Origin of the sequence: Afipia sp. 1NLS2 (assembly GCF_000178995.1) — a bacterium.
GTDB lineage: Bacteria > Pseudomonadota > Alphaproteobacteria > Rhizobiales > Xanthobacteraceae > Afipia.
The window spans coordinates 1-429,412 of sequence record NZ_ADVZ01000004.1 but is presented as its reverse complement, the minus strand read 5'-3'; the positions used below and the strand labels follow the sequence as shown (position 1 = coordinate 429,412).

The 429,412-nt window shown below is 61.0% G+C and carries 392 protein-coding genes, 2 tRNA genes, 8 pseudogenes and 3 riboswitches; of the genes and pseudogenes, 148 read left to right on the top strand and 254 right to left on the bottom strand.

Annotated features, from left to right (window positions below):
* Positions 1–303 precede the first annotated feature (303 nt).
* A complete protein-coding gene (gene ku / locus AFIDRAFT_RS16115; RefSeq protein ID WP_009340656.1) occupies positions 304–1,170 on the top strand; it encodes a non-homologous end joining protein Ku in 867 nt (288 codons plus the stop codon).
* A 20-nt stretch (positions 1,171–1,190) separates the two neighbouring features.
* Here ku and AFIDRAFT_RS16110 read toward each other — a convergent pair whose 3' ends face one another.
* The 6 genes from AFIDRAFT_RS16110 to AFIDRAFT_RS16085 all read right to left on the bottom strand — a co-directional run bounded on the left by AFIDRAFT_RS16110 (position 1,191) and on the right by AFIDRAFT_RS16085 (position 7,109).
* Positions 1,191–1,988 carry an energy transducer TonB gene (locus AFIDRAFT_RS16110; protein ID WP_009340655.1) on the bottom strand — a complete coding sequence of 266 codons (798 nt, stop codon included), beginning with the start codon at positions 1,986–1,988 and terminating at the stop codon, positions 1,191–1,193.
* Positions 1,989–1,999: 11 nt separating this feature from the next.
* Positions 2,000–2,467 (bottom strand): TonB system transport protein ExbD, encoded by a 468-nt coding sequence (gene exbD / locus AFIDRAFT_RS16105; RefSeq protein ID WP_009340654.1) that lies wholly within the window; start codon positions 2,465–2,467, stop codon positions 2,000–2,002.
* Between the two features lie 12 nt (positions 2,468–2,479).
* Positions 2,480–3,403 carry a tonB-system energizer ExbB gene (gene exbB / locus AFIDRAFT_RS16100; protein WP_009340653.1) on the bottom strand — a complete coding sequence of 308 codons (924 nt, stop codon included), beginning with the start codon at positions 3,401–3,403 and terminating at the stop codon, positions 2,480–2,482.
* Entirely contained in the window at positions 3,400–4,089 is a 690-nt protein-coding gene (locus tag AFIDRAFT_RS16095) for a Fe2+-dependent dioxygenase (protein ID WP_040298516.1), read from the bottom strand. The genes exbB and AFIDRAFT_RS16095 overlap by 4 nt, the downstream gene beginning before the upstream one ends.
* 96 nt (positions 4,090–4,185) lie before the next feature.
* The gene (locus AFIDRAFT_RS16090) at positions 4,186–6,666 is read right to left on the bottom strand and encodes a TonB-dependent receptor (protein WP_009340651.1); all 2,481 of its coding nucleotides are present in this window, start codon (positions 6,664–6,666) and stop codon (positions 4,186–4,188) included.
* A 182-nt stretch (positions 6,667–6,848) separates the two neighbouring features.
* Positions 6,849–7,109, bottom strand: a complete 261-nt coding sequence (locus AFIDRAFT_RS16085; protein ID WP_009340650.1) for a hypothetical protein — start codon at positions 7,107–7,109, stop codon at positions 6,849–6,851.
* Between the two features lie 154 nt (positions 7,110–7,263).
* On the opposite strand from AFIDRAFT_RS16085, the gene AFIDRAFT_RS16080 reads away from it, so the two are divergent.
* Genes AFIDRAFT_RS16080 through AFIDRAFT_RS16070 form a run of 3 tightly spaced genes read left to right on the top strand, consistent with a single transcriptional unit; the run spans position 7,264 to position 10,297 of the window.
* Positions 7,264–8,409, top strand: coding sequence for an 8-amino-7-oxononanoate synthase (locus AFIDRAFT_RS16080; protein WP_009340649.1), 1,146 nt, complete (start codon positions 7,264–7,266; stop codon positions 8,407–8,409).
* Positions 8,406–9,038, top strand: coding sequence for a dethiobiotin synthase (gene bioD / locus AFIDRAFT_RS16075; protein ID WP_009340648.1), 633 nt, complete (start codon positions 8,406–8,408; stop codon positions 9,036–9,038). The genes AFIDRAFT_RS16080 and bioD overlap by 4 nt, the downstream gene beginning before the upstream one ends.
* The gene (locus AFIDRAFT_RS16070) at positions 9,035–10,297 is read left to right on the top strand and encodes an adenosylmethionine--8-amino-7-oxononanoate transaminase (protein ID WP_009340647.1); all 1,263 of its coding nucleotides are present in this window, start codon (positions 9,035–9,037) and stop codon (positions 10,295–10,297) included. Before bioD ends, AFIDRAFT_RS16070 begins: the two co-directional genes overlap by 4 nt.
* A gap of 20 nt (positions 10,298–10,317) precedes the next feature.
* On the opposite strand, the gene AFIDRAFT_RS16065 is transcribed toward AFIDRAFT_RS16070, so the two are convergent.
* Positions 10,318–12,099 (bottom strand): methyl-accepting chemotaxis protein, encoded by a 1,782-nt coding sequence (locus AFIDRAFT_RS16065; RefSeq protein ID WP_009340646.1) that lies wholly within the window; start codon positions 12,097–12,099, stop codon positions 10,318–10,320.
* Between the two features lie 635 nt (positions 12,100–12,734).
* Between AFIDRAFT_RS16065 and AFIDRAFT_RS16060 the strand changes: the two genes are divergently transcribed.
* Positions 12,735–13,715, top strand: coding sequence for an aldo/keto reductase (locus tag AFIDRAFT_RS16060; protein WP_009340645.1), 981 nt, complete (start codon positions 12,735–12,737; stop codon positions 13,713–13,715).
* Positions 13,716–13,718: 3 nt separating this feature from the next.
* Positions 13,719–15,119 (top strand): FAD/NAD(P)-binding protein, encoded by a 1,401-nt coding sequence (locus AFIDRAFT_RS16055; RefSeq protein ID WP_009340644.1) that lies wholly within the window; start codon positions 13,719–13,721, stop codon positions 15,117–15,119.
* Between the two features lie 9 nt (positions 15,120–15,128).
* Here the strand turns inward: AFIDRAFT_RS16055 and AFIDRAFT_RS16050 are convergent, their stop codons facing one another.
* On the bottom strand, positions 15,129–17,549 hold the full coding sequence (locus tag AFIDRAFT_RS16050) for a bifunctional diguanylate cyclase/phosphodiesterase (protein WP_009340643.1): 2,421 nt from the start codon (positions 17,547–17,549) through the stop codon (positions 15,129–15,131).
* 242 nt (positions 17,550–17,791) lie between these two features.
* Complete coding sequence (locus AFIDRAFT_RS16045; RefSeq protein ID WP_009340642.1) at positions 17,792–18,541, bottom strand: Crp/Fnr family transcriptional regulator; 750 nt, start codon at positions 18,539–18,541, stop codon at positions 17,792–17,794.
* A 464-nt stretch (positions 18,542–19,005) separates the two neighbouring features.
* Between AFIDRAFT_RS16045 and AFIDRAFT_RS16040 the strand changes: the two genes are divergently transcribed.
* A complete protein-coding gene (locus AFIDRAFT_RS16040) occupies positions 19,006–19,221 on the top strand; it encodes a hypothetical protein (RefSeq protein ID WP_009340641.1) in 216 nt (71 codons plus the stop codon).
* Positions 19,222–19,250: 29 nt separating this feature from the next.
* Here the strand turns inward: AFIDRAFT_RS16040 and sucD are convergent, their stop codons facing one another.
* From sucD to AFIDRAFT_RS16005, 7 genes are all read right to left on the bottom strand, one after another.
* Positions 19,251–20,144: a succinate--CoA ligase subunit alpha gene (sucD, locus tag AFIDRAFT_RS16035; protein ID WP_009340640.1), complete on the bottom strand. Its 894-nt coding sequence runs from the start codon at positions 20,142–20,144 to the stop codon at positions 19,251–19,253.
* Complete coding sequence (locus tag AFIDRAFT_RS16030; RefSeq protein WP_009340639.1) at positions 20,141–21,268, bottom strand: succinate--CoA ligase subunit beta; 1,128 nt, start codon at positions 21,266–21,268, stop codon at positions 20,141–20,143. The genes sucD and AFIDRAFT_RS16030 overlap by 4 nt, the downstream gene beginning before the upstream one ends.
* Before the next feature lie 10 nt (positions 21,269–21,278).
* Entirely contained in the window at positions 21,279–22,706 is a 1,428-nt protein-coding gene (gene sauS, locus AFIDRAFT_RS16025) for an acylating sulfoacetaldehyde dehydrogenase (protein WP_009340638.1), read from the bottom strand.
* 68 nt (positions 22,707–22,774) lie between these two features.
* Positions 22,775–24,058: an MFS transporter gene (locus AFIDRAFT_RS16020; RefSeq protein WP_009340637.1), complete on the bottom strand. Its 1,284-nt coding sequence runs from the start codon at positions 24,056–24,058 to the stop codon at positions 22,775–22,777.
* 205 nt (positions 24,059–24,263) lie between these two features.
* On the bottom strand, positions 24,264–25,793 hold the full coding sequence (locus tag AFIDRAFT_RS16015; protein WP_009340636.1) for a tripartite tricarboxylate transporter permease: 1,530 nt from the start codon (positions 25,791–25,793) through the stop codon (positions 24,264–24,266).
* A gap of 15 nt (positions 25,794–25,808) precedes the next feature.
* Positions 25,809–26,348, bottom strand: a complete 540-nt coding sequence (locus AFIDRAFT_RS16010) for a tripartite tricarboxylate transporter TctB family protein (protein ID WP_009340635.1) — start codon at positions 26,346–26,348, stop codon at positions 25,809–25,811.
* 48 nt (positions 26,349–26,396) lie between these two features.
* Positions 26,397–27,299, bottom strand: coding sequence for a tripartite tricarboxylate transporter substrate binding protein (locus AFIDRAFT_RS16005; RefSeq protein WP_245258193.1), 903 nt, complete (start codon positions 27,297–27,299; stop codon positions 26,397–26,399).
* 220 nt (positions 27,300–27,519) lie between these two features.
* On the opposite strand from AFIDRAFT_RS16005, the gene AFIDRAFT_RS16000 reads away from it, so the two are divergent.
* Complete coding sequence (locus AFIDRAFT_RS16000) at positions 27,520–28,395, top strand: LysR substrate-binding domain-containing protein (protein WP_009340633.1); 876 nt, start codon at positions 27,520–27,522, stop codon at positions 28,393–28,395.
* A 71-nt stretch (positions 28,396–28,466) separates the two neighbouring features.
* Here the strand turns inward: AFIDRAFT_RS16000 and xsc are convergent, their stop codons facing one another.
* Entirely contained in the window at positions 28,467–30,242 is a 1,776-nt protein-coding gene (gene xsc / locus AFIDRAFT_RS15995; protein WP_009340632.1) for a sulfoacetaldehyde acetyltransferase, read from the bottom strand.
* Between the two features lie 162 nt (positions 30,243–30,404).
* Between xsc and AFIDRAFT_RS15990 the strand changes: the two genes are divergently transcribed.
* Positions 30,405–31,181, top strand: a complete 777-nt coding sequence (locus AFIDRAFT_RS15990; RefSeq protein WP_040298515.1) for an IclR family transcriptional regulator — start codon at positions 30,405–30,407, stop codon at positions 31,179–31,181.
* Entirely contained in the window at positions 31,181–32,098 is a 918-nt protein-coding gene (locus tag AFIDRAFT_RS15985; protein WP_009340630.1) for a bifunctional enoyl-CoA hydratase/phosphate acetyltransferase, read from the top strand. The genes AFIDRAFT_RS15990 and AFIDRAFT_RS15985 overlap by 1 nt, the downstream gene beginning before the upstream one ends.
* An 86-nt stretch (positions 32,099–32,184) precedes the next feature.
* On the opposite strand, the gene AFIDRAFT_RS15980 is transcribed toward AFIDRAFT_RS15985, so the two are convergent.
* Both AFIDRAFT_RS15980 and AFIDRAFT_RS15975 read right to left on the bottom strand, forming a co-directional pair.
* Entirely contained in the window at positions 32,185–33,519 is a 1,335-nt protein-coding gene (locus tag AFIDRAFT_RS15980) for an MFS transporter (protein WP_009340629.1), read from the bottom strand.
* Positions 33,520–33,549: 30 nt separating this feature from the next.
* Positions 33,550–35,175, bottom strand: coding sequence for a GMC family oxidoreductase (locus AFIDRAFT_RS15975; protein ID WP_009340625.1), 1,626 nt, complete (start codon positions 35,173–35,175; stop codon positions 33,550–33,552).
* A 111-nt stretch (positions 35,176–35,286) separates the two neighbouring features.
* Here AFIDRAFT_RS15975 and AFIDRAFT_RS15970 point away from each other — a divergent pair, with 111 nt between their 5' ends.
* On the top strand, positions 35,287–36,138 hold the full coding sequence (locus AFIDRAFT_RS15970) for an IclR family transcriptional regulator (protein WP_009340622.1): 852 nt from the start codon (positions 35,287–35,289) through the stop codon (positions 36,136–36,138).
* A gap of 172 nt (positions 36,139–36,310) precedes the next feature.
* Positions 36,311–36,532, top strand: a complete 222-nt coding sequence (locus AFIDRAFT_RS15965; RefSeq protein ID WP_009340619.1) for a hypothetical protein — start codon at positions 36,311–36,313, stop codon at positions 36,530–36,532.
* 55 nt (positions 36,533–36,587) lie between these two features.
* Here AFIDRAFT_RS15965 and metE read toward each other — a convergent pair whose 3' ends face one another.
* Both metE and AFIDRAFT_RS15955 read right to left on the bottom strand, forming a co-directional pair.
* Positions 36,588–38,933, bottom strand: a complete 2,346-nt coding sequence (gene metE, locus AFIDRAFT_RS15960) for a 5-methyltetrahydropteroyltriglutamate--homocysteine S-methyltransferase (protein ID WP_009340618.1) — start codon at positions 38,931–38,933, stop codon at positions 36,588–36,590.
* A gap of 103 nt (positions 38,934–39,036) precedes the next feature.
* Positions 39,037–39,248, bottom strand: a riboswitch (cobalamin riboswitch).
* 38 nt (positions 39,249–39,286) lie between these two features.
* Entirely contained in the window at positions 39,287–39,955 is a 669-nt protein-coding gene (locus tag AFIDRAFT_RS15955; RefSeq protein WP_009340616.1) for an epoxyqueuosine reductase QueH, read from the bottom strand.
* Positions 39,956–40,191: 236 nt separating this feature from the next.
* A riboswitch (cobalamin riboswitch) is annotated at positions 40,192–40,402 on the top strand.
* Positions 40,403–40,505: 103 nt separating this feature from the next.
* Between AFIDRAFT_RS15955 and AFIDRAFT_RS15950 the strand changes: the two genes are divergently transcribed.
* Both AFIDRAFT_RS15950 and AFIDRAFT_RS15945 read left to right on the top strand, forming a co-directional pair.
* Complete coding sequence (locus AFIDRAFT_RS15950) at positions 40,506–43,409, top strand: ribonucleoside-diphosphate reductase subunit alpha (RefSeq protein ID WP_009340614.1); 2,904 nt, start codon at positions 40,506–40,508, stop codon at positions 43,407–43,409.
* A gap of 20 nt (positions 43,410–43,429) precedes the next feature.
* Complete coding sequence (locus AFIDRAFT_RS15945) at positions 43,430–44,551, top strand: ribonucleotide-diphosphate reductase subunit beta (RefSeq protein ID WP_009340611.1); 1,122 nt, start codon at positions 43,430–43,432, stop codon at positions 44,549–44,551.
* Between the two features lie 17 nt (positions 44,552–44,568).
* On the opposite strand, the pseudogene AFIDRAFT_RS20285 reads toward AFIDRAFT_RS15945, so the two are convergent.
* Positions 44,569–44,705: pseudogene (locus tag AFIDRAFT_RS20285) on the bottom strand (peptidase M14); the annotation flags it as partial.
* A 4-nt stretch (positions 44,706–44,709) separates the two neighbouring features.
* Positions 44,710–45,477: a GntR family transcriptional regulator gene (locus AFIDRAFT_RS15940; protein ID WP_009340609.1), complete on the bottom strand. Its 768-nt coding sequence runs from the start codon at positions 45,475–45,477 to the stop codon at positions 44,710–44,712.
* 154 nt (positions 45,478–45,631) lie between these two features.
* Between AFIDRAFT_RS15940 and AFIDRAFT_RS15935 the strand changes: the two genes are divergently transcribed.
* Together AFIDRAFT_RS15935 and AFIDRAFT_RS15930 are read left to right on the top strand one after the other, a co-directional pair.
* A complete protein-coding gene (locus tag AFIDRAFT_RS15935; protein WP_009340607.1) occupies positions 45,632–46,636 on the top strand; it encodes an ABC transporter substrate-binding protein in 1,005 nt (334 codons plus the stop codon).
* A gap of 94 nt (positions 46,637–46,730) precedes the next feature.
* Positions 46,731–47,807: a tartrate dehydrogenase gene (locus AFIDRAFT_RS15930; RefSeq protein ID WP_009340606.1), complete on the top strand. Its 1,077-nt coding sequence runs from the start codon at positions 46,731–46,733 to the stop codon at positions 47,805–47,807.
* Positions 47,808–47,870: 63 nt separating this feature from the next.
* On the opposite strand, the gene AFIDRAFT_RS15925 is transcribed toward AFIDRAFT_RS15930, so the two are convergent.
* Genes AFIDRAFT_RS15925 through AFIDRAFT_RS15905 form a run of 5 tightly spaced genes read right to left on the bottom strand, consistent with a single transcriptional unit; the run spans position 47,871 to position 53,070 of the window.
* Positions 47,871–48,809 (bottom strand): dihydrodipicolinate synthase family protein, encoded by a 939-nt coding sequence (locus AFIDRAFT_RS15925; protein WP_009340605.1) that lies wholly within the window; start codon positions 48,807–48,809, stop codon positions 47,871–47,873.
* The gene (gene dctA / locus AFIDRAFT_RS15920; RefSeq protein WP_009340604.1) at positions 48,775–50,073 is read right to left on the bottom strand and encodes a C4-dicarboxylate transporter DctA; all 1,299 of its coding nucleotides are present in this window, start codon (positions 50,071–50,073) and stop codon (positions 48,775–48,777) included. The genes AFIDRAFT_RS15925 and dctA (AFIDRAFT_RS15920) overlap by 35 nt, the downstream gene beginning before the upstream one ends.
* Before the next feature lie 21 nt (positions 50,074–50,094).
* A complete protein-coding gene (locus AFIDRAFT_RS15915) occupies positions 50,095–51,360 on the bottom strand; it encodes an NAD(P)/FAD-dependent oxidoreductase (protein WP_009340603.1) in 1,266 nt (421 codons plus the stop codon).
* Positions 51,361–51,371: 11 nt separating this feature from the next.
* Positions 51,372–51,692 carry a 2Fe-2S iron-sulfur cluster-binding protein gene (locus AFIDRAFT_RS15910; RefSeq protein WP_009340602.1) on the bottom strand — a complete coding sequence of 107 codons (321 nt, stop codon included), beginning with the start codon at positions 51,690–51,692 and terminating at the stop codon, positions 51,372–51,374.
* Positions 51,679–53,070 (bottom strand): 4Fe-4S dicluster domain-containing protein, encoded by a 1,392-nt coding sequence (locus AFIDRAFT_RS15905; RefSeq protein WP_009340601.1) that lies wholly within the window; start codon positions 53,068–53,070, stop codon positions 51,679–51,681. The genes AFIDRAFT_RS15910 and AFIDRAFT_RS15905 overlap by 14 nt, the downstream gene beginning before the upstream one ends.
* A 76-nt stretch (positions 53,071–53,146) precedes the next feature.
* Here AFIDRAFT_RS15905 and AFIDRAFT_RS15900 point away from each other — a divergent pair, with 76 nt between their 5' ends.
* Positions 53,147–54,112 (top strand): LysR family transcriptional regulator, encoded by a 966-nt coding sequence (locus AFIDRAFT_RS15900; protein WP_009340600.1) that lies wholly within the window; start codon positions 53,147–53,149, stop codon positions 54,110–54,112.
* Positions 54,113–54,500: 388 nt separating this feature from the next.
* Here the strand turns inward: AFIDRAFT_RS15900 and AFIDRAFT_RS15895 are convergent, their stop codons facing one another.
* The 11 genes from AFIDRAFT_RS15895 to AFIDRAFT_RS15845 form a co-directional block, all read right to left on the bottom strand.
* Positions 54,501–56,855, bottom strand: coding sequence for a TonB-dependent receptor (locus AFIDRAFT_RS15895; protein ID WP_009340598.1), 2,355 nt, complete (start codon positions 56,853–56,855; stop codon positions 54,501–54,503).
* A gap of 32 nt (positions 56,856–56,887) precedes the next feature.
* Positions 56,888–57,586: an urease accessory protein UreH domain-containing protein gene (locus AFIDRAFT_RS15890; RefSeq protein WP_009340596.1), complete on the bottom strand. Its 699-nt coding sequence runs from the start codon at positions 57,584–57,586 to the stop codon at positions 56,888–56,890.
* 32 nt (positions 57,587–57,618) lie between these two features.
* On the bottom strand, positions 57,619–58,407 hold the full coding sequence (gene larE / locus AFIDRAFT_RS15885) for an ATP-dependent sacrificial sulfur transferase LarE (protein WP_009340594.1): 789 nt from the start codon (positions 58,405–58,407) through the stop codon (positions 57,619–57,621).
* Positions 58,404–59,711, bottom strand: a complete 1,308-nt coding sequence (larC, locus tag AFIDRAFT_RS15880) for a nickel pincer cofactor biosynthesis protein LarC (RefSeq protein WP_245258192.1) — start codon at positions 59,709–59,711, stop codon at positions 58,404–58,406. The genes larE and larC overlap by 4 nt, the downstream gene beginning before the upstream one ends.
* The gene (locus tag AFIDRAFT_RS15875) at positions 59,712–60,728 is read right to left on the bottom strand and encodes an ABC transporter substrate-binding protein (RefSeq protein ID WP_009340590.1); all 1,017 of its coding nucleotides are present in this window, start codon (positions 60,726–60,728) and stop codon (positions 59,712–59,714) included. It abuts the gene before it with no gap.
* 27 nt (positions 60,729–60,755) lie between these two features.
* Positions 60,756–61,469: a nickel pincer cofactor biosynthesis protein LarB gene (gene larB, locus AFIDRAFT_RS15870; protein WP_009340589.1), complete on the bottom strand. Its 714-nt coding sequence runs from the start codon at positions 61,467–61,469 to the stop codon at positions 60,756–60,758.
* A gap of 20 nt (positions 61,470–61,489) precedes the next feature.
* Positions 61,490–62,905: a lactate racemase domain-containing protein gene (locus AFIDRAFT_RS15865; RefSeq protein WP_009340587.1), complete on the bottom strand. Its 1,416-nt coding sequence runs from the start codon at positions 62,903–62,905 to the stop codon at positions 61,490–61,492.
* Positions 62,902–64,437 carry a class I adenylate-forming enzyme family protein gene (locus AFIDRAFT_RS15860; protein WP_156786909.1) on the bottom strand — a complete coding sequence of 512 codons (1,536 nt, stop codon included), beginning with the start codon at positions 64,435–64,437 and terminating at the stop codon, positions 62,902–62,904. The genes AFIDRAFT_RS15865 and AFIDRAFT_RS15860 overlap by 4 nt, the downstream gene beginning before the upstream one ends.
* Positions 64,438–65,002: 565 nt before the next feature.
* On the bottom strand, positions 65,003–68,329 hold the full coding sequence (locus tag AFIDRAFT_RS15855; RefSeq protein ID WP_009340582.1) for an error-prone DNA polymerase: 3,327 nt from the start codon (positions 68,327–68,329) through the stop codon (positions 65,003–65,005).
* Positions 68,326–69,930, bottom strand: a complete 1,605-nt coding sequence (locus AFIDRAFT_RS15850) for a Y-family DNA polymerase (RefSeq protein ID WP_502685480.1) — start codon at positions 69,928–69,930, stop codon at positions 68,326–68,328. The genes AFIDRAFT_RS15855 and AFIDRAFT_RS15850 overlap by 4 nt, the downstream gene beginning before the upstream one ends.
* Positions 69,821–70,633 (bottom strand): ImuA family protein, encoded by an 813-nt coding sequence (locus AFIDRAFT_RS15845; protein WP_009340578.1) that lies wholly within the window; start codon positions 70,631–70,633, stop codon positions 69,821–69,823. The genes AFIDRAFT_RS15850 and AFIDRAFT_RS15845 overlap by 110 nt, the downstream gene beginning before the upstream one ends.
* A gap of 289 nt (positions 70,634–70,922) precedes the next feature.
* Between AFIDRAFT_RS15845 and AFIDRAFT_RS15840 the strand changes: the two are divergent.
* Positions 70,923–71,519: pseudogene (locus AFIDRAFT_RS15840) on the top strand (UdgX family uracil-DNA binding protein); the annotation flags it as partial.
* 64 nt (positions 71,520–71,583) lie between these two features.
* Entirely contained in the window at positions 71,584–72,084 is a 501-nt protein-coding gene (locus AFIDRAFT_RS15835; RefSeq protein ID WP_009340576.1) for a cupin domain-containing protein, read from the top strand.
* On the opposite strand, the gene AFIDRAFT_RS15830 is transcribed toward AFIDRAFT_RS15835, so the two are convergent.
* Both AFIDRAFT_RS15830 and AFIDRAFT_RS15825 read right to left on the bottom strand, forming a co-directional pair.
* Positions 72,053–73,762 (bottom strand): cisplatin damage response ATP-dependent DNA ligase, encoded by a 1,710-nt coding sequence (locus tag AFIDRAFT_RS15830; RefSeq protein ID WP_009340575.1) that lies wholly within the window; start codon positions 73,760–73,762, stop codon positions 72,053–72,055. The two genes, AFIDRAFT_RS15835 and AFIDRAFT_RS15830, sit on opposite strands and share 32 nt — an antisense overlap.
* The gene (locus AFIDRAFT_RS15825) at positions 73,759–74,793 is read right to left on the bottom strand and encodes a ligase-associated DNA damage response exonuclease (RefSeq protein WP_009340574.1); all 1,035 of its coding nucleotides are present in this window, start codon (positions 74,791–74,793) and stop codon (positions 73,759–73,761) included. The genes AFIDRAFT_RS15830 and AFIDRAFT_RS15825 overlap by 4 nt, the downstream gene beginning before the upstream one ends.
* 137 nt (positions 74,794–74,930) lie before the next feature.
* On the opposite strand from AFIDRAFT_RS15825, the gene AFIDRAFT_RS15820 reads away from it, so the two are divergent.
* Both AFIDRAFT_RS15820 and pdeM read left to right on the top strand, forming a co-directional pair.
* The gene (locus AFIDRAFT_RS15820; RefSeq protein ID WP_009340573.1) at positions 74,931–77,495 is read left to right on the top strand and encodes a ligase-associated DNA damage response DEXH box helicase; all 2,565 of its coding nucleotides are present in this window, start codon (positions 74,931–74,933) and stop codon (positions 77,493–77,495) included.
* Positions 77,492–78,187: a ligase-associated DNA damage response endonuclease PdeM gene (gene pdeM / locus AFIDRAFT_RS15815; RefSeq protein WP_009340572.1), complete on the top strand. Its 696-nt coding sequence runs from the start codon at positions 77,492–77,494 to the stop codon at positions 78,185–78,187. Before AFIDRAFT_RS15820 ends, pdeM begins: the two co-directional genes overlap by 4 nt.
* Before the next feature lie 177 nt (positions 78,188–78,364).
* Here pdeM and AFIDRAFT_RS15810 read toward each other — a convergent pair whose 3' ends face one another.
* Together AFIDRAFT_RS15810 and AFIDRAFT_RS15805 are read right to left on the bottom strand one after the other, a co-directional pair.
* Positions 78,365–78,877: a YciE/YciF ferroxidase family protein gene (locus tag AFIDRAFT_RS15810; protein WP_009340571.1), complete on the bottom strand. Its 513-nt coding sequence runs from the start codon at positions 78,875–78,877 to the stop codon at positions 78,365–78,367.
* 424 nt (positions 78,878–79,301) lie between these two features.
* A pseudogene (locus AFIDRAFT_RS15805) lies at positions 79,302–79,789 on the bottom strand (MmcB family DNA repair protein).
* A gap of 351 nt (positions 79,790–80,140) precedes the next feature.
* Here AFIDRAFT_RS15805 and AFIDRAFT_RS15800 point away from each other — a divergent pair.
* Entirely contained in the window at positions 80,141–80,314 is a 174-nt protein-coding gene (locus AFIDRAFT_RS15800; RefSeq protein WP_040298549.1) for a DUF1328 domain-containing protein, read from the top strand.
* 292 nt (positions 80,315–80,606) lie between these two features.
* Here AFIDRAFT_RS15800 and AFIDRAFT_RS15795 read toward each other — a convergent pair whose 3' ends face one another.
* The 3 genes from AFIDRAFT_RS15795 to AFIDRAFT_RS15780 all read right to left on the bottom strand — a co-directional run bounded on the left by AFIDRAFT_RS15795 (position 80,607) and on the right by AFIDRAFT_RS15780 (position 82,226).
* Positions 80,607–80,840, bottom strand: coding sequence for a hypothetical protein (locus AFIDRAFT_RS15795; protein ID WP_244469106.1), 234 nt, complete (start codon positions 80,838–80,840; stop codon positions 80,607–80,609).
* Between the two features lie 135 nt (positions 80,841–80,975).
* A complete protein-coding gene (locus tag AFIDRAFT_RS15790) occupies positions 80,976–81,275 on the bottom strand; it encodes a DUF1488 family protein (RefSeq protein WP_009340568.1) in 300 nt (99 codons plus the stop codon).
* 726 nt (positions 81,276–82,001) lie between these two features.
* The gene (locus AFIDRAFT_RS15780; RefSeq protein ID WP_009340566.1) at positions 82,002–82,226 is read right to left on the bottom strand and encodes a hypothetical protein; all 225 of its coding nucleotides are present in this window, start codon (positions 82,224–82,226) and stop codon (positions 82,002–82,004) included.
* 275 nt (positions 82,227–82,501) lie between these two features.
* Between AFIDRAFT_RS15780 and AFIDRAFT_RS15775 the strand changes: the two genes are divergently transcribed.
* From AFIDRAFT_RS15775 to AFIDRAFT_RS20080, 4 genes are all read left to right on the top strand, one after another.
* The gene (locus AFIDRAFT_RS15775) at positions 82,502–83,614 is read left to right on the top strand and encodes a glycosyltransferase family 4 protein (protein ID WP_009340565.1); all 1,113 of its coding nucleotides are present in this window, start codon (positions 82,502–82,504) and stop codon (positions 83,612–83,614) included.
* Positions 83,607–85,814, top strand: a complete 2,208-nt coding sequence (locus AFIDRAFT_RS15770; protein WP_009340564.1) for an amylo-alpha-1,6-glucosidase — start codon at positions 83,607–83,609, stop codon at positions 85,812–85,814. Before AFIDRAFT_RS15775 ends, AFIDRAFT_RS15770 begins: the two co-directional genes overlap by 8 nt.
* Positions 85,815–85,936: 122 nt before the next feature.
* On the top strand, positions 85,937–86,368 hold the full coding sequence (locus AFIDRAFT_RS15765) for a helix-turn-helix domain-containing protein (protein WP_009340563.1): 432 nt from the start codon (positions 85,937–85,939) through the stop codon (positions 86,366–86,368).
* A 562-nt stretch (positions 86,369–86,930) separates the two neighbouring features.
* Positions 86,931–87,098 carry a hypothetical protein gene (locus AFIDRAFT_RS20080; protein WP_009340561.1) on the top strand — a complete coding sequence of 56 codons (168 nt, stop codon included), beginning with the start codon at positions 86,931–86,933 and terminating at the stop codon, positions 87,096–87,098.
* 283 nt (positions 87,099–87,381) lie between these two features.
* Here AFIDRAFT_RS20080 and AFIDRAFT_RS19875 read toward each other — a convergent pair.
* The 4 genes and pseudogenes from AFIDRAFT_RS19875 to AFIDRAFT_RS15740 all read right to left on the bottom strand — a co-directional run.
* Positions 87,382–87,861, bottom strand: a pseudogene (locus tag AFIDRAFT_RS19875) (DDE-type integrase/transposase/recombinase); the annotation flags it as partial.
* 146 nt (positions 87,862–88,007) lie between these two features.
* Positions 88,008–88,640 (bottom strand): YeeE/YedE thiosulfate transporter family protein, encoded by a 633-nt coding sequence (locus AFIDRAFT_RS15750; protein ID WP_009340558.1) that lies wholly within the window; start codon positions 88,638–88,640, stop codon positions 88,008–88,010.
* A gap of 15 nt (positions 88,641–88,655) precedes the next feature.
* Entirely contained in the window at positions 88,656–89,177 is a 522-nt protein-coding gene (locus tag AFIDRAFT_RS15745) for a YeeE/YedE thiosulfate transporter family protein (RefSeq protein ID WP_009340557.1), read from the bottom strand.
* 293 nt (positions 89,178–89,470) lie between these two features.
* On the bottom strand, positions 89,471–91,513 hold the full coding sequence (locus tag AFIDRAFT_RS15740; protein WP_009340556.1) for a protein-L-isoaspartate(D-aspartate) O-methyltransferase: 2,043 nt from the start codon (positions 91,511–91,513) through the stop codon (positions 89,471–89,473).
* Between the two features lie 237 nt (positions 91,514–91,750).
* Here AFIDRAFT_RS15740 and AFIDRAFT_RS15735 point away from each other — a divergent pair, with 237 nt between their 5' ends.
* Together AFIDRAFT_RS15735 and AFIDRAFT_RS15730 are read left to right on the top strand one after the other, a co-directional pair.
* Positions 91,751–92,308 (top strand): nitroreductase family protein, encoded by a 558-nt coding sequence (locus AFIDRAFT_RS15735; protein WP_009340555.1) that lies wholly within the window; start codon positions 91,751–91,753, stop codon positions 92,306–92,308.
* Entirely contained in the window at positions 92,296–92,580 is a 285-nt protein-coding gene (locus tag AFIDRAFT_RS15730) for a ChaB family protein (protein ID WP_349509556.1), read from the top strand. The genes AFIDRAFT_RS15735 and AFIDRAFT_RS15730 overlap by 13 nt, the downstream gene beginning before the upstream one ends.
* 381 nt (positions 92,581–92,961) lie before the next feature.
* Here the strand turns inward: AFIDRAFT_RS15730 and AFIDRAFT_RS19590 are convergent.
* Positions 92,962–93,411: pseudogene (locus AFIDRAFT_RS19590) on the bottom strand (TonB-dependent receptor domain-containing protein); the annotation flags it as partial.
* 20 nt (positions 93,412–93,431) lie between these two features.
* Positions 93,432–95,840 carry a thiamine pyrophosphate-binding protein gene (locus AFIDRAFT_RS15720; protein WP_009340552.1) on the bottom strand — a complete coding sequence of 803 codons (2,409 nt, stop codon included), beginning with the start codon at positions 95,838–95,840 and terminating at the stop codon, positions 93,432–93,434.
* 139 nt (positions 95,841–95,979) lie between these two features.
* Between AFIDRAFT_RS15720 and AFIDRAFT_RS15715 the strand changes: the two genes are divergently transcribed.
* The gene (locus tag AFIDRAFT_RS15715) at positions 95,980–96,441 is read left to right on the top strand and encodes an Lrp/AsnC family transcriptional regulator (protein WP_009340551.1); all 462 of its coding nucleotides are present in this window, start codon (positions 95,980–95,982) and stop codon (positions 96,439–96,441) included.
* Here AFIDRAFT_RS15715 and AFIDRAFT_RS15710 read toward each other — a convergent pair.
* The 5 genes from AFIDRAFT_RS15710 to AFIDRAFT_RS15690 all read right to left on the bottom strand — a co-directional run bounded on the left by AFIDRAFT_RS15710 (position 96,430) and on the right by AFIDRAFT_RS15690 (position 100,849).
* Positions 96,430–97,347 carry an alpha/beta hydrolase gene (locus AFIDRAFT_RS15710; RefSeq protein WP_009340550.1) on the bottom strand — a complete coding sequence of 306 codons (918 nt, stop codon included), beginning with the start codon at positions 97,345–97,347 and terminating at the stop codon, positions 96,430–96,432. The two genes, AFIDRAFT_RS15715 and AFIDRAFT_RS15710, sit on opposite strands and share 12 nt — an antisense overlap.
* 7 nt (positions 97,348–97,354) lie before the next feature.
* A complete protein-coding gene (locus AFIDRAFT_RS15705; RefSeq protein WP_009340549.1) occupies positions 97,355–98,341 on the bottom strand; it encodes an ABC transporter substrate-binding protein in 987 nt (328 codons plus the stop codon).
* A 43-nt stretch (positions 98,342–98,384) separates the two neighbouring features.
* Positions 98,385–99,224, bottom strand: a complete 840-nt coding sequence (locus AFIDRAFT_RS15700) for an ABC transporter permease (protein ID WP_009340548.1) — start codon at positions 99,222–99,224, stop codon at positions 98,385–98,387.
* Positions 99,221–99,991: an ABC transporter ATP-binding protein gene (locus AFIDRAFT_RS15695; RefSeq protein WP_009340547.1), complete on the bottom strand. Its 771-nt coding sequence runs from the start codon at positions 99,989–99,991 to the stop codon at positions 99,221–99,223. The genes AFIDRAFT_RS15700 and AFIDRAFT_RS15695 overlap by 4 nt, the downstream gene beginning before the upstream one ends.
* Before the next feature lie 63 nt (positions 99,992–100,054).
* Positions 100,055–100,849: an SDR family NAD(P)-dependent oxidoreductase gene (locus AFIDRAFT_RS15690; RefSeq protein WP_009340546.1), complete on the bottom strand. Its 795-nt coding sequence runs from the start codon at positions 100,847–100,849 to the stop codon at positions 100,055–100,057.
* 298 nt (positions 100,850–101,147) lie between these two features.
* Here AFIDRAFT_RS15690 and AFIDRAFT_RS15685 point away from each other — a divergent pair, with 298 nt between their 5' ends.
* The gene (locus AFIDRAFT_RS15685) at positions 101,148–101,849 is read left to right on the top strand and encodes a GntR family transcriptional regulator (protein ID WP_009340545.1); all 702 of its coding nucleotides are present in this window, start codon (positions 101,148–101,150) and stop codon (positions 101,847–101,849) included.
* Between the two features lie 49 nt (positions 101,850–101,898).
* On the opposite strand, the gene AFIDRAFT_RS15680 is transcribed toward AFIDRAFT_RS15685, so the two are convergent.
* Genes AFIDRAFT_RS15680 through AFIDRAFT_RS15630 form a run of 11 tightly spaced genes read right to left on the bottom strand, consistent with a single transcriptional unit; the run spans position 101,899 to position 111,229 of the window.
* Positions 101,899–102,657, bottom strand: coding sequence for an SDR family NAD(P)-dependent oxidoreductase (locus AFIDRAFT_RS15680; protein WP_009340544.1), 759 nt, complete (start codon positions 102,655–102,657; stop codon positions 101,899–101,901).
* A gap of 26 nt (positions 102,658–102,683) precedes the next feature.
* Complete coding sequence (locus tag AFIDRAFT_RS15675) at positions 102,684–103,676, bottom strand: quinone oxidoreductase family protein (RefSeq protein ID WP_009340543.1); 993 nt, start codon at positions 103,674–103,676, stop codon at positions 102,684–102,686.
* Between the two features lie 14 nt (positions 103,677–103,690).
* Positions 103,691–104,431 carry a sulfite exporter TauE/SafE family protein gene (locus AFIDRAFT_RS15670; protein ID WP_009340542.1) on the bottom strand — a complete coding sequence of 247 codons (741 nt, stop codon included), beginning with the start codon at positions 104,429–104,431 and terminating at the stop codon, positions 103,691–103,693.
* Positions 104,432–104,441: 10 nt separating this feature from the next.
* Positions 104,442–105,059, bottom strand: coding sequence for a glutathione S-transferase family protein (locus AFIDRAFT_RS15665; protein ID WP_009340541.1), 618 nt, complete (start codon positions 105,057–105,059; stop codon positions 104,442–104,444).
* Positions 105,060–105,105: 46 nt separating this feature from the next.
* Positions 105,106–105,426, bottom strand: a complete 321-nt coding sequence (locus tag AFIDRAFT_RS15660; RefSeq protein WP_009340540.1) for a Rieske (2Fe-2S) protein — start codon at positions 105,424–105,426, stop codon at positions 105,106–105,108.
* Positions 105,410–106,465, bottom strand: a complete 1,056-nt coding sequence (locus tag AFIDRAFT_RS15655; protein WP_009340539.1) for a 2Fe-2S iron-sulfur cluster-binding protein — start codon at positions 106,463–106,465, stop codon at positions 105,410–105,412. The genes AFIDRAFT_RS15660 and AFIDRAFT_RS15655 overlap by 17 nt, the downstream gene beginning before the upstream one ends.
* Positions 106,462–106,827, bottom strand: a complete 366-nt coding sequence (locus AFIDRAFT_RS15650; RefSeq protein ID WP_009340538.1) for a Rieske (2Fe-2S) protein — start codon at positions 106,825–106,827, stop codon at positions 106,462–106,464. Before AFIDRAFT_RS15650 ends, AFIDRAFT_RS15655 begins: the two co-directional genes overlap by 4 nt.
* Positions 106,828–106,830: 3 nt before the next feature.
* Positions 106,831–107,904, bottom strand: coding sequence for an amidohydrolase family protein (locus AFIDRAFT_RS15645; RefSeq protein ID WP_009340537.1), 1,074 nt, complete (start codon positions 107,902–107,904; stop codon positions 106,831–106,833).
* 34 nt (positions 107,905–107,938) lie between these two features.
* Positions 107,939–109,492 carry a tripartite tricarboxylate transporter permease gene (locus tag AFIDRAFT_RS15640; protein ID WP_009340536.1) on the bottom strand — a complete coding sequence of 518 codons (1,554 nt, stop codon included), beginning with the start codon at positions 109,490–109,492 and terminating at the stop codon, positions 107,939–107,941.
* Positions 109,493–109,502: 10 nt separating this feature from the next.
* Positions 109,503–110,093: a tripartite tricarboxylate transporter TctB family protein gene (locus AFIDRAFT_RS15635; protein WP_040298510.1), complete on the bottom strand. Its 591-nt coding sequence runs from the start codon at positions 110,091–110,093 to the stop codon at positions 109,503–109,505.
* 29 nt (positions 110,094–110,122) lie between these two features.
* Complete coding sequence (locus AFIDRAFT_RS15630; RefSeq protein WP_245258190.1) at positions 110,123–111,229, bottom strand: tripartite tricarboxylate transporter substrate binding protein; 1,107 nt, start codon at positions 111,227–111,229, stop codon at positions 110,123–110,125.
* Between AFIDRAFT_RS15630 and AFIDRAFT_RS15625 the strand changes: the two genes are divergently transcribed.
* The 4 genes and pseudogenes from AFIDRAFT_RS15625 to AFIDRAFT_RS19585 all read left to right on the top strand — a co-directional run.
* Entirely contained in the window at positions 111,228–112,316 is a 1,089-nt protein-coding gene (locus AFIDRAFT_RS15625; protein WP_009340533.1) for a mandelate racemase/muconate lactonizing enzyme family protein, read from the top strand. The genes AFIDRAFT_RS15630 and AFIDRAFT_RS15625 overlap by 2 nt on opposite strands.
* Positions 112,317–112,348: 32 nt before the next feature.
* Complete coding sequence (locus AFIDRAFT_RS15620; protein WP_009340532.1) at positions 112,349–113,128, top strand: IclR family transcriptional regulator; 780 nt, start codon at positions 112,349–112,351, stop codon at positions 113,126–113,128.
* A 2-nt stretch (positions 113,129–113,130) separates the two neighbouring features.
* Complete coding sequence (locus AFIDRAFT_RS20075; RefSeq protein ID WP_009340531.1) at positions 113,131–113,358, top strand: LysR family transcriptional regulator; 228 nt, start codon at positions 113,131–113,133, stop codon at positions 113,356–113,358.
* Positions 113,333–113,522 (top strand): annotated as a pseudogene (locus AFIDRAFT_RS19585) (IS3 family transposase); the annotation flags it as partial. The gene AFIDRAFT_RS20075 and the pseudogene AFIDRAFT_RS19585, both read left to right, overlap by 26 nt.
* A gap of 446 nt (positions 113,523–113,968) precedes the next feature.
* Here AFIDRAFT_RS19585 and AFIDRAFT_RS15610 read toward each other — a convergent pair.
* From AFIDRAFT_RS15610 to AFIDRAFT_RS15565, 10 genes are all read right to left on the bottom strand, one after another.
* Positions 113,969–114,043 (bottom strand) — tRNA-Gln (locus AFIDRAFT_RS15610).
* A 239-nt stretch (positions 114,044–114,282) separates the two neighbouring features.
* Positions 114,283–115,983 carry a dihydroxy-acid dehydratase gene (locus AFIDRAFT_RS15605; protein ID WP_009340530.1) on the bottom strand — a complete coding sequence of 567 codons (1,701 nt, stop codon included), beginning with the start codon at positions 115,981–115,983 and terminating at the stop codon, positions 114,283–114,285.
* Between the two features lie 13 nt (positions 115,984–115,996).
* On the bottom strand, positions 115,997–117,442 hold the full coding sequence (locus AFIDRAFT_RS15600; protein ID WP_009340529.1) for an NAD-dependent succinate-semialdehyde dehydrogenase: 1,446 nt from the start codon (positions 117,440–117,442) through the stop codon (positions 115,997–115,999).
* Between the two features lie 16 nt (positions 117,443–117,458).
* Positions 117,459–119,399, bottom strand: coding sequence for a thiamine pyrophosphate-dependent enzyme (locus AFIDRAFT_RS15595; RefSeq protein ID WP_009340528.1), 1,941 nt, complete (start codon positions 119,397–119,399; stop codon positions 117,459–117,461).
* A 30-nt stretch (positions 119,400–119,429) separates the two neighbouring features.
* The gene (gene dctA, locus AFIDRAFT_RS15590; protein ID WP_009340527.1) at positions 119,430–120,821 is read right to left on the bottom strand and encodes a C4-dicarboxylate transporter DctA; all 1,392 of its coding nucleotides are present in this window, start codon (positions 120,819–120,821) and stop codon (positions 119,430–119,432) included.
* A 30-nt stretch (positions 120,822–120,851) separates the two neighbouring features.
* The gene (locus tag AFIDRAFT_RS20375; protein ID WP_009340526.1) at positions 120,852–121,859 is read right to left on the bottom strand and encodes a xanthine dehydrogenase family protein molybdopterin-binding subunit; all 1,008 of its coding nucleotides are present in this window, start codon (positions 121,857–121,859) and stop codon (positions 120,852–120,854) included.
* Positions 121,856–123,751: a molybdopterin-dependent oxidoreductase gene (locus tag AFIDRAFT_RS15580; RefSeq protein ID WP_009340525.1), complete on the bottom strand. Its 1,896-nt coding sequence runs from the start codon at positions 123,749–123,751 to the stop codon at positions 121,856–121,858. The genes AFIDRAFT_RS20375 and AFIDRAFT_RS15580 overlap by 4 nt, the downstream gene beginning before the upstream one ends.
* The gene (locus AFIDRAFT_RS15575; protein WP_009340524.1) at positions 123,744–124,664 is read right to left on the bottom strand and encodes an FAD binding domain-containing protein; all 921 of its coding nucleotides are present in this window, start codon (positions 124,662–124,664) and stop codon (positions 123,744–123,746) included. Before AFIDRAFT_RS15575 ends, AFIDRAFT_RS15580 begins: the two co-directional genes overlap by 8 nt.
* Positions 124,665–124,682: 18 nt before the next feature.
* The gene (locus tag AFIDRAFT_RS15570) at positions 124,683–125,852 is read right to left on the bottom strand and encodes a zinc-dependent alcohol dehydrogenase (protein ID WP_009340523.1); all 1,170 of its coding nucleotides are present in this window, start codon (positions 125,850–125,852) and stop codon (positions 124,683–124,685) included.
* Between the two features lie 25 nt (positions 125,853–125,877).
* Positions 125,878–126,741 carry an IclR family transcriptional regulator gene (locus AFIDRAFT_RS15565; protein ID WP_009340522.1) on the bottom strand — a complete coding sequence of 288 codons (864 nt, stop codon included), beginning with the start codon at positions 126,739–126,741 and terminating at the stop codon, positions 125,878–125,880.
* A 214-nt stretch (positions 126,742–126,955) separates the two neighbouring features.
* Here AFIDRAFT_RS15565 and AFIDRAFT_RS15560 point away from each other — a divergent pair, with 214 nt between their 5' ends.
* Positions 126,956–127,810, top strand: coding sequence for a sulfite exporter TauE/SafE family protein (locus AFIDRAFT_RS15560; RefSeq protein WP_009340521.1), 855 nt, complete (start codon positions 126,956–126,958; stop codon positions 127,808–127,810).
* A gap of 96 nt (positions 127,811–127,906) precedes the next feature.
* Here the strand turns inward: AFIDRAFT_RS15560 and fdhF are convergent, their stop codons facing one another.
* The 4 genes and pseudogenes from fdhF to AFIDRAFT_RS19860 form a co-directional block, all read right to left on the bottom strand.
* Positions 127,907–130,675, bottom strand: coding sequence for a formate dehydrogenase subunit alpha (gene fdhF, locus AFIDRAFT_RS15555; RefSeq protein ID WP_009340519.1), 2,769 nt, complete (start codon positions 130,673–130,675; stop codon positions 127,907–127,909).
* A complete protein-coding gene (locus AFIDRAFT_RS15550; RefSeq protein ID WP_040298540.1) occupies positions 130,672–132,387 on the bottom strand; it encodes an NADH-ubiquinone oxidoreductase-F iron-sulfur binding region domain-containing protein in 1,716 nt (571 codons plus the stop codon). Before AFIDRAFT_RS15550 ends, fdhF begins: the two co-directional genes overlap by 4 nt.
* 150 nt (positions 132,388–132,537) lie before the next feature.
* Positions 132,538–132,909 (bottom strand): annotated as a pseudogene (locus AFIDRAFT_RS20540) (arsenate reductase family protein); the annotation flags it as partial.
* A gap of 136 nt (positions 132,910–133,045) precedes the next feature.
* Positions 133,046–133,201, bottom strand: coding sequence for a hypothetical protein (locus AFIDRAFT_RS19860; RefSeq protein WP_156186861.1), 156 nt, complete (start codon positions 133,199–133,201; stop codon positions 133,046–133,048).
* Positions 133,202–133,265: 64 nt separating this feature from the next.
* Here AFIDRAFT_RS19860 and AFIDRAFT_RS15545 point away from each other — a divergent pair, with 64 nt between their 5' ends.
* The 3 genes from AFIDRAFT_RS15545 to AFIDRAFT_RS15535 are packed head-to-tail and all read left to right on the top strand — an operon-like array spanning position 133,266 to position 135,530.
* Positions 133,266–133,961 (top strand): ABC transporter permease, encoded by a 696-nt coding sequence (locus AFIDRAFT_RS15545; RefSeq protein ID WP_009340514.1) that lies wholly within the window; start codon positions 133,266–133,268, stop codon positions 133,959–133,961.
* A 2-nt stretch (positions 133,962–133,963) separates the two neighbouring features.
* On the top strand, positions 133,964–134,686 hold the full coding sequence (locus AFIDRAFT_RS15540) for an energy-coupling factor ABC transporter ATP-binding protein (RefSeq protein ID WP_156786908.1): 723 nt from the start codon (positions 133,964–133,966) through the stop codon (positions 134,684–134,686).
* Positions 134,687–134,699: 13 nt separating this feature from the next.
* Positions 134,700–135,530: an ABC transporter substrate-binding protein gene (locus AFIDRAFT_RS15535; protein WP_009340510.1), complete on the top strand. Its 831-nt coding sequence runs from the start codon at positions 134,700–134,702 to the stop codon at positions 135,528–135,530.
* A gap of 62 nt (positions 135,531–135,592) precedes the next feature.
* On the opposite strand, the gene AFIDRAFT_RS15530 is transcribed toward AFIDRAFT_RS15535, so the two are convergent.
* The 8 genes from AFIDRAFT_RS15530 to AFIDRAFT_RS15495 all read right to left on the bottom strand — a co-directional run bounded on the left by AFIDRAFT_RS15530 (position 135,593) and on the right by AFIDRAFT_RS15495 (position 146,776).
* Positions 135,593–137,512 carry a molybdopterin biosynthesis protein gene (locus AFIDRAFT_RS15530; RefSeq protein WP_009340508.1) on the bottom strand — a complete coding sequence of 640 codons (1,920 nt, stop codon included), beginning with the start codon at positions 137,510–137,512 and terminating at the stop codon, positions 135,593–135,595.
* Positions 137,513–137,566: 54 nt separating this feature from the next.
* Positions 137,567–138,670 carry a molybdopterin-binding protein gene (locus tag AFIDRAFT_RS15525; protein WP_009340506.1) on the bottom strand — a complete coding sequence of 368 codons (1,104 nt, stop codon included), beginning with the start codon at positions 138,668–138,670 and terminating at the stop codon, positions 137,567–137,569.
* A 167-nt stretch (positions 138,671–138,837) separates the two neighbouring features.
* Complete coding sequence (locus AFIDRAFT_RS15520; protein ID WP_009340504.1) at positions 138,838–141,063, bottom strand: xanthine dehydrogenase family protein molybdopterin-binding subunit; 2,226 nt, start codon at positions 141,061–141,063, stop codon at positions 138,838–138,840.
* A 10-nt stretch (positions 141,064–141,073) separates the two neighbouring features.
* Positions 141,074–141,532 (bottom strand): (2Fe-2S)-binding protein, encoded by a 459-nt coding sequence (locus tag AFIDRAFT_RS15515; protein ID WP_009340502.1) that lies wholly within the window; start codon positions 141,530–141,532, stop codon positions 141,074–141,076.
* Complete coding sequence (locus AFIDRAFT_RS15510) at positions 141,529–142,806, bottom strand: c-type cytochrome (RefSeq protein WP_009340500.1); 1,278 nt, start codon at positions 142,804–142,806, stop codon at positions 141,529–141,531. Before AFIDRAFT_RS15510 ends, AFIDRAFT_RS15515 begins: the two co-directional genes overlap by 4 nt.
* A 259-nt stretch (positions 142,807–143,065) precedes the next feature.
* Entirely contained in the window at positions 143,066–143,746 is a 681-nt protein-coding gene (locus tag AFIDRAFT_RS15505; RefSeq protein ID WP_009340498.1) for a DUF1236 domain-containing protein, read from the bottom strand.
* A gap of 253 nt (positions 143,747–143,999) precedes the next feature.
* Entirely contained in the window at positions 144,000–145,613 is a 1,614-nt protein-coding gene (locus AFIDRAFT_RS15500; RefSeq protein ID WP_009340496.1) for a DHA2 family efflux MFS transporter permease subunit, read from the bottom strand.
* Positions 145,610–146,776 carry an HlyD family secretion protein gene (locus AFIDRAFT_RS15495; RefSeq protein WP_009340494.1) on the bottom strand — a complete coding sequence of 389 codons (1,167 nt, stop codon included), beginning with the start codon at positions 146,774–146,776 and terminating at the stop codon, positions 145,610–145,612. Before AFIDRAFT_RS15495 ends, AFIDRAFT_RS15500 begins: the two co-directional genes overlap by 4 nt.
* 371 nt (positions 146,777–147,147) lie before the next feature.
* Here AFIDRAFT_RS15495 and AFIDRAFT_RS15490 point away from each other — a divergent pair, with 371 nt between their 5' ends.
* Entirely contained in the window at positions 147,148–148,197 is a 1,050-nt protein-coding gene (locus AFIDRAFT_RS15490; RefSeq protein WP_009340492.1) for a YeeE/YedE family protein, read from the top strand.
* 111 nt (positions 148,198–148,308) lie between these two features.
* On the opposite strand, the gene AFIDRAFT_RS15485 is transcribed toward AFIDRAFT_RS15490, so the two are convergent.
* From AFIDRAFT_RS15485 to soxC, 11 genes are read right to left on the bottom strand one after another with little or no spacing between them, the layout of a single operon-like run.
* Positions 148,309–148,815 carry a GlcG/HbpS family heme-binding protein gene (locus AFIDRAFT_RS15485; protein WP_009340491.1) on the bottom strand — a complete coding sequence of 169 codons (507 nt, stop codon included), beginning with the start codon at positions 148,813–148,815 and terminating at the stop codon, positions 148,309–148,311.
* 24 nt (positions 148,816–148,839) lie between these two features.
* A complete protein-coding gene (locus tag AFIDRAFT_RS15480) occupies positions 148,840–149,292 on the bottom strand; it encodes a DsrE family protein (protein WP_009340490.1) in 453 nt (150 codons plus the stop codon).
* Positions 149,293–149,305: 13 nt separating this feature from the next.
* A complete protein-coding gene (locus AFIDRAFT_RS15475; protein WP_009340489.1) occupies positions 149,306–149,800 on the bottom strand; it encodes a DsrE family protein in 495 nt (164 codons plus the stop codon).
* Positions 149,797–151,542: a thiosulfohydrolase SoxB gene (soxB, locus tag AFIDRAFT_RS15470; protein ID WP_009340488.1), complete on the bottom strand. Its 1,746-nt coding sequence runs from the start codon at positions 151,540–151,542 to the stop codon at positions 149,797–149,799. The genes AFIDRAFT_RS15475 and soxB overlap by 4 nt, the downstream gene beginning before the upstream one ends.
* A gap of 18 nt (positions 151,543–151,560) precedes the next feature.
* Positions 151,561–151,872, bottom strand: a complete 312-nt coding sequence (locus tag AFIDRAFT_RS15465; RefSeq protein WP_009340487.1) for a hypothetical protein — start codon at positions 151,870–151,872, stop codon at positions 151,561–151,563.
* Between the two features lie 9 nt (positions 151,873–151,881).
* Entirely contained in the window at positions 151,882–152,700 is an 819-nt protein-coding gene (gene soxA, locus AFIDRAFT_RS15460) for a sulfur oxidation c-type cytochrome SoxA (protein WP_048757036.1), read from the bottom strand.
* Between the two features lie 54 nt (positions 152,701–152,754).
* Complete coding sequence (gene soxZ, locus AFIDRAFT_RS15455; protein WP_009340485.1) at positions 152,755–153,066, bottom strand: thiosulfate oxidation carrier complex protein SoxZ; 312 nt, start codon at positions 153,064–153,066, stop codon at positions 152,755–152,757.
* 14 nt (positions 153,067–153,080) lie between these two features.
* Positions 153,081–153,578 carry a thiosulfate oxidation carrier protein SoxY gene (gene soxY, locus AFIDRAFT_RS15450; protein ID WP_009340484.1) on the bottom strand — a complete coding sequence of 166 codons (498 nt, stop codon included), beginning with the start codon at positions 153,576–153,578 and terminating at the stop codon, positions 153,081–153,083.
* A gap of 21 nt (positions 153,579–153,599) precedes the next feature.
* On the bottom strand, positions 153,600–153,953 hold the full coding sequence (gene soxX, locus AFIDRAFT_RS15445; protein WP_009340483.1) for a sulfur oxidation c-type cytochrome SoxX: 354 nt from the start codon (positions 153,951–153,953) through the stop codon (positions 153,600–153,602).
* A 15-nt stretch (positions 153,954–153,968) separates the two neighbouring features.
* Positions 153,969–154,655, bottom strand: coding sequence for a c-type cytochrome (locus AFIDRAFT_RS15440; RefSeq protein ID WP_009340482.1), 687 nt, complete (start codon positions 154,653–154,655; stop codon positions 153,969–153,971).
* Positions 154,639–155,853, bottom strand: coding sequence for a sulfite dehydrogenase (soxC, locus tag AFIDRAFT_RS15435; RefSeq protein WP_433994112.1), 1,215 nt, complete (start codon positions 155,851–155,853; stop codon positions 154,639–154,641). The genes AFIDRAFT_RS15440 and soxC overlap by 17 nt, the downstream gene beginning before the upstream one ends.
* A 263-nt stretch (positions 155,854–156,116) precedes the next feature.
* On the opposite strand from soxC, the gene AFIDRAFT_RS15430 reads away from it, so the two are divergent.
* Genes AFIDRAFT_RS15430 through soxZ (AFIDRAFT_RS15420) form a run of 3 tightly spaced genes read left to right on the top strand, consistent with a single transcriptional unit; the run spans position 156,117 to position 157,815 of the window.
* A complete protein-coding gene (locus AFIDRAFT_RS15430; protein ID WP_009340480.1) occupies positions 156,117–156,464 on the top strand; it encodes an ArsR/SmtB family transcription factor in 348 nt (115 codons plus the stop codon).
* Positions 156,461–157,459, top strand: a complete 999-nt coding sequence (locus AFIDRAFT_RS15425) for an MBL fold metallo-hydrolase (protein WP_009340479.1) — start codon at positions 156,461–156,463, stop codon at positions 157,457–157,459. The genes AFIDRAFT_RS15430 and AFIDRAFT_RS15425 overlap by 4 nt, the downstream gene beginning before the upstream one ends.
* A gap of 38 nt (positions 157,460–157,497) precedes the next feature.
* On the top strand, positions 157,498–157,815 hold the full coding sequence (gene soxZ / locus AFIDRAFT_RS15420) for a thiosulfate oxidation carrier complex protein SoxZ (RefSeq protein ID WP_009340478.1): 318 nt from the start codon (positions 157,498–157,500) through the stop codon (positions 157,813–157,815).
* Between the two features lie 222 nt (positions 157,816–158,037).
* Here the strand turns inward: soxZ (AFIDRAFT_RS15420) and AFIDRAFT_RS15415 are convergent, their stop codons facing one another.
* The 6 genes from AFIDRAFT_RS15415 to AFIDRAFT_RS15390 form a co-directional block, all read right to left on the bottom strand.
* The gene (locus AFIDRAFT_RS15415) at positions 158,038–158,433 is read right to left on the bottom strand and encodes a c-type cytochrome (RefSeq protein WP_009340477.1); all 396 of its coding nucleotides are present in this window, start codon (positions 158,431–158,433) and stop codon (positions 158,038–158,040) included.
* A 144-nt stretch (positions 158,434–158,577) separates the two neighbouring features.
* The gene (locus AFIDRAFT_RS15410; RefSeq protein ID WP_009340476.1) at positions 158,578–160,251 is read right to left on the bottom strand and encodes a gamma-glutamyltransferase family protein; all 1,674 of its coding nucleotides are present in this window, start codon (positions 160,249–160,251) and stop codon (positions 158,578–158,580) included.
* A gap of 28 nt (positions 160,252–160,279) precedes the next feature.
* Complete coding sequence (locus AFIDRAFT_RS15405; protein WP_009340475.1) at positions 160,280–160,822, bottom strand: DUF1097 domain-containing protein; 543 nt, start codon at positions 160,820–160,822, stop codon at positions 160,280–160,282.
* A 16-nt stretch (positions 160,823–160,838) separates the two neighbouring features.
* Positions 160,839–162,152 (bottom strand): amidohydrolase family protein, encoded by a 1,314-nt coding sequence (locus tag AFIDRAFT_RS15400; protein ID WP_009340474.1) that lies wholly within the window; start codon positions 162,150–162,152, stop codon positions 160,839–160,841.
* A 151-nt stretch (positions 162,153–162,303) separates the two neighbouring features.
* Complete coding sequence (locus tag AFIDRAFT_RS15395; RefSeq protein ID WP_009340473.1) at positions 162,304–162,936, bottom strand: response regulator; 633 nt, start codon at positions 162,934–162,936, stop codon at positions 162,304–162,306.
* On the bottom strand, positions 162,933–164,000 hold the full coding sequence (locus AFIDRAFT_RS15390; protein WP_009340472.1) for a PAS domain-containing sensor histidine kinase: 1,068 nt from the start codon (positions 163,998–164,000) through the stop codon (positions 162,933–162,935). Before AFIDRAFT_RS15390 ends, AFIDRAFT_RS15395 begins: the two co-directional genes overlap by 4 nt.
* Before the next feature lie 170 nt (positions 164,001–164,170).
* Between AFIDRAFT_RS15390 and AFIDRAFT_RS15385 the strand changes: the two genes are divergently transcribed.
* Positions 164,171–164,896, top strand: coding sequence for a type 1 glutamine amidotransferase (locus AFIDRAFT_RS15385; RefSeq protein ID WP_040298505.1), 726 nt, complete (start codon positions 164,171–164,173; stop codon positions 164,894–164,896).
* Between the two features lie 15 nt (positions 164,897–164,911).
* Here the strand turns inward: AFIDRAFT_RS15385 and AFIDRAFT_RS15380 are convergent, their stop codons facing one another.
* From AFIDRAFT_RS15380 to AFIDRAFT_RS15305, 16 genes are all read right to left on the bottom strand, one after another.
* On the bottom strand, positions 164,912–167,626 hold the full coding sequence (locus AFIDRAFT_RS15380) for a bifunctional diguanylate cyclase/phosphodiesterase (RefSeq protein WP_009340470.1): 2,715 nt from the start codon (positions 167,624–167,626) through the stop codon (positions 164,912–164,914).
* Between the two features lie 169 nt (positions 167,627–167,795).
* Positions 167,796–168,542, bottom strand: coding sequence for a GntR family transcriptional regulator (locus AFIDRAFT_RS15375; protein ID WP_009340469.1), 747 nt, complete (start codon positions 168,540–168,542; stop codon positions 167,796–167,798).
* 108 nt (positions 168,543–168,650) lie between these two features.
* Positions 168,651–169,658 carry an Ldh family oxidoreductase gene (locus tag AFIDRAFT_RS15370; protein WP_009340468.1) on the bottom strand — a complete coding sequence of 336 codons (1,008 nt, stop codon included), beginning with the start codon at positions 169,656–169,658 and terminating at the stop codon, positions 168,651–168,653.
* Complete coding sequence (locus AFIDRAFT_RS15365) at positions 169,655–170,575, bottom strand: NAD(P)-dependent oxidoreductase (protein WP_009340467.1); 921 nt, start codon at positions 170,573–170,575, stop codon at positions 169,655–169,657. Before AFIDRAFT_RS15365 ends, AFIDRAFT_RS15370 begins: the two co-directional genes overlap by 4 nt.
* A gap of 64 nt (positions 170,576–170,639) precedes the next feature.
* Complete coding sequence (locus AFIDRAFT_RS15360; RefSeq protein WP_009340466.1) at positions 170,640–171,911, bottom strand: UxaA family hydrolase; 1,272 nt, start codon at positions 171,909–171,911, stop codon at positions 170,640–170,642.
* 10 nt (positions 171,912–171,921) lie between these two features.
* A complete protein-coding gene (locus AFIDRAFT_RS15355) occupies positions 171,922–172,248 on the bottom strand; it encodes a UxaA family hydrolase (RefSeq protein WP_009340465.1) in 327 nt (108 codons plus the stop codon).
* 85 nt (positions 172,249–172,333) lie between these two features.
* Positions 172,334–174,061: an L-aspartate oxidase gene (locus AFIDRAFT_RS15350; RefSeq protein WP_009340464.1), complete on the bottom strand. Its 1,728-nt coding sequence runs from the start codon at positions 174,059–174,061 to the stop codon at positions 172,334–172,336.
* A 3-nt stretch (positions 174,062–174,064) separates the two neighbouring features.
* Complete coding sequence (locus AFIDRAFT_RS15345; protein ID WP_009340463.1) at positions 174,065–174,673, bottom strand: fumarate hydratase C-terminal domain-containing protein; 609 nt, start codon at positions 174,671–174,673, stop codon at positions 174,065–174,067.
* Between the two features lie 10 nt (positions 174,674–174,683).
* A complete protein-coding gene (locus tag AFIDRAFT_RS15340; RefSeq protein WP_009340462.1) occupies positions 174,684–175,559 on the bottom strand; it encodes a fumarate hydratase in 876 nt (291 codons plus the stop codon).
* A 4-nt stretch (positions 175,560–175,563) separates the two neighbouring features.
* Positions 175,564–175,911: a succinate dehydrogenase, cytochrome b556 subunit gene (locus AFIDRAFT_RS15335; protein WP_009340461.1), complete on the bottom strand. Its 348-nt coding sequence runs from the start codon at positions 175,909–175,911 to the stop codon at positions 175,564–175,566.
* On the bottom strand, positions 175,908–176,237 hold the full coding sequence (locus AFIDRAFT_RS15330; protein ID WP_009340460.1) for a succinate dehydrogenase membrane anchor: 330 nt from the start codon (positions 176,235–176,237) through the stop codon (positions 175,908–175,910). The genes AFIDRAFT_RS15335 and AFIDRAFT_RS15330 overlap by 4 nt, the downstream gene beginning before the upstream one ends.
* Complete coding sequence (locus AFIDRAFT_RS15325) at positions 176,234–176,980, bottom strand: succinate dehydrogenase/fumarate reductase iron-sulfur subunit (protein ID WP_009340459.1); 747 nt, start codon at positions 176,978–176,980, stop codon at positions 176,234–176,236. The genes AFIDRAFT_RS15330 and AFIDRAFT_RS15325 overlap by 4 nt, the downstream gene beginning before the upstream one ends.
* Before the next feature lie 27 nt (positions 176,981–177,007).
* The gene (locus tag AFIDRAFT_RS15320) at positions 177,008–178,030 is read right to left on the bottom strand and encodes an ABC transporter substrate-binding protein (RefSeq protein ID WP_009340458.1); all 1,023 of its coding nucleotides are present in this window, start codon (positions 178,028–178,030) and stop codon (positions 177,008–177,010) included.
* A 67-nt stretch (positions 178,031–178,097) separates the two neighbouring features.
* Positions 178,098–178,994, bottom strand: a complete 897-nt coding sequence (locus AFIDRAFT_RS15315) for an ABC transporter permease (RefSeq protein ID WP_009340457.1) — start codon at positions 178,992–178,994, stop codon at positions 178,098–178,100.
* On the bottom strand, positions 178,987–179,784 hold the full coding sequence (locus tag AFIDRAFT_RS15310) for an ABC transporter ATP-binding protein (RefSeq protein WP_009340456.1): 798 nt from the start codon (positions 179,782–179,784) through the stop codon (positions 178,987–178,989). Before AFIDRAFT_RS15310 ends, AFIDRAFT_RS15315 begins: the two co-directional genes overlap by 8 nt.
* A 445-nt stretch (positions 179,785–180,229) precedes the next feature.
* The gene (locus AFIDRAFT_RS15305; RefSeq protein WP_009340455.1) at positions 180,230–181,729 is read right to left on the bottom strand and encodes a CoA-acylating methylmalonate-semialdehyde dehydrogenase; all 1,500 of its coding nucleotides are present in this window, start codon (positions 181,727–181,729) and stop codon (positions 180,230–180,232) included.
* A 153-nt stretch (positions 181,730–181,882) separates the two neighbouring features.
* On the opposite strand from AFIDRAFT_RS15305, the gene AFIDRAFT_RS15300 reads away from it, so the two are divergent.
* A complete protein-coding gene (locus tag AFIDRAFT_RS15300) occupies positions 181,883–182,770 on the top strand; it encodes a LysR family transcriptional regulator (RefSeq protein ID WP_009340454.1) in 888 nt (295 codons plus the stop codon).
* A gap of 3 nt (positions 182,771–182,773) precedes the next feature.
* On the opposite strand, the gene AFIDRAFT_RS15295 is transcribed toward AFIDRAFT_RS15300, so the two are convergent.
* Positions 182,774–185,074 (bottom strand): TonB-dependent siderophore receptor, encoded by a 2,301-nt coding sequence (locus AFIDRAFT_RS15295; RefSeq protein ID WP_009340453.1) that lies wholly within the window; start codon positions 185,072–185,074, stop codon positions 182,774–182,776.
* 270 nt (positions 185,075–185,344) lie between these two features.
* Here AFIDRAFT_RS15295 and AFIDRAFT_RS15290 point away from each other — a divergent pair, with 270 nt between their 5' ends.
* The 8 genes from AFIDRAFT_RS15290 to AFIDRAFT_RS15255 all read left to right on the top strand — a co-directional run bounded on the left by AFIDRAFT_RS15290 (position 185,345) and on the right by AFIDRAFT_RS15255 (position 195,363).
* A complete protein-coding gene (locus AFIDRAFT_RS15290; RefSeq protein ID WP_009340452.1) occupies positions 185,345–187,129 on the top strand; it encodes an acyl-CoA dehydrogenase family protein in 1,785 nt (594 codons plus the stop codon).
* A 153-nt stretch (positions 187,130–187,282) separates the two neighbouring features.
* Complete coding sequence (locus AFIDRAFT_RS15285) at positions 187,283–188,029, top strand: enoyl-CoA hydratase-related protein (protein WP_009340451.1); 747 nt, start codon at positions 187,283–187,285, stop codon at positions 188,027–188,029.
* A gap of 54 nt (positions 188,030–188,083) precedes the next feature.
* Positions 188,084–189,016 (top strand): histone deacetylase family protein, encoded by a 933-nt coding sequence (locus tag AFIDRAFT_RS15280; RefSeq protein WP_009340450.1) that lies wholly within the window; start codon positions 188,084–188,086, stop codon positions 189,014–189,016.
* Between the two features lie 73 nt (positions 189,017–189,089).
* Positions 189,090–189,341, top strand: coding sequence for an exodeoxyribonuclease VII small subunit (locus AFIDRAFT_RS15275; protein WP_009340449.1), 252 nt, complete (start codon positions 189,090–189,092; stop codon positions 189,339–189,341).
* A gap of 184 nt (positions 189,342–189,525) precedes the next feature.
* A complete protein-coding gene (gene dxs, locus AFIDRAFT_RS15270) occupies positions 189,526–191,442 on the top strand; it encodes a 1-deoxy-D-xylulose-5-phosphate synthase (protein ID WP_009340448.1) in 1,917 nt (638 codons plus the stop codon).
* 38 nt (positions 191,443–191,480) lie between these two features.
* On the top strand, positions 191,481–192,212 hold the full coding sequence (locus AFIDRAFT_RS15265; protein ID WP_009340447.1) for a TlyA family RNA methyltransferase: 732 nt from the start codon (positions 191,481–191,483) through the stop codon (positions 192,210–192,212).
* Entirely contained in the window at positions 192,212–193,453 is a 1,242-nt protein-coding gene (locus AFIDRAFT_RS15260) for a class I SAM-dependent RNA methyltransferase (RefSeq protein WP_009340446.1), read from the top strand. The genes AFIDRAFT_RS15265 and AFIDRAFT_RS15260 overlap by 1 nt, the downstream gene beginning before the upstream one ends.
* A 227-nt stretch (positions 193,454–193,680) precedes the next feature.
* The gene (locus tag AFIDRAFT_RS15255; RefSeq protein ID WP_009340445.1) at positions 193,681–195,363 is read left to right on the top strand and encodes a methyl-accepting chemotaxis protein; all 1,683 of its coding nucleotides are present in this window, start codon (positions 193,681–193,683) and stop codon (positions 195,361–195,363) included.
* Between the two features lie 67 nt (positions 195,364–195,430).
* On the opposite strand, the gene AFIDRAFT_RS15250 is transcribed toward AFIDRAFT_RS15255, so the two are convergent.
* The 4 genes from AFIDRAFT_RS15250 to fabI form a co-directional block, all read right to left on the bottom strand.
* A complete protein-coding gene (locus AFIDRAFT_RS15250; RefSeq protein ID WP_009340444.1) occupies positions 195,431–196,033 on the bottom strand; it encodes a hypothetical protein in 603 nt (200 codons plus the stop codon).
* 90 nt (positions 196,034–196,123) lie between these two features.
* The gene (gene aroC / locus AFIDRAFT_RS15245) at positions 196,124–197,206 is read right to left on the bottom strand and encodes a chorismate synthase (protein WP_009340443.1); all 1,083 of its coding nucleotides are present in this window, start codon (positions 197,204–197,206) and stop codon (positions 196,124–196,126) included.
* Positions 197,207–197,410: 204 nt separating this feature from the next.
* Positions 197,411–198,010 carry a histidine phosphatase family protein gene (locus AFIDRAFT_RS15240; protein ID WP_009340442.1) on the bottom strand — a complete coding sequence of 200 codons (600 nt, stop codon included), beginning with the start codon at positions 198,008–198,010 and terminating at the stop codon, positions 197,411–197,413.
* Between the two features lie 152 nt (positions 198,011–198,162).
* Positions 198,163–198,981 (bottom strand): enoyl-ACP reductase FabI, encoded by an 819-nt coding sequence (gene fabI, locus AFIDRAFT_RS15235; RefSeq protein ID WP_009340441.1) that lies wholly within the window; start codon positions 198,979–198,981, stop codon positions 198,163–198,165.
* A 212-nt stretch (positions 198,982–199,193) separates the two neighbouring features.
* Here fabI and AFIDRAFT_RS15230 point away from each other — a divergent pair, with 212 nt between their 5' ends.
* The gene (locus AFIDRAFT_RS15230) at positions 199,194–199,679 is read left to right on the top strand and encodes a sigma-70 family RNA polymerase sigma factor (RefSeq protein WP_009340440.1); all 486 of its coding nucleotides are present in this window, start codon (positions 199,194–199,196) and stop codon (positions 199,677–199,679) included.
* 27 nt (positions 199,680–199,706) lie between these two features.
* A complete protein-coding gene (locus tag AFIDRAFT_RS15225) occupies positions 199,707–200,480 on the top strand; it encodes an anti-sigma factor family protein (protein WP_009340439.1) in 774 nt (257 codons plus the stop codon).
* Between the two features lie 98 nt (positions 200,481–200,578).
* Here the strand turns inward: AFIDRAFT_RS15225 and AFIDRAFT_RS15220 are convergent, their stop codons facing one another.
* From AFIDRAFT_RS15220 to AFIDRAFT_RS15205, 4 genes are all read right to left on the bottom strand, one after another.
* Positions 200,579–200,929: a PRC-barrel domain-containing protein gene (locus tag AFIDRAFT_RS15220; protein ID WP_009340438.1), complete on the bottom strand. Its 351-nt coding sequence runs from the start codon at positions 200,927–200,929 to the stop codon at positions 200,579–200,581.
* 139 nt (positions 200,930–201,068) lie between these two features.
* Positions 201,069–201,374 carry a hypothetical protein gene (locus tag AFIDRAFT_RS15215; protein ID WP_009340436.1) on the bottom strand — a complete coding sequence of 102 codons (306 nt, stop codon included), beginning with the start codon at positions 201,372–201,374 and terminating at the stop codon, positions 201,069–201,071.
* 87 nt (positions 201,375–201,461) lie between these two features.
* Positions 201,462–202,442, bottom strand: a complete 981-nt coding sequence (locus AFIDRAFT_RS15210) for a DnaJ C-terminal domain-containing protein (RefSeq protein WP_009340435.1) — start codon at positions 202,440–202,442, stop codon at positions 201,462–201,464.
* Positions 202,443–202,525: 83 nt separating this feature from the next.
* Entirely contained in the window at positions 202,526–203,095 is a 570-nt protein-coding gene (locus AFIDRAFT_RS15205) for an RT0821/Lpp0805 family surface protein (protein ID WP_009340434.1), read from the bottom strand.
* On the opposite strand from AFIDRAFT_RS15205, the gene pdxH reads away from it, so the two are divergent.
* The 3 genes from pdxH (at position 203,072) to ligD (ending at position 207,224) form a co-directional block, all read left to right on the top strand.
* Positions 203,072–203,707 (top strand): pyridoxamine 5'-phosphate oxidase, encoded by a 636-nt coding sequence (gene pdxH / locus AFIDRAFT_RS15200; protein ID WP_040298502.1) that lies wholly within the window; start codon positions 203,072–203,074, stop codon positions 203,705–203,707. The two genes, AFIDRAFT_RS15205 and pdxH, sit on opposite strands and share 24 nt — an antisense overlap.
* Before the next feature lie 45 nt (positions 203,708–203,752).
* The gene (locus tag AFIDRAFT_RS15195) at positions 203,753–204,511 is read left to right on the top strand and encodes an SDR family NAD(P)-dependent oxidoreductase (protein ID WP_009340432.1); all 759 of its coding nucleotides are present in this window, start codon (positions 203,753–203,755) and stop codon (positions 204,509–204,511) included.
* Positions 204,512–204,572: 61 nt separating this feature from the next.
* Complete coding sequence (ligD, locus tag AFIDRAFT_RS15190) at positions 204,573–207,224, top strand: DNA ligase D (protein ID WP_009340431.1); 2,652 nt, start codon at positions 204,573–204,575, stop codon at positions 207,222–207,224.
* A gap of 1 nt (position 207,225) precedes the next feature.
* Here ligD and cutA read toward each other — a convergent pair whose 3' ends face one another.
* Positions 207,226–207,543 carry a divalent-cation tolerance protein CutA gene (gene cutA, locus AFIDRAFT_RS15185; RefSeq protein ID WP_009340430.1) on the bottom strand — a complete coding sequence of 106 codons (318 nt, stop codon included), beginning with the start codon at positions 207,541–207,543 and terminating at the stop codon, positions 207,226–207,228.
* An 18-nt stretch (positions 207,544–207,561) separates the two neighbouring features.
* On the bottom strand, positions 207,562–208,539 hold the full coding sequence (locus tag AFIDRAFT_RS15180; RefSeq protein WP_009340429.1) for a magnesium transporter CorA family protein: 978 nt from the start codon (positions 208,537–208,539) through the stop codon (positions 207,562–207,564).
* A 306-nt stretch (positions 208,540–208,845) separates the two neighbouring features.
* Here AFIDRAFT_RS15180 and AFIDRAFT_RS15175 point away from each other — a divergent pair, with 306 nt between their 5' ends.
* Positions 208,846–209,520 carry a L,D-transpeptidase gene (locus tag AFIDRAFT_RS15175; RefSeq protein WP_009340428.1) on the top strand — a complete coding sequence of 225 codons (675 nt, stop codon included), beginning with the start codon at positions 208,846–208,848 and terminating at the stop codon, positions 209,518–209,520.
* Between the two features lie 63 nt (positions 209,521–209,583).
* Here the strand turns inward: AFIDRAFT_RS15175 and AFIDRAFT_RS15170 are convergent, their stop codons facing one another.
* Entirely contained in the window at positions 209,584–210,363 is a 780-nt protein-coding gene (locus tag AFIDRAFT_RS15170) for an extensin family protein (RefSeq protein WP_492951579.1), read from the bottom strand.
* A 270-nt stretch (positions 210,364–210,633) separates the two neighbouring features.
* Here AFIDRAFT_RS15170 and AFIDRAFT_RS15165 point away from each other — a divergent pair, with 270 nt between their 5' ends.
* Positions 210,634–211,362, top strand: coding sequence for a sulfite exporter TauE/SafE family protein (locus AFIDRAFT_RS15165; RefSeq protein ID WP_009340426.1), 729 nt, complete (start codon positions 210,634–210,636; stop codon positions 211,360–211,362).
* Positions 211,363–211,448: 86 nt separating this feature from the next.
* A complete protein-coding gene (locus AFIDRAFT_RS15160; protein WP_009340425.1) occupies positions 211,449–212,300 on the top strand; it encodes a DUF1499 domain-containing protein in 852 nt (283 codons plus the stop codon).
* On the opposite strand, the gene AFIDRAFT_RS15155 is transcribed toward AFIDRAFT_RS15160, so the two are convergent.
* The 3 genes from AFIDRAFT_RS15155 to ribB all read right to left on the bottom strand — a co-directional run bounded on the left by AFIDRAFT_RS15155 (position 212,273) and on the right by ribB (position 215,589).
* Positions 212,273–213,199, bottom strand: coding sequence for an MBL fold metallo-hydrolase (locus tag AFIDRAFT_RS15155; RefSeq protein WP_009340424.1), 927 nt, complete (start codon positions 213,197–213,199; stop codon positions 212,273–212,275). The two genes, AFIDRAFT_RS15160 and AFIDRAFT_RS15155, sit on opposite strands and share 28 nt — an antisense overlap.
* Before the next feature lie 21 nt (positions 213,200–213,220).
* On the bottom strand, positions 213,221–214,426 hold the full coding sequence (locus AFIDRAFT_RS15150; protein ID WP_009340423.1) for an acyl-CoA dehydrogenase: 1,206 nt from the start codon (positions 214,424–214,426) through the stop codon (positions 213,221–213,223).
* 86 nt (positions 214,427–214,512) lie between these two features.
* On the bottom strand, positions 214,513–215,589 hold the full coding sequence (gene ribB / locus AFIDRAFT_RS15145) for a 3,4-dihydroxy-2-butanone-4-phosphate synthase (protein WP_009340422.1): 1,077 nt from the start codon (positions 215,587–215,589) through the stop codon (positions 214,513–214,515).
* 260 nt (positions 215,590–215,849) lie between these two features.
* Here ribB and AFIDRAFT_RS15140 point away from each other — a divergent pair, with 260 nt between their 5' ends.
* Positions 215,850–216,305 (top strand): DUF2147 domain-containing protein, encoded by a 456-nt coding sequence (locus tag AFIDRAFT_RS15140; protein ID WP_009340421.1) that lies wholly within the window; start codon positions 215,850–215,852, stop codon positions 216,303–216,305.
* 30 nt (positions 216,306–216,335) lie between these two features.
* Here AFIDRAFT_RS15140 and AFIDRAFT_RS15135 read toward each other — a convergent pair whose 3' ends face one another.
* From AFIDRAFT_RS15135 to AFIDRAFT_RS15105, 7 genes are all read right to left on the bottom strand, one after another.
* Entirely contained in the window at positions 216,336–217,070 is a 735-nt protein-coding gene (locus tag AFIDRAFT_RS15135; protein WP_009340420.1) for an ABC transporter ATP-binding protein, read from the bottom strand.
* Positions 217,067–217,819, bottom strand: a complete 753-nt coding sequence (locus AFIDRAFT_RS15130; RefSeq protein WP_009340419.1) for an ABC transporter ATP-binding protein — start codon at positions 217,817–217,819, stop codon at positions 217,067–217,069. Before AFIDRAFT_RS15130 ends, AFIDRAFT_RS15135 begins: the two co-directional genes overlap by 4 nt.
* Entirely contained in the window at positions 217,816–218,772 is a 957-nt protein-coding gene (locus tag AFIDRAFT_RS15125) for a branched-chain amino acid ABC transporter permease (protein ID WP_009340418.1), read from the bottom strand. Before AFIDRAFT_RS15125 ends, AFIDRAFT_RS15130 begins: the two co-directional genes overlap by 4 nt.
* Positions 218,772–219,638: a branched-chain amino acid ABC transporter permease gene (locus tag AFIDRAFT_RS15120; protein ID WP_009340417.1), complete on the bottom strand. Its 867-nt coding sequence runs from the start codon at positions 219,636–219,638 to the stop codon at positions 218,772–218,774. The genes AFIDRAFT_RS15125 and AFIDRAFT_RS15120 overlap by 1 nt, the downstream gene beginning before the upstream one ends.
* 144 nt (positions 219,639–219,782) lie before the next feature.
* On the bottom strand, positions 219,783–221,048 hold the full coding sequence (locus tag AFIDRAFT_RS15115; RefSeq protein WP_009340416.1) for an ABC transporter substrate-binding protein: 1,266 nt from the start codon (positions 221,046–221,048) through the stop codon (positions 219,783–219,785).
* 352 nt (positions 221,049–221,400) lie between these two features.
* Positions 221,401–222,666, bottom strand: coding sequence for an ABC transporter substrate-binding protein (locus tag AFIDRAFT_RS15110; RefSeq protein ID WP_009340415.1), 1,266 nt, complete (start codon positions 222,664–222,666; stop codon positions 221,401–221,403).
* A 586-nt stretch (positions 222,667–223,252) separates the two neighbouring features.
* A tRNA-Pro gene (locus AFIDRAFT_RS15105) sits at positions 223,253–223,329 on the bottom strand.
* Positions 223,330–223,424: 95 nt separating this feature from the next.
* Between AFIDRAFT_RS15105 and AFIDRAFT_RS15100 the strand changes: the two genes are divergently transcribed.
* Together AFIDRAFT_RS15100 and AFIDRAFT_RS15095 are read left to right on the top strand one after the other, a co-directional pair.
* On the top strand, positions 223,425–224,405 hold the full coding sequence (locus AFIDRAFT_RS15100) for an L-threonylcarbamoyladenylate synthase (RefSeq protein WP_009340414.1): 981 nt from the start codon (positions 223,425–223,427) through the stop codon (positions 224,403–224,405).
* On the top strand, positions 224,402–225,820 hold the full coding sequence (locus tag AFIDRAFT_RS15095; RefSeq protein ID WP_009340413.1) for an FAD-binding oxidoreductase: 1,419 nt from the start codon (positions 224,402–224,404) through the stop codon (positions 225,818–225,820). The genes AFIDRAFT_RS15100 and AFIDRAFT_RS15095 overlap by 4 nt, the downstream gene beginning before the upstream one ends.
* A gap of 7 nt (positions 225,821–225,827) precedes the next feature.
* Here AFIDRAFT_RS15095 and AFIDRAFT_RS15090 read toward each other — a convergent pair whose 3' ends face one another.
* Positions 225,828–226,574, bottom strand: a complete 747-nt coding sequence (locus AFIDRAFT_RS15090) for an SOS response-associated peptidase (RefSeq protein ID WP_009340412.1) — start codon at positions 226,572–226,574, stop codon at positions 225,828–225,830.
* Between the two features lie 82 nt (positions 226,575–226,656).
* Here AFIDRAFT_RS15090 and AFIDRAFT_RS15085 point away from each other — a divergent pair, with 82 nt between their 5' ends.
* From AFIDRAFT_RS15085 to AFIDRAFT_RS15070, 4 genes are all read left to right on the top strand, one after another.
* Complete coding sequence (locus AFIDRAFT_RS15085; protein ID WP_009340411.1) at positions 226,657–227,157, top strand: hypothetical protein; 501 nt, start codon at positions 226,657–226,659, stop codon at positions 227,155–227,157.
* Positions 227,158–227,161: 4 nt separating this feature from the next.
* The gene (locus AFIDRAFT_RS15080) at positions 227,162–227,584 is read left to right on the top strand and encodes an NUDIX hydrolase (RefSeq protein ID WP_009340410.1); all 423 of its coding nucleotides are present in this window, start codon (positions 227,162–227,164) and stop codon (positions 227,582–227,584) included.
* A 65-nt stretch (positions 227,585–227,649) separates the two neighbouring features.
* Positions 227,650–228,027 (top strand): TIGR02301 family protein, encoded by a 378-nt coding sequence (locus AFIDRAFT_RS15075; protein WP_009340409.1) that lies wholly within the window; start codon positions 227,650–227,652, stop codon positions 228,025–228,027.
* Positions 228,028–228,156: 129 nt separating this feature from the next.
* Positions 228,157–228,420, top strand: a complete 264-nt coding sequence (locus tag AFIDRAFT_RS15070) for a hypothetical protein (RefSeq protein WP_009340408.1) — start codon at positions 228,157–228,159, stop codon at positions 228,418–228,420.
* A 34-nt stretch (positions 228,421–228,454) separates the two neighbouring features.
* On the opposite strand, the gene AFIDRAFT_RS15065 is transcribed toward AFIDRAFT_RS15070, so the two are convergent.
* Positions 228,455–229,789 (bottom strand): dihydroorotase, encoded by a 1,335-nt coding sequence (locus tag AFIDRAFT_RS15065; protein WP_009340407.1) that lies wholly within the window; start codon positions 229,787–229,789, stop codon positions 228,455–228,457.
* A 186-nt stretch (positions 229,790–229,975) separates the two neighbouring features.
* On the opposite strand from AFIDRAFT_RS15065, the gene ygfZ reads away from it, so the two are divergent.
* From ygfZ to AFIDRAFT_RS15035, 6 genes are all read left to right on the top strand, one after another.
* Complete coding sequence (gene ygfZ, locus AFIDRAFT_RS15060) at positions 229,976–230,851, top strand: CAF17-like 4Fe-4S cluster assembly/insertion protein YgfZ (protein ID WP_009340406.1); 876 nt, start codon at positions 229,976–229,978, stop codon at positions 230,849–230,851.
* Positions 230,848–231,465, top strand: coding sequence for a DNA-3-methyladenine glycosylase I (locus tag AFIDRAFT_RS15055; protein ID WP_009340405.1), 618 nt, complete (start codon positions 230,848–230,850; stop codon positions 231,463–231,465). Before ygfZ ends, AFIDRAFT_RS15055 begins: the two co-directional genes overlap by 4 nt.
* Positions 231,462–232,076 carry a YfbR-like 5'-deoxynucleotidase gene (locus AFIDRAFT_RS15050; protein ID WP_009340404.1) on the top strand — a complete coding sequence of 205 codons (615 nt, stop codon included), beginning with the start codon at positions 231,462–231,464 and terminating at the stop codon, positions 232,074–232,076. Before AFIDRAFT_RS15055 ends, AFIDRAFT_RS15050 begins: the two co-directional genes overlap by 4 nt.
* 70 nt (positions 232,077–232,146) lie before the next feature.
* The gene (locus AFIDRAFT_RS15045) at positions 232,147–232,653 is read left to right on the top strand and encodes a tyrosine phosphatase family protein (protein ID WP_009340403.1); all 507 of its coding nucleotides are present in this window, start codon (positions 232,147–232,149) and stop codon (positions 232,651–232,653) included.
* Between the two features lie 4 nt (positions 232,654–232,657).
* A complete protein-coding gene (locus AFIDRAFT_RS15040; protein WP_009340402.1) occupies positions 232,658–233,641 on the top strand; it encodes an NUDIX hydrolase in 984 nt (327 codons plus the stop codon).
* Positions 233,642–233,805: 164 nt separating this feature from the next.
* Complete coding sequence (locus AFIDRAFT_RS15035) at positions 233,806–235,089, top strand: DUF3422 family protein (protein WP_050789618.1); 1,284 nt, start codon at positions 233,806–233,808, stop codon at positions 235,087–235,089.
* 13 nt (positions 235,090–235,102) lie between these two features.
* Here AFIDRAFT_RS15035 and AFIDRAFT_RS15030 read toward each other — a convergent pair whose 3' ends face one another.
* Together AFIDRAFT_RS15030 and acuI are read right to left on the bottom strand one after the other, a co-directional pair.
* Entirely contained in the window at positions 235,103–235,615 is a 513-nt protein-coding gene (locus tag AFIDRAFT_RS15030) for a hypothetical protein (protein ID WP_009340400.1), read from the bottom strand.
* A gap of 122 nt (positions 235,616–235,737) precedes the next feature.
* Positions 235,738–236,724, bottom strand: a complete 987-nt coding sequence (gene acuI / locus AFIDRAFT_RS15025) for an acrylyl-CoA reductase (NADPH) (protein ID WP_009340399.1) — start codon at positions 236,722–236,724, stop codon at positions 235,738–235,740.
* Positions 236,725–236,997: 273 nt separating this feature from the next.
* Between acuI and nadA the strand changes: the two genes are divergently transcribed.
* From nadA to nadC, 3 genes are all read left to right on the top strand, one after another.
* Positions 236,998–238,104, top strand: coding sequence for a quinolinate synthase NadA (nadA, locus tag AFIDRAFT_RS15020; protein WP_009340398.1), 1,107 nt, complete (start codon positions 236,998–237,000; stop codon positions 238,102–238,104).
* Between the two features lie 61 nt (positions 238,105–238,165).
* A complete protein-coding gene (locus AFIDRAFT_RS15015; protein WP_009340397.1) occupies positions 238,166–239,764 on the top strand; it encodes an L-aspartate oxidase in 1,599 nt (532 codons plus the stop codon).
* Positions 239,761–240,648 carry a carboxylating nicotinate-nucleotide diphosphorylase gene (gene nadC, locus AFIDRAFT_RS15010; protein WP_009340396.1) on the top strand — a complete coding sequence of 296 codons (888 nt, stop codon included), beginning with the start codon at positions 239,761–239,763 and terminating at the stop codon, positions 240,646–240,648. The genes AFIDRAFT_RS15015 and nadC overlap by 4 nt, the downstream gene beginning before the upstream one ends.
* Before the next feature lie 10 nt (positions 240,649–240,658).
* Here the strand turns inward: nadC and AFIDRAFT_RS15005 are convergent, their stop codons facing one another.
* The 3 genes from AFIDRAFT_RS15005 to AFIDRAFT_RS19580 form a co-directional block, all read right to left on the bottom strand.
* Positions 240,659–242,044, bottom strand: a complete 1,386-nt coding sequence (locus AFIDRAFT_RS15005; protein WP_009340395.1) for a cell wall hydrolase — start codon at positions 242,042–242,044, stop codon at positions 240,659–240,661.
* Positions 242,045–242,318: 274 nt separating this feature from the next.
* Entirely contained in the window at positions 242,319–245,228 is a 2,910-nt protein-coding gene (gene ppdK, locus AFIDRAFT_RS15000; protein ID WP_009340394.1) for a pyruvate, phosphate dikinase, read from the bottom strand.
* A gap of 172 nt (positions 245,229–245,400) precedes the next feature.
* Complete coding sequence (locus AFIDRAFT_RS19580; RefSeq protein ID WP_009340393.1) at positions 245,401–245,547, bottom strand: DUF3096 domain-containing protein; 147 nt, start codon at positions 245,545–245,547, stop codon at positions 245,401–245,403.
* A gap of 216 nt (positions 245,548–245,763) precedes the next feature.
* On the opposite strand from AFIDRAFT_RS19580, the gene AFIDRAFT_RS14995 reads away from it, so the two are divergent.
* Positions 245,764–246,120 carry a DUF1236 domain-containing protein gene (locus AFIDRAFT_RS14995; RefSeq protein WP_009340392.1) on the top strand — a complete coding sequence of 119 codons (357 nt, stop codon included), beginning with the start codon at positions 245,764–245,766 and terminating at the stop codon, positions 246,118–246,120.
* 73 nt (positions 246,121–246,193) lie between these two features.
* Here the strand turns inward: AFIDRAFT_RS14995 and glyS are convergent, their stop codons facing one another.
* The 6 genes from glyS to AFIDRAFT_RS14965 form a co-directional block, all read right to left on the bottom strand.
* Positions 246,194–248,269, bottom strand: coding sequence for a glycine--tRNA ligase subunit beta (gene glyS, locus AFIDRAFT_RS14990; RefSeq protein ID WP_009340391.1), 2,076 nt, complete (start codon positions 248,267–248,269; stop codon positions 246,194–246,196).
* A 3-nt stretch (positions 248,270–248,272) separates the two neighbouring features.
* Positions 248,273–249,181: a glycine--tRNA ligase subunit alpha gene (locus tag AFIDRAFT_RS14985; RefSeq protein WP_197083257.1), complete on the bottom strand. Its 909-nt coding sequence runs from the start codon at positions 249,179–249,181 to the stop codon at positions 248,273–248,275.
* 161 nt (positions 249,182–249,342) lie between these two features.
* The gene (locus AFIDRAFT_RS14980; RefSeq protein WP_009340389.1) at positions 249,343–249,528 is read right to left on the bottom strand and encodes a hypothetical protein; all 186 of its coding nucleotides are present in this window, start codon (positions 249,526–249,528) and stop codon (positions 249,343–249,345) included.
* A 13-nt stretch (positions 249,529–249,541) separates the two neighbouring features.
* Positions 249,542–250,423 carry a S49 family peptidase gene (locus AFIDRAFT_RS14975; protein ID WP_009340388.1) on the bottom strand — a complete coding sequence of 294 codons (882 nt, stop codon included), beginning with the start codon at positions 250,421–250,423 and terminating at the stop codon, positions 249,542–249,544.
* A gap of 241 nt (positions 250,424–250,664) precedes the next feature.
* The gene (locus AFIDRAFT_RS14970; RefSeq protein ID WP_009340387.1) at positions 250,665–251,468 is read right to left on the bottom strand and encodes a tRNA1(Val) (adenine(37)-N6)-methyltransferase; all 804 of its coding nucleotides are present in this window, start codon (positions 251,466–251,468) and stop codon (positions 250,665–250,667) included.
* Positions 251,458–251,685 (bottom strand): putative signal transducing protein, encoded by a 228-nt coding sequence (locus tag AFIDRAFT_RS14965; RefSeq protein ID WP_040298501.1) that lies wholly within the window; start codon positions 251,683–251,685, stop codon positions 251,458–251,460. The genes AFIDRAFT_RS14970 and AFIDRAFT_RS14965 overlap by 11 nt, the downstream gene beginning before the upstream one ends.
* Positions 251,686–251,777: 92 nt before the next feature.
* Between AFIDRAFT_RS14965 and AFIDRAFT_RS14960 the strand changes: the two genes are divergently transcribed.
* A complete protein-coding gene (locus AFIDRAFT_RS14960; protein WP_009340385.1) occupies positions 251,778–252,788 on the top strand; it encodes a polyprenyl synthetase family protein in 1,011 nt (336 codons plus the stop codon).
* A gap of 9 nt (positions 252,789–252,797) precedes the next feature.
* On the opposite strand, the gene AFIDRAFT_RS14955 is transcribed toward AFIDRAFT_RS14960, so the two are convergent.
* From AFIDRAFT_RS14955 to AFIDRAFT_RS14940, 4 genes are all read right to left on the bottom strand, one after another.
* Complete coding sequence (locus tag AFIDRAFT_RS14955) at positions 252,798–253,679, bottom strand: 4-(cytidine 5'-diphospho)-2-C-methyl-D-erythritol kinase (protein WP_009340384.1); 882 nt, start codon at positions 253,677–253,679, stop codon at positions 252,798–252,800.
* A 120-nt stretch (positions 253,680–253,799) separates the two neighbouring features.
* A complete protein-coding gene (locus AFIDRAFT_RS14950; protein ID WP_009340383.1) occupies positions 253,800–255,551 on the bottom strand; it encodes a tetratricopeptide repeat protein in 1,752 nt (583 codons plus the stop codon).
* Between the two features lie 253 nt (positions 255,552–255,804).
* Positions 255,805–256,548 carry a sulfite exporter TauE/SafE family protein gene (locus tag AFIDRAFT_RS14945; protein ID WP_009340382.1) on the bottom strand — a complete coding sequence of 248 codons (744 nt, stop codon included), beginning with the start codon at positions 256,546–256,548 and terminating at the stop codon, positions 255,805–255,807.
* A 9-nt stretch (positions 256,549–256,557) separates the two neighbouring features.
* Positions 256,558–258,216, bottom strand: a complete 1,659-nt coding sequence (locus AFIDRAFT_RS14940) for an electron transfer flavoprotein-ubiquinone oxidoreductase (protein WP_009340381.1) — start codon at positions 258,214–258,216, stop codon at positions 256,558–256,560.
* 184 nt (positions 258,217–258,400) lie between these two features.
* Here AFIDRAFT_RS14940 and AFIDRAFT_RS14935 point away from each other — a divergent pair, with 184 nt between their 5' ends.
* A complete protein-coding gene (locus AFIDRAFT_RS14935; protein WP_009340380.1) occupies positions 258,401–259,216 on the top strand; it encodes a uracil-DNA glycosylase in 816 nt (271 codons plus the stop codon).
* 7 nt (positions 259,217–259,223) lie between these two features.
* Here the strand turns inward: AFIDRAFT_RS14935 and AFIDRAFT_RS14930 are convergent, their stop codons facing one another.
* The gene (locus AFIDRAFT_RS14930; RefSeq protein WP_009340378.1) at positions 259,224–260,111 is read right to left on the bottom strand and encodes an AraC family transcriptional regulator; all 888 of its coding nucleotides are present in this window, start codon (positions 260,109–260,111) and stop codon (positions 259,224–259,226) included.
* A gap of 155 nt (positions 260,112–260,266) precedes the next feature.
* Here AFIDRAFT_RS14930 and AFIDRAFT_RS14925 point away from each other — a divergent pair, with 155 nt between their 5' ends.
* Together AFIDRAFT_RS14925 and AFIDRAFT_RS14920 are read left to right on the top strand one after the other, a co-directional pair.
* The gene (locus AFIDRAFT_RS14925) at positions 260,267–261,049 is read left to right on the top strand and encodes an SDR family NAD(P)-dependent oxidoreductase (RefSeq protein WP_009340376.1); all 783 of its coding nucleotides are present in this window, start codon (positions 260,267–260,269) and stop codon (positions 261,047–261,049) included.
* Positions 261,050–261,163: 114 nt separating this feature from the next.
* Positions 261,164–262,372, top strand: coding sequence for an MFS transporter (locus AFIDRAFT_RS14920; RefSeq protein ID WP_009340374.1), 1,209 nt, complete (start codon positions 261,164–261,166; stop codon positions 262,370–262,372).
* Positions 262,373–262,406: 34 nt separating this feature from the next.
* Here the strand turns inward: AFIDRAFT_RS14920 and AFIDRAFT_RS19145 are convergent, their stop codons facing one another.
* Positions 262,407–264,017 carry a glycosyltransferase gene (locus AFIDRAFT_RS19145; RefSeq protein ID WP_050789614.1) on the bottom strand — a complete coding sequence of 537 codons (1,611 nt, stop codon included), beginning with the start codon at positions 264,015–264,017 and terminating at the stop codon, positions 262,407–262,409.
* Between the two features lie 271 nt (positions 264,018–264,288).
* On the bottom strand, positions 264,289–264,978 hold the full coding sequence (locus tag AFIDRAFT_RS14910; RefSeq protein WP_245258188.1) for a GntR family transcriptional regulator: 690 nt from the start codon (positions 264,976–264,978) through the stop codon (positions 264,289–264,291).
* Positions 264,979–265,344: 366 nt separating this feature from the next.
* Between AFIDRAFT_RS14910 and oxlT the strand changes: the two genes are divergently transcribed.
* Together oxlT and AFIDRAFT_RS14900 are read left to right on the top strand one after the other, a co-directional pair.
* On the top strand, positions 265,345–266,649 hold the full coding sequence (gene oxlT / locus AFIDRAFT_RS14905; protein ID WP_009340370.1) for an oxalate/formate MFS antiporter: 1,305 nt from the start codon (positions 265,345–265,347) through the stop codon (positions 266,647–266,649).
* A gap of 67 nt (positions 266,650–266,716) precedes the next feature.
* Positions 266,717–268,312, top strand: coding sequence for a gamma-glutamyltransferase family protein (locus AFIDRAFT_RS14900; RefSeq protein WP_009340368.1), 1,596 nt, complete (start codon positions 266,717–266,719; stop codon positions 268,310–268,312).
* Positions 268,313–268,423: 111 nt separating this feature from the next.
* Here AFIDRAFT_RS14900 and AFIDRAFT_RS14895 read toward each other — a convergent pair whose 3' ends face one another.
* The 3 genes from AFIDRAFT_RS14895 to AFIDRAFT_RS14885 form a co-directional block, all read right to left on the bottom strand.
* Complete coding sequence (locus AFIDRAFT_RS14895; RefSeq protein ID WP_009340366.1) at positions 268,424–269,932, bottom strand: glycosyltransferase family 39 protein; 1,509 nt, start codon at positions 269,930–269,932, stop codon at positions 268,424–268,426.
* Positions 269,933–269,998: 66 nt separating this feature from the next.
* Positions 269,999–270,763, bottom strand: coding sequence for a ribonuclease HII (gene rnhB, locus AFIDRAFT_RS14890; protein ID WP_009340364.1), 765 nt, complete (start codon positions 270,761–270,763; stop codon positions 269,999–270,001).
* 82 nt (positions 270,764–270,845) lie between these two features.
* Complete coding sequence (locus tag AFIDRAFT_RS14885; RefSeq protein WP_009340363.1) at positions 270,846–272,000, bottom strand: PA0069 family radical SAM protein; 1,155 nt, start codon at positions 271,998–272,000, stop codon at positions 270,846–270,848.
* A gap of 118 nt (positions 272,001–272,118) precedes the next feature.
* On the opposite strand from AFIDRAFT_RS14885, the gene AFIDRAFT_RS14880 reads away from it, so the two are divergent.
* The 3 genes from AFIDRAFT_RS14880 (at position 272,119) to AFIDRAFT_RS14870 (ending at position 273,741) form a co-directional block, all read left to right on the top strand.
* Positions 272,119–272,445 (top strand): DUF3551 domain-containing protein, encoded by a 327-nt coding sequence (locus AFIDRAFT_RS14880; protein WP_009340362.1) that lies wholly within the window; start codon positions 272,119–272,121, stop codon positions 272,443–272,445.
* 253 nt (positions 272,446–272,698) lie between these two features.
* Positions 272,699–273,013, top strand: coding sequence for a DUF3551 domain-containing protein (locus AFIDRAFT_RS14875; RefSeq protein WP_009340361.1), 315 nt, complete (start codon positions 272,699–272,701; stop codon positions 273,011–273,013).
* 155 nt (positions 273,014–273,168) lie between these two features.
* The gene (locus AFIDRAFT_RS14870) at positions 273,169–273,741 is read left to right on the top strand and encodes a glycosyltransferase family protein (protein ID WP_009340360.1); all 573 of its coding nucleotides are present in this window, start codon (positions 273,169–273,171) and stop codon (positions 273,739–273,741) included.
* A gap of 1 nt (position 273,742) precedes the next feature.
* Here the strand turns inward: AFIDRAFT_RS14870 and moaB are convergent, their stop codons facing one another.
* Genes moaB through AFIDRAFT_RS19855 form a run of 3 tightly spaced genes read right to left on the bottom strand, consistent with a single transcriptional unit; the run spans position 273,743 to position 275,631 of the window.
* Entirely contained in the window at positions 273,743–274,300 is a 558-nt protein-coding gene (gene moaB / locus AFIDRAFT_RS14865; RefSeq protein WP_009340359.1) for a molybdenum cofactor biosynthesis protein B, read from the bottom strand.
* A gap of 1 nt (position 274,301) precedes the next feature.
* Complete coding sequence (gene ypfJ / locus AFIDRAFT_RS14860) at positions 274,302–275,243, bottom strand: KPN_02809 family neutral zinc metallopeptidase (RefSeq protein ID WP_009340358.1); 942 nt, start codon at positions 275,241–275,243, stop codon at positions 274,302–274,304.
* Positions 275,233–275,631, bottom strand: coding sequence for a hypothetical protein (locus AFIDRAFT_RS19855; RefSeq protein WP_156786907.1), 399 nt, complete (start codon positions 275,629–275,631; stop codon positions 275,233–275,235). The genes ypfJ and AFIDRAFT_RS19855 overlap by 11 nt, the downstream gene beginning before the upstream one ends.
* Here AFIDRAFT_RS19855 and AFIDRAFT_RS14855 point away from each other — a divergent pair.
* The gene (locus AFIDRAFT_RS14855) at positions 275,630–276,760 is read left to right on the top strand and encodes a site-specific DNA-methyltransferase (RefSeq protein ID WP_009340357.1); all 1,131 of its coding nucleotides are present in this window, start codon (positions 275,630–275,632) and stop codon (positions 276,758–276,760) included. The genes AFIDRAFT_RS19855 and AFIDRAFT_RS14855 overlap by 2 nt on opposite strands.
* Positions 276,761–276,836: 76 nt before the next feature.
* Here the strand turns inward: AFIDRAFT_RS14855 and AFIDRAFT_RS14850 are convergent, their stop codons facing one another.
* Both AFIDRAFT_RS14850 and mutY read right to left on the bottom strand, forming a co-directional pair.
* The gene (locus AFIDRAFT_RS14850) at positions 276,837–277,457 is read right to left on the bottom strand and encodes a glutathione S-transferase family protein (RefSeq protein WP_009340356.1); all 621 of its coding nucleotides are present in this window, start codon (positions 277,455–277,457) and stop codon (positions 276,837–276,839) included.
* Positions 277,458–277,459: 2 nt separating this feature from the next.
* A complete protein-coding gene (mutY, locus tag AFIDRAFT_RS14845) occupies positions 277,460–278,569 on the bottom strand; it encodes an A/G-specific adenine glycosylase (RefSeq protein WP_040298499.1) in 1,110 nt (369 codons plus the stop codon).
* Positions 278,570–278,596: 27 nt separating this feature from the next.
* Between mutY and AFIDRAFT_RS14840 the strand changes: the two genes are divergently transcribed.
* The 7 genes from AFIDRAFT_RS14840 to AFIDRAFT_RS14810 all read left to right on the top strand — a co-directional run bounded on the left by AFIDRAFT_RS14840 (position 278,597) and on the right by AFIDRAFT_RS14810 (position 286,847).
* Positions 278,597–279,076 (top strand): DUF721 domain-containing protein, encoded by a 480-nt coding sequence (locus AFIDRAFT_RS14840; RefSeq protein WP_009340353.1) that lies wholly within the window; start codon positions 278,597–278,599, stop codon positions 279,074–279,076.
* A 112-nt stretch (positions 279,077–279,188) separates the two neighbouring features.
* The gene (locus tag AFIDRAFT_RS14835) at positions 279,189–279,842 is read left to right on the top strand and encodes a DsbA family protein (protein ID WP_009340351.1); all 654 of its coding nucleotides are present in this window, start codon (positions 279,189–279,191) and stop codon (positions 279,840–279,842) included.
* Positions 279,843–280,141: 299 nt separating this feature from the next.
* Positions 280,142–283,606, top strand: a complete 3,465-nt coding sequence (gene smc / locus AFIDRAFT_RS14830) for a chromosome segregation protein SMC (RefSeq protein ID WP_009340349.1) — start codon at positions 280,142–280,144, stop codon at positions 283,604–283,606.
* Positions 283,607–283,633: 27 nt separating this feature from the next.
* Positions 283,634–284,614, top strand: a complete 981-nt coding sequence (locus AFIDRAFT_RS14825) for a small ribosomal subunit Rsm22 family protein (protein WP_009340347.1) — start codon at positions 283,634–283,636, stop codon at positions 284,612–284,614.
* Positions 284,615–284,680: 66 nt separating this feature from the next.
* Positions 284,681–285,079, top strand: a complete 399-nt coding sequence (locus AFIDRAFT_RS14820) for a COG4315 family predicted lipoprotein (RefSeq protein ID WP_009340346.1) — start codon at positions 284,681–284,683, stop codon at positions 285,077–285,079.
* A gap of 295 nt (positions 285,080–285,374) precedes the next feature.
* Positions 285,375–286,136: a P-loop NTPase family protein gene (locus AFIDRAFT_RS14815; RefSeq protein WP_009340344.1), complete on the top strand. Its 762-nt coding sequence runs from the start codon at positions 285,375–285,377 to the stop codon at positions 286,134–286,136.
* Between the two features lie 45 nt (positions 286,137–286,181).
* A complete protein-coding gene (locus tag AFIDRAFT_RS14810) occupies positions 286,182–286,847 on the top strand; it encodes a hypothetical protein (RefSeq protein ID WP_009340342.1) in 666 nt (221 codons plus the stop codon).
* Between the two features lie 11 nt (positions 286,848–286,858).
* On the opposite strand, the gene AFIDRAFT_RS14805 is transcribed toward AFIDRAFT_RS14810, so the two are convergent.
* From AFIDRAFT_RS14805 to petA, 5 genes are all read right to left on the bottom strand, one after another.
* A complete protein-coding gene (locus AFIDRAFT_RS14805) occupies positions 286,859–287,398 on the bottom strand; it encodes an adenine phosphoribosyltransferase (protein ID WP_009340341.1) in 540 nt (179 codons plus the stop codon).
* A 16-nt stretch (positions 287,399–287,414) separates the two neighbouring features.
* Entirely contained in the window at positions 287,415–289,571 is a 2,157-nt protein-coding gene (locus AFIDRAFT_RS14800; protein ID WP_009340340.1) for an anthranilate synthase component I, read from the bottom strand.
* Between the two features lie 236 nt (positions 289,572–289,807).
* Positions 289,808–290,482 carry a dienelactone hydrolase family protein gene (locus AFIDRAFT_RS14795; RefSeq protein ID WP_009340339.1) on the bottom strand — a complete coding sequence of 225 codons (675 nt, stop codon included), beginning with the start codon at positions 290,480–290,482 and terminating at the stop codon, positions 289,808–289,810.
* A gap of 149 nt (positions 290,483–290,631) precedes the next feature.
* Positions 290,632–292,695, bottom strand: a complete 2,064-nt coding sequence (locus tag AFIDRAFT_RS14790; protein WP_009340338.1) for a cytochrome c1 — start codon at positions 292,693–292,695, stop codon at positions 290,632–290,634.
* Between the two features lie 34 nt (positions 292,696–292,729).
* A complete protein-coding gene (gene petA, locus AFIDRAFT_RS14785; RefSeq protein WP_009340337.1) occupies positions 292,730–293,260 on the bottom strand; it encodes a ubiquinol-cytochrome c reductase iron-sulfur subunit in 531 nt (176 codons plus the stop codon).
* A 268-nt stretch (positions 293,261–293,528) separates the two neighbouring features.
* Between petA and AFIDRAFT_RS14780 the strand changes: the two genes are divergently transcribed.
* The 5 genes from AFIDRAFT_RS14780 to AFIDRAFT_RS14760 all read left to right on the top strand — a co-directional run bounded on the left by AFIDRAFT_RS14780 (position 293,529) and on the right by AFIDRAFT_RS14760 (position 297,508).
* Entirely contained in the window at positions 293,529–294,005 is a 477-nt protein-coding gene (locus tag AFIDRAFT_RS14780; RefSeq protein ID WP_009340336.1) for a tRNA (cytidine(34)-2'-O)-methyltransferase, read from the top strand.
* Positions 294,002–294,634: a 7-carboxy-7-deazaguanine synthase gene (gene queE, locus AFIDRAFT_RS14775; RefSeq protein ID WP_009340335.1), complete on the top strand. Its 633-nt coding sequence runs from the start codon at positions 294,002–294,004 to the stop codon at positions 294,632–294,634. The genes AFIDRAFT_RS14780 and queE overlap by 4 nt, the downstream gene beginning before the upstream one ends.
* A gap of 31 nt (positions 294,635–294,665) precedes the next feature.
* Positions 294,666–295,034 carry a 6-pyruvoyl trahydropterin synthase family protein gene (locus AFIDRAFT_RS14770; RefSeq protein ID WP_009340334.1) on the top strand — a complete coding sequence of 123 codons (369 nt, stop codon included), beginning with the start codon at positions 294,666–294,668 and terminating at the stop codon, positions 295,032–295,034.
* A gap of 10 nt (positions 295,035–295,044) precedes the next feature.
* Positions 295,045–295,932 (top strand): oxygen-dependent coproporphyrinogen oxidase, encoded by an 888-nt coding sequence (gene hemF / locus AFIDRAFT_RS14765; RefSeq protein WP_009340333.1) that lies wholly within the window; start codon positions 295,045–295,047, stop codon positions 295,930–295,932.
* A gap of 115 nt (positions 295,933–296,047) precedes the next feature.
* Positions 296,048–297,508, top strand: a complete 1,461-nt coding sequence (locus tag AFIDRAFT_RS14760; protein ID WP_009340332.1) for an outer membrane protein — start codon at positions 296,048–296,050, stop codon at positions 297,506–297,508.
* Between the two features lie 74 nt (positions 297,509–297,582).
* Here AFIDRAFT_RS14760 and AFIDRAFT_RS14755 read toward each other — a convergent pair whose 3' ends face one another.
* From AFIDRAFT_RS14755 to AFIDRAFT_RS14740, 4 genes are read right to left on the bottom strand one after another with little or no spacing between them, the layout of a single operon-like run.
* On the bottom strand, positions 297,583–298,851 hold the full coding sequence (locus AFIDRAFT_RS14755) for a CCA tRNA nucleotidyltransferase (protein ID WP_009340331.1): 1,269 nt from the start codon (positions 298,849–298,851) through the stop codon (positions 297,583–297,585).
* Positions 298,848–299,111: a DUF6111 family protein gene (locus AFIDRAFT_RS14750; protein ID WP_009340330.1), complete on the bottom strand. Its 264-nt coding sequence runs from the start codon at positions 299,109–299,111 to the stop codon at positions 298,848–298,850. Before AFIDRAFT_RS14750 ends, AFIDRAFT_RS14755 begins: the two co-directional genes overlap by 4 nt.
* Positions 299,108–299,815: a CoA pyrophosphatase gene (locus AFIDRAFT_RS14745; RefSeq protein WP_009340329.1), complete on the bottom strand. Its 708-nt coding sequence runs from the start codon at positions 299,813–299,815 to the stop codon at positions 299,108–299,110. Before AFIDRAFT_RS14745 ends, AFIDRAFT_RS14750 begins: the two co-directional genes overlap by 4 nt.
* A complete protein-coding gene (locus AFIDRAFT_RS14740) occupies positions 299,812–300,423 on the bottom strand; it encodes a DUF1285 domain-containing protein (protein ID WP_009340328.1) in 612 nt (203 codons plus the stop codon). The genes AFIDRAFT_RS14745 and AFIDRAFT_RS14740 overlap by 4 nt, the downstream gene beginning before the upstream one ends.
* 203 nt (positions 300,424–300,626) lie before the next feature.
* On the opposite strand from AFIDRAFT_RS14740, the gene AFIDRAFT_RS14735 reads away from it, so the two are divergent.
* The 6 genes from AFIDRAFT_RS14735 (at position 300,627) to AFIDRAFT_RS14710 (ending at position 310,452) form a co-directional block, all read left to right on the top strand.
* Complete coding sequence (locus tag AFIDRAFT_RS14735; protein WP_009340327.1) at positions 300,627–301,628, top strand: AAA family ATPase; 1,002 nt, start codon at positions 300,627–300,629, stop codon at positions 301,626–301,628.
* Positions 301,628–302,560: a DUF58 domain-containing protein gene (locus AFIDRAFT_RS14730; protein WP_009340326.1), complete on the top strand. Its 933-nt coding sequence runs from the start codon at positions 301,628–301,630 to the stop codon at positions 302,558–302,560. The genes AFIDRAFT_RS14735 and AFIDRAFT_RS14730 overlap by 1 nt, the downstream gene beginning before the upstream one ends.
* Positions 302,557–305,394, top strand: a complete 2,838-nt coding sequence (locus AFIDRAFT_RS14725) for a DUF4159 domain-containing protein (protein WP_009340325.1) — start codon at positions 302,557–302,559, stop codon at positions 305,392–305,394. Before AFIDRAFT_RS14730 ends, AFIDRAFT_RS14725 begins: the two co-directional genes overlap by 4 nt.
* The gene (locus AFIDRAFT_RS14720) at positions 305,391–307,457 is read left to right on the top strand and encodes a membrane protein (protein ID WP_009340324.1); all 2,067 of its coding nucleotides are present in this window, start codon (positions 305,391–305,393) and stop codon (positions 307,455–307,457) included. Before AFIDRAFT_RS14725 ends, AFIDRAFT_RS14720 begins: the two co-directional genes overlap by 4 nt.
* 127 nt (positions 307,458–307,584) lie before the next feature.
* Positions 307,585–307,941, top strand: a complete 357-nt coding sequence (locus AFIDRAFT_RS14715; protein WP_009340323.1) for a hypothetical protein — start codon at positions 307,585–307,587, stop codon at positions 307,939–307,941.
* A gap of 96 nt (positions 307,942–308,037) precedes the next feature.
* A complete protein-coding gene (locus tag AFIDRAFT_RS14710) occupies positions 308,038–310,452 on the top strand; it encodes a TonB-dependent receptor (RefSeq protein WP_009340322.1) in 2,415 nt (804 codons plus the stop codon).
* Positions 310,453–310,508: 56 nt separating this feature from the next.
* Here AFIDRAFT_RS14710 and AFIDRAFT_RS14705 read toward each other — a convergent pair whose 3' ends face one another.
* Together AFIDRAFT_RS14705 and AFIDRAFT_RS14700 are read right to left on the bottom strand one after the other, a co-directional pair.
* Positions 310,509–311,024: a GNAT family N-acetyltransferase gene (locus tag AFIDRAFT_RS14705; protein ID WP_040298525.1), complete on the bottom strand. Its 516-nt coding sequence runs from the start codon at positions 311,022–311,024 to the stop codon at positions 310,509–310,511.
* 77 nt (positions 311,025–311,101) lie between these two features.
* The gene (locus AFIDRAFT_RS14700) at positions 311,102–311,587 is read right to left on the bottom strand and encodes an NUDIX domain-containing protein (RefSeq protein WP_009340320.1); all 486 of its coding nucleotides are present in this window, start codon (positions 311,585–311,587) and stop codon (positions 311,102–311,104) included.
* A 113-nt stretch (positions 311,588–311,700) separates the two neighbouring features.
* On the opposite strand from AFIDRAFT_RS14700, the gene mbfA reads away from it, so the two are divergent.
* On the top strand, positions 311,701–312,657 hold the full coding sequence (gene mbfA / locus AFIDRAFT_RS14695) for an iron exporter MbfA (protein ID WP_009340319.1): 957 nt from the start codon (positions 311,701–311,703) through the stop codon (positions 312,655–312,657).
* 1 nt (position 312,658) lies between these two features.
* Positions 312,659–313,555, top strand: coding sequence for a metallophosphoesterase family protein (locus AFIDRAFT_RS14690; protein ID WP_009340318.1), 897 nt, complete (start codon positions 312,659–312,661; stop codon positions 313,553–313,555).
* Between the two features lies 1 nt (position 313,556).
* Here the strand turns inward: AFIDRAFT_RS14690 and AFIDRAFT_RS14685 are convergent, their stop codons facing one another.
* The 3 genes from AFIDRAFT_RS14685 to AFIDRAFT_RS14675 form a co-directional block, all read right to left on the bottom strand.
* Positions 313,557–314,126 carry a hypothetical protein gene (locus AFIDRAFT_RS14685; protein ID WP_009340317.1) on the bottom strand — a complete coding sequence of 190 codons (570 nt, stop codon included), beginning with the start codon at positions 314,124–314,126 and terminating at the stop codon, positions 313,557–313,559.
* Between the two features lie 194 nt (positions 314,127–314,320).
* The gene (locus AFIDRAFT_RS14680; RefSeq protein ID WP_009340316.1) at positions 314,321–314,527 is read right to left on the bottom strand and encodes a DUF4170 domain-containing protein; all 207 of its coding nucleotides are present in this window, start codon (positions 314,525–314,527) and stop codon (positions 314,321–314,323) included.
* 35 nt (positions 314,528–314,562) lie between these two features.
* Complete coding sequence (locus tag AFIDRAFT_RS14675; protein ID WP_009340315.1) at positions 314,563–316,203, bottom strand: isocitrate lyase; 1,641 nt, start codon at positions 316,201–316,203, stop codon at positions 314,563–314,565.
* Positions 316,204–316,383: 180 nt separating this feature from the next.
* Here AFIDRAFT_RS14675 and AFIDRAFT_RS14670 point away from each other — a divergent pair, with 180 nt between their 5' ends.
* Positions 316,384–317,841, top strand: coding sequence for a helix-turn-helix domain-containing protein (locus tag AFIDRAFT_RS14670; protein WP_009340314.1), 1,458 nt, complete (start codon positions 316,384–316,386; stop codon positions 317,839–317,841).
* 132 nt (positions 317,842–317,973) lie between these two features.
* Positions 317,974–318,477, top strand: a complete 504-nt coding sequence (locus AFIDRAFT_RS14665) for a DUF1993 domain-containing protein (RefSeq protein WP_009340313.1) — start codon at positions 317,974–317,976, stop codon at positions 318,475–318,477.
* 95 nt (positions 318,478–318,572) lie between these two features.
* Here the strand turns inward: AFIDRAFT_RS14665 and AFIDRAFT_RS14660 are convergent, their stop codons facing one another.
* Positions 318,573–318,779 carry a hypothetical protein gene (locus AFIDRAFT_RS14660; RefSeq protein ID WP_009340312.1) on the bottom strand — a complete coding sequence of 69 codons (207 nt, stop codon included), beginning with the start codon at positions 318,777–318,779 and terminating at the stop codon, positions 318,573–318,575.
* Between the two features lie 892 nt (positions 318,780–319,671).
* A riboswitch (TPP riboswitch) is annotated at positions 319,672–319,782 on the top strand.
* On the opposite strand from AFIDRAFT_RS14660, the gene thiO reads away from it, so the two are divergent.
* From thiO to AFIDRAFT_RS14605, 10 genes are all read left to right on the top strand, one after another.
* Positions 319,770–320,834, top strand: coding sequence for a glycine oxidase ThiO (gene thiO / locus AFIDRAFT_RS14650; RefSeq protein WP_009340311.1), 1,065 nt, complete (start codon positions 319,770–319,772; stop codon positions 320,832–320,834). It overlaps the preceding riboswitch by 13 nt.
* Positions 320,825–321,022, top strand: coding sequence for a sulfur carrier protein ThiS (thiS, locus tag AFIDRAFT_RS14645; RefSeq protein ID WP_009340310.1), 198 nt, complete (start codon positions 320,825–320,827; stop codon positions 321,020–321,022). The genes thiO and thiS overlap by 10 nt, the downstream gene beginning before the upstream one ends.
* Positions 321,022–321,816, top strand: a complete 795-nt coding sequence (locus AFIDRAFT_RS14640) for a thiazole synthase (RefSeq protein WP_009340309.1) — start codon at positions 321,022–321,024, stop codon at positions 321,814–321,816. The genes thiS and AFIDRAFT_RS14640 overlap by 1 nt, the downstream gene beginning before the upstream one ends.
* Positions 321,803–322,411 carry a thiamine phosphate synthase gene (locus AFIDRAFT_RS14635; RefSeq protein WP_009340308.1) on the top strand — a complete coding sequence of 203 codons (609 nt, stop codon included), beginning with the start codon at positions 321,803–321,805 and terminating at the stop codon, positions 322,409–322,411. The genes AFIDRAFT_RS14640 and AFIDRAFT_RS14635 overlap by 14 nt, the downstream gene beginning before the upstream one ends.
* Before the next feature lie 132 nt (positions 322,412–322,543).
* Positions 322,544–324,472, top strand: a complete 1,929-nt coding sequence (gene thiC, locus AFIDRAFT_RS14630) for a phosphomethylpyrimidine synthase ThiC (protein ID WP_009340307.1) — start codon at positions 322,544–322,546, stop codon at positions 324,470–324,472.
* 211 nt (positions 324,473–324,683) lie between these two features.
* Positions 324,684–325,241, top strand: a complete 558-nt coding sequence (locus AFIDRAFT_RS14625; protein ID WP_009340306.1) for a dTDP-4-dehydrorhamnose 3,5-epimerase family protein — start codon at positions 324,684–324,686, stop codon at positions 325,239–325,241.
* Complete coding sequence (locus AFIDRAFT_RS14620; RefSeq protein ID WP_009340305.1) at positions 325,234–326,484, top strand: glycosyltransferase family 2 protein; 1,251 nt, start codon at positions 325,234–325,236, stop codon at positions 326,482–326,484. The genes AFIDRAFT_RS14625 and AFIDRAFT_RS14620 overlap by 8 nt, the downstream gene beginning before the upstream one ends.
* A gap of 60 nt (positions 326,485–326,544) precedes the next feature.
* Positions 326,545–327,162 carry a class I SAM-dependent methyltransferase gene (locus AFIDRAFT_RS14615; protein WP_040298497.1) on the top strand — a complete coding sequence of 206 codons (618 nt, stop codon included), beginning with the start codon at positions 326,545–326,547 and terminating at the stop codon, positions 327,160–327,162.
* A 15-nt stretch (positions 327,163–327,177) separates the two neighbouring features.
* Positions 327,178–327,378, top strand: coding sequence for a hypothetical protein (locus tag AFIDRAFT_RS14610; protein ID WP_009340303.1), 201 nt, complete (start codon positions 327,178–327,180; stop codon positions 327,376–327,378).
* A gap of 352 nt (positions 327,379–327,730) precedes the next feature.
* Positions 327,731–327,994, top strand: coding sequence for a helix-turn-helix domain-containing protein (locus AFIDRAFT_RS14605; protein ID WP_009340302.1), 264 nt, complete (start codon positions 327,731–327,733; stop codon positions 327,992–327,994).
* A gap of 91 nt (positions 327,995–328,085) precedes the next feature.
* On the opposite strand, the gene AFIDRAFT_RS14600 is transcribed toward AFIDRAFT_RS14605, so the two are convergent.
* The gene (locus AFIDRAFT_RS14600) at positions 328,086–328,493 is read right to left on the bottom strand and encodes a DUF1801 domain-containing protein (RefSeq protein ID WP_009340301.1); all 408 of its coding nucleotides are present in this window, start codon (positions 328,491–328,493) and stop codon (positions 328,086–328,088) included.
* 198 nt (positions 328,494–328,691) lie between these two features.
* On the opposite strand from AFIDRAFT_RS14600, the gene AFIDRAFT_RS14595 reads away from it, so the two are divergent.
* From AFIDRAFT_RS14595 to AFIDRAFT_RS14585, 3 genes are all read left to right on the top strand, one after another.
* Entirely contained in the window at positions 328,692–329,747 is a 1,056-nt protein-coding gene (locus AFIDRAFT_RS14595) for an alpha/beta fold hydrolase (protein ID WP_009340300.1), read from the top strand.
* Positions 329,748–329,923: 176 nt separating this feature from the next.
* Complete coding sequence (locus AFIDRAFT_RS14590) at positions 329,924–330,604, top strand: YoaK family protein (RefSeq protein ID WP_009340299.1); 681 nt, start codon at positions 329,924–329,926, stop codon at positions 330,602–330,604.
* Positions 330,605–330,755: 151 nt separating this feature from the next.
* Positions 330,756–331,355: a hypothetical protein gene (locus AFIDRAFT_RS14585; protein WP_009340297.1), complete on the top strand. Its 600-nt coding sequence runs from the start codon at positions 330,756–330,758 to the stop codon at positions 331,353–331,355.
* 19 nt (positions 331,356–331,374) lie between these two features.
* Here AFIDRAFT_RS14585 and bfr read toward each other — a convergent pair whose 3' ends face one another.
* A complete protein-coding gene (gene bfr / locus AFIDRAFT_RS14580) occupies positions 331,375–331,875 on the bottom strand; it encodes a bacterioferritin (RefSeq protein WP_009340295.1) in 501 nt (166 codons plus the stop codon).
* A gap of 128 nt (positions 331,876–332,003) precedes the next feature.
* Complete coding sequence (locus AFIDRAFT_RS19575; RefSeq protein ID WP_048757059.1) at positions 332,004–332,273, bottom strand: (2Fe-2S)-binding protein; 270 nt, start codon at positions 332,271–332,273, stop codon at positions 332,004–332,006.
* Between AFIDRAFT_RS19575 and AFIDRAFT_RS20070 the strand changes: the two genes are divergently transcribed.
* The 5 genes from AFIDRAFT_RS20070 (at position 332,212) to AFIDRAFT_RS14560 (ending at position 335,465) form a co-directional block, all read left to right on the top strand.
* Complete coding sequence (locus AFIDRAFT_RS20070; RefSeq protein WP_197083265.1) at positions 332,212–332,514, top strand: hypothetical protein; 303 nt, start codon at positions 332,212–332,214, stop codon at positions 332,512–332,514. The genes AFIDRAFT_RS19575 and AFIDRAFT_RS20070 overlap by 62 nt on opposite strands.
* A gap of 117 nt (positions 332,515–332,631) precedes the next feature.
* Positions 332,632–332,988 carry a hypothetical protein gene (locus tag AFIDRAFT_RS14575; RefSeq protein WP_009340292.1) on the top strand — a complete coding sequence of 119 codons (357 nt, stop codon included), beginning with the start codon at positions 332,632–332,634 and terminating at the stop codon, positions 332,986–332,988.
* Between the two features lie 236 nt (positions 332,989–333,224).
* On the top strand, positions 333,225–334,550 hold the full coding sequence (locus AFIDRAFT_RS14570; RefSeq protein ID WP_009340290.1) for a chloride channel protein: 1,326 nt from the start codon (positions 333,225–333,227) through the stop codon (positions 334,548–334,550).
* A 289-nt stretch (positions 334,551–334,839) separates the two neighbouring features.
* Positions 334,840–335,121 carry a hypothetical protein gene (locus AFIDRAFT_RS14565; protein ID WP_009340289.1) on the top strand — a complete coding sequence of 94 codons (282 nt, stop codon included), beginning with the start codon at positions 334,840–334,842 and terminating at the stop codon, positions 335,119–335,121.
* A 131-nt stretch (positions 335,122–335,252) separates the two neighbouring features.
* On the top strand, positions 335,253–335,465 hold the full coding sequence (locus AFIDRAFT_RS14560) for a hypothetical protein (RefSeq protein ID WP_009340288.1): 213 nt from the start codon (positions 335,253–335,255) through the stop codon (positions 335,463–335,465).
* A 19-nt stretch (positions 335,466–335,484) separates the two neighbouring features.
* Here the strand turns inward: AFIDRAFT_RS14560 and AFIDRAFT_RS14555 are convergent, their stop codons facing one another.
* The 4 genes from AFIDRAFT_RS14555 to ettA form a co-directional block, all read right to left on the bottom strand.
* Entirely contained in the window at positions 335,485–336,705 is a 1,221-nt protein-coding gene (locus tag AFIDRAFT_RS14555; RefSeq protein ID WP_050789613.1) for a lytic murein transglycosylase, read from the bottom strand.
* Between the two features lie 44 nt (positions 336,706–336,749).
* Positions 336,750–337,346 carry a TIGR00645 family protein gene (locus AFIDRAFT_RS14550; RefSeq protein ID WP_009340286.1) on the bottom strand — a complete coding sequence of 199 codons (597 nt, stop codon included), beginning with the start codon at positions 337,344–337,346 and terminating at the stop codon, positions 336,750–336,752.
* Positions 337,347–337,463: 117 nt separating this feature from the next.
* Complete coding sequence (tam, locus tag AFIDRAFT_RS14545; protein ID WP_009340285.1) at positions 337,464–338,234, bottom strand: trans-aconitate 2-methyltransferase; 771 nt, start codon at positions 338,232–338,234, stop codon at positions 337,464–337,466.
* A gap of 8 nt (positions 338,235–338,242) precedes the next feature.
* Positions 338,243–339,892 carry an energy-dependent translational throttle protein EttA gene (gene ettA / locus AFIDRAFT_RS14540; protein ID WP_009340284.1) on the bottom strand — a complete coding sequence of 550 codons (1,650 nt, stop codon included), beginning with the start codon at positions 339,890–339,892 and terminating at the stop codon, positions 338,243–338,245.
* 481 nt (positions 339,893–340,373) lie between these two features.
* On the opposite strand from ettA, the gene gdhA reads away from it, so the two are divergent.
* Complete coding sequence (gdhA, locus tag AFIDRAFT_RS14530) at positions 340,374–341,717, top strand: NADP-specific glutamate dehydrogenase (protein ID WP_009340283.1); 1,344 nt, start codon at positions 340,374–340,376, stop codon at positions 341,715–341,717.
* Between the two features lie 81 nt (positions 341,718–341,798).
* Here the strand turns inward: gdhA and AFIDRAFT_RS14525 are convergent, their stop codons facing one another.
* Complete coding sequence (locus AFIDRAFT_RS14525) at positions 341,799–342,935, bottom strand: L,D-transpeptidase (RefSeq protein ID WP_009340282.1); 1,137 nt, start codon at positions 342,933–342,935, stop codon at positions 341,799–341,801.
* Between the two features lie 319 nt (positions 342,936–343,254).
* Here AFIDRAFT_RS14525 and AFIDRAFT_RS14520 point away from each other — a divergent pair, with 319 nt between their 5' ends.
* Positions 343,255–343,917 (top strand): hypothetical protein, encoded by a 663-nt coding sequence (locus tag AFIDRAFT_RS14520; RefSeq protein ID WP_009340281.1) that lies wholly within the window; start codon positions 343,255–343,257, stop codon positions 343,915–343,917.
* A 48-nt stretch (positions 343,918–343,965) separates the two neighbouring features.
* Here AFIDRAFT_RS14520 and sseA read toward each other — a convergent pair whose 3' ends face one another.
* The 3 genes from sseA to AFIDRAFT_RS14505 are packed head-to-tail and all read right to left on the bottom strand — an operon-like array spanning position 343,966 to position 346,440.
* On the bottom strand, positions 343,966–344,814 hold the full coding sequence (gene sseA, locus AFIDRAFT_RS14515) for a 3-mercaptopyruvate sulfurtransferase (RefSeq protein ID WP_009340280.1): 849 nt from the start codon (positions 344,812–344,814) through the stop codon (positions 343,966–343,968).
* Between the two features lie 9 nt (positions 344,815–344,823).
* Positions 344,824–345,240, bottom strand: a complete 417-nt coding sequence (locus tag AFIDRAFT_RS14510) for a rhodanese-like domain-containing protein (RefSeq protein ID WP_009340279.1) — start codon at positions 345,238–345,240, stop codon at positions 344,824–344,826.
* A gap of 24 nt (positions 345,241–345,264) precedes the next feature.
* Positions 345,265–346,440: a vWA domain-containing protein gene (locus AFIDRAFT_RS14505; protein WP_009340278.1), complete on the bottom strand. Its 1,176-nt coding sequence runs from the start codon at positions 346,438–346,440 to the stop codon at positions 345,265–345,267.
* A gap of 185 nt (positions 346,441–346,625) precedes the next feature.
* Between AFIDRAFT_RS14505 and AFIDRAFT_RS14500 the strand changes: the two genes are divergently transcribed.
* Positions 346,626–347,468, top strand: coding sequence for an AAA family ATPase (locus AFIDRAFT_RS14500; protein ID WP_009340277.1), 843 nt, complete (start codon positions 346,626–346,628; stop codon positions 347,466–347,468).
* A gap of 6 nt (positions 347,469–347,474) precedes the next feature.
* Here AFIDRAFT_RS14500 and AFIDRAFT_RS14495 read toward each other — a convergent pair whose 3' ends face one another.
* Both AFIDRAFT_RS14495 and AFIDRAFT_RS14490 read right to left on the bottom strand, forming a co-directional pair.
* The gene (locus AFIDRAFT_RS14495) at positions 347,475–347,750 is read right to left on the bottom strand and encodes a GIY-YIG nuclease family protein (protein WP_009340276.1); all 276 of its coding nucleotides are present in this window, start codon (positions 347,748–347,750) and stop codon (positions 347,475–347,477) included.
* A complete protein-coding gene (locus AFIDRAFT_RS14490; protein WP_009340275.1) occupies positions 347,750–348,082 on the bottom strand; it encodes a hypothetical protein in 333 nt (110 codons plus the stop codon). The genes AFIDRAFT_RS14495 and AFIDRAFT_RS14490 overlap by 1 nt, the downstream gene beginning before the upstream one ends.
* Positions 348,083–348,447: 365 nt before the next feature.
* Between AFIDRAFT_RS14490 and AFIDRAFT_RS14485 the strand changes: the two genes are divergently transcribed.
* Positions 348,448–348,690 carry a DUF2188 domain-containing protein gene (locus tag AFIDRAFT_RS14485; protein ID WP_009340274.1) on the top strand — a complete coding sequence of 81 codons (243 nt, stop codon included), beginning with the start codon at positions 348,448–348,450 and terminating at the stop codon, positions 348,688–348,690.
* Positions 348,691–348,696: 6 nt separating this feature from the next.
* Here the strand turns inward: AFIDRAFT_RS14485 and AFIDRAFT_RS14480 are convergent, their stop codons facing one another.
* The 4 genes from AFIDRAFT_RS14480 to malQ all read right to left on the bottom strand — a co-directional run bounded on the left by AFIDRAFT_RS14480 (position 348,697) and on the right by malQ (position 353,602).
* The gene (locus AFIDRAFT_RS14480) at positions 348,697–350,268 is read right to left on the bottom strand and encodes an adenylate/guanylate cyclase domain-containing protein (protein ID WP_009340273.1); all 1,572 of its coding nucleotides are present in this window, start codon (positions 350,266–350,268) and stop codon (positions 348,697–348,699) included.
* 79 nt (positions 350,269–350,347) lie between these two features.
* Positions 350,348–351,160, bottom strand: a complete 813-nt coding sequence (locus AFIDRAFT_RS14475; protein ID WP_492951782.1) for a dienelactone hydrolase family protein — start codon at positions 351,158–351,160, stop codon at positions 350,348–350,350.
* Between the two features lie 254 nt (positions 351,161–351,414).
* Positions 351,415–351,579 carry a DUF3309 family protein gene (locus tag AFIDRAFT_RS19570; RefSeq protein WP_009340271.1) on the bottom strand — a complete coding sequence of 55 codons (165 nt, stop codon included), beginning with the start codon at positions 351,577–351,579 and terminating at the stop codon, positions 351,415–351,417.
* A gap of 91 nt (positions 351,580–351,670) precedes the next feature.
* A complete protein-coding gene (gene malQ, locus AFIDRAFT_RS14470; protein WP_009340270.1) occupies positions 351,671–353,602 on the bottom strand; it encodes a 4-alpha-glucanotransferase in 1,932 nt (643 codons plus the stop codon).
* Between the two features lie 146 nt (positions 353,603–353,748).
* Between malQ and AFIDRAFT_RS14465 the strand changes: the two genes are divergently transcribed.
* The 7 genes from AFIDRAFT_RS14465 to AFIDRAFT_RS14435 all read left to right on the top strand — a co-directional run bounded on the left by AFIDRAFT_RS14465 (position 353,749) and on the right by AFIDRAFT_RS14435 (position 368,325).
* Positions 353,749–355,734: an alpha-1,4-glucan--maltose-1-phosphate maltosyltransferase gene (locus AFIDRAFT_RS14465; protein ID WP_009340269.1), complete on the top strand. Its 1,986-nt coding sequence runs from the start codon at positions 353,749–353,751 to the stop codon at positions 355,732–355,734.
* Between the two features lie 9 nt (positions 355,735–355,743).
* Positions 355,744–359,034 (top strand): maltose alpha-D-glucosyltransferase, encoded by a 3,291-nt coding sequence (gene treS, locus AFIDRAFT_RS14460; protein WP_009340268.1) that lies wholly within the window; start codon positions 355,744–355,746, stop codon positions 359,032–359,034.
* A complete protein-coding gene (glgB, locus tag AFIDRAFT_RS14455; RefSeq protein WP_009340267.1) occupies positions 359,031–361,178 on the top strand; it encodes a 1,4-alpha-glucan branching protein GlgB in 2,148 nt (715 codons plus the stop codon). Before treS ends, glgB begins: the two co-directional genes overlap by 4 nt.
* Positions 361,178–363,250, top strand: a complete 2,073-nt coding sequence (glgX, locus tag AFIDRAFT_RS14450) for a glycogen debranching protein GlgX (protein WP_009340266.1) — start codon at positions 361,178–361,180, stop codon at positions 363,248–363,250. Before glgB ends, glgX begins: the two co-directional genes overlap by 1 nt.
* Positions 363,247–364,992 carry a malto-oligosyltrehalose trehalohydrolase gene (gene treZ, locus AFIDRAFT_RS14445; RefSeq protein ID WP_009340265.1) on the top strand — a complete coding sequence of 582 codons (1,746 nt, stop codon included), beginning with the start codon at positions 363,247–363,249 and terminating at the stop codon, positions 364,990–364,992. The genes glgX and treZ overlap by 4 nt, the downstream gene beginning before the upstream one ends.
* A gap of 13 nt (positions 364,993–365,005) precedes the next feature.
* Positions 365,006–367,807 (top strand): malto-oligosyltrehalose synthase, encoded by a 2,802-nt coding sequence (treY, locus tag AFIDRAFT_RS14440; protein ID WP_009340264.1) that lies wholly within the window; start codon positions 365,006–365,008, stop codon positions 367,805–367,807.
* A 206-nt stretch (positions 367,808–368,013) separates the two neighbouring features.
* On the top strand, positions 368,014–368,325 hold the full coding sequence (locus AFIDRAFT_RS14435) for a polyhydroxyalkanoic acid system family protein (protein WP_009340263.1): 312 nt from the start codon (positions 368,014–368,016) through the stop codon (positions 368,323–368,325).
* A gap of 54 nt (positions 368,326–368,379) precedes the next feature.
* Here AFIDRAFT_RS14435 and sorB read toward each other — a convergent pair whose 3' ends face one another.
* The 3 genes from sorB to AFIDRAFT_RS14420 all read right to left on the bottom strand — a co-directional run bounded on the left by sorB (position 368,380) and on the right by AFIDRAFT_RS14420 (position 371,503).
* Positions 368,380–368,712, bottom strand: coding sequence for a SorB family sulfite dehydrogenase c-type cytochrome subunit (gene sorB / locus AFIDRAFT_RS14430; RefSeq protein WP_009340262.1), 333 nt, complete (start codon positions 368,710–368,712; stop codon positions 368,380–368,382).
* 11 nt (positions 368,713–368,723) lie between these two features.
* Positions 368,724–369,929, bottom strand: a complete 1,206-nt coding sequence (gene sorA / locus AFIDRAFT_RS14425) for a SorA family sulfite dehydrogenase catalytic subunit (RefSeq protein ID WP_009340261.1) — start codon at positions 369,927–369,929, stop codon at positions 368,724–368,726.
* A gap of 140 nt (positions 369,930–370,069) precedes the next feature.
* Positions 370,070–371,503 carry an NAD-dependent succinate-semialdehyde dehydrogenase gene (locus tag AFIDRAFT_RS14420; protein ID WP_009340260.1) on the bottom strand — a complete coding sequence of 478 codons (1,434 nt, stop codon included), beginning with the start codon at positions 371,501–371,503 and terminating at the stop codon, positions 370,070–370,072.
* Between the two features lie 384 nt (positions 371,504–371,887).
* Here AFIDRAFT_RS14420 and AFIDRAFT_RS14415 point away from each other — a divergent pair, with 384 nt between their 5' ends.
* Positions 371,888–372,241: a hypothetical protein gene (locus tag AFIDRAFT_RS14415; RefSeq protein WP_009340258.1), complete on the top strand. Its 354-nt coding sequence runs from the start codon at positions 371,888–371,890 to the stop codon at positions 372,239–372,241.
* 13 nt (positions 372,242–372,254) lie between these two features.
* Here AFIDRAFT_RS14415 and AFIDRAFT_RS14410 read toward each other — a convergent pair whose 3' ends face one another.
* The 6 genes from AFIDRAFT_RS14410 to AFIDRAFT_RS14385 all read right to left on the bottom strand — a co-directional run bounded on the left by AFIDRAFT_RS14410 (position 372,255) and on the right by AFIDRAFT_RS14385 (position 377,993).
* Complete coding sequence (locus AFIDRAFT_RS14410) at positions 372,255–372,494, bottom strand: hypothetical protein (protein ID WP_009340257.1); 240 nt, start codon at positions 372,492–372,494, stop codon at positions 372,255–372,257.
* A gap of 136 nt (positions 372,495–372,630) precedes the next feature.
* Complete coding sequence (gene prpB / locus AFIDRAFT_RS14405) at positions 372,631–373,545, bottom strand: methylisocitrate lyase (protein ID WP_009340256.1); 915 nt, start codon at positions 373,543–373,545, stop codon at positions 372,631–372,633.
* Between the two features lie 9 nt (positions 373,546–373,554).
* Entirely contained in the window at positions 373,555–374,730 is a 1,176-nt protein-coding gene (prpC, locus tag AFIDRAFT_RS14400) for a bifunctional 2-methylcitrate synthase/citrate synthase (RefSeq protein WP_009340255.1), read from the bottom strand.
* 102 nt (positions 374,731–374,832) lie between these two features.
* A complete protein-coding gene (locus AFIDRAFT_RS14395; RefSeq protein WP_009340254.1) occupies positions 374,833–376,350 on the bottom strand; it encodes an MmgE/PrpD family protein in 1,518 nt (505 codons plus the stop codon).
* 21 nt (positions 376,351–376,371) lie between these two features.
* On the bottom strand, positions 376,372–376,794 hold the full coding sequence (locus tag AFIDRAFT_RS14390; protein WP_009340253.1) for an acyl-CoA thioesterase: 423 nt from the start codon (positions 376,792–376,794) through the stop codon (positions 376,372–376,374).
* A gap of 296 nt (positions 376,795–377,090) precedes the next feature.
* Complete coding sequence (locus AFIDRAFT_RS14385) at positions 377,091–377,993, bottom strand: LysR family transcriptional regulator (RefSeq protein WP_009340252.1); 903 nt, start codon at positions 377,991–377,993, stop codon at positions 377,091–377,093.
* Positions 377,994–378,264: 271 nt separating this feature from the next.
* Here AFIDRAFT_RS14385 and AFIDRAFT_RS14380 point away from each other — a divergent pair, with 271 nt between their 5' ends.
* Complete coding sequence (locus AFIDRAFT_RS14380; protein WP_009340251.1) at positions 378,265–379,176, top strand: alpha/beta fold hydrolase; 912 nt, start codon at positions 378,265–378,267, stop codon at positions 379,174–379,176.
* On the opposite strand, the gene AFIDRAFT_RS14375 is transcribed toward AFIDRAFT_RS14380, so the two are convergent.
* Positions 379,173–380,108, bottom strand: a complete 936-nt coding sequence (locus tag AFIDRAFT_RS14375; protein WP_009340250.1) for an AEC family transporter — start codon at positions 380,106–380,108, stop codon at positions 379,173–379,175. The two genes, AFIDRAFT_RS14380 and AFIDRAFT_RS14375, sit on opposite strands and share 4 nt — an antisense overlap.
* A gap of 235 nt (positions 380,109–380,343) precedes the next feature.
* Here AFIDRAFT_RS14375 and AFIDRAFT_RS14370 point away from each other — a divergent pair, with 235 nt between their 5' ends.
* On the top strand, positions 380,344–381,600 hold the full coding sequence (locus AFIDRAFT_RS14370; RefSeq protein WP_009340249.1) for an MFS transporter: 1,257 nt from the start codon (positions 380,344–380,346) through the stop codon (positions 381,598–381,600).
* Between the two features lie 18 nt (positions 381,601–381,618).
* Here AFIDRAFT_RS14370 and AFIDRAFT_RS14365 read toward each other — a convergent pair whose 3' ends face one another.
* From AFIDRAFT_RS14365 to AFIDRAFT_RS14335, 7 genes are all read right to left on the bottom strand, one after another.
* Positions 381,619–382,815: a GGDEF domain-containing protein gene (locus AFIDRAFT_RS14365; protein ID WP_009340248.1), complete on the bottom strand. Its 1,197-nt coding sequence runs from the start codon at positions 382,813–382,815 to the stop codon at positions 381,619–381,621.
* Positions 382,816–382,983: 168 nt separating this feature from the next.
* Positions 382,984–384,921 carry a hypothetical protein gene (locus AFIDRAFT_RS14360; protein ID WP_009340247.1) on the bottom strand — a complete coding sequence of 646 codons (1,938 nt, stop codon included), beginning with the start codon at positions 384,919–384,921 and terminating at the stop codon, positions 382,984–382,986.
* A 182-nt stretch (positions 384,922–385,103) separates the two neighbouring features.
* A complete protein-coding gene (locus AFIDRAFT_RS14355) occupies positions 385,104–385,913 on the bottom strand; it encodes an ABC transporter permease (protein WP_009340246.1) in 810 nt (269 codons plus the stop codon).
* Positions 385,894–386,751, bottom strand: a complete 858-nt coding sequence (locus tag AFIDRAFT_RS14350) for an ABC transporter ATP-binding protein (protein WP_009340245.1) — start codon at positions 386,749–386,751, stop codon at positions 385,894–385,896. Before AFIDRAFT_RS14350 ends, AFIDRAFT_RS14355 begins: the two co-directional genes overlap by 20 nt.
* Positions 386,752–386,782: 31 nt before the next feature.
* Positions 386,783–387,826, bottom strand: coding sequence for an ABC transporter substrate-binding protein (locus AFIDRAFT_RS14345; RefSeq protein WP_009340244.1), 1,044 nt, complete (start codon positions 387,824–387,826; stop codon positions 386,783–386,785).
* A gap of 72 nt (positions 387,827–387,898) precedes the next feature.
* The gene (locus AFIDRAFT_RS14340) at positions 387,899–389,329 is read right to left on the bottom strand and encodes an FAD-dependent oxidoreductase (RefSeq protein WP_009340243.1); all 1,431 of its coding nucleotides are present in this window, start codon (positions 389,327–389,329) and stop codon (positions 387,899–387,901) included.
* A gap of 48 nt (positions 389,330–389,377) precedes the next feature.
* Entirely contained in the window at positions 389,378–390,004 is a 627-nt protein-coding gene (locus tag AFIDRAFT_RS14335) for a GntR family transcriptional regulator (RefSeq protein ID WP_244469126.1), read from the bottom strand.
* Between the two features lie 120 nt (positions 390,005–390,124).
* Here AFIDRAFT_RS14335 and AFIDRAFT_RS14330 point away from each other — a divergent pair, with 120 nt between their 5' ends.
* Complete coding sequence (locus AFIDRAFT_RS14330; protein ID WP_245258187.1) at positions 390,125–391,528, top strand: FAD-dependent oxidoreductase; 1,404 nt, start codon at positions 390,125–390,127, stop codon at positions 391,526–391,528.
* Between the two features lie 54 nt (positions 391,529–391,582).
* Here the strand turns inward: AFIDRAFT_RS14330 and AFIDRAFT_RS14325 are convergent, their stop codons facing one another.
* Positions 391,583–392,599 carry a 2-dehydropantoate 2-reductase gene (locus tag AFIDRAFT_RS14325; RefSeq protein ID WP_009340240.1) on the bottom strand — a complete coding sequence of 339 codons (1,017 nt, stop codon included), beginning with the start codon at positions 392,597–392,599 and terminating at the stop codon, positions 391,583–391,585.
* 229 nt (positions 392,600–392,828) lie between these two features.
* Between AFIDRAFT_RS14325 and AFIDRAFT_RS14320 the strand changes: the two genes are divergently transcribed.
* Positions 392,829–394,289, top strand: a complete 1,461-nt coding sequence (locus tag AFIDRAFT_RS14320; RefSeq protein WP_156786906.1) for a TAXI family TRAP transporter solute-binding subunit — start codon at positions 392,829–392,831, stop codon at positions 394,287–394,289.
* Between the two features lie 7 nt (positions 394,290–394,296).
* On the opposite strand, the gene AFIDRAFT_RS14315 is transcribed toward AFIDRAFT_RS14320, so the two are convergent.
* The 20 genes from AFIDRAFT_RS14315 to AFIDRAFT_RS14220 form a co-directional block, all read right to left on the bottom strand.
* Complete coding sequence (locus AFIDRAFT_RS14315; RefSeq protein ID WP_244469127.1) at positions 394,297–395,091, bottom strand: ABC transporter permease; 795 nt, start codon at positions 395,089–395,091, stop codon at positions 394,297–394,299.
* A complete protein-coding gene (locus AFIDRAFT_RS14310) occupies positions 395,091–395,969 on the bottom strand; it encodes an ABC transporter permease (protein ID WP_040298494.1) in 879 nt (292 codons plus the stop codon). Before AFIDRAFT_RS14310 ends, AFIDRAFT_RS14315 begins: the two co-directional genes overlap by 1 nt.
* Entirely contained in the window at positions 395,966–397,069 is a 1,104-nt protein-coding gene (locus tag AFIDRAFT_RS14305) for an ABC transporter ATP-binding protein (RefSeq protein WP_009340236.1), read from the bottom strand. The genes AFIDRAFT_RS14310 and AFIDRAFT_RS14305 overlap by 4 nt, the downstream gene beginning before the upstream one ends.
* Complete coding sequence (locus AFIDRAFT_RS14300) at positions 397,069–398,157, bottom strand: ABC transporter substrate-binding protein (RefSeq protein ID WP_009340235.1); 1,089 nt, start codon at positions 398,155–398,157, stop codon at positions 397,069–397,071. Before AFIDRAFT_RS14300 ends, AFIDRAFT_RS14305 begins: the two co-directional genes overlap by 1 nt.
* A gap of 55 nt (positions 398,158–398,212) precedes the next feature.
* Positions 398,213–398,944 (bottom strand): CoA-transferase subunit beta, encoded by a 732-nt coding sequence (locus tag AFIDRAFT_RS14295; RefSeq protein WP_009340234.1) that lies wholly within the window; start codon positions 398,942–398,944, stop codon positions 398,213–398,215.
* A complete protein-coding gene (locus AFIDRAFT_RS14290) occupies positions 398,941–399,765 on the bottom strand; it encodes a CoA transferase subunit A (RefSeq protein ID WP_009340233.1) in 825 nt (274 codons plus the stop codon). Before AFIDRAFT_RS14290 ends, AFIDRAFT_RS14295 begins: the two co-directional genes overlap by 4 nt.
* Positions 399,762–401,303 (bottom strand): class I adenylate-forming enzyme family protein, encoded by a 1,542-nt coding sequence (locus tag AFIDRAFT_RS14285; protein ID WP_009340232.1) that lies wholly within the window; start codon positions 401,301–401,303, stop codon positions 399,762–399,764. Before AFIDRAFT_RS14285 ends, AFIDRAFT_RS14290 begins: the two co-directional genes overlap by 4 nt.
* Positions 401,297–402,067, bottom strand: a complete 771-nt coding sequence (locus AFIDRAFT_RS14280; protein ID WP_009340231.1) for an IclR family transcriptional regulator — start codon at positions 402,065–402,067, stop codon at positions 401,297–401,299. The genes AFIDRAFT_RS14285 and AFIDRAFT_RS14280 overlap by 7 nt, the downstream gene beginning before the upstream one ends.
* Positions 402,068–402,392: 325 nt before the next feature.
* On the bottom strand, positions 402,393–403,130 hold the full coding sequence (locus AFIDRAFT_RS14275; protein WP_009340230.1) for an enoyl-CoA hydratase/isomerase family protein: 738 nt from the start codon (positions 403,128–403,130) through the stop codon (positions 402,393–402,395).
* Complete coding sequence (locus AFIDRAFT_RS14270; RefSeq protein WP_009340229.1) at positions 403,103–404,275, bottom strand: CaiB/BaiF CoA transferase family protein; 1,173 nt, start codon at positions 404,273–404,275, stop codon at positions 403,103–403,105. The genes AFIDRAFT_RS14275 and AFIDRAFT_RS14270 overlap by 28 nt, the downstream gene beginning before the upstream one ends.
* Before the next feature lie 33 nt (positions 404,276–404,308).
* On the bottom strand, positions 404,309–405,082 hold the full coding sequence (locus AFIDRAFT_RS14265; protein WP_009340228.1) for an IclR family transcriptional regulator: 774 nt from the start codon (positions 405,080–405,082) through the stop codon (positions 404,309–404,311).
* Between the two features lie 375 nt (positions 405,083–405,457).
* Positions 405,458–406,354, bottom strand: coding sequence for an ABC transporter permease (locus AFIDRAFT_RS14260; protein ID WP_009340227.1), 897 nt, complete (start codon positions 406,352–406,354; stop codon positions 405,458–405,460).
* Positions 406,347–407,114 (bottom strand): ABC transporter ATP-binding protein, encoded by a 768-nt coding sequence (locus tag AFIDRAFT_RS14255; protein WP_009340226.1) that lies wholly within the window; start codon positions 407,112–407,114, stop codon positions 406,347–406,349. Before AFIDRAFT_RS14255 ends, AFIDRAFT_RS14260 begins: the two co-directional genes overlap by 8 nt.
* A 128-nt stretch (positions 407,115–407,242) precedes the next feature.
* A complete protein-coding gene (locus tag AFIDRAFT_RS14250) occupies positions 407,243–408,013 on the bottom strand; it encodes an enoyl-CoA hydratase-related protein (protein WP_009340225.1) in 771 nt (256 codons plus the stop codon).
* 53 nt (positions 408,014–408,066) lie between these two features.
* Positions 408,067–410,190 (bottom strand): acetate--CoA ligase family protein, encoded by a 2,124-nt coding sequence (locus AFIDRAFT_RS14245; protein ID WP_244469163.1) that lies wholly within the window; start codon positions 410,188–410,190, stop codon positions 408,067–408,069.
* 44 nt (positions 410,191–410,234) lie between these two features.
* Positions 410,235–411,458, bottom strand: a complete 1,224-nt coding sequence (locus tag AFIDRAFT_RS14240; protein ID WP_009340223.1) for an acyl-CoA dehydrogenase — start codon at positions 411,456–411,458, stop codon at positions 410,235–410,237.
* 48 nt (positions 411,459–411,506) lie between these two features.
* Positions 411,507–412,541, bottom strand: coding sequence for an ABC transporter substrate-binding protein (locus AFIDRAFT_RS14235; protein WP_009340222.1), 1,035 nt, complete (start codon positions 412,539–412,541; stop codon positions 411,507–411,509).
* Between the two features lie 40 nt (positions 412,542–412,581).
* A complete protein-coding gene (locus AFIDRAFT_RS14230; protein WP_009340221.1) occupies positions 412,582–413,592 on the bottom strand; it encodes an ABC transporter substrate-binding protein in 1,011 nt (336 codons plus the stop codon).
* 79 nt (positions 413,593–413,671) lie between these two features.
* A complete protein-coding gene (locus AFIDRAFT_RS14225; protein WP_009340220.1) occupies positions 413,672–414,874 on the bottom strand; it encodes a 3-oxoadipyl-CoA thiolase in 1,203 nt (400 codons plus the stop codon).
* 26 nt (positions 414,875–414,900) lie between these two features.
* Positions 414,901–416,427 (bottom strand): 3-hydroxyacyl-CoA dehydrogenase, encoded by a 1,527-nt coding sequence (locus tag AFIDRAFT_RS14220; protein WP_009340219.1) that lies wholly within the window; start codon positions 416,425–416,427, stop codon positions 414,901–414,903.
* 208 nt (positions 416,428–416,635) lie between these two features.
* Here AFIDRAFT_RS14220 and AFIDRAFT_RS14215 point away from each other — a divergent pair, with 208 nt between their 5' ends.
* From AFIDRAFT_RS14215 to AFIDRAFT_RS14200, 4 genes are all read left to right on the top strand, one after another.
* Positions 416,636–417,532 carry a LysR substrate-binding domain-containing protein gene (locus AFIDRAFT_RS14215; RefSeq protein ID WP_009340218.1) on the top strand — a complete coding sequence of 299 codons (897 nt, stop codon included), beginning with the start codon at positions 416,636–416,638 and terminating at the stop codon, positions 417,530–417,532.
* Between the two features lie 228 nt (positions 417,533–417,760).
* Positions 417,761–418,165: a YidH family protein gene (locus AFIDRAFT_RS14210; protein ID WP_009340217.1), complete on the top strand. Its 405-nt coding sequence runs from the start codon at positions 417,761–417,763 to the stop codon at positions 418,163–418,165.
* Between the two features lie 14 nt (positions 418,166–418,179).
* Positions 418,180–418,500, top strand: a complete 321-nt coding sequence (locus tag AFIDRAFT_RS14205) for a DUF202 domain-containing protein (RefSeq protein WP_009340216.1) — start codon at positions 418,180–418,182, stop codon at positions 418,498–418,500.
* 81 nt (positions 418,501–418,581) lie between these two features.
* Positions 418,582–419,415: an EamA family transporter gene (locus tag AFIDRAFT_RS14200; RefSeq protein WP_009340215.1), complete on the top strand. Its 834-nt coding sequence runs from the start codon at positions 418,582–418,584 to the stop codon at positions 419,413–419,415.
* A gap of 47 nt (positions 419,416–419,462) precedes the next feature.
* Here the strand turns inward: AFIDRAFT_RS14200 and panD are convergent, their stop codons facing one another.
* From panD to AFIDRAFT_RS14160, 9 genes are all read right to left on the bottom strand, one after another.
* A complete protein-coding gene (gene panD / locus AFIDRAFT_RS14195) occupies positions 419,463–419,810 on the bottom strand; it encodes an aspartate 1-decarboxylase (protein WP_009340214.1) in 348 nt (115 codons plus the stop codon).
* Positions 419,811–420,078: 268 nt separating this feature from the next.
* The gene (locus tag AFIDRAFT_RS14190) at positions 420,079–421,599 is read right to left on the bottom strand and encodes a sulfurtransferase TusA family protein (RefSeq protein ID WP_009340213.1); all 1,521 of its coding nucleotides are present in this window, start codon (positions 421,597–421,599) and stop codon (positions 420,079–420,081) included.
* Between the two features lie 10 nt (positions 421,600–421,609).
* Positions 421,610–422,413 (bottom strand): phosphonate ABC transporter ATP-binding protein, encoded by an 804-nt coding sequence (phnC, locus tag AFIDRAFT_RS14185; RefSeq protein ID WP_245258186.1) that lies wholly within the window; start codon positions 422,411–422,413, stop codon positions 421,610–421,612.
* A 23-nt stretch (positions 422,414–422,436) separates the two neighbouring features.
* On the bottom strand, positions 422,437–423,252 hold the full coding sequence (gene phnE / locus AFIDRAFT_RS14180) for a phosphonate ABC transporter, permease protein PhnE (RefSeq protein ID WP_009340211.1): 816 nt from the start codon (positions 423,250–423,252) through the stop codon (positions 422,437–422,439).
* Between the two features lie 64 nt (positions 423,253–423,316).
* The gene (locus AFIDRAFT_RS14175) at positions 423,317–424,201 is read right to left on the bottom strand and encodes a phosphate/phosphite/phosphonate ABC transporter substrate-binding protein (protein WP_009340210.1); all 885 of its coding nucleotides are present in this window, start codon (positions 424,199–424,201) and stop codon (positions 423,317–423,319) included.
* Positions 424,202–424,244: 43 nt separating this feature from the next.
* Positions 424,245–425,885, bottom strand: coding sequence for a hypothetical protein (locus AFIDRAFT_RS14170; protein WP_009340209.1), 1,641 nt, complete (start codon positions 425,883–425,885; stop codon positions 424,245–424,247).
* Entirely contained in the window at positions 425,831–426,370 is a 540-nt protein-coding gene (locus AFIDRAFT_RS20275) for a hypothetical protein (protein WP_009340207.1), read from the bottom strand. The genes AFIDRAFT_RS14170 and AFIDRAFT_RS20275 overlap by 55 nt, the downstream gene beginning before the upstream one ends.
* Positions 426,371–426,434: 64 nt before the next feature.
* Positions 426,435–426,797: a DsrE family protein gene (locus AFIDRAFT_RS14165; protein WP_009340205.1), complete on the bottom strand. Its 363-nt coding sequence runs from the start codon at positions 426,795–426,797 to the stop codon at positions 426,435–426,437.
* 68 nt (positions 426,798–426,865) lie between these two features.
* Entirely contained in the window at positions 426,866–427,108 is a 243-nt protein-coding gene (locus AFIDRAFT_RS14160) for a sulfurtransferase TusA family protein (RefSeq protein WP_009340200.1), read from the bottom strand.
* A 483-nt stretch (positions 427,109–427,591) separates the two neighbouring features.
* Here AFIDRAFT_RS14160 and AFIDRAFT_RS19850 point away from each other — a divergent pair, with 483 nt between their 5' ends.
* A complete protein-coding gene (locus AFIDRAFT_RS19850) occupies positions 427,592–427,858 on the top strand; it encodes a hypothetical protein (protein WP_210160517.1) in 267 nt (88 codons plus the stop codon).
* A gap of 150 nt (positions 427,859–428,008) precedes the next feature.
* On the opposite strand, the gene AFIDRAFT_RS14150 is transcribed toward AFIDRAFT_RS19850, so the two are convergent.
* Complete coding sequence (locus AFIDRAFT_RS14150) at positions 428,009–429,079, bottom strand: ketopantoate reductase family protein (protein ID WP_009340196.1); 1,071 nt, start codon at positions 429,077–429,079, stop codon at positions 428,009–428,011.
* A 75-nt stretch (positions 429,080–429,154) separates the two neighbouring features.
* A pseudogene (locus AFIDRAFT_RS14145) lies at positions 429,155–429,412 on the bottom strand (serine--glyoxylate aminotransferase); the annotation flags it as partial.

Sequence of the window (429,412 nt, the reverse complement as noted above, 5' to 3'; positions counted from 1 at the left end):
AAGCTTCTTCATAGTGGTAGTCTCCCAAACGTCCGTAGAAGTCGAATGAACGCTATTGATCACGATGCGGCGCAAAATGCTGTAGCGAAAACACCACAGTGAACTTTCAAAAACCGTAGCGTAAACAAGGCAATAACGTGGCAAATCCACACCCTAACCGAGGCAGAACAAATCGGGAATAATCGGTATCCCAGAACCTTTTGCCACTCGCGGTCGTCCGTTTTTCTCCTTCGGAGACATATCCAGGAACGAATCCTTCCTCGCTCCATTGAGTCGGCTGGTCTGCGTAACCCGGAGTTAACGATGGCGCCCCGCGCGAACTGGAAGGGCTTCCTGCGTCTGTCCCTCGTCACCTGCCCTGTCGCGCTGTTTCCCGCGACATCCGAGTCGGACAAGATTCGATTCAACCAGATCAACAAGAACACCGGCCACCGGATCAAATACGCCAAAGTCGATGCCGAGACCGGCGAGGAAGTCGAGCGCGAGGACATCGTCAAGGGCTACAAAGTCGACACCGATACCTACGTGCAGATCAGTGACGACGAACTCGACAACATCGCGCTGGAATCGGCCCACACCATCGACATCGACGAATTCGTGCCTCGGGACGAGATCGACAACCGTTTCCTGATCCGCCCCTACTACATCGTTCCCGACGGTAAGGTCGGCCACGATGCTTACACCGTGATCCGCGAAACGATCCGCTCCATGAACATGATGGCACTGGGCCGCATCGTGCTGACCAATCGCGAGCACGTCATCGCGCTGGAGCCGCTGGAAAAGGGATTAGTGGGCACGCTGTTGCGCTTCCCCTACGAGGTCCGCGACGAGGCCGACTATTTCGGCGACATCAAGGATGTCAAAGTCACCAAGGAAATGCTCGACCTCGCCAAGCATATCGTCGAGGGCAAGACCGGCGAATTCGACCCCGAGCGTTTCGAGGATCACTACGAGAGCGCACTGGCCGATCTCATCAGCCGCAAACGCGCCGGAGAAAAAATCAAGGCGCCGAGCACGCCGCGCGGGAACGGCAACGTCATCAACCTGATGGACGCGTTGCGCAAGAGCCTGAAGGGCAATGCCAAGTCCGAGCGCCGGCCGGCGCGAGCAGCCCCTCGCGCGACCAAGAAGCAGACCCGCTCAAAGGCACGGGCGCGCAAGGCCGGCTGAGGCGGATTTAAGAGGAAACCCTACTTCTTCTGCCCATGGGCACGGAAGACGACCGGCAGCGTGAAGGTCAGGCCTTCGTCCGCAACCAGCGGCGGCGGCGCGGGCACGGGATCGGAGCGCTTCAGCATGGCAAGGGCCGCCTGATCGAATTCGGGATAACCCGACCCCTGAACGATCGTGCTCGAAATGATGTGGCCGGTCCGGTCGATCTCGAAGCTGACCATAATCTTGACGCTGACATCGGAGCGATCGGCCGGATAGCGCTTGTGATGGTCGAGGTGAGCGACCAATTCCTTCTGCCATGTCGTCTTGATACGCTGCTTGCTGGCGCCGGTGCCCTGAGCGAGCGTCACCGAACGGTCGGACTGCTGGGCCGATTCCGAAGTCGGCATCGCGGTGGCCTCCGCGGCCACCGATTCCTGCGATGGCGCCTGCTGCCTGGCCGCGACGTTCGGATCATCTTCCTTCGGGTCTGTGGACTTGTCGGGAGACACGACGCGATCCGGATTCTCGGACTCGATCGGCTTGTCTTGCGGCAGATCGGTCTTCTTCACCTCTGCCTTCTGTTCGACCACCTGAGGCGAAGCTGCGGACGCTTCCGTGTCAGGCCCCGGCGGCAGATCGGTCGCCTCGCCGCGCGGCGCGAGGAATTCGAGGCCTACCTCGATGCCGGCGGCCCCCAGTTCATCGTCATCGGCCGTGTCCGTCAGGCTGGTCACCGCGATGGCCGCAACCGCGCCATGCAGGATCAGGGCTGCGATGGCGGCGAGCAGCCATACGCGCCTCGACGGGTCGGTCCAGAGCCGGTTCAGGAACATCGCGCTTCCGGTTACTGCGGCTTCGCTGCCGACGGGATGGCGGTGCCGGTGCTGTCAGGCACCCCTTCGAGCGCCACCAGCGCCACCTTCAGATATCCGCCGGCGCGCAGAATTTCGAGGACGTCCATCATGTTGCCATAGGACACCGCGCGGTCGGCGCGCAGGAAGATACGGCGGTCTTTGTTACCCTCTCCGGCCGCATCGAGCACGTTGACGAGATCGACCCGTTTCACGGGCGTCTCGCCAACCGCGACGGCAAGGTCGGACTTGATGGTCACGTAAGTCGGCTTGTCCGGCTTTTTGGTTGGCGTCGCCGTCGAGGACGGCAGATCCACCGGCAGGTCGACAGTGGAGAGCGGTGCTGCGACCATGAAGATGATCAGAAGAACCAGAATGACGTCGATGAACGGCGTGACGTTGATCTCATGCGTCTCGCCGAGATCGTCACCGTCATCGACATCGTTGAACGTAACACCCACGAGCCGTCTCCGTTACTCGGCTGCGTGCGAGACCGCGCCATGGCCGCGGTCGAGATCGCGTGACAGCAGGCGGCCCGCCGCACCGGACGCCTGGCTGACAAGCTCCAGATAGCGTTTCGTCACGCGGGAGAAGTGATTGTAGATGATGACGGCCGGGATCGCCGCGACGAGACCCATGGCGGTCGCGAGCAGAGCTTCCGCGATGCCCGGCGCGACCACGGCGAGATTGGTGGTCTGCATCTTCGAAATGCCGATGAAGGAATTCATGATGCCCCAGACGGTGCCGAAGAGGCCGACGAACGGCGCGGTCGCGCCGATGGTCGCGAGCATGCCCATGCCGAGGCGCATCCGGCGGGCCTCGCTGCGGGTCAATTCCGCGAACAGCGACGCCGCGCGCTCCTTGATGCCCGTGTCGCCGACAATGCCGGACGACAGCCGGACTTCATGAACGGCCATTGCAAGGAAAGATGAGAGCACCGTCTTGCCGGTGCCAAGCGCCATGCGGGCTTCGGCCAGCGTGCGCGAATTCGACACCGTTCGAAGGGCCGCCTTGAGCCGCTGCTGCGCCACGAACTGCTCGCGCATTTTCGCAAAGCAGATCGTCCACGTCATCAGCGAGGCAAAAGCGAGGCCGATCATCACCAGCTTCACGACGATATCGGCCGACATGAACATCGACCACGGTGACAGGTCGTGTGGCACCGCCAGAGCCTTTGCAGCCTCGGCGGCAGGCAACGCGGTCGGAGCCGGTGCGGCGGCTGGCGCAACGGCCGCAGGCGCCGGAGCAGCCGGGGTTACCGCCGAAGGCGTGGCAGGCGCAGGAGAACTGGCCGCAGGAGTGGCGGGCCGCGCTGGAGCCGCCTGTTGGGCGAACGCCGGGGCGCCTGCCAGACAAGCGACAATCGAAAGGCACGTCATCAAGCGAATGGTTTTCATACGTCGGCCCAGTAGCGAATGAGGTTGTGATAAATGCCGGTCAATTTGACCGTTTCAGGGTCGTCCCGACCCAACCGTTCGACCAAGGCCTGAACGGCCATATCAAGATCGAAAATCATACTGCGTGCGTGAGCGTCGCGTACCATGCTCTGCAGCCAGAAGAAAGATGCCACCCTGGTTCCTCGGGTCACAGGCGTGACCAGATGCAAACTAGACGCAGGATAAAGTACCAGATGCCCTGCGGGCAGCTTAACCTCATGGGAGCCGTAATAATCCTCGACCGTGAGGACACCGCCCTCATAGTCCTCCGGTTCGGAGAGAAACAGCGTCACCGAGAGGTCGGTGCGGATGCGCAGGCCGGTCAGGCGATCACCGCGCACGGCGTTGTCGACATGGACTCCGAAATGGTGGCCATCCGAGGCCGCGTAGCGGTTGAACAGCGGCGGGAAGATATGCAGCGGAATGGCTGCGGAAATGAACAGCGGGTTTTTGGTCAGCGCGCTCAGGACGCGCTGCCCGAGCACGCGAGCGGTCTCGCTGTCGGGCGGCAACTGCTCGTTGCGCTTCACCATCGCGGACTGCGCCCCGGCCGTCGAGCGGCCGTCTTCCCACTCCGTCGCATCCATGATGCGGCGGAAGTCGGCGACCTCGGCCTTGCTCAGAATATCGGGAATGCAGATTAACATGCCGGACTCGTGTTTATACCGGGTCCTGTACACCCAGGACCCAGTATAAGTCATGTTTGGCGGCCCGTTTTAGGGGCCTGTAACCGTAGAATAGGTCTAGAACTTCGCCTGCGCGGTGATATAGGCGGCCCGGCCCGGCGCCACCGCCACGAACGGCGCCGCGCTTTGATACAGCGTGTCGTAATACAGCTTGTTGAAGATGTTGTTCACGGCAAGCTTCATCGTCAGGTTCTTGGTGACCTTGTGCTCCAGGAACGCATCGAAGCGCCAGTAACTCGGCAGTGAGGTACCCTGGTTTGCCGCGAGTAGCGTGCCGCCATAAATCTTCGAACGATACGTCGCCTGCCCGCCGACTTCCCAATCCGGCATGAACTTGTACTTGGTCAGCACGTTGAACGACTGGTGCGCGACATTGGCGAGTTTCAGACCGACGTTGCTCGTGTAGCCAGCCGTCGTGGGAGGCGCGACATTGGACTTCGTGATCTTGGAGTCCATTAAAACAAGACCGCCGAAAATGCTCCACTTGTCGGTGATCTTGCCAGCAGCCTCAAGATCGATGCCCTGGATGCGATAAGCCGCACCAGCAACAATCGTGTTCGGAACACCGCCAACCGTACCGACTTCACGCGCATTGTCTTTTTCGGTCTGGAACAATGCGGCGGTCAGCAGCAAGCGGCGATTGAACAATTCCCACTTGGTGCCCACTTCGGCCGCTTTGTTGCGCTCGGGACCGAAAGCAGCGCCAAGGTTGGTAAAATCCGGACCGCCGTAGGATGCACTGCTTGCATCCAGCTCCGCGCCAATCGGGTTGGATGATGTCGCATAGGCTGCATAGAGGCTGGCATATGGCAGCGGCTTGATGACCGCGCCCGCGTTCCAGTTGACGAGGCCGCTGTCGAGCGCGCTGTGCGACAGGTTCGCGTAGTTGGTGGCGGAGTAATTGTAATTGTCGTAACGAATGCCGCCGTTGAGAATAAGGAAATCATTATAGTTCGCGGTATCGATGGCATACACGCTCTTGGTATCGACGGTCGCAACCAGCGGCGTCCCAAGCAGCGATGCGCCGCCGAACGGCAGATACGTGACGCTGGAAGGATCGAAATACGACACGATCGGCGCGCTGGCGCTGGGCATGCCGCTGCCGTTCGCCTCCGAATAGAGGCCGCTATACTTGTCGATAGAGACTTTCTCACGAGAAAATTCCGTGCCCGTGACCAGCGTGTGCTTGAATGCGCCTGTATCGAACTTCGCAGTAAAATCGCTCTGATTGGCCAGCACGTCCGCGACTTGGTAACGGCTCTGCGCGTTGAGCTGGGTGCAGTAAGGCTGATTGCTCACAATCTGACAGAACGGCGTTACGTTCGACGTGAAATTCCTGGGCGCTTCCGCAATCGTGCCGATGTAATTCAGCAGCGAGCGCTCCGCGCGGAACTTGCTGTTGAAGGTGACGTCGGGCGTCAGTTTCACTTCGAGCTGCGTCGTGCCGATATCCTGACGGACCTTCTGGAAGTCGCGGTTGACTTCGCCGTACCAGATATCGCGTGGCACACCGCTCTCGGTGACCGGACGGTTGTTGACACGATCCCACGGCACGCCGAAATCGGGAGTGCCGCGCAGATCGGTATGAATGTAGTTGGCGAGAACCTTGACACTGTCGGTCGGCGTCCACTTCACCGCAGCAAAGCCGCCGTAACGTTCGTCGGTCGCGAAATTACGGCCCGCGATGCCGGCATCCTGCGCCACGCCGCCCGCACGGATCGACAGCGTCGGGCTGATGACCTGATTGACGTCGAGCGTGAACCGCTTGGTGCGGTCGGTGCCAAACTCGCTGCCTGCGTTGTAGAAGTTCTTGTCGCCAGCCTGCTTGGTGACAATGTTGATCGCACCGCCCGCCGTGCCACGACCTGCGTAAGAAGATGCCGGGCCACGCAAAATTTCGACCTGCTCGGTGAAGAAGTTTTCGCGAATGCTGACGGCGGGATCGCGGATGCCATCAAGGAAGATATCGTTACGCGCGTCGAAGCCACGGATGAAGAAACGGTCGCCAAAGGCGTTGCCGCCCTCGCCCGAACCGAGCGTCACGCCCGCTGTGCTGCGGCCAATCTCGCGCAGTGAAGTCGCGTTCTTGTCCTCAAGGACGTCCTTGGTGAGGACCGTGATGGTCTTCGGCGTGTTGGCGATCGGCTCGCTGAACTTGTTCGACTGAACCCGCACTGCTTGATAGGGCGCGGCCGCGTTCGCGTAAGGGTCAGCATCCGGCGGCGTGAGCTGGCCGGCATTCGGATACGGCACCGGCTTGGCTGCCTGCTGGCGCTTGGCCGCACGGCGCAAAGCAGCGGTCGCGCGCTTCTGGTCGCGAGAGGGCTTGGTCGTCGCGCGGTGGTGGGCCGGAGCATCGACCGTTACCGCCGGCAACTGCGACTGGGGTTGCTGAGCTTCCGCGCCAGAAACCGAAGCGACGGCGATCAAGCCTGCGATTGAAGTGACTTTTCGTGCGGAGACGCCTTCGTTGTTATTGGTATCGCTCTTCGCAACACTCCATGTCCGCAAAGAGCGCGGCGCCTTCAATGCCTGCATGTTCCCCAAGCCCCAGTATCAAAATAGTCAGCTATTTTTTTGCCTGATCGGCAAACTGTCTTGGGCGGCTCATAGGACTCAGGAACTGCACAATCAATTTTATTCGCCTTGAATACTTTTGAATCTCTCAAATATGTACTGGGGGTATATAATTTATAATCGTTCTAAAGTTCGGACGCGCGTTATGCCTCCTCGTCATCAGTCTCTGCCGTACTCGGCGGCTTCATCAGTGAAAACATTTCATCGACCGTCTTCTCCGCCACCAAGCGCACCGAGTCCGCATTCGGTGTTCCCGCGATATTGATGCCGCGCACGACGGCACGAATCTCGTCGCGAAAATCAGTGAGAAAACGCAGCGGATCGCGCTGGTCGTTGGCGACGCGCGCAATCAGTCCAGTAATCAAAATCTGGCAGGCGATCATCCGGCCATTGAGCTCTTCCATGAGGCGCCCCTGTCGTTTTGTTGCAAAACAGGCGTGATCTAGACAAAACCGAAAGTGATGTCCCGCGGAATCTGCACCGCTGACGCCTCTCCTCCGGCATGTTAAAGACATCTGGAATTGCTCCAATGTCCGGTGATTTTTGGCTCCCCTGCCCTTGAATGCAGAATCCGCCGACGACCGCTATGCAGGCGCACTGGTTGCGCTGGCGCGAGACGGGCGTCTGCGCAGTCTGCGGCCGCGTCAGGGCATCGATTTCGTCTCCAACGACTATCTGGCGCTCGCGGAATCACCGCGCCTGCGTAAGGCCGTGATTGCCGCAATCGAATCCGGCACGCCGATCGGCGCGGGCGGCTCGCGCCTGCTGCGCGGCAACTGCGCCGAGCACGAGCAGCTTGAAGCCGAGGCTGCGAATTTCTTCGGCGCAGAGAGCGCGCTGTATTTCGGAGCAGGCTACAGCGCGAACTTCGCCGCGCTGAGCACCCTGCCCCAGCGCGGTGACCTGATCGTGATGGATGAGCTCTCTCACGCCAGTATGCGCGAGGGCGCGAAGGCCAGTCGCGCGGAGATCGTCGAGACTCCGCATAACGACAGCGATGCCGTGGCGGATGCGATCCGCGCATGGCGAGCCAAGGGCGGCAAGGGCCGACCGTGGATCGCGGTCGAAAGCATCTACTCGATGGATGGCGACACCGCGCCGCTCGCCGAACTGATGCAGATCGCCGACCGCGATGATGGCTTCCTCTATATCGACGAAGCGCACGCCACCGGCGTGTTCGGACCTGACGGGCGCGGCCTGTCCGCCGTCTATGAGGGTCGCGCCAACGTCGTCGCCGTCCACACCTGCGGCAAGGCGCTCGGCTCGTCCGGCGCATTGGTGATGACGACGAAGTTGCTGCGCGATTTTCTCGTCAACCGCAGCCGCCCTTTCATTTTCGCCACTGCGCCCTCGCCGCTGATGGCGGTCGCGGTCGGAGAGGCGTTGAGGATTTTGCGCGATGAGCCCGAACGGCGGCATCGGCTGCACGATCTCATCGCGTTCGCCAGCGATAAAATCCGCGCACGGGGCTGGACGCCCTCCGGCTCGCAGATCATTCCCTACATCGTCGGGCATAATGAGCACACCATGACGCTCGCGGCCGCCTTACAACGGCGCGGATTCGATATTCGCGGCATCCGTCCGCCGACCGTGCCTGCGGGCACCGCGCGGCTGCGTATCTCACTCACGCTGAATGTGACCAGCGGGGATGTCGAATCCATGCTTGCCGCGCTCAACGAAGAAGCGCAAACACTGACGGCATGAATACGCGCCTCATCGTCAGCGGCACCGATACCGATGTCGGCAAAACGGTTTTTTCTGCAGCCCTCGCGGACGCGCTCGGCGCCGATTATTGGAAACCTATCCAGGCAGGCCACGAGGACGGCACCGACTCGGGCCGCGTGGCCGAACTGGCTGCTCTCGCACCCGGGCGCATCCTTCCCGAACGGCACGTTCTCAATACCCCTGCCTCTCCCCATTACGCGGCGCGGATCGATGGTCTGACGATTGACGACCGCGCGCTGCTTCCACCGCCGCCCGGCGAGCGGCCGCTTGTGATCGAAGGCGCCGGCGGCCTGATGGTGCCGGTCAACGACGACACGCTTTTCATCGATATCTTCGCGCGTTGGAAGCTGCCGCTGGTGCTGTGCGCGCGCACCGCGCTCGGCACCATCAACCATTCATTATTGTCGATCGAAGCCGTGAAGCGCCGGAATATTCCCCTGATCGGCATCGCCTTCATCGGCGACGAACAGACCGAGAGCGAACGCATCATCTGTAAGCTCGGCGGCGTCCGCCGTCTGGGCCGCCTGCCACGTCTCGCGCCGTTGACCCATGAGAGCCTGCGCAGCGCGTTCGCCACCTCCTTCAACCTCGCCGACTTCGCCCCATGACTTCACCGACGAAATCCCCCGTCTGGCATCCGTTCACGCAGCACGCGCTGTACGAGGATTTCCCGACCATCGTGCGGGCCGAGGGCGCGTATCTGCACACCGACGATGGCCGCCGCATTCTGGATGCGATCGCCTCATGGTGGGTGGTCACGCACGGTCACTGTCACCCGGACATCGTGCGCGCGATTCAGGATGAGGCCGCGCAACTCAACCAGATCATCTTCGCCGCGCAAACCCATCCACCCGCCGAACAGGTTGCGGAGCGGCTGATCAACCTCGCTCCCAAAGGGCTGTCGCACGTCTTTTATTCCGACAGCGGCTCGACCAGCGTCGAGGTCGCGCTGAAGATGGCGCTCGGCTACTGGCGCAACATCGGCGCACCGCGCGAACGCATCGTGGTGATGGAACACTCTTATCACGGCGACACTGTCGGCACGATGTCGGTCGGCGCGCGCGGCGTGTTCAACGCACCTTATGAGCCGCTATTGTTTGCGGTCGATTGCATCCCGTTTCCGGCGGCAGGCAGGGAACAGGATACGCTCGACGCGCTAGAGCGCGCCTGCCGGGCCAAGCCTGCGGCCTTCATCATCGAGCCGCTGATCCTCGGCGCGGGCGGCATGCTGATGTACTCGCCGGAAACCCTGAAAGAGATGCGGCGCATCTGCACGGAGAACGATGTGCTGTTCATCGCCGACGAGGTGATGACCGGTTGGGGCCGCACCGGCACGCTGTTCGCCTGCGAACAGGCGGACGTGTCACCCGACATCGTCTGCTATTCCAAGGGCATCACCGGCGGCGCGCTGCCGCTCGCGGTGACATTGTGCACGCCGGCAATCTTCGAGGCACACTACTCGACGGATCGCACCAAAACCTTCTTCCACTCCAGCTCCTACACCGCGAACCCGATCGCCTGCGCGGCCGCGCTCGCCAATCTGAAACTGTGGGACGATCCACAAACCCGCGCGCGGATCGCGTCGCTTTGCGCCATGCAGGAGCGCGCGCTCGCTCCGTTCCGCAGCGATTCCCGTTTCGAAAATATCCGCCGCTGCGGCACCATCACGGCCATGGATCTGAAAGTCGGAGATGCCGGTTATCTCGCCGGGATCGGGCCCAAGCTGCTAGCCCACTTCAACCGGCACGACATCCTCCTGCGCCCGCTCGGCAACACCATCTATGTGATGCCGCCTTATTGCGTGACGCCGCAGGATATCGAGCGGATTTATGGCGCGATCGTTGAGGCTGCAGCCATCCGGCCGTGATCGTCCGGACCGGACCGCCTTTAAGCGGCCCGCACCGTTTCCAGGAATTTGGCGACTTCGGTCTTCAGCCGCCGGTTCTCATTCGACAGCAACTGCGCCGCCGAGAGTACCTGAGAAGAGGCCGAGCCGGTATCGCCCGCGCCGCGATGGACATCGGCGATGCTGGTGGCGACACGCGAGGTGCCGGCCGCTGCCTGCTGGACGTTCAGCGCGATTTCCTGCGTCGCCGCGCCCTGCTCTTCGATGGACGCCGCGATGATAGACGCGATTTCCGACAGGCGGCTGATCGTGCCGCCGATCTCCTTGATCGCAACCACCGACTCTTCCGTGGCCGACTGCATGGCCGCGATCTGGGTGCTGATCTCGTGCGTGGCCTTGGTCGTTTGCGCCGCCAATGCCTTCACTTCCTGCGCGACCACCGCAAAGCCCTTGCCCGCCTCGCCCGCGCGCGCCGCCTCGATGGTGGCGTTGAGCGCCAGCAGGTTGGTCTGGCTCGCGATCGTCGTAATCAGCATGGTGACGTCGCCGATGCGGTTCGCCGCTTCTGACAATTCGCTGATCCGCGCATCGGTGCGCTGCGCCTGCTCGACGGCTTCCGCCGCGATCTGGTTGGAATCGGACACCTGACGGCCGATCTCGGAGACGGACGCCGCCATCTCCTCGGTCGCGGACGCAACCGACTGGACGTTGCTGGACGTTTCTTCCGAGGCGCTGGCAACGACGGCGCTAAGCTCCTGTGTCGCCACGCTGCTCTTGGTCAGCACCATCGCTGACGATTCAAGATCGCTCGAGGCCGAACTGACGTGCTCGATGATCTTGCCGACGGCGCTCTCGAAACTCTCCGCGAGCGCATAAAGCTCGGCCTTGCGCGTCGCCGCCAACTCGCGATTCTTCGCATCGCGCTCGACAGCCTCCTGCTCGGCCTTGGCCACCGCCTGAACCTTGAATTCCTCCACTGCGCGGGCCATCTGGCCGACTTCATCCCGGCGATCGAGGCCCGGCAGTTGGACCGACAAATCTCCGGCGGCCAGTTCGTGCATCGCCTTGGTCATCACCACCACAGGCTTCGAAATACTGCGCCCGATCAGGAACGAGAACAGCAGGCCAAACGCGGCAATGACGCCGAGCACAATCTTGAGAGTGAACTGCTGCTCTTCGAGGCGCACCTGAGAAATGCCGACTTCCATGCTTTTGCGCGTGCTGCTCGCGCTCATCATGTCCGAGACAAGCTGCGACACCACCGCAAACTGCTTTTCCGCATCCTTGATGAATCTCGTATCGGCGCCGGAAGCGCCCGTCTTTTCGATGACGGTCTTCGCCTTCGCTGCGTAGACGGCGACGGCATCCTTCAGCTTGGCGTAATCGTCCTTCGTCACCACCGAGCTCGGCTCATACAGGCTGACCTCAAGAGCCGACAGCGCGTCGTCGACACGGCTAAGCGACGTCGTGGTGTCGAATGCATAACCCTCGATCGCCTTGGTGTCTGTCTCGGTCGCCGCTGTCGTCGTGAGACGATACAGGTTGGCATGAGCCGACCAGATCGTTGATGTGAGATCGCTCATCAGCTCGGCCTGACGAACCGGCCCAGACATGAGAGCTTCCTCGGACGACTGATTGTGTTGAAGCGTCTTCAGGGAATACATCCCCAGCGCGACAAGAGAGATGACCAGGAATACCGGTGCGATCTGAACCTTCCAGGACAAACCGATGTGCCTGACGAAGGAGAACACATTAAGTTTCGAGGCCCAGCCGAAATATTTGGTCCACCCGAAAACATTCAACTTCTTGATCCCGCCGAGCATGTCAGCCCTTTCAAACACGAAGCCATCAAAATTATCGGACAGAGAGCCAGTTGCCTGCAGGTGCCCCTCGCACAGCGCTGCTATTGATGCTCTTGCCCCCGAATTCCATGCATCCCCAATGCTGGCAAACGGCCAGCAAAATTCGCAAAGAAAGAAATGGCACAAAATGTAGAACGGTACGTTAAAATGCTACCGCATTCCCGGTCCGCCTGAATCTGCGAATATGCCCGAAATCACTGGGTTTCTTCGCGGTCGGTCATTGAACGAGGCCGATCGCTGCGCTGTATGTCGCGCTGCAAAACCCACCTCCGGAATCGAAATTTGCGCATGGACAATCATCACCGATTTCCCGGTGGCCGCCTGAAGCGCATCATGCCGAGTCCGGCGCGCTCGACGAGACGTGGCGCTGCCACGACCTTGATGATCCCATGAAAATAGCGAGAGCTGCCTTGCGTGGATCGCGCGATATTTTGAGCACTCCACCGCTATCGGTATGCTTTAATGTCTGCGCGGCTCCGGTGTGGCGGCTTAAAGGTTCGCTTCATTTGCTTCCGCGAGGCTCTTTCAAGCGAGCGTTTCAACCAACCCACCAGACGCTTTCTCATATTCTGGAACGACGATACACGAGGCTATCCATGGAATACGTCAAGTTCGGCAAAACCGGTCTGAAGGTATCGCGCCTGTGGCTCGGCTGCATGACCTACGGCACGCCGGATCGCGGCAAGCATCCGTGGACCATGCCGGAGGACATTAGCCGCCCGCTCATCAAGCAGGCGCTCGAACTCGGCATCAACGTCCTCGACACCGCCAATTCCTATTCGGACGGCACGTCCGAAGAAATCGTCGGCCGCGCCGTCAAGGACTTCGCGCGCCGCGACGAAGTCGTGATCGCCTCCAAGGTCTGCCTGCAGATGCGCGACGAGCCGAATGGCGCGGGCCTGTCCCGCAAGGCGATCTTCAACGAAATCGACAACAGCCTGCGCCGGCTCGGCACCGATTATGTCGATATCTACCAGATCCACCGCTGGGACTACGACACGCCGATCGAGGAAACGCTGGAGGCGCTGAACGATCTCGTTCGCGCGGGCAAGGTCCGTTATATCGGCGCCTCGTCGATGCACGCCTGGCAGTTCGCCAAGGCGATCTACACCTCGCGTCTGCATGGCTGGAGCGAGTTCGTCAGCATGCAGGATCACATCAACCTTCTGCACCGGGAGGAAGAACGCGAAATGCTGCCGCTGTGCATCGACCAGGGCATCGCGGTGGTGCCGTGGAGCCCGCTCGCGCGCGGCCGCCTGACCCGCGACTGGGACGACATCAGCGAACGCAGTAAGACCGACGCCTTCGGCAGCACGCTGTATACCCAGGCCGTCGATGCCGACAGGAAGATCGTGGAGGAAGTCGCGCGCATTGCCAAGGCGCGCGGCGTGCCGCGCGCGCAGGTCGCGCTGGCATGGGTTGCGCAGAAACGCGGCGTCACCGCGCCGATCATCGGCGCTTCAAAACCGCAGCATCTGACGGATGCGGTTGCCGCGCTGTCGCTGCGCCTGACCGAAGACGAGATCAAGGCGCTGGAAGCGCCTTACGTGCCGCACCGCATCGCCGGTTATCAATAAGGCATGGCATCACAACTGCCGAACACGATTGCCATCGTCGGCGGCGGCTTTTCCGGCGCGGCACTGGCATGGCATCTGCGCAGGAAAAACGTTGCCGCCGATATCGTCGTGATCGAACCTCGCGCCGATCTCGGGCGTGGGCTTGCATATGCGACGCCCGACCCCGCACACCGGATCAACGTACCCGCGACGCGGATGATCCTCGCCGCGGACGACGCGGAGCATTTCCACCGCTGGCTGATCGACACCGGCTACCTCGCAACCGACCCGCAAGCCAGCCTGCCCGATGGCCGGCTGTTTCCGACGCGCGCAATCTTCGGCCGCTATGTTGCCGAACAGGTGCGCCATCTCAAGCCTGCCGTCAGGCATCTGCAGGCCAAGGCCGTGAGCGCTGCCGCCACGAAAAGCGGCTTCCACATCGTCTGCGACAATGGCGAAACCGTCGATGCCACCACCATGGTGCTGGCGATCTGCCACGCGCCTCCCGCCGTGCCCGCCTCGCTCCGATCGCTGCACTCTCACCCCCGCTTCTTCCCCGATCCCTGGAGCGGAAACGCCCTGTCGTCGCTTGCACCCGGCGACCGCATACTGATCGTCGGCACCGGTCTGACAATGGCCGACATTGTGGCTTCACTGGAACGCACCGGCCATCGTGGCGAAATCGTCGCCGTCTCCCGGCGTGGACTTCGGCCGCAGTCGCATACGGACAATCTCTCGGTCTTCGAGGGCGACTTCACGACACCTCCCGTCACGCAAGCGGCTGCCCTGTCCCGGAGCGTCCGCAGAACCGTCATTGACGCCGCGCGGGATGGATTGCCCTGGCAGATCGTACTCAACCGCGTGCACGAGCAGGGACAGCCGATCTGGCAAAACCTGTCGGCATCGAGCCGCCGCCAGTTTCTGCGTCATCTGCGCCCCTATTGGGACACGCACCGCTTTCGCATCGCTCCGCAGATTCATGAAACGATCGAACGCCGCATCGCTAACGGCACGCTCGACATCAGGGCCGCATCCGTGCGAGCCAACTCGACCACGCCACACACGGTCACCGTGGATTTGCGCGCGCGCCATGACAGGGAATGGAAGCCGGAAACATTCGACGCGGTCATGCTGGCGACAGGCCCGGCCCATGCCGTTGCAGCCGATCCGCTGCTGTCATCCATGAATGCCGATGGATTGCTGCAGGGCGATGCGCTTGGCCTTGGCGTCGCAGTCGACCGTTCGGGCCATGCCATCAGCCACCAAGACGAGCCGAATCCACATTTATTCGTCGCAGGTCCGCTCGCGCGCGGTACGTTCGGCGAATTGATGGGCATATCGGATCTTTCGGCCTATGCAGGAAAGATCGCCGAAAGCATCGCCGCCACATTGTCCGCTGTGGACGATCGTGCAACGTATGCGTGAGCGCGCCTGCTAGCTGGCGAAAGCCTTCTTGTTAGACGCCACTGACGGCCGGCCTATGATCGGATTGTAGGCAGAGATCGGCTGCGGGCGGCCAAGCAGGTAGCCCTGCATCTCGGTGCATCCGGCATCGGCGAGGAAGTCACGCTGCGCTTCCGTCTCCACGCCTTCGGCGATGACGCCGAGATTGAGCGCCTCTCCGAGGCTGATGATCGCGCGGATGATGGCCGACGACTGCACGTTCTTATGGATCTGCGCGACGAAAGTCTGGTCGATCTTGATCTTGTCGAACGGGAAAGACTGCAGATACGACAGCGACGAATAACCGGTGCCGAAATCGTCCATCGCGATGCGCACGCCAAGATTCTTGATGCGGCGCAGGATCGAGCAGGCGCGCGAGAAATCCTGCATCAGCACGCCTTCTGTGATCTCGATCTCGAGCCGCTTGGGGTTGAGGCCCGTTTCCAGCAGAATCGAATGAATCAGACCGGGCAAGTCGTTTTGCTGGAAACTCATCGGCGACACGTTGATCGCGATCTGCAGCGGGTTCGGCCAGCTTGCCGCTTCGCGGCAGGCTTCGCGCAAAATCCACGCATCGATGGCGACAATCGAGCCGGTTTCCTCCGCCAGCGGAATAAAGGCGCCGGGAGCGATCAGTCCCTTGGCCGGATGGCGCCAGCGCACCAGCGTCTCGAAGCCGAACGGATTTCCATCCGGGCCGCCCTGAGGCTGATAATGCAGCTCAAGCTGACCATTCCCAATGGCAACACCGAGATCGTGCAGCAGCGCGCGTTTCTCGCGAAGCTGCTTGTCCATCGCCGGCTCGAAGAAGCGGACAGATCCCCGCTCCTCCTTCTTGGCGCGATAGAGCGCAACGTCGGCGTTGGTTATGAGTGTTTCCACATCCGCTCCATCCTGCGGGAAGATGGACACGCCAACGGTGCAGCCGCTGTGAATGGGATGGCCCTCGATGTGGAACGTCATCTCGAAGGCGGTCAGGACACGCGTGCAGATATCGCCTGCGCGGGCCGGCTGTTCGCCTTCGGATGAGACGATCATGAATTCGTCACCGCCGAGGCGCGCGATGAACGCGCTGCCGCACGCGGCCTGCAAACGGCGCGCAGCCTCATCCAGGAAGGTATCGCCCGCACTGTGGCCGTAAGTGTCATTGATCTCGCTGAAGCGATCGATATCGAGGCTGAGAATGGTGAAGGAGCGCTGCTCCCGCATCGCCTCTTCCCAAACCTTGTGGACATGCTCGTTGAAGGCGGCCCGGTTGAACAATCCGGTCAGGGAATCGTGCTGGGCGAGGTACTGAATTTGAGCCTCGCTCTTGCGCTGCTCGGTAATGTCCTCATGCGTTCCGACCCAGCCGCCATTTTCCATCGACTGGTACGACACGCTGATAGTGCGGCCATCCACCAGTTCGAGAATCCATCGGGTGAACTCGCGGTTCTCCACCGAATTCCACAGATGTGACGAATAGGAGTCCAGATCCTTGACGATCGTTCCGGCTTTTTTCCTCGCCGCGAACATATCATCGACCGTCATGCCGACACGAATGTCCTCCGGAGCGATCTTGTACATCCCGACGTATTTTTCATTCCACAATTGCAGGCAGTTGTCGGGCCCGAACATGCACAGGCCTTGCCGCATATTGTCGATAGCCGCGTTGAGCTGGATGTTACGCTCGTTGATGTCGCGGCGGCTGCGGCGATCGGAAATCGCGCTGATCAGGCAGGCGACCACGAAAGCTGCCATTACCGACGCCACGCCCACAGAAAGGGCGATCGGCGACAACCCGACATTTTCGGAGGTTGCCGTGACGTCCGAAATCAATCCCATCGCGCTCATGGCGATGAAATGATCGGTCAGGATCGCCACCATCAGCAATCCCGCGCCGATTGCGCCAAACCACACCGTCTCGCCGCGCCGCACGACAGAAAGAGAAAGCGCGCCAAAGCCCACACCGCACGCGATCGAAACCGCCAACAGGTCCGGCATCCATACGATATCGGCGGGCATCCGTAGCGAGGCAATTCCGAGATAATGCATCAGGGAAATGGCGGCGCCGAGGATACCACCACCGATCAATGGCGCCCAGGTCCGGTCGCCATAGGTCGCGGTGATAAATCCGACGACCATCATGACAATCGCAACGCCCAACGATGCAACCGTCATCAGAAAATCGAAAGAGATCGAAACTCCCGGCGTGTAAGCGAGCATTCCGATGAAGTGCGTCGCCCAAACGCCGCAACCGCCCACAAGACCGGCCGTGAGCGCCCAGAACAGGCGAGACGTGGCCTTGTCATCGGCAGTCGCGCGCTGATACATGTTGATGGCAGAAATGCTGGTCAGCAGGCAAACGCCCGCAGCCAGAAGAACTAGCCTCCAGTCATGTTGGGTTTGCAGGCAGGTTATAATTCTCAGCATTTCTGCGGTTGTGGTGGTCTCTGGAGCAAAAACCGTAGCAACCGGAGGTATGTCGCCGCTTAACACCTCGCGCCAATGCGGTTGTTGGTAAACACACCGTAAATGACCGACGCTCGGCGTTCGACGATAACGCCTGTTTCTGAAGTGCTTTTGGAATTTTCGGCGAAATCTTTCTCGCGCGAGCCGCCTGCGGCAAACTCGCTCACCATTGATTTAACCCGCGATCGATAGAGATTCTCTATTCAACTGGCTACGCTTGCAGGCTCATCCTTGCGGAAATGCAGGTAGTCGGCGGAGAAATCGCCGAGACTCGCCAAGCCGTCCCAGTTACGAATCTGGATGAGTCGGGAATCCCACTCCAGCAATTCAAGCCGCCGCAATTCCTGAATCACGCGATTGGCGTGCACCGTGGAAATGCCCGACGCATCGGCCACGTCGGACTGCGTCCAGGGAATCGTAAACGCCATATCCTTTGCGAGCCCGACCGCCTGCAGACGCATGACCAGTTCGCAAATCAGGTGGGCGACGCGGCCGATGGCGTCGCGCTGCCCGAGAGTAATGACCCATTCGCGGAAGATGGCCGCATCGACAAGCGATTCGCGCCAGAACACATGCGTCAATGACGGGGAGGCCTGAAGCAATTCCTTGAACGAGGCATGCGGGATGAAAGCGACCACCGCGGCCCCCAGCGCCGTGACTGTGTGGTCGAGCTTGGGCAGATGGAGCGTCTGCAAATCAGGAATGTCGCCCGCCACATGAAACGACATGATCTGGCGCTGCGAGCCATTGGCAAGCTTATGACGAAACAGGTAGCCGTCGAGCACGAGAATGCATTGTGTGCTGATGTCACCCTCACGGATGAGATCCTGCCCATTGGCGAAATTCTTGACCGTCATGGGCAGCTTGGTAATTCCAAGCCGGTCGCTCTCCGATAACCTCACCACGCTGTCCAGCCGGCGCAGCAATCTGGTGTAAGGACGTCCGGCTTCCATGCCTGCCTCTGCTGTGAGAATCCAAATTGACCCCCAAAGGCCAACGGCTCCCCCGGAATGCCAGTTCCCCACAGCTTGGTTCCATAACCCATGTTAATGGTTATGCATGTTGTTCTCTCAAATGAGGTTTTGCCCTGACTTTCCCGCAGCTTTCGTCCATGCGAGGCGCCATTTACGGCGATCCGGAGCCGGGAACGGGCAGCAGCCATGCCTGAGCCGGGCCGCTCCGCCATCTTGAGGCCACAGGTGCGCCACGGTCGCGATACGATCCGAATGACGCGGATCAGCGGCCAAGCTTGCCTTCGATTGCGCCAAAACGGAATCGTTCCACGCGAGATGAAAAACTTCGCGCGTTATTCACGCCGATCATGCAACTCAAGTTAAGGACAATCGTTGGTGATTTTTTACGATGACGCGCGAATCCCACGACGCGCGAATCGTACATCCCACAAGGAAACCGTTGCATGACTCGACAGAACTCCAAGACGTGGTCTGAGCACGACCTGAAGAAGCTGAAGGATTATGCGGATGCCGGCGCCTCGCATTATCGCACGGCTGCAGCACTCAACCGCACCGTTTCCGGTGTGCGCAGCATGGCGCAACGGCACGGCATCCGGTTCGTCTCACCGAAAGCGGCGCGTCACGCTGCCAGAGAGACAACGCCCGCGCCGCTTTCCTGAATCCCGATCGGCCTTGAGAGGCGGGCTTCTCAGCCCGCCGCCGTCATTTTCTTCGCGACATTCGTCTGCTTGAGAATGGCGACAACCTCGGCCGGCGTATCGGCCACCTGAATTCCCGCCTTCTCCAGCGCGGCACGCTTGGAGGCATAACCGCCACGCCCGCCGGTCACGATGGCGCCGGCATGGCCCATCTTCTTGTCCGGCGGCGACGAGCGGCCCGCAATGAAGGAGACAATCGGCTTCTTCATGGTGCGGGCGTATTCCGCCGCTTCTTCTTCCATCGCGCCGCCGATCTCGCCGACCAGCACGACGGCGTCGGTCTTGGCGTCGCGATCCAGCTCCATCAGCGCATCGCGCGTCGTGGTGCCGATGATCGGATCGCCGCCGATGCCGATGAACGCCGATTGGCCGAGATTGGCGCGCGTCAGGTTCAGGCACATCAGGGTGCCGAGGCTGCCGCTGCGTGAAATCACGCCGACGCGGCCCGGCTTGAAGATATTCGGATTATGCCCCGGCATGATGCCGACAAACCCTTCGCCCGGCGTGACGATGCCTGCAGTGTTGGGGCCGATGATCCGGCTTTTCGACACACGCTGGCGCGCGAAGATCTCGAGAACGTCGTGCGCCGGAATGTGCTCGGTGAGCGTGACGATGGTCCCGATGCCCGCATCGATCGCATCGATGATGGCAGCCTTCGCCATCGACGGCGGAATGAAAATCACCGAGACATCGCACGGCGTATGCTTGGTCGCCTCGACCGCCGATCCGTAGATCGGTGTATCGAGGAACGTCTCGCCTGCACGCTTGGGATTGACGCCGGCGGCAACGTCGGTGCCCATCTCCCGCATCCGCTCCGACCAGAAAGCACCCTGCTTTCCGGTCATGCCCTGAACCAGAACTTTTTGTCCGCGACGATAAATCATTGCGCTGCCTCGACCGCCGCTTTCACGGCATCTTCCATGAAGTCATAGGGTTCAATGCCAAGCCGCTCACGCACGAGCTTGACTGCTTCGTCCTCACCGGTGCCGTGGATCGAGAAGAACACCGGCACCTTCGGCTTCAGCGTCTCCCATGCCTTCACGACACCTTCCGCCATCACGTCCGTGCGCGCGAACGCGCCGCAGAAGTTGATGACAAGGCTTTTAACACCCGGATTGGACAGCACCAGATCGAGCGCGATTTCCGACTTGGTGTAGGCTTCGCCGCCGATCTCTAGGAAGTTGGCGGGCTTGCCGCCGAAATGATCGATGACATCCATGGTCGTCATCGTGAGGCCCGCGCCGTTCGCCAGCACGCCGACATTGCCGTCGAGCTGGATGAACTTCAGGCCGTTCTCGGCGCCGCGTTCTTCCAATGCCGTCATCTTCGGCGGTGAAGCCACCTTGGCGAGGTCAGGCTGGCGCAGCCCCGAGGAATCGTCGAGCACAAACTTGCAGTCGAGCGCCACCACGCGGCCGTCCTTGAGGAGAGCAAGCGGATTGATCTCGACCAGTTCGGCGTCCTTGGCATCAAAGATCGCATAGAGCTTCGCCAGAACTTCGCTGACCGCTCCTGCCGCCGAACCGAGCGGAAGGCCCTTCAGCATCGCCGCCGCATCGGCAGCGCTGAAACCCTTGTGGATGTCGACGATGTGCTTGCGAATGGCATCCGGATGGGTCTCGGCCACTTCCTCGATGTCCATGCCGCCTTCGGTCGAAAACAGCACCAAAGGCGCGCGGCTTGCCACGTCGATCAGAACGGCGGCGTAAAGCTCGCGCTCGATCGGGCACAACTGCTCGACCAGCACCTGCGAGACGCGATGCCCGCCGATGCTCATCGACAGAATGTCGCGCGCTGCACTTGCCGCTTCATCGGCCGTCTTGGCGATCTTGATGCCGCCCGACTTGCCGCGCTTGCCGGTCGGCACCTGCGCCTTGATGACCGAAGGGCCGATGGCCGTGACGGCGGCCGCGGCCTCCTCCGGCGTCTTACAGACCCGGCCTTCCGGCGTGGGAACGCCGGCCGGCACGAGCACGTGATGCTTCGCTGCATACTCCTCGAGATTCATATCCTGCCCCTTACTTGCCGTAACGTGCCCAGTGCGGCCCGAACATCTCTTCTTCAGTCGGCTTGTCCTCCGGAATCGGAGTGACAAGGTGTGTGATGTTGATGAAGTGCTTGTAGTTCAGGTTCTCGGAGATGCTGTTCTTCTGCCAGGAACCGCAGCCCATGGTGAGCGTGAACTCAAGGCCGCTGTCGAAACCGCCGCCATTGCCGAAGGTGTGTGCAAAGTTGACCAGCACGCGCACCACCGGGAGGTCTTCCGCCAACTCGCGCGCGCGCTCGAGCTTCGTGGTGTGCAGGCCCATCGAGTGGCCCTTGCCCTGGTGATTGAGGATCTTGCGGACGGTCTCCTTCGCCGCCTCAAAGTCCTTCGCGCGGTAGACTGTCAGCACCAGCGACAGCTTTTCGCCCGAGAGCGGATAGTCGCGGCCGATGCCGGTTTCCTCGACGAGAAGGAATTTTGACTTCGATGCCTCAGCCGGAAGACCGAACGCCTCCGCCAGGATCGGCATGTCACGCGCAATCAGGTGACGGTTCAGCTTGCCGTTCTTCCACAGCTCGCTGACAACCTTGTCCTTGGAGGATGGATCGACGAGGAAAGCACCTGCCTTCTTCAACGCGGCAATCGCCTTGTCGTAGCAGGCGTCGACGATCACCACCGCGTTCTCCGAAGAACACGAGGTCGCATTGTCGAACGTCTTGGAGGCGCAGATCTTCTGCGCGGCGGAATCGAAATCCGCAGTCTCATCGATGATGACCGGCACATTGCCCGCGCCGACGCCGATCGCCGGCGTTCCGCTCGAATAGCCGCGGCGCACGTTGTCCTGCGAACCGGTGATGACGACGAGGTCCACCGCCTCCATCAGCGCCTGAGTCGTGTCCTTGGTGACCGGCGACGGCAGGATCTGCACCAAATCCTTCGGCAGGCCGATCTGCTCCAGCGCATCGCGCATGAAGTTCACGACCATCTCGGTGGTACGGAAGCCGAGCGGCGATGGCGCGATGATGATCGCGTTACGGCCCTTGATCGCCATCAGCGCCTTGTTGACCGGCGTGGCGCCGGGATTGGTCGAGGGCGTGATCGCACCGACGACACCGATCGGCTTGGCGAACTTCACGATGCCGCGCTTCACGTCACGCTCGATTTCACCGACCGTCTTGGCGCGCAGCATATCGCGCAGCGTGCCGAACGTCTTGCGCTGCTTCTTGATGATCTTGTCCGGGACGTTTCCGAGGCCCGTGTCCTCCACCGCCAACTCGGCCAGGGCCTTGGCGTGCTCCAGCTTGTAAAGCGACCATGCTACCGCGCGCACCGCTTCATCGGTCCGCGCCTGATCGGCTTCCGCAAAGATTTCCTGCGCCGCGCGGGCGCGCTTCATCAGATCGGCCGCAATCTGCTGCGCATCCGAATTCCGGTTTTGCATTTCGACGACAACACTCATGACTTTCTCCATTCATCAAAATTCGCGGGTCGTATCCTTCATCGGAAAGCCACGACCATTCGGGTTGTTTAGGCCGGCGTGGGGCGCGGCGCCGTAGGCTCGCTGCGTACATCGACGAAGCGTTCACCCGGCTTGCATGTGAACGCCAGCATCGCACCAATCAGAAGGAACGCGAGCGATCCAATGAACGGCACGTCCCAGCGTCCCGTCAGATCGATCGCATATCCGAACACCACCGGAGATATAATCCCGGCCATGCCGAAACCAAAGTTCATAAAGCCGGACGCCGAGCCGGAAAATTCAGGCGCGATATCCATGGGAATTGCCCAGATCGGGGCAACGATCAATTCCACGAAGAAGAACGCGAGACTGAGGCAGGTCGCCACGATGTTGAGATCGTGGAAGAACACGATCGGCAGCATGAAGCAGAACGATCCGAGGAAGCCGACAACAATGACGCTGACGCGCGCCTTGTTCACATCGCCGGTCTTCTTCAGGATGCGATCGCTGAGGAAACCGCCAACCGTGTCGCCGACCACACCGGCCAGGAACACGCCCGCCGCGAACAGCGCTGACTTCTTGATGTTCAGATTGAACTCGTGAAGGAAGAAGGATGGCAGCCAGTTCAGGTACAGCCACAGGATCCAGCCGTAGCAGAAGTCGGTCAGCGTCACCGGCATGATGCGCTTGAGGAGCGGTCCCCACGGCACCGACTTCCGCGTGGCCACCACGGTGGCGGGAGGCAGGCCCGTCAATTCCTCAGGCGTGATCTGCGAATGCGTGCGCGGATCGTCGCGGAAGTAGGTGAACCACACGGCGGCCCAGATCAGCGCCGCTACGCCGAGGAAGATAAACGAATCGCGCCATGAGAACGACACGACGATCAGCGCAATCAGCGGCGGCGTCAGCGCGTTTCCTGCGCGCGAGAAAGCATGGGTGATGCCCTGCGCGAAGGCGCGCTGATCGGGCCGCAGCCAGTTCGCAAGCGCTCGCGTGGCGGTCGGGAACGCAGGCCCCTCGCCGATGCCCAGCGCAAGACGCGACAGAAACAGCGCAGCCAGCCCGCCGACAAAGCCGGTCCAGATCGTCGCGAGGCCGACCAGAGCCGCACACAACGCGAGCGTCACGCGCGGTCCGAGCCGGTCGCCCAGCCAGCCGCCTGCGATTTGAAAGAAAGCGTAGGGATATGCGAAGGCGGAAAATGCGAGCCCGAGCTGGGTCGCCGTCAATCCAAGATCCTTCTGCATGAAGGGCGCCGCGGTCGAGATATTCACGCGGTCGACGTAGAAGATGAGATACATCAGGCAAGTGATGAGCAGAACGAAGCGGCTCGCCTTGTTGCGCATGGCCATTAAGACCTCCCGGTATTTTTCTTTTCCGCGGTCTGCCGGGTTCGGTGCCCAGCTTCAAAGTGACGCGACTTTATCGGGACATGCTACAGGAGACTAAATCCCATAAGGAAATTGATAATTTGCATCGCAGCCATTCGCGGGATTTATCAGCAAAAAGGCCGGCGCAGCCTCATCGCGCCGGCCTCATTTTTCTCGGTAGCTGACTTTAGGCGCTCGGCGCCTGCCCTTCCGTTGCTGGAACTGCTTTCCGGCTCGACAAAGCGCGCTGGAGGAACGGCAGCGCCAGGATAAGCGCTGTACACACCATAACGAAGCCAGAGATTGGGCGCGTAAAAAATACGGTCCAGTCATTGCCGAAACTGATCATGGAGTTCATGAAGGCAGCCTCCGTCAAAGGCCCAAGGATCACGCCAAGAACCAGTGGAGCGACCGGGAATTTGAACCGTTCGAACAGATAGCCGATGACGCCGAACGCGATCATGAGCCACAGGTCCGTGACGCTGTTGCGGATCGACAGCGCGCCGACGAAACAGAGCGTCATCACATAGGCCGAGACCACCGCTTCCGGCAGGTCGAGAATCTTCACCAGCGGGCGGATTGCGAAGTAGCCGACGACGCACATCAGCGCGAGGCCGAGGAAAACCGAGGCAAACACGGTGTAGATGATCGGCGCCGAGGTCACCATGACCTGCGGCCCCGGCTGGATGCCGTGCAGCATGAACGCGCCGAGAATGATGGCGGTCGCGCCCGAGCCTGGAATGCCGAGAGCCAGAAGCGGCACCAGCGCGCCACCCACGGAAGCTGTGGCCGCCGCCTGGGGCGCGACGATGCCTTCGGCGATGCCGGTGCCCATTTCTGCCCGGCGCTTGCCGAACTGGGATTCCATGCCATAGCTCACGAACGATGCGATGGTCGCGCCTGCTCCGGGAATCAGGCCGATGACGTTGCCGAGCACACTCGCGCGCGCGAACATCCATTTCAGCGCACTGATTTCGCGCCAGCTCGGCAGCTCCGTCCGGGCGTTGCTGATTTTCTCGATTGGCCTCGTCGAAAATCCGGTCTCGAGCCGCGACAGCACTTCGCCGATGCCATAGGCGCCGACCATCACCACGAGAAACTCGATGCCGTCGGCGAGGATTGGCGAGCCGAAGGTGAAACGATAGGCGCCGTAGGTTTCATCGGTGCCGACGGATGCGATCAGGATGCCGACGCAGAGACTGATAAGGGCATTGGCGAGCGATCCGCTGCCGAGCGCGACGACGCTGGACAGACCGAACACCAGAACCGCGAAATATTCGGGCGTCGAGAAACGCAGCGCGAAATGTGCAAGCGGCTGCGTCAGGAACACCATAATGACTGCCGACAGCAGGCCACCGCCGAGCGCCGCCACCAGCGTCCAGCCAAGCGCCTTCGCCGGCTTGCCCTTGCGACCCATCGTATAGCCGTCCCACAGCATCGGAACGTCGATCGGCTCTCCCGGTATCTTGAACAGAATCGCGGTAAATGCGCCACCATAGGTGCCCGAGACATACATCGCCGTCAGCAGCACGATCGAGGCGGTGACATCCATGTGATACGTGAAAGGCAGCGTCAACGCGACGCCCATCACCAGAGTAAGGCCCGGCAACACGCCCACCAGAAGTCCGACCACGATGCCCAGCAGAAGCATCAGCATGTGGCTCACGGTGAAGCAATTCAGGAAGCCGTGACCTAACAGAATCAAAACATCGCTCATGATGGTGTCCCTGCCTCAGGCGCCAATGATGAGGCGAATGAAATCGGTGAAAGCGTCGAACGGCGGCTCGCCGCGCGGAAGTGAGACGTAGGCAAAGCGCATGAAAAGCAGCGCGGCTCCCAGCGTAATGCCTGTCGCGGTCAGCCAGATCGCAAGATGGTTGCGATAACGGCCGAGATACATGAACGACACGAGGAACATGAAAGTCGAAAGCAGGAAGCCCAGCGTCGTCACGACGACTGCATAGACAAGAACCAGAGCGATGCCGCCGACCAGCATCCAGGGATGCTTCGCAGCCACCTCCTCCTCTTCTTCTTCCTTCTCGAAAGTCTCGGCGATGCCGTGGGTTTCCTGTCCCACGCCCATCAGCCGGCGGGCGATCTCGATCAGGCAGACCAACGCCATCATACCGATCGTGACTTTCGGCCAGAAATCCGGACCGAGGTCACCTGGACGCGGCGAGTAATCGATCTGCTGCGCGTAATGATAGAGAATGCCGGATATGATCAGGCCGGCGACATACGGAAGAGTCTGACGGAGTGCGGTTTTTCCCATAACGTCGCCGGCCTGTCCTGTTAGGTGATGATCTTCAGCGATTGGCGGTTATTTTCCCGCCGTCGCCTTCTTCATGTCTTCGAGCTGGTCCGCGACGAATGTGCCAGCCTTCGTCGAAGGCTCGAAGCTCGTCGGTTCGGCGAACTGATCGGCCAGAAACTTCTTGTATTCCGGCGATTCAGCCACCTTGGCGAGCGCGTCCGACAGCTTCTTGACGATCTCCGGCGGCGTACCGGAACGGACGACGATCGAACGGAACTGCGGCAGCGCAATCTTGTAGCCAAGCTCATAGGATGCCGGCACATCCTTGAAAGCATCGAGACGCTTTTCGCCGAACAACAGAATCGGCCGCATCTGTTTGCTGGTCAGGAATTGTGCAACGTCGCCAGCCTGCTCGTAGAGAGCATCCGCGTGGCCGCCGAGGATCGAGACGTAGCGCTCGCTCGGCTTGGAAAACGGCACCTGCACGACCTTGATGCCGGCACGATCGAGGACACTCAGAGAGAAGTCATCGACGCTGCCGAAACCAAGCGTCGCCACTTTAAGCTTGCCCGGATTGGCCTTGGCATCCTTCTCGAAATCAGCCCAGTTCTTGTACTTGCTGTCTTCCTTCACGAAGATGAAAGACGGACCCTTCATCATCACCGCGACGGGCGTGATGTCCTTCATGGTCCAGCGCGGCGTCTTGCCTGCCAGAAGCGCGTGGCTGTCGGCGATGTAAATCGCCATCGAATAGCCGTCGGCCGGTGTCGACATCAGCTTGGCCATGCCGGTCGCACCCGTGCCGCCCGGCACGTTCACCACCGGAATGCTCTGCCCGATGATAGGTTCCATGAGCTTGCTGATGAGACGTGCAAGCTGGTCGGCACCACCACCCGGTCCCCACGGAACAACCAATTCAATTGGACGTTCAGGATAGCCCGCAGCCGCAGCGCTGCCACTCAATGGCATGCTGCAGAGAAAAGCCGCGGATAGAACAGCAAAAGCCTTCGCAGCCCAGCGGGCTGGATATCGTATCGCCTCCATAGTCACCTCCCAGCGACGGTTTTATCGACCTTATTGGCGGGCTTGTTTGCCCACTTCACATGAAGTCACTTTTTCGTATGGTGCACGAGGCAGCACTCGTGACAAAATTGATTAGCTGCATGAGCATCATTCGCGGAATTTATCAGTGAATCAAGACCTCGACATCTCGCTACTGCGAACGTTCGTTGCCATTGTCGACACCGGCGGCCTGACATCCGCAGGAAAGAAGGTTGGCCGCACGCAACCTGCGATCACGCATCAGATCAAACGCCTCGAAGGCGTCGTCGGCCGGACGCTGTTCGGAGAAAACCGGCGGCAACTTGTGCTGACACCCGACGGGGAAGTGCTGCTCGAATTTGCACGCTCGATGTTGCGTCTCAATGACGAAGCGCGCGGGCGATTCTCGATGCCGGGCATCGCAGGCCACGTCACGCTCGGTACGCCGGACCTGTATGCGGCCTACCTGCTGCCCGAAGTTCTCGACAACTTTTCGCGCTCGCATCCGAATGTGGAAATCCATCTGCGCTGCACCCGCAGCGTCTATCTCAGCGCGGCGCTGGAGCGCGAGGAAATCGATATCGCACTGATGACCAATCAGCCGGGCTTCCGGCGCGGCGAATTGATTCGCCACGAGCCCGTGGTGTGGGCGGCAAGCCCGAACGGAACACAGGAATTGCGGCGCCCCTTGCCCCTCGCGCTGCTGCCGCAGGGCAGCGTCTATCGGCAGATTGCCATCGACGCGCTCAACACCGCCGAACTGCCTTGGACGCTGCGTTCCATCTGCGACAGCTTCGCCGGGCTGCAGGCCGCCGTACTCTCAGGGATCGCGGTGTCGGTGTTTCCACGCTGCACAATCACGCCGAACATTCGCATTCTGAGTAAAGGTGACGGATTGCCGGAATTGCCGTCCATCGAGATGGTCCTGCACCGCAAGGAGCAAGGCATCTCGGAAGCCGCCGAACAATTGGCCCGCTATATTGCACGCGAGCTTGGCAACCTGCCGGCCTCCGGCGAGGGATAGACTCGAATACGTCTAACAAAAAACCCGGCCGCGAGGCCGGGTTTTCATTTCAAGTCGAATTGCCTTGAAGGTTAGGCAACCTGCTGCGGACGCATGTCTTCACGGTTGATACCCGCAACCTTGACAGGCTTCTTCATCGCGTCGCGGCGGAACGGCTCGCCCAGTTCCTGATTGAGCAGCACCTCGATGAAGGTGGTGATGCCCTTCTTCTGGTCCTCGCAGGACTGACGCAGCGCGTTGGTCAGTTCTTCCTGGGTCTTGACCTGAACCCCCTTCAGCCCGCACGCGACCGCAACCTTGGCGTAGCTCAGGTGCCGGTCGAGTTCGGTGCCGACGAAGTTGTTGTCATACCACAGCGTCGTGTTGCGCTTCTCCGCGCCCCACTGGTAGTTGCGGAAGATCACCATGGTGATGCCCGGCCATTCCTCGCGGCCGACCGAGCTCATTTCGTTCATGGAGATGCCGAACGCGCCGTCACCGGCGAAGCCGACGCACGGCGTATCGGGGTTGCCGATCTTGGCGCCGATGATCGCCGGGAAGCCGTAGCCGCACGGACCAAACAGGCCCGGGGCCAGATACTTCCGGCCTTCGTCGAACATCGGATAGGCGTTGCCGATCGCACAGTTGTTGCCGATGTCGCTGGAGATGATGGCATCGCGCGGCAGGCCGGCCTGAATGGCGCGCCATGCCTGACGCGGCGACATCAAATCCTTGTCGCGCACGCGGGCGTCCTTGTTCCAGCTGGTGCCCGGATCGTCGTCTTCGTGGTCCATGCTCGACAGCGTCTGCAGCCACTTCGACTTGGTGGTGTGGATCAGCGCCTTGCGCTCCTCACGTCCGGCATTGCCGGCGCTCGGCGAAAGCTGCGCGAGGATGCCGCGCGCCACCTGCTTGGCATCACCGCAGATGCCGACGGCGACAGGCTTGGTCAGGCCGATGCGGTCGGGGTTGATGTCGACCTGGATGATCTTCGCATCCTTCGGCCAGTAGTCGATGCCATAACCCGGCAACGTCGAGAACGGATTGAGACGAGTGCCGAGCGCCAGCACCACGTCGGCCTTTGCAACCAGTTCCATCGCGGCCTTCGAGCCGTTGTAACCGAGCGGGCCGACCGCAAGACGATGACTGCCGGGGAAGGAATCGTTGTGCTGATAGTTGTTGCACACCGGAGCGTCGAGCTTTTCAGCCAGCGCGACGCAATCGGGGATCGCACCGCCGATCACCACACCCGCGCCGGAGAGGATAACGGGGAACTTGGCGTTCGACAGAAGTTTTGCTGCTTCGGCAATCGCATGTTCGCCGCCCGCCGGGCGCTCGAAATCGACGATCGCAGGCAGGTTGACATCGATCACCTGCGTCCAGAAGTCGCGCGGAATGTTGAGTTGGGCCGGCGCGGAGAGGCGCTTCGCCTTCATGATCACGCGGTTCAGCGTCTCGGCGACGCGCGACGGATCGCGCACTTCTTCCTGATAGCAGACCATGTCGCGGAACATCGCCATCTGCTCGACTTCCTGGAAGCCGCCCTGCCCGATGGTCTTGTTCGCCGCCTGCGGCGTCACCAGCAGCATCGGCGTGTGGTTCCAGTACGCGGTCTTGATCGGCGTCACGAAGCCGGTGATGCCCGGACCGTTCTGAGCGATCGCCATCGCCATCTTGCCGGTCGAACGGGTGTAACCGTCGCAGATCAGGCCGCCATTGGTTTCATGGGCGACGTCCCAGAAGGTGATGCCCGCCTTCGGAAACAGGTCCGAAATCGGCATGAACGCCGAGCCGATAATGCCGAAGGCATGCTCGATGCCGTGCATCTGGAGCACTTTCACAAAGGCTTCTTCCGTTGTCATTTTCATAGGCGAACCCTCTCTTTTTCACAGTGTCTGGCGGAAAAGTCGCTGTCCTGAGTTTCAGGATTTCCAGCCGTATGTGCCATGCGGCTTGACGAGACGCAACGAATATCTCAATTTCAATTTTAAGACGTTTCACTTATCGGAATTACGGTGTATAGCATGGGTATGAACGAGCTTTTTGGTGCCCTCAAACCGTTGGCCCTGCTGGAGGCCATCGCCGGGCTGCAACATCCAGCAAGCCTTGCCGAACTCGCCGTGAACGTCGGCGTGCCGAAACCAACGATGCACCGCTGGCTCGGTTCACTTGAGCAGGCGGGTCTCATCCAGCGCACGCCGGACGGGCGGCGCTATGAACTCGCCATGCGCGCGACCCAGCTTGCGTTCTCAATTCTGTCGAACCGCCCCGGCGGCGCGCTCCGCCACGAAATCTTGCGGCGCGTGGTGCAGGAGGTCGGTGAATCCTGCAATCTCACGGTACTCGACGGCACGCAGGTCACCTATCTCGACCGGGTCGAATCCAAATGGCCGCTGCGCATCACCTTCCAGCAGGGCTCGAAGGTCCCCGCCTATTGCTCCGCGAGCGGCAAACTGTTTCTCGCGCTGATGCAACCGGCGAAACGCGACCTCGTTATTTCCGAGATGAATTTCGAGCGTATGACGGAACATACCGTCGTTGAAAAATCCGCCCTGCTGAATGAACTGTCAGACATTCGTCGTGACGGCTACGCCCTCGACCGCGAAGAATTCCTCGCGGGCCTCGTCTGTCTCGCCGTCCCGATCATTCACCAGAAGGGCCGCAATCGCGTCTGCGCCGCGGCGCTGGCGATCCAGGCCCCGGTGACACGCATGTCGCAGGCCGAAATGATCAAGAAAATCCCAATTCTGCAAAATGCCGCCAAGGCCATGAGCGCAACGATCAGCGCCGACGTCGGAGCCGCCTGATGCCATCCACTTCCTCGCACCCGAAACTCGATGCTCTCGAACAGGCCGCGCGCGGCAAGGGCCGCCTGAGCGTCGCCGTCGCCTATCCCTGCTCGACCGACGCACTCGCCGCCGCGCTGGCCGCGTACGAGGAAGGCATCATCGATCCTATTCTCGTCGGCCCGCGCCGCCGCATCGAAGCGTGCGCGGCAGAGCTGAAAGCCAGCCTCGACGGCCTGCGTCTTGTCGACGCCGAAGACGATCCGGTCCTCTCCTCCAGGGCGGCGGTCGCACTCGTCAGCGCAGGCGAAGCCAAGTCGCTGATGAAAGGCTCGCAGCACACCGACGAACTTCTCGGTGCGGTGGTCTCCCGCGAAGCCAACCTGCGCACCTCGCGCCGCATGAGCCATGTGTTCTGGTTCGATTGTCCGGCCTATCACAAGCCGCTGATGATCACCGACGCCGTGGTCAACATTCAGCCGGGCCTGAAGGAAAAGGTCGACATCCTCGCCAACGCGGTCGATTTCGCGCACCGCATCGGCTTCGAAGCACCGAAGGTCGCGATCCTGTCGTCGGTCGAAACCGTCAATCCGGATCTGCCCTCCAGCCTGGATGCCGCCGCGCTGACCAAGATGGCCGATCGCGGCCAGATCGCGGGCGCCATCGTCGATGGTCCGCTCGCCTTCGACAACGCCATCTCCGCGCAGTCCGCCAAGACCAAGAAGATCAACTCCGCAGTCGCGGGCGACCCCGACCTTCTGATGGTGCCGAACCTCGATGTCGGCAACATTCTCTACAAGTCGTTCATCTATATGGGCGGCGGCGAATGCGCGGGCGTAGTGCTCGGCGCCAAGGTGCCGGTGATCCTGACGAGCCGCGCAGATTCCCGCCGTGCGCGCATCGCATCCTGCGCACTGGCGCGGCTAAGCCTTTCCTAGAAGGCTCTTCCTTCGCCTGCTTCAAACCATCCTCAAAAAAACGGCCCGGTGTGAACCGGGCCGTTTTCATTTTCATGCGGCTCTTGTTAGGCGACGAGCGCCGCAGGAGCCGTGCCGCCCGCCTCAATGCGCTGGCGCGCCAGACGGTTGATCCATACGGCGCCCAATGCGCTGACGATGCCGGCGAATACGCAATACCCCGCGACTGCCCAACCGCCGTTCGGGGCGAATTCCCTCACGAGGATTGTCGCAATGATCGGCGTCAGGCCGCTCGAGAAGATACCGGAGAACTGATAGACGAACGAAATTCCGGTGTAGCGCACCTCCGGCTTAAAGAGATCGCAGAACAATGCGGCTTCCGGCCCGTAGATCGATGCATAGAAGATGCCGAACGGGACGACGAGCGCGGCCCAGACCAGAATCGTCTGCTCGGGAAAATGCAGCCAGATCCAGAATGCCGGTATCGCCGAAAAGCCGGTGACGAGCGAGCCCCAGAAATACGTCCTGGTCCGGCCAACCCGATCGGACACACCGCCGAAATACGGGATGAACAGGCACATCACCAGCGCCGCTGCGCACACACCGAGCAAGGCCTCGGTCCGCGGGATTTTCAGTTGCTGCGTCAGGAAGGAGATCGAATAAACGGCGAACACGTTGAAGAACACGCCGTCGATGAAACGGGCGCACATGCCCGCCGTCACCTCTTTCGGATACTCCTTGATCATCGACATGAAGGGGATCTTCACCTCGGCGCCCTTCTGCTTGACCTTGGCGAATTCCGGCGTCTCCATGATGTTGAGGCGGATATAGAGTCCGACCAGAACGAGGATGAAGCTCAACCCGAACGCAATGCGCCAGCCCCAGGCGAGGAACTGAGCATCCGTGAGCGAAAAGGAAAGTAATGCGACGATGCCGGAGGCAAGACACAGACCGATGGACAAACCGATCTGCGGCAGGCTCGCATAAAGGCCGCGTTTGTGCGGCTCGGCATACTCATAGGTCATGAGAACCGCACCGCCCCATTCGCCGCCAAGACCGAGGCCCTGCAGAACGCGCAGGATCAGCAATGCAATCGGCGCCCAGACGCCAATCTGGTCATAGGTCGGCACCAACCCGATCAGGAGGGTCGCAATACCCATGATCATCAGGGTCATGATGAGCATACTCTTGCGGCCGATACGGTCTCCGAAGTGACCGAAGATCACGCCGCCCAGCGGACGCGCGATGAACCCGACAGCGAATGTCGTGTAGGCGAGCATCGTCGAAATGAACACGTCGCCCGTCGGAAAATAAAGTTTGCTGAACACGATGCCAGCCACCGTGCCGTAGAGAAAGAAGTCGTACCACTCGACGGTCGCTCCGATCAGAGATGCGAAGACGACACGTTTTAAAAGCGCCTTGTCTTGTATCTTATCTGCCATATTGGCCTCCCCAGTTAACAGAACCATTCCTTAAGCTGCGATCGAACTTTCTTTTGAGTCCGCTAAAATCATATCGGATGCCTTTTCCGCGATCATCACGGCCGGCGCATGCGTATTGCCGGAAACGAGGGTCGGCATGATCGAACAATCGACCACGCGCAGGCCGCCGATGCCGTGCACGCGAAGCCGCGCGTCCGTCACCGCCATCGGATCGGAGCCCATCTTGCAGGTGCCGGTCGGATGGAAAATCGTCGCGCCATATTCGCGCGCGAAATCGAGAATCTCGTCGTCGGTGCTCACGTCCGCGCCGGGCTTGTATTCCTCGACGAGATAAGGCTTCAGCGCACTCGTGGACGCGAGACGGCGCGCGTACTTGATCGACTCCACCGCGCAGATGCGATCCGTTTCGGCATCGAGATAATTCGGCCGCATCGACGGCGGTTCCATGGGATCGGTCGACTTGATCTCGACGCTGCCGCGCGACTCCGGCCGCAGCTGACAGACCGAGAACGTGCAGCCCGACCATGGATGCGGCTTGCCGCCCGCCATATCGGCCGACAGCGTGCCGAAATGGAATTGAATGTCCGGGGTCTCCGACCCAGGCAGGATTTTCGTGAACAGGCCGCCCTGGTTGATGCCGATGCCGAGCGGCCCGGTGCGCGTCAGCAGCCACTGCAATCCGATCTTGGCCTGGCTGAACACCGTGCGCAGATCGTCATTGGTGGTGATCGGCTTCGAGACCTTATACATCAGCCGCAGTTGCAGATGATCCTGCAGGTTCTGACCGACGCCGGGTAGATCGTGCACCACCTTGACGCCGCGCCGCTGCAAGAGCGATGCGGGCCCGATGCCCGACAGTTGCAAAATCTGCGGCGATTGCAGCGAACCTGCAGAGAGGATGACCTCGCGCGCCGCGCGCGCTTCCTGCACAACGCCGTTCTGAATGTAACGCACGCCGACCGCGCGGCGGCCTTCGAGAATGACGCCGGTCGTGTGCGCATCCGTTTCGATGCGCAGGTTGGCACGATCACGCGCGGGCTTTAGATAGGCGACCGCGGATGAAATCCGCCAGCCATTATGCGTGAACAATTGATAGTAGCCGACGCCTTCCTGGTCGCCGCTGTTGAAGTCGTCGTTGCGCGGCACGCCTATTTCATTGGCGCCGCGAATGATGGCTTCCATCAGCTCGTGCTTGCCGCCGATGTCGGATGACCACAGCGGGCCCTTGTCGCTGTGCGTCGCGCTCGCGCCGCGGCTGTTGTGCTCGGACTTCATGAAATAAGGAAGAACGCTCTTCCAGTCCCAGCCCGTATTCCCGAGTTGCGCCCAGTGGTCGTAATCCTGCCGCTGGCCGCGAACGAAGATCAGTCCGTTGATCGAACTCGAACCGCCGAGGCCGCGACCGCGCGGCCAGTAGATACGGCGGTCTTTCATGTTGGGTTCGGGATCGGTGTAGAAGCCCCAATTGTAGGCTTTGTGGAACATCGTCTTCCCGTAACCGATGGGAATATGGATCCACAGGTAGTTGTCCTTCGGGCCTGCCTCGAGCAGCAAAACCTTATGACGCCCATCGGCGCTCAACCGGTTTGCCAGCACGCATCCGGCGGAGCCTGCCCCCACCACAATGTAGTCGAATTGATCGGACGCTTCCGTCATCGCTCTTATTCCATTTATTGAGACGATTTATCTTGAAGATTGAACTTTGCGTGAAATGTTGTCAACGTAGTTGAATGCCTTGTGGCTCACTGAATGGAATAAGGTTGAAAAATGTCCACGCAGACGACGACCTCGGTTTCGGAACGCGCGCTGCTCCTTCTCGAAACCATCGCCAAAGCGGAAGAGCCGCCGACGCTCAACGAGCTGATGGCTGCGATCGGATTGCCGAAAGCGACGACACATCGCTTCGTTGCGCTGCTTGAGCGGTTGGGATTCGTTCAACGCGCCACGGACGGACGGCACTATGAAGTCGGCCATCGCCTTCTTGCACTGTCGCTCGAAGGCATGCGGCGCTCGTTCGATCTCGCGCCGCGCCGTGTCATTCTCTCCGCGCTGGTGAAAGAGACCGGCGAGACCTGCAACATCACCATGCTCGACGGCGAGCGCCTGATTTATCTCGACCGCGTCGAATCCGATTGGCCGCTCCAATTCCGCCTGACCGTGGGCTCGCGCGTGCCTCTGCATTGCACGGCAAGCGGCAAACTGTTTCTCAGCCTTGCACCATCGTCATTGCGCAAAGCGTTGTTCCGCACGCAGCCTTTCCAGCGCTACACCGCGCGAACTCTGACCAGCACGGAACAGCTTGAGGCGGAGCTCACGCGGATCCGCCAGACCGGCGTGGGCACTGACAATGAGGAATTCATGGAAGGCATGGCCGCGACCGCCGTTCCGATCCGCGATTCACGCGGGCGAATCTGCGCGACCGTTGCGGTGCATGGACCCATCACGCGATTGCCGCTGACGCGGGCGCTCGCATTGGTGCCTGCCTTGAAGAAAGCTGCAAAGGCACTCGAACAGACGCTCCTGTTCGACACGTCCTCTCCTGCTCCCGCCGTTGCAGGCGGCGCGGGCACAGAGACCGCGCCTTCCGCCGCGCACAACCCCTTGCGCCCCGCGGAATAACGGCACGCAGAATCGGGGTTGCATCGGCGAAATCCGTGGGTGCGAAAGACTATGCTTTTCGCACCGCCGAAGAAGGAGGTTTGTTCCTTTCCGGCCTTGAAAAATGCCGGTTTGTTTTCTTGAAAGCAGCAACGTTGCGGGAGAAGATCGTCCTCACACAGGGGCTCTCTCAATGGCGCATCATCCGTCTGCCGATCCGGCCAAACAATATGCGTGGGGCGAGCATCGTGCGGTCGCGACTCGCCGCTATTCCCCGGTGGTGCGCCTTGGCACCCTCGCCTTCTGGACATTGATCGCCGGACTGCTGGTGGCGCGGCTTCTCATCCCCGATCCCAACAAGACCGAAGCAACCGCTTCCGCGCCACAAGCCCAGACCTCCGCTTCGCTTCGCTGACATCGAAACGGAAAGCCACCGCCATCGATCGGATGGCGATGGTCTTCCTTTCGCATCAGGCTTGCGCGCGCAGTTCACGCGCGGCCGCAACCATGTTGACGAGCGCAGGCCGCACTTCATCCCACTTGCGGGTTTTCAATCCACAATCCGGATTGATCCAGAGTTGCGCATCGCTCAGGCGCTGGCGCGCCAGCACCAGCAGATGCTTCATCTCGCCGACCTCCGGCACGCGCGGCGAGTGGATGTCATAGACGCCCGGCCCAATCTCGTTCGGATAATGATAGGTCTTGAACGCATCGAGCAACTCCATCTTCGAGCGCGAGGTCTCGATGGAAATCACGTCGGCATCCATCGCGCCAATCGCATCGATGATATCGTTGAATTCCGAATAACACATATGGGTGTGGATCTGCGTCTCGTCGGCAACACCCGATGAACACAGCCGGAAGCCTTCCACCGCCCAGTCGAGATAGTGCTGCCATTGCGAACGCCGCAGCGGCAAGCCTTCGCGCAACGCCGCTTCGTCGATCTGGATCATCCGCGCCCCCTCCTTCTCCAGGTCCACGACCTCATCGCGGATCGCCAGCGCGATCTGCCGGCAAGCTTCGCTGCGCGGGATATCGTCGCGCACGAACGACCAGTTCAGGATCGTCACCGGGCCGGTCAGCATCGCCTTCATCGGCCGCTTGGTGAGCGACTGCGCATAGCGCCACCAGTCGACCGTCATCGGCTTGGGCCGAGAGACATCGCCGAACAGGATCGGTGGGCGCACATAGCGCGAGCCGTAGCTCTGCACCCAGCCATGCTTGGTGAAAGCAAAGCCGGACAATTGTTCGCCGAAATATTGCACCATGTCGTTGCGCTCGAATTCGCCGTGCACCAGCACGTCGAGTCCGATTTCCTCCTGCCAGCGCACGGCGCGCGCGGTTTCCTCTTTCAGGAACTGATCGTAATCCGCGTCCTTCAGCGTGCCCTTGGCATGCGCTGCACGTGCCTTGCGCACGTCCGCCGTCTGCGGGAACGAACCGATCGTCGTGGTCGGGAACAATGGCAGACCGAACTGCTTATGCTGGACTCCCGCACGCACATCGAACGGGCTGTGACGGCGGCGCATCTGATCGGTGATGCCGCTCATCCGCTCTGTCACGGCGCGATTGTGAATTTTTGACGATTCCTTGCGCTTGGCCGCCGCTGTCTTCGACGCTGCAATCCTGTCCGCGACCTCATCGCGTTGACCGGCAAGCGCGCGGCCGAGAACCGACAACTCGTCCATCTTCTGCAGGGAGAACGCGAGCCATTCTTTTACGTCGGTATCGAGAGCAGTTTCCGCATCGAGATCAATCGGCACATGCAGCATCGAGCAGGACGGCGCGATCTGCACTCTCTCGTGCCCAAGCGCGGTGACGACTGGCTCGAGCTTGTTCAGCAAAGTGGGCAAATTGGCCCGCCAGATGTTGCGGCCGTCGATGACGCCGAGTGACAGCGTGAGGTTTTTCGGAGCCTTCGCGACGACAACGGCGAACTGATCCGCGCCGCGCACCAGATCGATATGCAATCCCGCCACCGGCAACGACACAGCGGTGTCGCGGTTGTCGCCGAGATCGCCGAAATAGGTTGCCAGCATGATCTTGATCTGCGGCACAGCCTTTGCGAACACATCATAGGTGTGGCGCAGAGCCTGGCGCGCGGCATCGTCGAGATCGAGCACGAGGCACGGCTCATCGATCTGCACCCATTCCGCGCCTTCGGCAGCGAGGCGCTTCAGCACCTCGATGTAAACCGGCAGCAGACCGTCCAGCAGAGACAGCGCGTCAAGTGAGGCATCCTTGCTCTTGCCGAGCTTGAGGAACGTCACCGGACCAAGCAGCACCGGGCGCGTCTGATAACCGAGCGCCTTGGCTTCCTTGTACTCGTCAATCGGCTTGGTCGAGGACACCGCGAAAGTTTGCCCCTTTTTGAATTCCGGCACCATGTAGTGATAGTTGGTGTCGAACCATTTCGTCATCTCCTGCGCGGACACGCCGTGGTGATGATGCACATGGCCATGCGCGCAGGCCTCGCCCTCGCCTTCCGAGCCGCGCGCCATCGCAAAGTAGGTCGCCAGCGGCACGCTGCCGCCTGTCCAGCCGTAGATTTCAGGAATTGCACCAACCATCACGCTGGTGTCGAGCACATGGTCGTAGAGTGAGAAATCGTTGGATGGGATGACGCTGATGCCGCGCGCTTTCTGCCGCGCCCAGTTCGCGGCGCGCAGTTCAGCGGCGGTTGCGAGCAACGCGGTTTCATCGATCTTGCCCGCCCAGAAACTTTCCAGTGCGGTTTTCAGTTCGCGGCGCGGACCGATCCGCGGCGTACCGAGCGTTGCGACGGCGAGACGGACGGACGTTGATACATTCGACATGGCTTCGACCCCGAAATACGAGAAACGGCGGGGTGAAAGCGCGCGCTGACCTACCGAGGCGCGCAGGCACCTCAAGGACTACGCCCACCGGACACCCCGCCCGTGGAAACATCTCGTCGCGGCAGGTCTCCTGGCTTACGGGTCGCGGCCCACATCCGTCTTCCCAAAGCGAGACGCCTCAGTGACACGAATGGATGCAGGCTCGCCGCTCACAGTTGCGGGGGCAGCGCCGGATTAAGCGCATCAATGCTTCACCGGCTTCCCTCTTAGCTTCGCATCAACGCGATGACGAAGACCTCGACGGGTTGAAATATGGCGTGGAGAAAAAATCAGTCAACGCACGGAGGGTGGGATTATCGCTCGCCCTCGGTGGAATTCTGCCCATAGAACTTGACGCCAAGCTCGATCGGCTCCCGCCCGCAGGCCCGGCGGTGGGCATTGGTATCGCGCAGCGAATACACGCAGCCGCAATATTCCTGCTGGTAGAATTCCTCGCGCTTGCTGATGTCGATCATGCGGGCCGAACCGCCGCCCTTGCGCCAGTTGTAATCCCAATACACGACGCCGTCGTATTTCGCGGCCGCGCGTTTTCCGCAGTCGTTGATCTGCGCCATGTTCTTCCAGCGCGAGATGCCGAGCGAACTGGTGATGACTGGAAAGCCATGTTCATGCGCATACAGCGCGGTGCGCTCGAATCGCATGTCGAAGCACATGGTGCAGCGGGCACCGCGCTCCGGCTCCCACTCCATGCCCTTGGCCCGCGCGAACCAGTTGTCCTTGTCGTAGTCGGCATCGATGAAGCCGACGCCGTGCTTTTCGGCAAAACGCACGTTCTCATCCTTGCGCAACAGATATTCGCGCTCGGGATGAATGTTCGGGTTGTAGAAGAAGATGGTGTAATCGACGCCGGAAGCGAGCATCGCCTCCATCACCTCGCCCGAGCACGGCGCACAGCACGAATGCAGCAGAACCTTCTTCTGCCCACCCGGTGGATTGAGGATCGGTCGAACGAAATCATTCATCGCGTGGCTCGCCTGTCGAAGGCTCTATCTAATGAGAGTGTCCGCATCCGTAAAGCGCAGGCCGATTCGGCCATCTGGATGGAACAGCCATCGTTGCCGAATGGCCTTGGCCGCAGAACCAGAATCGCAGCAGTCTGCCAAGCGCTGAAAGGCTTGAGGTTTTCACCGCGCCACGGCGGCTTCCGGGGATAGCGGGGAGCATTTTAAAGTTTTCTTGACTCTTTCGGTCAAAGATCACCACATGTAGATGTCACGGTCCTGCTAGACCTCAAAATCTAGTGGGCTAAGAGGGAAGCCGGTGAACCGCACGTTTCGCGGAAATCCGGCGCTGCCCCCGCAACTGTCAGCAGCGAGCTGCTTCGCCATTACGTCACTGGCCTCGGCCGGGAAGACAAGAAGCCGCTACGACCTGCAAGCCAGGAGACCTGCCGCGACACCGAAAAAACGTCCACGGACGGGGTGTCCGGCGGTCGCCAGCAATCGGCTGTCCGCCGAACGCTCAAGCGCCTTCGACCCCCGCCTTCTGAAATCCGCATCACGGGGCTTGTCGATGTCGTTGAACCTGCAGACCGCCAAAACTGAAAAAGCACCGCTCATCCAGTTGAGCCTCGATTCCCTCGCGCCCTCGCCAAGCGAGCCGGCGATGCAGATCATCCGCCGCAACGGCACGGTGTCGCGCTTCGATCCCTCCAAGATTTCGATTGCGATGACGAAGGCGTTTCTCGCGGTCGAAGGACACACCGCAGCCGCCTCCCGCCGCGTGCATGAGGCGGTGGAGCAACTCACTCAAGAGGTCGTCGGCACCCTCACCCGCCGTCTCGGCGAAGGCCGCACCTTCCATATCGAGGACGTGCAGGATCAGGTCGAGCTCGCATTGATGCGCAGCGAGCACCACAAGGTCGCGCGAGCCTATGTGCTTTATCGCGAGGAGCGCGCCCGCGAGCGTGCGGCGGACAGGGCCAGCACAACCGTTTCATCGAACGAGCCGACGCTGCAGATGACGCTTGCGAACGGCGCTCGCGTGCCGCTCGACCTCAAGCGGTTCGAGCTCATCATCCGCGAAGCTTGCGAAGGGCTCGACGCCGTCGATCCTGCGCCGGTGCTCGCCGAGGCCCGCAGGAATCTTTACGACGGCATCAGCCAGGATGAACTCGCGCTCGCCTCCATCATGGCGGCGCGCACGCTGGTCGAACAGGAGCCGAACTACGCCTATGTCAGCGCGCGCCTGCTGCTCGACAAGCTGCGCAGCGAGGTTCTGAGCTTCGTGCACGGCACACCGACCAGCGCATCTCAATCCGACATGGCGACGCGCTATGCCGAATATTTCCCGGCCTACATCAAGACCGGCATCGAGGCCGAATTGCTCGACCCAGAATTGGGTCGGCACGATCTCGCCCGGCTCGCCAGCGCGCTGAAGCCCGAGCGCGACATGCTGTTCCAGTTTCTCGGCTTGCAGACGCTTTATGACCGCTATTTCCTGCACGTTCATGGCGCGCGCATCGAGCTGCCGCAGGCGTTCTTCATGCGCGTGGCGATGGGGCTTGCTATGCGCGAGATCGATCGCGAGGGACGCGCGATCGAATTCTATAATCTGTTGTCGTCGTTTGATTTTATGGCCTCGACACCGACGCTGTTCAATTCCGGCACGCTGCGGCCGCAACTCTCAAGCTGCTTCCTCACCACCGTCGCCGACGATCTCGACGGCATCTTCAAGGCGGTGAAGGACAACGCGCTGCTGGCGAAATATTCCGGCGGACTCGGCAACGACTGGACCCCGGTGCGGGGTCTTGGTGCCCACATCAAGGGCACCAATGGCGAAAGCCAGGGCGTGGTGCCGTTCCTGAAAGTCGCCAATGACACCGCGATCGCCGTCAACCAGGGCGGCAAGCGAAAGGGCGCGGTCTGCGCCTATCTCGAGACATGGCACATCGACATTGAGGAATTCCTCGACCTGCGCAAGAACACCGGCGACGACCGCCGCCGCACTCACGACATGAACACCGCGAACTGGGTACCCGACCTGTTCATGCAACGCGTCGAGCAGGATGGTGAGTGGACACTGTTCTCGCCGGATGAAACGCCGGAGCTGCACGACCTTTACGGCCCTCGCTTCAAGGCGGCTTATGAAGCCTACGAGGCGAAGGCCGCGCGCGGCGAAATGCGCGTGTTCAAGCAGGTTCGCGCCACCGATTTGTGGCGGCGCATGCTGACCATGCTGTTCGAAACCGGGCATCCGTGGATCACGTTCAAGGATCCATGCAACCTGCGTTCGCCGCAGCAGCATGTCGGCGTCGTACACTCCTCGAACCTGTGCACCGAGATCACGCTCAACACCTCGGCCGATGAAGTCGCCGTGTGCAACCTTGGCTCGATCAACCTCTTGAACCACACTACCCGCGAAGGACTCGATCAGAACAAGCTGAAGCGTACGATTACGACCGCCGTGCGGATGCTTGATAATGTGATCGACATCAACTTCTACACCATCCCCGAGGCGCGTCGCTCCAACCTGAAGCACCGCCCGGTCGGGCTCGGCCTGATGGGCTTCCAGGACGCGCTGCATGTCCAGCGCATTCCGATTGCGTCCGAAGCAGCCGTCGCCTTCGCCGACGCGAGCATGGAAATCATCAGCTATCACGCGATTTCTGCGTCCGCCGATCTTGCCGTTGAGCGCGGGCGCTATCCGTCCTTCGACGGTTCACTGTGGTCGCAGGGCATTTTGCCGATCGACTCCGTTGCGGTCCTGTCGAAATCACGCGACGGCACGGCGCTCAATGCGTCTATGACGCTCGACTGGACGGGCCTGCGCGAGCGCGTGCGCAAGGATGGCATGCGCAATTCCAACGTGATGGCGATTGCGCCGACGGCGACGATCTCCAACATCTGCGGCGTGGCGCAGTCGATCGAGCCGTCCTACCAGAACCTGTTCGTCAAATCGAACATGTCGGGCGACTTCACCGTGGTGAACGAGCACCTCGTGCGTGACCTCAAGTCGCGCGGCCTGTGGGATGAGGTGATGGTGTCCGACCTGAAATATTTCGATGGTAGCGTTGGTCAGATCGACCGGGTGCCGGACGATCTCAAGGCACTGTATGCGACCGCATTCGAGGTCGACACCTCATGGCTGATCGAATCCGCCGCGCGGCGGCAGAAATGGATCGATCAGGCACAATCGCTCAATCTCTACATCGCCAATCCGTCGGGCAAGAAGCTCGACCAGCTTTATCGCCTCGCGTGGCAGCTCGGCCTGAAGACCACCTATTACCTGCGTTCGCGCAGCGCCACCCATGTCGAGAAGTCGACACTGAAAGGTACCGACGGCAAGCTCAACGCGGTCTCCGCGTCGGGGATGCTCGCCCATGCGCCGATTATCGTTCCGAATGCCACGGCGCCCGACCTTGATGGCGTCAAGGCCTGCTCGATCGACAATCCCGACTGCGAAGCCTGCCAATAAGAACAAGAAAGGACACCACCATGCTCGACTGGTCAGATTCCACAACCGCACCTTCGCCCGCCGTCATGTTCAACGCCGAACAGCCATTAGAACAAACCGGCCTCGGCGCGATCGACCGCTCAGGCGGCCGCGTCTCGGTTGACGAAAAGCGGATGATCAACTGCCGCGCCGACGTCAATCAGCTGTTACCGTTGAAATACAAATGGGCGTGGGAGAAATATCTCGCAGGCTGCAACAACCACTGGATGCCGACCGAAGTCTCGATGCAGGCCGACATCGCGCTGTGGAAGTCCCGCGACGGCCTCACCGACGACGAGCGCCGCGCCATCAAGCGCAACCTCGGGTTCTTCGCAGCGTCCGAGAGCCTCGTCGCCAACAACATCGTGCTGGCGATCTATCGGCACCTCACAAACCCCGAATGCCGGCAATATCTGTTACGTCAGGCGTTCGAGGAAGCCGTGCACACCCACACCTTCCAGTACATCGTCGAAAGTCTCGGCCTCGACGAGGGCGAGCTGTTCAACATGTACCGCGAGGTACCGTCGATCACCGACAAGGCAGCATGGGCGCTCAAGCACACCCAAAATCTCGACAATCCGGATTTCTCCACCGGCACGCAGGAGGCCGATCAATCATTCCTGCGCGATCTCGTCGCCTTTTATGTCGTGTTCGAGGGCATGTGGTTCTACACCGGCTTCGCGCAAATTCTCTCGCTCGGACGTCGCAACAAGATGGTCGGCATCGCCGAGCAGTACCAGTACATCCTGCGCGACGAGAGCATTCACCTTAATTTCGGCATCGACGTCATCAATCAGATCAAGCTGGAAAACCAGCATCTGTGGACCAAGGCGTTCCAGGAAGATGTGCGCGGCATGATCCGCGATGCCGCCGAACTGGAAGCCGCCTATGGCCGGGACACCATGCCGCGCGGCTTCCTCGGGCTGAACGCTGCGTTGTGCGAGCAATACATGCACTTCATCGCCAACCGGCGTTGCGCGCAGATCGGCCTCACGCCGGTATTCCCTGAAACGGAGAATCCTTTTCCGTGGATGTCGGAAGCGATGGACCTCAAGAAGGAAAAGAACTTCTTTGAGACGCGCGTGATCGAGTATCAGAACGGCGGCGCGCTGAGCTGGGAATGAAGTACCTGCAAGTGGGTTCACTTGCGGAAACAAAAAAGATTGCCTGGCTCGGCCATTGCATCGCCGCGCTGGCCCATTCTCCCGCTACCGCGCTTGTATCCAGCGCAACCGCTTCGCCGAAGCTGTTGCGCTGGATAGCGACTCTCTGTCCTGGTCCATCATTTGCGCGCCGACTTCCGGTTCTTATCCGGATTTAGGTCGGCAGATGGCGGCTCGAACGGGTTTAGCTTTTTGAGCAGCGGGATCATGATTTGACTCGCACGGCGTCGATGTTCGGCAGCATTCTCAGACGCGGCACGCGCGTGGCCAGTGCGGATCGCTTCAATGATGGCGCGGTGCTCGGTCGCCGCGTTTGATGGCTTCGGCCTGAGGCGCAACGTGAGTAGTCTTGTCCGATGGGTCTGGTCACGAATTGTGCCCGCCATCCGCGCCAGGCGGCTATTGCCGCATTCTCCTGTCAAGATTCTATGGAATTGATCATCGGCGGCAGCCCACCGGTCAAGGTCGTCCGTCTTGAGCGCCGTTTCCATGGATCTCGTTTCCGCGCTCAGCCGATCAAGGATCTTGGTCTTGGTTGCAGAAGGGGTTTGCAATGCCAGAACCTCGGCCGCCATCCCCTCCAGCGCGATGGTGAGTTCATAGATTTCTCGAATATCGGAAGAGGAGATTGCGCAGACAAGAATTCCCTTTCGCGGTTGAACCGCCACAAGCCCCTCGGCCTGCAAACGGATTGCGGCTTCGTGCACAGGAGTGCGACTCATCCCGAGTTGAGACGCGACGTCGCTCTCCGCGGCCTGATAGCCCGGCGGGAATGTATTACTCAAGATCGCGGCCTTAAGCGCGACATAGGCGCTTTCCACCAAGGAAGCCTTGGGAGCCGTGCCGGGTGCCGGGTGGCTTTTCAAAATCAAGGCGGTCAACGGCACTACCTTTCCTCTAACTTGGGAGATGTCCCCTGCATTATGCCGCCAGTTGACAATCGAACAACTCGCCGTCAGGCTTGTATGCATTCTTGCATACAATAAAAGCAAGAGCAAAGAAGACGGGCACTGCTCCACAGGGAACCAGGAGGGAATGATCATGATGAAATTCAAGGTCTTATTGGCAGGCTGCCTTCTCGCACTATCACTCATGCCTGCCGCGGCTGAAACCAACCAGATTCGTGCCTCTAAACAATATGGTTTGAGCTACTTGCCGCTGATGATCATGGAAGATCAAAAGCTCGTCGAAAAACACGCGGCCGCTCTTGGTCTTAATGATATACAGGTCTCATGGGTCACGCTCGGCGGATCGAACGCCATGAATGATGCGCTTTTGTCCGGCGGTTTGGACTTTGGCGCAGGCGGTGTCCCGAACCTCGTGACGCTCTGGGCAAAAACGCGCAACACGCCAACAGCCATTCACGGCGTGGCCGCACTTAACGACATGCCGGTCGATCTTGTTTCCTCAAATTCGAATGTAAAAAAGCTGCCCGATTTTTCAGAGAAGGACAAGATCGCAGTCACCTCGGTGAAAATATCGACCCAAGCACTGCTGTTGCAGATGGCGTGCGCCAAACAATTCGGTGAAGCCAATTTTGCCAAGTACGACTCGCTGACCGTCTCGATGCCGCATCCCGAGGCGATGACCGCCCTCATGTCTGGCGGCATCGGCATTAACGCCCACTTCTCTTCGCCGCCGTTCCAGTACACAGAACTTGCCGACCCCAAAATTCACAAGGTTCTGAATAATTACGAGATCCTGGGCGGTCCGGCGACATTCAATGTCATATGGGCCACCAGCAAATTCAGGAATGAGAACCCGAAGGCGTATCAGGCCTTCTTTGACGCATTGAAAGAGTCGATCGACATTATCAACAAAGACAAGAAGAAGGCAGCCGAGACATACAAGCGAATGGCTCATACACAGGAAACGGTCGAGTTTCTTCTGGGCATTTTGAACGACCCGCTGGTGACGAACACGATCGAGCCGCACAAGACTCTGCCGATTGCGCAATTCCTCGCCAAAGTGAAGCGCATTCCAGTTGCGCCGACGAAGTGGCAGGACATCTGGTTTCCCGAAATTCACAGCCTCAAGGGCAGCTGATGTTGCCCTGATCATGATCGCCGGCGCGAAAACCTCGCGTCAGTTTGGTCAGAGCTAAACGCACAAAATACCAATCGGATGAAAGAACAATAATATGAAGACGTACAATATTGCCGCCATCCCCGGTGACGGCATCGGCACCGAAGTCATCTCCGCAGGTGTCGAAGTCCTGAACGCCGTCGCAAAGTGGGATGGTAAGTTCAAGTTTGCGTTCGACCATTTCGATTGGGGTGGAGAATATTACAAGAAGCATGGCCGGATGATGCCGGAGAATGGCCGGGATCTCATTCGAAATCACGATGCCATATTGTTCGGCTCGGCCGGGCATCCGGAAATTCCAGATCACATCACGTTGTGGGGACTTCGCATCGCGATTTGCCAGCCTTTCGATCAGTACGCCAATGTGAGACCGACCCGCATTTTGCCGGGCATTACATCTCCGCTACGTAAGGTCGCCGGAAAAGAACTTAATTGGGTTATCATTCGTGAGAATTCGGAAGGCGAGTATGCCGGCGTCGGCGGGCGTGTCCATCAGGGACTGCCAATCGAAGCCGCCACTGACGTTTCGATGTTCACGCGCATCGGCGTCGAGCGCATCATACGTTTCGCATTTCGTCTCGCTCAATCTCGTCCGCGCAAGCTTCTGACAGTCGTAACCAAGTCGAATGCGCAACGCCATGCCATGGTGATGTGGGATGAAATCGCTCTACAGGTTTCGAAAGAATTTCCTGATGTAACCTGGGATCGCATGCTGGTTGATGCCATGACAGTTCGCATGGTGATGCAACCAGAATCGCTGGACACGATCGTCGCAACAAATCTTCACGCCGATATTCTGTCCGATCTCGCTGCAGCGTTGGCTGGATCACTTGGCATCGCGCCCACAGCAAACCTCAACCCTGAACGCACTTTCCCATCCATGTTCGAACCCATCCACGGCTCCGCGTTCGACATCACCGGCAAAGGCGTTGCCAATCCTCTCGGGACTATATGGTGCTCCGCGATGATGCTTGAACATCTCGGTCAAATACCGGCTGCGGACGCTCTCATGAAGGCGATCGAGCGCGTCACAGCCAACCCACATCTGCACACGCCCGACCTGGGCGGCAAAGCGACCACGGCAGATGTTACATCCGGCGTCATAGAGGCTGTCCGTGGCTTGAACGGTTAAGTCATTCACTGCGACATCAAGGCGAAGCAGTAATCAGTTGACGCTGGTTTCAACTAAAACGCCCTACTCGCAATGCTCCACAACGCTTTTCAAATCTTCAAGTTCGATCTCATTGAGTTGCTGCTGGGGAGCAATTGCCGTTCCCACCTCATAACCCTTGAATTCCAGCGCAGCCTTCATACACGCGGCAAGATTATATTTTTCAAAAGCCTCATTGAGCGACCACAATCGCCTCTGCAGGGCCACAGCTTCAGACCACCGCCCGGAGATGCACGCGTCGTACAATTCGATCGATTGTTTTGGAGCCACGCAGGCCGGGCCTGCCATCCACCCCTTCCCGCCCATCATCATCACCGCCGCTGGGATGTGAGAAGACGCAGAGAAAATATCGAGACGCCCTTCGATTCGATTTAGGAGCGACAGCAACCTACCGGTATTGCTTGATGCATCCTTGAGCGCGACGATATTTTCCAAATCCGACAGCTCATTCAGAACCTCTATCGACAAGGTCGCCTTTTGGTAATTCGGATTCGTATAGATAACGATGGGAAGCTCGACGGCTTTGGCGACTGACGTGAAATAATCGACAACCCCGCGATGATTTATCGGGAAATAGGCGTCGATGGCCACAACCAGCCCATCGACGCCAGCTTTCTCACAGGCCTTCGCCTGACGGACCGCATCTGCAATGGTCGTGGCGGAGACACCTGCCAGGACAGGGACCCGCCGCTTCGCCGCAGCGACAACAGATTCAACCATCGCAATTTTTTGAGATGCCGTCAGGTAAGCGAATTCTCCCGTCGATCCCAAGGCGGCCAACCCGTGTACGCCAGCGGCAATCAGATCGTCACAGAGCTTAAAAACAATAGCACTGTTGACGTTCTGCTTGTTATCCAATGGCGTCACCAGGTATGGGAACACGCCCCGGAATCTCTCGGTCTTCATGATCGCTCTTTCTTTTTTGACGTTAGAGTTGCCGGTCTTCAGCGAGTGCACGCTCATAGGCTTGCCTGTCGAAACCGCCTTCCCAAACTGAAATCGCGACCGTCGCCAGCGCATTCCCGATCGTATTGGTGACGGCACGCGCCTCATTCATGAACCGGTCAACACCGAGCAACAGGGCCAATCCTGCAACCGGTATCGCATTGGTCGTGGAAAGCGTTGCCGCCAAGGCGATGAAGGCAGCGCCAGCAACGCCAGCGGATCCTTTGCTCGTCAGAAGCAGCACGGCGAGCAAGCCTAACTGCTGAATTAAATCGAGCGGGGTATTCGTCGCTTGAGCGATGAATATCACAGCCAGGCTGAGATAGATCGCACTACCATCAGGATTGAAGGTAATACCGGCCGGCATCACCAGACCGACAATCGGCTTCGGGCATCCACACCGCTCGAGCTTTTCGATTAATTGTGGAAGCACACTCTCTGACGAACAAGTACCCAGTACGACCGCAATCTCGGCACGGATAAATCTCAAGAATGGCAGAATCTGAATCTTGCAAAGCTTCGCAATTCCACCGAGCACAACAAGAACGAACAGGATGGATGTGCCATAGACGCAGGCAACGAGCTTGGCCAACGACAGAAGCGAGCCGAGGCCATACTTTCCAACTGTGAACGCCATCGCGCCAAACGCGCCGATCGGCGCAAGCCACATCACCATGGCCATGACGCCGAACAGTGCGCTCAAGACGCCGTCAAGCGCATCCACGGCGTGCTGCGTTGCCTTTCGGTGAAGCGAAAGGCCAATTCCGAAAAGAACAGCGAAAACAAGAACCGGAAGAATATCGCCATTCGAGAACGCCCTCACGATGTTGTCGGGCACTAGGTGGAAGATGGAATCGAATATCGATGTCGCCGACTTGCTAAACCCCGCGATTGATTTCGTGTCGATCGTGGCCGGATCAACATTCAGACCCGCACCGGGCGCAAAAACATTGCCAACGATCATCCCAATGATCAGCGCAGCGGTCGACGCAAGTTCAAAGTAGAGAATCGTCTTAATACCGACTCTTCCCAATTCCTTGATGTCCGTCATACGGGCGATGCCGACAGCGATTGTCGCAAAGACGATCGGCACAAGCAGCATCTTGACGCAGCGAATGAAAAAGTCGCCTAAGCTCTTTAAAGGAACGGCGACCGATGGAAATAGCCATCCGACCAAGATTCCAGCCGTTACGCCGATCAAGACCTGGAAATATAAAGACCCAAACAAACTTCCTTTGCGAGCCTGTTTTATTTCGCCCGCACTCTCAGAAATCACCGTCATTGTTTCCCCCTCCCTGTTTAATTAGGCACTTAGTGGTTGAGCGCCTATCTCCTGCCGTGAAGACACCTTCCCAAACAAAGTTCGCAAATCGAAATCGGCTGATCCGACCATCTCCGGATCGGGGCTGATGCCCTGCTCCAGAATCTTGCGCGCGAGTGCGTGGTCGCCAGGACGATTGATCGACTCGACGCTGACCAGCTGCCCCTCGCGGTACCCGAAGATTGAGAATTTTCCCGCTATGTCGGACCTTCGGGTGACGAACGAATTCGCATCACCTGACAGACCGGCGATCTGCAATTTATTCGGGCCCTGATCGCTCCAGAACCACGGAATTTTCCTGTAAGGATTGCCTTCCCGGCCTAGCAGGCGATGGGCGAGATATCGCCCTTGGTCCGAGGCATTTTGAACCGATGTGATCCGACTGTGCGATTTTCCATCAACGGCCGGAAAGGCTGCGCAATCCCCGATTGCGAAAATGTTCGGATCGCTCGTGGCAAGAAATTCATTCACGACAACCCCATTTGAGCAAAACAGCCCCGCCTGCAGCGCCAACTCTACATTCGGTTTCGTGCCGACACCTGAAAGAACGAGATCCGCAGGCATCTCGCCCCCGTCCTGCAACCCGACAGATTCGATTTTGCCATTACGCTTGCAGAGCGAGATCGCAGAATTTCGAAAATGAAATGCCACGCCCGCCTTCGCCAACTCATCCCGAAAGTACATGGACGTACTTTGCGATACACTCCGTTCCATCGGCCTTGACGCGTTGTCGACGATAGAAACGGAAATCGATTTTGAGATCGCACCTGCTGCGAACTCCATGCCGATAAATCCCGCGCCGATAACTGCAATGCGCCGCGCTTCGCTCAGGCGGCGCCTCAAACTGATGGCGGCGTCCAGACTATCGAGATACGCAACGTCCCCGTCGTCACCCGGAAGCGAGATGCGGATCGCCGACGTGCCCGTGGCTAGAACGAGCACGTCATAAGGAATTCGCTCCCCCGATTTTGTAAGGACGACTTGCGAATTCCGGTCGATCGCACCGACCGAATCCGGAACAAGCACAACATTTCCGTTCTCGAAAAATTCTTTTGGCTGGAAAAACAAGTCTTCATGTCTTCCATCACTCATATATTTCTTCGAAAGCGGCGGCCTTTGATAAGGCAGATGATCTTCACGGTTGACCAAGACAATCCGGCCATCGAAGCCGGCATCGGCCAATGCATTCGCCAGACTGAAGCCTGCGTGACCTGCCCCCACAATCACAACATCTCGTATGGCGTTCATGATGACGGCCTCTAGAATTGAGATTCGGGAATACGGACCACAATTCCCTCCAGAGAATCCGTAATTGCGATCTGGCACGCCAGGCGGCTTTCCGGCTTGCGCTCGGCTACCACCGCTTCAAGCATCTCATCTTCGGAGCTGGAGGCAGCCGGAATCATGCCATCGGCATTGTCGACGTAAACGTGACACGTCGCGCAAGACAGCGTACCGCCGCATTCCGCTTCGATACCCTTGATCCCGGCTCGCTTTGCGGCCGTCATCAGGGTCGCGCCGACCTCGCAATCGACCCGCGACTCAACTCCGAACTTATCGATGAAATTAACCGTCGGCATTCACTGCTCCATATCGGCCGGGACTGAACGAAGCATCCTCGAGGATCTTCCCCTGTAGCGGCTTCTTCGCGGCCTGCTCCTTGGTCAGGATCGCGAACGCTTCGGACGCGTCCAATCCATGCTCCGCAATAAGGTCGGAGCAGTATTCGAGGAGCTCATCTGCGCTGTTGTGAACTTTCAGCAGCTTGTAAATGTCATCGGCGTGAAGCCCCATGCTTTCACCGATAATCTCCATGACGTTTATGATCTCGAAGGAATACACACCGTCGAATTCGCAAATCTCCCGATGACAGGCATGGAAGACTGTTGCCAGTGTCGTCACCTTGGCCTCAGCGGCGGCATGAAATTCCGTATCTCGCAGATAAGTCTTGAAATTCGGCGTCACGCTCAGGTAGTTCGACATCAAACCGACCCTGGGAACGTCGAGTTCGACGACCTCTACGCCTGGAATGCTGGAAAGTATTTTCTTCACGGCCGTCATGACCCGCGGATAACCGGGGCGTTCGTTCAAGGCGACGCGTTTTTCCACCCGATACTTGAAGAGCGGGATCAACTGATCGAGCCGCCGCTCCAGCCAAACGAAAAACATCTCAAGCTGAAAATTATTCTCCGGCTCGATCTTATTGAGGTTCGGAATGATCACGTCCTCAAATTGCGACTGGCAACTCGGGCACCACGATATTTTTTCGCGCGAATCCTGTTTTTCGATTTTCTTTAAGGTCGAAAGCCCGGCCCGACCCGAGCTTTCGCCGTCGCCGGCACGAAACTGATTTATGCCGCAACAGGCGGAAGGCCCGCCCACCAAACGGCATGTCACATCCATATGCCGCAAGACTTCCAGCACCAGCACCAGAATGTGCGGTGACTTGTAGAGGTTGCATCCGGTGTAGAGGGTTATATCGGCCGGCTCATTTGAGGCGAGCGGACCGGGATCCTCCAATGCCGCAAGTTGCGCCGAGGTCAATTGCAACCGGCTGACCGTGCGAAGCGATTGTGCCATTCCCCGAAATGCGGCAATGGCATTTTTTCGGACCTGATCGCCACCCTCTCTCACAACCCTGGCGTAGTTCGCCAGTTTTAACATCGAGCGGGGATTTACCGCATAATCGCAGGCGCTGATGCAGTAGCCGCTGCCGGAACAAGCAGCCGCCCATTTTTCGGATGCAGCCGAGCCTTCCCCGCCCCGCAATTGCTCGACAATTCCCGCCAGGACAAGCCTGGGGTCCTCATTGGCGAGTCCGATGGGATCAACCATCGGGCATGCCTCAAAGCATTTGCCGCACTGCGTGCATGCCGCCGCCATTTCGTCCATGCGTAATTGCAGCGCTTCGGTAAAGTCCATCAGATCCAACTTTGTCTTCAAGCGGTTTCCGCTCATGCACCTCCCATCTTCTACTGCTACAATTGATGGGCTTGGAATCTTCGAACTCCTAAGAGGGGCATAAGAAAAGATAATGTCTAAGGACCTCGAGACCATCAGCCGCCGGGCGATAGCCCGGCTTAAATTTCGCGACATGCAAGTGTTCTTATTGGTCGTTCGCTTCGGCAGCATGGCTAAAGCGGCCCAGTTTTTATCTTTGACTCAGTCCGCGATTTCTCAGTCAATTGCAGAAATCGAGCATGTACTCGGCTATCGGCTTCTGGAGCGCGGCCCTAAAGGCGTGACGCCGACAATCTATGGCAGCAAGCTGTTGGAACGAGTGTCCGAAATCTTCGACAGCTTGGATTCCGGCGTCCGCGACTTGGACTTCTTGTCCAGGCCGGGAACGGGACTGGTGCGCATCGGCGCCGATATGTCTTTCATAGCCAGCGGGCTGTTGTCAGAAATCATAAACGACGTGGAAAACAAATTTCCACAAATCAGGCTTGATATCATCGAGACGACAACGAAAACGGCTAAGCCTGACTACAAGGAATTGCGGGATCGTTCAGTGGACTTAATTATCGGACGTATCTCAAACGAGACCCCCGACAATGAATTGAATGTCGAAACATTATTCGAAGAAAGTATGTTTGTTATTACGGGAAAAAATAGTTCATGGGCTAAATCCAGGGGGATTACTCTTCACTCACTGAAAGATGCGAAATGGATACTTGCATCGATCGATAATATGGCCCGCTCGTTAGTTCAGAATGCATTTGAATCCCAAAAGATCCCGTTTCCAGAGCCTCAAATTACAACATATTCCATGCAGCTTCGGATGCAGTTACTCCAAGAGAGAGATTACGTCACCGTCATGAGCGAGACTGGTTTCCAGTACAGCAGAAAAAACTGGGCGCTTCACAAACTACCCGTAGATTTAAAGAAGAAACTGCCGGTTGCCGTCTTAACTTTAAGACAGAGATCGCTACCAATGGCTGCCGAGACCTTCATGCGAAGCGCTCGAGATATCGCAAAACGAAAGCGCTCGCAGTCGTAACAGCCTTGTATGCTCCTTCAATCCGACCACTCCATTCTTCATGACATATCATTCCCGGATCGCGTCCATTAGCGACCTTCGGCAAAAGCGCGGGTAGCCTTCCACATCGAATTACCCTTCCCCATAGTCGGGATGCCGGGAAGTTGTGGCAGCTCCTTGCTTGCTGCAACTGCAATTCCCGTGATGCTCTTTCCAGCCCATGCCTTCATAAGCGGCACATGCCCCCTATCGCCAGAAACGGACCAGTGATCCAAAGGAACAGGATCGCATCATCGGCAGCGACGCAATGTCGTCGAGAGACACACCACCACCACAGTCACTGCGCTGGGCGTCGAACCGTTCAAGCGCAATTTGAGATTGATGGCCTCACCGCCGGTATCGCGACTTTTCAGAATCGCCCCGCTAACGTTAAGCGAACCGCCAGCGGTTCAACGGGATGAAGCACGCGATCCATCACACCGTTACTGCAAACTGCCGCTGGCGGCGCGCCTAACTTGCACATCGCGAACAGGTTGTCAGTCTTCAACATGGAGCCATAAGCATAGGTGATCTGGTCAGCTTTGGTATCAAACAGATTGAGGACATCTAGCTGAATGCGCCAGCCGCTCTCGAAACGATAGCCGATCCGGCCATTGAACAAACTTGTCGCTGGCGAGCGAAACACATTGTCTTCTGTCAGTGGCCGCTCACCCAGATAACGCCAGCGCAATCCACCAAACCACCCGGTCGCTTCTCCTAATGTGATCCCTGCCGAAGCAATCAATGTCGGAGATCCCGGAACACGATCTCCCGGCATGTTGCCGATTTGCGCTTCGGGATAACCCGCAAGCGAGGCATAGAGATCTGCCTGTTCTTGGTCGAAGCCAACAAAGCGGGCGTGCGATAACGCAACATCGCCGTCGAGTGTCAGCCAGTGGACCGGCTTGTACTTATTCGTCCATTCGATACCGTAGCGGCGGCTGGCGCGGCTTGCTTCAGTATCGCCCCCATCGCCCACGAACACGATCTCCGATGCCTGATCTAGCATGAACACGCTGAAGGTCGAATCGAGGCCCGGAATCAGGCGCGTGCGGATTCCGACTTCCGCACCCTTGGTCCGCACTAGCAGCGGTGATTCGGAAATCGGCTCCGATGGCGCGTTCGGATCCTGAACGCGGTCAACCGGAGCTTCGCGAATGGTGCTGCCACGCGCATCATTGCTGTGCATACCCATGCCTACACCGAAGAAAAACTCTGTCTTGTAGAACGGGCCGACCATCATGCTGAATTTTGGGCTACCCGTGGCGGCGTTCGCCTTGCCAGAATTATTGGCGTCGAACAGAGAATTCACAGTTGCATTGTAGTAATCGCCGCGCCAGCCCAGCGTGGTACGGAACCAGTCCGTCCAATGCATCGTGTTCTGGATGTAAGCTGCGGCACTTGCTTCCTTCACCCGGTCGCTACGGATATTATCTAGAAAGCTGCGTTGATAGGTCGTCGTTAGCGCAAGGCTGATGTCGTCATAACGCGTCTGCAGACCGACCGTTGTTTCCGCCGGGATTCCGGCAAAACTTCCGACAATGGTACGAGATACAGCGCCACCGGCAAGCATGCGATCATCATGCTGATGGAATTGGTCGCCCAGCGCCGGATTGCTGAGGTAATAGGTAAAATTATTGTAGAGATCGAGACCGCTCTTGATCACATAAGCATTGGCTTTCCACGAACCGAGGTCATCGGTCCGGGCTACGCGCGTGGAGAGCGAGAAGCGATTGGCACGACCGCCGTCACTGGGATCTTCGGAATCGAAGCGACCGAGCAAGCCGCTTGTGATGGCACGCAACGGAACCTGGTCCGTTGAATTCCAGCGATTGCCGTAAGCCATCGCCGTCGTGGAAAAGCCATCTGTCGCGGTGCCTTGGGTATAGCGGATCATGGCATTGAGCTTTCGCACCTCGTCAGGACTGCTCCATGGTCCGTTGTAGGTGTTGGCCTCTCCGGCAAACAGCAGATCGCCCGCCCCAACCTTTGCCGAATTCATTCCGAACACACGCCGATAGCCGAAACTTCCGAAGGTCGCTTCCGCGAATCCCTTGCTGACACGATCGATCAGATCCAGATGCAGAGCGCCAGCGGAACTGAAATCGCCCTCCTCCGCATAATAAGGTCCCTTACGAATACGCATGCCATTCACAGTTTCCGGCATCAGGAAGTTCAGGTCAGCGTAACCTTGGCCGTGTGCGTGACTACGCATATTGACCGGCATATCATCGACCGTGATTGCCATATCGGTTCCGTGATCGAGATTATAACCGCGCAGGAAGTACTGGTTGGCCTTGCCCTCGCCGCTGTGCTGGGTGACGATCAATCCCGGCACCACCTCCAGCACTTCACCGGGCCGCGTCACTGGGCGATCATTGATGTCCTTGCCAGAAGCGATCATTTCGCTGGCCATCGCTGGTATCGGCGGCGACCCGCCCGCAACATTCGGTGCTCCGGTCCACGCGGTATTGATCGGCGTCAGCTTTTGATTCGGCTGCACAAGCGCATTGCGCGGCGCGATAGCCTGTTTGGACCGCACATGTCTCTTTCGCTTCTGAGTTACAGAAGCGGGCATAATTTCGATTGGCGACAAGACGGAGGTTTCTTCCTCAGCGACATCCTGAGCCGATACGGGTGATGCGTGAAAAAGCAGCAACGTGGCAAGTGAAAATTTGGCTATTGGCAGGATGCCAACGACGCAAGCCGATTTACCAGACGTCATCGGCTATACCGATCAGCGCCTTTTTGATCTTGCTACGCATGAGAAAACATCGTCGCATAAATTGTCGAGGCGCCTATACCGACCGTCACCATCCCCACAACTACCTGCAGGGTACGATTTGCCCAAGTCAACGACCGCGCAGAAATCGCCAATGGCACGGCGATAACCGCCGAAAGCACCCCCATGCCGATCATTGATCCGAGACCAAATAAAATCAGATAGAGGAGCCCATAAACCGGATTGTTCACCTGCGACATTGCGATAACGAGCAGCGCCGCTGAGCCGGCCATTCCGTGGATCAAACCAACAAGCAATGTCCGCCAGCGGAACCCGTGTTCATGCTCATGCGCGCTCTGTTTATGAGGCATGGATTCCCCACGATGACTGTGAGCATGAAAGTGCATAACTCCATCGTGAACGTGGCCATGGAAATGTATCCGATCACGCCAAAGCTGCCACAACACATACCCACCCATGACAACCAGCATGACGCCGACCGCAAATTCCAGCCGTTCAGCAAGATGATCCGAAATCATCTGCCCAAGCAGTAAAGCTGCCCCAGCGAATAAAGACAGCGTTATGGTATGGCCAATACCCCAGGTCAGACCGTGCTTCACGATGTCGCGGACACTGGAGCGGCGGGCGGCGATGCTCGACACGGCAGCTATATGATCGGCCTCGAGCGCATGATGCATACCGAGCAGAAAACCAAGCGTCAGGATTCCGAACATAAGCCCCCCCAAAAGCCAGCGTTTCAATACTGTCAGCGCAGAAACGCGGACCCGCGACGATAGTCTCGCACACCCGCAAAGGTACGTCCGTGAGCCGCACATAGCTTTGCGGCATCCTCTGCCAGAAAGTCACGTTGGGATCGTGGGAACGTCGTACCGACTTCGATGACGACGCCTGTGGCCGTGGTACGGCACCGAATATCGGCAGTAACAGGCGCGAACGAAGCAGCCCTGTCCTCCATCATTTCGATGAAAGTGAGATCATCTGGATTGATCGCTATGCCGGTTTCAACACGGCTGGCAAGGCATGGCTGCGCCGGAAGCTCGGCAAGATCGGTCAGCCCATGCCTTTCAGCCAAGCTATAGATGGCTGCTTTCCCCAAACCGGCTTCAACATAAGGATGGACCACCGCGCGCTCTGATGCAGCTTTCAGTCCTGGGCGAAAATCGCCGAGGTCGTCGGTGTTCGTTCCCGATGCTATTTGGAAGGATGTCGCATCGCGAATACGATCGTACAGATTGGATTTGCAGTAATAGCAACGGTTAATCGGATTAGCGCGATAATTTGGATCGTCGAATTCACCGGCATCGAGCCAGACGACATTCCAGTCCTCGCTGTCCGCGTAACGCCTGACACGAGCGGTTGCAGCCTGCGGCACGGCGGGTGAGATCGCATGCAGCATCACCGCTTTCGTGCACGAGAAGCGATGCGCGACGTAGGCCAGGACCATACTGTCAACGCCGCCGCTCACCGCAATCGCAATCTCGTTATATCTGTTCAGCACCGACACCAAGCCGGCTTCGTTTGCGGATGCCTTCATTCCTGATTTCGCTCCGCTTTGGCCTTGAGCGCCCGGCGCTTTTCAAGCCCAGAATGCAAGGCCACGTCGTCGCTCTCTATTTTTCGGCTCAAGGAGCCGTCAGGACGTTTCACTTCCTTGACTCGCAAGATGCCCTCCTCCTGCGGGATAGAGTCGGATTTGCGGAACAGGCAGGCGCGCTGCTCAAGATGCCAACGCAGACCGATCGTCGAGGTTTCCGTGAAAATCTGCCGGTTGATCTCATCAAGCCTGTCAGGTTGCGCCAAAACACGGAACGATGTCGCGACCCGGCCCTTCTTTCCAGTCCGCTGCCCGGTTGTGACGTCGATCACTCCATCCACCTGACGAATCCTGTCGGCCGCGACCTGAATCTCCTCTCCTGTCATGTCGTCAATATCGAAATTGATTGTCGCGACCACCATGCTCTCTGCCTGCGTGCCAGCTTCAAAAACAAGTACCCGCAAGATGTTCGGCAGTTGCTCGAATTCGCGTGTTCCCGCGCCGATGCCGGTCGACATCAATCGCCCTTCCGGCAGCTGGGTCGCAGGCATGCTGATCAGGTGTTTCAGTATGGCTGCACCAGTCGGTGTAATGCGTTCGCCCGAAACGCCGTCGTTGCGCCATTGGAAATCCTTGAGCAGCGCCGCAGTTGCAGGCGCGGGCACAGGCAACAGACCATGCTGAGTTTGAATCAGGCCGCCGCCCAAGGGAAGGCTTGAAACCGACCATCGCGCTCCATCGAGGGCCGCAATGATCGTTCCCGCGGCGATCACATCCATGATCGAATCCCAACCCGCGATTTCATGAAAATGCACGTGATCGATTTCGACCTGATGGATATGGGCCTCTGATTCAGCCAGGAGGCGCAAAATTCCCAGAGCTTGCACACGAACATTCGGAGCAAGATCGGCCGCCTCGATCAGATTGACGATTTCCAGATAGGAGCCTGTACCATGGTGGTGATCGTGATGATCGGTCGTTGCATGATTAGGCTGCATGGTTTTGACGTCGTGATTGTGGGAGTCCGTCGCGTGATGATGGTGATGCCCGTGATCATGGTGGTGATGAGTGTGAGTGTGAGTGGCCTTCTTATCAGAAGGCGCGAGCGCAAACCGTAGCGCCCGGATCGCGCCGCTCTTGCCCTCAGAAAAGATGGGCGTTCCACAATTCGCTGGGAGTACAGCCGATATGTTCCTGAGAACAGCGTCTCTTAGCTTCGGGAAAGCATCGATCATTCCCGCAGCGAAGATGTCGCCGGCGATACCGCCGACGACATCGAGGTGAATGTGAAGCCGTTCAGACACTCAGTTTGCACCCTTGATGTTATAGGCCGTCGGGAAGTAAAGGTCCTTCCACGAAGTCGGCTTTTGCTTGACGATGCCTCGGTCATACATGAAAGACACAAACTTCATGGTTCCTGACGGGACGTTGGAGAAAATGATCTCCGGATTCTTCAAAAGACCTAGCACCTCGTCGTAAGTCGAGCTCTTGTCGCCACTATTTTCAACATAGAATTTTGCCGCCCCTTCCTTATCATTATTGATAAAAGCAAGCGCATCGTTGAGTGCAGCCAGGACGGCCTTCACCGTTTTCGGATTCTGATCATAGAAATCCTGACGCGTTCCGATAACGACGATGGTCGCCGGGCCGCCCATAATATCGTAGGAACTAAAAACCCGGTGCACGCCCGGATGCTTCAATTCAGCCTCCTGATACGGCGAGAAGCCCAGATGACTGTTGACCGCCCCGGATTTCGACAACAACGCCGCCATCGCATCGGGATGGTTCATCGTCACGGTCAGGGGATCAAGCTTGCTGGCGTCGCCCAGTTCCTTCTGGGCTGCCATGCCGAGCACGATTGCCTGCGGGGAAACGCGAACGGCCGGCAGGGCAATCTTATCCGCTGGTGTAAAATCCTTCAGCGACTTGATCTTCGGATTGATCGTGTTGAGGTACATCGGGAAGGCATTGACCGCCGAGAGCGCCTTCACACGCCCCTTTGAAGCTCCCCATAACGTGGCAATGCCTGTCAGGCCGCCACTGGTGAAATCGACGCTTCCCGACAACAGCGCGTCATTCATCGCTGCAGACCCAGCAAGCTGAAAATATTTGGTGGTGCTGGTGAGGCCTTCTTCCTTGAGGTGCTTCTCAACCAGCTTCTTGTCGCGCATCACCATGACCGGCAAATGCCCGAGGCCATATTGCATGGCGATCTTGACTTCACTGACCTCCGCTACTGCCGGTCTGATGGCTCCCCCCAGCATGAACGCGCTCGCGAATATCAACCCACTTAGCCCGGCGATAGTTTTCCCTCGAAGCATGTCCTGTCCTCCCTTGGTCGCTTTTGATTATTTCGACAAATTCACTCCCTGAGCTGCTTCAAACAGCATTCGATATTGCGGAGCCTTCGTATCGCGCAGCACGCGCAACGCAACACAGGCCGCTCCGAAGCCATTATCGATATTCACGACTGCTAGGCCTGCGGCGCAGCTCGCCAGGCACGCATTCATTGCCGTGCGCCCGCTGTCGGACGCGCCATAGCCAACCGAAGTCGGCACCGCGATCACGCTGCCCGGCACAAGACCACCGACAACGCTCGGCAATGCCCCGTCCATTCCAGCAGCCACGATGATGACTTTGCTCGCCCGGATGCCCTCGAGCCGCTCCATGAGCCGCCAAAGACCTGCAACACCGACATCTGAAATTTCGGACGCACCAATGCCGAAATACTGCAGCGTGCGGATCGCTTCATGTGCAACGGGAATATCCGAACTTCCCGCACTCACCACACTCACCTCAGCATGAGCGGGAATAAAGAGTTCCGCAGCAAAGAACCCGGTGCGGGAGACCGGATCATAATCGATATTCTTTCGCTGCATTTCTGGTAAGGCTGCAAGCTTGATATCCGTCAACCGAGTCAGGAGCAGCGGATTTTTCGTCTCAATGGCCGTCTGCAGAATATAGGCGATCTGCTCTACGCTTTTCCATTCGCAAAGCACCGCCTCATCGAAGCCGATCCGCTCGCGCCGCTGAAAATCGAGTTTGACCTGATCTGACAGCATGGGATCTCTCCGTTAACGGATCACCTCGGCACATCAAACTTGATGCGGGGCTTGCTCCAGAAGGTCGGCGCAACCACCGTCCGGGGGTTTGTGCCGACGTATTTCTTCGCGATCTGCCACGCCTCGTCGAAATTACGCGCGGGGGTGAGACCCAGCGCACGGAATGCACCTGGGTTTGGCGTGCCCGCCATAATGACCGCACCGGCTCGCTTCAGCAGATACTCGTTCTCGTAGAATAGCCAGAATGCGTGCAGCGGCGGATAGCCGTAGCCATGCGTATATTTGTGCCGGAAGTCAGGGCGATGATCGAATTCATCCTCGTGATCAACCATGTCCCGCGAAGAGAAATAGCGCGCGTAGAGATCGATGGCTGGCTGATATGACGGAAAGCGATCGGCATCGATATGGCCGTTGGCCGGCGAGCACGCGATCACGACCCCGCCCTCGCGCAGAACCGGCGCTTCCGGGCAATAACGCGGAGGTACAGTCGCGCCGACGGTTGCGATCAGAGTATTGTTCGAACTGCCGTAGGAATAGCTCGCAGGCAGACCCACGATTAGAACATCCGCTTCCGGTGTCGGCCGGCGAACGTATTTCTCGGCCAATTCCCATGCCGGCGGCTTCACACCATCCGCATAGCCCGCAAAGACGCCCGCCATGCGCCCACCACTACCGTTGAAGGAATTAATATAGAAAACCTTCCGACCAAGAGCCTGATCGAGGTAATCCGTCATCTCTTCCTTGACGCTCGGAATGCGCCTGCGTGGCGCGGCGGCGGCCTTCTTCTCTGCGTTGACCTTGACGGCAGGCTCGGGAATCCCATGGAAACTATGATGAGACGCGATGCTGCGTGTCGATGCGAGGCCGACGGCAACGCCTGTCCCGGTATAACTGCGCCACGCACCGGCGGCGACGTTCCCCTGATAGATCATCAGATCCGCGTTGACGAAATGCTTGTTCATCTCGACGTAGCGACCGCCATCCGTGACGCCGAAATACTGTAACTGCTCCGGATCGGTACAATCGTGATTGAGAATCTGACCCGTCCCCCAGAACGTGCCGAAAATCTCCGGGCCGAGATGATTGGCCAACTCTGCACGCGTATTCTTACGATGATTGCTGCAGGCATTAACAAACAGAATGTCGCGCTGTTTCACGCCTTTCGCGAGCAATTCCTCAACGATGATCGGCAAGATGGTTCGCGGGGGTATGTTGGGCCGGGTAATGTCGTCAAATCCGATCGCGACCCGCATGCCAGGTTTGATAAGTTCAGCCAGAGGTGGAGAACTATATGGCTTCGCCAGCGTTTCGCGTATGGACGCTGCGGGATCCTGCAGGAACGGAGGATCCTCGAACTCGACGACCGACGCATGATCCGGGACATCAATGTCGATCTTTTTATCACCGAAATCGACGGCTACTCTTTTTGTGTTCATGCGTTCCTCTTGCTGGCAATCGGCGTACTCTCGTCTTTAAAATATGGCAGCAAGGCCCGGCGGATAAACTTTCCGATCGGATTGCGCGGCAATTCGTCAACGAAAGCGATGCGAGCCGGCACTTTAAAAGAGGCAAGATACTCGCTGCAGTGCCGGATCAATTCGCTCTCCGTTACATCGTCGCGCTTGACGACGCAGGCCGCGACAACCTCACCATAAATGCGATCGGGAATTCCGACCGCCGCGGCTTCCCGCACCGCCGGATGTCGTGCGATGATTTGCTCGACTTCAAGCGGCGAAATGTTTTCACCACCGCGAATGATCGTTTCCTTTTTCCGACCGACGATGAAAATGTAACCATCATCGTCAACCTTCGCCAGATCACCCGATCTCACCCAGCCGCCTCTGATCGTCGCAGCCGTCGCATCGGGGTCTTTGTAATAGCCCTTCATCACAGTCGGGCCGCGGATTTCGATCTCACCTGTTGCGCCTGCTGGCAGTTCCTTGCCCTGACCATCAACGATGCGAATCTCGCTCGGCGGCAACGGCCTTCCGATGGACCCAGGTTTGCGCGGACCGCGAAGCGGATTCATCACATTGATGGATGTGGTTTCCGTCAGACCGTAAGTTTCAATAAGTAAATCTTGTCCGAAACGGGCGTGAAATTGGTTCGACAGATCAACCGAAGTAGGCGCGGACGCTACCTTCACGAACTCAAGCTTCGGGTAACCAGTCTTTCCGGTCGCGTCTTCCAGCAGAATGCTTAGGATGGTCGGCGAAGCACTGAAGCTGTTAACCTCGTAGTGCTCGCAAAGATCCCATAGGTTCGAAGCGCTGAAGCGTTTGCACAGCGCAACCGACGCGCCGGACAACAGATATGGCAGTGTACTGAACATCAGCGCATTAGTATGCGACAGCGACATGATACATAGCGTCCGATCGGATGGCTTGAGATGAAAACCATCAGCTACAGCCGCGATACCGGACGAGACATTACCATGCGTCAGCATTACGCCTTTCGGCCGCCCCGTCGTTCCAGATGTATAGAGAAGCAGCGCGACATCGTTCGGGTTCACACCCGGACTAATCGTCTCTGATGAAAAAGAATCCAGATCAGGAACGGCCACATTCTGCAAAACGCCCGGATTGCCAAAACAAACCACGCGAACGTTGCTGATGTTCTTCAATGCTTCCGCAAGTGTCGCCGCATATGGTTCTCCAACCACCACGACCTTGCTACCCGCATGGTTGACGATGTAGGCGATCTCATCCGCGGTCAGTCTGTCGTGAAGAGGATTGGTAACGATACCGGTTTTAAAACCGGCAATGTAGGCCGCTATCAGCAGGGGATCATTGCCCAACAAATAGGAAACAGCATCTCCAGCTTTGACGCCGACCGAGAGAAGCATTTGCGCGAAGCGATTTGAGAGAGATTCCAGCTCTCCGTAAGAGTGCGCCCGATCTTCAAACAGCACCGCCGTCGAAGCTGGATCATGTTTGCGAAGAATCTCACCAAGCTGCATCTTCACCATCCAACACACGTTCTCAAAAGCGACGCATTGTCTCCAACAATTTTAGATGAAGGATCACGCGGCAGTCCTTGAAGAGCTTTGGGTTTCAAAAGAACCTCATGCACGTTCTATATATTGAAACGTCGTATTAAATTCTGAGTACAACAAATGGGGAAGTCAATATCCGACGCAAGCTGCATGCTTCAGCGGCTTTTCTGGATGTTGAGACAGAAGATCGCAATTAAATCGGGATGAGGAGCCACGACTGATAATTCGATATTCGAACGGCTATGGGTAAAATTCAGATCAAACCCCGATGGCGCGTCGCTATGATACGAAGACGTGCTGCTCAAAATGCTGATTTGTAGTCGAGCGCATGTCTCAGCCTGGAAACGCGCGGCCCATTCGGGGCCGTGTCTCCTGCGCGATCCAAGCGATGGAAATACAGTGCATTCGCCTTCGTCACGATGCAGCACAAGGTTCAGCTCATGCGGAAGAATCTGAAGCTGCCCGAAGGAAATTTGCAGAGAAAACCCTTCTCCAAATCAGGGGATTTCTGCAACTTTTCGGGGACCATTTTGCGGGTTCAATGGAAGTCCCGGGAAGCAGGAAGAATCCGTACCTGGCGCGGGTGACGGGCTTTGGCTGAAGCCGAAGAAATCAACTTCTGCTCCCCTTCAGCAGAATTCTGCGCTTGCAGATATGGACGTAAAGCGTCGTTGGAGAGTCCGATCAGATCGGACGTACGGTCGAACAAACGATCTGCAATCAGATGAACCACCCGGTCCGGGCTACTCTGGATGAAGCCCTCAACCTCGATCAACCGCGCACCCATCACTTCCTTGCGGAATTTCTCCATCACTTTCGGCCAGACCACAATGTTGGCAATTCCGGTTTCATCCTCCAGCGTCATGAACACAACGCCTTTGGAACTGCCCGGCCGCTGACGCACCAGCACAACGCCCGCACAGCGCACGCGCCGTTTATCATTCTCATGGGCAATGGCCGCACAGGAAACAATCCCCTGCTTCGTAAATGTCGCGCGAAGGAATTCCATCGGATGCCCCTTCAAGGACAACCGTATGGTCTGATAATCGGCTACCACTTCTTCCGGCAGCGGCATCTGCGGCAACGGAGCGCTGTCTTCGTCAGGCTGTTCGCGAGCAGCCGTCGATTGAAAAAGCGGCAGCGACACATTGTCCGGCAGGCGGCGAATGGCCCACAGCGCGCTGCGGCGATCCAGTCCAAGCGAACGGAAGGCATCGGCATCAGCCAAGAGGATCAGCGCACGTTTCGGCAACTTAGTCTCCCGCGCGAAATCCTCCAGTGATGTGAATGACTGCCTCAACCGCGCCGCGACGATCGCCTCGCCCCAGTCCTCCGATTTTGTCTTGCCTTGTATCCGGCGCCACCTCTCCTCATCCGGATCGGCGCATTTGAATCCATCGATCTGCCGGAAGCCGAGGTGCAGCACATGGTATTTGCCGCTTCGCTCTCCCAGAGTGTTCTGTGAAAAGCTGTGAGACACATCAATCTCACGGACCTCGACGCCGTTCTGGCGCGCATCGCCGACGATCTGTGCCGGCGCATAAAATCCCATCGGCTGCGAGTTCAAAAGACCGCAGGCAAAAGCATCGGGATGGAAACATTTCAGCCAAGCGGACACATAGACGAGCTGGGCGAAAGCCGCGGCGTGACTTTCAGGAAAGCCGTAGCTGCCGAAACCCTTGATCTGATCGAAGCAGCTTTGCGCAAATGCGGGATCGTAGCCGCGCTTAATCATGCGGCCAACCATGCGTTTCTCAAATTTCGGCATGGTGCCGACGTTGCGGAACGTCGCCATCGCACGCCGCAAACCATTGGCTTCCTCGGGCGTGAATTCTGCCGCCGCCATGGCGATGCGCATGGCCTGCTCTTGAAATAGCGGAACGCCGAGCGTCTTGCACAGCACGTCCTTCAGTTCATTCTTGTTGCCGCTCTTCGGATAAGGATATTCGATCTCTTCCGGCTTCATCTGCCGCCGCTTCAGATACGGATGCACCATATTGCCCTGGATCGGGCCGGGCCGGACGATCGCGACCTCGATAACAAGATCGTAGAAGGTTCGCGGCTTCAGGCGCGGCAGCATATTCATCTGCGCGCGGCTCTCGACCTGAAACACGCCGAGTGACTCGCCACGGCACAGCATGTCGAACACCGGGCCGCTATCATCCTTTTCCGCATTGATGTCCGAAAGCTGATAGCGCTTCCCTTTATGATCCGCGACCAGATCGAAGCACTTGCGGATGCAGGTCAACATGCCGAGCGCCAGCACATCGACCTTCATCATCTTCAACGTATCGATGTCGTCCTTATCCCACTCGATGAAGGTGCGGTCTTCCATCGCGGCATTACCGATCGGCACGTAGGTATTGAGACTATCCTGCGTCAGGACATAGCCGCCGACATGCTGGGACAGGTGGCGTGGAAATTCGATCAGCTCGGTGGCAAGCTCGACGGCGCGACGGATCATTCCGTTCTGCGGATCGAAGCCTGCCTGCCTGATCTGCATGTCGCTGACGCCCGTGCCCCAGCTTCCCCACACCGTATCGGCCAACGCAGCGGTGACGTCTTCCGTCAGCCCGAGCGCCTTGCCGACATCCCGAATGGCGCTGCGCGGCCGGTAATGAATGACAGTCGCGACAATCGCCGCGCGATGGCGGCCATAACGCCGGTAGACATACTGCATCACCTCTTCGCGGCGGGAATGCTCGAAATCGACATCGATGTCGGGCGGCTCCAACCGCTTCTCGGAGATGAACCGCTCGAACAGCACATCGGTTTCGGCGGGATTCACCGAGGTGATGCCGAGCATGTAGCAGACGGCGGAATTCGCCGCCGACCCGCGCCCCTGGCACAGAACGTTCTGCGAGCGGGCATACTGAACGATGTCATGCACCGTCAGGAAGTAATGCGCATAACCGAGTTTCTCGATCAGGCGCAGTTCCTTCTCAATGGTTGCTTGCAATTTTTCGTCGATGCCGCTGGGAAAATAAGACTGGATTCCTGCGTTAACGAGATCCGTGAGATGTTCTTGTGCCGTCTTGCCAAGCGGCACGGGCTCATCGGGATATTGATATTTCAATTCGTCGAGAGCGAAGGTGATGCGATCCGCGAACCTCATGGTCTCCGCGACCGCCTCCGGCAGATCGCGGAAAAGCCGCACCATCTCGTAGCCGGGCTTCATATGTCGCTCGGCATTAGCCTGCAGCTTTTTGCCGATGGCGTGGATCGTCGTCTTTTCGAGGATGCAGGTCAGCACGTCCTGCAGCGGACGGCGCGCCGGATGATGATACAGAACGTCGTTTGTGGCGAGCAGCGGCACGCGTCCCGTCGCTGCGATCTGGTACAGACGGGAGAGGCGCCGCCTATCGTCGCCACGATACAGCAGGCTTGCAGCCAGCCAGACTCCATCGGCGCGGCTTTGCTTCAGCCGGCCGAGCACCTTCAACGCAACCGTCGTTTCAAACCGATGCGGCAACGTCAGAACCAGCAATTGCCCCTCGGAAAAATCCAGAAGATCATCGAGCGTGAGAAGGCACTCACCCTTCTCCGCTTGCAGCTTCCCGTGCGACAGCAACTGGCAGAGGCGACCATAGGCGGCGCGGTCGCGCGGATAGACCAGAATGTCCGGCGTTCCGTCGGTGAAGACGAGGCGCGCACCGATCAGGAGTCTGGGCTTGTATTTGACCTCATGGTTTGCAAGCTCGCTATAGGCACGCACAACGCCAGCCAAGGTATTGCGGTCGGCGATGCCGATCACCGGTAGCCGGTGTTCGCTGGCCTGATGCACATATTCCTGCGGCTGAGACCCTCCGCGCAGAAACGAAAAATTGGTGGTGATGCCGATTTCCGCATAATCGGTGACCTTCATGCGAACACCCCATGGACGTACCATTTAGGGTCGATACGCTCGCCTTTGTCATCGACAGACTCGCTTCCGTAGAGACCATCGCGATAGATCCAGAAACGCAGGCCTTCCGTGTCCTCGACACGAAAATAATCGCGTGTGAGGACAGACGTCTCGTTCTTCCACCACTCCATCGCAATGCGTTCTGGCCCTTCCGCCCGCACGACCGCATGGGTCGCACGCCGCCATGTAAAACGAGGTGGCGGACCATCCGGAACGGACGCCGCTATGACCTTGATTTCCTCGGGCCTTTCGAACATCCGCAATGGCCGCAACGGGGGTTCGCTCTCGCAGCGTCGCGGCCATTGCGCGGATAAAGCCTTCGGCAGATAAACCTGCGCCGGCATGGCCCGGGCAGCGCGTTCGGGAATGTGCGTATCCTGCGGCAGGTAGATCATGATCCGCTGTCCGCCGAGACGAGCCGCAAGGCGATCGATCAATGCCGCCATCTCGTCATTGTCCTGCGTCCGCGCATCGAGATCGCGCTGCTCCTGCACCACAGCCTCGACACGACTTGCGGACAGACGGATGAGATCGAATCCGAAACCCGGATCGAGCGGGTCGGCCAGCACATCAAACCGTTCCCGAAACAGGCGATCGATCAGGCCGGCACGCGTGACCGGCTGCCCCGCATCGACTGCGATGGTCCGCACCACGCCATCGACACGAAAGAAACTGGCCTCCAGCCGACGGGCGCCCTTGCCTTGCTGCTCCATCGCAACCACGAGTTTTTGCGCCAAGCCCGATACGGTCGCGGAAATCGCATCTTCGGTCGCAACCGGCTCGGCAAAATGCCTCTCGACCAAGAAGTCAGGCGGCAGCCGCCGCGGACTGATCGGCGCATCGGATTGCCCGAGCACTTCCCGCAACACATCCGTGAACGCCTTGCCGAACCGCGCGGCGATCTCGCGGGGCTCACGAGAGGCAACGTCGCCAATAGTCTTCAGCCCGGCACGGCGCAATCCGCGTGTGATGGCATCCTCCGCGCCGAGCGCGAACACAGGCAAGTTCTCAACAGCTGCAGACTCTTGCCCTTCCGGCACGATCCGGCCGCGCACTGCGCGCGTCAGCGCCCGCGCGCAAGCCGACGTTCCGGCAATCGCCGCATTGACGACGAACCCTTGCCGCGTCAGTGAATCGCACACCAGCGCCAGCATCTTGGCTTCGCCGCCGAACAGATGCGCGCACCCGCTGATGTCGAGAAACAGTCCGTAAGGCGAATCGAGCGCGACAAGCGGCGTGAAGCGATCGCACCAGTCCGCGATATGAGCGAGAGCCTGCGCATCCGCTCCTGCATCGGCATCGAACACCTCGATGTCGGGACAGATCGCCCGTGCATTGGCAACCGGCATGCCGATCTCAAGCCCGATGGCCGCCGCCGCATCATTCATGGCGACGATCTGCAGCGCGTTATGCTGCCTGTCCGCAATGATCCAAGGTCTGCGGAAAAACGCGTCATCCAGTCCGTCGCAAGCGCGCGATCGATCCTCCTGCGCGAGCCGGCGTTTGATGCGGTCGGTCGGCAGGCGCGGCAACCAAAGGCTGAGAATACGTCGCCGGTTCACGGAAGATACGCTCGTCACAATTCCACTCCATGATCCATCGGCCTAGCTGCCCATGACGATTGCGGACAAGTTCTGCATCGAGCATCGGCTCGCCCCAGGCGTTCCATTCCGGTCCAGGAAGCGAGCGCGCGGCCCGCACCACCCATCGCGTCTCCGCCGTGCTGCTAACAGGCTGGCTCGATGTACAAAGCAGCACGCAGGATACGCCGGACGATTGGGCCGCCAGTGTCAGCCGCCGGCTGGCGGTGAGATCGAATGTTTTCGTTTCGCCCCACAGTTCACACACCACCGCACCGAGTGCGTCGCAGGCCAGCGCATCGGCGGTGACCTTCAGCGCGGTTTCCGCATTTAGCACCCGCACCAACACCAAACGGCACGGATCAAGACCCAGTTCGGCAAACCCGTTCATCGACAAGGCACCGGCTTCGGCTTCCGCGAAATCCTGCTGCACCCAAAAAATCGGCCGATGGCTCGCCAGACACTGAACCAGACCTGCGGCAAAACCGGTCGCAGAAGCCGACTGCCGGGTCTCGGTCGCGAACACCTCATGCAGCGCGCCGCGCAGCAGGCCGCCCTGCAGCGTCGCATCCACACCGGGATGGCCGAGCGCCACGCGCGCCATCTGCTGGGGCATGGTTTGCGCCTCAAGATGGCGGATAGCGTCCCGCAAGGACGCAAGCGTACTCACACGCGCGCCGGTCATGCGCCGCTCCCAGAGATCGAGGCAGCCCTTCGTTTTCCTCTAACGACGGACCAGCCGTTATGCTCACGTTATGTTCACGTTATATTCTAATATAATCCTGCCCAGCCCCAGCGAGTCAACCAGAGTCTCGGAGCCAGATTTTTATCAACAGAACCAATGAGGTTCTGACTTTTGACGCGGAAACTTGCCGCGGCTCTCTTGATTGAACTTCAGAAAGCCGGAGAGAGGACCCATGCGCCACGCTGCCCGCGACCTCGACCCCGACCCCGACCTTTTTGGAACAGAGAGCCTTGCGGATCTACGCGAGGAAGCCGCGCATTGCCGGGCCTGCCATCTTTACAAGGACGCCACGCAAACCGTGTTCGGTGAAGGCGCAGCTCATGCCCCCATCATGTTGGTCGGCGAACAGCCCGGCGACAAGGAAGACCTGGCCGGCAAGCCATTTGTCGGCCCCGCGGGTCAGGTTCTGGCTCGTGGTTTGGACGAAGCCAAAATTCCGCGCAACAAGGTCTACATCACCAATGCAGTGAAGCATTTCAAATTCGTCCTACGCGGAAAAGTCCGTCTGCATCAAAAACCGAACACATCCGAAATCAGAGCCTGCCGGCAATGGTACGAGCGCGAGCTTCTAGCGGTGAAGCCTGCTCTGGTGGTCGCTATGGGAGCCACGGCTGCGCAATGCGTTTTCGGCAAGATCACACCGATCGGGAAAAACCGCGGACACTTTCTGGATTTGACTGAAGATACCAAGGCTTTGGTGACGGTGCATCCGTCCTATCTGTTGCGGCTGCCCGATGCAGACGCCAAGGCTCGCGAATACGCGCATTTTGTCAGCGACCTTAAGCTGGCGTTTGAGTATATCCATCACAAGGAGAAAGCTACCTAAGGCTTATTTTGGAATAAAATGTCGTCAGCTAGATCACTACGCGACAATTCAAGGCGGGATAAACATGTCCGAACACGATCATTCCCATTCTCACGACCATGATCGCTGGAAGCACGACGGCGTGCGGGTCATTCCCGGCAATCAGCTCGACCCGAACGTCCCGTCCACTCCCGGAATGGACCGTAAAGCTGCAATTAATTTTGCGCGCGCCGGCGCGCAAAAATTATGGGCTGGCACCGTCACCATCAAACCCGACGCCAAGACCGGAGCCCATCACCACGGCCATTTAGAGAGCATCATCTACGTCGTAAAAGGCAAGGCGCGGATGCGTTGGGGCGAACATCTTCAGTTTACGGCAGAAGCCAATCCGGGTGATTTTATTTTTGTGCCGCCTTACGTACCGCATCAAGAGATCAACGCCAGCACCGACGAAGTACTGGAATGCGTTTTGGTCCGAAGCGACGGTGAAGCTGTTGCAATCAATCTCGACATCGAACCCATCGAGAAACCAGAGACTGTATTATGGATCGACCCTATTCACCGGGATCCAAACGAATCGCGCTAGTTTCGTAACACGCATCAATTTCAGCCGAAGCCGGCACAGGTTTAAGCATCCGTTCAAGCGTCTCCAGCCTGTCAGCTTCGCCGGGCGGCTTGTCCCAGCGCAGCCGATTGATGCGCGGGAAACGCATCGCAACGCCGGACTTGTGGCGCGGTGAGCGCGCCAATCCTTCAAACGCGACTTCCAGCACGAGTCCCTTATCCGGCTCGTGCACCACATGACGCACGGGGCCGAATTTTTCCGTGGTGTTACGGCGGACGAAACGGTCGATCTGGATCAACTCCTCATCGGTGAAGCCGAAATAGGCCTTACCTACCGGCACGAGCTGCTCGCCCTCCTCACCCTCCGTCCAGACGCCGAACGTGTAATCCGAATAATAAGACGAACGCTTGCCATGGCCGCGCTGCGCATACATCAGCACGGCATCGATGATGTGCGGGTCGCGCTTCCATTTCCACCATTGGCCTTTGGGGCGGCCCGGCAGATAGAGCGCGTCGCGGCGCTTCAACATCACGCCCTCCACCGCATCTGCATCATCGCCCGCACCCGCGCTCGATGGATCGGCGCGGGCGGCCGTCAGCTCGGGCCATGTCGAAAAAGGGACACACGGCGACAGATCGATGCGCGGGTCGTCCAGCCGCGCGATGAAAGATTCCAGATGTTCGCGCCGCTCGGCGAACGGCAATTCACGCAGGTCGCTTTCGTCGTCCGCCAACAGATCGTAGGCACGCAGATGGATCGGATAGTCCTTGATCAACTTCGGCGTCACGCTTTTGCGGTTGAGCCTTTGCTGCAACACGTTGAAGCTCTGCACGCGGCCTTCGCGCAACACCAGCAGTTCACCGTCGATCGCGCCCGGCAGGCGAAGCGACGGCAACAAATCCGGAAAGCTCCTGGTGATGTCCTCGCCGCTGCGCGAATAAAGTCGTGTAACGATCTCGCCATCCTCGTCGCGGCCGCTCACCGCCTGCACACGGATGCCGTCCCATTTCCATTCGGCGATAAAGTCGGTGGGATCGAGAGCGGCAAAATCGGCATCCTCCACCGCATGCGCCAGCATCACCGGGCGGAACGGCGCGGGATCGCGATTGACCGGCTTGTCGGCGCGGCCCTCCAGCCAGGCGAACAGATCGAGATAAGGCGGGGTGAGGCCGGGCCAGATCAGTTCGATCTCATGCGGGTCCTTGTCGCCGAGCGCGGCCGCGGCGGTCTTGGCCAGTCGCGCGGAAATGCCGATGCGCAATCCTCCGGTGACGAGCTTCAACAGCGCCCAGCGCCCGGTCTCGTCGAGCTGGTCGAGCCATCGGACGAGTTGGGCGGGGATCTCGGTCTTTCCGAGCGTATGAAAGGTCGTGACGACATCACTCAATGTCGGTGGTGGCTGGTTGTGACCGGCGCCGCCGCGTTCCGGCATCGGCCACATCAGCGCGACGGTTTCCGACAGGTCGCCAACATAATCGTAGGACAGATCGAACAGCACCGGATCGGTGCGCGCCGCAATCAGGTCGCGGATCAGTCCCGGCTTGGCATGTCGAAACGACAAGGCGCCGGTGAGCGCCGCAAGCGCATAGCCGCGATCGGGATCTTCGACCTCGCGGAAATAATTCACGATCAGCCGCAGCTTGTTATTGCGGCCGGGCTCATAGGCCAGCCGATTGAGCAGATGCGCGAAGCGGTTCATGGCCGTTCGCCTTCCCCCATCGTCGAAGGTTCGTCCTCATCGCCGTAGCCGACGAGATCGAGCGGCCGCGCTTTCAAGCCTTTAGCCTTGCACCAATGCACCAGGGCATCTTCCTGCCCGTGGGTAACCCAGACTTCACCCGCACCCGTCGCGGTAATCGTGGTGGTCAGGCCCTCCCAATCGGCATGATCGGAAATCACCAGCGGCAGTTCGATGCCCTTCTGCCGCGCACGGGCGCGCGTGCGCATCCAGCCCGAAGCGAAGGCCGCAACAGGATCCGGGAAACGGCGCGTCCAAATGTCGGTAATGGCCGATGGCGGCGCCAGCGTGATGGTGCCGGCAAGATCGGCCTTCTTCACGCCTTTCACCAGCCGTAGCTCGCCAAGCGCGATGCCGCGACTCTCATAATAGCGCGTGATCTTTTCCATCGCGCCATGAAGATAGATCGGCGCGGTGTAGCCCGCCTTGCGCAACAGAGCGATGATCCGTTGTGCCTTGCCGAGCGAATAAGCACCGACCAGATGTGCGCGCTCCGGAAACAAGGCGACCGAATCCAGCAGCTTGCGGATTTCACCCTCTGCCTCCCCATGGCGGAAGATCGGCAGGCCGAAGGTCGCCTCCGTGATGAAAATATCACAAGGCACGATCTCGAACAGCGCGCAGGTCGGGTCGGGTGCGTCTTTATAATCGCCGGATGCGACAATGCGGGTTTGTCCATCCGTCACCATGATCTGGGCCGAGCCCAGGACATGCCCGGCGGGATGGAAGGCCACGGTCACGTCGTTGAGCCGGATTTCCTCGCCGTAGGAAATCGCCTGTGTCGAACCGGCGAAATCATCGCCATAGCGTAGCCGCATGATGTCGAGCGTTTCCTGCGTCGCCAGCACCGCGCGGTGTCCGGGGCGGGCATGGTCGGAATGGCCATGCGTAATCAGCGCGCGCTCCACCGCCCTGACCGGATCGATATGAAAGCCTCCGCCTTCGCAGCAGAGCCCGGCGGCAACCGGCTTCAAGAGGGAGGGTGAACGCATGCCCGGTATATAGGAGGCTATTCCTGCCAGGCGAGCCCGGCGGGGACCTCGCTCTCAACATAGATTAAGGTTCCAAGCCCGATCTGCCCCGCCAAAGCGGACTCGACCTTGGGCATGGCTGTGTTTAGCTAGAGTACGTGGCGGCACCCTTCCCCGACGATCGATCATTTCCCTGCTTGCCGGACGGTTTCGCGCGCTGGTTCGCCGCGCGCGGCTGGGCGCCACGGGTGCATCAGCTCGCGCTGTTGGAAAAGGCTTTCGAGGGCCGCTCCGCGCTACTGATCGCGCCGACCGGTGCCGGCAAGACGCTGGCGGGCTTTCTGCCGACGCTGGTGGAACTGGGCTCGCCCAAACCCTCGCGCCCCAAGCTGGTTTCTACCGGACGCGACGTGCGGCAAGGTGAAGGCCTCCACACCCTCTACATCTCGCCTCTAAAGGCGCTCGCGGTGGACATCGCGCGCAACCTCGAGCGTCCGATTGTCGATATGAATCTGCCGATCCGGGTCGAGACCCGCACCGGCGACACGCCCGCCTCGCGCCGCCAGCGCCAGCGCCGTTATCCACCCGACATCATGCTGACGACGCCGGAACAACTCGCGCTGCTGCTGTCGTCCGACGATGCACCATATATGTTTTCCTCGCTCAAGCGCATCGTCCTCGACGAACTACATGCGCTGGTCACTTCAAAGCGCGGCGACCTGCTTGCTCTCGGTCTCACGCGGCTGTGGACGCTCGCGCCACAGGCGACGACCATCGGCCTCTCGGCCACGGTCGCTGATCCGCAATCGCTGTGCCGTTTTCTGGTCCCGCAAAAACAGAGCGAGGTTCGCGCCGCAGATCTCGTAATCGCCGATGCCGGAGCGGCGCCGATCGTCGAGATGCTCGACACACGCGAGCGCCTGCCTTGGGCCGGGCATTCGGCGCGCCATGCGCTGCACGAAATCTATGATCTCGTGAAAGCCAACAAGACGACGCTGATGTTCGTCAACACCCGCTCGCAGGCGGAGATGCTGTTTCAGGAGCTGTGGCGCATCAACGACGATAATCTCGCCATCGCCCTGCATCACGGATCGCTCGATGTCGCGCAGCGGCGCAAGGTCGAGGACGCGATGGCGGCTGGCAAACTGCGCGGCGTGGTCTGCACTTCCTCGCTCGATCTCGGCATCGACTGGGGCGACATCGACCTCGTCATCAACGTCGGCGCGCCGAAAGGCGCCTCGCGCCTGATGCAGCGGATCGGCCGTGCCAACCATCGCCTGGACGAGCCCTCGCGCGCGGTGATGGTGCCAGCCAACCGCTTCGAAGTGCTGGAATGCCGCGCCGCCATCGATGCGGTGGCGGAGAATGCGCAAGACACCCCGCCACTGCGCGCAGGCGCGCTCGACGTGCTGGCGCAGCATGTGCTTGGCCGCGCCTGCGGCGAGCCGTTTCTCGCGGACGAACTCTACGACGAGATTCGCAGCGCCGCGCCCTATGCGGACATCGCGCGTGCCGATTTCGACGATGTGATTGATTTCGTCGCCACCGGCGGCTACGCGCTGAAAAGCTACGAGCGTTTCGCGCGCATCAGGCAGGACAAGACCGGACGCTGGCGCGTCGCCAATCCGAAAGTGCGGCAGAGCTACCGGCTCAATGTCGGCACCATCGTCGAGGAGCCGATGCTGAAGGTGCGTCTCGTGCGTGCGCGGCGTGGTGGTAGCGGCGTGACCGGACCAATTGCGCGCGGCGGACGGCTGCTCGGCGAGATCGAGGAATATTTTATCGAGGGACTTGTGAGCGGCGACACCTTCGTGTTCGGCGGCGAGATCGTGCGTTACGAGGCGCTGATGGAAGATCAGGTCTATGTCTCTCGCGCCAATGACGCTGACGCCAAGGTGCCGTCCTATATGGGCGGCAAGTTTCCGCTCTCGACCTACCTTGCCGAGCGCGTGCGGCTGTTGCTGGCGGACCGCACAGCGTGGGCGCATCTGCCCGAGCAGGTGCGCGAGTGGCTGTCGCTGCAGGCGGCCTTCTCGCAAATCCCCGGCCCGCGCGAGCTGGTGGTCGAAACCTTCCCGCGCGCCGACAAGCATTATCTCGTCTGCTATCCGTTCGAGGGCCGTCTGGCGCACCAGACGCTTGGCATGCTGCTGACGCGGCGGCTGGAGCGCGCTCGCATGCGGCCACTGGGATTTGTCGCCAACGAATATGCCCTGGCGGTGTGGATGCTGGGCGATGCCTCGGCCGCGATCCGAAACGACAGGCTCGATCTCGATGAGCTGTTCAATCCCGACATGCTTGGCGACGATCTCGAAGCATGGCTCGCCGAATCCGCTCTGATGAAACGCACGTTCCGCACCTGCGCGGTGATCTCCGGCCTGATCCCGCGCCGTTTTGCCGGCGAGGAGAAGTCACGGCGGCAGGTACTGTTCTCGACCGATCTCGTTTACGATGTGTTGCGCAAGCACCAGCCCGATCATGTGCTGTTGCGCGCCGCCCGCGCCGATGCCGCTACCGGCCTTTTGGACATCCGCCGTCTCAGCGATATGCTGGCGCGCATCAAGCGGCGAATCACCCATCGGGAACTCGATCGGGTTTCGCCGCTGGCGGTGCCGGTGATGCTGGAAATCGGACGCGAGGCGGTCTATGGCGAAGCCTCCGACGTACTCTTGGCGGAAGCCGCCGAGGAACTCGTGAAAGAGGCGATGGCGCGGGATTCATGACGATTGCTTCAGCTACATCGGCTGCGCTGAATGTCGTGCGCATTGCCGGAATCGACATGATCGCCGATCTGTCTGGCGCGCTGTTCTGGGCCGAAGAGCGTCTGCTCGTCGTTTCCGATCTGCATCTGGAAAAGGGTTCGAGCTTCGCCACCCGCCGCGTGCTGCTGCCGCCTTACGATACGGCCGCGACACTGGCGAAGCTGTGTGCGGTAATCGCACGCCACGATCCGCGCAGAGTGATTTCACTCGGCGACAGCTTTCATGACCGCGACGCGCATCAACGGCTCGATATGGCTAATCGCGCAACGCTGACCAAATTGCAGACGGGACGCGACTGGATCTGGATCGCCGGTAATCACGATCCAGCCTTGCCGCGCGAGATCGGCGGTACGGTTGCCAAGGAAGTACGAATGGGGCCGCTGACCTTCCGTCATGAACCGACGGGGGCGCACGGCGAGATCGCCGGCCATCTTCATCCAAAGGCGCGGGTCAGCCAGCGCGGCCGTTCAGTTGAGCGCCGATGTTTTGCCAGCGACGGCTTGCGCGCGGTGATGCCCTCGTTTGGCGCCTATACCGGCGGACTCAGCATCCGCGATGAAGCGTTCAAGGCGATCTTCCAGACCTCCGCTTTCATGGCTCATCTTCTCGGCGATCGCCAAGTCCATCGCATCACAGCCGCGCGGTGCTATTGAGCGGCCAACAAACTGCTCGGGCCAAGCCAAAAAAACAAATCGCACTTGGAATTAATGCGCGGCTCAACTGGTTATGTGTCTTCGCCACAGCTTCTACGCAGAGCTATGTGTGCAAGCCACCATATACTCTCGGGACAGCAGGCTCGCGCGAACCTGCTGTCCCGAATAACCGCAGGGTCAGGCCGCAGAGGCCTTCTTGTTCACACCCTTCCGCATCGCGACGGTATTCAGCTTGGTGTTGGCGCCATGCTCTTCGTTGAGATTTGTCGTGAGAAGACGGACGATTTCATCATGGCCAGCGCTTTCGGCCCACGCAATGAGCGTGCCATATCGGCAAATCTCGTAATGCTCGACCGCCTGACAACTCGCAACGATCGCGGCATCGAGCACAGCCTTATCCTCTATCTCACCCGCGACCTCATCCGTCTCCTTGATGATCCCGTCGATTGCCGGGCAGGACGTCCCCTTGGGTTGCTGGCCGAGTTTTGCGAACACTTTGTCGAGGCGCTCGATCTGTTTGTAGGTTTCTTCCAGATGAGCCTTGAGGCCGGATACCAGATCGCGATTGGTCGCTTTTTCGATCACCTTCGGAAGTGCCTTGGTGATCTGATGCTCTGCGTAATAGATGTCCTGCAGTTGATGCAGGAGCAGGTCATCCATTGTTTTGATGTCTTTGCTGAAAATGCCCATGAGTCACTCCTTTATGATGGGCATTGAACACTTACATGTTCCGCAAGTTCCTTGTCGCCTCCACCCTACCCTTAGCCAGACTGAATGCTTGATCCACGACGCAGAGCCAGAGGTTTTCCGGTCGCTATCCTGAATTAGCCGTGGTGTGGATCGTCATCGCTACCTTTGGGGCTTGAAGCTTGCTACTCACCGGGAGGATCTCTACCCCGATCCTTCCTGCTCGCTTTTTGGGCACGAGCCTTATCCGTCGGTTACTCCTGAGCCTTTATCATCCAGCGATATTCCTTGAGTGGCGAGCTTCTGCCCCGAACGATTTTGTTCATTTCCCATAACGACCTCCGACAATTTGTCGTCGGCTTGAACAATTGGGCCTCACTGAGGTTTCCGGGAGAGCAATAAAAAGCCGCAACAACCGACGATAATCCTATTCGTCGATGATGCTATGCCCCTGCGGGTCGATCAACCGGCTCATCCGCCGTGCGGCAGCCAGCCCGAAACGAATCATCATCGCCTTGCGTGTCGGAGCAGACAGGCGATGTTCGGGCGCTTCACAATGCTGATAGGCGCCGTATCCGTCGGCTACGATCAATCCAGTATCGGGCGGGAAAAGATCGCAGGGCAATTCAGCTGGAAAAGCAAAAAACAGCCGGTCGCAATGTGCCCGGTAGATCTGCCATTTTCGGTCCGCGCGCAAATCCTCGCGAGAGGACTTGATTTCAACGATCCAGATATCGCCTTGCGCGTTCATCGACACCAGATCGGCTCGGCCACCAGAAGGTAACGGCAATTCCTCAATGCAAAAAAACCGAGCGAGGCGAGGAAACGCGACGTACCCCGCGCCACCAGACGCGCAGTTTCGGATTGGCGGCCATCGACGAGAGGCACCACAGCATTGAAAGGGGGGTGGGACATTCCGCCATCATAAAGGCAGGCATCGCTGCGGCCCAGAGGGAACATCGGCGACATCACCACATTACTTTCCACCGCGAAGCACCTGCAAGCACAGCTTCGCGGGCGCTTGTTTGCCCAACCAACCTCCGGGACGCGAAAGCGCTTAGGTCAAACCGAGCCTGCCGTGGCTTCCTGATATCGCAAGCAGCATCGTCACCAGGGGCTCGCTGCAACGCGAAATTTAACACAGTGGCAGACATTTCGCGCGGGACCGTGAGCGCCTTCTAAACTCCTTACGGAACCATCACACAGAAGAAAGGTTAACTCGCCGAAATCTACCAGCCTACTGCGAACAGTTTTACGGGAATGATCATGTCAATTTTAAAATGGGCACTGATTTTTTTAGTTGTATCTATTATAGCCGGATTGCTCGGCTTTACTGGAGTATCAGCTGCGAGCGCTGATATTGCGAGAATCCTGTTCTACGTTTTTGTGGTCATTTTCCTGGTATTGCTGATTTTAGGTCTTACGATATTTAAAGCGTGAGCCGATGATCGGCGGTTCGATTCAGCCTTAAAGGCTGGTTTTGAATCGTTGCGAAAGATTCTTCCAGGTCACACTTGTGTGCAGCCGACGCCAAACCCGCCGTCTTCCGACATACCAAGGACGGTACTTCCATGCTGCGGACAAAACCAACTTAAATGAGGAGAATTAATTCGAGCCGTTAGTCCTCACTTCGGCAATCAAGGCCATGCATGGCCACTGTTGGCGTCCTACGCCACCAACACCGAAGGACTGATGTCCATGCGCAATGTGAAAATGAAATGCGCTTGCTCGTTCAGGATCGCCAATTCCCACTCACGATCTTCTGAAATAGCCCGTCGATCATAGGCTGGGTTCCATTAAGATCGAAGGCATATGCCAAGATTACACTGGCGATGAAGATAGCCAGGCCTGTACTAACGCCAATCAGGAAGCCCTTCCCGAACCGGGCATTGTTGTTGATTGCATGTGAATAGACCTCCATTTTCATTTTAGGCCTCACAGGCATTCCGGAATCCTGTTGGGTCATGACCTGCTTCTAGCGTTTGGAGCGGGAGAATTTTGATTGTGCATTTCACCCGAACCATCCTGAAGATATGAACCGGGTCAACCAGGATCGCGATTGTTGAAATAAAATCGTGCACGTCTGCACCGTGCCAACCTCTTATGCGACATGCAATTTGTCTGACGTCCGAAAATCAATGCTGCGCAGGATAATCCCTGCAGGCCTACCCTCGAACTCGGCATCGAGGATCTTCCGCGCGGCTCGCTCCTCGATGCGTGGACGCAATCGCATGAACTGAGCTTCGCGCTGGCTTTCGCTTACTTTTATCGGCGAATCGAGATTGTCCATCGCCGAAGTGCTGATAGCGCAAGGCACCTCGGCGTCTCCATTCTTCATGGTGAACCGTACGACGTCTCGATCTGAATCGTAAGTTTTGAATTCGCCTTGAGCGAGTACCATGGCAACAATCCTCTTCTGCCGGCTCCCCTGCTCAGAGTCGATATCGGAGCGCCGTAACAGGGCTCCGCAGGATTTAAGCTCACCTAATGGTGGCCGTGACTGCCACCACCGTGACCGCCGCTGCTATGACCTCCACCGCCACGAGCCCCGCCGCCACGTCCAACGGCACCGCGGTTCACACTTCCGCTACGCGATCCGCGTGTAACAGCACCGGCACCGACGCGCCCCGGAGACCCTCTATGCATGCTGGATGGATGTCGACCGCCGTGTCCGCCAATATGACCGCCTCCCCGATGGTGCCAGCCATGCCAACCTACGCCACCACCCCAACCTAGTCCCCGGCGGAATGCGTAGCCGCACCAATAGAACCCAGGGCCGTGCCAGCCATCGTCATACCAACAGTAATTTCTTCCACCGAAAAAGAACTGAATCTGCTGAGTATCGCTTGGCAGCGGCATCGACGCCGGACCGCTGGCAGGAATCGCCATCGCTGGACCCGAAAGGAGCGAAGCACCTAAAACAAGCGAGGCTGCGAATATGATCTTTCTCATGCAATCTCCATGCGAATTCTCGAAGCCAATGCGAGGCTTCACAAGAAGTTCCATCCGCGGCTTCAAATATCGAAATGATCCAGTATCGGGAGCGGCCTCTTCTGAAAAAGCCCTTCACCGAGCACGATCAGGCTGAGGTCCTTAAGGGCCTTCTGCCATACTGATTCACGAGCACTCAGGAAAACTTCGACCGAGTCTGCTTCTCGCCGTCATAGATTTCGATTAGCAGCATCGGGTATCGACCCAATAGCTCAGTTGCCGCGATTTTCGCCGCCGCTTCATCCGGGTACTCGTTTTTGTAATGGCCATCTACGACCAGGGAAAAACCACTGGCGGGTGCCCGATCGGCGCGCTGGGCTTTGCGCGGCTGCTCTTCAGGCAGCAGGAGAGGCTTTTTCATTTTGGGTTCCCTATGCCGGCGGAATCCGTATTCGCCGAAGATGCGGCCTAGAGGCCGATGTCGCGATGCTACTTTTGCGGGAGAGCAGCCTCACGTCTTGGATATGGGTTCTTTTGATGGAAAAGCTACTCAACGCCCTATCTCATTATGGGCATCCGGTGTGGCTTTTGGGCGCGGATTGTCGCTTATGGCAGTGTCGCTAAGTCGTGAAGGCGCTGGTCCGGAACATTCAGGTCCATCGGGGAGTTGCTCCCGTCAACGACCGAAAGCACAAAATGAAAATCGCACAGATCGCGCCGCTTATGGAAAGCGTGCCGCCGCTCCTTTATGGAGGCACAGAGCGGATCGTGTCCTATCTGACCGAAGAGCTAGTGAATCTCGGTCATGATGTCACTTTATTCGCAAGCGGCGATTCGATCAGCGCGGCGAACTTGGTGCCCTGCGTACCGACGGCGCTCCGATTGGATAGTAGGATACGTGACACCATTCCATATTATATGCTGATGCTGGATCGCGTCCGGCAGCTTGCGGACGATTTCGATATTCTACATTTCCATATCGATCAGTTTCAATTTCCGTTGTTCAGGTCGATTGCGGGACGAACAGTCACCACTCTGCACGGCCGTCAGGACTTGCCCGACCTGCTGCCACTTTATATCGGCTTCGACGATATGCCGCTGGTCTCGATATCCAATGACCAGCGCCGCCCGGTGCCGAAGGCTAATTTCGCGGCGACCATCTATCACGGATTGCCGATCAACGCGCATACACCGACCTTCCAGCCAAAAGGTGGATATTTGGCCTTCCTTGGTCGGATCTCACCTGAAAAACGCGTCGATCGCGCAATCCAGATTGCGCGGGCACTTGGTATTCCGCTCAAGATCGCAGCCAAAGTGGACCGTGTAGATGAAGTGTATTACCGGACAGAAATAGAGCCCCTCCTCAAAGAACCTGGTGTGGAATTCATCGGTGAGATTAATGAGCAGGAAAAGACTCGATTTCTTGGTGACGCGCTGGCGTTGCTGTTTCCCGTTGACTGGCCGGAGCCGTTCGGTCTTTCGATGATCGAGGCGATGGCTTGCGGGACGCCGGTTCTGGCATTTCGTTGCGGCTCGGTGCCGGAAATCATCGACGAAGGAGTAACCGGCATTGTTGTCGAGACGATGGAGGATGCAATTGCAGCGTTGCCTCGGGTCGTTGCACTTGACCGGCAGAAGGTGCGCCAGCGTTTCGAACGCCGCTTCTCCTCCACGCGGATGGCGGAAGATTATGTAGACCTCTACCGCACTCTGCTCCACAAGTCGAAATCGGCGAGTGAGTTCGGACGCCTCCTGCCGTTGCAGACCGATGATACTGTAGCGGAAAAATTGGGACTTCACCTTGCATAGGCAAAAATCGGCTGAACCGCTCGTCGAGGAAGCCCAAGAGACGCCGTTTTATATTCCGGGGACGGACGCTTCCACGCGGCCTCGGCGCACTCTCAAGCACGGCGACTGTTTCGCGGTGCTGGATAGCCATGCCGACATCGGGACGGCCTTGGGAAGTCCCGATGGGATTTTCTATCGCGACACGCGTCACCTCTCGCGACTCGAACTTTTGATAAACGATAGCCAGCCGTTGTTGCTTGGCTCCAGCGTTCGCGACGATAACTCCGTCCTCACTGTCGATCTCACCAATCCCGACATCGAGTTGAACGGAAAGCTCGTGCAACCGAGGGACGTACTGCATGTGGTGCGCACATTCTTTCTCTGGGGCGGCAAGGCCTACCAGCGGCTGCGCATGCAAAACCATGACGACCGGCCTTTCGACGTGCGGCTCTCGCTCGCATTTGACAGCGATTTTGCCGACTTGTTCGAAGTTCGCGGGATGAAGCGGCCGCATCGCGGCATCGCGCGTGCGGTAGTCCATGGGATGACCGAGGTTTCATTGAACTATCTCGGCCTTGATGACCATCGTCGCCGTACTGTCCTGTTCTTCGAGCCCGCGCCGGAAAGTCTGTCCGGCAACAAAGCCTCTTATCGTTTCCAGCTTCTGCCTCAAGAATCCCGGTCGGTCTACCTGACGGTGAAATGCGATGACCCTATTGAAGCTGGGCCTCCCCTTCCCTTCCGGAAAGGTTTGCGCGCAGCGTTTCAGGAGCGGAAAAATGCGAGCCGCGGGGTGGCAACCATCACATCGTCGAATTCAATTTTCAACGAGATGATATGCCGGTCAATGTCGGATCTTGCGATGCTCACCACCGAGACGCCGCAGGGTTCCTATCCCTATGCCGGCATTCCCTGGTACTCGACCACGTTCGGACGTGACGGGGTTATCACCGCTTTGCAGATGTTGTGGTGCCATCCGAGTATCGCCAGAGGCGTATTGCAGCGGCTCGCCGCCTATCAAGCCAAAGATCACGATTTACTCGCGGATGCCCAGCCGGGGAAAATTCTGCATGAGATGCGTGGCGGTGAAATGGCCGCCTTGAACGAGGTGCCGTTCGGCCTCTATTACGGCAGCGCCGATTCCACGCCGCTGTTTGTGCTGCTGGCGGGACTCTACGCCGCGCACACCGGCGACATCGAAACCTTGCGTCATCTCTGGCCAAACGTGGAGGCCGCGCTCGGCTGGATTGATGGGCCGGGCGATCCCGACGGTGACGGCTTCGTTGAATACTATCGGACAAACGAAAACGGACTCGCGAACCAAGGCTGGAAAGATTCGCAGGATGCAATTTTTCATGCCGATGGATCGCTCGCCGAAGGGCCGATTGCACTGTGCGAAGTGCAGGGCTATGTCTACGCGGCAAAACGCTTGATAGCACAGGGCGCACGTCAGCTTGGCAAGCACGCCATCGCCGATACGCTCGATGCTCAGGCGACAGAGCTTGCCGAAAAATTTGATCAGGCGTTCTGGTGCGAGGAAATCGGCACCTATGCACTCGCCCTTGACGGCAACAAGCAGCCGTGCCGCGTGCGCACCTCGAATGCAGGCCAGGTATTGTTCAGTGGCATCGCGCCGCCGGAACGGGCCGAAAGGATCGTGGGCGGACTGATGAGCCCCTCATCCTTTTCGGGATGGGGCATTCGCACGGTCGCGCGCGAAGAGCACCGCTATAATCCGATGTCCTATCACAACGGTTCGATCTGGCCGCACGACAATTCTATCATCGCAGCCGGTTTTGCGCGTTACGGGCACAAGGGCGCGGTGGAGCGCATCTTCAAGAGTCTGTTTGACGCTGCGAGCTACATGGATTTGCGGCGGTTACCTGAATTGTATTGCGGTTTTCAGCGCGGCCGGCAGCGTGGCCCGACGCTTTATCCGGTTGCCTGTTCGCCGCAAGCCTGGGCGGCCGGCACACCACTTCTTCTTTTGCAGGCATCGCTCGGACTCGAGTTCGACCCCGGGCGCAACGAAATCCTTCTCCAAAATCCCCGATTGCCGCACTTTCTCGAAGATGTGACCCTGCGCAATCTGCAGCTGGGACAGTCGTCGGTGGACCTGTTGGTGCGCCGTCACGGTACGGAAGTGTCGCTTCAGGTGTTGCGTAACGATGGCCAGATTAGGGTCGCAGCCGTGTACGCCTCATGCAGCACGCCAGGTTAAACAGTTCGGCTTTCTCATCCCTTTACTTGTTGATGCAAATAATGTCGTGATCGCCGGCATCCTGCTTCAATGACAAGCGCCCTCGTCTTGCATCTCTAGCCATTCGCCAATTCAAGAAGGCTATGATTATCCAATTTCTTATGACCGTTCGCCATCAGGTCGTCGACCAGCTTCATCGCACGCCATCTGAAACATCTCCTGAACATGTTAAGCGAGCCGAGGAATTCATCGAGGCGAACTGGGATCAGCCGATCACTATGGAAAGCCTGACCCAAGTAACCGGGGTCAGCGCCCGTACCTTATTCCGGACATTCGAGAAGCTTCGCGGTTATTCGCCAATGGCCTTCGCTAAGAAAGTCAGAATCGATCGCGCCCTCGCCATTCTCAGGAAACCGAATGCGTCTACCACGGTGACAGGCGTGGCTCTTGCGCATGGATTTCTTAACCCGGGACGTTTCGCGCACGATTACTGGACTATGTTCGGAGAGTTGCCATCGGAAACGCTCAATCGAATCTATCGGACCGATATCAAACTGGCGGTCCGAAAACCCTGACCGTGAGCTTCGCCCAAGTGCGGAGGGCACTAAATGAAAGTTAGATACGTAAACGATAAGCGCTCCCTGATTGATATGGATCAATCAGTAGCCGAATCGACACGCTTTTATTTTCGGCGCGGAGAACTTGGCTATGAAATGCTCAAATCCAACTCGAGGACCGTTCGGGGTTGATGAGCTTAGGCGAGCGCTTGATGGTCTCGTCGATAGTCTCCCGCTCTCGCAACGAACTCCGTCCATAAAGGCTTGCCTAGCACAACAGCTTGCGTCACTGGCTATGGCCAACAAGATTCGTAGCATTGAAGATCTCTCGGAAGTGGCCCTTCGAGATATTGCTAATAAGTGCCAAGATTGCCACGGGTGCGATGGCATCAACGTCCAACGACCCGCTCCAGAAAATAGGAAAAAATAGATACGCTACGGGTAGAATGCGGAGCTTTTCACCTTCTAGGGGTAGAGAATTAACTTGAGAGGCCAGCTTCTTTCACGCAGTCGTTATTGGGGAGGTTTTTAAGTACCGATATCGTCCATCCTATCTCCTGAGCGGGTATGGGAGGTTTCGATGGATCAGTTCATTCACTTCGAGAACATCCGCCACTACCGAAAGCTGCTGGAAGAAGAGCGAAACGAGGAAAAGCGAAACATCCTCCATAAGCTTCTGGCAGAAGAAGAAGCCAAAGCTATTGCCGGTCATCCTGCGGACTCTGTCGATAAATCTGTGATGCCTTGATTGCGCGCAAGTAACGTAATCGCCCCATCGGCGCTGGCGCATAGTCTGGTACGCGGTGTGACGCGTGCGTGTTTGAATATCAATACAGCGCAGATAAACGCGAGCATCGCGACAATCGCGCCTTTCATTAACATACCTCAATTTTGATGGTTGGAAGGTCGGTAACCTGGGCTCGCCGCTTGGGCATATGATGGCGGCTAGAGCCCGGCCGGGATTTAAAGGGTACCCCTGCTCGGCCGGGCTGACCTATCGCAGTTGCCGCGATTCGCATGGCTCCGACGGTGGCGATCCAATCCCGAAGCGCCTCGGCGACGAACTCAGGGCCATTGTCTGAACGTATGTGCGCAGGGATGCCCCGCGAGACGAACAACTCGCAGAATGCCTCGATGACGTCGGTGGCCTTGAGCTTCCGTGCCACACGGATGGCCAGGCTCTCACGACTGAACTTGTCGATGATGCACAACATCTGGAGCGCCTAACCATCGTCGGTGCGGTCAGCGACGAAGTCATAGGACCAGACATGGTTGGGCTGCAGATCCGACACCGCTCGTCGGAGACGATTGTTCTCAGTCTCCAGCTCGTTGAGTCGCTTCACCTGATCGCCCTTCAGGCCACCGTACTCGTTTCGTCATCGATAGTACGTGACTTCCGTCACGCCTATCGCTCGGACCGCGTCTGCGACCTGCCGGCCCTGTGCCATCAACACAGCAACCTGCCGAAGCTTCGCAACGATCTCTTCAGCCGTATGCTTCTTTCTTGCCATCGATCTATCTTCCATCCGAAAATCATACTTCAGGGAGAACCACTTGATGATTCATGTCAGCTACGACTTCGATACTGCAACCTTATTTGGAATATCGACGCCTCACCTTTCATACCTCACTCGTTTCGAATAGGGCGCGGCGTCGACTATAGTTGCTTTCTCGTAACCCTAAGCTCAATCTGAGCTGCCAGCAGGTGCCTTGATTCTAGTCTACTATCGCCATCGAGGTTATTTCCGAGTTCGTTGCGCCAAGACCGTGCTCGTTCCAGTAAAAATAACGCAATAATGAGAATTCCCGCTAAGCTTAGCGCGCCTTGCCAGTAAGATAGGCCCGCGAGATCAGTAAAGATCAGCTTTGGTCCCGAACCGATCAGTTCGCGGTCAAGCCACGGTTGCATGTAGGAGAAAGCGACCGCGCCAAACAGTCCTCCCAGAAGCGTAAACAACGCGTCCTTGTAACCCACACCTACTTGAGCGAGTGTTGTCCCAGGACAAGCACCTGACAGCGCAATTCCCGCGCCGAGCAACAATCCTCCCACCAAATCTGCTGCATATAGCGTTGCTTTAGGTTGAAGCTTGACAAAGCCAAAACCATTGAGGACCGCGAGCACGACGGCTCCGGTGGCAACGGCGGAGAGGAATACCTTAAGCATGATGAAATTGCGGAGCTGCATTTGGCCGACAATCATCCCTGGTTCAAATACGCGCGATTTCTCCAAGGCAAATCCGAATACTATCCCCATTAAAATGCCAACCATGATAGCTGCTGTGATCGACATAATTGCCTCCTTTTTTCAAATGCGCCGAAGCGCGACCGATGCTGTCGCAATTCCGCCGACAAACATGGCAAACACTGCGATAGTTGATCCAACAGACAGCTGCGCAATTCCCGATAAGCCGTGGCCGCTAGTACAACCATCTGCTATGCGGGCGCCGAACAACATCAAAAATCCTCCCGAAAAGGCGACCGCGTAGCGCACGGCGCAAGACGACGAACCCAACGCACGTGTCCAAATTGGAGAAATTGGTTCTCGCTGTGCTCCTGACATCTTCATTGAAATAAAAGCACCGATCGCAATGCCGCCAACCATCGCAACTTGCCAAAGATTTTTGGCGGTAATGGCAACGTGCTTGGCAACGTAATCGTTCACCAGTAACGACGGATCGATCAGGCTGACAGCCGCTCCTCCCACTGTCACATAAGCCGACGAAGCGCCAAGCGCCGTTTCAATCAACAGAAATGCGGGGATTTGCAGCAGGCCAATTATCAGTCCGGCTGCGTATGGCGACCAAGCCTTGGAAGTGAGCGCATACATATTTATGTCTCCCGTATGATCGATAAAAGCTAGGATGAATGCAGCGCCGCATGTTGACATAACTCAAATCAGAGCACCCCTAAACCTGTTGCAATAATGTTCAGGTGTCCGGTGCCAAGTTTGCTGCAGGTTACGGCAGGCGCAATCGTATGGAATTTCAGTCCATCATGCTCTTGCAGAGCCTCGCGCGCGTCTCAGCCGTCAGCGAGCGAACTTTGGTGGCACGAAGCGGATATTGCTCTCTCCGCCATATATTAGGAGGCGACTGATCCAATTGAAGCAAGGTGGCGGGCCTACACTCCGAAGGGATAAGTATCTGGCAGGTCCTTGACGGCTTCTGTATCCAAAGCTGTTACAGCGTGCGTATTGTCGAACCAGACATATTCGTCGAACTGCAGCGGCAAATTTGCCCGGAAATAATGACTCTCCCGTTCTGTTTCAGGCCGATAGATTACGCCAATTGCACGCTCAAGGCGTTCCTTGCCAAGAGCTGTTGATCCACGCAAGTAACCCTCGTTACGCAGGCCCAGTGTAAACCGCGCTAGGCCGGTCGCATGACACAAGCGTTCGTAACTTTCAGGAATCGACGGTCGGATCGTTTTAATCTCCATCGGCCCATTCCAATCGGATGCCGCGGTCACCATCCCACTATGGGTACCGAATCCAATCAAGTAGGCCCGCGATCCAAACTTCTTGCGGCAGAGTTGCCCCAAATTATACTCGCCACGAGCGGCCATTTCAGTCGCTGCAGCATTGCCGATATGAGAGTTGTGCGCCCAGACAACCACCTTGCTATCAGGGCCGTGAAATGAGAGTAAATTGGTTAGTGTTTCGAACATGTGGCTGTCGCGCAGATTCCAGGATGCCCGCGAGCCATAATACATAATGCGATAGTAGCGCTCCGCGTTTGCCACAAGGCGCGCATTCTGTTCAGCGTCGAGAAACCGCTCTCCATCATGTTCTGCGTATGCCCGGCGTTTTGCCAAAAGATCGGTAAGCGCGCGGACAACATGAGGTTCGCATAGCGGATAAGAGCCGGTTAGGGCTGCATGGCCATATGTTGCCGGATCATGCTGCCAAGGCGTCAAGCAACCATAGCGTTCGCGGGCAATCCGTGCCGAATCCGGATCGACCTCGTCGAGATAGTTCAGCACCGACCTAATCGAATCATAGAGGCTATAAAGATCTAGACCATGAAAAGCGATGCGCTTTTCATGGTCTAGCGTTCCGTTGTATTTCCGTAGCCAACTGACGAAGTCGCGAACCTCAGTATTTCGCCACATCCAAGTGGGGAATCTGGCGAAAGCGGTCCATTCGGAAGGTGGGTACTGGAAGTGCCGCACATAATGATCGACGCGGGCGGCATCCGGCCAATCCGCCTCGACGGCGATAAAGCGAAATCCCTTCTTAATAATAAGATCGCGCGTGATTCTGTCGCGCATCCGATAAAATTCAGACGTGCCGTGAGTTGACTCGCCAAGCAGAACAATTCGCGCAGAACCAATTCTGCTCAGCATGGAGTTGAGATCGGCCGCCTCAATGGATGGAAATGATTCTGCTGCTTCCCCAATATGTCGGACCAGCATTTCGACTTCGGACGTTAGGGGCTTTGTTACGCCACCACGCAAACCTGCTGGTCTCTGTTCTTGCGCGCTTGTCCATCCTTCGTCACCGATCAATGGGACGAAACGGACATCCGCGATATCTTCGCTCAGGTATTCGTTTGCCGAAACGCGCGTAACCCGTACAAGCTCCTGGCCGGATCGGTCGCTGCCAACCGGCATCACAAGCCGGCCTCCTATTTTCAACTGATGTTTAAGCGATTCCGGAACTCTCGGCCCACCGGCAGCCACGACGATCGCATCAAAGGGAGCATGCTTTGGCCATCCTTTGGTTCCGTCCCCATGCAATACATGGACATTATGATAGCCTAACTCCGCGAGCAGTATGGCAGCCCTCTCGGCAAGCGGCCCAAGTCGCTCGACGGTGTAAACAGCCCCCGCGATCTCCGACAATACGGCTGCGGCATAGCCGGATCCAGCACCGATCTCGAGGACTCGCTCCCCGCCTTTGAGCAGCAATGCTTCTGCCATGAAGGCTACGATGTAAGGCTGCGAGATTGTCTGCTCTTCCGCAATCGGCAGCGGAGCATCTTCATAAGCAAATTCACGCAGCTTTTCCGGCAAAAACAGCTCACGCGGCACCCGCTCCATAGCTTCGAGCACCAATTTATCGCGAACGCCTCGAGCAGCAATATGGTGTTCGACCATCCATTTACGACGAGACTGAAATGAATCGCTGCCAGCATAAGCTTCAGTGGAGTCCGGGTGATTCATGGCGGTGCTCTTTGTGATTCGTGGAAGACTAGAAAAGTAATCCAGTAACCCCTGCCCTATTTCGTAGAGCGCCTCCAACGGCGGTACATTCGACATCCCGAATGAAGAATCAAAGAGCCAATCGGCAGGAGACCAATACTAACTATAGTTTTCCCATCAGCAGCCGAATGGTTTGATCGATATCAAGACAAGCCAGCCCGCGGTGCGCTTTATATTTATGCTGGATCGGAGACGACGATGGATATCAGCGAGGCCATTCGCGGCCGGCGAGCTGTTCGCGAATTCATGACTCAGCCCATGGACGACTCTACTCTACGCGAATTGGTCGACGCCGCGATTCAGGCTCCTAGTGCCATCAATCAACAACCGTGGTTGTTTACAATTATCCGCAACAAGGAATTGCTGGCGCGGATTTCCACTGAAGCAAAATCCTATATGCTTCAAAGATCTTCTACCGCGCTGGCTTCGCATCACTTCTTGAATATTCTCAATGACGAGACTTTCGATATCTTCTATGGCGCACCCACGCTGATCGTTATCTCTGCACCTAAAGGTCCATGGGCTGTCGAGGATTGTTCCTTGGCCGCAGAAAACTTGATGCTGGCGGCGCATGCGGCGGGGATGGGGACATGCTGGATCGGTTTTGCGCAGGGCTGGCTCGGAACTCGGAACGGAAATTCGGCAATAAAACTTCCGGACGGATATGCGCCTGTTGCTCCAATCATTGTGGGCCATCCGAAATCAGCCCCACCTGCAGTATTGAGAAAGACTCCGAGAATTGATTGGATATCATAACGAAACGCCACCATGCGCTTCGCCTGATCAATATATGGAGGGCTACTACCTTGCCCTATGCATCGGTCGACAAACTGCCCGCATCCATACAAGCGCATTTACCGTTCCATGCTCAGGAGATTTACCTGGCTGCCTTCAATAATGCCTGGGAGGAATACCAAGTGGGCAGTCTTAGGCAGCGCGAGCAAACAGCTCACCGGGTCGCGTGGGCGGCGGTAAAACACAAATATTTCAAGGACGATGACAACTGGGTTCCACGCGAATTCGGCTGAAGCGCACTTGAGGCAAGTGACAATGAACCGCACCCAGCCGTATTCCACGCAATACTCAAAGGATCGAGCTCTCCGCCGCCTATCTCCTTTCGCCCGCGGCGAGCAACCGACTCATTGGGTAATGATCAAGCACTTCGAGTAAGACCGTGCGAATGATGCTTCGTCCAAATTCAGTTAGTGCACTAAAAATATGGAATACGAGCTCTCCGTCGGGCTCATCGTGCCGATGGCTTCCGTCAAAGAACGAAAACCGCATTCAGTGCGAATAGTTTGCGCCAAGCCTTTTTCTTCTCATCCCACACCACCACAGTCACTGCGCTGGCGTCGAACCGTTCAAGCGCAATTTGAGATTGATGGCCTCACCGCCGGTATCGCGACTTTTCAGAATCGCCCCGCTAGCGTTAAGCGAACCGCCAGCGGTTCAACGGGGTGAAGCACGCGATCCATCGCACCGTTACTGCAAACTGCCGCTGGCGGCGCGCCTAGCTTGCACATCGCGAACAGGTTGTCAGTCTTCAACATGGAGCCATAAGCATAAGTGATCTGGTCAGCTTTGGTATCAAACAGATTGAGGACATCTAACTGGATGCGCCAGCCGTTCTCGAAACGATAACCCATCCGGCCATTGAACAAACTTGTCGCTGGCGAGCGAAATACATTGTCTTCTGTCAGTGGCCGCTCACCCAGATAGCGCCAGCGCAATCCACCAAACCACCCGGTCGCTTCTCCTAATGTGATCCCTGCCGAAGCAATCAATGTCGGAGATCCCGGAACACGATCTCCCGGCATGTTGCCGATTTGCGCTTCGGGATAACCCGCAAGCGAGATGTAAGGATGATGGCAAGTTTGCCTTACGTCGCGAGTGCCCGAAGATACCTCACCGTCCTTCCGTTCGATGCAGCTTGCGCCGCATGAACGATCGCATTCGTATCAATGCCGTAGTGATGATAGAGGTCGGAGATCGTCCCGGTCTGACCGAAATGCTCCACCCCGAGCGCCTTGACCCGATGCCCCTGCACGCTGCCCAACCATGATAGCGTCAGCGGATGCCCGTCGATGACGGTGACGATGCCGCAATTCCGGTCTAGCTTCGACAGCATGCGCTCGACGTGGCTCGCCGCACCGGCGTTCCCGCGCTGCCGCGCACGCTCCGCGGCCTGAGCGCCTGCATTAAGCCGGTCTGCGGACGTCACCGCGAGAATCGCCACGTCACGGCGGTCTTCCGCCAGCAGGCCTGCCGCTGCGATGGCTTCCGGCGCGACGACGCCTTGATAGGCAATCATCACCGATGTATTCGGCGTCGGCGGCCGCATCCAGTACGCACCGCGAATAATGTCGTTCGCGAGCTCGTCTGTCATCTCCCGCACAGGCTGCTCCAATGGCCGGGTGGAGAGACGCAGATAGACCGAGCCGCCGGTCTGATCGCGCAGCCATGTCCTCTCGTCCGGATCGCCGTCGCCATTGCGCTGCATGTAGTCGAAGCCGAACCGCATGATGACCGCAAGTTCGTCGATGAACGCTGGCTCGAACGCACACAGGCCGTCCTGCGCCATGCCGATCAGCGGCGTGCCGATGGACTGGTGTGCGCCGCCTTCCGGCGCCAGCGCAATCCCCGACGGCGTTGCCACCAGCATGAAGCGTGCATCCTGATAACAGGCATAATTCAATTGGTCGGCCGAACGATAGATGAAAGGATCATAGACAGTGCCTATAGGCAGCAGCCGCACGCCATTAATGAAGTGCGACAGCCCGAGCGCCGACAGCATAATCATCAAATTCGATTCCGCAATTCCGAGTTCGAGATGCTGGCCGACGGGACCGAACTCCCAATTATAAGTCGATGGAATTCGCTCCGCCTTGAAGGTGTCGGCAAGCGCAGCACGCGCAAACAAGCCGCGACGGTTTACCCAGGGACCGAGGTTGGTCGAAACGGTAACGTCAGGCGACGTGGTGACAATATGCGACGCGAATTCACTATCCTCGCGCGCGATCTCGTTCAGGATCTGGCCGAAGCCCATTTGCGTCGAAACGACCTTCCCGGCATTGGCCGGGATCGCAAGCTTGTCCGGGACAGGAACATTGGGCGCAGAATGCCGTCGCCGCCCTTTGGCGAAGAATGGCGCGGCGCGCACGAAGGATTCCAGTTTCGCCGCATCCAGCGTCGCGCCTTCCCATTTGTCCCATTCATGGCCGAAGCGGACGCCCGCGCTTTGCTGGAAAGTCGCCAACTGCGCAGGCGTCATCAATCCTGCATGGTTGTCCTTGTGGCCCGCGAGCGGCAGGCTGAAGCCTTTAATAGTATAGCAGATGAAGCATGTCGGCCGGTCATGCGATGATGCCTTCTCGAACGCGTCGAGAAGGCTAGGCATGTCGTGCCCGCCGAGATTGTTCATCAGCGCCGCCAGTTCGGCATCGCTGCGGCGCTCTATCAAGGCACTGACAGGCCCCTGATCGCCGATCTCGTCGAGCAATTTCTTCCGCCACGCCGCACCGCCCTGAAAGGTCAACGCCGAATAAAGCTGATTAGGACAACGGTCGATCCAGTTGCGCAGCACTTCGCCACCAGGCTCCGCAAACGCCTGCTGCTGCAGATTGCCATGCTTGAGAATGACGACATCCCAGCCGAAATTCGCGAACATCTGTTCAAATTTCTGCCACAACCCTTCGCGGATGACGGCATCGAGCGACTGGCGGTTGTAATCGACAACCCACCAGCAATTCCGCAGGCCATGCTTCCAGCCCTCGATCAGGGCCTCATAGATATTGCCCTCGTCCATTTCGGCATCGCCGACGAGCGCGACCATCCGCCCCTCGGGGCGATCCTTCATCCAGCCATGAGCCCGGACATAATCTTGCACAAGTGACGAGAACAACGTCTGCGCCACCCCAAGACCGACAGAGCCTGTGGAGAAGTCGACATCGTCGGTATCCTTGGTCCTCGATGGATAGCTTTGCGCGCCCTTGAAACCGCGGAAATTCTGCAGCTTCTCCAGCGACTGGTTGCCGGCGAGATACTGGATGGCATGAAAGATCGGCGAAGCGTGCGGCTTGACCGCAACGCGATCCTGCGGCCGCAACACATCGAAATAGAGTGCGGTCATGATGGTCGCGAGCGAGGCCGACGATGCCTGATGGCCCCCGACCTTCACCTCGCCAGGCTCGCGGACATGGTTGGCCTGATGAATAGTCCACGACGCCAGCCACAGAACGCGTCGCTCAAGCTCGGCGAGAACTGCCAGTCGATCATCGTGGGCTGCCATCTGCTGTGTCCTATAATTTTACATCATGGCACCCAGCCTAATCCCATAGCGGGCTTCAAATATTTCAAAATATTACAATAAGACCCACAATATTGGGATATAATAACACTTCGACCATAAATATTATGGATATATTCCAATGTCGAAACTCGATGCGATCGACCGCAAAATCCTTTCAATTCTCCAAACAGACAGTCGGATTACAATGCAGGATCTCGCCGAGCGCGTGGGCCTATCGGTTTCGCCTTGCCATCGCCGCGTGAAGCTGCTCGAAGAAAACGGAATCATCACGCGCTATGGCGCGATGGTCGATCAGAAATCGCTCGGCCTGCACGTGAGCGTTTTCATCTCGATCAAGCTTGAGCGCCAGAAGGAGGAAGACCTCAATCGCTTCGCCAAGGCGATTTCGGGATGGAGCGAGGTGCTCGAGTGCTATCTGATGACCGGAAACCGCGATTATTTACTGCGCGTGGTTGCGGCCGATCTGGCCTCGTACGAGACATTCCTCAAAACCAAGCTGACACGGCTCAATGGAATTGCATCGATCGAATCGAGCTTTGCCCTCAGTCAGGTAAAATATTCGATCGCGCTACCGGTGTGAGACGAATCCCGCCTGAAAGAATTCGTCGACAGCATTCCAAAGCACGTGGCGATTTTTGCCGAGCGTGGCAACATGAGCGAGATGCGGTAGAACCGCAAACCTCTTATCGTTTGTCGACAAGCGATCGAAAAACGCCAGAAGATCGCTCATGGTGGCCAGGCTGTCGTGCTCACCGCGCACGACGAAGGTAGGCGAGGAAATTTTCGCGGGATCGACCAGCGGCAGTTTGGTCGTCATGTCCAGATAGGTTCCTGTTGGAACGGAATTGTCGTACTTGAGTTGCGCAAGCGCACACGCCTCGGCGACGGCAGGATGGGTTGTCCCCGGCCCGTCACGCAGAAAAATTCCAACAAGATAATCCAGATCGATCGCGCGCCGGTTGGACGCCCTGAATTGCGCGACTCCCTCCTTGCGCTTCTCCAGCGTCGGCGAGCCCTCGCCCGTCCACACGAACGCATCCAGCACGATCCGCGCAGCGCGATCGGGCGCGGACTGTGCGAAGGCTGCAACCCGCAGCGAACCCGACGACAGACCGTACAAATTGAATGCCGTAGTACCTGTCTCGGCCGCAATCACGTTGCCCATCGCCTTGAGGTCTTCGACACTGGTCGCAATATCCGAATTGCCGGACGTAACGGTGGAACGGCCATATCCCTCATGGTCCATCGCCCAGACATCCCATCCGCGCAACGCCAGCCAGTCCATTAGCGAATAGTCAGGATGTCCGGGCACGGTGAGGTCGAACGTCGGCAGCGCCGAATTCGACGAACCATGCACCAGAATCACGGGGAGACGCTGTCTCTGATCCGCAGAGCGCTCGCGCAACCGCTTGCGCGCCACGAACAGCGACACATCCCCCTTCTGCGCCCAATGCTCTTCGCTGACGAGGTGCGGATCGGCGGTCATGTTTGACCTACTTTGCAGGAAGGAAATCGTTGGTGAACGTCTTCTCGAACTCGATCTTCTTGTCGCCATTTGGCTGCAGGAAGTCGTAGACCTTTTTGCCGCCAGCAACGCTCATCCGTCCATCCTTGCTCCAGATCTGAGACAGAATTTCGTAAGACCGCTCATTGGTAGCAGCCTCCATCTGCGGAAATTCCTGAGCCATGATCTTCTTGCCCCGCGACGGATCGAGCAGGATCTGCTGGGCCTCGGCGAACACAGCCACCACTTTCTTCACGAGTGCCGGATTGCTCTTGATGAGATCGGGGCTTGTCGCCACGCCCATGAAATTCAGATCGCGGAACTGCTCGACGTCACCGCTCATCAGGTTGACGAGAATACCGCCGAGCTTCTTCTGTTCGAGCATGGCGCCCGCCGGTTCGAACGGCATCGCTGCGTCGATCATCTTGGCCTGAAACGCACCGACATAGCCGCCGGCATCCGCACCAAGATAGACAAGCTGGATGTCTCCCGGCAGATTCAATCCATACTTCTTGGCGAGAACGCCGAGCATCTTTTCTCCGGACCCGCCGGCCGAAGGCGTGCCGACACGTTTGCCTTTCAAGGACAGAATCTTGTCCTTTAATGACATTTTGGCGTCAGACTTCAGCATATCGTTGTTGGCGATCACATTGTTGATCGGCCGCGTCGTAATATTGAAGACCTCCACGAGGTCCTTGCCCTGCGCTGCAGCCGTAATGACGTGCTCATAACTCAACACGCCGAAATCGGCATCCTTGCTGAGCAGCGACTGCAGCACGAGCGCACCACCCTTAACGAAGGTGACGTTGGCCTTCAACCCATGCTTCTCGAACAGCTTCTCGCGCATCGCCACGTAAAGCGGGCCTGCATAATAGCCGTGCCCGATATTGGTGATACGAACAGCTTCCTGGGCATTGGCACATGTCGCACCGATAACCGCAAACATGGCTAGGACCGCACACTTGATAATTCTCATCTTAGCGCCTCCTCCTGTTTGCACCCTTGAGGTGCTTTCTGTTTTATCGACTTACGATCTTCCAGCGTTCCAGCCGCGACTGCGCCGCCTGAACAAGTTCATTGAGAACAGCAGCGATCACCGCGATAATCGTCAGCGCGGCAAAAGCACCCGCCGTATCAAACTCGCTGCCCGCGCGTTGAACGAGGTATCCAAGCCCCTTGTTGGAAGCGATCATCTCTCCAATGATCACGCCAATCAGCGCGAAAGGCAGGGCCGACTTCAAACCAACAAAAATCCACGACATCGCTGAGGGCAGAATGACCTTCATCAGGATTTGCGAGCGGTTCGCCTTCATCAGCCGGACGCCGTCGATCAAATCTCGGTCGACCTCACGCACGCCGGAAAACGTGTTGACGAAAACCAAAAACACGACAAGTACCGCCGCGAGCGCGACCTTTGACTGGATGCCAAGGCCGAACCACAAGATCAGGAGCGGCGCCAGTGCCACCTTCGGAAGAGCGTTGAAGGCCCAGATATAAGGGTTTAGCAACCGACTGACGAACGGCGACATGCCGAGCCAGATTCCGCCGATCACACCGGCCACAGACCCAATGATGAAGCCGAGAAATGTCGCGTACAGTGTCGCCCAGATATGAACGAAAATGCTGCCATCGCGAGTCCAGGCCCATAGCCGTGCCAGCACCTCGGTCGGGCTGCTGATGAAGAACGGATCGATCAGCCAGGTGGATGCGGCTTGCCAGATCACCAGCAAAACAATGCCGAAGACAATCTGGCAGGCCGCCATCACCGGTGTACTGACAGCCGCGAGTCCGTCGCTCTGATCGGCATCAGTAGGGCCGGCTTGAACCCTGACGTTCTCAAGTGCGGCTTGCTCGCTCAAACCTTGTCCTCGTCATATTCCTCGCGAAGGCGATCCCAGATCGAATTGTGGATGTCGTGAAATGACTTGGTGAAACGAACCTCGCGAACATCGCGTGGGCGCGGCAGATCGACCGCCTGATCCATCGCCACCATCGCGGGCCGCTTGGTGAATACCACGACGCGATCCGCGAGCGTCACGGCTTCCACCAGATCGTGCGTAACGAGAATGATGGTCTGTTGCTGTTCCGACCACAGCTTGAGAAGAAGATCATGCATCGCGAGCCGGAGCTGCGCATCAAGCGCGGCGAAAGGCTCATCCAGCAGCAACGTCTTTGGCCGGTACAGCAGCATCCGTGCCAGAGAGACACGCTTGCGCATGCCGCCCGAAAGACTGCTGGGGAATTTGTCCTCGAAGCCTTCGAGGCCGACTTGGCGGATCAGTTCACTCGCCTGCTCGTACCGTGCCTCGCGTGCGGTGCCGATCAATTCAAGAGGTAGCGAAATGTTGTCGAGAACATTGCGCCAAGGCAGAAGGTTGTCTTTCTGCGTCATATATCCGACATCGGTGTTGACGTCGGATACGCTGCGGCCGTCGTATACGACCTGGCCGCTACTCGGCCTGTAAAGGCCCGCGACCATGTTGAGGAGCGTGGACTTGCCGCAACCGGACGGACCGATCAGAGCGACGATCGAACGCGGCTTGATCTTTAGGTTGACGTCGGCAACCGCCAGCGTCCTGCTTGCGCCGGCGCCGAACGTTTTCCCGATGCCCTGCAGTTCGATCATCTCACCGCTCGCCTCGCTTGATCAGGATAGACGGCCCGCTCACGGACCGCCCACAAAAGCCTCTTACCAGAGCCCCTTCAACCGGCCTCCATCGACGTTGAGCGAAACGCCGGTGATGTAGCTTGCACGCTCCGAGCACAAAAACGCAATCGCGCTTGCAAGCTCTTCCGGCTTGCCGAAGCGTCCAAGCGCGTTTTTCTTCGCGGCCAAACGCCGCGCTTCTTCCTCGTCTTTGACGCCAAGCTCTCTCTGCAGGCCGTCCGCATGCTGCCGCCATAACGCGGTCGCCACCCAACCCGGACATACGGCGTTCACCATCACGTTGTCGGGACCGAATTCGGTGGAAAGCGACTTCGTCATGTTGAGCAACGCGCTGTTGGTAATAGCCGATCCGAACATGTACGGATCCGGCTCCTTGCCCGCCCCGCCGATCATGCTGATGATGCGGCCCCATTTCTTCTTCCGCATGATCGGGGCGACGGTGCGGATCATCCGCATGAAACCGAACAGCTTGGTGTCGAGCTGTTTCTGCAGGCCCTCATCGGTCATTTCCTCGAAACGGCCGGAATACATCGTGCCGGCGCAGTTGACGAGAATATCGACCGTCCCGAACGTCTTGACTGTTTCATCCACGACCCGCGCGATGTCGGCAGGCTTCGTGGTGTCCGCAACAATGCACTTGATCTCGCCGCCGGTCTGCTTGGCGAGTTCGTCACGGGTTTTCTCCAGCTCGTCCCTGGTGCGCGAGCAGATCATTACCTTGGCCCCGGCCTGCAGAAACTCGCGGGCACTTTCCCGGCCGATGCCGCGACTTCCGCCGGTGACGATGGCGACGCGATCCTTAATTCCTAAATCCATCGATGGCTCCTGATCTTTGACATTGCGTTCCGCCCGAGCGCTGGCCCAAGCGATCACGATCGGCTTTCGCTGGATCAGCAGCGCAAAACCGGCACGTGGATTCTCAAAGTGAATTGCGAGCAGTCAGAGGAGTTAGCCGCTGTCGGCGAGGCCATCCTTTCCTTGGTGTTTCGCTTCCCCGCGCAGGATCGAGCCTGCGGCTATTTTGTTCTACAAGATTGCCCTACACTATTTTCGGACCTTCCAGAGAGTCAAGCATTGGATATAGTCTTCACAACGCGACCCAAGGACCGGACCCATGCAGAGCGCGGATATCGTCGTGAAGGAGGAACCCAATCAACGGCGCGGGCAAACCGTCGACGACATTATTGAGCGTGTCCGCAATGCCATTCTCGCGGGCCGCATCGTCCCCGGCCAACGGCTGGTCGCAAACGATCTGGTGGAGCAACTCGGCGTTAGCCGTGGCTCGATCCGCGAAGCGTTTCAACGCCTGTCAGCGGAAGGATTGGTCGATATCACACCCAACCGCGGCGCAATGGTGCGCCGGCTATCCCGCGAGCAGGTGCGCGACCTGTTTCAAATCCGCATCAATCTTGAAGGGCTCGGCGCAAGGCTCGCCGCGGAGCGCATCCATGATGCGGATCATCGCGAGCAGTTTCTCGCCGTCTGGGATGAAGTGAAGCCCGATGGATCTGCACGCGCCTGGCCGCTCTTCATGCGGCAGAACAGGCTCTATCATCGCACGATCGTAAGCCTCGGCGGCAATAAACAACTGACGCAGCTGATCGACAACCTGCAACTTCCCATCGTAATGTTTCAGGTGGGGCAATCGATGCAGCCGGAAAATTCCGCGCGTTCGCATCACGATCATGCTCAGATCGCGGAAGCTATTTTGGCCGGAGATGCCAAGGCCGCGCAATCCGCTATGGAAAACCACCTCAAGGGTTCGGCGGACTGGATTCTTCAACTGCCCAACACGGCTTTTGGGTTGAACGCCTGACGCTGCATCCGCATTAAGAACGATAATCTGTTCGCTGACCCGGGGGCATTTAAACCAATTCGCCCGCTCTGGCCTTGGTAGAAACCCAGCCGCCATCGACCTTTAGTTCGGCGCCCGTGATGTAGCTCGATTCATCGAGTGCCAGAAAAACTGCGGCATTCGCGATATCTTCCGCTGTTCCCCAGCGGCCCATAGGCGTTTCCTTGCCCCAATCGTTCTCGGCGTCAGCTGCTTGACTGGCGTTCATTGGCGAGTTGATCGAACCAGGAGCAATGGCATTACAGGTAATGCCCATCGGGCCGAGATCAATCGCCATTGCTCGCGTCATGCCGAGAAGACCGGCCTTCGCCGAAACGTAGGCGACGCGGTTCGGTCGTCCGACGAAGCTCGCGATTGAAGCGGTATTGATGATCCGGCCCTTCCCCGCACGTTTCATGAACGGCACTACCGCGCGGGAGCAGAGAAATGGCCCGGTGAGATTGGTCTGGATCATCGTATTCCAGTCGGCATCGGTGTGATCCAGAAACGGCTTGGTAATGCGGACGCCAACATTATTAATGAGAATGTCGATACGTCCGAACTGACTGTCGACTTCTTCCGCCATCTTGTTCATGGAAGCGGAGCTGGTCACATCGGCCTGCAGACTGATGCTCTTTCCGCCGATTTCCTTCGCGGCCTCTTTACCCTTCTGTCCGTCAAGATCAACCACGACAACGTTCGCACCTTCTCCCGCGAGCGCCTTGCACATCGCCTTGCCAATTCCGCTGGCGCCACCGGTGACGATTGCTACCTTATCTTTTAGACGCATCTTCTATATCCTTCTTGTGTTGATTTTTATTGGTTGACCTGGAGTAAGAGCTTTCCGCGGGTCTTTCCGTCTTCGATGTAACGATGGGCAGCGGCCACATCGGCCAACGGGAAGACGGTATCGATCGCCATCGACAACCGCTTCTCTTTCACCATCCTGAAGAGATCTCCGGCCCGCCCACGGATTTCCTCGGCGGTCGCCATGTAATCTGCCAGATGGGGACGCGTAAAAAACACTGAGCCGGCTTCTGCAAGCGCAAGCGGTTCGATCGCATCCACAACACCCGAACTCGCTCCGAACAACACGCAAAGGCCTCTACGGCGGATACACCGGATACTATCGGTAATTGTCGTTTTGCCGACCGAGTCGTAGACCACATCGACACCCTTGCCGGATGTCAGCTTCATAATTTCTTCGCGGAAGTCCGTATCGCGGTAGAGAATGCAGTGGTCGGCGCCCCGGCTTCGGGCGATATCAGCCTTTTCCCGCGTGCTCACAGTTGTAAAGACTGTGGCACCTAGATTTTTCGCGAGCTGGATTAGCAATTGTCCGACACCACCCGCTCCGGCGTGAACCAGACAGCTTTGCCCGTGCTGCAAAGGAAAGGCAGAGTGACTCAGATAATGCGCCGTACACCCTTGCAGCATGACAGCTGCGCCAAGCTCGAAGGAGATGTCATCAGGTAGCGGGACCAGTTTCCATGCGGGCACCGCGACATATTCAGCATACGAACCGCGCGACAAACAAAACGCGACGCGCTGCCCCACCTTCAAGTCGGCTACGCCGCTGCCAACCGCCTCGATGGTGCCGGACGCCTCCATACCGATGACCATCGGCAGAGGCGTTTTGTATGTATGAGATCGGGCATACGTCCCGTTCCGCATATAGATATCGATAAAGTTGACGCCGGCATAGGCCACGCGGACAAGCGCCTCGCCCTCGGCAGGTGTCGGAATGGCTGTCTCCTGAATTTCACAAACCTCGGGACCGCCAAACTGATGGATATTGATTGCTCTCATTACTCCAAGCCTTCTCAAAAAAGCGACATCAGACCGCGCACGACGACCATGAACCCCGCTGCCGCAACACAAAACGTTGAAACACTCCGGTATCGTTTGCCATCAATGCGTACGAAGAGATGCGTACCGATCGCCTGGCCCAACAAAAGCCCGGGCACTGTAATGGTCGCGATCACCACACTCTCCCTGTTCACGATGCCGTGGATGGTTCCGAACGCCAGACTTGCCGTGCCAAGGAGAAGAAAAATAAAGGATAGCGTGGCGCGGCAACGCGCAGCATTCCATGATGATGACAGGATGAGCAGGATGATCGGCGGACCCGCCATTGCCACCGCACCCTGCATTAATCCGCTAAGGGCTCCTGCTCCTACCAGTTCATATGATTTTGGATCGCGTTCAAGTTTAGGAGCAAAGGCGAGCGCTACGGTCGAGAAAACAACTGCACCACCTACAATCAACCTCATAATGTCGGCCGGAACGACGCCGAGAAGAAAGACGCCCGGAATCAAAGCAGGCATGCCACCGATCCATGCGATCGTCGCCGCGCGAAAATTCGTGTCGCACCAGTCACGCAGAACGGTCGGCAAGCCGGAGGGAATCTGAAGCAGCGTGGCAACAGGGACTGCTACAACCGGCGGATAAACAAGTGCGAGCAGCGGCATCGCGACAATGGCAAAGCCAAACCCCGTCAGTCCGCGCACGAAGGATGCGACGGTGACCGCCAATACCGCCCCTGATACGGCCAGCCAGTCCATCTCGCTCGCCTTACGGCTTCCCGATCGCGACGTAAGTTTTGAACCCCAGCCGATCAGCCAACGCCCTGTGATAAGCTATCACCCGGTCGGCAAGTCCCGACGCCCCCAGCAACGAAACATAACGATGCAGCATGACCCCGACACAAACGTCGCCGGCCGTGACCTTGGAACCAGTAAGAAAGCCTTGATCAGGCAAGCTCTTTGCGAGAACTTCATTCAGTAACTTGTTTATCGTTGTCGTATTGTCCTCGACGACCTTTTCGTTTCGTTTGTCGCCGAGCTTGACGATCTGGGCGAACAGGACCTGCATGTGAGGATTGAGAGACGTCAGCTGCCAATCCATCCACTGCGAAATTTGCGCGGTGCTCGCGGCATCCCGACCGAAAAACCCGTCATTTGGCGTAACTGCTGCCAGATAGCGAATGATCGTATTGGATTCCCAGATCGCGGTTTCGCCATCGACGAGAATTGGTACGAGTCCGTTCGGATTCATTTTCAGATATTCCGGCGTATCGTTTTTTCCGAATGGGCCGCCGTAATCTTCCCGGTCAATACTCGTCCCAAGTTCGGATACAGCCCAGAGCACCTTGCGCACGTTCAGCGAGTCTGCCCGCCCCAATAACTTCATCGTCGTTTCCCTGTTCTTCCGCCCTTCTGATCAAGAGCGGTGTTATTTAAGCGCGAACGAACCACTCGCCGTTGTCATAGCGAATCTCGAAAATCTCCAGCGGAAGCTCTGCGAGGCCGATCTCCTCGCCCGTTCGGATATCCCACTGCCAAAAGTGCAGCGGACAGGTCAGGATCGTCCCATCGACGGAGCCTTCTGCGAGCGGCGTCTCTTGATGAGGGCAATCGGCGCAGACCGCATGGATTTTTCCTTCTGCCCTTATCAGTAGGATGATCTTTCCGGTCGGCAGCGTGACTTCTCGCCGTTCACCGTCCTCCATGTCATCGAGAGGCCCCAAGGGCAACCATATCTCAGCCGAAACGGTCATAACGAATCTCTGTTGGACTAATCTTGCACTCGGTGATCAGCGCACGCATGGTTGCGTCCACCATTGGCGGCGGACCGCCCACGAAGAACAGAGGTTTCTGCACGTCACTCGCCTTGACCACGCCTCGAACATAATCGCGCGCGACTTCATGAACAGGGCCAAAACTAAACCCGAGTGCCGGATATCGCGAAGTGACGGATTCGGCACTCAAAGCATCCGAAAACGCCACGGTAACCTGCAGTTTCCCGGACGATCTTTCGACAAACTCCGAAAGCTCATCGAGCAAATAGCTCGCATCGGGATGACGCAGACCAAAAAACAAATGCGAGGGATATCCATCAAAGTGACCGTCGGCGAGCGCATGTCGAATGATCGCCATCATCCCCGCGATGCCGGAACCTCCGGCTACCGCGATAAACGGCCGCTGTTCAGAGGTTGTAAAAGTCGCGCGGCCAAGCGGACCGAAAACCTCGACGTCCTCATCGCATTCGCCCTCGAATATTCGCGACGTAAACATGCCATCCTGGCTGCGTCGAATGAGCAGGCTCAAGCGCGCCTCATTCGGCTCATGGCTGATCATGGAATAAGCGCGCGGCCCCTCAACGCCCGGAATAGACAGAAGAACGAATTGCCCCGGCTGGTATTTTATAGGGGACTCGTTAAGCGAGACATCGAACAAACCAACGTCAGGCGTCAGCATGCGCTTGAGCGTCAGGCGCCCGCTTCTGGTTGCGCAGGGTGGCTGACAGGGAGCGAGAAATGCCGAACTCAGCTTGACCTGCAGCGGACTGGTTGCCGCTGTCTGGCACAACAGAACCTCTCCCGAGCGGCGGCAAACCTTCGTGCCGGGCGCTTGCGGCCAGAGATTGCTGACCATACCAGTCACGACCGATGCCTTGCAGTTGCCGCAGGTCCCCGTTCCGCATTCATGCGGCAGACCGATCCCCTTCATCAGGCCGGCATGAAGTAGCCGTTGACCAGGTTCGGCTGTGAAGGCAGTTCGTTCGCCTTTCCGATCAACCACCTCAACCAACATCATGTGGTGACCACAACCTGATTGCCTTCGACGTGAACGTCGTAGATGCGCAGCTTCATCGGCAACTGGGTTGTGTCCCTCACTGTAGGTAGGCCATCGACGAGTGAGAACTCAAACCCATGCCACGGGCAGCGCAGCGTCTCGCCGTAGTTGCAGAATGTCATTTCATTCACAGCATCGCTTTCGGTCGTCCCGGAGATGCAGCCGTGCTCTAGCTCGGCTCCCTGATGCGGGCAGCGCCCTCCGACAACCCGGATTTCTCCGGACGGCAGCTTGGAGACGATGATCGGCGAACGGCCAATTTTGGCTGGAACAATCTTTCCGATCTCGAGGTCCGATACCTCACAAACAACATGCTTAGCCATAAATCACTCTGCCGCCTGATTTGGAATTGCCGGCTCGCGGACGTCGAGACCATAAAAGTCTGCCGCATTTTTCCAAAGAATCTTGTCGCGCGTGCCAGTCGGCAGCGATTTCGGAATCGCCGCATTCGGATCGTCGAAATCGAAGTGTGGATAGTCGGTCGAGAACACCAGGATGTCATCGGTGCCCATCAGATCGATCAACTTCATCCAGTCCTCACCGTTTATGTCCTCGGTAGGCTGGGTTGAGAGCCGCAACCGCTCACGGCAATGCTGGCTCGGCAGCTTCTTGACCCACGGAATCTCGACGCGGCCCTGACGATATTCGCGATCCATGCGCCACATCACATGCGGCAGCCAGCTGAATCCGCCCTCCAAAATCATGAAGCGGAGATTCGGATAGGCATCGAACACGCCGTTAGCGATCAAGCTGATCACCTGCGGCATCAGCGAAATCGGAATCAGACAGTGCCGTTCCATGTAATGCAGGCCCATGCCGTAAGGCCCCTGAGCAAACGTCGTGTGATGGAAAGCGACCATCATCTTGTTGCGCTCCGCCGCGGCGAAGATCGGGCGATACATCGGATGGCCGTAAGCGATGTCATCCACCACCGGCAACATCACCTGCCGAATCTGCGGATGCGCGGCCATACGGTCGATCTCGCGCGCAGCCGCTTCGGGGTCACGCGCATTGATCTGTACACTGCCGAGAAAGCGTTTGTCCTTGGATATCCAGTGCTCAAGAACGTAGTCGTTGTAGGCGCTCGCCAATGCACTGGCGAGGCCATACTGCAGCTTCAGCCCGGTTGGGTAGAAGTAACCGGTCAGCACCGCATAGGTCAGCTTGTATGAATCGAGCAACTGATCGCGCATCAACCTGTAATCCGAGACAGAAGCGGATCCGTCGGCGCTCTTGACGTCAGCGCGATTGCCGTTGCCCGGCGATGTGTAGGCGAACGGTTGGCTAAAACCGCGCCACGCGCCATTCGCAATCCAGCTTTTGTATGGCTCCGGAAGATACGGCACCAAGTCCTTTAAGCTGGCAAAGCTCTCGTGAACATCGGTATCAATGATGGGCATTATCGTCCTCGTTAGTTTATCGAATGCGCTTCAATCAGTTGGAATTCGCCGCTGCGGCCGCTTCAGCTATCTTCATGTCAGGACGCGTCTCTTTTGGAGAACGGAAAATCATCTTCTTCAGCGTCGGGAACACGAGCGATAGCAACGCCAGGAACATCAGCGTTGCGCTAATTGGCGACCGGAAGAACATCGTCCAGTCGTCGTGATAGGTGATCATGCTGCGCGTGAACGAGTCCTCGGCAATGGGTCCGAGGATGGCGCCGAGCACCATCGGAGCCACTGGCAGTTTGACCCGTTCCATGATCCAGGCGAGCACGCCGAAGATTACCACTACCCACAGATCTGACATGGCGTTGCGGTCGGCGAACGCACCAATCAGCGCGAACATAGCGATGATGGCGATCAGGATTCCCGGCGGGACCTTGAGCACCTTGATCACAAGCCGTATCCAGACAAAGCCGAGCAGGCACATGCCAATCACCGACACGAACATGGATGCCAGGATAGTGTAAACGGTGAGCGCCGATTCCGGATTCTTCAGCATGAACGGTCCGGGCTGCACGCCATGCAGCAGGAACGCCGCAAGGATCACTGCAGTCGCACCGCTACCCGGCAGGCCGAGCGTCAACAGCGGCACCATATGCCCGGCCACCGATGCAGTAGACGCGATTTGCGGAGCAACAATACCTTCCGGAATGCCGGTGCCAATCTGGCGGCCCCGCTTGCCGTACTGCCGTTCGACGCCGTAGGACACGAAAGAAGAGATCGTCGCGCCCGCCCCCGGAATGAGACCAAGCAGCGTGCCGATGGTCGTGCTCCGCAGCAGGGTCGCACGCAGTCCCCACAATTCCTTCCACGACGGCAGGCTGGTCGCTGTGCTGCTGTTGCCCGGCAAAGAGACGGACTTCGAGCCTTGCCCGATCTTGTCGAGGATTTCGCCAAAACCGTACATGCCGACCAGCACCATCACGAACGGCACGCCATTGATGAGCACATCGGAGCCGAAGGCGAAGCGTTCCGAGCCGTAGGTGGCATCGATGCCGACCGTGGATACCAGCAGGCCAATGCACATGCTGATCAGCGCATTCGGCAAGGACTTTCCTGCCAGCGCGACCACGGTCGTCAATCCGAAGAAGACGGCCGCGAAATATTCCGGCGCACCGAAGCTCAAAGCAACTTTGCTGAGCGGGCCGGCGAGACTAACCATCACCGCCGAGGACACGAGGCCTCCGGTGAGAGCCGCAACCAGCGCCCAGCCGAGGGCCTTCGCGGCATCACCACGCATCGTCATAGCCCAACCGTCCCAAAGCAGTGGAACGTCCATCGGCTCGCCTGGAATCTTGTAGAGGATCGCCGTGTAACAGCCGGCATAGGTGCCGGACATGTAGATGGCAGTGAGCAGGATGATCGAGGTCTCGAGACTCATCGAATAGGTAAAGGGCAGCGCGAGCACGACACCCATGACAAGGCCAAGACCCGGCAGCACGGACACGGCCATGCCGACGCACAAGCCAATCACCAGGGCAACCATATCCTGCCATTTGAAAACTTCGGCGAAGCCTGCGATCAGAAGGTGAAAGGTATCCATTCCGCTGCCCTCAGTTAGCGCCGACGAGTTTCATGACGATCAGGGAAATCCGGGCGAATGGCCCCTCCCCGAGCGGCAGGGCGACGTAGATCAGTTTCATGAAGAAGAATGAGAATGCGAAGCTGATCGCCAGCGACAACAAGCCGAGAAACACGGGCCTGCGAACCCCACCGATCCACATCACAGCGACGAGGTACAGGGCCGTCGCGACGAAGAACCCGACAAGGTCGAACAGCAGCAGATAGCCGACCGTGGCGGCAGTCGCAGCAGCGACCAGAAGCGGATGGGCTTCCATCTGTTGCGAGAAGCCTTCATCCGCCTCGCTCGCAGCATCCGAAACGGGACGCGGCCTGACCGACACGAAAATCCGACGCACAACCTCGAATGCGCAAACGGCGATCAGCAAAGCGATGATGATCTTGGGCCATCGCTCCGGTCCCATTTGGCCGGGAATCTCCGTATAGGGAATCTCGGACGCGACGCGATAGAAATAGATAGCGGCGCCGATAATGAGAATATAAGGCCCGAGTTCGCGGAGCCATTTCAGCGGAGACACAGGAGCGCCGGACTCGGCGCCCCCATGCATTGGTTTACTGGACATTGCGTCACCAGACATGGTTACAGACGCAATTACTTGGCGGCCGCGGTGGCGGCGTTGGACTGTGAGAGGGCATCCGCCTCGCTCAGCCATTCCTTCATGAACTTCACACTGTTCTCAGAACCGATGAAGCTGTCGGATTCGGCATACTGCAGCTTGAGATAGTCGCGGTATTCTTTGGCCTGCGCGACTTTGGCCAACGCATCCGACAAGGTCTTGACGATCGCCGGATCTGTGCCGGAGCGAACAATAACGACACGGAACTGCGGCAGCAGAACCTTGTGGCCGAGCTTGCCCGAGTAAGCGACGTCCTCGAAGCCCTCGACCGGTTTCTTGCTGAAGAACAGCACCGGCTTGATCTGTTTGCCGTCAATGAAACTGCGGACGTCACCAGCCTGTTCGTAAAGCAGATCGCTCTGCCCGCCGACCACCGATGCGTAACGCATGCCGGGCTCGGCAAAGCCAACGCTCTGGAATTTCATGCCCATGTTTTTGAAGAAATTGACCGACATATCGTCCGGGCTGCCATAGCCCGTCACCGCCACGCGCATCTCCTTGTCCTTCACCGCCTTTTGCACATCGTCCCAGGTCTGCAATGGGCCGGTTGCGTTCGAGAAGAAGCCAGATGGCTGCTGAATCATCACCGCAAGCGGCGTGATCTGCTCAAGCTTGAAGCGAGAATTCTTCGCAGCGAACAATGCAAAGGTATCGCCGGTCATTACCTCGATGGTGTAGCCGTCCGCCGGCGAGGTCACGAGCTTGGTCAGGCCGGTTTGCCCGGTCGCGCCCGGCATGTTCACCACTGGCACGGAGGCCTTCAGCTCCGGCTCAATCAGTTTGCTGATGATCCGCGCCACCTGATCAGCGCCGCCGCCCGGCCCCCAAGGCACAATGAAGGTAATTGGACGAGACGGAAAATCGGCCGCCACAGATGCAACTGGCGAAGCGGCCACAATACCGGCCAAGCCTGCAGCGAAAGCCCACAGAAGACCCCTCATTAGCGTACTCCCTGATTTATTTAGGTTTTTTGGAAAGGCGTTTTGCCTCTTTTGATCTGGATCAAAACTTGACAGCAAATCTCCGGCGAGTCTACAAAAAAATGGTACGTTATATATTATAAAATGGAACGCTGAACTCATGTCCTCCGTCCTTTCCAATTCCAAAATCACCCTCGCCGCCGCCCGGTTGCGGCTTCCCCTCACGGTCCCCTATCGACTGGCATTCGGTGAGCAGACACATTTCGACGTTCTGCTCGTGGCAGTACTCAGCAATGGCGCTGTGAGCTGGGGTGAAGCGACCATCCTTCCCGGCTATACCGACGAAACGATCGAACAAGGCTGGTCGCTGGCGAAAGATCTGACAGATCGCTGTAAAACGACCCACGAACTTATGTCGGCATGCGATAAAATGCTGGACAGCGCCCCTTTCACTGCGACGGCATTTCTAACCGCGCTCGATTGGTTGGCAGGAAATCCAATCCTACAGCGTCGTGGCCGCTTCGAATTGCTCGGCACTGTCAACGGCAAGGCCGACTATCGCGACAAGCTCGAGCACGAAGTCGAGACGTTGCTCAACCGCGGCTACAAAACGCTGAAGGTTAAAATCGGATGGGAGCCCGAGGTAGATCTCAGGCAGGTCAATGTGGTCCGGGATATCGTGAGTGGGCGTGCAAAATTACGCGTCGACGGGAATCAGGGCTACAATCGCGAGCAAGCAATTCATTTTCTGAGCCGGCTCGAACCGGAAGATATCGAACTGGTCGAACAGCCTTGTGCCGCGGAAGACTGGGACTCGGCTGCCGCCATCGCAGGTGTCAGCAAAGTGCCGTTGATGCTCGACGAATCGATCTACACTCTGCGTGACATAGATCGAGCAGCCGGTCTAAAATGCGCCAATTACATCAAACTCAAACTCATGAAATTGGGTCGATTGAATACTTTGGAGAACGGGCTTCGGCAGATTTCCGACCATGGTATGACCGCAGTTCTCGGAAACGGCGTCGCAACAGACCTCGGCTGCTGGATGGAGCTTTGCGTAGCACTCGGCAACGTCACAACTGCCGGTGAAATGAATGGGTTTCTCAAGACCCCTATCCAGCTTCTTAAGCCAGCCCTGAAATGCGAAGGCGCGTCCGTCGTTATCGATGGCAGCATGCCAGAGATTGATCTAGACGCTGTGAGGCACAATGCGGTTGAACGCGCCGGCGACTGGAAAGAATTGGGCTGAAGCAAAACTCTGATCCCGGCGTTAGGTGAACGATGGTGACAAAAGCGAACGACGACGCAGACAGCAAGATGACCGCGGTTCAAAAGGCCGCGCGTCTGCTTCAAGCCATTGCCTCCGCCGAAGAATCGAAATCACTCGCTGATCTCGCTGAGCAGGCGAAGATGCCGAAGCCATCGGTTCATCGCCTGCTCCTGCAACTTGAAGATGTCGGGTTCGTCCAGCGCGATCTCAGCGGCAAGGGCTACACAGTCGGAGCATCATGGCTCCGTCTCTCGGTCGATGCGCTCGTCGCTCAGGCTCGTCAGCCAATCGTTCGCGGTATCATGCAGAAGCTCGTCGACCGCGTGAAAGAATCCTGCAACCTTTCGGTTCTGCAAAATCACGAAGTGCTCTATCTCGAGCGCGTGGAATGCGATTGGCCGTTGCGCATGCAATTGCAATCCGGTTCCCGCGTTCCTGTCCACGCGACTGCATCAGGCAAGCTACTGATCGCCCAGATGTCGGAGAAAAACCGGCGGGCGCTCCTCAACAGCATTCACCGTGAAAAATTTACCGACTCCACTATCGTCGACCTGGATGAGATGGAAGAGGAATGCCGCACCATCCGAAAAAATGACCTGTCGATGAACAAGGAAGAATATCATCGCGGACTGATAGGCGTTTCCGTTCCATTACGACGTTCGGACAACACGGTCATCGCCACTCTTTCGATCCACGCGCCAAGTTTCAGAATGTCCGTTGAAACAGCGCTCAGCTATGCGCCGCTCCTGAAAGAATCGGCGAAAGAAATTGTTACCGAGCTTGGGCTGTAGCGATGTCGGTTCGAGCCCTGAAAACACTTCTGGCGATTCACGACGAGGGCTCATTCCAGGCAGCCGCTAGGCGACTGAATCTGACGCTGTCCGCCGCCAGCATGCAGATGAAGCAACTCAAAGAGACTTATGCGACGGCCTTTGACCTGCGCCCTTTGAAGTGGTCCTCCCTGAAGTATGGTTTTCGGATGGAGGATAAGATCGATGGCAAGGAAGAGGCATACGGCTGAAGAGATCGTAGCGAAGCTTTGGCAGGTTAATGTGCTGATGGCACAGGGCCGCAAGTAGCAGAGCTGGAGACTGAGAACACCCGGCTTCGTCGTGTGGTATCGGATCTGACGCTGGACAAGCTGATCCTTGCGGAGGCCGCAAAGGGAAACTTCTAAGCCCCTCCTGACGCCGCGCGTGCGTCGATCACGTGATCCAGTGCCACCTTGGGAAGAGCATTGAATGCCCAGATATAAGGATTCAGCAGCCGGCTGAAGAATGGCGATATACCGAGCCAGATGCCGCCGATCACGCCTCCCACAGAGCCGATCACGAACCCGAGGAATGTCGCGTAAAGTGACCGAATCCCCGAGACTCCGGTCGCCGAATCTCATTCCTTGGCCTGATGATTGAGAGTCGACTTTCAGGGATAGATGATCAAGCGCCTCGCATCCGAGGACTGATCGTGGTCATGCTTGCAACCGCTATTGCAACAAACACCCTTTGCTTGCTGGCTTACCTTTAACCCGTCAAGCAGGCACATCCGGATCAACGCTAAGCATCCTGAAAACAAAGATAGAAGAACAGACAGCCTAGCTGTGCTTGCCAAAGCAGAGCGATTTCCAGAGCCGATGGCTGGGGCGGGAGGGATCGAACCTCCGAATGGGGGAATCAAAATCCCCTGCCTTACCGCTTGGCTACGCCCCAACAGACCCGGCAGAGCGCTGTCTATAGGCACCGCGCCGTGGTTTCAACCGGCAAAGCGGATTTTACGCGCGAAATTGCGCTGAAACATCAGGGAAATGAGCGGTTTAGGCGGCCAAACGGCAATCCTGCCAAGGCACCTGGCCACGGCGGAAGAGGTCAAAAACAATTGGGCCGCCCATGCATGATGGACGGCCCATAATGGTCTTGCGACCCGCAGATCGGGTGTCTTCAGACACCCTTTAAGGCTTGAGAAACTTGAAGTCGCATCCCTCGTCCGCGCCGAGAATTTCCTGCGCGTAGAGTTTTCCGTAGCCCCGCTCCGGCACCGGCGGCTTGAACGGGCCTGCGGCTGCCTTGCGCTTGGCGAATTCTTCGGGAGAGATCAGAAGATCGATCGCGCGGTTCTTCACCGAAAGCCGGATCCGATCGCCATTGCGAACGAAAGCCAGCGGACCGCCCGACGCGGTGTCGGGCGTGATGTGCAGAATGACGGTGCCGAATGCCGTGCCGCTCATGCGGGCATCGGACAGGCGAACCATATCCTTGACGCCCTTGGACGCAAGCTTCTTCGGAATTGGAATGTAGCCTGCTTCGGGCATGCAGCTTGCCGAAAACGGCCCCGCGTTCTGCAGCACGAGATAGTCGTCGGGATTGACGTCGAGATTAGGATCATCAATCCGGTTCGCCATGTCTTCAAGTGAATCGAACACCACCGCCCGCCCCTCGCCTTCGAACAGCTTTTCGTCGGCCGCCGAGCGCTTCAGGATCGCACCCTTCGGTGCGAGGCTGCCGAACAGAGCAACCAACCCGCCGACCGGCTCGATCGGCTTGGCTGCGCTGGCGACCACCTCATGATCGACCCATCCGTCATCGGCTGCCAGACGCTCCCCGAGGGTTTCGCCGGTGATCGTCAGACAATCCAGATGAAGGCTATTCTTGATCTCACGCAGCACCGCACCGACCCCGCCGGCCGCGAAGAAATCTTCCATGTAATTGGCGCCGGTCGGCTTCAGATTGACCAGCACCGGCGTCGAGTCGGACAATTCGTTCAGCCGCTTCAGCGAAATCCGAATGCCCGCACGCCCCGCGATGGCGGTAAGGTGAATGATCGCATTGGTCGAACCGCCGATGGCGAGCAGCACGCGCAGCGCATTCTCGACCGACTTTGCGGTGATGATCTTGTCGGGCGTCCGTCCGCTGCCGATCAATCCCACGGCGGCGATGCCGGTCGCCTCCGCCGCGCGCAGGCGATCGGCATGCACTGCCGGGATCGCGGCCGTGCCCGGAATCATCATTCCGAGCGCTTCGGCGATACAGGCCATGGTCGAGGCCGTCCCCATCACCGCGCAGGTGCCGCTGGTGGTGGAAAGGCGGCCCTCGATCTGGTTGATCTCACGGTCGTCAACCGTGCCCGCGCGATACTGCGCCCAGAAGCGGCGGCAATCCGTGCAGGCCCCAAGCCGCTCGCCCTTGTGGCGGCCGGTCATCATCGGCCCGCCGACGAGCTGGATTGCGGGTCGGCCCGCCGACAGCGCGCCCATCAACTGCGCGGGCACCGTCTTGTCGCAACCGCCCATCAGCACGACGGAGTCCATCGGCTGGGCACGGATCATCTCCTCGGTGTCCATCGACATCAGGTTGCGGAAGCGCAGGCTGGTCGGGTTGAGAAACACCTCGCCGAGCGAAACCGTGGGAAATTCGAGCGGCAGGCCGCCCGCCGCGATCACGCCCCGCTTCACGGCGTCGAGCATCTCGGGAAAATGCCGGTGGCAATTGTTGAAGCCGGATTGCGTGTAGGCGATGCCGACCGTCGGTCGCGCCAGCATCGCATCGGAATATCCCATCGATCGGGCAAACGACTTGCGGAGGTAAAGTGCAAAGTCCTTGTCGCCGTAATTCGTCAATCCGTTGGCCAGGCCACGGACGGTCTCGTCACTCATTGTTTTTTATATCCTAGATCAGGCGCGTCTTGATGAACTTGGCTTCGAGATAATCCTTGATGCCAATGCTGCCACCTTCACGCCCCATGCCACTTTCCTTGATGCCGCCGAACGGCGATTCCGCAGAAGCGATGCCGACCTCGTTCACACCCACCATGCCGACTTCCAGCGCTTCCGCAGCCAGAGTCGCCGTTCGCAGGTTTCGCGAGAAAACGTAGCCGGTCAGGCCGAAAGGTGTTGCATTGGCGCGTTCTATCACCTCTTCAAGAGTCTTGAAACGCGCAATTGGAGCGATCGGCGAGAACGGTTCGTCCTGCATGATCCGCGCTTCATCCGGCACTTCGCCGAGCACGGTCGGCTCATAGAAGTAGCCCCGCAGAAATCCCACAGGCACCCTGCCCCCGGTCAACAGCTTGGCGCCCTTCTCGACCGCATCCGCGACGAGCTTCTTGGCGTGATCCAGCCCGCGCGCATTCGCCATCGGGCCGAGCGTCACGCCGGCCTGATCGAAGCGGCCGATCTTAAGCTGCTTGGCGACATCGACGAACACCTTAGCAAAGCGATCATAGGCCGCATCCTGAACATAGAATCGGCTCGGCGAAGCGCAGACCTGCCCGCAATTGCGGAATTTACCGCGCGCGCAGGCTTCGGCGGCGGCCTCGACGTCCGCATCCTCGAACACCAGAACCGGCGCGTGCCCGCCGAGCTCCATCGTCGCCTTCTTCACGCCGTCCGCGCACAGATGCAGCAACTGCTTGCCGACCGGAGTCGAGCCGGTGAGCGACACCTTCCGCACGATCGGCGACGCGATCAACTGCTGCGCGATCCGCGCCGAATTTCCGGTCACCATGTTGGCCACGCCGGGCGGAATGCCTGCCTCGTGGCAGGCGCGCAGGATCGCCGCCGCACTCGCGGGCGTTTCACCGGCGGGCTTGAGGATCACCGAACATCCAGCCGCCAGCGCCGCTGCGATCTTGCGAGCGGGTAGAAGTGCCGGGAAATTCCAGGCCGAGAATGCCGCGACCACGCCGACCGGCTGGTAGATCACTGCCATGCGCGTGGCCGCATCGCGGCCATTGTAGGCCTGGCCGAAGATGCGCTTGGCTTCCTCGCCATACCATTCGAACTGTTCGGCACAGGCGAGCCATTCGCCCTTGGCTTCCGCGAGCGGCTTGCCCGCCTCGGTCGCCATCACGATGCAGAGTTCGTCGATCCGCTCGAGAAGCAGGTCCGAGACCTTGCGCAGCTTCACCGCGCGCTCCCATGGCGGGGTTTTCCGCCACGTCTCAAAACCTGCCTGTGCCGCCGCGAGCGCCTGATCGATGTCTTCCGGCGTTGCATCGGGAATGTGGCCGATGGTCTCGCCCGTTGCCGGATCGAGAACGCCCTTTTTCTGGGAGCCTGTTCCCCAGGTCCACCTGCCGCCGATGTAAAGTCCGTAATTGCGCTCGTGATACATGTTCGCTTCCGTCGAGTTATAAATCCTGCTGGAGCCACTGGTCCTGAACATTCTCGCACCAGTTGCCGACATTCCATTCGCCCCACGCGCCAAGCTCGCCCAGCGGATCTTCACCCGCATAAACCGGCACATGCAGGACGCTGAGACCCTGATGCGCGTGAGCCTGTTCGAGAGCTGCCTTGAGTTCACCTGCCGTCCAGCCGCCGTGGATCGCCCTCACGCCCGTCACCGCCGATGCAAGCTGGACGTAATCGACCGCCACCGCATCGTTGGTGCGGAATTCCTTGCCGTACTGCGCGAGTTGCAGGCTGGTGATCGCCGCCATCCTGCGATTGTCGAAGATCACGACCATGCCGTGCACGCCATGCTCAACAGCATCGATCAGGATCTGCGGATTCATCATGAAGGAGCCGTCGCCCGTGAACGCAATTCCGTATCGCGGAGATGACGCGCCGGCGGCGGCGAGCAGCGCGCTGGTCGCAAAGCCCATGTAGGACGCACCGCTCTCGGTGAAAGTGTCGCCGGTCCTGTCGTCCTCGACGATCTGGAAGCCGTTCGCCTGGACATTGCCCGCGTCGAAATACTTCGGAGCATTGATGCGCTTGGCGAAATCGGCGACCACCTTGATCGCAGCCGGCTGCGCCAGCGCGGGCTGCTGCCAGACGGCGTCCTTGATCGGCGCCGCCGCATAACGCTCGGCCTTGTAATCCGCCCATTCCTTCTTCTTGGCGGCGCACGCCTTCAGCCAGTTCTGCTTGGCGGCTGCATTGGCGGACGTGCGGCCTTCGAGGCGTTCGGACAGCGCATTGGCGATAACCGAGATGTCGCCGATCAGGGCCGTTGTGTGATTGTAGTGCGTGGCGTCGGCGATATCGCCGTTGATGTTGATGACATGGCGCGCGGATTTGTAGCCAGTGCCCGAGCAATCGGCCTGGCACACCGCGCGCGACCCGATCACGATCACAAGGTCCGCATTCCGCATCGCGTGATTGCCGGAGATCGATCCCTTCGAGCCACCGACATGCATGTTCTTCGGATCATTGTCCGCCAGCACACCGGTCGAGCCCGGCGACACCACGACAACCGCACCCGCCGCCTCGGCAAGGCGACGGATCGCTGCATCGTGCCCGCGCGTGCCGCCGCCCGCCTTGATCATGACGCGGGCGTGCCCGTCAATAAGATCGCAAGCCTCGTCATAGGCGCGCGCATCCGTCGGCGCGACAAGCGGCAGCACCGGCCGTTCCGGCAACGAGGCAAGATTAACCTCCGTCTGCACAGGCTGCGTGTTGATCGGCAGCATCAGGTAGAACGGACCGGCCTTGTAAGGGTGGAACACGCGGTTCGCGCCCCGGCGCAAAGCCTCGCGCAACGCCTGCGGCGTATGCAGGGTGTAGGACTCACCCATATCCGCCGTCATGCGCCCGAACACGCCCTGCGCAGGCTTCGGCACCTGTTGCATGTTGTAGCCTTCGCCGTAAGTCGTCTCGTCACCATAGATGTGATAGACGCCCACGCCGTTCGACGCGGCGGCAAGCGATCCGGCCATCGCCTGCAACGCGCCCGGACCGATGGACGTGATGACGGCGGGCGTCTCGCCATAGGTCCAGCGCAACGCGGTGGCCGCGTGCGCCATCTCGACCTCATTGCGGCAATTGATGGTGCGCGTGACGCCTTCCGCATCGTAGATCGCCAGGACGTTCGCGATATCGGTCGAACCATGACCGAAGATCGCGAAAAACGTCCGGACACCCTGCTTCAGAAGCCCCAGAACGAGGGCCTCGGACAGCGACAATACAGCCGACTTTTCAAGTGTGCCGTCAGCCAACGCATCGCTTAACGATCCGGCCTTCGCGATCGCGCGGGCGCGCATATGCGTGGCCGCTTCCTTCGACGATCCACCGCCGGTCTTCGCTGTTTCCGCGATACGTTCTGGCGTCACTACCGCAACGTTGCTCATGTTGCCGTCCTTTCACTTCCTGGCGCGCACTTATTCGGCCGCCTGCATCTCTGCATGAGGATTTTCCCAAGCACGCGTCTCGTCGGTCTCGACAAAGCCGGTGGCAAATTCGGCTTTCGCCACGTCCATATCGATGGCCCCAACCCAGCGGCCGACAACCAGCGTTGCGATGATGTTGGAGGTCAGGTTGGTCGCTGCGCGGATTTCGGCCATGAACCGATCGACACCCAGCAGCAGCGCGAGACCCGCTACAGGCACCGCGTTGACGACCGGCAGCGTCGCCGCCAGCGCAACAAAACCACCACCCGTCACGCCCGCTGCACCCTTTGAGGTGAAGAGCATCACGAAGAGTACGGCAAGCTGATGCCAGATGGTCAGTTCGACATTGAACGCATGAGCCAGGAAAAGAACGGACATTGTCATATAGATGGCCGTACCATCCATATTGAACGAGAACCCGCCCGGCATCACGAGACCGACAACCTCGCGCGAGACGCCGAGCTTTTCCAGCTTCTGCATTGAACGGGGCATCATCGTTTCGGCGGACGTTGCCGCGAATACGAACAGGATTTCATCCTTGAAATAGCTCAGCACGCGGAAAATGTTGAAACCGCATAACTTCAGAAAACCGCCGAGCACGATCGCCACGAATAGGATGCTGACGATATAGATCGAGACAACAAGTTCGCCGAGGTTGACAAGTGTTTTCGAGCCGTACTTGCCGATAGTGAACGCCATCGCGCAACCGGCTGCGATCGGTGCAAAGTACATGATGATCCGCACCATGCCGAAAAGGGCGACGGACGCGGAATCGAGGAACGAGACGATCGGCTTGCCACGCTCACCTGCGAAGCTCAGAGCCACACCCAGCAGAATCGCAATGAACAGAACCGGAAGAATATCGCCGTGAACGAACGGATCGAGGAACGACTTCGGAATGATCGACATGAAGAAGTCGGTCAGCGTCAGGTTGTGGGCGACCTTGGCATAGGCCGCAACGGTACTCGGATCGAAAGATGACGGATCGGCATTGATGCCCTGCCCGACCTTCCAGACGTTGCCGACGACCATGCCGATGATGAGCGCGATCGTCGAGGCAACCTCGAAATAGATCAGCGCCTTGAGCCCGACATTCGCAACCTTGCGGATATCGCCCATCTTGGCGATGCCGACGACGATGGTAGTAAAGATGATCGGCGCGACGACGACCTTGATGGCGCGAATGAATGCGTCGCCATATGGCTTCAGCGGCACCGCGAAAGACGGGTAGTAATGACCGAGCGCCGCGCCAAGAGCGACGGCGATCAGAACCTGAACATAGAGCTTGCGATAAAAAGGACGTTTTTCCGCCGCTTTCTTCGCAGCAAGCGCTTTTGTCATTGCGACGTTGTTATTTTCACTTTCAGCGAATGTTGCCGTCATCGACTTTCCTCCAATTCCCCAATCAGAGCGTTACGCACCGAACGGTGCTGCCTGGCGCTTCTTTGCGAGCGCTTCGAGTATTTTCTCCGGCGTTGCCGGGAGAGACGTGATCCGGACGCCAACAGCGTCGTAAATGGCGTTCATCACCGCTGGGATCGTCGGCACCATCGCGGGTTCACCGATGCCCTTGACCCCAAGCGGCCCGATCGGATCCGGGTCTTCGACGATGACGGATGTGACATGCGGCACATCGAGCGATGTCGGAAGGATGTATTTGGCGAAGCCGGGCGTCGTGGTGTGGCCCTGCGCCAGTTGGTAATGCTCCATCAGGCCCTGCCCGAGCGCCTGAACGATACCGCCTTCGATCTGACCTTCGACGCCGCGCGGATTGACGGCGCGGCCGACATCGTGCGCGGCCCAGATGCCGAGCACCTGGACTTCGCCGGTGAGCGTATCGACCTCGACCTCCGCGACCTGACAACCGAACACATAAGACTGCCACGGCCTCCCGCTGCCATCGACCGGATCGAGGCCGGTGTGCTGCGCGGTGAAATTGGCCGATCCCACCACCACCACGCCGCGCTTCTTGATGTGTTCGACGGCTTCCGCCATCGTTTCGCGCAGGTTCGTCTCCGTCGCCCAGACGTAGCCATTGCCCGTCTCGATCGTCTCGGGCGGAACGTCCCACATCTCGGCCATCGCCCCGACGAAACGGCCTTTCGCCTCGCGGCACGCCATCGCCACCGAATTTCCGATCATGTAGGTCTGGCGGGTCGCACCCGCATGCGCCGCTTCCGGCGAGCGCGCGGTGTCGTTGTCACCGATCACTACGTTTTCGGGCTTGACGCCGATTTCTTCCGCCGCGATCTGCGCCAGTACGGTAAGGATGCCTTCGCCGATTTCGGTGACGCCGGTCACGATTTTCACCGTGCCGCCGTCGTCGATCTCGACCCATGTCCCAGCCCGGTCAACCGCCGCGGTTCGCGCGATGCCATACCAGCCGCCGGCCATGCCGCGGCCGCGTTTCTTCACGCTCATGCCGCACCTCGCTGTTTCAGAGGCTCAGCTTCGGCAGGCACAGGTTCGCGCGGCGTGACGGTGCATGGACGGCGCGTTCCTTCGCCGCCGAGATCGGCGCGCTTGTCGCCGCGAACGGACGGCGTGCCCGCCTCCCAATGCGACGCATCACGCGCCGCCGTCAGCACGCGTTCCATGCTGCAGGAGTTGAGAACCTGCTTGGTATGCGTGCGATCCCCCGCATGCATCGCATTCTTCAGGCGCAGCTCAAACGGGTCCATTCCCAGCCGCTCGGCGCAGATATCGAGATGCGTTTCGGTCGCGAACTGCGACTGCAACGAACCGAACGAGCGGAAGGCACCGGAGGGCGTGTTGTTGGTGTAAACACCATAACCATCGATCCGGAAATTCGGCACGTTGTACGGGCCGCCACCCAGGATCACACCCTTGCGGACCACACCTTCGGTCGACATGCCGTAAGCACCGCCGTCGTAGATGATGCTGATCTGAGACGCGAGAATCCTGCCGTCCTTGGTCAGGCCCATCTTGTAGGTGGTGCGGGACGGATGGCGCTTGGCGGTCGTCGCCATCGATTCTTCGCGCGTGAACACCAGTTTCACAGGACGGCGCGTCTTCATCGCGAGCAGCGCCAGCATGCCCTGATAGATCATGTCTTCCTTGCCGCCGAAACCACCGCCGACCGGGCTCATGATCATGCGGACCTTGTTGATCGGCAGATTGAGAATGCGCGACAGCATGTGGCGGTGGTGCGTCACGTTTTGGCTCGGCGAATGCACCGTGACGACGCCGTCATGATCGACATAGGCGACGCCCGCCTCAGTCTCGAGGTAGGCATGCTCGACCTGCTGCGTCTCGTAGGTCTGCTCGACGATCAGGTCGGATTTGGCAAACCCCTCCTCGACGTTGCCGTTGCAGATCGGGATATGCTTGACCAGATTGTCGGGCGCGTAGTCGTGCAGCACCGGCGCACCGGCAACCAGCGCCTCCTCCGGATCGAACACCGCCGGAAGCAACTCATATTCGATCTTGATCTTCTTGACCGCCTCACGGGCAGCAGCAAGCGTCTCCGCCGCGACGGCCGCGATCGCTTCGCCAACATAACGCACCTTGTCGCGCGCCATGATCGGCTGATCGGCGACGAACACGCCGAACCCATCCTGCCCCGGCACATCGGCGCAGGTGACGATCCCCTCCACACCCGGAACCGCCTCGGCGTCAGCCGTATCAATTGAAACAATCCGCGCATGAGGATGCGGGCTGCGCAGGACCTGTACATGCAGCATGCCCGGCAACACCATGTCGCCGGCATAGCGCAGCGCGCCGGTCACCTTGGACGGCGCATCGATGCGGCGAATGTTGACACCGATATACTTGCCGTCTTCCTTGTCCAGATCGTCGAACGCCGCCGCCGACAATTTTCCGTTGAGGAAGTCGCGCGCCATTTCCACGGCGTCGAAAATCTTCTGATAGCCGGTGCAGCGGCAGATATTGCCGCCGAGCCGTTCCCTGATCTCGTCGCGGTCGGCATCCGGGTTGAGGCGCAGCGCCGCGGTGGCCGCCATCACCATGCCGGGGATGCAGTAGCCGCACTGGCTGGCGCCGGCCTTGTGAAAGGCTTTCTGCACGGCCGACATTTCGCCGGACTTCGCAAGGCCTTCGACCGTATCGACCGTCTTGCCTTTGAGCTTCGCCGCGGGCAGCAGACACGACTTCACCAGCGCCCCATCGACGAAAATGGAGCACGTTCCGCACTCACCGGCGCCGCAGCCTTCCTTGGTGCCGGTCATGTTCAAATCGTCGCGCAGGAAATCCAGCGCGCGCTGCGACGGATCGACATTCTTTTTGACGCGGCGGCCGTTGACGGTCGCCTCGATGGATAACAGGTCAGCCATTGGCGACCTCCTCTGCAATCGCGCAGGCGTTCTCGTCGGTGCCTGCTTTCTTCATTGCCTTCGCAAGCGCCCGCACCAGGAAGCCGGGCGTCACCTGCTTTCGATATTCCTGACGGCTGCGTGACTGAATGAATTCGTCACACATCGCCATGACGGCACGCAGCAGTTCGGCCGACACCGCCTGCCCCTTCAACCGCTCCTCGATCGCGGTCATCCGCCGGGCCATTGGGCCGACGCCGCCGATCGCAAGCCGGACGTCCTGAAACGAGCGGCGCGAAGCGTCCATGCGGACCAGCGCGGAGAGACAGACCACCGAAATCACCAATGAACGCCGGTGCCCGACCTTTTCAAAAGCGCCGCCATAACCGGGCAGCGCGTCGCACTCGACACCGAGCAAAATCTCGTCGTGCTCGGCCGACGTCAGACCGGGACCTTGCAGGAATTCCGACAGCGGCATCCGGCGGCGGCGAATCCCGCCGTCGCGCAAGGAAGCCAACTCGACGATGGCGTTGGCGGCGAGCAGCGGCGGAATGCCATCGGCCGCCGGAGAGGCATTGATGACGTTGCCGCCAATCGTCGCCGATTCACGAATCTGGCTGTCCGCGAACCAGATCGCGCAGTCGGGCATGCCCGGCGCCATCTCGATCAATTCGGCGCGATCGAGAAAACGCTGGAACGGCGTCGCCGCCCCCAGCCAAAGGCGATCGCCCTGCACCTTGATGGTCTTCAATTCCGGCACGCCGGCGATGTCGATCATCAAAGGCACATGAACGTCACCCGCGCGGCCTTCCCTCGCCCACGGCAAGAGATCGGTCGCACCGGCCACAAAACGGAACTGACCGGCACTGGCGGCAGCAGCCGCCAATGCTTCGTTCAGTGAACCGGGGCTAAGGTAGGTATCGCAGGTCAACATGACCGTCTCCGCTTGGCCTTACTCCGCAGCGATGCTGTTGAGCGCGGCATGTCCGCGGGTCTTCACCACAACCTTGATGGCATCCTCGACGCGCTCGCGGGCGTAACGCAGCGCCTCGGGAAGATCCTCGAGCGCGAAAGTGTGCGTATGCACCTTGGTCGCATCGAAACGCTTCTGCGCCATAAACGCTTCCGCGCGGTGCGTGGCACTCTTGCCTTCGCCGCGAATGCCGAAGACGTAGATGTTGTTGCGGACGAGGTGCGCGATATCGACTTCGGCCGGCTTGCCAGGGAAAGCCGCGAGGCAGATACGGCCGCCACGGTTGACCATGCGCGCCGCCTCGTTGATCGCGTTCGGCGCACCCGAGCACTCGACCACATAATCGACGCCCTTGCCGCCGTTCAGCTCGCGCACCTTGCCGACAACGTCAGATTCCTTGTTGACGTTGATGACGTAGTCCGCGCCCAGTTCCTTGCCGATCTGCAGGCGATTATCGCGCGTGCCGGTGAGAATGACCGGCTGCGCACCCAGCGCCTTGGCAACCGCGACGCCGAGCAGGCCGATCGGCCCCGGCCCCGTGACGACGACGCTTTCGCCCGCGATGAGGCCGCCGAGTTCGGTCAGGCCGTACATCGCGGTGCCTGCCGTCACCACCAGCGTCGCTTCTTCATCCGACATTGCGTCGGAGACGCGCACCAGCGTGTTGATGTTGTTGACGGCGTATTCGGCGAAGCCGCCATCGGTGGTGAAGCCGTTGGCGCGATGCCCCTTGTCGAGGTCGCCGTAGTTCAGGCCATAGTTGTGGCACGAGGTGTACATGCCCTCGCGGCAGCGCTTGCACTGGCCGCAGCCGGCATGGATTTCCACCGTGACGCGCTCGCCGATCTTGTACTCGTCAACGCCCGGCCCGAGCGCCACGACCGTTCCCATGTACTCATGGCCCGGCGTGAAATTCTTGTTGTACGGCAGGCCACCCTGAATCATCGCAGGCGGACCGTGATGGATGATTTCAAGATCGGTCGCGCAGATCGCCACCGCGTCGATGCGCACCAGAACTTCCGCCCTCTTCGGCACCGGCACCGGCTTGGTGCCAAGCGAGAGCTGATCGGGGTCGCCGAGAATCCATGCGCGCATGGTGTCCGGGATCGGAAAATCGGGCGAGGTTTTGACCTTGTCGTGCTGATACATCGTTTTCTCCCTGAGATTGTTGTTGCTATTCGGCGGCGGCCGGTTTCGCGCCGTCATGAAGGATCGCGCCCGGCGCGCCCAGCTCCATCGACAATTCATCGGTCACTGCGATGAGGTGGGTCCGGATCTGATCGAGATATTCCGGTGTGGCGCGGAAGATCGGAGACGACACGCTGATCGATCCAACCACCGCGCCGGCATGGTCGCGGACGGCGGCACCGATGCAGATCACGCCCGGCTGGAATTCTTCACGATCGGTCGCAAAGCCCTGGCGGCGCGTCAGCCGCAATTCTTCGGTGAGGTTCTCGATGCTGGTGATGGTGTTCGGGGTGAATGCCGTCAGCCCGTGGGTCGCGACGATGCGTTCGACTTCCGTCGGCGGCAGCCAGGCGAGAATGGCCTTGCCGGTGGCGGTCGCATGGGCGGCGTTGGTCTTTCCGCCCATGCCTGCATCGACGCGCACCGCATAACGGGAATCGCGGCGCAGCACGTTCATCAGATCCGTGCCCTGCATCACCGCGAGTTGTACCGCTTCGCGCGTCTCGTCGTTGAGGCGATCGACGTAAAGCTGCGCGCGGCGCGGCAGATCGACCTGGCGCAGACAGGCGGCGCTAAGATGCAGAATGCGAGAACCGAGCGTGTAGGTCCGGCTGCCGATCCCGCGCGCGACATAGCCCCAGTTGTAGAGCGTCGAGATCAGGTGGTGGCAGGTCGAGACGTTCAGACCTGCGGTCGCGGCGATGTCGGTGAGTTTTGCCTCGCCGCCGGCATCCGCGATGATGTCCAAAATCAGGAAGGCGCGGTCCAGTGCCTGGATGCCCCCCTTGTCCCGCCCGATGGGCGGACGGGCGGGCATGATCCCGCGAACTTCGGCGCGCTCCTCGTTCATGTGCTTCCCCGATTGCCTAGTTTGTTTTTTCTATTCAGGCCTCCGATAGCGCTGAGGGTCAAACAAATTTTCACATAGCAGAGCATGTTTTTATTAGATGAAATTTTTGGCTGAAAAGTTCCTTTGATGTTCGATTTTGGTGCATCGCAAAGATGCAATCGTTGGCGGTTCCCGGAAGCGCGTATACTCCCTCGGCAAATCATCAGGTGACGACATGCCCCAACTGCCCATCGCGGAAATTATTGAGCTCGCAATAGCTTTGATCGCGGTGGGGGCGCTGGCGGGATTTCTGGCAGGCCTGTTCGGCGTCGGCGGCGGTGCCATCCTCGTGCCGGTGCTCTACGAGCTGTTTCGAATCATGGACGTGCCGCTCGAAACGCGGATGCCGCTCTGCGTGGGAACCTCGCTCGCGATCATCATTCCAACCGCCGTCCGCTCCTATCTGGAGCACCGCCGCCACGGCAGCGTCGACATGAATATCTTGCGAACATGGACGATACCGATTCTGATCGGCGTTACCGCTGGATCGCTCATTGCCCGTTACGCACCTGAGCAGGTCTTCAAATATGTGTTCGTCGCCGTGGCATGGTCGGCGGCCGTGCGCCTGATCCTTGGCAAGGATAGCTGGAAGATCGGCGACGCATTCCCAACCGGCCCGTTGATGCGCATCTACGGATTCATCATCGGCATTCTCTCCACCCTGATGGGTATCGGAGGCGGCCTGTTCTCGAATTTGTTGATGACGATGTACGGCAGATCAATCCACCAGTCCGTTGCGACATCATCGGGCATCGCCGTCCTGATCTCGATTCCTGGCACGATTGGATACATCTACGCAGGCTGGCCGGCGGCCGCGAAATTCCCTGCGACCACCATCCTGCAGTTTCCGCTGGCGATCGGCTACATCTCGCTGATCGGAGCCATCATGGTGATGCCGAGCAGCCTGTTGACCGCACCCTTTGGCGCGAAGGCCGCGCATCTGATGTCGAAGCGGGCGCTGGAGATCGCCTTCGGCCTCTACCTTTTCATCATGGGCTCACGCTTCGCGATCGCGCTCGTTTACAAATAAGCCTGTGGCAATGACACGGCATCAACTCGCGTCAAACAGGACAAGCATAAAAAAAGCCGCCCAACCGGGCGGCTTTTTAAATCGCGTCGAGAGCTTTTACTCCGCGGCAGTCCGGATATCGATCTTTTCCACGCGCGCGGCGCAGAACTTGAACTCCGGAATCTTGCCATACGGGTCGAGCGCCGGGTTGGTGAGCAGGTTGGCCGCCGCTTCCGCGTAACAGAACGGCATGAACACCATGTTCTCTGGCACGTCACGATCGGAGCGCGTCTTCACCTCGATCGCGCCACGGCGCGTTTCAAGTCGGATGAAATCGCCCGGCCAGATCTTGAGGCGACGCATGTCCTTCGGCGACAGGAAGGCTGTCGCCTCCGGCTCGATGCTGTCGAGCACGCCGGCACGGCGCGTCATCGAGCCGGTATGCCAATGCTCGAGGATACGACCGGTGGACAGCACCATCGGATAGTGCTCGTCCGGAACTTCGTCCGGCGCCGTGACGCGTGCGGGCACGATCTTGGCGCGGCCGCTCGCGGTCGGGAATCCGGTGGTGAAGATGATCTCGTTGCCCGGCTTGTGCGGATCGTCCACCGGATAGGTGACCGCGCCTTCCCGCTCAAGGCGCTCCCACGTGATGTTCTTCAGCGACGGCATCAGTTGCGCCATCTCGTTGAAGACGTCAGCCGCGCCGGAGTAAGTCCAGCCGCAGCCCATGCGGTTCGCGATTTCCTGGATGATCCACAAATCCTGACGCGCATCACCCGGCGGCTTCACCACCTGACGCGAGATCTGGACACGGCGGTCGGTGTTGGTGAACGAACCGACCTTCTCCGCGAATGCGGATGCCGGCAGGATCACGTCGGCGTGGAAGGCCGTTTCCGTCACAAACAGATCCTGCACCACGAGATGATCGAGCTTGGCAAGCGCCTCACGGGCGTGCTGGAGGTCGGGGTCCGACATCGCCGGGTTTTCACCCTCGATATACATGCCGGTGATCGTGCCCGCATGGATCGCGTTCATGATCTCCACGACGGTGAGGCCCGGAACAGGATCGATCTCCTGATCCCAAACCTTCTCGAAGGCGCCACGCAGATCGGCGCGGCCGACCGGCTGGTAGTCCGGCAGCAGCATCGGGATGAGGCCTGCGTCGGAGGCGCCCTGCACGTTGTTCTGGCCGCGCAGTGGGTGCAGGCCCGTGCCCGGACGGCCGATCTGGCCAGTAATAAGCGCCAGCGCGATCAGGCAGCGCGAGTTGTCGGTGCCGTGAACATGCTGGCTGACGCCCATGCCCCAGAAGATGATCGACGACTTCGCCTTGGCGTAAAGCCTGGCAACTTCCTTCAGGGTCTCGGCCGGAATGCCGCAGATTTTTTCCATCTTCTCCGGCGGGAATTCCTGAATCTTCGCCTTCAGCTCCTCGAAGCCCTCGGTATAACCGGCGATATACTGCTTGTCCGTCAGGTCTTCGTTGATGATGGTGTGCAGCATGCCGTTCAGCATCGCCACGTCAGCACCCGGCCTGAACTGCAGATGCTTGTAGGCATGGCGCGACAGCGGCTGCTTGCGCGGGTCCATGATAATCATCTTCGCGCCCTTCTTGGCGGCGTTCTTGAAGAACGTCGCCGCGACCGGATGATTGGCGGTCGGGTTCGCACCGATGACAATAATGACTTCCGCATCGAGGGCAGCCGAGAACGGCGCCGACACAGCACCTGAATTGACGCCTTCCATCAGCGCCGCCACCGACGAAGCGTGGCACAGCCGCGTGCAGTGATCGACGTTGTTGGAGCCGAAGCCAGTGCGCACCAGCTTCTGGAACAAGTACGCTTCCTCGTTCGATCCCTTGGCCGAACCAAAACCGGCAAGCGCCTTGACGCCCTTCTCGTCGCGGATCTTCACAAGACCCTTGGCGGCGACGTCCAGCGCCTCCTCCCACGTGGCCTCACGGAAGTGAGTGAACGGATTGGCTGGATCGACCTGATCCATCGCATCCTTCTTCGCGTTCGGCAGCCGGATCAGCGGCTTGGTGATGCGATGGGGGTGATGGATGTAATCATAGCCAAAGCGTCCCTTGACGCAGAGGCGGTTATGGTTGGCAGGACCGTTGCGGCCTTCCGCGTAGATGATCTTCTCGTCCTTGACCTGATAGGTGACCTGACAGCCGACGCCGCAGAACGGGCACAGCGAGTCCACCTTCTTGTCCGCATAAACGGTACGGGTGATCTGCTGCTCATCGAGCAGCGCCGACGGCATCAGTGCGCCTGTCGGGCACGCCTGCACGCACTCGCCGCACGCCACGCAGGTGGATTCGCCCATCGGATCGTCGAAATCGAACACGATCTTGGCGTCATGGTTGCGATACGCCATGCCGATAACGTCGTTGACCTGGACCTCGCGGCAGGCGCGAACGCACAGGCCGCACTGGATGCAGGCATCGAGATTGACGCTCATCGCCGGATGGCTGTGATCGCCACTCCAGCGCTCAGCCGCCGGGAAGCGGCTCTCCGTCACCTCGACCTTGTCGGCCCAGTGCCAGAACTTGGAGTCCGGATCGTGCGAGGTTTCGCGCTCCGGCTGGTCGGCGACGAGAAGCTCCATCACCATCTTGCGCGCGGACTTTGCGCGTTCGCTGGCCGACTTCACCTTCATGCCAACCGTCGGCATCCGCATGCAGGACGCCGCGAGCACGCGCTCGCCCTCGATCTCCACCATGCAGGCGCGGCAATTGCCGTCGGCGCGATAGTCCGGCTCCGGCGAGTAACACAGATGCGGAATTTCGGTGCCTTCCCGTTTCGCCACCTGCCAGATGGATTCGCCGGGCGCTGCTTCGACCTGACGGCCGTCGAGTTCGAATTGAATCTTGTTCATTCTGCAGCCTCCTGAGGCGCGAATTCTTCAGGGAAGTATTTAATGACTGACGTGAGAGGATTCGAGGCCGCCTGGCCCAATCCGCAGATCGAGGCATCGCGCATGGTCTGGCTCAGTTCGTTGAGCAGATCGCGGTTCCAAGCACGGGTTTCCATCAGAGCCGCAGCCTTCTGGGTTCCGACGCGGCATGGCGTGCATTGTCCGCAGCTCTCGTCCTCGAAGAACTTCATCAGGTTGAGCGCCGCATCTTTCACGTCGTCCTTATCGGACAACACGACGACGGCGGCGGAGCCGATGAAGCAGCCGTATTTTTCGAGCGTGCCGAAATCGAGCGGGATGTCATTCATCGAAGCCGGCAGAATGCCGCCCGATGCGCCGCCCGGCAGATAGGCACGGAATTTGTGACCATCGGCCATGCCACCGCAGAACTCCTCGATCAGTTCCGTGATGGTGACCCCGGCCGGAGCCAGCTTCACGCCCGGATTCTTCACACGGCCGGATACCGAATAGCTGCGCAGCCCATGGCGGTCATTGCGGCCCTGCGCTTGCCACCATTCGCCACCCTTCTCGACGATGTCGCGCACCCACCACAGAGTCTCGACATTGTTGATGAGCGTCGGCAGCCCGAACAGGCCGACCTGGAACGGATACGGCGGCTTGTGACGCGGCATGCCGCGCTTGCCCTCGATGCTTTCCAGCAGCGCGGATTCCTCGCCGCAGATATAGGCACCGGCGCCGCGCCGCAGGTGCAGCGTCGGGCCGCCTGCCGGGAGCCTGGCAATTTCACGCGCCAGAATTTCACGGCTCGCCGGATATTCGTCACGCAGATAGATGTAGACTTCGGCCGCCTCGACGATATGCGCGCCGATCAGCATGCCTTCGATGAAGCGATGCGGATCGGTTTCGAGATAGAAGCGGTCCTTGAACGTGCCGGGCTCGCCCTCATCACCGTTGATCGCCATCAGGCGCGGGCCGGGTTCGCCGAGCACGGCGCGCCACTTGCGGCCGGTCGGGAAGCCTGCGCCGCCGAGGCCACGCAGCGAAGCGCTTTCAAGCGCCTTGAGGATATCTTCCTTGGACGTTTTGCCGGAACGCAGGGAGTTCAGCAGCGTATAGCCACCCTGCGCGATATAGGATTCGTACTCGACATAGTCGGGCACATGAACATGGGTGTCGTGCTGCTTGAGCGCGGCCAGCACATTATCGACCGTCGCGTGATCGACGAAGTTGTGTCCGACCTCCGCGGCCGGCGCCGTGTCGCAGCGGCCAACGCACGGCGCGCGAACCACGCGCACGCCGGGACCTGCCTTGTTCTTCAGCTCCTTCATCAGGGTTTCCGCGCCAAGCATCGCGCAGGTCAGCGAATCGCAAACCCGGATAGTGACCGGCGCGATATCCGGCGCGCCTTCCTTCACCACATCGAAATGCGCGTAGAAGGTCGCGACCTCGAACACTTCCGCGAACGCGAGCTTCATCTCGTCCGCCAGAGCGGCAAGATGGGCTGCGGAAATCTGGCCCCACTTGTCCTGAATGAGATGGAGGTACTCGATCAGCATGTCGCGGCGGCGCGACTTGCCTTCAAGCAGGAATTCGATTTCCTCGCTCGCCTTCGGATCGATCTGGCGGCCTTTTGGCGTTGGCTTTGCTCGCCGCCTTCCCTCACCGGGATGCTCGAACGGGATGACTTTCTGGGGTCCTTGGTCGTGGCTCATTAGAATGCCTCTATCTTTCAACAAGTCATACCGCTGCTGGGATACGATATGCAAGGAACTGTTGAGTTCCTCAGCTGTAAAATCGGCTGACAGAATGCCGCTACTGACGGCATCGCTAACCGGCGCGTTCAAAAGCGGCAGCACGCTATCCGGCGGCCGGCACACCCTGACCCCCTTTGGGGTTTCGACGATCGGGTAAACCAACAACTCAGGTGCGCGTGACATGAAGTCGAGCAGCGCATCGTCGGTCCACTTCGGGTTGCTGAGGTTGAAGTCCGCGAACCGCACGGATTTGCGGAATAACCGTCGCACCGGCACGCCCATCTTGCGCGCCAGATATTTCAGGCGAGCGGGACTCGGCGGCGTCTTCAGATATTCGACGACAATCGGCGCTTCTCCGCTCGCAAGAAGCAACGCCAGAACCTGCCGCGAGATGCCGGACGCCGGATTGTGATAAATAGTCACAACCTTTGGCCGCCGACTGCCTTTTGTTTTTAAATTGACAACGTTACCGCCGGGCATGGAACCCTCAGGGAAGCCGACCCGGTCAGCATGCCAAACAGTTGATGCACCATCAATAACTTGCTCTATCGCGGACTCAAGAAAACGAGCCTTATTATTTGAATTGGCTATCGTAGACCCATCAATCTAGCTTCGTTTATTCTGTTTTATGATCGACCCTATCTTCCCCCCTTGTGGTGCGGATCGCGGTCGCGTTTATCTGGCTACGATGGCGGCTTTGGACCGTCTTTTGAGCCGCCGTGTTTGCCACCATGAACCCATGCGCCGGGAAGATCGTTTTTTCTTTCGTCATTCGCCATTTCTCTCACTCCGTGTGAACCGATGGCTGCGCCGCCAGGTTCCGTTTCAGTGTGCCAATGTCCAATCTCGCCTCCGCCTTTGAACTTGTCAGTTCGTTCGACGCCGGCCTGTTCCAGATTATCGGGCTGTCGCTGTTCGTGAGCCTGTCGGCGGTTGCATGGGCCGCATTGATCGGCGTGCCGCTCGGAGCTGTCATCGCCCTCAACGCTTTCCCCGGCCGCACGTTCATTATCGTCGTCATCAATGCGTTGATGGGTCTGCCGCCGGTCGTCGCGGGTCTCGTCGTGTATCTCGGCCTATCCCGCTCGGGTCCGCTTGGCTCATGGGGACTTCTGTTCACACCCACAGCCATGATCGTCGCGCAGACTTTGCTGGTGACGCCGATCATTGCGGCGCTGACGCGGCAAACCATCGAAGACGCATGGATCGAGTATCGGGACGAACTGATGGCAATGAATATCGGCGTCGCGTCTCGCGCGGCAACGCTGATCTGGGATTGCCGATTCAGCTTGACGACGGCGCTGCTCGCCGGGTTTGGCCGCGCCGCCGCCGAAGTCGGCGCCATCATCATCGTCGGCGGCAACATCGACGGCTTCACCCGCACCATGACGACGACGATCGCGCTTGAAACCTCGAAGGGCGACCTTCCACGCGCCATCGCATTGGGCGCGGTGCTGGTCGGCGTCATCATTCTGGTCAACGCGCTTGCGTGGAGCACGCAGTGGCTCGGCGCACGCTTCTCGGGTGTATGACGATGCTTGCCATGACATCCGATCTTCCCATCGCGCTGGAGCATGTCAGCGTCGTCGCGGGTGGCGTCCCGATCCTGACGGATATCACGCTGCAATTCTCTAACGGCGCCCCGACGGTACTGATCGGCCCGAACGGGTCGGGCAAGACAACGCTCCTGCGCGTGGCGATGGGACTTCTGCAGCCTTCCAGCGGAGCCGTGACCTGGGGTGGACAGGAACGCGTCGCACCGCAACGCCGCGCCATCGTGTTTCAACGCCCAGCCATGCTGCGGCGAACCGCCGCCGCCAATATCGAATATGCGCTGGCAAGCGCAAATATCAGCCGCGATCTCTGGAAGCAGCGTACAGCGGAGCTTCTTGCAATGGTCGGGCTGTCCGGGCTTGGCGAGCGGCCCGCGCGCAAGCTGTCAGGCGGCGAACAACAACGGCTTGCCCTCGCCCGCGCGCTGGCGCGCAATCCCGAGGTGCTGTTTCTCGACGAGCCGACGGCCGCGCTCGATCCCTATTCTACCAAAGCCATCGAAGACGTTCTCGAAGCGATAGCGGCAAAGAATATCAAGATCGTCATGTCCACTCACGATCTCGGTGAAGCGCGCAGACTCGCGGGCGACATCGTCTTCCTCAATCACGGACGCATCGTCGAAACCGGATCTTCGGCAAATTTCTTCAACGCCCCGGTAACCAGCGATGGGCAGCGGTTTATCGCTGGAGAGCTTTTGATCTAGAAAAGGAAACCACATGAAACGATTGCATACGCTCGCTGCGTTGGCCGTCCTCGGCATTCTGTCGATGACGGTGGCTTCGGCCGAGGACAAGTCGATTGTCGTCGCGTCGACCACATCGACGCAGGATTCCGGCCTGTTTGGCCACCTGCTGCCCGCCTTCAAGCAGAAGACCGGCATCGACGTGAAAGTGATCGCACAGGGCACCGGTCAAGCGCTCGACACCGGCCGGCGCGGCGATGCCGACGTGGTCTTCGTGCACGCTAAATCCGCGGAAGAAAAATTCCTCGCCGAAGGACAGAGCACCAAGCGTTACCCCGTGATGTACAACGACTTCGTCCTCATCGGACCCAAGAGCGATCCGGCTGGCATCAAGGGCACCAAAGACATCGTCGCCGCGCTGAAGACGATCAAGGAAAAGGGCGCGCCGTTCATCTCGCGCGGCGATCGCTCCGGCACCAACATCGCCGAACTGAAGCTCTGGAAGGTCGCGGGCATCGACATCGCGAAGGACAAGGGCCCCTGGTATAAGGACATCGGCCAGGGCATGGGTGCGGCGCTCAACACCGCCTCGGCCTCGAACGCCTATGTGATTTCCGATCGCGGCACATGGCTATCGTTCAAGAACCGTGGCGATCTCGTCATCGCGGTTGAGGGCGACAAGCGGCTGTTCAACCAGTACGGCGTGATGCTGGTCAATCCGGCGAAGCATCCGAACGTCAAGGCCGATCTCGGGCAGCAGTTCATCGACTGGCTGGTTTCGCCGGAAGGCCAGAAGACCATTGCCGACTACAAGATCAACGGTCAGCAGTTGTTCTATCCGAACGCCAACGACCCGAACGCTTAAGATACGAATCACATCGCCCGAACAACAAACGGCGCCACCGGATCGTCCGGTGGTGCCGTTTTCTAGACCGGATGAAAACCCGCCTGTTCGAGTGCCGCCCTCGTCTCCTTGGCGCGGAGCGATTCCAGAAAAGCTGCGACGCCCGGCCGGTTCTTCCGGGCCGTGACCAGTGCGAAATCGTAGTGTTCCTCCGCGAACGGAATGAAGCCTAGTCCGGCGGCATACGCGACAGGCGCGATGGTCATGCCCCAGTCCGCGCGATGCTGCGCGACGGCGGCGGCAACCGCATTGTGTGATTTCGGCTGATTCCAGTAACCATCAGGTCGCGCGCCGCCCAACAGACGATCGATCAGGATGCGCGTTCCCGCGCCCTGATTGCGATTGACCATCATGCATGCGGGATCGGCGAGTGCGGCTTTCACCGCAGCCCTGGCATCAAGTCCCTCAAAACGGGAATCGCCCCGCCGGAACACGATGCCCTGCATGCGCCGATACCCCGGCACCAGTTCGAGACCGGGCTTGAGGAACGGCGCGTTGTAAACATCGGTCTTTTCATCCAGCAGATGGATCGGCGCCATGTCGCATTCGCCGCGGCTTGCCGCAGCGAGACCCCCGAGGCTGCCGACGGAAATCGAGCGCACCGACAGATCGGCGCGCGCCAGCGGCGCCGTGACAATGTCGAGGCCGGTGCAGTGGCTGCCGATAATCACCAGATCCGGCACGCGGACATGCGGCGTGAACAGCGTCACTTCCGCTTCGGTCCCAGCGGCCATCTGATCCGCAAGCGCATCGATCCGCAGGAAGCCATCGGCCTGCGCGAAGGCCGTGATCGCGCCGGAACCCTTGCCCGAAGGATAGGCGATCAATCCATCGTCGCCCTCCACCAGCGACACCATCACGAATTCGGTGCGGCCAAGCTCGGATGCGATCCGAACCGGCACGCGCGCCTGCACCCTGGCGTCCGCGCGCGGCGGAAGACCCGCCATGCGCCGCAACACCGGTACAATCATGTCGTGGAAGGTGAACATCGCGGAAGTCGGAAAACCCGGCAGAACCACGACCGGCTTGCCGTCGCAGACCGCAAGACACAGCGGCTTGCCCGGCTTCAAGGCCACGCCGTGAGCGATGACGCCAGGCTGGCCGAGCCGCGACACGATACGATGCGAGACGTCGCCGGAGCCCTTCGACGTGCCTCCCGACAGCACCAGCATGTCACTGTTGGCAAGCGCCGCGCGCATACCCGCTTCGAGCTTAGCCTCGTTGTCGGGGAATGAGCCGGCGAACCACGGGGTGCCGCCATTCTCGCTCACGGCAGCCGAGACGATCGGGCCGTTGGTGTCGTAGATCGCGGCAGGTCGCAGACTCTGCCCGGGCGCGACGAGTTCATCGCCGGTCGACACAACCGCCACCTTCGGCTTGCGCACGACAGATATCTGCGGGATGCCGCAGGCCGCGAGCATGCCGATTTCGCGCGAGCCGATGATCGTTCCCGCGCGCAACAGCACTTCGCCGCGTGCGATGTCGGACCCCGCATAGGAGACGAACTGTCCCGGCGACGCCGTGCGGTCGATGTGGATCGCGCCTTCACCAGCAGGCTGGGTATGCTCGATCATCACCACGGCGTCCGCACCGCGCGGCACCGGCCCGCCGGTCGCAATCGGCGTCGCGGTGCCGGATGTGACGATCAATTGTGGCGCCACGCCACAAGCAATCACCTCGCCGTTCAGCGCGAGACGCGCAGGCCGGTTGCCCGTGGCGTCTTTCAGATCGGAAGAACGAACGGCAAATCCGTCGACATTCGAACGGTCGAAAGGCGGCACATCGATCGGCGCAGCGACGTCGTGCGCAAGCGCGCAGCCAATGGCATCCGCCAGAGCGCGTTGCTCCGTCACTGGACGCCGCGGGAAAAGTGCGGCCTCGAAGCGAGCCAACGCATCCTCGCGAGACAACACGGTCAGAAACTGCTCCTGGTCAACGCTCACGGCGCATACCTCGTCTGGCGGAAATCGTTATGCTGCATATCGGCTATATATGTCTTAGCCTAGCGGATAGGCAGGGCAAAGCGCTCCTGCAGGAAATCCTTCGCTGTTGCCGGGCACGAGCATCCACGCATCCGCGTTCGCAAGCGCCTGCAACGGCAGTTCCCCGACAGACAGCGGCATCCACGCTTCTTCTTCGCTTCCGAGCAAGACGATGTCGGCGACACCCGGCGCGGAGGCGATCTTTCGCGCGATGGGCCGGGCCGTGGTCGGCCGCTGCCGCATCGTTAACCGGTCCAGCACCGGCAGAGCCAATGTCCACCAGGCAGCCAGAGCATCTTCCAGCATTCCCGGCAGCGCGATGAGTGGCACGTTCCTCAAACAGCCGATCGCGGCGGTTCGTCCCGGCATCATGGCAATGCCGTGCGTGATGGCGACACCGGCGCTCTGAAGCGCATCGATCGTTGCGTCCGTCTTTCCCGTGCCCGTACCGCCGACAGTCACGATCAGGTCGGCTTCCGACGCATTCAACACTGAAGCGATCGCCGGCGCGGTTCGCGCATCGGAATCCGTTCTCGTCACAGCCGCGCCGGCCTGCTCCGCAAGATACGCGATGTACTGCGCCGTGGAGGATTGACCGCTTGCGCTCGCCACATTGACGAGTTGCAGGCGCGACGTCCGCACCGATAACGAACGCAGGCCCAGTCTGGTTGCAATCAGGAGATCGAGGGGCCGGATCCTCTGTCCGGGCTTTATGACGAGTGACTTCGCGGCAATTTCGTCTCCCGCGCGGCGCACGCCCTGCCCCGGCCGCGCTTCGGCGACAGCCTGAAAAATCCCGCTCTCCCGATTGAGAGATTGGGGTTCAACCAAACTGTCGCATCCCTCAGGAAGCGGTTGTCCAGTCTCGACCCAGACAGGCGGCTCGGCCAAGAACGCCGGTGAGTAGGAAGACGCGCCGACAATATCCAGCGAGCGGACAGCCCAGCCATCGATCATTGCAACGGCGCCGACCGGCAGCGGACCCGGCGCCGTCAGCCCGGCGGAAATCCGGCCCAGAGCCTCATCAATGGGCTTGTCGAGGACAGGAACGGCCTCAAGTCCCTCAAGCAAACGCTTCAGCGCATCGTCGAGCGAAGTGAGAGAGGTAATGACGCCCATTGCATTCCTGATTGAGGTCGCGGCCCGTGACATGACCCGACCGCCGGTATCGGATACAGGCCGTTATACACACTGAAGCGCAATCCATCCATCCGGGGCCGCCCCCGCAAAAGCAGGGCCCCAGTTTTCAGGCATGGATCAAGCTCACTTACAGGATCGTGTTGAACTCAGGTCGCGCGCAGCGCGGCCTTGACCTTTTCGGGCTTGAACGGCACCGACCGCACTCGCGCCCCGGTCGCATCGAAAATCGCGTTGGAGATCGCCGATGAAACCAGAGCGGCTGTCGGTTCACCCGCGCCCCACGGCTTTTCCGTCGGCCGGTCGATCAACTCGATCACGAGTTCCGGCAGTTCAGAGAAACGCAGGATCGGATAACTCGCCCAATCGAGGCTCGTGATCATGCCGCGGTCGAACATGACTTCTTCCTTCAGCGTGCGGCTGACGGTCTGAATCACGTTGCCTTCGATCTGCGCGCGGACGCCGTTCGGATTGATGATCTGGCCGCAGTCGTGAACCACATAGACCTTCTTGACGCGGACATCGCCGGAGGTGCGATCCACCTCGACATCGGCCACCAGACCGACGTAGGTCCGCACCAGTTCGTATTTGACGTAACTGACGCCGCGCCCCTGCACCACGTCACCCTTGATGTCCTTGCGGGGCGAGGCGCGCTTCTCCCACTTCGCAACTTTCGCCAGCCGGTCGAGCACTTCGAGGCCGCGTTTGTCGGCAGGATCGGTGTACTTAACGCGAAGCTCCAGCGGGTCCGCATTCAGCGCAGCGGCGACTTCGTCGAAGAAGCTCTCATTGGCGAAGGTGTTCTGCATGCGTCCCGGCGTCCTGATCCAGGACGGGCGGAACGGCGTCGTCTCCAGTCGGTGACAGACGGTCTTGATGTTCGGAAATTTGTACCCGATCGCGGAGTCGTTGACGATGCCGCCCGGCGCCAGCTTGCCCACGACAGGACGGTCACTCAACGTCGCGGCAACGAGATCGACCATGCCGGCCGCGCCCTGCGGGATGAAGAACTCGCTTTCCCAGGCAGTGACATTTCCGGACGCATCGATATTTGCCCGTAGATCAATCAAGGTCGGCGGCCCCTTCGGATCCCAGCCGTGTTCGTCGGCACGCGACCACTGCACGCGGACGGGCTTGTCCATGATCTTCGCGAGCAATGTGGCATCAGCCGCAGCGTCTTCATGCCCGTTTCGGCCGTAGCAGCCCGCGCCGTCGACATAGATGCAGCGCACGTCCTCGTCCGGCATCTTCATCATCATGGCAAGCTGCTTGCGCAGATTATGGGTTGCCTGCGACGCGGACCAGCAAGTCAGTTTGCCGTCCTTGAATTCGGCAATCGCACAGGACGGTCCGATCGAGCCATGGGTGTGGATGGCGAAGTCATAGGACGCCTTGACGGTCTTGCCGCCGGCAGCCATCGCGGCGGCGCTGTCGCCGATATTGCTGGTGACGTCGTCCTTCACGATCTTGGTCGAGCGGACGTGCTCCCAGAGTTTTGCCTGATCCGGCAGGGTCTCCGATTTCGACCATGACGCCTTGATCTCGCGCGCGGCGCGCACCGCCGCCCACTCCGTCTCCGTCACGACAGCGAGGAAATTCCCGTCGCGAATGACTTTGACGATACCCGGAATGTCCTTGACCGAACTTTCATCGACGCTTTGCAGCGTCGCCCCGATAGTCGGCGGCCGCACCACGCTTCCATGCAGCATTCCCGGTACGCGGAAATCCTGCATATAGGTGAACTTGCCGGTGAGCTTCTCCGGAATATCGCGTCGCGCGATCGGCTTGCCGACGATCTTGTAGTCGGCAGGATTTTTCGCAGGCGCCGCCGGATCGACCTTCAGCATGAAGGCCTTGCCGCCGATCAGCTCAGCATAGGCAACCTTTCCACCACCGGATTTCGTCGTGACCACGCCATCGGCAACGGTCAGATCGTCCTTGGCGACGCCGAGCCGTTGCGCGGCCTGATCGAGCAGCACGCTTCGTGCCGTCGCGGCAGCCTGCCTGATCTGCATGCCGCCCGCCTGGATCGACAAACTGCCGTAGGTCGGCCCCTGATCGGGCGTGAGAGCCGTGTCGCCTTCGATGGTGTTGACGTTCGCCAGAGGCACATCGAGTTCTTCGGCGAGGATCTGCTGCAAGCCGATCCGGATGCCGGTGCCGAGATCGACCTTCCCCGAATAAAGCGTCACCATGCCCTTGTCGTCGATGGCCAGGAACGTATCGACCTGATCGAGCGCGACCGGCTTTGCTGCCGCGGCTTCGCCTTGCGCCAGCGCAAACGCCTCGGACGGAGGCGTAAGCGAGAAAGCCACGACCAGCGCACCGGTCCCCTTCAGAACATCGCGGCGGGACGGCTTGAGATGCAGAGTCATGACAGCCTCCTCAAGCAATGGCGGCGCGCTTGATCGCGCGCATGATCGCGGCGTGGGTGCCGCAGCGGCAGAGGTTCGGCTCCATATGGCGCCGGATATCCTCATCCGTCGGATTTGGTGTCTTGTTGAGAAGCGCCTGCGCCTGCATCACCATGCCGGAGATGCAGTAGCCGCACTGCGCCGCCTCTTCATCAATGAAGGCCTGCTGCAGCTTGTTCGGCTTGCCGCCTTCCATCAGACCTTCAAGCGTGGTGACCTTGCGATCGCCGACCGCCGTGACCGGAAGCACGCAGGAAAACGTCGCACGTCCGTCGATGTGGACCATGCAGGCGCCACACTGTCCAAGACCACAACCGAAGCGCGGACCGTGCAGCCCGAGATTGTCGCGCAAAACATATAGAAGTGGCGTCGAGGGATCGGCGACATCGATCTCCTGCGACTTGCCATTGACATGCAGCGAAACCTTCATGGCTGGGCTCCTTCCTGCCGGGCTTTGGCGATCTGGGACTTCACGTCGGTCCATTGCGGCTGATCGGTGTAGCGCGCACGGACATATTGAACGACCGAAGCAATCTGCGCGTCCGTCAGGACTCCCGCGAACGCAGGCATGTAAGGTCCGCCGTCCGTGCGGTAGGATTCGATGCCGTGCATGACGACGCGAACGACATTGGCGGATTGCGGTTGCTGAACGGCCGTGCTGTAGGACAATGAGATCGCCTGCGACGGGCCGACATCGTGCCTGTCGTTGTGGCACTTGGCGCAGGCGCCGTTGTAGATCGCCACCACATCGGCCGACTGGTCCGTCAGAACCTTGCCGCCGACGGGAACTGCCGCCTTCGCGTCTTCCGCCCCCGGCGAAAGGCTAGCGATGTAGGTCGCAATCGCGCGGACATCACCCTGCGACGCGCGGCCTAGATTCTTGGCGACATCGGCCATCGGTCCGGCAGCCGCGCCATGCAGCCTGTGCCAGCCGGTGGAGAGATATTCGGCCAACTGATCGACGGTCCACTTGTGTGCCGTGACAAGCGAGGCGTTCAAAGGCGGCGCATTCCATCCCTCCGCAGCGCCACCGGCATAGGCGCTGCCTCTCTTCTCGCCGCCTAGTGCGTTGCGCGGCGTGTGGCAGGAGCCGCAATGGCCAAGACCCTCGACCAGATAACGCCCGCGATTCCACTCGGCGCTCTTTGTGGCATCAGGCTCCAGCCCATCGCGGTGCAGGAACAGAAGCTTCCAGCCCGCGACGATGGGGCGGAAGCTGAACGGGAAAGCAAGATCGTTGGCCGGCACGGCGTTGCGCACCGCGGGCTTGCTCATCAGGAACGCATAAATCGCGTGGATATCCGCATCCGTCGCATGCGTGAAATGATCGTAGGGAAATGCCGGATAGAGCTGCCGCCCTTCACGATCCACGCCGTCACGCATGGCGCGTTTGAATGCCTCCTCCGACCACGAGCCGATACCGGTCTCGCCATCGGGCGTCAGGTTGCTGGCGTAGATCGTGCCGAAAGGAGTTGGAATGGGCCGGCCGCCTGCATAGGCGGCACCGTTTGCGGATGTGTGGCAATCGGCGCAATTTCCGATCGCGGCAAGCTCTGCTCCGTGATCAATCGCCTTCCGATCTATTTGGGCTTTTGCGCTGGTAGCGGCCGGTGCAATGGCAGGGCGCCACATCAGCGCGTAGCCACCCAGCACAACCAGAATTCCGACAGCCACCACTGTCAGAAGAACACGACGTAGCGTCATCAGTTTCTACCCCACGGCATATCCAGGAAGTAGTCGGACGAAACTTACATGAGTTCTAAACTCATGGCTATGACGCAACGTACAAGTTTTTGTGCTGCACACGATTCATGACCGCCAGCAGGTATGCTCTCACCTGCGACGGTCCGCATTTTATCAAAAACCGGAATGTACGACGCCGCCTTGATGCGGCGGCGTTCTGGTAAGGAATCATTTCGCGCATGCGGGAGGGCTCGGACAAGCCGAACCCTCCTCACAAGCGTCAGGTCAGAATGTAGACGATCTCGTGGGTCTCAGGCGCTACGATCACGTAACGGCCTCCCACCAGAATGAACTCGTAGCCTCGCCATTCCGGATAGATCGCAATCACGCTTGCCGGGACCGGATAGAAGTGTACCGATGCCGGGACACGCGCTCCGACGGAGACGTTGAAGTTCACGTTGGTCACCGCCGTCACCTTCTCCTGCTTGATAGCGGTGGTGATCTGGGTGCGTTTCGCGGCAGGCGGCGCAGCCTTCGCAGCCGTGGCCGCGTTGCCGGTCGTCTTGCTCTCCGCGCCGGACTTCGAATCCGAGGCGGTGTTCTTGTTTATCCGTTCGCTGTTCTTACTGTCGGTTGCCGTGTGCGAGTTGGGCGACTTGCCCATCTTGTTGTCCTGCGCTTCTCGCGCATGGCCCTTGGCACTGCCTTCACCCTGCGCGCTCACGCCGCTCTTCTGCGAGCCGTGCGACTCGACAGCACCGGACGCGCCGCCTTCTGCAGCACCCTTCGCGGACGGCGCGGACATGCCGCCACCCGATGCCGCGCCTCCGACAGACGCGCCTCCGCTTGCGCCCGCAGCCGGACTTTCACCACGGGCACCGCCCGGACTCTGCGCATTCGCCACGCCGCCAGCCATCAACACCGCGATGGCCGCCGCCGACATCAGTAAATTCGTTTTCATAATTCCCTACTCCCTTTGCTGGTCTATATGGGAAATGGGCCGCACGCAGGCGTCAGGAACGACAAAGCCCAAGCTCCGTCGCACGCTGCCGCCCACATTGAAATTGTTTAGCCTCTCGCAACCCTGTCCCTGACTTGCGGCATGAGTGCCCTCATGCAGGAAGACAAGCGGAAGAGATCATGCACGTTCCGGGTTGCAGGAAAAAAGCCGATGCGCTTTACGTGGAACTTGCACAAATATAGCCCCACAGTGCCTAATGCCGGGCCGGCGCATTCATGTCGATCGATCGCAGCGTGAGAGCCAGCGGCGCCATGATTGCGCCAATGAGAGCGAGCGCCCAGAAGACATCGATATAGGCCAGCAGATTGACCTGAGTTTGCAACGTCTGCGCGATGTAACCGAAAGCCTGAGCTGCTGCATCCGTCGCGCTCGATCCCTGCGCCTGAAAGAAGCGGGTCACCGCAGAAAGAGTCTGCTGATAGCCGACATTGGAAGGCACGATATGCTCGATCAAACGGCTTTGATGAAACTGCTGGCGCTGCGCCAGCAGCGTCTGGACCAGCGCCACGCCTAAGGAACCTCCAAGATTCCGGGCAACATTGATCAGGGCTGACGCCTGATTTGTCTTCTCGGGCGGCAGGCCTTCATAAGACGCGGTGGTGATGGGAAGAAACAACAGCGGCAAGCCCAGTGCGAGATAAATGCGCGACATGGCAGCATAGTCGTAGGTAATATTGCCGTTCAGGCCAGTGAGATTCCACATCGACAGTGCGGCGATCGTGGCGCCAGCAGCGATGAGGTATTTGGCCTGCACCAAGCCAATAAGCCGTCCGGTCACCGGCATCATGAAAAGCGTGACAACGCCGCCGGGCGAGAGCACCAATCCCGCCAGCATAGCCGTGTAGCCCAATTCGGTTTGCAGGAGTTGCGGAAGAATCTGCGTGGTCGCGACCACGATGGCGCCGGTGCCGAGCATCGCCAGAAAACAGGTGCCGAACTGACGCTGGCCCAACAGCCGAATGTCGATGATCGGATCATCGCATATCAACTCCCAGCTCACGAGCACGATGAGACAGGCTGCGGACACAACCGCGAACATCACGATCATGTTCGATCCGAACCAATCGTTGCGCTGGCCTTCGTCGAGAACGAATTCCAGCGAGCCCAATCCGACGGCGACGAGAGCGAAGCCCACATAATCGACGCGCAGACCTTTACTGAGAAGCTTAACCCGCTCCGTTTCCGCGCCTGACGGCTCCTTCACCAGCGTTCCGACCAGAAATAATGACAGCAGCCCCATCGGTACGTTGATGAGAAAAATCCAGTGCCAGGAATAGGTATCGCTGATCCATCCGCCGAGCGTCGGCCCCACGATCGGCGCAACCACGACCGCGACGCCATAGATGGCAAAGGCCTGCCCCCGCTTCGCCGGCGGAAATGAATCGGCTAGGATCGCCTGCTCGCTCGTCGCCATTCCGCCGCCACCCAGCCCCTGAAGAATGCGAAACAGCACGAGCGACTGCAAATTCCAGGCGAATCCGCATAACAGGGACGCCAGCGTAAAGACAGCGACGCAACTCATATAGAAACGCTTGCGTCCGATCACCGTCGACAGCCAGCCCGAGATCGACAGGACGATCGCGTTGGCGACGAGATAGCTCGTGATGACGTAGGTGCTTTCATCGATGCCGACCGCCAGCCCGCCCGCGATATAACGGAGGGAGACGTTGGCAATCGTGGTGTCGAGCACCTCCATGAAGGTGGCGATCGAAACTACGAAAGCGATCAGATAGGGATTGTGCCCTCCCGCAGCCGAACGCTCCGGCGACCAGCCGCCCGCCGACCCGTCATGAACGGCATCACTCATCGCACCTTCGTCCAGGGCACCACCGACATGCCCGGACCGATCGGAATATCTTCCGGCCAATGATCGACGACGATCTTCACCGGCACCCGCTGCACTACCTTCACATAATTGCCCGTCGCATTCTCGGCCGGCAGCAAGCTGAACGCCGTGCCCGAACCGGGCTGCACCGACGCCACGTGGCCCGTGAGCTTGCGGTCCGGATAAGCGTCAATGGTGAAGTCAACATGTTGCCCCGGCCGCATGTATTTGAGTTGGGTTTCCTTGTAGTTCGCGACGATCCACACTTCATCCGGCACGAACATCATCAGGCTCTGACCTGCGGTCACGAACGAGCCGACCGCGCCGGACAGCTTCACCACGCGCCCTGCCTGCGCGGCGGTGACGCGCGTGTACTGCAGATTGAGGTTCGCCTGATTGAGTTGAGCCTGCGCCTGCTGAAGCGAGGCACGCGCGCCTTCGAGTTGCGCCTCGAGCGTTTTGACGCCGAGCTTCGCCGCGCTCAAGGCCGCGCTGCTCCGTGTCATGTTGGCTTGCTGGGACTGAAGGTTCGAGTGCGTCTGCTGCTCGTGCTGGACGGTCCCCGCTCCTTTCTGAACCAGATCCTTCGCGCGGCTTTCCTCCTGCTGAGCAAATTCAAGTTGCGCCTTGGCCTGCTCGACCTGCGCTTGGGCCTGATCGATCTGCTCGTGCTGGCTGGCGATCTGCGCCTTGATGTTATCGATATTGGCCTGCGCAACGGCGACCTGTGCCTTTGCCTGATCGACCGCATTCCGATAATCGCGATCGTCGATCCTGGCCAACAGGTCGCCCGCTTTCACATGCTGGTTGTCCGTCACCGGAACCTCGGTGACGTAACCGCCAACTTTCGCAGCAACGGAAAAGCTGCGCGCGGCAACGAACGCATCGTCGGTGGATTCGTAATCCCGGATATCGAGCCAATAGGCCAGCCCCGCAACGAGCACGATGAGAAGAAGGCCGGCGACCAGGGCCGTCAGCTTCCAATGCTCCCGTAGGCGCTCCATCAGCGACGGCGACGCCTTGTTCTTCGCTCCGTCTTCGGACTGCCTGACTGCTTCGCGGTCATTCGGCAGATCCTCTGGATGCGCTTCAGACCGCTGAGGCTTTTCCGCATGGGGCTGCTGTTCTGAGGTTCGCGCGTCCAATGAAGGCCTCGGTTTTATGGCTCCGGGAATGGACGAATGAAGCAGAACTTGGTTCCCGACATCGCCAGCCTTCCCCCATCAAGAAACTGCGTGCGGCCTTCAGACCGTCAAGGCAAACAGCCGTGGTTGATACGCCGGTGGCCGCTTGCATACACCGGCCGAGCGTTCTGCCAGAGTGCGCGAAAAGCGAGGTTTTTGGTGAGAAGCCTTGGGGAACGATTTTCTACGCCTTGCGAGGTTATTAGAGCATTCTTCTATTTTTTAACTTCGCCATACAATTTCATTTTTAATTTCATCGACTTATAGACCCAGCAGCATTGCATGCATAGAAGGATATTCTCCTCATCAATAATAGTGGCTCGTGGATCGTCATGATCGACCTCTCGGTGGCTTCCGGCTTTGTGATCGGACTGGTGTTTGGTGTGGTCGGCCTGCTCAGCGGCTTCTGCCTGATGAGCAGCCTGCGCGACCTGTGGACCACGAGCGACACCCGCAAGATCCGCAGCTACGCGACCGCGCTGGCCGTTGCGATCCTCGGCACGCAGATTCTCGCCGGTGCCGGCTTCGTCAATATCGGCACTTCAATCTACCTGCAGCCGTCGTTCTCGGCGCCGCTGATCTTCTTCGGCGGCCTGCTGTTCGGCCTCGGCATGGTGCTCGCCAATGGCTGCGCCTCGCGCGCTTTGGTGCTGCTCGGCAAGGGCAATCTGCGCTCTCTCGTCGTGATTACGATCATCGGCATTACCGCGCAGATGACGCTGAAGGGGCTGATCGCGCCGGCGCGCATCGCGTTCCTAGACTGGACCAAGACCGCGCCCACCGCCGTCTCCGCTCCTGCCCTCCTGACGACGATGGGCCTCGACGACATTTCGGCACGGCTGATCGCTACGCTGATCGCGAGCGGCGCGCTGTTGATCTACGCTTTCTCGGACAAGACTTTCCGCCGGTCCTACGGTCAGGTTGCCGCGGGCCTCATCATCGGCCTCCTGGTGGTCGCTGGCTGGGCCGCGACGGGCTGGTTCGCGGCGGATGATTTCAATCCGGTGCCAGTGGCATCGCTAACATTCGTGTCGCCGATGGCGGACTCGGTGCAGTACGTCATGTTGTCCACGGGTCTCACGCTGAACTTCGGTATCGCGCTTGTGGCCGGCGTTCTGGCCGGAAGCCTCACTACCGCGACGCTGACTGGCCGCTTCGAATTTGAAGGTTATACGTCAGTCACCCATACCGGCCGCTCGATCGCGGGCGCGGCCTTCATGGGCATCGGCGGCGCGATGGCCTATGGCTGCTCGATCGGTCAGGGCCTCACCGGCGTCTCGACGCTCGCGATGCCTTCCTTCATCGCACTCGCGGGCATCCTCTCCGGCGCCGCGTTCGCGATCCACAGCAAGACCCGGCTGCTCGCGTTCGCATTCCGCTGAACGTTTACCCGGGGGCTGTCATGCGCGGGCTTGACCCGCGCATCCATCAAAAAGATTTACTTCATAAAGATGGATTGCCGGGTCAAGCCCGGCAATGACGAATCTCGTTTTCTAAAAATCCAGCTTGTCGCGGATGGCGTCGAGGCCGGCGCGCGCGCATTTCTCATCCTTGTCGCCGCCCGGCGCGCCCGACACGCCGATCGCGCCCAGCAGCGTGCCAGCCGCTTCGATCTTCAGCGCGCCGCCCAGCATCGCGATACGCGGACGGGTTGCGAGACGCGGATCGAGCGTGCCGTCCTTGACCGAGGCCGCCAGTTGCGAGGTGTCGGCCCGGAATCCGACCGACGTCCAGGCTTTATCGACAGCTGTCTGATTGGCGGGAAGTCCCGCATAGCGATCCCGCAGCAGGACCTGGGTCTCGCCGAAGCGGTCAACCACGGCAACCGAGATCTGATAGCCATCGGCGCGGCACTGCTGGAGCGCCGCGCGCGCAGCTTCCAGCGCCACCTCAGGTGTCAGCGACTTGTACGTCACGGTCGTCTCCTCCGCCCGCGCCGCGGTCGAGACCGCAGCCGCGCAGAAGAGAGCACACACCAGACCTCGCAGCACGATACGCATTTCGACCACCCTGTTTGAGGAGCGTTACGGCTTGATGTAAGTCCAGCCCTGTTCCTGCAACTCGCTCAACCGCACCACGCCCGACGGAACAAGGCTCGCCTCCGGCACGATCGTGATGGGGTGCCCTTCCTTCTTTTCCATGCCCTGCTTGGTGTTGTTGCAGGCGGAAAATTTCACCTTGGAAGGAAATGCCATCTCGGAGATCTGCTTCAGGCGATCCTTCACCGGCGACTTGTCGTCACGGTACATGTTCAGGCCCGGCCCGTAGGCCACCACCTCGACCTCGACTGTCTCGCCCTTGTCGCCATAGTGCTTCATGATGTTGGTGACGTTATTCAGCGCCAGATTCATCGTGGCCGGATCGTTCTGATCGACCTGAATGGCGATGCGATGCGGCTTGGCATCGGCCGCGAACGCCGCCGAGGAGATCGAAAAGACGACCGCGAAGGCCGCAACCAGTTTCCAGAAAATCCGCATGTCGGAGTCTCCTTTAAGGACGAACGATGGTGTAATTCTTCTCGGCAAGAGATAGCAGGAACGGCACGCCTGCCGGAACTAGCTTGGCCTTGGGATTCATCTCCGGACGTTTTCCGGTTTTGCGCTCGATCGTCTCCAGGGTGTAACCGCAGATGTTAAAGGTCACGCCTTGCGCGATGAGGCTGTCGATCTGCTGCCGTCGCGGGTTGTCGGCATTCAGCAGATCGATGCCAGGACCGAACGCCACCACCTGAACATCGATCGAATCCGGCCCGTACACTTCGAGCAACTTGTAGGAAATGCTGACGATCAGCCCCTGCTTCACCGGATCGCTGTCCGAAATCTGCAAGGCGATGCGGTGTTCGACAAAGGGCCGCTCGACCGCTTTCTCGGTGGCCGATTCAGGCCCCTTGGCATCCTGAGCATGAGCGGCACCTGCCCCGGCCATGACCGACACGCCCCAGATAAGGGCGGCCGCGATCAGAGCAAGTCCGCTTCGCTTCATCATGTCTGGCCTGCAAATCCCGGATTGTCGTCCACGCCCACGATCTTCACCTGAGAATTAGCAGATTTCGGCTTCGATTTTCTATCGCGCAGATAACTCGCGACGGTCTCCCAGACCGGCGCGCCCTTTTGCTCGTTGACCGATGCCCAGCCTGCAACCTTGTAGGACTTGGCGGGATCGAGCGCCACACCGCCGAGCTTCATGTCTGAGATGCGCTTACCCGTCACCTCGTTCGGCGCGCAAGTGTAGGACATGCCGCCGATCCGCACCATATCCCCGCCCTGCTGGTAATATGGGTCGAGGTTGAACAGGTTGTCGCAGATGTCTTCCAGCACGGTCTTGATCTGCTCGCCGCTCATCGACTGCACGTAGACTTCGGGATAGGTCATCGCGGTCTGCGACAGGATATCATCCATCGTGATCGGCTGACCGCTTAGCACGGTCGTGCCCCAGCGGAAGCCGGGCGACAGCGCGATTTCGGCATCGAGCTGGTGCCGCAACGCATCGCAGATCATCTCGTCCATCGTGCCGTTGAAATTGCCGCGACGATACAGAAGCCGGTCGGCGCTGGCGATGTTCTCGTCCAGCATCTTCGCATGAGGCGCGCGCAGCTTATCCACCAGCGCCGCCATCTCCGCGTCGGCCTTCAGCTCATTCGTGAACACTGGCAGCAGCCGATAGTTCACATTCTTGACGAAGCCCTTGCCGAGTTCGAGATCGAGCACGCCGAGATATTTGCCGTTCGAACCGGCATTGGTCACAAGCGTCTTGCCACCCGCATTGGCGATACTGACGGGCTGCGGCACGGCGTCATGGGTGTGGCCGCCGAGAATAACATCGATGCCGGTCACACGGCTCGCCATCTTGAGATCGACGTCCATGCCGTTGTGCGACAGCACCACCACCGCATCGACCTTCTCGGCGGTGCGCAGGCGATTGACGACCTTCTGCATCTCGTCGTCGCGGACGCCGAACGTCCAGTCCGGCGTGAAACGCTTGGGATGCGCGATCGGCACGTAAGGGAACGCCTGACCGACGATGCCGATCCGGTAATCGCCCATCTTCTTGATGATATAGGGCTTGAACACCCGCCCGGTGTCGCGGTCGAACGCCTTGGCGTCGTTGAAAGCCGCCTCCTCCGTGAGAAAGACGTTCTGCGCGATGAACTCGCCCTTGAAGTCGGCGAGATTCTTGCGAAGCGTCTCCTCGCCATAGGTGAATTCCCAATGGCCGGTCATCGCATCGATGCCAAGCAGGTTCGCAGCCTGCACCATATCCGCACCGCGATAGAGATTGGACAGGCTGGAGCCCTGCCACAGATCGCCACCGTCGAGCAGAATGGAATGCCCGTCCGGCACCGCGCTGCGCAGCATCTTAACCAGCGTCCGCAAATGCGCGAACCCGCCCATCTTGCCGTAACGATGCGCCGCGTTCTCGAAATCGAGGAACGTGAAAGCGTACGCCTCCGGCGTGCCCGGCTTCAGCCCGAACTTCTTGAGGAAATGCTCGCCGACCAGATGCGGCGGATGCCCCTTCATCGAGCCGATGCCGATGTTGACGCTCGGCTCCCGGAAGAATACCGGGCTCAACTGCGCATGCGTATCCGTCATGTGAAGGACGCGCGCGTTACCTGACGGCTTGAAGTCGTACAGTGACGCGCCGGCGCTGCGGCCGGCACGTGGCAGCGACAGGACAGCCGGCATCGCTACCGCTAATTTTAGCAGTTCTCGTCGGTGAATCGGCATTTTAACTCTCGAAAAAAGTCAGCGAATGACCGCGTCGGGCCAGAGTTTATTTTCGCGTTCGGTTTGCGCGATGGAGGCGTTCGCCAGTGCTTCGGCCTTCTTCGCAAGGTCGGTCGCGGCATCGAAGTTGCCTTCGTCCGCGGCCTTCTTCGCACCCTTCAGGGCGGCGACGGTGGTGGTCCACTGATTTCTCAGTTCGCCTGCCTTCTTGTTGGCCGCCTCGGCTTTTTCATAGGCGGCCTTGAACGTGTCGGCGGTTTCCGCGGCATGCGCGGAGGTCAGCGCCATCAAAACGGCCGCACCCGCCACGATCGATGTCATGATACGCATGGTCATCTCCTACGGCCGCGCGCCCGGGCCCGAAATGGGCAATCCGTTGGCCATGTACGACAGATAATATTCAACGTTGCGGTATTCGGGGTCCTGCGGCTTCAGCGGCACGCCACGAACCTGGCTGTTGCAGGAGGTGAAGCGGCGGCTGATCGTGCCCATCCCGCCCCATTCGGAGCGATAGATCGGCATCGCGTTCAGGATACCCAGTGCAGGCGCGAGAACTTCAGCCCGGATGTGTTCGCCCGGAGCCTGAACATGACAGCTCGCACAGGAAAAGTTGAACTGCCCGCGCCGCTGAAAGAAGTATTGCTTGCCCTTTTCATAGGCTTCCAGCGCCTTCGGATTGTTCTTCGGAATCTTGATGTCGAACGGTTTGCCGCGCGACGTGAAAGCCATATAGGCCGTCACCGCCGCCATATCGTCCTTCATGTAGTTGTAGGGCTTCTCGCCATTCTTCTCGAGGCACTGATTGACGGCGACCTCGAGCGTGATGACTTCGTTCGTCTTCTCGTCGAAGTAAGGATAGTTCTGACGAACGCCGATGCCCTTGTTCTCGAAGCAGTCGGCGAACGTCTTGCCGTTCTTGAAGGGCTTCTCGAAAAGCTCCTTACCCTTGTCCAGCGCGAAATCGTAGGGCGGGAAGACTTCCTTTTCGATCCACTGCTTCCGCAATCCTTCATTCATCGAATAAGGACCGTTGACGAAGTCGTTGAGCTCGACCTTCGGAAACTTGTCCGTGAAGTATTTGCGGAATGCCTTGAAATCCTGTTCAGGCGACGTAGTCGTCGTCTCTGCCAAAAGCGGCGGCGCAAAAGCACACGTCATAACCGTCGCAAGAACCACAAGATGACGCATCGTTCGATCCTTCCCGTTCAACGATCAAGCAATCTTGGCCGTCGTGGTGTCCGTCTCACCCTTGTTGTCGACCCAGGTGATCTTGAGATCATCACCCTTCTTGCCCCCCTTGAAGGAGAACTTGATGAAAGGGTCCTTGGAGACAGCCGGGCCCCACAGCGCGGTGAAAACGACCTTGCCGCCGGTCTCGAACTGAACCGTCTCGATATGATGAGGCGGAATGAGCTGCCCTTTGGAGTCCTTGACGAAGCCGGAATCCATGGGATGCTGGACAAGCGCCTGAACTTCGGTGGTGTCGGCGCCAGCGATGGCGCGTACGCGAATAGTCGATGCCATGACCTGTTTCCTCCTCAGCCGCCGCAGCCGCCGACAGTGACTTTAACTTCCTTGCTGGCGCTGTAGAGCTTGCCGTCCGACTCCACGACGGCGATGACCTTGCTGGTCTTGGCCATCTTCAGGCGGTTGGACACAGCCGGGATCGTGCCTTCGGGAATCTTGTAGGAGGCCGCGAGTGCGTTGGGATTCTCGGCGACCATCAGCGAAATCGACGTCACCTTCGGCAGCGTGGTGCTGACGCTGATCGGCACGACCGCGCCGTTCTCGGCGATCTCCGGCGCGTCGAGCTTGACCTTGTCCGAAGCTTCGGCGGTCTTGCCATACAGCGCCTTGAGAGTGTCGTCCTGACTTTTCAGCTTGAAGGCTTCAGCCGGCCAGCCCGCGGCATCGGCCGCGAAAGCCGCAACCGAGCGCATGACGTTGAGGCTCGCGCCCAGTACGGTCGCAAGCGCGGCTCCCTTCAACAGACCTCTGCGCGAGGTGCGCAGGGCGGGCAGTTTTGCGGTAAACATTCGATCTCCTCCGGGGTTTTCTCAGAGCTGATAGAGAAAGTCGACGATCGCCGAGATTTCTTTATCGGTCAGAATAAGGTTGCGGCCGAAAGGCGGCATCACGGTCTCCGGGTTGCGCTTGGTTTCGTCTGCGATGATCGCAGTCAATTCCTTGCGGTCCGGAAAGCGCGCCTTCATGTCGTTGAGCGCCGGTCCGATGGAGCCCGGAAAATCGCCGCCCTTGAACTCGTGACAGGTGATGCAATTGCCCTTGCTGCGATTGAGCGCCAGCGCCTTCCCGTCCAACGGCTCCGTCGGCTGGGCGTAGGCCGCAACAGGCATAGCCAGGGCAATCAGGGTTGCTGCAGTTGCGAAATGAAGGCGATTAAAGTGCATCCTGCGCGCTCCAATTTACTTCGGTTGCATAGTATCGAGCGGACCGGAGGTCCTTGGCGTCAGGTCCTTCCCTTCAGCCGTCGAGACAATCTTCAATGTTGATGGATCAACACACTTCGTCATGCAAGGCTTCATTGCGGTGTCCGGACGAGGATCCTGCCACGTAAAACTATCATGGTTAGGCATTTTTACCTTTGGCAAGGACTCTTTGTCTGCGACAAAGTCCGCTGGGACAATATTATTCAGATTCAGGATGTAGGCCGTCAGCGCATACACATCGTCCGCCGACAGCGTACGAGGCGTCGGGAACGGCATCGCACGGTTGATGTAGTCCCAAAGTGTTACGGCGAACGGCCAATAGCTGCCGACCGTCGGCTCAGGGCGATCGGCGGTGAGCGAACCGTTGCCGCCCGCGAGCTTGGGATAACGTCCCTCGCCCTCACCGAACGTGCCGTGACAGGAGGCGCACTGATCGGCGAACACTTCGGCGCCATGGTTCACGTCGCCCTTGCCTGGCGGCAATCCCTTGCCGTCCTCGGCGCGCGCGTCGATATCCCAGCCCTTGATCTGCTCGGGCGTCGCGGGCGTGCCGTAACCGAAGTGCTGATGCGTCTCGGCCGCCACGACAGAAGCAGGCACCGCATTCACCGCCAGCAAGGCGACGGCAAACATCGCAGGCCGCAAACTAGCCAAGCTGGACATCGTAAACGCTCCCATCGGGCTTTACCTGCCAAGTCTGAATTGAGTTGTTGTGGTAGACGGAGCTGGTGCCACGCACTTTTCGCAACGCAGCGAGCGTCGGCTGCACAAAGCCGGTTTCGTCCACTGCGCGCGACTCCAGGAATGCGGGCTTGCCGTCCCACCGCCACGGAATCGTAAAGCGCGTCAGCGCCTTCGACAGCACAGGCTCCTTCAACTCGGCCTGCCGCCAGTTCGCGCCGCCATCGGTGGAGACGTGAACCTCCTTGATCCTGCCGTTGCCGGTCCAGGCAAGGCCGCGGATTTCATAAAGTCCGGGTCCGCTGAGCGGCACTTCCGGGCACGGGAACGTAATCACCGACTTGGCGTCGATCAGCCAGGTGAAGCCGCGCGATTTTCCGTCCGGCATCAGGTCGGTGTATTTCGAGGTCTCCTCGCGGGTGTACCAGGGCTTGTCGCCGACCTTGATGCGCCGCAGCCACTTCACGCTGACATTGCCTTCCCAGCCGGGAACGATCAGCCGCAGCGGATAGCCCTGCTCCGGCCGCAGAGCTTCACCGTTCTGCGCATAGACCACGAGGCAATCGTCAAGACATTTGTCGAGCGGCAGGCTTCGCGCCATGTGGGCACCGTCCGCGCCCTCGACCAGAATCCACTTCGCATCCTTCTTCAGCCCGACCTCTTCGAGCAGGGTCGAGAGCTTCACGCCGGTCCACTCCGCGCAACTCACCATGCCATGGGTGAACTGCAGCGAATTGAGCTGCGCGCCGCGCCATTCCATGCCGCCATTGGCGGGACACTCGATGAAATGAATGCGGGACGTCGAAGGAAATCGCATGATGTCCTTCATCGTCAGGATGATCGGACGATCGACCAACCCGTGGATCATCAGTCGATGCTTGTCGGCTTCAACATCGGGACGGCCCGCGTGATAGCGCTCGAAAAACAGGCTGTTGGGCGTGATGATGCCGTGCAGGCTCTGCAGTGGCGAGAAGCTAATCGAGGATTCGGTGCCGGCCGTGAGCCAGGGCACATTGCGGCGGATGACGCCGGCCTGCTCGGGCGATGGCTTGCCGTAAGGCTGATCGACGACACCGGCGCCGATGGACTGCGACCATTCGTTCTCGGCCGGTGGCGCTGCATCATCGGCGCGTGCGCCGGTGCTGTCGAGCATCGCCGCGCCTGCAGCAACGCCTGCCATTTTCAGCAACAGCCGCCTGGGAATCTGGACACGCTCCGACCCGGCAGCCAGAGACGCCTTACGGGCGTCTCTCAATAAAGAGAAAGACACTCCATCTCCTCCCTGACCGGTCAACCATCCATTCGATGGGACCGTTGTTTTACTTATTATTGTAGATCAAATATCATCCATGCCTAATTTAGTCAACGCTAAACTAATAAATTGGCGTTCTGCCCACAAAATTGGTAGGATGAATTACAGAAAAATTTTCAGGACCGATTTCGATGAACACGGCTCTCGCTGCGAAGACGCGCGCGAATAAGTTACGTCCGGATCAATTGCTGGAACAACAGGCACGAGAGGTCTCCCGCCTCCTGAGCGTGCTTGCGAACGAAAACCGCCTGCTGATCGTTTGCTATCTCATGATGCGAAACGAAATGAAGGTCGGCGAACTGGTCGATGCATTGCATCTCAGCCAGTCCGCGCTCTCGCAACACTTGACCAAGCTGCGCGAAGAAGGGCTCGTCGAATTCCGGCGCGAGTCGCAAACGCTCCACTACAAGATCGCCGACGAGCGCGTGACCAAGCTCGTCAAGGTTCTCAAGAAACTCTACTGCGACGACGCCATATGAAAAATCTGCTGCGCGTATCCGTACTGGCGTGGGCGATGCTCCCCGCCACCCTCCTCGCTCAAAACAAGGTGCCGGATTACGCGCCGCTCGACCGCCCCATCACGGTGGATCAGGTCCCCGGCAAGGATATTTTCTACAGCATCGGCAGCCCCGGCATTCCGGGCAAGGCCAATGAAGGCAACACCTCCAACGCCGGCTATGTGATCACGTCCGAAGGCGTCGTTGTTTTTGATGCGCTCGGCACGCCATCGCTCGGCTGGGCGCTTTTGCAGGACATCCGCAAGCGGACGGACAAGGACATCCGCTACATCGTCGCGAGCCACTACCACGCCGACCATATCTACGGCCTGCAGGCGTTCCGCGATCACAGCCGCGCGGTCATCATCGCGCAGGATCACTCCGGCGATTACAACGAGAACAAGGAAACCGCCGACGAGCGTGCCGGAGCACGCCTCGACCAGCGCCGCGAAGCCCTTGCGCCGTGGGTTGACGAGCATACGCGCGTCATCTCCCCCGACCTCACCTTCGACGACAAGCTCACCATCGTGCTGGGCGGCAAGCGTTTCTCGCTGATTTCCGCAGGGCCCGCCCATTCCAGCAGCGACATCATGATGATGGTCGAGCCGGACGGCGTGCTGTTCGCGGGCGATATCGTGCAGAATAGCCGCATTCCGTTCATGAACAGCGACGACGTCAGCACCACGCACTGGCTCAAGGGACTCGACGAGGTGCTGGCGCTCGATCCGAAATACATCATTCCCGGCCATGGCAAGCCATCGGCCGCCGCGAAGGAGGCGATTGCATTCACCCGCGATTACATTCTGTATGTGCGTAAAGCGATGAGTGAAGCGGTCGCCAACTGGGTCGATTTTGACACCGCCTACAACGCGACGGACTGGTCCAAGTACAAGGACTACCCTGCTTTCGAGAGCAACAACCGGGGCAATGCGTATCGCATTTTCCTGGAGCTTGAAGCGTCGCAGTTCAAGAAATAAGACAGTCGCCTTCGAGGATTTCGCGCCAGAGGATATTGATGACGTCGACCATCCGGATACAGGCTCATCTGATCGGTGATGTGATCGAGGTTCAGGCCTTGATCAAGCATCCCATGGATTCCGGATTCGCCAAGGACGGCGACGGCAAGCTCATTCCCGCGCACTACATCGAAACCCTCAGCTTCTCACATGACGGCAAGGTCGTTTTCTCCGCCGACTGGGGACCGATGGTGGCGCGTCAGCCCTACGTCAAATTCTCCTTCAAGGGTGGAAAGGCCGGCGACACCGTCACGGCCCAGTGGACCGACAACAAGCACACGGTCGACAGCACGAAGACGCAGATCAAGGCCGACTAGGTTTTCACGCAGAGCTTAAGCACAGCGACTGCTCCCGTCATTCCGGGGCGCGAGCATCGCGAATCCCGAATCCCGCCCGTCATATCAGGATTCCGGATCAGTCCGCCTTCGGCAGCCTGTCCGGAATGACAAACTCATGTTCTAATCCGCGAAATAAAAATGGCTGGCGGAACGGAATGAAAGAAACCCGTGTCCACCAGCCACTTTTGAGAAAACAGAGACTTACTTCTTGTTACCGCTGGCGTCGAATTGCTTGAGGAACGCGATCACGTCGGCGCGCTTGCCGGCCTGCGAAATGCCGGGGAACGACATCTTACCGTGCGGCGCGAGGTGCTTCGGATTGGTCAGATAGTCGTCGAGCGTCGCCTCGTCCCAGACCTTGTTCGCGCCATTGCCGGCTTTGAGGTCCGCCGAATAGCTGTAGCCCTCGACCGAACCCCACTTGCGGCCGACGATGCCGTTCAGCTCAGGGCCGACCTTGGTCTTGGCTCCGGGGCCAACCGCATGACAGGCCATGCAGACCTTGAAAGCCTGCTCGCCCTTGGCCGGGTCACCGGCTTCGGCGTGAGCGGCGCCTGCAAAGGCAACAAGAGTGACAGCAGCAACGATCCAACGCATCTTCTTCTCCTTGGCTTGCTTGTATAGCTGGCTGCAGCCGCGCGAGAGGCGACCGCGACGGCATCACCTATATCACGCTGTGCTCAACGCGCAGCAAGAACCAAGGCGGGATGAATCAATCTTTCGGTGATGATGCAGCGCGACCTAGAGGCCGATCGCCAATCCGTCGCTGCGCGGATCGTGCGCACCCTCCATCAGCCCATCGTCATGAATGACGATGGCTCCGGCCTGTCCTCCCAAGGGACTGTTCGCCGAAATCATGCTGGTTTCATGGCCGCGCGCCGATAATTCCTGCGCCGTTGCCATACCGACGCTTTCTTCCAGCTTCAGCGTGTCCCGGCTATCGGAAAACGTCTTGCCGAGCAGGAAGCGCGGTTGCATCAGAGCGGTGAGCGGATCGAGGCCGTAATCGAGCAGACGGGTCAACAGCACCGTCAGGGTCTGCGGCTGGCCGTCCGCGCCCTGCGTGCCATACAGCACATGCGGCTTGCCGTTCTTCATCGCGAGGCCGGGATTGAGCGTGTAGAACGGCCGCTTGCCGGGCGCGATGGCATTCGGGCTCTTCGGATCGATGCTGAACGCGGCTCCACGGTTCTGCCAGAGCACACCGGTGTCGCCTGCGACAACGCCGCTACCCCAATCGAAATAGGTGCTTTGCAGAATGCTGACGCTGCGCCCCTGGGCGTCGGTCGCGGCAAAGTAGACGGTGTCGCCGGTCCGGAACAGATGCGGCCAAGGCATCGCCCGCGCCTTGATCGCTGCCGCCTTGCTTTCAAGCCGCGACGGCGCAAGCCTCTGCGCGATGTCGGCAGCAGCGAAATCCGGGTCGGCAATGCCGCCGCGATCGAGGAAAGCCTGCTTCACCGCTTCGACGCAGCGGTGATAATACTCCGCGCTCCCCTCCTCGACACCGGCGAAGCCAAGCCGGTTCAGGATGCCCATGATTTCCAGCGTGGTGATGCCCTGCGTCGGCGGCGGTGGCGCCAGCAGCGTCACATCCCGGTAATCCACCGATACCGCCTGCTCCTGACGGCTGAATGTTTTCGCGAGATCGGCAGCCGTGAGCGGCGAACCAACCGCCTCCAATCCCTTGCCGATGCGCGCGGCCAGTTCGCCTTCGTAGAACTCACGCGCGCCATGCCGCGCGATCTGCTTCAGGCTATGCGCGAGATCTTTCTGCACGAACAGGTCACCGGGCTTCGGTGCCTTGCCGTCCGGCAGGAACAGTTTGGAAAATCCCGGCCAATTGGCCAGTTCCTTTTCACGGAAGGATGTCCAGAAAAGTTGCGAGCCCGTGACCGGAAAACCGCGCTCCGCATAAACGATCGCAGGCTCCAGCAGCGAGGCGAAGCTTCTGGTTTCACCTTTATCGCTCGCCCAATGCTCGCGGGCATAATCGTAAGCCTGACGCCAGGAATCCACCGCGCCTGCGCTGACGACCGTCGATTGCGGGCCACGCGCCGCGATCGGCTCTTTATAGTTTGGCAGCTTCTCAGCGGCCTGCCCCAACCCGAGCAGAACCGTGTTGCGGCCCTGTGCGTCCGCGATCATCCAGATCGCGTCGCCGCCGATGCCGCAGAAGTGCGGATAGGTCACGGCGATCACCGCACCCATCGCAATCGCAGCCTCGATCGCGTTACCGCCCTCGCGGAGGACTTTGGCGCCTGCTTCGCTCGCAAGCGTGTGCGGGCTCGTCACCATTCCGGTCCGCGATTGCGCCAACCGCGGATCATTGGAAGTCGAGGATGGCGGCAATGGGCTTCCCGGCACGCGCCGAGCGCTGTCTGCTTTCAACGCCTGCTGGGAAAGCCTTGTCATTGCCTTATCCTTTCAGTTGCCGGGCCGCTTACGACACGGCTTCCTTGACTTGGGAGGAAGAGTGTTCCTCCGCAGCATGGTGATGGTGGGCGCCGAAGGTCGCGGTGAGCCACGCATAGATCGGGCCAAGCGCGTTCATCGCCAGCGAGGCGAAAAGCGCCGCATAGGGATCGCCAGGGATCGGGCCGAACTTGCCAAAATAGGTGGCGAAGAATGACGCGAAGCCGAAGAACATGCCCGGGATGAAGCTGAACGTCGAAATACGTCCCAGCGACATCATCGTTGCGTTAAGCGTGAACAGGATCACGCATTCCGCCGCGATATAGGCGTTGCCGGTGAAGTACTGCGAGGCGATCTTGAAGCACACCACGATGGCGCAGGCGAAAAAGCCGCCGATCGCCATGGTCGGGTAGAACTTCTTCATCACCGCCGGCGTCGGGCCACCGGCTGCGAAGGTCGCGGCCCAGGTGATGAAGATCGCCCACGGCGGGAAGTGGAACGAGGTCATGGCGATGAAGATGGTGGTCACTGCGAGCAGCGACGCGACAATTTCGGCTGGTAGCTTGTTCATGTTGGGTTCCTCCTGATTAGTGTGTTGCTGAAGCCGTCTTCTTGGTTTTGGCGTGAGCGTGCGGCTCCGCATGGGCGTGACCGCAAGTGCGGCAGATCTTGGTATCGAGCTTTGTCATCGCGGCGACGCGGCCGCGCTTGAACACCCAGGAACGCGCCGGGATGTCGAGAAGCGCATCGGCAACGACCTGCGTGTCGAGGATCATCAGATCCGCGGGCTTGCCGACGGCGAGGCCATAATCCTTGCCGATGCCGACCGCGCGGGCAGCGTCGGTCGTGCTCATCTTCAGGATTTCCGCCTGATGGTCCGGCGTGCCGAACTGGATCAGGTGCGCGAGCATGTTGCCGATCACCAGCGGGTCTGCCTTGCCGAACGGCGTGAAGGCGTTGCGCACATTGTTCGATGCATAGGCGACGTTGACGCCGCCTGCCCGCAAGGCGCGCACCGGCGTAAGGCCGCGGCGCTGATTCACCACATCCTTGCGGCCACCGAGATAAACATCGGTCGCCGGCAGGGTGACGATGGTGATGTCGGCTTCGCGCAGCAGATCGATCAGCGGCTTCAGCTTTTCCGGTTCGAGCGAACCGGGGCTCGTCACATGGCCCAGCGCGACACGGCCCTGATAGCCGGTCTCGATGGTCTTACGGGCAATGTATTCCGCCGACATGAAGCGCTGGTCGGTCGCATCGTCCGAGAAGTCGGCATGCATGTCGACCGGCAGGTCATGCTTGATCGCCATCGCGAACACCGTGTCGATGTGCTTCTTGGTGTCTTCCCAGGAAATCTCGTTATAGGGGCAGCCGCCGACTACATCGGCGCCGAGTGCAATCGCCTTCTCCATCAATTCGACGACGCCGGGCGTCTTGAGGATACCCTCCTGCGGGAAAGCGACGATCTGCAGATCGATCAGATCGCGATATTCCTCGCGCAGTTCAACCGCCGTCTCGACACCGATCAGGTTTTGGATCGGATCGACATCCGGATGCGCGCGGATCAGCGTCGTGCCGCTCGTGATCGCCATGTCCAGCACCTTGCGCGAGCGCTCCAGCACGTCCTTACGCTCCTGCTTGGATTTCAGGATGCCGGTGACGCGGATCGCCTCGTCCAGCGTGCCGAGACGCGCCGGCATGCGGCGGTGGAGAAATGCTTTTTCGAGGTGCAGATGGGCCTCGATGAAACCGGGCAGCGCAACGCGGCCTTCCGCATCGATTTCCTCGGTTCCGGTTCGGTCGAGTTGTTCCTCAATGGCCGCGATTCGGCCGTCCTTGATTCCGATATCGACGAGCGGCTTATCGTCTTCGATCCGGACCCTGCGGATAATCATATCCATGTTGGTCGCGCTCCCTATGAAACGCCGGTTTTCCGGCTTTTGCCGTGCCTGTGCGGATCCGTGGATTCGTTGGCATCTTGCTAACCATGACGTTAGCGGGCCGCCGCCCTGACGGTAATCGGCGGTGTCCTAAGCGGGTCTAGGAATTTTCCTAGACGGGACCCGGCCCCAGGCCATGGCGCATGGCGTAGTGGACGAGATCCACCACCGTCGCGGCATCGAATTTGAGCAGGATGTTGGTCTTGTGCGTGCTCACCGTCTTGACGCTGAGGTCGAGCTTGCGCGCGATGTCGGAAATCTTGCGGCCGTCGACCAGCAGATCGAAAATCTCTCGCTCACGCGGTGTGAGGCGGCGGTGCGGCTCATCCTCGGGCTGCACTTTCAGGGCCGCCGACTGCGCCGCCGTGGCGCTGATGAACATCTCATCGTTCGCGACCTTGCGGATCGCCTGAATCAATTGCTGGCTGGCGCTGTTCTTGGTGACGTAACCGGCTGCCCCCGCCTTGAGAGATTCGATCACATATTGATGCTCGTCGTGCATGCTGAGCACGATCACCCGGCCGCTGCCGATCTTCGCGACCACGTCGGTCAATAGCGCAATGCCGCTGCGCCCCGGCATCGACAAATCGAGCAGGACGACGTCGCAGGGCGACGACAACAGAGCGAGAAGCTCCTGGCCGTTGGTGGCTTCACCGACGATCGCAAGATCGTCGTGCTCGGCCAGAATTTGTTTCAGGCCCTCGCGGAAGATCGCATGGTCGTCGGCGAGTACAAGTCGGATCATGACGGCAGTTTGTCCTGCAAGGCCGGATCATTCAATGGCAAACGGACGGATACAATCGTGCCGCCCTGCGGATTGTCGCTGATGACGACGGCCCCGCCGAGCGCCCGGGCCCGCTCACGCATGCCGACAAGCCCGAGCTTGTTGAGTTGAGGGGCACCCTGATCGATCCCGCGTCCATTGTCGGTGATCTCGATATGCAATTCTTTCCCTTCATGGGAAACGACGACGCTCGCGCGCTTCGCCTTGCCGTGACGCATCACGTTGGTCAACGCCTCCTGCACGATACGAAATGCGGCGGTCGAAACCGCGCTGTCGTAGCTGACATTCTCCTTGTCGAACGACAGCGAGATATCAAGACCGCCGAGTTCGGCGGAGTTCTGCGTAAGCCATTTCATCGCCGCGACCAGACCCAATTCGTCCAGAATCATCGGCCGCAAATTGACCGCGATGCGACGCAGGTCGGTCACCGAACGGTCCACGATCGACACCAGCCGGTCGACGCGCGCCTGAAGCACGTCCTGCGACACGAGCCGTTCGCGCAGCCAGATCAACTCGATCTTCAGCGCGGTCAGGGTCTGGCCCAGCTCGTCATGCAGCTCACGCGAAATCCTGGCCTGCTCCTCCTCCCGCACCGATTGTAGAAAGGAGGACAGTTCGCGCAACTGCGCGCGCGAGCGGATCAGTTCATCGGCCGCCGCCTTGCGTTCGGAAATGTCGCGCGAAATCCCGACGGTGCCGATGATGTGCCCATTATTATCGCGGATCGGCGATTTGATGGTTTCGAACCACAAGACGCGACCATCGGGATCGGAGCGGCTTTCTTCATAACGTCGCCGCCGTCCGCTTTTTACCACGGCCCGGTCGGTCTGCATGTAAATGTCGGCAAGATCGGACGGCCAGATATCGTATGGCGTCTTCCCGATCACTTCGTCTTCCCGCAGCCCGATGATCGAAAGATAGGCCGAATTGACGGCCAGATAGCGGGAATCGCGATCCTTCAGCCACGCCATGTCGGGAATGTTGTCGAGCAGCGCGCGCTGCTGTTGTTGCTCAAGGTCACGCACCTGAAACCACCGAAAATCCCGCAAGGCTCCTGCAACAGGTTACACCGGCTCTAGTCCCACGCAAATAAAGTGCAATCGGATATCAGACGGCTCCGCGGATGACTCGCCGAATGCAATCGGATAGGTTCCGGCACCTTACGACGGCAAGTCCCTTCCGCACCCATTCCATCATGCGCATTCTTGTTTTTCAGCACCTCGCTATCGAACACCCGGGTATCTTCCGCCAGTTCTGGCGCGAGGACGGCTATCATCCGACCACCATCGAGATCGACGAAGGCGAACCCATTCCCTCGTTCGATAACTTCGATCTTCTGGTGGTGATGGGCGGCCCGCAGGATGTCTGGCAGGAAGATCGCTTTCCCTGGCTCGTGCAGGAAAAGGCCGCGATCCGCCGCTGGGTTGTCGAGATTGGAAAGCCCTATCTCGGTATCTGCCTTGGCCATCAGCTGCTGGCGTCGGCGCTTGGCGGCAAGGTCGGCAAGATGCCCGTCCCGGAGGTCGGACTCGCGCCCGTGACGCTGACGCGGGACGGAATGTCAGACCCCACTCTGACGGGCTTTCCGCAGACCGTCGACAGTTTCCACTGGCATGGCGCGGAAGTCTCCGAGCCACCCGCAGGCGCCACGGTCCTTGCATCGAGCTCTCTCTGCGCGGTGCAGGCCATGCGATGGGGCAAGCACGCCTATGGCTTTCAGTATCACTGCGAAATCGAGCCTTCGACGGTCGATGACTGGGGCCAGATTCCGGCTTACAGGGCCAGCCTCATCAAGGCGCTCGGCGAAGAAGGGGCTGCCCGCCTGCCCGGCGAAGTACTGCCTCGCCTGCCCGGCTTTCGTGCCTCGGCGCTTCAGCTCCATCGCAATTTGATGACGATGATCGGCCCCGGCCGCCCGTGACGGGCGCGCCTTGCCTCAATTCGCTTCGGCGAACTGAGCGGGCAGCACCAGCCGGCTCAGCTTTTCTTCGGTCAAAGCCGGGCTGAAGAAAAAGCCCTGCATCTGGTCGCAGCCAAGTTTTCTCAGCACCGCCAACTGCTCCGCCGTCTCCACACCTTCCGCAGTCGTCGTCATATTGCGGGCGGCGGCGATGTCGACCACCGCCTTCACGATATGCGAAGCCCCCTCGGGCTCGGTGATATTCTGGATGAAGCAGCGGTCGATCTTGATCTTGTTGAACGGGAAAAGCTGCAAATAGCGAAGCGACGAGTAGCCGGTGCCGAAATCGTCGAGTGCGATGCGCACGCCGAGACCGCGCAACTCATGAAGAATCGCCAGCGCCTCCTCATCGTCGCGGATCAGCACGGCTTCGGTGATCTCGAGCTCGAGCCGGTTTGCAGGCAACCCGGATGAGCCAAGCGCGCTTGCGACGTTGAGCGCCAGCGTATGACCCTTGAACTGCACCGGCGACACGTTCACCGCAAGGCGGATATCGTCCGGCCAGTTCGCAGCCGCATGGCACGCCGTCTTCAACACCCATGAGCCGAGCTGGTCGATCAGGCCGGTTTCCTCCGCGATCGGAATGAAGTCGGCCGGCGACACCAGACCATGGCGCGGATGACGCCAGCGCACCAGTGCCTCGCAGCCGAGGATCTTCCGGGTCTTGACGTCGATGAACGGCTGATAGTGGACTTCGAACTGCTGATGGAAAAGCGCGTTGCGGATTTCCATTTCCATATCGTGCCGCTTCTGCGCCCGGACCTTCATTTCAGGCTCAAAGAAACGATAAGTCCGCCGCCCGCTGCCCTTCGCGGCATAAAGCGCAAGGTCGGCATTTCGGAGCAAGCCTTCAAGCTCGGAGCCATCGCATGGCGACATCGCAATGCCGATGCTCGCATCCGCATTGAGATGATGCCCGGTGCAATCGTAAGGCACCCGGATCGCGGCATGAACCCGCTCGATCAGCGGAATGAGCTCCGAGCGTTCCTGAACGCCATGCCGGATAATGGCAAACTCGTCTCCGCCAAGGCGCGCGACGATATCGTCCCGCTCCATGCAGCCGCTGAGACGATTCGCAATCGACACCAGCAATTCGTCGCCGACAAAATGACCCAGCGTGTCGTTGACCTGTTTGAACTCGTCGATATCGATCGAAAGAACCGCGAGGTTTTCTTCCTTCTTCAACATTTTATCGAGATGATCGCGGAACATCGTACGGTTCGGCAGATCAGTCAGTGCGTCATAACGCGCCATATGGGCGATACGATCTTCCGCGCGCTGCCGCTCCGTGATGTCTTCCAGCGTCAAAACCCAGCCGCCGCCGGAGATCGACTGGAGCGCCGTATGAATCACGCGCCCGTCCGGAATATTGATCGTGAGCGTGCCATTGGTCGACACCAGCTTGAACACCTTGACGCAATAGGCGTCGATATCCCCGTCGAACATTCCATGCTTCTTCCGAAGCGCCATGATCTCGCGCAGGCTATAGCCGGGCTTGATGGAGTCATTCGGCAGGCCGAACATCTCCATATACCGGCGATTGAAAATCACCAGCCGGTGATTGGCATCGAACAACAACAGACCCTGCTTGAGGTTGTTGACCGCCGTATCGAGACGCTTCTTCTCCAGCATCAATCGTTGCTGGGCAGCATTGTGCTGGGAGATAAATCGCCGGACGATGAACAGAACGATCAGGGCCACCGCGATTGACGCTGCGAGCGCAATCAGGACCAGGACACGGGTCTGCTCGTGCCAATCCGCCAGCGCCGAATCCACGGTCCTGGTGGCGATCATGACAATCGGAAAATCCTGGAGCTTCCGTATCGAGCCGATCTGCTGCTGGCCGGTGACCGGGCTCGTTATCATCAGCGAGCCGTGATCGGTAACTTTCAAGACACCCTCGAATAGCGGTCCGCTCTTGAAATTCTTGCCGATCATCGATTCGACATGCGGATAGCGCGCGATCATCGTCCCATCTTCATGGAACATGGAGATCGCTGCATCTGACCCCAGCGAAAGTGACGCGAAGAACGACTCGAACCGCGCAGGCTCGACGCCACGGCTGACCATGCCAAGGAATTCGCCCTTCGGCGAAACCAGCTTACGCGCGAAGATCGTGGTCCATGTGCCGGTGACACGACTATGGACGGGATTCACGACCAGCTTGAGCGAAGGCGGACCGAACTTCAATTCCTTGAAGTGCTTTCGGTCGGCGACGCTAAGGTTAGGGACCGGCCAGGTTTCGGAGGAATTGATCAACTGGCCATCCGCACCAAAGAAGTTCACTGCGCCGACATACGGCATCGAGCGAATCTTGGTCGCGAGCTTCTGGTGAAAATCCTCGCTGGAAATCGTCCGCAGAAATTCCCTGGGCGACTTGGCTTCGAGCGAGCGAGCCTGGGCAACCGCATCCTCCTGGATCACCTGCCAGTCCTGCAATTGCTGATCGAAATGGCGCGTCAGAAGCTGCAGCGTATTTTCCAGATCGCGCTTGCTGCTCGCCAGCGTACGATCGCGAAAATTATTGATGGTCAAAGCCGTGCCAAGCACGATCGCGGCCACGAGGACGACGCCGCTGACGATCAGCCAGAAAATCGGGCTGCGCTGCTGTGGCTTGACGGCGCGCTCGATCGCATCAGCGATCTCGGGCGCGGCGAGGCTGTCACCATGATATGAAATGCGTTCTGCCATCATCCCTCTCGGGGGTGATTGCATACCGAGACCAAGTGGAAATCACGTTAGCAGGAGCGGTTAGCGAGCCGTTAAACCGTACCCAAAAACAGGCATTGCCGATGACGGTTAAGGCTTTCCCTCTAATGAGGGTTGAAGTGTATGTAAAGTTGGCTGCTCTACAGGGCGGTTAAAGCACTTCCGCGGCGTAACGGCAGCGGCGGGTGTCGCAGCGGCTGATGCGCAATTCCACCGGCTGGCCACCAACATCGGTCGCGATGCGATGGACTTCCAGCAACGGCGTCCCGGCCTTCAGGCCTAGCCTTTTTGCCTCCTCCGCAGTCGCGGCGACAGCGGCCAGCCGCTCGATGACGCGGACAATGCTAATACCGAATCTCTCCTGATAGATGACGTACATTTCCTCATCCATCTGGGTATGCGCCTCGACGGAGAGATCGGGCATTACATCCACCGGCACGTAGATCCGTTCGAAAATCGCAGGCTTGCCGTTGAGACTGCGCACGCGGGTAATCGCGTGAAGCATGGCCGATGAATCGACGCCCAGATCCGCTGCCTGATCGCGCGTCGCGCGCTGGATACGTTGCGACAGCACCACGCTCGCGGGAATGATCCGACTGCCGTCCGGCCCGACCATGCGGAAGAACTGATACAGCGCGCGATCACGGGAATGGCGCGCGACGAAAGTGCCGACGCCTTGCCGCCGCACGATCATGCGATCGGCTTCCAGCGCGTTCAGCGCCTTGCGCACGGTGCCCTGGCTGACATTGTACTCGGCGGCGAGTTCATACTCGCTCGGAAGCATCTGACCCGGCTTCCAGCTTCCGGCGCCGATACGCTTGACAAGCAGCGTCTTCACCTGCGCGTACAGGGGAAGGTATTCGGTATGACCGCCTGACACTGTCGTTTCGTTGCTCACCAGATCCTTCGCCGTTACAAACGATTCAAGACGATAAGTAACAGAAGCCGTCGCGGGACCGAAGCCCTTCCCGCCCGCTCGAGCGGCTACGCACAACCAAATAACCCATCAAGCCTTGACGGATGCCGTCTCCTTCAAAACCGATTCGATTTCCGGCGAAACAGCCAGCCCGTCACGGGCGGCCTTGGCCCGATTCGCAAGCCGCCGCCCGCCCGAGATGCGCGCCCCCTGCTGACGCTCGATCGCCGCGACCAGCGTCGCCATCCGTTCTCCGAACCGTCCGTGCCCGAATCCCGCAGGATCGATGGCGAGCAACAACTGTCCGGTGAGCGGCGGGCCGCCCTTGTCGTCGAGGAAAGAGGAAGCTTCGAATGCCAGATTGGCTCCGGGGATACAGGCCGCCAGAACTTCAACCATGAAGGCCAGCGCCGCACCCTTGGCATCGCCCAGCGGGATCATCGTGCCTTGCAGCGCCTTGACCGGATCGGTTGTCACCTGTCCGTCGGCATCGAGCGCCCAGCCTTCAGGGATACTCTCGCCCTTCTGCTTGGCGGCGACGATCGGTCCGCGCGCGACCTTCGACAGTGCAAGATCCACCACCGCCGGTTCACGGCCATCGATCGGTGCTGCGAAGGCAATCGGGTTGGTGCCGAACACCGGCTCGCGCCCGCCCCAAGGAGCCATGGCGCTCGGCGTATTCGCAAACAGGAGCGCGACCAGTCCCTTCTTCGCCAGCGCCTCGCACGGCAGACCGGCGGCACCGCAATGATTGGAATTGCCGATGGCCGCGACTGCGATGCCTTGCTTTGTCGCAAGCGCAGGCAATTCCGCGAGTGCGAGGTCGATGGCAGGATAGGCAAATCCCTTCGCCGCATCGATCGCCAGAATGCTGGGGCGCGGATTCGAAGATTTCGGCTTCGCCTTGCCGTCAATCTTGCCGCTTTTCACCATGGCGAGATACGTGGGCACGCGTGACAGGCCATGGCCCTTGAGGCCGTCGGCTTCCGCAGTCACCAGCGCACACGCCACCGACGCGGCCGCCTCGTCACTGCAGCCATGGGCGATGAACGTGCCCGCGACGCGCTTGGTGAGATCGGCGAGAGACTGCGTGCTCATGCGTTCAGAACCTTCTTGACGTTCTCGACCGTGACCCAGGACACCCGCGTGTTGGATTCCACAGTGACGCCGGCAATGTGCGGCGTCAGGATCAGATTCGGCACATCCGCAAAGATGCCGCCCGACTTGAGCGGTTCTTCCACGAACACATCGAGCGCGGCGCCGCCGAGTTTCTTCGCCTTAAGCGCTGCCGCCACGGCCGCTTCGTCCACCACACCGCCCCGGGCGGCATTGATCAGGATGGCATCCGAGCGCATCCGCGACAGCGCGGACGTATCAATCATGTTGCGGGTCTTGTCGTTGAGCGGCACATGCAGGCTGACGACATCGGACAGCGCCAGCAAACTCTCCAGCGTCTGGCGTTGCACACCGGCCTGGGTAAACGCCGCATCGTCCACCAGTGGATCGAACGCGACCACCTTCATGCCCATCGCCGCCGCAAGTTTCGCGGTGAGGCGCGCGATGGAGCCGAACCCGACGAGCCCCATCACCTTGTCGGAAATCTCGCGGCCGATCAGCGTATTGCGCGGCCACTTGCCGGCGACGACGCTTCCCGTCGCCATATAGGCGCCGCGCAACAGCATCATCGCACTCGTGATGACATATTCGGCCACCGAAAGATCGTTCGCGCCCGAAGCCGGCAACACCGCGATGTTGCGCTTCGCACAGGCTTCCAGATCGATATTATCGAGCCCGACGCCAAGCCGGCCGACGGCCTTCAGCTTCGGCGCTGCATCCAGCAGTGCGCCGCGCACCTGCGTGCGGTTGCGCACGATGATCGCGCGTGCATCCTTGAGGCGGGCATTCAAGTCATTCGGATGATCGACGAGATTGGGGTCGTAGAAATAATCGAAACCGCGCAACCCTTCGGTGATTGCCGCCTCGTCCATGAATTCGCAAATAACGATGTCAGACACGCGGCCCTCATTCCAAAAATAAAAAAACAGCGGACGGCGCAATCGCGCCGCCCGCCTGTGCCGTTTAGGCGCTGCGATACAGCTTGGTCAGCACGAATTCGCGATGACCGAGCGATTCCGACGCTGTGAGGCGGCCGTTCGCGGTGCGCGAGATCATGTCGATGAGCGCGTCACCGGCCTGATCCAGCGTCATGTCCCGGCGCAGCACGCCGCTCACATCGACGTCGATGTGCTCGCCCATGGTGCGCACGGTCTTCGGATTACCGCTGATCTTGATGACCGGCACGATCGGATTACCGATGACATTGCCTTGGCCCGTCGGGAACGTGTGGATCACGTAACCCGCTGCAGCCATCAGCGTCACGCATTCGGCAGCCGCCGAGGACGTGTCCATGTAATAGAGGCCGGGGCCCTTGGCCGGGGCTTCAGCGGGTTCCAGCGCATCGATGAATTTCGACTTGTGGCCGATCTTCTCGAGGTTGCCGAGCGCCTTCTCCTCGATGCTCGACAGACCGCCAGCGATGTTGCCCTTGGTCGGCTGAGAATCGGAGAGGTCGTCGGTCTTGTGCGCTTCGATCACGTCGTCCTGGTACGCCTTCCACATCTTGTACCATTTGTCCGCGATCTCCGGAGACGCCGCGCGCTCCTTGCACAGATGCTCGGCGCCGGTGATTTCCGACGTTTCACCGAACACGCCGTAGATGCCCTGCGGGATCAGCTTGTCGTACATGTTACCGACGGTGGGGCATGACGACAGACCCGTGGTGGTGTCGGACTCGCCGCACTTGGTCGAGACCCACAGTTCCGAAATCGAGCATTCCTCGCGCCGCAGCTCGGTCGCCCACTGCACGAAGCGCTTCGCCTGATAGCTCGCCTTCGCGATGGTAGCGATGTCGCCATGGGTTTCGATGCCGAAGCCGACGACCGGCTTGCCGGTCTTGGCGATGCCTTCGACGACGCGGCTGGTCCAGCCTTCCTCGATGCCGATCACGACCACGGCGGCAACGTTCGGATTCGAGCCGGTGCCGATCAGGGTACGGAAGTGCAATTCGAGATCTTCACCGAATTGCAGACGGCCGTAGGAGTGCGGGATCGCGATGGTGCCCTTGATATTGTTGGCGACCGCTTCGCAGGATGCGTTCGACAGATCGTCGAGCGGCAGGATGAGAACGTGGTTGCGGACGCCGACGCGGCCGTTTTCACGCCGCCAGCCCCAGAACTTCGCGTTCTTGAAATCCTTCGAAGCGCGGGTATTTGGCGAAATCTTCGTCGTCAACTGATCCGTCGCGGTGCCCGGAAAAGGCGACTTCATTTCAACGATATTACCGAGTGACATGTTCTCGCCCTCACCAACGCTTGGTCTTGTGATTGTGAATATGGACGTGACGGCCCTTCGGCCCATCGCCGACCATCTTGCCGACGTCCTGACCGTACTTGATGACGGTGTCGCCCTTCTTGAGGTCGACCAGCGCCACCTTATGGCCAATCGGAATATCGTCCTTCACGTCGATGGTGAACGTCGTGTCGTTCTCGGTGATGACGCCGAATGCCTTGGTGCCGGCCTTCAGGTCCTCGACGACAACGACCGCAACATTGTCCTTCGGGCTGTGGGCCAGCACGTGCGGCATGTTCGGTTTGTCTTTGGCGGCTGACGCCGCTACCGGAGCATTCATTCTTCTTTCTCCCTGCTCGTCTGAATGGGTCTCAGGTCCCAAGTCTTGTATAAGATAACAAATATCTAGGTCAAGCAGAACCGCTCTATTCCGCCGCCTCCGAAAGCAGGGTTTCGCCCGGTTTTACGCGGGTAAACGCCACTGGCGCGGTGGAAATGTCGATCTCGCCGCCCTGCATCCGCACAACGGTGTAGTGGGAGGTCGTAAGGTCGGACGTGGACGGATAATCTTCACGGAAATGTGCACCGCGGCTGTCGGTGCGCGCCGTCGCCGCCGCACAGATTCCGCGACTGACCTGCACGAGGTTTTCCAGATTAAGCCGGTCCATCCACGTCAGGTTGTAGCGGCGGTCACCATCGGCCACGCCGACCCGCGCCACCTGCCCCGCGAGATCTTCCAGCGCCGCAGCGCCGCGTGCGAGTCCTTCGCCCGTGCGCAGGATGCCGACATCGTTCCACATGATGTCCATCAGCGCCTCCCGCATCTCGGCGAGATCGCCTGACGGCTTGCCGAGCGGCGAGAATGCGCGATCGAGCGATGCGTCGATCACGGACTGATCCGGATCGGCAAAGGCGCCTTCCTTCGCGACCGCGCGCGCCATCGCATCGCCGGCCACGCCGCCGAACACCGTGGAGTTGGCAACGCCATTGCCGCCGAGACGGTTGGCGCCGTGCACGCCGCCGGTGTCTTCTCCGGCCGCGAACAAACGCGGCATCGCGGTGCTGCAATCGAGATCGAACACCACGCCGCCCATCATGTAGTGTGCGGTCGGAATCACCTCGACGAGGCCGCCCGCGAGGTCGAAGCCGCAATCGGCACAGCGCTCGACCATGCCCTTGAAGGTGCGGCGCACGTGATCCGGTCCGAGATGGCTCATCTTGATGTGCACGCCGCCGTGCTTGGTCGCGTGACCCTTGCGGATCTGGTACATGATCGAGCGGCTGACGATGTCGCGCGTGGCACGTTCGCCGCGCTCGTCGTAATCGAACATGAAGCGTTCGCCGCGCGAATCCAGCAACTGCCCGCCTGCGCCGCGCAGGCCTTCCTCCAGTACCGTGCCAGTCATGCGCGTGCCCGCGCCCGCAAGGAGACCGGTGGGATGGAATTGCACCATTTCGAGATCGCGCAGCGACAGCCCCGCGCGCATCGCCATCGCCAGGCCATCGCAGGTCTTGTCGCCGGACGGCGTATGGTACTTGTACATCGTCGGCCCGCCGCCGGTCGCAAGCAGCGTTGCCTTGGCGCGAACAAGCAACGGCTCGCCGCTGCGCATGTCGAGCATCAGCACCCCCGCGAGGCCCGAACCATCCGCCGACGGAATGAGATCCAGCGCGCGATGGTCTTCCATGCGCTTCACATCGCGCCGCCAGATCTGCTCGGACAGCCGGTTGATGATCTCGATGCCGGTGAGGTCTCCCTTGTGCACGGTGCGGTCGAAGGTCTGCCCCGCGAACGCCTTCTGGTGAACGCTGCCGTCGGGATTGCGGTCGAAGAAGCAGCCGAGTTCGTTCTCAAGCTCGCGGATGCGGATTTGCGCTTCGACGACGAGTTTCCAGGCGAGATCCTGATTGTTAAGCCACTTGCCGCCCTCGATCGTGTCCATGAAATGACGTTCGACCGAGTCGCCCGGCGCGAGCGCGACGTTGTAGCCGCCCTGCACCATGCGGGTGCAGCCGCATTTGCCGAGCAGCCCCTTCACCGCGACGGTGACGTCGAGATGCGGCGCAGCTTTCTTGGCGTGAAGTGCTGCAAAAAGCCCAGCTCCGCCGGAGCCGAGGATCAGGATGTCGGTATCGACCGTGCGCAGCGCCATGGTTCACACCGCTCCGATGCTTTTGAGAACCGCATCGCGGCGACTGGCCACATCCTTCTGCAAATCGGCGTAGAGCGAGCCGCCATGCGAATCCATGCCGACCAGCAACGGGCCGAAATTCCTGATCTGGAATTTCCAGAGGCTCTCGGGATGCAAATCATCCATGTCGATATCGACGATCTGCTCAATCCATGTCGTCTCCAGCGCCGCGGCACCACCGACGATGGCAAGATAGGCGCCGCCGAACTCGGCAAAGGCCGCGAGCGTGTCCGGCCCCATGCCGCCCTTGCCGACGATGATGCGCACGCCTTCGCGGTCCATCAGGTCGTGGGTGAAACGCTCCATGCGCATCGACGTGGTGGTGCCGATGCAGAACGGCTTGTAGCCGACCGGAGCCTCGTTCGAGACCGGCACACGATGCACGTTCGGCGCGGTGTGGATAACCGCGTGACCGTGAAGATCGAATTTGACCTTGCGGCCTTTGTCGAACATGTGGATCAGCGTCGCGTCGCGGATGCCGAACAGCGTCTGCTCGAGGGTCACGGTGTCGCCGATCTTCAGGCTGCGGGCCTTTTCCTCGGTGATCGGCATTTCAAGAATATGATGTGCCATGGTCCTGCCCTCACGCCGAGAACGCGATGCCGCCGGGCGTGATCGTCGCCCGCGCGCGCCGCGCCGAATGGCACTGGATGTTCACCGCAACCGGATTTTGCGTGATGTGGGTGGCGGCGACCTCCACATGCACGGCGAAGCTGGTCGAACGCCCGCCCAGCCCCTGCGGACCGATGCCAAGTTCATTCACCGCTTTCGAGAGTTCGGCCTCGATCTTGGCGCCCTCCTCGTCGCTGCATTTTGAGCCGAGCGGGCGTGTCGCCGCGATTTTGGCCAGATGCATGCAGAGGTCAGAGGTGCCGCCCATGCCGACACCGACAATGGTCGGCGGGCAGACACGGCCACCTAGTTCGATGACACGATCGATCACGAACGCCTTCACCGCCTTGATGCCGTCGGACGGCAGCAGCATTTTCAGGAACGAACCGTTCTCCGAACCCGATCCCTTCGGAATCATCTCGATCGAGGCCGTCTCCGGCCGCTCGTCGAAATCGACATGGATGATCGGCACACGGATGCCGCTCGATGTCTGGTTGTTCTTGCGGGTGATCGGATGCACCACGGAGGACCGCAGCGAGCATTCCGTGGTGGCGCGTTCACAGCCCCGGCGGATCGCCGCCTTCAGCTCTGCCCCATCGAACTGCACGTCCCGGCCGATCGTCACGTTGTAGATCGGAATGCCGGTGTCCTGGCACAAGATGTTGTTGGTACGCTCGGCGACCGCAATATTCTCCACCATGGTGTCGAGCACTGTTTTGCCGATGGTGCTGGTCTCATTGCGCACCAGCGTCTTGAAACCGGCCTTGATGTCGTCCGGCAGCATCTTGAGAGCCTGCACATAGAGCGTTTTGCAGACTTCTTCGACTTCTTTCATATCAATCTGCATGGCTCTACATCCCGTTCAACAGAAACAACACACCAACCGCTAATGAGGCGGCGACACAACTTGAAACCAGCACCGCGCTTCGGTCGCGCATCGCAAACCATTCGATCGCGAGCACCCGCAGGCCAAGCGCCATGTGCACCGCGAGCGCGGAAACAAGGCCCCACTCCGCGATCAAGGCGATCCGCGAGTGGGTCAATGCGAGAAAACTGTCCAGCGCGCCTGCGCCATTGAGCGCGGTGCCGAGCGCGAGAAAGTGCATCGGCAAAAAGATTGCCAGCGCCACGCCGGACAGGCGATGCAGCATCGCCGCGATGAAACCCGGCTTCAGATGTGAGCCCCGTATCACGCTCATGCGCCATACACCGCAAACGCGGCCCTCACTCCAAGGATAACGAGCGAAACCGAAAATAGTGCCAGCACCACGTCAAGCGAGCGGCCCCGCCAGTGCAGCCATTCGCGCAGCACCGAGCGCAGGCCGATTGGCGCATGGATCGCCGCCGCCGCCACGAATGTCAGGTAGAACGCGAGAAACGCGCGGTTGCCATGGGTGCGCGCCAGAATATCGCCCGCCGTCAGTCCGCCGCGCACGGCATAGATGATGGTGATGAGGTGAACCGTCACCGCGAAGGCGAGAATGAACGCCGTGCCACGCTGGGCGAGATAGAGAACCGGGTTCATCGCCGCCTCCAGAGTTTGTTCGAGGTCGCCCGCTTCAAACCGGCGATTGAGAACGTTGGAGACAGATGCTTGGGGCAGAATTCAGTGCAGCTCATGTGGCTGTGGCAGGAATGGCAACCGGCATCGCCGGTCACGGCAGTGAGGCGCGCGTCCTGTCCGCGATCACGAACGTCGTTGACGAGCGTCCATGCCCGATTCAGCGCCGCCGGCCCGAGATAGTCCTCGTTCCACGACACCACGTCGCAGGCCGAGTAGCACACGCCGCAATTGATGCATTCGATGCCTTCATCGACGGCCTGCCGTTCCGGCGAAGACGGCTCGACGACGGCGAAGTCCGCAGGCGGGTTCTCGCCCGGCTCGAAATAGCCGTGCGCGTCGCGCCATTTGTTGAAGAAGGGCTCCATGTCCACCGTCAGATCCTTGACGACAGGCAGGTTGCGCAGCGGCTCCAGCTTCAGCGGGCCGCCTTCAAGCTCGTCGACGCGGGTCCGGCAGGTCCAGCGCGGCCGCTCATTCACGACCATGGCGCAGGAACCGCACATTCCGACGCGGCAGGCGAAACGATAGGACAGCGTTTCGTCCTGCGTGCGCTGGATCTCGGTGACGACATCCAGCACGGTTTGATTGGCACGCGCCGGGACTTCGAAGGTCTGAAAGGCGCCATCTTTATCACCCCGCCAGACCTGCACGATCAGTACAGGGGCCGGCGAGGTGTCGTCGTTGCTTTTTACTTGAACACTCATGACTAGGGTCAAGAGCCTCCGTTGGTTTTAGCTGCCGTTGGCGCTGTGGATGCCCGGGAAGTAGATGTCTTTCCAGTCCTTGGTCTTGGCAGTGATGAGACCAGCACGATTCATGTAGTCGAGATAGGACAGCACCTTCTTGGGGGTGGTGGTCCATTCGTTCACCGGATCGCGGATGATCTTTTCAGCATCGGCGACGGAAATCTTCGAGTTCTCGGCCTTCACCCAGATGGCTGCCGCCTTCGCGGGATCGGCCTTGATGTTGGCCATCGCCTCATCAAGCGCACCGAGGAAAGCCTTCATGACCTTCGGATTGGACTCAGCGAACTTGGTGGTCGCCCAAACCGAGTTGAAGGTGTGCGGGCCGCCCAGCACGTCGTAGCTGTTGAGGACGAGATGCGCCTTCGGGTCCTTCAGCTCCAGATTCTGGTATGGCGGCGAACCGAAATGAGCATCGACCTCGGAATGACCGCCGAGCATCGCCGTCATCGCATCGGGATGGCTCATCGACACCGTGAGCGCATCAAGCTTGTGGCTCTGACCCACTCCGAATGCCTTCTCTGCCGCCATCTGCAGCGTGATCGCCTGGATCGAGACCTTCACGGCCGGAAGACCGATCTTGTCCTTCTCGGTGAAGTCCTTGATCGTCTTCACGTTGGGATTGGTGGTGACGAGATAGAGCGGCATCGAATTGATCGCCGCGACACCCTTCACCTTGTAGTTGTTCTGGGTCTTGCCCCAGATCGTCAGCATCGGGCCGACACCGCCGCCGGCAAAGTCAAGATTGCCGGACAACAGCGCTTCATTCATGCCGCTGCCCGAGCTGAAGCGCAGCCACTCGACCTTAAGATCGCCGAGGCCTTCGGCCTTGGCGTGTTTCTCGAGGAGGTGCTGCTCCTCCATCATCGTCAGTGGCAGATACGAAACGCCGTACTGCTTGGCGATGCGAACGGTGTTCACTTCGGCATGAGCGCCGCTGGCAAATCCTGCACTCGTAAGTCCTGCGACCAGACCGATCGCCGCCATCGTCTTTACAACTGATTTCAACATCCTGTCCTTCTCCTCACAAAAAGCCGGATATTTATTATTGTTGTTCCGGCAAATGCCCTTTTTAGATTTAAGACTGCATGCCCCAACGATCGATGGTGTTGGCCTCGATCGCCCGGAAGATCACGTTCTCAACCACAAGACCGATGATGATGACGGTCAACAGACCGGCGAACACCGTCGGGATATCGAGACTGTTCTTGTTTTCGAAAATAAACCAGCCCAAACCGCCCGAGCCGGACGACACACCGAACACGAGTTCAGCCGCGATCAAAGTGCGCCAGGCGAACGCCCAGCCGATCTTCAGGCCGGTGAGGATGCTCGGGAACGCCGCCGGGATCAGGATCTTGCTGATGTAACGGAATCCGCCGAGACCATAATTACGCCCGACCATCTTGAGCGTACGGCTCACCGACAGGAAGCCGGAGTGCGTGTTCAGCGCGATCGCCCACGTCACCGAGTGCACCAGCACGAACACCAGCGAGCCGTTGCCAAGGCCGAACCAGATCAGCGCCAACGGCAACAGCGCGATGGCGGGCAGCGGGTTGAACATCGACGTCAGGGTTTCGAGGAAATCCGTGCCGATCCGAGTGGTGATCGCCAGCGCCGTCAGAACAGCCGCCAGCGTGACACCGGCCGCGTAACCCATCAACAGCACCTTGATGGACGACCATGCACGCGCCGGCAGAACGCCGTTCCCGATGTTGGTGAAGAACGCGCTCATGGTTTCGCTGAAGGTCGGGAACAACAGATTGTTGTTCAGGTAGCGGCCATAGATCTCCCACGCCAGTGCAAGAAACGCGAGGATAATGATCTTGCGCAGCCAGGTCTGGTTGTAGAGCCGGCCGATCAACGGCAACGGCTTCTCCACCACCAGCGGTACCTGCGATGTTTCAGATGCATCCCGCACGAATTCGGCGCGGTGAGGCGCCACGATCTTCTGCGCGGACAAGGTCACGTCAGACATTTTCCGCCTCCTCGATGGTGTCAGCAAACAGCATAGTCTGGATGCGATGCTCCAGTTCGGCGGCTTCCTCGCCGTGCACGCCGCCGTTCAGCTCGGCCTTCACCTGACCCGGATGCGGCGACAGCAACAGGATGCGGTTGCCGATCTTGATCGCTTCGGGAATCGAATGCGTAACGAACAGCACCGTGAAGCGCGTCTCGTCCCACAGCATCAGCAGTTCGTCCTGCATCTTGCGGCGCGTCAGCGCGTCGAGTGCGGCGAACGGCTCGTCCATCAACAGGATGTCCGGCTCCATCGCCATGCCGCGCGCGATTGCGACACGCTGCTTCATGCCGCCCGAGAGCATGTGCGGATAGCTTTCAGCGAACTTTTCCAGATTGACCTTGCGAATGTAGTGCATCGCCTTGTCTTCGGCTTCGCGCGCACCGAGCTTGTTGGTGCACAGCAAAGGAAACACGACGTTTTCCTTCACCGTCTTCCAAGGGAGCAGCTGGTCGAACTCCTGAAACACCATCATCCGGTCTGGACCGGGATGACGGATCAGCTTGCCCTTCAGCTTCATCTCGCCTTCGGTCGGAGGCATGTAGCCGCCGACAGCCTTCAAAAGGGTCGATTTGCCGCAGCCGGAGGGCCCAAGCAAAATGAAACGGTCGCCCTGAAAGACGTCAAAGTCGATGCGATAAGTCGCGGTTACGAGATGATTAGGCGTCTTGTACTGGAGCGTGACGCCTTTCACCTCCAAAAGCGGTGCAGTGTTCAATCGTTCCTCCCGGCCAACGCGCGCGAGCATCTACGTGCCCTTGCCCTGTCGAAATTGAAAGAGATGGTCTCTCCAATGATGGAGTGCAGGAGGCAATGTTTCTCTCCATGAGAGGCTGCCCCTGAAAACAAATGGCCCGGCGTCGCCAAGCCGTAAGGCTTCGCGATTTCGTCGGACCATTTTGCAGGCTACGTGCCGTCTCATGCCGTTGCGCCTCTCCCGCTCAACCGGGGCTATCCGCCCTCTTGTTCTGACTAGCGTGCCATCGTCCGGCCGTTCTGTAAAGATGTCATATGTCTGATATAAGACTTAAGCCTTCAATTTCTTCAGTTCCTGTCCCGTCATGCAGAACATGCCGCATCTGGCATGCCAGACTTTGCGCACCGACATAAAAAAACAGCCGGTAAAACCGGCTGTTTTTGATTTCTGGAATTTTCGTAATGTCAAAAACCGGAACGAACGAGATGTCCGATGGCTACGACATATTTGGAATGGAGAACTCCGCACCGGATGCAACGCCGACCGGCCACCGGCTCGTGATGGTCTTGAGCTTGGTGTAGAAACGGACACCTTCCGGCCCATGCATATCGTGATCGCCGAAGAACGATGCCTTCCAGCCACCGAACGAATGATAAGCCATCGGAATTGGGATCGGTACATTGATGCCGACCATGCCGACCTGAATGCGATGCGCGAACTCGCGTGCTGAATCGCCATCGCGGGTAAAGATCGCGGTACCGTTGCCGTATTCGTTCTCGTTGATCATCTTCGCCGCAGTGTCGTAGTCCGGCGCGCGCACCACGGACAGCACCGGCCCGAAAATCTCGTCCTTGTAGATCTTCATGTCGGTGGTGACGTTGTCGAACAGCGAGCCGCCGAGGAAGTAGCCGTTCTCGTAGCCCTGCATCTTGAAGTCGCGTCCGTCGACCACGAGCTTCGCGCCTTCCGACACGCCGGTGTCGATATAACCGTGGACGCGGTCGCGGTGCGCCTTGGTGACGAGCGGCCCCATCTCGGCCTCGAGATCCGGGCCGGGTCCGATCTTCAACCCCCTCACCCGCGGCGTCAGTTTCTCGATCAGCGTATCGGCCGTCTTCTTGCCGACCGGCACCGCAACCGAAATCGCCATGCACCGCTCGCCGGCTGCGCCATAGGCCGCGCCCATCAGCGCGTCGACCGCCTGATCCATATCCGCGTCGGGCATGATGACCATGTGGTTCTTCGCGCCGCCGAGGGCCTGGCAGCGTTTTCCTTCATGTGTCGCGGTCTGATAGATGTAACGCGCAATTGGCGTCGAACCGACGAAACTGATGGCGGACACATCCGGGTGTTTCAGCAAGGCGTCCACCGCCTCCTTGTCGCCCTGCACGACATTGAAGACGCCATCCGGCACGCCGGCTTCCTTGAGCCAGTCGGCCATCAGAAGCGAAGCGGACGGATCGCGCTCCGACGGCTTCAGCACGAAGGTGTTGCCGCAGACCAGCGCCACCGGAAACATCCACATCGGCACCATGACCGGGAAATTGAACGGGGTGATGCCTGCGACGACGCCGAGCGGCTGGCGAATGGCGTAGCTGTCGACACGGGTGCCGACGTCCTCGCTGTAATCGCCCTTCAACAGATGCGGCGCGCCGGTGGCGAACTCCACCACTTCGAGGCCGCGCTGCACTTCGCCGCGCGCGTCGGTCAGCAGCTTGCCATGTTCCTGCGAGACCGCCTTGGCCATTTCCTCGCTGCGCTCTTCGACGATGCGCTGAAACTTGGCGATAATGCGGGAGCGGCGCAGCGGCGTTACGGCAGCCCAGGCCGGAAATGCGCGGCGCGCGGCCGCGACCGCCTGATCGACTTCCGAGGCGCTGGCGAGCGCCACGTTCGTTACCTGTTGGCCGATCGCGGGATTGAAGATCGGCGCGACGCGGCCGCTTTTCCCGGCCACCCGCTGGCCGTTGATATAATGTGAGATGTCCGAAGCCATGATTGTTCTCCCGGGGCTGTTATTCGAGGCTGATTTTGCGCCTCGCGGCCCCCTGGACCAACCAACACTATTGTCCCACCGTTGTGCAAAAATTAAAGTACCTGATATGGCGGTGCTCGAAAACCCGCATCAGCTTCAGGCACGGACACTGGCATGGATTGGGATCGCGTTCGGATTTTCCTTGAGGTGGCCAGGTCCGGCCAGATTCTCGGGGCCGCGAAAAAGCTCGGCCTCAATCACGCCACCGTGGCGCGACAACTCAGCGCACTCGAACGCGAGATGAAGACCCGCCTCGTCAAACGCGACACCACCGGTTGCACGCTGACGCGATCGGGCGAGGCTCTGATGGCGACCGCCGAGAAGGTCGAATCCGAATTCCTACGGGTCGGATCGCAGCTTGCCTCGACATCAGACCGGGTGACAGGGACCGTACGCGTGGGCGCGCCGGACGGGATCGGAAACTACCTTCTCGCCGAACAACTGGGCGCGCTCGCTGCCATGCATCCCGAACTGATCGTGCAACTCGTGCCGCTGCCGCGCACCTTTTCACTTTCGAAACGGGAAGCCGACATCGCGATCATGGTGGAGCGGCCGAAGGAAGGAAGGCTCATCACCACCAAGCTGACCGATTATTCGCTTAGCCTCTATGCGTCGAAGCAATATCTCGACCGCTATCCGCCGATCCAAAGCGAGGCCGATCTCGCGGGCCATCTGTTCATCACGCAGGTGAGCGATTTCGTTTACAGCCGCGCGCTCGACTATTCGTCCTACTTCGACACCGTGATGTCGCGCCGTTACGAATGCGGCAGCGTCGTCGGCCAGGTCGAAGCGGTGCGCGCGGGGCACGGCATCGGCATCTTGCATGACTACGCGACCCGGCGTTATCCCGAACTGCGGCGGCTGCTGCCGGAAATCCGCTTCGTGCGGACCTACTGGCTGGTGTCGCACCCCGACACGCACGCCACGCGGCGCGTGCGTGAGGTTCATCGTTACATCGCCGCACGCGTTCGCGCCGAGCGCCGCCATTTCATGATCGAGTGAAGCTCACCACTTGTAGCGCAGCGTTGCGATCACCTCGCGGCGCAGACCGTAGTAGCAGCCGAAGTTCTGACAGACCGAGACATAGGTCTTGTCGAACAGGTTGGTCGCATTCACCTGCACCTTGTAGCCCTTGAACTGCGGTCCCAGCGCGGCGAGGTCGTAGTGGAGGCCCGCGTCGAACAGGGTCACGCCGGGCACTTTATAAGTATTGGCATTGCCGCCATACGTCTCGCCGAGATAGCGAACGCCACCCGACAGGCCAAAGCCGTCGAGCTGGCCGCCGTGGAAGGTGTAGTCCGCCCACGCAGCCGCCGAATTCGCAGGCATGCCGATCGGCCGGTGGCCCTGCGCCGGAGCAGCCGCCCGCGTGTTGAGAATATCCATGTAAGTGTAGGACGCCAGCACCGAGAGGTTGCGGCTGATCTCGCTCTTGGCTTCAAGTTCGACGCCGCGCGAACGAATTTCCCCGGTCTGTATCTGATTTTGCGGATCGTTCGGATCCTGCATTTTGATATTTTGCTGCGTCAGGTTGTAGATTGCCGCAGTCAGCAGCGTCCTGGAATTCGGCTGATACTTGATGCCGACCTCTTCCTGCTGGCCCGTGGTCGGCTTGAACGGACTTGCCGTCCTCTGCGCAGTCCCGACGATCGGCTGGAATGATTCCGTGTACTGGATATAGGGCGAAACGCCGTTGTCGAATTTGTAGAGCAGCGCGGCACGCTTCGACGTCGCCTGGTCCGAGCTTGGCGTTACGACACCAGCCAGAGTTTGCGTACGCGAGTCCGCCCAGTCGTGACGCACGCCCAGCAGCGCAACCCAGCGGTCGAACTTGATCTGATCCTGCACATAGAGTCCGACCTGATCGAAATCCTGCTTGGCGCCACTGGTCACCGGCATCACCGGGATATTGGCGACACCATAAATGGGATTGAAGGCATTGATCGATCCGACATTGACACCGTTAGCGCTCGATCCGCCCCGGGTCTGGTCCGTCCCTGTCGCATAATCGACGCCGAACAGCATGGTGTGCTGGAACAGCCCGGTGGAAAACTTGGCTTCGGCCTGATTATCAATCTGGAAGCTGCGCAGCTTCTCGGCGGTCCAGAACGCACTGCGCTGGATAGCATCGGGAGTGCCGACACCGCTCGGGTAAACCAGCTGCGTATAGGTATCGTTGTCGCTGTAACGCAGGTTCTGCCGCACGGTCCAGACATTATCGAAGCGATGCTCGGCGAGATAACCCACCGAGCCATATTCACGGCTGGTCTTGTCGAAATTCGGCTCGCCCGAATAGAAGCTGGTCGGGATGCGGCCAAGCGGCGTGCTGAAGACGGTGCCGACACCGCCCGGCAGCAACTGATTATAGAACCCGGCCTTCGGATCTTTCTGATAGGTGCCCTGGAAAGTGATCGTCGTGTCGTTGGTGGGCCGCCACGTCAGCGACGGTGCGATCGAGACCCGCTGATAGCCGGTATGATCGACCTGGCTGCCGACATCGAAGCCCGAGGCGGTGATGCGGTAGAGCCATTCCTTGTTCTTGTCGATCGGTCCGCTGAGGTCGACGCCGCCCTGAATGCGACCATAGCTGCCGGTCGACACGAACATCTCATGATACGGCTCGAGCGTCGGCCGCTTGCTGACCAGATCGACAAGGCCGCCCGGCGAGGCCTGCCCATACAGAATGGAGGCTGGTCCATGCAGCAATTCCACCCTCTCGAGGTTGAACGGATCGATGAGGTTGTAGGCAAAACCGCCGCTGAAGAGCTTCAGCGAATCGAGATATTTGTCGGCGAGAAAACCGCGGATATAGACCTGATCGAAACGGACATCCGCACCTGCCGGGTCGACGCGGGCGCCGGACACGTAGCGCACCGCCTGCGCGATGCTCTGCGCGCCCTGCGCCTGAATCTGGTCCTGTGTCACCACCGAGATCGCCGCCGGTGTGTCGATCAACGCAGCATCCGTCTTGGTGCCGGTGGCGCTGCGGTTGGCGACGATGCCATCGACATGCCCGAATGCGGATTCGGTCGGGCGGGCATCTGTTCCAGCATTGGCAGGCGTCACAACATCGCGTCCGGTGTTGCGCGCTCGTCCCGAGGAGCGTGCGCCTCGATTATTTTGTGCATCGCGTTTCTTGGCGCGTTTCGGCGCGGCGCCCTGCACCACCACCGGACTGAGCATGGTGGGCGAACTGGAAGGCGCGCTTTGCGCCCATGTCTGCGATTCAAAACCGAACGAAAACGTCAGTACGCTTGCCGCGCCCAGAAGTGTTGCGCGCGATATCTTCAATACCGAAACAGTCACGAAAAACGCCCCCGAATTTTGCCGATATGTCTCGTCGGCACCCGGTGCGTTCCTTAATCTCCCGCATCGTAAAACTGCCTTAGAAACCCTCGAAAAGCGCGGCTTTCGCGTTAGAATCCGTCAAGATCAGAACGGTTCAAAAGAGTGATCGGGCACGCCGAAGAATCGGCTACGCTGCTTGCCAACGAGTGGTGATGAATTTCCGAAACTAGATTTTTCAAAACGTTTTGCGTTTGTTGAGAGACGCTCCTGCTTACGAAAGATCTGGCCATGACCTATCGCGCGCCCGTCGAGGATATCCTGCTCGCACTCAACTACGGTGCCGCGCTGAATGAAGCGATCCGCGCCGGGCATTACCGCGATTACGATGCCGACACCGCCAGCGCCGTGATCGAGGAAGCCGGCAAGTTCGCAAGCGAAGTGCTCGCGCCGCTCAACCGTGTCGGCGACGAACACGGCGCGACGCTGAAAGACAATAAGGTCACCACGTCGCCTGGATGGCGTGACGCATATAAAGGCTGGGCCGAAGCGGGCTGGAATTCCCTCACCGGCGCGGAGGAATTTGGCGGACAAGGCCTGCCGATCGTGCTGCACGCCGCCTGCAGCGAAATCTGGAGTGCGGCGAACATGGCGTTCGGGCTGTGTCCTCTGCTCACGGCTGGCGCGATCGAGGCCATCAGCGTCCATGGCGCGGACGATCTCAAACAGACCTATCTCGCCAAACTCATATCCGGCGAGTGGACCGGCACCATGCAGCTCACCGAGCCGCAGGCGGGTTCGGATGTCGGCGCGCTCCGCACCCGCGCCGAGAAACAGCCGGACGGCAGCTATCGCCTGTCCGGCACGAAAATCTTCATCACCTACGGCGACCACGACATGACTGGGAACATCGTGCATCTCGTGCTAGCCCGCCTGCCCGGCGCGCCGGAGGGGACCAAGGGCATTTCGCTTTTCGTGGTGCCGAAATTTCTTGTCAACGCCGACGGATCGCTCGGCGCGCGCAACGACATCTATGCCAGCGGGCTCGAACACAAGCTCGGCATCCACGGCTCTCCGACCTGCACCATGACGATGGGCGACAAGGGCGGCGCGGTCGGTTATCTGCTCGGCGAAGAAAACAACGGCATGGCCTGCATGTTCACGATGATGAACCAGGCCCGTCTTGGCGTCGGGCTGGAGGGCGTCGGCATCGCGGAGCGCGCGACGCAACAGGCGCTCGCTTATGCCCATGAGCGAAAGCAAGGCCGCGCGCTCGGCCACAAAGGCGGCGAACCCGATCCCATCGCCGTGCATCCCGACGTGAAGCGCAATCTCCTGACCATGCGCGCCCTCACCGCCGCCGCACGTACGATCTGTTACGCCACCGCGGTCGCGATCGATATTTCGCATGAAGCCAAGGACGAGACCGCGCGCGAAAAAGCCGATGCCCGCGCGGGGCTGCTGACGCCGCTGGCGAAAGCCTTCTCCACCGACATCGCCAACGAGGTCGCGGCATTGGGCGTGCAGGTGCATGGCGGCGCGGGCTTCATCGAGGAAACGGGCGCCGCGCAATACGTGCGCGATGCGCGCATTCTCACCATCTACGAAGGCACTAACGGCATTCAGGCCAACGACCTCGTGATGCGCAAGCTCGGCGCCGACAAGGGCGCGGCGGTGCGCGACCTGCTCGACGAACTCGAACAGATCGTCACGCGTGTCGAGGCATCAAACGATCCTGCGTTCGGCGCAACCGGCGCGATTCTGCGCGAGGCAATCGGATCAGCCGCGCGCGCCAGCGAGTGGCTGCTGGAGAAAATTATGAACTCATCGGACGAGGCGCTGGCGGGGGCGACACCTTATCTTCGCCTGCTCTCGCTCGCGACCGGCGGCTGCATGTTGGCGCGGCAGGCTCTCGACGGGCGCACGGATGATGCGCTGCGCGACCATGCCCAGCGCCGCATGCCGCTGGTCCGTTTCCTTGCCGAAAACATGGTGGTGCAAGCTCCAGCGTTGGAGCAATCCATCATCCGGGGCGGCGGCGCGATCGATGACGCCGACATGACGCTCGTGGATTAGGCGGATTCTGCAATTTTCGCAGCCATTTATTGCCCCGGTCAGGGCATCGGTCTCCCCAGATCATTCGGCAAAACCGGCGCTTGCCCATATGGGCAGCCCTGCGGATCATGTAAGGTGAGTCCGATTGACCCGCCCGCAAGGCCAAGGATCTGCATGCCCGATCACGTCATCGTCACGGATGAAGAATCAACCCGCATCATCAAGCTGCGACGGCCGGAAAAAAAGAACGCGCTCACGCAAGGCATGTACGATGCGATGCGCAATGCCATCGACACCGCCCAGAATAATCCCGCGATCCGCTGTCTGATGATCACCGGCGGCCTTGGCGTGTTCACCGCCGGCAACGATCTCGAGGATTTCCAGAGGGCCGCCGGCGGCGAGCCGCGGCCGATCAGCGCCGTCAAGTTCATGTACTCGTTGGTGCAGAACGCCAAGCCCCTGATCGCCGCCGTCGACGGCATCGCGATCGGCATCGGCACCACGATGATGTTCCATTGCGATTACGTGGTCGCAAGCACCTCCGCTTCATTCTCGACTCCCTTCATTCATCTCGGCCTCGTGCCCGAAGGCGCATCGAGTCTGCTCGCGCCGATGACGATGGGACATCAGCGCGCGTTCTCGATGCTGCTGATGGGGCGCCCCGTCAGCGCCGAGGAGGCCGAACAGGCAGGTTTCGTCAACGACGTGGTTGCGCCCGGTCACGCCGAGGTCGAGGCGCTCAAGGTTGCGCGCGAAATCTGCGCGCTGCCTGCCGAGGCCCTCGCGACCTCGCGAAAATTATTGCGGCCGCCACCGGAAGAACTCTTGCGCCGGATCGACCAAGAGAGTCATCTGTTCGGCGAGCGGCTCTCCTCGCCCGAGGCGGTTGCCGCATTCGCAGCATTTTTTGCGCGTAAATAACCCTTAGGTTCGCACTCGTTAGGTCTGTACCCGTTCCATCTGCAAGGATTGTCCATGTCTACTCTTCTGCTGACGCATACCGCTTCCTCCCTCAATCACAAGGTGAGCGAAGGCCATCCGGAGCGTCCCGACCGCATCCGCGCGATGGAGAAGGCGCTGAGCCAGGACATCTTCAAGCCGCTGGTGCGCGAGGAAGCGCCGATGGGCGACATCGAAACCGTCAAGCTGTGCCACGACGAAAGTTACGTCGATGAGATCCGCGAGATGGCACCGAAGCAGGGCATCGTCTATATCGACGGGGATACGATGATGTCGCCCGGCACCTGGGAAGCCGCGATGCGCGGCGTCGGCGGCGCCAATGCAGGTGTCGATGCTGTGGTCAGCGGCAAAGCGCAGAACGTCTTCGTCGGCACCCGCCCCTGCGGCCATCATGCCGAGCGCAACCGCGCGATGGGCTTCTGCATTTTCGATCAGGCCGCGATTGCCGCGCGCTACGCGCAGAAAAAGCACGGCATCGGCCGCGTCGCGGTGGTCGATTTCGACGTGCACCACGGCAACGGCTCGCAGGACATTTTCTGGGCCGATCCGACCGTGATGTATTGCTCGACGCACCAGATGCCGCTGTTTCCCGGCACCGGCGCCACGCAGGAGCGCGGCGAGCACGACACCATCGTCAACGCGCCGATGCGTCCGGGCGAAGGCGGCCCGAAATTCCGCGAGGCGTTCGAGGGCGTGATCCTGCCGCAGCTTGAGAAATTCTCACCCGAACTCGTCATCATCTCGGCGGGCTTCGACGCGCACTGGCGCGATCCGCTCGCCAACATCCAGCTCGACGAGAAGGATTTCGGATGGGTGACGAAGAAGCTGATGGACGTCGCCGACAAGAGCGCGGGCGGACGTATCGTCTCGGTGCTCGAAGGCGGCTACGACCTGCAGGGCCTGCACGATTCGATCGTTGAGCATGTCAGCGCCCTGATGGGGCACTGAACCGCGCCACATTGCGTCCGCAAATCAGACCTACGCTTTGAGAAGCGCCACAGAATCGACCGGGGAACACTCTATGGCCAGTAACAGCCACGCCGACATCAAGACGATGACATTCGAGCGCGCGATCGAGGAACTTGAATCCATCGTCAAGCGTCTGGAAGACGGCAAGGTGCCGCTGGAAGAATCGGTCGCGATCTATGAGCGCGGCGAGACGCTGAAGCGGCGTTGCGAGGAACTGCTGCGGCTCGCGGAGGCACGGGTGGACAAGATCACCACCGACGCCACTGGCGCGCCCGCGGGCGTGGAGCCGCTCGACGTCCGCTGAGGTTTTCGGCCAGGCGCAGCCCCTGCCCGGCTTTCGGCTGCCACCGGATTGGCCGGTTTTGCAACGCCATTTTCCGGCGGTCCGGCACATTGGCATGACTTTGGAATTGGTATAAAGCCTCGGCACATACGGCGCGGCCACAGGCCAGACAGCCGTTTTTCCTTTATTTCTGCAAGGCTTGACCGTGTCTCAGACCAGCACGACCCCGTTGCTCGATACCATTCCGACCCCCGACAAGCTGCGTGCGCTTTCGCCCGAGCAGTTGCCGCAGGTCGCGGACGAACTGCGCCGCGAAATGGTCGATGCCGTCTCCGTCACCGGCGGCCATCTCGGCGCGGGCCTCGGCGTGGTCGAACTGACGGTCGCATTGCACTATGTGTTCAACACGCCCGACGACCGCATCATCTGGGACGTTGGCCATCAGGCCTACCCGCACAAGATTCTCACCGGACGCCGCGACCGTATCCGCACGCTGCGGCAGGGCGGCGGCCTGTCCGGCTTTCCGAAGCGCGCCGAGAGTGAATACGATGCTTTCGGCACCGCGCATTCCTCGACCTCGATCTCCGCCGGTCTCGGCATGGCGGTTGCGCGCGACCTGCAACAGGGCAACAACAACGTCATCGCGGTGATCGGCGACGGCTCGATGTCGGCGGGCATGGCCTATGAGGCGATGAACAACGCGGGCGCGCTGAACTCACGCCTGATCGTCATCCTCAACGATAACGACATGTCGATCGCGCCGCCGGTAGGTGCGATGTCCGCCTACCTGGCGCGGCTGATCTCCAGCCAGACCTACGGCACCGCGCGAGAGATTTTGAAGAATATCGCTCACCGGATGCCGAAATTCTTCGAGGACCGCACCTTGCGCGCGGAGGAATATGCGCGCGGCATGGTGGCGGGCGGCATGCTGTTCGAAGAACTCGGCATGTTCTATGTCGGCCCGATCGACGGCCACAACCTCGACCACCTGCTGCCAGTGCTCACCAATGTGCGCGACAATGGCACCGGCCCGGTGCTCATCCATGTCGTCACCAAAAAGGGCAAGGGCTATGCGCCGGCGGAGGAATCCGACGATCGCTATCATGGCGTGGTGAAGTTCGATGTCGCCACCGGCAAGCAGTTCAAGACAAAGTCGAACGCGCCCTCCTACACTTCGGTGTTCGGCAACAGCCTCACCAAGGAAGCGCAGAAGGACGACAAGATCGTCGCCATCACCGGTGCGATGCCGGGCGGCACCGGCGTCGATATTTTCGCCAAGTCGTTTCCCGAGCGCACCTTCGATGTCGGCATCGCCGAACAGCATGCGGTGACGTTCGCGGCGGGCCTCGCCACCGAGGGCTACAAGCCGTTCTGCGCTCTGTATTCCACCTTCCTGCAACGCGGATACGATCAGGTCGTGCACGACGTCGCGATCCAGAATCTTCCGGTGCGCTTCGCCATCGACCGCGCGGGCCTTGTCGGCGCCGACGGCCCGACCCATGCGGGCGCGTTCGACAACACCTATCTCGGCTGCCTGCCGAACCTCATCATCATGGCGGCAGGCGACGAGGCCGACCTCGTGCACATGGTCGCAACGCAGGTTGCAATCGACAACGCGCCGAGCGCGCTGCGTTATCCGCGCGGCGAAGGGCTTGGGCTTGAACTGCCGGATGTCGGCGTGCCGCTCGAAATCGGCAAGGGCCGCGTGCTGCGTGAAGGCGCGAAGGTCGCGCTGTTCTCGTTTGGCACCCGGCTCGGCGAATGCCTCAAGGCCGCCGACGAACTGGAATCGTACGGCCTATCCACGACAGTTGCTGACGCGCGCTTCCTCAAGCCGCTCGACATCGACCTCACGCTGAAACTCGCGCGCTCGCATGACGTGCTGATCACGGTCGAGGAAGGCGCGATCGGTGGCTTCGGCACCCATGTCATTCAGGCGCTCGCCGATCATGGCGCGCTCGACAAGGGTGTGCGGGTTCGCTCGATGGTACTGCCCGACATCTTCATCGATCAGGACAGTCCCGCAAAGATGTACGAACAGGCCGGGTTGGATGCGAAAGCCATCGTGGCGAAGGTGTTCGAGGCGCTCGGCAAGGGTGCGCCGTCCAGCAAGCTGGCGTAAGCTGGCTCACGTCATCCTGAGACGTGAAAGGCGCGGCCATGACCGAACGCAAACGCGCTGATGTGCTTCTGGTCGAACGCGGCCTGTTCGAGAGCCGCGCCCGCGCGCAGGCCGCTATCGAAGCCGGATCGGTGACCGCCAACGGCAAGGTCGTCGCCAAAGCCTCGGAAACGATTGCAACTGACGCGGACATCAGAGCCGAGCCCGCGCATCCGTGGGTGTCGCGCGGTGGCGTCAAGCTCGCGGCGGCGCTGGAGCGCTATCCGCTCGATATCGAGGACCATGTCTGTGTCGATGTCGGCGCGTCCACCGGCGGCTTCACCGAAGTTCTACTCGCCAACGGCGCGAGCCTCGTCTTCGCCATCGATGTCGGCACCGCGCAACTGCATCCGAGCCTGCGCGGCAATCCCCGCGTCATCTCGATGGAAAACACCGATATCCGCTCGCTCGAAGGCCGCCGTCTCGAAAAGCGCCCGGATGTCGCGGTGATCGATGTGAGCTTCATCTCGCTGAAACTCATATTGCCCGCGGTGTTCTCCTTCACCGCCGCGCCGATGCAGATGCTCGCGCTGATCAAGCCGCAATTCGAGGCCGGGCGTGCGCAGGTGAAGAAGGGCATCGTCCGCGACGAGGCCGTTCATCGCGCCATCTGCGATGATATCGCGGCCTTCGCCACCGCGCAGGGCTGCACCGATATCGAGGTGTTCCCCTCAGCCATTGAGGGCGGGGACGGCAACCGCGAATTCTTCCTCGGCGCAAAGCGCGGCTGATGCAGGTGGAGCGCCTCACCATCGATCATGTCGGCCAGCAGGGCGACGGCGTCGCCTTCGATGGCGGCCGGAACATCTATGTCCCCTACACGCTCGGCGGCGAAGCCGTCGATACGGCAGCCTCGCCCGGCAGACCTGCGGACCGGCGCGATCTCGTCCAGATCATCATGCCGAGCCCCGAGCGGATCGCGCCCTTCTGCGAGTATTTCGGCGTCTGCGGTGGCTGCGCGATCCAGCACTGGCAGGTGGATGCCTATCGCAATTGGAAGCGCCTCCTTGTCGTGGATACGCTGAAGCAGGCCGGCATCGCCTGCGAGGTCGGCGCGCTCGTCGATGCGCACGGCACCGGACGCCGCCGCGCCACCTTCCATGCGCGGCAGGGATCTGGCGAATTGCGCGTCGGGTTTGCCGCCGCCGGACGGCACGAGATCGTGCCAGTCGGCCATTGCCCTATTCTCGATCCGGCGATGGATGGCGCGATCGCGGCGGCCAATGCCATTGCCGAGCTGCTGAAGCCCGTCGCCAAGCCGCTCGATATTCAGGTCAGCGCCACCGACAATGGCCTCGACGTCGACGTGCGCGGCTCCGGCCCGCTCGACACCGCGATGCTCACAAAGCTCTCAGGACTGGCGAAGGAGCACCGCCTCGCCCGGCTGACGCGGCATGGCGAACTGGTGCTGCTTCAAGCTCCGCCGACCGTGCGCGTCGGACGTGCGACCGTGACGCTGCCCGCAGCCTCGTTCATGCAGCCGACGCAGGCGGGCGAGGAAACGCTCGCTGCTCTGGTCGCAGAACGATGCAAGGGCGCCAAGCGGATCGCGGATCTGTTCTGCGGCTTCGGCCCATTCGCGCTGCGGCTCGCGGAAAAATTCCGCGTCTCCGCCTTCGACAGCGATGCTGCAGCCGTCGCCGCGCTGAACGATGCCATCCGCGCCACGCAGGGCCTGAAACCACTCACCGCAGAGGCGCGCGACCTGTTCCGCCGCCCTCTCGTGCCGCAGGAATTGCGGGAGTTCGACGCCGCCGTGTTCGACCCGCCCCGCCAGGGCGCGGAGGCACAAAGCCGCCAGTTCGCGGCCAGCCGGCTGACGCACGTCGTCGCTGTGTCCTGCAACCCCGCCACCTTCGCCCGCGATGCCAAAATCCTGCTTGGCGGAGGCTTCAAATTAAGCGAGGTGACCCCGGTGGATCAGTTTCGCCACACCCCCCATGTGGAACTGGTGGCGCGCTTCAGTCGATAAATCTCCAAACCGCTGAAAATCGACATGAAACCGTCACTTGCCGTGACGGCATGAAGAGAAATTTACTAACATTTCACACTAACTTTATACCTTTGACACGCGGACCCCGTCTCTCGCGGGACGCTCGGTCCGACTGGAACTCGCCACCCATTTCCCCGCCGTTCGAGCCCATTTCGGGCAACGCGGCTTTGCGTTTTTCAAGGCTCACCAGCCTAAGGACTTTGACCATGCTCTCCAGGCTCTCGATCAGCGCCAAGCTCATCGCTCTCGTCTCCGTTCTGCTGCTCTCGCTCGTCGCGCTGGGCACCTACTCCATCATCGAGATGCGGACGATCAACAAGTCGACCCAGGAAATCCGGGGCAACTGGCTTCCCAGCATCCGCCTGCTCGGTGAGATGCGGACCCAGGCCGCACGCTTCCGGGCCGTTTTGCGCGATTACCTCCCCGGGCCTGATGAAACGGAGATGCTCGACATCCAGAAGAATATCGATGCGCGATCGCGTGATTTCGTGAAGGCCTTCGAAGCCTACGGCAAGCTGGCCACCACGTCTGAAGAACAGGCGATGTACCAAGACTTGGGCACCGAATGGAAAGCCTTCCGGGCAGGGGCCGATGAAGTGATCTCCGCAGCTCGCAAATACGACTTTGCTCAGGCACGCAAACTGAACGCCACCAAGGTCGTGAAGGTCGGCCGGGCGATGGATGCCGCTCTCGCCAAGATCGTGGTCTTCAACGACAAGGGCGCCGATCGCGCCGGCGATACGGCCACCAGCGAGTACGAAAGAGCATTCCTGGTCATGCTCAGCGGGCTCGTTATCCTGATCCTGCTCGGCGCAACTGCTGCCTTCCTGATCGTGCGCGACGTCACGAAGGGCATCGCCTCGGTCGTCGAGCCGATGCAGTTGCTGGCCCAGGGCGATCTGTCCCCGGAAATTCCCCATCAGGGCAAGAAAACCGAGATCGGCAAGATCGCCGCGACGTTGCAGGTCTTCAAGGAGGCACTGGTCGCCAAGAAGGCGGCTGATGCTGCCGCCGCCGAGGAAGCGACGGCCAAAATGCAGCGCGCCGAAACCGTGGACGGCATCACCCGCAAGTTCGAGAGCATGATCGGTGAGCTTGTGACGTCGTTCTCATCCGCCTCCACCGAGATGGAATCCTCTGCGGGAACGCTGACCAAGGCCGCCGACGTCACCCAGCAACTGTCGACTTCCGCCGCCAACGGCTCGCGCACCGTGTCGGAAAGCATCCAGTCGACCGCTGCCGCCACCGAGGAGATCACCTCCTCCGTCGGCGAGATCGGCCGCCAGGTCATGGAATCGAGCCGCGTCGCCCAGCGCGCGGTTCAGCAGGCCGAAAAGACCAACTCCAGCATCAGCGAGCTCTCCGCCGCCGCCGCCCGCATCGGCGACGTCGTCAAGCTGATCACCGCGATTGCCGAGCAGACCAACCTGCTCGCGCTCAACGCCACCATCGAGGCGGCGCGTGCCGGTGAGGCCGGGCGCGGCTTCGCGGTTGTGGCGTCCGAGGTGAAGGCGCTGGCATCGCAGACCGCGAAGGCGACCGACGAGATCGGCGCGCAGATCGCCGGGATGCAGGCCGCGACCGACGACTCGGTGGTGACCATCAAGGAGATCAGCGCGACGATCGACCAGATCTCGGAAATCTCCTCGGCCATCGCCGCCGCCGTCGAGGAACAGGGCGCCGCGACGCAGGAAATCGCCCGCAACGTCCGCCAGGCCGCCGAGCTTTGCTCGCAGGTTGCCGTCAACATCGACGACGTCAGCCGCGGCAACAGCGAAACGGGCGCAGCCTCCTCGCAGGTGTTCTCCGCCGCGCAGTCACTGGCGCAGGAAAGCACCCGGCTCCAGGTCGAGGTGCAGAGCTTTATCACCCAGATCCGCGCCGCTTAAGCAGCGCAGCTTTCACAAGCAAAAAACGGCGGCCGCCTGGCCGCCGTTTTTATTTGCTCTCACGCCATCACTGGCAGACGTTCACGGTGCGTTTGTGCCAGCCGCTGCGCGTGTGGTAGCGCTGAATGCGATAGCACCCGTCATAGTCGTTGTAGGCATAATCGTCGCCGTAATAGCCATCGTCGTAATAGGCGCTGTCGTACGGGTAATCGTCGTAATAGCCACCATAGTAGCCGTAGCCGAACGCCAGCCCCGGCGCGAAGAAAGCATGGCGCCGGCCGTGGTGATGCCAGCCGGAATTCCCGTTATTCCAGTGGTGATACTGCATGTTCTGCGACATGCGGGCGGTGTTGCTGAACGAGCGATTCACCGTCGCATTCCGCATCACGCCTGAATTGGTGGACGCGAAACTGTTGCGGACGCCGCCGTGCGCCGCAAAACTGTTGAATCCACCACCACCGCCGCGTGCAAAGCCGCCGCCGAAATGCGCGCCACCCCCTCCACCGAAGTGAGCACCGCCACCTCCACCAAAGTGAGCACCGCCGCCGCCGCCCATATGGCCACCGCCACCGCCACCGCCGTGCCCATGACCCTGCGCCAGCGCGACGCCGGGATCGAACGCCGCCACGGCGGCGGCCAGCGCCGCACCCATCATGATTTTCCTGATCATCGCACACCTCCACATCCGTATCCGTGGAGATAATGTGCGAGGCTCTATTTCCTTCCCCGCTCAGTAAGTTGTGAACGAGGAACCGGCGCGTCACGCACCGTTCTGGCCGCGGTGCCGCAAAAAGTGATCGGCGAGCACGCAGGCCATCATCGCCTCGCCCACCGGAACGGCGCGAATGCCAACGCAGGGGTCATGCCGCCCCTTAGTGACGATATCCGTCTCGGCACCGGAGCGATCCACCGTCCGGCGCGGCGTGAGGATCGACGAGGTCGGCTTCACCGCAAACCGCGCCACCACCGCCTGCCCGGTCGAGATACCGCCGAGAATGCCCCCGGCGTGGTTCGACAGGAACACCGGGCCGTTGTTGCCGTGGCGCATCTCGTCGGCGTTATCCTCACCGCGCAGTTCCGCCGCGCCGAAGCCTGCGCCGATTTCCACGCCCTTCACCGCATTGATGCTCATCATCGCCGCCGCGATGTCGCCATCGAGCTTGCCGTAGATCGGCGCGCCCCATCCAGCCGGAACATTCTCCGCGACAACTTCGATCACCGCGCCGATCGACGAACCGCTCTTGCGAATGTCGTCGAGATATTCCTCGAAGAATTGCGCCTTCACCGGGTCGGGACAGAAGAACGGATTGCGCGCGACCTCGTCCCAGTTCCAGTTGGCGCGATCGATCTTGTGCGGCCCCATCTGCACCAGTGCCGCACGTATCTTCACATCGGGAACGACCTTGCGTGCGACCGCGCCTGCCGCGACGCGCGCAGCGGTTTCGCGCGCCGACGAGCGGCCGCCGCCGCGGTAGTCGCGGATGCCGTATTTGGCCTCGTAGGTGTAGTCGGCGTGGCCGGGACGATACTTGTCCTTGATGTCGGAATAGTCCTTCGAGCGCTGGTCGGTGTTCTCGATCATCAGCGCGATCGGCGCGCCGGTCGTCACCTGCCCGCGCTCGGTCTCCATCACGCCGGACAGAATCTTGACCTGATCGGCTTCCTGCCGCTGGGTGGTGAAGCGCGACTGGCCGGGTTTGCGACGGTCGAGGTCCAACTGGATTTCCTCAACGGTCAGCGGAATCCGCGGCGGGCAGCCATCCACCACGCAGCCAAGCGCGACCCCGTGGCTTTCGCCAAAGGTGGTGACGCGGAACATGTGACCGAAGGTATTGAAGGACATGGAGCTAATCCGGGCCGCACAAACTACGAAGTGTAGTCAAAATCACTACATTTCGTAGACGGATGTTGCGATGATCGCAACAGCCGTCATGGCCGCGCTTGACCCGGCCATCCACGTCTTAACCATGCGGGAGATGTGGATGCCCGGCAGAAGGCCGGACATGACGAAAAGCCGGTGCAGCAGGTAGGCAGCTAACGCCCGCCCTTAACTATGCTTCGTGACCTTACCGTCCTTGAAGACGTAGACCACGCCCTGCTCGATATAAATCTCGGCGGCGTTGACCGGCGTCTCAATCTCCAGCGCGGCCATCAGCGCGCGGCAGGAGCCGCCATGCGAGACGGCCACCGTGTCCTGCAGCAGCGAATCGTACCAGTCGCGCATCCGCAGGCTCACCGAGGCATAGCTTTCGCCACCCGGCGGCGGCACGCCCCATTTGTCAGCCTGGCGCTGGGCGAACAGTTCAGGATGCGACTGCTCCATCTCGATCAGGGTCGAGCCCTCCCAATGGCCGTAGCCGATCTCGCGTAGCCGGTCGTCGACCTGATAGCCGTGCGGCGGCACGCCGATCTCGCCACGCACCAGTTCCATGGTCTGGCGCGCCCGGCCGAGCGGCGACGCCACGAACGGGATGCGCTCCGGATGGTGGGAGTCTCCGGCCAGAATGCTGGCGAGTAATTCACCGGCGCGAACCGCCTGCGTCTTGCCAAGCTCGTTCAGCGGAATGTCCTGCGAACCCTGAAAGCGGCCGACCGCATTCCATTCGGTCTGGCCGTGGCGGATGAAGTAGATGGTTGGATTGGGCATCAGTCTCTCTAAATGCGAGCCGTCATTGCGAGGAGCGTTTGCGACGAAGCAATCCAGCTTCGTCTTCTCAGCCTTCCGGATTGCTCTGCGAAGCCTGTCACCGGGCGACGCATTCGTGCCGCCCCGTTGGCTCACAATGACGCCGCCGGTTGTTATTCCTTGGCCAGCGAAATGTCCGGCGCGTCGGGCCGCTTCATGCCGACGACGTTATAGCCGGAATCGACATGATGGATTTCGCCGGTGACGCCGCGCGACAGGTCGGAAAGCAGATACATCGCACTGTCGCCGACTTCTTCCTGCGTCACGGTCCGGCGCAGCGGCGAATTGTACTCGTTCCACTTCAGGATGTAGCGGAAATCGCCGATGCCCGATGCGGCGAGCGTCTTGATCGGCCCGGCTGAGATGGCGTTGACGCGGATGTTCTTCTCGCCGAGATCGGCGGCGAGATAGCGCACGCTCGCCTCGAGCGCGGCCTTGGCGACACCCATGACATTGTAATGCGGCATCCACTTCTCGGCGCCGTAATAGGACAGCGTCAGGATCGAGCCGCCCTCGGTCATCAGATGCTCGGCGCGCTGGGCGATTGCCGTCAGCGAGTAGCAGGAGATCAGCATCGACTTGGAGAAGTTCGCTTCGCTCGTGTCGAGATAGCGTCCGTCGAGTTCGTCCTTATCGGAAAACGCGATGGCATGGACCACGAAATCGATCTTGCCCCACTGCTTTTTCGCTTCGGCAAACACCGCATCGATGCTGGCGGCGTCGGTCACGTCGCAATGGCCGAGCGTGATCGCGCCAAGCTCCTTGGCAAGCGGCTCGACACGCTTCTTCAGGGCGTCGCCCTGCCAGGTCAGCGCAAGCTCCGCGCCCTGGTCGCGACAGGATTTGGCGATGCCATAGGCAATCGAGCGATTATTGGCGACGCCAAGAATAATGCCCCGCTTGCCGCGCATCAGGCCTGTGATGTCCGCCATGAAAGCTGTCCGTTTTGGCTGAAAAAATGGAGGCCCGTCTTGGCATAGGCGGTCTGGCCGGGCAAGGCGGGAATCAGCGAAACTGGGCAGCCTTGGCCGTCCACCCTGGAGGCTGGCCAAGTTGGGAATAGACGTGTTTTCACGGTGTTATAGCTGACAACCAACTTTATACGCCGACCCGGCGGACCCCTTTGCAGGCCCAAAACAGGTCCATGACCGACTTCCGCGACAGTGTTGAGACCTTGATCCCCGCGCTGCGCCGCTACGCGAGGGCATTGACCCGCGATACCGACCTTGCCGACGATCTCGTGCAGGATACGCTGGTGCGGGCGTTGCGCTCGGAGAAGCTGTTTCTGGGTGGCGATCTGCGCGCCTGGCTTTACACGATCCTGACCAACCTCAACCGCAATCGCCGCCGCTCGCTGGCGCGGCAGCCGGTGCTGACCGAGCTTCATGACACGCCCGAGCCCTCCGGCACCGAGGCCGAGGGCCGCGACATCACCCGCGCACTCGCCACGCTGCCGGAAGAACAGCGCGCGGTGCTGCTACTGGTGGCGCTGGAAGGCTTGAGCTATCGCGACGTGGCCGAAATCCAGGGCGTGCCGATGGGCACCGTGATGTCACGCCTCGCCCGCGCCCGCGCGCAAATCCGATCCGTACTCGAAGGCGAACGCCCCGCGCTTCGCTGCGTCAAGTGAACCCGTGCTTCTGGAAAAGACACAGCAATGATTCACGATACCCCCATCACCGAAGACGAACTCCACGCCTATGTGGACGGCGAACTGCCGCCGGAACGCCGCGAGGCCGTGGACGCGTGGCTCACCGCGCACCCCGACGATGCCGCGCGGGTCCATCAGTGGCGCGCGATGAGCGACATGCTGCATGCGAAGTATGACAGCGTGGCCGATGAACCAATTCCGGCGCGCCTCAGGCTCGACCGGCTCGATCAGCGTCCGCGACAGTGGGCTTACATGGCCGTCGCCGCAACGCTCGCCGCCTTCGTCATCGGCGGCGGCACCGGCTACGCGCTGCGCGGCACGACCGCACAGCCATCCACCATCGCAAGTTTCACCGGAGACGCGCTGGAGGCGCACCGGCTTTACGTGGTGGATGTGCGTCATCCCGTCGAAATTGCCGCGAGCGAACGCGCCCATCTACAGCAATGGCTGACCAACCGCTGCGGATGGCAGGTGCGCGCTCCCGAACTCGACGCGCAGGGCCTGAAGCTCGTCGGCGGCAGGCTGCTGCCCGGCCCGACCGGACCAGCCTCTTTCTTCATGTACGAGAATGCGGCGGGTGAACGCTTCACGATATATGCCTCGCGCGCGAGCAACGAGACCACCAACATGCGCTATGCCACCCGTGACAAGGATGGCGCGATGTATTGGGCCGACAAGGGCGTCGGCTATGTGGTGGCGGGACCGGTTGACAAGCAGAAGCTGACGCAGGTCGCGCGCCTTGTGTTCGACCAGACCGATCAGGCAGCGCAGAAGCTTTAGGGTCCGATTCATTGCGATTTATCTAGCCGTCATCCCCGCGAAAGCGGGGGTCCAGTCGTCAAACTGGATTCCCGCTTTCGCGGGAATGACGGGTGACTTCACGCCCCATAATATTCGCCCACGGATTTCGTGCCGGCGGCCCAATCCCACTCGGCGCCGGCCTCGTATTTCGGCCCGGCCTTCAGCTTCTCGATGGGGATCATGATCTGGTAGCCGCCCAGCTCGACGTTGTATTTCAGCGCCGGCCACGGCAACGGATAGTGCTCGTCACCGATACCGAGAAAGCCGCCGAAGCTCAGCACCGCGAACGAGACGCGACCGCTGACCTTCTCGATCATCACGCGTTCGATCACGCCGATCTTCTCGGCATTGGCATCGAACACCGAGGTGCCTTGCACACGATCGCTTCCGATCAAACTCGATGTCGAGCGATTGAGGTTCGTCGGCATGGCCATCCTCCTTTCAGGACAAGGAGTTAATGCGTGCACCGGTGACGTGGTTCCCATACTACGGAGGCGGCAAAACGCATCATGGCCTGAGCATAGCTCAGGCCATGATGTATCAGCGAATGATGACAGGTTGAGAACTTTACGTGCTGCGTCCCGCTTCGCGCTGGGCCGCGAGAAAATCGGACAGCTTCTGCGCCTTGGTGCGCGCATCCTTAGCTTTGGTGGCTTTCGTGGCTTTCGCTTTCTTCAAAACAAGCGGCGCGTTCTCAGCCTCCTCCGCCTCCTTCGCGAGGCGCAAGGCGCGGAGTCTTTCCATATTCTTGCGGACAGCGATCGCATTACGCTCGAAATCCGCGAGCGCCTTGTCGCCCTCGATCCGGGCAATACGCTGCTTTTCCGCGCGAGCGATCTGTTCAGGGGTCTGGGGCTTGGCTGTTTTGCTCATCCCAAGAATATAGGGATGAAAGTGCAGATTTCCACCCGTTAAAGCTCGGAAAACGGCTCATTTCGGCCAATTTTTGGCAAATAGCGATTAACCGAGCCCGCTCCGCGGATTGTAGACGTGGCTGGTCCGCCATTTCTCCATCAGCGCTTCCAGTTCCGCATCGTTGCCATCCGGCAATACGATACGAATTGTGACATAGAGATCGCCGCCCGCGCCCTTCGCAGGGACGCCCTTTCCCTTCAGCCTGAAGGTGCGGCCGCTGGAGGTGTTCTTCGGGATCGTCAGCTCGACCGCGCCCTTCAGCGTCGGTACGCGCACCTTGCCGCCGAGCACGGCCTCATACAGCGTGACGGGCAATTCCACGCGCAGATCGTTGCCGTCCACCTTGAAGAACGGATGCGGTGCGATGTTGATCGTCAGTAGCACGTCGCCGGGCGGATGACCGGGCGCGGTGTCGCCCTGCCCCTTCAAGCGGATCTGCTGTCCGGAGGTTACACCCACCGGAATCTTGACGTTGAGCTCCTTGCCGTTCGGCAGGCGGATGCGCTTGTTGGCACCGTTCACGGCTTCTTCCAGCGATACGCTCATCGTCGCCGCGACATCGAGATCGACGCCGACACCGGAATCGAATTCAAAGCCACCGCGCCCCGCGCGCGCACCTCCACCCATGCCAGCGCGGCCACCGAACATGCTGGAGAGAATGTCCTCAAAACTGTTCGCGCCTGCGGCGCCTGCACCCGGCCCGCCGCCCGTGAAGGAATATTCAAAGCCGCCGGGACCCGCGCGGCCCTGAGCGCCGCGTGCGCCGAACGGAGATCCTGCGCCCTCGAAGCCCTGAAAGCGCGGCTTGCCCTCGGCATCGATCTCGCCGCGATCAAACTGCTTGCGCTTGGCCTCGTCGCCCAAAATTTCGTTCGCGGAATTGATCTCGGCAAAACGCGCCGCCGCTTTCGCGTCGTTCTTGTTGGCGTCGGGATGGTGTTTCTTGGCGAGCTTGCGAAATGCGCTTTTGATCTCGGCAGCGCTTGCGCTTCGCTGCACCCCCAAGACCTCATAGGGGTCGCGCATTCGTGGTCTCTCCTTTGAGCAACAAGATTAGGCCGAACGGCCCGGTGATTAAATGGGAACGCTCCGGTCCCGTTGCAACCGCTTTATGACCGCTTCCAGGGCTTCATGTTGCGGATTTCCCAGGCTCCTGTGGTGGATTTGCAGGCCTCACCCTGCAACCAGCCCTCATTGGTGCCGTGCACGTAGCTTGCGAGAAAATCCCGGCAGGTCCGGCCGCCCTCGCCGGTATAGGCCGAGGCCAATGGTGTGACCGAGCCGCGCGCGCCGGTCTGCGGGTTTTCCCAGGGCTGGCTCGCATCCTTGGTGCCGCGGGTGAGCACATCGGAAGCTGCATTGCGCGCCAGCGCAAGGTCACTGTCGGATAAATTGGTATCGTCGGTCAGCCGGATCGGGACAATCGAGCCCGTGATGTCTTCGGCGGCAACCACAGGCGTTTCCTTCGCCTTGTCGCCTCCGAACATATCACCGAGCCGATAGCTGCAACCGCCCGCGCAAACGCTGAATCCGGCCAGCAGCGTCACCACCGCGATCCGGCGGATCGGCGATATCCCCGCGCGACGGCATGCCGTATAAGGGGGGTGAGACGCGCAATCGAAAGGCGCGGTCGGACGCAACGCGGTACTCCAGACATGAACGGTCCAGACTCCATCCAACAACAGACTCCGTTAACATCCGGTGATTTTACGGAAAGCACTGAACCATTTGAGCTTTTTACTGCGTGGTTCGATGAGGCCAGAGCGTCGGAGCCCAATGACCCAAACGCCATGGTGCTGGCCACCGTAGACGCCGGGGGAATGCCGGACGTCCGTATGGTGCTGATGAACGGCCTCAGTCCCGAAGGCTTCGTGTTCTACAGCCACATCAACAGCGCCAAGGGGCGTGAACTGGCCGCGAATCCGAAAGCTGCCCTGCTGTTTCACTGGAAGTCGCTGCGCCGTCAGGTGCGCGTCCGCGGACCTGTCAGCCCCGTCAGCGATGCCGAAGCCGACGCCTATTTCGCGACCCGCCCGAAGCAATCACAGATCGGCGCATGGGCGAGCAAGCAAAGCCAGCCGCTGGAGAGCCGCCTCGCCTTCGAGAAGGCGATCGCGCTCAACGCGGCGAAATATGCGATCGGTGAAGTCCCTCGCCCGCCGGGATGGAGCGGATGGCGGATTGTCCCGCAATCGATCGAATTCTGGCACGATCGCCCATTCCGCCTGCACGACCGCATCGTGTTCCAGCGCGAAGGCGACGGCTGGACCAAGACACGCCTCTATCCTTGAACGATTCCACTGGCGTCCCCCCTCTTGTAAGTGAACAATCCCGTCATGACCGCATCAACGACCTCCAATCAGCCACGCCGCACGCTGCTGCTCACCGGCGCGAGCCGCGGCATCGGCCATGCGACTGTAATTCGTTTCTCCAGCGCAGGCTGGCGGGTCATCACCTGTTCGCGCCATCCATTTCCCGAACAGTGCCCGTGGGACGCAGGCCCTGAGGATCACATCCAGGTCGATCTGTCCGATATCGCTGACACCGAGCGCGCGATTCAGGAAATCCGCGGGCGTCTCGAAGGCGGCCAGCTCCATGCGCTGGTGAACAACGCTGCGATCTCTCCCAAGCTTGAGGGCGGCGGCCGGCTCGGCACGATCAAGACCGACAACGACACATGGGCGAAAGTCTTCCGCGTCAATTTCCTCGCGCCGGTGTTTCTTGCGCGCGGCCTGATCGAGGAGTTGAAAGCCACCAAGGGTTCAGTGGTGAACGTCACCTCCATTGCGGGCTCGCGCGTGCATCCGTTCGCGGGCGCGGCCTATGCGACATCGAAAGCCGCACTCGCGGCGCTGACGCGAGAGATGGCCTACGATTTCGGCAAGGTCGGCGTGCGCGTCAACGCCATCGCCCCCGGCGAGATCGACACGTCGATCCTCTCTCCCGGCACCGACAAGATTGTCGAGGAGCAAATCCCGCTGCAGCGGCTCGGCACGCCCGACGAGGTGGCGAAAATCATCTACGTTCTGTGCACGGAAACATCGTCCTACGTGAACGGCGCGGAAATCCACATCAATGGCGGCCAGCACGTCTAGGCAAGGCGGAACCTGAACGCGGCCTTGCGGGTTTGTCTCTATTCTTCGCAAGGCGATTCCCGTGGCACGCAAAAAACTTTCCGTCTACCGGACCAAACGCGACTTCACGAAAACCGCGGAGCCGAGCGGCGCCGCGACAGTCGCGCGCGGAAAGCTGCCGCGCTTCGTCATCCAGAAACACGATGCGACGCGGCTGCATTACGACCTGCGGCTCGAATTCGACGGAGTCTTCAAATCCTGGGCGGTGACGCGCGGCCCTTCGCTCGACCCGAAGGATAAGCGCCTTGCGGTCGAGGTGGAGGACCATCCGCTCGACTACGGCGATTTCGAAGGCACCATCCCGAAAGGCCAGTATGGCGGCGGCACGGTGATGCTGTGGGATCGCGGCTATTGGTACAGCGACAATCCGGAAGCAGGCTTGAAGAAAGGCGATCTCAAATTCGCGCTCGAAGGCGAGAAGCTGCACGGCGAATGGGTGCTGGTGCGTATGCGGCATGACCGCACCGGCGGCAAGCGCACCAACTGGCTACTCATTAAACACCGCGATGAATATGCGCAGGAGGGCAGCGATATTCTTGATGAGGACCGCTCCGTTGCCTCCGGCCGCACGATGGCGCAGATCGCACAAGGCAAGGGGCGCGGACCCACGCCGTTCATGACGGCCAAAGGAAGTTTAAAAGGAGGCCGCACCAAGGCCGACCGGGTCTGGCAATCCAATCAGGGCTTGGCCGCGAATCTGCGAGCAAAGTCCGAGACGAAGACGCTCGCTCCCTCCAAAGGAAGGGCCCCGGCGAAGGTCGCGCGCAGTGTGGAGCAGCTCCCCGACTTCATTGCACCGCAATTGTGCAAATCCGTCTCGCGCCCACCCACCGGCAAAGAATGGATTCACGAGATCAAGTTCGATGGCTACCGGATGCAACTGCGCATCGAGAACAAGAAGGCTACTCTGCGCACACGCAAGGGCCTCGACTGGACCGCGAAATTTCCGGCCATCGAGAAAGCCGCTGCAAAACTACCCAATGGCATCATCGACGGCGAGATCGTCGCTCTCGACCACAACGGCCATCCGAGCTTCGCATCGCTGCAGGCGGCGCTATCAGATGGCGACACCGATGGACTGATCTTCTTCGCCTTCGATCTGCTATTCAGCAAGAACAGCGACCTGCGGCGATTGCCCCTGAGGGAGCGCAAGGCCCAACTGAAATCATTTTTGAACAACGACACCGCCAGCGGCGTGATCCGCTATGTCGAACATTTCGAGACCGGCGGCGATGCAGTCCTCAAATCGGCCTGCCGCCTGTCGCTGGAAGGGATCATCTCAAAGCGCAGGGACGCGCTCTATCATTCCGGCCGCACTGAAAGCTGGCGAAAAGCCAAATGCCGCGCAGGGCATGAAGTCGTCATCGGCGGCTGGAAAACCACCGCGGGCAAATTCCGCTCGCTGATGGTCGGCGTACCGCACGAGGACCATCTCGCTTATGTCGGCATCGTCGGTACAGGATACGGCAAGGATGTCGTCAAGCGGATCATGCCGGAATTGAAGAAGGCAGCATCGACGACAAACCCATTCGGCGGCAAGAACGCGCCGAAGAAAGCAACAGACGTGCACTGGGTGAAACCAGAGCTTGTCGCCGAGATCGAATTCGCAGGCTGGACCGGTGACAGCATGGTGCGGCAGGCTGCTTTCAAGGGGCTGCGCAAAGACAAGTCCGCCGACGAAGTGCAGGTGGACGAGCCGACCGTCACCACCGTGGCCAAGCCCGCACCGCGCAAAATACGCGCGGCAAAATCCGCAAGTGCGCCGTCTAAAGGCAACGCCATAGTGATGGGGCTGACCATCTCGAAACCGGACAAGCCGCTCTGGCCGGACGACGGCAAGGGCGAGCCGATCACCAAGCTCGACCTCGCCCGCTACATGGAAAGCATCGGCGACTATCTGCTGCCGCATATCGAAGGGCGGCCCTGCTCCATCATCCGCGCGCCGGACGGCATCAATGGGGAGACATTCTTCCAACGCCACGCCATGGCCGGAATGTCGAACCTCATCAACGAAGTTCGCGTGTCCGGCGACAGAAAGCCTTACATCCAGATCGATCGCGTCGAAGGTCTTGTCGCGGCGGCGCAGATCGGCGGGGTCGAATTTCATCCATGGAATTGCGCCGAAGGCGAACCCGACGTGCCCGGCCGTCTGGTGTTCGACCTCGACCCTGCCCCGGATGTTGCTTTCACCGACGTCATCAAAGCCGCGCGCGACCTGCACGAGCGCCTTTCATTTCTCGGATTGGAAAGTTTCTGCAAGACCACCGGCGGCAAGGGATTGCATGTCGTCACGCCGTTGAAAGACGCGAAGAAAGATCGCATCGACTGGAAGGGGGCAAAGGCCTTCGCGCAGGCTGTGTGCCAAACGATGGCAGCGGACGATCCGGAGCGCTATCTGCTCAACATGTCGAAGAAGAAACGCGATGGAAAGATCTTCCTCGACTATCTGCGCAACGACCGGATGTCCACGGCGGTCGCGCCGTTCTCGCCGCGCGGCCGAAAATTCGCGCCGGTGTCGATGCCGCTGACATGGGCCCAGGTGCGTCCCGGCCTGGAGCCGCTCAAATTTACGCTGCGCACCGTGCCTGCATTGATGAAGAAGTCGAAGGCATGGACGGATTACGACCGCGCCGCAAGTTCGCTCAAAAGCGCGATCAAAAAGATCGGATTGTAATTTACCCGACTTCGCTCAAGAGCCAGTCGCGGTATTGTCCGCTGACGCCATCGACCGGCAGCCGGACGATTTCCGGCACCTCATACGGATGCCGTTCGAGAAGAAACCCTTCGAGCGCGGAATATTGATCGGCCAATGTCTTGAACAGGATCATCTGTTCGCCGTCCTCGACGATCTTGCCGTCCCAGCGATAGCAACTCGAAATCGGCAGAGTCTGCGCACAGGCCGCGAGGCGAGCCTCGATGACGGTACGCGCAAGCGCTTTCGCCTGCGCCGCGTCCGCCACGGTGGTCATCACGATGCAGACGTCACCAGCCATCGCAATCGCTCCGCGCTGCTACAGCCACTTCTTCCACTTGAAGAACATGTAAGGCAACACCGCGGCGAACAGCATAGCAATCAGCGCCAGCGAATAGCCGTGCTGCCATTCCAGCTCCGGCATGACCTTGAAATTCATGCCGTAGATCGAGGCGATCAGCGTCGGCGGCATCAAGACCACGGCCATCACCGAGAACAGCTTGATGATGTTGTTCTGTTCGAGGTTGACGACACCGAGCATGGCGTCGAGCACGAAGGTGATCTTGTTCGACAGATATGAGGCGTGATCGGTGAGCGACTGCACATCGCGTTGCAGGGTCTTGAACTGCGCCTTCTGTTCCTTGCTCCAGCGCCCGTTCTGGTCGGTCTCGACGGTGACGAAGGAAATGACGCGCCCGATCGACACCAGACTTTCACGCACCTTCGATGTCAGGTCGCCCTTGCGGCCGATGGTCAGAAGAATCTGGGAATATTTGCGCGCATGGCCGCGATCGGCGGACGGCTCGAAAATCTCGTTGCTCACGGTATCGACGTCTGATCCGACACGCTCGAGAATATCCGCGGAGCGGTCGATGATCGCATCGAGCAGATCGAGCAGCACGGTGTCGCCTGTAATTCCCGACGGGCATGCCCGGCCAAGCTTGGCGGCAACCAGCATGAAGGGCTTCGGCTCGTCGTAACGGACCGTGACGAGGCGATGCGCGGTCAGAATGAACGACACCGGCGCGGTGCGCGGGTTGGCGCCGTCGGTGCCGCACATCAGGGTCGCCGTCATGTAACGCGCGCCGTTCTCGACATAGAGACGCGAGGAGATTTCAATCTCCTGCATATCCTCGCGGGTCGGGATTTCGATGCCCACGAGCTTTTCCACCGCCTTGTCCTCGCCGGGAATCGGCGATTTGAGGTCCAGCCAGACGGCGTCCTCCGGCAGCGCGGCGAGATCCACGGTTTCCAGCTTTTTCAGCGAGCCTGCCGAGGGTGCGAATACGGACAGCATGAAAAATGGCCTCCGGCATGCGGCGTGGTGTCACTTCGCCAAAACGCAAATTCGTTCGATTCGGGCAAGCCGGGAGGGGCGAAAGACCCGGGAAATGCCAAGTCCGTGATGAGGGGCATCCTTGGGGGGTATTTGTCGCATAAGAGTGCGGCAGCAATGCCACAGGTCCGATGTTGCGTAGCAAAACCCACGCCGAATCTCTGGAATTGGGTGAAAACCTGATGTTTATAAACTGTAGCGATACTGCGGCGAGCTTCGCTCCTTAGAGCCATTTTCGGTCTTTCGCCGCCACCGGGATTTACATCGATGCCGTCGATTGCTTCCAAGTTTGCCGTCCTCGCCGCCGGCCTGATGCTGGCAGGCTGCATGCAGACAGCCCATTACGAGGCCATGAACGAAAGCCAGCTCAAGCCGCGTGACAAGGATTACCTGGCCAAGGTTTCCTACGTCAAAACGCCGGTCGCCGAGCCCTTCCGCCGCGCCATCGTCGAATATCACCGCAAGGAAGCGCCCGGTTCCATCGTGGTCGATTCCGATAACCACTACCTTTATTACGTCCTCGATGGCGGCAAGGCGATCCGCTACGGCATCACCGTCGGTGAGGAAGCCATGGCCTGGTCCGGCATTGCCAAGGTCGGCGCCATGACCGAGTGGCCGGACTGGCACCCGACCAAGGGCGAGATCGAGCGCCTCGGCGTGCCGACCTTCGTCAAGGGCGGCCCGGACAACCCGATGGGCTCGCGCGCGATCTACCTTTACTCGGGCGGCAAGGACACGCTGTTCCGCATCCACGGCACCAACCAGCCGGAATATATCGGAGCCTCGATTTCCTCGGGTTGCATCCGCATGACCAACGAGGACGTCATCGACCTGTACAATCGGGTCAAGATGGGCGCGATCGTCGTCGTGCTCGATCCCAAGCAGGGCGACTCGCCTTACAATTCGAAGATGGCGCTGCAAGGCGGCACGGCTTACCAGTAAGCCTCTGCACCTCATCTGACGACAAACGCCGCCCAATGGGCGGCGTTTTTCATTGGGCGCTGGTCATTTCTCGCGCGCGGGTTCGGCCTGCCCGTCCGTGGCATCCCCGGAAGCCGCCGCGCCCTGCTCCACCGCTGTGGCACCCGGCGGTGCATCCGCAGGCCGCTCGGCAGGCAGCAGCGGCGCCGTCTCCGGCAGCGGATCGTACACACCCCACTGGCACAGTTTGTAATTGTTGCGGCGCTGCGCGATATCGAGATGGATGTGGTCCTCGTGATACCAGTCCGAGCCCGGCCCGAGCACCGTGGTGAACCGCCCACAGACCGACCACAACACCTTCTCACGAATCTCGCGCGATAAACCGCGATCCGTCAGGGACAATTTGGTGCCGTTGGCGAGATCGAGACTGCGGACATCGAGGGCATTCGCCTTGCCATGCTCTGACAGCTTGGCGCCTTTGACCCGGTTACGTCCGCGGCATTCGTAGGAATCGAAATTATCGAGACCGCTGAGAACGGAGCCGAGGCTTTCCGCGAGCGGTTCGGCATCGTCGCGAATCCAGTCAGCCACCGCCTTTGCCATTTCACAGCGCAGCGTCGCCGCCGGTTTTAGATCGACACGCTGGCCGCCGCGCAGCACCACGGCTTCGAGTTTCACCAGATCGTCACCGCCGCATCCGCCATCCCCATGGATCGGCGCAATCGATGGCGCGATGGCGATATCCTCGGTCAGCGCACGGCGGCAAGCCGAGGGCTCGGGTGCGGCCGGTGCGGCGGGAGCCGCTGCCTTGCCCTCCTCCGGCTTCGGCGCCGTGTCGGGGTTTGCGGCCGCAGGAGCTTCCATGGGCCGAGGCTGCGGCAAAGGCACGGCAGTCTCCGCCACGGACGGCATCGTGAGCGAGAGGCTGAACACGAGGGCTACGCCTGCGCTCCGGCGCATCTCCGCGCGATGATTTCGGTGAAAGAGCATCGGCGGGCAAAGCATTCCGGAATTCGGATTCCTGCAGGAGGGATGAAAAGAAACCGGCGCGTCCGCACTCGTTTTGAGCCAGCATAAGGGGCCATGCAGCCGCTGCCAATTCCGGCGACCGCATCGATACGATAGAACGAAACCATGGGGTTGATTCTTGTTCTCATCGTGGGGCTCGTAGCCGGTATTTTCAGCGGGATCGTTGGAACCGGCTCGTCCATCATGCTCGTGCCGGTGCTGGCCACGATCTACGGCCCGAAGGCGGCCGTGCCGATCATGGCCGTCGCTGCCGTGATGGCGAATTTCTCCCGCATCCTCGCATGGTGGCGCACGGTCGACTGGCGCGCTTTCGCGGCTTACAGCATCACCGGCGGGCCGGCGGCGTTCCTTGGCGCGCAGACGCTCCTGATCCTGCCGAACCGTGCGGTCGATCTCACCATCGGGCTGTTTCTGATCTCGATGATTCCGATCAGGCACTGGCTTGCCAGCCGGATGATCCGCCTGAAGCTGTGGCATATGGCGATTGCCGGCGCCGTGGTCGGCTTTCTCACCGGCATCGTGGTGTCCACCGGACCGATTTCCGTTCCGGTCTTCCTCGGCTACGGGTTGGTGAAGGGCGCTTTCCTCGCGACAGAGGCCGCCTCCTCGCTGGTGATCTATGTGGTCAAGGTGCTGACCTTCCAGACCAGCGGCGCGCTGCCATGGGATCTGGCGTTGAAGGGACTCATTACCGGCTTTTCCATCATGGCAGGCACCTTCATCGCCAAACCGTTCGTGCTGCGCCTCTCGCCGGAGACCTTCCGCCATGTCATGGACGGCCTGATGCTGATCTCCGGCCTGACCATGGTCTGGAATGCGGTATTTGCGACGTGAATTCGCCGTTCTGCGGCTTCCCTCCCCGCACGGAAATGCGCTAGGTCAAGCCATCGGCGCATCCTCCGGCGCCCGTGGATCGTCGAATGGGCCGCCGCTTTTCCGCCGCTTATCAGAAGGAGCCGATCTCCGCCCTCGCCTCATGGGCGCGGCGGATGGCCATGTTCGCGCTGGTCGCCACTCTGGCGTCGGTTCTGGTGGTGCGCTTCGGCTTTCTCGATTTCCGTCCCGCGCTCGCGACCTTCTTCGGCGCGCTGGCGCTTTCCGGCATTTCCATTCTTCTGTGCTTCGCCGCCTTCGCCGCGATCTGGCAGAACGGATCGCGCGGCATGACCCGCATCCTGTTCGCGCTGCTCATCAACGCGTTGATCCTTGCCTACCCGGCCTATCTGGCCATCCAGTATCAGCGACTGCCGCGCCTGTACGACATCTCGACCGATCCGATTGATCCGCCCCGGTTCGATGCGCTGGCCCGCCTGCGCGCCGCCGACGGCGCCAACACCGCCGCCTATGCCGGACTCTATTCCGCCGAGCTGCAGCGCAAAGCCTATCCCAAGATCGAGCCGATCCTGCTCGACCTGTCGCCGCAGCGGGCCTACGACATGGTGCTGCGGCTCGTCGCGCACCGCAAATGGCTGATCGTCGACGAACGTCCGCCACTGCCGCCGCAGCGGGTCGGACGGATCGAAGCCGTGGCGCGCACACTCGTCATGGGCTTGCGCGAGGATGTCTCGATCCGCATCGTTCCCGACGAGGATGGATCGCGCGTCGATATGCGTTCGTCCTCACGCTATTTCGAGCATGATTTCGGCAGCAATGCCGCCCGCATCGCCTCATTCACGAGCGACCTCAACGACGCCGCCGACAACGCCAAGCCTGAAAAGAAGATTCTCGCGCCGGCCAAGGAGCCTCAGCCCAAGGGCACCAAGAGGCGATAGGTCTTGTCGATGGTCGGCGCACCGTCGGTCGCGACGATGCCACGCTCGACCATGTCCTCCAGATGCGCCAGCACCGAATAGCCCGCCGCATTTATGAGCCGCGGATCGATGCCGATATAGCTCGCGCGCACGATGCTTGGAATATCCGCCTCGCCCTTCGCAAGACGATGCAGGATCGAAGCCTCGCGCGCCCTGCGGTGCCGGATCATGAACTGGGTGAAGCGCGGACCTTCCGGAATTTCTGGCCCATGGCCCGGAAAATAAAGCTGCTCGGATCGCGCAGCGAGCTTCTCGAGCGAGCCCATGTAGTCGATCATCGCGCCATCCGGCGGCACCACGATGGTGGTGGACCAGCCCATGACATGATCACCAACGAAGGTAAGCGAGCGCTCTGCCCATGCAAACGCCATGTGGTTCGCGGTGTGGCCCGGCGTGGCGATGGCCTGCAAGGCCCATCCTTCGCCCTCAACCAGCTCGCCATCCTTCAATCTAACATCGGGACGGAAATCCAGATCGTTGGATTCCTTGCGGGCTGGCTCGCCGTGATGCATCGGCCGCGCGGGACGGTGCGGCCCTTCGGCATAGACGGTCGCGCCGGTCGCCTTTTTGATCAGCGGCACGGCAGGCGAATGATCGCGATGGGTATGGGTGACAAAAATATGCGTCACGGTCTCGCCGCGCACCGCATCGAGAAGGGCCGCGATGTGCGTCGCGTCGTCCGGCCCCGGATCGACGATGGCGACACGGCCCTCGCCGACGATGTAGCTCACCGTACCGGTGAACGTGAAAGGACCGGGATTGTCGCACACAACGCGCCGCACGCCCGGCACGGGGCGATCGACAACTCCGGGCTTCAGCGGAAAGTTGCGATTGAACGGAATGTCATCATTGACGGACATGCGCGTGGATCGCCACCCGTCTTACATAAAGGCCTGAATGCCGGTTATGGCACGGCCCAGGATCAGCGCATGTACGTCATGCGTGCCTTCATAAGTGTTCACGCTTTCCAGATTCTGGGCGTGACGCATGACGTGGAATTCGCTGGAGATGCCGTTGCCGCCGTGCATGTCGCGCGCGACGCGGGCGATATCGAGCGCCTTGCCGCAATTGTTGCGCTTCATCAGCGAAATCATTTCGGGCGCGAACTTGCCTTCATCCATCAGGCGACCGACCCGCAATGAGCCTTGCAGGCCGAGCGCAATCTCGGTCTCCATGTCGGCGAGCTTCTTCTGCATCAACTGGGTCGCCGCGAGCGGACGACCGAACTGCTTGCGATCGAGCACATATTGCCGGGCGCGCTGGAAGCAATCCTCCGCAGCCCCCATCACGCCCCACGAAATGCCGTAACGCGCGCGGTTGAGACAGCCGAAGGGACCGGAGAGCCCCGAGCAATTCGGCAACAGCGCGCTTTCCGGCACCACCACGCCGTCCATCACGACCTCGCCGGTGATCGAGGCGCGCAACGACAGCTTGCCCGCGATCTTCGGCGCCGACAGGCCCTTCATTCCCTTTTCGAGGATGAAACCCCGGATCTTGTTGTCGTGCGCCTGCGACTTCGCCCAGATCACGAACACATCGGCGATCGGCGCGTTGGAAATCCACATCTTCGAGCCGGTGAGCCGGTAGCCGTCCGATACCTTCTCGGCGCGCGTCTTCATGCTGTCGACATCGGAGCCCGCATCCGGCTCGGTCAGGCCGAAGCAGCCGACCCACTCGCCGCTCGCAAGCTTCGGCAGATACTTCTTGCGCTGCGCCTCGTCGCCATAAGCATAGATCGGATACATCACCAGCGAGGACTGCACGCTGTTCATCGAGCGATAGCCGGAATCGACCCGCTCGACCTCGCGGGCAACAAGCCCATAGGCGACATAGCTGGCATTGGCGCAGCCATATTCTTCGGGCAGCGTGATGCCGATCAGGCCAAGCTCGCCCATTTCACGGAATATATCGCGGTCCGCAGTCTCATCCTCATAGGCCGCGCGCACACGCGGCAACAGCTTTTCCTGCGCATAGGCATGCGCGGTGTCGCGGATCATCCGCTCGTCTTCAGTCAATTGATCGTCGAGAAGAAACGGATCGTCCCATTTGAATACGGGCTTGTCCTTCGCCTGGGAACGCGCGCTCATGACCGATCTCTCATCTCTGTATCTTGGGGAAAAGTCTAGCACGCCATCGCGCCGGCCGTATACCGGGGGGCCGTTACGATATGTCGTCAGCTCTCGAACGGTTCGTTGCCGACGATTTCGATGCCGTAACCCGACAGGCCCTTGTAGTCGTGGACCGCAGACGTCAGATGCCGGATCGACGTCACGCCGAGATCGCGCAGAATCTGCGCGCCGATGCCGACTTCACGCCACTGCCGATGCCGGTCTTCCTCCGAGGAGTGATGCTGCTCCAGAGGCGCCACCGGCACACCGACGACGCCATCCCGCAAATAAACGAGAACGCCGCTGCCATTGGCCTTGAACCGCTCCAGCACCTTCTCGAGACGATGCGAACTGAAAAAAATGTCCTTGATGACGTTCGGCTTGTGAATGCGGGTCAGCACGCCCTTACCGTCGCCGAGCCCGTTATAGACGAAAGCCGCGTGATAGACCGGATCGAACGGCGAGCGATAGGCATAGCCCTGTAACGGCCCGATCGGGGAATCCGTCGTAAATGTCGAGACGCGCTCGATCAGCTTTTCCCGTGCCTGCCGGTAAGCGATCATGTCCGCGATGGTGACGTGCTTCAGGTTGTGCTTTTTGGCGAAATCCGAGACCTGCTGGCCCTTCATCACCGTGCCGTCGTCATTCATCAGTTCGCTGATGACGCCGACAGGTGGCAGCTTGGCGAGCTTGCACAAATCGACAGCCGCTTCAGTATGGCCGGCACGCAGCAGCACACCGCCCTCGCGCGCGATCAGCGGGAAGATATGCCCCGGCCGCGCGAAGTCCGCAGCACCCGCGTTCGGATTGGCCAATGCACGGCAGCATGCAACCCGCTCATCGGCGGAAATGCCGGTTGTCATGCCGGGCTTGTAATCGATGGACACCGTGAAGGCGGTGGTGTGGTTGGAATCGTTATGCGCGACCATCGGATCGAGGCGCAGCCGCCGCGCGTCCTCCACCGTCAACGGCGCGCAGACGATGCCGGAGGTATGGCGGATGATGAAGGCCATCTTTTCCGAAGTACACAGGCTGGCGGCGACAATCAGATCGCCCTCACCCTCACGGTCGTCATCGTCGGTGACGACGACGATCTCGCCCGCGGCAAAAGCCTTCAGAACTTCGGCAATGGAATTCGGCATTTTTCGGTTCTCTGACGCAACTGGGCGGATCGTATGACGCACCCCACAGCCGCGTGCAACGGCCCGCGTGCTGACAATTCCTTACCTATCCGAGGCAAATGGCACAATCGGAATTCCGTAAGGTTTTCATAGACTCTTTTCACAGCCCACCATTTGACGCATTGAACATAGGTGCTCAATCGCCCATATCCAGAACGGAATTTGCCGGCTGGCTCCCGCCGCCGCTCACCCTTCAAATCATCGGCACCTGCACGATCCTCATGCCTCTTTTCGTCACTCGAATCCTGACCGCCGGTCTTGCAAGCCTCGTCGTGGCCGCCGGTTCGCTTCCCGGCAACGCTCAGGACAACAGCCCCGTCACTGGAATCTGGCTCACGGAGAAGGGTGACGCCAGGATTCGCATCACGACCTGCGGCGCCGGGATTTGCGGCAAGGTCATAGCGCTGCGCGAACCGATCGATCCGGACACTGGAAAGCCCGCGACCGACAATAAAAATCCAAATCCGGCACTCGCCCAGCGCCCGGTCATCGGACTCAATCTGTTCAACGACATGCGCGCGACCGGTCCCGCCAGTTGGGCGGGCCGCATCTACAATGCGGACGACGGTCAGTTCTACGCCAGCAAGGTCATGCTTCAGGGACCGGCGCGGCTGCGCGTGGAAGGCTGCGTCGGCGCGCTGTGCGGCGGCGAAACCTGGAGCAAGGTCGGCAACTAGGCCGACTCCGCACGCGAAGCCAGAGCGCGATTACGCGCCCTGCTCCGGTTCCCAGTTCTCCGCACTTGCACCGGCCAGCGCCCTGACCCGCTCCTCGTCGCGGGCGAATTCCGAGGCGATCCCCGAATACACCACGTGACCATCGTCGAGCACGTAGGCGCGATCCGAAATCTCGACCGCCGCGCGCACGTTCTGCTCGACCAGCAGCACCGAGATGCCCTGATCGCGCGCCCGCTGGATCACCCTGAACACTTCCTGCACGATGAGCGGCGCGAGTCCCTGCGACGGCTCGTCCAGCAGGATGAGTTTCGGATTGAGCAGCAGCGCGCGGGCAATCGCCAGCATCTCCTGCTCGCCGCCCGAAAGCTGGCCACCCTTGTTGCTCTTGCGTTCCGCGAGACGGGGGAATAGTTCGTACACCCGCTCGATCGACCATGGTCCCGGCCGCTCGGCGGGGACTTTCAGGTTTTCCTCCACCGTCAGGTTCGGGAAGATCTTCCGTCCCTCTGGCACGAAGCCCACGCCGAGCGCGGCAATCCGATAGGGATTGAGCTGCGTCGTGGTCTGGCCGAAAATCCGCACCGTTCCCTCGCGTGCCTTGGTCAGTCCCATCAGGCTGCGCATGGTGGTGCTTTTGCCCGCGCCGTTGCGGCCGAGCAGCGAGACGATCTCACCCTCCCGGACCTCGAGGCCGACGCCGCGCAGGATGTGGCTCTTGCCATAATAAGTGTGAAGGCCTTCGGCCTCGAGCACTACGCTTGTCATTCTGCACCCTTTCCGAGATAGGCCGCCTGAACGACCTCGTTGGCGGCAATCTCCGGCGGGGTGCCTTCCGCCAGCATCTTGCCTTCGGCCAGCACCGTGATGCGGTCGGCCAGATGAAAGACGACGCGCATATCGTGCTCGATCAGCACGATGGTGAGCTTCTCGTCGCGATGCAATTTCCGGATCAGCTGGGTGACATCATAGGTTTCCTGATCGCCCATGCCGGCGGTCGGCTCGTCGAGCAGCAGCAGCTTCGGATTGAGCGCAATCGCCATCATGATTTCGGTCGCACGCTGGTCGCCATGCGATAGCTCGCCCGCGATACGGTCGGCCTTGGCGGTGAGATTGCCCCTCCTCATGAGATCTGTCACTCGCGCGGCGACCTTCTCGGCCGCTTCGGGCGACATCCGGAAACTCAGGCGATAGCCTTCCGCAACTTCAACGGCGACCCGGATATTCTCATAGACCGACAGCTCCGGAAATATCTCCGTGATCTGGAAGGTGCGCGCCATGCCACCCCACACACGCTCCACGGGTGGCATGTCCGTCACGTCGGTTTCATTGAACGTGATCTTGCCGGCGCTCGGGCTCAGAAAACCGCTGATCATGTTGAAGAACGTGGTCTTGCCGGCACCATTGGGGCCGATCACCGCCCGCAACTCGCCCGGCTGCACGGTCAGCGAGACGCTATCCACGGCAACAAGGCTGCCGAACCGTTTCGTGACATTTTCGATCCGTAGAATGCTCATGACGTGGCCTTCCGTTTCAGCGCACCCAACACACCGCGCGGGAAGAACAGCACGATCAGCACGAAGAACAGGCCGACGAACGACATCCAGTTCTCGGTCTGGCTCGACAGATAATCCTGCAACACGACGAAGATCGCGGCGCCGATCATCGGCCCCCAGAACGAGCGCATGCCGCCCAGCACCGCCATGATCACGAAGTCGCCGGATTGCGTCCAGTACAGCGCGCGCGGATCAACGAAGTTGTTCAGGAGCGCATAGAGCGCGCCCGCAAGGCTGACGAAGGCGCAGGAAATCGTCCACGACATCCAGATGTGGCGATCGATCGGAATGCCGAGGAATCGTGCACGCCGCTCGTTTTCGCGAATGGCGATCAGCGTGTGTCCGAACGGCGAGCGCAGCACCCACGCCATTATCCCGACCGCAATCGCGAAGATCGCGAGCACGAAATAGTAGAACAGGCGTGAATTGCCCTGAATGTCGAGCGTGGTGAAGCCGAGGTCGATCGGCAAGCGCGACCAACCCGTCAGGCCGTCGTCGCCGCCGGTCACCGAATGCCATCGGAATGCGATGAAGTAGAACACCTGGCCGAACGCGATCGTCACCATCGCGAAATAAACGCCACGCAGCCGGATGATCATCGGGCCGATGATCGCGGCAGCGAACGTGCCGAGAGCTACGCCGAAGATGATCGCCAGCCCTGTGCTCGGATAGAGATAGCGCAGCATCAGGCCGGCGCCGTAAGCGCCGAGGCCGAAATACGCCGCATGGCCGAACGACAGCACGCCGGTGTAGCCGAGCAGGAAGTTCAGCGACATCGCCGCGAGGCCAAGAATGACGACGCGCGTTCCAAGCTCGGTATAGCCGCCGATGAGCGGAAGCCAATATGGCATCGTCGCGAGGACGAGCCAGACGCCGATGTTTGCAAGCAGTTTGTTGCGATCGAGGGAATTCATCAGAAACGTCCCTCCTCGCCGAGAAGGCCGCGAGGCCGGACCAGCAGCACTGCTGCCATCATTACGTACATGATTGCTTCCGTTGCAGAAGGAAAGAAAACCGTGGCAAGCCCCGATGCGACGCCGATCAGCAAGCCACCGAGCAGCGTGCCCGGCAGGCTGCCGAGACCGCCGATGATGATCGCCACGAAACTCGGCATGATGAGCGAGCTGCCGATGGTCGGCTGCAGGCCGAGCTGTCCAACCGCAAGCACGCCGGCAAGACCTGCGAGATAGATGCCGAGCCCGAAATTGAGATTACGCAGGATGCGCACGTTGACGCCGAGAACCGACACCGTTTCGAGGTCATGCGTGCCGGCGCGGATGCGGATGCCGAGTCTCGTGTAGCGCAGGATCAGGAAGAGTCCGGCGACCGCGATCGCGACGATCAACACCATGAACAGCCGATAACCGGTCAGGAAGAAGTAATCCTGGCTAAGCGGCGTGACGAGCCAGCCCGGCACCTGAAACGGCAAACTCTGCGCCCCCCAGATGAAACGCGCGCCGTCCTCCAGAATGAAGGCAAGGCCGAAGGTCAGCAGCAGGCTGTAGAGCGGATCGCGCCCATAGACCCTGCGGATCAGGAACCGCTCGACGATCAATCCCAGAAACGCGGTGAGGATGGGCGCAACCACGAGGCCGCCCCAGAAACCAATATAGGGGATCAGCGTGTAGGCGATGTAGCCGCCAAGCGCGAGGAACCCGCCATGCGCGAAGTTGATCGTCCCCGAGAGATTGAGGATCAATGACAGACCTAGCGCCATCAGCGCATAGAACGCGCCGACGATCAGCCCGTTGAAGATGTTGAAGAGAATAAGCTGTGTCATGTCTGGAAAATGCCGTTGGCCTGTTTGCCACTCCACCCGTGAAGGCGTGAGCATGCAAACCCGTGAATCCGATTATCAACACACCTTTTGAAATGGCCCGGACCGCAAGATGCGAACCGGACCATTTCAATCAGGTCGCGGAGATCAGGCAGGCCACGCCATCTTGCAGCCCGTTTCGGCGACCGGCAATGCAGCGGTCGCGCCATCGACTTCCTGATCGACAACGAACAGATCCTCGGGATCGTCCTTGCCCTTCGACTGCGCATGTCCGACGAACAGCGTCGGCATCAACTGGTTGTCGCCTTCGCGGAAGAAAGCACCCTTCGGCATCAGCGCGACTTCCGGCGGCAGCTTGAAGCCCTGCAACGCCTTGGCCATCTTCACCGCATCGAGCGACTTGGCGTTCTCCGCGGCGAGAGCACAGGTCCAGGTCGACGCGAAGCCGAACCAGGTGCGCGCGGTCGGCACATGGCCGCCGGACTTCTTGCGGATGTCGGCGACGAACTCCTTCACGTGAGGCGTGTTGGGCTGATTCCAGTACCACTCGAACACCCAGTTGCCGATGCGAGCCTCCGGCGGCAGACCGACCAGAGCCTCCAGCTCCTGCTGGGCACCCGCCAGATGGAATTTCTTGTCGAGACCGAACTGAACGGCCTGCTTGAGGGCGTTGATCATATCATCGCCGGCGTGCAGGAAGATGATCACGTCCGGATTGGCGGCCTGCGCCTTGATCAGATAGGACGAGAAGTCGGTCGTTCCGAGCGGCGTGAGATCGCCGCCGACTTTGGTGCCGCCGAACTGCTTGAGGCTGGCCTCGAAGCCCAGTTGCAGGGTGTGGCCGAACGCGTAGTCCGGCGTGATGAAGTACCACTTCTTGCCGAACTTCTCGAACAGCAGCTTCGAGATCGAGTTGGTTTCCATGCGTGTGGTGTTGCAGACGCGGAAGACGTTCCAATGGCAGTTCGAACCGGTGACCGAATCGGTGTGGCCGCCGGGAACGACGTGAAGGACCTTCTTCTCATAGGCGACGTTCGCGATCGCCTGCGCCAGCGCCGAGTTGACGTTGCCGAGCAGGAAATTGACCTGATCGCGATCAACCAGCTTGCGCGCCTTCTGCACGGCCGTGCCGGCATCGCCACTGGTGGAGTCCTCGACCAGAAGTTCAGCCTTGCGCCCGAGAATGCCGCCCTTGGCATTCATCTGCTCGATCGCGAGCTGCGCGCCGATCAGTTCGTTTTTGCCGAGCGCCGCGTAGGTACCGGTCAGCGGATTGTCGAGGCCGATTTTGACGGTGTCGGCAGCCCAAGAGGAAACAACAAAAGGCGACGCAACCTGCGAAACGCCCGCGAGTGCTGTCGCCTTCAGCAGAGAGCGACGACTCAATTTCGGCAATTCGAATTTCGAACTCATTAAAACACCCTCCCAGATGTGATTTTATGCGTTAGCCGCGATCGTCTTGTCGTTGAATTTTCTTGGATGCCATTGCTGGCTCAAAAACCAGAAAATTAAAATGCAGATGTATCTGTTTGTCGAGAATGTGATGAAAGACTTTCGTCTCATGCCGACAATGCTCGAGCGTCTCTTTCCTTTTGTATCGTTTGTGCATCGTCGTCACATCGCGCCGCGATAGAGCGAACATCATCGGAGCGCAAAGCGCGCCGACAATCACGCCAAAGCGTCATGCCGTGAAAAAAGGAAATCAGCACGGATTGATCCGGACCGCGAACGCACGGTCCGGACCATTCCGATCAGGCAGGCTGGATCAGGCAGGCCATGTCAGCTTGCAACCGGTCTGTGCGACCGGCGGCGCGGCTTTGATGCCGTCCACTTCCATGTCGACAACGAACAGATCCTCTGGATCGTCCTTACCCTTCGCCTGCGCATGGCCAACGTAGAGCGTCGGCATCAGCTGGTTGTCGCCTTCGCGATAAACCGTGTCCTTGGGCATCAGCGCGATTTCCGGCGGCAGCTTGAAGCCTTGCAGCGCCTTGGCCATCTTCACCGCGTCGAGCGACTTGGCGTTTGCGGCAGCGAGAGCGCAGGTCCAGGCCGACGCAAAGCCGAACCAGGTGCGCGCGGTCGGCACATGGCCGCCGGTCTTCTTACGGATGTCGGCAACGAACTCGGCGACATGCGGCACGTTCGGCTGCTTCCAGTACCACTCGAACACCCAGCTTCCGATCCGCGCCTCCGGCGGCAGGCCGATCAAGGCCTCGAGTTCCTGCTGAGCGCCGGCGATGTGGAAACGTTTGTCGAGACCGAACTGCACGGCCTGCTTCAGCGTGTTGACCATGTCCTCGCCCGACGTCAGCACAATGATGACCTCGGGATTGGCCGCCTGTGCCTTGATCAGATAGGACGAGAAATCTGTGGTCTGCAGCGGCACGAGATCGCCGCCCACCTTCGTTCCACCGAACTCCTTCAAGCTGGCCTCGAAGCCCTGCTGAAGCGTGTGGCCGAAAGCGTAGTCCGGCGTGATGAAGTACCACTTCTTGCCGTACTTCTCGAACAGCACCTTCGAGATTGAGTTGGTCTGCATGCGCGTGGTGTTGCACACGCGGAAGACGTTCCAGTGGCAGTTCGAGCCGGTGATCGTATCGGTATGACCGCCCGGAACGATGTGAAGAACCTTCTTCTCATAGGCGACGTTCGCCATCGCCTGCGCCAGTGCCGAATTCACGTTGCCGAGCAAGAAGTTGACTTGATCGCGGTCGATCAGCTTGCGCGCCTTCTGCACGGCGGTACCGGCGTCGCCGCTCGTCGAATCCTCTACCAGCAGCTCGACCTTGCGGCCGAGAATGCCGCCCTTGGCATTGATCTGTTCGACCGCGAGCTGCGCGCCGATCATCTCGTTCTTGCCGGTCGCGGCGTAAGTTCCGGTCAGCGGATTGTCGAGGCCGATCTTGACGGTGTCGGCGGCCCATGACGTGACCACAAAGGGGGACGCAACCTGCGAAACACCTGCCAGCGCGGTCGCTTTCAACAACGAACGGCGGCTCAATTTCGGCAATTCAAACTTCGAACTCATAAACGTTCTCCCAGATGTGATTTGTTTTTGCTTCAGGCCATGGCCATTTTTGATTTTTGAATTTTTGTGTGACGCCAATGCTGGCTCAAAGAATGCAAAATTAAAATCCAGATATCGTCTCTTGTCGAGAACGTGATGGAAAACTTTCGTCTCACTCTCGCTGAGTTGTTCAGATATCTTTCTCTTTTGCATATCGCGCTGCGATAAGAGCAGCGCACTGCAAAAACCGGCCAAGGCCATCCGATATAATTGGCCACAAGCTCGCGGGCAGATTCCGGCCACAAGAATTTTCAGAGACTGGGAATATTCTTCAATCAGTGGTGTCGGACATTATCCATCAAAATATGTGCTGAGAATTATCGCGGCACGATACGGGATCATGCGCGCCAGCAAGCGAGCCTCCAATGGCAGCGCCACTCCTCATCGTGAAGGAGTCAAAAATCACCATCGGAGGCGATGGCACACCACGTCATTCTGAATCCCGCCCAGGAAATATCATGCGAGAATCGACGATCACGCCCGGCGATCATTCGCGGGACGCCTATAGACATGAATATGGAGTGTGATGAGGCCGGGACGGGCGGAATGGTCGGAGTAGCAGGATTCGAACCTGCGACCCCCTGCTCCCGAAGCAGGTGCGCTACCGGGCTGCGCTATACTCCGACGTGAGGCCGGTCTTATAACCGCGCACCCCTCGCCCTGCAAGGCGCGTGAGAAGCACTTTGACGCCGTCCGCTCCAGCGCCCATAAAAGGGGCCATGAGCCTGATTTTGACCACAAAAACCGTCCCCGCAGCAGCCGCCGCGCGCCCGGCTGCCGATTGCCTCGCCGCGGGCGGACTCGTCGCCTTCCCCACCGAGACCGTCTACGGCCTCGGCGCGGACGGGACCAACGGCAAGGCCATCGCACGGCTTTACGAGGCCAAGGGGCGGCCCTCCTTCAACCCGCTCATCGCTCATCTGCCGACGCTGGAAGCCGCCCAGCGCGTCGCCATCTTCAATGAAACCGCCCTGAAACTCGCCCGAGCCTTCTGGCCGGGACCGCTAACGCTGGTCCTGCCCAAAGCACCCGGATGCCCGGTGAGCGAACTCGCCACGGCGGGCCTCGATACCGTCGCGGTGCGGATTCCGGCTCATCCGGTGGCGCAGGCGATTCTCCAGGCGCTCGGCCGGCCGATCGTCGCGCCGTCCGCCAACCGTTCGGGCCACGTTTCGCCCACCACGGCCGCGCATGTGCTCCATGACCTCGACGGCCGTATCGACCTGATCGTCGATGGCGGACCGGTCAGCGTCGGTGTCGAGTCCACCATTGTTGGATGCAGCGGCGCGCCCGTCCTGCTGCGGCCGGGCGGCACGCCCCGTGCCGACATCGAAGCCGTGCTCGGCGTTCCCCTTGGACGACTCGAGACCATACCGGGCCATGACAGCCCGCTCGCGCCGGGCATGCTGGAATCTCATTATGCGCCTGCCGCCGCTGTCAGGCTCGGCGCCACGGCGCTCAACGCAGACGAGGCGCTGCTCGCTTTCGGCGAGGCGCTGCCCGGCGCACGGCCTCAACGCACACTCAACCTCTCGCCGCGCGGCGACCTGATCGAGGCGGCGGCCAACCTGTTCGGCCATCTGCGCGCATTGGACGAAACCGGCGCGCAGGCCATCGCGGTGATGCCCATCCCGACACACGGCCTCGGCGAAGCGATCAACGATCGACTCCGCCGGGCCGCAGCCGACCGGCCCGCATGATGACAGCACTCTCTCCCCTTTCGGCGGAGTTGCTGGCGCGTTTCCGCGCCATTGTCGGCGACAAGCACGCCATCATGGAGGGCGACGAGAAAGCACCCTACCTCGTCGAGGAGCGCGGCCTCTATCAGGGCCACTCCCCGCTGATCCTCCGCCCGGGCACGACCGGCGAAGTCGCCGCAATCTGCAAGCTCGCCACTGAGACCCGAACGCCACTGGTGCCGCAAGGCGGCAATACCGGTTTGGTTGGCGGGCAGATACCTCATCACGGCGAAATTCTGCTTTCGCTGCGTCGCCTCGACAAGGTTCGTGAAGTCGATCCCTCCTCCAACACCATGATCTGCGAGTCCGGCGTCATCCTCGCCAATGCGCATGTGGCGGCGGAAAAAGCCGAACGCATCTTCCCGCTGTGGCTCGGCTCGGAAGGAAGCTGCACCATCGGCGGCAACCTCTCCACCAATGCAGGCGGCATCGCCGCGCTGTCCTACGGCGTTGCGCGCGATCTCGTGCTCGGGCTTGAAGTCGTGCTCGCCGACGGGCGTATCCTGAGTGGCCTGTCGAAACTGAAGAAGGACAACACCGGTTACGACCTGCGCAATCTTTTCATCGGCGCGGAAGGCACGCTCGGCATCATCACCGCCGCCGTGCTGAAGCTTATGCCGAAACCGCGCACGGTGGAGACGGCGTTCGTCGGCCTCGCCTCGCCCGAAGCCGCGCTCAAGCTTCTAAACCTGTCGCAAGCCTTCGCTGGTTCGGCACTGACGAGCTTCGAGCTGATCGCCGACATCGCCGTGCAATTCGCGCTCAGGCATGGCCCCGGACTGCGCGCGCCGCTTTCAGAGTCTCACCCGTGGTACGTGCTGATGGAAATCTCCTCGCCGCGTGACGACGCGCGCATGCTGATCGAGAACACGCTCGAAGCGGCGATGGAAGCGGGCCTTGTCGATGACGCCGTGATTGCCTCGAGCCTCGACCAGCGCCAGGCGTTCTGGACGCTGCGTGAAGTAATTTCGCCGGCACAGAAACCCGAAGGCGGCTCGATCAAGCACGACGTCTCGGTGCCGGTCGCCGCCGTGCCGCAATTCATCGCCGAGGCAGATGCGGCGGTGACGAAACTCATTCCGGGTGCGCGGCCGGTGGCGTTCGGCCATCTCGGCGACGGCAACATCCACTATAACGTCAGCCAGCCGGTTGATGCCGACAAAGCCGCCTTCGTCGCGCGCTGGCACGAAGTCAACGACACGGTCCACGCCATCGTGCGCAAGCACGGCGGCTCGATCTCGGCCGAACACGGCATCGGCCTTCTCAAGCGCGATGAGCTGCCGCATGTGAAGGACCCGGTCGCGCTCGATCTGATGCGCGCGCTCAAGCACACGCTCGATCCGCTCAATATTCTCAATCCGGGCAAGGTCGTGTGACGGGTCGTTAGAACAGCGAGCCCTGCCTCTCATCCGCCGCGCGGCGTGAGGGACGCAGCGATGCTTCCGGCTTCACGACTTCGGAAAAGAGTTCGATACGTTCCAGCAATCCCTCGTGATCGTTGGCGACACGATTGACCTCGGTGGAAACAGGACGCCACGCAAGGCTGCCGGAAGCTGGCGGCTGTAACAGGGCAATCGCCTGTTCCGTCGCAACCTCTCCGCCGTCCAGCCAGCAGGCGTAATCGCGCGGCGCGATCACCACCGGCACCCGCGCATGCAGATGAGCCATCTCCTGCCGCGCGGCGGTCGTTACGATCGCGACCGTGTCGAGTTCTTCGCCATTCGGACCGACCCATGTTTCCGCGACCGCCGCCAATCCCATCGGTGCGCCGTCACGCGGATGAATGAAGAAGGGCTGCTTGCGCCCGCCCTTGCTCTGCCACTCGTAATAACCGTCAGCAGGCACGAGACAGCGCCGCCGCCTGATCGCATTCCGAAAGGCCGGCTTCTCCAGCACCGTCTCGGAGCGGGCGTTGATGACGAGCGAGAATGTCTTCGGGTCCTTCACCCAGGCCGGAATAAAGCCCCACCGCATCAATTGAAAATGCCGCGCGCCCGGCTCCGAGGTCACCACCGCCACGGGCTGCGTCGGCGCGATATTGTATCGGGGCGGAAAATTCGGCTGTTCGGCATATTCGAATGCTTGTCGCAGGATGGCCGGGGCCGACGTCAGCGTAAATCGCCCGCACATGCACTGTCCTCTAACCGGATACCGATCATTAATTGCCGTCCTGTAATGTTAATTGGTCCTCTGCGATCCTTCAAAGCTCCCGATGGCGTTATCCCAGACTACAGCCTCGACGAACCTGCCCGATGCGGCCGCCCAGGCCGCACACCGTCAGCTATTGAAGGACAACAACATCAACCCGCGCACCGGGCTTGCCACCGACTATCTCAACCATTTCAATGAAGCGATCATGCTGCTCGAAATGATCCCGGACATGCCCGAATGCGCCGAGGATTTTCTGAGCTGGCGGCCCCTGACCTATCGCGAGCATTTCGAGGCCTCCAACCTCAAGGCCAAGGAACTCACGATCCAGGCCTATGAGCAGGCCGAGGTTGCCCTGAAAGCCGAATTCGACCGGGTGATCGGCTCGATGCGGGATATCCTGGTGGCGGTGAGCGAGGGCATGCGCAGCACCACGCAGGATGCAACCCGCATCAAGCTCGCCACCGAGGCGATCGGCTGGATCCAGCCTTTGCTTGCGATGGCCGGCGCTTTGATCCACGGTGTCTCGGACGGAACCGACATCGACAGTATTATGGAATCCTGAAAACGTGACTGACTCCACCGCCTCACGGCCGCAGGTCGCGGTCAGCGCAGGCATTTTCCGCGACGGCAAGATCCTCCTGACGCGGCGGACCAACAATCCCAAAGGACCGCTCTGGACGTTCCCCGGCGGCCGTATCGAGTTCGGCGAAACCATGGCCGAAGCGCTCAAGCGCGAAATCCTCGAGGAAACCGGGCTGACCATCGAGATCGCCGGGCCGGCCGGCGTCCGCGAAATGCTGCACGTCCAGTCCGGGCATGGGCACTTCATCATCCTGCCGTTCGCGGCGCGCTGGGTCTCCGGCGAGGTCACGCTGAACGACGAACTTGCGGAAGCCCGCTGGTTCGACCCCGACGAGACCCGCGGGCTGATGGTCACGGACGGCCTGCATGAGGTGATCGCCACCGTCCGTGAGGTCGTGGGCGTCTGACCCCTGTAAGCCGCCTTGCTTCCCTTGTTGCGTTCTTTGGGCCGGGAAGGTTAAGACCTGCCGCCATGCTGCGCCGTTTCCTCGCCGTGCTCCTGACCTGCTCGATTCTGCTGCCGGCCACTGTCCGCGCGGAGGACGAAGCCGCACCGTTCGATGCCGATCTGCAGCGGCTGGCTGAGATTATGGGTGCCCTGCATTACCTGCGCGGCATCTGCGGAACCAATGACGGCCAGAAATGGCGCACCGAAATGCAGGCCCTGCTGGAGGCCGAGACACCCTCCGGCGACCGCCGCACCCGAATGATCGCGAGTTTCAACCGCGGCTATAACGGTTTCCAACAGACCTACCGGACCTGCACCCCGGCCGCTCATCTGGTCATCCGCCGCTACCTGATCGAGGGGGCCGACATTTCCCGGAACCTGACCTCGCGATACGCGAACTAAAGTTATCGACAGCCCTCCCCTTTAAATTAACCTTTTCGCAAGAACTCACTGGGATGGCCCGCCCTGCATGTTAAAGCTCGGGGACATTGCCATGGCGCTTTCGCGCCCGTTTCCGGATTGTCTTCCTTCATGTCGTACTCGCCTCTTGCCCCTTCCCGCGCTCCTCTCCCTGACCAGGAGCAGAAGCAGGCCGCGCTGACCTATCTGAACGAGGCGTGGGCCGAGGCGCTTCACGACGGCATCGATGGCGATTGCCTCGCGCAGGCGAGCCTGTTCGCGGCGTTCGCCGAACTCGTGAACACCTATGGCGAGGATGCGGTCGCGAAATTCGTCGAGGGTCTGCCCGCGCGCATTCGCAGCGGCGAGTTCTCGGTGGTGATGTTCAAGCAGTAATTTTCCCGGCGAAATCATCGCCGGCCGGCTTCCCTCACGGCTTCAGCGTTTCCACAAAACGCACCGGCTCGCCCTGTGAAGGCGTCGCCAGTTCTCCCTGCCACATCACCCGCTGCCCGCGCACAAAGGTGCCGACCGGCCAGCCCTTCACCTTCACCCCGTCGTAAGGCGTCCAGCCCGCGCGCGAGGCGTTGTCCTCGTTGCGGATCGTCTCGCTGCGCTTCATGTCGACCACGGTGAAGTCGGCATCGTAACCGGCGGCGATGCGGCCCTTGCAGGCGATGTTGAAGATACGCGCAGGACCCGCACTCGACAGATCGACGAACCGCGCCAGCGACAGCCGCCCCGCGTTGACGTGATCGAGCATGATCGGCACCAGCGTCTGCACGCCGGTCATGCCGGACGGCGACGCCGGATAGGTTTTCGATTTTTCTTCCAGCGTGTGTGGCGCGTGATCGGAGCCGAGCACATCGATGATGCCCTGCGAGATGCCACGCCAGATCGCGTCGCGATGGCTGGCGTCGCGCACCGGCGGGTTCATCTGCGCGCGGGTGCCAAGCCGCTCATAGCATTCGGGCGCCGCCAGCGTGAGGTGATGCGGCGTCGCCTCGCAGGTCGCGACATCCTTGTGGTCGCGCAGATAGTCGATCTCCTGCTTGGTGGAGATATGCAGGACGTGAATCCGCTTGCCGTATTCGCGCGCGATGCCGACAAGGCGTTGCGTCGCGATCAGCGCGGCGGGTTCGTCGCGCCACACCGGATGCGAACGCGGGTCGCCTTCGATGCGCAGGTTCTTGCGCTCGTTGAGGCGGTATTCGTCCTCGGCGTGGAACGCGGCGCGCCGACGGATCACGCCGAGAATTTTCCGCAAGCCGTCGTCATCCTCCACCAGCAGGCTGCCGGTCGAGGAGCCGATGAACACCTTGACGCCCGAACAGCCCGGCGCGCGCTCCAGCTCCGGCAATTCGCGATAGTTCTCGCGCGTGCCGCCGATGAAGAAGGCGAAGTCGCAATGCATGCGGTGATGCGCGGCCTTGATCTTGGCGGTGAAGGTTTCTTCCGTGATCGTCAGCGGATTTGTGTTCGGCATCTCGAACACCGCCGTGACGCCGCCCAGCACCGCGCTGCGCGAGCCGGTTTCCAGATCTTCCTTGTGCGTGAGGCCCGGCTCGCGAAAATGCACCTGCGTGTCCATCACGCCGGGCAGGATGTGCAGGCCCTTGCAGTCGATCACCTCGCCCGCGCTGGCGTTGTCCGGTACGTCGAGCGCGGCGATCTTGCCCGCCGTCACGCCGATGTTGCGCACGCCCTCCCCGTCCTGATTGACCACGGTTCCGGATTTGAGGATGAGATCGAAAGTTTGAGCCATTATCTTGAATGCCCGAATCTTGAGTGTCGAAGTTGCTGAGATACCATAATTTGCCCTGCGCAGACCTGCGCGGGGCTTGTTGCGCGCACCTTACAGCCTTACGTTTCGCAGCGATATCGGCGTTGCGCGATTCTTCGCAAAACTTCTGCCGGTCAAAACCTCAAGAATCCGCCACTCAAGAATCCCATGAAATCTGCATTTCTCACCGATCGGGGCGTGGTCAAAGTCGGCGGCGAGGATGCCCGCCACTTTCTCAACGGCCTCGTCACCACCAATATCGATCTGGTCCGGCCCGGACTCGGGCGTTTCGGCGCGCTGCTGACGCCGCAGGGCAAGATCATCGCCGATTTTCTGGTCACTGAAATACCGGCCGGCCATGGCGGCGGCTTCCTGCTCGATTGTCCAAAATCGCTGGCGCAACCGCTCGCCGCACGCCTCTCAATCTACAAGCTGCGCGCCAAGGTCGCGATCGAAAACCTCTCCGATGCTTTCGGTGTGCTTGCCCTCTGGGGCGGAGAGCCGCAGATGACGCCGGATCTCGCTTTTGCCGATCCTCGCGATGAATCACTCGGCTGGCGCGTGCTGCTGCCGCAAGAGTTTGCAGGCAAGGCCACCACAGCGATCGGCGCGCAGATGGTTGATGAAACCGAATACGAGGCGCATCGCATCGCATGCGGCGCGCCGCGCGGCGGCATCGACTTCGCCTATAACGATGCCTTCCCTCATGACGCCAACATGGACCGTCTGCATGGCGTCGACTTCGACAAGGGCTGCTACATCGGTCAGGAGGTCGTCTCCCGCATGCAGCATCGCGGCACCGCGCGCACCCGCATCGTTCGCGTCGGCCTTGGCGATGCCATCGCCGCCGGAACGCCGGTGACGGCAGGAGAGAAAACACTCGGCACGTTCGGTTCATCCGCAGGCGATCGCGGGCTTGCACTGTTGCGCATCGACCGCGTCGCGGATGCGGTGGAGGCAGGCACGCCTGTCCTCGCGGACGGGCATCCGCTGTCCTTCATCGCACCGCAGGACATCCAGCCGCCGAAGAAGGCGTCCGCATGAGCGCCACGCCAGCAAAGGCAGCCAAGGTTTCGCGCTGTGCGTGGCCGGGCGAAGACCCGCTCTACGTCGCCTATCACGACGAGGAATGGGGCGTGCCGGAATATGACGACCGCGCACTGTTCGAAAAACTGATCCTCGATGGTTTTCAGGCCGGGCTGTCGTGGATCACCATCCTGCGCAAGCGCGACAATTTCCGCAAAGCGTTCGACAATTTCGATCCGGTGAAGATCGCGCGTTACGACGCGAAGAAGATCGCCACGCTGATGAACGACGCCGGTATCGTGCGCAACCGCGCCAAGATCGAGGGCGCGGTGAAAAGCGCGCAGGCTTACCTCGTCATCATGCAGGAAGGCCCCGGCTTCTCGAAACTGCTGTGGGGTTTTGTCGATGGTGCGCCGAAGGTCAACCGCTTCCGCAGCAAGAGCCAGGTCCCTGCCGCGACGCCGGAATCGATTGCGATGTCGAAGGAACTGGTGAAGCGCGGCTTCAAGTTCGTCGGCCCCACCATCGTCTACGCCTTCATGCAGGCAACCGGCATGGTCAACGACCACATGGTCACCTGCCATTGCCACGCGACCTGCGGCAAACCCAAACAAGCACGCAAGGCCAAATGACCGCGAAACATATGCCTCCGAAAAAAGCCGCCCGCGCGTGGCAACGGATGCTGTCGGGGCGGCGGCTCGACCTGCTCGATCCTTCGCCGCTGGACATCGAGGTGGCGGACATCGCGCATGGCCTTGCCCGCGTTGCGCGCTGGAACGGACAAACTCATGGCGCGCACATTTTTTCGGTCGCGCAACACACATTGCTGGTGGAAGAAGTACTGCGCACGCGCTCGCCACGCATCGACCGCCGCGTGCGGCTCGCGGCGATGCTGCACGACGCCCCCGAATACGTGATCGGCGACATGATCTCACCATTCAAGGCGGTGATCGGCGGCTCCTACAAAGCGGTGGAGAAGCGGCTGCTCGCGGCGATCCATCTGCATTTCGGCCTGCCCGCTGTCCTGCCTGCCGACATCGAAGCCCTGATCAAGACCGCCGACATGGGCGCAGCCTATCTCGAAGCTACCTCGTTGGCGGGTTTCAGCCAGGCCGAGGCGAAACGCCTGTTCGGCCGCGACCCCAAGCTCAATCCTGCGACCGTCGAGAATTATCTCACGCCGTGGTCCGCGACCAAGGCGGAAAGACAGTTTCTCGCGCGTTGCCAGTCGCTGATCGCATAATTGTTCCGGTTTTTACGCGCTTTCGCAGCGCTGCGCCCTGACGTATAGAGGGCACAGTCACGAGGCCATAATGATCCACGTCTGCTCGCTTGCCGAACTCCACTCAACCGTCGCCGCCATCGGCGCGAGCCACATCATCACGGTAATGGGCAAGGTCGAAAAGGCGCAAACGCCCGCTTCCGTGCTCGATGCCAACCACCTGCGCGTCTCGATGGACGACATCACCGAGATTGCCGACGGCTTCACGGCTCCCGCAGCTGCACATATCAATACAGCGCTCGATTTCGTGCGGCGCTGGGATCGCCGCGCACCTCTCGTGGTGCATTGCTTCGCCGGAATCAGCCGCTCCACCGCGACCGCGTTCATGGCGGCTTGCGCGCTCAACCCGCGCCGCGCCGAAGACGACATCGCCAAGGCCATTCGCGCGGCCTCTCCGAGTGCAAGTCCGAACAGGTTGATCGTGCAACTGGCCGATCGCGCGCTCGGCCGCGAAGGCCGCATGATCCGCGCCGTCGAACGCATTGGGCCGGGCAGCGCCGTTCTCGAAGGCCGTCCATTCCATATCGATCTTGAGTGAGGCGATGGCAGAGAAGTCGCTGACCCCCATCGAGATCGGCCTGACTGCTGCCATCGTGTCGATCAACGACAACGAACCACTGATCCTCACCGCACCGGGCAGCGGACAGGATGAACTTGCGGGCCTGCCGTTTGGCCCGTTCGACGCGGTCAGCCATCGCACCTTCGAAATCGGCCTGCGGGCGTGGGTGGCCGAACAGACCGGCCTCAGCCTCGGCTATGTCGAGCAGCTCTATACCTTCGGCGACCGGGGCCGCCACGCAACGCTCGACCACACCGGCGTGCATGTCGCCTCCATCGGCTATCTTGCGCTGACGCGCAGCGTCGATGGCGAATCCTCTCCCAAGGTCGAGGGCGCGACATTCGAACCGTGGTACCGCTACTTCCCCTGGGAAGACTGGCGCGTCGCCAAGCCTGCGATGATCGACCGGGAAATTCTTCCCGCCCTGCAGGCATGGGCGGCGGCATCGGATGCACGGAACGCCAACCGGGCGCTCGGCCGCGCCGATCGCGTGCGGCTTTACTTTGGCGCCGAAGGCACCCATTGGGACGAGGAGCATGTCCTCGACCGTTATGAGCTTCTCTATGAGGCAGGCCTCGTTGAGGAAGCCAAGCGCGACGGCCGCTCCGCTGCGCTCGCGCGCAAGTCGTTGCCGCCGCTCGGCGTCGCGATGCGCTTCGACCACCGCCGCATTCTCGCGACCGCGATCGCGCGGCTGCGCTCCAAGCTGAAGTACCGCCCCGTGGTGTTCGAACTGCTGCCGCCGGAATTCACGCTGACGGAATTGCAGCATACGGTGGAAGCGATTTCGGGCCGCCATCTGCACAAACAGAACTTCCGCCGCCTCGTCGAAGCGGGGGCGCTGACCGAGCCGACCGGCGAGATGTCGACGCGGACGGGCGGACGGCCTGCGGCCCTGTTTCGCTTTCGCCGCGAAGTGTTGCAGGAGCGCCCTGCTCCGGGCCTGCGGGTGCGTGCACGCAGGTAGTCTGCCACAACCGTCTGGCGCATAGCCGGGCTCATGAAAAGGCTTTACACCACGTCAAAGCCGCCCGAAAAATTCATCAGCTCGCCCATTGCGTAAAGACGATTTGCAGGATCAAGCCTTTGACCAACGATGTAACAACCGCCGCACTGTCAGACAAACCGGCAATGATTCCTCCTCTGGTACCGCACCGGCTGCGCGCGGCGATCCTCAACGAATTGCACGCCCGCCCCTTCACCGCACTCCCCGTGCCGCGGCGCATCCTGCATTTCGGCTTTCACACCGATGAGACCGCCGCCCAGATTGACCGCCAAAACCTTCTTGCTTTCTGCATCGCGCGCGGCCTTCCGGGACCACGGCCTTCGGAAAACCATTACCGCGTTTCGCTCGGCGCGACCGCCCTGCGCTGGGAGCAGCACTCCGAATTCACCACCTACACCTGGGAGATGCCATCCGCCCTCAATGACGCGCCGTTCACGCCGAACGTGGCGATACTAGAGCCGCAGACACGCGCAATCCCTCAACCCGGCCCGCTGCTGGTCGCGATCGACCTGCATATCCTCCAGAAGAATCCGGATCACCTTCCGGTCGAGCAGATTTTCGATCGCGCGAGCCTTGCAAGCGCCGAGAACAGCGACGGGAGCGCGTCCTACGCAAGCGACTTCCGGCTCGATCCGTCGGGATTCGTCCGCATTCTCATCACCGATAACGGCCTCAGCAGCGAACGCGCGGGCGCGCTGGTGCAGCGCGTGATCGAGATCGAAACCTATCGGACGCTGGCGCTGCTCGGTCTGCCGGAAGCGCAGCGGCTGTTGCCATCGATCAACCGGATCGAGCACAAGCTCGCGGAAGTGACGCAGAAGATGCGCGAGGCCAACGACCTCGGCAGCAACCGCCAATTGCTCGATGAACTTGCCGCCCTCGCCGCCGACCTCGAAGCCGGCGCCGCCGCCAGCGTGTTTCGTTTCGGCGCGACGCGCGCCTATGACGAAATCATCCACCAGCGGCTGGAGACCATCGGCGAGCACAAGATGGGTGGCTTGCCGACATGGACCTCGTTCCTCGCCCGGCGGATGGCGCCCGCAATCCGCACCTGCACCACCACCGAAACGCGGCAGACCGAATTGTCGCTCAAGCTGTCACGCGCCGCCGACCTGTTACGCACGCGCGTCAATGTCGAACTGGAAAAGCAGAATCAGGAACTGCTGAAATCGATGAACGAGCGCACGCGCATGCAGCTCAGGTTGCAGACCACCGTCGAAGGGCTGTCGGTCGCGGCGATCACTTATTACGTGGTCAGCCTGTTCGGCTACGTCGCCAAGGCGGCTCACGAGACCGGCTACGTCCATATCGAGCCAGCCTATATGATCGCCGCCTTCATCCCGGTCGCCGCACTGGCGATCTGGGCGACCGTGCGGCGCATTCGCAAGCACCACATCTCGCACGATTGATGAATTTGGTCGCTTAGTCGGTCTTGGTCCGGCGCAACTCCGCCACCGGCTCGGAACGCACCTCGGCATTCGCCTCCGTCTTGTGCGGCGGATGCAGCGAGCGCGGCTTGCGGATCATCCGCGTCAGGAAGGTGCGGACATTGCCCTGGCGGTGGAAATCGCAATAAGCGAATCCAAGCCCGGATACCGAACCGCGGAAGCTGACTTCGTCATACTTGTTCAGGTTGAAACACGGCTCGAACGGCATGCCCTTGATCGAGGCGCAGACCGCACCGGAGCGGACCTGAAGCGTGTTGCTGGGCAACCGCATATGGCGCAGCGGGCCCGAGCCGCCGAACTGGACCGATCCCGCCGCAGAGCCGTCCTCATAGATGCGGCCGGCGCCCTTGGTGCCGTCGAAGCAAGTGAAGGAGAACAGTTTATTGGCGACGAACTTGCGCGCCTGACTGGCATCCATCTGCTCGGCGAAAGCGGGCGCGACCGCGCACCCGGCAAGCGCAACACCAAAAGCCAATCGCGCGAACATGCGAACCACTCCAACTCGTGACATTCGGGATGAGACCGCGACAAACGCCGATCTTAAGTCCCTGATTACCATATCAACCATGGCAACAATGGAGCACTATGGTTTGCAAAGCCTGAACATCCTCAGGCTATTTTCACCACCACGCGGCCACGGACCTTGCCCGCGAGAATATCGGAACCGGCGGCAATCACCTCGTCGAGCGAAATTTCCCGAGTTATTTCAGCAAGTTTTGCCTTATCCAGATCCTTCGCCAGCCGCGCCCAGGCGGCTTCCCGCAGCGGCAGCGGGCACATCACCGAGTCGATACCCAAAAGGCACACCCCGCGCAAAATGAAAGGCGCGACGGTGGTCGGCAGGTCCATGCCGGCTGCTAACCCGCAGGCGGCGATGGCGCCATGGGCCTTGGTCATCGACAGCACGTTGGCGAGCGTCGTCGAGCCGACGCTGTCCACGCCCGCCGCCCAGCGCTCCTTGGCGAGCGGCTTTGCGGGCCCTGAGAGTTCCTCGCGACCGATGATCTCCGCCGCGCCGAGATCCTTGAGATAACCGCTTTCACTGGCGCGGCCGGTGGAGGCGATGACGTGATAACCGGCCTTCGCCAGCAGGCTCACAGCGACCGAGCCGACGCCGCCGACAGCGCCGGTGACAATCGCCGGGCCATCCTTCGGCGTGATGCCATGCTTTTCCAGCGCCAGCACCGACAGCATGGCGGTGAAGCCAGCCGTGCCGATCGCCATCGCGTCGCGCGCACTCATGCCCGCCGGCAGCCGCACCAGCCAGTCGCCCTTGACGCGGGTCTTCTCCGCATAGGCGCCGAGATGGGTTTCACCCATGCCCCAGCCGGTGCCGATCACCTTGTCGCCCACCTTCCATTTCGGATTTTCGGACGAAATCACAGTGCCCGCGAAGTCGATTCCGGCGATCATCGGGAAGCGCCGCACCACTGGGCCCTTGCCGGTGAGCGCCAAGCCATCCTTATAGTTGAGGGTGGACCATTCGACGGCGACGACCACGTCGCCCTCCATCCACTCGCTTTCGTCGAACTGCGTCAGCGCCGCGACAGTGCCCTTCTCGGCCTTGTCGATGCGGATGGCTTTGAACGTTCCCACAACTTGCTCCTTCATTCGTGCAGGCGAACAGTAATAGCGAGAAGCGGGGCGTCAAATCGACGATGGTGTTATGCAGAAGCCCTCCTATTCCCGGCCGAATAAATTTGCAGGAAGCTCTGGCGAGGACGTCAAAGACCTGTTATATTTGTTTTGCTCTAGTTGAGGATAACTGATCGCCATACCGGCGGAAAGTTCAGGTAGGGCAACACACCGGCCTTCGCCGGTTTTCTCAGACACCATATATGCTCAATTCGAGTATATAGGGAGATGACCATGCCGCTGACTGGACTGTTTGGACCCGAAGACTTCGGCACTCCCGCTCTACCCAAGAACCCGGCTGCTGACCGCTGCCCGTCGCGCGAACGCTTTACCTCGCTGCCGTCGCCCTCGCTGGAATGGACCCCCGAGGTCGAGCGCGCGACCGCGCACCTCTATGAGCGCGTCAAGGAAGTCATCCCGCCGGTCGAGTGGCCGTTCATGGCGCCCTACATCAAGGCGATCAACGACCTGAAGCGCGAGCGCAACGCCGTGATCCTCGCGCACAACTACCAGACACCGGAAATCTTCCACTGCGTCGGCGACGTCGGCGGCGACTCGCTGAAGCTCGCCATCGAGGCGACGAAAGTGAAAGCCGACGTCATCGTCCAGTGCGGCGTGCACTTCATGGCCGAGACCTCGAAGATCCTGAACCCGGCCAAGACCGTACTGATCCCGGATTCGCGCGCGGGCTGCTCGCTCGCCTCATCGATCACCGGCGAGGACGTGCGCCTGTTGCGCGAGCGCTTCCCTGGCGTGCCGGTGGTCGCCTACGTCAACACCTCGGCCGACGTGAAGGCAGAAGTCGATATCTGCTGCACCTCCTCGAACGCCGTGCAGGTTGTCGAGAGCCTCGGCAGCGACACCGTCATCATGGTGCCGGACCAGTACCTTGCGAAATACGTTGCGACAAAAACCAAGGTGAAGATCATCGCCTGGAAGGGCGCGTGCGAGGTGCACGAGCGCTTTACCGGCGACGAGCTGCGCAGTTATCGCGCCGCCGACCCGGACGTGCAGATCATCGCGCATCCGGAATGTCCGCCCGACGTCATCAAGGAAGCGGACTTCACCGGCTCGACCGCGCACATGATCGACTGGGTTCGCAACAACAAACCCAAGCGCGTCGTCATGGTCACCGAATGTTCGATGGCCGACAACGTGCAGGCGGAGTTGCCGGAGATCAACTTCGTCAAGCCGTGCAATCTGTGCCCGCACATGAAGCGCATCACGCTGCCGAAGATCCTCGACAGCCTGTTGTACATGCGCGAGGAAATCGTGATCGACCCGATGATCGCGGACAAGGCCCGCCGCTCGGTGGAGCGGATGGTGAATCTGAAGAACTGACCAAAAGCCGGACAACCGGCGGCCTCATGGACCGCCGGCCGGCGTATCAAAGGCAAACGGCATGAGCCACAAGGAAGCCGCTCGGGCGCAGTCGCCCGACCATGTCGTCATCGTCGGCGCGGGGCTTGCGGGCCTGTTCTGCGCACTGAAACTCGCTCCACGTCCCGTCACCGTCATTTCGGCCGCCTCGCTCGGCGAAGGCGCGTCCAGCGTGTGGGCGCAGGGCGGCATCGCCGCGGCCGTCGGCGAAGGCGACACCCCTGAAGCGCACGCGCGCGACACCATCGCCGTCGGCGGCGGCATCGTCGATGAAGCCGTGGCGCATCGACTGGCCAGCGAAGCCGCGGGACGCATTGATGACCTTCTGAGCTATGGCGTGCCGTTCGACCGCGATCTCGAAGGCAGGCTTGCGGTTGGCCGCGAGGCCGCGCACTCCGCGCGCCGCATCGTCCATGTCCAGGGCGACCGTGCCGGCAAGGCTATCGTCACCGCCCTGATCGAGACCGTGCGCAAGACGCCGTCGATCAAGGTGATCGAAGGCTACAGCGCCGAGGAATTACTGGTCGCGAATGGCGCGGTGACGGGACTGCGGCTGCGCAGCACCGCTAATGGAGAGACCCTTGCGTTGCCCGCGCGCGCCGTGGTGCTCGCGACCGGAGGCATCGGTCATCTCTATGCCGTCACCACCAACCCCGCCGAATCCTATGGCGGTGGTCTTGCCATCGCCGCCCGCGCGGGCGCGGTGATCGCCGATCCGGAATTCGTGCAATTCCATCCGACCGCCGTGATGATCGGCAAGGACCCCGCCCCGCTCGCCACCGAAGCGCTGCGCGGCGAAGGCGCGACGCTGATCAACGGTGACGGCGAGCGTTTCATGCTCAAGATCGATCCCCTCGCCGAGCTTGCGCCGCGCGATATCGTTGCGCGTGGTGTGTTCGCGGAGATCGCCGCCGGACGCGGCGCATTCCTCGACGCCACCAAAGCCGTCGGCGCAGCCTTCGCCCAGAAATTCCCGACCGTCTATGAAAGCTGCCTCGCGGGCGGGATCGACGCCGCCACGCAACCGATCCCGATTGCGCCCGCCGCGCATTACCACATGGGCGGCATCGCCGTGGACGGGCGCGGACGCTCCTCCATTGTCGGCCTGTGGGCCGCGGGCGAAGTGTCATCCACCGGCGCGCATGGCGCCAACCGTCTCGCCTCCAACTCGCTGCTGGAAGCCGTGGTCTATGCCGCGCGCATCGCCGACGATATCCGCCGCCTTCACTGGCAGGCGCCGGATTCCATCGCATCCGCCACGAAGGAACATTCGTCTGCGCCTGAAAAAGATCTCGAGGCCAGATTGCGCGAGACGATGAGCACCCATGTCGGCGTCATCCGCGACGCCGATGGACTCGCGAAGGCGATCCGCGTCTTTGGCGAAATCAAAGCCACCTCCGAAAGCATCGCGCTGCGCAACATGGCGACGACGGCGCTCCTCGTCGCAACCAGTGCCTATGTCCGCGAGGAAAGCCGTGGCGCGCATTTCCGCTCTGATTTTCCGAAGGCCAATCCCGATTTTGCCCGCCGCACCATGACGACGCTCTCCGCCGCACGCCATGTCGCGGCAGACCTCGTCCGCACGCCTTCGCTCGCCGAGGTGATCGGAAGCCTGGCATGACGGCAACAACGTCCCCCGCTTCGCTGCTTCTCCCGGATGGCTTTCTGGCGCTGCCGACCATCACGGACGCCGTGCGGCATGCGCTCGCGGAAGACCTCGGCCGCGCCGGCGACATCACCTCCATCGCCACCATTCCGGAAGAAACTCCTGCCCGCGCGGTCATGGTCGCGCGGCAGCCCGGCATCATCGCGGGCCTGCCGCTCGCGATCGAGGCATTCCGGCAGCTTGCGCCTGAGATGAAGATCGAGGCTCACGCCCGCGATGGCGATACCGTTACGAAGGGGAAATCGCTTCTCACCATCGTGGGCCCCGCCCGCGCCGTGCTCGCAGCCGAGCGCGTCGCGCTCAATTTCGTCGGCCGCCTGTCCGGCATCGCCACTCTGACGGCGAGCTATGTGAAACAGACCGCAGGCACCAAGCTGCGCATCTGCTGCACCCGCAAAACCACGCCGGGCCTGCGCGCGCTGGAGAAATACGCCGTGCGCTGCGGCGGCGGCTTCAACCACCGCTTCGGGCTCGATGATGCCATCCTCATCAAGGACAACCACATCGCGGTGGCGGGCAGCATCTCCGAGGTGCTGAAACGTGCCCGCGCGGTCGCGGGGCATCTGGTCAAGGTGGAAATCGAGGTCGACACGCTCGATCAGTTGCGCGAAGTGCTTGCGACTGGACTCGCCGATGTCGTCCTGCTCGACAATATGGATATCCCGACGCTGCACGAGGCGGTTGCACTTGCGGCGGGCCGCGTGGTGCTGGAAGTGTCTGGCGGCGTCACCGTGGATCGCATCGCAGAGATCGCGAAGACCGGCGTGGACTACGCCTCGTCCGGCGCGCTGACCCATTCGGCTCCGAATTTCGACGTCGCGCTGGATATTGAAGTGTAAGCGCGGCGTCTTATCGCCGGGCTTCCAGCTCGGCCGAGCTTTTCGCTTCCGCGACCAGTTCCTTGGAAATCTCCGCCGTCTGTGCGGCGTTGCCCCAGCTCGGCGCGTCCTTGCCGTCGCCCCATGCCTTCGGTCTGTAGAAGGTATGGACGCCGAAGCGATACATCTTCTTCATCTCGTGCACCCATGACGGACGCACCCAGTAGGCATGATAATGCGTGGACTTGCCGACTTCCGGCAGCCACAGCTTGCCGTCCAGCGTCGCCTTGGCGATCCGCTTCGCCCGCTCCCACATGTCCGGCTCGTTGATGACATCGCGGACGTTGTCGCAGGCGAAGGTGAACTGGCAGGCGAGATGGCGGCCCTTGTTCTGGTAGACCACGCCGCAGATCGTCGTCGGATAGAAGCCCGAGAACACGCGGTTCATCACCACCTGCGCCACCGCGATCTGGCCGCGCACGGCTTCACCGCGCGCCTCGAAATACACCGCTTCCGCGAGGCACTTCTCGCCCTTGGCGCGCGCCTTCGCATCAAGATGGAGGCGCTGCGCAGGAGATTCCTTGTTGACCTCGCCCTTGGGCGCAATCGACTCTCCACCTGCCGACGGATCGGCATTCGGCGTAAGAGAGACGTGCTGCTTCAGATCCGGATCGCCGCTCGGCAGGATCACGACCGGCTCCTCGCCGGGTTGCCAGCGCTCCAGCGTTTCGCCGGTGTCGCCGAGCGCGGAGCTGCCGAAGAACAGGCTCGCGGTCTTGACCGTGAAGGGATCGCGCGGCGCGACCGCATGACTGGACGTTGCGTGGAGTGCTGCCAGCGCGCTGTCATCAAGAACGGCATCGTCGGTCTTGGGCGCGTCATATTGCGGCAGCCGCGGCGAGTTCAGCGCCTCCTGCAATTCCTGATCAAGCGGCTCGCCTGCAGCCGTGTTCTCGGCGGCAGCCTTCGCATCTTCAGCCGGAATATTCTGCGACGCAGGCGAGACGGAATGCGCGGGCGGCACGGCCAACGGCAGACGATCTCCCTTCGCGGCACGCATCACGGCCGGATAATCGGAGGCCTGCAGCGGACGGACCGCCGGAGCGAACGGGTTACCCCCACCGAGCGAGCCGGTGATATCCGAATTGCGGCCGCCAAGGCTCACAAGCGTCACCGAGGCGGCATCGGGTACATCGGTGCCGATCGGGCGGACGAAATTGAAGGAAGCGATGCGGAGCGCATTGCGCGGGGTCGCAAACAGATGCTGCTGCCAGCGCTGCGCGACGCCCGGCTGGTGCGCGAGCTGCGAAGCGATGTCCTGATAACCGATTTCGGTCGGCATCATCGCGAGAAGGCAGAGAACAAAACTGAAGGGCGCAAAATTTGCGCCCTTCAGCCTGTCACGCAACATAACCATCATTACGCTCACGCAACAACACTACACACACGCGATCTCCTCGCACATTCAGTGCAATTTGATCGTTTTTGGTGATATCGAATTAAAGTTGCCGCTGGGTTAATTGCGGTGCAGGCGCGCCACACGCAATAATATCGCACCATTTCGGCGATCACGCCGTAATGCTTGGTAAATGGCGATTTTCACAGTGTGGTAAAAAATCAGTCAACGCACAAAAAGCATCAGGCCGCACCTTCATGACGAAGGTACGGCCTGAAAATCGTGAAAGCGCTTCTTAGGCCTGGCCGGCGGCGGTCTTGCCGAGGGCGGCCTGCGCCGCAGCCAGACGCGCGATCGGCACGCGGTAAGGCGAGCAGGACACGTAATCCAGCCCGACCTCATGGCAGAACGCGACCGACGCCGGGTCGCCGCCATGCTCACCGCAGATGCCCATCTTCAGGTTCGCGCGCACCTTGCGGCCACGCTGCGCGCCGATCCGCACCAGTTCGCCGACACCGTCGCGGTCGAGCGAGATGAAGGGGTCCGTCTCCAGAATGCCCTTGGCGACATATGGCCCAAGGAACGAGGCGGCGTCGTCGCGGCTGATGCCGAAGCTCGTCTGCGTCAGGTCGTTGGTGCCGAAGGAGAAGAACTCCGCCGTCTTGGCGATGTCGTCCGCCTTGAGGCACGCGCGCGGCAGTTCGATCATGGTGCCGACCTGATAGGTCAGCTTGCCCCCGGTTTCCTTGGTCACCGCATGCGCCATCGCATCGATGCGCTCGCGCACGATGTCGAACTCGGCGCGGGTCGCGATCAGCGGCACCATCACCTCGATCACCGGCGGCTTGCCGGTGCGCTTGGCGGCTTCGACCGCCGCCTCGAAGATGGCGCGCGCCTGCATCTCCGCAATCTCCGGATAGGCGATCGCAAGACGGCAGCCACGGAAGCCGAGCATCGGGTTGAATTCGGCAAGCTCCCGCACGCGATCCGCGATCTTGCGGGGGTCGGTGTTGAGAACGCGCGCGACCTCCTCGATCTCGGCCTGCGTGTGCGGCAGGAACTCGTGCAGCGGCGGATCGAGCAGACGGATCGTGACGGGCAGGCCCTTCATGATCTCGAACAGTTCGACGAAGTCGGCGCGCTGCATCGGCAGAAGCTTTGCAAGCGCCGCGCGGCGAGCCTGTTCGTCTTCGGCGACGATCATCTCGCGGACGGTGCGGATGCGCGTTTCCTCGAAGAACATGTGCTCGGTGCGGCACAGGCCGATGCCTTCGGTGCCGAACTTGAGCGCGGTGCGCGCATCCGCCGGGGTATCGGCATTGGCGCGGATCTTGAGTTTGCGGAACTGATCGGCCCAACCCATCAGCGTGCCGAACTCGCCGGACAGTTCCGGCTCGATCATCGGCATCTGACCGGCCAGCACCTGACCGAGCGAGCCGTCGATGGTGATGACATCGCCCGCCTTGAAGGTGCGGTTGCCGATCGACATCGTGCCGCGACCGTAATCGACGCGGATGCTGCCCGCGCCGGAGACGCAGGGCTTGCCCATGCCGCGCGCCACAACGGCAGCGTGCGAGGTCATGCCGCCGCGCGTGGTGAGGATGCCCTCGGAGGCGTGCATGCCGTGAATGTCTTCCGGCGACGTTTCGACGCGCACCAGCACGACCTTGCGGCCATCGGCATGCAGCTTGGCAGCTTCATCCGAGGAGAACACGATCTCACCGGACGCGGCACCCGGCGAGGCCGGAAGGCCGGTCGCCACCACATCGCGCTCGGCGTTGGGATCGATGGTCGGGTGCAGCAACTGATCGAGCGAAGCAGGCTCGATGCGCGCCACCGCATCCTTCTTCGAGATCAGGCCTTCATTGGCGAGTTCGACCGCGATGCGTAGCGCAGCCTTGGTGGTGCGCTTGCCGTTACGGGTCTGCAGCATCCACAGCTTGCCCTGCTCGACCGTGAATTCCATGTCCTGCATGTCACGGTAGTGCTTTTCGAGCTTCTGATAGATGCGCGTAAGCTCCGCGAAGGCATCCGGCATTTCGGATTCCATCGACGGCTTGTCCGAACCCGATTCCTTGCGCGCGGATTCAGTGATTTCCTGCGGCGTGCGGATGCCGGCGACGACGTCCTCGCCCTGCGCGTTGATGAGGAATTCGCCGTACAGCTTGCGCTCGCCGGTCGAGGGATTGCGCGTGAACGCAACGCCGGTCGCCGAGGTCTCGCCCATGTTGCCGAATACCATCGACTGCACGTTGACCGCGGTGCCCCACGACTCGGGAATGTCGTGCAGGCGGCGATAGGTCACGGCGCGCGCCGTCATCCACGAACCGAACACCGCGCCAATCGCGCCCCAGAGCTGCTCGTGCGGATCCTGCGGGAAATCGTTGCCGGTCTCGCGCGCGATCACCTCCTTGTAACGTCCCACAATGACCTGCCAGTCATCGGCGTTGAGATCGGTGTCGAGCGAATAGCCCTTGCTGTCCTTGTAGGTGTCCAGCACATCCTCGAAGTGATGATGCTCGAAGCCGAGCACCACGTTCGAGTACATGGTGATGAAGCGGCGATAGCTGTCATAGGCGAAGCGGCGGTCGTCCGCGTTCTTCGCCAGCGCCTCGACCGTCACGTCGTTGAGGCCAAGGTTGAGGACCGTGTCCATCATGCCCGGCATCGAGGCCCGCGCGCCCGAGCGCACCGAGACCAGAAGCGGGTTCTTGGCATCGCCGAACTTCTTGCCGACGATCTTGCCGACGGCTTCCAGCGCCTTTTCGACCTGTGCCTTCAGCTCCTTCGGATAGCTCTTGTTGTTGGCGTAGAAGTAGGTGCAGACCGAGGTCGGGATGGTGAAGCCGGGCGGTACCGGAAGACCGAGATTGGACATCTCGGCGAGATTGGCGCCCTTGCCGCCGAGCAACTCGCGCATGCCCGCCTTGCCTTCGGCCTTGCCGTCGCCGAACAGGTAAACCCATTTTCCGGCTTTTGCGGCGGTCTTGGTGTTCGCCGCGCGCTTGGCGGGAGAGGATTTCAGGGGCTTGTTCAGAGTCTTGGCAGAGCCCTTCGCGGCCTTGGCTTTTGCAGCCGGCTTTTTGGGGGCCGGTCGCGGCGGTGCCTTTCCGACTTTCTTACGCGCCGGAGACGATGCCGCGCGCTTTACTGAGGACTTTGCTTTTGCAGATGATTTTTTGACCCTGGAGAGAGCTTTTGCCATGACCGCCAGTCGCTGGATGGAATTGGAAAGCAGGCGCGTTACACCACGGTTTCAAGGCGTGATGCAAGGCGCGCCTGACGCATAGCTGGGTGCCGGAATACCAACTTTCGGCTAGGGACGGTTCAAATCCCTCGCGGGTTCTTCAAGCGGACTTCCGGCCTGAACCGTCAACTCAGTGAATGATACCCAATCCGACGATCCCGACGAAAATCAGGTAGATCGCGACGATGTAATTCAGAAGGCGCGGCATGATGAGAATGAGGATGCCCGCGATAAGCGCGACAACCGGCTGAAGGTGGGCAATTCCCGTAATCGTCATTGCATCATCTCCTGAAATTTTAGGGGTGGAATGCTCGCGAAGTGCATCGCCACGAGCGCGATAGACGATCAACGACGATTCTGAAAGCGGATCGGTTCCCTCCCTGCACAAAAAGGCCCCAATGAAGTCACGACTGGTGCAGGAACACCTGCATCGTCTGCGGATTGTCAGGCATCGGCCGCATCATGCGGCCTTCGCTTTGACAGGAGACAGACCATGCGAAAGTCAGCACTCGTTCTTGCCGTCCTTGCCGGTGCGATGGCGGTACCGGCCGCTGCGCAGGCGCAAGGCATCATCGTGCGCGACGGCGCGACGACCGGCATGGTCGTGGATGAGGGTGGTATCGCCCCCGATCTGCAACCGCGCTTCCGTGAATATGTCGTGCAGGAGAATGTGCCGAACTACACCGTGCCGGGTCAGGTAATGGTCGGCGTGACGCTGCCGGAGATGGGCGTGACCTATTACGACGTGCCGCAACAGTACGGCGCGCACCGTTACCGCTACAGCCGCGTCAACGACAACTATGTGCTTGTCGATCCGCAAACCCGCAAGGTCATTCAGGTGATCGAGTAATTAACGGACGCTCCGAAATGGTGAAGCCGTCCAGCAACCGCTGGACGGCTTTGTTAATGGGCAATCCGGAAACTCAATCCTGAATCTTCGAGAAATCCGCAACCGCGCGCGTCGCCTCGCGGATTTCGTTCAGGAGCTTGAGGCGGTTTTCGCGCACCGCCTTGTCGTCGTCGTTGACTTTCACCTTGTCGAAGAACGCATCGACCACCGGACGCAGCTTCGCCAGCGCGCCCATGGCACCCGCAAAATCTTCCTTCGCCACGGCAGTGCCTGCCTCGGCTTTCACCTGTTCGATGGCGGCTGCGAGATTCTTTTCTTCATCGAGCTTATAGAGCGAAGCCTCCGGCGCGCCGGTGAAGTTGCGCTTGTCCTTCTTCTCCTCGATGGCGAGGATGTTCGAGGCGCGCTTGGTGCCTGCCAACAGGTTCTTGCCGTCATCGGTGTCGAGGAATTTGCCGAGCGCCTCGACGCGGCGCACGACCATCAACAGATCGTCCTGACCTCCGAGCGCGAACACGGCGTCCACGAGGTCATGCCGCGCGCCTTGCTCGCGCAACTGCACCTTCAGGCGGTCGGCGAAGAAGGAGAGCAGGTCCTTGCCGTCGTGCGGCTTCGCGGCCTTTGCAAAGGTCGCCAGCAGCGGCAGACGAATCCCGTTATCAGCGATCAGCCGAATTGCACCAAGCGCCGCGCGCCTAAGTGCAAACGGGTCTTTCGATCCCGTCGGCTTTTCATCGATCGCCCAGAAGCCGGTGAGGATGTCGATCTTGTCGGCCAGCGCCACCGCGATCGCAACCGGATCGTTCGGCACGCGGTCGTTCGGACCCTGCGGCTTGTAATGATCCTCGATCGCAGCAGCGACAGAAGCGTCCTCGCCCTGCGCCAGCGCGTAGTACTTGCCCATCAGGCCCTGTACCTCGGGGAATTCCCCGACGACTTCGGTGAGCAAGTCCGCCTTGGCAAGGCGCGCGGCGCGCTTCGTCTTCTCGACATCGGCGCCGACCAATGGCGCGATTTCTGCGGCCAGCCGTTCGATGCGCGCGATGCGCTCGGCCTGCGTGCCGAGTTTTTCGTGGAACACAATGTTCTCGAACTTCGGCAGCCGGGCTTCGAGTTTCGTCTTCAGATCGGTCTCGTAGAAGAATTTCGCGTCGCTCAACCGCGCGCGGATCACGCGCTCGTTGCCCGCGACGATGGCCTTGCCGCCGTCGGTTGCCTCGATGTTGGACACCAGAATGAATTTCGGCGCGAGCTTGCCGGTTTTCGGGTCGCGCACCACGAAACATTTCTGGTTGTTGCGGATGGTGGCGCGGATCACTTCGCCGGGGATCGACAGGAAGTCCTGATCGAACGAGCCCATCAACGCGACCGGCCATTCGACAAGGCCCGCCACTTCTTCAAGCAACGCCTCGTCCTCGACCAGCTCATAGCCCTGTGCGAATGCCAGTTGCTTGGCGTCGGCAAGGATAATGTCCCTGCGGCGCTGCGGGTCGAGCACGACCTTGGCGGCTTCCAGCTTCGCGACGTAATCCTCAAAGCGGCGCACGGAAAATTCGGCGGGCGCCATGAATCTGTGGCCGCGCGTCACCTGCCCGGCTTCAATGCCGCCGACATCGAACTTCACCACGTCCGGGTCTTCGGTTTCGAGACCGAACGTCGCAATGATCGAATGCAGCGGTCGCACCCAGGTCAGTGCGCCGCGCGTAGCTGAGCCCGCGCCCCAGCGCATCTGCTTCGGCCACGGGAAGGTGCGAACGATCACCGGCAGGATTTCCGCGATGACATCGATGGCAGGACGGCCCGGCTTCTCGATCAGCGCGATATAAAAGTCGCCTTTCTTCGGGTCTTTCTGGATTTTCGCTTCGTCGAGTGACTTCAGACCGGTCGCCTTGAGGAAGCCCTGCACGGCGGCATCCGGAGCGCCGACCTTCGGTCCCTTGCGCTCTTCCTTCAGATCTGGCTGGCGTCCCGGAAGGCCGTGCACGGTGAGCGCGAGGCGGCGCGGCGTCGCGAATGCCTTCGCGCCTTCGTAGACGAGGCCCTCGGCGACGAGCTTGTCCGTCACCATGCGGCGCAGATCGTCGGCCGCCTTCGCCTGCATACGCGCGGGAATTTCTTCGGAGAACAATTCAAAAAGAAGATCGGGCATCGCTTACACTCCGCCCGCTTCGGTGGCGATCCATGCCTCGCCGCAGGCTTTCGCCAGTTCGCGCACGCGCAGGATGTAGCTCTGCCGCTCGGTCACCGAAATCACGCCGCGCGCGTCCAGCAGGTTGAAGACGTGGCTGGCCTTGATGCACTGGTCATAAGCCGGAAGCGCCATCAGATGGCGCTCCTTCTTGCCATCGGCCCAGCCGGCTTCGAGATATTTCTTGCACGCGCCTTCGGCCATCTTGAACTGCTCGAACAGCATCCCGGTGTCGGAGTGCTCGAAATTATGCCGCGAATATTCCTGCTCGGCCTGCAGGAAGACGTCGCCATAGGTCACCTTCTCGGCGCCTTCGCGGCCGTTGAAGTTGAGATCGTAGACGCGATCAACGCCCTGCACATACATCGCAAGCCGCTCGAGGCCGTAAGTCAGTTCGCCCGCGACCGGCGCGCATTCGACGCCCGCGACCTGCTGGAAGTAAGTGAACTGCGAGACTTCCATGCCGTCGCACCAGCATTCCCAGCCAAGACCCCACGCGCCGAGCGTCGGGCTTTCCCAGTCGTCCTCGACAAAACGGATATCGTGAAGCGCGGCATCGACGCCGATGGCCTTGAGCGATTTCAGGTAGAGGTCCTGAATGTCGGGCGGCGACGGCTTCAGGATGACCTGAAACTGGTAGTAATGCTGCAGCCGGTTCGGGTTCTCGCCATAGCGGCCATCCTTGGGGCGGCGCGAGGGCTGCACGTAAGCGGCATTCCAGGTCTTCGGACCGAGCGCGCGCAGCGTCGTCGCCGGATGGAAGGTGCCCGCGCCCACTTCCATGTCGTAGGGCTGCAGAATCACGCAGCCATGGTCAGCCCAATAGCGCTGCAATGTCAGGATCAGGCCCTGAAACGATTTTTCGGGGCGCATGTGCGGCGGAAGCGTTTCCATCGGATATTCTGCAATCAGTTCAAGGGCGGCAAAGCCGGGCTGGCGCGGCGGACCGTATCGGCGCGGGGGTCAGGAATCAAGGAGAGGCCGCCGAAAACGGCCCTTATCACGCCATCGAAGGCGACTCGCGCCCATCATGCCTAATGGGGGCGGTATGTGCCCGTCTGCGGGTCGCGCCGGAGCCGGACCGCGCCGTTAGAATCAGAGGCCTCCTGCTCGCGAATCTCATCGAGTTCGCGATTGACCCGGCGGCCTTCCTTCGTCGCGAGCCGCAGCAGGGCGGCCCCGCCCAATACACCCAAAGCAATCAGAACCAGCGGCGGCATGTGTCCCTCACACTCACAGTCCGTAGCGCGCCCATAATGCACGCGTCTCCAGGGCGGAAATCAGGTCGTCGGCGAAGCCCGCGCCGATCATGGCCTCGGCGCCCGGCTTCCTGCCCGCGAGAGTCGAGAGCAATCCGCTCTTGGGCGCAATCACCGGCATGCGGACACGCTCGCCGTAACGCGCACGGACCACGCTGCGCAGATCGCCGATCCCATCCGCGAGCCCGAGTTTCACCGAGCGCTCGCCGGCCCAGTACTCGCCGGAGAACAGATAGCTCGCCTCACCCTGCAGCCGCGCACCACGGCTGCGCTTCACCAGATCGATGAAGCTGTCATGAATCTCGCGCTGGATCGCCTTCAGCCGCGCAACGTCGTCCGGGCTTTCCGGCAGGAACGGATCGAGGCTGCTCTTGTGCTCGCCCGAAGTGTAGATCCTGCGCTCGATGCCGATCTTCTTGATGAGATCCTGAAAACCGAACGTGCCGCCGATGACGCCGATCGATCCGAGAATCGAGGACGAGTCGCAGAAAATCTCGTCGCCCGCGCAAGCGATCATGTAGCCGCCCGAGGCTGCGACATCTTCGACGAACGCCAGCACCGGAATTTTCTTCGTCTCCGCGAGTTGACGGATGCGCGCGTAGATTTGATGCGACTGGACCGGCGAGCCGCCCGGCGAATTGATGACCAGCGCGACCGCCTTGGCCCGCTTGGTCTCGAATGCTTTCTCGAGCAGCTTGCTGACGCCGGACAGCGACAGCCCCGGCCGCAGCGGGGTGACCGCACCGATGGTGCCGCTGAGGCGAACCACAGGGACCACCGCCCCGCGGAAATACTCCGGCAGGAAACGGGTCCAGCCGTCATTCAGCGCATTGTGATCGCGATCCTCAACTGTCATGCAACGTCCTTCGCATTAACGCCTTATTATCCGTCAAATGGCACTTAGGCGCCGTCCGGTACGCCACTTGCATTGCATACCGCGATAACGCCTCTGCCTGGGCTTCCGGCAAGGCCAGCCGAAAGGTGCTTCGATGAAAATCTATCTGATGGTGTTGATGATAAGCGCACTTTTCACGGCTATTCGCTTCACCTCTGTCCAAGATAAGCGCCCGAACTCGCTTCCGCAGTAAGCAGGACGCCTATTTTTCGCGCATCCCCAGCGCCGTTTCGCCGCAAGGCTCGGAACCGAGCGCTCCCCCTCGCAGCACATGCTCTGCCGCCGCTGTGGGGTGTCCCTGCCGATCGTTCAGAACCAGCCCTGGCAAAATCTGTAACGGACCCCGGCTTCCCTTGATCGCCCGCACCAGAACGCGGATCGCAACCGCATCCGGCTTCGGATAGACCGGGATCACCTCGACCGCGCCGAAGCCGCGTTCAAGCACATCCAGCACACGATCCAGTTCATCCGCCCGCCAGATCAGCGTGAGGCAGCCGCCCGGCTTGAGAACGCGCCGCGCGGCCTTGCTCCAGACATCGAGCGTCTCGCCCGTATCGACATGCGCCGTGCGCCTGCCTTCATCGGGCGAGGCACGATGACGATCCGCCGCATGAAACGGCGGGTTCATCATCACATGATCGGCATGGTCCGGCGGCAAGCCCATGTCCGCGAACTGCGACGCCGACGCGCCAACATCGAGCGCGATGGCCCGTGCCGCGATGCCGTTCGCCGCCGCATTGATTTGCGCAAGATCAACGAGCGCGGAATCGATATCCACCAGAGTGAGGTCTATGCCGTCGACTCGCCGCGCCAGTGCAAGACCCGCAGCCCCCGTGCCCGCCCCGAATTCGACGGCGCGCTTGCCCGCGCGTGCCGGGACGGCAGCGGCCAGCAGGATCGCATCGTGGCCCGCGCGGTGGCCCCGCCTGAACTGGCGCAGGCGAAGCCTCCCTGCAAGAAAGGCATCCTCGGTCAGATCGTCAGAGTGGACCGGATCAGTTCCCATCGCGCAATTCGTGTCCCAGGCCGGCCTCGGTCAGCAGGCGGCGCGCAGCGGCATCATCGTTTTCGTGCACCAGAATACGGCGTGGAATCGCCCCGGCCGAGCCTTCCAGAATGCTCATATTGGCATCCAGCAGGAGATGCTTGATGTTCGCCCCATCGAGCAACGCCCCCACCGCCGACACCATGACTATATCGTTCGTCCTCAATAACTCGCGCAATCCTGCTTCCTCCTCACCGCCGGCCGGGGACGCTCTTGCCGTGGGACGCGGCAGTTTCTATTGTCCGGCCAGCCAGAACCGGGAGACCCTGCGTGGCAGTTATCGTACCTTTTGAGGGCCATTCCACCCCATCGATCGACCGGCTTGTCGCGCTTGTTGCCGACGACATGGCGGGGGTCAACACGACCATTCTGTCGCGAACCGGCTCCGAAGTCACGATGATCCCGGAGGTCGCCAACCACCTGATCTCCTCGGGCGGCAAGCGGCTGCGTCCGATGCTGACGCTCGCGATGGCGCAGCTGGCGGGCTACACCGGCGACGGTCACATCAAGCTCGCTGCCGCCGTCGAATTCATGCACACCGCGACACTCCTGCACGACGATGTCGTGGACGAAAGCGAACTGCGCCGGGGCAAGCTGTCGGCGCGGATGCTGTGGGGCAACGAGGCCAGCGTTCTGGTCGGCGACTTCCTGCTCGGCCAGGCCTTCCGCATGATGGTCGAGGTCGGCTCGCTGCGCGCGCTCGACATTCTTTCTTCCGCCGCCGCCACCATCGCCGAGGGCGAGGTGATGCAGCTTGCGGCCGCGAAGAACACCGCCACCACCGAGGACGAATATCTCGCGGTGATCCGTGGCAAGACCGCCGAACTGTTCGCCGCAGCGAGCGAGGTCGGACCCGTGATCGCCAACCGGCCGAAAGCGGAGCAGACCGCGTCGCGTTCGTTTGGCATGAATCTGGGCATCGCCTTCCAGCTCATCGACGACGTGCTCGATTACGGCGGCAAGGCCGCCAAGCTCGGCAAGAACGTCGGCGACGATTTCCGCGAAGGCAAGATCACCCTGCCCGTGGTGCTGGCCTTCCGCCGTGGCAACGATGTCGAACGCGATTTCTGGATCAGGACGCTGGAGCGCGGCGAGGTGGCCGACGCCGACCTCGATCACGCCATCGGCCTGATGACAAAGCACCGCGCTCTGGACGACACCATGCAGCGCGCACAGCATTACGGCGCGATGGCCGTCGATGCACTGGCGCTGTTTCCGTCATCCCCAATGAAGAGCGCGCTCGAACAGGTCGTCGCGTTCTGCCTCGCACGGTCGAACTGATTTAGCTGATTAGCTGAGCGTTCCCGCGTGGACCCACCATTGCGGATGGGTCAGTGCGATGGCTTGCGCGGCCCGATCGGCGGAAACGGCATCGTCATACAGCGCAAAACAGGTCGCGCCCGACCCCGACATCCGCGCCAATTGCACGCCTTGCGTCTTGCGCAAGGCCGCCAGCACTTCACCGATCACCGGTTGAACCCGCAGCGCAGGCGCTTCGAGATCGTTGACGCCGCCCGAGAGCTGGATGATCCATTCCCCGGCCGATGCACCCGCCCCCGGCAGCGTCACCGCTTCGAGAATTTCATCAACACCGACACGTAACTGACCCGCACGCAGGCCGAGCGCGGTGAAGACATCCTTGGTTGCGACAGCAACGCGCGGGTTGACCATTACGCAGGACAACGGTGGCAAATCGAGCATGGTCAGATTCTCGCCGACGCCGCCCATCACGCACGCATGAGAGGCGATGCAAACCGGCACGTCCGCGCCCGCAAGACGCGCCGCCTCGAACAGGCGCGCATCGTTGAGAGCGATCCCGTTCGCTTTCGCCAGTAGCCGCAACGCCGCCGCGGCATCCGCCGAGCCCCCGCCGATTCCGGCCGCCACCGGCAAATGCTTGTCGAGCGTGAAATGACCAAGCTTCAGGCCCGGCACCCGTTCGGCCAACAACCGCGCCGCGCGGATCACCAGATTGTCGTTGGCATCGCCGCACGCAGCACTTCCCGGCCCGGTGATGGTGAGGCCAAGATCGCCCGGCTCCAGCGTCAGGCTGTCGGCGCAATCTGCGAAAGCAGCGATGCTGTCGAGATCATGGTAGCCGTCCGGGCGGCGGCCCAGAACGCGCAGCGTCAGGTTGACCTTGGCGCGCGCGATTTCGGTGAATGAGGCCATGCCCGTCTCTGGTTGATGCCCGCGCCCGCCGCCGGCTTTCACATTCGCAAATCCATACCAAGACGCAGATGGCCGGGACAAGCCCGGCCATCTATGTTCAAAATCCGATTTTGCGGCGTGCTAGCCGCCTTTATCGTCTTTCTTCTTTTCATTGGCATTCGATGCCGCCGCAGGGCCGGCCGGCAGGTCCGGCAGACCATTGGCGATCTTCGCCTCGATCTTCGGCAGTTCTTCGGCCTCCGGCTTGAGGTCGCGCGCATGCGCCCACTGATACTTCGCCTCCAGCGTCCGGCCGACGCGCCAATAAGCATCGCCGAGATGATCGTTGATGGTCGGATCTTCCGGCTTCAGATCGATGGCGCGCTCCAGTGTCTTCACCGCATTGACATAGTCGCCGATACGGAAATACGCCCAGCCGAGCGAGTCGACGATGTAGCCATCATCGGGACGCTGATCGACGGCATGACGGATCATCGCCATGCCCTCGGGCAGGTTGATGCCCTGATCGACCCACGAATAGCCGAGGTAGTTCAGCACGTGCGCCTGCTCGGGCTGCAATTCCAGCGCCTTCTTCAGATCGGCTTCCGCCTTCGGCCACTGCTTGGAGCGCTCCTCGCAGATACCGCGGAAGTAATACAGTACCCAGTTCGGCTTGGCCGCATCCGAGGCATCGATCGCCTTGGTATAGGTGCCGCTGCAATCGGCAAACTTCTTGCGCGCGCGCTCAATATTGCCGAGCGCCATCAACGCCTCGGTATCCTTCGAATCTTCCGCGGTGACCGACTTGAGGATCGTCAGTGCCTCGTCGGTGCGATCCACAGAATCGAGGTCCGTTGCCATCTGAATCTGCGCATTGCGCTTCAGCGGCGAATTTTCGGGCATGCGCTCGTAAATCCTGATCGCGAGCTGCGGCTTCTTCACCGATTCATAGAGATCGGCGAGAGACAGCAGCGCGAGCGGATGGTTCGGGTGCAAATACAGCGCAAGCTGCAGGTACACCAGCGCGAGGTCTTCGCCGCCGCGGCGCGTCAGCGACGAGCCGATGCCGTACAGCGCCTCGGCCGCGCCGGACTGCGGCGTATCGATCTGCGCCGGCAGCTTCTTGCCGGCTTTCAGATCCTTCAGCGCGTCGACGATCAGGGGATGACGCGGCACCTTCTTGTCGAAGGTTTCGAACAACTGCGCCGCCTCGGCTTCCTTCTTGTTGCGCGACATCCAGCGGCCATAGGCGTCGACGATCCGCAATGCGGTGTCATCGAGCTTGTAGGCCGCCTCGAAACGGACGCCCGCATCCTTCTGCCGGTTGGCGAGCTCGTCGATCAGGCCGGCGTGGAGATTCTTGAAGATCGGATACCATTCCGGCCCGGTGAGCTTGTCGATATTCGCAAGCGCGGCGGAGGTATTGCCCGCGCCCTGCATCGCGTAGCTCGACAGCAGCGTCGCGACGAGATCGGTGATCGGGCCGCGCACCGACTGATTGAAGTTCTGCTGCGCCGCCGAGTAGCGTTTCAGCTTGAGGGCGTGAACGCCCTCGACCAGCCGCGCCACGCGATTGGTCTTGTCGGTCGCGAGAATCTTGCCTGCGAGCTTGACGGCCTCGTCCATCTCGCCGTCGGCGACGGAGGAGATGAAAGCGCGATCCAGCAGATCGGCGTTCTTCGGATCGGACCGAAGTGCCGCACGGTAGAATGACGCGGCAACGCCCGCGTCGCGATCCGCACTGGCATGGCGGGCGGCGAGATAGCTACCTGCGGGACTGAGGCCCTGCAGATCGCGCGCGGTCGGATAAGCGGACAATCCGTTATCGATCGTGGGTGTGGTTTCGGCGAAGGCGGATGATGCAACCGGCGCGACGATCATCGCCGTCGCCATCGCGGCAGCAAGCGCCACGCGAGAAGAACGAGTTGAGAAATTCACGCGCACCGTCTCCGTCAGGATGGATTGAAAACGCAAGGCCGCCCGGGCGGCTCAGGGCAGCGCACAATGGCCCGTTTAGATGCCGTCCGCAAGGATTCGGAAAGTCCCTCGGGAACGTTCCAGCAAAGATGGCTGCATCGTGGCGGCGCCTAAAATGGCAAAACTATGCCGGCTCCACTCCTGCCTCCTGCAACCGGGGCCACTGCCGTCAGAAGTTCTTCACCAGGAGGGTCACCCCGGACACCACCAGCGTCAGGTAGACGAGGATCAGCAGGCTCTCGCTCTTCAATCTGTCGTGAAGATAATGGCCGAGTTTCACCCCGGCGAAGCAGAACGGCAGCGCCATGAGCCACCACAGCCAGATATGGGCGTTGTTGTACAATCCGCCGATGCCGAAAACGCCGAGCCGGACAATGGCCGTCAGAACCAGCAGCCCGAGAATGGTCGCGCGCAACTGGCTCTTGTCGAAGATGCGGCCCGAAAGATAGGCGACGTAAATCGGACCGCCGGTTCCGAAGGTCGCGGACAGCGCCCCTGCCAGCAGGCCGAGCGGCACCGCGACGAACTTGTTCAGCTTCCCCGTCTGCTGCTTCGCCACGAGGCGATAAAGGCCGTAAGCGGTAATGAGCACGCCAAGCGTGAGCAGTAGAATCCGTTCGGGAAGGAACACCAGCATGGTCGCGCCGCCGATCATGCCGATAATCGTGGTCGGCAGTAGCGCGATCAGTTCCCGGTAGTCCGCGTCCTTGCGGAACTTGGTCATGTTCCACAACACGAACACGGTATCGAGCAGCGCCACCAGCGGGACGAAAAACCGCAACGAGGCGATCATCGCCAGAAACGGCATCGCAATCATGCTCTGGCCGAACCCGGTGATACCGAACAACGTATAGGCGCCGAACAGGATGAAGGCGGTGAGCCCGAAGGACGTCACGTCATGCATTTCAAGCATCACCGCTGCTCACATGCCCTGATAATTCGGCCCGCCGCCGCCTTCCGGCGGCACCCAGACGATGTTTGCGTTCGGATCCTTGATGTCGCAGGTTTTGCAGTGGACGCAGTTCTGCGCGTTGATCTGAAAGCGCGGGCCGTCCGGCCCATCAAGCCATTCGTAGACTCCTGCGGGGCAATAGCGGTTCGAGGGTCCGGCGAAGACATCGTGCTCTGACGATTTCTGCAGCGCCATGTTCAGCACCTTGAGATGGACCGGCTGGTCCTCCTCGTGGTTGGTGTTGGACAGAAACACCGAGGACAGCCTGTCGAACGTCACCTGCCCGTCGGGCTTCGATGCCACGCGCGGCTTGTAGTCGCGCGCGGGATGCAGGCTCGCGGCATCGGTCTTGCCGTGGCTCAGCGTGCCGAACAGCGAGAGGCCGAGCAGCGTCTGCGTCCACATGTCGAGGCCGCCGAGCACGACGCCGAGGACGGTGCCGAACTTCGACCACAGCGGCTTGACGTTGCGCACGCGATTGAGATCGCGCCCGACCGATGACAGCCGCCAGCCGCTCTCATATTGCACAAGCTCGTCGTTCGCACGGCCCTCCGCCAGCGCATCCGTGACGTGCCGCGCGGCGATCATGCCGCTGCGCATCGCGTTGTGGACGCCCTTGATGCGCGGCACGTTGACGAAGCCTGCGGCGCAGCCGATCAGTGCCCCGCCGGCAAAGGTCAGCCGGGGCACGGACTGAAAGCCGCCCTCGGTGATCGCGCGCGCGCCATAGGACAGCCGCTTGCCGCCTTCGAGCGTCGGGCGGATCGAAGGATGGGTCTTGAAGCGCTGGAATTCCTCGAACGGCGACAGATAGGGGTCGTCGTAATTGAGATGGACGACGAAGCCGATGGCGACGAGATTCTCGCCATAGTGATAAAGAAACGAGCCCCCGCCGGTCTTGCTGTCGAGCGGCCAGCCAAACGAATGGCGCACCAGACCCGGTTGATGCTTCGCCTTGTCGATCTGCCAGACTTCCTTGAGCCCGATGCCGAACTTCGGCGGCTCGCTGCCACTGTCCAGCGCATAGCGGGCAATCAGCTGTTTGGTCAGGCTGCCGCGCGCGCCTTCCGCGAACAATGTGTACTTGCCGAGCAGCTCCATGCCGCGCGTGAACGAGGCCTTGTGCGAACCATCGCGCGCCACGCCCATGTCGCCGGTGGCAACGCCGCGCACTTCGTTATGCTCGCCATAGACGATCTCGGTCGCGGCAAACCCGGGATATATTTCCACGCCGAGCGCTTCGGCGCGCGCGCCGAGCCAGCGGCACAGGTCGCCGAGCGAACCGATGTAACAATGATGATTGTTCATCAGCGGCGGCATCAGGACATTCGGCAGCCTGATCTCGCCGTTCGCCGTCATCCAGGCGAAGCGGTCTTCGCTGACGCGCGTTTTCAGCGGACAGTCGTCTTCATCGCGCCATTCGGGAATGAGGTCGTCGAGCCCCACCGGGTCGATCACCGCGCCGGACAGGATGTGCGCGCCGACCTCGGAGCCTTTTTCGATCACCACCACGCTGAGCGCGGGCTCGATCTGCTTGAGACGGATCGCGGCGCTGAGCCCTGCGGGGCCCGCGCCGACGATGACGACATCGAACTCCATGGAGTCGCGGGGCTGCGGCTCATCGCTCATGTGGGGCTCGGCTGGTCCTGCGGGCAAGCGGGGATGGAATGTCTCTAAGAAGTGTTGTTGACGATTTTCGCAGGGAGAACAACCCTGTCGAAAATCATGGTACCTGTGCGCGCTCCAGAGTCCGTTATGTGGAACGGCAAATCGGGACTCTCATTCCCCGCCCGGACGCTTTAACATTGGCCCCATGATTTCCGAGCGCCCCCCAACCCCGCACGAGTTGCTGGCCTTCTATCTGGAAGCCGGGGTCGATTGCGCATTGGCCGAAGAGCCCTTCGACCGTCTGTCCGAGATCGAGGCGGAACCGGCACCCGCGCCACGGCGTATCGCGCCGCTGACGCCCGCGCCGGCCCTCACCGCCGCGCCGCAGACCGACCTCGCGCCTGCGCCCGATGCCGCCATCGAATCGGCCCGCGAACTCGCGCCGAAGGCCAAGACCCTTGAGGAATTACGCGGCCTCCTTGAGGCGTTCGATGGCTGCGCACTGAAGGCGACCGCGACCAAGCTGGTGTTCGGCGACGGTAACCCGCAGGCCCGCGTCATGTTCGTCGGCGAAGCACCCGGCCGCGACGAGGATCTTCAGGGCATTCCCTTCATCGGCCGTTCGGGCAAGCTGCTCGACCTGATGCTGGCCTCTATCGGACTCGACCGCACCAAGGCCTACATCGCCAACGTCATTCCATGGCGGCCGCCGGGCAACCGCGACCCCTCCCCGCACGAAACGCAGATGTGCCTGCCCTTCATCAAGCGGCAGATCGAGTTGGTCGACCCGGACATCGTGGTGTGTCTCGGCAAGCCGTCGTCGCAGGCGGTGCTCGACTTGAAAGACGGCATCATGAGGACGCGCGGCCGCTGGTTCGACTACAACACCGGCACGCGCACCATCCGCGCGATGGCGACCTTCCACCCCGCTTACCTGCTGCGTCAGCCGATCTACAAGCGGATGACGTGGAAAGACCTGCGCACGATCCAGACCGCACTCGCGGCGAGTGTGAAAACTTAAGTGCGCCTCAGGCGATCGTCCGCATCACCGCCACATCGCGGCGCGGCGGCGCGCCGAACATGCGGGAATATTCGCGGCTGAACTGCGAGGGGCTTTCATAGCCGACCCGATAGGCGGCGGTTGTCGCCGTCACCGCATCGGCGAGCATCAGCCGCCGCGCTTCCAGCAGACGCAACTGCTTCTGATATTGCAGCGGCGTCAGCGAGGTCAGGGCCTTGAAATGCTGGTGGAACGAGGACGGGCTCATCTTTGCGGCGGCGGCCAGTTCCTCAACAGAGATCGCGCGCGCAAGATCGTCACGCAGCAGATGGATCGCCCTGCTCAGACGCTCGGTGTGGCCATCGGGCGAAGCCAGCCGGCTGATGCTCGCGCCATGCGGCCCGCTCAGCAGCCAGAAATAAATCTCGCGCATCACGGATTTGGCCAGCACCGGAATCGCCGCAGGCGTATCAAGCAGATTGACGAGCCGCAGCACGCTGTCGGCAAGCGGGCCTCCGATATCGTGAACGAGCAACGCTGGACCCTCCCTCGCTGGTTTCGGCGGATCGTCGAATTCCTCGAGCACCTCGCGCAGAAGCCGCAGATCGAATTCGAGGATGAGCCCCAGATAGGGCGTCGCCTTGCTGGCGCGGGTCACGCCGCCGCGTACCGGCATCTCCACCGTCACCACCAGCGCCTGCATCTCCGCGTAGGCGATGGCGTCCTCGTCCAGCAGGCTGCGCTTGGCGCCCTGCGCGACGATGCACAGCGCGGGCTTGTAGAGAATGGGATGCGGCAGCGTCTCGGTGGACGAACGCGTCAGGATCAGACCTTCGATCGCGGTGTCGAAAAAACCGTCCTCGCGGCTCATCGCGTCGATGTGGCGGGCGATACTTTGCTTCAACGACATCTGCACGGCGGCCTCCTGACCGTACCGTCAAGATAGGCGGCCTGCTTCAATGGGGAAAGCACATTTGGAGGATCAGGCAATAAACTCGGAGCCACCGGCATTTCGCGGATGATGGGGCGGCCTTACACAGGGGCCATCGAATGACGCTTCAGGAGGCTTCCATGGCTACGGAAAACACAAATAATTCAAAGGCAAAGATCGCCCTCATCACCGGCGGCAGCCGCGGGCTCGGCCACAACACCGCCCTCAGCCTCGCCCGCAAGGGCGTGGATGTCGCCATCACCTATCACTCAAATCAGGCAGAGGCCGACGCCACCGTTGCCGCCATCAAGGCACTCGGCCGCAACGCCGCAGCACTTCAGCTCGACACCGGCGCGATCAAGACCTTCCCGGATTTCGCCGCGCGGCTGAAAACCAGCCTCAAGGACAATTGGGGCGCGGCGCAGTTCGATTACCTCGTGAACAACGCCGGCATCGGCATCAACAAGCCGTTCGCGGAAACCACCGAGGCCGATTTCGACCGGCTGATGAACATCAACCTGAAGGGTGTCTATTTCCTGACCCAGACGCTGCTGCCGCTGATCGCCGATGGCGGACGCATTATCAATCTCTCCAGCGGCCTTGCCCGCTTCAGCCTGCCCGGCTTTTCCGCCTATGGCGCGACCAAGGGCGCAATCGAAGTGCTGACGCACTACCTCGCCAAGGAACTCGGTCCGCGCCGCATTACCGCCAATACGGTTGCGCCCGGCGCCATCGAAACCGATTTCGGCGGCGGTCATGTGCGAGACAACGCCGAAGCCAACCGCCAAGTCGCGAGCGCGACGCCCCTCGGCCGCGCAGGCCTGCCCGACGATATCGGCCCGATGATCGCTGCGCTGCTGTCGGACGATAATCGCTGGATCAACGGCCAGCGCATCGAAGTCTCCGGCGGCATCTTCGTCTGATCGCGAGCGGCGGGTGCTCGGCAAAAATGCATAGGGGGTCTTCCGGGCGCTATGCCTGTTCTGTTCCGGCCGAACATGCGAGAAAATTGTTCTCCATGTCGCGCCGGAACAGCCATGACAGCGATCACTAGCGAAGCTCACGACGACCACAGGGTCCGCTCCAATGTGGCGCGGCTGGCCGTCGCCCAGGCGCTGACCGGTGCGAACACTGCCGTGATCTTCGCCACCGGCTCGATCGTCGGGGCCGCGATCGCACCCAATATGTCGCTGGCGACACTACCGCTGTCGATCTACGTGGTTGGCATGGCGGTGGGCACGCTGCCGACCGGATGGATATCGCGCACCTATGGCCGCCGCATCGCCTTTCTGATTGGCGCAGGTTTCGGCGCGCTCTGCGGTGCGCTGGCGGCGATCGCCATCATTCTGAAATCATTCCCGCTGTTCTGCATCGCCACTTTCTGCGGCGGTCTTTATGCCTCCGTTGCGCTTTCCTATCGCTTCGCGGCCGCCGACGGCGCGCGCGAAGCTTTCCGTCCAAAGGCGATCTCATGGGTGCTCGCGGGCGGCATCTTCGCGGGCGTGCTCGGCCCGCAGCTTGTGCAATGGACGATGGATTTCTGGGCACCGCATCTGTTCGCAGCGAGTTTCGTGGTGCAGGCCGTCGTCGCGCTGGTGGCAATGGCAGTGCTCTCCACCGTGCATGCGCCGCGCCCGCACGCTGCCGATCTTCATCGCGGGCGGCCGCTGTCTGCCATCATCGGCCAGCGCGACTTCATCGCCGCGGCGCTGTGCGGCACCGTCGCCTACACCATGATGAATCTGGTGATGACCTCGGCGCCACTGGCGATGCGGCTGTGCGGATTGCCGATCAGCGATTCAAACTTCGGCATTCAGTGGCACATCGTGGCGATGTACGGGCCGAGCTTCTTCACAGGCTCCCTGATCGCGCGTTTCGGCGCGCCAGTGATCGTGGCGATTGGACTCGCACTTGAGGCGACAGCGGCCGCCATCGGCATGTCAGGCATTACGCCGATGCATTTCTGGGCGATGCTGATCGTGCTCGGGCTGGGGTGGAATTTCGGCTTCATCGGTGCATCCGCGCTGGTGGTGCAGACCCACCGGCCCGAGGAACGCAACAAGGTGCAGGCGTTCAACGACTTTCTGGTGTTCGGGATGATGGCGATCGGCTCGTTCGCCTCGGGCCAACTGCTTGCCGATTTCGGCTGGACCGTTGTCAATGCAGTGGTGTTTCCGCCAGTCGCGGTGGCGCTGATCTGCCTCGCCGTTGCTCATTTCATGCGCCGCCGCACGCCTGCGCTTTAAGCAGCCCAGAAGCGATGCGCCAAAACCGACAGCCTCATGCCTTACGCGGCTGGCCGGTCCAGGTCTGTCGCGTGAGCGAGGAGACGAAATACTCAAGGCATTCTTTGGCGCGCGTGGCGTCGAAGCGCACCGCGAAGACAAGTGCCTGATCCGGAAGAAGACCGTATCTCTCTATGCTTTCGGAAGACATGGAATCGCGAGGGCTTACAGCGGCACAGGTCAGGCCGGCTTCGTTCAGCCTCGCGAAGAAATCGTTTCCATAGAGACGAACGTGATCCGCCTGCCCGTAACGGGCGACCCGCTCCTCGGCCGTATCCAGAAGAGCTTCATCGGTCGTATCGCGATCCGACAATGGCACCTGCAAAATGGCGACTCCCGTCGGCGCCAGAACCCGCGCGATCTCGGCCATCGCCTTCCTGTCATCCGGAATGTGTTCGAGCACATGCAGCGCAAGCAGAACATCCGCATAATCGCCAGGAAAAGGCAGATCGGTCAGCGACGCGACGATATCGACCACGCGTCCATCCGCTTGAGGATCGGCATCGACCGTTTTTGAGATTCCGAACAGACGGCGAAACGGAAGGGTTGCAGAGGATGGAGCCACTTCGACCAAAGCGGCACGTTCGAATGGCCGTGTTTCAGGAACCCATCTGCTGCGCAGCAAGGGGCCCATGAGTTGAAGGAAGCGATGCCTTTCGAGCGACCCGCATTGCGGACAGCCCGCGTTCGGACGGCCATCGGGACCGGGAAGAAATTTTCCCGTGAAATTGCAACAACTACAGACGCAAGCACCAGCCGGGAGCGGAGCGCCAGTCGCGCCCTCCCGCTCAGCAATGCTACGGCCAAGATCCGGCGGCCAGAGAGCGACGGAGATCCGGTCGAAACCCGAAGCCAGATAGAGAGAGGAAATGGCATCGACCGGAACGATCCTGTCTGGCCGGGAATCAATAAGCCGCAGGACGTAGTCCCAATCGATCAGGCGCTTCAAAAGCGGATCGAATCGGGTGGCGCTTTTACGGTGCATGAGTTGATTGAGATCGATGTAATTGCCCTGCTTCAATTCCTCGAAATCGAAGGGAACGAGAAACCAGTTTTTCGTGGTCTTTGAGAATTCAGCGTCGCGAAGCTGCACACCGTAGATAATGTCGATCTTCGGATCGGATTCCAGAAATGCAGCCGCCCGTTCTATCCATCGCGGCCACATCAGATTATCGTCGTCCAGAAACGCCACGAGCGGCGTATCGAGCACATCGAGCGCGAGATTCCGGGCGGCCGACGGGCCGCTGTAGGGATGTCCGGTATGGAGAATAGAAATCGCAAGACGGCCGGAAAATTCAAGGACGATATTCTCAATCCGCTCCTGACCGTCATTGACCACAATCACTTTGTCCGGCCGGCGGCTCTGCGCCGCCACCGAAGTCAGCGCCCGCCTGAGGCTTTGCGGCCGATCGCAAGTCGGAATGACCAATCCCACAGCGTCCTGCCCCGCATGGTCCGGTGTCCCGAGGCCCCCAAACAGGATCGACGCAATATCGTGCAGCGCCTGACGATTGAATCGCTCATCTGCCTGCAAATCGTGCAGCGCCTGCATGTTGGATTTCTCGACAGCCCGCGACACCGCGAGGTCGGCTTCGGCCGCAAGCATTCTCCTGACTGGCCGGAACACCTCCCGCCAAATTTTCCGCATGATCATTGCTGGGCGACTTCCCGATCAATCGAACCCCTGGCTGGGGCCAGAAGCATGATCGATTTGAGGTCAAGCGTGGGTCGGGTGACGGATTTGATTTCGGGCGCAATTTCAAATCCGCCTGAACCTTATCCGGTTTGCTTCCCGCCACAATCGAAAAACTCGCTATTCCCTTGCGCTGCAATGGGATCGTATGTCGCAGCTGCAATGGGATTGGGAGCCATCCCGCCTATCCCATCCCGAAGAACATCAGCGTCTTGCGGGTGTATTCCTCGGCGTAATCCACGATCTTGTCGGAGCCCTCGCGCGCGCCGGCCTCGTCATTCTCCGCGATCCGGCGCGCCACGAAGGCATGCAGCGTGCAGACGCGCTGCAAATCGCCGAACTGCTTGAAATGCACGTACCAGAACCGCCGGGTCTGCGCCTCGATCGGCGTGATCGCCTGGGCTGCATATTTATTGCGCGCGGTCGCCACGACCAGCGAATTGAATTCGCGGTCGGCCTCCACAAAGATGTGGCCGTCATTGGTGGCGGCGGATTTCTCGAACATCAAAGCCAACTCACGGAACCGCTTGCGCTCAGTATCGCCCGCGAACCGCGCCGCACGGCCCGCCAGCACGTTCTCGATGCCCTTGCGGACCTCGATCATCGCGAGCTGATCGACCAGATCGATCTCCGACACGAACGCACCGGAGCGCGGCACGATCTTCACCGTGCCCTCGAACGACAGCCGCTGCAGCGCCTCGCGGATCGGCGTGCGGCCGATGCCGAGCTTGGCGCTCAACGATGCCTCGGAAATGCGTGAACCGGGCGGCAGTTCGTGCGTGACGATCATCGCCTCGATCAAGCGATAGGCGATACGCGACTGCGGCTCGTCGTCGTTGTCGGAGACATCGGGAAGACTGCTGGGACGATTCATGGGCTGCATCATAAGTGCGCACGCTCACCGCTGGTGAAAAAGATCGACGGGACATCGCGGGCGCGAATCCCGCCGGGCGAACTATATCGGCCCCGGCAGGAATCGCGGCCGGCGGTTTCAGCCCGTCTCCGGGTGCACGATTAGGACTTCTCCGACCAACGTTCAACGCCGCGTCACGCCGCACTGGCCTGCTTCCTGCTTGAAAGCCTGTGGACGTCTGCCGGGTCTCCCCAAGACCCGGCCCAAAGGAGCCTTGTTTGCTGTTGCGGATGTTGGTTAGGATCGTATACAACTGACATACCAGAAACATAACAACAAACAAGACGCCGGCGGAAACGACCTATTCACAACAAAGGGAGCGGTAAAATGACGACTACGAATGCATCGGCTGCAACGTCACCATCCTCGCGATGGTATCAGTTGATCCTCGGCCTGATCGCGATGATGGCGATCTCCAGCCCTCAATATGTCTGGGCGCTGTTCACAGGCCCGCTTCGGGAAAAATTCAACGCGCCGCTGGCGGAAATCCAGGTCACGTTCTCGCTGCTCATCATGCTGCAGACCTTCCTGTCGCCTGCACAGGGTTACCTTGTCGACCGCTTCGGCCCGCGCGTGCTGCTGTCACTCGGCGCCGCCCTCACCGGCTTGAGCTGGGTTCTCGCCGCCAATGCCACCAGCGTGTTCGCGCTTTACATCACCTATGGCGTGCTCGGCGGCATCGGTACCGGCATCATCTATGTCGGCGTCGTCGGCATGATGGTGCAGTGGTTTCCTGACAAGCGCGGCCTTGCTGCGGGCCTCGTCGCGGCGGGCTACGGCTTCGGCGCGATCCTGACCACCTTCCCGATCTCCAACAGCCTCAACGCGAGCGGTCTGTCGCACACGCTGACCATGTACGGCATCATCTTCGGCGTCGTCGGCGTTCTTGCAGCGCTCGGCATGCGCCGTCCCGACAAGAACATGCCGCACGTCGCCGCCGATGCGACAGCGCACGGGCTCGTGCAGGAAACCCGCGACTATGAGCCGCGCGAAATGCTGCGGACTCCGATCTTCTGGCTGATGTTCGTCATGATGACGATGATGTCCACCTCGGGCCTCATGGTGATCTCGCAGATGGGCGCCTTCGCCAAGGACTTCGGCGTCAAGGACGCGCTGGTGTTCGGCCTCGCGGCGCTGCCGCTGGCGCTGACGATCGACCGTTTCACCAACGGCCTGACCCGTCCGTTCTTCGGCTGGGTGTCGGACAAGATCGGCCGCGAGAACACCATGCTCATCGCGTTCGGCATTGAAGGTATCGCGATGACGATCTGGCTGCTCTTTGCCCATCATCCGCTGACCTTCGTGTTGCTGTCCGGCGTGGTGTTTTTCGGCTGGGGCGAAATCTTCTCGCTGTTCCCCTCGACCCTCACCGACACGTTCGGCACCAAGAACGCCACCACCAATTACGGCTTCCTGTACATCGCGCAGGGTGTCGGTTCGGTGCTCGGCGGCCCGCTGGCGGCCGAACTGCACGAGATCACCGCATCGTGGAATGTGGTGTTCGGCGTCGTGATCGCGATGAACTTCCTCACCGCGTTCCTGGCAATCGCCGTTCTCAAGCCGATGCGCGCCAACCATCGCAAGCAGAATGCGACAAATGCCGCACTGGCGGCGCGGGGTAGCGCGGCCTAACAAGTATCCGCCGGGGCGCTCAATGCGCCCCGGCCCTTCTTTCACCCGAAGAATATCGAGTTCAAAGATGCTCCAGACTGTTCGCTCCACCCGCGGCATGGCCGTGGCTCCTCACGCACTGGCAGCGCAGGCCGCCGTCGATATCCTGCGCGCAGGCGGCAACGCCATCGAGGCGATGATCGCGGCAGCCTCCACCATCGCGGTGGTCTATCCCCACATGAACAGCATCGGCGGCGACGGTTTCTGGACGATTTCGTGCCCCGGCAAGCCCGTGGTTGCCATTGAGGCCTGCGGCGCGGCGGCTGGCAGCATTTCCAGCGACTACTACACCGCGAAAGGCTTCGCGAAGATTCCATCGCGCGGACCTGACTCAGCCAACACGGTCGCCGGCACCATCGGCGGCTGGCAGGCCGCACTCGACATCAGCAAGGAATGGGGTGGCCGCCTGCCGCTCGGGCGCCTGCTGGAAAACGCGATCTTCTACGCCGAGGACGGCATCGCCGTGACGCGCTCGCAAAGCGTCACCACCACCAAGAAGCTCGGCGAGTTGCAGGCCATTCCAGGTTTCGCCGAAACCTTTCTCGTCAATGGCAAGGTCCCGCAGGCCGGCGATCGGATGCGGCTGGCCCAGCTCGGCAAGACGCTGCGCGCACTGGCCGATGACGGCCTCGACAGCTTCTATCGTGGCCGCCTTGCCGCGAGCATCGCCAAGGAACTGAAAGCACTCGGCAGCCCGGTGTCGGCAGAGGATCTCGCAAAGTATCGTGCGACCGTCCGCAAGCCGCTCGTGCTCGAACACAGCCTCGGCCAGATCTACAACATGACGCCGCCGACGCAGGGCCTCGTCTCGCTCATCATCCTCGGCCTGCTCGACCGCCTCGACATCAACCGGTTCGGGCCGGAAAGCGCGGAATACATCCATTGCGTGGTGGAGGCGACCAAGCAGGCCTTCATGATCCGCGATAGCCACATCACCGACCTCGACTTCATGGACGCCGATCCGCAGTCGTTCCTCGCGCCGGATCATCTCGACAAGCTGACCACCGCGATCCGGATGGACAAGGCGCTGCCGTGGGGTCAGGGCAAGGGCCCCGCCGACACCGTATGGATGGGTGTGATCGATGGCGAAGGCCGCGCGGTCTCCTTCATCCAGAGCATCTATCACGAATACGGCAGCGGCATCGTGCTGTCGGAGACCGGCCTCAACTGGCAGAACCGCGGCTGCTCGTTCTCGCTCGATCCGCAGCACATCAACGCGCTCGCCCCGAACAAGAAGCCGTTCCACACGCTCAACCCCGCGCTCGCGCGTCTGAACGATGGCCGCGTCATGGTCTACGGCACGATGGGCGGCGACGGCCAGCCGCAGACCCAGGCTGCCGTGTTCACACGCTACGCCGTCTACAATCAGACCATGCAGGCCGCGATCACCGCGCCGCGCTGGCTGCTCGGTCGCACATGGGGCGACGACACCGACAGCCTGAAGCTGGAGGGCCGCTTTCCGGAAGAAACCCGCCGCAAGCTCGAAGCGCTCGGCCACGAGGTCGAGATGGTCGAGGACTTCGACGAGATCGTCGGCCATGCCGGCGGCATCGCGCGTTTCGCCAATGGCGTGCTCGAAGGCGGCAGCGATCCGCGCAGCAACGGCGGCGTCGCAGGCTTCTGACGAGGCTCATTCGCAGGGGCGCAGCGCGCGGCTGTGCCCCTGCGACGCGCGGCGAAGCAATCCGGGTGTCTCCTACCCCATCCGGATTGCTTCGCCCGCAACGACAATTTGCTATTTCGTGTCCCGCGGACGCACCACGCCCCAGCCAATCCGCAAGGGCTCCAGCCGCCCCTCAATCAGGCGATCGAACGTTCGCGGCACTTCAGCGACAAGACCGGGAAATGTTTTCGCAATCGCCTCCGGCGGCGCGCCGACCGTGTCGTGCGCACGCCAGACGATAAGGCCGCCGCCGGTGTTGATGGTGGCTGCGTCAACCCACGGCGTCTTGCCGTAAAGGCTCGAGAACAACACCTGCGGCCGCGACGACGCGCCGAGTCCGATCAGCGATGCGATCTCCGGATCTCCGGCGACAGCGGAGAGCGGGCGATTGGTCCGCAGCTTGTAATTGTCGGCGAAGAACTTGCCCATCGCGCGCGCGGGCAGCGAGGTCTGCGTCTCTGTGGCGTCGGTCCATGGCTGCACGAACACCGCCACCAGAACCACGATCACGGGCACGGCCATGGCCAACAGCCAGATCGTGCGCAGCACCTGCTGGCGGCGCAGATAAATCAGGTCGCCTCCCAGGATGACGGCGAAAAGGCCGATCAGCATCAGGGCCACGCCATCGCCCCCCGCGACATGATCGAGGCCGAACACCGGAGACGCGAGTACGAACAGCAGGGGCGGCAGAGCGCCGAAGAACACGACGAACTGACGCGCCAATGGCTCGACCGGCGGACGGAAAATCGCGGGCGCATTCTCGCCTTTCGGCTCGAAGATGCGCGCGTTCGCGACGATCAGCGCGACAACACCGAGCGCCGATAGCAGCAGCGCGCCGAACAGTTCACCCGACTGGCGCGCATAGACTTCGATCGACGTGAGCGCGGGATGCGGCAAGGGAGCGCCGCTGCGCGCCCGCCAGATCATGTAGGGCAGCGCGATGACGGCAATCACCAGTGCGCCGAACAATGGATCGATCGAGCGCAACGCCGCGCGGCCGCGTGCCGTGGCGAGCGCAAAGATCACGAGCAGAGCCAACAGCACCGGAGCCATCGCGGTGGTGAGGAACAGCAGCCCGATTTCGATCGACAACGCGAACCACGCGCCGCGTTGCCGCTCTCCGATCACCCGCCATGCATGCAGGAGCGTCAGTGCCCAGAGCGGCCGCGCCAAAACATCGGGGCCGAATTCCAGCCCCGGAAAACTGAAGGCCGCAATAGCCAGCGTCAGCAGCGCCGCAAGCACGCCCTGCTGCGCGCCGACCAGCGCACGTGCGAGCGCGAACACCGCCCCCATCATCACCACGAAGCAAATCTGCGCCAGCAGATACACGCCGAAAGCGTAACCGCCGACGGCACGGAATGCGATGTCCGCGAGCCAGAATGACAACGGCGGGCCGAGCGCGGTGCCGACCTGATATTCGCGGCCGAACGCCAGCACGGTGGGCACATCGCCGGGGGGACTGAGATAGAGAGCCGTTGGCACGATCAGCCACAACAGCGCGAGCGCGAGCACGGCGCTCCAGAAAATCCATCGCGGCTTGGCGCGGACGAGTTCGACGATCAGGGAGGTAAAGCGCATCGCGCGGGCGAACCGGGGCGGGAGGGCAAAAAGACCGTTCAGCGCTTGATAAAGGCCCGCGTCCGATCAGGCAACCTGAACGGCCGCCTCCTCCGCCACGATCACGACTTCCGTCGCTTCAAGCTGGGACAGGTCGGGCGGAACGGCCGCGCCATTGAGCCTGGCATGCGCCGCCGCCACGGGCGCGAAATACCGCCGGTGGTGCGGCGTCGGACCATGCAGCTCCAGCGCGGCCAGATGCCGGGGCACGCCGTAGCCCATGTGCGAATCGAAGCCATATTCGGGATGCACTCGAGCCAGCCGGCACATCAGGCGGTCGCGCGTCACCTTCGCCACGATCGAGGCCGCACCGATCGACAGCAGCAGTCCATCGCCGCCGATCACCGGCTCACAGCCGCACGGTACATCGATCCTGTCGCGGCCATCGACGAACACATGACGCGGCGCTTGCGGCAGCCCCTGCACCGCGCGCGCCAGCGCCCACAGCGAGGCGCGCAGGATATTGTCTCGGTCGATCCGCCATGGCGGCGCGGCGGCGACCGACACCATCGCGGTTGCGCAGATTTCCTCGAACAGCGCCTCGCGCGCTTCCACGGTGAGGCGCTTGGAATCGTCGATGCCCTTCGGGATGCGGTCGGGATCGAGGATCACGGCGGCGGCGACCACCGGCCCCGCGAGCGGCCCCCGCCCGACCTCGTCGCAACCCGCCACCGGCCAGATGCCCTGCTTCAGGAGCGCGCGCTCGCGGCGGAAGCTCGGACGCGTTGCGGCCGTGACCTTCGCAGGCTTCGCGGCGGCTTTCTCATTTACTGGGGGGTTGGTCCGACTCATGGCCGGACACTGAAACGAACGGGCGACTCCGGCAAGCCGGAACCTTCCGGATGTGCCCGTTATTCAACGCCAGGCTGCCCGTTCAAAACAGATCGAGTTGCTCTCCGCCTTTCGGCGGCTGCACGAAATGCGAGGTGGAGAGTTTCACCCGCTTGCGGTTGAGCCCCAGCCGTTCGCAGGCGATCTCGAAGCGGCGGCCGATCATCCATGCCATCGGCCCGGTGCCCTTCATCCGCGTGCCCCATTGCGAATCATAATCCTTGCCGCCGCGCATGTCGCGGATCAGCGTGAAGACGTGACGGTAACGGTCCGGGTAATTCGCAATCAGCCACTCGCGGAACAGGTCGCGCACCTCGAGCGGCAGGCGCAGCAGCGTGTAGTTCGCCTCCTTCACGCCGGCATGGGCGGCGGCATCGAGAATGCGCTCCATTTCGGAATCGTTGAGCGCGGGAATAAGCGGCGCGGTCATCACCACGGTCGGAATGCCCGCGGCGGAGAGTTGCCGCAACGCTTCCAGTCGCTTCGGCGGCGTCGAGGCCCGCGGCTCCATGGTGCGCGCGAGTTTCGGATCGAGCGAGGTCACCGAGATCGCCACCTTGGCGAGATTGCGCTCCGCCATCCGCGAAAGAATGTCGATATCGCGCGTCACCAGCGCCGATTTGGTGACGATGCCGACCGGATGACCGGTTCTTTCCAGCACCTCAAGAATACCGCGCATGATTTTGTGTTCACGCTCGATCGGCTGGTAGGGATCGGTGTTGGTGCCGATCGCCATGGTGCGCGGCTCGTAGCCCGAGGCCGTCAGCTCCTTTTCCAGAAGCGCGGGGGCATCCGGCTTCATGAACAGTTTGCTTTCGAAATCGAGGCCCGGCGACAGGCCGAGATAGGCATGGGTCGGCCGCGCGAAGCAGTACACGCAGCCGTGCTCGCAGCCGCGATAGGGATTGATCGAACGGTCGAAGCCGATGTCAGGCGAGTCGTTGCGCGAGATCACCTTGCGGGCGGTGTCGATCCCGACGCTGGTCTTGAACGGCGGCAGTTCGTCGAGGCTCTGCCAGCCGTCGTCGAATGCGGCGCGCGCCTCGGTTTCATATCGTCCGCTGGCGTTGGTCTGCGCGCCCCGGCCGCGGCGGCGCGCGGCGTCGATGGCAACGCCGATCTCGGCGAAGTCGGAGACAGCCCCTGCCGGGACGGGTGACGGGGAAGGAATCTGCGCAGCTTGCGAGGTTCTGGTCATGCCCCGAAGATAAGCTGCCTTCAGAACAAAACAAGAACATTTTTATGGCATCCCCAGCGGACCTCGCGCACCCACCCAGCGTTGTCGGCCCAGCGGGACATTGATTAAGGAGGATTCGATGAAGACATATTTCTTGGCGGCGGCGGCAATCGGCCTGGCGGCAGCGGGCCTCACCTCGGCAGGCGTCACGCCCGCGAAGGCCGGCACGGTCTGCCTGACCGATCAGGACAGCCCCAGCACCTATCGTTCGTGCGAGTTTTACAGCTTCCGCGCCTGCCGGGCGTCGTCTCGCGGTGTCGGCGGCTCGTGCGTGCGCAACCCGCGCGGCGATGACGGCGAGTATGGCTACATCGAAGGCCCATCGGTGGAGTTCGGTTCGGCCTATAATCGCTACGATGGTCCGATCTATCATCGCGGCTATTACGGACCCGGCTATCGCTGGTGAATTTTCAGCCGGCTGATCTTTTCGAAGGGGCGGAGCGATATATCGTTCCGCCCCTTTTTCGTGTGCTGCCACCCCCCCCACGCCTGCATATCGATCGTGGCGTTTATCTCCGCGAAATCGGTAGCCCCACCTATTGACGCAAGAGAAGCCAGGCATCCGCACGGGTTGTGTAACCCGTTTTGGGTATTCTCCCAGCGGAGCTTTAACAGAGCGGCCGCGTTACAGGCGGGGCATTTTTCACGAGGAGGATTCGATGAAGACGTATCTTCTGACAGCAGCAGCCCTCGGCTTGGCGGCAGCGAGCCTCACCACATTGGGCAGTACGCCTGCCAAGGCCGGCACGGTTTGTGTGACAGACAGCGACAGCCCGGTGGCCTCATGCGACTTCTACTCCTACGCCGCCTGCCAGGCGTACGCGCTCGGGGCTGGCGGCTCCTGTATGAACAACCCGTACGGCGATGATGGCCGCTACGGTTATATCGCAGGCCCGTCGTCCGAGCTCGGCATGGCCTATAATCGCTACAACGGTCCGATCTATCGCCGCGGCTACACACCCGGCCGCTGGTAGGCCTTGAGATATTAGAAGCAGACGAAGCAGAATATCTGCTTCGCCTGTCTCATATGATCTCTCCCGCGATGAGCCCTGCATGGGACGGGGTTCTTTAGCTGTACACAAAATGCTAAATGCATCGCCGTTCCTTTTGACGGTGGAGCCGCGCCCCAATGATCAGCATCGTGATCCCGACACAGGGCAATGAGTCCGAGACGGTCGCCACGCTCTCGGCGCTGGTGCCGGGCTCGGCCGCGGGCATGGTGCGCGACGTCGTGCTGGTCGACCGCGGAGGCGCTGGCGACATCGCGCGCGTCGCCGATGTCGCGGGCTGCCGCTTTCTCACGTTCGATGGCTCGCGCGCCGATGCGATCGCGGCGGGCGTCAAACTCACACGCGGCTCCTGGCTGATGTTCCTGCATGCGGGCGCGGTGCTCGAATCCGGCTGGATCGACGAGACCGCGCAGTTCATCGAAAACGTCGGCGTCAGCGGTCGCCGCCGTGCCGGTGTTTTCCGCTACGCACGCTCGCCCTATGCCGAAGGCGGTGTCACGCATGCCATGCAGCAGATCGCCCGCGCAGTCACAGGCCCTTCCGCCAATCAGGGATTGTTGATCGCGCGTGACCATTACGACCAGCTCGGCGGTTACGCGCCGGGCGCACGCAGCGCGGAATCGAAGCTGCTGTCGAAGATCGGCCGCTCGGGCCGCGCGATCTTGCGCACGCGAATTTTCGTGCCCGCTTGAGTTACTTCGCCTGCGCCTTACCGCGCTTCAGATGCTCGTCGAGACGCGGCATGATCTCCACAAAGTTGCACGGCCGCGTGCGGTAATCGAGCTGATGCGCGAGGATGCCATCCCAGCCGTCGCGGCAGGCGCCCGGTGATCCCGGCAACGCGAAGATGAATGTCGTGCCCGCAACACCGGCGGTCGCACGGCTCTGGATCGTGGACGTTCCGATCTTGGCATGACTGAGCATATGAAAGGCGATGGAGAATCCATCCATCCGCTTGTCGAACAGTGGTTCGACCGCCTCCGGCGTCACGTCGCGCCCGGTGAAGCCGGTGCCGCCCGTCGTCACCACCACATCGACGCCATCGTCCGCGATCCAGCGTTTCAACTGCGCCTGAATCTTTTCAACGTCGTCGGTAACGATCTCGCGCGCGGCGAGATGATGCCCCGCAGCCTGGATCCGGTCCGCCAGCGTCGTGCCTGACTTGTCGTCGGCAAGCGAACGCGAATCCGAAATCGTCAGCACCGCGATGTTGAGCGGAATGAATGGCTTCGACTGATCAAGGCTCGTCATCTCAAAGCGAGCCCGCGCCGAAAGTATTGCACGCCGCCACGCTGCCTTGCTGGTAGCCGGTCATGAACCAGCGCTTGCGCTGTTCGGCCGAGCCATGCGTGAACGAATCCGGCACCACGCGGCCCTGCATCTTCCGTTGCAGCGTATCGTCGCCGATCGCCGACGCCGTGCGCAGCGCGCCGTCGATGTCGCCCGGCTCGATGAAGCCCGGCCGCTTCTTCTCCTCGCGATTGACCCAGACGCCGGAAAGGCAATCCGCCTGCAACTCGACCTTGACCTGGATCGCATTGGCCTCCGCCTTGCTGCCCGCCTGCTGTTGCAGCGCGTGCGCCTTGTCGAGGATGCCGAGCAGGTTCTGGATGTGATGGCCCGCCTCATGCGCGATGATGTAGGCAGCGGTGAACTTGCAGGCGCTCCCCTGACAGCCACCGAATTTCGTCTCGATCTCGCGGAAGAAGCCGGTATCGAGGAAAATCTGCCGGTCGGGCGGACAATAGAACGGCCCCATCGCCGATTGCGCCATGCCGCAGCGGCCGCCATTGGTGGCGTTGCGGAACAGGACGATGCGCGGACCCTTGTAGGTTCGGCCACTGGCCGAGAAGATTTCGTCCCAGCGATCGTCGACCTCGCCGAGCACGCCGGCGATCATGCTGCCCATCTCGTCGGTCGGTGCACCACGCTTGGCCTGCGAGGACGGCCGGTCGCTCTGATAGCTTGGCGCCCCTCCGCCGCCAGTGAGGATTTCCGCGCCGCCGATCAGAATGCGCGGGTCGATGCCGACAGCCCAGCCGATCAGGCCGAGCACCACCACCGTGCCGATGCCAAGGCGGCCGCCGCCGCCCATCGGGAACCCGAAGCCCCCGCCTCCGCCGCCAAAACCGCCACCGCTGTCATCGCGCCGGTCGTCGATATCGTCGCTGCGGCGGAAATCGTCATAACGCATCGGTTTCTCCTCGGGGCCTTACATCTTCATAACGGCCGGCGGCGGGAATCGCCTGCTGCATGATGCAACAGGGACTGCGCTCGGACGCGGATTTTAACGCCCCCGGCAATTCTTGCCTAGTCAAACGAAACAGGTCAGTCGTGCACTGGCCTACTGGAATACACCGCTCGCGCGCGATCATCCCGCACAGCGTGGCGTCGTTCATTCTCTTTCGTTCGCGGCACACGATGGAATCGATTTCGATCCCACGACAATGAAATGATTTTTGCGGCAACGAAAGATGTTCGCAGTTAAGTCGATTTTTACCTTGGACATTCATGGTGATGACAAGTCGGATTTGTTGGTCCCGCGTCGCCGACTGCGTCGCCTGAGTCAGGTTTTGAGTCATGGTTGTGTCGCGTCGCGGGGCGTCTGCAAAGGCGCCCCGCACTAATTTTGAAACCTCGCCATCCTCGCGCATCGTCATCGGCGATTGCGTCGCGGAGATGACGAAACTGCCTGCGAGCTCCGTTGATTTGGTGTTCGCCGATCCTCCTTACAATCTGCAGCTCAAGGGCGAATTGAAGCGTCCCGACGAGTCGCATGTCGATGCGGTGAATAACGACTGGGACAAGTTCTCGTCGTTCGCCGCCTATGACGATTTCACGCGCGCATGGCTGCTGGCCGCGCGCCGCGCCATGAAGCCGTCTGCAACAATCTGGGTGATCGGCTCCTATCACAACATCTTCCGCGTCGGCGCGATCATGCAGGATCTGGGCTTCTGGATTCTCAACGACATCGTGTGGCGCAAGACCAACCCGATGCCGAACTTCCGCGGCCGCCGTTTCACCAACGCGCACGAGACCATGATCTGGGCGGCGCGCGATGAATCGACGAAATACACCTTCAACTACGATGCACTGAAGGCCGCCAACGAGGACGTGCAGGCACGTTCCGACTGGCTGATCCCGCTGTGCACCGGTGACGAGCGCCTCAAGGGCAAGGATGGGAAGAAAGTGCATCCGACGCAGAAGCCGGAAGGCCTGCTCGCGCGCGTGCTGCTGTCGTCATCAAAACCCGGCGACCTCGTGATCGATCCGTTCAACGGCACCGGCACCACCGGCGCGGTCGCGAAACGCCTTGGCCGCAGCTATATCGGCTTCGAGCGCGACAAGACCTACGCTGCGGCGGCCGAAAAACGCATCGCCGCCGTCGAGCCGCTACCGGAAGCGACGCTTGCCCCGTTCCTGACCGCGCGCGATGCCCCGCGCGTGGCCTTCTCCGAATTGATCGAGCGCGGCATGATCTCGCCGGGCGCCAAGCTCGTGGACTCGAAGAAGAAACATGCCGCTCTGGTGCGCGCCGACGGCGCCATCATGCTCGGCGACAAGGTCGGCTCGATCCATCGCATGGGCGCGGTGGCGCAGGGCTCGGAAGCCTGCAACGGCTGGTCGTTCTGGCACGTCGAGACCAAGAAGGGCCTGCGCCTGATCGATGAACTGCGCGCCGAAATCCGCCGCGAGATGCAGACGGCCTAAGCCGCAAACAATCGTGAAAACGAAAAACGGACGCCTCGCGGCGTCCGTTTTCATTTGGCCTTCGTGGACAGAGGCCTCAGGCCTTCTGCTCGGCCAGCACCTTCTGCACCGCCGGACGCTCCTTCATGCGCTCGCGATGCGCCGTGATCTTCGGAAATTCCGCAAGATCGACGCCATCATTCTTCGCCCAGCTTGAGACCGTGAACAGGTACGGGTCGCAGACGGTGTAGCTCTCGCCCATCACCCACGGCCCGCGCAGCATCTTGCTCTCGATCATGGCCATGCCGGCGCGCATGTTCTCCGGCACCTTGCGTCTCATGTCCTCGAACGACGTCTCCTCGCTCGCCCAGCGCGCGCCGCGCATCTTGTGTGAGTGGGAAATGTGCACGCCCGAGCACAGATAGCTGTTAAAGGCCTGCACCTGCGCGAAAGCGAACGCATCGCTCAGGGGTGCAAGATTCGCCTTGGGAAAGCTCTGCGCGATGAAAGCGAGAATGGCGGGCGTCTCGGTCAGCACGCCCTGATCCGTCACCAGCGCGGGCACCCGGCCCTTGGGATTGATCGCAAGATAGTCCGGTGAGTTCTGCTGGTTGGCCTTCATGTCGATACGGTCGGTCGTGTAATCCGCACCGGCTTCTTCGAGGGCGATGTGCGAGGCCAGCGCGCACGTTCCAACCCCGTAGTAAAGTTTAAGCATCTTCATTTCTCTCCCAGTCCGTGCGCAATCACCTTGCGCATCACGTTCGGCAACGCCTCGTCTTTGAGCGTCGCGATTTTCACCCAGCGCATTCCATGCGGCGCTTTGGTTCGCGACGCTACTTTGCCCACATAAACGGACAACTCCAATGGAAAGTGCGTGAACACATGCGTCACAGTCCCGGTCTTGCGGTGCCAGCGCGCAAGACCTTTCACGGCGGGGGCCTGAGCACGCGCAATCGTCTCATCATGTGCGACAAGCCAGTCCGAACCCGGCACTTCGGTCATGCCGCCGAGCAGACCTTTTTCGGGCCGCGTGCGCACCAGCACCTCATCGCCACGCATAACGATAAACGCAGCACCTCGCCGCAACGCGCCGGTCTTCTTCGGCGCCTTGCGCGGAAATGTCTCCTGCTCGCCGCGAATGCGCGCGAGACAATTATCGTTCAGCGGACACAGCGCGCAGGCTGGCTTCTTCGGCGTGCAGATCGTGGCGCCGAGATCCATCAGCGCCTGCGCGGAATCGCCCGCGCGCGAGGTGCCGAGCAGCGTCGTCGCCAGCCGCTGAATCTCGGGCTTAGCTTTTGGCAGTTCATCTTCCACTGCATAAAGTCGCGACACCACGCGCTCGATGTTGCCGTCCACCGGCATGGTCTGCCGCCCGAACGCGATCGCCGCAATCGCCGCCGCCGTATAGGGGCCGATGCCGGGCAGTTCGCGCAGCCCTTCTTCGCTGTCGGGAAACGCGCCGCCATGCTCGCGCGCCACCGCCACAGCACAGGCGTAAAGATTGCGCGCCCGCGAATAGTAGCCGAGCCCCGCCCACATCCGAAGCACATCATCAAGGGACGCCGCCGCCATGTGGGTGACGTTTGGCCAGCGGTCGATGAATTTCAGAAAGTATGGGCCGACCGCCTTCACGGTGGTCTGCTGCAACATGATCTCCGACAGCCACACCCGGTAGGGATCGGGTGTCTCTCCCGGCAGCGCACGCCATGGCAGCAACCGGCGATGACGATCGTACCAACGCAGCAGCAGTTCCGCGCGCGGCACGGATTTCTCCGGACCGGATGCCGTGACTTTGTTTCGCCGCGCCGCACCTGATAAGGTCATCAGACTTCTTAGGCACCCCAGGCAATCATGAGCAAGCCCGGCCCGCTCACCTCCAAGCCGTTATCCGCGCTTCTCGCGGGCATCTTCAACGATGCCTTCAAGCGGCAGGGCTTTGCCTCGCGCGAGTTGGTGACGCGCTGGAGCGAGATCGTCGGCCGCGACATCGCCGCCTATGCCGAGCCTTTGAAAATCCAGTGGCAGCGTCCCATCGAAGGCCAGCCGGAAATCCCGGCCACGCTGATCCTGCGCGTGGAAGGGCCGCGCGCGCTGGAAATCCAGCATTCCTCGACCGTCATTCTGGAACGGGTGAATCGCTTCTTCGGCTGGAATGCGGTCGGCAAGATCGCGCTCCGGCAGGCGCCGCTCGTCCACCGGGAAAAGCGAAAGACCAAAAAGCCGCCCAGCGAGGCAGCCGTGGCCGAGGAGGCCCGCGATCTGGAGGCCGTGGACGACGACAATCTGCGCACCGCGATCGCGCGGCTCGGCGCCTCGATCAAGCGAAATTGACGCCTTCCAAGCGGGCGTGATGCCCCCGGCATTGCCACAATTGCGGTTTCAAGCTAGCAGACAACCCTCATCCGCGCGGCTGCCGCGCAACGCCAATCCGGAGTTTCCAGCGATGATTACGCGCCGTACCTTCAATACCGCTCTGGCTTTCGCAGGCACCGCGGCCGCGATCGGCGTATCGCCCTGGAAACTGATCTCGATGGCCGTCGCACAGGAGCCGGCGCAGATCGCCAAGCCGAGCACGCTCGGCGACATGGCGCTCGGCTCCAAGGACGCACCGGTGACGATCATCGAATACGCCTCGATGACCTGCCCGCATTGCGCGGCGTTCGAGAAGGAAGTCTTCCCGCAGCTCAAGTCGGCCTATATCGACACCGGCAAAGTAAAGTTCATCTTCCGCGAATTCCCGCTCGATCAGGTCGCGCTCGCCGCCTCCGCGCTGGCGCGCTGCGTCGCCAAGGACGATTCGAACAAGTACTTCGCCATTATCAGCATCCTGTTCAACCAGCAGGCCGACCTGCAGACCCAGGCATTCGAGACCATCAACCGCGTCGGCAAGCAGGCCGGTTTCAGCGAGGCGATGATCAAGGCCTGCGTGCAGGACGACCTCACGGTGCAGAAGGGCATCCTCGCCGACCGTGAATACGCCAACAAGACGCTGAAGATCGACTCCACGCCGAGCTTCTTCATCAACGGCAAGCTGGTGAAGGGCGAAACCTCCTTCGACAGCTTCAAGGGCATGATCGACCCGCTGCTCAAGAGCTGAGGTCTTTCCACCCCGGCTCTGGAACCGGCGCCCCCGGGACAGGCGGTATTGAGCCCTTTTGTTCGCTTTTCCTTCTCATGGAACCCGGAAAAGCGCCGTAAAACCGTTGGAAAATCGACCAGAATCCCCCGGAAACGGGCGCGCAGGCGTTGCCCTGCCCCCGCCCGCTGGCCATTGTCCGGCCTGAACGGCGGGTTTGGGCGATTCGCTCCTGCTCCCGGTCGCCGGATGGGAATGACATCCGCAATGGATTTGGTACGGCAGGCCGTTTGTGCGGCCGCCAACAGAGTAAGTCTCGCATGAAACTGACGCGCCTTCGCCTGCATGGATTCAAATCGTTCGTCGAGGCGACCGATTTCCTGATCGAGCCCGGCCTAACCGGCGTTGTCGGCCCGAACGGCTGCGGCAAATCCAATCTGGTCGAAGCGCTGCGCTGGGCGATGGGCGAGACGTCCTACAAGTCGCTGCGCGCCGCCGACATGGACGCGGTGATCTTCTCCGGCTCCGGCAACCGCCCCGCGCGCAACCATGCCGAAGTGGTGATGACGATCGACAATTCGGATCGTTCCGCGCCTTCGTCGATGAACGATTCCGAACTGCTGGAAGTGTCGCGCCGCATCGAGCGTGAAGCAGGCTCGGTCTACCGGATCAACGGCAAGGACGTTCGTGCGCGCGACGTGCAGATTCTGTTCGCCGATGCCGCGACCGGCGCGCGTTCGCCTGCCCTCGTCCATCAGGGCAAGATCGGCGAGATCATTCAGGCCCGTCCCGACCAGCGCCGCCGCGTGCTGGAAGACGCCGCCGGCGTTGCCGGCCTTCACGCCCGTCGCCACGAGGCCGAGTTGCGCCTCAAAGCCGCCGAGACCAACCTCACCCGCGTCGAAGACGTGATCGGCCAGCTCGCAAGCCAGATCGACGGCCTGAAGCGGCAGGCGCGGCAGGCGATCCGCTATCGCGAAGTGCAGGCCAAGGTCCGCAAGGCCGAGGCGCTGCTGTTTCATCTGCGCTGGCTGCAAGCCAACGAGGACGTCGCCGAATCCGGCCGCACCCATGATCTTGCCGTGCGCGAGCAGGCCGAGCGTGTTCAGCACCAGGCCGAAGCTGCACGCATCCAGGCGATCCGCGCCTCGGAGCTGCCCGCGCTGCGCGAGAACGAAGCCCGCGCCGCCGCCGGTCTGCAACGCCTCACCAACGCGCGCGACATGCTCGACCGCGAGGAGGAGCGCGCCAAGGAGCGCGCCGCCGAGCTTGACCGCCGCCTGACGCAGTTTACCGCCGACATCGAGCGCGAACAGCGCCAGCTCTCCGATGCCGACGTCGCCATGCAACGGCTCGATTCCGAGGAAGCAATCCTCAAGGAAGAAATCAAGTCGCGCGTCGAGAAGCGCAGCGGCGCAGACGCCAAGGTGTCGGAAGCCGATGAAGCGCTGGCCGCTGCCGAGCGCACTTTCTCCGAACTCACCACCGCGCTGGCCGATCTCACCGCGCGCCGCCGCCAGTTCGAAAACAATGTCCGCACCCACGCGGAACGCCTCGCGCGCATCGATCAGGAAATCGCCAGCGTCAACCGCGATGTCGAGAAGCTGGACGCCGAGACCGGCAGTCTCGCCAATCTCGAAACGCTGGCACAGGCGATGGCCGCCGCGCAGGAAACCCTCGCGCAGTCTGCCAGCACGGTGCAGACGAGCGAAGCCGCGCAGGTCGCGGCGCGCGCCAAGCTCGATGGCTCGCGCGCACCCGTGGTGGAAGCCGACAAGCGCGTGCAGCGCCTTGAGACCGAAGCCAAGACCATCGCCAAGCTCGTCACCAGCGAGACCAAGAACCTGTGGCCATCGATCATCGACGGCGTCAGCGTCGCCAAGGGCTACGAGAAGGCGCTGGGTGCCGCGCTCGGTGACGATCTCGATGCGCCGACCGATGCCTCCGCGCCACTGCGCTGGTCGAACCTCGGCGTGATGGCGGACGATCCGGCGTTGCCGGACGGCGTCGAGGCGCTCGCGACCCACGTCAACGCGCCGCCGGAACTGGCGCGGCGTCTCGCGCAAATCGGCGTCGTCAGCCGCGAGCGGGGCGCAGAACTGGTGAGCCGGCTGAAGACCGGCCAGCGGCTTGTCTCCACCGAAGGCGATCTGTGGCGCTGGGACGGTTTCATCGCGGGTGCACATGCGCCAACCGGCGCGGCGCGGCGTCTCGCCGAACGCGCGCGTCTTGCCGACATTGAACACGAACTGGAGCAGGCTCGCGCCGACGCCACCGCCAAGCGGCAGGCGCTGGAAGCCGCCGAATCCGAACTAAAGTTTGCCGCCGCCGCCGAATCGGCCGCGCGTGAATCCGCCCGTGCCGCGCAACGCGACGCCGATGCCGCGCGCGAACGTCACGCGAGCGCCGAGCGCGAAATCAATCGCCACGCCGCGCGCCGCTCCGCGCTCGCGGAGGCGCAGACACGTCTTGCCGCCGACCGCACCGAGGCGGACAGCGCCCATAGCGTGGCGACGCAGGCCGTCGCCGAACTGCCAGCAAGCGACGAGACCGAGGCTCAGTTGGCCACCGCGCGCGCCGGGATGGACGAGAAGCGCCAGAGTGCCGCGCAGGTGCGCGCCGAGGCGCAGGCGCTCGCCCGCGAAGCTGAACTGGCCGACCGCCGTGTGCAGGCCATCGCCTCCGAGCGCAACGAGTGGCAGTCCCGCAAGACCAACGCCACTACGCAGATCGCCACCATCGAGGAGCGCACCGCCGAGGTGAAGGCGGAGCGCGCGCAGCTCGAGGACGCGCCGGCGCAGTTCGCCGAGAAGCGCCGCGGCATCATCAGCGAAATCGAGACCGCCGAAGCCGCCCGCCGCGAAGCCGCCGATGCGCTTGCAGCCGCCGAAAGCCTGATGGCGGAAACCGACAAGGCCGCCCGCGCCACGCTCGAAGCGTTGTCCGCCGCGCGCGAAGCCACCGCCCGCGCCGAGGAGCGCATGGAGGCGACCCGCCGCCGCCTCGAAGACATCGAGCGCGAAATCCACGACACTCTTGAGGTCGAGCCGCACGCTGTTGCCGCGATGGCCGAAGTGACGCCCGAGACCGAATTGCCGGACATTGCTTCCGCCGAGATCGATGTCGAAAAGCTGCGCCGCGACCGCGACCGGCTCGGCAACGTCAACCTGCTTGCCGAGCAGGAACTGCGCGAGATCGAAACGCAGCACACCGGCCTTACCACCGAGCGCGACGACCTCGTGGAAGCCATCAAGAAGCTGCGCACCGGCATCCAGAGCCTCAACAAGGAAGCCCGCGAGCGCCTGCTGACCTCGTTCGAAACAGTGAACAATCACTTCAAGCGGCTGTTCACCGAACTGTTCGGCGGCGGCCAGGCCGAACTCCAACTGATCGAGAGCGACGACCCGCTGGAAGCGGGCCTCGAAATCATCGCCAAGCCACCCGGCAAGAAGCCGCAGTCGCTGTCGCTCCTGTCCGGCGGCGAGCAGGCGCTGACGGCGCTGGCGCTGATCTTCGCGGTGTTCCTGACCAACCCGTCGCCGATCTGCGTGCTGGACGAAGTCGACGCACCACTCGACGACCACAATGTCGAGCGGTTCTGCAACCTGCTGCATGAGATGACCGGCTCGACCGAGACGCGCTTCATCATCATCACGCACAACCCGATCACGATGGCGCGCATGAACCGGCTGTTCGGCGTCACCATGGCCGAGCGCGGCGTGTCGCAGCTCGTGTCGGTCGATCTTGACGGCGCGATGAAGGTGCTCGACCAGAACGTGGCATAGCGCGCGGGCGCGGGGATCTAGGATGCAATGCCCGCCTTCGATCTCCCTCCCGACCTGAAAGCCGCACTCGCCGCCAAGGCTGAAGGCCTGTCACGCGTGGACACGGCGAAGCGCGCGGGCGCGATCTCGGAGAATTATCGTGGCGGCGGCACCTCCGCGCCGATCCGCACCGAGCGGGATGCACTTGCCTACGCGCTCGCACGGATGCCCGCCACCTACGCCGCGATTTCCGCGAGCCTCCACGCGTTGCGTGAGCAATATCCAGACTTCGCACCCGCAACGCTGCTCGATATCGGCGCGGGGCCCGCAACAGCAAGCTGGGCGGCGGCACAGACATTCGATTCCCTCACAGGCTTTGCTGCCATCGACGCCAACGCGGCATTGCGCGCGCTGGCTTGCGACACCACCGAAGGCAGCCGCCTTGCGGCGATGCGTTACGTCGAAAGCGACGTTCTCGCCGGACTCGCGGCGATGGACGCCGCCGATCTCGTGATCGCAAGCTATGTCATCAACGAACTCGGCGACGCAGACCGCGATGCGCTCGCCGATCTGATGTGGCAGAAGACGCGCGGCACGCTCTTGGTGGTCGAGCCCGGTACGCCCAAAGGCTATGAACGCATCCTCGCGCTGCGCGCGCGGCTTATCGCGCAAGGCGCGCATATCATCGCGCCCTGCCCGCACAATCGCGCCTGTCCGCTGACGCCGCCTGACTGGTGCCATTTCTCGCAGCGGTTGTCGCGCTCCCGCGCACACAAGCAACTCAAGGGCGCGGAGGTGCCGTTCGAGGACGAGCGATTCATCTATGTGGCGCTGTCGCGTTCACCGCACATGGTAAACACCGCACGCGTGCTGGCGCAGCCGACGCTCAATAAGGTCGCGGTCAACGCCAAGCTCTGCACGAAAGCGGGGCTTTCGTTCATGTCCGTGCCCCGCCGCGACAAATTGGCCTATGCCGCCGCACGGCGGTGGGACTGGGGCGACGCGGTGCCGGACAAGGCAGCGGAATAAACCGGGAGGGGCCGGAGTTTGTCCCTGTGAAGCGCCTGCGTTTCGGATTTCACAGGGAGTACACGTATGAAGACCTCACTCAAATTCGCCGCCGCCATTGTCATGACCACCGCCTTCGGCTCGCTCGCTTTTGCGCAGACCATGGCTCCGGCCCCGGCCAAGACTGCCGAAAGCTCGAAGGGCAAGATTCTAGTCGATGCCAAGGGCATGACCCTCTACACCTTCGCCAAGGATTCTGCCGGCAAATCCGCCTGCAACGGCCCCTGCGCCGCCAACTGGCCGATCCTTGCCGCTTCCGCGGACGCCAAGGCCTCTGGCGACTGGACCGTCGTGACCCGTGACGACGGCAGCAAGATGTGGGCCTACAAGGGCAAGCCGCTCTACACCTTCAAGCAGGACATGGCCGCGGGCGATGTGAAGGGCGATGGCTTCCTCAATGGCGCCTGGCACGTCGCCAAGCCTTGATCCATTCAAGCCGTAATCCATTCAAGCCATAAACGATTTCGGCCTCTACTCCGCGAGCACAGCGCGGTCTCCCGCTCTCTTCCCCAGGGGGCGGGAGCCTTTTTATCAAGCGCCAGAAGGTGTTGCGGCAGCCTGCCAACAGGCAGCCGCAACCGGCCGTCCATTAAGGAAACCGTGTGAATACGGTTAAGAACGCCTGTAAAGAATTGAATTCTCCGCATTTTCTGCCATGGTCCAAAAAAATGGCTGGGTAGCTGTCACATCGGCGGTCTATCTTGCGCGATAAAGGGACGTGATGGCGAAGCCGGCAGTTATTGTGGTGGGCGCGGACAAGGGCGGGGTCGGCAAGACCACGGTATCGCGCACCGTTCTGGACTATTTCACCGCCAACAACATTCCGACGCGAGCGTTCGACACCGAATCGCCGCGCGGCACGCTGAAGCGTTTTCACCCCCAGGTGACCGAGATCGTCGACGTCACGACGACCTCCGACCAGATGAAGATCTTCGATACGCTCAACACGGCGACCGCGAACGTCACCGTGATCGACGTCCGCGCAGGTCTGATGTCGCCCACCCTCGCCGCCTTGCGCGATATCGGCTTTCTCGATGCCGCCCGCTCCGGCCAGATCACCTTCGCCGTGTTCCATATCCTCGGCCCGTCGATCGCCTCGCTGGACGAGATCGCGGAAACCGCGAGCTTCATGGACGGTGCGAAGTACTTCCTCGTGAAGAACTTCATCAACAACACGAGCTTCTTCGAGTGGGATCAGGCTACCTACAACTCCTACTTCAAGCGCATCAAGAACGCGACCGAGATCACGATTCCGAAGCTCAACGAAATGGCCTATGAGCAGGTCGAAGTCTCCTCGGTTCCCTTCCTGAAATTCGTGGCCAACAAAGGCCCCGCCGACGAAACCGCGAACTATTCCTTCGTGCTGCGCGGCTATGTGCGGCACTGGCTCGGCAACGTCTGGGGCGAGTTCGACCGCATCAAGCTCACCGATATCGTCGGCAGCAAGGACAAGGGCTTTACCCGCCCCTCCGCCGACGAATAAGAACGACAGCCGCGCCAGACCCACGGCTTTCGGCTGGTTTCAACAATGCCGCGCACGCCCGTCTACATCGTCTGCTCGCCGCGTCCCGATGTCGGCAAGACGCTGCTCTCGCGCGTCCTGAGCGAGTTCCTGATCCTGCAGAACGGCAGCGTGCTCGCCTTCGACATCAATCTCCGCGAACCCTCGCTGCTGGATTTCCTGCCGCGCACCACCGAGACCGCTTCGATCAGCGACACCCACGCGCAGATGGCGCTGATGGATCGCCTGATCGTCAATGACGGCGTCGCCAAGGTGATCGACCTCGGGCTGCATGCGTTCGACGATTTCTTTAGGCTCGCCGATGAGATCGGCTTCATGAAGGAAGCGATCCGGCGCGGCGTCGAGCCGATCGTGCTGTTCATTCCGGATGCCACCCGCGCCTCGTCGAACGCCTGGGCCATGCTGCGCAAGACTTTCCCCGGCTCGCCGCTAATTGCAATCGACAACGAGCACGTCCTACACGGAGAGACACCGAAGGACTTTGCCGGTGTGCGGCCGCTTCACATCGCGGCGTTGCCCGCGTTCCTGCGCTCCATCGTGCAGCGGACGAATTTCTCGTTCACGCACTACTTGCGCACGGCGCAGGATTCATCCTCCGAACTGCATCAATGGACGCGCGCGAACTACACCAAATTCAGGAATCTGGAGAAGCGGCTGAAGCTGCACACCTGACCGCCCGGCGGTCAGTGCCCGTCGAATTCCATCAGCGTGCGCACCGGCACGTTCATCGCGCGCAGTTTCGCGGCACCGCCCAGCTCGGGCAAATCGACGACAAAGCAAGCCGCCACCACCTCGGCGCCGATCTGGCGCAAGAGTTTCACCGCGCCTTCCGCCGTACCGCCGGTCGCGATCAGATCGTCGATCAAGATGACGCGCTCGCCGGGCTTCACCGCATCAACGTGCATCTCCATCTCGTCGATGCCGTATTCAAGTGAGTAAGCGATGCGCACGGTGGTGTGCGGCAGCTTGCCCTTCTTGCGGATCGGCACGAAGCCAGCCGAAACCTGATGTGCGACCGCGCCGCCGAGGATGAAGCCGCGTGCTTCCATGCCCGCGACCTTGTCGATCTTGGAGCCTGCCCACGGCTGCACCAGTTCGTCCACCGCGCGGCGGAACGCCCATGCATTGCCGAGCAGCGTGGTGATGTCGCGGAAGATGATGCCCGGCTTCGGATAATCCGGGATCGCGCGAACCGAGGCTTTCAAATCGTCTGCGACGCTCATGGATGCTTCTGCCATTTCATTTCTGCCCCAGCCGGAAGGCGTTTTCCACGATCTTTAGCCCGACATCGCCTTCCAGCGACATCAGCGATTCAGGATGGAATTGCACGCCGCCGACCGGTAGCTCCTTGTGTTCGATGGCCATCGGAATGCCGTCCTCGGTGGTTGCTGTAACGACGAGCACGTCCGGCATGGTGGCGGGGCCGACGAACAGCGAATGATAGCGGCCGATGGTCAGTTCATTCGGCAGGTTGCGCATCAACGTGCCGCCGCGATTTTGAATCCGCGAGGGCCGTCCGTGCGCGGGCTGCGCGAGCTGGCCAAGTTCGCCGCCGAAATACTCGCCGATCGCCTGCACGCCGAGGCAGACGCCGAAGATCGGCATCTTCTTGGCAAGCGCCTCATCGATGAATTTCGAGACACCGAAATCCTCTGGCCGCCCCGGCCCCGGCGACAGCACCAGCAGGTCGAACTTTTCGTTCTTGAGCCGCTGCATCGCGTGCAGGTGCCGCGTCACACTGACATTGGCGCCGACCTGCCGGAAGTAATCCGCCAGCATGTGCACGAAAGAGTCATCGCAATCGACCAGCAGAACGCGCTTGCCCGAACCGGTGGCATCCGGCGCGAAGCTCGAGAGAGCTTTCGGCGCGTCGCCACGCAACGCCTGGAACAGCGCCGCCGCCTTGGTCTGGCATTCCTTTTCTTCCGCGACAGGATCGGAATCGAACAGCAGCGTCGCGCCGACGCGCACTTCGGCCAAGCCATCTTTCATGCGGATGGTGCGGATGGTGAGGCCGGTGTTGATGCCGCCATCGAATCCGAGGAAGCCGAGTGCGCCCGCATACCAGCGGCGCGAGGAGCGTTCGTTGTCCTCGACGAACTGCATCGCCCACAGCTTCGGCGCGCCGGTGACCGTCACCGCCCAGCAATGGGTGAGGAAGCCGTCGATGGCATCGAAACCGGGACGCAGCATGCCTTCGACGTGATCGACGGTATGAAACAGCTTTGAATAGGTTTCAATTTGGCGGCGCGCCAGCACCTTGATCGAGCCCGGGACACAGACACGCGCCTTGTCGTTACGGTCGACATCGGTGCACATGTTGAGCTCGAACTCGTCCTTCTGCGAGTTCAGCAATTCCTGAATCTGCTTGGCGTCGCCGATGGCATCCGCACCGCGCGCGATGGTGCCGGAGATCGGGCAAGTCTCGACGCGCTTGCCGTCGGAGCGCACGAACATCTCCGGCGATGCGGAGACGAGAAACTCGCCGTCACCGAGATTGAGCAGCGCGCCGTAAGGCGACGGGTTGATGATGCACAGCCGCTTGAACACGTCGGCCGGCGTGCGATCGCACGGCTCGGCGAACAACTGCCCCGGCACCGCCTCGAACAGATCGCCGCGGGCGAACGCCGCGCGGGCGCGTTCCACCGTCGCCTGATAGACGCCGGGCGCATGGTCGGCAAAGCCTTCACGCTTGGTCTTGGTGTAGACACTGTCGGGCGTGTCGCGATCCTGGCCGCGCGTGCTGACGCCACCATAGCTGAATTCGTAATCGATCACGACGCCGCGCCCGGTGGCGCGGTCGTAGGCCAAGAGTTCGTCGGGAATATAGAGCACGATGTCGCGCTGGTCGGCGTCGCGCTGGCGCTTCTGCTTCAGGTCCTCGATCTGGAACACGAGGTCGTAGGCGAAGGCGCCGAACAAGCCAAGCAGCGGGTCGCCCGTGTAGCTCATCGAGGCGATGATCTCGCGCACCAGCGACATGATGGAAGCGCGCCGCGTGCGCTGCTCCTCCTCCACCGGCGCATCGCCACGCACGATGTGGCCTTCGATGCGATCGGCGGTCTTGGACGTGATCGCGACGGCGGGGTTGTTCAGCGTGGCTGCGAGAAAGGCGATCAGCACCTTGCCGCGCGCATTCAGCGCCTCGATGAAGAATTTTTCGCCGACCGATTCCAGCCGTAGCGGCGGATTGGCGAAACCGAGATCGAAACTCTCATAGCGCCCCGGCACCGTGGTGCCGGACGACAGCACGACGCCACGGCGGCGATCCAGGAGGTCGATCAGCGCATCGAGCTTCTGTCCGCCGGAAAACGACGTGACCCGCCGCGAGACCTCGAGGCCCCGCGCCGTGGTGTAGTCCGCCGTGGCGGGAAGGGAAAAAACCGTCCTGTTCATGGGTTCCTCTTAAGAGACTTCGCCGAGGAACGCCACACAGGACAAACAAAAAGACCGCCCATGCGTGGCGGCCTCAACGTGATTTCAAGCAAAATCGCACCGGCCACCTTTTACAAGGTGCGCCACCAGATACGGGTCGTGCGGGTTGCTGCGATCATGGGCGGCAAATCATCACCCGCACGGGCGGATGTCAAGGGGAGCCATGCCCTCGCCATGCCACCCCTGCCCGCTGCACATCACCCCAAATGCTTCTTGAGGAAGTCGATCGCCCGGCCCCACGCCAGCTCCGCAGCCTGGCGGTCATGGACCGAGGCGCGCTGCTCGTTGGCGAAGGCATGGTCGGCGTCGTAGCGGAAAAACTCGCAGGGCTTGCGCGCCTTTTTCAGCCCGTCCTCGAAGGCGCTCACCGCCTGCGGCGTGAAGAAATCGTCCTTGTTGGCGAAATGGCCCTGCAACGGCACCCTGACGTCGGCGGGCTTCACCGCTTCCGGCGACGGCACGCCGTAGAACGACACCGCAGCCGTCAGTTCCGGAATTTTGGCAGCACCGATGATCGTGATCGCACCGCCCATGCAGAAGCCGCTGATGCCGACTTTGGCGCCATTGCGCTTGAGATACTGCACCGCGCCGCGCACGTTCTGCTCGGTCGCCTCGATGAAGTTCAGCGAGTTCATCTCCTTCGCGGCGGCGTCCGCATCGTGATACGGCACCACCACGCCCTCGAACAGGTCCGGCGCCAGCGCATCGAACCCCGCCAAAGCGAAGCGATCGGTCATCGACTTGATCTGCTCGGATAGGCCCCACCATTCCTGAATGACGACGACGCCCGGCGCATTGCCGCGCGCGGCGTTGGCGAGATAGCCCTTGGCCTCTTTGCCGTCGGGACGCGAAAAGCTGATGCTGGTGCCCATGAAAACCTCGGGAAATGGCAATGGAAATGCAGCCGACAATGCCGCCTGCGGCGCGAGAGTGCAACGAGGCAAAGCCGTACTGGTTCAGTCCCGCCAACGAAAAAGGGCTCCCGAAGGAGCCCTCAATCTTGTGAGACTGTCGGGACGCGTCAGTGCGCGTCCGCCCAGATCTTCCGCTTGGTGAAGTACAGAAGACCCGACAGCACGATCAGGAACAACATCACCTGCATGCCGAGGCGCTTGCGGTCCTCGAGGTGCGGCTCTGCGGTCCACATCAGGAAGGCCGCGACGTCCCTCGAGTACTGCTCGACGGTCGCCGGCGAGCCGTCGTCATAGGTGATCTGACCGTCAGACAGCGGCGGCGGCATCTTGATCGAATGACCGGGGAAGTACGTGTTGTAGTACGAGCCCTCGGGCAGCGCGAAGTCCGCCGGCTTTTCCTTGTAGCCGTTCAGGATGGCGTGGATGTAGTTCGGCCCCTTCTCCTGGAACTGGGTGAAGGCGTCGAACACGAACTGCGGGAAGCCGCGCTCGTAGCCACGAGCCTTCGCGATCAGCGACAGATCCGGCGGAGCCGCACCACCGTTGGAAGCACGGGCAGCCTGCTCGTTCGGGAACGGCGCGGGGAAGTAATCCGCCGGGCGGCCCGGACGCTCGAACATGTCGCCCGCATCGTTCGGGCCGTCCTTGATCTTGTACTCGGACGCGAAGGCTGCCGCCTGCGCCGCCGAATAACCCGGACCACCCGGATCGGCGAGGTTGCGGAACGCCACGAGGTTCAGCGAATGGCAGTTCGAGCAGACTTCCTTGTAGACCTTGAGGCCGCGCTGCAACTGGGCCTGATCGAACTTGCCGAACGGACCGGCGAACGACCAGCTCTCCGAATGCGGCGTGGCGCCATGATCGGCGGCCTTGGCGCTGTCCATGCCGCCCATCATCAGCGAACCGGCAACCGCCAGCGCAATCGCGGCGGACACCATCGGCTGCTTGCCGGATTTGGCGAGCACATCGTCGGCGATCGAGTTTGGCAGCGGCCGCGTGGTCTCGATCCGCGACAGCACCGGCAGCACGATCAGGAAGTAGGCGAAATAAACCACCGTCAGCACGCGGCCTGCGATGACATAGATGCCTTCCGGCGGCTGCGCGCCGAGATAGCCGAGACCGATGCAGGTCGCGACGAAGATCCAGAAGAATTGCTTGGCGAGCGGGCGATACTTCGACGAGCGCACCTTGCAGCCATCGAGCCACGGCAGGAACGCCAGCACGACGATCGCGCCGAACATCGCGATGACGCCGCCGAGCTTGCTCGGGATCGAACGCAGGATCGCGTAGAACGGCAGGTAGTACCATTCCGGCACGATGTGCGCGGGCGTCACGGCCGGGTTGGCCTGAATGTAGTTGTCGGGATCGCCGAGGTAGTTCGGGATGTAGAAGATGAACCAGGCGAAGAACAGCAGGAAGCACGCCATGCCGAACGAGTCCTTGATGGTCGCGTACGGCGTGAACGGCACGGTGTCCTTTTCGGTCTTCGCTTCGACGCCGGCCGGGTTGTTCTGGCCTGCGACGTGCAGCGCCCAGACGTGCAGGACGACGACGCCCGCGATCACAAACGGCAGCAGGTAGTGCAGCGAGAAGAAGCGGTTCAGCGTCGGGTTGCCGACCGAGTAGCCGCCCCACAGCAGCGTCACGATGCTGTCGCCGACATAAGGGATCGCCGAGAACAGGTTGGTGATGACGGTGGCGCCCCAGAAGCTCATCTGGCCCCACGGCAGCACGTAGCCCATGAAGCCCGTGGCCATCATCAACAGGTAGATGATGACGCCGAGAATCCAGAGGATTTCGCGCGGTGCCTTGTACGACCCGTAATACAGGCCGCGGAACATGTGGATGTAGACGGCGATGAAGAACATCGACGCGCCGTTGGAGTGAATGTAGCGCAGCAGCCAGCCGTAATTGACGTCGCGGACGATCAGTTCGACCGACTTGAAGGCGAGATCGACATGCGGCGTGTAGTGCATCGCAAGGATGACGCCGGTGATGATCTGCACCGCGAGCATCATCGAAAGGATGGCGCCGAACGTCCACCAGTAGTTCAGGTTGCGCGGCGTCGGATAGGCAATGAAAGACGAATGAATCAGTCCGCCGATCGGCAGGCGTTGCTCAATCCACTTCAAGGCTGGATTTTGCGGGTTATAGGTAGAGGGTCCGCTCATGAGTTACGATCCTGGAAAGTGGAGGCGACTGACGTCAGCCGATTTTGATCTTGGTGTCGGAAACGAAATTGTACGGCGGGACGTACAGATTGAGCGGCGCCGGCCCCTGGCGGATGCGGCCCGAGGAATCGTACTGCGAACCGTGGCACGGGCAGAAGAAGCCGTCGTAATTGCCTTCATGCGCGATCGGGATGCAGCCGAGATGGGTGCAGATGCCGATCACGACCAGCCAGTTGTCATGGCCTTCCTTGACGCGGGACTGGTCGGTCTGCGGATCGGGCAGGCTCGACACGTTCACCGAGCGCGCCTCCTCGATCTGCTTCTTGGTGCGGTTCATGATGTAGATCGGCTTGCCGCGCCAGAACACCTTGATGTCCTGCCCTTCGGCGATCGGCGACAAATCGACCTCGATCGGAGCGCCGGCCGCGATGGTCGAGGCATCGGGATTCATCTGGGAGATCAGCGGCCAGGCCACAGCGGCCGCGCCGACGACCGCAACCGAACCGGTGGCGACGTAAAGGAAATCACGGCGCGTCGCCGGATGTGCCGAAGAAGAAGCAGTCACGTTTGCAAACCCTTTCCGAACTGCAACCGTCCGACGAACCCATGGATTGCGCGGACGAACGCGCCGGAAACGTCAGTCGGTGCCCGCGGGCCTCGCGGGGGCAGAACTCACTTGTTCTACTCAGCCGGGCAGAACAGGTGATCTAGAATCGATCTATTGGCACCCTTGCCGATTGAGCGCAAGCCCGGTATCGGCTCCCGCTCGTGCGATGCGCAAATTCGGCGCATGGCAGCGGTTTTTACCCCCGTTTTCCGAGCCCGATCACCCCATGCGGATCGCCCTGTATCAACCGGACATTCCCCAAAATACCGGGACGATTCTACGACTCTGCGCATGTCTTGCGGTCGAGGCGCATATTATAGAGCCCGCGGGCTTTCCGGTGAGCGACCGCCATTTTCGCCGCGCGGGAATGGATTATCTCGATCAGGTTTCCATATCACGGCATGTGTCATGGACGGCCTTCCGGGCCTGGCAGCAGGCGGATGGCGGGCGGCTGTTGCTGTTGACCACCAAGGGCGCCACCTCCTATCTGGCGCATCGCTATGAAGATACTGATATTCTTCTGCTGGGCCGGGAAAGCGCGGGCGTGCCGGACGAAGTTGCCGCAAGCGCGGACGAGAGACTGGTGATTCCGATCGCGGAAGGCATGCGTTCGCTCAATGTCGCCGTCACCGCCGCAATGGCGCTCGGCGAGGCGCTGCGGCAGACGCGACATGCTGTCACAAATGGAGACAATGCGCCGTGAGTTACGCGGTGAAGGAAATTTTCCTGACTTTGCAAGGCGAAGGCATGCAGGCCGGACGTCCGGCCGTGTTCTGCCGTTTCGCGGGCTGCAATCTGTGGAGCGGCCGCGAGCAGGATCGTGCGGAGGCCGTGTGTCAGTTCTGCGATACCGATTTCGTCGGCACCGACGGCACGCTCGGTGGACGCTATGCCACCGCCGACGACCTCGCGGAGCGAATCGCCGCGACCTGGGGGCCTGACAGCCGTCATCGTTTCGTGGTGCTGACCGGCGGCGAACCGATGCTGCAGATCGATGACGCACTGATCGCAGCGCTTCATGCACGCGGCTTCATGATCGCTGTGGAGACGAACGGCACGCTCCCTGCCCCGCCCGGCCTCGACTGGATCTGCGTCAGCCCCAAGGCCGACACCGAGCTTGCGATCCGGCAAGGCCACGAATTGAAGCTGGTCTATCCGCAGCGACAGAACGCGCCGGAGGATTACACCGCGCTCGCCTTCCAGCATTTCCTGCTGCAACCGATGGACGGGCCTGATCTGGAGCAAAATACCGCACGCGCAATCGACTATTGTCTGCGCCATCCACAATGGCGGCTGAGCGTGCAGACCCACAAGACCATCGGTATCAGGTAATAGAACAGACGAGTTGGAGTAATCGTTCGTAATGTGGGAACTGACCAAATCCTTTCACTTCGAGGCCGCGCACTCGCTCAAGGGCACGACGCTCGGCGAGAACAGCGAGGAGATTCACGGCCATTCGTTTCGCGCCGAGGTGACGATTCGCGGCACGCCCGATCCCGCGACCGGCATGGTGATGGACCTCGGCCTTCTGGAGCGGAAGATCGCCGACGTGCGCAAGGCGCTCGACCACAAATTCCTCAACAAGATCGAGGCGATCGGCCTGCCGACGCTGGAGAACCTGTCGCGCTATATCTGGGACAGTGTGCAGGGCGCGGGCGACGTCACGCGCGTCAGTGTCCATCGCGACAGCTGCGGCGAGAGCTGCACCTATTTCGGGCCCCAATCAAAATGACGGATTGAACATGGACGCTTCCCTGCTCGACAGCCGCAAGACTTCCGCCCGCGCATGGTTCGAAAAGCTGCGCGACGACATCTGCGCCTCATTCGAGCAGTTGGAGGACGAGGTCCCCGCCTCGCTCTACGGCGATCAGGCAGGACGCTTCGTGCGCAAGCCGTGGGAGCGCACCGACCACACCGGCGCGCCGGGCGGCGGCGGCGTGATGTCGATGATGCGCGGACGGCTGTTCGAGAAGGTCGGCGTGCACTGCTCGACTGTGTTCGGCGAATTCGCTCCCGAATTCCGCGCCCAGATTCCCGGCGCTTCCGACGATCCGCGGTTCTGGGCCTCGGGCATCTCGCTGATCGCCCATCCGTGGAATCCGAACGTGCCTGCGGTGCACATGAACACCCGCTTCGTCGTCACCACCAAGCGCTGGTTCGGCGGCGGCGCGGACCTGACCCCCGTGCTCGACCGGCGGCGGACTCAGGAAGACCCCGATACCGTTTCTTTCCATGAGGCTTTCCGCAAGGCCTGCCATGCCCATACGGCGGTCGCGCCCTACGACAAGTTCAAGAAATGGTGCGACGACTACTTCTTCCTGGCCCACCGCAAGGAGCCGCGAGGAATCGGTGGCATCTTCTACGACTGGCTGGAATCCGGCGACTGGAATGCCGACTTCGCCTTTACCCAGGATGTCGGCCGCGCTTTTGCTGCGATCTACCCCGAACTGGTGCGGCGCAATTTTGAGACCCCATGGCAGGACGCCGACCGCGAGGAGCAGCTGATCCGCCGCGGGCGCTATGTCGAGTTCAACCTGCTCTACGACCGCGGCACCATCTTCGGGCTGAAGACCGGGGGCAATGTGGAGTCGATCCTGTCCTCCATGCCGCCCGAGGTTAAGTGGCCATAAACCACGGTTCCATCGGGGTTTGCTGTCCACTGTGGCCATCGGGCTACATCGCGTTTGCGCAAAATCCTTTAGCTTTTGGACAGAATCCAATTCTGGACCGGGTTTGGGGATTTTCATGAAAAAGTTTCTGTTGGGTACCGTCGCCCTGATCGCTCTGGGCAGCGCCGCCAACGCGGCCGATCTCGCGGCCCGCTACACCAAGGCGCCGGTTGTGGCGCCGGTGTCGAACTGGACCGGCTTCTACGTGACCGGCGGCTTCGGCTACGGCCTGATGTCATCCGATCAGCATTCGACGACCGGTGGCGCTGCGACCTCGGTCGACACCCGCACGGGTGGCCGCGGCTACTTCGGCACTGTCGGTCTCGGCTATGACTACCAGCTCACCCCGGCCTGGGTGGTCGGCGTGTTCGGCGATGCGCAGTGGGGCGACATTCGCGGCGACCTCATCGACATCACAACGCCCGGCATTTCGGGCCGCCTGAAGAACGACGCCGCCTACTCCGCCGGCGCGCGCCTCGGCTATCTGGTTGCGCCGAACGTGCTGTCCTACGTCAATGCCGGTTACAGCTACGGCCAGTTCAAGGGCTCGACTTTCTCTGACGGCGTTACCGCCATCGACAAGTCCCACCGCGACGGCTGGTTCATCGGCGGCGGCGTCGAGAACGACCTGAACTTCTTCGGCATCAAGGCGCCGGGTTGGTTCATGAAGACCGAATACCGCGTCACCGAGTATGACCGGAAGAACAGCCTGTATAACGACGGCAGCGGCAACGGCATCGCCTTCAAGCCTTATGTGCAGACGGTGTCGACCTCGCTGGTCTACCGCTTCAACTCGCATGTGACGCCGGGCGCTGACGCCGGCACGCCGTTCTACACCAAGGCAGCCCGCACGGCCGCTTACAACTGGACTGGCTTCTATCTCGCGGGCGGCGGCGGCTACGGCCTGATGTCCTCCGATCAGCACACCGTTGACCTTGCGACCGGCGCCAATGGCCTCGACACCCGCGCAGGTGGCCGTGGTTACTTCGGCACGGTGGGCGGCGGTTACGACTGGCAGATCAACCCGACCTGGGTCGTCGGCGTCTTCGGCGATGCTCAGTTCGGCGATATCCGCGGTTCGCTGGCGGATGCAACGGGTGGCGGCCTTGGCGCCGGAGTTACTGGCCGTCTGAAGAACGACACCAACTACGCAGCCGGTGCACGCCTCGGCTACCTGATCTCGCCGAACGCGCTGTCCTACGTCAACGTTGGCTACAGCCACGCCGACTTCAAGGGCGTCGCTCTGACCAATGCGACCGGCGCAGCGGTTGGCAGCACGGGCAAGAGCCATCGCGATGGCTGGTTCCTGGGTGGCGGCGTCGAGAATTCGCTCAACATCTTCGGCATTTCTTCGCCGGGCTGGTTCATGAAGACCGAGTACCGCGTGGCCGAATACGATCGCAAGACCAGTCAAGTTTTCGATCCGGCTGGTGTAGCCACCACCACGGGCATCGCCTTCAAGCCTTACGTGCAGACGATCCAGACCTCGCTGGTCTATCGCTTCAACTGGGGCAGCCCGGTCGTCGCGAAGTACTAAGACCAATCCGGTTCACCTGAACCGCAAAACCCCGGAGCATCGCTCCGGGGTTTTTTGTTGGCTCAACCAAAACCTCAAAGCCGGTGATCGTGCCGGAAGCGTTCCAGCGTCTGCTCGGCGATCGCGGCGACGCTTGCGGCGTCGAGAGGAAAATTCGCCGCCAGCCACGCATCTTCCGCGAGCGTCAGGACATGGCCGAGCGCCGGGCCTTCCTTCAATCCACGCGCGATGAAATCCGCCGCCTTCAGCGGGAATACCGGCGCACTCCAGCGCCGCGTCAGCGTCGCAAGCTCGCGCCAGCGCGGAGCTGCGAAATCCTGTCCCGCGCGCGCCCACGCGAGCATCACGCGCTCGGTGTAGCGATCCGGACCGAGACGATAGACACGGCGGCGCGCGATCTCCTCGTCCATCTCCCGCATCCGCCACCAGCGATGCCCCATGGAGTCCAGCCGCTTGGTCTCGGCGTTGGAGAGGCGCAGCCGCACCGACAACCGCTTGGCGTCTTCCGGCGTTGCCACCGTCAGCGCGCCGAGGCGGCGGATAGCGTCGGCGGTGAAGCCGAGCATCCGCTCCGCCTCGACCATGTTCGCGAACGGGCCATGATAACTGACGCCCGCGGTGATGCGGCCAAGCAGGCCACCATCTTCCATTTCGATCAGCGCGTCGGCGGCGCCCTTCGCCACCACGAGCTTGAGCATTTCCATCCGCAACCGCTCCGCCGACAGCGAAGCGAGCCCGTCGCGCGCAGCGATGCAGGCCTCCATCGCGGCGCGGTCAGGCTCGCCCTGCCCGTAAGCCGCGTGGATGCGGAAGAAGCGCAGGATGCGCAGGAAATCCTCGCTGATGCGGCGCGCGGGGTCGCCGATGAACCGCACGCGGCGCGCTTCGATGTCGGCGAGACCGCCGACATGATCATGCACGATGCCATCGGCGGACAGCGACAGGCCGTTGATGGTGAAATCGCGCCGCTCGGCATCCCTCACCCAGTCGCGGCCGAACGCGACCTTGGCCTTGCGGCCGAAGGTCTCGATATCCTCGCGCAGCGTCGTGACTTCAATCGGCGTGCCTTCGATCACCAGCGTGACGGTGCCATGCTCTAGTCCGGTCGGCACGCATTTGATGCGCGCCGCGCGCGCGCGACGGACGACTTCTTCGGGCAGCGCCGTGGTGGCCACATCGATCTCGCCGACGGGCAGATTGAGAAGCGCGTTGCGCACCGCGCCACCGACGATGCGCGCCTCTTCTCCATTGGCATTCAGAAGCGAGAGCGCCCGCGCCGCAGGGCCGGATGTCAGCCACGCTGCCATGATCGTCGCGGTCGGGATGGCGGCGCGCCCGGTCATTTATCGGACCCCGGAATGAACTTGCCGTTCTCGATGCGCGCCGGCGTATAGGTGGCGCCCGGCGGCGCGCCGGAAAAATTCGCCAGCAGGACAAGGCTGAGGATGACCAGCATGCATGCGCCCATTCCCAATCCCAGAACCGTGCGCACCGGCCAGGATGAACGGCTCAGCACCTCGCGGCGGCTTGCTAAAACAAACAGCGCATAAGCCACAAACGGAATCAGGAAAATCCCGATTTCGGTCAGCAGCGGTCGGATCATGGCGTGTAGATCCGCTCATACAGCACACGCAGCATGCCAGCCGTCGCGCCCCAGATATAGCGCTGCTCATAGGGCATCTCGTAGAAATAGCGGAGCTTGCCGCGATATTCCTTGGTGCCCTGCTTGTGGTTTGCCGGGTCCATCAGGAATGCGAGCGGCACCTCGAACGCATCGTCGACCTCGCTGGTGTTGAGCGTGAGGTCAAAGCCGGGGCGAATCCGCGCCAGCGTCGGCAGAATGCGAAAGCCGAAGCTCGTGGAATAGACATCAAGATAGCCGACCGGCTCGATGAAATCGCGCGTCAATCCGACTTCTTCCTTCGCCTCGCGAAGGGCTGCTTCCATCGGAGACACATCCTGCGGGTCGATCTTGCCGCCGGGAAACGAGATTTGCCCCGGATGATCGGAAAGATGCCCCGCGCGCGTGGTGAGCAGGACGGACGGCTGCTCGCGCTCGACAATGCCGATCAACACCGCCGCCTGCCGGATCGGCTTTTCGCGCGCGACGATTTCCAGCATCCAGTCGGTGCCGCGATCGCCGGTCTTGGCGACGATGCTGGGGTCGGCAAGCGCCGCTGGCACGTCGAAATTCAGCCGCGCGCGGGCGCGCTCGAAAAATTCCGCCGATCCCATATCAATCGAAGCGCGGTGCGGAACCGGAAGCGCGTCGGCACCCGCTTTGTCTTTCAGAAAACTGTCGTTCAAACTAAGCCCTTTAACTGCGCGGCATCGGCGATGGCGAAGAACGCTCCGCCCGAAGCTACGCCAAAAATCTCCTCGCCGCCGATCTGGCGAATCTCGCCGAGATCGACCAGTTCATAATATAGCGGCCGCGACAGCTTTGCCCACAGGCCTGCACGAACATGCAGGTAGGGCGCAAGGCCCCCTCTCGGCGCATCCTCGAAGCGCAGCCCGTGGGCGGCATCGCAATCGACCCACTCACCCACATTGGTGCGAAACGACAAAAAGGCCAATCCGTCCTGTTCCCTTGTCCTCATTTCGACGGCGAGAAACGGCGCATCGTCCACGACGATGCCGACTTTTTCCACCGGGGTGACCAGAAAATAGCGGTCGCCCTCGCGTTTCAGCACGCTGGAAAAGAGTCGCACCAATTCGGGACGCCCGATCGGGCTGCCGAGATAGAACCAGGTGCCATCGGAAGCGATACGGATGTCGAGATCGCCGCAAAACGGCGGATTCCACCGTTCCACCGGCGGCAAACCGGACGCATTGACACGCTGCGCCGCCGACGCCAGCGTATCAAGGCGCTGACCAATGTCCTCTGCTGCTATCGGCTGCCCTTGCTTCGCCATGGTTTTCCTTGACCGTGAGCAGTCTGGCACGATTTAGGCACGATTTTCCATATCCAAGCGGCGTTCACGCCCAATCGACGCAACGTGATGGATGTCGCCCCATTGGACCGTTAAAATGGGGGATCGCGCCGTGCGGACAGACTATTTCCCGCAGGTCCGGGCTAACATCGTCCAATCCGCGACTGACGCGGCAAGGAGCAGGAATGAACAGCGCAGATGTCGAAAAACTGGAAGACGTGATCGTTCGCTCCGCCGAGCAACTGGCGGGCAGCATCCGCGCCGCGCGTCAGGCCGTCTCGACCGTGATCTTCGGCCAGGAGCGCGTGGTGGACAACGCGCTGGTGACAATTCTCGCGGGCGGCCATGCGCTGCTGATCGGCGTGCCGGGCCTCGCCAAGACCAGACTCGTCGAGACGCTCGGCATCACGCTCGGGCTCGACGCCAAGCGCGTACAGTTCACGCCCGACTTGATGCCGTCCGATATTCTCGGTGCGGAAGTGCTCGACGAGAGCACGGCAGGCAAACGCTCGTTCCGTTTCATCGCCGGTCCGGTATTCGCCCAACTCCTGATGGCCGACGAAATCAACCGCGCCTCGCCGCGCACGCAATCGGCGCTGTTGCAGGCGATGCAAGAGCAGCACATCACCGTCGCGGGCGCACGGCACGATCTGCCGGTGCCGTTCCATGTGCTCGCGACGCAAAACCCACTTGAGCAGGAAGGCACCTATCCGCTGCCGGAAGCGCAACTCGACCGCTTCCTGATGGAAATCGATGTCGGCTATCCCGACCGCGATGCCGAACGCAAGATCCTGTTCGACACCACCGGTGCCGAGCAGACGACGGCGAAAGCGGCGATGACCGCTGATACGCTCATCACCGCGCAGCGGCTGGTGCGCCGTTTGCCGGTCGGCGATTCCGTGGTGGAAGCGATCCTCACGCTGGTGCGTTCCGCGCGTCCCGGTGAGGACGGCGGCGAGGATGCAAAATCCATCGCATGGGGACCAGGCCCACGCGCGAGCCAGGCCCTGATGCTCGCGGTGCGCGCCCGCGCGCTGCTCGACGGCCGCCTCGCGCCATCAATCGACGACGTGCTCGAACTTGCCGAGCCGGTGCTGAAGCATCGCATGGCACTGACCTTCTCCGCCCGCGCCGAAGGCGAAACCGTCACGGGCGTGATCGGGCGGTTGAAGGCACGGATAGGTTGATGGCCGCGGCCCTCAAACCGGCACTCACCGAAATCGAAGCGATCCGGCGTGCCGATGGCGAAAGCCGTTCGCTCGCCGCGTCGATGCCGCGCCTCGTACTGGAAGCGCGGCGCATCGCCGCGACCGTGATCCACGGCCTGCATGGGCGGCGGCGCGCCGGCACCGGCGAGAATTTCTGGCAGTACCGCCGCTTCGTCTCCGGCGAAGCCGCGCAGCGCGTCGACTGGCGGCGCTCGGCGCGTGACGATCTTTTGTACGTGCGCGAGCAGGAATGGGAAGCGGCGCACACCGTCTGGCTGTGGCCTGACCGCTCCAGATCGATGGCCTTCGCTTCCAAGGAGGCACGCGACAGCAAGCTCGAACGCGCCATCGTGTTGGGCTTCGCACTGGCCGAGCTTCTGGTTGCGGGCGGCGAGCGCGTCGGCATTCCCGGCCTGATGCGTCCGAGCGCGAGCCGCGGCATCATCGACCGGATGGCGCAGGCCCTGCTGCACGATGTGACCACGCGCGACAGCCTGCCCCCCGGCTTCGTGCCAGCTTCGCTCGCCGAAATCGTTGTGCTCTCGGATTTCTGGTCGCCGCTCGACGAGATCGCGGCGATGATTGCAGGACTCTCGGCGTCGGGCGCGCGCGGCGTATTGCTGCAGATCGTCGATCCCGCTGAGGAAACCTTCCCCTATTCCGGCCGCATCGAATTCAACGAACCCGAAGGCGCAGGTGCCATCGTCGCCGGGCGCGCGCAGAACTGGAAGGACGATTACACCGCGAAGCTCGCGCAGCACCGCGACGGCATCCGTGCCGAGACGGCGCGGCGCGGATGGCTGTTTTCCACCCATCGCACCGACCGCTCCGCCGCAGAGCTGCTGTTGTATCTGCATCAGGCGCTCGCCGCGTCGCGCGAAGGCAATGCCAGATCGGGATGGCCGGCATGAACGGATTGCCGCTCTCCTTCACCGAACCATGGCTGCTCGCGGGGCTGATCGCCTTGCCGGCGCTGTGGTGGCTGTTGCGCGTGATCCCGCCGCGCCCGGTGAAGGTGGACTTTCCGCCGACGCGGCTCTTACTCGACATCAAGCCCCGCGAGGAGACGCCGTCGCGCACGCCGTGGTGGCTGACGGCGTTGCGGCTGCTCGCCGCCGCGCTCGTGATCTTCGCCGCCGCAGGCCCGGTGTGGAATCCGAAAGGCGGCGCGGGCGCATCCACCGGTCCTCTCGTGATCCTGCTCGATGACGGCTGGAGCGCGGCCGCAAGCTGGGACGTTCGCATCCGTTCCGCCGACGAACTGATTTCGCAGGCCGACGCCTCGCGCCGCGCGGTGGCGCTGGTGCCTCTGTCCGAACCCGCGCGCGACATCAGCCTGATGCCGGCGGGCACGGCCCGCGTCGCCTTGCGCCAATTTGCGCCGAAACCCTACGGCATCGACCGCAGCGCCACGCTGCCGCTCATCAAACGCTTTCTCGGCGAGATCGGTGACGCCAGCATCGTCTGGCTCAATGACGGCATCGACAGCGGGCGCGGCGCGGACTTCGTGAGCGGCCTGCACGAAGCCATCGGCAACCGCGCGCTGACGGTCTATGAGGGCGGCACGCCGCCAACCCATGCGCTTGCAGCCGCCGAGAATGCCGCCGCGAAAATGACCGTGAAAGTGCTGCGCGCCACCGGCGGCATCGAGTCCGGCATCGTGCGCGCGCTCGACCAGAAGGGCGCGCCGATCGGTGAGACGCGCTTCGCGTTCGACGCCACCGCGCACGAGACGGAAGCGGCATTCGATCTTCCCGTCGAACTGCGCAACGACATCGCGCGGCTTGAGATCACGGGCGAGCGTTCCGCGGGCGCCGTGCAGTTGCTCGACAAACGCTGGCGGCGGCGCGCCGTCGGCATCGTGTCCGGTGCAAGCTCCGATATCTCGCAGCCCCTTCTCGCCACTACCTTTTACCTGACGAAGGCGCTTGCACCGTTCGCCGACGTACGCAACGCCGAGCGCAGCGCACCCGACGATGCGATCAAGCAACTGCTTGACCAGAAATTGCCGATGCTGATCCTCGCCGATGTCGGCACGCTGTCGCCTGAACTGCGCGAGCGGCTGGACGACTGGATCGCGCAGGGCGGCGTACTGATGCGCTTCGCAGGGCCACGTCTCGCCGCAGGCGACGACGATCTGGTGCCGGTGAAACTGCGGCGCGGCAACCGCAGCCTCGGCGGCACGCTGACATGGGAAAAGCCGCAACACCTCGCAGCCTTCGCAGCCGATGGGCCATTCGGCGGTCTGCCGGTGCCCGACGATGTCACCGTGACGCGGCAGGTGCTGGCCGATCCCGATCCCGCGCTCGCCTCGAAAACATGGGCCTCGCTGGCCGACGGCACGCCGCTCGTCACCGGCGAACGGCGCGGCAAGGGCGTGCTCGTACTGTTTCATGTCAGCGGCGATACGCGCTGGTCCGACCTGCCGCTCTCCGGCACGTTCGTCGAGATGCTGCGCCGGATCGTCGACATGGCGGGTTATGCCGATGCCGCCGGAAGCAACCTGACACCCGACACCAAGGTTGAGACGGTCGCGCCGACCCGCGTGCTCGACGGCTTCGGCGCCTTCACCGCGCCGCCGTCTACCGCCAAGCCGGTGAAGGCCGATTATCGCGGCCGCGCCAGCCTCGACCATCCGCCGGGATTCTACGGCCCGGTCGATGGCCCTGTTGCGGTGAACACGCTCGCCGCAACTGATCGCCTGACACCACTCGATACCTCATCGCTCAGCGCAACCCGCGCCAGCTACACCAACGCCGAGCCGCGCGACCTGCGCGGCACCCTGCTCTCGCTGGCACTTCTGCTGTTCGTCATTGACGCAATCATCATCGCCATCCTCGGCGGCACGTTGGCCGGATTGCTGCGGCGGCGCTCCGTCGCCACAGCACTCGCTCTGGCTGTCGTGTTGAGCGCGTTCAGCCCGCACGCTCTGGACGCACAAACCCCGTCCGCCAAATCAGCGCAGGCAACGAACACCGCCAAGGACGACTTCGCCATCAAGGCCGTGTCGCAGACGCACCTCGCTTATGTCATCACTGGCAATGCGGAGGTGGACAACATCGTCAAGGCCGGGCTCAGCGGCCTGTCGCTGTTCCTCGCCCAGCGCACCGCGCTTGAGGCCGGCGATCCGATCGGCGTCGATCCCGCCAAGGACGAGTTGTCCTTCTTCCCGCTGATCTACTGGCCGGTGATCGCGGACGCGCCGAAGCCCTCGCAGGAGGCGATCAACAAGCTCGACGCCTACATGAAGAATGGCGGCACGGTGCTGTTCGACACCCGCGACGCCATCGATGCGCCGCCGACCTCGAACGGGGAATCTCAGACCCCCGGTATGCTGGCGCTGCGGCAGATCCTGTCCTCGCTCGACATCCCCGAACTGGAGCCGGTGCCACGCGAGCATGTGCTGACGAAGACCTTCTATCTACTGCGCGACTTTCCGGGGCGCTTCACCTCGGGCCAGACCTGGGTCGAGGCGCTGCCGCGCGAGGGCGACAATGACGGCGTGGAGCGCCCGGCGCGAGGTGGCGACGGCGTCTCGCCGATCATCATCACCTCGAACGATCTCGCGGGCGCATGGGCGCTGCGGCCCGACGGCCAGCCGATGCTGCCGCTGACGCCGGGCGAGCCGCGCCAGCGCGAATTCGCCTTCCGCGCCGGCGCCAACATCGTGATGTACACGCTGACCGGCAACTATAAGGCCGATCAGGTTCATGCCCCTGCTCTGATTGAAAGGCTCGGGCAATGACGCAATACGGCATCGCCTTCACCCCGCTTGTTCCCTCGCTCGTGCTGTGGTTCGGGCTTGCGGCCACGCTCCTGATCGCGGCCATCTCGCTGCTGCGGCGTGCGCGCGGTGCGTTGTGGCGTGCGGCCGCGCTGGCCATGGTTCTGCTGGCGCTCGCCAATCCCTCATTCACCCGTGAATCCCGTGAGCCGCTGCCCTCGGTCGCCGCCGTCATCGTCGACAAGAGCCCGAGCCAGAGTTTCGGCGAGCGCGCGAAGCAGACCGACGAGGCGCGCGACGCGCTGCTTGAGAAGCTGCGCGCCATCAAGGGCCTCGACGTTCGCGTGGCCGACGCCGGACAGGCGGATGGCGAGACCGACGGCACCAAATTGTTCTCCGCGCTCTCGGCCACCCTCTCCGATGTTCCCACCGACCGCATCGCGGGAGCGTTCTTCATCACCGACGGGCGTGTGCACGACATCCCGGCCAGCGCCGCGACGCTCGGGTTTCAGGCTCCGGTCCATGCGCTCATCACCGGACACTCCGGCGAGCGCGACCGCCGTATCGCCATCGTCTCGGCCCCGCGCTTCGGCATCGTCGGACAGACACAGACCATCACATTCAAGCTCGACGATCAGGGCGTGGCCAACCAGCGCGCCGAAGTCACCATCCGGCGCGACGGCGAAGTCCTGAGCCGCCGCATGCTGACGAGCGGCGAGACCGGACGCATCCGGCTCGAGATTCCGCACGCCGGGCAGAACATCGTCGAGATCGAGGCTTCCCCGCTCGACGGTGAACTGACGCCGGTGAACAACCGCGCCGTGGTCTCCATCGATGGCGTGCGCGACAAGCTGCGCGTGCTGCTGGTCTCGGGCGAACCGCATGCGGGCGAGCGCACCTGGCGCAACCTCCTGAAGTCCGACGCCAGCGTCGATCTGGTGCACTTCACCATTCTGCGCCCGCCGGAGAAGCAGGATGGGACGCCGATCAACGAATTGTCGCTGATCGCATTCCCGACGCGCGAACTCTTCCAGCAGAAGATCAACGAGTTTCAGCTCATCATCTTCGATCGGTATGCCCGGCAAGGTGTTCTGCCGACTGCATATTTTGAAAACATCGCGCGTTACGTGAAGAACGGCGGCGCAGTCCTCGTGGCGGCCGGACCGGACTATGCCAGCCAAACCTCGATCTGGCGCACCCCGCTCGACGCAGTGCTGCCCGCCGAGCCTGTCGACGTCACCGAGAAGGCGTTTCACGCGCGCCTGACCGAGACCGGCAAGCGTCACCCCGTCACGCGCGGACTGGAAGGTTCGGCGAGCAACCCGCCGCATTGGGGCCGGTTCTTCCGGATCGTCGATACACGCAATCCCACCGTGCCGCCCGTGATGGAAGGCGCGAACGGCGAACCGCTCTTGCTGCTGTCGCGGCAGGGCGAGGGCCGGGTCGCGTTGCTGCTCTCCGACCAGATCTGGTTGTGGGCGCGCGGCTATGAAGGCGGCGGCCCGCATCTCGATCTGCTGCGGCGGCTGTCGCACTGGCTGATGAAGCAACCCGAACTCGATGAGGAAGCCTTGCGGCTGAAGACGCAAGGGCGCGATCTCGTCGTCACGCGCCAAACCATGGCGGACACGGTGAAGCCCGTGACCGTCACTTCGCCCTCGGGCAAGACCCGCGAAGTCACGCTTGCGCAGAGTGAGCCCGGCCTGTGGCGTGCAACCCTGGGCGCCGACGAACTCGGCCTGTGGCAGGCGACCGATGGCGACCTCAAGGCGCTCATCAGCGTCGGTCCCGCCAACCCGAAGGAATTCTCGGAAGTCACTTCAACGACGCAAACACTCGCGCCGCTGACGAAAGCAACCGGCGGCGACACGCGGCGGATTTCGGAATCCGGCACCGTCGAACTGCCGCGCATCCTGCCGATCCATGGCTCGACCGTGTTCGAGGGTTCGGGCTGGCTCGGCCTCAAGATGCGGGACGCCAGCGTGGTGCGCGGCATCGGCGCCTTCCCGGTGTTCGCGGGCCTGATCGGGCTCCTGCTGCTGCTCGGCGCTTTCGCGGCGACCTGGGTGCGCGAGGGTCGGTGACGGCAAAACCACACTCCGCCGCGCTCTGACGACAGTATTCCCGGGGTGGATTGACATCCCCGGAGCTTCCAATGTTACATTGTAACATCCGGTGGCCCTCAGCCCCGGCATGGGGAATTGACGTCCAATGGAGTGGTTGCGGTCGAAAGCCAAACGGCTGTCGTTGCTGGCGCTGTTCGCGCTGGCGATGCAGATCGGGCTGTCGTTCGGCCACACCCACGTCGCTGCCTGGTCGGCAGACCGTACCCAGATCGCCACCAATTCTTCCGCCGACGGCACCCCTGGCCATCATGATGCCGACGCGATCTGTTCGATCTGCGTCACCACGGCGATGGCGGCAAACGGCCTGCATGCGGCCGCGCCCGTGCTGCCGCTGCCCGTCCGCTTCGCGGCAATCGATTTCGCAAGCTCTCTCTCCACGGATGCCCCACGCCTCCGCACGGCTGCATTTCATCCGCGCGGGCCGCCCCTCCTCCTGATCTGAACCGTCCGTCTCGGCCATTCGCTCCAATGGCCGGCTCTCCGTTCAATCCGCGGCTGCTCACCCTGAGCAACCTGCGGCGTCAGGATCAAACGTACAATGTCCCGTTCACTTCTCCGCGCTTCGCTCGCCAGCGCTTCGGCAATTGCGCTTGCCGTGTTCAGTCCACCCGTCCATGCGCAGCAGGCCACGCCGCCTGCAGCCACCCCGGCACCGGTGCCCGCGCCTGCTTCCACGCCCGCTCCTGCTTCCGGCAGCACAGTCCTCCCGGAAATCATGGTGCATGCGCCAAGCCCCATCGATCATCACAGGCATCGCCCCGTCATCGCGGCAAGACATGGCAGCGGCCCAGCACGCAATCACGGCAAGCCGAAAGAAAAACCGGACACGCCTGCCGTCGCACAGACCACACCGGCGCCCGCACCGTCACAGGGCACGCTGCCGATCGTCACCGACCAGTTCGCGACTGTCACCGTGGTGCCGAACGAGGAAATCCGCCGCAGCGGCGCGCAGACTTTCGGCGATCTTCTGAACGACAAGCCCGGCATCACCGGCTCGTCGTTCGCGCCGGGCGCATCGAGCCGCCCGATCATTCGCGGCCTCGATATGAACCGCGTCGGCATTGTCGAGAACGGCATCGGCAGCAACGGCGCATCCGATCTCGGCGAAGATCATTTCGTGCCGATCGATCCGCTCACCACCAACCAGATCGAGGTGATCCGCGGACCCGCGACGCTGCGCTACGGCTCGACCGCCATCGGCGGCGTCGTCAGCGCCACCAACAACCGTATTCCCGACGCGCTGCCGTGCAATCCGGTGACCCCCGCGCAGACCTGGGGTTACGACGTGAAAGCGCCTTCAGGCTCCGGCTATTGCAGCACCTTTGAGACCCGCACCGGCTATTCCAGCATCGACAATGGCCGCCAAGGCGCGGTGCTGCTGGATGCCGCGAGCAACAATTTTGCGATCCACGCCGACGGCTTCGATCGCAAAACCGATAGCTACGGCATTCCGAATTCGCCGTACCGGTTCGATCCGGCGCGGCCCTTCAACGGCACACAGGCGAATTCCGGCACGCATTCCTACGGCGGATCGGTCGGCGGCACCTACTTCTTCACCGGCGGCTACATCGGCGCTGCGATCCAGCAGAACAATTCGCTCTATCATATCCCTGGCATCGACGGCGAGGAGCACAACACCCGCATCGACGCCAAGCAGACCAAGTTCACCGCCAAGGGCGAGTATCGCCCCGACGCGGCTGCCATCGAGGCAATCCGCTTCTGGGTCGGCGCGACCGACTACAAACACAACGAGTTGGGCCTCAACGACGACAACGGCGCCGACGGCGTGCGCCAGACCTTCACCAACAAGGAGCAGGAAGGCCGCATGGAGGTGCAGTTCGCGCCGGTGGACGTGAAATTCGCGGCGATGACGTCGGCACTCGGCGTACAGGCTTCGCATCAAGAGCTGACCGCGCCGAGCCCGGACGACATCGGTAGTCCGTTCAACGGACTGTGGGACCCGAACAGCAACACCCGCGTCGCGGGCTATTCGTTCAACGAATTCGCCTTCAGCAACACCACCAAGGCACAGATCGCGGGACGCATCGAGCACGTCAACCTGTCCGGCTCGTCGCCCTCCTTCATACCTGAATTGTTCAACGACACGTCGGCGATCGGCCCCGCGGTTTCGCGCAATCTCAACTTCAACCCCGCGAGCGGCAGCGTCGGGTTGATTCAGAACCTGCCTTACGGCCTCGTCGCCAGCCTCACCGGGCAATACACCGAGCGCGCGCCGAAGCCCGCCGAACTGTTCTCGCGCGGCGGGCACGATGCCACCGTGACGTTCGACATCGGCAATCCAAATTTGAAGATCGAAACCGCGAAATCGGTCGAGATCGGCCTGCGCAAGAACACCGGCCCGTTCCGGTTTGAACTGACCGGGTACGATACCCACTTCAACGGCTTCATCTACCGCAATCTCACCGGCAACACCTGCGACGGCACCGCGTGCGTTGCCAACAACAGCCTCGAACTCAATCAGGCGATCTACTCGCAGCGCGACGCCCACTTCCGAGGCGCGGAATTCCAGTTCCAGTATGACGTGATGCCGCTGTGGTTCGGCCAGTTCGGCGTCGAGGGACAATACGACATTGTCCGCGCGACCTTCGACGACGGCAGCAACGTGCCGCGCATTCCGCCACAACGGCTCGGCGGTGGCGTTTATTATCGTGATGCCAACTGGCTCGCGCGCGTCAATCTCCTCCACGCCTTCGCGCAGAACGACATCGGCGGCATCGAAACATCGACGCCGGGTTACAACCGCCTGAAGGCGGAACTGAGCTACACCACCAAGCTCGCCAAGACGGACTGGTGGGGCGCGCAGGAAATTCGCGTCGGCATCGTCGGCGACAATCTGCTGAACGAGGACATCCGCAACGCGGTGTCCTACACCAAGGATGAGGTGCTACTGCCCGGCCTTGGCGTGAGGTTGTTCGCGAACATCAAATATTGATCTGTCCTTCCCTCTCCCCGCTTGCGGGGAGAGGGAAAAAATAATCATCGCGAAGATCAGGCCCGGACGTAATTCCAATCCGGGCGGATCGCGCCGGACACGCCGTCAAAAGCGCCGTCCGCCAGCTCGCGCACGAGAAGCCGCGCCGGGTCTACCGGCCCGGGCATGGCGGTGACGCCGTTCGGAATCCGCTTGAAGCCCATGCGGCCGTAATAGGGTTCATCCCCGACCAGCACGACGAGACGATGGCCCTTCGCCTTCGCCTGGTTCAGCGCATGATCCATCAGCGCGCGCCCGATGCCGCGCCCCCGGAATGGCGGCTCCACGGTCAAAGGCCCGAGCAGCAGCGCGGGCGTCTCGCCGACGCAGATCGGTAATTGCCGCACCGAGCCGACCAGCAGCGTGCCAATGCGCGCGGTGAACGACAGATCGAGCAGATGGTCAACATGCTCACGCAGCCGATAGGCGCTGAGGACGAAGCGGCCGGGGCCGAAGGTGCGCTGGTGCAGCCGCTCGATCGCCTGGGCGTCGTTCGGTGTCTCGGACAGGATGGTCAGGGAGAGATCGGTCATCGCCCGCGCGAATAGCATTTGCCGCGCCGCCGGTCCATCGGACAGTTTTCTATCGGAGGCAGCTTGACCTTCTCCGGTTAACTCCAATCCGCTGGAATCGGCCGTTGTTCGAGCACCTCGGTAATCCTTGACCGCGTGCCCCGTGTCGTGTCGGGCGGCAGATCGGCCGGATCAAAGAAACCGCAGGCGACGATCTCATGGTTCGGCGCAGGCATCCGCTCCTGGCGGAAATCGCGCACGACATAGACTGCGACATGATCGCGGCGCGAGACATGACGGTTGAAAAAAATGCCATGCAGGCGCGGCTCGCCGGTCAGCTCGATGCCACCCTCCTCGTGAAGTTCGCGCCGCAGCGAGTCGGGAATTGTCTCCCCCGTCTCGACACCGCCACCCGGCAGATGCCACCCGGCGACATAGCTGTGCTTGACCAGAAAGACGTGCCCCTTGCCATCCAGCACCACAGCGCGGGTGCCGAGAGTCATGCCGCGCGCGAACCGCGCATAGACATGAAACACGCGGCGGATGACCGGCTCGCATGTCAGCCGCAGCGACTGGAGGTTCATCGGGCGGGCCCGAGACTGGAGATCATCTGGCAACCTTTACGTCTTGCGGCTTGCGCCCCGGCAGCCTGCTTGTCACAACGGTTCCCATTGTCCGGCTCAGGGATGCCCTTGCGATGAAGAAATTTGCGGATCTGACGGAGCGCGAGATACTGGCGCTCGCCATCTCCAATGAAGAGGACGACAGCCGTATCTACCACGGATTCGCCGATGGCCTCGCCGAACAGTTTCCGGCCTCCGCCGCGATCTTTTCGGACATGGCCAAGGAAGAAACCGGCCACCGGGATCGCCTGTTTCAACTCTATCGGGAGAAGTTCGGGGAGCATCTGCCGCTGGTGCGGCGGGAGGACGTCTCCGGCTTCATCAGGCGCAAGCCATTGTGGCTGATGCGCCCGCTCGGCCTCAGCGTGGTGCGCACATACGCCGCCCAGATGGAGACCGAAGCGGCCGAATTCTACCGCAAGGCAGCCGCCGTCGCGCGCGATGAATCCATCCGCGCGCTGCTGCTTAGTCTCGCCCAGGAGGAAGACCGCCACGAGGCACGCGCCGAGGAACTGGCCGAGCAGCATCTCACCCCCGAAGCGATCGCCACCGAGGCGGAGACCCAACGACGCGCCTTCCTGCTGCAATATGTCCAGCCCGGTCTGGTCGGACTAATGGACGGTTCGGTCTCGACGCTGGCGCCTCTGTTCGCCGCGGCCTTCGCCACCCACCAGCCGTTCGCGACGTTTCTGGTCGGCCTCGCAGCCTCGGTCGGTGCCGGCATCTCGATGGGCTTCGCCGAGGCGCTGTCAGACGACGGAGCATTGACCGGGCGCGGCTCACCGTGGATTCGCGGCACGGTCTGCGGCCTGATGACCACGCTCGGTGGCCTCGGCCACACGCTGCCCTACCTCATTCCCGACTTCACCATTGCGACCACGCTTGCGGTGATCGTCGTGGTGATCGAGCTGGCGCTGATTTCGTGGGTCCGCCATCGCTTCATGGACACGCCATGGCTACAGGCTACATTCCAGATCGCAGTCGGCGGCACACTTGTGTTCCTCGCCGGCATCCTGATCGGAAGCGCCTGACGTGAACAGTTTCACCCTCGCCCATCTCTCCGATCCGCATCTCGGGCCAATGCCACCGGCGCGGCTCACCGAGCTGCTCGGCAAGCGCGCGATCGGTTACGCGAACTGGAAGCGCCGCCGCCACATGATTCATCGGCGCGATGTGCTGGCGCAGCTTCTGGCCGATCTTCACGCGCAGAATCCCGACCACATCGCGGTGACGGGCGATCTCGTCAATGTCGCGCTGCCTGCCGAATTCACGCAGGCACGCGCATGGCTGGAGAGTATCGGCTCGGTGCATGATGTCTCGCTGGTACCGGGCAATCACGATGCCTATGCGCGTGTGGCACGCGGCCAGTTTGCCCTGTCATGGGCGGACTACATGCGCGGCGACGATGCGACGGAAGTTGGCTTTCCGTATCTGCGCCGCCGCGGGCCGCTCGCGCTGATCGGCCTGACCACGGCGGTGCCGAGCGCGCCGTTCATGGCGACGGGACGGATCGGCCGCGCGCAGCTCGCGGCGCTGGATTCATTGCTGATAAAACTGAAAAACGAGCCGCTGTGCCGCGTCGTTCTCGTCCATCACCCGCTGCGTTCAGCGCGCGGACGGTGGAGCGCGCGCCTCACCGACGCGCCCGCGCTGATCGATATCCTCACACGCCACGGCGTTGATCTTGTGCTGCACGGCCACGACCATCGCCATGCTACCGTCTGGCTTCAAGGCCAGCGCGGCCGCTTCGCCTCGATCGGCGTGCCGTCCGCGTCGGCTTCATTCGGCGGGCACCATCAGCCGGCAGCCTATCAGTTGATTTCGATTGCGCGCAAAGACGACGGCACATGGAATATCAGCCGCCGCGTGCGGGGTTTCGGCGGCACGACCGATGGCGTTGTGGAATTGAAAAACGAACGGCTCGCCTGACTCACATGCTCCGCAGCGCCGCGATCAGCGCGATGCCGAACAGCCCCGCCATGCCGATGACGACGCCGAGCACGAACGGCCAGAACCTGCTGGCAGGTTTCGCCACGACAACCGTGCTTCGGACCGGTGCCACGATCTCTGCGGGCAAGGCCGACACCAGCGCGCGGTCGCGTTCGATGATCCGGCGCGCGATGTAATCGGTGATGGCATCGACCATCACCGGCACGTCATGCGATTCGGCGAGCACGGTGCGACCGAATCGGGTGTCCTGCACGAAACGGTAAATCCGCTTGTCACGCCCCATCGCGACATGGGCGATGGAATCGATCCATAGGCGCGGGGTGTCGCCCTGGCTGATGCCACGATCGAACAGATCGACGCCCGGCGGGATCTCGGTAAAGAGCTGATCGAGCGCCTCGTTGAGGATTTCGAGCCTTGCGGCCTCGGCATCGCGCAGATCGACCACGACGCCGGTGCGGTCCGCCGCCTCGATTCGCGCCTTGTGCAGCGCAGCGCGCAGGCTCCCGACCCCGGGATTCCTTGCCGCTCCGTCGAGACCCTGATCCGCCATGCGGTCACCCTCTTATACCCGAGGGATTAACCTAGCAGTAACCAAAACCGCCCGCTACAGCCTTGGAAGCCGTCCCGGGATGAAAGGCTCTCCGGGCTTCCGTCCCCCCACTCCCAAGAAAAAAACCCCGCCTTTTAAGGGGCGGGGCCAGTACGAGTTCGACGCAGAATTGCGCCTCACCCTGGGAAAGAAGGTTACGCGCTCTCGCGCAGCGGCTCCTCGACGATGGAAAAGCGCACGCTGCCGCGATGCCGATTTTCTTCCGAAACCACGCGCCAGGCATCTTCGGCTTCCTTGCGGGTCTTGAACGGGCCCTGCACCTGAGCCGAGCCCTGGACGAGCTTGTGGAAGTTCATCGAACCGAACTCGCCGCCGATCACCCAAAAATTGCTGCCACTCATCTGAGCCTCCGTTGGTTAGCTTGAAGTCGATTCAATCATGAGAACTGGTTCATGGTGTTGTGAACGCCGCCCGCCTTGAGGGCCGCTTCACCGGCGAAGTATCCCTTGTGGTCGTCGCCGATATCGGAGCCGGCCATGTTCTGGTGCTTGACGCATGCGACGCCCTGGCGGATTTCCGCGCGCTGAACGTTTTTCACGTAGCCGAGCATGCCCTGATCGCCGAAATAATCCTTGGCGAGATTGTTCATCATCAGAGCCTCCGTGTGATAGGTCGGCAGCGTGATGAGGTGGTGGAAGACACCGGCCCGCTTCGCCGAATCCATCTGGAAGGTGCGGATCAACTGATCGGCTTCGATCGCCAGCGGCGTATCGTCGTATTCCGCCTTCATCAACTCGGCGCGGTTGTACTTGCTGACGTCCTTGCCCGCTTCCTTCCACTCGTCGAACACCTGCCAGCGGAAGTTCAGCGTCCAGTTGAACGACGGCGAGTTATTGTAGGCGAGCTTCGCGTTCGGGATCACCTCGCGGATACGATCCACCATGCTCGCGACCTGCGCGATATTCGGCCTCTCGGTTTCGATCCACAAAAGATCGGCGCCGTTCTGCAGCGAGGTGATGCAATCCAGCACGCAGCGGTCCGCGCCCGTGCCCGGACGGAACTGATACAAGTTGCTCGCCAGCCGCTTCGGGCGCATCAGCTTGCCGTTGCGGCTGATGATGACGTCGCCGTTACCGATCTTGGTGGCATCGACTTCCTCGCAATCGAGGAAGCTGTTGTACTGATCACCGAGATCGCCCGGCTTGTGGCTGACCGCGATCTGCTGGGTGAGACCGGCGCCAAGCGAGTCGGTGCGGGTGACGATGATGCCGTCCTCCACGCCGAGTTCGAGGAACGCGTGGCGGCAGGCACGGATCTTGGCGAGGAACACCTCGTGCGGCACCGTCACCTTGCCGTCCTGATGGCCGCACTGCTTCTCGTCCGAGACCTGATTCTCGATCTGCAATGCGCAGGCGCCTGCCTCGATCATCTTCTTGGCGAGCAGATAGGTCGCCTCCGCGTTGCCGAAACCGGCGTCGATGTCGGCGATCACCGGCACGACATGGGTCTGGAAGTCGTCGATCTTCGCGATCGCCGCCGTCTCCCGAGTCTTGTCGCCGGCCTTACGCGCGGCATCGAGTTCGCGGAAGATGTCGTTGAGTTCGCGCGAGTCGGCCTGACGCAGGAAGGTGTAGAGCTCTTCGATGAGCGCGGGCACCGAGGTCTTCTCGTGCATCGACTGATCCGGCAGCGGGCCGAATTCCGAACGCAATGCCGCGATCATCCAGCCCGAGAGGTACAGATAGCGACGGTCGGTCCTCCCGCCGAAATGCTTCTTGATCGAGATCAGCTTCTGCTGCGCGACGAAGCCATGCCAGCAGCCGAGCGACTGGGTGTATTTGGTGGGGTCCGCGTCGTACGCGGCCATGTCCGCGCGCATCAGGGCCGCCGTGTAGCGCGCGACATCGAGACCCGTCTTGAACCGGTTCTGCAGACGCATGCGGGCAATGGCTTCCGCCGTGACGCCGTTCCAGGTGGGCTTGTCCTTGAGCAAGGCCTCAGCCGCCTTGATCTCGCTTTGATAAGACGACGGGCCCGGGATTGCGTAATCGGTGATATTGCGCGTCTGATAGTTCATTTGATTACCTACAATTGTTACATCGCATTGCCAAAGAGAGCCCTTGCATCCAACGCGATAGATCGAATATCGTCTAGATATACAGAAACTCGTTCGTGATGGGTTGTGCGAGTTTTACAAGTTCTTACCGGTTAACTTGTAAATCTTGTAACAATTGGGACGAGTGCAGAGGAGCCGGACATGCGCACCCCGACCGAAACGGGCAGGAAACTTTTCGTCGGGCCGCGCTTCCGCCGCCTGCGCAAACAGCTCAACCTGTCGCAAACCCAGATCGCAGAAGGCCTTGGCCTCTCCCCGAGCTACATCAACCTGATCGAGCGCAACCAGCGCCCGGTGACCGCGCAGATGCTGCTGCGCCTCGCCGAAACCTACGACCTCGACCTGCGCGACCTCGCGACCTCCGACGAGGACCGCTTCTTCGCCGAACTGAACGAAATCTTTTCCGATCCCCTGTTCCGCCAGATCGACCTGCCGAAACAGGAACTGCGCGACCTCGCCGAGCTTTGCCCCGGCGTCACCCACGCGCTGCAACGCGTCTACGCCGCATATACCGAAGCGCGGCGCGGCGAGACGCTGGTCGCGGCGCAGTTCGCCGACCGCGACAAGGGGGGTGGCCATGATTACGAGGCCAACCCGATCGAGCGCGTGCGCGACCTGATCGAGGCCAACCGCAACTATTTCCCCGAACTTGAAACCGCCGCCGAGACGCTGCGCGACGAGATCGACACCGATCCGCAGGGCCTGCGCACGGCACTCATCAACCGGCTGCGCGAAAAGCATTCGACCACGGTGCGGATCATGCCCGTGGACGTGATGCGCGAGACGCTGCGGCGCTGGGACCGCCACCGCCGCCAGGTGCTGATCTCCGAGCTCGTCGACAGCGCCGGGCGCACCTTCCAGCTCGCGATGCAGTTGAGCCTCTCCGAGGCGAACGCACAGTTCGAATCCATCATCAACCGCGCCGGGCCGCTCGACGACACCACGCGCAAGCTCTACCGCATCACGCTTGCGAATTATTACGCGGCGGCGGTGATGATGCCCTACCAGCCGTTCCTGAGCGCGGCCGAAACACTGGGTTACGACCTGCACGTTCTGACGCGGCGCTTCAACGCGGGCTTCGAGCAGGTCTGCCATCGCCTGACCACGCTGCAACGGCCGAACGCGCGCGGCGTGCCGTTCTTTCTGCTGCGGGTGGACAATGCGGGCAACGTCTCGAAGCGGTTCTCCTCCGGCACGTTTCCGTTTTCGAAATTCGGCGGCACCTGCCCGCTCTGGAACGTGCATTCCACCTTCGACACGCCGGACCGCCTCTTACAGCAGATCATCGAACTGCCGGACGGCAGCCGCTATTTCTCAATCGCGCAGACGCTGCGCCGCCCCGCCGTGCCGTGGCCGCATGTGCAGCCACGCTTCGCCATCGGGCTCGGCTGCGAAATCCGCCACGCCTCGAAGCTCGTCTACACGGCAGGCCTCGACCTCGACCGCGCCGAGGGCACCCCGATCGGCGTCAACTGCCGGCTGTGCGAGCGGGAAAATTGCAGCCAGCGCGCCGAGCCGCCGCTGACGCGGACGCTCATCCTCGACGAGACCACGCGGCGCGTGTCGTCGTTCGCGTTCTCCAGCGCGAGAGACATGTGAGCCGGGAGAATCATCGCGGGCTCTGTGGCCGGAAATTGCGTCTCGCAATCACGTGAGCGTGCCTTGTGTGCGCCTGCGGGCGCACTACATCCGGCGCACTGTTTCACCGCACGATTTTCTGAAAGGCTTCCCATGTCGTTTTACGATGGTACCGCCCCGCTGTTCACCCATTCGCTGATCGCACTCTCGAAAGTGCTCGCCAAGGGCGAAGCTTATGCGAAAGAGCAAGGCATCGCGCCCGAGGTGCTGCTCAATGCGCGGCTCTACCCGAACATGTATCCGCTGACGCGCCAGATCCAGTTGGCCTGTGATTTTTCCGGCAAGGCCTGCGCCCGGCTCGCCGGGACGGAAGTGCCTTCCACGCCCGACACCGAAACCACGTTCGAGCAATTGCAGCAGCGCATCGCCAGGACCATCGAAGGGATCAAGTCCATCCCGGCGGCGAAATACGAAGGCGGCGACGTGCGCGACGTGACGTTCGCGACCGGCAAAGACACCACCAAGACGCTGCCGGGGCAGAAATTCTTCAACCACGTCGCGCTGCCGAACTTCCTGTTTCATTGCACGACCGCCTACAACATCCTGCGCCACAACGGCGTTGCGTTGGGCAAGCTGGATTTCCTCGGCGCGAACTGAATACCGCCCGCTACAAACAGGAATCAAAAGACCGGCGTATTCCGCCGGTCTTTTTCATTCCGCACGCGGGATGATTTCCTCAGGCACGCAGGCCTTCAGGCGATCGCGGTGGCAGCTTCGGGCTTGGTCTTGCCGCTCAACAATTCCCGTGCCACGCGTTCGGCTTCACGCGCGCTGCGAAACAGACGGCCTTCCAGTGGATTGAAGCGATGGTTGGCTGCGAAGAAACGGAATCCCGCTTTGTCCCTCACCACGATCCCCGCCGGCTCGGAACTCACTTCGATAATATAAGTGTCTGACATTTCGTCTCTGTCCGGATCACTCCGGCCCCCTGATGGCGCACTAACGCAAGATGACTGAAAAGGTTTCAGAGAAATGTGCGTTGACACGCAGCCGTCATCGCACGGCCCGCATCACGAGCTTGGCGCGGCGATACAGCGCTCGGAGACGAGCAACCATTCGCAGAGGGATGTTTGGCATTCGAAGTCATCGTTATCAGGATCAGCATGATGAAAGGCTGCCTTTCGGTTGCTTCGTGCCATGAGCATATAACGATTTCACGACATCGCGAACAACGAAGTGACGCACCATCAAAATTAGCACTGCATATGCTGCGTTGCAGCCGCGCGTGAGAATAAACGCTGCGCCGCGACAGAAATTGCGGAACCAGACTTTCATAAATGGAATAACTTCAACGCCGCGAGTCAGTTTTCGTTGCTGTTGCGCTGCGCACATGCATCACGGCGCGACCATCGACATAGATTCATATTCAACCAAAAGATGATCTGGCAGCCGCACCGCTGGCGTATTGGATGTCAGCCACGCCGCATCGACATCGTTTGTCCTGTTCAAGGCGGATCGACCGCTTCAGCGCAAACATGTTCGGCGTGTCGGCCACGAATCGTTCGTCATGCAATCGCAAGGCACCGATGCAGACCTGCACGATGATTCAAAAATCCGAAATGGTGAAATTCGCGAGCGGCCATTCCAGATCGGTCCATCCGAAATCCGGAATCTTGCTGGCGCGAAATGCAATTGCGGATATGCGACATCGGATTCCGGGAATGCTGACGCAAAACCACCACGCGCGAAAGGCGGTTCCACAACCTCAACGACAGCCAACAGTGCGGGTAAATTCCGCAGATAGATTACATCTAAAGTATTGACCCTCCGGGGCACGGGGCCTATCGTTACTACCGTTCCGAGGGGGGCTCCGTCACAGGAGCTGAGATACCGCGATGGTGCGGTGACCCTTTGAACCTGATCCGGGTCATGCCGGCGAAGGGACAGGGATGTTTCAGAACTCAGCGTCGTCGGACGCAACTCATCACATTAAAGACGCGGCCAATATGCAGGGCGCAGGCCGCCGCATCACCATCGTCGGCGCAGGCGTCGCCGGTGCATGGCAGGCGCTGTCGTTCGCCAAGGCGGGCTATAGCGTCAAAGTAATTGAGCGCGATGACGCGGCGATGACGCACGCCACCAGCCATTTCGCCGGCGGCATGCTGGCACCGTGGTGCGAACAGGAAACGTCCGAACCCGTCATCACCCGGCTCGGCACCCGCTCGCTCGACCTGTGGCGCACCGAACTGCCCGACACGCCGTTCAACGGTTCGCTGGTCGTGGCGCATCCGCGCGACCGCGCCGATTTCGATCATTTCGCGCGCATCACCAGCGACTATGAACGGCTCGATGCTGCCGCCATCGACAAGCTCGAGCCTTCGCTCGAAGGCCGCTTCCGCGAGGCGCTGTTCTTTCCGCATGAAGGCCACGTTGAGCCGCGCCGTGTGCTGCCTCAACTGCACGAGAAAATCGCCAAGGCCGGCGGCGAAATCCGCTTCAACAGCGAATGCGAGCCCGACAAACTCGCGAGCGACGGCGGCCTTGTGATCGACTGCCGCGGCATCTTCGCGCGCGACGCCGTCAAGGACGTCCGCGGCGTTAAGGGCGAGATGATTATTGTCGAAACCGATGAAGTGTCGCTGTCGCGCCCCGTGCGCGTGATGCATCCGCGTTGGCCGCTTTACGTCATCCCGCGCGAGGATCATCGCTTCATGATCGGCGCGACGTCGATCGAGAGCGAGGACAATCGCGTCAGCGTGCGCTCCGCACTCGAACTGCTGTCGGCCGCTTATGCGCTGCACCCGGCTTTCGGCGAAGCGCGCATTATCGAAATGGGTGCGGGCCTGCGCCCGGCCCTGCCTGACAATCTTCCGCGCATCGCCATCTACGGCAATCGGATCAACGTCAACGGGCTGTACCGCCACGGCTTCCTGCTGGCACCCGCGCTTGCGGAGCTGACGGTGAATTACGTCACACGCGGCCTGATCGACAACGAGGTGATGCAATGTTCGTGACCGTCAACGGCGAGCGCCGCGAGATCAAGGCGACCCGTGTCGCCGATCTGCTGAGCGAGCTTGAATATGAAGGCACGCATGTCGCGGTCGCGCTGAACTACGACGTGGTGCCCCGCGCGCGCTGGGGCGAGACGCCACTGAACGACAACGATCTGGTTGAAATCCTCACGCCACGGCAGGGAGGGTAATGGTGAAAAGCACTGTCAAATTCTACGACAAGGAATTCTCTTCGCGGCTTCTGATCGGTACAGCGCTGTATCCGTCGCCGAAGATCATGCAGGATGCGATCCGCGCCTCGAAAAGCCAGATCGTCACCGTCTCGATCCGTCGCGAGATGGCGGGCGGCAAGACCGGCGATGCGTTCTGGTCGCTGATCCGCGAACTCGGCGTCACCGTACTGCCGAACACCGCGGGCTGCAAAAGCGTGCGCGAAGCCGTCACCACCGCGAAGCTTGCACGCGAACTGTTCAACACCTCATGGATCAAGCTCGAGGTGATCGCCGACAACGAGACGCTGCAACCCGACGTGGTCGGCCTTGTCGAGGCGGCGGAGATTCTGGTGAAGGACGGCTTCCAGGTGTTTCCTTATTGCACTGAAGACCTGTCAGTTGCGCAGCGCCTCGTCGATGCCGGTTGCCGTGTGGTGATGCCATGGGCGGCGCCGATCGGCAGCGCGCGCGGCATTACCAATCGCGATTCCCTCAAACTGCTGCGCACCCGCCTGCCGGACATCACTCTTGTCGTCGATGCCGGCATCGGCGCGCCGAGCCACGCCGCGCAGGCGCTTGAACTCGGCTTCGACGCCGTATTGCTCAACACCGCGGTCGCGAAAGCAGAGCGTCCTGTCGAGATGGCGAACGCTTTCCGTCTGGCGATCGAAGCGGGCCGCGCCGGTTACGAAGCGGGCCTGATGGAAGCCCGCGACCTCGCCTCACCTTCCACCCCTGTCGTTGGGACACCGTTCTGGCATGCCGTATCCTGATCGCTTCTATCCTGTCGTCGACACGGTCGCATGGGTTGCGCGGCTGGCGAAGCTTGGGGTCGGCACCGTGCAACTGCGCGCCAAGGATCTCGACGATATTAAGGCGAACGCGCTGGTGCGCGACGCGCTCGCTTCCGTTCGCGGCACCGCGACCAAGCTCGTGGTCAACGATTACTGGCGCGCGGCCATCGACAACGGCGCGCAGCATCTGCATCTCGGCCAGGAAGACCTCGTGGATGCGGACCTTGCAGCGATCCGCAAGGCGGGGCTGACGCTCGGCGTTTCCACTCATGACGAGGAAGAACTCGCCAACGCGCTTGCCGCCGATCCGGATTATGTCGCGCTCGGCCCGATCTTCTTCACCACACTGAAGTCGATGCGCTTTAAGCCGCAGGGCATCGAGCGCATCACCCGCTGGAAACAGATGATCGGCGGCCTGCAGCTGGTCGCGATCGGCGGCATCAAGCTCGAACACGCCGCCGAGATTTTTGCGGCCGGCGCGGATTCCATCGCTGTCGTCAGCGATGTCACCCAGAACGCCGATCCGGATGCGCGCGTGCGCGCCTGGCTCGATACCGCGATGGAGGTGGCGTGATGGAAATTTCGTCATTCCGGAGCGCGAGCAAACCCGGAATCCCACTCAACAGTTTTCCACTTCTAGATTCCGGATCGGTTCGCTTCGCGAACCGCCCGGAATGACACCGACAAAACCCTCAAGGAGGATGCCATGAACAAGCCTATCACCGATATCAAAGCTGCCGTCACCACCGGTCCCCTGCCGTCGTCGCGCAAGATTTTCTCGACGCCCGACGCGGCGCCCGACCTGCGCGTGCCGCTGCGCGAGATCATCCTTTCCGAAGGCGCGGGCGAGCCGAACCTGCCGGTGTACGATACCTCCGGCCCCTACACCGACCCGAACGTGCTGATCGACGTCAACGCCGGTCTGCCCCGCACCCGCATGGCCTGGGTGAAGGAGCGCGGCGGCATCGAGGAATATCAAGGCCGCGAGATCAAGCCGGAAGACAACGGCAATGTCGGCGCCAAGCACGCCGCGGCTGCCTTCAAGGCGCACCACAAGCCGGTGCGCGGTGTCGGCGATGCGCCGATCACCCAACTCGAATTCGCGCGCGCCGGCATCATCACCAAGGAGATGATCTACGTCGCCGAGCGCGAGAACCTCGGCCGCAAGCAGCAGCTTGAGCGCGCGGAAGCCGCCCGCGCCGACGGTGAATCGTTCGGCGCCGAAGTGCCGCTGTTCATCACCCCGGAATTCGTGCGCAGCGAGATCGCGCGCGGCCGCGCCATCATCCCCTGCAACATCAACCACGCCGAGTTGGAGCCGATGATCATCGGCCGCAACTTCCTGACCAAGATCAACGCCAACATCGGCAACTCCGCCGTCACCTCCTCGGTCGAGGAGGAAGTGGACAAGATGGTGTGGGCGATCCGCTGGGGTGCCGACACCGTGATGGACCTCTCCACCGGCCGCAACATCCACACCACGCGCGAATGGATTCTGCGCAACGCGCCGATTCCGATCGGCACCGTGCCGATCTATCAGGCGCTGGAGAAGTGCGACGGCGATCCGGTCAAGCTGACCTGGGAGCTTTACCGCGACACGCTCGTTGAACAGTGCGAACAGGGCGTCGATTACTTCACCATCCACGCCGGCGTGCGCCTGCCCTACATCCACCTCACCGCCAACCGCGTCACCGGCATCGTGTCGCGCGGCGGCTCGATCATGGCGAAGTGGTGTCTTGCGCACCACAAGGAGAGCTTCCTCTACACTCACTTCGAGGAAATCTGCGACCTGATGCGCAAGTACGACGTATCGTTCTCGCTCGGCGACGGCCTGCGTCCGGGCTCGATCGCCGACGCCAACGACCGCGCGCAGTTCGCCGAACTCGAGACGCTCGGCGAGCTCACGCAGATCGCGTGGAAGAAGGGCTGTCAGGTCATGATCGAAGGCCCCGGCCACGTGCCGCTGCACAAGATCAAGATCAACATGGACAAGCAGCTCAAGGAGTGCGGCGAAGCGCCGTTCTACACGCTTGGGCCGCTGACCACCGACATCGCACCGGGTTACGATCATATCACCTCCGGCATCGGTGCGGCGATGATCGGCTGGTTCGGCTGCGCGATGCTCTGTTACGTGACGCCGAAGGAGCATCTCGGCCTGCCGAACCGCGACGACGTGAAGGTGGGTGTTATCACCTACAAGATCTCGGCGCATGCCTCCGACCTCGCCAAGGGCCACCCGGCGGCGCAACTGCGCGACGACGCCCTGTCGCGCGCGCGCTTCGACTTCCGCTGGGAGGATCAGTTCAACCTCGGCCTCGATCCTGAAACGGCGGTCGCCTATCACGATGAGACGCTGCCGAAGGAAGCACACAAGGTCGCCCACTTCTGCTCGATGTGCGGCCCGAAGTTCTGCTCGATGAAGATCACGCAGGACGTGCGCGACTATGCCGCCACCTTGGGCGACAACGAGAAGGCCGCGCTCTATCCCGAGGGCAAGGCGCTTCCCGGCGTCGGCCTGTCGATGTCAGGCGTGATCGAGGACGGCATGGCGCAGATGAGCGAGAAGTTCAAAGCCATGGGCAATCAGGTCTATGTCGAGGCCGAAGCCGTCAAGGAGAGCAACAAGGCTCTGTAAGCGGCTTTCTTATCCATCACCAAGCCTTTGACGGCGCCGGAATTTCCGGCGCCGTTTTTATATCTGATGAAGAAAGTGGCATTAAAACACGGCCGGGATTGAACCTTTCCAAAGCTTTCTGCAACGAACACGGTACGATGCCAGCAGTCCTTTCCTTTGCTGACACCGTGCTGGTATATTGTTGTTTCCTTGCATTGCGGATCATTTGAACATGAACGGCTCCAAAGATTCGGATCATTCCGGCACTTATCTTAAGCCGGACGATTTCAAAGACGACGCTCCTCTGCAATTGACGCCTGCGCATTCTGAAATCGCCGATGACCTGATCGAGGGCGTGACGATCACGCCTCTTGCACGCCGCACGGATAACCGCGGAAGCTTGATCGAACTTTTGACGACTCGCGACAACATCATCGAGCCCATCGTCCATGTTTATCTTGTTGAGGCAAAAGCCGGGTCGGTGCGCGCATGGGTCTATCACCGCCGTCAGCATGACCGGCTTGCTTATACCCAGGGCTGCTTTCAGGTCGCCCTGTACGACATCCGGGAGAAGAGTCCGACCTTCAAAAAACTCTCGGTTCTGACGTTCGGCAAGGACCGCCCGGCTATGCTCCGGATTCCGCCTTACGTCGTTCACGGCGTGAAGAATATCGGCGACGAAGATTCGACATTCGTCAATCTGCCGACCAACATCTATGATCCTAAAAATCCGGACAAGTCACGGATCTCCGCAAGCGACCCGCGCATTCCGTTCAGTTTCAATGACTGACAAACCGGCTTTCTCGATCGTTCTGGCGACGTATGGCCGCGGCCTGCATATCGCTCCGACGGTCGAGGCCGTGCTGCGCCAGGACTTTGATGACTTCGAACTCCTTGTCGTCGGTGACGGCTGCAAGGACGAAACTGAATCCGTCGTGCGGTCATTTTCCGACAGGCGGATCACCTGGCACAATCTGCCGCAGAATATGGGGAGCCAGAGCTTTCCCAATAACGAGGGAATTCGCATCGCCCGTGGCGAATGGATCGCCTATCTCGGCCACGACGACATCTGGACGCGGGATCACCTGTCCAGAATTCGCGCAGCCAGTCTTCACGACAAGAGCGCCGACTTTGCCGTCTCCGGCTGCGTGTATCATACGCCGCCCGGAACCGGCATCTATTATGTCCATGGCTTGTTCAAAGAGTCCGATAACATAGCCGGATATTTTTTCCCGCCCAGCTCTATCGCCCATCGGCGCGACGTGACGGAGCGAATTGGCCCGTGGCAGGATCCGCGTTCGATTGCAAAATCGGTTGATTACGATTTCATGCAGCGAGCCCTCAAGGCCGGGATGAAATTTGTTTCCACCGGCGTTATCACCGTCCACAAATTCGCCGCCGGTCACCGCTATCTGTCTTACCTGCGGGTCAGCAGCGACGAGCAGCGCGATATGCTGGCCGCGCTCATCAACGGGACAGCGCCGGAGCCTGCGGAAATCGTGAAAACAGCAATGGAGGCCAATACCTTCATGCTGACGGACTCAACGGACTACGAAAAAACATACAAGCCCGGGGTCGTGTTCGAGACAAACCGGCAGAACAAGGGCCTCTCGAGGCCACCATTGTCGCCATTGAACAAATGCACCATCATCCGGCAAACACACGAAGCTCGCGCCCTCGACTGGCAGGGTTTCGCGCATAAACGCCCCGAATTTCGTTGGTCCGGCCCAAATCCAAGACCGAAGATTCTGATCCCCTACACCGGTCAGCGCGCGCACATTACGCTTGAAGCGCTTACAAAGAATTTGTCCGAACTGACGATGTATGTCGAAGATCGTCGCGTCGAATCCCGCATCAGGAAAGGCTTGTTCGGCAAATCGCGCATCAGGGCAGAGATTCCTCTGAAGGCGGACGATTACACAGTGTTGACTCTGGATAAACCGACAGTTCCTCTTTCCTCGCTCCACAAAGGTAAGGACGATCGCCCGGTCGGGGTCGCCATAGCGAACATTGTGCTAGACCCTATTTTCTGAACAGTGGCCCGTTCGGAGCTCCAGGTGACTGCCGGCGCAAAGAGTGCTGTAATTCAAGACATGTCACAGAACCCAGACCTCGATCATTGGGAGGCCCGTTTTGCCTCGCCGGACTATCGCTTCGGCAAGGAGCCGAACGAGTTTCTGGTGCACTGCAAACCGCTGCTCCCGCGCACGGGAAGAGCCCTCGCGGTTGCCGACGGCGAAGGACGGAACGGCGTCTGGCTCGCAATGCAGGGCCTCGACGTGACCTCGACCGACTTCTCGCCGTCAGCGCAAGCCAAGGGACGCAAGCTCGCGGCCGAGAATAATGTCACCGTCAACTTCGTCGAGGCCGATGCGCACGAGTGGCCCTACCCCGATGAAGCGTTCGACGTCGTCGCGGAAATCTTCACCCAGTTCAGCACGCCCGAGAAGCGCCCGAAGAAATGGGCCGGCATGCGGCGCGCACTCAAGCGCGGCGGGCTCCTGATTCTGCAGGGCTATACGCCGAAGCAACTTGATTACGCCACCGGCGGGCCGAAGAATATCGCGCAGCTTTATACGCGCGACCTGCTGGAGCGCGCGTTCGGCGATTACAATGACGTCCGCATCGTTGAGGAAGAACGCGAACTGCAGGAAGGCCCCGGCCATTCCGGCTTGTCGGCCGTGATCGGACTGACCGCCCGGAAACCATGAAGCAAGGATAGCGCCATGAGCAACAATCCGCTGTCACTTCAGGAAATCGATGAGCGCATCGCCATCGCACGCGACAACATCCGCGAGATCACCGAACAGGCCGCCGCGGAGTCCGGCGCCGCCGACGAAGCACGCAATGCCGACCGGATCGCCGAGCAGAACGAAGAACTCGACCGGCTGATGAAACTGCGCGAACAGCTTTTGCAAAAGAAATAGCGGCACATACGGTTGCACACAATCACAGCGCGAACGTCTTCGCCGAATCGCGTTCGCAGCCAAGCAGAATGAAACTTGAAATTATATCGTGTGCGCGATCGCAGCAGCGCGACGTAACAACTCGTGAATGATAACTCTCGCACAAACACCAGCTTGAAAAAGTCGAGAGCTATCAAGACGATGGCAGCAATGCAGCGAATTCGGCGAAGTCAAAATCATCAGTTCCATGAAGGGATTAGCCGGGAATTAGGAATTCGTTAACCATACGCGCCGACCCTTCGCATCACTGGGGGGGCTATCCGTTCAAATGTTCTCTCAACCCGAGAGGATTGGTATCGATCGGGAGATGCTGATGGCCCAAGATTCACAAAACTCATCTGTCCACGCGCTGGAACTTCCGCCGTTGAATCCGGCAACGACCCCGAATGAGGTCGTTCCGTTTCTGATTGGATCGACAGTCGGAGAGATCGAGCGGGAGCTTGTCTTGCAGACCCTCGTCCGCTGTGGGGGCAACCGCACGCGCGCGGCGCGTGTTCTCGGCGTCTCGGTGCGAACGCTGCGCAACAAAATAAGACAATATTCGTCAGACGGGGTTGAGGTGCCGGCTCATAGCTAAAGCTGACGAACGCTGATGCGATCCGTTGGCGTTCGCGCTTCATCAAAATGTTCGGATCATCGGGTCTGATCCGGGGAACTGCTCCGCGGCTTTATGTTTTCTTTTTAGCGCTCTTCGCAGCCTTCGGCGCTTTCTTCCTTTTAGTCTGATTGAACTCAATCGCCGCGCGCACAAGCGCCTTCAGCGCACGCGAGTTGACCTTATCGCCTTCGAAAAAATCGATCGCCCGCCTCTGGTTGCCTTCGAGGCCCGCGTTGAACAATTTGTCCGGGTCGGGAAGCCTCGCACCGTGATCGAATGTCAGCTTCACTTTGCCTTTGTGAGCATTGGCAACCGCGATGATCCCGTCGCGCGACCACACCGGGCTACCCATCCACTTCCATTCCTCGACGATCTCCTTGTCAGCCGCGAGAATGGTCTTGCGAACAGCGGCAAAAGTCTCACCGCGCCAGTCCGTGATGCTCGCGATCAACCCGTCGATTTTCTCCGATGGAGTCATGCAACCCTCATGCTTCACAGTCTCGAATTCCCAATACCACAACCATCTGCAACACGCGGCCATCTGGCAGATCATCTTAACAAGCCGGCGATTTTATTCCCTCGCTTCTCACAAAAATCTCACCTCATGCGATTTTGGTGTCATGTTAGCTTTCTCGCCGAGCGGCCCGTCAAGCGGCCGCCCTGGGGAGAAAACAACATGAAATTAGTCCATGCCTGTGTCGCGATGACCTTAGCTTCCTTTTCACTCGGCGCAGCCGAGGCCGCCGATTATCCCGCGCCGAAGCAAGGCGACTTCATCGCCCGGAATTTCAAATTCCACACCGGCGAGACCATGCCGGAGCTAAAGCTGCATTATGCGACCGTGGGCGAGCCTACCGGCCAGCCGGTGCTGGTGCTGCACGGCTCCGGCGGCAGCACGGCGACCATGCTGACGCCGACCTTTGCAGGCCAGTTGTTCGGCCCCGGCCAACCGCTCGACGCCACCAAATATTTCATCATCATTCCGGACGGCATCGGTCATGGCAAATCGTCGAAGCCGTCCGACGGCATGAAGACCGCATTCCCGAAATACGACTATGACGACATGGTTGAGGCGCAATACCAGCTCGTCACGCAAGGACTCGGCGTGAAGCACCTGCGCCTCATCATCGGAAATTCGATGGGCGGCATGCAGACCTGGCTGTGGGGCGAGAAATACCCGACCTTCGCAGATGCGCTGGTGCCGATGGCCTCGCAGCCGACCGAAATGGCGGCGCGCAACTGGCTCCTGCGCCGCGCGATGCTGGAGACGATCCGCAACGATCCCGGCTACATGAACGGCAACTACACGACGCAGCCGCCGATGATCAAATACGCGGTGGCGGCATTTGGCCTCGCCTCGGCTGGCGGCACGCTCGGCTACCAGACGCTCGCGCCCACCGGCGAGAAGGCCGACAAGATGTACGACGCCCGCATCAACGGGCCGTTTCACGCCGACGCCAACGACTTCGTCTATCAGTGGGATGCGTCGCACGACTTCAATCCGTCCGCGGCACTCGACAAGATCGTGGCGCCGGTGCTGCTCATCAACGCGGCCGACGACGAGCGAAACCCGCCGGAGACCGGCGTGACGGAAGCCGCGATGAAGCGCGTGAAGAATGGAAAGATCTATCTCATCCCGGCCAGCACCGAGACACGCGGCCATTCGACCACGGCGAATGCGAAATTCTACAGCCAGCAGCTTGCCGACTTCATCGCCGCGACGGCGAAGTAAGTCGGTATCGATTCCGGTACCGCGAACTTTTTCAAAGTCTCTCTCAAAGCCCCGGTCCTTGCCGGGGCTTTTTGCCGTCCGGAGCCGAAAACAAAGCTGCTCTTTGTGCCGGGCACCTTGCCGGAATCATTCGGCCCGGCATAGTTCGGAGTGAATGATTCCCCAGCAGGTGCCGCATGAAATATCTGACCCACCCGCTCACTATCGCGATCCTGCTGGCCTTCAATGGCGGCGTCGTCGATACCGCAGGCTTTCTCGGCCTGCACGGGCTGTTCGTCGCCCATGTCACCGGCAACTTCGTGACCATGGGAGCAGCGATCATCGGCGGCGGTCACGGCTTCATCGGCAAACTGCTGGCGCTGCCGGAATTCGTTGTCATCGTGGCGCTCGCCCGTCTCGCAGGCACCGCCATGCGCCGGCGGAATTGGCCGGCCATGCCGATTCTGTTCGTCACCAAGATCCTGCTTCTCATCACCTTTACAGTCATGGCGATCTGGCACGGACCGTTTTCCGACGGCGACTCCTCAATCGCGCTCTGGACCAGCGCTGCCGGCGTTGCCGCAATGGCGATGCAGACGGCCGTGCAGCGCGTCCACCTCGCGGACATGCCGCCCTCCACCATGATGACCGGCTCTACCGTGCAGGCGACGCTGGATGCCGTCGACCTCCTCACCCGTGCCCACCCCGAGCAGCGGGCCGCAACCCGCGCGCGGCTTGGCCGGCTGTGCTGCACCATCTTCGCCTTCGCCTGCGGCTGCGCGATTTCGGCACTGCTGTTTTCCTATGTCGGCTTCTGGTGCCTGCTGCTGGCCGTGATCGTCGCCATGTGCGCCACCGATCTGCAATCGTCCCGCTAGTGTGGTGGTTTAGAAGTTCGCTCCTGAAGGTGCGGCATGGTGAGGCGAACTTCGGATTCAGGTCACTAGAGCTGAAGCGCGAGCGGCGCGGGAAATCCTTGCGTCCCGCCATTTCCGATTGCAGACTGGCGTCTCTCGTGGGGGCGCGAGTGTGTACAAGACAATCAAGAACGTAGTGTCCGGCATCGCGATAGCGGCACTGGCCGCCGTAACGGGGGCGTGCAGCACGCGCGACCCATCCGTATTCCAGAACGAGGCCAATACGATCGCCGCCGGCAACTGGCGGATCGAGCGGACACCGGACCGCATCACCGGAGTCCCGGTGCCAAGCGCACAGCTCGCGACCCAGCACTCCTCCAACAGCGCGGTGCCTCACACCAAGCCCGCGGTCATCCAGCTCACCTGCTTCGAGAACAGACCAATTATCCGTTTCTCGTTCGAGTTCAGGATCGGCAGCGATCTTAATTCGGAGCTCGGCTACCGGTTTGACGACAAGCCGGGCCACGACAACGTGCCCTCACGCGTGCTGCTCGGCTACAAGGTCATCGTGATTGAGGATGGTGCGACGGTCGCGCAATTCACGCACGAATTGGCGTCGTCGAAATCGCTAGTGGTGAGGGTCAGGTCGCTGAACGCAGGCCGCACCGTGGCGGATTTCGAGACCGACGGCGGCAAGACGGCAATCGATGCCGTCCTCGCAAATTGTCCCGCAACGGCTGGGCCGATGCGGGACAAAAGGGCAAAATCCTGAAACGTGATCGCGAACGCGATCAGGCTTCTTCCGGCGGATTGTCGTCGCCGATGTGGCCCATGTGGCGCTGTTCGTAGAGCTGCAGGCCAACCCGCGCGATGAGATCAAGCTGGGTTTCGAGGAAGTCGATGTGACCTTCCTCATCCTTCATCAGCGACTCAAACAGGTCGCGCGAGACGTAATCCTTCACGCTGTGGCAGTAGGTGGCGGCCTCCTGGTAGAGATCGCGCGCGCCATGTTCGGCGGCGAGGTCACACTCCATGACTTCCTTGACGTTCTGGCCGATACGCAACGGGTCGAGCACCTGCATGTTCGGAAACCCGTCGAGGAATAGGATGCGATCAGTGAAGCGATCGGCGTGATGCATCTCCTCGATCGATTCCTTGCGCCACTGCTTGGCCAGTTCCTTCAGGCCCCAGTGGTTCAGAAGGCGGAAATGAACCCAGTACTGGTTGATGGCCGTGAGTTCGCTCCGCAGACCCTTGTTCAGATAGTCGACAACCTTCGGATCACCCTTCATGGCCACTCCTTTTATCTCCTGAAACGAACCAAAACCTAGTTTAGAATGTTTCTAAATGAGATTTGGAGCCGGGGCAAGCCGACACATCAGCACATGAAATTGTAGGGAAGACTCGCGAAAGCCGAGGATCAGGCCGCTTCGTCCAGCGGAGCTTTTTCAGCAGAATCAGTATTATCTGCCACCGCAGCGGTGTGCGGGCATCCTGCACAGCAGGATTTGGCGCAAGCGCCGAGAGCTTCATCCATGATCTTGCGGATGGTGCGGGCGCAACGGCCACACTGAGCGCTGCAGCCGAGGCAGCCATAGACCTGTCCTGCCGTCCGGGGAGGCTGCTGTGTGTCGGTCACGACACCGCGAACATCGTGGTCGCTCAACACATTGCAGGAACAGACGATCATCAGCACCAACATTGGCGGTAAGAAAGGTCCCCTTCGATATGTCATCCTCCCTGACCGGATGCAAAAGCAAAACGGCCAGTTTCAAGCTATTCCAAACTGGCCGTTATCCAGGGCCCGCCTGCCCGCTTCCGTCTCCCCCGGCGACGCCGTTCCCGGAAAACCCGTGTTCCCCGATCAACAATCATGGACGAGTGTTACGGCAAAACTGCATGACATCTTGAAAGGCAAACAATTCCAATAATTTAAACTATCCCCAGCATTAACGCGTTGGCGTTTTCTTAACTGCTTGATCGCATTTTGGTCACATAAGGCACGTACTTCGCACGTGCACAAACCCCGACAATACGAAGTGAGGATCATGCGGATACTTCCGATTGCTATCGCTGTTGCCCTGATGTCGATGAGCGCACCCGTCGTCGCACAGGAAGCATCGGTCAAGCCCGCCAAGGCCTCCGTCCTCCACATCGCGATGAGCGAAGTGGCGATCATGCGCTGCCACGCCGCGCTCAAGCTCAAGGCCGAGCAGGAAAAACACTGGCCGGCGGTCGTCGCCGCGCTGCGCGCGCTGTCGCGCGGACCGGTGACCGAGGAAGCCGTTCGCCGCGCCGCTCCGGCCGTGACGCCGCTTCTGGAAACGCTGGACGACCGGCAGCGCCAGGTGGCGATGAACTTCGCCCAGCGCGCAGGCCTCACCCAGTACGCCTCGCTGTTCTGATTTCCGCATCGCCTTGTGCGATGCCTGTCGATCCGGGCTCCGGCGCTGTGCGATGCAATCGGCACAGCTTCGGAGCCTTCTTCGTTTCGGGATATGAAACAGCGTGCCCAAAATATCGCCTGATCGGCACCAACGGCATGGCGTTTTTGGCACGCACGATGCATTAGGACCATCGTAGGACCCTTGCCGTATTTCTTTCGGCTGCCAGTGCCCCTCAGCATCGACGCACCGCCAACATGACACCGTATCAAAGAAACCGTTACGTCCGGCACGCCCGCGTGTTTTCCGCCCGCTGGCAGCGGCGCGCCATCTTCCTGCTGGGCGGCGTCGCGGTGGGTGGTGCGGCAGTCGGGCTGGCGTTGCTCTCCGATCAGGCCCAGATCGCATTCGCATGGCTGATCGCGAAAGAACGTTACGCATCGCTGATCGTCACGCCGCTCGGCTTCATGCTGTCGGTCTATCTGACCAACAAATATTTCCAGAACGCGCAGGGAAGCGGCATTCCGCAGGCCATCGCCGCGCGCCACCTCACCGACCCGACCGCGCGCAACACGCTGGTGTCGATCCGCATCGCCATCGGCAAGGTGCTGCTGACGCTGCTCGGCCTCATCTGCGGCGCATCGGTGGGACGCGAAGGCCCGACGGTTCAGGTTGGCGCATCGATCATGTTCGCGCTCGGCCGGTTTTCTCCGCGCCGTCAGCCCGGCCTGATCCTCGCGGGCTCCGCTGCCGGCGTCGCCGCGGCGTTCAACACCCCGCTCGCGGGCATCGTGTTCGGCATCGAGGAAATGAGCCGCGCCTTCGAGACGCGCACCAGCAGCCTCATCATCGCGGCTGTGATCGCCGCCGGTCTGACGTCGCTCTCGCTGATGGGCAACTACTCCTATTTCGGCAGCACACCCGCGACCCTTCGCATGGGCATGGACTGGCTTGCCGTACCGGTGTGCGGCGTCGTCGGCGGCCTCGCGGGCGGCGTCTTCAGCCGCATCCTCATCCTGATGGCGCGCGGCATCCGCCACCCTGCAGGCTACGCTATCAAGAACTATCCGTTGCTGTTCGCGCTGGCCTGCGGCTTCGCCGTCGCGATCTGCGGGATCGTGTCAGGCGATACGATTTACGGCACCGGCTATACGCAGGTGAAGGCAGCGCTCGAGGGCGGACATCCCCTGCCGGAAAGCTTCGGCATCCTGAAATTCCTGGCAACGACCTTTGCCGCGATCGGCGGCATTCCGGGCGGCATCTTCTCGCCCTCGCTGGCCATTGGCGCAGGCCTTGGCGCCAACGTCGCGGCGCTGTTTCACGACACCGCCCTGAGCGCCCTGATGCTGCTCGGGATGGTGTCGTATTTCGCAGGCGTCGTGCAGGCGCCCATCACCGCCTTCGTGATCGTCACCGAGATGACCGACAATCACGCGATGGTCGTGCCGCTGATGGCGGCGGCGCTGATCGGCCATGCAACCTCGCGCCTGATCTGCACGGAAGGCGTGTATCACGCACTGGCGAAAGGCTTTGCCGCCGAGGCGGAGCAGCCTCATCCCGCGCCGGCCGCATCAAAAATATAATCGGCCCGATTCCTCGATAGATTCGCTTCCGCCCTCATTCGAGGCCAGAATTTCTGTCCACCGGGATGCCGCCCCAGTTTGGCCAGGCCAATTTAATTATCTGGAATTTCTCCTGAATTTTGCGGCTTTACGCAGAATCCAAGGCCACATGCCCGGATTTTTGCTGCGCGGCCTAAAAGTTCATGGCAGAAAGCAGGCGCGCCCGTTCAGCCCCCATTCAAAGCGTCCGGTGCAACCTTCAGGCGCGGTGACCGTTGTCCGGGCCGTTCATAATTCGAAAGGTGAAGCCATGAAGAAGATGATCCTGGCAGCCGCAGCGGCCGCCGCCCTTGCAGCAGCAAGCCTCGCGCCCGCGCCGGCAAGTGCGCGCGACGGAGGAGCCGTTGCTGCGGGCGTCCTCGGTGGTCTCGCCGCAGGCGCCATCATTGGCGGCGCTGCCGCGTCCGCCCCTCCGCCGGCCTATTACGGCCCCGGCCCGGCCTATGTCGCGGGTCCGCCCTGCTACTGGCGCCGTGAGCGCTTCTGGGATGGCTACGGCTGGCGCGTCCGTCGCGTTCAGATCTGCGACTAAGCAGGCTCTGACCGTTTAAGAGTTTGAATACCAACACCCCGGCTTCACCAGCCGGGGTGTTTTGATTCCAGTCTCCTTAAACATTTCAGGTTTCGATGGCAGCACCGCGGGAAGCCCGAGGAGTGATGCCCATGAAAACCCTGTGCGCCTTGTTCGTCCTTGCAACGGTCTCGGGCTTGCTCGCCGGTGCGATGCCGGCCCTCGCCGCCGACCTTCCTGACAACCGCGCGCCGGTCTATGTGCCGCCACCGCGGGTTTATGTCGTTCCGGGATGCCGCCTCGGCACTGAGCGCTGGTGGGATGGTTACGGCTGGCACATCCGAAGCATTCAGGTCTGCAACTGATCGTGCAACAGCGCGAGGATCATCGCCCTGTCTGCATCGCTCGCAGCACACTTTCGCTCGGCCAACAATCGACCTTCAATCCCGCGCGCTTCTGATACGCGCCGAGGGCTGCGCGCGTCAGCATGCCTGCCTTGCCGTCGATCTTGTCGGCGTAAAGCCCGATCTCGGTGAGCTTCTTCTGCATCGCCTCGACGTCAGTGGTCCGCAATTGCGATGACGCGGACCACGGCGTTGCGAAGGGTTGACCGTCGTTCATCCGGTCACTGAGGTGGCCGACGAACAGCACATAGAGATCGGAGAAATTGTATTCCTTGATGACGAAGTAGTTCTTCGTCACCAGGAAAGACGGGCCGTAAATTCCTTCGACCTGCAACAATGAGGCCGGCGTCGCTTTTTCCGCCGCGCTCAACTGACGTCCGCGAACCGGCACGAAGCCCTCGCGCAGCCATTCGCCGAGCGGCTTCGTCACTTCAGGCACGCCCTCGGTGCAATCGGCGCGCGGCGGCGCCTTCACCTCATAGGCCCAGCGGATGCCGCGCTGCCAGCCCTTGTTGACGAGTTGCTGCGCGGCGGACGCCAGCGCATCCGGCACCGAGGTCCAGATGTTGATGTGTCCGTCCTTGTCGAAATCCACGCCGTGCTTGGCAAGCTCGGACGGCAGGAATTGTGTCAGCCCCGTCGCGCCGCCCCATGACGTCCGCAAGCCTTTGCGCGTGACGTCGCCGTGCTGGATCAGCTTCAGCGCTTCGATAAACTCATTGCGATACTGATCCTTGCGGCGGCCGACATAGGCCTGCGTCGCAAGCACGGTCAGCCCGTCATAGGGCAACTGGTAGCGGCCGTAATCTGTTTCGCGGCCCCAGATCGCGAGGATAATCGTGCCCGGCACACCGAAGCGGCGCTCGATAGCAGCGAGCGTGTCGTGATATTTCGATGCAAGCTGCTGGCCATCGACAGCGAGCCGTGCGATCCGCGCTTCCTTCACATAATCCGCTGGCACCTGAACGAACTCGGCCTGCGACGGCGCGCCGGTCTTGGGGCGGCCCGGAAGTATCAGGTCCGGCAATTTGTAATCGGGTTTGAGGTCGCGCGTCTGCGTCTCGAACGTCGCGCGCGTGACTCCGGCCTTCTCGGCATCCGGCCAGAGCGAGGCGACGAAGCGCGTGAAGCCGTCATCGGCGGCATGGGCCGGTCCCAGCCTGCCGAAACAAAAAGCAAGACCCAGACAAAGGCCGAGCACAAGGCCGCGACGGTTGATGGTCCTTGCAGCCAAGCCCGGTCCCCTCAGTGCGCCGCGTGACCGGCTTCCTCGCCGGTGCCCTCGAGTCCAGCCGAAATGCGATCGACCCACGCGATGCCCAGCGCGGAGAGCACGAACACGACATGAATGATGGTCTGCCACATCACGCCTTCGGTCGTGTAGTTGGTGGTCCGCCCGACACCGCCGAGGTTGCCCGCCTCGATGAAGGTGCGCAACAGATGAATCGAGGAAATGCCGATGATCGCCATCGCGAGCTTGATCTTGAGCACGCTGGCGTTGACATGGCTCAACCACTCCGGTTCATCCGGATGGCCCTGAAGATTAAGACGCGACACGAACGTCTCGTAGCCGCCGACGATCACCATCACCAGAAGGTTCGAGATCATCACCACGTCGATCAACCCGAGCACCACCAGCATGATCTGCTGCTCGGTAAAATCGAACGAGTGGCTCATCAAATGCCAAAGCTCTTTCAAAAAGAGAATGGCATAGACGCACTGGGCAACGATCAACCCGATATAGAGCGGCAATTGCAGCCAGCGCGAACTGAAGATCAGCATCGGGATCGGACGCAGGCCCACCCCCTTGGGTGGCAGCGGCGTCTCTGGGGTCAGCGACATGATGGGACTGGCTCCGGCAGGTTCAGGACGAATCTCAGAAGGGAATCATGCCAGATTCGCCATCCCCGCGCTTCGCCAGCCCTCCGCCGCGACGGCTTTTTCCGCCGCCGGAACGCTTCAGCGCACCGCGACCAGAAACAGACGCGGGAAATGCAGCAGCACCTTGCCATCCTGCTGCGGCAAATAGCTCGCCGCCACGCGCGCGGTATATTGCGCGAGGAACTCCTTGCGCTGAGGCACTTCAAGCGGATCGAGGAACGGCCGCAGCCCAGTTCCCTTGACCCATTCGACGATCTCGGTCGCATCGTTGAGGACGTGATTGTAACCCGTGTGCCAAAGCTCGAACCGCGAGCACAGCGGCTGCAAGGCATCGTAATAGACGCGCGGTGACGGGAGTATGTCGCGCAGCCTGGTGACATCCGAAAGAGCGTCGCGCCAAGGCCCATCCAGCGCCACCTCGCGCATCAGCACATGCGTCGGCTCGGCGAGATTGTCCGGCATCTGCACCGCGAGCACGCCGCCCTGCGGCAACGCCGAGAGCAGCCTTTTCAGTTGCCCAAGATGATCCGGCACCCACTGGAAGATCGCGTTCGCGAACAGCACGTCGGCGTCCGCCGGCGGTTTCCAGTGCGAAACATTGGTCTCGATGAACTCGACGTTCGGCAGACGCTCCCGCGCCTGCCGCAGCATATCGGCGGAGGTGTCGATGCCGGTGACCGTCGCGTCGGGCCAGCGTTGCACCAGAAGCTCGGTGGAATTTCCCGGCCCGCAGCCGATGTCGACCACATGCCGCGGCGCGGTCAATGGAATCTGCGCGAGCAGATCGCGCGACGGGCGCGTGCGTTCATCCTCGAATTTGAGATATTGGCGCGCGTCCCAGTCAGCCATGATCGAACCTACCGCGTCAGCTTCTTGTACTTCACCCGATGCGGGATCGCGGCATCCTGGCCGAGACGGCGCAGCTTGTCCTTCTCGTAATCCTGGAAATTGCCTTCGAACCATTCGACATGGCTGTCGCCCTCGAACGCCAGCATGTGGGTGGCGATGCGGTCGAGGAACCAGCGGTCATGGCTGATGATGACGGCGCAGCCCGCGAAATCCTCGAGCGCCTCTTCCAGCGCGCGTAGCGTATCGACATCGAGATCGTTGGTCGGTTCGTCGAGCAGCAGCACGTTGGCGCCGGACTTCAGCATCTTGGCAAGATGCACGCGGTTGCGCTCACCACCCGACAGCGCGCCGACCTTCTTCTGTTGATCCGCGCCCTTGAAGTTGAACGCCGAGCAGTAGCCGCGCGAGTTCACTTCCTTCTTGCCGAGCAGAATCTGGTCGTTACCACCGGAGATTTCTTCCCACACGGTTTTCTTGCCGTCGAGCGCATCGCGCGACTGATCGACATAACCGAGATGCACCGATTCACCCGTGGTGATGGTGCCGGCATCCGGCTTTTCCTGTCCCGTGATCATCTTGAACAGCGTGGACTTGCCCGCGCCGTTGGCGCCGATCACGCCGACGATACCGCCCGGCGGCAGCTTGAAGGTGAGGTTGTCGATCAGGAGGCGGTCACCAAACCCCTTGGTGAGGCCCTCGAAATCGATGACGTTGTTGCCGAGACGCTCTGCCACCGGAATGATGATCTGTGCAGTCTGGCTCTGCTTCTCGTTTGCCTGCTTGAGCAGGTCCTCGTAACGCTGATAGCGCGCCTTGGACTTGGCCTGACGCGCCTTCGGCGAGGACGCGATCCATTCCTGCTCGCGCGCCAGCGTCTTCTGATGCGCGGCGTCCTCGCGGCCTTCCTGCTCGAGGCGCTTCTGCTTCTGCACCAACCACGACGAGTAATTGCCCTCGTAGGGAATACCTTTGCCGCGGTCGAGTTCGAGAATCCAGCTGGTCACGTTGTCGAGGAAGTAGCGATCGTGGGTCACGATCAGGATCGCGCCCGGATAGTTGCGCAAATGGCCTTCGAGCCACGACACGCTTTCGGCGTCGAGATGGTTGGTCGGTTCGTCGAGCAGCAACAGATCCGGCGCATCGAGCAGCAGCTTGCACAATGCGACGCGGCGGCGCTCGCCGCCCGAGAGCTTGGTCACATCGGCATCGTCCGGCGGACAACGCAGCGCGTCCATCGCCTGATCGACCTTGCTGTCGAGATCCCACAGGCCCTGCGCCTCGATCTCGTCCTGCAGCTTCGTCATCTCGTCGGCGGTCTCGTCCGAGTAGTTCACCGCAAGGTCGTTGTAACGGTCGAGGATCGCCTTCTGCTTGGCGACGCCTTCCATCACGTTCTCGCGGACCGACTTGTTCGGATCGAGCTGTGGCTCCTGTTCAAGATAACCGACGCGCGCGCCTTCGGCGACCCAGGCCTCGCCGTTATAATCCTTGTCGATGCCGGCCATGATCTTGAGCAGCGTCGATTTACCCGCGCCGTTGACGCCGAGCACGCCGATCTTGGCGTCCGGGTAAAACGACAGATGAACGTTATCGAGCACCTTGCGAGTGGGATAAGCCTTGGTCAGGCCCTGCATGAAATAGACGAACTGGCGCGCCATCGTGATCCTTCAAAGCCTCTCGGGAAGCCAACCTATGCGGGAATTTTTACTTGCTGCTGATGTAATGGGACGGGCCGAAAAGGGCAACCATCGGCTGCCTTCGTTCGCTCTCGTAAGTGTTCGAACGTCAGGTTTTTCAGTACTTTCCCACCGCAAATCGCGTTTCAGGCAATCCCGCGGCATTGCTTTGGCGCATGCCATCGCGCGCACGCGAAGGCGAAGTTCCGTGCCCGATCCAGATCGGCTCGAACGGGCGCGGACCGGGAGTGAAGTTTCCGGTCGCCTCGCCGCTCCGGACGGAGCGATGAGCGTCAAGCGCGCAGAATGTCGCACGCGCTTTTCAGCGATTGACGCTGCTTCCCGCGCCTCCTACCACGATTTTGCGCGCCGGGCGCAAACGACATCATCCAACACTCGCGAGGTCCGCCTTCGAGAGCGGCTGCATGCTGTCGTGTCTGAGAACTCACAGGTGAAGGATTAAATGCTCGACGAAAAACTCCAGCCAATTTTTACCGATGTCCTGCGCCGCAATCCCGGCGAAGAAGAATTCCATCAGGCGGTCCGCGAGGTGCTCGACAGTCTGGGCGCCGTCATCGCCAAACATCCACATTACGCCGAAGACGCCCTGATCGAGCGCATCTGCGAGCCCGAGCGGCAGATCATTTTCCGCGTGCCGTGGACCGATGACAAAGGCAAGATTCACATCAATCGCGGCTTCCGCGTTCAGTTCAATTCGGCGCTCGGCCCGTTCAAGGGCGGCATCCGTTTTCATCCGACGGTCTATCTCGGCACGATCAAATTTCTCGGCTTCGAGCAGACGTTCAAAAACGCGCTCACCGGCATGCCAATCGGCGGCGGCAAGGGCGGCTCCGATTTCGATCCGAAGGGACGCTCGGATCGCGAGATCATGCGCTTCTGCCAGTCCTTCGTCACGGAATTGTATCGTCACCTCGGTGAATATACCGACGTGCCCGCCGGCGACATCGGCGTCGGCCAGCGCGAGATCGGCTACATGTTCGGTCATTACAAGCGCATCACCAACCGTTACGAATCCGGCGTGTTCACCGGCAAGGGCATGACCTGGGGCGGCTCGCAAGTCCGCACCGAGGCGACCGGCTACGGCGCGACCTATTTCGTCGAACGCATGCTGCGCACGCGCAAGCAGAGCTTCGACGGCAAGAAGGTGATCGTCTCGGGCGCGGGCAACGTCGCCATCTACACGATCGAGAAAGTGACCGAGCTTGGCGGCCGCGTGATCGCGTGTTCGGATTCCGGCGGCTATGTCGTCGATGAAGCCGGTATCGATCTGGCGCTCCTCAAGGAAATCAAGGAAACCAAGCGCGGCCGCGTCTCCGACTATGCGAAGGCGCGCGGACGCGGCGCAACCTTCCTGCCCGAGGGGCGAATCTGGGACGTGCCTGCGGATGTCGCGATGCCGTCGGCGACGCAGAACGAACTCAACGGGCAGGATGCCCGCACGCTCCTGAAGAACGGGCTGATCGCGGTCGGCGAAGGCGCCAACATGCCTTCCACGCCGGAAGCGGTGCGGGCGTTCCTCGACGCCGGAATCCTGTTCGCGCCGGGCAAGGCCGCAAACGCCGGCGGCGTTGCGACCAGCGCGCTCGAAATGCAGCAGAACGCATCGCGCGATTCATGGACCTTCGAGGCCACCGAGAAGCGCCTCGAAACCATCATGCACAACATCCACGACCGTTGTGCGGAGATGGCCGATACCTATGGCGCACCCGGTAATTACGTGCTCGGCGCCAATGTCGCGGGCTTCATCCGCGTGGCGGAGGCCATGCGCGCGCTCGGCATCGTCTGACGCCGCAAAATATCGCGCGAAAAGAAAAGGGGCTGGCTCGATGTCGAGCCAGCCCCTTTTTTCAGATTTCAGAAGATACGCTCAGCGCACCGTCACCGGGCTTGGCAGCGGCGGCACCACCGTCGGCCCCTGATTGGGAACGCCGATGTTGGCGGCAGCACCATTGCCGGCCGAGCCTTGCGGCGCGGCGCTGGCGGACGGGCCATAACCGGCCGTACCGGCGGCGGGCTGAGCCGTCGCAACCGCCGGCGGCGGACCGCCCGGCAACACCACGACGCGGGTGCCGACCTTGACGCGATCGAACAGATCCTCGACGTCCTCGTTCAGCATGCCGATGCAGCCCGAGGAGACGAACTTGCCGATCGTCGACGGCTGGTTGGTGCCATGAATGCGGTACACCGTATTGCCGAGATACATGGCGCGCGCGCCGAGCGGGTTGCCGTCGCCGCCGGCCATGAAGCGCGGCAGATAGGGCTGACGCTCGATCATCTCTGGCGGCGGATGCCAATCGGGCCACTCGGCCTTGCGGGTGATCTTCTGCACGCCGGTCCAGGTGAAGCCGTCACGTCCCACGCGCACACCGTAGCGGATCGCCCGGCCATGGCCGAGGATGTAATAAAGCTGCGTGTTCGCGGTATCGACGATGATCGTGCCCGCGGGCTCCTTGGTCTGGTAGTTGACCTCCTGACGGCGCAGGCGCGGCGACAATTCCTGACGGGGGCCGGTTTCCGGCTGGTCCTCGGCCGGCAAGACGGCGACCGTCATCGGACGGCCTTGCGAATCGACTGCCGGGCGCTGCGCACCGGATGCATCGACGCTGCCGGGCGGACGCGGATTATCGTAACCCGAGGCGTTCTGCGGCTGCGGCGCCCCCTGCTGGCCGTTGTTGGAGTAATTCAGCGGCGGCGCACCCGGCGGACGGCCGTAGCGCGGATCGTCCGGCGACAGGATCGGCCCCTGCGGGTAGGCAGGCTGCTGCGCGGAAGATGACTGATAGCCGGGCTGCGGCGGACCGGGCTGCTGGAAACCGGGCGGCGAGAGCGAGCCGTCGCCGCGATCGCCGACGCGGTCGAAATCCGGCGCGCGGTTCTGCTGGTAGGGATCGGGCTGCTGCTGCCCATAATAGCCGGGCTGCTGATAGGTCTGAGCCTGCGTGGCTGGAACTCCGGCCATGCTTGCGGCCAGCACCAGAAGGCTCGTCGAAAGGCGATTGGACATCATGCCCCTATGATAGTGCGAAGCGAACACCGTATCGTTAATGCAATCGCTCACGATAGCGGCACATTCAAGACATGAACCAAAAAAGCCTGCCTGTGCTGACTTTTTTGCGACATTCGGGAACACAAAATCGCTATCCACCGTGAATTCGGGCCCTGCGGGGGTTTTCGGCGGCGCGCCTGCCGATCCGGGGCTATCCTTGGATCATCCTGATTCGACGGTAGTTTTTGGGCCACAGGCCGCATGGCCCATCACCCATCGCTCAGGCAAGGACTTTGGTTCTCGATTTCGCGCTCTGCTGGCAGGACACGATTGCACCATGCTTCCCGGGTTCCGGCTTTTGGCGATCATAGTGGCCCTTGCGGCATCCGTGCTGGTTTTCGGTCTGGGTGCAGCGGCATTTCTGCGCGCGACTCATGAGGAATTTGCCGCGGCCCCGCTGCGGAATCTGCAGACCCCCGTCTCCAGCTTCGTCGTCGAGACGCCGACGCTTGCGGTGTTGCAGGTTGAGCCACCACCCGCTGAACCACCACTTGCCGAGCCGCCAGCCTCGCAGCCGGTAGACCCGGTTCTGGCCCCAGCTCCGACCCCTGCGCCCACTCCTCTTATTACGGAAGCCGAAACGGCCACGCCTGAAGACGAAGCGGCCATTCCGCGCATCGTCATTCCGGACCCGCCATCAATTCCTTTGACCGATGCCATCACCACGGCCAGCATCGAGGCCCAGCCACAACCCGCAGCCAAGCCTGCGGCGGCACCGGTATCAGCCATCAAGACCAGAGCCGTCGCACGGAAGCGCGCCGCGATCCGCGCCAAGGCGCGTGCGCGCGCCCGTGCGCATCATCATTACCGCCGCCGCATTGTTCGCCCGGCCCCGCCGCCACCCGTGGAGCAAAGCTTTTTCCCGCTGTTCGCCCCGGCGGCTACAACCGCGGCAGCACCTGCGCCGACCGTTGCCAGCACCCTTCCGCCGCGCCGATAGAGTCATCACCGCGCGAAGCAACCGCTCAGTCGATCATTGCTTGAATTATCAAGGCTTGCCGGTTGCGACCGGCGGCCCGTCGGGTAATCCCCACTCCGCCCATGAGCCGTCATAAAGCGCGCTGTCCACGCCAAGGCGCGCCAGCGCGAGCGACAGCACACCCGCCGTCACGCCCGATCCGCAGGAGGTGACGATGGGGCGCGCGAGATCGGCATGGGCCGCACTGAAAATCTTTTGCAACTCACTCACGCGACGCATCTCGCCTGTCGCCGGATCGATCAGATCGGTGAACGGCACGTTGAGGCTGCCGGGAATCCGGCCCGAGCGGCGCCCCGGCCAGGGCTCGGGCGCGGTGCCTTCATAGCGTTCGCGCGAGCGTGCATCGATCACCTGCTCGGCGCGCGCTTCGACATTCTTCCGCACATCTTCAAGGCTACGCACGCGCTTGTCATTGAGCCGTGCCTGAAAGGTTTTCGGCGCAGGCGTCACCGAAGCGCTCTCGACCGCGCCGCTTTCGGCGATCCATTTCTTCAATCCGCCGTCCAGCACCTTGACGCGATCATGACCGAACACGCCGAACATCCACCACGCGCGCGGCGCGCCCATGTAGTCGCCGCGATCGTAGATCACCACGAGATCGTCATTGCCGATGCCGAGCCCGCCGACATCGCGCGCGAACTGATCGGCCTTCGGCAACATGTGTGGCAACGAACTGGTGCGATCCGCGATCACATCGACATCGAAGAACACCGCGCCCGGAATATGCCGCGCGGCATATTCCTCGGCTGCCGTCGGCGGCCGCATCGCCGGCATCCGGTAGGCCGCGTCGACGATCCTGACATCGGAATCGATGAGATGTTCACGCAGCCATGATGTCGAGACCAGCGGATCGCTCATGATCAATCCTCATGCTTTGGGCTTGTGCGGCTCGACGCGCTCGATCGGCCCGCCCGCCTCGCGCCAGGCCGTGAAGCCGCCGTCGAGATGCGCGACGGGTTTCAATCCCATGTCCTGCGCGGTCTTGGCTGCCAGCGCCGAGCGCCAGCCCGACGCACAGTGGAAGACGAACTTCCTGTCCTGCTGAAAGGCAGGCTTCGCATAGGGACTCGCCGGATCGAGCCAGAATTCAAGCATGCCGCGCGGACAATGAAACGCGCCGGGGATACGGCCCTCGCGCTCGATCTCACGCGGATCGCGCAGGTCGACAATGAGAATGCTCTCATCCTTCGCCGACCCAATCAGGTCGGGCGCCTTGATCGCCTCGACCTCGCGGTTGGCTTCATCGAGCAGCGCCTTGATGCCGCGGTGAATTGTCTGAGCCATAAGACCTCCCTGATCATTCCATAATTATCGCACCAGCTCGCGAATGGCCTGCTCAAGGCCTTCGAGCGTCAGCGCATACATCCGGTTTTCGAACAGCTTGCGGATCATCGCCGTGGATTCCGAATAATCCCAATAGCGCCGCTGCTCGGGATTGAGCCAGACGACATTCGGATAGGTCTGGATCACCCGTTGCAGCCACACCGCGCCCGGCTCGGCATTGACGTGCTCGACAGAGCCGCCCGGCACCGCGATCTCGTAGGGGCTCATCGCCGCATCGCCGACAAAGATCACTTTATAGTCGGACGGATATTTATGCAGAACGTCCCATGTCGGAATTCGTTCGTTGAACCGGCGGTGATTGTTCTTCCACACGCTCTCATAGAGGCAGTTGTGGAAGTAGAAATATTCCATGTGCTTGAATTCGGTGCGCGCCGCCGAGAACAACTCCTCGACCTGCGCGACGTGCATATCCATCGATCCGCCGATGTCGAAAAAGATCAGCACCTTGACCGCGTTGTGCCGTTCGGGCCGCAGATGCACGTCGAGATAACCACGATTGGCCGATTGCTTGATGGTGGTGTCGAGATCGAGTTCGTCGGCAGCCCCGGTGCGGGCGAATTTCCGCAAGCGGCGCAACGCGATCTTGATGTTGCGCACGCCGAGGTCGACATTGCCGTCGAGATCCTTGAACTCGCGGCGGTCCCAGACCTTCACGGCACGAAAATTCCGGTTTCCGTCCTGCCCGATGCGGATGCCCGCGGGGTTGTAGCCATAAGCGCCGAACGGCGAGGTGCCGCCCGTGCCGATCCATTTGGTGCCGCCCTGATGGCGCTTCTTCTGCTCCTCCATCCGCTTGCGCAGCGTGTCCATCAGCTTGTTCCAGTCGAGCGCCTCGAGCTTGGCTTTCTCCTCCTCGGTCAGATATTTTTTGGTGAGCTTCTTCAGCCATTCCGCCGGGATCGCGGCTCCCTCGACCGCCTCCGACAGGGACTCCAGCCCCTTGAAAGTCTCGCCGAACACGCGATCGAACTTGTCGAGATTGCGCTCGTCCTTCACCAGCGCCGCGCGTGCCAGATAGTAGAAATTCTCCACATTATGCTCGGGCAGGCCCGCGTCGAGCGCCTCCATCAAGGTGAGGTACTCGCGTAACGTGACCGGCACATTGGCCTGCCGCAGCGATGTGAAGAATTGCAGAAACATCGTGTGACGTTCGCGCACGGGTGGCTGCCCGTCAAGCACACCACCATGCAGGTTTGCGCTTTACCGGGGCGGCTTTTTGCCTACATTGGGAGCGCCTCGCGAGGCTTTTCCGGAAGACATCTTCATATGCATCCGTGAATGCCCGCCTCCTCTCGATCCAAGATCCTCGATCCAAGTATGGTTTCATGAAATTCACCGGCACCGAGAATTACGTCGCAACCGACGACCTCAAGATCGCGGTCAACGCGGCGATCTACCTGCAACGTCCGCTGCTGGTGAAAGGCGAGCCCGGCACCGGCAAGACCGTGCTCGCGGAGGAAATCGCGCAAGGGCTCAAGGCCCCGCTGCTGACATGGCACGTCAAGTCCACCACCAAGGCGCAACAGGGTCTTTATGAATACGATGCGGTGTCGCGCCTGCGCGACAGCCAGCTTGGCGACCCGCGCGTGTCGGACATCGCCAATTACATCAAGCGCGGCAAATTGTGGGAGGCGTTCACCCATGACACGCGCCCGGTGCTTCTGATCGACGAAATCGACAAGGCTGACATCGAATTCCCGAACGATTTGCTGCTCGAACTCGACCGCATGGAATTCCACGTCTACGAGACGGGCGAGACCATCAAGGCCGCGCAACGGCCGATCATCGTCATCACCTCCAACAACGAGAAGGAATTGCCCGACGCGTTCCTGCGCCGCTGCTTCTTCCACTACATCAAGTTTCCGGATGTCGAGACGATGAAGGCGATCGTCGAGGTGCATTTCCCCGGCATCAAGCAGCGGCTGGTGGACGAGGCGCTGCGGCTGTTCTTCGACCTGCGCGACATGCCCGGCCTGAAGAAGAAGCCCTCGACCTCCGAACTGCTGGACTGGCTGAAGCTCTTGCTCAACGAGGACGTCACGCCAGACGTGCTGCGCGAGAGCGATCCGCGCAAGATGATCCCGCCCCTGCACGGCGCGCTGTTGAAGAACGAGCAGGACGTGCACCTGTTCGAGCGCGTCGCCTTCCTGAATCGGCGGGAGAAGTAGCCCGCCTCACCCGGACGCTATCTTTTGCGTCAGCCGCTTGCGGAACGCGCGGTCGCGCTTGAGATGCCATTCGCGGCTCATCGCCTCGTTGCGGGTCGCGAACGTCTCCACATGCAGAAGCGCCCATGTGCGCCCGCGCGTCGAGCGCGCGCCGGTGCCGGAATTATGCTGCGCCAGCCGCCGCTCGACATCGTTGGTCCAGCCGACATAGGTCGTGGTGCGGCCCTTGTGCACGCAGCCGAGCACATAGACGAAACAGGGATCGCGCTGCGCGTCGCTCATTATTTCGCGGCCGGTTCTTTCGGCTTATCATTCGGTTTGGCCGTATGCGGCGCCGTCTTCGCGGCCTGCAACTCGCCGACCTTCGCCTGAAGGCTGACGACGGATGCCTTCAGCGCATCGATCTGACGGTTGGCGGCGTCGAGCTTCTGCTGGTGATCCTGCGTCAGCTTCGCGATGCTGCGCATCAGAAAATTGACATTACTCTGCAGGCAACTCGTCCGCCGCTCCATGGTTTTCTCAGCGGTGCAGATCTCGATGCCGGGCACGTCCTGCGCGACGGCCTGCCCGATCAATGTCAGCGTCATCGCGAACACAGCGGCCCATTTCCACATGCGACTCTCCCGGCTCGATTTCCCGGCGCGCGATGCCCCATTTTGCGACGGACATCTCAACGCGCCTTAACCTTTGGAACACGCGCGGAACGAAACGCGCCCGAATCAGCGATTCATAGCATGACCGGTTTCGTTCGCGACAAGATGTGGTGTCGCGCGCTCGCTGCTCGTCTATTTCGGCCCCTGCATCACGCTGTTTTTCCACCTGCAAGGCGTGAAAGTCTTAACGCCACACCCATTGAGGACCGCCGGCGGCCTCCCATGTGTTCTGTCAGGCCGGTCCGGCGCGAACCGGGAACCGGAGCTGTGCGTTGAGTGCCAAGAAAGCATCAAGAAACGACACAACGACAAGACAAGAGGCGAACATGACCAAGGTCGTCTACCAGATCGTCGAACATGACGGAGGCTGGGCCTACAAATCCAACGGCGTGTTTTCCGAAACATTCCCGAGCCGCAAGGCGGCCTACGATGCCGCCCAGGCTGCCGCCACGGAACAGCGGGTGCCGGGACGCACCGAGGTCATCCAATACGAGGATTCCGAGGGCAAGTGGCACGAGGAAACGGCCCGGGGCAGCGACCGTCCCTCGACTGAAGTTGCCGACGAATAAACCGGCTTACGCCGGTTTCGCCTGCCCGGCCTCCAGCGACGCCATTGCATCGGCCAGAATGGACTTCACCCGCTCGGCATCCGCCGGGGCCACGGCGCCCGGATTGAAATAAAGATCGAGCCCGGCCATCCGTTCCACCACGATGTCGCGCTTGCCGCTGCCCTCGTCCAGCACACGGTCCACCGCATAGGGCACGACCTGACGCGAAATCCCCTTCATCGTGATCGGCGTCAACTCATGGGCGATGACATCGCCCCGCACCAGCGCATAGGTTTCATAGCTGATGACGATCTGTCCGGGCGCTGCAATGGACTGCAGTCGCGCCGCAAGGTTCGCCTCCGCCCCGATGATGGTGTAGTCCATCCGGTCGTTGCTGCCGAAATTTCCGACATTGCAGAAGCCCGAATTGATGCCCATGCGGACCTGAAACGGCTCCTCGATTCCGGCATGACGCCATTTCGCGTTCAGCTCCGTGAGGCGGCGCTGCATTTCCCACGCCATCTTCAGGCAGGCCTGCGCATCCGCCACATCACCTTTGGTTTCGGGATCGCCGAAGAAGATCAGCATCGCATCGCCGATGAACTTGTCGATGGTGCCGCCATAGGACATCGCGATGGTGGACATCTCGGTGAAATATTCGTTCAACAGCTCCGTAATCAGTTCGGGTTGCAGCCGCTCCGTCGTCGCCGTGAAGTTCTGGATATCGGAAAAGAAGATCGTCAGCTTCTTGCGCTCGGTATGAATGGTGACATCCTTCCGGCCACTGAAAATGCTGGTGTAGATCTGCGGCGAGATATAGCGTGAAATCTTCATCGACAACGTCGCGAGGAAATCGTTCGCCGATTCAAGCTCCGTGTTCATGTGGCGGATCGTGCGGCTCTGCTTGAGTTGCAGGGTCAGGAACGAAATGCCGCTGACAGCCGCCAGCACGAAGTAGCCCAGCAGCCATTTGAACGAAAACATGTTCGCCGCGATTGGCTGGGAAATATCGATCTCCTGAATCGCGCGCACGTCGCCCACCTTCCAGTCGCGCTTCGGGCTTTCCGGATGCGTATTGTGGCAACTGACACAGGCCGGACCCATCGTCACTGGAACAATGTAGCGGACGCGATCATGAAACGGACTCCATTCCGAATGCACCAGCGCCTGCTTGGGGTTTTCTCGCAGGCTCGCGAGCGACGCCTTCTCAAATTCATCGAGCTTGTGCGGGGCCCGATTGGTGAAGGGATAGTCCGACACGAAGCGGTAATGGATATTCTTCTGCTGGTCGCTGATGACCGCACCGAGTTCGAGCGACAAGGTCGCGGGAATCGGAATCGCGCCCGGGATCTCTTCGTAATTGTGCACCACCTGCGTCGTGCCGGGTGAGGCGAGCACCCGCGCAACGATATTGCGAGCGTAATATCCCCGCACGCCGGTGATGACGGAATTCAGATCGCTCGCCTGCCGCCGCAGCGAACTTTCCGTCAGATTGGTGAGGTCCATCCAGACCGCGAGCGGCAGCGCCGCCAGCAACCCCGCAATGACAAGTCCCGCGACAATGCCGCGGGACTTCGCCCTCTTTGCAGCCTCTTCCATTGTGCCCCCCGACAGCAAACCGTTTGCGGCTTGCACTCACCATTGTTGGCCATGTCCGGGCGGCACGGCAAGCCGGAGATCAGGTCAGAACCTTGTATTTCCTGAACCAGGCCTGCATCTCGCCCCACGCCTGCTCGGCCTGCTCCTTGCGGTAGCTCGGCCGGTAATCGGCATGGAAGCCGTGCGGCGCGCCGGGGAAGATGTGGAATTCCGCAGTCTTTCCAGCGGCCGCCAGCGCAGCCTTCATCTGCTCGACCTGAGCGGGCGGAATGCCTTGATCCTCCGCGCCATAGAGGCCAAGCACAGGGGCCTTCATGTCGCCCGCCAACTGCATCGGGCTTTTTGGCCAGAGCGGGTTCGGCGGGTCGATCAGCGAACCGTAGAAAGCGACACCGGCCTTGAGCTGGCTGCTGTGGGCGGCGTATTCCCACACGCTGCGCCCGCCCCGGCAGAAGCCGACGATGCCGAGCCGGCCCGTATCGCCACCTTGCGATTTCGCCCACGCCGCCGTGGCGTCGAGGTCGGAGAGCAATTCGCTGTCCGGCTTAGCGTTGACGATCGGCATCAGCTTCGGAATTTCCGTGATCTTGGTGAGATCGACGCCCGCACGATAGTAATAATCCGGCGCCACCGCGAAGGCGCCGAGCTTGGCGAGGCGGCGCACCACATCCTTGATGTATTCGTGCAGCCCGAACACCTCCATCGCCACCAGAATGACGGGTGGGTTTTTCACACCGGCAGGCCGCGCGAAATAGCCGGGCATCTCCCCGCCCGCAACCTTGATGGCGGCAGGCCCGGTTTCGAGCCCGGTGGTGTCGGTCTTGATGACATCCGCCCGCACTGGGCCTGCAGCCAGCGTATAGCCTGCCGCCGCTGCGGCAGAGGCCGTCATGAATCCCCGCCGCGTCAAAGGCGCGACCCTGGTCAGGCCGATTTCATCCGAAGCCAATGCCGAATTCGATGTCATCTTGTACTCCCTCTGGGGCTATAGCCGAGCCGATCTTATGCCGCCTGCATCGGCGCGGTAAATCAACCACCTGAAATCGCCTCGGCCAAATCAACTGCCGGAGAGCAGCGGAAGATGCGGCATTATGCGCCCAGCAAAAAGCCCGCCTGTTCAGGCGGGCTTTTCAAATCCGATGGACGTCAGATGCGCCCCATCAATAGCAGGATTACAAGAATAATAATGACGAGACCAAGCCCGCCGCCGCCGTAATAGCCGGTGCCGTAGAACGGGCCGCCGCCAACGCCGCTGAAACCGCCAAGCAGAGCAATAATCAGAATAATCAGAATAATCGTGCCGAGTGACATATGGATCTCCTCAATCCCGTGACGTCACTCCAACAGGCCACGAAAAATTTCGTTCCCGAAAACGCAACCGCGGTTACGTATTCCAGTCCAATCAATGCGATACAATCCGCGACCGCAACGCTTCCGTGAGTCCGTTAACATCGATGTGAGCGTCCCACGCCTCAAGCGGCCATGGCAGCTTGCGCCGCCAGTTCGGGTGCTCATTGGTCGTGCCCGGCACATTCGGCTGATCCACCACGCCGAACAGATCCTCGATCGCAACGCCGAGGAGACGCGACGGGGTTTGGGCGAGATAGGACAATATCGACTCAAATCCCCTCGTCTCGCCACTCTTTATATCCAGCGCACGCTCAAGCAGACCGACGGCATTCTCGCGGTCGCCAAGGCTTTCGCCCGGATCGATGTGCAGCGATTGCTTGAGCGCGATGTCGTGCCCACTCCGCCAGCCCGCGAATGTCGCAAGATCATGCGTGCCGAACGTGACCAGCGCGCGTGCGGGGTAGCTGTCAGGCCCGTTGAACGCGCCGCCTTCGCCACGCTCGAAAACCAACACCCGGTAGGACCAGACCGCCCAATCGGCCAGCCTTTCGCGAAAGCCATCCGGCACCGTGCCGAGATCTTCCCCGATCATGATGCAGCGATGCGCGACGCTCTCGATCGCCACGCTCGCCAGCATGGCCTCGAACGGCATGCGGATGTAGACGCCGCGATTGGGCGGAAAGCCTGACGGCACCACGTAGATGCGGTTGAGCCCCAACACATGATCCAGCCGCACCGCGCCGGCATAGCGCATGGAAGCCGCCAGCATGTCGCGAAACGGCGCGAAGCTGCGCGCCTCCAACCCGGAAGTATTGAAGCCTGCGAGGCCCCAATCCTGCCCGGCGGTGTTGAGCTGGTCCGGCGGCGCGCCGACCGACAGCCGTCGTGAAATCGCGGCCTGCTCATTCCACGCATCGAACCCGCCGGACTTCACGCCGACGGCAATGTCGAGATAAAGCCCGACCGGGAGACCAAGCTCTTCGCCCAGCGCGGTGCAGGCCTGTAACTGCTCGTGCGCGCACCACTGCACGAATTCTGTAAAGACGATGTCGTCCGCATCATCGCCCCGGCGAAATTCCGCGAGCGTATTGTCATCCGGCTCCCGCCATGGCTCCGGCCACTCCCACCACGCGGCCCGGTATTTCCGGCGCAGCGCCTCGAAACAGGCGAAGCGTGACAACGTCTGTCCGCGCTGTTTGCGAAATGCATCAAAAGATGATGTGCGCTTGAGCGTGGTGCGCGCCTTGAATTGCGCGAAGGCTCGTCTCAATGCGCGCTGCTTCAAGGCGGCGACACCCGCATAATCCACCAGTTCGGAATTTTGCAGCCGCTCGATCTCCGCTCGGTTCTCTGCCGTGAAATATTCCGGTAATTCCGGCAGCGCCGCGACATCGATGTAGATGGAATTCAGAAACAGGCGGCTGTTCGGCGAATACGGGCTGCAATCCTCCGCCTCGTCATCGAACAACGCGTGCAACGGATTGAGGCCGACGCCTGCCGCGCCCAGGCTTGCCGCCCATCGCATCAAGGTCTGCAGGTCGGAGAAATCACCGATTCCCCAATTCCGGTGCGAGCGGATGCCATAGAGTTGCATCGCCAGAAGCCATCGACGATCGAACTCACCTTCATAGGCTCGCTCCGGTGCGACGATGAGAGATGTTTCCACCGCCTCGCTGTGCCGCCCGCGCAGACGATAGACCCCGAAAGGAAGCCGCGCCTCTGACGCCGCGCCGGATGATAAGATCAGGTGAGCATCGGAATCGAAGATCTGCCAGTTATGCAGATGCGACAGCCGCGTGACGAGATGATCGATATCCACACCATCCACGCAGCGGATGACAATCGGCGCGGACAACGACGGCGCCTGTCCCAACGCTTCCGCGACCTGATGGAAAGTCTGTTCGTCGATCGTATGGGTCTGTCCGGTGCCGTCGATAAAGCTCGCTTCGATCCCGTATCGGGACACTTTTTCAGACAAATCCATTCTGTCGCACCGGGGATGAAGGCAGGTCTCATGCATAGTTCGAGCTTACGGCTAACCTGCCACACTTAAATCCGTTCCAGGGGAACCATTCGTGACCTGCGCCATTGGTAAGGGACACCCACCCAATTCGCGACAAGGCGCCCCGGATGTCCGTGCTTCCGCCCATCAAAAAAGTTGAACAACAATCGGGCATCTTTCCGGCAACGTCCCCCGATAACGGTGTTTTTCATATCGAGGATGTTTTCCCCTGCGTTGACGATGGACGCTTCCCGGTGAAGCGCATCGCAGGCGAGCCGGTCGAGGTCTGGGCCGATATTTTCCGCGGCGGACACGACATCGTGGCCGCAGCCCTCTGCTGGCGGCTGGAAACGGACAACGAATGGCAGCGCGCGCCGATGCAACTGCACGGCAACGACCGCTGGACCGGCACGTTCACCCCACAAACCGTGGGCCGTCATCTCTATGTCATCGAGGCATGGACCGACGCCTTCGCGACATGGCGGCACGGCGTGATGGCGAAGATGGATGCCGGTCAGGACGTCTCACTCGACGCGCTGGAAGGTGCTGCGATGATGACGCGCGCCGATCCGCACGACAAGGCGAGCGCGCTGACGATTACGACGGCTTGCGAAGCCTTCCTGCAAAATGGAGACATCGCGTCTCTTTTGACGGACGAGGTCGAACAGGCGATGGCCGAAAGCCAGATTCGCACCGACCTGACGCAATCCAAGCCTTTCCCGCTGATGGTGGATCGTGCCCGCGCCGTGGAAGGCGCGTGGTACGAAATGATCCCGCGCAGCCAGGGCACGGTGCCGGGGCGGCACGGCACCTTCCGCGACTGCATCGCCCGCCTGCCCGACATCGCCGCGATGGGATTCGACGTGCTGTATTTCACGCCGATCCACCCGATCGGCCACACCAACCGCAAGGGCCGAAACAACGCGCTGAAGGCCGGACCGAACGACCCCGGCTCACCCTATGCGATCGGCGACGAGAGCGGCGGACACGATGCCATTCATCCCGAACTCGGAACGCTCGACGATTTCCGCGATCTCGTGCGCGAAGCCAAAAACCACGGGCTCGAGATCGCGCTCGACTTCGCCATCCAGTGCTCGCCCGATCACCCGTGGCTGAAGAACCATCCGAACTGGTTCAAGCGCCGCCCCGACGGCTCGATGCGCTATGCGGAAAACCCGCCGAAAAAATACGAAGACATCCACAACCCGGATTTCGAATCCGACGATGCGCAGGCGTTGTGGCATGCGCTGCGCGATGTGATCCGATTCTGGATCGATCAGGGCGTCGCCATTTTCCGCGTCGACAATCCACACACCAAGCCGTTCCCATTCTGGGAATGGCTGATCAAGGATATCCAGCTTCAGCATCCGAACGTGATTTTCCTCGCCGAGGCCTTCACCCGCCCGAAACTGATGAAGGGCCTTGCGAAGCTCGGCTTCTCGCAGTCCTACACCTACTTCACCTGGCGCACGTCGAAATGGGAAATGCAGGAGTATTTACGCGAACTCACCGGCTATCCCGAGCGCGAATATTACCGGCCGAACTTCTTCGTCAACACGCCGGATATCCTGCCTTATCATTTGCAGGGCGGCGAGCCGTGGATGTTCAAGTCGCGTGTCGCGCTCGCGGCGATGCTGTCGGCGAGTTACGGCATCTACAACGGCTTCGAGCTTCTTGAGCACGAGCCTATTCCGGGCAAGGAAGAATACCTCAACTCGGAAAAATACGAGATCAAGGTGCGGGATTGGAACGCACCCGGCAACATCAAGGACTACATCACAGCCATCAACATGGCGCGCCGCGCGAACCCTGCGCTGCGCCAGACCGCCCGTTTGAATTTTCTCGATATCGAGGACGGCAACGTCATCGCCTTTTCCAAATCGACAGCCGACGAAACAAATGTGGTGGTCGGCGCCATAGCAATGTCACGCGACCCGCACATTATCTGGCTGCCATTGGGAAACATCAATGTCCGCCACGATACGCAATTGCTACCGGTCGCGGCACTTGAAAACATCATCACCGGCGAACGCCACGGCGTGGAATGGGGCGGCGTTCATCTGCGTCTCGATCCCGCGCGCGACCCGGCCGCCCTCTTCCGTTGTCTGGCGTGAGGCCACGCCATGAACATCATGCCAGCCATTGCCGAGATGCCGCAAACAGAAGCCGACGAGCTTTGGTACAAGGACGCCGTCATCTACCAGTTGCACGTCAAGGCGTTCGCCGACAGCAACAATGACGGCATCGGTGATTTTCCAGGACTGACCGAAAAGCTCGATTATTTGCAGGAGTTGGGCGTCACCTGCCTGTGGCTGCTGCCGTTCTACCCCTCGCCTGGACGCGACGACGGCTACGACATCGCGGACTATGGCGCGATCAATCCCGACTTCGGCACCATGAAGGAATTCCGCCGCTTCATCACCGAGGCCAAGCGGCGCGGGCTGCGCGTCATCACCGAACTCGTCATCAACCACACCTCCGACCAGCACGTCTGGTTCAAGCGCGCGCGCCGCTCGCCTCCGGGATCGAGCGCCCGCAACTGGTATGTGTGGAGCGACACCGACCAGAAATATCTCGAGACCCGGATCATCTTCACCGACACCGAGAAGTCGAACTGGGCATGGGACGCGGAAGCCGGCGCCTACTACTGGCATCGCTTCTTTTCGCATCAGCCGGACCTCAATTTCGACAACCCGCGCGTGGTCAGTGCCGTCGTCCAGGTGATGAAGCGCTGGCTCGATGCCGGCGTCGACGGCTTCCGGCTCGATGCCATTCCCTATCTGTGCGAGCGCGAAGGCACCAACAACGAAAACCTTCCCGAGACGCATGCCGTCATCAAGCGGCTGCGCGCCGAACTCGACGCCTACGCCAAGGGCAAGGTGCTGCTCGCCGAGGCCAACCAGTGGCCGGAAGACGTGCAGCAATATTTCGGCGATGGCGACGAGTGCCACATGGCCTACCACTTCCCGCTGATGCCGCGCTTCTACATGGCGATCGCGCAGGAGGACCGCTTTCCCGTCACCGATATTCTGCGGCAGACGCCGGAAATCCACGATAACTGCCAGTGGGCGCTGTTCCTGCGCAACCACGACGAACTGACGCTCGAAATGGTGACGGACGTTGAGCGCGACTATCTGTGGTCCACCTACGCCAACGATCCGCGCGCGCGCATCAATGTAGGCATCCGCCGCCGCCTCGCGCCGCTGATGGACAATGACCGGCGCAAGATCGAACTGATGAACTCACTTCTGATGTCGTTCCCCGGCACGCCGATCATCTATTACGGCGACGAGATCGGCATGGGCGACAATATCTATCTCGGTGACCGTAACGGCGTCCGCACGCCGATGCAGTGGACACCGGATCGCAACGGCGGCTTCTCGCGCTCCGATCCCGCGCGGCTTTATGCGCCGCCGATCATGGACCCGGTCTACGGCTACGAATCCGTCAACGTCGAGGCGCAGTCGCGCAGCCTGTCGTCGCTGTTGAGCTGGACCAAGCGGCTGATCTCGGTACGCAAGACCAGCAAGGCGTTCGGGCGCGGCAGCATCACCTTCATCCGCCCGACCAACCGCGCCACCGTCGCTTACGTCCGCCAGTATGAGGACGAGACCATCCTGTGCATCGCCAACCTGTCGCGCTCGGCGCAGGCGACCGAACTCAATCTCGCGCCGTGGAAGGATCGCGTTCCGCTGGAAATGCTCGGCCGCACCACTTTCCCGGCCATCGGCGAACTGCCTTATCTCATCACGCTCGCGCCCTACGGCTTCTACTGGTTCAAGCTGGAAGAAAAGCAGCCCGAGCCGTCGAAGCACGAACCTTTCCCTGAATTCGAGACGCTGGTGGTGCCGGCGGGCTCCACATGGGTCACGCTGGAGCGGACCCGCCGCATCTTCGAGCGTGACGTACTGCCCGTGCATCTGGCGCGCACCCGCTGGTTCCCCCAGCGCTCCGCCTATGCGATCAGCACCAAGGTCACCTCCGCCATCCCCGTGACGGAGGATGGCGCATCCCGTTCATGGCTTGCGATTTTCGAATCCATGCAGCACGGCAAGATGCAACGCTACACGCTGCCGATCCGCGTCGACTGGGTGAGATTCGACCGCGAACGCTACAACCCCAATGCGCTTGCCGCCGTCCGCCAGGCCGCGCGCGAAGGCACGCTGTTCGATGTCGCGACCGACAAGGAATTCATCGAACTGGTGCTCGACAATGTGCGTCACAATCGCACCACCACGAACGGCGTCGACAAACTGCTGTTCGAGCCGACCGCGAAACTCCTCCAGGAGCCAGAAGTCAAAATCGAAAACGTCCACGCGGTCGAGACCGAGCAATCCAACAGCACGAGTCTTGTCGACGAATCTTTCGTCGTGAAGCTCTATCGGCGGATCGAAGCAGGTATCAATCCCGAGATCGAGATGGGCCGCTTCCTCACTGATGTCGTGGGTTTCGCCAACACGCCCGATTTGCTCGGCAGCGTCGAGCTTGTGGAGGGAGGCAGGCATTCGGCCGTGGCCATCATCCACCGTCTCATACCCAACCAGGGCGATGCCTGGTCGGTGGCGGCCAGCTATCTCGACCGCTTCGTGGAAGAACGCCGCCTGCTCAGCGCCGAGGAAAAGAAATCCGAAAGCTCCGAGCAGATCAATTCGCTGCGCTACATGACCCAGATCGGCCGGCGCGTCGCGGAAATGCAGATGGCGCTGGCGAGTCGCCCCGACATCCCGGATTTCGCTCCGGAGCCCGCGACCGCGGATGACCTGAAATTGTGGCGCGAGCATTTCAACGCGAGCGTCACGCGCGTTTTCGAGGGCCTTCAGCAACATCGCGCGACCGCCAAGGAACACGACCGCAAGCTGATCGACGCTTTGCTGCATTATCGCGACGACCTGCCCGATCTCACCGCGTCGTTCCTGACCGAACCGCAGCAGATCCTGAAAGCGCGTCATCATGGTGACCTGCACCTGGGCCAATTGCTGATCGCCAAGGATGACATTCTGATCATCGATTTCGAGGGCGAGCCACGCCGCTCGCTCGCGGAACGCCGCCGCAAGGCTCCCGCCGCGCGCGATGTCGCCGGACTTCTGCGATCGATCGACTATGCCGCAGGCGCCGCCATGATGCGCGCGCGTGCCGCAGTCCCCGACGATGGCATCAACACGCTGTCCGCCGATCTCGAAACCTGGCGCGACATCGCGGCGGAGACGTTCCTGTTCGCCTATCGCGAGAGTGTGACCGACGCCCGGCTGTGGCCGCAGAATTCGCTGGCAGCAGAGCGGCTGTTGAAATTCTTTCTGCTGGAAAAAGTGTTCTACGAGATCGGATACGAACTCGCACATCGCCCCGACTGGCTGAGCGTTCCGCTTGACGGCGCGCTCCGCATTCTTGCGAGCGAAACGGAAGTTGACACATGACTCTCTCCGCCGAAGCCTATGCCATCCTTGAAGGTCGCCATTCCGACCCGTTTCGCTATCTGGGCCTGCACCCGGAGGACGGGCATAATGTCGTGCGCGCTTTCCTGCCTCACGCCTCGCAGGTCGAAGCCATCGACGAACAGGGGCATCGTGCCGAGCTGTCGCGGCTGCACGACGCAGGCCTGTTCGAAGGAGCGCTGCCGAAAGACGTCGGCACCTACCGCTTGCGCGCCAATTACGGCGACAACGTCGTGGAGCTGCACGATCCCTATCGCTTTTCGCCGGTGCTGAGTGAATTCGATCTCTACCTGCTCGGTGAAGGCCGCCACCAGCAGCTTTACGACAAGCTCGGCGCTCACCCTATGACGCTGGAAGGCGTGCGCGGCGTTGCCTTCGTCGTGTTCGCGCCGAACGCCAAGCGCGTCAGCGTGGTCGGTGACTTCAATTACTGGGACAACCGCCCGCACGCCATGCGTGTGCGCGGCAACGGCTATTGGGAAATCTTCATCCCCGGCATCACCACGGGCAACCGTTACAAGTTCGACGTGGCTGGTCCGCATGGCGAGCAGTTGCCGCTGAAAGCCGATCCGCTCGCATTTCAGGCAGAGCTTCGTCCCAACACCGCTTCCATCATTTTCGACGAGAGCAAACTCGCGCCCCAAATAGCCCCGCCTGCGAAGGCCAACGCTCTCGCCTCGCCGATGTCGATCTACGAGGTCCACCTCGGCTCATGGCGACGGAGGGACGGCAATGAGTGGCTGACCTACCGCGAGCTGGCCGAGACGCTGCCGAAATACGCGCGCGACATGGGCTTCACCCATATCGAACTGCTGCCGGTCAGCGAGCATCCGTTTGACGGCTCATGGGGCTACCAGCCGACCGGCCTGTTCGCGCCGACAAGCCGGTTCGGCTCGCCCGATGATTTCGCGGCGTTCGTCGAGGCCTGCCATGAGGAAGGGCTCGCGCTGCTGCTTGACTGGGTGCCGGGCCACTTCCCCGATGACCGCCACGGCCTCGGCTATTTCGACGGCACCGCGCTTTACGAACACGCCAACCCGCTACAGGGCCGCCATCTCGACTGGGGCACGCTGATCTACAATTACGGCCGCACGGAAGTGACCAATTTCCTGGTGTCGAATGCGCTGTTCTGGCTGGAGCGTTACGGCGTCGACGGCCTGCGCGTCGATGCCGTCGCCTCCATGCTCTATCTCGATTACAGCCGCCCGCCCGGCGGATGGATTCCGAACAAATATGGCGGCCGCGAAAACATCGAAGCCATCGAATTCCTGCGCCGCTTCAACACCGAAGTATTCGCGAAATTTCCGCACGCGACGACCGCCGCCGAAGAGTCCACCGCATGGCCGCAGGTGTCGCGCCCTGTCGAGTTCGGCGGGCTCGGCTTCGGCTACAAATGGAACATGGGCTGGATGCACGACACGCTGGACTACATCAGCAAGGACCCGATCCACCGCAAATATCATCACGACCAGATCCTGTTCGGCCTGCATTACGCGTTCTCGGAAAACTTCATCCTGCCGCTGTCGCATGACGAAGTCGTCCATGGCAAACGCTCGATTCTCGGTCGCATGCCCGGTGACGACTGGCAGCGTTTCGCCAATCTGCGCGCCTACTACGCTTTCATGTTCGCCCATCCCGGCAAGAAGCTGATGTTCATGGGCTCGGAATTCGGGCAGGAGCGCGAATGGGATCACGATCACTCGCTCGACTGGCATCTGCTCGATCAGGATCGTCATCGCGGCATTCAGGCTCTGGTGCGCGACCTCAACAATCTCTACCGCCAGTTGCCTGCGCTGCACGAACTGGACTGTGATCCCGCCGGATTCGAGTGGCTCGTCACCAACGATGCCGACCACAACGTGTTCGCCTGGATGCGCAAGGGCAATGCTCCGCGCCAGCGCTGCCTCGTCGTGGTGAATTTCTCGCCCAATCTCTATGAGGATTATCGCGTCCGGGTGCCCTTCCCCGGCCGATGGCGTGAGGTGTTCAACTCCGACTCCGCGCATTACGGCGGCAGTAATAAAGGCAATGTCGGAGGCCGCGAGACGCTGGAAGGTCTTGTGCCGCACCTCGATCTTACCATTCCGCCGCTCGCCGCCATCTATCTCGTGCCGGACGGCGAATGATGCGCCTGTCCGCCGGCACGCATACCCGTCTTGGTTCGACCTGGGACGGCCGGGGCACCAATTTCGCATTGTTCTCAGCGAACGCGCAGAGCGTCGAACTATGTCTGTTCGACAATCAGGGCCGCCGCGAAATCGAGCGCATCGCGTTGCCCGAACGCACCGAAGACGTCTGGCACGGCTATCTCAACGACGTGTCGCCGGGCCAGCTCTATGGCTATCGCGTTCATGGCCCATACGCCCCGGACCACGGCCATCGCTTCAATTGCCACAAGCTATTGATCGATCCTTACGCCAAGCGCCTCGCCGGGCGCCTTGTCTGGAGCGACGCGCATTTCGGTTATCGCACCGGCAGTTCGCGCGAGGATCTGTCGTTCGACCGCCGCGACAATGCCCGCGGCATGCCGAAGGCTGTCGTGATCGACGAAACCTTCAACTGGGGGCGCCGCGAGAACCGGCCGAACGTGGCATGGGCCGACACCATTATCTATGAGGCACACGTCAAGGGATTGACCCAGACCCGCGACGGCGTGCCGCCGCATCTGCGCGGCACATTCGGCGCGCTGTCGTGCCCCGCCGTGGTCGATCACCTCAAGCGTCTCGGCGTCACCACCATCGAGCTTCTGCCGATCCACGGTTTCGTCGACGACCGCCATCTCGTGGAGAAAAAGCTCTCCAACTACTGGGGCTATAACTCCATCGCCTTCTTCGCGCCCGAAGCGCGTTATGCCAACAACAGCGCGCTGGATTCCTTCCGCACCGCCGTGGCGCGGCTGCACGACGCCGGAATCGAGGTGATGCTCGATGTGGTCTATAATCACACCGCCGAAGGAAACCACCTCGGCCCGACGCTGTCATTCCGTGGCATCGACAACTTGTCCTATTACTGGCTGATGCCGGACAAGCCGCGCTTCTATGACGACTTCACCGGCACCGGCAATTCGCTCAACCTCTCCCATCCGCGTGTGTTGCAGATGGTGATGGATTCGCTGCGCTACTGGGTCGAGGTCTGCCATGTCGACGGCTTCCGCTTCGATCTCGCCAGCACGCTGGCACGCGGACCAAACGGCTTCGACCGTGGCGGCGCATTCCTCACCGCCGTGCGGCAAGACCCGGTGCTGGCCACCGTGAAGCTGGTGGCCGAGCCGTGGGACGTCGGCCTCGGCGGTTATCAGGTCGGCGCGTATCCCTCGCAATGGTCGGAGTGGAACGACCGTTATCGCTCCACGCTGCGTCGCTATTGGGCGGGCGAAGGCAGCCTGCTCGGCGACCTCGGCCGCCGCATGACGGGCTCGTCCGACCTGTTCAATCATGACGGCCGCACGCCGCAGGCGAGCATCAACCACATCACGGTGCATGACGGCTTCACCCTGATGGACCTGTTCAGCTACAACGAGAAACACAACGAAGCCAACGGCGAAGACAACCGTGACGGCTCCAACGACAATCACAGCAACAATTGCGGCCATGAAGGCCCGACCGACGACGAAGCCATCGTCGCGCTGCGGCGACAATTGCGGAAGAACCAGCTCGCCTGCCTGTTCCTCGCGCAAGGCGTACCGCTGCTGCTGGCCGGCGATGAGGCCGGCAACAGCCAGCAGGGCAACAACAACGCCTATTGTCAGGACAACGAGATCGGCTGGGTGAACTGGAACGGCGTCGGGCAGGACGGCGACGATCTCACCGATTTCATCGGCAAGCTGACCGCGCTGCGCGCTCACTTTCCGCAACTGCGCTCTCGCCAATGGGTTGACGGATTGAAGGCGGACGGAACCTACGGCGTGTTGTGGCTGACGCCGCAGGCCAACGAGATGGAGGAAGCCGACTGGAATTTTCCGGAAGGGCGATTTCTCTCTTACGTGCTCGGTCCCAAGGAACAAGGCGAGCCGCCATTGTTTATCGTGCTGAACGCCGCACCCGAGCCGATCGAGTTCACTTTGCCGAAGCTGCCCGAATATACAAAATGGTCTTGCGTGCTTGATACCACCACGCCGGAAGCGAACGGCAGCGTTGCATCCGGCACCACGGCAAACGCGCCTCCGCGATCGGTGCTGGCATTCTCGGGGGCTGCATGAATGGCTCCTCCTTCGGCCCACGGCTAACTTCCGACGGCGTTACGTTCCGGCTCTGGGCGCCCGCCGCGAAACGGGTCGATGTCCTGCTCGATGGCGCGACGCATGAGATGCAGCGTGAAAGCGAAGGGTGGTTTACACGAGAGGTTGCGGAGATTGGCGCGGGCACGCGCTATCGCTTCCTGATCGACGGCGAAACGGAAGTGCCAGATCCCGCCTCGTCCTTCCAGCCGGAAGATATCGCCGGCCCCAGCGAAGTGATCGATCATCACAGCTACAACTGGCGCGCCACGAACTGGCGCGGGCGGCCGTGGGAAGACGCCGTCTTTCTCGAGACTCATATCGGCACGTTCACGCCGGAAGGCACCTGTCGCGCGATGATCGGCAAGCTCGACCATCTGGTCGAGACCGGCATCACCGCGCTGGAATTGATGCCGGTGGCGGATTTTCCCGGCCGCTGGAACTGGGGCTATGACGGCGCGCTGTGGTACGCGCCGGATTCCAGTTATGGCCGCCCCGACGATCTCAAAGCGCTGATCGACAAAGCGCACCTGCGCGGACTGATGGTATTTCTCGATGTCGTCTACAACCACTTCGGGCCGGAGGGGAATTATCTTGGCCTCTACGCGCCACCCTTCTTCTCACCAGCGCAGACTCCGTGGGGCAACGCGATCGATTATCGCGTGCCACAAGTACGCAAATTCGCGGTCGAGAACGCGCTGCACTGGCTGCGTACCTACCGCTTCGACGGACTGCGGCTGGATGCCGTGCACGCAATCGAGACGGCAGAGGATCTGCTGCTGCGCGATATCAGCGTGGCCGCCGGTGCGCTCGCGCGCAGCAGCGGCCGGCACATCCATCTCGTACTGGAGAACGACGATAATCGTGCCAGCCTGCTCGACCCATTCGCTGACCCGCCTGTGGGAAAATATCGCGCGCAGTGGAATGACGACTACCACCACGCCTGGCATGTTTTACTGACCAGCGAAAAATTCGGCTACTATCAGGACTATCAGCCGCCGCTGCCTTATCTCGTTCGCGCGCTTGAGTCCGGCTTCGCCTATCAGGGCGAGCCGTCAACGCATCGTGACAACGCCCTGCGCGGCGAGCCGAGCGGCAATCTCTCGCCCGCCGCCTTCGTGAACTTTATTCAGAACCACGACCAGATCGGCAACCGCGCACTTGGCGACCGGCTTGCCGCTCACCCCGCGGCCATCGAGGCCGCGCTGGCGATCACCCTGCTCGCGCCGATGCCGCCAATGATGTTCATGGGCGAGGAATGGGGCGCGACGACCCCCTTTCCGTTTTTCTGCGATTTCCAAGGCGATCTCGCGCAAGCCGTGCGCGACGGGCGGCGTCGCGAATTCAAAAAGGCTTATGAGGCGTTCGGAGACGAAATCCCCGATCCACTCGCTCAAGCCAGCTTCATCTCCGCGAAATTGAACTGGCAGGACTTGCAAAAGCCTGATGGGCAGCGCCGGCACGATCTCATGCGCAGGCTGCTCGCCGTTCGGCGGCAACATATCGTCCCACATTTGCGCGCGGCGTCTTTCGAAGAAGCCTCTTTCGAGCCGGACGGCGTTCTGTTTGCATCATGGACTCTGGGTGATCGGCTTCTGACGCTGACGGCCAACCTTTCATCCGAACCGAGCGCAAAAGAAACACCGCGCGGCGGGCACATGATCTGGGGCGAACCCGGCGTCTTCGCACCATGGGGGGTCTGCTGGACAATGGAGCCCATATGAGGAAGCCCATGTGATGCCATCTGCGATTCCACGCGCCACCTACCGGCTGCAACTCAACGAAAATTTCACGTTCGACGATGCCGCCGCTGTCGTCCCTTATCTGAAGGCGCTCGGCATCAGCCATGTCTATGCTTCGCCCTTCCTGAAAGCGCGCGCGCACAGCCAGCACGGCTACGACATTGTCGATCACAATGTCCTCAACCCCGAACTGGGAGGCGAAGCCGCCTTCGAGCGATTCAGCAGCACACTGAAACAGAACGATCTCGGCTTGATCCTCGATTTCGTGCCCAATCATATGGGCGTGCATTTCGCCGATAACCCATGGTGGCTCGACGTGCTGGAATGGGGCGAGACGTCGCCCTATGCGGATTTTTTCGATATCGATTGGGATCTCTTACCCTATCGCACCAAGGGTGGCGTGCTGCTGCCGATCCTCGGCACCTCTTACGGCAAGGCGCTGGATGGCGGCGAGATCGAACTGCGCTACGACGCTAAGGAAGGCAGCTTCTCCGCCTGGTACTACGAACACCGGCTTCCCATCGCACCTGAACGTTACAGCGAGATCCTGCGCGTCATCGTCGGCGAAGCGCAAGCCGAACACGATGTTGCCGGACGCGCCATTCTCGATCTGGCCACGCGCTATACCGGTTTGCGCCGCCCCAATCGCCTGGAAGCGCCCGCCTTCAAGGCTGCGTTGCGCGCCATCGATGGCGCGGACGCGATCATCACGCGCGGCCTCGGCGCCTACCGTGCGGGCAAAGGGCGCGAAGCGCAAACAAAAGCATTGCACTATCTCCTCGAACGGCAGCACTACAGGCTCGGCCACTGGCGGCTTGCGACCAGCGAGATCAACTATCGCCGCTTCTTCGACATCAATACGCTCGCCGGATTGCGGGTTGAAAATCTCCAGACATTCAAGGCTATTCACGCTCTTGTCCGGCGGCTGGTGGCCGAAGGCAAATTGCAAGGCATTCGCCTCGATCACATCGATGGGCTTCGCGACCCCGCGCAATATTGCCAGCGCCTGCTGCGGTTGATCCGGGAAGCGCAGGGAGAAACCCGCGAGCCGTTCTATCTGGTGATGGAAAAGATTCTCGGCGAAGGCGAAAGCCTGCCGAAATTCGCGGGCATGCAGGGCACCACCGGCTATGAATGGCTCAACCTGATCTCCCGTGTCCTGCTGGACAATAACGGCCTCGACACACTCGACGAGACATGGCGGCAGGCGAGCAACATCGCGCCGAGTTTTGATCCCGTGCTGCGGGCCGCCAAGCAGCGCGTGATGGAAACGCTACTCGCGAGCGAATTCACCGTGCTGGCGCGGCTTCTGGCGCGCATCGCCGGCGGCCACTACGCGACCCGCGATTTTTCCGCAGACAGCCTGCGGCAGGCGCTGGAATTGTATGTGCTGCATTTTCCGGTCTATCGCACCTACATCACGGCGGGCGGCCCTGCACCGAACGACCGCGCGGTGATCGCGGACACCATTGAGAAGGCGAGAGCCGACTGGTTCGGGGCCAATGAGGGCATTTTCGATTTCCTGCAAGATGTCCTTACGCTCGACCTTGTCGCGCCGGAGCGCGCGACCCGTCGAGCCACCCATGGCCGAAACCGCGTCCGGCGCTTTGCGTTGAAGGTGCAGCAGTTCACCGGGCCGATGATGGCGAAGTCGCTGGAGGACACCGCCTTCTACCGCTACCACCGGTTGCTCGCGCTGAACGAGGTCGGCGGCGATGCCGCCGCGACCTCGCTTCCCGTGAAAACGTTTCACGACGCCATGCAGGCGCGTGCCAAGGATTCACCTCACGGCATGACGGCAACGGCCACGCACGACACCAAGCGCGGCGAGGATGCCCGTGCTCGCCTCCTTGTGCTGTCGGAGCTGGCTGGAGAATGGGCAAGCCTTGTCGGGCGCTGGAAATCGTTCAACGCCCGCCACATTGTTACTGAGGGCAACATGCGCGCGCCCTCGCCCGCCTTCGAATACATGCTTTATCAGGCTCTGATCGGCGCATGGCCGCAAACCATCGATGCCGACTTTCTCGCCCGCATGAAAGCCTACGCGATCAAAGCGGCGCGCGAGGCGAAGGCCGAAACAAGCTGGCTCAATCCGCAACCCGCCTACGAACGTGGCGTGGAGATTTTTCTGGAGCGGATTCTCGATGCGGGCCAATCACCCGAATTCCTGCCGTCGATCGATTCCTTTGCCCGGCGCGTATCGCTGATCGGCATTCTCAACTCGCTGTCGCAACTCACGCTCAAGGCGATGATGCCGGGCGTGCCGGACTTCTATCAGGGCACGGAATTCTGGGATTACTCTCTCGTCGATCCCGACAACCGCCGCCCCGTCGATTTCAAGGCGCGCGAAACGGCGCTTGCGGACGTCGCAACGGAGCCGCGCTGGAGCGAACTGATTGCCCATGTCACCGATGGCCGCATCAAACTCGCATGGACCCGGCATCTATTGGCATTGCGCAACGCTCATCCCGATGTGTTCGGGAACGGCAGTTATCTGCCGCTGGAGGTCACCGGCCCACATCGCGATTACGTCATCGCGTTCGCGCGTGTTCACCGCAAGGAAGCAGTGATCGTCGCGGCGAGGCGATGGTTTGCGCCATTCACTGACGGGGGCCGCACATGGCCGAACGGAGCCATCGAAGGCGTTGTCAAAATCGACGGATTTCATGTGAACGGCGCAACCCGCGCCGAATTGCCCCTCAGCGAGCTGTTCGCTACCCTTCCGGTCGCGGCGCGCGAAGCCACGGTCAAACGCACACATAAAAAGGCCGCCCGGGATCATGGCCGGGCGGCCTAGCGGACGTTGTGCCGACTCAAAGGTCTGGTTCCCTTCCCCCGCGGATCGCGATTATTTGCTGACCCTTGCGGAATTCAATCACTCCAAAGGCCAATATCGCGCCCTCTTCACAGCTTTCCGGCGGCAAAGCATTGCTTCGCACAAACGCATCCGCTTGCGGTTTCAAATATCGGGAATATCTCAGGAGAGAATCAGGAGATCGCAGAGTGTCGAAGCCGCTTGTCGTTTCAATTCCCCACAACCTCGGCCGCGAGGAAGCCGTCCGCCGCATGAAAAGCGGCCTCGCCGGTGCCCGCACGCAATACGGCCATTTGCTCACCGTGAACGAGGAAACCTGGAACGACAACCAGTTGACCTTCCGCGTCACCGCGCTGGCGCAGGCCGTCAGCGGCAACATCGATGTCGCGGACGATCACGTGCGGCTTGAGGTGATGCTGCCCTGGCTGCTGGCGAAACTCGCCGAGCGCGCGCAGGCCGTGATCGGCGATAAGGGCCGCCTGATGCTGGAGAAGAAATAAAGCGAACAAAAAAAGCCGGCTGCACGCGCAGCCGGCTTTTCGCCTTTCACCCAATCACTGATAGGCTGTCGCCAGATAGTCCACGATCTTCGGAATATCGTTCGCCTCGATCGGCGCGCCGTAGACCTTGATCATCTTGTTGACCTCGGCGGTCCAGAAGTCCTTGCCGAACTTCGGGCCACGCGGCTGAGTCTGGACGTAGTCGGCCGAGTGGCAGCCGGTGCAATTGGCCTGGACCACGTCGAGATTCGGTCCCGGCTTGAACTGCGCGGTTTCCTGGGGGAGCTTGATGCTGACCGGTTTGGCTTGCAGGCCGCTCACAGCCATCACAAATCCCGCAGCCGCACCCAGCGCGGCGAGACGGGTGACAATCCTGAACATGCTCATGATGCCCTCCCTCAAGCCACTGTCACGGACGTGGTTTCGATGACGTTGCGCATGTAGCCCGCCGGATTGAACACCGCCTTCTCGGGCTGCACCTTGCCGCCATTGCTGGTGGCCCGCACTTTCAACTCGTGCACGCCCGCCGACAGCTTCACCGGCAAGGTCCACTCCCGGAAGGAATAGTTGCCGAGATCCTTGCCGAGCTTCGCCGCCTTCCAGCTCTTGCCGCCATCGGTGGACACATCGACCTGCTTGATGCCGGTGCCGCCGTCGAAAGCAATGCCTCTGAGGGTGATATTGCCGGATTTCAGCTTCGCGCCGCTCTGCACGCTGGTGATGAACGAGCGGACGGTGAAGCGATTGATCGGCACGGTCGCCTTCGGCGCGGTGCCGGGCTCGACGCAGGCGCACTCGTTGTCGGGAATGCGGTACGCCGTCTTCATCCAGAAATTATCGTAGACCTTGTCGATGACGGTGATCTCGTTGAGATGCTTGACCCAGTAGGTGCCGTAATAGCCCGGCACCACGAGGCGTAACGGAAAGCCGTTGAGCATCGGCAGATCTTCGCCGTTCATCGAATAGGCCAGCATTACCTCGCCATTGGTCGCGACGTCCAGATCCAGCGCCTTGGCGAAGTCCGGCGTGGTGTCCATCACCGGGCCGTCGAGGCCGCCAAACACCACCTGCTTGGCGCCGGCCTGCACGCCGGCCTTTTCCAGCACCGCCTTGAGCGGCACGCCCTTCCAGCGCGCGTTGCCCATCGCGCCATTGCCGGACTGGCCGCCCGCAACCCGCGGATCGGAGAAGGCACGGCTGTTGCCGGAGCATTGCGTCACGGCGACGATGGTTTTCGAAGGCATCTTCTTGAGGTCGGCCAGCGACAGCTTCAGCGGCTTGTCGACCTTGCCTTTGACGTCCACCGTGAACTTGGCGGGATCGATCTCCAGCGGAATTCCGGCGAGATGATACCGGACGAAGAAAGCATCGTTCGGCGTGATCACGCTTTCATTGAACACCGAGAACGGCGTCTCCAGTTGCGGAGGCCGGCTCGTCTGCACGATCATGGTTCGTTTTTGAGGGAACTTGCCGAGCGGTCTGGTGCCATTTCCGAATGGCAGCGTGACGGTTTCCTCGGCGAAAGCGAGCGTCGACTTACCCAGCAGGCTCGTGCCTGCCAGCAATGCGACGCCGCCCTGGAGCACAGAGCGTCGGTCGATCATTGTCTTCCTCCCAAGGGACATATTCCCTTGGGAGAATTGAGCCACGAGATTTCAAAGTGTTCCAGACATTAATTCCGCAAACCGGAATTCTCGCCTTACGACATTTGTCGTACAAGAACCCCGACGGATTTTGCAGGAACTTATATCGCCTGCGTCACCAGCTTGGTGTTCAGATAGGCCTCGACGGCCTCGATGCCGCCTTCGGAACCATAGCCGGAATCCTTGATGCCGCCGAACGGCAGTTCCGGCAGTGCGATGCCATGATGGTTGATGCTGACCATGCCGCTTTCGATGTCGCGGCCGAGACCTGCCATGGTTTTCGCCGAGGTCGTGTAGGCATAGGCCGCCAGACCGTACGGCAGGCGGTTGGCCTCGGTGACCACCTCATCATAATCGGAGAAGCGGTTGATCATGGCGACGGGGCCGAACGGCTCCTCGGTCATCATGCGCGCCGAAAGCGGTACGTCCGTCAGCACCGTCGGCTTGAAGAAATAGCCGCGATTGCCGATCCGCTCGCCGCCGGTCGCCACCTTGGCGCCACGCGAAGTGGCATCCGCAACCAGCGTTTCCATCGCCTCGATCCGGCGATTGTTGGCGAGCGGCCCCATCCGCACGCCCTTCTCCATGCCGTTGCCGACCTTGAGGTCCTCGGCGGCCTCCACGAAGCCGTCGAGGAATTGCTGATAGACCTTTTCCTGCACCAGGAAGCGCGTCGGCGCGACGCAGACCTGACCGGCATTGCGGAACTTGTTGGCGGACAAAATCTTCACCGCCTGCGCCACGTCGGCATCGTTGAACACCAGCGCGGGCGCATGTCCGCCCAATTCCATCGTCACGCGCTTCATGTGGCTGCCAGCCATGGCCGCCAGTTGCTTGCCGACGGCGGTGGAGCCCGTGAACGAGATTTTCTTGATGACCGGATGCGGGATCAAATAGGAGGAGATTTCAGCCGGAATGCCGAACACGATATTGACGACGCCCGCCGGAATACCGGCATCGGCAAACACGCCGATCAAGGCGGCGCAGCTTGCCGGGGTTTCCTCCGGCCCCTTCAGGATGACCGAACAACCCGCCGCCAATGCCGCCGAGACCTTGCGGACGGCCTGATTGAGCGGAAAATTCCAGGGCGTGAACGCGGCTGCAACGCCGACCGGCTCCTTCACCACCATCTGGGTCACGTTCGTCGCCCGCGCCGGAACGAGGCGTCCATAGGTGCGGCGCGCTTCCTCCGCGAACCATTCGATGGTGTCGGCGGCACCCGCCGTCTCGGCCCGGGATTCCACCACCGGCTTGCCCTGCTCCAGAGTCATCAGGGTGGCGATGGTGTCGGCCCGCTCGCGCAGCAGCTCCGCAGCGCGGCGGATCAGCTTCGAGCGATCAAGTGCTCCGACCTTGCGCCATACCTCGAACCCGCGCTGCGCCGCGGCCAGCGCCTCGTCGAGATCCGCCTGTCCGGCATGCGCAAGCGTGCCGATCGTCTCCTCCGTGGCCGGGTTCAGCACCGGCAGGCGCGGTTTGCTTCCGTCGCGCCAGCGTCCGTCGATGAAAAGCTGGGTGTCAGAGTATGAGGTCATCGGCAAAGTCCTTGTACGGAAGGAAACGGAGCGTGCCGTAGCACGGAAAGGATGCAGACGCATAAACTAAGGCCGCTTCCGCAACAAACCACTCCCGAAATGGCAGACGGGCCATGCACCGCCCTCTTTCCAAATACCTGATATCCCTGCCGGTATCCTGACGTGCCTGGATGCGGGGATTCCGCGCAGATTTGATAATCGCCTTGCGGCGCAGGCGGAAAAGCGGCAGGTTGAGGTACTAAAGAACCTCCGATTCTCTCAAGGCTATCAAGGGGTACGATCTCTGGTTCGATATAAAACAGGCCACCGAGACAGGCCTGTATTTCTCTGTTGCGCAGCATCCTGAGGGATGCAAGTGGGGGCGCGCTTTCTAGGGATTCGGTCTTGGTTATCCTAGGCTACATCTATCGCTTCGCCTCGAACTTCGCGTTCCTGGCGCTGGTTTATCTTACCCTGAATTTTTTGAGCAAATACAGCGAGCGATCGATCATTGCCTTTCTGGTGCTGGTTTATTCCTCAATGAGGATCGTCTCCACGATCCGGCAATTCATGTTCTTTCAGAAAATCGAACGTCTCGAAAACGACGCGAAGGCCGGCAGCGCCGAGGGATCGACACGCCGGCAATCCGCGCGGGAAGTCGGGCGCCTGCGCCACGAGGGCGAGCTCAAGTCCTATATAGACTTGCTGTTCCTGACCCTGATTGTCCTGCTATGCGCCTCGAAGATCCTGACCAGCTAGCAGCCGTAAAGCGTCAGCTCGTGAGCGAGGCGGGTGCCCGCTCGCGCCAGCGATTGAGGAACAGAATTTCGGCCTCCGCTTCCGCGCGCGACAGGCCCGTGCCGAACGGCAGGAAGGACTGCTTGGCCCTGTAAAGCGGATCGTCGTCCGGCGGCGGCAGATAAGCCTTGATGGCATAATAACCGGCCGCAATGATCAGCGCGCCAGCCATCATGCCGCCCAGCAACCCGAGCCAGAATGTCCGATTGTCCATTTTCGTCCCCGCCAGCGGACGATAATCCAGCCTCCCGCGCGATGTAAATCACGGGTCGGGCGATATATTTTAGCGGATCATATCCTGTGTTAATTGCAGCCGGGCTCGAACTGTTGCAGCGAGAGGGGCAACGCCCCTACTCGACCGCCTTCGGCACCACGCTTTCGACGATGGACGCATCGAGCGCCTCATAGTCATGCAGGCGGATCGTGGCGTAAAGCTCGGCGCGGGTCTGCATATCGGGGACCATCGCCTTGGTCGTGCCGTCACGTTTCAGGGTTGCGTAAAGCTTCTCCTGCGCTTTGTTGGCCACCCGCAGCGACGACACCGGCCAGATCACCATCTTGTAACCCATCGCCTCGAACTCGGCAGCCGTGAAGAACGGCGTGCGGCCGAACTCAGTCATGTTGGCGAGAAGCGGCACGCCCGGCATCCGCTTGGCGAATTCCGTAAACATCTCGCGCGAATTCAGCGCCTCCGGGAAGATCGCATCCGCACCGGCTTCCATATAAAGTTTCGCCCGCGCCACCGCGCCATCCATGCCCTCGCTCGCCGCCGCATCGGTGCGCGCGATCAGGTAAAGATGACGGCGCGCCTTGGCGGCGGAAGCCACCTTCGCGGCCATGTCGCGCGCGTCGGCAAGCTTCTTATCGTTGAGGTGGCCGCACTTCTTGGGCAGCAACTGATCCTCGATGTGGACCGCGCCCGCGCCCGCATCCTCGAACGTCCGCACCATGTGCATGACGTTGAGCGCTTCGCCATAACCCGTGTCGCCATCGACCAGCACCGGCAGACCGGACGCGCGCGCCACCTGACGCACGAAGAACGACACCTCATCGACGGTGATCATGCCGAGATCGGGCAAGCCCATCGAGGCCGTCATCGCCGCACCGGAGAGATAAAGCGCCTCGAAACCGGCATCTTTCGCCTGCAATGCAGCCTGACCGTTATGAGAACCCGGAATTCCCAAAATCTGCGGGCGATTGACCAGCGCGCGGAAACGTTCGCCCGCGGGGCGATCAGACAGTTCAGCGCCGACAAGATAGGTCATGGTCTCTCCTTACGCTGCCTTGGTCTTGGCGGCTTTCTTGCCGCGCTGGCCGATCGGCACGAATTTCAGATTTTCCGGGCCGACATAATTTGCCGACGGACGGATGATCTTGTTGTCGATGCGCTGCTCGATGATATGCGCCGACCAGCCCGAGGTGCGCGCGATCACGAACAACGGTGTGAACATCGCCGTTGGAACGCCCATCGCGTAATAGGACGCCGCGCTGAACCAGTCGAGGTTGGCGAACATCTTCTTGGTCTCGGCCATCACCGCCTCGATGCGGTCGGCGATCTCGAACATCCGCAAGTCGCCACGCTCGGCGGAGAGTTTATGCGCGACGTCCTTGATGACCTTGTTGCGCGGATCGGCGACCGTATAGACCGGATGACCGAAACCGATCACCACTTCCTTTGCCTCAACCCGACGACGGATATCCGCCTCCGCTTCATCGGCGTCGGCATAACGCTGCTGGGTCTCAAACGCGACTTCGTTGGCGCCGCCGTGCTTGGGGCCACGCAGCGCGCCGATCGCACCGGTGATCGCCGAATACATGTCGGAACCCGTGCCCGCGATGACACGCGCAGTGAAGGTGGAAGCGTTGAATTCATGTTCGGCATAAAGAATGAGCGAGGTGTGCATCGCGCGCTCATGCGACGCCGATGGCTTCTTGCCATGCAGAAGATGCAGGAAGTGCGCACCGATGGAGTCGTCGTCGGTCTCGACGTCGATCCGTTTGCCGTTGTGCGAGAAGTGATACCAGTACAACAGCATCGACCCCAGCGAGGCCATCAGCCGGTCGGCGATATCTTTCGCGCCGGGCTGATTGTGATCGTGCGCCTCCGGCAGCACGCAGCCGAGCGCCGAGACGCCGGAGCGCATCACGTCCATCGGATGCGCCGCCGCCGGGATCTGCTCAAGCGTGTTCTTCACCGCCGCAGGCAATCCGCGCATCGCCTTGAGCTTCGCCTTGTAGGACGCAAGCTCCGCCACGGTCGGAAGCACGCCATGAACCAGAAGATAGGCGATTTCCTCGAATTCGCAGGTCTCCGCCACGTCAAGAATATCGTAGCCGCGATAATGCAGATCGTTGCCGGTGCGGCCGACGGTGCACAGCGCGGTGTTGCCGGCCTGCACGCCGGACAGTGCCACCGACTTCTTCGGCTTCGGGGCGGAATTCGTTTCCATCGTATTTCCTTCCTTTTTGTTTCTGGCGCCCGCGACAGGCCGCAATGCGGTCCGGGGGCGCCATTATTTTGAATTCGTCTCGGGCGCGCGTGCGCCTGTGCGTTACTTCGCGCGCCAGTCGAAGATGCCGTGATGCGACGGCTTGCCGAGCCGCGCCGCATCGACCGTGAACGACAGTTGCGCGAGATCGCCAGCCTTCAGCGAGGTCAACTGCTCGACAGCGGCGATGAAGCGGTCCTGCTCCTTCGCAGCTACGATGCCTTCCGCCAGCGTGCGGAACTTCTTGATGTAGTCAGGCCGCGTGAATGGACGCGCGCCGAGTGGATTGGCATCCGCGATGGCGAGTTCGTCCTCGATCACCTTGCCGTCGTTGAGCGTGACCACGACCTTGCCGCCGAACGCCTTCTCCTTCGGGTCCTGGCTGTGGTAGCGGCGCGTCCACTCCTTGTCCTCGACGGTCGAGATCTTGTGCCACAGCGCCACGGTGTCCTTGCGCTGCGCGCGCTCCGGCGCATAGGAGCGCTCATGGTGCCAGCCGCCGTCCTCGAGCGCCACGGCGAAGATATACATAATGGAGTGGTCGAGCGTTTCGCGGCTCGCCTTCGGGTCCATCTTCTGCGGATCGTTGGCGCCGGTGCCGATCACATAATGGGTGTGATGGCTCGTATGAATGACGATGCTCTTCACCTTCGACAGATCGCCGATCTTCGGACCCATGCGGCGCGCGAGGTCGATGAGCGCCTGGCTCTGATATTCCGCCGAGTGTTCCTTGGTGTAGGTCTCGAGAATGGCGCGCTTCGGCTCGCCCTTCTCCGGCAGCGGCACGACATACTCCGCTTTCGGACCGGACAGCAGCCATGCGATGAAACCGTCCTCGCCCTCCCATGCGGGCGACGGCGCGCCTTCGCCGCGCATCACGCGGTCCACCGCCTCGATCGCCATCTTGCCCGCGAAGGCGGGGGCATAAGCCTTCCAGCTCGAAATCTCGCCCTTGCGCGACTGCCGCGTGGTGGTGGTGACATGCAGCGCCTGTTGCACGGCCTGATAGATCGTCTCGGTCGGCAGCTTCAACAGCGTGCCGATGCCCGCAGCAACAGATGGACCGAGATGGGCGATGTGGTCGATCTTGTGCTCGTGCAGGCAGATGCCCTTCACGAGGTTGACCTGAATTTCATAGCCGGTGGCAAGGCCACGCACGAGATCGGCGCCAGACAGGTTGGTGTGCTGCGCCACCGCGAGGATCGGCGGAATGTTGTCGCCGGGATGCGAGTAGTCGGCGGCAAGGAAAGTATCGTGGAAGTCGAGCTCCCGCACCGCGACGCCGTTCGCCCACGCCGCCCATTCCGGCGACACCCGCCTGTCGGTCGCAAGACCGAAGATCGTGGCACCGGGCGAGAACGGATGGGCCTGCGCCTGCTCACGCGCGCTCACCACCGGATGGCGCGATAGCGAAGCCGCCGCGACCGAAGCATTGTCGATGATGCGGTTGCCGATCATCTCGACGACGGCGGGCTCAACAGCAACTGGATCGGCAGCGACTTCGGCGATCTTCCAGGCCAACTGGTCGGCACGCTGGAGATGTTCGGCGGACTTGTAGGTACGGACGGAGTGGCTCTTCACGTGTCGCTATCCTTGGTTGCGTTATTCTGATTCGTCGGGATCGATCCGGACCGGACGCCCCTGCTCGTTGACCGCGACCATCTCGAACTGCCCGCGCACCGCTGTCCGGTGCTGCTTGGTTGCGAGATCCTCACGGATGATTTCGACCGAGACCGTCATTGAACTTGTACCCGCACGCGCAATACGCGCTACGATCTCGATCAATTCACCGACCTTGACCGGCTGGAGAAAGTCGACTTTTTCGGCCGTCGCCATCACCACATTGCGGCCGGCGCGGCGCGCACCCGCGACGAAAGCCGCTTTCGCCATCAGGCTGAGCGCGCTGCCCGCGAACAAAGTGCCGTAATGATTGGAATGCTCGGGAAAGACCACTTCAAGCAGTCGCGTCTCGCCCGAGGCGGAAGCGTCGGCTGGCGGCTGGTGACTGGAACCCCGGTTGCTCATTGTGCGGGGACACTAGCCACACCTGCCGCCATTTGAAAACGACGAAGAAAGTCTAGGCCCGATCCGCGCCGGGCCTAATCTGCCTGTATTTTCAATAAAACAGGCGAGGTCTCCGACTTTTTCAGCACACCCATGCCGAGCCGGGGAGCGAGAATCCGTCCGATCCCGGCCGCTTCCGCTCGATGTTTCAGACTACGAGACATTTACGCATGCAAAGGGCCGGAGGATCGTTCCTCCTGTTCATCGATTCTCGCGCAGATCAGCGGTCGATTTATACCGGCGTCAGGCCATCGTGTTCAAACGCGCGGGGCCGGCAGAGTGCCCGCGATATGCCGGGCCATATCGAGCAAGGCCCCGGTGAGAGGACTCATCGGGTCCCGGTGGACCGTCACGAGACCGATCGAATGCACATTCTCCGGCTCCACGATCGGAATCGCGCGAACCCGATCGGTGAGGCCAAGTGTCTCAGCCAGAAGTGCCGGCATAATGCTCGCCCAGCGTCCGGAACGGACATGGGCGTAGAGCACGATCATCGAATTGGATTCCAGGGTGGTGGACACCGTCACGCCGGCCTTGAACAGCATCTGGTCGATGATCCGTCGGTTCTGCATATCGGGCGTCAGCAGGCACAGCGGAATCTTGCCGACCTCCGCCCAGGTGACCGTCTTCCGGTCACCCAGCTCGCTGTCCGGCGAGGTCAAGAGCCGATATTGCTCCAGATATAGAGGTTCGCGATCGAGCTTTCCGAGCGGCTCGTTGTCGAGGTAGGTCAGCCCGGCATCGATCTCCAGATTCTCCAGCATCCGCAGAATGTCGATCGAGGTGCGCGACAGGATGGTGAATTTCACGCCCGGATGGCGGGCGCGGAATGGCGTGGTCAGCGCCGCCGTCATCGCGAGCGCGGTCGGGATCGCGGCCAGCCGCACATGACCGCTCAGGCCATGCTTGACGGTCTCGATGTCCTCGCGCATCGCGCGCGCATCGCCGACGATCCGGCGCGCCCACGCCAGTACCCGCTCGCCCTCCGGGGTAAAACCCTGAAAACGCGAGCCGCGGTTGACGAGCAGCGTGCCGAAGGAATCCTCGAGTTGCTTGATCGCCGCCGATAGAGTCGGCTGGCTGACATTGCTGATCTCGGCGGCACGGCCAAAGTGCCGCTCGCTCGCGAGCGCAATCAGGAATTCGAGCTTGTCGATCATCCGGTCGGCCGCCCCGCTCCACCATCAGCCATTGAAATAGCTAATATATTTGAGAAAATTGCGATGACCGGTGGGCAGTACGCCGCACGATCACTTTTTCAAATTATGCGATTGGAGTTGGCATAGTCTCAATATGAATTATTGAACCTAACTCCTGAAAACTGCACAGGATTTACGAATATTCCTGACAATCTGCGGGGCCGCTCCCCTGGCACCGCGTCGTTTTTCAGAACAAGACGGTAGCTTTAGCCCGAATACGGAATGCCTAGCCATGAATACCATCATCAAGGAACTCGGCCCCTCCCGCTTTCTCGATGGCTTTCGCGACATCGACGCCGACCTTGGCGATGGGGTCACTATTCACGCGGCCATCGCCGGAAATGGCCCTCCTCTCCTGTTGCTGCACGGCCATCCTCATACGCACATCACCTGGCGGAAGATCGCCCCGCTGCTCGCCCATCGCTTCAGCGTGGTTGCCGCCGATCTTCGCGGCTACGGCGACAGCAGCAAGCCTGCGAGCAGCGCCAGCCACATCGAATATTCAAAACGGGTGATGGCTCAGGACCAGATCGACCTGATGCGGGCGCTGGGACATTCGCAGTTTTCCGTTGCCGGCCACGACCGCGGCGGCCGGGTCGCGCACCGCATGGCGCTCGACCATCCCGACGCGGTGACGCGCATTGCCGTGATGGACATCGCGCCGACCGCCACGATGTACGCCCTGACCGACATGGAATTCGCCAGACGATATTTCTGGTGGTTCTTCCTGATCCAGCCCGAGCCGCTGCCGGAACGGCTGATCGCTGCCGATCCGGAATACTTCCTGCGCACCCATCTCGACGGACAAACAAAGCTCCCGGGTGCAACCGAGCCTGAAGCCTTTGCCGAATATCTGCGCTGCTACAGCGATCCGGAGTCGCGCCACGCCATCTGCGAGGATTATCGCGCGGCCGCGACCATCGACCTGCAGCACGATGCGGCAGATGCCGACAAACGCATCACCGTGCCGCTGCTGGCACTCTGGGGCGGACGCGGCACCGTCGGCGCGCTCTACGACGTGCTTGCGACATGGCGCGACAAGGCAATTCATATCGAAGGGCGCGCGCTCGATTGCGGTCACACCTTACAGGAAGAACTGCCCGACGAAACCTTCGTCGAACTCAACCGCTTCTTCGCGGGCTAGATCGCGATCGCGATGTAAACCGACACCGTTACGATCGACAGGATCGTCGAGATCAGAATGGTGGTGGACGTGATACCGGCTTCCCGCCGGTACAACTCCGCGAGCATGAAAGGGCCGGTTCCGGTCGGCAACGCCGCCAGCAGCACCGCTGCATGGGTGAGGAAAGGCGACAGCTTGAACACCTGCGTCGCCAGCACCCAAGCGATCACCGGGTGAACCAGCAATTTGAGACCGACAAACAATGTCGCCGTGCGCGCATCGGCCCCCGCGCCCTCACGCTTTTCCGCCAGAAACAAACCGAGCGTCACCAGCGCGCAAGGCGCGGCAGTCGCGGCAAGCAGCTTGACGAAATGATCGAGCGGCTCCGCGATCGTCACGCCGGTCATCGGAACCAGCGCCCCGAGCGCTGGCGCAACCAGCAGCGGATTGCAGATCAGCGAGCGAGCGACCTTCAGCGCCACCAGATGCGGCCTGCCTTGCGGCTGCAACCCGATCTCGATCAGAACAATGGCGACGGCAAACACCACGCAGACGGTGATAATGCAGGCGATCGTGGTCGGCGCCATCGCCTCCTGCCCGAGCACGAGAAGCGCCAGCGGGAATCCCATGAAGCCCGTATTGGCATAGCCCGCATTGAGACCGTCGATGGCGGCATCGGCCAGATGACGCGGCTTGCGATAGCGCAGCGCCACCGCCAGCGCGAACACGATCAGGCTGCTCAATCCGAATACGCCGATGAAGCCGGGCTTCCAGATATCGCTCCAGCCCGCATGCGCGATCACATCGAACAGCAGCGCGGGCAGCGCGAGATAGACCACGAAGCGATTAAGCTCCGAAGTCGATTGCGGACCCAGCACGCCAAGGCGGCGCACCAGCCACCCCGTGAAGATCAGCGCAAAGACAGGAAAGACGACGACAAGTGCGGACAGCATGCTCGACCGGTCAACAGCACCGCACCCAATCTGCGGCGGGCGATAAGACCATATTTCCCGTGCCTTTCAACACAGCCGCCTGCATTCCCCATAAGACTTTCGTGAACTTTAGCCTGCCATCCGGGTAATCCTTCCCGCAGCTATGCAGATCAACCGTTGGCACCTTCCGTCCCTGCATAGGAAACCATCGTCCGCGTTGTTGAAAGCCACATGATATGCTTGAGCTAATGTCTTGATGGACAAATCGACGCCCAGTTCGACAACCGATACCGACCCGGCCATGACACCTGCGACGGCCCCTGCGATGACATGGACCGAGCGCGGTACCAGCACGTATCGCCGAACCTCGATCGCGCTGTTCCTGGCGGGCTTCGTTACCTTCACGCTCGTCTATGATGTGCAGCCGCTGCTGCCGGAATTCGCCACCGATTTTCAGGTCAGCGCCGCCACAAGCTCGCTGGCCTTATCGGTTACGACGGCCGCGCTCGCCATCGCGATCCTGTGCGCGGGCGCGGGTTCCGAGATGTTCGGACGGCGCGGCCTGATGTTCGCCTCGATGTGCGTCGCTTCCCTCTTGAATATCGCCCAGGCGATCGTGCCGGACTGGCAGAGCCTGCTCGTGATTCGCGCACTGGAAGGAATCGTACTCGGCGGCGTCCCGGCCGTGGCGATGGCCTATCTCGCCGAGGAGATCCATCCCAAGGGACTTGGACTCACGATGGGCCTGTATGTCGGCGGCACGGCTTTCGGCGGCATGGCCGGGCGCGTACTCAGCGGCATCATCGCGGAATACACATCCTGGCGCTGGTCGCTCGGCATCATCGGCGCCATTGATCTTCTGATGACCTTCGCGTTCATCGTCCTGCTGCCGCCGTCACGCAACTTCGAGCGCCAGTTGAAGTTCGACGCCGGCTATCATCTGCAAGCGTGGGCCGGCCATCTGAAACACTCCGGCCTGCCCTACGTGTTCATGATCGGCGGCCTCTCCATGGGCGCTTTCGTCACGGTCTACAATTACGCGGCCTTCCGGCTGGTCGGCCCGCCATATGAGCTCAACCAGACTCAACTCGGCGCGATTTTCGCGGTGTATCTGTTCGGCATTGTCGCCTCCTCGACCGCCGGCGCGATGGTGGATCGCGTGGGGCGCGGCCCTGTCCTCATCACGGGCCTCGCCATCATGCTGGCCGGGATCGCCGCCACGCTCCTGCATCCCCTGTTCTGGGTGATTACAGGCATCGCGCTCGTCACCATCGGATTTTTCGTGTCCCATTCCGTGGCGAGCGGCTGGGTCGGGCGCATGGCCGCCAACACCAAGGGACACGCCGCATCGCTGTATCTTCTTGCGTACTACACGGGCTCAAGCATCGCCGGATGGGTAGGTGGATGGTTCTGGGCCGTCGAGGGCTGGCTTGCCGTTGCGGCATTTACAGGGCTGCTGATCGCGGGCGCGCTCGCGGCAGGACTCCATCTGGCGCGGACACACCCCGGCTAGCGCCTTTCGCACCAAGCGTTATTGGCGCAGCTTGATGACGCTCTCGGGCTTCGGGGCAACCACCCTGTCGGACGGCGCAAGGCTGGTATCCTCGAAATAAAGCAGCACACGGTTACGGCCGGAGCGTTTCGCATCGTAGAGAGCCGTATCGGCCTGCCGCAACAAAGCAATGATATCGGTGTCGCTGTCGCCACCGGCGATGCCGGCGCTCACCGTGACTACGAAACTTCCGGATGACGAGATGAACTGCTGGCCGGCAAAGCTTTCACGCACCCGCTCGGCGATTTGCGTTGCCTGGTCCATCGTCGTCTCCGACAAGATGATCACGAACTCCTCGCCACCGAGACGCGCAGCCAGATCCCCGTCCCTGACATTGGCGGCAAGCAGGCTCGCGAATGTCTGCAACACCGTGTCGCCGACCTGATGGCCATGGCGATCGTTGACCTGCTTGAAATGGTCGATATCGAAGACCGCGACGGCGACAGAGCCACGCAGGCGCAAGGAACGTTCAAACAGCGCGCGGCGGTTGAACAATCCCGTCAGCGCATCGGTTTCGGCTTCGCGTTGATGATGCCGGGCGATCCGGACCTGATTCAACGCCAGCGATAAGGCGCCCAGCCCGCCGATGCTGGTGATCGACATCACGAGATTGATGTTTTCCGCCCAGCCGGACGGCGCGCGATGCATGATCCATTCGCCGTGATGGAGCAGCACCACCGCGCACAACACGAAGGACAAGCCCGTCAGGGCATACAACACCGAGAGAAGCAGAATCAGCAGCGGCGCCTCTGCCCGCCAGCGCCAGTACTCCCATGCCGTGAGCAGCATCATCGCGGCCGCGCAGAGGTTCAACACGATGTATGAGATGCCGTCATATCCCTCAAGCATCGGAAGAGACATGAGCCCGATCGACACGCCCGCCGTGGCGGCAACCAGCCGTACCGGCAATTGGCCCGTCTGGAATTGATAGGCCGATCCCAGAAACAGAGCCAATCCGATCAGCAACGCCGAAAAGGCGATCACGCCGACGACCGGCGAAAATTCCAGTACGAAATTCCGGTAAAAAAACAGGCTGACAGCAAGACAGGACACGCCGATGCCCCACGTCATCAATTCGCGATCGGCACGCGACACGACCCAGCTCACGAAAAACGTGAAAGCAAGCCCGGTGCTGCAAAAGATCAGCGCGACAAGAAGGGAATTGTAATCGAGCACAACCGTTCCGCGTCCAGAGAAGGTCCCCGGAAACAGTCATGGCGATTCGTGATTAAGAGAACACTTAATGCAGTGCAGCACCCGCTCGCAGGCCTAACGGAAGCTGAATCCGACCATTAAAATGGTAACCAGTCTGTTTCAGCGCGGTCTGCTCGCCCGCACTACAGCCTATACGCCTCTCGCGCCGCGTGCGGGCCTGCGGCGTTCATGGAACCACGGCCGATATTTCATCATCTTGGCGCGCTGCGCTTCCGGCGCGTGCTTCTTGCAGGTCGACGCCTCCTCGCTGTTCGCCGGAGCGCCCCATCGCAATTCGACGCAATCGTTCAGATTGTAGGCCATTTCCAGTTCGGGAGCGCGATCGACGACTTCCTTCACCGTCAGCGTCCATGGCGAACCATCGCTGCGCGTATAGGTGAACTTGCGCGATGCAAGCTCGGTCGCCAGCGCGCTCTGCAACTCGGCCTTCACCTGAGCGACAGTCTTGTCCTTCGGCATCGCATATCGCTCGGGCCGCCGCGCGACGTGGTCCGGGAATCCGCGCGCCACGTCGATGGCGATCAGCATCCGCAGATCGCGCGACGGCGTGGCGAAGTCTTCCCATGCGCCGGACGTCTCGAAGATCGACGCGCCATCCGGCATCGCCCCGACGCCTTTGCCACTGTCCAGGAACTTGCGGCCGTTCTCCACCGAGGTCACGCGCGCCTGCGCTTGTTCGTCGAGTGCCGTGACGACTTCCTTCATCGCGCGCAGGGGATCGAGCGGCGCGGGCGACATCACGTCATCCATGCGATCGTAGAACGCATCGACCGATAATTTCGACGGCTCGGAAGAATAATTGCCGTATTGCGGGTTGCTCGCGATCTCGCTGTTTGTGAGGCGATGCAGATTGCCGTTGCGCTCGCGCACAATGGGACGAAACCGCTTGAAGCCCGGCCCCGCAGTGTGATCCTGCGCATACAGGAAATTGCCGCGCCAGAACCGCTTGATCGCAACGGTCCCGTCCGGCTGGGCATCGGCTGCGAGCAGCACGCCCGCCGCGTCGTTGGTCTGCGCAACCCGCTTGGTCAGCATCAGGATATGCCCGAAAGGATCGGCGTAGATCGTACCCGGAGGCAATGCATCCTGCGTCAGCGGCACGGGATAATAGTCGGTGTTGTTGTCGGTCGCTGCGGTCCGGCTTGATCCCGAATGCACGGCATCGCCGATCACCGTGATGTACTTGCCGAATGATGCCGCGAGGCCAAGCCGCTTCGGGGACTCCGCCGCAGGCGCGCCAGCCGCCGGCTCACCGGCCGCGGCCTGCTGACCGGAATTCGGCTGCTTCGCTGCTTCGAGGTTCTGGATATTGAACCATTGCGTACAGGTCGGCGCCTTGGTCGCGGTGCCGCGCGAGCAGCGCGAATAGCCGAACGGCAATCCCAGCTTGAACGCGAAGTATGCGCGCAGGAAGTATGGCATGTCCGCGCAATCGGGATGGAACACCATCCCCATCTCGTCCTCTCCGAGGTCGAGATAGTTGAACAGCACGTTGCGCGAGCGATCGCGCAGCACTTCATGCAGCGCCTTCCATGACGGCGGCGAATCCAGCGGCGCGTCGAACAGTTTTTCGATCCAGGCCGAGTACAGGTTTTCCGTTCCGCGATTCCATGTGTCATGAATCGGCCATATACTTCCCGCCGCCGCGCTCGGCCGTGGTGGCCGCTCGGACCGGACCGTGATCTCGCGCGTGATCGTTTCGCAGCCGGGTGACGCGTGATCGCGGGCAAGCTTCGCGTGCCACGTTCCCGCAACCGGCGTCGCAACTTCCGCAATCCAGAAATAAGGCGGGCCGCCCTGTTGCTGCCCGGATTTAGCCGCGACGCTTCCGTCGGGCGCGATCAGCGACAACTCGCCCCTGGTTTGCTTCTCGGCGGCGAACATCACCCGCAGCGGCATGCCCTTCCACGGCATGGCAGGCGCCGCCAGCACAGCAAGATTTGTACCCTCCGCGCACGCAGCGGCTGTTTGAGCCTGCACTGGCGAGGATAAGGCAGAGAAGAAGGAGACGCCCGCAATCAGCAGGGACGCAGTCGCGACAATAGCAATCCGGCGTTGCGCAAACATCGAGTCTCCCCGCACGCTGTCAGCATGGTGGCCGGATATTGCGAAAAGCCGGGTGGCAAATCCACCTTTATGTTCGACGGAACGTCATATTCACAGCGGCGGAAGGAACTTGGAGCTTCCACCGCTTGAGCCTAATTGCCGTTTCGGATCAAGCTCATGTCGATCGGAGCGGCAAATCCGCCCTAGTTGGGCCGCCACTTCAGGAGCCGGTTCTCGATCGCCGTCACCACCGCATCCAGAATAAGGGCGGAGATGGTCAGGATCGCGATGCCCGCGAACACCGTGTTGACGTCGAACACGCCCTCCGCCTGAAGGATCAGGTAGCCGACGCCAGCCGACGAGCCGAGATATTCGCCCACCACCGCGCCAACGAATGCCATGCCGACCGAGGTATGCAGGCTGGAAAACACCCAGCTTGTCGCGGACGGCAGATAGACCGTTCGCAGAAGCTGCTTGCGTGTCGCGCCCAGCATCCGTGCATTGGCCAGCACTACAGGACTCACTTCCTTGATGCCCTGATAGACGTTGAAGAACACGACGAAGAAAACCAGCGTCACGCCCAGCGCGACCTTCGACCAGATACCGAGGCCGAACCACAGCGCGAAGATCGGCGCGAGGATCACGCGCGGCATCGCGTTCATCGCCTTGATGTAGGGATCGGACAATGCCGAGGCCGTCGGGCTCAACGCAAACCACAGGCCGCAGATCAGCGCGAGAACCGCGCCGATGAAGAAGCCAAGCACCGTTTCAGTCAGCGTGATTCCCAGATGATAGAAGATGTCGCCCGAGACGACCCAATCCACCATGGTGCTAAACACGACAATCGGCTCGCCGAAGAAAAATTTCGGCATGATGCCGGTTTCCGTCAGCGCATACCAAAGACACAGCAGGCCCACGAACAGGAGCGCCTGAAAGATCCGAAGCATGCCAGGTGAACGCGCCGCGAAGCTTGCAGATGGCGCGGCCTGGTTGTCAGCGTTTGCTTTGGGCATAGCCTTTAAGAACCTCTTCTTTCATCACATCCCATATCTCGCGATGCAGATCGACGAACTGCTTGGTGTGACGGATCTCGGACACATCGCGCGGGCGTGGAAGATCGATGGTGAACTCCGCGATGGGGTGCGTGCCGGGGCCTGCCGACAGCACCACGACACGATCCGACATCGAGATCGCCTCTTCCAGATCGTGTGTGATGAACAGCACCGACTTCCGGTTCGCCGCCCACAATGTGAGCAGCTCGTTTTCCATCAGCACGCGCGTCTGCGCGTCGAGCGCGGAGAACGGTTCATCCAGCAGCACGATCTTTGGATCGAGAACCAGCATCTGGGCCAGCGAAACACGCTTGCGCATGCCGCCGGACAATTGATGCGGATAACGATCCTCAAAGCCTGCGAGGCCGACCGTCTTCAGCCAGCCCATGGCGCGTTCATGCGCTTCCTTTTTCGGAACGCCGCGATATTCGAGACCGACCATGACGTTCTGCAACGCCGAGCGCCACGCCATCAGAGACTCGGCCTGAAACATGTATCCGGCGTCTCTATTGATGCCCTGCAACGAGGTTCCGAAAATCTCGATCGCGCCGCTCGTCGGCTTGAGCAAGCCTGCAGCGACGTTCAGCAAGGTGGATTTCCCGCACCCTGTCGGCCCCACGACCGAGACGAATTCGCCATCGAGGATGTCGAGAGACACATCCTTCACGGCTGTGTACGGCTCGGCCGAACGCTTGCCGGCGTTGCTTGCGAAACAGCATGTCACGTTTCGGAACGTGACTGCCGGGGCGGCGTTCACCGCCCTGGCGCTGGTCATCGTTTTCATCTGTACGACACCCATTGTCATCCTGTTCGGATTCTAACGGAATCAATCAGTTTGTCTTGGCGGAAGCAGCCTTCACGAACTTATTCGTAAACGTCTGATCCAGTTCGCCTTTGGCCGCCTCGATGTTCTTTACATACGGGCCAAGAGCGGAGAACGCCATCTGCGCGCTGTTATCGGGGAATACGCCGTCGGAGGAATAGGTGTCCTTCAGATTCGCCAGAATCTTCTTGGTGACTTCCGGGTCCGGCTGGGAGAACTGCTTGGGCATCACCGCGATGATCTGTTCCGGGGTAGCCTTGCTCATCCACTTTAGTGTCCGCACCATGGCGTTGGTCAGCGCCTGCACGGTGTTCGGGTTCTTCTTGACGAACTCCTGATAGCTCACCAGCGCGGCGCAGGGGTACGGCCCGCCGTAAACTTCGGTGGAGCCTTTCTCGTGGCGCGCATCGGCGATGATAACGATATCGCCGGCCTGCTCCAGAATTCCCAGCACTGGATCATTGTTGGCAATCACGTCCAACTGCCCTGCGCGGACGGCCGCCACCGCTGTCGGACCCAATCCGACGCTGACGGTCGACACGTCGCTTGCCTTCACGCCTTCCTTGGCAAGCCACAGCTTGAGGAACATGTCGCTGCCCGAGCCGGGCGAGGAAACGCCGACACGCATGCCCTTGAGATCCTGAGCACCTTTATAGGAAGCAGCTTTGGATTTGCTGATGCCAACGGCGTAGTCCGGCAGACGGCCCTGCAACACGAAGGCCTGCAACGCCACTTTCTTGGCGCGAAGCTGGACAACATGATCGTAAGCGCCGCTGATGACATCGACGCTGCCGCCGACGAGCGCTTCCAGCGCCTTGCCGCCCGAGCCGAGATCGACGACATCGACATCGAGACCTTCCTGCTTGTAGTAGCCAAGACCTTCGGCAACCATCGTTGGCAGGAAGAAGAAGCCATTCTTGCTGCCCACACCAATGCGGACATGCGTGGTCTCAAGATTCTTCACGGGCTCCGCAGCCGCCGTCTGAGACAGCGAAAACCCGCCCGCGATGATCGTGGCGCAAGCCAAGCCCATTTTCAGATAGTTTTTCATCGTCCGTTTCCTCACCCTGTTTACGCCCGGTTTCTTCTTTTTATGACGCGCTTACTCTTGGAATTGTCCGCGTCACGCCGCGGACTGCGTCTCTCCCACATCGATGCCAGCCTCAGCGAGGGTTTGCTGAAGCAGCCTGGTATCCAGCTTCGACGGTGAAACATCGTTCTTCGCGGCCAGTGCCGCAGCAGCGCCCGCCACTTGACCGGTGACGAGGCAGCAATATTGCGCGCGCGACCACATATCGGCGTCGTGCGTCGCGGACAGCGCACGTCCACCAATGGTCATCCCTTCAACGCCGTTCGGCACCAGCACCCCAAACGGAATCTCGAACCATGTGAGATGCGTTGTGCCGGTCCGATACACAGCATCGGTCGCCGCGCCCTCGCCGCCATCGGCCTTGTGCCAATCGCGGCCTTCCGCCATGTGTCGCCAGATGCGCGCAACGCTGTCTGGATAGGTCGACAGCGCCATCATGTCCTCCTGCTTGAGCAGATGCGGCCCGCGCACCCGGCGCGTTTCGCGCACGCCAACCGTCGGCGACGAATCGAGCACGTAGGAATCCTCGAATCCCGGAATGTTCTTCTTGATGACCGCGAACAGCTTACGGTTCTGCGCACGCGCTTCCATATCGGCGCGCGTCAGGTCCCAGGCACTCGTTCCGTCCACATTATAGACGCGGGAATTGTTGACGGTGACGACGCCACGGTCGACGCTGACGCCTTCGAAACGGATGTAATGGATTTCATCCGGCAATTCACCATTAGCGCGCGCACGATCGACGATGTCGAAGAAGCCGGACATCCGGACCAGGCCCTTGTCGAGGTCGAGGATGTGAAAATTTGGATCGGCGGTGAAATTCTTCGGGTCCTTGCGGCAGAATTCCACCGCACGCTTCACATCGACGCCGCCGAGCCGGAACAGCACGCTCATCGGCCGCATTTTCTCGTCCTTCTCGCGGCCTTTGACGAATTCGGCGCCGGACGCCGCGGCGATATCGGCATCTCCCGTGCAATCGACCACGGTCTTGGCGAGAATGGCCTGTCGGCCCGACTTGTTCTGGATGATGACGCCACGAATGCGATTGCCATCCATGATCGGTTCGACGACCCAAGTATAGGTGAGGATCTCGACGGATGCTTCGCGAAGCAGATCCATCGCGACTTCCTTGAAGGCTTCCGGATCGAACGGAAAGGTCGGCCCGCTGGTGACGCCGGCTCCGCGATCGGTCAGCGCACCGGCGATTTCCCTGGCGACACCGGTCATCTTCGCAAACGGCACGTTCCAGGTATTCATGATGACCGCGGTCGCCGCCCCGCCGAGAAAGGCGTTGCGCTCGATAACCATCGTCTTCGCGCCGGTGCGCGCAGCGCCAAGCGCCGCGCCAACACCCGACACGCCACCGCCGCAAATCAGAACATCGACTTCACGAACGACCGGCGTGGCGCGCGCAGGCTCCATCACCTCATTGGCTCCCGCCCGCATCGCAATGGTTCCTTGCATTTTACTCTCCCTTACAACGGGGCCTATGCCCTCTTGCTTGTTGAAACGCTATGACCCCAACCGAAATGCGAGCAGCGTGCTTTCATATGAGGATCGGATGTGATGGCGCGCGTTGCGCTCGGCGAGATCGGAATCCCGGGCGACGATCGCGTCCAGAATGGCGCGATGCTCGCTCGTCGATTCATCGCGGCGTCCCTTGATGTCGCGCAACTGGCTGACGCGCGTCATGCTGATCTGGGCCTTGAGCGAATCCAGAATTTTCGTGAGCCGCTTGTTGCGGCCGACCTCGACGATCCGGTTATGGAATTGATCACCCAACTGGACCAGTTCTTCCCAGTCCGACGTTTCCGTATAGGCTGCGTGGATACCTTCCAGTTCTCCGATTTCAGCCGCCGTCGCGTTCTTCGCCGCACAGGCTGTTGCAAAACCTTCAAGACTTTCGCGCAACTCATAAAGTTCGCGCACGTCCTGCAGCGACCAGCGCGGAATGAGAAAGCCGCGACCGGGCATCGAGTCGATAAAACCTTCGCGGGCGAGCACCTGAAGCGCCTCGCGCACCGGCGTGCGGCTCATGCCGAGCCGTTCAGCCAGATGCACCTCATAAAGCGCCTCTCCCGGCGGGTGTTTGCCGCTCAGGATCGCCTCGCGCATCTTCCGGTAGGCTTTCGTGGCCAAACCATTTGACTTTTGCATCGCGCCCGACTTTATGCATACCTTGTGTATACACACAGTCTACACAACGGCGGCCGATGTCAAGCGGTCGTTGGAATCTCAAGTGCGGCGAAGTGCCGGGGAATGAAACAGAGAGGGTATGAGATGCGGCAGATCGAAGAACCGGCACGGCAAATTCCAGTTCTGATGAACGCGGATATCGTCGTGGTCGGCGGCGGCACGACCGGCCCGCTCGCCGCCATTGCGGCCGCCCGTCAGGGAAAAAGCGTTGTCCTGATCGAGCGCTTCGGCTCTCTCGGCGGCAATCTGACTCTGGGATTGAACACAAAGCCATCCGGCTCGCTGCTTGGCGGCTTGCCGCTGGAAATCTGGAATCTCGCCCGCTCGACGGGCGCGGCCGGCGACGATTACATCGCCAAGACCAAAACCGGCGGCGTTACCATCGCTTCTCCCTGCGATCCCGAAATCATGAAGATGTTGCTGACGCGGCTCTGCGCCGATGCAGGTGTGCAAATTCTGTTCGAGACGCTCGTCTCCCGGCCTGTGATGGAAGGTAACACCATCATTGGCGTCGTGGTCGAGAACAAGGCTGGCCGCTCCTTCATCGGCGGAAAAGTCGTGGTCGATTGCTCCGCCGACGGCGACGTGGCAGCCGCCGCAGGCGCGCCTTTCACAATGGGTTCGGGCGAGGACGGTCGCGATCTGAAAATGCAGCCGGTCGGCATGTACTTCACCATGGCGGATGTTGATCTTCACGCGCTGGCCCGATGGGCTCGAACCACCGATGACGTTCCCGCGCAGGCCATTCCCGAGACCGACGACAAACTCGATTACGGGCTCTGGCTCACCGGCTTCAACAAAACCGTCAAAGCCTACAAAGACAGGACCGGCATCGACCTGCCACGTGAGAACATCACGCTGAAAACCGCGAACGGTCTGATGTACGTGAACGCCACCCGCGTTCTGGATGTCGATGTGTTTTCGCCGGTCGAGTTCAGCGCCGCCATCATCGATTGCTACCGGCAGATCGAGGAATATGCGCGCTTTCTGATCGCATGCGTGCCCGGCTTCGAGAAGGCGCGTATCTCGCAGATATCGCCCGTGCTTGGCGTACGCGAAACCCGCCACATCCAGGGCGAATACACCCTGACCGCCGACGACGTGCTGAAGGGCACGCCGTTCGACGATACCATCGCGGTCGATGTCTCTGCCTTCGACGTTCACGCGCCGAAAGGCGAGGATGTCGATTTTCAGGGGCTGAAGCCTTACGAGATCCCCTATCGCTGCATGGTCCCGATGGGAGTCGAGCAATTGCTCGTGGCAGGCCGCTGCATCTCGGCAGATCACGTTGCGCATGGCCGCTCGCGCAATATGCCCGCCTGCATGGCCACGGGTCAGGCCGCGGGTTTCGCCGCAAGCATCGCCGTCAGCTCAAACACGACGGTACGCAATGTTTCGATGGATGGCCTTCAGGCCCTGTTGCGAAAAGCCGGAATGCCGCTGCACGCCAGCGACCTTCCGCAATAAACGAAGGGGCGGCTCTTTCGAGCCGCCCCTTTTTAAAGCCCTTGATGGCGATATTCAGTACGTGTCGACTTCTAGAACCTTCTCCTCGGGGAATGTCGGGTAGATGCCCTTTACCCGCCCCATCTGCTTGGCAAGCGCCAGCACCGCATTGATGTGCGGCGTCGGCACTTCGGTGAGACGGCCCAGTTCCTGAACCGAGGTCAGCAGCGCGTCGAGTTCGATAGGCCGGTTCTTGTCGACATCCTGCAACATCGAGGTGCGGTGAGCGCCGACACGCGCCGCGCCATTGATGCGCCGTTCGATATCGACCCGGAAATGCACCCCGATGCGGCGCGCGATGCGCTCGGCCTCCTCCATCATGTTGCGGGAGAGTTCGCGCGTGCCGGGATCGGTCGCAACCACGTCAAGCGTCGCATGGGTCAATGCCGAGATCGGATTGAAACACAGGTTGCCCCACAGTTTCAGCCAGATGTCGTTTCGGATCTCAGGCAGAATCGGCGCCTTCAGTCCCGCGCTCTCGAACAGTTGCGACAGTTTCTGCGCGCGCTCAGTCACGTTCCGCTTGGGCTCGCCGAGCCCGAACTTGTCACCAGAGATGTGATGGATCACGCCCGGCGCCTCGACTTCCGCCGCAGGATACACCGTGCAACCGATAACCCGCTCCGGCCCGATCGCATTCCATTGCCGCGACCCTGGATCGACGCTCTCAATGCGCCGGTCAGCATACTGACCCTCGAAACCATGGAAGTACCACCACGGCAGGCCGTTCTGCGCGGTGACGACCGCGGTGTTCGGCCCCAGCAGCGGTTTCATCTGCTCGGCCACTTCCCAGGCCTGATGCGCCTTCAAGGCGATGATGACGTAATCCTGATGGCCAAGCTCGGCAGGGTCCGCCGTCGCGGTCATTCGCGCGTGCTTTTCCTCGCCGCCGATGTGGAGCTTGAGGCCGTTGTCCTTGATCGCTTTCAAATGAGCGCCGCGCGCAACCAGCGATACGTCCGCGCCGGCGAGCTTCATCAAGACGCCAACATAGCCACCAATCGCTCCCGCGCCGTAGATACAAACCTTCATGGAAATGCCTTGCTGTTGCGGACGGCGCGACTTGCGCCTCCATGAACGGCATTTACAGATTTGGTATTCGATGCGCCACGAATGCGGTGTCGGGTGTCAAAGTCAGTCAATTTACAAATTGACTAACAAGACACCCGAACTGTGACTAACGAGACTCTGGCAGGATACGATCCAACGAGCGCGCCTTGCCCACTCCATACCGGCCCCTTTGGAGCCGGGAGAGATAGTCTTGCAACCCCTTCAAATCACTCAAATAACGGCTTGTAAAAACCTCAAACCTCGCCACAATCGCGAAAAGTTGCCTCCTATCTTTAAATTGCAAGCCGTCTCAACCTGTCCCAATAATCTAGATACAGAACCTTGGCTCGATGAAATGAAGGCCTATTTCATCCCATTCTGGTTGCGGCTCACCATTGTCATTAGTGTCGTCTGCGTCGTGATCGGCGGCGTGCTGGCTGCATACCGAGTCTATATGCGCCCAACCGTCCTGACCGTCGCCGTCGGCTCTCTGGACGGGGAAACGAACAAGATCGCCTCGCTCCTCGCGGGCCATATCGCAGCCAGCAGTACAGCCTCGGTCCATCTCAAGATTATCAACGAGCCGGATATTCTCGCGGCCGCGAATGGGTTTCGCGAAGGCAAAGCCGACCTTGCCGTTGTCCGGGCCGACACCGAAAACCTCCCGAAGGCCAGAACAGTCGCGCAGGTTGCCCGCGCCGCCGCCGTGATCGTAACCCCGGCAGGATCGAATTATACAAAATTCAGAGAGCTCTCCGGCAAAACCATCGGTGTGGTGGGCGCTGAGATCAATAGCGGCCTCGTGACGGCACTATCGAACGAATACGACACCGCCCGTTTGAAAATCGCATTCAAGAATATTTCGATCAACGACGCTCGGCAGGCCATCATCTCGAATGAAGTCGCGGCGCTTCTAATGGTGCTCCCGATTGCGCGGCGCTACATCGCGTACATTGACAAGATTTTCCAGAACGACTCCGACCTCGCGCCCAACATCCTCTCGATCGATGGAGCCGAGGCCATCGCAAACACCGAGCGTGCCTACAACGTCTTCGTCGTGCCGCAAGGCTCGCTTCAGGGTTCGCCGCAAATTCCTCCCGATAACCGGATCACACTGGCCACCAATGTCTATCTCGTTGCACGGGACGACCTCGATCCGGATCTCGTCGCCAACCTCACTCGCGAAATCATGATCGCGAAGCGCGATCTCGGCATCGAACAGCCCGCTCTCGCCCAGATCATCGCCCCCGAACTGGATTCGGCCGCCTACATTCCCGTCCATCCTGGCGCAGCGGAATATTACAACAACACCCAAAGGGACTGGCTCGATAAATACGCGAACTGGATCTTCCTGCTGCCTATTATTTTCGGCATCGGCGCCACGACATTTGCCGCGACCTGGAAATTTCTCGAATTCGAGAACGATCGCTTTCAGGAAACCCTGATGGCCACGAATTATCATTTACCCAGGAAGATTCGCAGCGCGACCTCGGAAATAGAGCTGCAACAGATTGAAGAGGAAATCGATTCTCTGCTTCACGCGCATTTGACACATGCGCGCCCGGGTCGCGAATCCGACTCCAACATGCTCCTTCTGCATTCGGCCGCGCAGCGGCTGGATAATCTGATCCATCACCAGCGCAGCCGCATTGTAATGGGCGGCTCGATGTGATGGCGGCTTAGGCCGAGCGCTGCTTCGCGCCGAACAGCCATTCGATGCCGACCAGCCGATCGCAGATAAAGACCGCCCCGCACGCCAGCAGAACTAGCAAGGATGCCGCCGCGGCCCCTAGCGAGTCCGCGTTCTGCTCGATATAGCTGAACAATTGCACCGGCAGCGGCGTGGTATGAACATCGGAGAGGAACAGCGCGATGTTCACGTCGTCCAACGAGACGATGAAGCTGAACAGCAGGCCTGCCAGCACTCCGTGACGAATCAATGGAAACGTCACATGCCAGAACACCCGGATGGGATTAGCGCCCAGGATCGACGCCGCCCGCTCCAGCCGTGGATCGATGCCGTTGAAGCTCGCGAGAACGAGGCGGATCACATAGGGGCATGCAATCAGAAGCTGGCCGAGAGTAACGGTCAGGACCGAAGCCCGGATGCCAAGCGACTGGTAAAGCTGCATCAGCGACAATCCGATCAGCACCGTCGGTAGCATCAATGGCGACAGGAAGAAAGTTTGCAGCGCGCCGGACCACGCACTGTTCACCACACGCAGGCCAAGCGCCGCCGCGACACCGAGCGCAGTCGACAGCAACGAGACTGCGATGCCGATCTTCAGCGTCAGCCATAGCGAACCGCTCCAAGTGGGGTCGGTTAGCACCTCCTTGTACCAGATGATGCTGAAACCGGCAGGCGGGAACGAGAGATAGGCGGCTGAGTTGATCGACGCCGCGATCACAATCGCGATCGGAAAAATCATCAAAGCCGATATGAACGCCACATAGGCGGTAAGAATGCGATTCATCATCGCACGACGCTCCTTTTGCTGGCTGCGTCACGAATCGCGAAGGTGTAGATCGCCGTGGCAAGCGCTGTTGCCGCCAGCAGGATCAGCGCGACCGCCGATGCAAACGGCCAGTTCAACACCAGCAGGCCCTCCTTGTAGACGAGATACGGCATCACCGGCACCGCAGCCCCGCCGACAAGCGCCGGCGTCACGAAACCGCTCGCCGCAAGGCAAAACACGATGACCGACCCCGCAGAGATGCCCGGCAAGGTCAATGGCAGAATGACCCGCACGAACACGCTGAATCCGTTGGCGCCGAGAATCTGCGCGGCGCGCGCCAGCGAGGGATCGATCTGCTGCAACGAGCCTGCAAGCGCGATCACCATGAAGGGCAGGAAAACATGCGTCAGGGCAATGATCACGCCGGCTTCACTATACAGAAGATGTCCCATCGGCAGGCCAATGGCTTTTGTGAATGAGCTCAGGAGTCCGTTCGGGCCCAGGATGATAATCCAGCCATAGGAACGGACCACCGCGCTCACAAACATCGGCGCGATGACAAGAAACACCACTAGCGAACGGCCCTTGCGCCAGCTTTGCGACAGATAGACTGCGATCGGATAGCCGATAATCAGCGTCATCAGAGTGGTGATCGCGCTGATGCGGAGCGAACGCCACAACACCGAACGATAGAACTCATCCGCGAAAAACAGCGTATAGGTTTGAAGGGAGAGTTTTCCCGTGGGCGTGAAACTTCCCCATGTCGAGATAATGAGGGGCCAGACAAACAGCACCGCATAGAATAGAATCGCAGGCACCAGCAGAAGGCCGGCATGCAGCCTCATCGATGTTCGTCCTGCCGACGGTAGCCCTCCTTTCTCGACAAGCGTGCTCATTGCAGCAAATCCTCGAGATTCTTGCCGTCGGGCACGGCATGCCCCTGACCCGGCAGCAGCCGTGTATCATCGGCAGGCCATGAGACGGACAGTCTGTCTCCGACCTTGCTTAAGCAGCGCTTCACTGGAATGTCGGCAATCAACCGGGCGCCATTGGCCTCGATTTCCACCCGCCGCACCGGCCCGTGATAGCTGCTGGAGATCACCTCTCCGGTGACACAGTTCTCCCCGGCCTCCTCCCCCTTGGCGATGTTCTCCGGACGTACCGCTACCGTGACCTTGGACCCCACCGTGCAGCTTTCGACCTCGGCCCGCAGCTTGCCAAAAGCCGTATCGATCACTGCATGGCCCTGCTCATGGCCAATCACAGTGCCATCGAGGAAATTGGTAACGTCCATGAAACGGGCGCTGAAGATGGTGCTGGGCCGCTCGTAAAGTTCATTCGGCGTCGAGCGCTGTTCGACCCGTCCCGACGCCAGCAGAACGATGCTGTCGGCGGAGACCAGCGCCTCCTCCTGATCGTGCGTCACCACGACTGTCGTGATGTTCGCCGTCTTGAGAATCTGCCGCATCTCCTCGCGCATTCGCTTGCGTAGAAGCGCATCGAGATTCGACAACGGCTCGTCCAGCAGAAGAACGGACGGGCGAACCACCAACGCGCGTGCGAGCGCGACGCGTTGCTGTTGCCCGCCCGAAAGCTCCTTCGGATAGCGCTTACCGAGATCGCCGAGCTGCACGAGATTGAGCGCCTCCTGCACGCGCTTGGATACCTCGCCAGATGCGACGCTCCGCATCTTGAGGCCGAACGCGACGTTGCGTTCGACGCTCATGTGCGGAAACAGCGCGTAATTCTGGAACACCATCGCCATGTCGCGCTTGTGCGGGGCCACGTTGACGATGTCACGTCCACCAACGATGACGGAGCCTGCATCGGGGGTGAGAAACCCCGCGATGAGGTTGAGGAGCGTCGTCTTGCCGCAGCCGGACGGGCCGAGCAAAGCCACGATTTCTCCGGGTGCCGCCGTAAACGACACGTCATCAAGTGCCGTGAAAGTCCCGTAGGACTTTCGCAAATGGCGGACGTCGAGATGCGCGTGCATTAGTGGCCTCCCACCATCGCGGTCCAGCGCGCCGTCAGCGCTTGCAGATTCTGGTTGACCGGACCGATATCGAGGTTGAGCAGCGAGTTCACTTCCTTCTCGCCGTAAGGCACCTTGGCGGCCGCCTTGTCGTCGAGCTTGACAGTCTTGTTCACCGGACCAAGCAGAAGATGCTCCGCGATCATCTTCTGCGCCTCGGCACTAATGGTGAAATCAATGAACTTCTGCGCAAGATCGGGATGCGGCGCGCCCGCAACGATATCGAACTGCTGCGGATACAGGATGCCGCCTTCCTTCGGCAGCACCATCGCCACCGGCGCACCCGTTCCGGCGAAATCATGAACGCGCGCGCTGCCGTTGTAGCCGATCCAGGCGCTGCCCGTTCCGAACAACGCATCGACCTGTGCCGGCGGATCGATGAAGGCCAGCACGTTCGGCTTCAGCTCCTTCATCTTGTTCCAGGCCGGTTCGAGATTGGTGACGGAACCGCCGTTCAGATCAGCGATCTTGGCGAATAGCAGGTTCGCGTAGCCGATCGGCATATTATAGAAAACGACATGACCCTTATATTTCGGGTCCCAGAAGTCCATCCACGAACTCGGCGGCGCCCAGCCCTTCTCCTTAAAGACCTGGGTATTGTACTCGATGCCGAGCGCCTGAATGCCCATCACGATGCCGATGCCATCGCGGTCCTTCGCGAAGTCATAAACCTGAGACAGGTTCGGCACCTTCGCCGGATCGAGCTTGGCGTACAGCTTCTCCATCTTGCCTTGGTAGTGCGTGGTGTCGTTCGCCCAGATCACGTCGATCTGCGGGCTGTTCTTCTGCGCCTTCACCTTGGCAAGAATCTGGTTCGACGTGCCGGTGACGTAGACGACCTTGACGCCGTACTTTTTCTCGAAGGCCGGAATCACCGTGGCCTGCAGCGATTTCTGAAGCGAACCGCCGAAACCGGCGAAGACCAGCTCTTTCTCATCCGCAGCTTGAGCGGAGCTTCCGATGCCGGACAGCACAGCCAGAAATCCACCGGCGGCAAGAACGAGTCCACATGCCTTCCGAGCGTGACGTAATGTTGCAGTAAGTCTCATAGTCATCCTCCCTGAAATATGCGTCCCGTTCTTTTTGCAGGCTTCGCAAATTGGTTTATTGCAAACCAAACTCCACTCTTCTCACGTTATCGGGGTCGATCTCGCGAATGATCGCAAGCTCCTCGGCGGTCGGCTCCGGCGTTACCGGCGCATCGTCGAGATTTGGAATCCGGAAACCGGTTTTCTCCGCGAGCTCCCCGCGCGTCACACCCGGATGAATGCTGTCCAGCACGAGACGCCCGTTTTCCTTGCGGAAGATGCACAGCGGCGTCACGATCCGATCAAGATTGCCGTCGGAGGTCGTGAACTTCACCTCCTCGACAAAAATCTTTGGCGAATGTCCCGCGCGCCACAGCACCGCGCGCTTCGACATCGGCAGGATCGCCGGTCCGCCGCCTCCGCCGGGAAATCGCACCTTGGGCTTCTCGTGGTCACCGATGAAGCTGGAATTCACCCGGCCCCTTGCATCCACCTGCGCCATGCCGAGGAACGTCAGGTCGAACCCGCCGCGGCCGTTCATCCCGTAGATTTCCTGATTGTCGAAGATCGAAGCAGAGCCGCGACCGAGATCGGCCGTGCTTGTCGCGGCCATGATCTTGTCGACTGTGGGATTGATCCCGCCGCCAACGCTAATGAACGTACAATTCGGCGCATTCAGGCGGCGTGCCAGCGTCGCTGCAGCAAGCGGCAGCGGCGAATTGACGCCGACGAAAACCACCTCGCCGTCCCGAATCAGCCGCGCCATCGACACGGCCATCATGTCGGCCGGACTGTAAGACAAACTCATGCCGCCACTCCCAATGCGCGGCGATCATGCGAGGCCGTTTCTTCAAGATATTTGCGGAAACCTTCCGGCGTCCGGCTGAGCTCCAGATAGTGGCGCATCGCCGGCTCGTCGATGTCGTAACGGTCGAATACGGCGGTCGGCCATGCTCCGCTCGGCGCATGCACTACGGCTTCGACGAAAATCTCAGGAACGACCGTCATTTCCGGCTGCGCCACGAAATGCGAGGTATCGACGATCTTCTCCGCCGTGAGGATCACACGCTTGGCCGCACGACTCATCAGGCGATCCCACACCGGCGTGCCGTAGATGCGCGCATTGCCGCGAACGTCCGCCTCATGGACATGAAGAATGGCCCAGTCAGGCCGGATCGCCGGCACCACCAGCGTATCGTTCCCCGTGAAGGGGTCCCTCACGGTCGCGAACGGCGCGATGCTCGGCACGTCGCTACCCGCAAAGCCCGCGACCGCCTGAAAGGGCAGACCAAATGCGGCCGCCTGCAGGCTCGCCATCACCGCCGGGCAGGCGTTCTCGATCACTTCCAGTTCGCCGCGCTCGGCCGCCTTGCGAAAATTCGGTGCCATACCGAACGGTTGTTCGAGCGTCACCATGCCCGCACGGACGCTGGCGAGACATCCGCCCGCCGCAAGCACATCGGCATCGAAGCCGGGCGACGCCTTGACGAGATGCAAGCCCTTGACGCCCTGCCGTGCCAGCTCACGCACCATAGCGGCGGGAATCCGCTGGGATAGCGTGCCGCCGATGGTGACGATCTGATCGTTGCCGACGAGTCGTGCGGCCTGTTCGAGCGTGGTCTGTTTCATGACGCCATCTCCTTCGCTTCAGGCTGAAAGAATTGCGCAAGATTGCGCCGGAGAATTTTTCCGGTGGCATTGCGCGGCAATTCGTCGACGATTGCGATCTTAACCGGGACCTTGAAGTCCGCGAGATTCTCGCGGCAGTAAGCGATCAGCTCTTGCTCAGATACCGATCCGTTCGGGACCACACAGGCGACGACAACCTCACCCCAGATCCTGTCGGGAAGCCCGCCGACCGCGACATCGCGCACCGACGGGTGGCGACAGAGCACTTCCTCGATCTCGAGCGGCGAGACGTTCTCACCACCGCGAATGATGATTTCTTTCTTCCGGCCGACCAGGAAAACATAGCCTTCCCGGTCCATCCGGCCGAGATCGCCGGTATGAAGCCAGCCATCAACGATGGTCTTCCGCGTCGCTTCCTCGTCGCGAAAGTAGCCGAGCATCATTGTCGGCGAACGGATGACCAGTTCGCCCGTGCTTTCCGGCGGCAGGAAGTTGCCCTGCTCATCGACCACGGCAATCTCCTGCCCGGCCAGAGCTTGTCCGACCGAACCGACCTTGCGGCGGCCACCGGCATAAAGCGGATTGAGCGTGCTCGTCGCCGTGCATTCCGTCAGGCCCCATCCCTCAATCAGGATGTCCTTGCCGAATCTGTTTTCGAAACGCGTGGCAAGTTCGACCGTCAGCGGCGCGGAGCCGGTTTTGACGAAATCGAGCTTGATGCGCGCATCGCGCGCTTCCGCCTCCCGCTCCAGAAGAATCGCGAGCACCGTGGGGGGCGCGCTGAAACTCGAGACATTATAATCGGCCACAAGACGCCAGTGCTCGCGGGCGCTAAATTTACGGCACAGCACGATGGTGCCGTGACCGATGAACGCGCTGATGTGGCTCACGATTAGCGCGTTGCAATGGAACAGCGGCATGAAGCACAGCGCGATGTGATCCGGCCCCATGCGGAAGCCCTGCGACAAAGCGAGGCCGTCAGCCCAGACATTCGCATGACTGAGCAGAACACCTTTCGGCCGGCCCGTAGTACCGGATGTGTAGATCAACAGGATCGGCGTTTGCTCCGTCACGCCGTCGACAGGGCGTGGCGTGCGCCTTTGCCGGTACAGGTCGCGCTCGGAAAATACATCCACCGGCAGAGCAACGCTCGCATCCGCGCCAAGCAGAATGAGACAAGGCTTATGCGTCAGCCCTGCGATGGCTTCCTGCGCCAACGACAGATACTCCGGCGTGGTGATCAGCGCGCGCGCCTGTGAATGATCCAGAACGAAGGTCACCTCATGCGCGGTCAGGCGATTGTTAATAGGGTTCGCGATCAATCCTGTCTTGAACAGGCCGAAATAGGCAGCCACCACCAGCGGCTCGTTGCCGATCAGCAAGCTGACACGATCCCCCATATCGAGCCGCAGTTCACCGAATAGGTGGGCGAACTGGTTCGCAAGGTCGTCGAGCTCCGCATAAGAGAGCGGCTTGCCCTCGAAAATGATCGCAGGCCTTGAATCCCTGGCGTCCTGCAGAAGTTGATGGATCAGCATGCCTGACTGTCCCGAACACGACGTTTTTGAAGAAAATGCTGACCGAACTCGCGCGATACAGCTTCGGATGCCTCGATGACTGCAGGCGCAAGCGCAACCGCACGCTTCACCGTGAAGCGATATTCCGGCCCCGAGACACTGAGAGCCGCAATCACATTACCCTGATGGTCGCGAATTGGCGCGGCGATGCCGACGATTTCGCCGCGATATTCGCCATGGTTGATCGCATAACCACGCTGGCGCACGAGATCGAGTTCACGGCGCAATTTGGCGGACTTCACGATGGTCTTCTTGGTGAAACTTTGCAGAGGCCCATCGCACACCCTGTCGATTTCGCTCTTGGGCTGAAACGCAAGGAGTGCGCGACCCGTCGCCACGCAATAAGCAGGCGCACGACGGCCGACATGGATGTTGGCGCGCACCGGATTCGGACTGTCGACGCGATCGAGATAAACCACTTCGCCCGGTGCGCAATACTCGGCAAGCTGTGAGCTTTCCGAACTCAACTCGACCAGGCGCTCGAGATAGCGATGGGCGACTTTCGGCAACTCGATCGACTCGGATGCCACCAGACCCAGTTCCCATAACCGGTGACCGAGCCGATAGCCCTGACGATCCGGCGTCCGCTCCACATAGCGTCGCGCCTCGAGGTTCGACAGCACGCCATGCACCGCAGCCTTGCTCAACTCGAGTTTCGCCGCGATGTCGCCAAGCGACAACGGAACATGGGACGACGCCAGCAACTCCACCACGTCGAGCGACATGTTGAGCGAATGCAGGTGGCGCCGGGGCCCAAGAGGTTCAATATTACTATTCACGAGCGGTGAATACCATTTCCGTTACGTGAATTGAAGCTAGGCCTCCTCATTTTACGAGTCAAATGAAAGACCCTCGAAACATCGAAAATGATGTCTCAATTACTGCGACAGATTGAACTTGGAATGGGAATGATGAAGCGACGCGAAGCTCACAAAGCAGCACGCGTTTGTCCTCGCATCATGGCAGCGGTCACACGCGGCACAGGCACAGATGCACATTCAATATTGCCATCCGCATGGTCATGCGGATGGTGGAGCACACTTTCGCGCCTCAATGTCCGGCGCGATATTGGGCGATCCGCTCGTGAAGGCCGGGAGAACTGACGGAGCGCACCAGTTCGGCCATGTCGCCATCATCGCTCTGCGGCACTGTCAGATGCAAAATCCGGTTACGCGCCTTGATGCCAAGCGAACCGATCTGACCGATCAGTTCGTCTGCCTTCTGGCGCAGGCCGTCAGGCGTCGTGAGATGCGTCAGCAGACCGATGTCGAACGCCGCCGTCGCATCGAGCGTCGCGTTTGTCAGTAGAATATCGCGCGCGCGCTGCATGCCGACCAGTTGCGCCAGATGCCGCGTGCCGAGTGCCACGCCGAAGCGAAATCCCGGAAAGCGGAATTTTGAAGCTTCCGTTCCGATGCGGTAGGTGCATGACGCGGCAATATCCGCGCCTGCACCCATCGCAGCGCCATGAACCAGCGCGATGCTGACAAACGACGAACGCCGCAGCCGCTGCAACAATTCCTCGATACGGACGAAGCGCAGAAGCAGGTCGCCCGGCGTCATGTCCTCATAGCCGCCGAAATCGAAGCCGCCACAAAACGCCTTGCCGTTTGCGGATATAATCAGCACACGGCAACCCTCCTCCTCGGCCTGGGTGACGCAGGCGAGAAGCTCATCGACGATTGCGGCATTCAAGGCGTTCGCCTTGGCGGAACGATCCAGGGTGAGAATCCGAACGCCGTCAGCGAGCGGCGAGAAGCTCACGAATTCCTTGTGCCCTTGGTCCATTCTGCAAATACCTCATCATTATGCGCCCCGAGTTGCGGCGGGGCCCGTTCAATGTCGAACGTAAAACCGGATACATTGATCGGAAAACCAACCGTCTTCGTGGTCGCGCCATTGGACAGCTTCATATCGCGCACGAGCCCCATATGCGCGACCTGCTCGTTTGACAGGATCTCGCTGTAATCCAGCACGATGGCGCAGGGAATTCCCTTGGCATCGAGTGCCGCGATCCACTCCGCGGCATTTTTGGTCAGGAAAATCGGCTTCACGATCGCGGCCAGCTCTTTCTGGTTACGCGCACGATCGAACTGCGTCGTGAAGCGCGGATCGTTCGGCAGGTCCGGCAGATTAACGACGGCGCAGAAATCGCGCCACAGCTTGTCGTTGCCCGCGGCCACGGTGAAAGGGCGATCCTTGGCATCGAACCCCTGATAGGGCGCGTTTCGCGGATGCTCCGAGCCGAGGCGCTTCGGCGGCTTGTTTGTGCCGAAGAATTCGCTCGTTTGCAGCGCAGCCATTCCAAGCAGGCTGCCAAGCATCGAACAATCGATGTAAGCGCCCTGCCCGGTCTTGCGTGCATTCATGATGGCCGCAAGCGAGGTGAACGCGCCATAAAGGCCTGCGCCGAAATCGCCGACCGGCACGCCGCACTTCACCGGCGGCCCCGATTCCTCGCCCGTGACACTCATCACGCCGCTGATCGCCTGCACCGTAACGTCGAATGCGCCCTTCTCGGAGTAAGGGCCGGTCTGGCCGTAACCGGAGATTGAACAATAAACCAGACGAGGATTGTGCTTGCGCAAGTCGTCGTAGCCAAGACCGAGTCGTTTCGGCACGCCGGGCCGATAATTCTCGATGAACAGATCAGCCTCGGCGACAAGCGCAAAGAACCGCCTCATCTCTTCCGGGTTTTTGACATCGACAGTGATGCTGCGCTTGTTGCGATTAACCGAGGCGAAGTTGCCGCTCTCCACGGGCCCGTCGGCGCCCTGAATAGCGGGCGGCCAGGTGCGCATGCCATCGCCGCCATCGGGCCGTTCGACCTTCACGACATCCGCGCCGAGGTCGGCAAACAAACTTCCCGCGAAAGGCCCTGCTGCGATCTGTGCGAATTCAAGAACCTTGATGCCGTTAAGAGGGCCCTTCATCATTCCATCCATATGTATTTTCAAAATGAGCGATCAGGCAGTCTTGCGATAGGCGACCGCCCCGCCGGGATAACCGAGCGCCTTTGAAATTAGGTCTGCCGTCTGAATGACGATTGGCGCCTGTTCGCGCATGAACGTCGATTTCATCCGGCTTTCAGGCCCCGAGATGCCCACAGCCGCGACCACCTGCCCCGAAACATCACGGATCGGCGCGCCAACACCGCAGACGCCCTCACGCCATTCGCCGCGATTGATCGCGTAACCAAGCTGACGCACCCGCCCCATTTCGCGCTTGAATTCTTCAGGCTCGGTAATCGTTCGCGAGGTGTGGACCTCCAGCTTTTCACTGACACGCGCGATCGCGTCCTCGCCTTGAAATGCCAGCAACGCCTTTCCGGTCGCGACACAATAGGCCGGCGCGCCCTTTCCGATCTGGCTATAGGCACGCACAGGCTGGGCACTATCGATCTTGTCGATGTAGACGACGGCATTTTCCACCAGCAACGAAAGATGGACCGACTCCCCGGTCTTGTCCGCCAGCGGCTGCAAGTAAGCACTCGCAGCACTCTTCACATCGACCTTCGACAGGACGTGAGAGCCGAGCTCCCACACTTTCAATGTGGCGCTGTATTTCGCCGTCTCGGAATTGTTCTGCGCGTAGCCGGCATGCACCAACGTTTTCAGAAGCCGATGCGAGTTGCTTTTGGTCAGGCCGAGTTCGCGCGCGAGTTCGGTCACGCCACGCGGCCTGTCCGACAGCGACAATGCCTGAAGCATCCTCAGGCCTTTCAAAAATGTCGTATCCATGATTGTTCCATATGTTGATACGGCGTACTAAATTTTGAATTGGATGAGCAGGAGAGTCAACCGCAACCCCGCGATACAGCGAGAAATGCGTTTTCAAATTTCAAACCGAAGGAGAGGCCTTTCCTGCGACAAGCGGCGTTACGTCTTAAGCGCCCGGAGATATCTCACAGCCCATCGCGTTCGATGCAGCCTCGCCGCATGAACGATCGCGTTCGTATCGCAGAAGCTGTTGTGGAGAGAGAGCCGAGCCGGACCTGCGGCGATGGCTCATTACATCAAAGACTTTGCAGAACGAATCCTGCAACTGTCCAGCACGGCATCCGGGTTAAGTCCCTGATGCCGTGCTGACGTTGTCATCCAGCGTAGTCGTTTGGCTCAGGACTGCATGCCCCAGCGATCGACTGTATTGGCCTCGATTGCGCGGAAGATGACGTTCTCGACCACAAGACCGATGATGATGACGGTCAACAGACCGGCGAACACCGTCGGGATATCGAGACTGTTCTTGTTCTCGAAGATGAACCAACCAAGCCCACCGGAACCTGACGACACGCCGAACACCAGTTCGGCCGCGATCAGGGTACGCCAAGCGAACGCCCAGCCGATCTTCAGACCGGTGAGGATGCTCGGGAACGCCGCCGGAATAAGGATTTTCCGGATGTAGCCGAGCCCACCGAGACCATAATTACGCCCGACCATCTTGAGCGTGCGGCTGACGGACAAGAACCCGGAGTGGGTGTTCAGCGCGATCGCCCAGGTCACCGAGTGCACCAGCACGAACACCAGCGAGCCATTGCCGAGGCCGAACCAGATCAGCGCCAGCGGCAACAGCGCGATGGCGGGCAGCGGGTTGAACATCGACGTCAGGGTCTCGAGGAAGTCCGTGCCGATCCGTGTCGTGATCGCCAGCCCCGTCAGAATCGCGGCCAGCGTAATGCCGCAGGCGTAGCCCATCAGCAGCACCTTGACCGATGACCATGCGCGCGCAGGCAGCACGCCGTTGCCGATATTGGCGAAGAATGCACTCATGGTCTCGCTGAAAGTCGGGAACAACAAATTGTTGTTCAGGTAGCGGCCATAGGCTTCCCAGATCAACGCGAGGATGATGAGGATCAGAATCTTGCGCAACCACGTCTGGTTGTAGAGCCGCACAAACAGCGACAACGGCTTTTCCACCACCGTCGGTGCGCGCTCGGCAGCCGCCGCATCACGCACGAATTCCGGGCGGATCGGTGCCGTGAGCGTTCTCATCGTCAGCGATACGTCAGACATTTTCCGCCTCCTCGATGGTGTCAGCGAACAGCATGGTCTGAATGCGCGATTCCAGCTCGGTGGCTTCCTCGCCGTGCACGCCGCCGTTCAGCTCGGCCTTCACCTGACCCGGATGCGGCGACAGCAACAGAATGCGGTTGCCGATCTTGATCGCTTCGGGAATCGAATGCGTGACGAACAGCACCGTGAAGCGCGTCTCGTCCCACAGCATCAGCAGTTCGTCCTGCATCTTGCGGCGCGTCAGCGCGTCGAGTGCGGCGAACGGCTCGTCCATCAACAGGATGTCCGGCTCCATCGCCATGCCGCGCGCGATCGCGACCCGCTGTTTCATGCCACCGGACAACATATGCGGGTGGCTGTCGGCGAACTTCTCCAGATTGACCTTGCGAATGTAGTGCATCGCCTTGTCTTCGGCTTCGCGGGCGCCGAGCTTGTTGGTGCACTGCAAAGGGAACATCACGTTCTCCTTCACCGTCTTCCAAGGGAGGAGCTGGTCGAACTCCTGAAACACCATCATCCGGTCCGGTCCGGGACGCGTGATGGTCTTGCCTTTGAGGGTCATCTCCCCTTCGGTCGGAGGCATGTAGCCGCCGACCGCTTTCAAAAGGGTCGATTTGCCGCAACCCGAAGGCCCAAGCAGGATAAACCTGTCCCCCTGAAAGACATTGAAATCAACCCGATAGGTCGCGGTGATGAGATAGCTCGGCGTCCTGTACTGCAACGTGACGCCCTTGACCTCCAGCAGTGGTGCTGTCGTCATCGGTCCCTCCTCCCGTCCTTGTGTCCGCTGATTGCAGATCTGTTTTTAGCAGCCTGAACTCTACTGAACCGCCTTGCGACGGTCTAATATAAAGACTGGTTGAATCGATGCCCGTTTTGGATCGATACTCACCGGCCTTCGAAACTGGGCTTACGTTTCTCGATAAACGCCCGCATTCCTTCTTCCTGGTCGCGGGACGCAAACAGTATCTCGAAGGCCTTGCGTTCCAGCATCAGGCCGGCATCGAGCGAACTGTCCATTCCCGCCAGAACGACTTCCTTGATCTGCTCCACGGCAAGCGGCGGCATCGAGGCGATGGTCTTCGCAATGCCAACCGCAGTCTCGACCACTTTGTCATCCGGCACGACGTCATTGACGAAGCCGAGCCTGCGGGCTTCTTCCGCCGTCACATGCTCGCCGGTCAGCAGCATCTTCATGGCGCGATACTTGCCAATGGCGCGCGTGAGTCGCTGCGTCGCTCCGCCGCCCGGCATGATGCCGACGCTCACCTCGGACTGACCGAACTTCGCGCCCTCTCCGGCCACGATGATGTCCGCCTGCAAAGCCAGCTCACAGCCGCCGCCCAGCGCGAAGCCGTTGACCGCTGCGATCAGTGGCTTGCGGCAACCGGCAATCACTTTCCAGAAATAAAGAACACGCCGTGCCATCATGTCGATCGGGCTGGACTCGACGGCTTCTTTCAAATCCGCACCGGCCGCGAACACGCGGTCATTGCCCGTGATGACGATGCAGCGCGTGTTGCGATCCGCCGCCAGCTTCTCGAACTGACTCGCCAGCTCCGCACGCAGGGGGTCGTTGAGCGCATTGCGCGCCTCGGGACGATTGAGCTTCAGCAACGCCACATGCTCATGCGGCTGCTCCAGCAGGGTCAAAGACATTCCGATCTCCCTTAAACTTACCTTACACGCTGCACCGTGGCTGCGCGCATAGCTTATGCCTCATCCAGCATCATCAGCCAGTCGACGGCGGTCGCAGATGTCTCACCCAGCATGATGGGATTGAGGTCGAGCGTCGAAAGCCGAGGACCAAGCGCCGCACCGAGGCGCGACACCGCACAGATCATCTCGATGAGACCCTTCCGGTCGACTGGAGGGCGGCCTCTGACGCCAGCGAGCACCGCCTTGCCATGCAGCGCATCCAGCATATCCGCCGCTTCGCCTTCGCACAGCGGCACCTTGCGGAATACCACGTCGCGCAGCACCTCGATCAGAACGCCGCCCAGACCGGCCATGATGACCGGACCGAACACCGGGTCATTTTGCAGGCCGATGACAAATTCGGTGTCACCACTCGCCATGGCCTGCACGACCACGCCATGCAGCCTGGCATTCGGCTTGTATTTTTTTGCGTTCGCCATGATCGCATCAAAAGCCTGCCTGACCTTTGCTTCATCCGTGAGGCGCAGCATGACGCCGCCAGCCTCCGTCTTGTGCAAGATGTCCGGCGACTCGATTTTCAGCACAACGGGGTAACCGAGCTTGTTTGCAGCCTTTGCCGCTTCGTCGGCGGATGTCGTCAGCACCGTCGGGATATGTACGATGCCGCATTGATCGAGCAGCTTCACGCCGTCCATCGTCGAGACAACTCCCTTGGAGGGGAGATCGAGTTTCGGCAGCTTGATCGCTTTCTTGTGCTCGCGGCGCGCCAGCCATTTGCGCCGCATCTCCGCATACTGCACAAGTGCTGCAACGGCATCCACCGCGGGCTCGGCGCCACGCAGCACCGCGATTCCTTCCTTGCGAAGCGCGAGAACGCCCGCTTCCGGGGCGGCGACCCAGCACACGACAAACGGTTTCGTCACCTGATCGCGGATTTCGACAAGAACCTTCACGAGCTTGTCGACATGCGCTTCCATCAACTGGAACCAGACGATGCCGACATCCACATTCGGATCGGCCAGCATCAGCTTGACGCTTTCGAGCAGCAAATTTGGATCGGCGACGAATTGCCCGGTAACATCGACCGGATTTCCAACCGCGCCGAAACCCGGAATGACCTTCTGCAATGCCGCCTGCGTTTCAGGCTGCAGCACCGGCACCGACAGCCCGACCTCCTGGGCGCGATCCGCCATCAGCACGCCGGCGCCGCCAGATTGGGTCAACAGGCCAATGCCGTTGCCTTCAGGCAGCTTGCAGCAGGACATCACCTCGGCGATGTCGAGCATGTGTTCCTCGTTGCGCGCGCGGATGATGCCGTGCTGGCGCACCACACCGTCGAACACCACATCGTCACCCGCAAGCGATCCCGTGTGCGAGGCAGCCGCGCGCGCCCCCGCGCCCAGTCGCCCGACCTTCGTCATCACCAGCGGCTTGCCCGCAACCATCGCCTGTTCCGCCAGCGCGACAAAATCCTCGCCGCCTTTCAAGCCCTCGATGTAGCCCGCACCCATTTTGATGCGCGGGTCGCGAATGACCTCGCCCATGATCTCCGAGAAGGTCAGGTCGGCTTCATTGCCAGTGTTGACGAAATAGCCGAGCCCGAGACCACGACGGCGTGCGAGCGCGGCGATGGCAGTCCCGAACGCGCCAGATTGCGTGACAAAACCGATGGGGCCTGACGGCGTATCGCTGTCGGCATACTGGCTGAACGTCGCCAGCACGCTTTCGAAGGAATTGATAAGGCCAAGGCAATTCGGCCCGCACAGCCTTACGCCACCTTCACGAGCCGCCGCGACGACATCCTGCTCATATTTGCGGCCTGCATCGCCGAGCTCGGAAAAACCGGAGCTGAAGATCACCGCGACCGGAACACCTTTCGCGCCCAGCTCGCGCACGCAATTCAGGACCTCGCTCGCGGGTAGCACGATGATCGCCAGATCAATGTCGTCGTCGATTGCCGCAACATTCGGATAGGCTTTCAGCGGACCGATCATCTCCGCGCGCGGATTAACCGGATAGATGCGCCCTTTGTAGCCTTTATCGAGCAGATGCTTGACCGGACGACCGCTAACCTTGCGAAAATCCGACGACGCGCCAAGGATTGCGATGGAGCGTGGAGCCAACAGCGCCTTCAGCGCATCTTTCGCTTCACCTTTTAGCGGCCTCGTCTGCGTCATTGCCGTCACATCAGTCTCCCTGCGGATTCGCTTTATGTTTCTTGTCAGTTGAACGCCGAGATACCGGTCTGCGCTCGGCCTAGTACCAGCGCATGGATATCATGCGTGCCTTCCAGCGTATTGACGGTCTCGAGATTCATCAGGTGGCGGATGACGTGATATTCGTCCGAAATGCCATTGCCGCCGTGGATATCCCGTGCCGCGCGCGCGATATCGAGCGCCTTGCCCGCGCAATTACGTTTCAGGAGCGAGAGCATTTCCGGCGTCGCTTTACCCGCATCGCGGAGGCGGCTGACATGCAGGCAGGCGAGAAGGCCGATCGAGATTTCGGTCTGCATGTCTGCGAGCTTTTTCTGGATCAATTGATTGGCTGCCAGCGGCCGGCCGAACTGCTTGCGATCCATGGAATACTGCCGCGCGGCGTGCCAGCAGAACTCGGCCGCGCCCATCGCCCCCCAGATAATGCCGAAGCGCGCATTGTTGAGGCAGCCGAACGGCCCCTTCAATCCTTGCACACCTGGCAACAGATTTTCCTCGGGAACGAAAACATCCTCCATGAAAATCTGCCCAGTCGGCGACGCCCGCACCGAGAACTTGTTCTCGATCTTGGCGGTCGAAAGGCCGGCCATGCCTCGCTCCAGAATGAAGCCACGGATCACATCCTGATCGTCCTTCGCCCACACCACCATGATATCGGCGATCGGCGCATGCGTGATCCAGGTCTTGCCGCCGGTGAGCCGGTAACCACCGGGCACTTTCTTGGCGCGCGTCTTCATGCTGCCGGGATCAGAACCGTGATCCGGCTCCGTCAGCCCGAAGCAACCGAGAATCTCGCCCTTCGCCATCGCGGGCAGATATTTGTCCCGCTGTGCTTCCGAGCCATAGGCGTAGATCGGCACCATCGACAGCGTGGTCTGCACGCCGAGCGCGGAACGAAAACTCGTGTCCACACGCTCGAACTCGCGCATAATCAGCCCGTACGACACATAGCTGATGCCCGCGCAGCCATAGCCGTCGATGGTTGCTCCGAGAAAACCGAGATCGGCCATTTCTTTCATGACCGTTCTGTCGAACGATTCATCCCGGTTGGCTTCGAGAATCCGCGGCATCAGATGCGACTGCGCATAGTCGCGCGCCGTGTCGCGGATCAGTTTTTCGTCCTCGTTCAGCAGGTCTTCAAGCAGAAGCGGGTCGTCCCAGTGGAACGTTCCGCCCGTCAGCGTCACGGTGCTGGCATCGACCGGCTTGCTTGCAACTGCTGAATCCATGGGATCACCCTTCTTTACAATACGACGTGCGCGTATGGCCGTCGCTGCTCAGCTTCCCGGCAACGCATGGACTTCGGGGAAAAACAGATCCTTCCACACCGCAGGCGTCTTGTTGATAAGGCCAACCTGCTTGAGGAACGCCGCATACTTCATCATGTTCTTCGGCGTCGTGGTGTATTCGGTGTGCGGGTGATTGATGATCTCCAGCGTGTCCTTCAGAGATTCCTTGTTGTCGGTGCTCTTGACGTAAATCTCGGCAGCTTGCTGTTTGTTGGCATTGATGAAATCAATCGACTCCTGGAATGCATCGAGAAACGCCTTGTAGATTTTCGGATTCTCTTTGTGGAACTTGCTGGTGGTCCAGACCACTTCGCAGGTCGCAGGGCCAAGCACGTCGTACGAATCCAGCACTTTGTGGATGCCCGGCTTTGTCAGCTCCTGGAAATTGTAAGGCGGCGAAGCAAAATGGCTGTCGATGGCGCCCATGTTGGACAGCATTTGCGACATCGCTTCGGGATGCGCCAGTGTCACGCCGTTCTTGTCGAGGCGGCGTGCCTGATCCGGTCCCCATTCCTTTGCAGCGGCCATCTGCAGCATGATCGCCTGGATCGAAATGCCGGCCGCAGGCATCGCGATGCGGTTCTTGTCGGTGATGTCCTTGATCGTCTTTACCGAAGGATCGCGCGTATTGAGATAAATCGGCAAGGAGTCCATCGCCGCGACGCCTTTGACGTCCAGATTGCCCTGAGTCTTGCTCCACAGGATCAGGAACGGCGGCACCCCACCCGAGGCGAAATCGAGATTGCCCGAGATCAGCGCTTCGTTCATGACGTTGCCGCCCGTCATGCGTTGCCATTTGACGGTAAGATTGGGAATGCCGGCCTTGGCGGCATGCTTCTCCATCAGATGGTTCTGCTCCATGATAATCAAAGGCAGAAACAGCAGCCCATACTGCTTCGCGATGGTAATCTGGCTCACCTCGGCGCGCGCTGGCGTCTGATGGACCGTGACGCTGGCGAGACCGACGGAAGCGAGCAAAGCGGCCTTGGCAACAAAACCCTTCAACCAAAGAGACGTTTTCATCCTATTCTCCCGATAAATGTGCGTTCATTGCGCGCGCGTTTCAGCTACCCGGCAGCGAGTGAATTTCCGGAAAGAACAGATCCTTCCAGCTCTTCGGCTTTTCCTTGATGGACCCCATGCGATACATGAAGTCCGAGTACTTCGTGACGTTGTGCGGAACGATCGTAAACTCCATCGACGATTTGTCCGTCAGCATCATCACCAGTTCGTCGATCGAGTAGGCCTTGTTGCGATCCGCATCCTGGAAAATCTGAGCACCCTTCTTCGGGTCCTTGTTGATCAGATTGATCGCGTCCTTGTAGGCGGCGAAAAACGCCGCATACAGCTTCGGATTTTCGTCGTGGAATTTCTTCGTGGTCCAGAGCAGGTTATTCGTGCTGGGGCCGCCAAGAACGTCATACGATTTCAGCACGGTATGAATGCCGGGCGTCGCGATCTCTTTATAATAGTAAGGCGGCGCAGACGCGGCGCTGTTAATTTCGCCCGCGCCGGACAACAGAGCTGCACTGCCTTCGGCATAAGACCGCGAGACCGTAAGTGGTTCGAGTTTGTAGGCATTGCCGGGGCCGAACGCCTTCTCGGCAGCCATCTGCAGCACGATCGCGTTGACCGACACCTTCACCGCAGGCAACGCGATGCGGTCCTTGTCGGTGAAATCCTTGATCGTTTTCACGTCTGGATTTCGGGTGTTGATGTAGATCTGCGAAGTTGTCTGGGCGGCAACACCGCGAACCTGCCCATTGCTCTTGGCCCAGAGCGTAATCAGCGGCGCGACGCCGCCCGAAGCAATATCGAGACTGCCTGACAGCAATGCATCATTCATGACATTGCCGGCGGCAAACTTCGACCATTCCACCTTGATATCTTTAAGGCCTGCCGCAGCCGCGTGCTTTTCGATGAGCTTCTCACGCTCCATCACAGCCAGCGGCAGGTAGGATAGGCCTGGCTGTCTGGCCAGTCTGATTTCGGATACTTCCGCTGCCGCCGGTTGCAAGGAAAACGCAACCGCCGTCAACGATAGGCACGCCAACGCAATTCGCCGTACGTTCATGGTACCCTCCCTGTGTGGTGATCGCGCCCCATTTTTGTGTGCTTGTCTGCACCGGGGTCACGGTCTGTCGATCAAGTCATCAAGATCTCTCCAGAACCATTGCAATTCCCTGCCCGACGCCGACGCACATACTGACGACGGCGCGCTTGGCGTTGCGTCGTTGCAGTTCGCGCGCGGCTGTCAGCACAAGACGCGGACCGGATGCACCGAGCGGGTGTCCGACTGCGATCGCGCCGCCATTGGGGTTTACGCGGTCATCTTTCGCATCGACTCCGAGCTGCTTGAGGCAAGCCAGCACTTGCGCGGAGAACGCTTCATTGATCTCGATCACATCCATCTGATCGAGCGACATATTCGCGCGCTTCAGCGCCTTGTGAATCGCCGGCACGGGTCCGATGCCCATCACGCGCGGCTCAACTCCCACGGCCGCCGCCGAAAGGATGCGGACGAGTGGCGCGCTGCCGGCGCGTTCGCCTGCCTGTCGCGAGCCGACTGTGAGCGCGACCGCGCCATCATTGATACCCGACGAGTTTCCGGCAGTGGTCACGCCACCTTCATGAATCGCCCGCAGACCCGAAAGCGCTTCAAGAGAGGAATCCGCGCGCGGAAATTCGTCGGCAGCGACCGTGGTCTGGGTTCCCTTTTTCGGACCCGCAACCTGGATCGCGGCAATCTCGCCATCGAAGAAACCCGCCGTCTTGGCGGCTGCATAGCGCTGTTGCGAACGCAGCGCGAACTGATCGACTTCGTCGCGGCTCAATTGATGTTCACGCGCGAGATTATCCGCAGTCTGCGGCATGGTATCAGCGCCGAACTTCTTTTCGATTTCCCGATTTGGAAAGCGCGAGCCGACAGCGGAATCGAAGATCTTCATGTCGCGGGAGAAAGCCGCTTCCGCCTTCCCCATCACGAACGGTGCGCGGCTCATGCTCTCGACGCCGCCAGCGAGAAACAGATCGCCCTCGCCCGCGGTAACCGCGTGCGCTGCACTCACCACCGCGCCGAGGCCGCTGCCGCAATTACGCTGGATCACAGTGCCGCCAAGGTCGACGGGAAAGCCCGCCATCAGCGACGCATGGCGCGCGACGCATCGGCTGTCTTCGCCAGCCTGATTGGCGCAGCCGACGATGACGTCCTCGAACTGCTCGGCCTTGAACTTGCTGCGCCCCATCAGCGCCTGCATCACCTGCGCCAGAAGGTCGTCAGGACGGATCCGCGCCAGTCCTCCCGCCTGCCGGCCGAAAGGCGAGCGCACTCCGTCATAGATATAAGCGTCCAGCATTCATCTCTCCTTTGGCGCGATGCGCCTCAATCCTGCAGCGTCAACGAAACCCCGAGCTCGGCGCGGCGCGTGAGCCAGAGGTTCGAGCGGTAGCGCGGGTCGCCATACCGCCGCTGCATGTTGTTCAAGATTTTGAGCAATGTTCCGGTACCGAGCGCATCGCCAAAGCCGAGCGGGCCATGCGGATAGCCAAGACCGAGCTTGACCGCCTTGTCGATGTCGCTCGCTGATGCCGTGCGGTTCTGGGCGATCGATGCGCCGATGTTGGCAATCATTGCAACGATCCGCTGGGCAATGAACCCGGGGCTGTCGCGCGTCACGGTGACGGCAACGCCGTCACTGCCAAGCAAGGCCCTCGCCGCATCGACGTAGGAAGATTCAGTCACCGGCGTCGACATGATGGTGCGGCGCTTGCCGAGATCGAACAGCGCATCCACCGCGACAACGCGCTTGGCATCCAGCCCCTGCTCCACCGCGCTGTGGGTCGCATCGTCACCAAGAGGCGTCACCAGACAGAGCGCCGCAGACGACGGCCTCGCGCCGTCCTCAATCTTGACGTTCAGCGTCTTCAACAGCGCGATCAGCTTGTCCGCCTGTTCTGGCTCAAACCTGCTGACCCAGACCGGATAGGATGACGAAGAAGAACTCTTGATCTCGGCGGCCGGGGCCGCATCCTTCTGCTCGCTGTAATCATAGAAGCCGCGCTTGGTCTTGCGGCCAAGCATCCCGGCATCGAGACGGCTCTGCATGAGAACCGAGGGCCGATAGCGTGGTTCATGATAGAACTGTCGATAGATCGCATCCGTTGCCGGATGATTCACATCGAGCCCAACCAGATCGAGCAGCTCGAACGGTCCCATGCGGAAGCCGGCCGCTTCGCGCATCACGGCATCGACATCGTCGAAGGTTGCAATGCCTTCCGACACCAGATGCGCGGCCTCGAGCGTGTAGGCGCGGCCGACCTGATTGACGAGAAAGCCCGGCGCATCCTTGATCCTGACCGGTTCGCGGCCCATGCGCTTACCGACATCCATCAGCGCGTCGCCAACAGCGGGTAGAGTTTGCAGCCCGTCGATGACCTCGACGAGCTTCATCACCGGCACCGGATTGAAGAAGTGGAATCCGGCGACCCGCTCCGGACGGCGGCATTTCGACGCAATCGTCGTAATCGAAAGCGAGGACGTGTTGCTCGCGATAATGCAATCGTCCGAAACGATATTTTCGAGTTGGGCGAGGAGCGCCTGCTTGATGTCGAGATCTTCAATCACCGCTTCGATTACGAGGCGGCATTCGGCGAGTTGTTCTACGCTCTGGACCGGCTTGATGTGGCCGAGCGCTCGATCCATCGCGCCCTGATCTATCGTGCCCTTCTCTTTCAGGCGGGCGAGCGCCTTTTCGATGGATTTCACGGCATCCGCGACAGCTTCAGGCCGGCTATCCGTCAGCAGCACGGTCATTCCGCCCGTTGCCGCAACCTGGGCAATGCCCCGCCCCATGGCACCGGCGCCAATGACACCGATCACCAGATTTTCTTTTGGCAGGATGCTTTCCACCCGTATCTCCCTGTTCCGCTTGCGTGGCGGTTTCTTGGTTCGCCCGTTTGATCGAGCGCCATTTTCGAAAGGGAGACTAGGAAGCGGCCGAACACATATCCAATTTATATTTGATATGCCCTTCATTCACGGCAATGATAAGTTGGAATGCCAGACGTGATACTGGGTTGGCCCATTATTCAGAACGCTGCGCACCCGGGACAGACTGATGAATCTCAGGAACATCGATCTCAATCTGCTGACGGTGTTCGATGCCATCTTAAGTGAACGCAGCCTCACCCGCGCGTCCGCCAAGCTGAACATGACCCAGCCCGCGCTGAGCAATGCATTGGCGCGGCTGCGCACCACGCTTGACGATCAACTGTTCATCCGCACCGCACAGGGGATGATGCCAACCGCGCGCGCCAAGCAACTCGCGGCTCCGATCCGTCAGGCACTCGATCTCATCCAGAATGGGCTGCGGAAACAGGAAGCATTCGAATTCGAAACCGCGACAAGGAAATTCGTGATCGCCATCAGCGATTATGGCGAAGCCGTCATCATGCCGCGCTTCGTCGATTGGCTCGCCACCGTGGCCCCTCACATTCAGGTGCAGATCAGGCCAGAACTTGGACGCCATATCAAGGAAGAGCTCCGTGACGGTTCGATTGATCTCGCCACCGACTATTTCAAGATCGAGGGTGATGAATTCCGCAACATCCATGTCATGGACGAACATCTCGTCTCGATGGTGCGGCAGGACCACCCGACGATCGGTGATCACCTGAGTATTGAGGACTATCTCTCGATCCCGCATGTCGTGCTGAAGCAGGACAAGCCGATCGTCGACGTCGTTCTTAAAAAGCACGGGCTGACGCGCGACATCGCGTTACAGGTGCCGCACTTTCTCTCGATGCCGCTAATCGTGCAGAAAACCGACTTCATCTGCACACTGCCGAAGCGCATGGCGCTGGTTTATGCCGACTTCTTCCGCACCAAGGTGATGAAGACGCCTTTGGAGTTTCCCAACATCCCGATCTATTTCATGTGGCACCAGTCGGTCGATGACGATCTCGGCCACCGCTGGCTGCGCAACGCACTCGCCGAACTATGCCACCGCTTGTGAGGCCTTATTTGGCCGGAGGCCGAATATGCTGCCCTCTCGCAATCGGGAGGCTCAGTAACAAGCCGTAGATATATTTGAGAGAATATTTCTCCCCACAATGCGGCCATAGTGATATGTACCTCTGTGGTTCGTTCTTTGGCTTGTTTCATTCCATTTTATGAAACAATTATGGACGACTGCGACAAGCAAGCTGCTGCAGCAATCCATTGCAGCCCGTAAGGTACTGAAATGAATTTGCATTCTCGTGCTTTTGAGACTCCGGTCGAGTCGAGCAAAAAGAAAGGCCTGAAATGGTGGGAGACCGGGACACGCCCGGACTACCGTTTTTCGCTCGCCAATGAGCGCACCTTCCTCGCCTGGATCAGGACATCCCTCGCCATCGTCGCCGGCGCGATCGGTATCGATCAGTTCGCGTCCCATCTCGGCTCCGCACAGTTGAGGCTTATTCTCTCCATCATCCTGCTGCTGGTCGGCGGGATGCTCGGAGGTGTCGCCTACACGCGATGGGCGCGCGCGGAACGTGCCATGCGCCAAGAGGCCGATCTGCCGCTCAGTTTCCTGCTTCCTTTCCTGGCCTTGTTTACGGCACTCCTGTCTGTCGGACTCGCCTGGCTCATCATCGCTTTCGGTTGATGTAGAGGAATGTGATGGACAGCAGAGACCCCGGTCTTCAACCGGAGAGAACTGGTCTCGCTTGGTCGCGCACCGGTTTGCTGGCTCTCATTGCCGCGTCCCTCTCGATCCGCATCGGACTTTCCGCCTCGGCGGCCATCCATCTGCTCGTCGCATTGCTTCTGGCCGCTCTGGGTTGTGCGAGCCTGCATCGCGGCCATCAACGGTCGCGCTACACGGCAGGCGAACAAGTCGTCACCGACACAAGCCGGAAGTATCTTCTGGGGGTGGCCATCATCGTGGTTCTAGCCTCCACGATCCACGCTGCCCTGCTCCTCACGCGGCTCATGAAATAAACGAAGACAATCCGGCCGGGATCTCCGGCCACCGTTCGCAGTCAAGCAGCAACAGACCGGACAAGGCGGACGACTGTCAGAATGACCATTTTCGTATTCAGCGTCGTTCTTTTCGCCGCCGGACTTCATGCCATCTGGAACGCCGTCGTCAAAGGCGGCAGCGACAAGCTGCTCACCACCGTGCTGGTCACGACATGGGCGACGCTGATCGCAGCGGTGTGCCTGCCGTTTCTTCCCGTTCCGAGCCGGGAAAGCTGGCCTTTCATCGGCGCTTCCACGCTGCTTCAGATCGGCTACTACGTGTTGGTCGCTAGGACCTATCACCTTGCGGATATGAGTCAGACTTATCCCTTGATGCGGGGCACCGCGCCGCTATTGGTCGCCATCACGAGCGTCGCCTTTCTCGGAAGCCATCTCAGCCCATCTGCCTGGGCCGGCATTGCGATCATCTGCGCCGGGATTCTTGCGATGGCAGCCTCCGGGCACGCGAACAACAGGGCCGGGCTGATGCTCGCCCTCCTGAATGCTGGGGTGATCGCAAGCTATACGCTGATCGACGGATATGGCGTGCGTCTGTCAGGCACGCCCGCCAGCTATACATTGTGGATCTTCCTGCTGACCGGCATTCCGCTGATCGCCTGGGCGTTCGTTGCGCGGCGCGTGGATTTCAAGAACTACATCGCCGCCAACTGGCATCTTGGGCTGATCGGCGGCGCAGGAACCATCATCTCCTACGGCCTGGCGCTCTGGGCGATGACACTTGCACCTGTTGCCGTAATCGCAGCCCTGCGCGAGACATCCATCCTGTTCGGAACGGCGATTTCGATGTTCATATTGAAAGAACAGGTCAGCAAGGTACGCATGATCGCCGTGTGCATCATCGCCACGGGTGCAGGAATCCTGCGCTTCGCCTAGGCATCTGCAAGTTCATCGATCCTTGCGGAGCAGGCCATCGCACAAAGTTAAATTCGCCGGTTCTGTTCGTCGACGAGGACGACCGAGGGCTTAAATCCGCGAGCCTCGTCGTTATCGAAGCTGGCATAGGCAACGATGATGACCTTGTCTCCGGTCATCGCCAGACGCGCAGCAGCTCCGTTAAGACCGATGGTGCCCGAGCCGGCCGGAGCCTCAATGACGTAGGTCGAAAATCTGGCGCCGGTGTCGATATTGAAAATATCGACCTTCTCGTTGATGACAAAACCCGCGGCATCGATAAGATTGCGATCAATCGAAATCGATCCTTCATAATGCAAGTCGGCTTCGGTGACCCGCGCGCGGTGAATCTTGCCTTTCATCAAAGTCACTTGCATTGAACGTCTCCTAAAGATCGCGGGCAGCCCGTCATAGACCCATGCAACGGGGCATACCCATGACCAGCCATCAAACTGCTGATGCGCTATATAGCGATGAACCCCTCCGGAAAAGGCGCGGGATCGAACGGACCCACGCCCGCATCGGGGCTATCGGGAAGGATTCGCAGGCTGCCGCCGGCTGCTTTGACATAAGCCTTTTTGCGCGTCCAGCACAGAAAAATCCGCCTATCCGCTGGCTCTGCCGGACACGAATTTCATCGTGTCATTACCCGCCGCGCACGCGCCTTGCGGCCTCCACGATCCGCGCGAGCTTGGTCTCGGCAGGGACCGCGGCGCAGATCGGATTGTCGGCGAAGGTCGCGAAGCCGCAATCGGGATGCAACAAGACACGGTCCGCGCCAAACAGATCGATCGCGTGCCTGATCCGCGCCTCCACATCCTCACAGCCTTCGACATGGGCGCATTTCTGATTGACGACACCGACGCCGATGCGGGCCTCCGCAGGCAGCGCACGCAACAGCTCCATCTCACCCGCGCGCGGCGTACACATCTCCAGAAGATATGCGCCGACCTTCATCGCGCCGAGCGTATCGAGAAGCGGCTCATAGCTTCCGGCCAATGCCACCGATTCATCCGGCGTCCAGTTGCCACGGCAAACATGAACCGCCGTGCGCGCACGCGGCACGCCATCGACGACGGCGTTCATCAGATCGCGGGCGAAGCCCAGCTCGTGCTCAGGACTGCGCGTCTCCGACAGCGCACCGCACATGAAGCTCGGCCGGCTCTTCGGGCCACTGAACACTACCTCCGACAAAACAGGCTCATCGAACTGCACCAGTGCAACGCCCGCCGCCATGAGATCGGCCAACTCCGCACGCAGCGCCGTGACGATATCTTCCGCAAGCTCCTCGCGCGATTGATAGGCGCGCTCTTGCAGGCACTCCATCCACATCGTCCGCGTCAGGAGATATGGTCCCGGCAGCGCCACCTTGATCGGCTTATCGGTGATGGTGGAAAGAAAATCGAATTCATGCAGCGCAAGCGGGCGGCTGCGGCTGATGCGGCCGAAAATGGCCGGATGGCGAACATCCGCTGCCGGTACATCGAGCGCACGCAGTTCGCGCTCGAATTCCTCCGGGTCATCGACCAACGGCAGGAGATCGGTCAGCGGAATCAACTGGCAATTGTCGAGCCGGGTGGCGACAAAGCTGGCGTAGCTGTCGCGGCGCTGCTCTCCATCGGTGACGATATCCACGCCCGCGCGTTCCTGCGCCGCCGCCGCAAGACGCACAGCGTCATCGGCGGTCTGATGGAAGGCCGCCTCCTCGAGCCGGCCTTCGACATAGGCGTGCATCGCATCGACCATCCAGCGCGGGCGCGGCCAGCTTCCGATGCCCGTCACCGCGAGCGGCGGAATCACGGGTGCAGGTCTGCGCACCGGCGCAGCGGCGGATGCAGCTTGCGCAAATGGCGCGGACACCTTCGCCGCCGGCTTTTCATCGGCCTTGCCACGCTCGTCGAACTTGCCCTTGCAGATCAGAAAGCTGCGCTGCTTGCCGGTCTTGGTGAACGACACCAGATCGTTCGAGGTCAACCGGCACCATGCGGGCAGATCCTCATCGACCGAAATCTCGGTGGAGAGAATTTCCAGAAGCTGGCCCTTCGCCATCGGATCGATGTGTTTGCGGATCAGCAGCAAAAGTCCGTTGCCGCAATCCAGATCGCCGCCGTCGAAGCTGACGTCGGAAGGAAAAGGATGGACTTGCGGAGTCGCGGCGTCGGTCATGATGATTGTCTCACACGGATGTTGGATCGGCGGAGGCCGGGTTCTGGGAACCATACAAAGTTTCGTACGCCGCCTGATCGAATTTCGCACTCGGCACGTCGATGAGGATGCGGCCGTGCGACAGGCCGATGATGCGGTCGGCATAGACGCGCGCGAAATGCACCTGATGCAGGCTGCATATTACGCCGACGCCGTCCGTGCGCGCGATGCCGCGCAGCAGTTCCAACACACCGGCGCTGGCGTTCGGATCAAGGCTCGCGACCGGCTCGTCGGCGACAATCAGGCTCGGCTGCTGCGCCAGTGCCCGCGCGACCGCAACGCGCTGCTGCTGGCCGCCCGACAACGTGTCCGCGCGCTGCCCGGCCTGCGCGAGTAGACCGACACGGTCGAGACATTCCATCGCCAATAGCCGGTCGGCGCGGGTGAAGCGCCGCAACCAGCCGCGCCAGGCCGGAACGTAACCGAGCCGGCCGGCGAGAACATTCTCGAGTGCGGTCAGCCGGTTCACCAGATTGAATTGCTGAAACACCACCGCAAGCCGGCGGCGCGAGCGATCGCGCATCGCGGCGATGTCGTCATTGTCGATCCACACACTGCCGTCATCAGACGCAAGCAGGCCGGCCATGCAACGAAACAGCGTCGTCTTCCCGGCGCCGCTCGGACCTAGCACCGCGACGAACTCGCCGTCATGCACGTCAAAACTGACATCCTCGATGGCCGCATACCCGTCGAACGCCTTGCTGAGACCATCCACCCGCATCCGGCAAGCACCATGATGGCGTTCCAGTATGGTCGATGCGATCGGCATGTTCATGACTTGCATTGTTTCCGCCATAGTCACACCAGTCGCTTGCGCAACCAGCCGGACAACTGATCCAGCGCGGTGACGACAACGAGGATGACGGCAATGATCGTGAACAGGCGCGGGAAATCGAGCAGGTCCATGCTGTTCTTCAGTTCCTGCCCGATGCCGCCCGCTCCGACCACGCCCAGCACTGTCGAAGCGCGGACGTTGAACTCCCACCAGAACAATGTCGTCGACAGCATCACCGGCAACACATCCGGCACCAGCGCATAAGCGATGGCCGTGAAACGCCCAGCACCTGTCGTGCGCACCGCTTCCAACGGCCCGAGATTCACATTCTCGATATGGTCGGCAAAGAATTTGGCGGCGCTGCCCCAGGTGTGCAACGCGATGCCAAGTACGCCTGCAAATGGACCCAACCCCACCGCTGCGACGAATAACAATGCAAACACAAAGGAGTCGATGCCGCGCAACGCGTTCAGAAACCAGCGTGCCGGATAATACAGGCGCGGCCACGGTGTGATGTTGCGGCTGGCAAGAATCGACATCGGAATTGCGAGAATGGTCGCCACCGTGGTGCCGATGGCGGCCATCGCGACGGTTTCTGCCGTGCGCAGCGCGAACAGCGGCAGTTCGTCGAATTTCGGCGGCCACGCCGTCATGATCCAATGGCCAAGCCGTGGCAGTCCGGTCGAGAGCTTCGCGAGATCGACCCCAGCGAGATTCCACGACACTGCGTAGAAGCCCGCGACGATCGCGACCATCACCCAAAACCGCACGCGCGTTCCCGTCGAGCCGCGTTGCATCACTTCAAGATCGGCGAGTGCGCGCTCGGCTCTACTCATCATCGTCGTCTCAGGTCGCAACCGTGACGAGCCGCGGCACTGCCGCAGCCCGCCATCAGCATCGTGCTCATGCCTTCGGCTTGATCTTGCCGACCGCGATACCTGCCTTTTCGATCATCGCGTAGGAGGCGTGGTCGGCAGGGACGAACCCGGTGTAACGCGGCGGCAGCAGCGTCTTGGCCTGCTCGACCGTGATCGCGGCCAGGATCTTTTGTACCTGAGCACCAAGCTCCTTCGGCGCATTGGCTGGCAACGCAATCGCATCGTTCGGCAGCGGGTCGGAGGTCCAGATGATCTTGTTGGCGCCTTCTTTGATCTTGCCGCTGGCGATCATCGCGTTGCGGTTGCGGTCGAAGTCAGTCGCCATATCGACCTGACCCGAACTCACCGCGATCTCGTTCGCGCCATGGGTCGCACCATCGGTGTATTTCCAGTAGGTTTTTGGGTCGATCTTCCAGACCTCCTTGGCGTAGTAGCTCGGGATCAGCCAGCCCGAGGTGGAGCCCACATCGGCGAAGGAAATCGATTTGCCCTTGGTATCGTCCGGGAATTTCGAAACCTGCAGATCGGGCCGCGCGATGATAATCGCATAATAGACCGGCTTGTCGTCGTACTTCACGGTCGCAACCGCCTGACAGCCCGTCTGGGCATTGGCGATGATGTAGCCCCACGGTCCCATCCACGCGACATCGAGTTGGTTGGAGCCCATCGCCACTGCCATGCCTGCCCAATCGGTCGTCGCGACGAGATCGAAATCGACGCCGAGCTCTTTCGCCAGATGCGCGAACACCGGCGTGTAGGCTTTCCTGGTGTCGTCAGCATTTGGCAGCAGCGGGCCGACACCGAAATGCAGCTTCTTCTTGCCCTGCGCGATCGCCGGCGTGAATAGCGTCGTCGCCGCAAGGCCCGCCGTCGTGACGATGAAATTCCTTCGCCCTTTATTCATATCCATAATGTCGTTTCCCCATGTTGAATGCTTGACGTTGAACTTTGAATCATGCGCGGCGGCGGCCGATTTCGTAACCGACGCCGATGCAGCCCAACAGCAGGATTCCGAAACCGGCGAGCATGCCCGGCGAAAGCCCGGCCACCACTGCGGACTGTGCAGCTTCATGCGTCGCCGGCTTGGCGCCAGTATTCGCGGCCACCGTCTGTCCGCTCGCCTCGACGATCGACTGATAAGTCCGCGCCAGCATGGCACGACCGACATCCTTGAGGATGGCTTGTCCTGTCACGCGGCCCTGACCGAGGACGAGATCGACATTGGCGACATCCGCGCCGCCGAGATTGACCGAGCGGTTGCCCTTCTTGTCCTCTACATGCCAGGCGGTGACCTTGTCGCCGTCGATGCGGTCGACCGCGACTTTGAAGTAGCCTTCCGGCCCGCTGAACGCCGCCCCCGGCTTCAGCCGGATCTCTTCCTTGTTGACCAGCATGAACCCGAAATTGTGTCCGGTCGGGCAGCCGACCGGATAAACGGCGAAGCGCGCGTCGGGCGCGTAGTCCTGCCCGTAATTGAGACTGAAGGTCTTGCCGTAGATTTTCAGGTTGGCCTTGCCGTCCTTGAACGGCTCCGGCCATGGCGACAGAAATCCGGCGACATCACCGTGCTCGAACACCAGCGCCTTGCGGGCGTCGTGATCTTCGATCAGCAATTCGTTTTTCACCGGACCGAGCGTGCGATTGAGAACGACCTTGCCGTCCTCGATCACTTCGATGCGTGCCGTGCCGGCCTCGGCATTCACTTCGGCGAGACGAATGGTGCGCGCGCCCGATGTCCATTGATCGCCCGCGCTGGCAAGACCGGAGAACACCTTCTCATCGGCCAGCAGCAGGCGGTCCATCCGAACGCCGGAAATCCAGTCAAACACCATCTTCTGCGGTGTGACTTCGCGGGCCTGCCCCTGATTGTAGAGTTGGGTGAAGCGCGTGCCCCACCAGGACGGCTCTGTCTGCGACAACACCGGAGAGCCGAACGCCCATTCCCAATCGGTGCCCGCGATGGTCTTCACATGCAGCGCATGGTTGGCGAGCTTCTCGTGCCCGACAGTTGCGTAATACTGATAAACCGTACCACCGACCACGACGCTCTTGCCCGCTGGAATCGTGACGTTCTCCTTCACGACGATGCTCATGTCGTAATCGACATAAGTCGGCATCCGACCGAGCACCGGCATCGGTTCGCCGCGCAACGCCACCTCGCCTCCCCAGGTATCTTCCAGATAGAACAAGCCACCCGGCGGAATCACCACTTCACCGTTCTCGACGCGGCTCTTGCGGATCACCACGCCGTCATATTTCGGCGGCCGCGGCACGCCGAAATCATCCTTCACCGCGACGCCTTGCGGCAACCCCGGCAGGCCCGGCACATAAGCGGGCTTCACCGGCCGGTCGGCGATCTCCGAGAATGGCGGCGGCGCGATGTCAGTCTTGGCGATGGGATGCGCGAGCGGCAACCCTGGCTTTGCGGGCTGCAGCACGGTCGCATAGTCGGTTGCCATTGCGGCAGGCAGCGGCAACAGCAGCAGGGCAGCAAGAGCCGTTCCGAGTTTACAGGTTCTGGCAAGCATCACGGCCTCCCTCAGACGGCTTTCGGATTTGACGAGATCGAGGTTTTGGAGCGCGGCACCGGGCATGAACTGCCTCGCCGCGACAGATAGAGTGCGCCCCACCCCGTCAACATCAGGGTGTTGAGTGCGATCAACCATTTCGGCAGGCCGGCGAACAGCGAGCCGGCGAGACCGAGCCCGACCACCGACAGCACCGGCGCAAGACAACTCACGCATATGGCCGACAGCGCCAGCACGCCGCCGCCCATCGCGGCGCCGGTGGCAACGCCGCCGCCGACGCGTCGCCCGATCGACAGGGCAAATCCGATAAAGGTTGCCGCCATTCCGACCGACACCGCGATCCAGATTTCGTCCTTGCGCTGAAAGCTGATCAACCACGCCTGTGAACGCTCGTACGTGAGTTGACCTGCGGCAACGAATTCACCGGGCAGGAAGCCACAATTCTCGGCGTCCGCCATCGTGTCCGGCATCTGGAACATGGCAAAGCTCAGTGCCATGTAACCCAGCGTCACCACCACAAATAAAGCAAGCAGCCACCGATAACGAAACATCAATGCCATCCCTTGAATGGACCATGCGCGAGCGTTCACACCACGCAAACGCTCGCGGAATTTGTCAGTAGCTGACGCTGGGGCAGCCATCGCCGAGGAATTCGACGAGCTTCGCGCCGCCGACGATCACCGCACCCGGCACCAGATTGTTCTCGTCGAGCCCGCGCTTCTTGAAGCAGGGCGAGCAGACGAACATCTGGCCGCCTGCTTCGGCAAAGCTCTTCATCAAATCCTTCAAAGGCGCGAAGCCCTCTTCGTGGATGTCGTCGGCATAGCCCTTCTGTGACAGCCGCGTGCCCTCGATCGATAGGAACACCACGACCTTCTTCTCGGACGCGATCGCCGCATTGGCGATGACGAAAGCGACGGTCGCCTTGTCGGTATCGTTCTTGGCGTGGGTCAGGCTGACGACGAAATTTCCGGCCATTTGAATCTCCTTTTAGATCGGCGTGTGAACTTTTCGAATCGGGAATCAGGTTTCTCTCGGGCGCCGCGTCACTCCCAGTCGAGACGCGAGCGAATCCAGTAGCTCTTTGTTTTCGGATCGTGATGCAGCAGTTCGTTGCGACTGAGCCGGCACCAGACCGGCAGATCCTCCGGCGAGCCTGGATCGACGGAGATCAGCTTGAACACCTGCCCTGGCATGGTGCGCAACCGATTGCGCAATTCGAGCAGCAGCGGGCCGCAGCCCAGATCGCCCGCATCCCATTCGACATCGGCGATAAGAGGCTCGTTCATAACGAACCAGCCCGACAGCGATGCTCTCGCCGGCTACGGCGCGCAATGCAACCCGCGCGACATATGAAAAACTGAACACAAACCAACAGACAAAATCCTCCCGCCCGGCTCTCACGCCAATGCGCGTCGAGCCGATTGCAAATTCTACGAATCAAGATGCGGCGTGCGCTCAGACAAGCGCACTCACATCAGTGACATTTTGGGAAAACAGCGATTGTTTTATCGAATAACGCCCCGTCAGAGACTGACGATGAATGCGGCTCACACGGAGCACTGCGGTTCGATACGTATCGCTGATGATACCTTAGGGGACACGCTTTACGCGGTCAAGAACAACAGCGGATGGAACGAGCCGGACGACATTCCGCCGCAGTAAAGCCGTTGGCGCGTTCTTTCGCTATTGCGTCGCACCAATGCAGAGTTTCGGAAATGGCCTTCAAATTTACAGATCGAACTCTTGCTCACCGGGGCAACGACCTTGGAATGGATTCTGTCGTCTCCACCGCCATTCCATCAATTCGAGAAGCTGCCACTCATCTCGTAAACTCTTGGCAAAATGCGGCAGCCGGGAATCGCTCTACCGAGCACAGGGCCTTACTCTGCTTCTTCGAAGCGAACTCGGCGAATGCTTCAATAATCCCAGATGGGATCAACCAGCCCTTCCGCGAACTCTACGATCGCGGCACGGTCTTGATCGCAAACGGCAACAAAGGCCTCCAGCAATCTCAACCGCAAATTCTCATCGCGTGAAGGGGAAACAACCCTCAAATTTCTGACGGGCTGCGGCTCAAGATTCTTGATAAGGCTAAGGCGTTTCATTGGCTTTTTCGCGCTTCCGATGCCTGATGTTTGCCTAACACCGGCCGCTTCGCTCTCGCGAAGCGCGCCGGTGAGATACGATTAAGCAGCAAGCTTTTTGCGATTATCCGCAAGCCTCTTATCGACAAGAGCGACGATGGCGTCGAGGACGGGATGACTCATGCCGATCTGGCGAGCCGTCAGCTGCACCAGCTTGTCGGCCCGTTCGATATTCGGAACGCCGTTGTTGAGCGCCCGTGCGGCGGAGGCCGGGCGCGAGAGGCTTTCCGCCGCCGCCGCGTATTTCTCGAACGGCACCATGTCGTCGCGCGAAGCGCCGAGCTTCACGCAGACATCCACCACGAAATTGTAGATCGAGCGCGATTCCTCGAGGTTGGAATGCACGGCCTCCTGTGCGGTGCGCATGCCGTCCGGCGTGATGCAGCGATAATTGCCTGCCATCAGCATCGCCCATTTCGCGAGCGGTACAAACAGCGAGTCATGGAAGCGCAGCTTCACCGGCAACTCGATCTTGCCCTCAGGCGCATCGAAGCGAACGTTCTGGATGTCTTGCTCGAGGTTGCGGAGCATCTCGTTGCTTTTCTCGTCGTCGAAGCGCGCAACCTTGAAGTTGGTCGGCAGCGTCACCTGCAGGACGTTGACCTTTTCCTCCGGCGGGCGCACCGCCTGCGGATCGGGGCTGCACAGCGTCAATTTGCCGGGATCGAAATTAGCCCAGACTTCGGGTGCGGTGTAGGCCGGCTTCAGCGCGTCAGCATCGAGACCGGGAATGCGCTGCATGTAGGGCAGCGGCGGCATGTTCATGATCGACATGCACGGTACGCCCGACTTCGCCACGGCATCGAGGAGTTCGCGCACGCCGGGCGAGCCATATTGCGGCTCCTGCATCGCAAGCCCGATCAGATCGTAATCTTTCGGGTTCACGTCGGCGGGTCCGGCGGCCTTCACCTTGCCGGGCAGCTTGCGGGAATCGATCTCGATCTGGTCCTTGCGGCCACGGATCGGCATCCGCACGCGGAAGCCTTCCTTGTTGATGAGATCCGCCTCCGCAGGGAGGCAGACGAGTGTCACGTCGTGGCCGCCGAACATCAATTTCGAGGCCAGAAGCGAGCCATAGGAGGCTCCGAGGATGAGGATGTTATAGTGAGGCATGGCTCTAATCCCAGGGTTCAACTCCGCCATCTGATGGGCGGATTCATTGAGTTCAGTCTTGGTCGTCGTCAGTCGTCAGTTTTTGATGATCTTGAGGTGGTTTGCGAGATTGGCGTTGGTGCGGTCTTCGAGGAGCTTCATGGCGGCAGCGACGCCACCGGCGCGATGCGGCACGCCCGCGATCGACAGGCCCAGCTCCACGCCCGACAGCGCGCCGAGCAGCGTCAGCTCGTTGCATTCGCCGAGATGACCGATGCGGAATACCTTGCCCGCGAGCTTGGTCAGGCCCGCGCCGAGCGACATGTTGAAGTTCTCGAGCACGACCTTGCGAAA

What these genes read in the sequence shown, in the direction of transcription:
- ku (WP_009340656.1), top strand. Translation starts at nt 304, where the DNA reads ATGGCGCCCCGCGCGAACTGGAAGGGCTTCCTGCGTCTGTCCCTCGTC.
- AFIDRAFT_RS16110 (WP_009340655.1), bottom strand. Translation starts at nt 1,988, where the DNA reads ATGTTCCTGAACCGGCTCTGGACCGACCCGTCGAGGCGCGTATGGCTG.
- exbB (WP_009340653.1), bottom strand. Translation starts at nt 3,403, where the DNA reads ATGAAAACCATTCGCTTGATGACGTGCCTTTCGATTGTCGCTTGTCTG.
- AFIDRAFT_RS16095 (WP_040298516.1), bottom strand. Translation starts at nt 4,089, where the DNA reads ATGTTAATCTGCATTCCCGATATTCTGAGCAAGGCCGAGGTCGCCGAC.
- AFIDRAFT_RS16090 (WP_009340651.1), bottom strand. Translation starts at nt 6,666, where the DNA reads ATGCAGGCATTGAAGGCGCCGCGCTCTTTGCGGACATGGAGTGTTGCG.
- AFIDRAFT_RS16085 (WP_009340650.1), bottom strand. Translation starts at nt 7,109, where the DNA reads ATGGAAGAGCTCAATGGCCGGATGATCGCCTGCCAGATTTTGATTACT.
- bioD (WP_009340648.1), top strand. Translation starts at nt 8,406, where the DNA reads ATGAATACGCGCCTCATCGTCAGCGGCACCGATACCGATGTCGGCAAA.
- AFIDRAFT_RS16070 (WP_009340647.1), top strand. Translation starts at nt 9,035, where the DNA reads ATGACTTCACCGACGAAATCCCCCGTCTGGCATCCGTTCACGCAGCAC.
- AFIDRAFT_RS16065 (WP_009340646.1), bottom strand. Translation starts at nt 12,099, where the DNA reads ATGCTCGGCGGGATCAAGAAGTTGAATGTTTTCGGGTGGACCAAATAT.
- AFIDRAFT_RS16060 (WP_009340645.1), top strand. Translation starts at nt 12,735, where the DNA reads ATGGAATACGTCAAGTTCGGCAAAACCGGTCTGAAGGTATCGCGCCTG.
- AFIDRAFT_RS16055 (WP_009340644.1), top strand. Translation starts at nt 13,719, where the DNA reads ATGGCATCACAACTGCCGAACACGATTGCCATCGTCGGCGGCGGCTTT.
- AFIDRAFT_RS16050 (WP_009340643.1), bottom strand. Translation starts at nt 17,549, where the DNA reads ATGCTGAGAATTATAACCTGCCTGCAAACCCAACATGACTGGAGGCTA.
- AFIDRAFT_RS16045 (WP_009340642.1), bottom strand. Translation starts at nt 18,541, where the DNA reads ATGGAAGCCGGACGTCCTTACACCAGATTGCTGCGCCGGCTGGACAGC.
- AFIDRAFT_RS16040 (WP_009340641.1), top strand. Translation starts at nt 19,006, where the DNA reads ATGACTCGACAGAACTCCAAGACGTGGTCTGAGCACGACCTGAAGAAG.
- sucD (WP_009340640.1), bottom strand. Translation starts at nt 20,144, where the DNA reads ATGATTTATCGTCGCGGACAAAAAGTTCTGGTTCAGGGCATGACCGGA.
- AFIDRAFT_RS16030 (WP_009340639.1), bottom strand. Translation starts at nt 21,268, where the DNA reads ATGAATCTCGAGGAGTATGCAGCGAAGCATCACGTGCTCGTGCCGGCC.
- sauS (WP_009340638.1), bottom strand. Translation starts at nt 22,706, where the DNA reads ATGAGTGTTGTCGTCGAAATGCAAAACCGGAATTCGGATGCGCAGCAG.
- AFIDRAFT_RS16020 (WP_009340637.1), bottom strand. Translation starts at nt 24,058, where the DNA reads ATGGCCATGCGCAACAAGGCGAGCCGCTTCGTTCTGCTCATCACTTGC.
- AFIDRAFT_RS16015 (WP_009340636.1), bottom strand. Translation starts at nt 25,793, where the DNA reads ATGAGCGATGTTTTGATTCTGTTAGGTCACGGCTTCCTGAATTGCTTC.
- AFIDRAFT_RS16010 (WP_009340635.1), bottom strand. Translation starts at nt 26,348, where the DNA reads ATGGGAAAAACCGCACTCCGTCAGACTCTTCCGTATGTCGCCGGCCTG.
- AFIDRAFT_RS16005 (WP_245258193.1), bottom strand. Translation starts at nt 27,299, where the DNA reads ATGCCATTGAGTGGCAGCGCTGCGGCTGCGGGCTATCCTGAACGTCCA.
- xsc (WP_009340632.1), bottom strand. Translation starts at nt 30,242, where the DNA reads ATGAAAATGACAACGGAAGAAGCCTTTGTGAAAGTGCTCCAGATGCAC.
- AFIDRAFT_RS15990 (WP_040298515.1), top strand. Translation starts at nt 30,405, where the DNA reads ATGAACGAGCTTTTTGGTGCCCTCAAACCGTTGGCCCTGCTGGAGGCC.
- AFIDRAFT_RS15985 (WP_009340630.1), top strand. Translation starts at nt 31,181, where the DNA reads ATGCCATCCACTTCCTCGCACCCGAAACTCGATGCTCTCGAACAGGCC.
- AFIDRAFT_RS15980 (WP_009340629.1), bottom strand. Translation starts at nt 33,519, where the DNA reads ATGGCAGATAAGATACAAGACAAGGCGCTTTTAAAACGTGTCGTCTTC.
- AFIDRAFT_RS15975 (WP_009340625.1), bottom strand. Translation starts at nt 35,175, where the DNA reads ATGACGGAAGCGTCCGATCAATTCGACTACATTGTGGTGGGGGCAGGC.
- AFIDRAFT_RS15970 (WP_009340622.1), top strand. Translation starts at nt 35,287, where the DNA reads ATGTCCACGCAGACGACGACCTCGGTTTCGGAACGCGCGCTGCTCCTT.
- AFIDRAFT_RS15965 (WP_009340619.1), top strand. Translation starts at nt 36,311, where the DNA reads ATGGCGCATCATCCGTCTGCCGATCCGGCCAAACAATATGCGTGGGGC.
- metE (WP_009340618.1), bottom strand. Translation starts at nt 38,933, where the DNA reads ATGTCGAATGTATCAACGTCCGTCCGTCTCGCCGTCGCAACGCTCGGT.
- AFIDRAFT_RS15955 (WP_009340616.1), bottom strand. Translation starts at nt 39,955, where the DNA reads ATGAATGATTTCGTTCGACCGATCCTCAATCCACCGGGTGGGCAGAAG.
- AFIDRAFT_RS15950 (WP_009340614.1), top strand. Translation starts at nt 40,506, where the DNA reads ATGTCGTTGAACCTGCAGACCGCCAAAACTGAAAAAGCACCGCTCATC.
- AFIDRAFT_RS15945 (WP_009340611.1), top strand. Translation starts at nt 43,430, where the DNA reads ATGCTCGACTGGTCAGATTCCACAACCGCACCTTCGCCCGCCGTCATG.
- AFIDRAFT_RS15935 (WP_009340607.1), top strand. Translation starts at nt 45,632, where the DNA reads ATGATGAAATTCAAGGTCTTATTGGCAGGCTGCCTTCTCGCACTATCA.
- AFIDRAFT_RS15930 (WP_009340606.1), top strand. Translation starts at nt 46,731, where the DNA reads ATGAAGACGTACAATATTGCCGCCATCCCCGGTGACGGCATCGGCACC.
- AFIDRAFT_RS15925 (WP_009340605.1), bottom strand. Translation starts at nt 48,809, where the DNA reads ATGAGCGTGCACTCGCTGAAGACCGGCAACTCTAACGTCAAAAAAGAA.
- dctA (WP_009340604.1), bottom strand. Translation starts at nt 50,073, where the DNA reads ATGACGGTGATTTCTGAGAGTGCGGGCGAAATAAAACAGGCTCGCAAA.
- AFIDRAFT_RS15915 (WP_009340603.1), bottom strand. Translation starts at nt 51,360, where the DNA reads ATGAACGCCATACGAGATGTTGTGATTGTGGGGGCAGGTCACGCAGGC.
- AFIDRAFT_RS15910 (WP_009340602.1), bottom strand. Translation starts at nt 51,692, where the DNA reads ATGCCGACGGTTAATTTCATCGATAAGTTCGGAGTTGAGTCGCGGGTC.
- AFIDRAFT_RS15905 (WP_009340601.1), bottom strand. Translation starts at nt 53,070, where the DNA reads ATGAGCGGAAACCGCTTGAAGACAAAGTTGGATCTGATGGACTTTACC.
- AFIDRAFT_RS15900 (WP_009340600.1), top strand. Translation starts at nt 53,147, where the DNA reads ATGTCTAAGGACCTCGAGACCATCAGCCGCCGGGCGATAGCCCGGCTT.
- AFIDRAFT_RS15895 (WP_009340598.1), bottom strand. Translation starts at nt 56,855, where the DNA reads ATGACGTCTGGTAAATCGGCTTGCGTCGTTGGCATCCTGCCAATAGCC.
- AFIDRAFT_RS15890 (WP_009340596.1), bottom strand. Translation starts at nt 57,586, where the DNA reads ATGTTCGGAATCCTGACGCTTGGTTTTCTGCTCGGTATGCATCATGCG.
- larE (WP_009340594.1), bottom strand. Translation starts at nt 58,407, where the DNA reads ATGAAGGCATCCGCAAACGAAGCCGGCTTGGTGTCGGTGCTGAACAGA.
- AFIDRAFT_RS15875 (WP_009340590.1), bottom strand. Translation starts at nt 60,728, where the DNA reads ATGCTTCGAGGGAAAACTATCGCCGGGCTAAGTGGGTTGATATTCGCG.
- larB (WP_009340589.1), bottom strand. Translation starts at nt 61,469, where the DNA reads ATGCTGTCAGATCAGGTCAAACTCGATTTTCAGCGGCGCGAGCGGATC.
- AFIDRAFT_RS15865 (WP_009340587.1), bottom strand. Translation starts at nt 62,905, where the DNA reads ATGAACACAAAAAGAGTAGCCGTCGATTTCGGTGATAAAAAGATCGAC.
- AFIDRAFT_RS15860 (WP_156786909.1), bottom strand. Translation starts at nt 64,437, where the DNA reads ATGGTGAAGATGCAGCTTGGTGAGATTCTTCGCAAACATGATCCAGCT.
- AFIDRAFT_RS15855 (WP_009340582.1), bottom strand. Translation starts at nt 68,329, where the DNA reads ATGAAGGTCACCGATTATGCGGAAATCGGCATCACCACCAATTTTTCG.
- AFIDRAFT_RS15845 (WP_009340578.1), bottom strand. Translation starts at nt 70,633, where the DNA reads ATGACCGGCGCGCGTGTGAGTACGCTTGCGTCCTTGCGGGACGCTATC.
- AFIDRAFT_RS15835 (WP_009340576.1), top strand. Translation starts at nt 71,584, where the DNA reads ATGTCCGAACACGATCATTCCCATTCTCACGACCATGATCGCTGGAAG.
- AFIDRAFT_RS15830 (WP_009340575.1), bottom strand. Translation starts at nt 73,762, where the DNA reads ATGAACCGCTTCGCGCATCTGCTCAATCGGCTGGCCTATGAGCCCGGC.
- AFIDRAFT_RS15825 (WP_009340574.1), bottom strand. Translation starts at nt 74,793, where the DNA reads ATGCGTTCACCCTCCCTCTTGAAGCCGGTTGCCGCCGGGCTCTGCTGC.
- pdeM (WP_009340572.1), top strand. Translation starts at nt 77,492, where the DNA reads ATGACGATTGCTTCAGCTACATCGGCTGCGCTGAATGTCGTGCGCATT.
- AFIDRAFT_RS15810 (WP_009340571.1), bottom strand. Translation starts at nt 78,877, where the DNA reads ATGGGCATTTTCAGCAAAGACATCAAAACAATGGATGACCTGCTCCTG.
- AFIDRAFT_RS15800 (WP_040298549.1), top strand. Translation starts at nt 80,141, where the DNA reads ATGTCAATTTTAAAATGGGCACTGATTTTTTTAGTTGTATCTATTATA.
- AFIDRAFT_RS15795 (WP_244469106.1), bottom strand. Translation starts at nt 80,840, where the DNA reads ATGACCCAACAGGATTCCGGAATGCCTGTGAGGCCTAAAATGAAAATG.
- AFIDRAFT_RS15790 (WP_009340568.1), bottom strand. Translation starts at nt 81,275, where the DNA reads ATGGTACTCGCTCAAGGCGAATTCAAAACTTACGATTCAGATCGAGAC.
- AFIDRAFT_RS15780 (WP_009340566.1), bottom strand. Translation starts at nt 82,226, where the DNA reads ATGAAAAAGCCTCTCCTGCTGCCTGAAGAGCAGCCGCGCAAAGCCCAG.
- AFIDRAFT_RS15775 (WP_009340565.1), top strand. Translation starts at nt 82,502, where the DNA reads ATGAAAATCGCACAGATCGCGCCGCTTATGGAAAGCGTGCCGCCGCTC.
- AFIDRAFT_RS15765 (WP_009340563.1), top strand. Translation starts at nt 85,937, where the DNA reads ATGATTATCCAATTTCTTATGACCGTTCGCCATCAGGTCGTCGACCAG.
- AFIDRAFT_RS20080 (WP_009340561.1), top strand. Translation starts at nt 86,931, where the DNA reads ATGGATCAGTTCATTCACTTCGAGAACATCCGCCACTACCGAAAGCTG.
- AFIDRAFT_RS15750 (WP_009340558.1), bottom strand. Translation starts at nt 88,640, where the DNA reads ATGTCGATCACAGCAGCTATCATGGTTGGCATTTTAATGGGGATAGTA.
- AFIDRAFT_RS15745 (WP_009340557.1), bottom strand. Translation starts at nt 89,177, where the DNA reads ATGTATGCGCTCACTTCCAAGGCTTGGTCGCCATACGCAGCCGGACTG.
- AFIDRAFT_RS15740 (WP_009340556.1), bottom strand. Translation starts at nt 91,513, where the DNA reads ATGAATCACCCGGACTCCACTGAAGCTTATGCTGGCAGCGATTCATTT.
- AFIDRAFT_RS15735 (WP_009340555.1), top strand. Translation starts at nt 91,751, where the DNA reads ATGGATATCAGCGAGGCCATTCGCGGCCGGCGAGCTGTTCGCGAATTC.
- AFIDRAFT_RS15720 (WP_009340552.1), bottom strand. Translation starts at nt 95,840, where the DNA reads ATGGCAGCCCACGATGATCGACTGGCAGTTCTCGCCGAGCTTGAGCGA.
- AFIDRAFT_RS15715 (WP_009340551.1), top strand. Translation starts at nt 95,980, where the DNA reads ATGTCGAAACTCGATGCGATCGACCGCAAAATCCTTTCAATTCTCCAA.
- AFIDRAFT_RS15710 (WP_009340550.1), bottom strand. Translation starts at nt 97,347, where the DNA reads ATGACCGCCGATCCGCACCTCGTCAGCGAAGAGCATTGGGCGCAGAAG.
- AFIDRAFT_RS15705 (WP_009340549.1), bottom strand. Translation starts at nt 98,341, where the DNA reads ATGAGAATTATCAAGTGTGCGGTCCTAGCCATGTTTGCGGTTATCGGT.
- AFIDRAFT_RS15695 (WP_009340547.1), bottom strand. Translation starts at nt 99,991, where the DNA reads ATGATCGAACTGCAGGGCATCGGGAAAACGTTCGGCGCCGGCGCAAGC.
- AFIDRAFT_RS15690 (WP_009340546.1), bottom strand. Translation starts at nt 100,849, where the DNA reads ATGGATTTAGGAATTAAGGATCGCGTCGCCATCGTCACCGGCGGAAGT.
- AFIDRAFT_RS15685 (WP_009340545.1), top strand. Translation starts at nt 101,148, where the DNA reads ATGCAGAGCGCGGATATCGTCGTGAAGGAGGAACCCAATCAACGGCGC.
- AFIDRAFT_RS15680 (WP_009340544.1), bottom strand. Translation starts at nt 102,657, where the DNA reads ATGCGTCTAAAAGATAAGGTAGCAATCGTCACCGGTGGCGCCAGCGGA.
- AFIDRAFT_RS15675 (WP_009340543.1), bottom strand. Translation starts at nt 103,676, where the DNA reads ATGAGAGCAATCAATATCCATCAGTTTGGCGGTCCCGAGGTTTGTGAA.
- AFIDRAFT_RS15670 (WP_009340542.1), bottom strand. Translation starts at nt 104,431, where the DNA reads ATGGACTGGCTGGCCGTATCAGGGGCGGTATTGGCGGTCACCGTCGCA.
- AFIDRAFT_RS15665 (WP_009340541.1), bottom strand. Translation starts at nt 105,059, where the DNA reads ATGAAGTTATTGGGGCGGGCAGACTCGCTGAACGTGCGCAAGGTGCTC.
- AFIDRAFT_RS15660 (WP_009340540.1), bottom strand. Translation starts at nt 105,426, where the DNA reads ATGACCGTTTCGGCTGAGATATGGTTGCCCTTGGGGCCTCTCGATGAC.
- AFIDRAFT_RS15655 (WP_009340539.1), bottom strand. Translation starts at nt 106,465, where the DNA reads ATGATGTTGGTTGAGGTGGTTGATCGGAAAGGCGAACGAACTGCCTTC.
- AFIDRAFT_RS15650 (WP_009340538.1), bottom strand. Translation starts at nt 106,827, where the DNA reads ATGGCTAAGCATGTTGTTTGTGAGGTATCGGACCTCGAGATCGGAAAG.
- AFIDRAFT_RS15645 (WP_009340537.1), bottom strand. Translation starts at nt 107,904, where the DNA reads ATGCCCATCATTGATACCGATGTTCACGAGAGCTTTGCCAGCTTAAAG.
- AFIDRAFT_RS15640 (WP_009340536.1), bottom strand. Translation starts at nt 109,492, where the DNA reads ATGGATACCTTTCACCTTCTGATCGCAGGCTTCGCCGAAGTTTTCAAA.
- AFIDRAFT_RS15635 (WP_040298510.1), bottom strand. Translation starts at nt 110,093, where the DNA reads ATGTCCAGTAAACCAATGCATGGGGGCGCCGAGTCCGGCGCTCCTGTG.
- AFIDRAFT_RS15625 (WP_009340533.1), top strand. Translation starts at nt 111,228, where the DNA reads ATGTCCTCCGTCCTTTCCAATTCCAAAATCACCCTCGCCGCCGCCCGG.
- AFIDRAFT_RS15630 (WP_245258190.1), bottom strand. Translation starts at nt 111,229, where the DNA reads ATGAGTTCAGCGTTCCATTTTATAATATATAACGTACCATTTTTTTGT.
- AFIDRAFT_RS15620 (WP_009340532.1), top strand. Translation starts at nt 112,349, where the DNA reads ATGGTGACAAAAGCGAACGACGACGCAGACAGCAAGATGACCGCGGTT.
- AFIDRAFT_RS20075 (WP_009340531.1), top strand. Translation starts at nt 113,131, where the DNA reads ATGTCGGTTCGAGCCCTGAAAACACTTCTGGCGATTCACGACGAGGGC.
- AFIDRAFT_RS15605 (WP_009340530.1), bottom strand. Translation starts at nt 115,983, where the DNA reads ATGAGTGACGAGACCGTCCGTGGCCTGGCCAACGGATTGACGAATTAC.
- AFIDRAFT_RS15600 (WP_009340529.1), bottom strand. Translation starts at nt 117,442, where the DNA reads ATGTATCACGAGCGCAATTACGGACTTTACATCGGCGGCAGGTGGACC.
- AFIDRAFT_RS15595 (WP_009340528.1), bottom strand. Translation starts at nt 119,399, where the DNA reads ATGAGCAACGTTGCGGTAGTGACGCCAGAACGTATCGCGGAAACAGCG.
- dctA (WP_009340527.1), bottom strand. Translation starts at nt 120,821, where the DNA reads ATGACGGCAACATTCGCTGAAAGTGAAAATAACAACGTCGCAATGACA.
- AFIDRAFT_RS20375 (WP_009340526.1), bottom strand. Translation starts at nt 121,859, where the DNA reads ATGAGCGTGAAGAAACGCGGCCGCGGCATGGCCGGCGGCTGGTATGGC.
- AFIDRAFT_RS15580 (WP_009340525.1), bottom strand. Translation starts at nt 123,751, where the DNA reads ATGGCTGACCTGTTATCCATCGAGGCGACCGTCAACGGCCGCCGCGTC.
- AFIDRAFT_RS15575 (WP_009340524.1), bottom strand. Translation starts at nt 124,664, where the DNA reads ATGTTGACCTGCGATACCTACCTTAGCCCCGGTTCACTGAACGAAGCA.
- AFIDRAFT_RS15570 (WP_009340523.1), bottom strand. Translation starts at nt 125,852, where the DNA reads ATGTATCAGCACGACAAGGTCAAAACCTCGCCCGATTTTCCGATCCCG.
- AFIDRAFT_RS15565 (WP_009340522.1), bottom strand. Translation starts at nt 126,741, where the DNA reads ATGAACGAGGAGCGCGCCGAAGTTCGCGGGATCATGCCCGCCCGTCCG.
- AFIDRAFT_RS15560 (WP_009340521.1), top strand. Translation starts at nt 126,956, where the DNA reads ATGCCCCAACTGCCCATCGCGGAAATTATTGAGCTCGCAATAGCTTTG.
- fdhF (WP_009340519.1), bottom strand. Translation starts at nt 130,675, where the DNA reads ATGAACAAGATTCAATTCGAACTCGACGGCCGTCAGGTCGAAGCAGCG.
- AFIDRAFT_RS15550 (WP_040298540.1), bottom strand. Translation starts at nt 132,387, where the DNA reads ATGAGCCACGACCAAGGACCCCAGAAAGTCATCCCGTTCGAGCATCCC.
- AFIDRAFT_RS19860 (WP_156186861.1), bottom strand. Translation starts at nt 133,201, where the DNA reads ATGACGAAAGAAAAAACGATCTTCCCGGCGCATGGGTTCATGGTGGCA.
- AFIDRAFT_RS15545 (WP_009340514.1), top strand. Translation starts at nt 133,266, where the DNA reads ATGTCCAATCTCGCCTCCGCCTTTGAACTTGTCAGTTCGTTCGACGCC.
- AFIDRAFT_RS15540 (WP_156786908.1), top strand. Translation starts at nt 133,964, where the DNA reads ATGCTTGCCATGACATCCGATCTTCCCATCGCGCTGGAGCATGTCAGC.
- AFIDRAFT_RS15535 (WP_009340510.1), top strand. Translation starts at nt 134,700, where the DNA reads ATGAAACGATTGCATACGCTCGCTGCGTTGGCCGTCCTCGGCATTCTG.
- AFIDRAFT_RS15525 (WP_009340506.1), bottom strand. Translation starts at nt 138,670, where the DNA reads ATGGGCGTCATTACCTCTCTCACTTCGCTCGACGATGCGCTGAAGCGT.
- AFIDRAFT_RS15520 (WP_009340504.1), bottom strand. Translation starts at nt 141,063, where the DNA reads ATGACTCTGCATCTCAAGCCGTCCCGCCGCGATGTTCTGAAGGGGACC.
- AFIDRAFT_RS15515 (WP_009340502.1), bottom strand. Translation starts at nt 141,532, where the DNA reads ATGAAGGTTTCGCTGCATGTCAATGGCAAGTCGCAGGAGATCGATGTC.
- AFIDRAFT_RS15510 (WP_009340500.1), bottom strand. Translation starts at nt 142,806, where the DNA reads ATGACGCTACGTCGTGTTCTTCTGACAGTGGTGGCTGTCGGAATTCTG.
- AFIDRAFT_RS15505 (WP_009340498.1), bottom strand. Translation starts at nt 143,746, where the DNA reads ATGAAAACGAATTTACTGATGTCGGCGGCGGCCATCGCGGTGTTGATG.
- AFIDRAFT_RS15500 (WP_009340496.1), bottom strand. Translation starts at nt 145,613, where the DNA reads ATGAGTGATGCCGTTCATGACGGGTCGGCGGGCGGCTGGTCGCCGGAG.
- AFIDRAFT_RS15490 (WP_009340492.1), top strand. Translation starts at nt 147,148, where the DNA reads ATGATCGACCTCTCGGTGGCTTCCGGCTTTGTGATCGGACTGGTGTTT.
- AFIDRAFT_RS15485 (WP_009340491.1), bottom strand. Translation starts at nt 148,815, where the DNA reads ATGCGTATCGTGCTGCGAGGTCTGGTGTGTGCTCTCTTCTGCGCGGCT.
- AFIDRAFT_RS15480 (WP_009340490.1), bottom strand. Translation starts at nt 149,292, where the DNA reads ATGCGGATTTTCTGGAAACTGGTTGCGGCCTTCGCGGTCGTCTTTTCG.
- AFIDRAFT_RS15475 (WP_009340489.1), bottom strand. Translation starts at nt 149,800, where the DNA reads ATGATGAAGCGAAGCGGACTTGCTCTGATCGCGGCCGCCCTTATCTGG.
- soxB (WP_009340488.1), bottom strand. Translation starts at nt 151,542, where the DNA reads ATGCCGATTCACCGACGAGAACTGCTAAAATTAGCGGTAGCGATGCCG.
- AFIDRAFT_RS15465 (WP_009340487.1), bottom strand. Translation starts at nt 151,872, where the DNA reads ATGCGTATCATGACATCGATCGTGGCGGGTGCGGCCGTTTTGATGGCG.
- soxA (WP_048757036.1), bottom strand. Translation starts at nt 152,700, where the DNA reads ATGACGTGTGCTTTTGCGCCGCCGCTTTTGGCAGAGACGACGACTACG.
- soxZ (WP_009340485.1), bottom strand. Translation starts at nt 153,066, where the DNA reads ATGGCATCGACTATTCGCGTACGCGCCATCGCTGGCGCCGACACCACC.
- soxY (WP_009340484.1), bottom strand. Translation starts at nt 153,578, where the DNA reads ATGTTTACCGCAAAACTGCCCGCCCTGCGCACCTCGCGCAGAGGTCTG.
- soxX (WP_009340483.1), bottom strand. Translation starts at nt 153,953, where the DNA reads ATGCACTTTAATCGCCTTCATTTCGCAACTGCAGCAACCCTGATTGCC.
- AFIDRAFT_RS15440 (WP_009340482.1), bottom strand. Translation starts at nt 154,655, where the DNA reads ATGTCCAGCTTGGCTAGTTTGCGGCCTGCGATGTTTGCCGTCGCCTTG.
- soxC (WP_433994112.1), bottom strand. Translation starts at nt 155,853, where the DNA reads ATGGCAGGCGTTGCTGCAGGCGCGGCGATGCTCGACAGCACCGGCGCA.
- AFIDRAFT_RS15430 (WP_009340480.1), top strand. Translation starts at nt 156,117, where the DNA reads ATGAACACGGCTCTCGCTGCGAAGACGCGCGCGAATAAGTTACGTCCG.
- AFIDRAFT_RS15425 (WP_009340479.1), top strand. Translation starts at nt 156,461, where the DNA reads ATGAAAAATCTGCTGCGCGTATCCGTACTGGCGTGGGCGATGCTCCCC.
- soxZ (WP_009340478.1), top strand. Translation starts at nt 157,498, where the DNA reads ATGACGTCGACCATCCGGATACAGGCTCATCTGATCGGTGATGTGATC.
- AFIDRAFT_RS15415 (WP_009340477.1), bottom strand. Translation starts at nt 158,433, where the DNA reads ATGCGTTGGATCGTTGCTGCTGTCACTCTTGTTGCCTTTGCAGGCGCC.
- AFIDRAFT_RS15410 (WP_009340476.1), bottom strand. Translation starts at nt 160,251, where the DNA reads ATGACAAGGCTTTCCCAGCAGGCGTTGAAAGCAGACAGCGCTCGGCGC.
- AFIDRAFT_RS15405 (WP_009340475.1), bottom strand. Translation starts at nt 160,822, where the DNA reads ATGAACAAGCTACCAGCCGAAATTGTCGCGTCGCTGCTCGCAGTGACC.
- AFIDRAFT_RS15400 (WP_009340474.1), bottom strand. Translation starts at nt 162,152, where the DNA reads ATGGATATGATTATCCGCAGGGTCCGGATCGAAGACGATAAGCCGCTC.
- AFIDRAFT_RS15395 (WP_009340473.1), bottom strand. Translation starts at nt 162,936, where the DNA reads ATGATCCGACTTGTACTCGCCGACGACCATGCGATCTTCCGCGAGGGC.
- AFIDRAFT_RS15385 (WP_040298505.1), top strand. Translation starts at nt 164,171, where the DNA reads ATGCGCATTCTTGTTTTTCAGCACCTCGCTATCGAACACCCGGGTATC.
- AFIDRAFT_RS15380 (WP_009340470.1), bottom strand. Translation starts at nt 167,626, where the DNA reads ATGGCAGAACGCATTTCATATCATGGTGACAGCCTCGCCGCGCCCGAG.
- AFIDRAFT_RS15370 (WP_009340468.1), bottom strand. Translation starts at nt 169,658, where the DNA reads ATGAGCACGCAGTCTCTCGCCGATCTCACCAAGCGCGTCGCGGGCACG.
- AFIDRAFT_RS15360 (WP_009340466.1), bottom strand. Translation starts at nt 171,911, where the DNA reads ATGTCACTCGGTAATATCGTTGAAATGAAGTCGCCTTTTCCGGGCACC.
- AFIDRAFT_RS15355 (WP_009340465.1), bottom strand. Translation starts at nt 172,248, where the DNA reads ATGAATGCTCCGGTAGCGGCGTCAGCCGCCAAAGACAAACCGAACATG.
- AFIDRAFT_RS15350 (WP_009340464.1), bottom strand. Translation starts at nt 174,061, where the DNA reads ATGGCGCTGCGCACGGTCGATACCGACATCCTGATCCTCGGCTCCGGC.
- AFIDRAFT_RS15345 (WP_009340463.1), bottom strand. Translation starts at nt 174,673, where the DNA reads ATGGCACATCATATTCTTGAAATGCCGATCACCGAGGAAAAGGCCCGC.
- AFIDRAFT_RS15340 (WP_009340462.1), bottom strand. Translation starts at nt 175,559, where the DNA reads ATGCAGATTGATATGAAAGAAGTCGAAGAAGTCTGCAAAACGCTCTAT.
- AFIDRAFT_RS15335 (WP_009340461.1), bottom strand. Translation starts at nt 175,911, where the DNA reads ATGAGCGTGATACGGGGCTCACATCTGAAGCCGGGTTTCATCGCGGCG.
- AFIDRAFT_RS15330 (WP_009340460.1), bottom strand. Translation starts at nt 176,237, where the DNA reads ATGAACCCGGTTCTCTATCTCGCCCAGCGTGGCACGGCGTTCATTCTC.
- AFIDRAFT_RS15325 (WP_009340459.1), bottom strand. Translation starts at nt 176,980, where the DNA reads ATGAGTGTTCAAGTAAAAAGCAACGACGACACCTCGCCGGCCCCTGTA.
- AFIDRAFT_RS15320 (WP_009340458.1), bottom strand. Translation starts at nt 178,030, where the DNA reads ATGTTGAAATCAGTTGTAAAGACGATGGCGGCGATCGGTCTGGTCGCA.
- AFIDRAFT_RS15315 (WP_009340457.1), bottom strand. Translation starts at nt 178,994, where the DNA reads ATGTCTGACGTGACCTTGTCCGCGCAGAAGATCGTGGCGCCTCACCGC.
- AFIDRAFT_RS15310 (WP_009340456.1), bottom strand. Translation starts at nt 179,784, where the DNA reads ATGCTCGCGCGCGTTGGCCGGGAGGAACGATTGAACACTGCACCGCTT.
- AFIDRAFT_RS15305 (WP_009340455.1), bottom strand. Translation starts at nt 181,729, where the DNA reads ATGGCTTCGGACATCTCACATTATATCAACGGCCAGCGGGTGGCCGGG.
- AFIDRAFT_RS15300 (WP_009340454.1), top strand. Translation starts at nt 181,883, where the DNA reads ATGGATTGGGATCGCGTTCGGATTTTCCTTGAGGTGGCCAGGTCCGGC.
- AFIDRAFT_RS15290 (WP_009340452.1), top strand. Translation starts at nt 185,345, where the DNA reads ATGACCTATCGCGCGCCCGTCGAGGATATCCTGCTCGCACTCAACTAC.
- AFIDRAFT_RS15285 (WP_009340451.1), top strand. Translation starts at nt 187,283, where the DNA reads ATGCCCGATCACGTCATCGTCACGGATGAAGAATCAACCCGCATCATC.
- AFIDRAFT_RS15280 (WP_009340450.1), top strand. Translation starts at nt 188,084, where the DNA reads ATGTCTACTCTTCTGCTGACGCATACCGCTTCCTCCCTCAATCACAAG.
- AFIDRAFT_RS15275 (WP_009340449.1), top strand. Translation starts at nt 189,090, where the DNA reads ATGGCCAGTAACAGCCACGCCGACATCAAGACGATGACATTCGAGCGC.
- AFIDRAFT_RS15265 (WP_009340447.1), top strand. Translation starts at nt 191,481, where the DNA reads ATGACCGAACGCAAACGCGCTGATGTGCTTCTGGTCGAACGCGGCCTG.
- AFIDRAFT_RS15260 (WP_009340446.1), top strand. Translation starts at nt 192,212, where the DNA reads ATGCAGGTGGAGCGCCTCACCATCGATCATGTCGGCCAGCAGGGCGAC.
- AFIDRAFT_RS15255 (WP_009340445.1), top strand. Translation starts at nt 193,681, where the DNA reads ATGCTCTCCAGGCTCTCGATCAGCGCCAAGCTCATCGCTCTCGTCTCC.
- AFIDRAFT_RS15250 (WP_009340444.1), bottom strand. Translation starts at nt 196,033, where the DNA reads ATGATCAGGAAAATCATGATGGGTGCGGCGCTGGCCGCCGCCGTGGCG.
- aroC (WP_009340443.1), bottom strand. Translation starts at nt 197,206, where the DNA reads ATGTCCTTCAATACCTTCGGTCACATGTTCCGCGTCACCACCTTTGGC.
- AFIDRAFT_RS15240 (WP_009340442.1), bottom strand. Translation starts at nt 198,010, where the DNA reads ATGCCCAATCCAACCATCTACTTCATCCGCCACGGCCAGACCGAATGG.
- fabI (WP_009340441.1), bottom strand. Translation starts at nt 198,981, where the DNA reads ATGGCGGACATCACAGGCCTGATGCGCGGCAAGCGGGGCATTATTCTT.
- AFIDRAFT_RS15230 (WP_009340440.1), top strand. Translation starts at nt 199,194, where the DNA reads ATGACCGACTTCCGCGACAGTGTTGAGACCTTGATCCCCGCGCTGCGC.
- AFIDRAFT_RS15225 (WP_009340439.1), top strand. Translation starts at nt 199,707, where the DNA reads ATGATTCACGATACCCCCATCACCGAAGACGAACTCCACGCCTATGTG.
- AFIDRAFT_RS15220 (WP_009340438.1), bottom strand. Translation starts at nt 200,929, where the DNA reads ATGCCGACGAACCTCAATCGCTCGACATCGAGTTTGATCGGAAGCGAT.
- AFIDRAFT_RS15215 (WP_009340436.1), bottom strand. Translation starts at nt 201,374, where the DNA reads ATGAGCAAAACAGCCAAGCCCCAGACCCCTGAACAGATCGCTCGCGCG.
- AFIDRAFT_RS15210 (WP_009340435.1), bottom strand. Translation starts at nt 202,442, where the DNA reads ATGCGCGACCCCTATGAGGTCTTGGGGGTGCAGCGAAGCGCAAGCGCT.
- pdxH (WP_040298502.1), top strand. Translation starts at nt 203,072, where the DNA reads ATGAACGGTCCAGACTCCATCCAACAACAGACTCCGTTAACATCCGGT.
- AFIDRAFT_RS15195 (WP_009340432.1), top strand. Translation starts at nt 203,753, where the DNA reads ATGACCGCATCAACGACCTCCAATCAGCCACGCCGCACGCTGCTGCTC.
- cutA (WP_009340430.1), bottom strand. Translation starts at nt 207,543, where the DNA reads ATGGCTGGTGACGTCTGCATCGTGATGACCACCGTGGCGGACGCGGCG.
- AFIDRAFT_RS15180 (WP_009340429.1), bottom strand. Translation starts at nt 208,539, where the DNA reads ATGCTGTCCGTATTCGCACCCTCGGCAGGCTCGCTGAAAAAGCTGGAA.
- AFIDRAFT_RS15175 (WP_009340428.1), top strand. Translation starts at nt 208,846, where the DNA reads ATGCCGTCGATTGCTTCCAAGTTTGCCGTCCTCGCCGCCGGCCTGATG.
- AFIDRAFT_RS15170 (WP_492951579.1), bottom strand. Translation starts at nt 210,363, where the DNA reads ATGGAAGCTCCTGCGGCCGCAAACCCCGACACGGCGCCGAAGCCGGAG.
- AFIDRAFT_RS15165 (WP_009340426.1), top strand. Translation starts at nt 210,634, where the DNA reads ATGGGGTTGATTCTTGTTCTCATCGTGGGGCTCGTAGCCGGTATTTTC.
- AFIDRAFT_RS15160 (WP_009340425.1), top strand. Translation starts at nt 211,449, where the DNA reads ATGGGCCGCCGCTTTTCCGCCGCTTATCAGAAGGAGCCGATCTCCGCC.
- AFIDRAFT_RS15155 (WP_009340424.1), bottom strand. Translation starts at nt 213,199, where the DNA reads ATGTCCGTCAATGATGACATTCCGTTCAATCGCAACTTTCCGCTGAAG.
- AFIDRAFT_RS15150 (WP_009340423.1), bottom strand. Translation starts at nt 214,426, where the DNA reads ATGAGCGCGCGTTCCCAGGCGAAGGACAAGCCCGTATTCAAATGGGAC.
- ribB (WP_009340422.1), bottom strand. Translation starts at nt 215,589, where the DNA reads ATGCCGAATTCCATTGCCGAAGTTCTGAAGGCTTTTGCCGCGGGCGAG.
- AFIDRAFT_RS15140 (WP_009340421.1), top strand. Translation starts at nt 215,850, where the DNA reads ATGCCTCTTTTCGTCACTCGAATCCTGACCGCCGGTCTTGCAAGCCTC.
- AFIDRAFT_RS15135 (WP_009340420.1), bottom strand. Translation starts at nt 217,070, where the DNA reads ATGACAAGCGTAGTGCTCGAGGCCGAAGGCCTTCACACTTATTATGGC.
- AFIDRAFT_RS15130 (WP_009340419.1), bottom strand. Translation starts at nt 217,819, where the DNA reads ATGAGCATTCTACGGATCGAAAATGTCACGAAACGGTTCGGCAGCCTT.
- AFIDRAFT_RS15125 (WP_009340418.1), bottom strand. Translation starts at nt 218,772, where the DNA reads ATGAATTCCCTCGATCGCAACAAACTGCTTGCAAACATCGGCGTCTGG.
- AFIDRAFT_RS15120 (WP_009340417.1), bottom strand. Translation starts at nt 219,638, where the DNA reads ATGACACAGCTTATTCTCTTCAACATCTTCAACGGGCTGATCGTCGGC.
- AFIDRAFT_RS15115 (WP_009340416.1), bottom strand. Translation starts at nt 221,048, where the DNA reads ATGAGTTCGAAATTCGAATTGCCGAAATTGAGTCGTCGCTCTCTGCTG.
- AFIDRAFT_RS15110 (WP_009340415.1), bottom strand. Translation starts at nt 222,666, where the DNA reads ATGAGTTCGAAGTTTGAATTGCCGAAATTGAGCCGCCGTTCGTTGTTG.
- AFIDRAFT_RS15100 (WP_009340414.1), top strand. Translation starts at nt 223,425, where the DNA reads ATGAGCCTGATTTTGACCACAAAAACCGTCCCCGCAGCAGCCGCCGCG.
- AFIDRAFT_RS15095 (WP_009340413.1), top strand. Translation starts at nt 224,402, where the DNA reads ATGATGACAGCACTCTCTCCCCTTTCGGCGGAGTTGCTGGCGCGTTTC.
- AFIDRAFT_RS15090 (WP_009340412.1), bottom strand. Translation starts at nt 226,574, where the DNA reads ATGTGCGGGCGATTTACGCTGACGTCGGCCCCGGCCATCCTGCGACAA.
- AFIDRAFT_RS15085 (WP_009340411.1), top strand. Translation starts at nt 226,657, where the DNA reads ATGGCGTTATCCCAGACTACAGCCTCGACGAACCTGCCCGATGCGGCC.
- AFIDRAFT_RS15075 (WP_009340409.1), top strand. Translation starts at nt 227,650, where the DNA reads ATGCTGCGCCGTTTCCTCGCCGTGCTCCTGACCTGCTCGATTCTGCTG.
- AFIDRAFT_RS15070 (WP_009340408.1), top strand. Translation starts at nt 228,157, where the DNA reads ATGTCGTACTCGCCTCTTGCCCCTTCCCGCGCTCCTCTCCCTGACCAG.
- AFIDRAFT_RS15065 (WP_009340407.1), bottom strand. Translation starts at nt 229,789, where the DNA reads ATGGCTCAAACTTTCGATCTCATCCTCAAATCCGGAACCGTGGTCAAT.
- ygfZ (WP_009340406.1), top strand. Translation starts at nt 229,976, where the DNA reads ATGAAATCTGCATTTCTCACCGATCGGGGCGTGGTCAAAGTCGGCGGC.
- AFIDRAFT_RS15055 (WP_009340405.1), top strand. Translation starts at nt 230,848, where the DNA reads ATGAGCGCCACGCCAGCAAAGGCAGCCAAGGTTTCGCGCTGTGCGTGG.
- AFIDRAFT_RS15050 (WP_009340404.1), top strand. Translation starts at nt 231,462, where the DNA reads ATGACCGCGAAACATATGCCTCCGAAAAAAGCCGCCCGCGCGTGGCAA.
- AFIDRAFT_RS15045 (WP_009340403.1), top strand. Translation starts at nt 232,147, where the DNA reads ATGATCCACGTCTGCTCGCTTGCCGAACTCCACTCAACCGTCGCCGCC.
- AFIDRAFT_RS15040 (WP_009340402.1), top strand. Translation starts at nt 232,658, where the DNA reads ATGGCAGAGAAGTCGCTGACCCCCATCGAGATCGGCCTGACTGCTGCC.
- AFIDRAFT_RS15035 (WP_050789618.1), top strand. Translation starts at nt 233,806, where the DNA reads ATGATTCCTCCTCTGGTACCGCACCGGCTGCGCGCGGCGATCCTCAAC.
- AFIDRAFT_RS15030 (WP_009340400.1), bottom strand. Translation starts at nt 235,615, where the DNA reads ATGTTCGCGCGATTGGCTTTTGGTGTTGCGCTTGCCGGGTGCGCGGTC.
- nadA (WP_009340398.1), top strand. Translation starts at nt 236,998, where the DNA reads ATGCCGCTGACTGGACTGTTTGGACCCGAAGACTTCGGCACTCCCGCT.
- AFIDRAFT_RS15015 (WP_009340397.1), top strand. Translation starts at nt 238,166, where the DNA reads ATGAGCCACAAGGAAGCCGCTCGGGCGCAGTCGCCCGACCATGTCGTC.
- nadC (WP_009340396.1), top strand. Translation starts at nt 239,761, where the DNA reads ATGACGGCAACAACGTCCCCCGCTTCGCTGCTTCTCCCGGATGGCTTT.
- AFIDRAFT_RS15005 (WP_009340395.1), bottom strand. Translation starts at nt 242,044, where the DNA reads ATGGTTATGTTGCGTGACAGGCTGAAGGGCGCAAATTTTGCGCCCTTC.
- ppdK (WP_009340394.1), bottom strand. Translation starts at nt 245,228, where the DNA reads ATGGCAAAAGCTCTCTCCAGGGTCAAAAAATCATCTGCAAAAGCAAAG.
- AFIDRAFT_RS19580 (WP_009340393.1), bottom strand. Translation starts at nt 245,547, where the DNA reads ATGACGATTACGGGAATTGCCCACCTTCAGCCGGTTGTCGCGCTTATC.
- AFIDRAFT_RS14995 (WP_009340392.1), top strand. Translation starts at nt 245,764, where the DNA reads ATGCGAAAGTCAGCACTCGTTCTTGCCGTCCTTGCCGGTGCGATGGCG.
- glyS (WP_009340391.1), bottom strand. Translation starts at nt 248,269, where the DNA reads ATGCCCGATCTTCTTTTTGAATTGTTCTCCGAAGAAATTCCCGCGCGT.
- AFIDRAFT_RS14985 (WP_197083257.1), bottom strand. Translation starts at nt 249,181, where the DNA reads ATGCGCCCCGAAAAATCGTTTCAGGGCCTGATCCTGACATTGCAGCGC.
- AFIDRAFT_RS14980 (WP_009340389.1), bottom strand. Translation starts at nt 249,528, where the DNA reads ATGCCGCCGCTGGTTCTGATTGCTTTGGGTGTATTGGGCGGGGCCGCC.
- AFIDRAFT_RS14975 (WP_009340388.1), bottom strand. Translation starts at nt 250,423, where the DNA reads ATGACAGTTGAGGATCGCGATCACAATGCGCTGAATGACGGCTGGACC.
- AFIDRAFT_RS14970 (WP_009340387.1), bottom strand. Translation starts at nt 251,468, where the DNA reads ATGGGAACTGATCCGGTCCACTCTGACGATCTGACCGAGGATGCCTTT.
- AFIDRAFT_RS14955 (WP_009340384.1), bottom strand. Translation starts at nt 253,679, where the DNA reads ATGGCCTCATTCACCGAAATCGCGCGCGCCAAGGTCAACCTGACGCTG.
- AFIDRAFT_RS14950 (WP_009340383.1), bottom strand. Translation starts at nt 255,551, where the DNA reads ATGGCGACGGCGATGATCGTCGCGCCGGTTGCATCATCCGCCTTCGCC.
- AFIDRAFT_RS14945 (WP_009340382.1), bottom strand. Translation starts at nt 256,548, where the DNA reads ATGCTTGAAATGCATGACGTGACGTCCTTCGGGCTCACCGCCTTCATC.
- AFIDRAFT_RS14940 (WP_009340381.1), bottom strand. Translation starts at nt 258,216, where the DNA reads ATGAGCGATGAGCCGCAGCCCCGCGACTCCATGGAGTTCGATGTCGTC.
- AFIDRAFT_RS14935 (WP_009340380.1), top strand. Translation starts at nt 258,401, where the DNA reads ATGATTTCCGAGCGCCCCCCAACCCCGCACGAGTTGCTGGCCTTCTAT.
- AFIDRAFT_RS14925 (WP_009340376.1), top strand. Translation starts at nt 260,267, where the DNA reads ATGGCTACGGAAAACACAAATAATTCAAAGGCAAAGATCGCCCTCATC.
- AFIDRAFT_RS14920 (WP_009340374.1), top strand. Translation starts at nt 261,164, where the DNA reads ATGACAGCGATCACTAGCGAAGCTCACGACGACCACAGGGTCCGCTCC.
- AFIDRAFT_RS19145 (WP_050789614.1), bottom strand. Translation starts at nt 264,017, where the DNA reads ATGCTTGCGGCCGAAGCCGACCTCGCGGTGTCGCGGGCTGTCGAGAAA.
- AFIDRAFT_RS14910 (WP_245258188.1), bottom strand. Translation starts at nt 264,978, where the DNA reads ATGAATCGTCCCAGCAGTCTTCCCGATGTCTCCGACAACGACGACGAG.
- oxlT (WP_009340370.1), top strand. Translation starts at nt 265,345, where the DNA reads ATGACGACTACGAATGCATCGGCTGCAACGTCACCATCCTCGCGATGG.
- AFIDRAFT_RS14900 (WP_009340368.1), top strand. Translation starts at nt 266,717, where the DNA reads ATGCTCCAGACTGTTCGCTCCACCCGCGGCATGGCCGTGGCTCCTCAC.
- AFIDRAFT_RS14895 (WP_009340366.1), bottom strand. Translation starts at nt 269,932, where the DNA reads ATGCGCTTTACCTCCCTGATCGTCGAACTCGTCCGCGCCAAGCCGCGA.
- rnhB (WP_009340364.1), bottom strand. Translation starts at nt 270,763, where the DNA reads ATGAGTCGGACCAACCCCCCAGTAAATGAGAAAGCCGCCGCGAAGCCT.
- AFIDRAFT_RS14885 (WP_009340363.1), bottom strand. Translation starts at nt 272,000, where the DNA reads ATGACCAGAACCTCGCAAGCTGCGCAGATTCCTTCCCCGTCACCCGTC.
- AFIDRAFT_RS14880 (WP_009340362.1), top strand. Translation starts at nt 272,119, where the DNA reads ATGAAGACATATTTCTTGGCGGCGGCGGCAATCGGCCTGGCGGCAGCG.
- AFIDRAFT_RS14875 (WP_009340361.1), top strand. Translation starts at nt 272,699, where the DNA reads ATGAAGACGTATCTTCTGACAGCAGCAGCCCTCGGCTTGGCGGCAGCG.
- AFIDRAFT_RS14870 (WP_009340360.1), top strand. Translation starts at nt 273,169, where the DNA reads ATGATCAGCATCGTGATCCCGACACAGGGCAATGAGTCCGAGACGGTC.
- moaB (WP_009340359.1), bottom strand. Translation starts at nt 274,300, where the DNA reads ATGACGAGCCTTGATCAGTCGAAGCCATTCATTCCGCTCAACATCGCG.
- ypfJ (WP_009340358.1), bottom strand. Translation starts at nt 275,243, where the DNA reads ATGCGTTATGACGATTTCCGCCGCAGCGACGATATCGACGACCGGCGC.
- AFIDRAFT_RS14855 (WP_009340357.1), top strand. Translation starts at nt 275,630, where the DNA reads ATGGTTGTGTCGCGTCGCGGGGCGTCTGCAAAGGCGCCCCGCACTAAT.
- AFIDRAFT_RS19855 (WP_156786907.1), bottom strand. Translation starts at nt 275,631, where the DNA reads ATGACTCAAAACCTGACTCAGGCGACGCAGTCGGCGACGCGGGACCAA.
- AFIDRAFT_RS14850 (WP_009340356.1), bottom strand. Translation starts at nt 277,457, where the DNA reads ATGCTTAAACTTTACTACGGGGTTGGAACGTGCGCGCTGGCCTCGCAC.
- mutY (WP_040298499.1), bottom strand. Translation starts at nt 278,569, where the DNA reads ATGACCTTATCAGGTGCGGCGCGGCGAAACAAAGTCACGGCATCCGGT.
- AFIDRAFT_RS14840 (WP_009340353.1), top strand. Translation starts at nt 278,597, where the DNA reads ATGAGCAAGCCCGGCCCGCTCACCTCCAAGCCGTTATCCGCGCTTCTC.
- AFIDRAFT_RS14835 (WP_009340351.1), top strand. Translation starts at nt 279,189, where the DNA reads ATGATTACGCGCCGTACCTTCAATACCGCTCTGGCTTTCGCAGGCACC.
- smc (WP_009340349.1), top strand. Translation starts at nt 280,142, where the DNA reads ATGAAACTGACGCGCCTTCGCCTGCATGGATTCAAATCGTTCGTCGAG.
- AFIDRAFT_RS14825 (WP_009340347.1), top strand. Translation starts at nt 283,634, where the DNA reads ATGCCCGCCTTCGATCTCCCTCCCGACCTGAAAGCCGCACTCGCCGCC.
- AFIDRAFT_RS14820 (WP_009340346.1), top strand. Translation starts at nt 284,681, where the DNA reads ATGAAGACCTCACTCAAATTCGCCGCCGCCATTGTCATGACCACCGCC.
- AFIDRAFT_RS14815 (WP_009340344.1), top strand. Translation starts at nt 285,375, where the DNA reads ATGGCGAAGCCGGCAGTTATTGTGGTGGGCGCGGACAAGGGCGGGGTC.
- AFIDRAFT_RS14810 (WP_009340342.1), top strand. Translation starts at nt 286,182, where the DNA reads ATGCCGCGCACGCCCGTCTACATCGTCTGCTCGCCGCGTCCCGATGTC.
- AFIDRAFT_RS14805 (WP_009340341.1), bottom strand. Translation starts at nt 287,398, where the DNA reads ATGAGCGTCGCAGACGATTTGAAAGCCTCGGTTCGCGCGATCCCGGAT.
- AFIDRAFT_RS14800 (WP_009340340.1), bottom strand. Translation starts at nt 289,571, where the DNA reads ATGAACAGGACGGTTTTTTCCCTTCCCGCCACGGCGGACTACACCACG.
- AFIDRAFT_RS14795 (WP_009340339.1), bottom strand. Translation starts at nt 290,482, where the DNA reads ATGGGCACCAGCATCAGCTTTTCGCGTCCCGACGGCAAAGAGGCCAAG.
- AFIDRAFT_RS14790 (WP_009340338.1), bottom strand. Translation starts at nt 292,695, where the DNA reads ATGAGCGGACCCTCTACCTATAACCCGCAAAATCCAGCCTTGAAGTGG.
- AFIDRAFT_RS14780 (WP_009340336.1), top strand. Translation starts at nt 293,529, where the DNA reads ATGCGGATCGCCCTGTATCAACCGGACATTCCCCAAAATACCGGGACG.
- AFIDRAFT_RS14770 (WP_009340334.1), top strand. Translation starts at nt 294,666, where the DNA reads ATGTGGGAACTGACCAAATCCTTTCACTTCGAGGCCGCGCACTCGCTC.
- hemF (WP_009340333.1), top strand. Translation starts at nt 295,045, where the DNA reads ATGGACGCTTCCCTGCTCGACAGCCGCAAGACTTCCGCCCGCGCATGG.
- AFIDRAFT_RS14760 (WP_009340332.1), top strand. Translation starts at nt 296,048, where the DNA reads ATGAAAAAGTTTCTGTTGGGTACCGTCGCCCTGATCGCTCTGGGCAGC.
- AFIDRAFT_RS14755 (WP_009340331.1), bottom strand. Translation starts at nt 298,851, where the DNA reads ATGACCGGGCGCGCCGCCATCCCGACCGCGACGATCATGGCAGCGTGG.
- AFIDRAFT_RS14750 (WP_009340330.1), bottom strand. Translation starts at nt 299,111, where the DNA reads ATGATCCGACCGCTGCTGACCGAAATCGGGATTTTCCTGATTCCGTTT.
- AFIDRAFT_RS14740 (WP_009340328.1), bottom strand. Translation starts at nt 300,423, where the DNA reads ATGGCGAAGCAAGGGCAGCCGATAGCAGCAGAGGACATTGGTCAGCGC.
- AFIDRAFT_RS14735 (WP_009340327.1), top strand. Translation starts at nt 300,627, where the DNA reads ATGAACAGCGCAGATGTCGAAAAACTGGAAGACGTGATCGTTCGCTCC.
- AFIDRAFT_RS14730 (WP_009340326.1), top strand. Translation starts at nt 301,628, where the DNA reads ATGGCCGCGGCCCTCAAACCGGCACTCACCGAAATCGAAGCGATCCGG.
- AFIDRAFT_RS14725 (WP_009340325.1), top strand. Translation starts at nt 302,557, where the DNA reads ATGAACGGATTGCCGCTCTCCTTCACCGAACCATGGCTGCTCGCGGGG.
- AFIDRAFT_RS14720 (WP_009340324.1), top strand. Translation starts at nt 305,391, where the DNA reads ATGACGCAATACGGCATCGCCTTCACCCCGCTTGTTCCCTCGCTCGTG.
- AFIDRAFT_RS14715 (WP_009340323.1), top strand. Translation starts at nt 307,585, where the DNA reads ATGGAGTGGTTGCGGTCGAAAGCCAAACGGCTGTCGTTGCTGGCGCTG.
- AFIDRAFT_RS14710 (WP_009340322.1), top strand. Translation starts at nt 308,038, where the DNA reads ATGTCCCGTTCACTTCTCCGCGCTTCGCTCGCCAGCGCTTCGGCAATT.
- AFIDRAFT_RS14705 (WP_040298525.1), bottom strand. Translation starts at nt 311,024, where the DNA reads ATGACCGATCTCTCCCTGACCATCCTGTCCGAGACACCGAACGACGCC.
- AFIDRAFT_RS14700 (WP_009340320.1), bottom strand. Translation starts at nt 311,587, where the DNA reads ATGAACCTCCAGTCGCTGCGGCTGACATGCGAGCCGGTCATCCGCCGC.
- mbfA (WP_009340319.1), top strand. Translation starts at nt 311,701, where the DNA reads ATGAAGAAATTTGCGGATCTGACGGAGCGCGAGATACTGGCGCTCGCC.
- AFIDRAFT_RS14685 (WP_009340317.1), bottom strand. Translation starts at nt 314,126, where the DNA reads ATGGCGGATCAGGGTCTCGACGGAGCGGCAAGGAATCCCGGGGTCGGG.
- AFIDRAFT_RS14680 (WP_009340316.1), bottom strand. Translation starts at nt 314,527, where the DNA reads ATGAGTGGCAGCAATTTTTGGGTGATCGGCGGCGAGTTCGGTTCGATG.
- AFIDRAFT_RS14675 (WP_009340315.1), bottom strand. Translation starts at nt 316,203, where the DNA reads ATGAACTATCAGACGCGCAATATCACCGATTACGCAATCCCGGGCCCG.
- AFIDRAFT_RS14670 (WP_009340314.1), top strand. Translation starts at nt 316,384, where the DNA reads ATGCGCACCCCGACCGAAACGGGCAGGAAACTTTTCGTCGGGCCGCGC.
- AFIDRAFT_RS14665 (WP_009340313.1), top strand. Translation starts at nt 317,974, where the DNA reads ATGTCGTTTTACGATGGTACCGCCCCGCTGTTCACCCATTCGCTGATC.
- AFIDRAFT_RS14660 (WP_009340312.1), bottom strand. Translation starts at nt 318,779, where the DNA reads ATGTCAGACACTTATATTATCGAAGTGAGTTCCGAGCCGGCGGGGATC.
- thiO (WP_009340311.1), top strand. Translation starts at nt 319,770, where the DNA reads ATGTTTCAGAACTCAGCGTCGTCGGACGCAACTCATCACATTAAAGAC.
- thiS (WP_009340310.1), top strand. Translation starts at nt 320,825, where the DNA reads ATGTTCGTGACCGTCAACGGCGAGCGCCGCGAGATCAAGGCGACCCGT.
- AFIDRAFT_RS14640 (WP_009340309.1), top strand. Translation starts at nt 321,022, where the DNA reads ATGGTGAAAAGCACTGTCAAATTCTACGACAAGGAATTCTCTTCGCGG.
- AFIDRAFT_RS14635 (WP_009340308.1), top strand. Translation starts at nt 321,803, where the DNA reads ATGCCGTATCCTGATCGCTTCTATCCTGTCGTCGACACGGTCGCATGG.
- thiC (WP_009340307.1), top strand. Translation starts at nt 322,544, where the DNA reads ATGAACAAGCCTATCACCGATATCAAAGCTGCCGTCACCACCGGTCCC.
- AFIDRAFT_RS14625 (WP_009340306.1), top strand. Translation starts at nt 324,684, where the DNA reads ATGAACGGCTCCAAAGATTCGGATCATTCCGGCACTTATCTTAAGCCG.
- AFIDRAFT_RS14620 (WP_009340305.1), top strand. Translation starts at nt 325,234, where the DNA reads ATGACTGACAAACCGGCTTTCTCGATCGTTCTGGCGACGTATGGCCGC.
- AFIDRAFT_RS14615 (WP_040298497.1), top strand. Translation starts at nt 326,545, where the DNA reads ATGTCACAGAACCCAGACCTCGATCATTGGGAGGCCCGTTTTGCCTCG.
- AFIDRAFT_RS14610 (WP_009340303.1), top strand. Translation starts at nt 327,178, where the DNA reads ATGAGCAACAATCCGCTGTCACTTCAGGAAATCGATGAGCGCATCGCC.
- AFIDRAFT_RS14605 (WP_009340302.1), top strand. Translation starts at nt 327,731, where the DNA reads ATGGCCCAAGATTCACAAAACTCATCTGTCCACGCGCTGGAACTTCCG.
- AFIDRAFT_RS14600 (WP_009340301.1), bottom strand. Translation starts at nt 328,493, where the DNA reads ATGACTCCATCGGAGAAAATCGACGGGTTGATCGCGAGCATCACGGAC.
- AFIDRAFT_RS14595 (WP_009340300.1), top strand. Translation starts at nt 328,692, where the DNA reads ATGAAATTAGTCCATGCCTGTGTCGCGATGACCTTAGCTTCCTTTTCA.
- AFIDRAFT_RS14590 (WP_009340299.1), top strand. Translation starts at nt 329,924, where the DNA reads ATGAAATATCTGACCCACCCGCTCACTATCGCGATCCTGCTGGCCTTC.
- bfr (WP_009340295.1), bottom strand. Translation starts at nt 331,875, where the DNA reads ATGAAGGGTGATCCGAAGGTTGTCGACTATCTGAACAAGGGTCTGCGG.
- AFIDRAFT_RS19575 (WP_048757059.1), bottom strand. Translation starts at nt 332,273, where the DNA reads ATGATCGTCTGTTCCTGCAATGTGTTGAGCGACCACGATGTTCGCGGT.
- AFIDRAFT_RS14575 (WP_009340292.1), top strand. Translation starts at nt 332,632, where the DNA reads ATGCGGATACTTCCGATTGCTATCGCTGTTGCCCTGATGTCGATGAGC.
- AFIDRAFT_RS14570 (WP_009340290.1), top strand. Translation starts at nt 333,225, where the DNA reads ATGACACCGTATCAAAGAAACCGTTACGTCCGGCACGCCCGCGTGTTT.
- AFIDRAFT_RS14565 (WP_009340289.1), top strand. Translation starts at nt 334,840, where the DNA reads ATGAAGAAGATGATCCTGGCAGCCGCAGCGGCCGCCGCCCTTGCAGCA.
- AFIDRAFT_RS14560 (WP_009340288.1), top strand. Translation starts at nt 335,253, where the DNA reads ATGAAAACCCTGTGCGCCTTGTTCGTCCTTGCAACGGTCTCGGGCTTG.
- AFIDRAFT_RS14550 (WP_009340286.1), bottom strand. Translation starts at nt 337,346, where the DNA reads ATGTCGCTGACCCCAGAGACGCCGCTGCCACCCAAGGGGGTGGGCCTG.
- tam (WP_009340285.1), bottom strand. Translation starts at nt 338,234, where the DNA reads ATGGCTGACTGGGACGCGCGCCAATATCTCAAATTCGAGGATGAACGC.
- ettA (WP_009340284.1), bottom strand. Translation starts at nt 339,892, where the DNA reads ATGGCGCGCCAGTTCGTCTATTTCATGCAGGGCCTGACCAAGGCTTAT.
- gdhA (WP_009340283.1), top strand. Translation starts at nt 340,374, where the DNA reads ATGCTCGACGAAAAACTCCAGCCAATTTTTACCGATGTCCTGCGCCGC.
- AFIDRAFT_RS14525 (WP_009340282.1), bottom strand. Translation starts at nt 342,935, where the DNA reads ATGTCCAATCGCCTTTCGACGAGCCTTCTGGTGCTGGCCGCAAGCATG.
- AFIDRAFT_RS14520 (WP_009340281.1), top strand. Translation starts at nt 343,255, where the DNA reads ATGCTTCCCGGGTTCCGGCTTTTGGCGATCATAGTGGCCCTTGCGGCA.
- sseA (WP_009340280.1), bottom strand. Translation starts at nt 344,814, where the DNA reads ATGAGCGATCCGCTGGTCTCGACATCATGGCTGCGTGAACATCTCATC.
- AFIDRAFT_RS14510 (WP_009340279.1), bottom strand. Translation starts at nt 345,240, where the DNA reads ATGGCTCAGACAATTCACCGCGGCATCAAGGCGCTGCTCGATGAAGCC.
- AFIDRAFT_RS14505 (WP_009340278.1), bottom strand. Translation starts at nt 346,440, where the DNA reads ATGTTTCTGCAATTCTTCACATCGCTGCGGCAGGCCAATGTGCCGGTC.
- AFIDRAFT_RS14500 (WP_009340277.1), top strand. Translation starts at nt 346,626, where the DNA reads ATGAAATTCACCGGCACCGAGAATTACGTCGCAACCGACGACCTCAAG.
- AFIDRAFT_RS14495 (WP_009340276.1), bottom strand. Translation starts at nt 347,750, where the DNA reads ATGAGCGACGCGCAGCGCGATCCCTGTTTCGTCTATGTGCTCGGCTGC.
- AFIDRAFT_RS14490 (WP_009340275.1), bottom strand. Translation starts at nt 348,082, where the DNA reads ATGTGGAAATGGGCCGCTGTGTTCGCGATGACGCTGACATTGATCGGG.
- AFIDRAFT_RS14485 (WP_009340274.1), top strand. Translation starts at nt 348,448, where the DNA reads ATGACCAAGGTCGTCTACCAGATCGTCGAACATGACGGAGGCTGGGCC.
- AFIDRAFT_RS14480 (WP_009340273.1), bottom strand. Translation starts at nt 350,268, where the DNA reads ATGGAAGAGGCTGCAAAGAGGGCGAAGTCCCGCGGCATTGTCGCGGGA.
- AFIDRAFT_RS14475 (WP_492951782.1), bottom strand. Translation starts at nt 351,160, where the DNA reads ATGACGGCCTCTGCCGCAGCGGCGGCAGGCTATACGCTGGCTGCAGGC.
- AFIDRAFT_RS19570 (WP_009340271.1), bottom strand. Translation starts at nt 351,579, where the DNA reads ATGTCACTCGGCACGATTATTCTGATTATTCTGATTATTGCTCTGCTT.
- malQ (WP_009340270.1), bottom strand. Translation starts at nt 353,602, where the DNA reads ATGGATTTGTCTGAAAAAGTGTCCCGATACGGGATCGAAGCGAGCTTT.
- AFIDRAFT_RS14465 (WP_009340269.1), top strand. Translation starts at nt 353,749, where the DNA reads ATGTCCGTGCTTCCGCCCATCAAAAAAGTTGAACAACAATCGGGCATC.
- treS (WP_009340268.1), top strand. Translation starts at nt 355,744, where the DNA reads ATGAACATCATGCCAGCCATTGCCGAGATGCCGCAAACAGAAGCCGAC.
- glgB (WP_009340267.1), top strand. Translation starts at nt 359,031, where the DNA reads ATGACTCTCTCCGCCGAAGCCTATGCCATCCTTGAAGGTCGCCATTCC.
- glgX (WP_009340266.1), top strand. Translation starts at nt 361,178, where the DNA reads ATGCGCCTGTCCGCCGGCACGCATACCCGTCTTGGTTCGACCTGGGAC.
- treZ (WP_009340265.1), top strand. Translation starts at nt 363,247, where the DNA reads ATGAATGGCTCCTCCTTCGGCCCACGGCTAACTTCCGACGGCGTTACG.
- treY (WP_009340264.1), top strand. Translation starts at nt 365,006, where the DNA reads ATGCCATCTGCGATTCCACGCGCCACCTACCGGCTGCAACTCAACGAA.
- sorB (WP_009340262.1), bottom strand. Translation starts at nt 368,712, where the DNA reads ATGAGCATGTTCAGGATTGTCACCCGTCTCGCCGCGCTGGGTGCGGCT.
- sorA (WP_009340261.1), bottom strand. Translation starts at nt 369,929, where the DNA reads ATGATCGACCGACGCTCTGTGCTCCAGGGCGGCGTCGCATTGCTGGCA.
- AFIDRAFT_RS14420 (WP_009340260.1), bottom strand. Translation starts at nt 371,503, where the DNA reads ATGACCTCATACTCTGACACCCAGCTTTTCATCGACGGACGCTGGCGC.
- AFIDRAFT_RS14410 (WP_009340257.1), bottom strand. Translation starts at nt 372,494, where the DNA reads ATGGACAATCGGACATTCTGGCTCGGGTTGCTGGGCGGCATGATGGCT.
- prpB (WP_009340256.1), bottom strand. Translation starts at nt 373,545, where the DNA reads ATGACCTATCTTGTCGGCGCTGAACTGTCTGATCGCCCCGCGGGCGAA.
- prpC (WP_009340255.1), bottom strand. Translation starts at nt 374,730, where the DNA reads ATGGAAACGAATTCCGCCCCGAAGCCGAAGAAGTCGGTGGCACTGTCC.
- AFIDRAFT_RS14390 (WP_009340253.1), bottom strand. Translation starts at nt 376,794, where the DNA reads ATGAGCAACCGGGGTTCCAGTCACCAGCCGCCAGCCGACGCTTCCGCC.
- AFIDRAFT_RS14385 (WP_009340252.1), bottom strand. Translation starts at nt 377,993, where the DNA reads ATGATCGACAAGCTCGAATTCCTGATTGCGCTCGCGAGCGAGCGGCAC.
- AFIDRAFT_RS14380 (WP_009340251.1), top strand. Translation starts at nt 378,265, where the DNA reads ATGAATACCATCATCAAGGAACTCGGCCCCTCCCGCTTTCTCGATGGC.
- AFIDRAFT_RS14375 (WP_009340250.1), bottom strand. Translation starts at nt 380,108, where the DNA reads ATGCTGTCCGCACTTGTCGTCGTCTTTCCTGTCTTTGCGCTGATCTTC.
- AFIDRAFT_RS14370 (WP_009340249.1), top strand. Translation starts at nt 380,344, where the DNA reads ATGGACAAATCGACGCCCAGTTCGACAACCGATACCGACCCGGCCATG.
- AFIDRAFT_RS14360 (WP_009340247.1), bottom strand. Translation starts at nt 384,921, where the DNA reads ATGTTTGCGCAACGCCGGATTGCTATTGTCGCGACTGCGTCCCTGCTG.
- AFIDRAFT_RS14355 (WP_009340246.1), bottom strand. Translation starts at nt 385,913, where the DNA reads ATGCCCAAAGCAAACGCTGACAACCAGGCCGCGCCATCTGCAAGCTTC.
- AFIDRAFT_RS14350 (WP_009340245.1), bottom strand. Translation starts at nt 386,751, where the DNA reads ATGGGTGTCGTACAGATGAAAACGATGACCAGCGCCAGGGCGGTGAAC.
- AFIDRAFT_RS14345 (WP_009340244.1), bottom strand. Translation starts at nt 387,826, where the DNA reads ATGAAAAACTATCTGAAAATGGGCTTGGCTTGCGCCACGATCATCGCG.
- AFIDRAFT_RS14340 (WP_009340243.1), bottom strand. Translation starts at nt 389,329, where the DNA reads ATGCAAGGAACCATTGCGATGCGGGCGGGAGCCAATGAGGTGATGGAG.
- AFIDRAFT_RS14330 (WP_245258187.1), top strand. Translation starts at nt 390,125, where the DNA reads ATGAAACAGAGAGGGTATGAGATGCGGCAGATCGAAGAACCGGCACGG.
- AFIDRAFT_RS14325 (WP_009340240.1), bottom strand. Translation starts at nt 392,599, where the DNA reads ATGAAGGTTTGTATCTACGGCGCGGGAGCGATTGGTGGCTATGTTGGC.
- AFIDRAFT_RS14315 (WP_244469127.1), bottom strand. Translation starts at nt 395,091, where the DNA reads ATGAATCGCATTCTTACCGCCTATGTGGCGTTCATATCGGCTTTGATG.
- AFIDRAFT_RS14310 (WP_040298494.1), bottom strand. Translation starts at nt 395,969, where the DNA reads ATGAGCACGCTTGTCGAGAAAGGAGGGCTACCGTCGGCAGGACGAACA.
- AFIDRAFT_RS14305 (WP_009340236.1), bottom strand. Translation starts at nt 397,069, where the DNA reads ATGCACGCGCATCTCGACGTCCGCCATTTGCGAAAGTCCTACGGGACT.
- AFIDRAFT_RS14300 (WP_009340235.1), bottom strand. Translation starts at nt 398,157, where the DNA reads ATGAGACTTACTGCAACATTACGTCACGCTCGGAAGGCATGTGGACTC.
- AFIDRAFT_RS14295 (WP_009340234.1), bottom strand. Translation starts at nt 398,944, where the DNA reads ATGAGTTTGTCTTACAGTCCGGCCGACATGATGGCCGTGTCGATGGCG.
- AFIDRAFT_RS14290 (WP_009340233.1), bottom strand. Translation starts at nt 399,765, where the DNA reads ATGAAACAGACCACGCTCGAACAGGCCGCACGACTCGTCGGCAACGAT.
- AFIDRAFT_RS14285 (WP_009340232.1), bottom strand. Translation starts at nt 401,303, where the DNA reads ATGCTGATCCATCAACTTCTGCAGGACGCCAGGGATTCAAGGCCTGCG.
- AFIDRAFT_RS14280 (WP_009340231.1), bottom strand. Translation starts at nt 402,067, where the DNA reads ATGTCGCTCGACGTGGTGGAGTTGCTGGCGTCGTCCCATGTTCCGTTG.
- AFIDRAFT_RS14275 (WP_009340230.1), bottom strand. Translation starts at nt 403,130, where the DNA reads ATGGACCAAGGGCACAAGGAATTCGTGAGCTTCTCGCCGCTCGCTGAC.
- AFIDRAFT_RS14270 (WP_009340229.1), bottom strand. Translation starts at nt 404,275, where the DNA reads ATGAAGGGCCCTCTTAACGGCATCAAGGTTCTTGAATTCGCACAGATC.
- AFIDRAFT_RS14265 (WP_009340228.1), bottom strand. Translation starts at nt 405,082, where the DNA reads ATGGATACGACATTTTTGAAAGGCCTGAGGATGCTTCAGGCATTGTCG.
- AFIDRAFT_RS14260 (WP_009340227.1), bottom strand. Translation starts at nt 406,354, where the DNA reads ATGTCTGACGTATCGCTGACGATGAGAACGCTCACGGCACCGATCCGC.
- AFIDRAFT_RS14255 (WP_009340226.1), bottom strand. Translation starts at nt 407,114, where the DNA reads ATGACGACAGCACCACTGCTGGAGGTCAAGGGCGTCACGTTGCAGTAC.
- AFIDRAFT_RS14250 (WP_009340225.1), bottom strand. Translation starts at nt 408,013, where the DNA reads ATGTCTTTGACCCTGCTGGAGCAGCCGCATGAGCATGTGGCGTTGCTG.
- AFIDRAFT_RS14245 (WP_244469163.1), bottom strand. Translation starts at nt 410,190, where the DNA reads ATGACGCAGACGAGGCCGCTAAAAGGTGAAGCGAAAGATGCGCTGAAG.
- AFIDRAFT_RS14240 (WP_009340223.1), bottom strand. Translation starts at nt 411,458, where the DNA reads ATGGATTCAGCAGTTGCAAGCAAGCCGGTCGATGCCAGCACCGTGACG.
- AFIDRAFT_RS14235 (WP_009340222.1), bottom strand. Translation starts at nt 412,541, where the DNA reads ATGAAAACGTCTCTTTGGTTGAAGGGTTTTGTTGCCAAGGCCGCTTTG.
- AFIDRAFT_RS14230 (WP_009340221.1), bottom strand. Translation starts at nt 413,592, where the DNA reads ATGAACGTACGGCGAATTGCGTTGGCGTGCCTATCGTTGACGGCGGTT.
- AFIDRAFT_RS14225 (WP_009340220.1), bottom strand. Translation starts at nt 414,874, where the DNA reads ATGCTGGACGCTTATATCTATGACGGAGTGCGCTCGCCTTTCGGCCGG.
- AFIDRAFT_RS14215 (WP_009340218.1), top strand. Translation starts at nt 416,636, where the DNA reads ATGAATCTCAGGAACATCGATCTCAATCTGCTGACGGTGTTCGATGCC.
- AFIDRAFT_RS14210 (WP_009340217.1), top strand. Translation starts at nt 417,761, where the DNA reads ATGAATTTGCATTCTCGTGCTTTTGAGACTCCGGTCGAGTCGAGCAAA.
- AFIDRAFT_RS14205 (WP_009340216.1), top strand. Translation starts at nt 418,180, where the DNA reads ATGGACAGCAGAGACCCCGGTCTTCAACCGGAGAGAACTGGTCTCGCT.
- AFIDRAFT_RS14200 (WP_009340215.1), top strand. Translation starts at nt 418,582, where the DNA reads ATGACCATTTTCGTATTCAGCGTCGTTCTTTTCGCCGCCGGACTTCAT.
- panD (WP_009340214.1), bottom strand. Translation starts at nt 419,810, where the DNA reads ATGCAAGTGACTTTGATGAAAGGCAAGATTCACCGCGCGCGGGTCACC.
- AFIDRAFT_RS14190 (WP_009340213.1), bottom strand. Translation starts at nt 421,599, where the DNA reads ATGACCGACGCCGCGACTCCGCAAGTCCATCCTTTTCCTTCCGACGTC.
- phnC (WP_245258186.1), bottom strand. Translation starts at nt 422,413, where the DNA reads ATGAACATGCCGATCGCATCGACCATACTGGAACGCCATCATGGTGCT.
- phnE (WP_009340211.1), bottom strand. Translation starts at nt 423,252, where the DNA reads ATGATGAGTAGAGCCGAGCGCGCACTCGCCGATCTTGAAGTGATGCAA.
- AFIDRAFT_RS14175 (WP_009340210.1), bottom strand. Translation starts at nt 424,201, where the DNA reads ATGGATATGAATAAAGGGCGAAGGAATTTCATCGTCACGACGGCGGGC.
- AFIDRAFT_RS14170 (WP_009340209.1), bottom strand. Translation starts at nt 425,885, where the DNA reads ATGCCCGGTGCCGCGCTCCAAAACCTCGATCTCGTCAAATCCGAAAGC.
- AFIDRAFT_RS20275 (WP_009340207.1), bottom strand. Translation starts at nt 426,370, where the DNA reads ATGTTTCGTTATCGGTGGCTGCTTGCTTTATTTGTGGTGGTGACGCTG.
- AFIDRAFT_RS14165 (WP_009340205.1), bottom strand. Translation starts at nt 426,797, where the DNA reads ATGGCCGGAAATTTCGTCGTCAGCCTGACCCACGCCAAGAACGATACC.
- AFIDRAFT_RS14160 (WP_009340200.1), bottom strand. Translation starts at nt 427,108, where the DNA reads ATGAACGAGCCTCTTATCGCCGATGTCGAATGGGATGCGGGCGATCTG.
- AFIDRAFT_RS19850 (WP_210160517.1), top strand. Translation starts at nt 427,592, where the DNA reads ATGGATTCTGTCGTCTCCACCGCCATTCCATCAATTCGAGAAGCTGCC.
- AFIDRAFT_RS14150 (WP_009340196.1), bottom strand. Translation starts at nt 429,079, where the DNA reads ATGCCTCACTATAACATCCTCATCCTCGGAGCCTCCTATGGCTCGCTT.